Here is a 461,373-nt window from a genome sequence, read left to right on the forward strand (position 1 = left end):
GTCGGGGCGGAACACCGAATGCCCGTACGGCGTCTCGCGCTCAAGGCGGCCAATCGTTGCGGGCAGTACTAGCCGCGCGTCGATACCGAACTTGCCGCGCAGCTCGGCCCGCCACTGTTCGGCAAGTGCCGGGGAGCACAGCACGACCAGGCCGCGGGCATCGCCCTGGGCAAGCAGTTCTGCTGCAATGAGGCCAGCCTCGACGGTCTTGCCGATGCCCACGTCGTCGGCGATCAGCAGCCGCACCGTGTCCTGGCGCAGCGCCATCATCAGCGGCACCAGCTGGTACGGGCGTGGGTCCACGGCGATCGAGGCGAGCGACCGGAAGGGGCCCGCCCCTGCCCGGAACCCGATCCGGAGGGCGGTGCGCAGCAGACCGGCGGTGTGCTGGTCGCCGAGGTCACCGGGCGTGGGCGGGGCGAACGTGGCAGGCACCACGGTCTCCAGGCCCGGCAGCACCCCTGCGATGTCGACATCGGCGCCGCCCAGCGGGCGCAGCACTAGGAGCTCCTCGGTGGAGTCCGGCAGCACCACCCATTCACGGCCCCGGGCATGGACGAGAGAGCCGACGGCGTACTTCGGGGCCGGCGCGGCGGCGGTGGTCATACGGGCCTTCCGGGTGGGTGCGGGCGTGCTTGACGTACGTACAGGACGGGGAGGAAGCGGCCATCGGCCGACGCTGCTGGGCGAGGCGTCCGGTCGCAGGTCAGCGGCGGGGTTCGCCGAACACCTGAGGGTACTCGGCAACCTTCTTGGACCAGTCGTCGTCGTAGCGGATGCGGACCACTTCCCAGCCGAAGTCCTTCAGCCGTTCCTCCGCCTCCTCGTCGCGCAGCACGATGTCGTCGTGGTCGTGGTGCGGGCCGTCGACGAACACCGCGATCGGGCCGAACCCGGTGTCGTACACGAAGTCCGGCTTGGACAGCGCCTCGCGCACCTTGATCTGCTGGTGGTCCGGGAGTCGGTGGCCGTGCGACCTCAGGTACTCAACGAAACGCTCCTCCAGGGTGGAGTCGGCGCCCTGCCGCAGCACGTCGGCGTGCTCGTCGCGCGAACGGCCCGGGGTGGACTCACCGACGCTGCCGTCCGCGAACGCCTGAAGCAGATCGCGCACGAGCTGCCGGTCGATAACACGGTGGTGACGCTGGTTGGCGAAGGACAGCAGACAGTCGTAGCAACCCTTCTCACATGGGTCGCCGTTGGTCTTCTCGTCGCCACGGTCACGTCCCAGTTGATCGAAGTGGGCGATCTCCAGCGCCTTGCGCGCGGCGCGGGCCAGAGCTCCGGGCTCGGCCTGCAGACGCCGCAGCACACCCGCGCCGCCCTCCGCGCTCTCGATGAGCAGGAGGCGTTCACGCGGCCCGTCGTGCGGCGGCAGCTCCTCGGTGTCAAGTTCGGAGTCCTCCAACTGGAACTCGGCCTCGATGCCCCGCTCAAGGGCGTACTGAAGGGTGACGGCGGTGTCCCGGTCGACCGGCTCGGCCAAGTGGAGGACGAGAATGTTCCGGGTGTCCTGCACGTACGGGATCACCGGCATCTTGCGGTGGGCCTTCTCAGCGTCCGCGAGTCCTTCCTGCTCCTGGGGAGTCTCCCTGCCCCCCTTCTTGGCCGCGCCGCCCGCGAGCCACTCCCCCGTCACCGGGTCCATCCAGAAGCCGATCTCGCCCTTGGCGACGGAACGACGGTAGCCGAGGTTGGTGAGCCGGATGGTGGCGCTGTCTCCGTAGGCCAGCTCGGCGAGGGCGCGGCCGGAGGCAGTCTGTGCCATGGCACGCAGTGATCCGTCGCGGCCGTCCTCGTGCTTCTTGAAGCGGTAGGAAATCTCCACCTTGTAACCGGTGCGCTGGCGCTCCTCCTCGTCGGAGGAGATCCGGTCTCGGCGGTGGGTGAAGACGGTGTGCAAATGCAGCAGACCGGTCCGCGCGTCACCGAGGCCGCTGCCGCAGCCCGTGCAGACGTCCTCGTGCTGCTCCTCCGGGGACAGATAGCCGCAGGCCCCGCACACCTTCGCGCTCTCGGTGGTCAGCTCACCCGCGCTGTCCGGCGGCAGCTGCACACGGTCCACCTTGTAGCGGCTGCCCTCGTGGTAGATGAGTGCTCCGGGCCCGAACTCGCGGATCGCGATGAACCGGGAGCGTTGCAGGTAGTCGCCGTCGTAGCCGCCACGGCTGGTGCGGCCGGTACCCGGGATGTACGCGGCGAGCGGCAGCCTAGGGAAGGAGTAGCCCGGCAGGAAGCCCTCAGAGGCAAAGTAGCGGTACGGGAAGAAGTCGGACATCACGGTCCGCTCGCCGCCCTGTTCGTTGCGCAGCAGCGCGAGCTGACTCTCGGCCTGCGCACGGCGGCGCTTGGCCTGGTCCTTGGAGCGGCCCGTGGCAGTGCGGTTGAGAATGTTGCGGTGCTGGATCTCGCGCTCTTCGAGGGCTTGCCTGAAGAGGTTCTTCCAGCGCCCGCACGCCTTGCGGAAGCTGCCCGGCGCGGCCTCGACCGTCTGCTCAAGCCACCGCGCGTGCCACCAGGACGTGGCGCGCAGCAGATCGCCACAGCCGTCCAGGACGGTACGGGCGCGTGCCAGGGCGCGGCAGCGGGCAGCGGGCTCCTCGATGGCCGTGGCCACCGACGACGCAAGTTTCAGCGAGGGGTGGTCGCCGTCGGCATCGATCAGCCGGGCCATACTGGTGCCGAGATCGAGCCGGGTCTCGGCGAGCCAGATCGCGTGCACGTGGGAGGCGAGCAGATCCTCGTTGGCCAGGTCCAGCCGGGGCGGGGCGACCCGGCCGGCCACCATCTGCTCGCGCCGGGTGAAGTAGTACTGGTCGTGGCTGTTGCCGGTCGCGCAGTACGTGGTCACGAGCGCGGGCTGGCCGCTGCGGCCCGCACGGCCGGAGCGCTGCGCGTAGTTGGCGGGGGTCGGCGGCACGTTACGCAGGTTGACGGCGTTGAGGTTCTTGATATCGACGCCGAGTTCCATCGTCGGCGAGCAGTACAGGAGTGGAAGCCGAGTGCCCTCGCCGAAGAGGTCCTCGCGCTCCTGGCGGACGTCGGGGTGGACCTGGGCAGTGTGCTCTGCGGCATGCAGACCGGCGAAGGTAGCGGCGATGTCCTGGTAGAGCCGCTTGAAGAAGGCGTTGACCCGGGGGCCGCGCTCGTCACGGTAGGTACGGCGCAGGCGGTCCACGGCGCCGTGGTCGTCGTCGCGGGCGTGCCAGCGGATGACGGTGTGGTTGATCCGGTAGCCGGGCTCCTCGCCCCGCCCCTGGGACACCTCGGTCAGGACTCCGCCGTCGGCCAGCACACGGAGCAGGTCGCGGATGACGTCCTGGGCCTCGTCGAGGGAGAGCCCCTGTCCCCAGTCGGGGAAGGTGGTGTCCTTGCGGACATGGCGGCCGAACGCGGTGCGGCCGGTCAGGTTCAGCTCGCTGCGGCCCCGCCCGGTGCGGCCGGGACGGCCGGGCCGGGCCACGGCGAACTTAGCCGGCGGCGGCGCTGCCTCTGTGTCGGCGATCCCCCACGCGTCGTTGAGCCGCGCCGACTCCTTGCGGAGTTCGGCGAACTTGGCCTCGGTGAAGTAGGGCGTGTCCACGGCCCGTTGGCGCCGCAGTTCGTCCATGAGGACCTTGGACAGCCGGTGGCGTGCCTCGGGAGTGGCCGTGCACAGCGGACCTACGGTGTCCCGCCACCGGTCCTCGTCGCCGGCAATGGCGTCGAGCCCCCCGTACTCCAGACCAAGCAGCCCGGTCTGTTCCAGGTTGGGCATGGTGACGCGCCAGCCGCGTTCCAGGTCGAGGAAGAGACGGTACTCGGCGACCGCAGACAGTGCCTCCAGCGTGCTCTCGGCCAGCTCCTCGATCTCGGTGGGCTTGGCCGCATACTCGTGCGGGGAGAGCCCCATCACCGCCACCACGTCCTCGCCGAGCCGCTTCCAGCGCAGACCCTTGTCACCGGCGGCGACCATCGCCCGGTACAGGGCACCGCGCAGCTGCGTGACCATGACGAAGTCGTTGAAGTGGCCCGACTGCAGACTCGCGTCCTGCCGGTTGTCGACGAAGGTCAGCAACTTCCGTGCATCCTTACCGAGTTCACCCTCGGGAATACTCTTGAGGTGACGCACGATCGAGGCACTGATGACGGAGGTTGCGGTCGAGCGACCCTCCTGGTCGAGGGTCATCAGCTTGGCGAAGTCCCGCTCCTTGACCTGCTCATAGCCGACGCCGCACTCCAGGCAGAAGAGGAACGGAGCAGGCAGGTAAGCCGCGTAGATGCCACCGTTCGCCCTTCCTCCCCCGGTGCCGTCCGGGCGCACCCACACTGGCTGCGGCGCCCGCTTCCTACGGCTCGCGGTGAGCACCGGGGCGCCCTTGCGCTCGTCGAAGGTGAGCCAGCTGTCGGGGAAGCGCCGCTGCTCGATGGCGTCGCCGACCTGCTCCGGCCACGGGTTGACGGCCGAGATGTACAGATACCCCTGCTCCTCGTCCTCGTCCTCGCGCGTGCGAAAGGCGACAGAACCGTCGTCCCGCTCGTCGCGGGCGACCATCAGGTACTCCTGCCCACATTCACGGCAGAAGGACAGCGGCAGCAGGAGCTTCTCAGGAGCGTTCGGGACGCGCTGCTGATAGGTACGGGTGATGTGGCGGTCGGCCTCTCCCTCCAGGGAGACGTAGACCGACCCGCCCTTGGACAGGAACTGGTGCAGCCTGAAGGCGAACAGGGGGCGGTTATCCTCAGCTCCGCGGGCGGCCACTCCCGCCTGGAGGGTGGCCCGAATGGCCTCAGCGCACGCCGCGTACCAACGTTCCTCTGGGTCGGCCTCCTCGATACCGAACGCCTCGGAGCGCAGACGCACCGCAGCGGCCTCCACGGTGAGCGGTTCGGCACGGACCAGAAGCGTGCTGCCGTCCTCGTCCTCTGTCTCAACCAGACCAAAGGCGGTCTCGATCCAGCGGGCCAGCGGATCGGCGGCCAGCCGCCCGTACTCAGCCGGAGGGTTGTTCTCCCTCACCCGGGCGGAGAGTTCGGATGGCGTGGGCACGGCGTCGCCAGTCGCCCGCACCAGGGTCTCACCGATCACCCTATTCGGGGAGATCTCCGTGTCGAAGAGACTGGAGGCGACACGGGCCGCCTCGCTGCGGCGCGCGGTGGGGGTGCCCTCGGTGGCCATCGTCGCGGACGTGCCCACGCACTGCATGCTGGGTGACTCGCATGCCTCGCGTACACGCCGCACCAGCACGGCGACGTCGGCGCCCTGCCGCCCCCGGTAGGTGTGCAGCTCGTCGAGGACGAGGAAGCGCAGGCCCTTGGCAGCCCCGATGAGCTTCTCGCGCTCCTTGGGCCGGGTGAGCATCAGCTCCAGCATCACGTAGTTGGTGAGCAGAATGTCCGGCTTGGACTCGCGGATGGCCTCCTTCTCGTCCTCCCTCTCCTGACCGGTGTAGCGGGCATAGGTGACCGGCTCGTTACCCTCGCCGTATCCGGCGGTGAGGAACTTCGCCAGCTCACGCTCCTGGCTATTGGCGAGGGCGTTCATCGGGTAGACGATGATCGCCTTGATGCCGGGCGCGGCGCCGGCCTCCTTCTCGCGCAGCACCCGATCGACGATCGGCACGATGTAGCCGAGGCTCTTGCCGGAGCCGGTACCGGTGGTCAGGACGTACGACTCCCTGGAGCCGGCCGCCTTGATCGCCTCGAGCTGGTGCTGGTGGAAGCGGATCGGACGGACAGAGGCGCCCCGCTCGTCCTTGCCCGTACGGAAGATGTCCGCGCACGCGGGGTGCAGCAGCCCCCCCGGCCGCGCGAGATCCTCGACCGAACCACCAGATGCGAAGCTCGGGTTGAGGGAGAGATAAGGGTCGGGCCACTGGTCTCCGTCGGCGAGCGACTTCGCCACCTGGGCGTCGATGCGGGCGTCGTCGATCACCACCGATCCGGATGTGTACTCCTTGTAGTCCCGGATGAGCCGCTGGTGCACCTTGAAGACGTCCACGTATTCCCCACTTGTTCCCGAGGCGGTACGGAGCAACGGTAGCCACCCGCCAGCCGCAGTGCGCCACACTCCCCTGAATCGTACGTCGCACATCACAACATGTAACTGTGAACTTAGTCAATGAATATTGATTACGAAGATGTCGGTTCACGAAACGATGCACCCATGCCACACTCTGTCCGACGCGCCCGCCTGTGCAGGCACGTCGAGCCTCGAAGACGGACGCGGACGGAGTCGCCCCGCACATGGACATCGGACCTGTGATCGCCAAGCGCTACCGGATCAAGCGGGAGATCGGCTCCGGCGGGATGGGGGTCGTCTGGCTCGCCCACGATGAACACCTCGGCCGCGACGTCGCACTCAAGACCATGAACACTCTCCCTGGCCTGACTCAGGACCAGCGCGCCCGGGACGCCGAACGCTTCCGACGCGAGGCCCGCGCCGCCGCGCGCCTCGACCACACGGGTATCGCGACCGTCTACGACCTCGGCGAGGAACGCGACACACGTTTTCTGGTCATGCAGTACGTGACCGGCATCGACCTTGAGGACCGGATCGCCGAGCAGGAGCGACTGAGCATCGAGGAAGCCGCTTCAGTTGGGGTGCAGATCGCCTCCGTCCTCGGCTCCGTACACGCTCGCGACGTGGTCCACCGCGACCTCAAGGGCCGCAACGTCATCATCCGCACCGACGGCGTGGTCAAGGTCCTCGACTTCGGCGTCGCCGCTTTCCTGGAACCCGGCACCGCCAAGCTGACCACTACGGGCGAACGGCCGGGCAGCCTGGAGTGCATGGCACCCGAACAGATCCTGGGCAAACCCGTCGACCACCGCACGGACCTGTACGCGCTCGGCTGCCTGCTCCATAAGATGCTCACCGGCGAACCCGTCTTCGAGCATCGCTCGGAACTGATGATCCCCGGCCTGATCCTCGACCACCCGCCGATCCCTCTGCGCGACCTGCGTCCCGATACCCCCTCGGACCTGGAAACCCTCGTGCTCGAACTCCTCTCAAAGGCACCGAACGACCGCCCGGCCCACGCCGGCGAGGTCTGGCGGCGGCTCGCCGCCTGGCTCCCCGAACGCGGCGACCCGGCAGCTGCACTCACCCCCTGGACCGAGGTCGACCCACTGCGCCCCTTCCGGCACCCAATGGGGCCGGATGCACGTCCGGTCCGCTCATGGGCAAGACCTTCACGACCGGGGCGGCCGGACTAATACCTGCATCCACCACCTGCGCCGCAGGAGAAGGGGAGGCTGCACGCCACAACCAGAAGCCACAGCAGCGACGGAGCTGCAGGCCAGGGCAAAGACTCACATCAGCGCCAGGTTGACTCCGTGACACAATTATCATGTCATGAAGTCATGCTGTACGTAACGCCCTCCCTGAACGCCGACGACCGCCGCGCCCTCGACGAGATCGAGAGCATGCGCCGCTCCCTGCGCCACATGCTCCGCGCCACCCCTCGCTGGACCCGTCAGCTGCGCCGCAACCTCACCGCCCGTGCAATCGCCGGATCGAACACCATCGAGGGGTACGCGGCGACGGTCGATGACGTGGAAGCCCTCATGTCCGGTGAGGAACCGCTGGAGACCGGGGAGAAAACACGTGCCGAGCTAGAGGGCTACCAGCGCGGCATGACCTACATCCAGGCCCTCGCCGATGCCGGAGACGACTTCCGTTACGACGCTGGCCTGCTCAACGGCCTGCACTTCATGCTCCAGGGCCACCACCTCGACAAACGCCCCGGCCGCTGGCGCGACGGACCCGTCTACGTCACCAGCCCCGACGACCCCTTGGTCCCCGCCTACACCGCACCGGACCAGACAGACATCCCCGCCCTGATGACGGAGTTCATCGATTGGCTCAACGGGGGCGACCTCGACGCGCCCGTCCACATCCGCGCCTCCATGGCCCACCTCAACCTCGTCAAGATCCACCCGTGGAAGGACGGCAACGGCCGCATGTCCCGCGCCCTGTCCACTCTGGTGTTCTCCCGTGAGGCCCTGATGCCGCCCGAGTTCTCCTCCATCGAGGAATGGCTCGGCCGGGGACAGAACACCTACGCCTACTACCAGATCCTGGAGGACGTGGGCGGCCCGCACTGGAGCCCCGAGCGGGATACCCGCCCCTGGATCCGGTTCTGCCTGACCGCCCACCACCGCCAGGCCCAGCAGGCCCAGCGCCGCTTCGATGTCATGTCGCGGGCCTGGACCCGCCTGGTCGAAGGTGTCGAGGCCGCTGGCATGGACGAGCGGGTCGTCTACGCCCTGCTGCCCGCGTTCTCGGACGCGAAGGTCCGCCGCACCGTCTACCAGCAGGACGCCGACCTCAGCGACCAGCAAGCCATCCGCGACATCCGGGAGCTCGTGGCCCGCGGCTGGCTCGTCCCCCATGGAAAGGCCCGCGCCCGCTACTACGCCCCCGGGCCCCTCATGGACCCGGTCCGGGACGAGGTCCGCCAGTCCATGGAGCCGTACACGGACCCCTACCGGCGGGAGCGGTGACCCTCATCGGCGATCACGCGATCAAGGGGGCGGCGTCCGGCATCTCGTCGAGTCGCTGCCTCAGATCCTGCTCTTGACCACTGATGCACTGCGCGTACGTGGCGAACAGCATGGCAACGCTGGTGCCGGCCCACTCAGCCACCTGAGCAGGCGGAATGCCGTTGTTCAGCCACATCGTCAGCCTGGTGTGCCGAAGGTCGTATACGCGTCGTCCTGTCGGTGACGCGTATACATGGGGTGGCAGGGTTGCCCTGCGGGCGTGGTCCCACATACGGCGGTAGACGGAACCCGCGAGAACTCCGCCGTGTTCCCCGGGAACGAGTCGATCGTCGGGGAGCAGGCCCGCCTCCTGGATACGCGATCGCAAGAGGGTGGACAAGGTCGGAGGGCACGGCACTATGCGTGTTTCGCCCTCTGCTCTGGCTTTCAGACGTCGCTGATCGTGCCGGGTTCCACTGTCGGTCCACGTGCGCCCGATCTCGGGCTCGGCAGTGTGGACCACGATGTCGGCCCACCGCCCTACCACCGAGGCAGGCAGGACAAGGTCCGAGACACGCAGCGCCACCGCTTCTTCCGGGCGCAGCCCCGTGAAGTACAGCGTGGCGAAGAATGCTTGCAGTCTTTGCCCGCTGCGTGGCCGGCCGCGAATCCAGTTGAGGAGCTGCGCAGCCTGCCTCTCGTTCAGCAGACGGCGTCGGTCGATCGCACTGGTAGACCGCTGTGTGAGGTTCCGCGACTCGGGAACAGGGTCGGACGGCAGAATGCCGCGGACGATCGCGTACCTCATCAGCAAATGCAGGACCCGTCGATGCCGCTGCACGGACGAAGCGGCCGCCCGTCCCCCGTCAAGCAGCGTTCCCAGTACCAGTAGCACGTCCTGGACGATGAGTGGATCGGTCCAGGCGTCCATGGTCGGAGTGTGCCGTCGCACCCAGCCGAGCACCGCGACCACGTCATCCGGGGCCTCGTCGCGGCGGTTGGTATTAAAAGCCCAATCGCTCAGGGCCGTACGGACCTGACGGGAGGGAACGGCCGGTGGATCCCGGTCCAGCAGCGCAGTGGTAACGATCATCAGCGTGCGCGCAGTGTTCTTCCGGTGATTCGCCGACACACGTGGCCACTGGGCGTCCGCGAACTGGACGGCGAAGTCGTACCACCCGACCGTGGATGCTCTCGGCTCATGCCGTTCCGGCAAGCCGGACGACATGTTGAACGGCTCTCCAGCGTGCGTCGCGGTCACCAACTCCGCTCGGAAACCGTCGGCCAGCGCGAACGTCTGGGACGTCTTGCGATGGCGCCTTCCAGCGACGGCCCACCGGACCCCGTAGGACTCGCGCAGCTTCCCGGAGCCCCGCTCGATCTGCCAGACCCTGACGTCAAAGGTGGTATCCATGGTCGGCACCTCGATCAGGTCTCGCCCGTGGCGCCCCTCGTCAAGGAAACGGGTCCCCGAATCGCTACGGACTCTCCCTCCATGATCCCACCACCAGTCGGCGAGCAAGATCGTCCCACATACGTCCCCCAAAACGGCTGACGATGCATCACTGGGTCACAAAATGCCAGGTCAGGACGGTAGAGATAACGTTGGAGTAAGTGCCTTCTAAGCACTTGGCCGCAGGTTCGAGTCCTGCCGGGGGCGCCTCCGCCCAGCCGCCCACGTCGGACCTCCCCCCGAGGGAGGTCCTTTTTTTCGCGGGGGCACAGCACGCTAGCGCGAACCTTGTAGTGATGGCGTAAACATCCCCGGGGCCCCGGGGGAGCGCGCCGCTCCCCCGGGCGCTCCGGTCAGTCCATCTCGCCCTCGCCCCGGTCCTCCACGGTGTCCCGGCCGCTCTTCAACCGGTCCGCGCGGGTGATCGCGTCGGCCAGTTTCGTCACCGAGGCGTCCTCGGTCGTCGTGGCCAGCTTCTCGGCCCGGTCGGCGAGTTCGCCGAGGCCGGGGGCGCCGGGCAGGCCGGTGCCGCGCAGGTTCTCCGCGAAGTAGGCGGCCACCGCCGTCACCTGGAGGCGGGCGCTCCGGCCGCCCCAGAGCTTGCCGGTGATCGCCCCGGCCGTCACGGAACCGGTCTCCTCGTGCGGCTTGCGGGTCTTCGGGTCGAGCCAGCGCACGGTCGCGGTGGCGACATGGCCGGAGGCTCCGTCGCGCAGCCGCACGGCGTACAGGGCGGTCACGGTGTGGCCGGGGCCGACCTCGCCGCCGTCCACGGTGTCGTCGCGGAAGTCGTCGTCGGCGACCTTGCGGTCCTCGTAGCCGATCAGCTTGAACCTCTCGACGGTCTTCCGGTCGAAGGCGACCTGCGCCTTGGCGTCCCGGGCGGTCAGTTCGAGGTGGGCGGGGAGCTGGTCCACGAAGACCTTGCGGGCCTGTTCCTCGTCGGCGATGTACGTGGTGTGGCCGTCGCCCTTGTTGGTCAGCTGCTCCATGAACGCGTCGCCGTAGTCGCTGCCGACGCCCACGCCGAACAGGGTGATGCCGTACTCGCGGCGGGCCGAGTCGATCCGTTCGAGGATGTCGTCCGCCTCGGTGTCGCCGGTGTTGGCCAGTGCGTCGGAGAGCAGGACGACCCGGTTGTTGCCGCCCTTGCGGCGGCCCTCCACCGCTTCCTCGTAACCGCGCTCGATGCCCGCCCCGACGTTGGTGGAGGCGCCGGGCTCCAGCGAGTCGACCGCGTCGTGGATCTTGCCCCGGTGGCCGTCCAGCCGGGTCATCGGCAGGACGGTCTCCGCCTCGTTGCTGAAGGTGACCAGGCTGATCGAGTCGTCGTCGCGCAGCTCGTCCGTGAGGATGTCGAGCGAGGTCTTGACCAGGCCGAGCCGGTCGGGCGAGTTCATCGAGCCGGAGACGTCGACCACGAAGGTGAGGGCGGCCGGGGGCCGTTCGGCGGTGCTGGGCGCGGCCTTGGTGGCCAGGCCGACCCGGACCAGCGACCAGCCGTCGCCGTCCCCGGCGGCCCTGGCCCCGTCGACGGAGACCGAGAAGCCGTTGCCCTCGGGGCGGTGGTAGCCCTGCCGGAAGCTGTTGACGAACTCCTCGGGCCGCACGGTCTCCGGTCCGGGCAGCCGGCCGTCGGCGAGGGTGCGGCGGGCGTAGCCGTACGAGGCGGTGTCGACGTCCAGCGCGAAGGTGGAGAGGTAGTCGGGCCGGGCGGTCTCCTTCAGCCGGTCCTCGCCGGCGTCGCCGTTCTTCTCCATGTCCGTGCCGCCCCGCGTGTAGGCGGGCGCGGGCGCCCCCGCGCGCCGCTGGTCGGAGGTCGCCTTGCCACCGCCGTTCTCGCCCGAGCAGGCGGTGAGCAGCACGCCCGCCGCGAGCAACAGCCCCACTGCGCCCCGGTACTTCCGTGTGCGGTGTTCCATCCCGTTACCCCCTGTGTCGTCATATCAGCACTTGTGAATGTGACGTGCGAACGGGCGGTCCGGACCGGACGAAAGGGTTGCGGAACGATCTCGATGCGGCAACGGCGAGCGCGGAACCGGCGGAATGTCAAGGTCAGGACACGATGTCCTTACGGCTGAACCCGCGGAAGGCGAAAGCGAACAGGATCAGGGCATACGTCACCGATACGGCCGCGCCCTTCGCCATGCCGCCCCACTCGATGGTGGGCTGGAGCGCGTCCGCCCAGGCGAACTGCCAGTGCGCGGGCAGGAAGTCGCGCCAGGAGCCGAGCGCGGTCACGGCGTCGAGCACATTGCCGACGATGGTCAGCCCGACCGCCCCGCCCACCGCGCCGAGCGGGGCGTCCGTCCTGGTGGACAGCCAGAACGCGAGCCCGGCGGTCACCAGTTGGGACACGAAGACGAAGGCGACGACGAGCGCGAGGCGCGGCACCGCGTCCCCGGCCGCCAGCGCTCCCCCGGTCGGCAGCTCCAGCGGCCCCCAGCCGTAGGCCGCCGCCCCGGCCGCGAGCGCGACGAGCGGCAGCAGCACCATCGCGGCGAGGCTGAAGCCCAGCGCGACGACGAGCTTGCTCCACAGCAGCCTGGCCCGGGGCACGGGCGCGGCCAGCAGATAGCGCAGCGAGGACCAGCTCGCCTCGGAGGCCACGGTGTCGCCGCAGAACAGCGCGACCGGGACGACGAGCAGGAAGCCCGCCGAGACGAACAGGCAGGTCGCGGCGAAGTTCGCGGCGGACGCGGTCGCCGTGTCCATCAGCGTGATCCGGCCGTTGCCGCCGGGCCCGCCGTCCGGGGTGCCGCCGATCGCGAACGCGATGATCAGGATGAACGGCAGCGCGGCCAGCACCCCGCCCATCAGCAGGGTCCGGCGCCGGCGCAGCTGCCGGACCGCCTCGACGCGCAGCGGGAGGGTGTGGCGGGCCCGGTAGCCGGGTGCCTCGGGGGCCTCGGTGAGGCCGGCTGCGGTGCTCATGCGGAGCCTCCGGAGATCAGGGTGAGGAAGGCGTCCTCCAGGCGGCGGTGTGGGCCGACGCCCGTCAGCGGCACGTCGAGGCGGACCAGCTCGGCGATCAGCTCGGGCGGGCTCGCCCCGTCGAGCCGGACGAGGAGCCCGTGCCCGTCGTCGGTGCGGACGGCGGAGCCGATGCCCGGCAGGGCGGCGACCTTCTCCACGAGGGGTTCGGTGAGCGGGTCGGCGGCGGTGACCAGGAGCATGTCGCCGGAGCCGGTGATCTCAGCGACGGGGCCCGCCTGGACGAGCCGGCCCCGGTCCATGACGACCAGATGCGTGCAGGACTGCTCCACCTCGGACAGGAGGTGGCTGGAGACGATCACGGTGCGGCCGCCGGCCGCGTACCGGATCATCACGTCCCGCATCTCGCGGATCTGCGGCGGGTCGAGCCCGTTGGTCGGTTCGTCCAGGATGAGCAGGTCCGGCATGCCGAGCATGGCCTGGGCGATGGCGAGCCGCTGCCGCATGCCCTGCGAGTACGTGCGCACGGCGCGGGCCAGGGCGTCACCGAGCCCGGCGATCTCCAGCGCCTCCTCGATGTGCGCGTCCTCGCCGGGGCGTCCGGTGGCCTGCCAGTACAGCTCCAGGTTGGCGCGCCCGGACAGATGCGGCAGGAAGCCCGCCCCCTCCACGAAGCAGCCGACCCGGGACAGCACGGGCGCGCCGGGGCGGATGGCCCGCCCGAACACCCGGATCTCGCCGTCGTCGGGGGTGATGAGCCCCATGAGCATGCGCAGGGTGGTGGTCTTCCCGGCCCCGTTGGGGCCGAGCAGGCCGAGCACCTGCCCCTTCTCGACGCGGAAGGAGAGGTCGCGGACCGCGTACCTGTCGGCGGACTTGGCGTACTTCTTGGACAGGCCGGTGATCTGGAGCGGTACGTCGGTGAGTGCGGGGTCGGGTGCGGGCGTCGCGGTACGGCGCCGGGCGGTGAGCAGCAGGGCGGCGGCGATCACCAGGGCGGCGGCCGGCAGCCCCCAGGTCCACCAGGGCAGTGCGGCCGAGGCGGTTTCGAGGCCGGGCGCGGTGGGAAGCGTGAGGGGCCCGTCGAGGGAGACGGTGTACGTGGCGGGCTCGGCCGGGGACGCGTAGCCGAGGTCCGTCGCCGCGAGGACGAGGCGGAGGCGGTGGCCCGCGTCGAGTTCGTGGTCGACGGCGGGCAGGGTCAGCTCGACCGGCTTGCCCTGCTGCTCGGGGGTGATCCGGTACGGCGCGACGAGCTGGGCGGGCAGCACCTGCCGTTTCCCGTCCGGCGACACGTCGTACACCTTGCCGAACAGCACCGCGTCGCCGTGGTCGGCCTTCACGGTCACCCGGACCGTGGGGGCGCCGGTGATGCGGCGGGCGGTGGGCAGTGGGGCGGAGTCGAAGCGGGCGTACTGGCCGGGGAAGTCGAGGGCGAGGCCGCCGACGCCGAGGGTGGAGAGCTGGGCGAGCGAGCCGCCGACGCCGGGGACGGCGGAGATCGACGGCGGGCTGGCCCCCGCGGGGTTGCTGATCTTCTGGGTGCGCCCGTGCAGTGCGATGGTCCGGGGGCCGCTGTGCAGGCCCGGGTACGTTTCGCTGCTCGCGCCCCGGGTAAGGGCGGCGCCGTCCGTGGAGTCGATGCCGCCGGTCCGGGTGACGCGGAAGGCGGGTCCGGTGTCGGCGCCCTCTTCCCCCTTCAGATAGCGGTCGAACCAGCCGGTGATCCTTTTCTGTACCCGGCCGGTCTCCATGTCGCCCCCGTCGTGCCCGCCGGCCGCCCAGTCGACGGAGACGGGGGCGCCGTTGGCGGCGATGGCCTTCGCCATGGCGTCGGCCTGGCCGAGCGGGAACAGGGAGTCGGTCTGGCCCTGCACGATGAGCGCGGGGGCCTTGATGCGGTCGGCGACGGCGCTCGGGGAGCGCTTCGTGAGCAGGTCGCGTGCGGCGGTGTCCGGCTTGCCGCTGACGGCGACCCGTTCGTACAGGTCGCACAGCTCCTTCTCGAAGTTGCCGCAGCCGCCGCCGGAGTTGACGAAGATCCCGGTCCAGAGTTTCTTGAACACCCCGTCCGGGAAGAGCGCGTCGGCGAGGTTCCAGTAGGTGATCTGCGGGGCGATGGCGTCGACGCGCGGGTCGTACCCGGCGGCGAGCAGCGAGACCGCGCCGCCGTAGGACGCCCCGGTGACGCCGACGCGCGGATCACCCTCGGCGTCGAGCCGGACCTCGGGGCGGCCGGCGAGCCAGTCGATCAGCCGGGACACGTCCTTGACCTCGCGGTCGGGCGCGTTCAGCCCGATTCTGCCGCCGGACTTGCCGAAGCCGCGGGCGGACCAGGTGAGGACGGCGTATCCGGCGCGGGCCAGCTGTTCGGCCTGCGCCCGGGTCTCCGCCTTGCTGCCGCCGAATCCGTGGCCGATGAGGACGGCGGGCCGGCGCCCGTCGCCCCCGGCCGTGAAGTACGAGGTGTCCAGGGAGACCCCGTCGACGCGCATCATCCGGTCCTGGCGGTGCACGGCCGGGCCGCTGTCGTCGGCCACCGCCGTCCAGGTGCCCGCGCCGGCGAGCACGAGGAGCGCGGCACCTGCCGCCGCCCACCGGCCTCGGGTGCGGGGCAGCAGGCGCCGCCACCGGGACGTACGCGCAGCAGGGGATTCCATGCGTCGACCCTATGCGGCCCGGCACCCCGCCCCACCTGCCCCCGGGCGGAACTCCCGGGCATCCTCAAGGCGTACGGAAGCGGGCCTCGTACTCCGGACGCGGTACATGTGCGCCGTACACCCCGCGCCGGACGGCCGGGCGGTGCCGGACATCGCACGGGAGATCGTGACGCTGACGGGGCGGTCCTAGACGGCTTCCCGAGCCGTGGGCAGCGGGGTGCCCTGCGGCAGCGGGTACGGCGTCTCGTCCGGGAGCAGCGCGGTCGCGGCCGCCGTCTCGCCCGCCCGGACCAGTGCGTGGATCTCCCGGGCGAGCGGGGTGACCTCGCGGATGGAGACCGTCCACTCGTCCGCGTAACGCCGTGACGCCTCGCCGGCCAGGCCGAGCTGGAGCGAGCGGTACGGGAGGCGGTTCAGGTGCGGGTCGCGCTCGGGGTCCCACTGGACGCGGGCGGGGGCGCGGCGCAGGTCGCGCTGCCAGGTGGCGCGGTCCGGGTGCACGTTCCGTTCGTAGTGGGAGAGTTCGGCGTGAGCGAGGGCCCAGTCGAAACCCTCGCGGGTGATCTCGACGGCGAGGACGGTCTCCTGGCCCTCCTTCGTCCCCCAGCCGCAGCGGTACATCATCCACAGGAAGCTCGGCTTGATCCACGTCATGCGGTCGCGCTTCCAGGCGGCCGGGAAGCGTCCGTCGCGGGCGGCGGGCAGCCCGAGCGACGGCGTGTACGCCTGATAGACGGTCACCGTCCGGGCGGTGTGGAGGGCGCGGATCTGGTGCTGGGGCGGGATGGCTGCGGATGCGGTCATGCAGCCATCCCAGCACCGGCGGCGGGGGCGGTCGAACGGGTTTCCGGCGGCGCCCCCGGACGGGAATGTGACGACAGGGCCTAGCCGGCGGCGTGCATCACGCGTGGGCCGTGCATCTCCCGGACGCCGGGCGACACGACGACGTGGTCGCCGGCCGACGCCTTCGCGCCGGCCGTGGAGTTCCCGTAGTAGTTCCACCGCCAGGTACCGGACTCGGTGGCCTTCACGGTGGTCTTGAGCGCCCCCGTCGAGCTGGACGTCACCTTCTTGACCGTCTTGTACGAGGACGTGCCGTCCGCCTTGAACTGGAGGCTGACCGTGCGGCCCGCGTACCCCTGGTAGGTGTGCTTCTCCCAGTTCGCCAGGGTGACCTTGCCGGTGACGGTGATCGTCTTGCCGAACAGGACCGGCTCGGGCGCGGCGTTGACGGTGACGCGGGTGGCGCGCTGGACCTGGACCGGGTGCTTCAGGTCGGTGTAGACGCTGTCCCCGCCGGGGAGGGAGAGCCGGGCGCAGCTCTTCCAGGTGCCGGCGTAACCGTTCCCCTCGATGTGGGACTTCGGGTCGATGTCCAACACCCCGTCGTCGACGACGCAGTTACCCTTCCCCTCGGTCGGGCAGGCGTCATCGGAATAGCCGAACCCGCTGTACAGAGTGTCCGAGCCCATCTCGCCGAGCTTTCCCCGGTACAGCAGGAACAGCGGCGGCCAGGCCCAGGTGCGCGAGGTCGTCATCCGGAAGGTCACCGGCACCGAGACCACTTCCTGGATACCGATCACGATCGGCTTCCCGCCGTTGACCGTGACCTGGGAGTACGAGACCCCGCCCGTCGCGGCATCGGTCGGCGCCGCCGCCATCGCGGTGAACACGGCCACCGCGCCCCCGGCCACCACCGCGTTCCACATTTTCTTCGCCATAGGTGCGAACCCGCCCTCCCTTGAAAACCGGACCGCCTGTGGGACCGCCCGGGGCCGTTCGCGGTTGTACGCCGTACGGCAACGATCAGATCACGCGCTCGGAGCCGTACAGCCGTACGACCGCATGCGAAGGCCATGACATTCGTCATGCGGAGGTCAGTACACGCGGCTCTGCCGGGGAGGGGGTCCGGATCGGCAGTCTTGTACGTGTCGAGAGCGGGAGCCACGAAGGCGCCGCCGCAACGGGAGGAACCGACATGAGCAGCCCGGCCGCCACACTCACCGCCCCCGCCGTCGACGCCCCGGCCGGCGCCACCACCGCCCCGATCGCGCCCCGCAAGGCGCTCGTGGACAGCCTGAAGCCGCTGCTGGTGGACGTCGCGCTGCCGCTCGCCGCGTACTACGCGCTGAAGGCGGCGGGGCTCGGCACCTTCGGCGCACTGGCCTGGAGCAGCGTGGTCCCGGCGGTCCGCACGGTGTGGGGCGCGGTGCGCGAGCGCCGGCTCAACGGCCTCGCGGCGCTGATGGTCTCGGTCAACGCGGTCTCGCTGCTGCTGGGCCTGGTGTCCGGTGACCCCCGGCTGATGCTCCTCAAGGACAGCGGGGTGAGCAGCATCGTCGGCCTGACGTTCCTGGTGACGGCGCTGCGCGGCCGCCCGATGCTGTCGGCGGGCCTGCGGCCGTGGCTGACCCGGGGCGAGACCGCCAAGACGGCCGCCTGGGCGCGGCTGTCCACCGGTTCGCCGGCCTTCCGCCGGGCCGAGATCCGGTTCTCGGCGGTGTGGGGCCTGGGGCTGCTCGCCGAGTGCGCGGTGCGGGCCGTGGGCGCGTACACCGTGCCGGTCGAGACGATGGTGTGGGCCGGGACCGTGATCCTGGTGGTCGCGATGGTCCTCGCCTTCCTCGTCTCGGGCCGCATCGGGGTCGCCCCGATGGAGCGGATGATCGCGGCCGAGACCGCCGCCACCACGGACCGCTGACCACCCATCAGGACGCCGCAGGGCCACTCCGGGGGGAGTGGCCCTGCGGTCATGTGCGGCCGGAAACCTCTTGACCTCGGCATCCGGCGGCGCGGCGGCACGCGGATGTACGCCACCCGGCATCCGGGCGACGACGGCCCTGAGGGCTTCTGTCTGGAGGAGTACGGGCCGGGCGCGGGGCCCGGCCCGTGCTCGGGCGTCAGTGGTTCCTGGGGAAGCCCAGGTCGACGCCCGCCGGGGCGTCCGCCGGGTCGGGCCAGCGGGTCGTGGTGACCTTGCCCCGGGTGTAGAAGTGGACGCCGTCGTTGCCGTAGATGTGGTGGTCGCCGAAAAGGGAGTCCTTCCAGCCGCCGAAGGAGTGGTAGCCGACGGGGACCGGGATCGGCACGTTGACGCCGACCATGCCGGCCTCGATCTCCAGCTGGAAGCGGCGGGCCGCGCCGCCGTCACGGGTGAAGATCGCGGTGCCGTTCCCGTACGGCGAGGCGTTCATGAGGGCGACGCCCTCCTCGTACGTCGCCACGCGCAGCACACACAGCACCGGCCCGAAGATCTCGTCCTTGTAGGCGTCGGATTCGGTCGAGACGTGGTCGAGGAGCGAGAGGCCGATCCAGTGGCCGTCCTCGAAGCCGTCGACGGTGAATCCGGTGCCGTCGAGGACCACTTCGGCGCCCTGGGCGGCGGCGCCGGTGACATAGGAGGCGACCTTGTCGCGGTGGGCGGCGGTGATCAGCGGACCCATCTCGGACGCGGGGTCCGTGCCGGGGCCGATCGTGATCCGGGCGGCCCGCTCCTTGATCCGGGCGACCAGCTCGTCGCCGATCGCGCCCACCGCGACGACGGCGGAGATCGCCATGCAGCGCTCACCGGCGGAGCCGTACGCGGCGGAGACGGCGGCGTCGGCGGCGGCGTCCAGGTCCGCGTCGGGCAGCACCAGCATGTGGTTCTTCGCGCCGCCGAGCGCCTGCACGCGCTTGCCGTTGGCCGAGGCGGTGGCGTGGATGTGGCGGGCGATGGGTGTCGAGCCGACGAACGAGACGGCGGCGACGTCCGGGTGGCCGAGCAGCGCGTCGACGGCGACCCGGTCGCCGTGCAGGACGTTGAGCACGCCGTCCGGAAGCCCGGCCTCCGCCGCCAGCTCGGCCAGCAGGTTCGCGGCGGACGGGTCCTTCTCGCTGGGCTTGAGCACGAAGGTGTTGCCGCAGGCGATGGCCAGCGGGAACATCCACATCGGCACCATGGCCGGGAAGTTGAACGGGGTGATCCCGGCGACGACGCCCAGCGGCTGGCGGATCGAGGAGACGTCGACCCTGTTCGACACCTGGGTGGACAGCTCGCCCTTGAGCTGCGTGGTGATCCCGCAGGCCAGCTCCACGATCTCCAGGCCACGCGCCACCTCGCCCAGCGCGTCGGAGTGCACCTTGCCGTGCTCGGCGGTGATGAGCGCGGCGATCTCGTCCCGGTGGGCGTCCAGCAGTGCGTGGTAGCGGAACAGGACCGCCGTGCGGGCGGACAGCGAGGTGCCGCGCCAGGTCCGGTACGCGTCCTTCGCGGCCGCCACCGCCGTATCGGTCTCGTCCGGTGAGGCGAACGCGACCCGGGTGGTGACGGCGCCGGTGGCGGGGTCGGTGACCTCGCCGTAGTTGCCCGAGGTGCCCTCGACGGTCTTGCCACCGATCCAGTGGTTCACGGTCTTCATGCTGTGGCTCCTTCAGAGGTGACGGCGTCGGCCGGCGCTGTGTCGTTCGTACTCTTTCCGTGCTTCGACCGCCGCGGGGCGGGTGGCCGTGCCGGCCACGGGGACATCCCACCACGCCTGCGCCCCGGGAGACCCCGGCCCGTCGCCGGGCGTTTCGGTCTCCACGTGTGTCTCCACTCGTGTCTCCACGTGTGTCTCCACGTGTACGCAGACGGGCCGGTCGGCGGCGCGGGCCTCGGCGAGGGCCGCCCGGAGCCCGGCCACCGTCCCGGCGCGCAGCACCCGCATGCCGAGCGAGGCGGCGTTGGCGGCGAGGTCCACCGGGAGCGGGGGTCCGGTGAAGTCCCCGTCCGCCGACCGGTGCCGGTAGTCCGTGCCGAAGCGCTCGCCGCCGGTCGCCTCGGAGAGGCCGCCGATCGAGGCGTAGCCGTGGTTCTGGAGGACGACCAGCTTGACCGGCAGGTTCTCCTGGACTGCGGTGACGATCTCGGTGGGGTTCATGAGGTAGGTGCCGTCGCCGACGAGCGCCCAGACCGGGCGGTCCGGGGCCGCCATGCACACGCCGATCGCGGCCGGGATCTCGTAGCCCATGCAGGAGTAGCCGTACTCCACGTGGTACTGGCGCGGGGAGCGGGTGCGCCAGAGCTTGTGCAGGTCGCCGGGGAGCGAACCGGCCGCGTTGATGAGGATGTCCGCGTCGGTGACCAACTCGTCCAGGAGGCCGAGGACCTGGGTCTGGGTGGGGCGGGCCCGCGGGTCGGGCGTGGCGTACGCGGCGTCGACGCGGCGCTCCCAGCGGGCCTTGGCCTCGGTGTACTCCGCCTCGTACGCGGGGTCCGCGCGGTGTCCGGCCAGGGCCTCGGTGAGGGCGTGGAGGGCGGTGCGGGCGTCGGCGACGAGCGGGAGCGCGGCGAGCTTGTGGGCGTCGAAGCCGGTCACGTTGACGTTGAGGAAGCGGACGCCGGGGTGCCGGAAGAGGGTCGCGGACGCGGTGGTGAAGTCGGTGTACCGGGTGCCGATTCCGATGACGAGGTCGGCGGTGCGGGCGAGGTCGTCGGCGGTGGCGGTGCCGGTGTGGCCGATGCCGCCGATGTCGGCCGGGTGGTCGTGGCGCAGTGAGCCCTTGCCGGTCTGGGTGGAGGCGACGGGGATGCCGGTGGCTTCGGCGAAGGCGGCGAGGGCGGCCTCGGCGGCGCTGTGGTGGACCCCGCCGCCTGCGATGACCAGGGGGCGGCGGGCGGCGCGGACCGCCCTTACCGCCTGGCCGAGTTCGTACGGGTCGGGGGCGGGGCGGCGTACGTGCCAGACGCGCTCCGCGAAGAACTCCGCCGGCCAGTCGTGCGCCTCGGCCTGGACGTCCTGCGGCAGCGCGAGGGTGACCGCGCCGGTCTCCGCCGGGTCGGCCAGGACCCGCATGGCGTGCAGCGCGGCCGGGATCAGGGCCTCGGGGCGGGTGATCCGGTCGAAGTAGCGGGAGACCGGGCGCAGGCAGTCGTTGACGGAGACATCGCCCGCGTACGCCACTTCCAGCTGCTGGAGTACGGGATCGGCGGGGCGGGTCGCGAAGGTGTCGCCGGGCAGCAGCAGGACGGGGAGGTGGTTGACGGTGGCGAGGGCGGCGCCGGTGACGAGGTTGGTGGCGCCGGGGCCGATGGACGTGGTGACGGCGTGGGCGGAGAGCCGGCCGGACTGGCGGGCGTGGCCGGTGGCCGCGTGCACCATGGCCTGTTCGTTGCGGCCCTGGAAGTAGGGCATCGCGGGGCCGGTCTCCAGGAGTGCCTGGCCGATTCCGGCGACGTTGCCGTGGCCGAAGATGCCCCAGGTGGCGGCGATCAGCCGGTGGCGTTCGCCGTCGCGCTCGGTGTACTGGCGCGCGAGGAAGGCGATGAGCGCCTGGGCGGTGGTAAGGCGGCGGGTGGCCGCCCCGGCCGGGCCGGGCGTGCCGGGCGTCGCGGTCATGCGTAGTCCTCCGGTCCGTGGAGCGGCAGCCGGGGGTCGACCGGCTGGGACGGCCAGCTGTCGCGCACCCACCGGTGGTCGGGGTGGTCGCGGATCAGCCACTCGCGCTGCTCGCCGGGGCCCGCCATGACGTTGAGGTAGTACAGGGTGCGGCCGGGCTGGGCGATGGACGGGCCGTGCCAGCCGTCCGGGATGAGGACCGCGTCGCCGCCGCGGACCTCGGCCAGCACATCCGTACCGCCGGGGCGGGACGGGGAGACCCGGTGGTATCCGAGGCCGCCGTCCTCGACCTCGAAGTAGTAGATCTCCTCCAGGACGGATTCCTCGCCGGGGCGGTGCTCGTCGTGTTTGTGCGGCGGATAGGAGGACCAGTTGCCGCCGGGGGTGAGGACTTCCACGGCGATGAGGCGGTCGCAGTCGAAGGCGTCGGCGGCGGCGAAGTTGTGGACCTGGCGGGAGCAGCTGCCGGCGCCACGCAGTTCCACGCGTACCTCCGGCGCGGGGCCGTAGCGAGCGGGGAGTCGTCGCTCGCACTTCGCTCCTGCCAGGGCGAAGCGGCCGCCTGCGCCGGAGGCGATCTGTGCGTGGGCGTCGCGCGGTACATAGGCGAAGTCGGAAACGCCGCTGAACACGCTCCGACGGCCCAGCAGTTCAAAGATCTCATCTGAGATGTGCACCGTACAGCTGCCGGTCAACGGCAGTACGATCCACTCGCTCTCCCCGGTGACAAGTGTGTGAACTTCTCCCGGTTCCAACTCCAGTACGCGGAGCCCGGACCGGTCCCAGCCGGCCTGCTCGGGGCCGATGTCCAGGGCGTACGGGCCGTGCGCGGTGGAACCCGCCGGGAGGTGGTACGCCGGAGCGCCTCGCATGCTCATGCCCTTTCGCCGTATGCGGTGACCGCTTCGTTGTGTGCGGTGACCGCGCCTTCGGCGAGGGCGGTCTCGACCTCGTGCGGGAACGGCATCGCGGAGGAGCAGGCGAGCCGGGCGGCGACGATGGCGCCGGCCGCGTTGGCGTACCGCATGGTGCGCGCGATGTCCCAGCCGCTCAGCAGCCCGTGGCAGAGCGCGCCGCCGAACGCGTCGCCCGCGCCGAGGCCGTTGACCACGTCGACGGGGAGCGGCGGTACGTCGGCGGCGGTGCCGTCCCGGTGGACGGCGAGGACGCCCGCGGGGCCCTGCTTGACGACGGCCAGCTCGACGCCGGCCGCGATGAGGGCGCGGGCCGCCGCGTACGGTTCGCGTTCGCCGGTGGCGATCTCGCACTCGTCCAGATTGCCGACGGCGACGGTCGCGTACGCCAGGGCCTCGCGGTACCGGGCGGGCGCGCAGGCTTCGTTCGCCTCGCCCGGCGGCCAGAACACCGGGCGCCAGTCGAGGTCGAAGACGGTGATGCCGGAGCGGTCGCGGGCCCGCAGCGCGGCGAGGGTCGCGGTACGGCTCGGCTCGGCGCACAGGCCGGTGCCGGTCATCCAGAACACCCGGGCGGCCCGGACCGCTTCGAGGTCCAGTTCGGAGGCGTGGATCTCCAGGTCGGGGGCCTTCGGCTGCCGATAGAAGTACAGCGGGAAGTCGTCGGGCGGGAAGACCTCGCAGAAGGTGACCGGGGTCGGGTAGGCGGCGACGGGTGTCACCCACCGGGCGTCGACCCCGAACTCCCGCAGCTGCTCGCGCAGATAGTCGCCGAAGGGGTCCGCGCCGGTGCGGGTCACCACGGCGGTGCGCCGGCCGAGGCGGGCGGCGGCGACGGCCACGTTGGACGGGGAGCCGCCGAGGAACTTCCCGAAGGTGTCGACCCGGGCCAGCGGCACCCCCGTCCGCAGGGGGTAGAGATCCACCCCGATCCGCCCCATCGTGATCACGTCGTACGGCTGCTCAGGCATGCGACATCCCTTCGGCTGGGCGCCTGTACCTGGATCATCTCCGCTTCGATCATCGTCAATCATTTGTACGGACATACGGACGTATTCTTGACACTGGTCCGCCCGCGTGGTGAGGCTGGGCGCATGACGTCCTCCCCGTCCTCGGCATCGCCCTGCATCCGCATCGGCTCCGCGCCCGACTCCTGGGGGGTGTGGTTCCCCGACGATCCCCGGCAGGTGCCGTGGCGGCGCTTCCTGGACGAGGTCTCCGCCGCGGGCTACGAGTGGATCGAGCTGGGTCCGTACGGCTACCTCCCGACCGATCCGGCCCGCCTCGCGGACGAGACGGGCAGCCGGGGGCTCTCCGTCTCGGCGGGCACCGTCTTCACCGGATTGCACCACGGGCCGGACGTCTGGGACCGGACCTGGGAGCATGTCGCCGGCATCGCGGCACTCACCCGGGCGATGGGCGCCGGTCACCTCGTGGTGATCCCCTCCTTCTGGCGCGACGACAAGACGGGCGAGGTGCTGGAGGACCGGGTCCTCACGGCGGGGCAGTGGCGCCACCTCACCACGCAGACCGAGCGGCTGGCGCGCGAGGTCCGGGACCGTTACGGGCTGCGCGTCGTCGTCCACCCCCATGCGGACACCCACATCAACACCGGGGAGAACGTCGCCCGGTTCCTCGACGCCACCGACCCGGACCTGGTCTCGCTCTGTCTGGACACCGGGCACTACGCGTACTGCGGGGGCGACAGCGTCGAGCTGATCGAGACGTACGGGGAGCGCATCGGCTACCTCCACCTCAAGCAGGTGGACCCGGCGGTCCTCGCCGAGGTGGTGGCGGACGAGGTTCCGTTCGGTCCCGCCGTGGCGCGCGGTGTGATGTGCGAACCGCCGGGCGGGGTCCCGGCCCTGGAACCCGTACTCGCCGCCGCCCGCCGGCTGGACGTCGATCTGTTCGCCATTGTCGAGCAGGACATGTACCCCTGCCCGCCGGACCGGCCGTTCCCGATCGCCCGCCGCACCCGCGACTACCTCCGCTCCTGCGGGCGGCCGGCCGGGACGGCCTGACGCGGCCGGGACGCCCTGACGCTTACAGGTGGTCCGTGCGGTTCGGCGGCCTTTGGCAGTGACGTCGGGCCGGTGCGGGCTGTTGTCCTCGGTGAGACCGGGCCCCCGGGCCCGCCCCCGCACTCACCGAGGAGCGACCGCCATGTCCCACACTCCCCTGTCCCCGCGCCGGTCCGCCGGCGGCTCGGCCCTGACCACCGGGCTCCTGGCAGCCGCCGCGCTGGCCGCCGTCCTGGCCGTGGCCCCGGGGGCCGCCGCCGACGCCGAGAACGTGCCCCCGGCCGGCTCCAGCCCCGTGTGTGCCTTCTACGACGGGAACGGGATGACCGTCTTCGGCGACCGGGGCGACCGCGCCTTCCAGGTGCAGTGCATGCTGGCCAACCGGCGCTACCTGCCGTGGGACGCGGTGGACGGGACGTTCGGCCTGCGCACCCTGGACGCGGTCCGGCGCTTCCAGGCCGACCACCCGCCCCTGCTCAGCACCGGCCTGGTCGACACGGACACCTGGGCCGCGCTGTGGCGGGGGGACGCGCCGGCCGACGCGGGGGCGTGACGGCTCACGCTCCGCTGGGCACCCGTTCCGCCTCGGCGTCCCGCTCCGGTATGGATTCCGGCGCCTCCGGCCGACCCGGCTCGCCCTCGCTCAGGCCGAACCGCTGGTGGAACCTCCGCAGCGGTGCGGGCGCCCACCAGCTCGCCCGGCCCATCAGCTTCATGACCGTCGGGACGAGCAGGCTGCGGACCACCATCGCGTCCATGAGCACGGCGAGCGCGATGCCGAGGCCGAGCATCTTGGTGTTGGTAACCCGCGAGGTGCCGATGGCGACCATCACGACCGCCAGGATCACGGCCGCCGCGGTGATCAGCCCGCCGGTGCGCCGCAGTCCGAAGGAGACCGCCTGCTCGTGGTCGCCGGTGCGGTCGTACTCCTCCTTGATCCGGGAGAGCAGGAACACCCCGTAATCCATGGAGAGTCCGAAGGCGACGCAGAACATGAGCACCGGCAGCGTCGTCTCTATGTCGCCGGTGCTGGTGAAGGCGAGCGGCCCGGACAGATGGCCGTCCTGGAAGACCCAGACGACGGCCCCGAACATCGCGGTGAGGCTGAGGGCGTTGAGCACGACGGCCTGTACGGGGATCAGGACGCTGCCGGTCAGCAGGAACACCAGCAGCAGCGTCACCACGGCGATGATGCCCACCGCCCACGGCAGCCGGTCACCGATGGCGGCCTTGGAGTCGACCAGGACCGCCGCCGTGCCCGTCACGGAGGTGTCGAAGGGGGCGGGCTCGGCGCGCAGGTCCTTCACCAGGCGCTGGGTCTCCTCCCCCACCGGCTCGCCCTTGCCCAGCACACTGAAGTAGGCGTTGCGCCCCTCCGTGACCGGCCCGTCCACCCGGAGCACCCCCGGCAGCGCGGCGAGCCTGCCGCGGTACTCGGCGTACTGGGCGGGAGTCGCCTCGCCCTCCGCCAGGATGTCCAGGCTTCCGCCGGGGCTGCCGGGGAAGCCGTCCCGCAGGTGCTGCTGCACCACATGGGACTCGGAGGAGGCGGGCAGCTGCCGGTCGTCCGCCGTGCCGAACCTGACGCCCAGGAAGGGCAGTCCGAGAAGGACCAGCCCGACGCTCGTGACCACCGCGAAGACCGGGGCCCTGCGCATCACCAGAGCGGTGAACCGGGCCCACCCCGCACCGCCCTCCCGCCGCGGCTTCGCGCGGCCCCGCCGCAGCAGCTTCCGGAGGTCCAGCGCATTGACCCGGGGGCCGAGGAGCATCAGCGCGGCCGGCAGCAGGATCAGCGCGGCCGCTGCGGCGAGGAGCACCACGGCGATCCCGGCGTAGGCGAAGGAGCGCAGGAAGTACTGCGGGAAGACCAGCATCGCGGCGAGCGACACCGCGACGGTCAGCGCGGAGAACAGCACGGTCCGGCCCGCCGTGCGCAGCGTCGTCCCGATGGCGTCCCTGGTCGGGGCGCCGGCCGCCAGCTCCTCGCGGAAGCGGCGCACGATGAACAGGGCGTAGTCGATGGCGAGTCCGAGCCCGAGTGCCGTGGTGAGGTTCTGGGCGAAGACGGAGACGTCGGTGAACTCGGTGATGCCGCGCAGCACCGCGTTGGTCCCCAGGATGGCGACGATGCCCACGCCCAGGGGCAGCAGGGCGGCGATGGCGCTGCCGAAGACCATGACGAGCAGCACCAGCGTCACCGGCAGGGCGATCGTCTCGGCCCGCAGCAGGTCGTCCTGGATGATCGTCTGCATCTCGTGCTGCACGGCCACCGGGCCGCCGAGCGAGACGCTCACCGGGCCGTGCTTCCCCCGGTAGTGCGGGGCTATCCGGTCCAGCACCTCGCCCGACGCCTTGTCGTCGCCCTCGATCCGGGCGGCGATCAGCGCCTCCCCGCCGTCCTCGGCGCGCAGCGCGGGCGCCTTATCCTGCCAGTAGGAGCGGACGCCCACGACATCCGCCTCACCGGCCAGCCGCTCGGCCAGGCGCGCCGCCTCGGCGGCCACGGCCGGGTCGTCCACGGAGGCGCCGCCGCTGTCGACGAGCAGCAGCAGATTGGGCTGGGAGGCGGGGAACTCGCGCTCCAGCGCCTTCGTGGCGTAGGTCGACTCGGCGTCCGGGGCCTGCCAGCCGCCGCTGCCCATCCGGTCGGCGACCCCGCTGCCCGCGAGGACCGCGAGCGCGGTGATCACCAGAGCCGCCAGCAGCGAGAGCCGTGGACGCGCGGTGACGAAGCGCGTCCAGCCCCCCAGTCGCTGCGGGCCGTTGACTTCAGGCATGGTGCGATGTCCCCTTTTCCCCGGATCCGGGCCCGCGAGGCGGCAGCACGAGGCAGCCGCACAGGGCAGCATGGATCAGTCATTGCCACCTACACTGGCAAACACGAGTCATCGCTCGCGTTTCTCCAGAATGCGAGTGACCGCTCGTGTTTGTCAACCGTGCACGAAAGCTGGGGATTCACCGTGTCGCAGTCCAGAGCGGCGGGCTCCGAAGACGCCGGGGCCGCCGAAGGCGCCGGGACCACCGGCAAGGCCGACGCCCCCGCCCGGCCGCGCAGGCGGCAGGCCCGGGGCGAGGCCCGTATCGCACAGTTGCTCAAGGCCGCCGCCGACGTGTTCTGCACGACCGGCTACACCGCGGCGAGCACCAACGCCATCGCGCGCGAGGCCGGGGTCTCGCCCGGCACGCTCTACCAGTTCTTCCCCAACAAGGAGGCCATCGCGGTCGAGCTGGGCGACCAGCTCCTGGCCCGCTGGCGGGAGACCTACGGGGCCGCGCTCCTCGCCGACCGGCCGGAACTCCCGCTGGACCGGATGCTCGACGCCACCCTCGACCCGCTGATCGAGTTCAACTGCGCGAACCCGGCCTTCACGGTCCTGATGCACGGCCCCGAGATCCCGGGCATGCCCTCCGAGGACCACGACGCCGTGCACACCACGATGCTCGGCCAGGTCGAGACGATCCTCGCCGGATATCTGCCGGACCGGCCGCCCGCCGAGGTCACCCGGATCGCCACGATGATCTTCAACATCTTCAAGTCCGGGCTGGACGTGATCATGGCGCACGAGGGCGAGGAGCGGGAGGCGTACATCCGCGAGGTCAAGACGGTCCTCCGGCGGTACCTCGAACCCATGATCCCCGACGACACGGCGGCCGGGCCTCGCTCGCGTCATACCCCCTAGGGGTATAAAGTGGGGATCGTGGAGGCGCACCGGTGTGCGTCGCTCCGCCCCGTGTGCCCGTCGAAGAGGAGAACACCATGACCGCCGAGACCCAGCTCCCCCAGGCGACCGGCTCCTGCTGCTCGCCCAGCGGTTCCTGCCACGACAGCGCGGGCGCCGACGCCGGGCAGTCCGGCGTGACCACCGTCTACCAGGTGACCGGCATGACCTGCGGGCACTGCGAGGGCGCCGTCTCCGAGGAGGTCTCCGCCATCGAGGGTGTCACCTCCGTGAAGGCCGTGGCGTCCACCGGGCAGGTGACCGTGGTCTCGCGGGGCCCCCTGGACGACGAGGCCGTACACGCCGCCGTGGACGAGGCGGGCTACGAGCTCACCGGGCGCGCCTGACCGCCCCGGGACCACCCACCGCGACACCCGTCCCGGCCGGGCCGCACCGACCAGCAGATACTGGTGGGGTACGGCCCGGTCGGCGTTCCAGGAGCTCGGACATGCACAGCGCATCGGACACCCACAGCGCGACGGAGGCGGAGCCCTCCCGGGCCGAGTTCGCGATCGGCGGCATGACCTGCGCCTCGTGCGCGGCCCGTGTCGAGAAGAAGCTCAACCGGATGGACGGCGTCACGGCCACCGTGAACTACGCCACGGAGAAGGCCCGCGTCAGCTACGACGGCGCCGCCGTCTCCGTAAGCGATCTTGTCGCTACGGTGGAGAGGACCGGCTATACGGCGAAGCCGCTGCCCGGGGCGGCCGTACGGGCCCCCGGGCCCGCCGCCACCCCGGAGGCCGCGCAGGCTCCGCAGCCCGCCACCGCCGACACCCCGCAGCCCACCCCCCGCGCGCCCCGACCGGAACCGGAAGCCCCGCCGCACCCCGAAGACACCCCCGACCCGACCCTCGCCGCCCTCCGGCAGCGGCTCATCGTCTCCGCCGTGCTCGCCGCCCCCGTGGTCGCCCTGGCGATGATCCCCGCCCTCCAGTTCGACTTCTGGCAGTGGCTCTCGCTCACCCTGGCCGCGCCCGTCGTGGTCTGGGGCGGGCTGCCCTTCCACCGGGCCACCTGGACCAATCTGAGGCACGGCGCGGCGACCATGGACACCCTGGTCTCCGTCGGGACGCTCGCCGCCTTCGGCTGGTCGCTGTGGGCGCTGTTCCTCGGGGACGCCGGGATGCCCGGCATGCGGCACGGCTTCGAGCTGACAGCCTCCCGGTCCGACGCCTCGTCCACCATCTACCTGGAGGTCGCGGCGGGCGTCGTCACCTTCATCCTGCTGGGCCGCTATCTGGAAGCGAAGTCCAAGCGGAGGGCCGGGTCCGCGCTGCGCGCCCTGATGCACCTCGGCGCCAAGGACGTGACCGTCCTGCGCGACGGCGCCGAGGTCCGCGTGCCCGTCGCCCGGCTCGTCGTGGGCGACCGCTTCACCGTCCGCCCCGGCGAGAAGATCGCCACGGACGGCACCGTGGTCGAGGGCTCCTCGGCCGTGGACGCGTCCATGCTCACCGGCGAGTCCGTCCCCGTGGACGTGCGCGCCGGCGACACGGTGACCGGCGCGACGCTCAACGTCTCCGGCCGCCTCGTGGTCGAGGCGACCCGCGTCGGCGGCGACACCCAGCTGGCCCGGATGGCGCGGCTGGTCGAGGACGCGCAGAACGGCAAGGCCGAGGTGCAGCGCCTCGCGGACCGGATCTCGGCGGTGTTCGTCCCGGTCGTCCTGCTGCTCGCCCTCGCCACGCTCATCGGCCGGCTGCTGGCCACCGACGACACGACGGCCGCGTTCACGGCGGCGGTGGCGGTCCTGATCATCGCCTGCCCCTGCGCCCTCGGCCTCGCCACACCGACCGCGCTCATGGTCGGCACCGGGCGCGGCGCCCAGCTCGGCATCCTCATCAAGGGCCCCGAGGTCCTGGAATCCACCCGCCGCGTCGACACGATCGTCCTGGACAAGACAGGCACGGTAACGACGGGCCGGATGACCCTCCAGGCCGTCCACACGGCCCCCGGAACGACCGAATCCGACGTCCTCCGCCTCGCCGGTTCCCTGGAACACTCCTCCGAACACCCCATCGCCCAAGCCATCGCCGCCGGAGCCACCGAACGCACCGGCGCCGCCCTTCCCACCCCCGAGGACTTCGCAAACGTCCCCGGCCTCGGCGTCCGGGGCACCGTCGACGGTCACACCGTCCTCGTCGGCCGCCCCCGGCTGCTCACCGAGGCCGGGATCGCCCTCCCCGAGGCTCTGGCCGCCGCCGTCGCGGACGCCGCCGCTCAAGGGCGTACGGCCATCGCGGCCGGCTGGGACGGTGAGGCGCGCGCGGTCCTGGAAGTCGCCGACGCGATCAAGGACACCAGTGCGGAGGCCGTCGCCGCGCTCCGGGATCTCGGCCTCACACCGATCCTGCTGACCGGTGACAACCGGGCCGTGGCGGAGTCGGTCGCGGCCGAGGCCGGGATCGACGAGGTCCGGGCCGAGGTGCTGCCGGAGGAGAAGGCGCACGTCATCCGGGGTCTTCAGGAGCGGGGGCGGGTCGTTGCCATGGTCGGCGACGGGGTCAACGACGCCGCCGCTCTGGCCACCGCCGACCTGGGCCTGGCGATGGGCACCGGCACGGACGCCGCGATCGAGGCGAGCGACCTGACCCTGGTTCGTGGAGATCTCAAGGTGACAGCAGACGCCATCCGCCTCTCCCGGCGCACCCTCACCACCATCAGGGGCAACCTTTTCTGGGCATTCGGCTACAACGTGGCCGCCCTACCCCTTGCGGCATTTGGGCTGCTCAACCCTATGATTGCCGGAGCGGCGATGGCGTTCTCATCGGTCTTCGTCGTGACGAACAGCCTGCGCCTGCGGTCCTTCACGTAATTTCCACAATGAGATTCAGATCACATCGGTTTCAGGGTAACCATTCGATGGGTTCGTAAGTCTTAGAGTGCGATGCCAAGGATGTCTTGGGGGACGTCCGACGGAGCATCTTGGGGGATGCTCCGGGCAAGAGTGGGCCGGGGCACGTACACCGGGGAGCTTTGAGCGGCCCTCCCGTCGGTACGTACCCCGGCAGACCACAGCGCAGTGAGCAGGACAAGCAGTACCGAGGCACCCAGCTCAGGAGCTACGGCTCCCACCGAACGCCCGGCCGGATCCCGTGGGGGGAATCCGCTCCGGGACATGGGAAGCGCCTCGCTGTCGGCCCGTGGGGGGATCGATGGCGAGGCGCTTCTCTCTTTCACGCGGGAGCGCTCCCGGACCGGCGCGCGCGCCCGGCGTACGCCCCCACGCACTCCCCCGGAACGCACGACACCCCCGTACGCCGCGTCGCTCGGGGCGAGGGCGCGGCGTACAGGGGCGCGGGTCCGGCGGTCAGTCAGGGCCGGGGTGATGCGGAAGGGAGCGTTCAGCGGCCCTCGACCGGGACGAAGTCACGCAGGACCTCGCCGGTGTAGATCTGGCGCGGGCGGCCGATGCGGGAGCCGGGCTCCTTGATCATCTCGTGCCACTGGGCGATCCAGCCGGGGAGCCGGCCGATCGCGAAGAGCACGGTGAACATCTCGGTCGGGAAGCCCATCGCGCGGTAGATGAGACCCGTGTAGAAGTCCACGTTCGGGTAGAGGTTGCGCGAGACGAAGTACTCGTCGGAGAGCGCGTGCTCCTCCAGCTTGAGCGCGATGTCCAGCAGCTCGTCGGACTTGCCGAGGGCGGACAGCACGTCGTGCGCGGCGGCCTTGATGATCTTGGCACGCGGGTCGAAGGACTTGTACACCCGGTGGCCGAAGCCCATCAGGCGGACGCCGTCCTCCTTGTTCTTCACCTTGCGGATGAAGGAGTCGACGTCGCCGCCGTTGGCCTGGATGCCTTCCAGCATCTCCAGGACGGACTGGTTGGCGCCGCCGTGCAGGGGGCCCCAGAGCGCCGAGATGCCGGCGGAGATCGAGGCGAACATGTTCGCCTGCGAGGAGCCGACCAGGCGCACGGTGGAGGTCGAGCAGTTCTGCTCGTGGTCCGCGTGCAGGATGAGCAGCTTGTCGAGCGCCGAGACGACGACCGGGTCCAGCTCGTACTCCTGGGCCGGGACCGAGAAGGTCATGCGCAGGAAGTTCTCGACGTAGCCCAGGTCGTTGCGCGGGTAGACGAACGGGTGACCGATCGACTTCTTGTACGCGTACGCGGCGATGGTGGGGAGCTTGGCGAGCAGCCGGATGGTCGAGAGGTGGCGCTGCTCCTCGTCGAACGGGTTGTGGCTGTCCTGGTAGAACGTGGACAGCGCGCTGACGACCGAGGACAGCATGGCCATCGGGTGGGCGTCGCGCGGGAAGCCGTCGAAGAACCGCTTGACGTCCTCGTGCAGCAGCGTGTGCTGGGTGATCTCGTTCTTGAAGGTCGACAGCTCGTCGACCTTGGGAAGCTCACCGTTGATCAGCGTGTACGCGACCTCAAGGAAGGTCGAGCGCTCCGCGAGCTGCTCGATCGGGTAGCCGCGGTAGCGCAGGATGCCCTGCTCGCCGTCGAGGTAGGTGATGGCCGATTTATAGGCAGCGGTGTTGCCGTATCCGCTGTCCAGCGTCACCAGGCCGGTGTTCGCCCGGAGCTTCCCGATGTCGAAGCCCTTGTCGCCGACGGTGCTGTCGATCACCGGGTAGGTGTACTCGCCATCGCCGTACCGCAGTACCACAGCGTTGTTGGTGTGCTCGCTCACGTCATCCCTCACCGACGTAGTGCCTCTTCTTCGAGGTTCCCTGACTGTCTCCACCCTCCCCCATTTGGCTCAGGAGAGTGCACTCGGGGTCGTCCATTGGACCTACTCGCGGCACTGAGTGCCGCGAACTTAGCCATCCTGCCCCCTTGACTCCGGTTCCGGAAGACCTCCGTGATGTTTCCCACCGATTTGATCGATCATTTTTACCGACGATCCTCCGTCACCCCCTCCGCGGAGCCGGTGATCCAGTGCCGTACAGCGTCTGCCTGCGGAAACCGTGCGGACCGCCTGGCCGATCGCCTGCCGCGAGCCGACCAGCACGACGAGCTTCTTGGCCCTGGTCACGGCGGTGTAGAGCAGATTCCGCTGGAGCATCATCCAGGCGCTCTTCGTTACGGGGATGACGACGGCCGGGTACTCGCTGCCCTGGGAACGGTGGATCGTCATGGCGTACGCGTGGGCGAGCTCGTCCAGCTCGTCGAAGTCGTAGCCGATCTCCTCGTCCTCGTCGGTGAGGACCGTCAGCCGCTGTTCGTCCAGGTCAAGGCCGGTGACGACGCCCACGGTGCCGTTGAAGACGCCGTTCTCGCCCTTGTCGTAGTTATTACGGATCTGGGTGACCTTGTCCCCCACCCGGAAGACCCGGCCGCCGAACCGCTTCTCCGGCACGTCCGGCCGGCCCGGGGTGATCGCCTGCTGGAGCAGACCGTTGAGATGTCCGGCCCCGGCCGGGCCCCGGTGCATCGGCGCGAGCACCTGGACGTCCCGGCGCGGGTTCAGCCCGAACTTGGCCGGAATACGGCGGGACGCGACGTCCACCGCGAGCACTCCGGCGTCCTCCGTCTCGTCCGCCACGAAGAGGAAGAAGTCACTGAGCCCCTGAGTGAGCGGCGGTACGCCGGAATTGATGCGGTGCGCGTTGGTGACGACGCCCGACTGCTGGGCCTGGCGGAAAATCGTCGTCAGCCGGACCGCGGGCACGGGGCCGCCCTCGGCGAGGAGGTCCCGCAGCACCTCGCCCGCCCCTACGGACGGCAGCTGGTCCACATCGCCGACGAGCAGCAGGTGGGCACCCGGTGCCACCGCCTTCACGAGCTTGTTGGCGAGCAGCAGATCGAGCATCGACGCCTCGTCCACGACGACCAGATCGGCGTCCAGCGGGCGGTCCTTGTCGTACGCCGCGTCGCCGCCCGGTTTCAGTTCGAGCAGCCGGTGCACGGTGGACGCCTCGGCGCCCGTCAGCTCCGAGAGCCGCTTGGCCGCCCGGCCGGTGGGCGCGGCCAGCACGACCTTGGCCTGCTTGGCCCGGGCCAGCTCCACGATGGACCGGACCGTGAACGACTTGCCACAGCCGGGGCCGCCGGTCAGCACGGCGACCTTCCGGGTCAGCGCGAGCCGCACGGCGGCCTCCTGCTCGGGCGCCAGCTTGGCGCCCGTCCTCCCCGCGAGCCACTTCAGGGCCTTGTCCCAGTCCACGTCCGCGAAGGCCGGCAACCGGTCCTCCGGGGTCCGCAGCAGCCGTCGCACCTGGGCGGCGAGCGAGATCTCCGCCCGGTGGAACGGCACCAGATACACCGCCGTGACCGGGTCCCCGCCCTCGGGCGACGGCACCTTCTCCCGTACGACGCCCTCCGGCTCCCCGGCCAGCTCCGCCAGGCACTCGATGACGAGCCCGGTGTCCACCTGGAGCAGCTTCACCGCGTCCGCGATCAGCCGCTCCTCGGGCAGGAAGCAGTGGCCCTGGTCGGTGGACTGCGACAGCGCGTACTGCAAGCCCGCCTTCACGCGTTCCGGGCTGTCGTGCGGGATGCCGACCGCCTGGGCGATCTTGTCGGCGGTCAGAAAGCCGATGCCCCAGACGTCGGCGGCCAGCCGGTAGGGCTGGTTCTTCACGACGGAGATCGAGGCGTCCTCGTACTTCTTGTAGATCCGCACCGCGATGGACGTCGAGACGCCGACGCCCTGGAGGAAGACCATGACCTCCTTGATCGCCTTCTGCTCCTCCCACGCGGCCGCGATCATCTTCGTCCGCTTGGGCCCGAGGCCGGGCACCTCGATGAGCCGCTTGGGCTCCCGCTCGATGACGTCCAGCGTGTCCACGCCGAAGTGGGTGGTGATCCGGTCGGCCATCACCGGCCCGATGCCCTTGATCAGCCCGGAGCCGAGGTAGCGCCGGATGCCCTGGATCGTGGCGGGGAGGATCGTCCGGTAGTTCTCGACGTGGAACTGCTTGCCGTACTGCGAGTGGGACCCCCAACGCCCTTCCATCCGCAACGACTCCCCGGGCTGCGCGCCGAGCAGCGACCCGACGACGGTGAGCAGGTCGTTGCTCCCCCGCCCGGTGTCGACGCGCGCGACGGTGTAGCCGTTCTCCTCGTTGGCATACGTGATCCGTTCGAGCACGCCTTCCAGGACGGCCAGGTCGGGGGTGTGCGGTGGGGAGGCCATGGCGCGACGGTACCGGGTGGGTGCGACAGCGGTGCGTGGGCGCCGGGCGGCGCTACGGTGAGCGCATGGCGACCGAGCGGATAGCGTTGCCGCTACGGCTGGTCGGGGTGTTGCCGTGACGCCGCCGCCGTCCGGGAGCCCCGGCTTTCCGCGACGCGCCTGACGTCCCGGAGGGATTCGGTCAGGCGGCTGGCCAGGAAGTGCAGTTCCGGTCCGGTCACCTTCTGGTCGGCGAGGAGGTCGGCCGCGTGGCCCAGCAGGTCGTCGGCCATGCCGAGTTGGACGCTCTCGATGTCGTCGGCCAGCCGCGAGACGTAGCCGTTGCCGTCCCCGAGGACGTAACAGGGCTTGCCGCCCTGGCCCGCCCAGGGCAGCAGCCTGATCGTCTGCGCGTCGTTTTCCTTCACGTCTGCCTGCTTCCTTCCGGGGGCCCTGCGTTCTGTAGCGAACCCATCACAGAGTGGGGTCACGCGTCGCTACGCTGCCAGGGGGTCGGGGATGACAGCGAGTACGTCAAGACGGGGAGTTGAGCCGCATGGCCACGAAACGGGCGCCGCGTTCGCCGCGGCAGAAGTACGGCGAGGAGCTGCGGCTGCGACGCGTCGCGGCGGGGCTGACGCAGGAGGCACTGAGCGAGATCGTGGTCTGCTCGCCCACGCTGATCAGCCACTGGGAAGCGGGGCGGCGGCTGCCGAGCCCGGAGGACGCGGCGAGGATCGACCGGGCGTTGAACACGGGCGGGTTCTTCGTACGGTGGCTTGAGGACCTGGACTCGAAGTTCGTCCAGTACTTCGCGCACGTGGCCGAGTTGGAGCAGCAGGCCACCGAGGTGCGCCTGTACGGGTTGTCGCTCATCCCCGGGCTCCTCCAGACCGGCCCGTACGCCCGTGCCGTCTTCGAGGCGTACAGAACCAACTACCAGCCGGACGAGCTTGACACCTTCGTCGTCAACCGCTTGGAGCGCGGCCGGATGCTCGCGGAGTCGGAGCGTCCGGTGGTCTGGGCGCTTCTCGATGAAGCGTCGCTCCGACGGAGCGTCGGTGGCCCGCAGGTCATGGCGGAGCAACTGCGCAAAATCGCGGACATGGCAGCTTCCGGGCGCCTGCGCCTGCACGTACTGCCCTTTGCCGTAGGAGCCCACGCGCTCATGGAGAGCGCGCTCTACGTGCTCGACTTCGCGGACGGCCCTCCACTCGCGTACGTAGAGGGACTTCAGACAGGAAATCTGATCGATGATCCGGCGTTGGTGGCCGCCTGCCAGGAGTCCTACACTCTCGCCCTGAGTGACGCGGCGTCCCAACGGACTTCGATCGATCTCATCCGGGCCATCGCAGAGGAGCACGAAAATGCACAGCAGCACCCGCCCCTACGCTGACTCCCGGGCCCTGACCGGATGGTTCAAGTCCAGTTACAGCGGTGGCAACAACGGTGACTGCCTGGAAGCCGCGCGCGGCCACGCCTCCGTGCCCGTCCGTGACAGCAAGGCCGCCGATGGCCCCGCCGTCGTGTTCTCCGGTGGCGGCTGGGCCTCGTTCGTCGGTGCGGTCAAGGACGGGCGTTTCGGGGGCTGAGCCGGGCCCGGAGCGGTGTCGTCCGCTCGTTGGGCGGCTGTACGGTGACACTTCCGTCAGGTGGTCGAAAGGGTGTCGCGTGTCCGGGTCCCGTGCGCTGAGCTTGTCTCTTGTCGGCCTTGCCGCTGTCGGGGTCGTCCTCACCGGGTGTTCGTCGGACGACGGGGAGTCGGGGACGAGCGCCCCCGGCGGCAAGGGCGGGGCGGCGGTCTCCAAGGGGGGCAAGGGGTCCGCGAAGCTCACGTACAGCGGTGGGGCCAGTGGGGAAGTTGTCATCGAGAGCGTGGGCTGTGCCGTGATGGACGGGAAGCTCACCGCCGTCACCGCGCCGGACAGCGCCGACAGCGGGGCGCCCGCGAAGCCCTCGTTCACCGCCGTCCTGAGCGGGGACAAGGCGATGTCCACGCTCACCACGAAGGACGGCACCGGCTATGTGCAGAGCGCCGGGTCCGGGGTCTCCGGGTTCAAGAGCGGGGACACCTGGGTCGTCAACGTGGACGGGCTGACGCTCGGGCCGACCGACCTCAGCGGGGAGCCGATCACCGTCGACGGGACGATCACCTGCGGGTCCGTCGCCGGGGTGTAGGGCCCGGACCGCCTCCCCCAACGTCCCGATAGCATCCGGGACATGGGTAGATCGAAGCACCTCATATCGGCCATCGCGATCGCCGCCGCCGGAGCGGCCCTTCTTACGGGCTGCTCGTCCGGTGATTCCGACTCCGACGCAGCGGAACCGGCGGCCTCGTCCCCGGCCGCCGCCTCCTCCCCCGCACCGGCGGAGAGCCCGTCCGCGTCCGCCACTCCGTACGCCGAGCCCGCCGAGTGCCAGAGCCTCGGGCTCAAGTCGGAGGCGACGCTGGCCGGGAAGGACTTCGCCGGCTGCCTGTCCGCCGCGTTCGCCGCGTACGGGACCGGAACGGAGAATCTGCTCGTCGGGGACCGGTCGGGCACCACGCGGTTCCGGGTCGGGGACGACCCCGCGCTGGCGGGGGACGTCGACGGGGCGGACGGGAAGAAGGCCGCGAACTCGTACGTCTCGATCGGCGGCGAGGAGTGGATCAAGTCCGACGGGGCCTGGGAGAAGAGCGACTCCAAGGAGGCGGTCGACGCCGAGCTGGGGAAGAAGTACCGGACGGTCTCCGATCCGCAGGGCATCCCGGACCTGGTCGGCTCGTTCGCGACCTGGAAGGTGGACACCGAGAAGGCGCTGATCTCCCTGGAGAACGGCAAGGACGTCGAGGCGTGGCGCGTGACCAACGCCCGGCACTTCGACTACCAGGGCTCCGAGGTGGTCGAGTACATCGTGTGGGTGGACGACGACGGCACCCCGGTGGGCGTACAGAACACGTCGAACACGGCCGGCAAGTCGAACACGTACGTCCAGCACTTCTACGACCTCGGGCAGCCCGTCACCATCGAGGCACCGCCCCAGTAGGACCTGTCCCGGCCCCGGGACCCGCACCGCACAGGCGGGCCCCGGGGCGGCGGACTCAGCAGGCGTGCTCGGCGTAGCGGGCCGCCACCTCCGCCAGGACCTCCGCGCCGTCGCGCGCCCACAGGGCCTCGTTGAAGATCTCCACCTCGACCGGGCCGTCGAAGCCCGTCGCCTCCACGGCCTCGCGGAAGAAGCGGAAGTCGACGCTGCCGTCGCCGAGCTGGCCCCGGCCGAGCAGGACGCCGGCCGGGAGCGGGGTGATCCAGTCCGCGAGCTGGAAGGAGTGGATGCGGCCCGACGCGCCGGCCCGGGCGATCTGGGCGGGCGCCTGGTCGTCCCACCAGAGGTGGTACGTGTCCACGACGACGCCCACCCGCTCGGCCGGGAAGCGCTCGGCGAGGTCCAGGGCCTGGGAGAGCGTCGAGACCACGCAGCGATCCGAGGCGAACATGGGGTGCAGGGGCTCGATGGCCAGCCGCACCCCGCGCTCCGCCGCGTACGGGGCCAGCTCGGCCAGCGCGTCCGCGATGCGCTCGCGGGCGCCGTACAGGTCGCGGCTGCCCTCCGGGAGGCCGCCCGAGACGAGGACCAGGGTGTCCGTGGAGAGGCCCGCCGCCTCGTCCAGCGCGGCGCGGTTGTCGTCCAGGGCGCGGGCGCGCTCCGCCGGGTCCTTGGCGGTGAGGAAGCCGCCCCGGCACAGGCTGGTGACGGTCAGGCCGTGGTCGGCGACGAGGCGGGCCGTCGCCTCGACCCCGTACGACTGCACGGGGGCCCGCCAGAGGCCGACCTTGTCGATGCCCGCCTTCGCGCAGCCCTCGGCCAGCTCCGGCAGCGACCACTGCTTGATGGTCTCCTGGTTGATGGAGAGACGGCCGTCGCTCATCGGGTGCCTCCCCGCACGGTCAGCAGCGCGCGCATCCTCGACTCCGCGAGATCCGGGTCCGGGAACAGGCCGAGCCCGTCGGCGAGTTCGTACGCCTTCGCCAGGTGCGGGAGCGAGCGGGCCGACTGGAGGCCGCCGACCATCGTGAAGTGGTCCTGGTGGCCGGCCAGCCAGGCGAGGAAGACAACGCCCGTCTTGTAGAAGCGGGTCGGTGCCCGGAAGAGGTGCCGGGACAACTCGACCGTGGGGTCGAGCAGTTCGCGGAAGCCCTTCGTGTCACCGGTGTCCAGCACCCGTACCGCGTGCGCGGCCAGCGGGCCCAGCGGGTCGAAGATGCCGAGCAGCGCGTGGCTGAAGCCCCGGTCGTCGCCCGCGATCAGCTCCGGGTAGTTGAAGTCGTCCCCGGTGTAGCAGCGGACCCCGCCCGGCAGCCGGCGGCGTACATCGATCTCGCGGTCGGCGTCGAGCAGCGACATCTTGATGCCGTCGACCTTGTCCGGGTGCTCCGCGATGACCTGGAGGAAGGTGTCGGTGGCCAGGTCCAGGTCGGTGGAGCCCCAGTAGCCTTCGAGCGCCGGGTCGAACATCGGACCCAGCCAGTGCAGGACGACCGGTTCGGTGGCCTGGCGCAGCAGATGCGCGTACGTCTCCAGGTAGTCCTGGGGGCCCCGCGCGGCGGCGGCGAGCGCGCGGGAGGCCATCAGGATGGCCTGCGCGCCGCTCTCCTCGACCACGGCGAGCTGTTCCTCGTACGCCGCGCGCACCTCGGCGAGCGTCGCCGGGCCGGGCGGCAGCTGGTCGGTGCCGACGCCGCAGGCGATCCGCCCGCCGGCCGACTTCGCCTCGGCGGCCGAGCGGCGGATCAGCTCCTCGGCGCCCGCCCAGTCCAGGCCCATGCCGCGCTGCGCGGTGTCCATGGCCTCGGCCACGCCGAGCCCGTGCGCCCAGAGGTGGCGGCGGAAGGCGAGCGTGGCGTCCCAGTCGACGGCGGCCGGGGAGTCGGGCGTCACGTCGGCGTACGGGTCGGCGACGACATGGGCGGCGGAGAAGACCGTACGGGAGGCGAGCGGCGTCCCCGTAGGGGTGAGGTCGAGCGGGGTGGCCCGGGGTTCGTACGGGCCCTGCGGGAGATGGATGGTCACGGTGACGGCTCCTGGGCGACGGGAGGGCGGCGGCGGGTCACAGGGACAGCTCGGGGACGTCCAGGCGGCGGCCCTCCGCGTGGGACCTGAGGCCCAGTTCCGCGAGCTGCACACCTCGGGCGCCCGCCATCAGATCCCAGGTGTAGGGCTCGTCCAGCACGATGTGGCGGAGGAACAGCTCCCACTGGGCCTTGAATCCGTTGTCGAAGACCGCGTTGTCCGGGACCTCCTGCCACTGGTCGCGGAACGGTTCGGTGACCGGCAGGTCCGGATTCCAGACCGGCTTCGGGGTGGCCGAGCGGTGCTGGACGCGGCAGTTGCGCAGGCCCGCGACGGCGGAGCCGTGGGTGCCGTCCACCTGGAACTCGACCAGCTCGTCGCGGTTGACCCGGACCGCCCAGGAGGAGTTGATCTGGGCGACCGCGCCGCCGGCCAGCTGGAAGGTGCCGTAGGCGGCGTCGTCGGCGGTGGCCGCGTACGGCTCGCCGCGCTCGTCCCGGCGCTCCGGGATGTGGGTCTGGACGTGCGCCTGGACCGTGGTGACCCGGCCGAACAGCTCGTGGAGCACGTACTCCCAGTGCGGGAACATGTCCACGACGATGCCGCCGCCGTCCTCCGCGCGGTAGTTCCAGGACGGGCGCTGCGCCTCCTGCCAGTCGCCCTCGAAGACCCAGTAGCCGAACTCGCCGCGCACGGACAGGATCTCGCCGAAGAAGCCGCCGTCGATGAGGCGCTTCAGCTTCAGCAGGCCCGGCAGGAAGATCTTGTCCTGCACGACGCCGTGCTTGACGCCGGCCTCCTGGGCCAGCCGGGCCAGGTCCAGGGCGCCCTGGACGTCCGTGGCGGTGGGCTTCTCGGTGTAGATGTGCTTGCCGGCGGCGACGGCCTTCTTGATCGCCTCGACCCGGGCCCGGGTGACCTGGGCGTCGAAGTAGATGTCGACGGTGTCGTCCGCCAGGACCGCGTCCAGGTCGGTCGACCACTCGGTCAGGCCGTGCCGGGCGGCCAGCTCCTCCAGGGCGTGGGCGCGGCGGCCGACGAGGACCGGTTCCGGCCACAGCACGTCGCCGTCACCGAGGTCGAGGCCGCCCTGCTCACGGATCGCGAGGATCGAGCGCACCAGGTGCTGCCGGTATCCCATGCGTCCCGTCACGCCGTTCATGGCGATGCGCACTGTCCTGCGTGTCACGAAAGGTCCCTCCGTACAGCCGTAGCAAGCGCTTTCTATGCGGGATGACGCTAGCCTGCCGACAGCGGCCCGGACAAGAGGGGGCCCGTCAATCGGTCACCGGCCACGGAGGAAAGCGATGACAGTCACCCTGGCGGACGTGGCGGCCCGCGCCCGGGTGTCCCCGGCCACCGTCTCCCGTGTGCTGAACGGCAACTACCCGGTGGCGGCGTCCACCCGGGAACGGGTTCTGCGCGCCGTGGACGACCTGGACTATGTGCTGAACGGGCAGGCCAGCGCCCTTGCGGCGGCCACCTCGGACCTGGTCGGCGTCCTCGTCAACGACATCGCCGACCCGTTCTTCGGGATCATGGCGGGCGCCGCGCAGACCGAGATCGGCGGGCCCGGCGACGGGTCGGGGCGGGCGGGCGGCGAGAAACTGGCGGTCGTCTGCAACACCGGCGGCTCCCCCGCCCGCGAGCTGACCTATCTCACCCTGCTCCAGCGCCAGCGCGCCGCCGCCGTCGTCCTCACCGGGGGCGCGGTGGAGGACCCGGAGCACCAGCTGGCGATGGCCGCGAAGCTGGCGAAGCTCGCGGAGGCGGGGACCCGGGTGGTGCTCTGCGGGCGGCCCCCGCTGCCGGACGGGGCGTCCGTGGTGGCGGCGCTGGCCTTCGACAACGAGGGCGGCGCCCGGCGCCTCACCGCCCATCTGCTCTCCCTGGGCCACCGCCGCATCGGCTATGTCGCGGGCCCGCTGGAACGGACCACCACCCGCCACCGGCTGGCCGGTCACCGCGAGGCGATGCGGGCGGCGGGGGCCGCCGGGGACGAGGACCGGCTGACCGTGCACGGCTCGTACGACCGGGGCTCCGGCTACGACGCCACGGTCGAACTCCTGCGCCGCGAACCGGAGATCACGGCGGTCGTCGCCGCGAACGACACGGTGGCGCTCGGCGCGGCGGCGGCGGTCCGCGACCGGGGACTGCGCATCCCGGAGGACATCTCCGTGGCCGGCTTCGACGATCTGCCGTTCTCGGTGGACGTGGTCCCGGCCCTCACGACGGTACGGCTGCCGCTGGTCGAGGCGGGGGCACGGGCGGGCCGGCTGGCCATGGGCAAGGAGGACCCGCCGCCGGGCGGCATCGCGCTGATCCCGGCCGAGCTGATGGTGCGCGGGTCGACGGCGGCGCCCCGGGGGTGAGGGCCGGAGGGCGGGGTACGGGTCAGGGCGCCCACCTCTCGTAAGGCGCGGCGGCGGCACGGAACGACGGAAGGAACACGCACGTGAAGCTCGCTTTCTCGACCCTCGGGGTGCCGGGGCTGCCCATCGCCGAGGTCGTCCGGCTGGCCGCCGGCAACGGCTACCAGGGGGTCGAGCTGCGGGCACACCCGGAGGAGCCGGTGCATCTGGGGCTCGGGGCGTCCGAACGGGCCGCCGCGCGCGGCGTGTTCGAGCGCGGCGGGGTGGAGGTGCTGGGCATCGCGGGGTACGCGATGGTCGCCGCCGAGGGTGATGACCGGCCGGTCCTGGCGGAGCTGGCCGCGCTGGCCGGGCTGGCCCGGGACCTGGGCGCGCCCTCTGTCCGGGTGTTCCCCGGGGGCGGCGACCGGGACCCGGTGGAGGCCGACGCGGCCGCCGCGCGCAGGCTCGGGGCGGCCGCTCCGTACGCCGCCGGCCTGGGCGTACGCCTGCTCCTGGAGACGCACGACTCGCACCGGGCGGGGGCCGACGTGGCCCGGGTGGCCGGGGCGGTGGGGCACCGGAGCGTCGGTGCGCTGTGGGACGTCATGCACACCTGGCTGGCGGGCGAGGAGCCGGTGGCCAGTCACGCGGTGCTGGCCCCGCACCTCGGCTACGTACAGGTGAAGGACATCGCGTCGGCGGACGACACCACGCCGCTCGCACTCGGGGCCGGGGTGCTGCCGCTGCGGGCGTGTCTGGACACGCTGGAGCCGGACGGCTGGGTCTGCTGGGAGTACGAGAAGCGGTGGTACCCGGAGGCGGCGGAGCTGCCGGGGCTGCTGGGCGCGGGGCGCGAGCACCTGTTGCGGCTGGGCGCGCCCAAGCAGTAAGCGGTCTCAGGCAGGCACCGTTTCCGGGACGCGTGACGACACGCGACGAACCGGAAGGGACGCGCGGAAAACAGCCCGCACCCTTGACCGGAAGTTATTTTCTGGATATCCGTGCTCCTTGGAAGTTTCTTTCACCCCCTCGTCACCGAGAACGGCCGAAGGAGCTCACGTGCCCCACCGCACCTCCAGACGCACCCTCCTCACCGCCACCGCCGCCACCGCGGTCGCCGCCGCGGCGGGTATGGCGGCCGCCCCGGAGGCCGCCGCCTCCCGGGGCTCCGCGCACAGCGGTCACACCTCCGCCGCCACGACCCGGCGGCTGAAGCGGCTCATCTCCCGGATGAGCCTGGAGGAGAAGGTCGGCCAGCTCTTCGTCATGCGGGTCTACGGGCACTCCGCCACCGACCCCGACCAGGCCGACATCGACGCCAACCTCGCCGAGATCGGGGTGCGTACGGCCGCCGAGATGATCGCCAAGTACCACGTCGGCGGGATCATCTACTTCGCCTGGGCGCACAACACCCGCGACCCGCACCAGATCGCCGAGCTCTCCAACGGCATCCAGCGCGCGGGCCTGGCGGGCCCGTCCCGCGTGCCGCTGCTGATCTCCACCGACCAGGAGCACGGCATCGTCTGCCGCGTCGGCGAGCCGGCCACGCTGATGCCGGGCGCGATGGCGCTGGGCGCGGGCGGTTCGCGCTCCGACGCCCGCCGGGCCGGGCAGATCGCGGGCGCCGAGCTGGCGGCGATCGGCATCAACCAGAACTACGCGCCGGACGCCGACGTCAATGTGAACCCGGCCAACCCGGTCATCGGCGTGCGCTCCTTCGGCGCGGACCCGCAGTCCGTGGCCGGGATGGTCGCCGCCCAGGTGAAGGGGTATCAGAGCGCCGGGATCGCCTCCACGGCCAAGCACTTCCCGGGCCACGGCGACACCAGCACCGACAGCCACACGGGCCTGCCGGTCATCGGCCACACCCGGGAGCAGTGGGCGGAGCTGGACGCGCCCCCGTTCCGGGCGGCCATCGCGGCGGGCATCGACTCGATCATGACCGCGCACATCGTGGTGCCCGCGCTCGACCCGGCCGAGGACCCGGCGACCCTGTCGAAGCCGATCCTCACCGGCATCCTGCGCGAGGAGCTGGGCTACGACGGGGTCGTGGTCACCGACTCGCTGGGCATGGAGGGCGTGCGCACGAAGTACGGGGACGACCGGGTGCCGGTGCTCGCGCTCCAGGCCGGCGTGGACCAGTTGCTGAACCCGCCAAGCCTGGAGGTCTCGTGGAACGCGCTGCTGGCGGCCGTCAAAAGCGGTGAGGTCAGCGAGGCCCGGCTGGACGAATCGATCCTGCGCATCCTGCGCCTGAAGACGAAGCTGGGGCTCTTCGAGCAGCCGTACGTCTCCGGGCGCGGGGTGGACCGTACGGTCGGCACCCGGGCGCATCTGGCCGCCGCCGACCGGATCGCCGAGCACACGACGACCCTGCTGGCCAACGAGGGCCGGCTGCTGCCGCTGTCGCGCCGCTCGCACCGGAACCTGCTGGTGGTGGGCGCCGACCCGGCCTCGCCCTCGGGCACCACGGGCCCGCCGACGACGACGCTGGCCGAGGCGTTCGACGAGCTGGGCTTCGCCGCGACCGCGCTGTCCACCGGGACCGCGCCCACCCAGGCGGCCATCGACGCGGCGGTGGCGGCCGCGCGGGGCAAGGACGCGGTGGTCGTGGGGACGTACAACGTCTCGGCGACCAGCTCGCAGCGGACCCTGGTCAGCGCGCTGGCCGCGACGGGCGTCCCGGTCATCACGCTCGCCATCCGCAATCCGTACGACATCGCGCAGCTGGCGGGCACCGGGCACAAGGCGCATCTGGCCGCGTACTCCTGGACCGACGTCGAACTGCGCGCGGCGGCCCGAGTGATCGCGGGCCGGGCCCGGCCGGAGGGCCGGCTTCCGGTCCCGGTGCAGCGGGCTGACGACCCGTCGAAGGTGCTGTATCCGGTGGGATACGGGCTGAGGTACTAGGGCGTGTCCGCTTAGACTCGGTGGTATGACACCACAGCGGTTAGGAATGCTCAGTCTCCGCCTCGATGCTCTGTACTGCCTGGTCATGGGGGCCGTCGTGGCCCTGACCGCGCCCACGACCGCGTCCGCCGTCCCGCTGCCCCTGCCGCTGATCGTCGCGGCCGGGGCAGCGGTCGTCGGGTGGGCGGGTGCGGTGGAGTGGATGCGGGTGAAGCTGCCGCAGCCGCGCGCGCTGCGGATCGTGCTGACCGCCAATATCGCGGCGACCCTGCTCGTCGCCGCGCTGGCGGTGGCCGCCGTCCCCGTGCTCTCGGTGCTGGTGATCCTGTCCGTGGCCGTGGACATCGCGCTGTTCGCCGCGAGCCAGGCGGTCGCGCTCACCCAGCTGCGTACGACGACGGCCTGACCCGGAAGCGGCCCGCGCCGGAGGCTTCCGGCGCGGGCCGCTCCATGCCCTACGGGCGCCGGAAGCCGAGGCGGTGGTCGGTCGTCAGGTCCTTGTTGTCGAGCCGTGCGTCGAACTTCGCGAGCGGCTTCGCCTTGGACTCGTCCTGCTGGACGGCGGCCGGGGCGACACCCGCCCAGCGCAGGATCGCGGCCGTGGCCGTGGCGTTCTCCGAGGGCGCGAGACCGGCGACGTTGGAGCCGTGGTTCCCGCCGGGCTGGGTGAAGACGTAGCTGTCCCGGGCGCCCGCCCCGAGCCGGAAGCGCTCCGCGCCCCACGGGTCGTTCTCGCCGTAGACGTACAGCATGTGGGTGGCGTGGTGCTTCACCCAGGTGTCGATGTCCCGCATCGCCCACGGCTGGAACTTCATCGGGATGGAGCGCGGCACGAAACTGCGCGGCGGCTGGTAGCCGTAGCGGCTGAGCTTGCCCAGCCAGGGCTGCTTGATGTCGGGCGAACCGAGCTGGGTGCCCGCCTGGTAGTAGTACGGGGTGTAGTTGGCCAGGCCCTGGTCGGCGTAGGCGGAGAAGCCGGAGATCGCGTCGACCGAGTCCCAGATCTCCTGGTCGGTCGCCTTCTTCGCGTCGGCCGGGAGACCGTCGCAGTCGGCGAGCAGGCTGTACTGCCAGAACGCCCACACGTAGTCCATGACGACGGCCTCGTACGCCTTGTCCAGCGAGCCGACCGTGTCGAAGGTGTAGCCGTTGTCGGCCGCGTAGCGCGCGTACTTCTGCTCCAGCGGCGTCCGGCGGATCAGCGCCTCGCGCTGGACGCCGCTCAGCTTGTCCCGGCACTCCTTGGTGCCGACCCTCGCGAAGAACCGGTCGTACGCCGAGTCCTCCTTGTTCACCACGTCGTTGGGGGCGACATAGGCGACGACGCCGTCCATGTCCTTCGGGTAGAAGCGCTCGTAGTAGGTGGCGGTCATGCCGCCCTTGGAACCGCCGGTGGTCAGCCAGTTCTTGGCGTAGATCCGCTTGAGCGCGGTGAACACCCGGTGCTGGTCGCTCGCCGCCTGCCAGATGTCCAGCTTCGACCAGTCGGCGGGCGAGGGGCGCGACGGGGTGAAGTAGCGGTACTCCAGCGACACCTGGTTGCCGTCGATGATCCGGGTGGGCTCGGAGCGGCTGGGGTTGGTGGAGACGTTGTAGCCGCTGGTGAAGAACACCGTGGGGCGCGAGGTGTCCTTGTGCAGCAGGGTGATCCGCTGCTGGAACGTTCCCTTGGCCGGGTGGCGGTGGTCGACGGGCTGGGTGTAGTTAAGGACGAAGTAGCGGTAGCCCGCGTAGGGCTTCTCCTCGATGAGACTCATTCCCGGGATGGCCAGGATGCGGTCCCTGATGTCCGTGCGCGTTCCGCTGTCGCTCACGGCGGTGCCGAGCGGGGCCGGTACGGCGGCGGTGGCCGCCCCGGCCGAGGCACCCGTCGCACTCACGGTGCCGATGAGCACGGCGAGCGACAGGATTCCTCTGAACGCCTTACGCATGCGTGTCCTCCCCTGAGCCGCCTCCGGAGTCCCGCGAGACGCCTCTTGGTCCACAGCTGACGCGGTGAACCTAGCGGGGCAACACACGTACGACCAGACCACCTTGCCCGGGTCCGGGAACCGTCACCCGGTCAGCACAGAATCCAGCCGGTGCGGGCGCCCTTGCCGTCGACGGTGCCGGAGACGCGCACGCAGCGGTTCAGGGCGTGGACGGTCACCGGGCCCGCCAGCCGGGTGAAGCGGCCGCTGTCCGTGACGGGGAGGCCGCCGCGCGGCTGGATGGTCACGGACATGGGGCGGCGCCTGCCGGGCTTCACGGCCACGGCGGTGACGCAGGCGTAGGCGCGGGACTTGTAGACACGCAGCTCGCCCGTCGCGAACTTCACCGTCTTCCTCGGGCGGCCCGCGCAGGCCGAGGCGGCGTCCGCGCTCCCCGCGACCGCCCCGCCGGTCACCAGTGCGAGGGCGGTGGCCAGGGCGAGGACCACGGCATGGCGGCGGAGCCCTCGCCGCGCGCCCCGGGCGTGTCCTTCGGTCCCTCTGGTCACAGCAGCCCCACCACCTCATCGAACATCCGCGCCTCTACCCGACACCTGGGCGCATATGCCTGTACCTGCGTACGACGCGGGAGGCCATCCGGAGGTTGCATCCGGCGGGCCCGGCACCGGCGGGGGCGAGGGCGGCTCACCATGGAGCCCGACAGGACAGACCACCACGAAAGGCAGGAACCGTCATGACCCGAACCCGCTCCGCCGCCCGGCGCACCGCCGGTCGTACGCTGCTCGCCTCCGCGCTCCTCGCCGCCGCCGTCGCCGTGCCCGCCGCCGTGCCGGCCGCCGCGGACGCCCCGCGCGAGGCGACGGCCGGGGCGACGGTCACCGACGAGACCGTGACCCAGGAGTCCCGGCTGGTGGACGACTTCTACAGCGCGTACATCGACGCGGTGGCCGCCGAGGACGGCGGGGACCTCGCGACCGCGCTGCGCGGCTTCTACCTCACCCCCGAGCTGCGCGAACGCCTCGCCCGCTGGGAGGCGTCGAACCACGCGGACGGCGTGCTCCTCGCCCAGGACGTCCCCTCGGACCACCTGGTCACCGCGGGCCACAGCGGCGCCGGGCACACCTGGTCCACGGTCCGGCTCACCTGGGGATCGCCCCAGGACCCCACGTACACCTATCTGACCGTGCGCTCGGACCTCGCGACCGGGAAGATCTCGGCGATCCGCGACGGCGCGTAGGGCCCGGGCGCCCGGGGCCCCGCGTCACACGCCCGCGGGCTCGTCCTCCCCTATGAACGTGCGCCACAGCACCGCGTAGTGCCCGTCGCGGGCCAGGAGTTCGTCGTGGGTGCCGTCCTCCACGACCCGGCCGTGGTCCATCACCACGACCCGGTCCGCGCGGGCGGCCGTGGTCAGGCGGTGGGCGACGACGAGCGTGGTGCGGCGGCCCGCGAGCCGGTCGGTCGCCTGGTTCACCTGCGCCTCGCCGGCCAGGTCGAGCGAGGCGGTCGCCTCGTCCAGGAGCAGGATGTCCGGGTCGACCAGCTCGGCGCGGGCGAGCGCGATCAGCTGGCGCTGTCCGGCCGAGAGGTTGCGGCCCCGCTCGGCGACCTCGTGGAGGTAGCCGCCGTCCAGCGTGGCGATCATGTCGTGCGCCCCGACCGCCCTGGCGGCCGCCTCCACCTCCGCGTCGGTGGCGTCCGGCCGCCCGTAGGCGATGGCGTCGCGCACGGTCCCGGGGAAGAGATACGCCTCCTGCGGTACGACTCCGAGCCGGCGCCGGTACGCGGTGAGCCCGAGCGCGCGCAGGTCGGCGCCGTCCACCGTGATCCTGCCGTCGGTCGGGTCGTAGTACCGGGCGACCAGCTTGACCAGGGTGGACTTCCCGGCCCCGGTCTCCCCGACGAACGCGACGGTCTGCCCGGCGGGGATGCGCAGCCGGACGCCCCGGAGGGCCGCCTCCTCGTCCCCGTAGGCGAAGGACACGTCCTCGAAGGCGATCTCGCCGCGCAGTTCGCGGACGTGGCGCGGGTCGTCGCGGTCGGTGGTGGAGGCGGGCTCGCGCAGGAGTTCCTGGATGCGGCCGAGGGAGACGGCGGCCTGCTGGTAGCCGTCGAAGACCTGGGAGAGCTGCTGGACGGGCGCGAAGAACAGGTCGATGTAGAGCAGATAGGCGACCAGCGCGCCCGCGGTGAGCGTGGCGTCGTCCACCCGGTGGGCGCCCACGACCAGCACCGCCGCCGCGGCCACCGAGGACAGCAGCTGGACGAACGGGAAGTAGACGGAGATCAGCCACTGCCCGCGCACCCGGGCCTCGCGGTATTCGTCGCTGCGCGCGGCGAACGCCTCGGCCCCGTCCCGCTCGCGCCGGAACGCCTGCACGATGCGGAGACCGGCGACGGACTCCTGGAGGTCGGCGTTGACGACGCCGATCCGCTCCCGGGCCAGCTCGTACGCCTTGACGCTCTTGCGGCGGAAGAAGACGGTCCCGACGACGAGGACGGGCAGGGTCGCGAAGACGACGAGGGCCAGTTCCACGTCCAGGACCAGCAGCGCGACCATGATGCCGAGGAAGGTGACGACGGAGACGAAGGCGGTGACCAGGCCGGTCTGGAGGAACGTGGACAGCGCGTCCACGTCCGTCGTCATCCGGGTCATGATGCGGCCGGTCAGCTCGCGCTCGTAGTAGTCGAGCCCGAGCCGCTGGAGCTGGGCGAAGATCTTCAGCCGCAGCGCGTACAGCACCCGCTCACCGGTGCGGCCGGTCATCCGGGTCTCACCGATCTGGGCCGCCCACTGCACGAGGACGACGGCCAGCGCGAAGGCGGACGCCGTCCAGACCGCGCCCAGCGCGAGCTGGGTGACCCCGTCGTCGATGCCGTTGCGGATCAGGACCGGGAGCAGCAGCCCGGCCCCGGCGTCCACGGCGACCAGGCCGAGGCTCACCAGCAGCGGCAGCCCGAAGCCGCGCAGCAGCCTGCGCAGCCCGTAGGAGTCCTCGGGGCGCACGGCGCGCGCCTCGTCCACGTCCGGGGTGTCGGTCGCCGGGGGCAGGGCGTCCACCTGGGCGAGCAGTTCGGGGGTGGCGGGCGTGCCCGCCGTGTCGCCGTCCCGGGCCTGCTCGCGGCGCACCCACAGCTCGGGCGTGATGCCGCGCTCGGCGTCGAACGCGGCGTCGATCTCCTCCTGGAGCGCGCGGTCCCCCTGCGGGCCCTCGGGGACGGCGGCCTGACGGTGACCGGGTGAGGGGCTGCCCAGCGCGTCGGGGTCGGTGAGCAGGCGCCGGTAGAGGGCGCAGCGGCGTTCCAGCTCCTCGTGGGTGCCGAGGTCGGCGAGGCGGCCGTCGTCCAGGACGGCGATGCGGTCCGCGAGGTTCAGGGTGGAGCGGCGGTGGGCGATGAGCAGCGTCGTACGGCCGGTCATCACCTGGCGCAGGGCCTCGTGGATCTCGTGCTCGACGCGGGCGTCCACGGCGGAGGTGGCGTCGTCCAGGAGCAGCAGGCGGGGGTCGGTGAGGATGGCGCGGGCGAGGGCGACGCGCTGGCGCTGGCCGCCGGAGAGGGTGAGTCCGTGTTCGCCGACCTTGGTGTCGTAGCCGTTCGGCAGCTCGGCGATGAAGCGGTGGGCCTGGGCAGAGCGGGCGGCCTGTTCGATCTGCTCGTCGGTGGCGCCGGGCAGGCCGTACGCGATGTTGGCGCGGACGGTGTCGGAGAACAGGAAGCTGTCCTCGGGGACGAGCCCGATCGCGGCGCGCAGCGAGTCGAGGGTGAGTTCCCGCACGTCGTGGCCGCCGACGAGGACCGCGCCGTGCGTCACGTCGTAGAAGCGCGGGAGCAGCAGCGAGACGGTGGACTTGCCGCTGCCGGATGCGCCGACGAGGGCGACGGTCTCGCCGGGCTCGATGGTCAGCGAGAAGCCGTCGAGGACCGGGCGGCGGGTGTCGTCATAGCCGAACCGGACGTCCTCGAACTCCACGCCGGCCGGGGCGTCGGCGGGGAGTTCCTTGGTGCCGTCCTTCATGGTGGGCTCGGTGTCGATGAGTTCCAGGACGCGTTCCACGCCGGCGCGGGCCTGCTGGCCGACGGTGAGGACCATGGCGAGCATCCGGACCGGGCCGACGAGCTGCGCGAGGTACGTGGAGAACGCGACGAACGTGCCGAGGGTGATCTCGCCCCGGGTGGCCAGCCAGCCGCCGAGGGCCAGCATCGCGACCTGGCCGAGGGCGGGCACGGACTGGAGGGCGGGGGTGTAGCGGGCGTTCAGCCGGATGGTGCGCAGCCGGCCCGCGAACAGCCTGCGGCCGACCTCGCGCAGCTTGCCGGTCTCCTGCTCCTCCTGCCCGAAGCCCTTGACGACGCGGACGCCGGAGACGGCCCCGTCCACGACGCCGGCGACGGCGGCCGCCTGCGACTGGGCGTACCAGGTGGCGGGGAAGAGGCGGGCGCGGGAGCGGCGGGCGATGTACCAGAGGGCGGGGGCGACGGCGACGGCGACGAGGGTCAGCAGCGGCGACAGCCAGGCCATGATGACCAGGGAGATCAGGAAGAGCAGCACGTTCCCGATGGTCATCGGGAGCATGAAAAGCAGGCTCTGGATGAGCTGGAGGTCGCTGGTCGCGCGGCCGACGACCTGCCCGGTGGACAGCTCGTCCTGGCGCCTGCCGTCGAGCCGGGTGATCGTCCCGTACATGCCGGTCCGCAGGTCGTGCTGGACGTCCAGGGCGAGCCGGCCGCCGTAGTAGCGGCGGATGTACGTGGCGGCGTAGACGAGGGCGGCCGCCACGATCAGCAGGCCGGTCCAGACGGCGAGGGAGCGGGTGTGGCCGACGACCACGTCGTCGATGATCACCTTGGTGATCAGGGGGACGAGGGCCATGACGGCCATGCCCGCGAGGGATGAGCCGAGCGCCAGCAGGACGTTGCGCCGGTAGCGCCAGGCGTAGCCGGTCAGTCTCCGCGCCCAGCCGCCCCGCTGCCCGCGTTCCGTCTCCCGTGCGTCCGCCACCCGGTGCCTCCCGTCCGACCTGATCCGGCCTGTTCCGACGGAAGGCACCAACGCGGGGGGTCGCGGATTTCATCCCTCCGCAACGAATACGGGACCTGCGACCTAGGTCGCGGCGTGCATGATGCGCGGGTTGAGGTCCTTGTGGACGACCCGGGCGACGGCCTGGATGGTGTTGATGCCGTCGTTCATCGTCTTGTTGTCCTGGGTGAGCACGGTCAGCCCGTAGTCGTGGCCGTTGCCGGTGAAGGCGCCGATGCTGTGGACGCGCCAGCCGTGGGTGGCGCGCTGGAGCCAGCCGTTCTTGAGCTGGACGGTGGTCCCGGTGACGGCACCGGCCGGGGTGCCCCAGCGCTGCGAGGAGACGACCTTCCTCATCAGCCCCAGCTCGTAGGAGCGCGCGCTGTCGGTGAGCACGGAGTTCTTCGCGGTGAGCAGGGTGAGCAGCCGCTGTTCGTCCTGGGCTGTTATCCGGGTCAGGCCCCAGTAGCCGCCGGAGCCGGGCACGGTGTGGGTCATCCCGGCCGCCTTGAGGAAGGCGTTGACCTTGCTGACGCCGAGCTGCTTCCACAGGGCGGTGGTCGCGTCGTTGTCGGACTTGGTGATCATCTTGGTGCTGAGGTCGATCTCGCGCTGGGTGAGATAGCGGTTGTGCTTGGAGTTGTCCCACAGGAGCGTGGCCAGCACGGTCGCCTTCACGACGCTCGCGGAGTCGTACTTGGCCGTCGCGCGCAGGGTGCAGGTGGTGTTGGTGGACCGGTCGTAGAGTGCGAGCGCGACGGTGGACTTACGGCCCTTGAGCGCGGCGGTGATGTCCTTGGTCAGCTGGGCGGCGAGCCCGGCCCGCCCGGAGGTGCAGCTCACCGCGCTGGTCGCGGCGGACGCGGGCGCGGCGGCGAGGGCGACGGGCGCGAGGACCCCGGCGGCGACGGCGGCACAGAGCGCGACGCGGGCGCGCCCGGTGGTGCGGGATGTGTTCATGGTGCGTCCCCCCTGGACGTTTCCTGCGGGCGGCCCCCCGGCGCGCCCGCAGGAGATGACTCGCGGGCGGCCGGAAGGTTGTACGCGCCACGGGGCCGCCGGGGGCCTGCCGCGGGGCCTGTTACGGCGCCCGCTACTGGTGCGTCGGCTCGAACATCGTCAGGTGCGCCGGGAGTACGACGACCGAGGGCCCCGGCCGTCCGAACGCCTCGGCCAGGTCCGCGGCGAGCGTTTCGGGGCTCGTCCGGACGGCCGGGACGCCGAAGGACGCGGCGAGGGCCGTGAAGTCCGGGCGGGCCAGCTCCGTACCGGTGGTCTCGCCGAACGCACCGGTCAGGTACGCGCGCAGGATGCCGTAGCCGCCGTCGTCCACGATGAGCCAGGTCACCGGCAGCTCGTACTGCCGGGCGGTGGCCAGTTCCGCGACGGAGTACATCGCGCCGCCGTCGCCGGAGACCGCGAGGACCGGGCGGGCGGGGTCGGCCACCGCCGCGCCGAGCGCCGCCGGGAACGCGTAGCCGAGGCCGCCCGCGCCCTGGGCGGAGTGCATGGTGTTGGGGCGGCGGGCGTCGAACGCGGCCCAGGCCCAGTAGCCGAGGATCGTCATGTCCCAGAAGCTGGGCGAGGCGTCGGGCAGGGCGCTCCGGATCGCCGCCAGCAGGTCCTGTTCCAGGTCGCGGCCCTGGCCGGCGATCCGGTCCCGGACCCGGCCGAGCACCCCGGCGGCCCGGTCGGCGGCTGCCGGGTCCTCGCGCGGGGCGACCGCGTCGATGAGGTCGGCGAGCGCGTCGCGGGCGTCCGCGTGGATGCCGAGCGCCGGAAGGTTGGCCTCCAGCTTCCCGGCGTCCGCCTCGATCTGGATCACCCGGCCGCGCGGGGCGAACGTGTAGTAGTTGGAGGAGAGTTCGCCGAGTCCGGAGCCGACGACGAGCAGGACGTCGGCGTCCTCCAGGAAGTCGGTGACATGCCGGTCCTCCACCCAGGACTGGAGCGAGAGCGGGTGGCCCCAGGGGAAGGCGCCCTTCCCGCCGTACGTGGTGACCACGGGGGCCTTCAGCCGCTCGGCCAGCTTCCGCAGCTTCCCGGAGGCGTCCGACCGTACGACTCCGCCGCCCGCGACGATCGCCGGGCGCTCGGCGTGCGACAGCAGGTGCGCGGCGACCGCGATGAGTTCGGGGCGGGCGTGCAGTTCGCGCGGGGTGGCGTCCGGGGCGAGGACGACGGGCAGCCCGGTCGCCGCGTCGAGCACGTCCTGCGGGATCTCGACCCAGACGGGGCCGTGCGGGGCCGTCAGCGCGGACTCCCAGGCGGCGGCGATGGCCGACGGGATCTGCGAGGCGGCGCGCACGGTGTGGACGGACTTCACCACGTCCCGGAACGACGCCTGCTGGTCGCGCAGCTCGTGGAGGTGGCCGTGGCGCCCGCCGCCCAGACCGCGCACCGGGATCTGGCTGGACACCGCGAGCACCGGCGCGGAGGCGGCGGCCGCCTCCTGGAGCGCGGCGAGCGAGGTCAGCGCGCCGGGCCCGGTGGACAGGAACAGCGGGGCGACCTCGCCGGTGATCCGCCCGTAGGCGTCGGCCGCGAAGCCCGCGTTGTTCTCGACGCGCAGCCCCACGTACTGGAGCGACGAGCGGCGCAGCGCGTCGAACAGCGCCAGCGCGTGCTGGCCGGGCAGCCCGAAGACCGTCGTCGCGCCGAGCCCGCGCAGCGTCTCCACGACGAGGTCGCCGCCGGTCCGCCCGGGTGGAGGATTCAGCGCGGCCTCGATCTGCGCCGGGGTGAGCTCGGGCCGCTCGTCGTGGTGGTCGTGACTCACTGCTGGCGGGCCTCCGCGATCTGGCGGGTCATGATCGTCGTCAGCTCGTACGCGGTGTGCGAGGCGGCGACGGAGGTGATCTCCGCGTGATCGTACGCGGGGGCGACCTCGACCAGGTCGGCGGAGACCAGGTGGCAGGAGGACAGGCCGCGCACGATCTCAAGCAGCTCGCGGGAGGTGAGGCCGCCGGCCTCGGGGGTGCCGGTGCCGGGGGCGTGCGCCGGGTCGAGCACGTCGATGTCGATGGAGATGTACAGCGGCCGGTCGCCGATGCGCTGACGCAGCTGGTCGGCGATCTCGTCCACGCCGCGCCGCATCACATCGGCGGAGGTGACGATCCCGAAGCCCATCTTGGCGTCGTCGGTCAGGTCCTGCTTGCCGTAGAGCGGGCCGCGGGTGCCGACGTGGGAGAGCGCCGAGGTGTCCAGGATGCCCTCCTCGACGGCCCGGCGGAACGGGGTGCCGTGGGTGTAGGCGGCGCCGAAGTAGGTGTCCCAGGTGTCCAGGTGGGCGTCGAAGTGGAGCAGCGCGACCGGGCCGTGCTTCTTGGCGACGGACCGCAGCAGCGGCAGCGCGATGGTGTGGTCGCCGCCGAGCGTCATCAGCCGGGCGCCCGTGGACAGCAGCTCGTCGGCCGCCGCCTCGACGGTCTCCACGGCTTCCTCGATGTTGAACGGGTTGGCCGCGATGTCCCCCGCGTCGGCGACCTGCGCCAGCGCGAACGGCGAGGCGTCCTGCGCCGGGTTGTAGGGGCGCAGCAGGCGCGACGCCTCCCGGATCGCGTTGCCGCCGAAGCGGGCGCCGGGCCGGTAGGAGACACCCGAGTCGAACGGCACCCCGACGACGGCCACGTCCGCCGTGCCGACCTCGTCCAGGCGGGGCAGCCGGGCGAACGTCGCGGGTCCCGCGTACCGGGGGATGCGCGAGGAGTCGACGGGGCCGCGAGGCGTCTCGTTGCTGGTCATGACCGGGGGTGCCCTTTCCTGGGATGCGTGTGCCGAGGCGACGCTAGGCGGCCGCGGAGCCGGACTGAAGTGTACGTTTCGTCCACTCACCCACCGGAACGGATGAAACGCCCGCGCCCCGGCCCCGGGCATCCCCGATCCGGCGGTCACCGGCGGCCCGCTCCCGCGTGCTCAGCATCACCCTGGACAGCCCCATGACCGCCGGGTAACTTTTAACCATGGCTGAGCAAGCGCTTAGCCATGCTCCAGAAGACGAAGAAGACGACGAAGTCGCTGCCGACCAGGGAGGCACCCCGTGCGCCGTACGGTATTCAACGAGGACCACGAGGCGTTCCGGGAGACCATCCGGGCCTTCATCGCGGCCGAGGTCGTGCCCGTGTACGACGAGTGGTTCGCCGCCGGACAGGCACCGCGCGACTTCTACCTCAAGCTCGGTGAGCTGGGCGTCTTCGGGATCACCGTGGACGAGGAGTACGACGGCGCGGGCATCGACTCGCACAAGTACGAGGCCGTCATCACCGAGGAGGCCGCCCGGGCCGGCGTCTCCTTCGGCGGCTCCGGCGTGCACACGCTGCTCGGCCTGCCGTACATCAAGATGCTCGCCACCGACGAGCAGAAGAAGCGCTGGCTGCCGAAGTTCGTCACCGGCGAGGAGATGTGGGCCCTCGCGATGACCGAGCCGGGCACCGGGTCGGACGTCGCGGGCATGAAGACCACCGCGAAGCTCTCCGAGGACGGCACGCACTACGTCCTCAACGGCGCCAAGACGTTCATCACCGGTGGCGTTCACGCCGACCGCGTCATCGTCTGCGCCCGCACCTCCGCCCCGCGCGAGGACGACCGCCGCTTCGGCATCTCGCTGTTCGCCGTGGACACCAAGTCCGAGGGCTACTCCGTCGGCCGCAAGCTCGACAAGCTGGGCCTGAAGGTCTCCGACACCGCCGAGCTGGCGTTCGTGGACGTCAAGGTGCCCGCCGAGGACCTGCTCGGCGAGGAGAACAAGGGCTTCGGCTACCTCGGCACCAACCTGGCCTCCGAGCGCTGGGGCATCGCCTTCGGCGCGTACGCCCAGGCCGCCGCCGCCGTGCGGTTCGCCAAGGAGTACGTCCAGGAGCGCACCGTCTTCGGCAAGACCGTCGCCTCGTTCCAGAACACCAAGTTCGAGCTGGCCGCCTGCCAGGCCGAGGTGGACGCGGCCCAGGCCGTGGCCGACCGCGCGCTTGAGGCGCTGGACGCCGGTGAGCTGACCGCCGCCGAGGCCGCCTCCGCGAAGCTGTTCTGCACCGAGGTCGCGCACCGCGTGATCGACCGCTGCCTCCAGCTGCACGGCGGCTACGGCTTCATGAACGAGTACCCGATCGCCCGCCTGTACGCGGACAACCGCGTCAACCGCATCTACGGCGGCACCAGCGAGGTCATGAAGTCGATCATCGCCAAGTCCATGGGCCTGTAGGGACCACCCGCCTCCCATGAGCACCGCACTCGATTCCCTGCTCGATCTGCTCGACCTGGAGCGGATCGAGCAGGACATCTTCCGGGGCACCAGCCGCTCGGCGGTCGTGCCCCGGGTCTTCGGCGGACAGGTCGCGGCCCAGGCGCTCGTCGCCGCGGGCCGCACCGTCCCCGCCGGCACTTCGGCCCACTCGCTGCACGCGTACTTCCTGCGGATGGGCGACCCGGGCGCGCCGATCGTCTACACCGTGGACCGCATCCGCGACGGCCGCTCCTTCACCACCCGCCGGGTCGTCGCCGTCCAGCACGGGCAGCCGATCTTCCACCTCTCCGCGTCCTTCCAGACGTACGAGGACGGCCTTGAGCACCAGGCGGACATGCCGCCCGCGCCGGACCCGGAGACGCTGCCCACCGCCGCCGAGATGCTGCCTCGGTACGCCGACCGGTTCAGCGACCCGGGCATGGTGGGCCGGCTGGTCGAGGCCCGGGCCGCGGTCGATCTGCGGTACGTGGACGCGCCGCCGTTCGGCACGGTGGGCGAACCCCGCGAGCCCAGGTCGCAGGTGTGGTTCCGTACCAACGGCAAGCTGGCCGACGACCCGCTGCTGCACGTCTGCATGGCCACGTACGTCTCCGACATGACGCTGCTCGACTCGGTGCTGCTCGCCCACGGGCGCGGCGGCTGGGCGGTCGGGGACGTCGTCGGGGCCAGCCTGGACCACGCGATGTGGTTCCACCGGCCGTTCCGGGCCGACGAGTGGCTGCTGTACGACCAGGAGTCGCCGTCCGCGTCCGGCGGGCGCGGCCTGGGCCAGGCCCGCATCTACACCCAGGACGGCCGCCTGGCGATCACCGTCATCCAGGAGGGTGTGGTCCGGGTCCCCCGGTGACGGGCCCCCGGCCGCGCGTCGGACACCGGCGGTCCCGGCGCGGACATACTCACCGGCATGACTGACGCGAAAAGCAGTGGCGGGGGGTCCGCGTTCACCGTCGTCGTCGCGGCGCTGGCCAATCTCGGCATCGCCGTGGCGAAGGCGGTCGCCGGGCTGATCAGCGGGTCGAGCGCGATGCTCTCCGAGGCGGCGCACTCCGTCGCCGACACCGTCACCGAGGTGCTGCTGCTCACCGCGCTCAAGCGCAGCGAGAAGCCGGCCGACGAGGACCATCCGCTGGGATACGGCCCCGAGCGGTACATCTGGGCGCTGCTGGCGTCCGTCGCGACCTTCGTCGGCGGCGCGGTCTTCTCGGTCTACGACGGGGTGCACACCCTGCTCGCGGGCGAGGACCTGGGCGACCCGCTGATCTCGTACCTCGTGCTCGTCGTCGCCTTCCTCCTTGAGGGCTTCTCGCTGCGGACCGGGCTCAAGCAGGTCCGCGAGGAGGCCGTGCGCCTGGGCGCGCCCGCCCGGCACTACTTCCGGCGCACCCCGGACACCGCCGTCAAGGCCGTCGTGATGGAGGACTCGGCGGCCCTGCTCGGCCTGCTGCTCGCGGCGGGCGGGCTGCTCGGCGGCCAGCTGACCGGGTCCGGGGTGTGGGACGGCGTCGCCTCGCTGCTGATCGGGGTGCTGCTGGTGTACGTGGCGTGGGTGCTCGGCCGGTCCAACGTCCAGCTGCTGATCGGGCGGCCGGTGTCGGCGCCGATGCGCGACGGCATCCGGGAGGAGCTGCTGGGCGTCGGCCACCTCATCTCCGTACTGGAGCTGACCACGCTCATCCAGGGGCCGGACGAGATCCTGGTCGCCGCGAAGGTCGACTTCCGGGACACGGTCAGCGCCGGACAGGTCGAGACGGCCTGCGAGGAGGCCGAGAGCCGGCTGCGGCAGCGGTACGCGTCCATCAAGCGGGTGTATCTGGACCCCACGTCGGGGCGGGAGGCGCGCCGCCGGGCCCGCGCGGCCGAGGAGGAGGGGTTCTGAAGCCTCAGAGCACCCCCGCCGCGTCCAGCAGGTAATCCGTCATCGGGTCGTAGAAGCGCGGGTCCAGCACGTGGTCGTCCAGCGGGACCGCCACCTGGAGGGTGCCCTCGGACTCGCCGAGGAACAGCGCGGGGTCGTTGCAGTCCGCGTAGCCGATGGCGTCCAGGCCGCGCTGCGCGGCGCAGCCGGCCCAGCCGTGGTCGGCGACGACGAGGTCGGGCAGCGGGCGGCCCTCGCGTTCCAGGCCGTCCAGGATGGCGGCCATCGGGGCCGGGGAGTGGGTGTGCCAGAGCGTCGCGCCGCGCTCCTGGACGGCGACGTCCGCGAACTGGAAGACCATGCCTTCGTCGGCCATCAGCCCGCCCGGGATGCGTACGATCTCGCAGCCGGCCGCCCGCAGCGCCTGCGCGGTCTGGCGGTGGACGTCGAGCAGGCCGCCGGGGTGGCCGGTGGCGAAGAGGACCCGTTCGGCGCCCTCGACGGCCTTGCGGAGCCGGGCGGCGGCCCGGTCCAGGGCGTCGACGGTCAGCTCCGGGTCGATGGTGTCCTGCCCGAACCGGTGCTCCGGATCGTCGCTGACCCCGCACCGCTCGGCCATCACGGCCAGCACGTCCTGCTCGTCGCGCCACCGGTCGCCCAGCTCCAGGCCCAGCCAGTAGTGCCGGTCCCCGTTGGCCAGGCTGCGGTAGTGGGCCAGGTTGTTGTCGCGCGGCGTGGCGACGTCCCCCGCGATGCGCGTACGGACGAGATGTTCGACGAGGGCGGCGCGGCTGGGTATCGGCATGGGGCCATTGTGCCGTGGCGCGTGCGCGGCGTCCCGGCGGTCCGGAGGGCGGATGTTGAGTGACCGTTCACCCGCCCGTGACCTGGTGCTTTCCGCTTCGCCGGGGCCCCCGCGTGAAATGGGTATAGACCACTGACTTTGCGCCAACCCCTGTCTCATTCACCGGCGGACGCCAAGTGGTCTATACCTTTGACACTAGGGTGGGCCGGGTCACCCGATACCGGGACATGCCAGCCGTGGGGGGCTATATGACCGTGCATCACCTGCCGCAACCACCGTCCGACCGCGAGCTCTACTGGTACTTCGGGCCGCAGCGCCGCTGGGTACTGATCAGCTCCTCGCTCGCCTTCGTGCTCACGGCGGCGACCATGCTCACCTTCGCCCTGCGCACCCCGGCCCTCTGGGCTTTTCTCGCGGTGCTCTCCCTCAACGTCGTCGCGCTCGCGCTCTCCTCCGTCAACAGCCTGCGCGCCCGCCGGCTGACCAGGCGCTCGCACGAGGTGCTGGTCCACGCCTGGGACCCGCCCGAGCTGCCCACCGTCGACCTGTATCTGCCGACCTGCGGGGAACCGCTCGCCGTCCTGGACAACGCCTACCGCGCGGTCACCGCCCTGGACTGGCCGGACGCGCTGACCGTCTGGGTGCTGGACGACGCCGACAGCCCCGAGGTGGCCGCGCTGGCCGGCGCGTACGGCTTCCGTTACGTCGTACGGCCCGACCGGGGCCATCTGAAGAAGGCGGGCAACCTCAACCACGCGCTCACCCTGAGCAGCGCCGAGCACATCGCCATCCTGGACGCCGACTTCGCGCCCAGGCCCGACTTCCTGCGCCACCTCGTGCCGTATCTGGCCGACCCCGGCGTCGGCATCGTGCAGAGCCCGCAGTGCTTCGACACCGACGAGTCCATGGGGTGGATCCAGCGCGCCGCCGGGTCGGCGCAGGAGTGGTTCTTCCGCTGGATACAGCCGTCCCGGGACGCGAGCGACGCGGCGATCTGCTGCGGCAGCAACGCGGTCTACCGGCGCAGCGCCATCGACCGGGCCGGCGGCTTCGCCCGGCTCGACCACAGCGAGGACCTGTACACCGGACTCGCCCTGCACGCCGAGGGGTTCAGAACCCTGTACGTGCCGGTGCTGGTCGCCAAGGGCACCTCACCGGACAACCTCGCCGCGTACCTCAACCAGCAGTACCGCTGGGCGATGGGCAATCTGCACCTGCTGGGCACCCCGGTCCTCAAGCGGATGGGCGCGCCCTGGCGGATGCGGCTCTGCTTCCACGAGGGGATCGTCGGCTATCTGACGACCGTGGTGAACACCTTCGCCGCGCCGCTGCCGCCGCTCGTGATGATGATCTGGTATCCGGACCACATCCGGCCCTGGCACGTCCTGCCGCTCCTCGCGCCGCTGTGGCTGTGGCATGTGCTGCTGCCCCGGATCAGCCGGACCCGCTGGCGGATCGAGGTGATCCGGGCCAACGTCCTGATGAGCGTCGCCGCCGGGGCCGCCGTCTGGCACACCCTGCGCGGGCGCAGCGCCGCCTGGGTGCCGACCGGGGCGGCCGGCGGCGGGAAGTCCGGCGCGCTGGCCCGCCGGGTGGTGCTGGTCTCGCTCGGCTGGCTGGTCTGCTCCACCTCCGCGGCGGCCGCCGGGCTCGCCCTGGCCGTCGCCCGCAACGGCTGGCAGCCCAACTGGGGGCTCGGCCTCTACGTACTGGTCCAGCTCCAGATCAACGCCCCGCTGATCCGGGACCTGCTCACCGAGCTGCGCCCGGCCGCCGCGCCCCGGCCCGCCCGCGCCCCGCGCCGTACCGGCACCGCCGTCCTGCCCCGGCGCTGGCCGGAGGCGCTGGCCGTCACCGCCACGCTCGTGCTCACCGCACTGCTCGCCTCCGGCTGGGTCAACCCCATGCTGCCCTGGCTGAGCTGAAAGGCCCTCACCCGCGATGCCCACCCTCGCCCCCGCCGCCCCGCGGCCCGCTCACCACGTCTCCGCTCCCCGGCCCCGCTTCCGCCCCGACATCGAAGGGCTCCGCGCGTTCGCCGTGCTGGCCGTCCTCGCCTTCCACGCCTCCGTCCCGGGGCTGGCCGGCGGCTTCGTCGGGGTGGACGTCTTCTTCGTCATATCCGGCTATCTGATCACCGGGCTCCTGGTCCGGGAGGCCGTCACCACCGGACGCGTCCGGCTGGGCGAGTTCTTCGCGCGCCGGGCCCGCCGGCTGCTGCCGTCGGCGGCGGTGGTGCTGGTCGCGGTCGCGGCAGCCGGGGCCTGGCTGACCGTGCCGCTGCGCCGCACGGACCTGGAGAACGACGTCGTCGCGGCGGCCCTGTCCGTGGCCAACTGGCGGTTCGTCCACCAGCGCACCGACTATCTGGCGGCCGGTCAGGACGAGAGCCCGCTGCTGCACTTCTGGTCGCTGGCGGTGGAGGAGCAGTTCTATCTGTGCTGGGGCCCGCTGCTCGCCCTGCTCGCCCTCCTCACCGCCCGCGCGGTGCGCCGGGGCCGGGCCCTGCGGCCAGTGGCCGTCGCCGTCACCGCCGTGCTGACCCTGGTCTCCTTCGCCCTGGCACTGCGCTGGACCGGCGACTCCGTCTCGCTGGCGTATCTCGGCACGCCGTCCCGGGTCTGGCAGTTCGGCACCGGCGCGCTGCTGGCGCTGCTGCCCTGGCATCTGCTGCCCGGGCCGCGCGTGCTGCGGCTGCTGTGCGGCTGGGCGGGGGCGGGCGCGCTGGTGTGGTGCGTACTGCGGTACGACGCGGCGACGCCGTATCCGGGTTACGCGGCGCTCCTCCCGACCCTGGCCACGGCGGCGGTCCTGCTCGCCGGCGCGCCCGGCCGGGGTGCTCGGGCGCCCGCGCGGTTCGGCGTCGGGTGGCTGCTCGGGCTGCGCGGCCCCCGGGCGGTCGGCCGGCTGTCGTACACGCTGTACCTGTGGCACTGGCCGGTGCTCGTGCTGGCCGAGGCCCGCTTCGGCACCCTGGGCTGGCCGGCCCGGGTGGCGCTCACGGCGGCCTCGGTGCTGCCGGCGCTGGCGACCCGGCACTGGGTCGAACGGCCGCTGCGCCACAGCCGTACGGTCTCCGAGCTGCCCCGGCGCGGTCTCGCGCTGGGCGTCGCGTCCGTCGTCATCCCGGTCGTCCTGGCCCTGGTGGTCGGCACCACCACGCTGAAGCTGCTCGGCCCGGCCACCCCGGTGGACCTGAAGGGCCTGCCCCCGGGCGCGGTCACCGGCCCCACCCTGCTGGCCCGGACCGGGGCACAGACGGGCGCACCGAACGGCCCCATCGTGCCGAACCCCGTCCAGGCCCGGCAGAGCTTCCCGCCGGACGGGGCGTGCGAGGTGGCCCCGGCGGTGACGAGCAGCCCGCCCTGCCTGTTCGGGGCGGTGGACAGCCCCGACCGGGTCGTGCTGCTCGGCGACTCGCACGCGGGGCAGTGGTTCTCGCCGCTGCTCAGCCTGGCCGCCGAGCGCGGCTGGGCGCTCGAAGAGCTGGTGAAGCAGGGCTGCCCGCTGGCGGAGCTGCCGGTGGTGAATCCGCAGCTGGGGCGGGCGTACCACGAGTGCGACACCTGGCGGGCGGCCGCCCTGGCCCGGCTGGCCGAGGGGCCGAAGCCCCGGCTGATCGTCGTCTCCTCGCTGAACCGCTACACGGACGACCAGGACGCGCTGCTCAGCGGCTGGGAGCGGACGCTGAAGCCGCTGCGGGCGCTCGGGGTGCCGATCGTGTACGTCGAGGACACCCCGGTCCCCGGCCGTGACGTCCCCGCCTGTGTCTCGGGGCACCTCGCGGACCCGGAGTCCTGCGCCTTCGACCGGAGGAAGTCCCGGTGGCCCGACCCGCTGGCCCGCAAGGTGGCGGCCGGCGGGCTGCCGGGGGTGCGGTCCGTCTCGGTGAACCAGGTGCTGTGCCCGGCCGCGGGGCCGACGTGCCCGGCGGTCCTGGACCGGGTCCTGCTCTACCGCGACGACACCCATCTGACCGATGTGGCCGCCGTGGTGCTGGCCCCCCGCCTCGAACGGCTCCTCACGGAGGCGGCGGGGCTCGGGACCGACGGCTGGACCACCCTGCTGGACGAGAAGTTCGACGGGCCCAGGGGCAGCCGCCCGGCCGCGTCCCGGTGGCTGTACGACAAGGGCACCTGCTACCCCGGCTGCCCGGCCGCGCAGTGGGGCACCGGCGAGACCGAGACCATGACGGACTCCACGGACAACGTCCGGCTGGACGGCGAGGGGGCCCTGGAGATCGTGCCGACGCGGCGTGACGGGCGGTGGTACTCGGGCCGCATCGAGTCCCGGCGCTCCGACTTCGCGCCGCCGCCCGGGGGCGTCCTGCGCATCGAGGCGTCGATCGCCCTGCCGGACGTGTCGGGCGCGGCGGCGGGCGGCTACTGGCCCGCGTTCTGGACGATGGGCGCCGGGCTGCGCGACGGCTACACCGGCTGGCCGGCCACCGGCGAGATCGACGTCATGGAGTCCGTCAACGGCCGCGAGTCGGTCTTCGGCACCCTGCACTGCGGGACGCTGGACGGCGGCCCCTGCAAGGAGCCGGTGGGGCTCACCTCGCCCCGGCAGAAGTGCGCGGGCTGCCGCGGCGCGTTCCACACGTACGCCGTGGAGGTCGACACCGCACCGGGTGCCGAGGAGGTCCGCTGGAGCCTGGACGGCCGGGTGTACCACCGGGTGAAGGCGTCCGCGACGGGCATGGACGCCTGGGAGGCGGCACTGCTGCGCGGCCAGTTCCTGATCCTGAACGTCGCGATGGGCGGCGCGCTCCCGGCCGCCGACGGCGGCACCCCGGGCCCCGCGACGGAACCGGGCCACCCGATGCGGGTCGACCGGGTCACGGTGTCCACCCGGGAGGGTGCCGCCTAGGGCGTGTCCGCAAAGTCCCGTCGTACGCCCGAAGGGCGTGGCCCGCGGCGTCTGGTGCATCCCCAAGTTCTCGGCTCCGCTCGAACAGGGGAGACCCCACTTCTCGGCGTGCCGGCCCCAGATCCCTGTACTGGATGTACTGGGGTCTGGGGCCGGTGCGGCGAGAGTGCGTGCCAGGCGTCGCGGGGCAGACGGGACTTCGCGGACACGCCCTAGAGGGCGTCCGGAAGGTCCCGCTCCCCCGCCGCCGCGAAGGCGCCCCGGGCCAGCCGGTGCAGGAGCTCAGCCGTCTCGGTGCGCCCCGGCAGCGCGCCGGGGCGGCCCAGGTGCGGGGTGGAGTTCAGCAGGCCGAAGACCGCGTGGACGGCCGCGCGGGCCTCGTGTTCGGGGAGGTCCGGGTAGAGGTCGCGGACGACGGCGACCCACACCTCGACGTACTGCCGCTGGAGCCGGCGCACCCGCTTGCGGTCGGTGTCCCGCAGGCGGTCCAGCTCGCGGTCGTGCAGGGTGATCAGGGGGCGGTCGTCGAGGGCGAAGTCGATGTGGCCCTCGATGAGCGCGTCCAGCAGGGCCTCGGGCGATCCGTCGCCGGAGGCGGCGTCCTCGGACACCCGGAGCTCGCCGCCGGCCAGCAGCCGTTCGCTGATGCCGACGAGGAGCTCGGCGAGCATCGCGTCCTTGCCGGGGAAGTGCCGGTAGAGACCGGGGCCGCTGATGCCGACGGCGGCGCCTATCTCGTCTACGCCGACACCGTGGAAGCCGCGTTCGGCGAAGAGCCGGGCGGCCTCCCGGAGGATCTGCTCGCGGCGGGTGGGGGCCGCGACGCGGGCGGCGGCATGGGTGCTCATGAGCAGCCATTCTAGACAGGCGGGTTAGCGCTCGTTAACCTGTGAGCACGTTAACGCTCATTAACACGGTGGCGTTGGCGATCGGAACGGCGCGGTACGGGCAAGGGGGCTCGACACGATGCAGCAGGCACCGGTGCTGACGAGCGCGGCGGATCCCGCCTCGGCGGCCTGGCAGGCCAACGAGGCGGCGCATCACGCGCTCGCCGACGAGCTGCGCAAGCGGCTCGCCACGGCCAGGCTCGGCGGAGGTGAGAGGGCGCGCGCCCGGCATGTGGCGCGCGGCAAGCTGCTGCCCAGGGAGCGGGTGGACACCCTGCTCGACCCGGGCTCGCCCTTCCTGGAACTGGCCCCGCTGGCGGCCGAGGGGCTGTACGGGGGCGCGGCACCGGCCGCCGGGGTGATCGCCGGGATCGGGCGGGTCAGCGGCCGGGAGTGCGTGGTCGTCGCCAACGACGCGACCGTCAAGGGCGGCACGTACTACCCGATGACCGTGAAGAAGCACCTGCGGGCCCAGGAGGTGGCGCTGGAGAATCGTCTCCCCTGCCTGTATCTGGTGGACTCGGGCGGCGCCTTCCTGCCGATGCAGGACGAGGTCTTCCCGGACCGCGAGCACTTCGGCCGGATCTTCTACAACCAGGCCCGGATGTCGGGGGCCGGCATCCCGCAGATCGCGGCGGTGCTCGGCTCCTGCACGGCGGGCGGGGCGTACGTCCCGGCGATGAGCGACGAGGCCGTCATCGTCCGGAATCAGGGCACGATCTTCCTGGGCGGCCCGCCGCTGGTGAAGGCCGCCACCGGCGAGGTGGTCACCGCCGAGGAGCTGGGCGGCGGCGAGGTGCACTCCCGTACGTCGGGCGTCACCGACCACCTCGCGGAGGACGACGCGCACGCGCTGCGGATCGTCCGGAACATCGTGGCCACGCTGCCGGACCGGGGCGCGCTGCCCTGGTCGGTGCGGCCGGTCGAGGAGCCGAAGGTGGACCCGGCCGGGCTCTACGGCGCGGTCCCGGTAGATTCGCGTACGCCGTACGACGTGCGCGAGGTGATCGCCCGGGTGGCCGACGGCTCGCGGTTCGCCGAGTTCAAGGCGGAGTACGGCCAGACGCTGATCACCGGCTTCGCGCACATCCACGGCCACCCGGTCGGGATCGTCGCCAACAACGGCATCCTGTTCTCCGAGTCCGCCCAGAAGGGCGCGCACTTCATCGAGCTGTGCGACCAGCGCGGCATCCCGCTGGTCTTCCTCCAGAACATCTCGGGCTTCATGGTCGGCCGGGACTACGAGGCCGGCGGCATCGCCAAGCACGGCGCGAAGATGGTCACCGCCGTCGCCTGCACCCGGGTCCCGAAGCTGACCGTGGTCGTCGGCGGCTCCTACGGCGCGGGCAACTACTCCATGTGCGGCCGGGCCTACAGCCCCCGGTTCCTGTGGATGTGGCCCAACGCGAAGATCTCCGTCATGGGCGGCGAGCAGGCCGCCTCCGTCCTCGCCACGGTCAAGCGCGACCAGCTGGGCGACGACTGGAGCGCCGAGGACGAGGAAGCCTTCAAGGCCCCGATCCGCGAGCAGTACGAGACCCAGGGCAACGCCTACTACGCCACCGCCCGGCTCTGGGACGACGGGGTGATCGACCCGCTGGAGACCCGGCAGGTGCTGGGGCTCGCCCTGACCGCGTGCGCCAACGCGCCCTTGGGCGACGCCGGCTTCGGCGTCTTCCGGATGTGAGGAAGAGATGACGATGTTCGACACGGTCCTCGTCGCCAACCGGGGCGAGATCGCGGTCCGGGTCATCCGGACCCTGCGCGAGCTGGGCGTCCGCTCGGTCGCCGTCTTCAGCGACGCGGACGCCGACGCGCGGCACGTACGGGAGGCCGACACGGCGGTACGGATCGGCCCCGCGCCCGCCGCCGAGAGCTACCTCAGCGCCGACCGCCTCCTGGAGGCCGCCCGCCGCACCGGCGCGCAGGCCGTCCACCCCGGCTACGGCTTCCTCGCGGAGAACGCGGCGTTCGCCCGGGCCTGCACGGAGGCGGGCCTGGCCTTCATCGGGCCGCCCGCCGACGCGATCTCCCTGATGGGCGACAAGATCCGGGCCAAGGAGACGGTCGCCGCGGCGGGCGTCCCCGTCGTGCCCGGCTCCTCCGGGAGCGGGCTGAGCGACGCCGAGCTGGCCCGGGCGGCGGCCGGGATCGGCATGCCCGTGCTGCTGAAGCCCTCGGCGGGCGGCGGCGGCAAGGGCATGCGGCTGGTCCGGGACGCGGCGCTGCTCGCGGACGAGATCGCGGCGGCCCGGCGCGAGGCCCGCGCCTCCTTCGGCGACGACACGCTGCTGGTGGAGCGGTGGATCGACCGGCCGCGCCACATCGAGATCCAGGTCCTGGCCGACGCGCACGGCAACGTGGTGCACCTGGGTGAGCGGGAGTGCTCGCTCCAGCGCCGCCACCAGAAGATCATCGAGGAGGCCCCGTCCGTCCTGCTGGACGAGGCGACCCGGGCCGCGATGGGCGAGGCGGCCGTCCAGGCGGCCCGCTCCTGCGGATACGTCGGCGCGGGCACGGTGGAGTTCATCGTCCCGGGCAGCGACCCGTCCTCGTACTACTTCATGGAGATGAACACCCGCCTCCAGGTCGAGCACCCGGTGACCGAGCTGATCACCGGACTCGACCTGGTGGAGTGGCAGCTGCGCGTCGCGGCCGGTGAGCCGCTGCCGTACGGGCAGGACGCCGTCACGCTCACCGGGCACGCCGTGGAGGCCCGGGTCTGCGCCGAGGACCCGGCCCGCGGCTTCCTGCCCTCCGGCGGCACCGTGCTCGCGCTGCGCGAACCGCAGGGCGGCGGGGTCCGCACCGACTCCGGGCTCGCCGAGGGCGGCGAGGTCGGCAGCCTGTACGACCCGATGCTGTCCAAGGTCATCGCGTACGGCCCCGACCGGGCGACCGCCCTGCGCCGGCTGCGGGTCGCCCTCGCGGACACCGTCGTCCTCGGCGTCCCGGTCAACGCGGGCTTCCTGCGCCGGCTGCTGGCCCACCCGGCCGTGGTGGCGGGCGAGCTGGACACCGGCCTGGTGGAACGCGAAGTGGCCGCGCTGGTCCCGGAGGGCGTACCGGAGGAGGTGTACGCGGCGGCCGCGCTGCTGCGGCAGCACACCGCGTCCGCCGCCGCCCGCCCCGCGCCCGGTGCCTGGGCCGACCCGTTCTCGGCGGGCGACGGCTGGCGGCTCGGCGGCGCCCCGGCCCGCACGGTGCTCGACTTCCACATCCCCGGCCACGACCCGGTCCAGGTGGGCCTGCGGCCGTGCGGCGGGGACACCGAGCTGACGTTCGGCCATGTCGGCGAGGGCGCGAGCCCGCCCGCCCCGGAGTCGGGGTCCTGCGGACCGCTGGGACCGCTGCCCGGTACGGCGGAGAGGGCCAGGACCCTCGCGGCCGGCGACGGCCGGATCGCGTTCGAACTCGCCGGGGTCACCCATGTGTTCGCGTACGCGGTCTCCCCGGAGGGGCACTGGCTCGGCCGGGACGGCGACAGCTGGCACGTCCGGGACCACGACCCGGTCCAGGCGTCGCTGACCGGCGCCGCCCGCTCCGGCGCGGACACGCTCGCCGCGCCCATGCCCGGGACGGTGACCGTGGTGAAGGTGGCCGTCGGGGACGAGGTCGCCGCCGGGCAGAGCCTGCTGGTGGTGGAGGCGATGAAGATGGAGCACGTCATCTCCGCGCCGCACGCCGGCACCGTGACCGAACTCGATGTGACCGCCGGGTCCACCGTGGCCATGGACCAGGTGCTCGCCGTGGTCGTGCCCGCCGCCGGTGCCGGGGAGGACGCATGACCGCCGACGCCCGCGCCCTGCCGATGACCGTGCCCGCCGAGGGACTGCCCGCCCGGGTCCGCATCCACGAGGTCGGCGCCCGCGACGGCCTCCAGAACGAGAAGGGGGTCGTCCCGACCGAGGTGAAGGCGGAGTTCATCCGCCGGCTCGCGGTCGCCGGGCTGACCACCATCGAGGCCACCAGCTTCGTACACCCCAAGTGGGTGCCCCAGCTCGCCGACGCCGAACAGCTGTTCCCGATGCTCGGGGACATCGCGGACGTCGGTGACGTGGCACTGCCGGTCCTCGTGCCGAACGAACGCGGGCTGGACCGGGCCCTGGCGCTCGGGGCCCGCGGGATCGCGGTGTTCGGCTCCGCCACGGAGACCTTCGCCGCGCGCAACCTGAACCGCACGGTGGACGAGTCGCTGGCCATGTTCGCGCCGGTGGTGGCCCGGGCCAAGGCCGAGTCGGTGCATGTGCGCGGCTATCTGTCGATGTGCTTCGGCGACCCCTGGGAGGGGGCCGTGCCGGTCGCGCAGGTCGTCCGGGTCGCCAGGGCGCTGATGGACCTCGGCTGCGACGAGCTGTCACTCGGCGACACCATCGGCGTCGCCACCCCCGGCCATGTGACCGCGCTGCTGACCGGGCTCAACGAGGCCGGGGTGGCCACCGACGTGATCGGGGTGCACTTCCACGACACGTACGGGCAGGCCCTGTCCAACACCCTCGCCGCGCTCCGGCACGGCGTCTCCACGGTCGACGCGTCGGCCGGCGGCCTCGGCGGCTGCCCGTACGCGAAGAGCGCGACCGGAAACCTCGCCACCGAAGATCTCGTGTGGATGCTCGACGGCCTCGGTATCGAAACCGGGGTCGACCTCGGCGAGCTCACCGCCACCAGCGTGTGGCTCGCCGGACATCTGGGCCGACCCAGCCCGTCCCGCACGGTCCGCGCACTCGCGCCCCAGTCCCACAAGGAGTGAACGTCCCCATGTCCCTGGACCACCGGCTGACCGCCGAGCACGAGGAACTGCGCCGTACCGTCGAGGAGTTCGCGCACGACGTGGTCGCCCCGAAGATCGGCGACTTCTACGAGCGGCACGAGTTCCCGTACGAGATCGTGCGCGAGATGGGGCGGATGGGCCTGTTCGGGCTGCCCTTCCCGGAGGAGTACGGCGGGATGGGCGGCGACTACCTCGCGCTCGGGATCGCCCTGGAGGAGCTGGCCCGGGTCGACTCCTCGGTGGCGATCACGCTGGAGGCGGGCGTCTCGCTGGGCGCGATGCCGGTGTTCCGCTTCGGCACCGAGGAGCAGAAGCGGCGGTGGCTGCCGAAGCTCTGCTCGGGCGAGGCGCTGGGCGCGTTCGGCCTGACCGAGCCGGACGGCGGTTCGGACGCGGGCGGCACCCGGACGACCGCCGTGCGCGACGAGGCGGCGGGCGAGTGGGTGATCAACGGCTCCAAGTGCTTCATCACCAACTCCGGTACGGACATCACGGAGCTGGTCACGGTCACGGCGGTGACCGGCCGCAAGGAGAACGGCGCCCCGCTGATCTCCTCCATCATCGTCCCCTCCGGCACCCCCGGCTTCACGGTGGCCGCGCCCTACTCCAAGGTCGGCTGGAACGCCTCGGACACCCGCGAGCTGTCCTTCGCCGACGTCCGCGTCCCGCTGGGGAACCTGCTCGGCGAGGAGGGCCGGGGCTACGCGCAGTTCCTGCGCATCCTGGACGAGGGCCGCATCGCCATCGCGGCACTCTCGACCGGCCTGGCGCAGGGCTGTGTGGACGAGTCGGTGAAGTACGCCGCCGAGCGGCACGCCTTCGGGAAGCCGATCGGCGCCAACCAGGCCATCCAGTTCAAGATCGCGGACATGGAGATGCGGGCGCACATGGCCCGCATCGGCTGGCGCGACGCGGCGTCCCGGCTGCTGGCCGACGAGCCGTTCAAGAAGGAGGCGGCCATCGCCAAGCTGTACTCCTCGACGGTGGCCGTGGACAACGCCCGCGAGGCGACCCAGATCCACGGCGGCTACGGCTTCATGAACGAGTACCCGGTGGCCCGCATGTGGCGCGACTCCAAGATCCTGGAGATCGGCGAGGGCACGAGCGAGGTCCAGCGGATGCTGATCGCACGGGAGTTGGGGCTGCAAGCCTGAGGAACGGCACCGAGCGCACCGGTCGGGGGCCCGGCACCGGACCCCCGACCGGATATCCGGCCGCGTGGGCCGAACCCCCTCAGTCCTCGCCCTCCGGCACGTAGTCGGGGCACAACGAATGCCCGCACTCGCACGGAGGCCAGCGGAGCGCCGCACCGGGCACGAGGTCGGCTCCCTCCGCCCCCGCATCGGCGGTCGGGACGATGAGGACGCCGTCCCTCCCGAATCGCTCCGTTAACCGGGACAAGCCCTGTCGCGCCTTGCTGCCGCCCGTCATCGCATCCACACCTCTCAGTTGCACCACAGTCCTGGGATTGCACCCAAGTGAGGTAGATAGTGGCTCGCAGTCCCGAGACTGTCAACCATCTCGGTGCTGTGCTTGACTGCTCCTTGAGACGTCGCGAGAGGAGTTGCGCATGGCGCCCAAGTGGCGGGAGTTGGCGGACAGGCTGGCCGACCGAATCCGGAGCGGCGCCTACTCCCCGGGGGACCGGCTGCCGCACATCAGGGATCTCGTGGAAGCGGGCGAGGGCTCCAAATCCACGGTCCACGCGGCATACCGGGCCTTGGAGGCCGAAGGTCTGGTCACCTCGTCGCGCGGACACGGCACAGTCGTACGGCAACGGCCCCCGCTCAAGCGTCTCGGTGTCAGCCGGTACGACAAGGCCAAGTGGCGCGACGGCGACGAGGTCGCTTTCATCGCCGACCGCGTGGCTTCCGGGCGCGCTCACAAGCGGGACGACCAGACGCAGACGGTGAGACGGGTCGAGGCACCACCCGCTGCCGCTGCCGCGCACGGCCTGACCCCCGGTTCGCACGTCTACGCCCGCGCACGCATCGTGCGAGAGGCCGGGCAGCCGACGCATACGCTGACCAGCTACTACCGCCCCGAGCACGTCGAGGGCACACGTCTGGTCGACCCCTCCCCCGGCCCGGCCGGCCGGGGCGGCGGTTTTCGCGTGCTCTACGACGCGGGCTATGAGATCGACCGCATGCGCGAGGAACTCTTCGCACGCCCCGCGACCCCCGAGGAATCGAAACTGCTCATGCTGGCCGGGGGTGAGCCGGTGGTCGAACTGCACAGGACCGTGTACACGGCGGACGGAACGGTCGTCGAGTTCGCGATAGGCGTGCACGCCGCCTCGCGATTCACCTGGTCGTACGACTTCGACGTCCCCGACTCGGCCCAGGGCGGAGGCACCTCATGACCGTCTCCTCCCAGTCGTGGTCGGACGCCCTGCTGTTGTGGGACCACCACCTGATGCACCACGACCCGCGCCCCTGCTCGGTGGCGATCGGCCTGGGCAGCCATGACCTGGGGGTCGCGGACATGACCGTGCGCCTCTACCAGGGCGGTATGGCTCCCCTCATCGTGTTCACCGGCGCCACCAGCCCCACCACGCGTGCGCGCATGCCGCGCGGTGAGGCCGTGCACTATCGCGAGCGGGCACTCGAACTCGGCGTCCCCGACCGCGCGGTGCTCATCGAGCCGCGCGCCCGCAACACCGGGGAGAACATCCGCTTCTCCCGGGCGGTTCTCGAAGAGGCAGGCGCCCCGGTCTCGTCCGTCCTGCTGGTGAGCAAGCCGTACGAGGAACGTCGCGCCCACGCCACCGCACGCAAACTGTGGCCGGGAGTCGCCTTCGTGTGTGCCTCGGCCCCCGTCACGTTCGAGGAGTACCTGGCCTCGATCCAGAACGACCGCATGGTCATCGACATGCTGGTCGGCGCATTGCAGCGCCTGATGATCTACCCGGCGCAGGGCTTCATGGCCGCCGACCCCGTTCCGGACGACGTGGCTGCCGCGTACGAGCGGCTGTGCCGAGCAGGCTTCACGAGCCGGCTCATCTCGGACGAGGCCAACGCGTACGGATAGCCCCCGTGCGCCCGCATGTGGCGCGACTCCAAGATCCTGGAGATCGGCGAGGGCACAAGCGAGGTGCAGCGGATGCTGATCGCACGGGAGTTGGGGCTCCAGGGCTGAGACGGGCCGCGCGATCCGGCCGCGCGTGGGATGCGTAAAACCCGTCTAGCCCGCGGGAGGTGCGATGGCCAATGATCGGGGCATGCGCGCACAGGACAAGCAGGACGCCGCCCCTCGCCCGGTCCGTACGGAGCCCGCTGCCGCGCGCTCGGCCGATGCCGTGGGGCCGGCCGTGGTCTCCGATGCCATGGGGCCGGTCGGCCTGGCCGGGATGGCCGGTCCCGCCGGCACGGTCGGCTCCGGGGGCACGGTGGTCGGGGGCCGGCTGGGGGCGTTGCAGCGCTCGATGGGCAACGCCGCCGTCGTCCGGGCGCTGGAGCGGCAGTGGCAGGCCGACTGCCGCATACCCGAACTCCCTTACGGGCATGGCGAGCCGGCGCCCGTACAGCGCCATGAGCACGGGCCGTCCTGCGGGCGCGGCGAGCCGGCTCCCGTGCAGCGTTCGTCCGTGCCGGACGTGCTGCGCGGGCCCGGGCGGCCGCTGGGCGAGGCCGTCCGTACGGAGATGGAGGCACGGCTCGGCGCCGACTTCTCCGATGTGCGGCTGCACACCGGGCCGGCCGCCCAGCGCTCGGCGGCCGAGGTCAGGGCCCGCGCCTACACCTCGGGCAGCCATGTCGTCATCGGCTCCGGCGGCGCGGACCGGCACACGCTGGCCCATGAGCTGACGCATGTCATCCAGCAGCGCCAGGGGCCGGTCGCGGGCACCGACAACGGCTCGGGGCTCCGGGTCTCGGACCCCGCCGACCGCTTCGAGCGCGCGGCGGAGGAGAACGCCCGCCGGGTGCTGGCCGGTCCCGCGCCCACCGGGGCGGCGCCCGTACAGCGGACGGCGGACGGCCAGGCCCGTACCGGCGGGGAAGATCGCCGTACAACGCCTCGGCGAGGGCGAGGTGCCCTTCGACCACGCCCAGTACTACGCGAACACGAACTGGCAGGCGTCGGCCGAGCAGTTCGAGCAGCGGCTCGGCGCGTACGCCTTCCGGCACCCGAGGGCGCTCGCGGCGGCGCGCAAGACGGTGAACCGGCTCAAGCAGCTGCTCATCAAGTACAGCCGCATCGAGCACAAGGACTCCGCGCTCGCCAACAAGTCGTTCTTCAAGGACGACCGGACCAGCGCCGGGCAGGTGGGCGAGAAGATGACCACCACTCAGATCAACGACTTCTTCTCCCGGGACGGCAACGTCCGTGAGCTGATCACGGCCGTCTACAACGCCGCCTACTACAACAAGGGCGCCGAGCTGTCGCTCAAGAACATCCTCAACAGCATCATCGGGCCCAGGCCGCAGCTGGCGTCGACCCTCGGCATGAACGAGGAGGAGCTGAAGAAGCACTCCGCGTTCCTCAACAGCTGGACCCGGCTGCCCCTGTGGGCCGGGGCGAGCGCCGTCGGCAAGGGGTACAACTACGAGAAGGACCCGTATGCCCTGGGCGGCCTGCTGTGGCAGTCGGACTCGGAGACCATAGCCGGCGACACCCGCGAGATGATCAGCAGCCAGGGGCCGCGCAAGGAGCGCAGCGAGGCCGGCAAACTGGCCAACCGCAAGACCCCCCGTGACTACGAGACCCGCGGCGCCCCGCTCAGCGCGCGCGAGCTGGAGTTCGCGGGAAAGCCGGGGCCCGACGACAAGCTGCCCTGGAACGAGGGCGCGGCCTACTGGGAGATCCAGCAGAACGAGGCATGGCCGAAGGCGAACGCCGAGCGAGGCATCCCGGTCGTCGCCGGCATGTCCGGCACCACGACCCGGATGCTCAAAACCTTCCAGTGGATCAACGTGTCCGGGGTGGACGTCTTCGACTACCGGATGGCGCTGATGGGCTGGATGCTGCCGTCCTGGGACCACTCGCTCTACGAGATCCTGCGCGGCTCCTGGGCGGCCGGGGTCAAGGGGCCGGGCGAGACCGCCGCCCGGGCGGGCAAGGGCGCGGCGCTGATGTACCAGAGCATCGCGCCCTTCACGGAGGAGGAGCTGCGCCGACACGTCTGCGTCGACGGGCAGTTCCCGCACGAGCTGATGTATCTCGCCCAGGCCGACGCCGCCCGTGCGGTCAACCCCGCGGCGAGCGGCTTCATGGAGCCCGGCCAGGCGACTGCCGGCCTGGCGCGGGACAAGTACGACGCGTTCGTGGCGGGCGACGTCCTGCCCGCCACGAAGCAGATCACCGAATGGAAGCAGCGGAACGACGGCGCCTCCACCCAGGCCGTCGCGGAGAAGTTCAAGCCCGCGCACGCGACCGCGCTGATGACCTACACCGGTGGTGCGCACCAGATGATCAACTCGGTGCTGCGCAGCCGGCTGCTGCCCGAGGGGTACGCGCCGTACGGCACGGGCGGCCTGGCCGCCGCGGGTGCCGAGGCCATCTCGCTCCAGCAGATCAAGAAGCAGCTCAAGTGGGCCGCGCAGGACCCCGATGCCGAGCCGGTGAACACCCTCGATGAGGACCCGGTGATCGCGCCGCAGCTCGCGGCCGCCAAGGGCACGAACCAGGCGGCCAAGGAGGCGGCCGTCGCCGTCATCGACGCGCGCGTCGACCTTCTCGCACCCGTGCTGTTCGAGGAGATGAAGGCGCACGCCGACATGACGATGGAGGCGCTGAAGCGGCTTCCTCCCGTCACCGGCACCGTCTTCCGCGGCGACTGGAACGCGGGCGGCGACGAGTCGGTGTACCAGCTCGGCAAGCAGGCCGCGCTGAACTACCGGCCGGGCTCCGTCTTCACCACCTCCTTCGACAGCACCAGCCGGGAGGAGCCCGTGGCCATGGACTTCATGCGCGGCCAGAAGGTCTCCGGCAAGGCGACGCACCGCATCCTGCTGGAGCTGACACTGACCGGGAAGTACGGCCGCGACGTCGAGCCGTTCCACCGCTACCAGGACACCGAGGCGGAGGTCCTGCTCATGCCGGGCGCGAACTTCAAGGTGACCAGGAGCGAGTGGAAGCAGGACCCGCGCCACGACGCGACGAAGGGCGGCAGCGCCTGGTACGAGCACGTCTGGGCGACGGAGGCATGAGGGCGGCGCCCGTCCACCGGGCCGGACCCCGTCGACAGGTCGACAAACGCTGAGGTTAGGCTAGCCTTCCTTCGAACGTGTCACCTGCCGGTCTCCGGCTCGTACGAAAGCGGATTCCGTCATGAGCACAACCCGAGTGTCCCGTCCCACCCGCCGCGGCCTGCTGGCCGCCGGCGGCGCCATCGGTCTCGGCGCCGTGCTCGCGGCCTGCGGCGGAAGCGACTCCAAGGACTCCGCCGGCTCCGGCGCCAAGAGCGCCGACGCCGGGCCGTGGAAGTTCGAGGACGACCGGGGCCAGGTCGCCGAGGCCAAGTCCGTGCCGAAGAACATCGTCGCCTTCACCGGTGTCGCCGCCGCCCTCCACGACTACGGCATCGAGGTCAAGGCGGTCTTCGGCCCGACGAAGACCGCGGACGGCAAGCCGGACGTGCAGGCCGGCGACCTGGACATCAGCAAGGTCGAGATCCTGGGCAACGTCTGGGGCGAGTTCAACGTCGAGAAGTACGCGGCGCTCGGCCCGGAGCTGCTGGTCACGGCGATGTGGGAGAAGGACGCCCTCTGGTACGTGCCGGACCAGTCCAAGGACAAGATCCTGAAGCTGGCCCCGAGCGTCGCCCTGTGGGCCGCCGAGACCACCATCCCGAAGGCGATCCAGCGCCACGAGGACCTGGCGGCCTCGCTGGGCGCCGATGTGAAGTCCGCGAAGGTCACCGCCGCGAAGACGCGGTTCGAGAAGGCGGCGGCCCGGCTGCGCGCGGCCGCGAAGTCGAAGCCGGAGATCAGGGTCATGGTCGGCTCGGCCAGCCAGGACCTGTTCTACGTCTCGCTCGCCAAGATGTCCGCCGACACCCTGTACTTCCAGGAGCTGGGCGTGAAGTTCGTGGCGCCGAAGGTGAACGAGGCGGGCTTCTTCGAGGAGCTGAGCTGGGAGAACGTCGACAAGTACGGCGCCGACATCATCATGATGGACAACCGCTCCTCGGCGCTCCAGCCCGAGGCGCTGACCTCCAAGCCGACCTGGGAGCAGCTGCCCGCGGTCAAGGCGGGCCAGGTCGTTCCGCGTACGACGGAGCCGATCTACAGCTACGACAAGTGCGCGCCGATCCTGGAGGACCTGGCGAAGGCCATCGAGGACGCCGAGAAGGTCGCCTGACGCGGCGGTTCACCGCCCCCGGCGGCCGGAGGTCCGGTCGCCGGGGGCGGTGCCGTGTCACCTCCCGGTCGTCTCCGACGCCGGCCACGGGACCTGCGGCGAGCGGTAGTAGTCGATGCCCTGGGCGGTGAACCGCTCCCCGAGCGCCGCCAGACGCACCTTGTACGTGTCCCAGTCGTGCGTCGACGCCGGGGACCAGGCGAGCTCGGCCGCACCGGGCAGCCTCGGGAACGCCATGGCGTCGATGTCGTCGCTGTCGGTCAGGGTCTCGGACCAGATCGGCGCCTCGACGCCGAGCACCGCGCTCTCCGGGGCGCCGGTGAGATACGTCCCCGGGTTCCAGTCGTAGCTGCGCCGGACCTCGACCGTGCCGGCCCACTTCAGGCCCAGGACGGTCTCGTCGGTGTACTTCATGTCGAGGTACACCCGGTCCGCCGGCGACAGCACCAGCCTGGTGCCGTTCTTCGCCGCGTCCGCCACCTGCCGCCGGTCCGCGGCGCTGGTCTTGTCGTAGCCCCAGTACTGCGCGACGGCGCCCTTCACCGGGTCGGCGCCGGTCAGCTGGTGCCAGCCCATCACGGTCTTGCCGTACTTGCCGACGATCGCCTGGGCCCGGTCCATGATCGCCACGTAGTCCTCATGGGTGGTGGAGTGCGCCTCGTCGCCGCCGATGTGGAAGTAGCGGCCGGGCGTGAGCGCGGCCACCTCGCCGACGACGTCGTCGATGAAGTCGTACGTGACGTCCTTGCCGGCGCACAGCGTGCTGAAACCGACCTCGATGCCGGTGTAGAGCGGCGGCGCGGCACCGTCGCAGTTCAGCTCGGCGTACGAGGCGAGCGCGGCGTTGGTGTGGCTCGGCATGTCGATCTCCGGGACCACCTCCAGGTAGCGGGAGGCCGCGTAGCGCACGATCTCCTGGTACTGGGCCTTGGTGTAGTAGCCGCCGGGTCCGCCGCCGACCTCGGTGGAGCCGCCGTACGTGGCCAGCCTCGGCCAGGAGTCGACGGCGATGCGCCAGCCCTGGTCGTCGGACAGGTGGATGTGGAAGGTGTTGATCTTGTACTGGGCGACCTGGTCGATGTAGCGCTTGACCTCGTCCACCGAGAAGAAGTGCCGCGCGACGTCGAGCATCGCGCCCCGGTAGGCGTAGCGCGGGGTGTCGGTGATGGAGCCGCCGGAGATCCGCCAGGGGCCCGTCTGCCGGGTGTCGCGCTCCACTTGGGCCGGGAGCAGCTGGCGCAGGGTCTGGACGCCGTGGAAGAGCCCCGCGGGCTGCCGGGCGGTGATGGTGACGTTGCCGCGCCCGGAGGTGAGCGTGTAGCCCTCGTCGCCCAGCTTGCCGGCCCGGGGGTCGAGCCGGAGCCGGATGCCGTCGGCGCCGTCCTCGGTGGTGACGGGCAGGGCGAATCCGGTGGAGGGGCGCAGCAGGCCCGCCAGGTAGTCGCCGATCCTGCGGGCCTCGCCGGAGGCGCCGAGGGTGCGGATGCGGGTGGAGCTGCTGAGGACGTACGGGTCGCCGCCGGGTCTGACCGAGGCGGGGGCGGGCACCACCTGGCCGAGCGGCCGGGGCGCCCACGCCACGACGGACGCGCCGGCGGCGGATGCCTCCGGGGCGGCGCACGCGCTGGAGACACCGGCCGCCGCGACGAGAAGCAGCGAGCCGAGGAGCCGGGGCAGCGCACGAGGAAGAGCACTGCGGCGTACCGGGTGCAGTCTCACAAGCCGGGTCCCTTTCTGGGGGTCACTCTGCGGGGTCTCCTGACCTTTCTCCGTCGCCATGCGTACCGCGCGTCTCACGGGTGGTCAAGGTGTAGACCACTTACCGGCGTTGGTCACCCAGGCACCCTGATGAGCTTTTGCGTCTTATGTGCACATTCACCCTTTTGGCTCCGACCACCGCCGCGTCACCCCTCCCCCGCACCCCCCGCACCGCCCTCGCGAAATCCACCCAAGCCAGAAAAACGGGGCCACTATCGCCGCTCCTTGCCCGATATCGGGCAGGATTGTTGCGCTCGGGCCCCTTCCGCCGCAGTATCGACGGGTGCTCGAACGCCTCTCGTCGTACGACGACCTCATTGACCACGTGGTGCGCAGCACCACGCTGCCCCGCGGCGAAGCCGCCCGGGTGATCCTCGACGTGCTGGCGTACTTCGACGAGACGACCGAGGTCTTCGTCCGCCGCCGCCACCGCGAACTACAGGCCGGCGGCCTGGTGAACACGGAGATCTTCGAGCGGATCGCGGCCGAACTGCCGCACCGCGCGGTCGCGCCGCCGGAGCTCTCGCTCCGCCAGCTGCGCCGGATCGTCTACGGCTGAGGCCGCCTCACGGCCGGGCGCCCCTTCACTTGTTCGTCTCACTCATTCGTCGTCGGAGGACAGAAAAGCTCTATGTGCGGAATCGTCGGTTACATCGGAAAGCGTGACGTGGCCCCGCTGCTGCTGGAGGGGTTGCAGCGGCTGGAGTACCGGGGTTACGACTCCGCCGGGATCGTGATCACCGGGAAGCCCGCGGCCGGCAAGCCCGCCGCTCTGAAGTCGGTCAAGGCCAAGGGCCGGGTCCGCGAGCTGGAGTCCCGGGTCCCCAAGCGCTTCGCCGGTACCACCGGCATCGCCCACACCCGCTGGGCCACCCACGGCGCCCCGAGCGACGAGAACGCCCACCCGCACCTGGACGCCGAGGGCAAGGTCGCCGTCGTCCACAACGGGATCATCGACAACGCCTCCGAGCTGCGCGCCCGGCTGACCGCCGAGGGCGTCGTCTTCCTCTCCGAGACCGACACCGAGGTGCTGGTCCACCTGATCGCCCGCTCGGACGCCGGGACGCTGGAGGAGAAGGTCCGCGAGGCCCTGCGCTCCGTCGAGGGCACCTACGGCATCGCCGTCCTGCACGCCGACTTCAACGACCGCATCGTGGTCGCCCGCAACGGCTCCCCGGTCGTCCTCGGCATCGGCGAGAAGGAGATGTTCGTCGCCTCGGACGTCGCCGCCCTGGTCGCCCACACCCGCCAGGTCGTCACCCTGGACGACGGCGAGATGGCCACCCTGAAGGCCGACGACTTCCGTACGTACACCACGGAGGGCTCGACCACGACGGCCACGCCGACCACCGTGGAGTGGGAGGCCGAGTCGTACGACATGGGCGGCCACGACACGTACATGCACAAGGAGATCTCGGAGCAGGCGGACGCCGTCGACCGGGTGCTGCGCGGCCGGATCGACGACCGGTTCTCCACGGTGCACCTGGGCGGCCTCAACCTGGACGCCCGCGAGGCGCGCGGGGTCCGCCGGATCAAGATCCTGGGCTGCGGCACCTCGTACCACGCGGGCCAGATCGGCGCCCAGCTGATCGAGGAGCTGGCCCGCATCCCCGCGGACGCCGAGCCCGCCTCCGAGTTCCGCTACCGCAACCCGGTCGTGGACCCCGACACGCTGTACGTCGCGGTCTCGCAGTCCGGTGAGACGTACGACGTGCTGGCCGCCGTCCAGGAGCTGAAGCGCAAGGGCGCCCGGGTCCTCGGTGTGGTCAACGTGGTCGGCTCGGCGATCGCCCGCGAGGCGGACGGCGGCACCTATGTGCACGCGGGGCCCGAGGTGTGCGTGGTGTCCACCAAGTGCTTCACCAACACCGTGGTCGCCTTCGCGCTGCTCGCCCTGCACCTGGGCCGCATCCGGGACCTGTCGGTCGCGGACGGCAAGCGGATCATCGAGGGCCTGCGCAAGCTGCCCGCCCAGATCAGCGAGATCCTGGCGGGCGAGGACGAGATCAAGCGGCTGGCCGCGGAGTACGCGGATGCGAAGTCGATGATGTTCATCGGCCGGGTGCGCGGGTACCCGGTGGCCCGTGAGGCGTCGCTGAAGCTCAAGGAGGTCTCGTACATCCACGCCGAGGCGTACCCGGCGTCCGAGCTGAAGCACGGCCCGCTCGCCCTGATCGAACCCGCGATGCCGACCGTGGCGATCGTGCCGGACGACGACCTGCTGGAGAAGAACCGCGCCGCGATGGAGGAGATCAAGGCCCGCAGCGGCCGCATCCTCGCCGTGGCCCACCAGGTCCAGGAGAAGGCCGACCACACCATCGTCGTACCGAAGAACGAGAACGAGCTGGACCCGATCCTCATGGGCATCCCGCTCCAGCTCTTCGCGTACCACACGGCACTGGCCATGGGCCGGGACATCGACAAGCCCCGCAACCTGGCGAAGTCCGTCACCGTCGAATAGTCACGTTACGCAGACGAGGCCCCGCGGTCGGTGACCGCGGGGCCTTCCGCGTACCGGCCCGAATCGGCCCCGGGGCGGCCGGGAAGGGCCCATACGGCGTTTTCCACAGGCGAGTTGACGCCACGGGGTCCAGGGCGCGCCCCGGGGCGGCTGACGGGCTACGGGATGACCACGACCGGCCGCTGGGCGCGGCGGGCCAGCCGGCCGGCCACCGAGCCGAAGAGCTTGCCCACCAGGCCGTGCGTGGAGCCCACCACGATGGCGTCCGCCGAATACTCCCGGCCGACCTCCTCCAGCTCGTGGCAGATGTCCCCGCCGCGCTCCACGAGCACCCAGGGCACCTCGGCGAGGTAGTCCGCGCAGGCGAGCTCCAGGCCGAGCACCTCGGTGCGGTGGTCCGGCACGTCCACGAAGACGGGGGGCTCGCAGCCCGCCCAGACCGTGGTCGGCAGCCGGTTGGCGACATGGACGATGATCAGACCGGAGCCCGTCCTGCGGGACATTCCGATCGCATAGGCGAGGGCCCGCTCGCTGGAGGTCGAGCCGTCGAAGCCGACGACGACCCCATGCCGGAAGGCGGGGTCGCACGGACGGCGCGCTTGTTCGGCCGCCAGCGGGTCCGACACGGGGTCGGCTACCTGCTTGCGGTCCGCGGGTTCGGGGATTTCGTGACCGGCCATCGGTGTCTCGGCGAAGAGAGTCCTCGTAAGGAGAGCGACGTGGAAAGGTGCGTCAGCGGGCGGTGTCGTGGTGTCCGGGAATCATCTTCCCAACCCCTTACCCCCAAGGGTACGGCCCCACTCCTCCATTGCCCGCCCCGCGCACAGCGGCGTGCGGCGTTTTCCGGAGCATGCCCGAGACCGGGCCCGGATGGCAATGCCGGTTGCCCTCTACACAGACGTACCGGCCACCGCCCCGGCCCCTTGCGGCGCCCGGCCCGGCCACCCCGGAAGGGGCCGCGCGGACGGTCCGGGGGCGTCGCCCGCGAGGAGCGGAACCCACCCTTCCGGGGGAGTCGGCCGAATCCCGTGGACCGTCCGGAACCCACCGCGCGGTCTGCTCCGGGGACGGCCGGTGGAGCGGTATTCGGCTGCCCGTCCGAACCGGTCCCCGGCCGGGGGTGCCGAACCCGCCGCCGGGCCCGCCGGCCCCGGCCGGGGGCGCACGGGGGCGGTCGGGCGCCCCGGGTTGTGCGCCGGTAGAACGACTGATTTCCGCACACGCGACCGTACATTTTCAGCCAACTTCAGGGACCGGTCCATTCCTTGTCGAAATGGCCGATCAACCCCCTTGCCACCAGGCAGGAAGAGACCGGGCGGTACGCTTCCGCCCAATGGGGACGGGCCATGAACGCCGGACGCACTTCCCTGCACGGGCCGTGAGTGAAACGCTTCGCGATCGAACGCTTCCCGCCAGGTTGCCTTGTCGACAATGAGCCGGTTGGTGAACTTGTCACGACGGCACCACGGGACGCAGTAGATTCGATCTTGGGCGTCGAAGGCCGGGAACTCGTGCACGACCGAGGGGACAAGTGCAGGTGCGACAGGCCCGTAAGGACCAGGAAGACGCGAAAACCGAGGGGGGCTTAGCGTCATGAGCCAGGACTCCGCCACCGCAACGGAGGCTGTACGAAAGCTGGGCGGAAGACGACGCCGGGAAGTCGTCGCCGTGCTGCTCTTCAGCGGTGGCCCCATCTTCGAGAGCTCCATCCCGCTGTCGGTGTTCGGAATCGACCGCCAGGACGCGGGAGTTCCGCGCTACCGGTTGCTCGTGTGCAGCGGCGAAGAGGGTCCGCTGCGCACCACCGGCGGACTCGAATTGACCGCGCCCTACGGGCTGGAGGCGATCAGCAGGGCAGGCACCGTCGTGGTGCCCGCCTGGCGCTCCATCACCTCGCCACCGCCCTTGGAGGCGCTGGACGCGCTGCGCCGCGCCCACGAGGAGGGCGCCCGTATCGTCGGCCTGTGCACGGGGGCCTTCGTGCTCGCCGCCGCCGGGCTGCTGGACGGCCGGCCGGCCACCACTCACTGGATGTACGCACCGACGCTGGCCAAGCGCTATCCGTCGGTGCACGTCGACCCACGCGAACTGTTCGTGGACGACGGGGACGTGCTGACCTCCGCCGGGACGGCGGCCGGCATCGACCTGTGTCTGCACATAGTCCGCTCGGACCACGGCACGGAGGCCGCCGGGGCACTGGCCCGCCGGCTCGTCGTGCCGCCCCGGCGCAGTGGCGGTCAGGAGCGCTACCTCGACAGGTCTTTACCAGAGGAGATCGGCTCCGACCCGCTCGCCGAGGTCGTCGCCTGGGCGCTGGAGCATCTGCACGAGCAGTTCGACGTGGAGACGCTGGCCGCGCGTGCCTACATGAGCCGGCGGACCTTCGACCGGAGGTTCCGTTCGCTGACGGGCAGCGCACCGCTCCAGTGGCTGATCACCCAGCGGGTGCTCCAGGCGCAGCGCCTCCTGGAGACGTCGGACTACTCGGTGGACGAGGTCGCGGGCCGCTGCGGCTTCCGCTCGCCGGTCGCGCTGCGCGGGCACTTCCGCCGCCAGCTCGGCTCCTCCCCCGCCGCGTACCGGGCCGCCTACCGGGCCCGCCGTCCGCAGGGCGGGGCGCCGGAGCCGGTCGTGGTGACGGAGGTGGCGGTGCCCAGCCAGGGCACCGCGCAGAGCCGCCGTACCGCCGTCCCCGGTCCGTCCGGCGCCGCACCCGCGGTGCTGGAGGCGAAGGCGGCCACCGACGTGTTCGCCGCGGGCCGCCCGGCCCTGCCCGGACAGCGGAGCGCCCCGTAGGGTGGAGCCCATGAACGACCGCATGGTGTGGATCGACTGCGAGATGACCGGGCTCTCGTTGGCGGCTGACGCGCTCATCGAGGTGGCCGCGCTGGTCACCGACTCCGAGCTGAACGTGCTCGGCGAAGGGGTGGACATCGTGATCCGCCCGCCGGACGCGGCGCTGGAGACCATGCCCGAGGTGGTGCGGCAGATGCACACCGCCTCGGGCCTCCTCGACGAGCTGGCCGGCGGCACGACGCCGGCCGACGCCGAGGAGCAGGTTCTCGCCTATGTCCGCGAGCATGTGAAGGAGCCGGGCAAGGCGCCCCTGTGCGGGAACTCGGTCGGCACCGACCGCGGCTTCCTGTCCCGGGACATGCCGCTGCTTGAGGGCTATCTGCACTACCGGATCGTGGACGTCTCCTCCATCAAGGAGCTGTCCCGCCGCTGGTATCCGAGGGCGTACTTCAACAGCCCGGAGAAGAACGGCAACCACCGGGCGCTCGCCGATATCCGTGACTCGATCACCGAGCTGCGGTACTACCGCGAGGCGGTCTTCGTCCCGCAGCCCGGCCCGGACTCCGAGCAGGCGAAGGCGGCGGCCGCGCGAGTCTCGCAGCCCCGCGCCTGAAGGCGCTGGTCACGGCCCCTCCGGGGGCCGTGACCCCCCGCCGGGAAATGAGTGCGCGAGCACCCTCCCGGACCCTGTACACTTTTTCTCGGCCGGTCGGAAACGCCCGGACGTGGTGGGTATAGCTCAGATGGTAGAGCACCTGGTTGTGGTCCAGGATGTCGCGGGTTCGAGTCCCGTTACTCACCCTCTCAAAGAAGCCCCTGATCTGCGGAAGCGCAGGTCAGGGGCTTCTTCGTGCCCGGAGCCGGCCGTCAGCCGACGGTGAAGACGCCCGTCGTGCGGGTGAGCGGGTTGGTCCCGTAGTTCACCACGGCCGACGCCTCCACCGGGGCCGCCCGGACGTCGGTGCCGGCGTAGCCCTCCGGGGTGAGGAACATGCCCCAGGCGGCGACCCAGTCGGTGAGCGCGCCGGTGCCGGGGGCCGTCGCCGGTTCGGTACGGGGGACGACCCGGCGCTGCACGATCCACCGGTTCCCGGGCTCGGCGGCGGCCGCGGTCAGACAGCCGCGCAGCGCCTCGTCCCACCGGGCGTCGTCGCACTCCCAGCCGGGCGTGATCCCGCTGCCGCCGAAGTCGCGCAGCGGCTTGAGCAGCAGCTCCGCCCGGTGGGCGCGGCAGTGGTCCAGCAGGTCGGTCTCCCGGCCGTCCAGCTCCACCGGGCCCTCGGCCAGAATCCGGGTCCAGGGCAGCAGCCGGCCGACGAGGGCCCGTTCGCCGGGTGTGAACGCGGTGCTCAGGCGGGGGTCCGAGAGCAGCGCCAGCGTGCCCTTGTTGGAGTAGAGCGAGCTGTCCATGGGCGTCCACAGGACCGCCCGGCCCTCCTCGTGCGCGCGGAAGGCGAGCTCCGCCCGGGCGGCGGCCGCGGGGTCCGCGCAGAGGTCGTCCACCGTGAAGAAGCGGAACACCACGTCGACCGGTGAGCCGGCCAGGTGGAGGCGGTCGCCCCGCTCGGTGAGGGCGTCCAGCTCCCCCAGCTCCAGCGCGATGCCGAGATTCCGCATCATCGAGGCGAAGGCCAGCAGCAGGTGCCGGAAGGCCGTCAGGCCGCCGGGCGCGCAGACCAGGCCGACGCGGGGCTCCCGGCCGCCGGTGACCGGGCCCGCCGCCGCGCGCAGGGCGGCGGCGATCCGCTCACCGGTGTGGACGTGCGCGAGGCCGTGCTCGGCGGCGAACGCGGCGAAGGCCGGGTGGCCGAGCAGGGCCCGCTGCATCTCCGAGCGGTCCGTGCCGCCCAGGTCGCTGGCCACGTTGAATTCGAGCAGCTTGAACGAGGAGCCGTCGTGGTAGAGGTCGGCCCGGCCGTAGCGGGTGGCACCCGTGGCGGCGAATCTGCCGAGGACGGCCGCGCGGTCCGGTGCGATGCCGAGTTCGGCGCAGTAGCGGCCGGTGTCGCCGTCGAACAGCCGTTGCGGAAGGGAGCCGAGGAGCGTGAAGAGGGCGTTCACGTCCTCGGCGGTACGCCGCAGTTCCTCACCGTCCACGAAGAGGGGACGGGAGAGCATCCGGTCCCCCCAGCAGTCCTGGAAGGCGCGCGGGAACGAGGTCTCCGCCACGAGGGCGGCCAGCCGTTCGTCGCGCAGATAGGCGTCGGTGACCTCCGCCGCGGTGCCGGTCACAGGGTGACCGCGCGGACCGCCGAGGCCCAGGGCTCGGCCTCCAGGTGGGTGAGGTCGGGGCTCGCCCCCGTCCGGGCCGCCGCGGCGGACACCAGGCGCTGGAAGGGGACCACGGTGACCAGCGGCCGGACCAGATCGGGGACCGGTGCGAAGGGCAGCGCGGCCGACGCCTCGGTGTCGCAGAGGAAGACCGGGGCGCCGAGTGCGCGGAGCAGCGTACCCAGGTCGTCGGTGCGGCCGCCGTCGGACCAGGCGGGCCGGATCAGGAACCCGGCGGTGGCGGAGGTGAAGACGGCGGGGGTGCCGTGGAGGGCGAATTCGGTGTGCAGCGCCTCGGCCCAGCGGTAGGTGCCCTCCTTGATCTTGAGCGCCGCCTCGGCCGCCGTGATCGCGTCCAGGCCGGTGCCGGCGACGAGCACCGGTGCGGTGGCCTCGGCCAGGGTGTCCACGGCGGCCGGGGCGAGGGGCAGGTCCAGGGTGCGGCGCAGCGCGTCGGGGACGGTGCGCAGCGCGTCGGTCAGGGGCTCGGCCCGGTCGCCGAGGTAGGCGGCGACCAGGCGGGCGAGGAGGGTCAGCGCCGTGACGTACGAGACGGTGTGGGTGCTGGCCTTCTCCTGCGGGCAGGTGCGCAGGAGCGTGTCCGCGAGGGGGGCGTGGGCGCCGTCGCCGGTGATCGCGATCGTCGTGGCGCCCGCCTCGGCGGCGAGCCGCAGCACCTCGTTGGGGAACGTCTTGGTCCCCCGGTGGCTGACCACCACGACCTGGTCGGCGGGGGTGATCCGTTCGGTCAGGGCCAGGTCGTGGGCGTCGACGGCGGCGGCCCGTACGGTTCCGCCGCTGAGCAGGCGCACCCAGGCGGCGGCCGTGCGGCAGGCGTGCAGCGAGGTGCCGATGCCGGTGAACAGGAGGGGCCGGGCGGGGTCGAGCGCGGGCAGTTCGGTGTCGAGCAGGGCGGCGACGGCGTCGGGCTGGCCGGCGACGTGGCGGTCGAAGGCGGCGGATCCGGAGGGGGCGGGAGTGGTCACGGTGAGGTCTCCTCGGTGATGCGGGCGAGTACGTCGTCCAGCGGGGTGCCGTCGTAGCGGGCGCAGTTCCGCGGGAAGGTGTGCTGGTAGATGTCCAGGTCGATCAGGTGTCCCCGTTTGTAGCCGATCTTCCTGAGCACGCCTTCGTGCCGGTAGCCGTTGCGCAGGACCATCCGGCGGGACGCCTCGTTGTCGGACGAGATGAAGGCGACCACGGTGGACATGCCGGCCCGTTCCGCCTCCTTCGTCAGCCGGGTGCACAGGGCGCTGCCGACGCCTCGGCCCTGGGCGTCCGGGGAGAGGTAGACGGACAGTTCGGCGCTGGCCAGATAGCCCTTGCGGGCGGAGAACGGGCTGAGTGTGCCGTAGCCGGCGAACCGGCCCCCGGCGTCGGCGGCCAGGGCGGGGTAGCGGCCGTGGTGCGCGGTGAGCCAGGCGCCGAGCTCGTCCAGGGACTTCTCCCGGTAGTCCAGGGTGGCGTCGGTGTGGTGGACGGCGTGGCGGAGTGCGGCCTGGACGTCGGGCAGGTCGGCGGCGGTCAGCGGGCGCAGCACGACGTCGGTGGCGGCGGCCGCGGTGGCGGCCGGGGAGCGGGTCACCGGGCGGCCTCGCGGACGGTCGCGCCGGGGTTGCGGCGGTAGATGCCGGTGCCTTCCGAGCTGGGCACCAGGCGCTGGCTGTCGTAGTGCGCGTCGAGGTGTTCCTGGAACCGGGCGTACTGTGCCCGGTTGTTGGCGATCCGGCCCGCGAAGTAGCGGTTGTCCGTGAGGTTTTCGAGCAGCATGTTGTGGGCGATCAGCAGGCCGCCGGGGCGCAGGGCGGGGGTGGTCGCCGCCATGATCGGGTAGTAGATGGCCTTGTCCACGAGGTCGGGGTCGGTGCCCTCGGGGGCGTGCTGCGGGGCCGGGCCCTCGGCGTCCAGTACGCACAGGTCGAAGGGTTCCAGCGTGCCGCCGAAGGCGATGGCGTCGGTGGTGGCGAACTCGACTCCGTCGGCGAGGCCGAGGGCTTCGAGGTTCCGGGCGGCGAGCGCCATGGTGCCCGGGTCGATGTCCACCAGGGTGGCGGTGCCGCCGGCCGCCCGGATGCCGGGGATCGCCCACACGGCCCAGTAGCCGTAGTAGGAGCCCGGGAAGACGGCGCGGCGCGGGGCCAGGATGTGACACAGGGCGAAGAGGAGTCTGGCCTCCTCCGGGAAGATGTACGTCGTCCTGTCCTCGTGTACGAAGCCGGCGGCGACCCGGTCCCGGAGGGCGTCGAACTCGGCCTCCGGGTAGGCGACGGAGCCGATCAGGCCGTCCTCGTGAAGCGTGTGCAGGACGTGCTCGGTGAAGCCGCGTTCGTCGGCCGGGAAACGGGTGGACAGGTGCAACTGGTCCTCGGTCAGCCCGGCTTCGGGCGCCGTGAGCGCGCCCGTGTGCAGCCAGGAGCAGTAGTCCGCGCGGCTGAGCCGGCCGCTGCGGAACGCCTGGTACTCCGGGACCTCGCGCAGTGCGCGGTCGATGATGTCGAAGGCGACCCCGGCGGCGGGCGGGGCAAGGGTGGTGACGGTCACCGTCGGACACTCCAGGTTCTGGTTCGGTGGAAGAAGGGGGGAGGGCGGCGGGCGCGCGGTGTCAGCCGTTGCCGGCCGGCCGGCCGTCGGGGTCCAGCGGCAGGACGTAGGTGCGCTGGGTGGTGGAGGTGCAGCCTCGGGAGCGCTTGGCGTCCTCGCTGCCGAGTCCGTAGTGGACGGTGTGCACCGCGTTGCGTGCGGCGTGCTCGACGACCCGGTAGTAGAGCGTCTCGTAATAGAGCGGCAGCTTGTCCTGGAAGGCGTAGTCGAAGCCGGCCCGCAGCGCGTACCAGCAGGACGCGTGTCCGGCGAGCAGCCCGAATCCGCGTACCTCGCCGTCCGCGACGGCCGCCGAGACGAACGCGTCGTCGCCCAGGACGGCCAGGGTGCGTTCCAGCACCTCCAGCGACTGTTCGGCCTTCCAGTGCCCGAGGCCGTACTTGGCGAACAGTTCGGCCTCCAGCCCGGCCAGGCGCGGCAGCGGGAAGTCGCCGAGCGGCGCCATGACGTGTTCGACGCCCGCGGCCTCCAGGGCCCGGCGTTCGGCGCGGATACGGCGTCTGCGGTGGCCGGTGAACCGGGTGAGGTAGTCCTCGAAGCCGCCTTCGGGGATGTCCAGGCGGCTGTACCGTCCGGCCTCGGCGGCGAGGTAACCGCGTTGCCTCAGCGCTTCGTTGAGGAGCGTGTCGGACTCGTCGGTGTAGAGGAACGAGACCGACCGGGCGCCGCGTGACCTCGCCCATTCCTCCGTACGGTCGAGCAGGCGGGCCACTTCGGCGGGGCCGGCGTCCGGGGCGAGCAGCATGCGGTTGCCGCCCACGTGCCGGCCCCCGGCGACCACCCCGGGCAGCAGGACGTCCGTGGCGTCGCCGCCGAGGGCGGCCAGCAGCTCCGCCGCGCCGGGCAGTCCCTCCCCGGCCGACGAGGCGAGCACGGTGTCGGGGCGGACGAGGGTCCATGGGACGGTCCGGTCCGCCAGGGCGAGGGAGAGGCCCGCGAGCGGGGTGCCGTCGCCGGCCGGGACGGTGAGGTAGCGGGTGTCGACCTTGCCGGTGGACTCCACCACGCTCATCCAGCGGCGGCTGAGGAAGAAGTCGTCGTCCCCGACCAGGGGGTCCCAGCCGGCCGCGGTCAGACCGGCGACACGGTCCGCCCCTGCGGGCAGGGTGCCGGGTGTCGCGGTGTCGGATGTCATGGTGTCGGGCTCTCCTTACGGGCGAGGAAGCCGGCCGTCAGCGCCAGCGCGCCGAGTACCCAGAACAGGGCGGCGGGCCGGACGGCGAGCATCGAGGTGACGAACAGGGGGGCCAGGGCGGTGGCGACGCCCACCGGGATCTGGTTGGCGGCGAGATAGGCGCCGCGCCGCCGTTCTGTGGGGATCGAGGTCAGCACCACCGCGACCGTCTGGAAGACGATCATTTCGCTGACGGTCCACCCGGTCATCGCGGCGGCCAGGACGGCCGCGGACGCCCCGGTGCCGTTCCCGGCGCCGAGCGCCCCGGCAACCGGGAACAGGAGGAACGACACCGTGGCGATGAGCGCCCCCGCCGACAGGACCCGGCCGGGGCTGTGGTGCTCCAGGCGCCGGCTCAGGGGAAGTTGCCCGAGGGCGAGCAGGGCGGTGTTGAGCGCGAACAGCGCGCCGACCGTCCAGCCGGGCAGGCCGAGCACGGTGAGGAGGTAGACCGGCACCGCGCTCTCCAGGGCCGCTGCGGCGAGGAACAGCAGGGCCCCGGCGAGCGCGACGCGCACGAAGCGGGGGTCCCGCCACGGCGATCCCCCGGCCTCTTCCGGCGGGGTGCCGCTCCGGGCGGCCGTGGCGTCCGTACGGTCCGCCGACCGGCCGCCCAGCGGCAGATAGAGGAGCGCCGCCAGCAGGAAGCCCACCGCTGTCATCAAACCCAGCGACGCGTAGCCGAAGCCCCGGCCGACCAGCAGGCCGCCGAGCAGCGCCCCGCATCCCACGCCCGCGTTGAACACCGTGCGGGACAGCGCCAGCCAGCGCCCGCGCTCCGCCTTCGTCGTCCCGGCCAGGGTGACGGCGAGCAGCGGGCTGCCGATCTGCTCGGCGCGCGCGCCCAGCGACGACAGCATGGCCAGGACCAGGAAGGCGGTCAGTCCGTCGGCGGCCAGGAACCCGGCGAAGGCCGCGCTCCGGGCGAGCGCGGCCCCGATCAGCAGGGTCCTCGGCCCGACCCGGTCGGCGAGCCTGCCCAGTACGGACATCAGCGGCAGCACCGCCAGGGTCACCGCGGTCAGCCCGGTGCCCACGGTGGCCAGCGGCAGGGCCGCGACGTCCTGGAAGAACAGCAGGGCGAACGAGAGGAAGAAGCCGGTGCCCAGTGAGTTGAGCAGCCCCGCCGAGGTGAACCACCACACACCGGTCCCGCCCGGCAGCACGCCTTCCCGGCCCGGCCCGGTCTCCGTGGCCGTGCTCACGACTCCTCCAGCCGCAGCAGATACGCGAACTGCGTGTCGGCCAGGCAGCCCCGGGAGCGCTTGGCCTCCTCGCTGCCCAGGCCGTAGTGGATGCCGGTGACGCCGTGGGCGGGCGCCTCCAGGGCGGGGCGGTAGTACAGGGCCTCGAAGTAGAGCGGCAGCCGCCCCTGGTAGGCGTAGTCGAAGCCGGTCTGCCGGGAGTACCACTGGTCGCGGTGGCGCAGCAGTACGGCGTAGCCGCGGATCTCGCCGTCCCCGGTGACCCGGGAGACCAGCGCGTCCTCGCCCATGAGGTCCGCGATGCCGTGCAGCGCCGCCTCGGTGTTCGCCGGGGCCCAGTCCAGTCCGTACTTGGCCATCAGCTCCGCCTCCAGGACCGCCAGCCGCGGGATGTCGGCCCTGTCGAGCGGGGCGAGGGAGGAGGTGATGCCCGCCGCGCTCAGCTGCCGGCGGTCCGCCTGTGCCCGGCGGCGGCGCTTGCCCGGGAGCGCGGCGAGATAGCCGTCCAGCCCGCCGGCGGGCAGCGGGAGCCGTGCGTACCGGCCCGACGCGTGGCGGCGGTAGCCGCGCCGCTCCAGCAGCTCCCGTAGCGCGGTGTCCCGTTCGTCCACGAAGGGGAAGGCGACCGAGGCCGCGCCGACGGACCGGGCGTGTCGCTCGGCCCGGTCCAGGAGGCCGTCGGCCGTGTCGTCCGGTGCGCCGTCCCGCAGCAGCAGCCGGCTGCGGCCCATGTGCCGGCCGCCGCAGACCAGGCTGGGCAGCAGGGCGGCCGGGTCGCCGGTCTCGGCCAGCAGGCCGGCCGCGCCCTCGCGGCCCTCGGCGGCGCAGGCGGCGAGGAGGGTGTCGGGGCGGGCGAGCACCCAGGGCGCGTCGCGGTCGCCGACGACCGTGACCAGGGCGCCTTCCAGCTCCTCGCCCCGGTGCCGGGTCAGATAGCGGATCGGGGCCGCCGTGGTGCGTTCGGCGAGTTCGAGCCAGCGCCGGGAGAGGTGGAAGTCGTCACCGCTCAGCAGCGCCTCCCAGCGCTCGTCCGCCGGTCCGGCGCTGCTCGTGTGCTCCTGCCAGGTGCCGGGCGGGCGCACCGCGATGTCCGTCATGACTGTGTGTGCCTCTCGTTGCCGGTGGCGGGGGTGGTGGGAGGGAGCGGCGGACGGGGCGCATAGGCTCCGCCGGGAATGCGCAGACCCCTGAGGGAGGATTCGCCGCGATGAGCGTCCCGATCGCCGACCCGTTGTTCGTGTACGGCAGCCTCACCTTTCGGGAGGTGCAGGAAGCGCTGCTCGGGCGGGTGCCGGACGCCCGTCCGGCGGCCGTCGCGGGCTGGCGCAACGCCGCCCTGCGGGCCCGCCCCTTCCCCGGTCTGGTGGCCGGTGCGGGCCGGGTCCCCGGGTCCCTGCTGACCGGCCTGGACGCGGACGAACGGGCCCTGCTCGACGCGTACGAGGGCCCGATGTACGAGGGCCGGACGGTGCCGCTGGAGGGCGGCGGGCAGGCGTGGACGTACGTCTGCGTCGACCACGGCCTGGTGCTGGACGAGGACTGGGACCGGGAGCGTTTCGGGACCGAGCTGCTGGCCTCGTACACCGCCGGCTGTGTCCGCTGGCTGAACTCCCGCGCCCGCCACGTCAGCTGACCCGGACATCGACCGAGGCGATCAGCGCGTCGGCCAGCGGGGCGGCCTCGTGCGGCCGTTCCGTGCCGACGATGATCATTCCGTGCCGGTCGCCGTTGGACGCGCCGGCACCGACCTCGTCCCCGGCCGCCAGGGTGCTCGCGGCCGCCAGCACCGACGGGTGGGCGGCCACCGCGTCCCATCCGGAGACCCGCTCCACGGTGCCGGGCGGCGGTACGAGGAAGCGCACGGCCGCTCCGCGCCGGGGGGCGCCGGGCAGTTCGGCCGGGCGGCCCAGCAGGTCGTCCAGCCAGCTCCCGTACAGCTCGAAGCCGGGATGGCACCATTCGAGCAGTGCGTGGATGCCGTCCCCGCCCTGGCGTACGTGCACCTCGCCGAGGACCACGCCCTGCCCGGTCAGCCAGCACTCGACGTGGAACGGTCCGGTGGTGAGGCCGAGCGCGGTCAGGGCGCGGACGACCTCGTCGGCGATCTCCTCGCGCAGCGCCTCGGGCAGCGGAGCCGGCACGGTGTGCCCGGACTCCACGAAGGAGCCGGCGGACAGCTGCTTCTCGGTCACCGCGAGGACGGTGGGCCGGCCGCCGGTGAACAGCCCCTCGACGCTGTACTCCGGCCCCTCGACGTACGACTCGACCAGGACCAGCCCTTCGTCGTCCCGGGCCGCTTCGAAGGCCGGCGCCAGCTGGGCCTCCTCGGTGACCAGGCGTACGCCTTCGCTGTTGCACCGGTCGCGCGGCTTGACGATCACGGGCGCGCCCCCTCGGGACGAGAGGAACCCGGCCGCCTCGGCCGGTTCGGAGCAGAGCCGCAGTTCGGGCTGGGCGAACCCGGCCGCGCGCAGGAACTCCCGGCAGGCGTCCTTGCCGCGGACCCTGCGCACCGCCGCCGGCGCGTTGCCGCGCAGGCCCAGGGCGGCGGCCGTCTCGGCGACCGCGACGACCGCGTATTCGCGGAAGCCGACCACCGCGTCGACCGGGTGGTGCGCGGCGTAGGCGGTGGCCCACGCCACGCAGGCGGCCGGGTCGGTGAAGTCCAGCGGGTGCGCCTCGTCGGCGGCGTCGGCCAGCTCCGGGCAGGCGCGGAGGGCGGCCGCGGTGTCGGTGAGCACGATCCGGCAGCCCCTGGCGCGGAACTGCCGCATCGAGCGCTCGCTGATGTCGCGTCCGTCGGCGGCCCGGACCGGGGCGGTGCCGCCCAGCACGAGGACGGTGGGCGCGGCCGGTGCCGCGGTCTCCGCGGGGGTTTCCGCGGGGGTTTCGTTCAGGGGCATGTCGTCACACCAACTCGTAGTTCTCGAAGGCTGCTTGTACTTCCGGCTCGTCCAGGGCGCCCAGCTGGGCGAGATAGCGGACGGTCTGCCGGGCGGAGTTCCGGGAGGCCGCGCGGACCAGGTCCTCGGGAAAGACCTCGGCGAGGATCTGCTCGGTGGCGTCGCGCCCGATGCCGTAGCCGGCCAGTTCCGCGCGCAGGGCGGGGAGGTCCGGGCGGAGGAAGGCGTCGATCATCCGTGGCACGAGGAGCGCCACATCGCGCCGTGCGGCCCGGTCCGACTGGGCCCACAACTCCTTGAGGAACAGGGCGAAGTAGGTGTGGTGGCGGCCCTCGTCGGCCGCGTGGTCCTGGACGACGTCCCGGACCGTCGGCACCACCCGGGGGTCGTCCGGCACCTCGCCGAGGGTGCCGGAGATCAGCGTCTCCGACACAATGACGAAGACCAGCTCGGCCAGCGCCGCCGGCTCGGTGCCGTTCTGCTGGATCTCGGCGAGCCGGGTGAGGAAGTACGGCTCCCGGGGCAGCCGCGGGGCGATGCCCGTACGCCGCTCCGCCTGCCGCATCAGATCGGCGGAGAACAGGGCGTGATACGCCTCGTCGCAGTAGACGCGGTACGCGTCGAAGCGCATGTCCGGATGCAGCCGGAGTCCCACCGTGCCCTGGGCGATGCCGAGGGCGGTCCGGTTGACCACGACCTGCTCCAGCTTCGCGGTGAAGTCCAGGTACCGGTACAGGTGCTGGACGAGCACCTGCTCGTACAGCTCGGGGCGCAGCCCGCGCACCAGCTCGTGCCGGGCCAGCGGCACCAGGTCGGGCGAGAAGAAGTACAGGCCGTCCGTCTCGGCGGGCAGTTCGCGCCGGGGCGCGGAGCGGACGGCTGCGCGCTTGTCCCAGCTGCGGAAGGGGCTGCGGTAGGCGTCGGCGGAGTCCGCCGCGCCAAAGGACGCGTCGCCCGGGCCGGCGGACGCATCGCCTCCGGGCGCGGGGGTGCGGGACAGCAGCCGCTTGGGGCAGTAACTGACCGCCGTACAGCCCACGAAGAGGCCGACGATGCCACACATGGCGGGTCCCCTCAGCCGGTGATGGTCGGACACGGGGGCAGGTCTCCGCTCGCCACGGGCGGGCGCAACGGGCTCATGGTCATGATTCGTCCTTCACACGCGTTCGCGTTCATGGGCATCGCCGGGTGTCACAGGTACGGCAGGACCTCGGTGTTGAGCAGTTCGACCGACTCCATCGCCGCCGCGAACGGCCCGCCCGGGCTGTGCACGCGCAGGATGACCTCGGTCGCGCGCAGCCGCTCCGTCCAGGCGCGCAGGATGCGCAGGCAGTCGTCCGGGTCGCCGATCACCAGACGGTCGCGGGTCAGCCCGGCCAGCGGGGGATCGAGCCCGGCCGCGGTCCCGGTGCCGGTGCCCGGGGCGAGGCCCCGGTCCAGGGCCCGGGCCACGGCCGTCACCCGGTCGGGGGCGCAGACCACCTCGCGGATCAGGGCCACTTCGGTGTGCGGTGGCAGTCCCGCCCCGGCGCGCAGGGACCGGACCAGGTCCGTCCTGGCGGCCGCGGCGGTCATCGTCGCCGGCGCCCCGGTCAGCCAGCCGTCGCCGGTCAGGGCCGCCTCGGGCACCGGCAGTCCGTCGTCCGCCGAGACCCACACCCGGGGCCGGGGGCGCTGCGCCGGCCGCACCGTGAGCCGGGAGACCTCGGTCCCGGGCCGGCTGGGTCCGGCGTCCTCCCCCGCCCAGAGCCGGGCGATGGTGCCGAGGTCCCGGGCGGCCCGGCTGCCGCCGGCCCGGCCCTCCAGCGCGGCGGCGAAGACCAGCCGGCCCCCGCTCAGCGCGTCGGCGACGGCATACGCCTCGGCCGTCCGCACGACGTCCCGCAGGTCCGCCATGCGCACCCCGGCCACCAGCCGCATGTCCCCGGACACCGCGGACACCCGGCTGAGCAGCGGCAGCGGCGTGGCCGCGGCCCCGTCCCGGTCCTCGGCGGACTGCCCCACGAAGACCGAGTCCCAGCCGGCCGCCCGTACCGCCGCCACCAGGGCCAGCTGTTCGTCCAGCGCGGCCGGCCGACCGGCGCCCGCCGGGTCCCGGAAGGTGAGGTCCACCCCCGTACGCAGGGCCACCGCCCTCTCGCTCCCTCTCACGGTCCCGGCTACCAGCCGCCGGGAATCGCCTGGCGCAGCAGCATCAGGGCGAAGAAGACCATCACCGCGGACGAGACCCAGGAGATGACCCGCTGCACGCGCGGCGTCAGCCACTTCCGTACGGCCACCGCCGCGCCGCCCAGCACGCTGAACCAGAACAGGGAGGCCAGGACCGCCCCGCAGGCGAACCAGAGGCGGTCGGTGCCCGCCCGGGTGACCGCCATGGCGCCGAGCACACCGATCGTGTCGAGCAGGGCGTGCGGGTTGAGCAGCGAGACCGCGGCGGCCCGCAGGACCACCGTCCCCCACCGCCCCGTCCCGTCGTCGGTGCCGGGTTGCAGCACACTGCTCGCCGACCGGACGTTCTGCGCGGCGAGGTAGAACAGGAACAGCGAGCCCGCGACGACGAGGACCGTCCGGAGCAGGTGGTTCGCCTGAAAGACGGCGCCCACCCCCAGCGCCCCGACGGAGATCATCAGGGCGTCGCAGACGGTGGTCGCCAGCGTGGCGTAGAACACCCGGGGGTATCCGAGCGAAAGGCCCTGCTGGATGATGAAGAGGTTCTGCGCCCCGATCGGCATGATCAGGCCGAACCCCAGCAGCATCCCGGCGAGCAGTTGGGACAGCGTGCCGGACATGGGTCAGCCGATCTTCCGGGACGAACTCGACGCGCGCAGCCCGCGGGAGGCCCGCAGGTCGCGGGAGACCACGATCTTCTTCAGCCAGCGGTCGGTGCCGTCGAACCGGGCCTTGAACGCCCTCCGGCCGTGCACCGCGCGGAAGTTGTCGACGATCAGCAGGCTGCCCTGGCCGACCACCACGTCCTGCTGGGCCGCGTCCAGCTCCGCGATCAGCTCCTTGAGCGCCAGCTCGGCCGGCTGGTCGCCCTCCGCGCAGCGCATGAAGTAGGGGTCGATCCGCAGATAGGGGTCGTCGGGTGCGCCGAAGAGCACCGCGACGGGCCTCGGGTTGTCCCGCAGCTCCCGCATGCGCGCCAGCCCGGGGTGGTCCGGGTCGACGGCGGCCAGCTGATGCAGATGCTCGTCGTCGGGGAGGATGTGGAACCGCTCCTGGGACAGGATCTCCCGGCGCTCGTCGGACAGTTCGACGTCCTGCACCGAGGCGAGGGTGGTCGGGACTCCGGTGTGGTTACGGGCCCCGAACAGCATCAGGTAGTCGCAGCGGTTGGGGTGGAAGCCGTCCTCGGTGTGCCACTCCAGCAGCACCTGCCCGTGACCGCTCTGCTCGCTCTCCTCGCCCTGCATGGGCAGCACGTTCTGGATCATGCGCCCGCCCTGGAGCGTCGACCAGGTGAACGGCTCGCCCATGGCCATGGCCACCAGCGCCAGGAAGCACTCCTCGCGCCAGCCCTGTCCGCTCGCCGCCGCCGTGCGCCAGTCGGCGGGCGTCGGCCCGATCCGCGTGTCGTCCACGGGCAGGCCGTGGACGAGGGCGGCGGCCGTGGACTCGCCGGACCTGAACTCGTGGAGGAATCGGCGCAGCCCGTCCGGCAGGGCCGCCACCAGCTCCCAGGAGCGTGCGTAGAAGGACTCCGCGCCCGGGTCGGCCCCCAGCTCCATCACGTTGTCGATCAGTGCGTCGATGGCCCGGATCTCGGCCAGGCCGAGTGTGTAGCCGGCCGGAAGATCTTTGCGGCTCATGCGGTTCCCCCCATGGAACGGACGGTGAACGGGCTTTCGCACAGCACCCGTTCGCGGACGGTCCGACTCTGCGACAGGGCCGTCTCATGTCCGTGTCACCTGGATGACGGCCTGCCAGGCGAGGTGAGATTCCGCAGGTGGGCGGGGTGGGGCGGCGGGCTCAGCAGTTGAGACGGCCTTTGCCGGAAGATCGTGTTCTGCGACACTCGACCGATCGCCCTCCCGGACGGCTGCCGTGAGGGCCGGCTGGCATACCGGGGGAGCCGCAGTGACCTTCGAGAGCGGCGGTGGAGCCGGGCAGCGCACGAGCGGCGCCGGGAACACCCTGGCGAGCGGCCTGCGGATCGGCATCCTCGGCCCGCTCCAGGTGCTGGCGGACGGCGCGCCGCTCGCCGCCCCGCAGGGCCGGCAGCGGAACCTGCTGGCCGCACTGCTGCTCAGCCCCGACCGGGTCCTGTCGCACGACGACCTCGTGGACCTGGTCTGGGACGGCACACCCCCGCAGGACGCCCGCGGCGCCCTGCGTACGTGTGTGATGCGGCTCAGGCGCTCACTGGGCAGCCGGTGGGCCGACCGCATCATCACCCACGACTCCGGCTACCAGGTCCGGGCCGGCGCCGGCGAGGTCGACTGGCTCGCCCACCGGGAGCACCGCCAGAAGGCCGCCCGGGCCGTCCGGGAGCAGGACTGGGCGGCGGTCCTGGAGCAGCTGGACGCGGCGCTCGCGCTCTGGCGGGGACCCGCGCTCGTGGACGTACCCTCGCAGCGGCTGCGCGAGGCGCACCTCGGCCACCTGGAGGAATCGCACGCGCAGGCCCTGGAATGGCGTTACGAGGCGCTGCTCGGCCTGCACCGGCACAGCGAAGTCACCCTGGACATCCAGCAGTCGATCGGCCGGTATCCGCTACGGGAGAACTTCCGGGCGCAGTTGATGCTCGCGCTGTGCCGCGGCGACCGGGAGGCGGAGGCGCTGGCCGCGTACCAGCAGGCGCGGCGGGTCCTCGTGGACGAGCTGGGCACCGAGCCTTCGGGCCGGCTGCGGGAGATCCACCAGAAGATACTCACCGGGACGCTGACACCGGCCCCGGCCGCCGCTCCCGCCGTACGGGCCGGCGCCCCGGTCCCCGCGCGGAGCCGGGGCGAAGGCGCCGTACGAAGGCTGCCGCTGCCCTCACGCAATTTCGTCGGCCGGTCCGCGGAGCTGACCGCGCTGGACGCACTGGGGCAGGGGCCGGTCGCCGACGGCCGGCCCGGCGAGGGCCTGATCGTCATCACCGGCCCCGGCGGTATCGGCAAGACGAGCCTCGCGCTGAGCTGGGCGCACCGCCAGGCCGGTACGTCCCCGGAGCGCTTCCCCGACGGCCGGCTGCTGGTCAATCTCCACGGCTTCGACCCGGTGGTGCCCGCGCTCGCCCCGCTGGAGGCGCTGGGCCGGCTGCTGACCATGCTCGGCGTCGTCGGCGAGGCCATGCCGAACGGCCTGGACAGCCGTATCCGCATGTACCGCGACCTGATGGCCCAGCGGTCCGTCCTGGTCATCCTCGACAACGCGGTGGACGCCGAGCAGGTCCGCCCGCTGCTGCCGAACTCGCCGGACGCGCTGGTCCTGGTGACCAGCAGACACCAGCTGCCCGGCCTGGTGGTCACGGAGGGGGCCGGGGTGCTGGCCCTCGGGCTGCTGGACGCGGGCGACAGCCTCGCCCTGCTGGAACGGATGCTCGGCCCCGCCCGTATCCGCGAGGAGCCCGAAGCGGCGGACCGGCTGGCGGACATCTGCGGCCGGATGCCCCTCACCACGTGCATCGCGGGCGCCCGGGCCCTGCTGGAGCCGGCCCTCTCGCTCGCGGACCTGTGCCGCGAGCTCCAGGAGGAGCCCGATCCGCTGGAACGCTTCGAGACCGGCGACCAGGACTCCAGCCTCCGCCGCATCCTGGACGGCTCCTACGCCCGGCTCGCCCCGGCCGCGGCCTCCGTGTACCGGCTGCTGGGCGTTCACCACGGCTCCCACATCACGCTCGGGGCCGTCGCCCATATGACCGGGGTCAGCCTGCCCGAGGCCAGGAAGGTGCTCAGCGAACTCGTCCGCTGCTCGCTGCTCACGATCGGCTCGGCCAACCTCTACACCATGCACGACATCGTGCGCGCCCACGCGGCCGAGCGGGCCCATGCCACGGACCCCGCCGCCGCGCGGACGGCCGCCCGGCACCGGCTCTTCGACCACTATCTGAGCTCGGCCGAGGCGGCGGCATCCCTCATCGACCCGTTCCGCGCCTTCCACCCCTCCCCCTCGGGCCCGGAGCCGCTGCCCGGCGAGTTCGGTACCCCGGGGCAGGCCGCCACCTGGTTCGACACCCATGGCCCGGTCCTCCTCACGATGATCGACAACTGTGCCCAGGACGGCACCGCCGAGCGGGCCTGGCTGCTCCTGGAACGTATGTCGCCCTACCTCTCCCGCAACGGCAACTGGCGCGAACAGGCCCGTGGCGCCCAGTGCGTGCTGGCCGCCACCGGGCATCTGCCCGAGCACACCGGGACCGCCTTCGCCGAGCTGGAGTGCGGCTGCGCGCTGGACCGGCTGGGCGAGGACGAGGCGGCCCTGCGCCACCTCGGCCGGGCCCTGCGGCTCTACCGCGCGCGGGGGGACAGCCTCGGCGAGGCCCGGGCCAGGCTCGGCCTGACCCGGTTCTTCGGCCGCCGCCGCGACGCACCGGCCTGCCGGGAGCACGCGGCCCACGCCCTCGCCGGATTCGAGCGCGACCAGGACACCAACGGGCGGGCCGAGGTGCTCAACGCGCTCGGCTGGTACGGCATCGGCTTCGGTGAACCGGAGGCGTCGATCGCGCCCTGCGAAGAGGCCCTGAGCCTGTACCGGTCCGTGGGCAACGCCTTCGGAGAGGCCGATACGTGGGACACCCTGGCCCACGCCGGCGAACTGCTCGGAGACTTCACCGAGGCGCTGCGCTGCTACCGGAACGCCATCGCCCTGGACAACCGGCTCGACCGGGTCGGACACCGCGTCAACCGGGCCGACACCCTGCTCAGATACGGCGACCTCAGCGAGGCGACGGGCCACGGGGACCAGGCGCTGGAGGCATGGCGGTCCGCCGCCGCGGTGCTGGCCCCGGTCGAACACCCGCTGGTCGCACGGGTGCGGTCCCGGCTGGCGGCCGGCGCGGCGGCCCGGCCGGTCAGCCCTGTGCCGTCAGCCGCTCCACGGAGCCGGTGAACGCCGACCACGCGTCCCGTGCGAAGGCGAGCGCGGGGCGGGCCGGGGTCTTGGAGTCGCGCAGGCGGACCGCCGCCGCGGGGCCCGGGGGCAGGGCCACCTCGACGCAGTCGGGGCCCGCCGAGTCGCAGTAGCTGGACCTGGTCCAGTGCAGGGGCATGGTTCCTCCGCCAGTCCGTGGGTCGGCGACGTACCTCACATCGCGTGGTGGCCATCGGGCCGGTGAACCGGGAATGCCGAGACACCGAGCTCCCGGCGCATAGTCTGCCGCACCTCGTACAAACCCTCCGAGGCGCTTTCCAGCCGTTCCCGGATGTCCTCCAGGGACTCGTCGGCCGCCTCCCCCCGCTCGTGCCGGCCGAGCAGGGCGTGGATGCGGTGCAGTTGGTGCACGACGCCGCCCGCGACGGACAGCACGCCGTCGCTGATCACCATCTGCGCCTCGGCGTACACATCGCGCAGGACCTGGCGGGGCTCCTCGCGCTCCCGGGCCTGTCCGGGGCGCACCTCTCCGGCGGCGAGGGCGAAGTAGTCCTTCGACAGGACGCCGTGGAACTGCCGCAGGCGCTGGTTGAACACCGCGTAGGCGGCCCGCCGTACGGCCAGGGCCTCGCGGCGTTCGTCCGCCAGCAGCTCCTCCCGCCGCAGCCGCTCCGCACGGTCGAGCTCCACCGTCTTGGCGCGCAGGGCGCCGCGGTGCGCCATCACACCGGACACCAGGGTGCCCGCCACGCCCACCACGGCGACGATCAGAGCGGTCAGAGAAGGGTCCACGCCTCCGAAACTACTCGAAGTGCCGTCCGGGCAGACCGAGTTGCGGCAACCCGGTGTCACGAGGAGTCGCGCACCACCAGCTCGGTCGGCAGCACGATCTGCGCCCGGTCCGCGTTCTCCCCGGCGATCATGTCGAGCAGGACCCGGGTCATCGTGCGGCCCATCTCCTCGATCGGCTGGCGCACGCTGGTGAGGGCCGGGTCCATGTGGCGGGCCACGGCCGAGTCGTCGAAGCCGATCAGGGCGACGTCGTCCGGGATGCGGCGGCCGGCCTCGCGCAGGACCTGGCGGGCACCGGCGGCCATCACGTCGGAGGCGGCGAAGACCGCGTCCACGTCCGGGCGGCGGGCGAGCAGGTCGCGCATGGCCCGGGCGCCGCCCTCCTCGGAGAAGTCGGCGGGGGCGATCAGCCGCTCGTCGGGCTCCAGGCCCGCGTCGCGGACGGCCTGGCGGTAGCCGTCCAGGCGGCTCTGGGAGGCGTAGACGTCGAGCCGGCCGGTGATCGTGGCGATGGAGCGGCGGCCGCGCGACGCGAGGTGTTCCACGGCGCCGCGGGCGCCCTCGAAGTTGTCCGAGTCGACGGATGACAGGGTCTCGGCGGCGGATCTGCGGCCGTTCATCACGGCGGGCATGCCGAGCTGTTCCAGCAGGTCGGGCAGCGGGTCGTCGGCGTGTACGGAGACCAGCAGCACACCGTCCACGCGGTGCGCGGTGAGGTACTGCGCGAGCCGGCGGCGCTCGCGGTCGCTGCCGACGAGGGTGAGCAGCAGCTGCATCTCCGTGTCGGCGAGGGCGGCGCCGACCCCGCGCACGATGTCGGAGAAGTACGGCTCCGCGAAGAAGCGGCTCTCCGACTCGGGCACGACGAGCGCGATGGCGTCCGTCCGGTTGCCGGCGAGTGCGCGGGCCGCGCGGTTGGGCACGTAACCCAGCTCGGCGACGGCGGCCTCGACCGCCTCCCTGGTGTGGGCGCTGACCCGGGGCGACCCGTTGATGACGCGCGAGGCCGTGCCCCGCCCGACGCCCGCCCGCGCCGCCACCTCTTCGAGCGTGGGCCGGCCCCCGCTCCGTACTCGCGCTGCCGTCATGGCTGCCTCCCGTTCGCGGTCAATTTCTCACAGTCGGATAACCAAACCAAGTCCTGGCGTTGGTTCCCTTGACACTCTGCGGGACCGGTCGGCCGCTCCCCCGCCCCTTTTTATGGGAGCGCTCCCACTCTACGCGCGTGGTCAAGCGGAACGCACAGGCCGGGGGGGGCGAACGGGCCGAGACCCGGCACCGGGTGCCGGGTCTCGGGGGAGGCTGCGGTACGGACGGGGCGCACCGCGGCGGTCAGCCGGCGTCCTCCAGCGGCGGGAGGGCGTGGCGGCGGATCACGTCGGCGTACCAGTGGGCGCTGGCCTTCGGGATGCGGCGCTGGGACGCGTAGTCCACGTACACCGCGCCGAACCGCTTCGAATAGCCGTACGCCCACTCGAAGTTGTCCATCAGCGACCAGAGGAAGTAGCCGCGCACGTCCGCGCCGTCGGCCACCGCGCGCCGCACGGCGTCGAGGTGGCCGTGCAGGTAGGCGATGCGCTCGGGGTCCTGGACCCGGCCCTCGGGCGAGACGTAGTCGTCGAAGGCGGCGCCGTTCTCGGTGACCATGAGCGGGATGCCGGGGTGCTCACGGGCGACGTCCATGAGCAGGTTGTAGAGCCCGTTGGGGTCGATCGACCAGTTCATGGCGGTGGTCGGCTTGCCGTCGGCGAGGTGGAAGGCGACGTGCTCGGAGCCGGGCCACGGGGAGTAGTCGCTGGCGCCGTGGCCGTCGTTGCGGGTGTCGCCGGCGCCCTCGGCGGGCGTGGAGACCAGGGTCGGCGTGTAGTAGTTGATGCCGAGCACGTCGACCGGGCGCGCGATGGCCTCCAGGTCGCCGTCCCGGACCAGCTTCGACCAGTCCACCACGTGCGCGGTGTCCGCGAGCAGGTCCTCCGGGTAGGCGCCGTGCAGCATCGGGCCGGTGAAGACCCGGTTGCCGACCGCGTCGATGCGGCGGGCGGCGTCCACGTCCTCGGGGCTCGGCGTCAGCGGGCGGACCTGGTGGAGGTTGAGGGTGACCGAGGTCTGCGCGGCAGCGGGGAGTTGACCGCGCAGAACCTCGATCGCCCGGCCATGGGCGAGATTGAGGTGGTGGGCCGCCCGCAGGGCGGAGGCGGGCTCGGTGCGGCCGGGGGCGTGCACCCCGGAGCCGTAGCCGAGGAAGGCCGAGCACCACGGCTCGTTGAGGGTGGTCCACGTACCGACGCGGTCGCCGAGTGCGCCCGCCATGATCTCGGCGTAGTCCGCGAACCGCTCGGCGGTGGCGCGCTCCGGCCAGCCGCCCGCGTCCTCCAGCTCCTGGGGCAGGTCCCAGTGGTAGAGGGTGGCGACGGGCGTGATGCCGGCTTCGAGCAGCTCGTCGACCAGCTTGCGGTAGAAGTCGAGCCCGCGCTCCACGGCCGGGCCGCGGCCGGTGGGCTGGACCCGGGACCAGGAGACGGAGAAGCGGTACGCCTTCAGCCCCAGCTGCTTCATCAGGGCCACGTCGTCGCGGTAGCGGTGGTAGTGGTCGGCGGCGATGTCGCCGGTGTCGCCGTTGCGGACCTTGCCGGGGGTGCGGCTGAAGGTGTCCCAGATGGAGGGCGTGCGCCCGTCCTCGGCGGCGGCACCCTCGACCTGGTAGGCGGCGGTGGCCGCTCCCCAGACGAAGCCCGTCGGAAAGGTGGTGGTGGCCTCGGGCACCGGCTTCGGGGCGATGTCAGGTCGTACAGCAGTCATGCGGGAGCGCTCCCAGGGGTGTGAAGGACAGGGGCGTTGACGGGTGGGGCTACCGGGCCCGTACGGTCCACGGGGCGGGCGGGACCGTACGGCTCCGTGACACAGCAGCGGCGAGCGGGGGTCAGCCCTTGACGGCGCCGGACATGATGCCGCCGACGATCTGCTTGCCGAAGATCACGAACACCACGAGCAGCGGCAGGGTGCTGATCAGCGCGCCGGCCATCACGATGCTGGTGTCGGGGGTGTACGAGGCGCTGAGCTGGCCGAGCGCCACCTGAAGGGTGGGGTTCTGCTGGTTCAGGGCGAGGTAGGGCCAGAAGAAGTCGTTCCACGCCTGGACGAAGGTGAGCATGCCGAGCACCATCATCGCGGGGCGGGCCACCGGCAGCACCACGCTCAGCACGATGCGGAAGTTGTTCGCGCCGTCGATCTTGGCGGCCTCGATCAGCTCGTACGGCAGCGCCTCCATCAGGTACTGGCGCATGAAGAACACCCCGAAGGCGCTGACCAGGGTCGGGAAGATCACCGACTGAAGGTTCCCGCCCCAGCCGAGGTCGGCCATCATCATGAACAGCGGGACGACGCTGAGCTGCGGCGGGATCGTCAGGGTGAGGATGACGCCGGTCATCAGGGCGCCCCGGCCGCGGAAGCGCATCTTGGCGAAGGCGTAGCCGGCCAGGGTGCAGAAGAAGAGCGTCGCCGCGGTGATGCAGCCGGCCACGATGACGCTGTTGACGATCGCCTTGCCCAGGTGGGCCTGGGTCCAGGCGGCGTCCAGGTTGTGGAAGAGGCGGCCGCCCGGCAGGAACGGCGGGGTGGTGGCCAGCACCTCGTCCTGGGTGTGGGACGCGGCCACGAGGGTCCAGTACAACGGCAGCAGCGAGCCGATGCCGATCACGGCCAGCGCGACGTAGGCGAACGGGCCGCCCTTCAACTGCTGCCCGGCACCGGGCTTGAAGCGGCTGGGCCGCTTGGGCGCGCGGTGGACGGAACGCGCCGGGAGGCCGGGCTCCGCGACTTGGGTGGGGCTGGTGATGGTCATTGGATATCGCTCCCGGTCAGACCGCGGATTTGCGTACGAAGCGGCCGATGAGCCAGTTGACCGCGGCGATGATCAGCAGGAGGGCGAGCATCGCCCAGGCCACTGCGGCGGCCGGACCGAGGTGCCCCAGATTCCAGCCGTAGTTGTAGAGGTAGACGCTGAGGGTCTCGTACTGATTCTCGTTGCCGCCGGTCGCGCCGAGCGTGCCGCCCTCCAGCAGCAGGGGCTCACCGAACAGCTGCATGGAGCCGATGGTCGAGATGACGATCGTGAAGAGGATCGTGGGCCGCAGCGACGGGATGGTCACCTTGCGGAACTGCTGCCAGCGCGAGGCGCCGTCCAGCGAGGCCGCCTCGTACAGGTCGGACGGCACGGCCTGCATCGCGGCGAGGTAGATCAGCGCGTTGTAGCCGGTCCAGCGCCAGATCACGATGACCGCGATGGCGATCTTGGACGTCCAGTGGCCGTTGGCCCAGTTGGTGTCGCCGAGACCGACGAAGTGCAGCACCCAGTTGAGCAGACCGCCGTCGGCCCGGAAGACCAGGGCGAAGACGAGGGCGGCGGAGGCCACCGAGGTGGCGTACGGGGTGAGGATCACCGTGCGCCAGAAGGTGCTGGCCCGCAGCTTGTAGTTGAGCAGGTGCGCCAGGCCGAGCGCGACGAGCAGCTGCGGGACGACCGAGATGACACCGATCAGGAAGGTGTTGCTGACGGCCGTCCAGAACTCGGAGTCGTGCAGGATGCGGTCGAAGTTGTCCCAGCCGACCCATTCCATCTGGTCGAGGCCGGTCATCTCGACCCGGTGCAGCGCGATCCAGCCGGTGTAGACCAGCGGGTAGAGCCCGAAGGCCCCGAAGACGAGGAAGAACGGGGCTATGTAGGCGTACGGCGACGCCTTGTCGTCGAACCGCCAGAGCCGGCTCCGCCACGTCTGCCGGCGGGAGTTCACCGGTTTGTGCTGGGAGCCGCGGGGTGGCGGCGCGTATGCGTCCCGGGTGGGAGTCGAGGTGGCCACGAGCGGGAGTCCTTCCCTGGATTGCTTGGGTTACCCGGGTACGGGATGGCTGGGCCGTCGCGCCGCACCCCTCAGGAACACGCGGGTGCGGGCGGCCCGGGGTGGGGCCGCCCGCGCCCGGGCGGGTCCGGCAGGTCAGGAGGCCGGACACGCCCTGGCGAACGTCAGCCGATGGCCTTGTCGATCGACTTGGTCGCGGCCTCCCACGCCTTGTCCGGGGCGGTGCCTCGCTGCTCCATGTTGTTGATCTGGGTGGAGATGGTGTCCTTGATGATGCCGTCCTTCGGGCCGAGCACCGTCTCGGGGATGGACTTGGCCTCGTCGGCGTAGATCTGGCCGATCGGGGCGTCGTTGAAGTACGGCAGGGTCGCGTTCTTCACGTCCGGCAGGTCGTACGCGCCCTTGTTGGACGGGAACGAACCGATCGCCTTGAAGACGGCGGCCTGCTGCTCGGGGGCGGTCAGCCACTTGACGAGCTTGCTGGCCTCGTCGACGTGCTTGCCGGCCTTCGGGACGCCGAGGAAGGAGCCGCCCCAGTTGGCCGCGGTGGAGCCGGGGGCGGTGGTGATGTCCCACTTGCCCTTGTTGCCGTCACCGGCGTTCACCGAGATCTGGCCGGCCATCCAGGCGGGGCAGGCCACGGTGGCGATGGTGCCCTTGCGCAGGGCGGCCTTCCACGGGTCGTTGAACTGGGCGAGGCCCTGGGTCAGCTTCTTGTCGGCGGCCTCGGCCGCCAGGTTCCAGCCCTGCTGCACGCTGGGGCTGTCCTTGTAGATCGGCTTGCCGCTCTCGTCGTAGTACTGCTTCGCGCTGGAGCTGACGACGGCGTTGTACATGGCGCTGGCGGAGTCCATGTAGAAGGTGCCCGCGGGGGCCTTCTTCTTGTACTCCTCGCCGAGCTTGAGGTAGTCCTCCCAGCCGCCGGAGATCTTGGCGGCGACCTCCTTGCGGTCGGTCGGCAGACCGGCCTTCTTGAACAGCTCGGTGTTGTAGCAGAGCGACATCGGGCCGATGTCGGTCCCCGCGCCGATCACCTTGCCGTCGGGCGTGGTGGCCTGCTTCTCCTTCCAGGACACCCACTCGTTGACGTCGATGACCTTGCTCAGGTCGGCGAACTGGTCCGCCTTGGTGTCGACGAGCTCCTTGATGCGGCCGACCTCAAGACCCTGGACGTCGGCGAGGCCGCTGCCCGAGTTCAGCTGCTGGAGCAGCTTGGGGTAGTAGACCTTCTCATCGGCGGTGGTGTCTTCCTTCACCGTGATGTTCGGGTGCAGCTCGTGGTACTTGGCGAAGAGACCGGCTTCCTTGTAGCCGAACTGGCCGAAGTCGGCGACGGTCAGCGTGATCTTCCCGTTCGCGTCGGAGGACTCGTTCGAGTCGGAGTCGTCACTGCTACAGCCGGTCAGCAGCAGCGCCGACGCGGTCAGGCCCGTGGTGGCCAGGACCGCGACTCTGCGGCCGCGGCCGGCGACGGTGCGGGTGATACGCATTCCACTACTCCTTGTTCCAGGGTGGGACTGGCTCACTGCGTGGCATACGCGCTGGTGAGTGCGGGTGCCGGATGGGTTTGGGGGGAGTACACGGGCAGTGCCGTTCACCCGGGGAAAACCCCGTGCGATGTGGGAGCGCTCCCATGCGTCGATGTCGGAAGATTGCTGCCTCCGGGGGGTGGGTGTCAAGAGTTGAAGACGCTTCCGTTGCGCGAGCGTGTCCTGCAAGTCACGAGACCGTGTCCGGCCGAAGGCTTGCCAAAGCGGTGCGCCGCGTTGCGGCGTGGCTCGCGTTTTTGAATTCCCGCAGGTGGGGGGCGGGTTGACAGTTGATCTTGGCTGAGCCCCGACGGAAAACCAGCCGTGATGCCGGTTTTCCGCCATGGCCCGGAAATGGTCCGCCGGGGCCTCGGGGACCCCGCCGGGAAGTGAACGGGGTACGGCGGAGAGGGGGCGTTGATCCGGACCCGCGCCTTCTTTGCCCGAAGCCGGGGTCCGGATGGTGGCGGGTGGTGGCGCCCCGGGGGCCCACCCCGGGGCCCGGCCCCGTCACTCCCCCCGCAGCCGCGACAGCGTCGCCTCCAGCTCCTCCTGGGCCGCCCGGGCCGCGCGGTCCGGGTCGCCCGCCACGATGGCCGTGACCAGGGTGTGGTGGCCCGCGTGCCCGTGGCGGGGGTCTTCGCGGCGCAGCCCGAGCAGGTCGACCAGGTCGATGAGGGCCTGGCGGAGGGCGGGGGCGAATTCGGCGAAGAGGTCGGTGAGGACCGGGTTGTGGGCGGCGGCCACGACCGCCCGGTGCACGGCGATGTCGGCGTCCACGAAGTCCGCGTCGTCGATGCCCGCGCCCGCCGCGAGGCGGGCGGTGAGCGCCGCGTCCAGGGCGGCCAGGTCCTCGTCGGTGCGGCGGCGGGCGGCGAGGCGGGCGGCCTGGACCTCGATGAGCATGCGGACCTCGTAGACGTCGGTGACCGACGCCCGGCGCAACCGTACCGGCCAGTCCTCCGTGACGTGGTCCGCGACGACGAAGACGCCGGCGCCCTGGCGGGACCGGAGGAGGCCGAGCGTGGCGAGCGTACGGACGGCTTCGCGGACCGTGGAGCGCCCCACACCCAGCTCGCGGGCGAGGGCCGTCTCGCCGGGGAGCTTCGTGCCGACCGGCCAGTGTCCCTCGGTGATCCGGGCGCGCAGATGGCTGGTGGCCTGTTCCACGAGGGGGCTGGGGCGGAGGGGGCCGGGCGGGGGCACGTTGCTCACCTGTCAGGTTGTCTGAGGGGTTGCGTTCTGGTTACTGTACCGCCCATGACGTACCGCGGTCTCCTCCTTCTCGGCTGCCGCGGCGGGGCCTGAAGCGATCGGCACCCCGCCGCGGGGTGCCGTGCTGTGCCGGTCGCATCCGGCGATGCGAGAAGAGACACCGTTCATGCCCGAGTCCATGCCCGACTCCATGCCCGCGGCCCCGTCCGACGCCCCTGCCCCGATGCACGGCTTCCCCACCATCTGCACCCCGCGCGGCCCGGTCCCCCGGGCGGCACCCCGCTGGAACCCGCAGCGCTCCAGCTCGATGCCCTCGCACCGCTACCGCTCCGCGTTCGACCGCGTCGCGGTCCCGCTGACCGGGCGGAGCTGGCCGCAGGCCCGTGTCGAACGCGCTCCGCTGTGGGTGCCGGTCGACCTGCGGGACGGCAACCAGGCGCTGGTGGAGCCGATGGACACCCCGCGCAAGCGGCGGATGTTCGACCTGCTGGTCGCGATGGGCTTCAAGGAGATCGAGGTCGGCTACCCGTCCGCGAGCCGCACCGACTTCGACTTCGTACGCCACCTGGCGACCAGCGGGGCCGTCCCCGACGACGTCACCGTGGTCGTCTTCACCCCCGCCAGGGCCGACCTGATCGACCGGACCTTCGAGTCCGTGGCGGGCCTGGACCGCGTCGTCGTCCACCTCTACATCGCCACCGCCCCCGTCTGGCGCGAGGTCGTCCTCGGCCGCGACCGGGCCGAGGTGCACGGCGTGGTCCTCGACGCGGCCCGGCGGATGGACCGGCTGGCCCAGGCCACGCCCGGCGCGGACATCCGGTTCCAGTTCTCGCCCGAGGTCTTCAATCTGACCGAGCCCGACTACGTCCTGGAGATCTGCGACAGCCTCACCGAGCTGTGGGACGCCTCGCCGGACCGGCCGGTCGTCCACAACCTCCCGGCCACCGTGGAGATCGCCACGCCCAACGTCTACGCGGACCAGATCGAGTACATGCACCGCCACCTGGCCCGGCGGGACTCGGTGATCCTCTCCGTGCACCCGCACAACGACCGCGGTACGGGGGTGGCCTGCGCGGAGCTGGCGGTGCTGGCGGGCGCCCAGCGGGTGGAGGGCTGCCTGTTCGGGAACGGGGAGCGCACCGGCAACGTCGACCTGGTCAACCTGGCGCTCAATCTGCACGCCCAGGGCGTCGACCCGATGATCGACTTCTCGGACATCGACGAGATCCGCCGCACGGTCGAGCACTGCAACCGGCTGCCGGTGCCGCCGCGCCACCCGTACGGCGGGGACCTGGTGTACACCGCGTTCTCCGGCACCCACCAGGACGCCATCAGCAAGGGCTTCGCCCGCCGGGCGGACGGCGCGTCGGAGCTGTGGGAGGTGCCGTACCTGCCGATCGACCCGGCCGACGTGGGGCGTACGTACGAGGCCGTCATCCGGGTCAACTCGCAGTCGGGCAAGGGCGGCATCGCGCATCTGCTGCGCACCGGCCACGGCGTGGACCTGCCGGCCGGGATGCGGGCCGAGTTCTCCTGTACGGTGCAGCGCTCGACCGACGACAGCGGCGCGGAGGCCACCGGGAAGGACCTGTGGAACCTCTTCGAGGCGGCGTATCTGGTCCCCGGGCGGGACGGCGGGGTCGCCCTCACCTCCTGGTCGGCACAGACCGGCCCGGCCGGTGAGCACCGCTTCGTCTGCACCCTGCGCGTGGACGACCGGGAGGGCGATTACGAGGGGACGGGCACCGGCCCGGTCACGGCGTTCGCGGACGCGCTGGCGGCGGCCGGGGTGGCGGCGGCCGTCCTCGCGCTCTCGGAGCAGCACCCGGACGGGACCGGCACGACGACCGCGTACGCGCGCTGCCGCGTCGGCGGCGAGGAGCGCTGGGGCGCGGGCCGGGACACCTCGGGCGTGGCCGCGTCCGTGGCGGCGGTGCTGTCGGCGGTGAACCGGGCGCGGGGGTAGCGGCGCGGCCCCGACCCCGGCCCGGCCCCGGAACGCGGTGCGCCCCCGGCCGGGGGAAGGGGGGTGCTCGGCCCGGCCGGGGGGCAGTGGGGGGGGCGCGCACCCCGGCCGGGAGTGGGGGGAAGGGGGCCGGGCCGGGGTGCGCGGGGGAAGGGATGGTCCTGCGGGCGGTCGGCGCAGGCACCCTCGTGGTCCTACTTGTACGCGCCGAACGCCTTGGTGAACGCGAGCGGTTCCTGGGCGATCGAGCTGCACGTGGCGTCCGCGGTGGGCTTGGCGCCGCCCGCGCACTCCTTGTCCCGGGTGCCCGACCACATCGCGAGCCAGGCCAGGCCCCTCTCCTTCGCGAACGCGACGAGCTGGGTGGCGTCCTCGACCTTGAAGACCTCGGTGCTGACGTCGTTCACGCCGATCATCGGGGTGACGGCGACGGCCTGCCACGCCTCGGCGTCGGAGAGCCCGAGCACGCCCTTGATCTGGGCCTGCGTGGCGGTGGCGGCCTGGACGGCGTAGGTGCCCATGTCGCCGCTGTAGGAGGCGCCGTAGTCCATCGCCATGATGTTGACGGCGCCGACGTCCACGCCGTTCTTCTTCGCGTCCGCGATCAGGTCGACGCCGGGCTGGGTCAGACCCTCGGGCATCACGGGGAGCGTGAAGGACACGTCCAGGCCGGGGTGTTCCTTCTGGAGCTGCGCGATGGCCTGCGAGCGGCGGGTGTTGGCGGCGGTGTCGGGGAGCGCGCCGCCCTCGATGTCGAAGTCGACCTTGGTCAGCTTGTACGTGTCGACCACCTTGCCGTACGCGGCGGCGAGGTCGGCCGCCGAGGAGCAGCGCAGGGCCAGTTCGGAGCCGGCGGCCCCGCCGAAGGAGACCCGGACGTCGCCGCCGGCCGCGCGCAGGGCGCCGATCTGGGAGGCGACGTGGTCGTCGCCGAGGCCGGTGACCCCGCCCCAGAGCGGGGCGCAGCTGCCGCCGGAGGTGATGAAGGCGAGGTTGAACTGCTTGACGCCGGTCCTGTCCGCGGTGTCGACCAGGTCGTACGCGGGGTAGAGCGAGGTGTCCACGTACGGGGCGAAGCGGGCGCCGCTCGCGGTGGAGCCGCCGTCGTCGGTCTTCGTGGGGGTGGGGGTCGGCGTCGGGGTCGCCGTTTCGGTGGGCTTCTCGGTGGGGGTGGCCGTGGGGGTCGGCGTCGCGGTCTCGGTGGGGCGGCCGCTGGGTTCGGGGGTGGCGCCGGGGTCGACGGAGCACTTGGCGCCGTCGATCAGGCAGCCGGTGGGGTCGGCCGCCGTGCCGTCGGAGGCGGTGACGAAGCCGACGGTGACGGACTGCCCGGCGGCCAGCTGCTTGTTCCAGCTCGCGGGGTGGACGGTGACGTGGTTGCCGCTGACGGTGTGCTCGCCGTTCCACAGCGAGCTGAGCTTCGTGCCCGCCGGGAGGTCGAACTCCAGCGTCCAGTCGGTCTTCGCCGAGCCGGTGTCGTTGGTGACGACGTACTGCCCGGTGTAGCCGCCGGTCCAGCCGCTGGTACGGGTGTACGCGGCGCCGACCGCCGATGCCTGCGCCGTCCCGGTGAGGGCGAACACCGTCCCGCCGATCACCGCCGCGGCGACGACCGAGCCGATCACCTTGGTCCTGGTGCCCATCGTGCGCCGGTGCGTACTGGTGCCCATCGCGTTCCTGCCTCGTCGTACGGGAGTGGGGGATGCGGAAGCACGCTAGCGGCTGCGGATCCGGCAAATGGGGCGAGGCGGGCCGGAGTTGGAGTTCTTAGGACTGCCTTAAGGAGCGCATCGGCCGCGCTAAAGGTTGGCGCGCCCCACGCCCCGGCGGCGCCGCTGCCGGCCCACCCGGTGCCCACGCCCGCCGCTCTGCGGGCGCTGTCCGTCGAGGCCGATCCAGAGCCGGACCTCCGTGCCGCCCAGCACCGAGCGGCCGATGCGCACATCGCCGCCGGTGGACTCGGCGACCCGGCGCACGATGTCGAGCCCGAGCCCGGTCGAGCCCACCGCGTCCCGGGCACCGCCGCGCGCCAGGGCCGCCTTGGGGTCGGCGATCCCGCCGCCCGCGTCCGAGACCAGCACGATCACCGCGTCACCGCTGTGGTGCACGTCGACCGCGAAGGCGGTGCCCTCCGGGGTGTGCCGGAAGACGTTGCCGAGCAACGCGTCGAGCGCGGCCGCCAGTTCCGGCCGGGCCACCGGGATGCGTACCGTACGGTCCACCCCGGCGAGGCGCACCTCGCGGCCCTCGTCCTCGGCCAGCGCGGACCAGAAGGCCATCCGCTCGCGGATCACCTCGGAGGCGTCGCAGCCCGCGCCCGGGCCGCCCGGCTGGGTCTGGGGGCGCTGCTCGCGGGCGGTCCGGATGATCGTGTCGACCTCGCGCTCCAGCTGTTCGACGGCCGCCCGGGTCTGCTCGGCGGCGGGGCCCTCGCCGAGCGAGGCGGCGTTGAGCCGGAGGACGGTGAGCGGGGTGCGCAGCCGGTGCGAGAGGTCGGCGGCCAGCTCGCGCTCGTTGGCGAGGAGCTGGACGACCTGGTCGGCCATGGAGTTGAACGCGACGGCGGCGGAGCGCAGTTCGTCCGGGCCCTCCTCGGGGACGCGGGTGCCGAGCCGCCCCTCCCCCAGGTCGTGGGCGGCGCCCGCGAGGCGGCGGGCGGGTTCGACCATGCGAACGCCGAGGCGGTCGGCCACGGCGACCGAGCCGACGATGAGCGCGACGCCGACGGCGGCCAGCATCAGCCAGGCGGTGGTGACCCCGTGGGAGACGGCGGCCTCGGGCACGAACACCTCGACCACCGCGATGTCCCGGGGCCCCACCGCGGTCGGCTGGAGCAGCACGGAGCCGCCGGTGACCCCGGTGATCGTGGCGCGCCCCGAGACGCGGACGGCCTCCAGCTCCTCGCGGGTGGCGCGGCCCTTGCCGATGTCGGCCGCGGCGCCGTCGGGCTCGCCGGAGGCCGGGATGTGGACGGCCATCCGTCCGGCGGCGCCCGGTTCGGTGGTGAGGACGGCCTTTTCGAGCTGGGCCCGGTCCGTGGTGATGGAGAGGGTCGGCCCGATCGTCGCGGCCTGCCGTTCGGCGTCGGAGAACGCGCGGTCGCGGGCCATCTCCTTGACGACGAGCCCCAGGGGCACCGCGAAGGCGATGACGACCATGGCGGTGACCGCCAGGCAGACCTTGACCAGGGCCCATCTCATGCCGGCTGCTCCGGTGCCGGGGGCTGGAGCTTCACGCCGACGCCGCGCAGGGTGTGCAGATAGCGCGGCCGGGCCGCGGTCTCGCCCAGCTTGCGGCGCAGCCAGGAGAGGTGGACGTCGATCGTCTGGTCGTCGCCGTAGGACTGCTGCCAGACCTCGGCGAGGAGCTCCCGGCGGGGCACCACGACGCCGGGGCGCCCGGCCAGGAAGGCCAGCAGGTCGAACTCGCGGCGGGTGAGGTCGAGCGCGGTGCCGTCGAGTTCGGCCCGGCGGCGCAGCGGGTCGACGCAGAGCCCGCCGACCTGGATGACGCGCGGGGGCGGCGCCTCGCCGCCGGCGGCCCGGGCCCGGCGGAGCACGGCGGCCATCCGGGCCGACAGGTGCTCCACGGAGAACGGCTTGATGAGGTAGTCGTCGGCGCCGTCGTTGAGCAGCCGGACGATCTCGCTCTCGTCGTCCCGGGCGGTCGCGATGATGACGGGCACGTCGGTGAGGCCGCGCAGCATCTTCAGGGCCTCGGATCCGTCGAGATCGGGCAGTCCCAGATCGAGAATGACCACATCGAAACGGAAATGGGCGACTTCGCGCAGCGCTTCGAGCGCGGTGCCGACGCTCCGTACGGTGTGACCGGCCTCCGTCAGGTGCCGGATGAGGGCGGAACGTACAAACTGGTCGTCCTCGACCACGAGCACACTGGGCATGGGCGGCACCGTACGCCATCCGGTCTGCCCGGGGGTCATGTCCACCGGTTTCGTGGTGCAGGATGTTGATGATGCAACGAGGTCTGGTACACGCGCTGGCGTGGTCGCTCGCCACCGGCGCGGCGGTCACGGTCTCGTGGTGGGGTGTGCACTCCGTGCTCGCGGGCACGGTGTACGACCTGCCGCGCGCGGTGCCGGTCGCGGTGCCGACCACGGAGAGCCTGACGTCCTCGACGCACCGCCCCGCCCCCTCGGCCTCGCCGTCCCCCGAGCCCCGGACCACCACCCCGGAGCCGTCCGCCCCCTCTTCCCGTAAACCGTCCCCGTCACACACCACGGCGCCCAACACCCCGCGCCCGGCGTCCGGGACGACGGCGGCGGCCGGGAAGGCGCGGAGTTACGCGACCGACGGCGGCCGGGTCGTCTTCGAGATGGCGGCCGACTCGGCGGAGCTGGTGTCGGCGACCCCGGAACCGGGCTGGTCGATGCGGGTGTGGTCGAACACGACGTGGATACGGGTCAACTTCGCCCGGGACGACGGCACGACGGTCTCCGTCTTCTGCACCTGGAACGATCACGCGCCCCAGGTGGACATCGTCAACTCGTAGCCCGTACGCACTCGTGGCCCGTACGGGAAAGAAGTCACTTGAACGCGTCCGGGGGCGGTGCCGGTGACGGGCGGGCGTCCGCGTCGTGCACCGGGGCCGCACCGCCCGTGAAGTCCACGAGCGCGCGGCCGTGTTCGACGCGCCCGGGGTGCGGGTCGGTGGCGACGAGGCGGGTGAGCCTGGCGGTCTCCGGCGCCGTGCCGGAGGCGAGCAGGACCGCGTTGCCGAAGCGGCGGCCCCGCCACACCGCGGGGTCGGCGGCGAGCGCGAGTTCGGGGAAGACCGTGGCGGCGGTGGCGATCTGGGCGCGCAGATGGGCCAGCGGCGGCCCGTCCGCGAGATTGGCGACGTAACTCCCGCCGGGCTTCAGCACCCGGCGCACCTCGGCGAGGAATTCGGTGCTGGTCAGGTGCGCCGGGGTGCGGGCGCCGCCGAAGACGTCCGCGATGACGAGGTCGGCCCAGCCGTCCTGGATCTTCCCGAGCCCCGCGCGGGCGTCGGCGGACCTGACCCTGATCCGGGCCTGCGGGTCCAGCGGCAGCTCGCGGCGGACCAGCTGCACGAGCGCCGCGTCGACCTCGACGACCTGCTGGGTGGACCGGGGGCGGGTGGCGGCGATGTACCGGGCGAGCGTGAAGGCGCCGCCGCCCAGGTGCACCACGTGCAGCGGCTGCCCGGCGGGCGCGACGAGGTCCGCGATGTGGCCGATGCGGCGCTGGTAGGCGAAGGAGAGGTACGTCGGGTCGTCCAGGTCCACGTGTGACTGCGGGGCCCCGTCGATCGTCAGCGTCCAGGCACGCCGGCGCTCCCGGTCGGGCACCAGCTCGGCGAGACCGCCGTCCACGGGCTCGGAGACGTTGCTCTCCGGGGCCGCGCGGCCCGCGCGCCCCTTGCGGTCGCCGGCCGCTCCTCGACGTGCCACTGCTTCTCGCCCCTGCCCGCTGCTCACCGTGTCCGGGACGGACCGATCCGCGCGGCCCGCCGTCCGGCCATTATCGGTGCGACGGGGGCAACAGGCTCTACCGGCAGTTGTCGGCGGCCTCGATCAGCCGGGCCGCCTGGTCGAGCGCGACGCGCAGCACGGCCGGGTCGGTGACCGGGGTGTCCGCGGCGGGCGGCAGCAGCCAGCCGCTGCCGGAGACCGGCGGCTCGGCGGGGATGCGCAGCCCCCGGCCGTCGGTCCGCGTACAGGCGCTGCCCGGTACGTCCCAGCCCTGCGCGGTGCCCGGCGGCACCAGGAACCCGAGGGTGTCGCAGGCGCCGTCGTGGATGACCGGCCCCACCACGTCCCGCGCCGCGCCCCGGCGCAGGATGTCCACGGCCTCCAGGCCCTGCCGGGCGGGCACGGTCACCAGATCGCAGGGTTCGCCGGCGGACGCCGTGCCGCCGTTCGGCAGATCGATGTGCAACAAGGGACCTCTCCTCTCATCGCCGGAGCCGTATTCCGTCTCCACGGGGACCAACGCGCCGACGGCGTCAAGGGCTACGGTGCGACACCGCCGCAAAGGGTGGCAGTTCATGGCGGATCGCGGCCGAGATGCCCGGTTCATCCATAAACGCTGCGTGTGCGCCTTGTCACAGCGGGTACGTTCTTGCTCCGCCGGGACACCGGAAACGTCACCCGGCTCGCACCGAGAGGGCCATGCCATGGTGTCGACACGGGCAGTTCCCAACCTCGCCTTCCGGCGGCTGCGCGGCCCGCGCTCCGCCGGGGAGTTCGCTGCCGCGGTCCGCAGGTCCGCTCGCGAGATCGGCGAGCAGGTCGCGTGCGACGCCCGGTACATCGGACGCGTGGAGTCCGGCGAGATCCGCTGCCCCAACTACGCGTACGAGCGGGTCTTCCTGCACATGTTCCCCGGGACGACCCTGGAGGACCTGGGCTTCTCGCCGCGCGCTTCGGTACGCGGACGGGCGGCCAGGCCCACGGCGGACGCCCCGCCCCCGACTGCCCCGCCGCCGGAGCCCGGTGGCGACGACGAGGAGAGCGACGTGCTGCGTCGCGTGTTCATGACGAGCGGCACCACCACGGTGGCGGCCGTCTCCCTGGGGCTGGGCCTCGGCGGCCCGGCCGCCGCCCTGCCCCTGCAACGCCGGGTCGGCGATACGGAGGTGAGCGCCGTCGAACGGGCGGTGCGGCAGATCCGGCTGCTGGACGACCGGCACGGCGGCGACTGGCTCTACCGGCGCGCCTCGCAGCCCCTGCGGGCGGCTTACGCGCTGCTCGACGCGGGGACCGTGAACCGGCGCTCCACGGCGGACCGGCTGCACTCCGGCGCCGGTGAGCTGGCCATCTCCGTGGGCTGGCTGGCCCATGACTCGGGCCGCTTCGAGGACGCCCGCTCGCACTACGCGGAGGCGCTGGCGACCGCGCGGGTGGCCGGTGATCCGGCGCTGGAGGCGCACGCGTTCTGCAATGTGTCCTTCCTGGCCCGCGACACCGGACGGCCGCGTGAGGCGGTGCGCGCGGCGGAGGCCGGCCAGCGGGCCGCCGAGCCGCTGGGCTCGCCCCGGCTGCGGGCGCTGCTCGCGCTCCGGGAGGCGGGCGGCCGGGCGGGGCTCGGGGACCGGACGGGCTGCGAACGGGCGCTCGGCCGGGCGCACTCCGCGTTCTCGCGGGGGCCTTCGGGGGCGGACCCGGAGTGGATGAGCTTCTTCCGCGAGGCGGAGCTGGAGATGCTGGAGGCCCAGTGCTGGGCGGCGCTCGGTGAGTGGGCGCGGGCGGCGCGCCACGCGGAGCGGGCGGTCCGGCTCCAGGACCCCCACTTCACCCGCAACCTCGCGCTCTACCGCGCGGAACTCACCTGGGACCTGGCCCGCGGGGGCCGCCCCGAGGAGGCGGCCGCGGCCGGCCACGCGGTCCTGGACCTCCTGGCCGACGTCCAGTCCTCCCGCATCCACGCCATACTCCACGACACGGTGGGGGCCCTGGGGCCCCGGACGGGGGCGGCTTCCCCGGTACGCGACTTCCTGGACCGCTACGAGAGCGTGCCCGCCTGCCCGGCCAACCCCAGCCCGTCCGGCGTTTGAGGACGGAACCCTCTGCCCCGGTCCGGGGCGCATCCGCTCGGCCCTCGGGCCAAGGTCCCAGAACAGGCACCGCCCCCGTGCGCAACGGTTCCGTCCTCAAACGCCGGACGGGCTGGGATTCACGGCGCACCGGTCACCCCATTGCTCACCGCTCAAGGTGGCCCGTGTCGTTCCACTTCTGGATCGCCGGGGCGCCGTACGCCCAGCCCAGGACCGACAGCGACGTCGGGGCCAGCCAGATGCGGGCGCCGAAGGCGATGTCCTCGCCCAGCCAGCGGGCACCGAGTGCCCGGAGGATGTGGCCGTGGGCGAAGACCAGGACGTCCCGGTCGGCGGACCGCGCCCAGTCCACGATTTCGTCGGCCCGGGCCGACACCTCGGCGGTGCTCTCGCCCTCCGGCACCCCGTCGCGCCAGATGAACCAGTCCGGACGGCCCGCCCTGATCTCGGCCGGCGTCATGCCCTCGTACGCCCCGTAGTCCCACTCCATCAGCGCGTCCCACCGCTCGGCGCGGTCGCCGAAGCCCGCGAGCTCGCAGGTCTCGGCGGCGCGGACGAGCGGGCTGGTGCGGACCTCCAGGCCGCGGAGGTCCGTCCACGGCTCCCGGTGCAGCCGCTCACCGAGCAGCTTGGCCCCCTCGCGTCCGGCGTCGAGCAGCGGGATGTCCGTCCTGCCGGTGTGCCTGCCGTTGAGGGACCATTCCGTCTGCCCGTGCCGGGCGAGCAGGATGCGCGGTGCCATAAGAGGGTTCTCCCTGAAAAGCCAAGACCTTGTCCCCATCATCCCGTATCCGCCCATGAGGCAACCCGGCGGGCCGCCCCGGCGTCCCACTGACCGCAGATGAATCACAGCAGCTGAGGGGTGCCGACCACACCCCCGGGGGACACGCGCCCGACGCGCACCGTACGGTTGAACGCCCGCAGTCGGCCGCATGAACACGTGATGGAGAAGTTCCGGATGCCGCACGCCACCACCGCGCCCGCTCCGCGCCACCGGCCCCGCTGGTGGACCGAGCTGCCGCTTCTGGCCCTGGTGTACGCGGCGTACTCCGGCGGCCGCCTCCTCGTACGCGGTGACGTGTCCACGGCCGTCGACCACGGCCTGCGCATCCTGCGCCTGGAGAAGGCGCTGTTCCTGAACGCGGAACACCCGCTGAACCGCCTCTTCACCGCGCACCCCTCCATAGGCATACCGTCCGACTTCGCGTACGCCTCCCTGCACTACGTGGTCACCCCGGCCGTCCTGATCTGGATGTTCCGCCGCCACTCGGCCGCGTACCGCAGGGCACGCACCTGGCTGATGACCTCCACGATGCTCGGTCTGATCGGCTTCACGCTGATGCCGACCTGCCCGCCGAGGCTGCTGGACGCGAAGTACGGTTTCGTGGACACGATGGCGCAGTACAGCTCGTACGGCTGGTGGGGTACGGAGGCGAGCGCGCCGCGCGGCATGGGCGGGATGACCAATCAGTACGCGGCGATGCCCAGCCTGCACGTGGGGTGGGCGCTGTGGTGCGGCATCCTGCTGTGGCGTCACGCCAAGCACCCCGCGCTGCGCGCCGCGGGCATCGCGTACCCGCTGATCACCACGTTCGTCGTGATGGGCACCGCCAACCACTATCTGCTCGACGCGGTCGCCGGCTGCGCCGTGATGGGTGCCGGGGCGCTGCTCGCCCGGCCCGTGATGCGCCTCGCCGACCGGGTCAGGGCGGCCGTCCTGCCCCGCTTCTCCGGAGCCTCCGCGACCGTACCGGCCACGGATGTCAGTGCCGGGTGCGAGACTTCGGCGGGTGAGCGAATCCCCGGCCAGCGGACCTCCTCCGCAGAACCATCCGACGCGGCAGCGGCTCGCTGAGCTGAGAGGCCCGGCGGTCGCCCCGCGCCCGCTGGACGCCCGCGCGCTCGCCGCCCTCGCCGCCAATCCGGGCTGCAAGCGCCGCGCCCTGCTGGACGGGGCCGGGGTCGACAAGGGCGCGCTCGCCTCCGCGCTGGGCTCCCCGGCCCCGTTCGGCCAGTCCCAGTTCGCCTTCATGCGGGGCAACGCATTCGAGGCCCGGGTCAAGGCCGACGGCGGTACGGAGCTGATGCGCCTGCTGCACGAACGGCTGGGCGGCTCCGGTGAACCACCGCGCGCGGTCGCGACGCCCGATCTGGCCGCCGCCGGGCCCGAGGGCCGCGCGGCCAGGACCGCGCTGGCGCTGCGGGAGGCGACGGAGGCGGGCGGCTGGGCACTGCTCGACCACCCGATGCTGGCCCTGGAGGTGGCGGGCTCCCCCGCCTATCTGGAGCCGGACGCGGTCGTGGTGCGTCCGGACGGCACCTGGACGGTGATCGAGATCAAGTCGTTCCCCATGATCGACGGCTCGGCGGACGCCGCGAAGGTGGGCGCGGCCGCCCGCCAGTCCGCGGTGTACGTGCTGGCGCTCGAACGGGTCGCGGAGGTCACCGACGGGGCGCGGGTGGGCCACCGGGTGCTGCTGGTGTGCCCGAAGGACTTCTCGAATCTGCCGGCCGCCTCCGTCATGGACGTACGCAAGCAGCGCGCCGTCACCCGCCGCCAGCTGACCCGGCTCACCCGCATCGAGGAGATCGCGGCCGCCCTCCCCGAGGGCGCCTCGTTCGACCCGGAGCGCTCCCCCGAAGCCCTGGAGTCGGCGGTCGAGTCGGTCGCCGCGGCCTATGCGCCGGAATGCCTGTCCGCCTGCGAGCTGGCCTTCCACTGCCGGGCCCGGGCGCGCACCGAGGGCGCCGTGGAGGCGCTGGGGCGCGGGGTGCGGGGTGAGCTGGGCGGCCTGACGACGGTCGCCGGGGTGCTGGCGGCCGCCGCGGGCAAGGAGGGCGATCCGGCCGATCCGGCGGTCGCCGCCCTGCGCCGCGCGGCCGCGTTGCGCGCCGAGGCGCTGGAGGGGCGGGCCGCATGTCACTGATCAGCACGCTGGCCCGGCTGGAGGCCGTGGAGAGCGGCCGGGCGCGGCCCACGGCCACCGTGCGCCACCGCCGGCTGACCGACCGGCCGCTCGTCCTGGTGCCGCTGACCACGGCGGGCGAGGCGGGCGCCCCGCTCGGCGCGCTCGTCGGCACGGACCGGGAGGCGCCCCGGCTGCTGGCGGTCGCCCAGCCGCGCGACCGGGACCTGCGGTTCGCGTTCCTCGCCGAGCTGGCCGAGGCGGTCCTGCCGCACATCGAGGCGTACGCGGACGTCATCGAGCCCGCCGAGCGCAACGAGACCGATCCGGCGACCGGCAAGCGGGTCAAGGTCGAGACGGAGCTGTGCGTGGACGCGGCCCAGATCGTCGTCCCGAGCCGGGCGGGCATCGAGTTCGTCCGGCTGCTCGGCCGCTCGATGCGCTTCCGCCGCACCGCCGAGGACGACCCGGACACGCCGTATCCGGCGCCCGCCCGGGTCCCGCTGCTCGGGCGCTGGCTGACGCATTACGGGGAGCGGGCCCGGGTCCCCGGCTCCTCCCTGCTGCTGGCCTGCACGGACCTCCTGAACCGGCACTGGGCGACCGGCCAGTCGAATCTGGAGGACCAGCACCTGGGGGCCCTGCTCGCCTGGATCGACCCGCCGGCCGGGGAGTCCGGTGCCGAGGCGGCGCTCCGGGCGGAGCTGGCCCGGGACGCGGCGGGGCAGCTGCTGTGCCCGCCGGCCGGCCCGGCCACCGATCCGGACTTCGACAACCGGCTGCTGGCCCCGGCGATCGAGAAGTACGACCGGGCGCGCGCCTCGTTCGCGGCGGCCGAGGACGGGCTCGCCGCCGATGCCCGGCTGGCCGAGCTGTCCGGGGCCGAGCGCGAGATCAGGGCGCTGCTCGCCGGGGTGCTGCTGCCGACCTGGGACGCGGTGTGGCGGGGTCTCGACCTGCTGCGGGAGCTGCCCGAGGGGTCCAGGACCGAGGACCGCTGGACCCGGGACCGCTGGTCGTTCACCACCCATCGCGACCGGGTCCGCGCCGGTGAGCCGCCGCAGCCGCGCCGGGACGACGCGGTGACGGCCGCCCGCAAGCTGGCCGCCCGGGAGACGGCCCAGGCGCGGCTGGAGGCGCAGGAGGCGCTGGACGACCCGCTCGTCCTGGCCGGCCGGCGGCTCGCCGGGGAGGCGTTCATCGGCGAGGTGAGCGCGGTGGAGATGGCGTACAGCGAGTCGAAGCGGCCCTCGCCGCGCCCGCTGGTCACGGTCCGCACCGAGGAGCGGCCGCAATTGGGCGAGGGAGTGAAGGTCTACCGCTCGCTGGACGGCAAGCCGCAGACCGCCGAGTTCGTGGCGTACGGCCCGGCGGACGAGACGGACGGGCCGGACGGCGAAGGCGGCGAGGGCGGCGCGCTCTCGCTGGTGCTGCGGATCACCGACCGGATGGGGCGCGGCAAGGAGCCGGCCCCGGGGTCGGTCCCGGAGCCGGGCGACCGGATCGCCTGGACCCTGTTCGAGCACGACCAGCGCGGCGGGCCGCAGCTGCCGGACGCGGAGGAGACCCCGTGGACCCACGGCGGTCCGCCGGGCGGCCTCGAAGCGGCCGAGCTGCCCGACCCCGTGACCCCGGAGGACCTGTTGTGACGGCCGTATTCGACCCGGGCGCGGCGGCGGGCCTGGCCACCGCGAAGATCCTGGACGACACGCTGAACGGCACGGCCCGGGGTGTCGTGGTGGACTCCCCGCCGGGGGCCGGCAAGTCGACGCTGGTGGTGCGCGCGGCACTGGAGCTGGCCGCGGCGGGCCGCCCGCTGATGGTGGTCGCCCAGACGAACGCGCAGGTGGACGATCTGGTGGTGCGGCTCGCGGAGAAGGACCCCGGGCTGCCGGTGGGCCGGCTGCACAGCAGCGACTCCGATCCGTACGACAAGGTGCTCGACGGTCTGGAGAACGTACGCAAGTCGGCGAAGGCGGCGGATCTGGCCGGGCTCGACGTGGTCATCTCGACGGCCGCGAAGTGGGCCCATGTGAAGAACGTGGAGCCGTGGGGACACGCGATCGTGGACGAGGCGTACCAGATGCGCTCGGACGCGCTGCTCGCCGTGGCCGGGCTCTTCGAGCGGGCGCTGTTCGTCGGTGACCCGGGGCAGCTGGACCCGTTCTCGATCGTCGGCGCGGACCAGTGGGCGGGGCTGAGCTACGACCCGTCGGCCAGTGCGGTGAGCACCCTGCTGGCGCACAATCCGGAGCTGCCGCAGCACCGGCTGCCGGTCTCCTGGCGGCTCCCGGCGTCGGCCGCGCCCCTGGTGTCGGACGCGTTCTACCCGTACACCCCGTTCCGCAGCGGCACGGACCACGGCGACCGGCGGCTGTCCTTCGGGGTCGCGTCGGACGGGTCGGCGGCGGACCGGGTGCTGGACGAAGCGGCGGATTCGGGCTGGGGGCTGCTGGAGCTCCCGGCCCGGCACACCCCGCGCACCGACCCGGAGGCGGTGCGGGCGGTCGCCCTGGTGGTGCGCCGGCTGCTGGACCGGGGCGGCGCGGCCACCAGCGAGCGGTCGCCGGACCCGGCCCCGGTGACGGCGGACCGGGTGGCGGTCGGCACGGCCCACCGCGACCAGGCGGCGGCGGTGCGCGCGGCGCTCGCGGAGCTGGGCGTGACGGGGGTCGCGGTGGACACGGCGAACCGGCTCCAGGGCCGCGAGTTCGACGTCACGGTGGTGCTGCACCCGCTGTCGGGGCGGCCGGACGCCACCGCGTTCCACCTGGAGACGGGCCGCCTGTGCGTGCTGGCGTCCCGGCACCGGCACGCGTGCGTCGTGGTCTGCCGGGAGGGCGTCGCCGATCTGCTGGACGAGCATCCGTCGACGGAGCCGGTCCAGCTGGGCGTCACGGTGAAGTTCCCGGACGGCTGGGAGGCGAACCACGCGGTGCTGGCGCATCTGGCGGAACACCGGGTGCGCTGGAGTTGTTGAGTGCGCCGGGGCGCGGCCGGGCCGGCGCACGCCCCGGCGGCAGGACGTATGCGCCCTTGCGGCCGAACGGACAATGGAGGGTGGCCGTCCGGGCCGCCCGAGGGCCTGTCGTAGGAGGAAGAACCACATGGCACAACCCGAGCAAGGCGAGCAGCGGCGGCTGCGCCCCGCATCCCTGCTCTTCGAGCCGGCGGCCGCCGTCGCGGACCCGGAGCACTTCTTCGACCTGGAGTCGATGGACGATCCGAAGGAGCTGCTGGGCCGGGCGACGGAGCTGGCCCTGGCCTTCCGTGCCGCGACCGACCGCGCGGTCGAGTTCCAGGCGATAGCGGCGGCCCAGCTGGCCGACCCGCGCCGGTTCGACCGGCTCACCACGGCGGACATCGCGCGGCGCGCGGAGTGGACCGAGGACTACGCGAAGAAGATGGTCGAATTCGGCCGCACCCTGCTGAACACCCCGCAGCCCTAGGGGCCTGATCCGAGCGGACGGCCCCCCGCAGGGGGCCCGGGTACCACCGTCCGGCATATGCCCGGGCGAACCATACTCCTCGTGCGGTTCTCCTGTCCCGATTTCCGGCAACTCTCGGAATCCGGTTGATCACTCCGGGTAGACCAGTGCACATGACCGCATGGCTGCCCGACGAAACGACCCTGCACCACGGCGACGGCCCCTGCCTCCGCGCCGGCCACGAGGCGGACCTCTTCGCCGCCCTGCGCGAGCCCGCGCGGAACCAGACGGCCCAGGTCACGGCGGCCGGTGCCGCGTGGCTGGCCGGGGCGACGGCGTACCCGCGCAGCGCCCTGGCCCAGTGGGAGTCGCGCCCGACGGCGCCCGGGGTCCTGCCGTGCGGCACGGCGTTCGACGTGGTGAACGTACCGACGCTGTTCGGGCGCCGGATGCTGGAGCACCTGTGGGCGGACGGTCCGGGCTCGGGTCCGGTCGCCGCGCACCGGGGCCGGATGCTGCTCTTCGCGTCCCCGGGCACGGCCCAGCGGCTGCCGTCGCTGCTGGACTGGGAGGAGTGGGGCGGCGGCCCGCAGAGCCGGAACGGCGGCGGTACGAAGGTGCCCCCGCTGCTCTGCCACGGCACCGGGGACGCGGTGACGGCCCCGCCGCTGACCTGCGACGAGAAGTACGCGGGGCCCCGCTGGCTGGTGGCGCCGGACACCCGGACCCCGTGGCTGCCGGGGCCGGACGTGCTGCTGTGGGCGTGTGTCCGGGTGGCCCGGTCGGCACCCGCTCCGACGCCGCGTATTTCGATTTTTCCTCTCACCGATCCGGGTGCTAAGGTCTACGACGTCAGCAGGCGCCGCTAGCTCAGTTGGTTAGAGCAGCTGACTCTTAATCAGCGGGTCCGGGGTTCGAGTCCCTGGCGGCGCACAGACGGAAAAAGCCCCTCGCGGAAGCGGGGGGCTTCTTCGTTGTCCAGTGAGGGTCCGGCGGCGGGCCCGGTCAGGTGCCCGTGGTGATGCGGACCGTGTAGGCACCCGAGGGCGTCCGGTCCGCGACCTCGACCGTGGCGTGCGCGCCGGGCACGGAGTACGTCTCGCCGACGCGCAGCGGCGCGTCCGCGAGCGGCGGGTAGACCGAGCGCTCCCAGCAGGCGTCGCTGTCCGGATGCGTGTCCAGCACCTCGACCGGGCCACCGCCGGACGCGGTCTCGTTGTGCACCCGGTAGAGCAGGACCCCCTCGGCGCAGGTCGAGAGGTCGTTGCCGGTGGAGGCGCGCGCCTCGACGGCCACCGCGCTGCCCTCGCCGGTCCTGATGACGGCGAGCCGGGTGCCGAGCGAGGCACCGGGCACGGGCACGTCGGCCATCGGTTCGAGGGTGACCACGCGGTCGCTCTGGACGCAGACCACCTGCCGGTCGTCCAGCCAGCCCAGCTTCCACTTGTGCCAGCCGAAGAGGTCCGGCGCCAGGCCGAACTGGCTGCCCATGACGTCCCAGTCGCCGACATAGGTGTCCCAGTCGCCCTTGCCGTCGGTGGGCCGGTGGTAGAGGTCGGGCAGGTCGAAGACGTGGCCGGTCTCATGGGCGAGGACGTTGTGGTCCGGCGGGTGCTGCTCGAAGACGGTGACGACGCGCCTGATGTCCGTACCGTCGGCGTGCAGCGGCCGGTCGAAGTTGACGACCTTGGTGGCGTCCGAGTCGACGCCGGGCGCGTCCGGGTCCGCGACGAGGTAGACGATGTCGTAGCGCGAGAAGTCGACCTTCTCGTCGGCCACCCGGATCGCGTCGCGCAGATAGGCGCTCCGCCGGTCGCTGGCCCAGTCACGCCGTATGCCGTACCAGGTGGAGGGCTTCGGCATCCGGATCCAGTCCCGCTGCGGGTGCGGGCGCAGCGTGAACTTCCCGTACGAGGCGCGCTGGAAGAACCGCGTGGTGGCCGGGAAGTAGTCGGCGGTGAGCTCGGCGGGGGTGGTGTCCGGCTCGGCGTCGGGGAACGAGAGGAAGACCATCACCGCGTCGAGGGCGTGGTCGGGGCGCGGGTAGGCGCCGTTCCAGCGGTCGACGCCGAGGGAGTGGTGCGCGGGGGTGCGGGGCAGCGCGCAGGGGGCGGCGTCCCCGGAGGAGGCGGCAGCGGGCCCGGTGACGAGCGAGGTGGCGACGAGCGCCAGCAGCGAGATCAGCACGGCGGCCAGCGCGCGCGGACTGGGCCGCTCCACCTCCGAGGGCCCGGGCTGACGCGGCACATCTACCTCCGGAACGGGGAGCGGACACCTGAAACCCTCCCGCCCACCTTGTGCCGTTATAGCCGTTTCGTCACGTTGAAGTCCTCCAGTCGTGTCGGCTGGCACTCCGCCAGCTTCCTTCACAGACAGTCACAATCGATCACCCTTGCAACGTGACAGAACAGAGCTGCGCAGAATCAATCAGGCGGGGGCAAACCGGATCGGTGTCCGCCTGGGCCGTGCGAGTCGCGGGCGGGCGCCCGGGGGCCGGGGCGCTGGATCGGCCCGGGGCGCGCCCTCTATGCTTCACCTCGCTTTCCTGCGCGGTTTCCGCCTCTGACGACGGCACTCCACGCGGCGGGCCAGTCCGGCCAGAGTTGTCCGGGACAGAACTGCAGGGCGGAGCGAACGGTGAGCGCAACCTCCGAAGGGCCGGGGCCCGGAGCGCCCTCCGCACAGCGACCCGACATCACACAGAGTCACGAAGTGTGGCCGCCCGGCGCGCCCGCCACCGAGGCGCACGACTACCGGGCCGCGTTCCGCGCCGCGACCCTGCCGATGGCCGTGGTCGACCACGAGGGCCTGATCGTCACCGCCAACGAGGCGCTCGGCGCACTGGCGGGCACCGGGGCGGCGGCGCTCACCGCGCAGTCGGCGGCCGATCTGGTCGACCTCGCGGCGGACGCCCGCGCCTGGCACGCGTACCGCGAGGTGCTGCACGGCCGGCGCTCCCGCTTCCGCTGCGCCCGCCGCCTCAAGCACCCAGACGGGCGCTCGCTGTGGGCCGAGATCACCGTCGTACCGCTGCCCGACGCCCGGCAGGCGCAGCGCGACGACGCCCCCGGTCAGGTGCTGCTCTCCGTCGCGGACGTCAGCGACCGGCGGGAGCTCCAGAAGCGGCTGCGCCACCTCCAGATGCACGACCCGGTGACCCGGCTGCCCAATCGGGCGCTGTTCTTCGAGCGGCTGTCGGCGGCCCTGCGCACCCCGCCGCACGAGGACGGCGCCGGCTCCCGCGTCGGGCTCTGCTATCTGGACCTGGACGGCTTCAAGGCGGTCAACGACACCCTGGGGCACCGCGTCGGCGACCGGCTCCTCGCGGCCGTCGCCGCCCGGCTCACGGACTGCGCCGAGCGGGCGGGGGCGTATCCGTCCGGTGCCCCGCTGGTGGCCCGGCTCGGCGGCGACGAGTTCGCGGTGCTGGTCGAGGAGTCCACCGGCACCGAGCAGCTGACCGGCCTCGCGCGCACGGTGCTGGGCGCCCTTCAGCAGCCGTTCGACCTGGGCGGGCAGCGGCTGGCGGTGTCGGCGTCGATCGGGGTGGTGGAGCGACCCGTCGCGGGCACCTCGGCCACCGGACTGATGCAGGCCGCCGACACCACGCTGTACTGGGCGAAGGCGGACGGCAAGGCCCGCTGGACCCTCTTCGACCCGGAGCGCAACGCCCACCGGATGACCCGCCAGGCGCTGTCGTCCACGCTCCGCCCGGCCGTGGAGCGCGGCGAGTTCACCATCGAGTACCAGCCGCTGGTCGGTCTGGCGGACGGGGTGGTGTGCGGGGTCGAGGCGCTGGTGCGCTGGAACCACCCGCAGTTCGGCATGCTCTCGCCGAATCGGTTCGTCGCGATCGCCGAGGAGGACGGCTCGATCGTGCAGCTCGGCCGCTGGGTGCTGCGCTCCGCCTGCCGCCAGGCGAGGCGCTGGCAGCTGGACCACCCGGAGCGGCCTCCGCTGTTCATCAGCGTCAATGTCGCGGTGCGCCAGGTCTGGGACTCCGATCTGGTCACCGATGTCGCGGAGATCCTGGCGGAGACCGGGCTGGACCCGGCGCTGCTCCAGCTGGAGCTGACCGAGTCCGCGGTGATGGGCTCGGCGGGCCGCCCGCTGCGGGCCCTCCAGGCGCTCAGCGACATGGGCGTGCGCATCGCCATCGACGACTTCGGCACCGGCTACTCGAACCTCGCCTACCTGAGCCGCCTCCCGGTGTCCGTGCTCAAGCTGGACGGCGCGTTCGTGCGCGGTTTCCGTTACGAGGACGGCACGCATCCCAGCCCCGCCGACGAGACGATCGTGGAGGCCATGGTCGAGCTGGCGCACCGGCTGGGCCTGACCGTCACCGCGGAGTGCGTGGAGACGGCGGGCCAGGCGGAGCGGCTGCGCCGGATCGGCTGCGACACCGGACAGGGCTGGCTCTACTCCCGGGCGGTGGCCCCGGAGCGCATCGCCGAACTGATCGGGACGCGCGCTCCGGGGGCGTAACAACCGCGGGCGAGGCCGTAAGCCTTACGCGTCGGGCATGCCGTACGCGTCGGCGATCAGGCCGTAGCTGTGCAGCCGGGCCTCGCCGCTGTGGGCGTTGGCGGTGATCATCAGCTCGTCGGCGCCGGTGCGCTTGGCCAGGTCGTCCAGGCCGGAGCGGACCTCGTCTGGGGTGCCGTGCACGATGTTGACCAGCCAGTTGTCCACGAACTCGCGCTCCATGGGCGAGAAGGCGTACGCCTCCGCCTCCTCGGGCGTCGGTACGAGACCGGGCCGCCCGGACCGCAGCCGGAGCATCGAGAGCGCGCCGGTCAGCACCTGGCGCCGGGCCTCGCGCTCGTCGTCGGCGGCCAGCGCGGCGACGCCGATCAGGGCGTACGGGGCGTCGAGCACCGTGGACGGCTTGAAGGAGTCGCGGTACAGCTCCAGGGCGGGCACGGTGTTCTGGGCCGAGAAGTGGTGCGCGAAGGCGAACGGCAGCCCGAGCACCCCGGCGAGCCGGGCGCTGAAGCCGGAGGAGCCGAGCAGCCAGACGGGCGGGCGCGCCGGGGACTGGACGCCGCCCTCGGCGGTGGCCTGGACGGGTCCGGGGACCGCGTGGATGCGGGCGTAGGGGTGCCCGTCGGGGAAGTCGTCGTCCAGGAACCGGGTCAGCTCCATCAGCTGCTGCGGGAAATCATCCGCGCCTTCGTTGAGCCGGTCCGTGCGCCGGAGCGCCGCCGCCGTGGCGCCGTCCGTGCCCGGGGCGCGGCCCAGGCCGAGGTCGACGCGGCCCGGGGCCATCGCCTCCAGGGTGCCGAACTGCTCGGCGATGACCAGCGGGGCGTGGTTGGGCAGCATGACGCCGCCCGAGCCGAGGCGGATGCGCTCGGTGCGGGCGGCGGTGTGGGCCAGGATGACGGCCGGGGACGAGGAGGCGACGCCGGGCATCGAGTGGTGCTCGGCGACCCAGTAGCGGTGGAAGCCCCGGCGCTCGGCGAGCCGGGCGATCTCCACGCCGGTGCGCAGGGCCTGGCTCGCCGTGCGGCCCTGGCCGACGGTCACCAGGTCCAGCACGGACAGCGGCACGGGGGCGGTGCCCCGGGCCGTACCGCGGATCTCGCCGCCCTGGATCTCGTCGCCTCGAATCTCGTCCACGTCTGGCCTCTCCAGTGGTGCGCGTCGGTGCTCGTCCGTCCGGAGAGCACGAACAGGAGGAAGGCTCCGTTTATTCCTCCGTTTATTCCGGCGCGCTGATTCCGGTCCGCCGTTCCGGGCGCGCCCTACGCACTCTTCCTGCTGTGCGCGTACGCCCGTCCGCTCCCCCGGCTCACCGGGGCCGGCGGCTGCTCGCGGTGGGCGAAGAGCGCACCGAGCCGCGGGGCCCAGGCGGGGCGGTCGGCCAGCCGCAGGGCCTCCCGGGCCGCCACCTGGTTCGCGGTGAGGACGGGCTTGCCCAGCGCCTCCTCCAGCTCGGGGAGGTGGGCGGCGGTGTGCAGGGCCGTGTCGGGGATCAGAACGGCCTCGGCCTCGGGGCGGTCGGCGGCCCTGGCCAGGTCGAGCACCCGGTCCGCGCCCCAGGCGGCGGCCTCGGCGGCTTCGGAGACGCCCGCCGCGTGGACGCCGGTCACCTCCGTGCCGGTCTCCCGGAGGAACGCGGCGAACCGCTCGGCGACCGCTTCCGGGTAGGTCGCGGCGACGGCGACGCGCGCGGCGCCCAGCTTCCGCACCGCGTGGACGAAGCCGATCGAGGTGCTGGACGCGGGCACGCCCGCCGCCCGTGCGAGGGCCGCGGTCTGGTCGTGGGCGCCCTGCCACCCGTACGGGAAGCTGCCGCCGTCGCAGGCCCAGACGATGGACTGGACCCCTGAGCGTTGCAGCTCCTCGATGCCCGCGGCGAGCCGGCCGGGGGTGCCCAGGGCGCTCAGGGCGTCCTCGCGGTAGCCGGCGTCCGGGCTCTCGGTGTGGTGGACGACGAGTCTGATGGTGCTGTCGAGAAGGATCTCCATGCGCGGGTAGTCGTCCTCGGCGAAGTGGCCCGGGTAGAGGAATCCGACGGTCGTCATGTCCACCCTTTCTCTGCGCCTGCGTCTGCGCCCCCGCGGGTCCGCGGCGGCACTGACCGGTTTCCCCGCTCCTGTTCCAGTATTCCGCCATCCGCCCCGGATATCGCCCCGGGCGGCGGGCACGTGCATGAACGGCGGCCGGCCGGGCAGCCGTCGCGGTACGGAGCGGGGGTACGGGACATCCCGTACAAAACCTGCCTTCCGGCCTGCTCGTGGACACGGGAAGGTCACCCTCCGGCCACCGTTCGATTACATGCGCTTTCTCCCTGCATAGAAACCCCGGATCGGGCAGGCGCCAAGCCTGTCCGGACTGTTCGAACCCTTCAGGAGACTGCGAACCATGGCTGACTTCCCGAACCTGTCCCGCCGGGGATTTATCAACCGATCGGCAGCGGTGGGCGGTCTGCTCGTCGTCCCCGGCCTCCTCGCCGCGTGCAGCAAGACCGGTGAGGGCTCCGCCGACGGCGAGGGCGCGCTGGAGAAGCTCCGCAAGCAGGGCTTCGTACGGGTCGCCTACGCCGACGAGGCCCCGTACGGCTACATGGAGGGCAAGGAACTCAAGGGCGAGGCGCCCACGTTGCACCGCGAGGTCTTCAAGGCGCTGGGCGTGGACGAGCTGAAGCCCACCCTGTCCGAGTGGGACGGCCTGATCCCCGGCCTCCAGGCCGGCAAGTACGACGTGGTCAGCGCCGGTATGGCGATCACCCCGGACCGCTGCGCCAACGCCCTCTTCTCGGAGCCCGAGTTCATCTCGCCGACCGCGATGATGGTGAAGAAGGGCAACCCGAAGAAGGTCACCGACCTCGCCTCCGCGAAGGAGGCCGGGATCACCATCGGTGTGATGGCGGGCGCGGTCGAGGGTTCGTACGCCAAGGGCGCCGGCATCCCCGAGGGCAGGATCAAGACGGTCCAGAAGGCGCAGGACGGCGCGGACGCGGTCAAGGGCGGCCGGGTCGACGCGTTCCTGCTGACCGGGATCTCGCTGCGCTGGCTCGCCAAGACCAACGAGGGCACCGAGGTCACCGAGGCGTTCCTGCCCGAGCTGAACGGCAAGAAGCAGTACAGCCCCGGCGGCGCCGTCTTCCGCAAGGGCAACGAGGAGCTGCGCGACGCGTTCAACCGCGAGCTGAAGAAGATCGTCGCCGACAAGTCCCGCTATGTGGAGCTGCTGCGCGACTACGGCTTCGGCGCCACCGAGCTGCCGCCGGCCACGCTGAAGACGGCCGATCTGTGCAAGGGCTGACGGGGACGGTACCCACCGCATGAATGATTTCTTCTCGGCCTTCGCCGACGATCTGCCGCAGCTGCGGTCGGGCCTGTGGGTGACCCTGGAGGCCACGGTGTTCGGCGCCCTGGTGGCGCTGCTCCTGTCCTTCGTGCTCGGACTGATGTCGCTCAGCCGGCTCATGCTGTCGCGCGGGGTCTCCCGTGTGGTCGTGGAGTTCTTCCGCGGCACCTCGCTGTACGTCCAGCTGTTCTGGCTGTACTACGCGATGCCGCAGCTCACCGGGTACGAACTGACGCCGCTGGTCTGCGGGGTGCTGGCATTCGGCCTCAACTACGGGGCGTACGGCGCCGAGGTGGTGCGCGGCGCGGTCAACTCCGTACCGCGCGGGCAGTACGAGGCGGCGCTGGCGCTGAACATGTCGCCGCTGCACCGGATGCGCAAGGTGATCCTGCCGCAGGCGTGGGTGCAGATGATCCCGTCGTTCACCAATCTGCTGATCCAGCTGCTGAAGGCGACCCCGCTGCTGTGGCTGATCTCGGCGGCGGACCTGATGACCGCCATCGAGAAGCTGCGCACCCGTACGGGCGAGACCCTCACCGCGTACGCGACGCTGCTGGTCTGCTACTTCGTCCTGGCCTACGCCCTGACCCTGCTCATGAACCTGCTGGAGCGGTCCGCCAAGCGGCGGCTCGGTCTGGCGGCGGGCGGGAAGAGCCTGCTGAAGAGCCGTAGCGCCGTGTCCGCCGCCCAGGCCGGAGGTGCCCGGTGAACAACGGTTTCGACTGGGGCGCCGTCGGTGAGGCGTTCCCCCAGGTCCTCAACGGGTTCTGGGTGACCCTGCTGGCGACGGTGTTCGGCACGCTGGTCGCCGCGGTGCTCGGGCTGGCCATCGCGGTCGCCGGGCGGGCCCCGAGCCGGCTGGTGACCGTGCCGGTGAAGACGGTGATGGAGTTCGTCCGCTCCACCCCGCTGATCGTTCAACTGGTGGGCGCCGCCGCGCTGTTCACCTCGGTGGAGCCGCTGACGATCGGCATCGTGGTACTGGGCGTCCACTACGCCGCGTACACCTCCGAGGTGTACCGCGCCGGGATCGACGCCGTGCCGAAGGGGCAGTGGGAGGCGTGCCGGGCGCTGTCGCTGACGCCCCGGCGGACCTGGCAGACCGTGATCCTGCCGCAGGCCGTGCGCAATGTGGTGCCCGCGCTGGGCAACTACGCGATCTCGATGTTCAAGGAGACACCCTTCCTCGCCGTGATCACCGTGCACGAGATGGTCTTCGAGGCACGCGACTACGGCACACAGCACTTCGTGTTCACCGAGGTGTTCACGCTCGCCGGCCTGATCTTCCTGGTCGCGAGCTACCCCACGTCACTCCTGATGAGGAAGCTGGAGAAGCGCCTTGGCCACTGAGCCCCTCCCCCTGCAGAAGAACGCGGCCACGGCCTCCGACGCCGTCGTGCCGATCGACGCGTCCAAGGACGGCGGCCACCCGCTCGTCCGCTTCGACAAGGTCGTCAAGCGCTACGGGGACCACACGGTCCTGGATGAGCTGGACTTCACCGTCGACCGCGGCGAGCACGTCACCCTGATCGGGCCCAGCGGCTCGGGGAAGACGACGATCCTGCGGCTCCTGATGACGCTGGAGCGGGTCAGCGACGGCGTGATCTGGGTCAACGGCGAACCGCTGACCCACCTCCGGGCGCCGGACGGCTCGCTGAAGCCGGCGTCCGAGAAGCACCTGCGGGCGGCCCGCCGGAAGATCGGCATGGTCTTCCAGCAGTTCAACCTCTTCCCCAACATGAAGGTGCTCCAGAACATCACCGAGGCGCCCGTCAACGTCCTCGGCATGGACCGGGACAAGGCGGAGGCCCGGGCCCGGGAGCTGCTGGAGCTGGTCGGGCTCTCCGGCAAGGTCGACGCGCACCCCTCGCAGCTGTCCGGCGGGCAGCAGCAGCGGGTCGCGATCGCCCGTGCGCTGGCGATGGAGCCGGAGATCCTGCTCCTGGACGAGGTGACGTCGGCGCTCGACCCGGAGCTGGTGGCGGGGGTGCTGGAGCTGCTGACGGACATCGCCAGGAACACCGACATCACGATGGTCTGCGTGACCCACGAGATGAGTTTCGCCCGGGACGTCTCGGAGAAGGTGCTCATGTTCGACGCCGGACGGGTCGTGGAGTCCGGTTCGCCGGAAAAAATCTTCACCGATCCCTCGCACGAACGTACGCGCGAATTCCTCAACGCAGTGCTGTGACCTCGGCATCCGTCATGCGCGCATGACAGAGGCATATGCCGTACGGGTGCGCCCCTGCTGACAGCTCCGGGGCGCACCCACCAGTCCGCCGTACACCGCCCTGAACAGGCCGCCGGCGGCTATCGTGGGGGCCGGGCCGGGGCCCGTGAAACCGGCCTCCGGTCTCGACTGGCAGGGGGAAGCCGTGGTGTTGAAGCCCGAACCGACCGCGCCGTTCCACTCGGTGCAGTACGCCCTTCGCGTCCTCGAATCGGTCTCCAAGCACGGCAGCGGGGTCACCGAGGCCCAGCTCTCCCGGGAGACGGGGCTGCCCGTCGGCCACCTCACCTCCCTGCTGCTGACGCTGCGCCGCGAGGGTTACGTCGAACAGATCACCGACGGGGCGTACGTCATCGGCGCCTCGCTGCTGCTCCTCGGCTCGGGCTCGGTCCGCCGCCAGGCCCTGGAGTCCAAGCTCCAGCAGACCCTGACCCAGCTCCGCGACTCGGTCGGCGCCGCGGTCTACCTCAGCCGGTACGTCGACGGCGAGATCCGCGTCACGCAGTACGCCGACAGCCCGCTCACCCCGGCGGTCAACGAGTGGGTGGACTTCAGGTCGGCGGGGCACGCCTCGGCGATCGGCAAGTGCCTGCTGACCCAGCTCGACCAGAACGGCCGGCGCGACCACATCGCCCGGCACAAGACACCCCGGCTGACCTCACGGACGATCACCAGCGAGAAGGTCCTCTTCTCCAAGCTGGACAGCCAGCCGGCCACGGTCCCGGTGCTCGACCTCCAGGAATACGCGGTCGGCACGGTGTGCGCGGCGGTGCCGCTGACCGCCGGGTCGTCGGCGGGCTGCCTGGCGCTGTCGATGCCGGTGAAGGACGCGCACCGGCTGCGCGCGGCGGCGGACACGCTGAACCGGCGCGCGGCCCCGATGCTGCTGTCGCTGGCCCTGTAGGAACGGCCGGCCCGGCGGCGGGCCGCTGGTCATCAGCACCCCTCCGGACCAGGTATTATTTTCACGTCAGCAGGCGCCGCTAGCTCAGTTGGTTAGAGCAGCTGACTCTTAATCAGCGGGTCCGGGGTTCGAGTCCCTGGCGGCGCACAGACAACGCACGAGGCGGTTTCCGTATCCACGGAGACCGCCTCGTGCGTTTTGTGCTGCCCTTTTGCGCCGCCCACAGCCATGTACGAACGTTTTACACATTCGTACTAGACAGCTGTTTTAAACGTCCGTATATTCCTTGGCATGACGAACCCCACGAGCACCACCGCCGCCCCCGGCGCACTCGCCGGACGTCGGGAGTGGACCGCCTTCCTGGTCCTGCTCCTCCCCCTCCTCCTCGTCTCGATGGACGTCTCCGTCCTCTTCTTCGCGATCCCGTCCATCGACCGGGACCTCGCCCCCAGCGCCACCCAGCAGCTGTGGATCTTCGATGTGTACGCCTTCGCCCTGGCCGGCCTCCTCATCACGATGGGCTCACTGGGCGACCGCATCGGCCGCCGCAGGCTGCTGATGATCGGGGCGCTCGCCTTCGGCGCCGCCTCGGTCTGTGCGGCCTACGCGAACAGCCCGGAGATGCTGATCGCGGCCCGGGCGGTCCTCGGGATCGGCGGGGCGACGCTGATGCCCTCCACGATCGGGCTCGTGCGCAACATGTTCCGGAACGAGCAGCAGCGGGCGAAGGCGATCGGCATCTGGTCGGGCGCCATGGCCGGCGGAGTCGCGCTCGGCTCGGTGCTCAGCGGGGTGATGCTCCAGCACTTCTGGTGGGGTTCGGTCTTCCTGATCAACGTGCCCGCGATGGTGCTGCTGCTGGTGCTGGTGCCGCTGCTGGTACCGGAGTTCAAGGACCCGGACCCGGGCCGCTTCGACTTCCTGAGCGTCCCGCTCTCCATGGGCGCGGTGCTGCCGGTGGTCTACGGCATCAAGGAGAGCGCCGCCCACGGGCTCGACATCGCGTGGGCCGCGGTGATCGCGGCCGGGCTGGCCGTCGGCTGGGTCTTCGTCCACCGGCAGCGGACCCGCTCCGACGCGATGATCAGCCGGGAACTGTTCCGTGGCCGCGGCTTCGGCACCGGAATCGGGCTCAACGCACTGGCCGCCTTCGCGATGATGGGCTCGGCCTTCTTCACCACCCAGTACCTCCAGTCGGTGCTCGGCATGAGCACGATGGAGGCCGCGCTGTGGAGCCTGGCCCCGTCCCTGGCGGTCGGTGCGGCGGCGCCCGCGGCGACCGCTCTCGCCCAGCGGGTCCAGCGGGCGTACGTGGTCTGCGGCGGGTTCGCCGTCGGCGCGGCGGGCTTCGGGGTGTTCACGCTGGCCGGGACCGACTCGCTGGTCCTGCTGCTGATCGGCTCGGCCGTGATGAGCAGCGGCATCGTCGCGGTGATGGCGCTCGTCTCGGACATGGCGATGGCCGTCAGCCCGCCAGAGAAGGCCGGCTCGGCCGCCTCGCTGCTGGAGACCGGGCAGGAGTTCGGCGGGGCGCTGGGCATGGCCCTGCTGGGTGCCGTCGCCACCGCGGTCTACCGGGCGGACATGCCCGCCGCCGCCCCCGAGGCCGCCCGCAAGACCCTGCCGGGCGCGCTGGCCACCGGCGACGAATCGCTGATCGCGATCGGCCGGGACGCCTTCGTCCACAGCATGCACCTCGCCTCGGTGACCGGGTCGCTGATCCTGCTGACCGGCGCGGTGCTCGCGGCGACCCTGCTGCGCCGGGCGACCCGGCCGGCTCCGGCCGCCGAAATCCCGGCCACGGCTCCGGTCCCGGCCCGGGTCTGACCCGTACCGGCACAGCGAAACCCCGGAGAGTCCTCGGACTCCCCGGGGTTCGCCGCGTCACTGCCTCACATCAGAACTGCACGTCCGAGCACGCGTAGAACGCGTTGGCCGTGTCCGCGACGTTCCAGACGCTCAGGATGATGTGCTTCCCGGACTTCTGGGTGGGGATGGTGCCCTGCTGGGTCAGTGTCGCCGGGGGCTGCTTGCCGCCGTACGGCACCGTCATGAAGGGCTGCGGCTCCAGGTCGGCCCGGGTGAGCGGCTTGGTGGGGTCCCAGCCGTCCTTGGTGATGTAGTACCGGAAGTCCGACGTGGCGTGCCGGGCGGTGAACTGCCAGCGGAAGCTGAAGCCCTGACCGGCGGTCACCTTGGTGGCGGGCCAGTCGCCGCCACGCGGGTCGTCCAGCTGGGCGAACTCGCCGTGACCGGCGGAGCAGATCGACCCGTCGGCCGGCCCGGCCTCCGGGAAGCCCTTCGGGCCCTCGACGCTCTGCGGCTCCCACTGGATGTTGCCGCAGCCGGTCACCGTGCCGTTGGCGCACAGCTTCTGACGGCTGATCGGGTTGTCCGTGTAGCCGTGGCTGCTGGCGCTGCTCGTCGCGAACATCGAGACGCCCGCTACCGCAAGGCCGACCAGGGCCGCGCTTGCCTTCATACGCATGAGATGTCGCTCCTCGGATCGTGGGGGGAGTGGGGTTCCATGAGCACTGCTGCGTACGCGCGTTCTGCGGTCTAGACCAAGGCTTAGATTATTGCCGTGCCTTGACCATGTCCAGACCAATGAGCGCGGGATTCCGGTTGTCCCGGAACCTCCCCCCGCGCCCCTTCAGCTGCCGTCGCCCCCGGTCCGCCCGACGTAGAACGCCACCGTCAAGTCCTTTACCAGCGCCTTCCGTTCGTAGTCGTCCAGCTCCACGAGCCCTCGTTCGGTGAGCCGGCTGACGGTGTCGTCCACCGCGTCCACCACCGAGGTCAGCACGCTGTCCCGGTGCTGCGCGTCGATCGCCGCGATCCGGCGCCGCTGCATGGCCGCCGCCACCTCCGGCGCGTACTCGATCCCGGTCGGCTGGGCCGAGTACACCTCGACGCCGACCGGCTCGCAGTCCGCCTTCAGCATCCGGGTCAGCGCGTCGCCGACCGCCTCCGCGTTGCGCAGGGTGTGCGCGTCCTCGTGGAAGGCGTCGGCGGGCAGCTGGGACAGGACCCGGGCCATCGCGGCCTCCACCTGCTCGCGCAGATACGCCTCGTGGTCCTCGATCCCGAGCGCCGCCCGCACGGTGTCCTTGACCCGCCACACGACCTGGACGACGACCCGCAGCGCGGTGCCGTTCGCGTCCACGGCGGGCAGCGGCTCGCTGCGCCAGTGCCGCAGCCGTACGTCGATCCGGCGGCGCAGCAGCAGCGGGCTGACCCACACCAGACCGGTGCGCCGCACGCTGCCCCGGTACTGCCCGAAGAGCGTGAGCACCCAGGCGTGCCCGACCCGCCCCCGGCCGAGGCCGCCGAGCGCGAAGAGCACCACGGCCGCCAGGAACACGAGCGCCGCCCAGGCACCGGTGGGCAGCCCTTCGTACGGGCGCGGCCCGAGCCCGGCCCGGGCGAGCAGGGCGGCCGGGACCGCCCCGGTCCACCACAGGACGCCGCCCGCCGCCACGGTCCCGCCGCAGCCGGTGAGCAGCGCGACCCAGCCGGGCAGCGCGGGCCCGGGCCGCTCGCGCAGCCGGGGGTCGGCGTCGGGGGCGGGCCGGGTCGAGGGCCGCACCCGCGGCGTCCTCGGCACGGGCGGCCGCCGCACCCCGGCCCCGGGGTCGCCACCGCCCGGCCGCACGACGGTGGGCGGCACGGCGGCGGCGCCGGCGCGCTGGTCCTCGCGGAAGAGGAGGTGCACGGGGATGGACGCGGTGCGCTCGTTGGCGATGACCGCCTGGTGCCGGCCGCTGTCCCGCACCGGGTCGGGCCCGGGCACCCGGGCCCCGGTGAGCGCGAGGACGGGCTCGGGCCGGGGCGCCTCCACGAGGGGCACGGCATCCTCCGGCGGCGCGGTGTCCTTGGCCGCGGTGTCCTCGGGTGCCGCGTCCTCGGGCTCGGCGTCCTTTACGGGTTCCGGCGCGGGCACCTCTTCCGGGCGCGCTTCCTCCGGCACCGAAACGGAAGCCGAAGCGGCCCCGAGCGAGACCCCGCGGTCCTCCTCACCCGACGGGAGATCGAGCACCAGATCGACGACGGAACCGGAACCGCTGTCATCCGGAGCGGCCGCCCCCGCGACCTCGACCACCACCTCGTCGTCCGAGGGCACCGACACCGCCACCGGTCCGAAGAGCGGGGGTGGTTCGAGGGTGCGGGTCGCGGCCGGGGTGGCGCCCCGGACCGGCAGCCCCTCGGCGACCGGCTCGTCCGCGGCGGCCCCCGCGGCCCAGGCGTCCGTGACGCTGCCCGCTCCGCCCGGGCCGACCCATTCCCGTACCGGCACCGCTCCGTATTCCGTCTCCTGGCCGTGCTCCGGGTTTCCGGAGCTGTCCGACACCGTGGATCGCATTTCCGCCTCCGTCATGTGCGTCGTGTCACGCGAAGAGTCGCCGCCAGGTCTCCGGGCCCGGATAGCCGTCGGCCTCCGTCCCCCGCCAGCCCTGGGCCTTCTGGAAGGTCTCGACATTGCGCCGGTCCGCCTCGGTCCACCGGGGGCTGGGGCCGATGCGGTAGTGCGCGCCGTACCCCTTCTTCACCAACTGTTTTCCGAGCCGGTCGACATGGCTGTTGGACTGACCCGGCCGGAAATACCCCCGTCCGGGGAAGGCCGGAGCCGCCTGCGGCCCGCTCTGCCCGCTCGCGGCGGGGATGTCGCGGCCGGTTCCGGTCACCAGCAGCTGCCAGGTGTCGGGGCCGGGGATGCCGTCGGCCTCGGCGCCCTTCCACCCCTGGGCCTGCTGGAACGCCTGGGTGGCCCGGCGGTCGGCGTCGGTCCAGACCGGGTCGGGGCCGATCTTGTAGAAGCGCTTGCCGCCCCGGGCGACGAGCATCGCGCCGAGCCGGGTCACGTACGCGTTATTGGCGCGGGGCCCGAACTTCGCCGCACCCGGGAACGGGTCCTTCTCCGCCTCGCTGCCGGCCTTCCCCGTGCTCAGGCCCTTGTAGCGGTAGGCGACATAGCTGGCGGAGTTGGTCCAGTACGCCATGGGCGTCGTCTGCTTGCGGGTGTGCGGCTTGGTCTGCTCGTACGCCGTGTAGTGCGTGTGCGTGTAGTCGGTCCAGCCGCCGAAGATCGTGACGTGCGAGCCGTTCCCGGGGTCGGCGAGGTTGTGGAAGAGCAGGATGTCGCCCGGCTGAAGGTCCTCGCGGGCGATGCGGGTGCCGTACGCGGCGAGGCTGCCGGTCCACTCGTTGCCCGGCAGGTTCCAGGCCATCGACACATAGCCGGAGCAGTCCTGCCGGTAACCGTCCGACCAGTATTTCGACATGCTGTACGGGACCTGCGCGTCCAGCCACTTCTTCGCGCGGTTGATGATCTCGGTCCGGGTCGTCGCCCGCGGCTCGGGCGCCGCGGCCTGGGCCGCCGCCGGGCCCGGCGCACCGGCCCCGCGCAGCGGACCCGGCAGCCCCTGGGGGCTGTCCGGCAGCGGGCCGATCCCGGCCGGCACGCCCGTGCCGGGCACCGGGGCGGGGTCGGCGGGCACCCCGGCGGACTCCGCGGCCCCGCCGCCGAGCACCACCCCGGCGGCGGTGACCAGCACCATCGCGCGCCGCGCGCCGTGTGCGGCCGGGTGGCCCCCGTACCGCACGGGCAGTCCCCCGGCGGCGGTCCGCCGCTGGGCGGCGCAGCCTGGACAGGGACAGTCGATGGCGGGTACGTACTCCTTGAAGGCCGGCACAGTCATGCGATTCCCCTCCGCAGTCGTCAGGTCATGACCTACGTCGCGACATACCGCATTTTGACGGATAGAAGGGAAAAAACGACCATCCGACAGGCCGGGGAGGCCAGGGGATGGTCGGGAGCACCGCCGGGGATCGGGTAGAGTTTTCCAGGTCAGCAGGCGCCGCTAGCTCAGTTGGTTAGAGCAGCTGACTCTTAATCAGCGGGTCCGGGGTTCGAGTCCCTGGCGGCGCACGCACAGCCAAGGCCCCCTCGCTTCGCGCGAGGGGGCCTTGGTCGTTCTTCGATGCGCTTCCGCGCCCACTCCCCGCGTGCGGAGGGTGACCGGTTATCGACGTAACGTCAGAAAGCGGCTGGGCGGGCGGGGAGCGTCCCCCTACAGTGGGATGTGCGGCGGACCCGGACGCCACCGACCTCCCGTGTCCGCGCCGGGCCACTCCCGCGGCCCGCGCACCGCGGTCGAGGACCGGCCCGGCCGCAGCCCGGGGAACGGGCGGCGGCCGGGCCGGGTACCGGTCCTCCGTACGGATCAGGCGGCCTTCGCGGTGCTCTTCCCGCCCGTGCCCTTCCCGCCCGCGCTCTTCTCCGCCGTCAGGTAGGCCGAGACGACCACATTCGCGGTGTACGAGTGGGACTCCTGGTCGTACGTGCCGCCGCAGGTGATCAGCCGCAGCTCCGCCCGCCCGTCCTTGCGGGGCCCGTACGCCTTCTGGGCGTCGAACCGGGCACGAGTGAGGACCTGCACGTCGTCGATGGTGAATTCGGCGACCGTGCCGTCCGTGCGGGTCACGTCGACCTTGGCGCCGGGGCGGGCCGCGCTGAGCCCGTAGAAGACGGCGGGCTTGGTCTCGGTGTCGACATGGCCGACGAACAGGGCCGGTCCCTCGGCGCCGGGCCGGGTGCCGTTCCCGTACCAGCCGACCGTCTGGGGCGTGTCGAAGGACGGCGGCTCGATCGCGCCCTCCGCGTCCAGGCCCCGGGAGACGACGGGGGCCTCGACGCCGATCGACGGGATCTCGACGCTCTTCGGCGCGACGCCCCCGATCGGCGGGTGCGCCGGGGGCAGCGGCACGCCGAGCGGGCGCCCGACCGCGGCGACGTCGCCGGTGGTCGGGGCCGAGCCGATGCCCGAGCCGTCCGTGATCCCGCGGCCCCAGAGCCACAGGCCCAGCAGGATGACGGCCCAGGTCACCCCGGTGAGCAGCCTGCCGCGCCCCGCCGCCTCCTCCGGTGCGGACATGTCAGTCGGCCGCCGGGCGGCGACGGCGCACGCTGCGGAGGGCGACGGCGACGGCCGCGACGGCGGCCAGCCCGAGGCCGATCACCTCGTGGACGGTGCCGGGGCCGTCCTGCTCGGCGGCCTTGCCCGCCAGCACGGCGGTGCCGCCGCCGCCCGCGTGGACCGGGGCGACGGGCATCGGCCGCTCGCGGTGCACGACGGTGAAGGTGGCGGTCACCCGGGTGTGCTTGTCGCAGGTCGCCCGGACGTCGTAGTCGCCGGGCTCGGCGTCCGCGCGGACGCGCGCCTCGGCGTGGAGCGTGCGGCCGTCACCGGACGAGAACCGCGCATCGGAGACGAAGGCGTCGGAGCTCCCCTCGGCCTCCTTGGCCTTGCAGCCGGACAGCTCCAGCCCGACCCGGCCGCCCGGGGCGACGGACGAGGGCGAGACCGACAGGGCGGCGCGGGACCGGGAGTCCTCGTGGCCGGAGCCGGATTCGGCCAGTGCCGCGGGGATCGGCACCAGGGTCGCCGCAGCCAGTGCGGCGGCACAGAACGTGAGGGGTATGGAACGCATCGTGAACCTCCTGATGGAAGGTTCACGCGCGCCGGGGCTTTCCGCATCCGCAGCGCGGGGGCGCTGGGGCCTGCCTGACCATTCCCGTCGTTGCCCGAAGGGCGGCCGCGCGGCGTCAGGTGCGTGCTCTCGGCGTGCCGGCCCCAGACCCCTGTACTGGACGTACTGGGGTCTGGGGCCGGTGCGGCGAGAGTGCGTGCATGGCGCCGCGCGGCAGACGGGAATGGTCAGGCAGGCCCTAGGCCGGTGGAGTGGGCCCGGCGCCCCGCGTAAGGCGGTGTCAGCCCAGGTCGACCAGGTCGACCAGGTTCGCGATGGAGTCCACGACCGTGGACGGGCGGAACGGGTACTTGTCGATGTCCGCGACCGTGGTCAGCCCGGTGAGCACCAGGAAGGTCTGCATGCCCGCCTCCAGACCGGCCAGCACATCGGTGTCCATCCGGTCGCCGATCATGGCGCTGGACTCGGAGTGCGCGCCGATCGCGTTGAGCCCGGTGCGCATCATCAGCGGGTTCGGCTTGCCCGCGAAGTAGGGGGCCTTGCCGGTCGCCTTGGTGATCAGGGCGGCGACGGAGCCGGTCGCGGGCAGCGGGCCCTCGGCGGACGGGCCGGTCTCGTCCGGGTTGGTGCAGATGAACCGGGCGCCGGCGTTGATCAGCCGGATCGCCTTGGTCAGCGCCTCGAAGGAGTACGTACGGGTCTCGCCGAGCACCACGTAGTCCGGGTCGTGGTCGGTGAGGACGTACCCGATGTCGTGCAGCGCGGTGGTGAGCCCGGCCTCGCCGATGACGTACGCCGTGCCGCCGGGCCGCTGGTCGTCCAGGAACTGGGCGGTGGCGAGGGCGGAGGTCCAGATGTTCTCCACCGGCACGTCCAGGCCCATGCGGTTCAGCCGGGCGTGCAGGTCGCGGGCGGTGTAGATCGAGTTGTTGGTCAGGACCAGGAAGGGCAGTCCCGAGTCACGCAGCCGCTTGATGAAGGCGTCGGCGCCGGGGATCGGGGTGCCCTCGTGGATGAGGACTCCGTCCATGTCGGTCAGCCAGGACGAGATCGGCTTGCGCTCTGCCATGTGGGACTCCAGTTGCCGTACGCCAGGTGCGGGGACGCCGGCGGCACCGCGTTGTGCAGCGCCGACGCCTTGAGTTTAGGTGGTCCGGCATTTGGGGGGTGGAAGAAGGAGCGGGGCTGGGTGCGTGCAGCTGCAAGGCGGAGGATTGAGCCAACGCGGAGCGTTGGTGATTGACGACAACGCCGCAGATGCGCGTGCCCAGCCCCGCGACGCCGCCCCCCAAATGCCGGACCACCTGAGGCCGACTGTTCGATCTGGAGGTACTGGCTGACCGCCTGGTGATCAGCGGTCCGCGCGGCGGGTCCGGCGGGCGGTGAGCACCATCGCGCCGCCGCCGATCAGGAATCCGGAGACGGTGAGGGCGGGCAGGGGTACGGGGACGGAGATGCCGGTGTCGGCGAGCTGCGGGACCCCCGCCGGGTCGGTGCCCGGTGGCACGGGGCGCCGGGTGGTGCCGGTCCTGCCGGGGTCCGCGTATCCCTCGTCGCCCTTGCCCTTCACCGTGCCGCTCCCCTCGTCCTCGTTCTCGTCCGTCCCGGCCGCGCTCTCGCGGTCGCCGTCCGTCTCACCGGTCCCGGTGCCGTCCTCGCCCGGCTCGACCACGGAGAACGGGTAGTCCTCGGACTCGCCGACCCACTCACCGTCGCCCCCGGTGCCGCTCCCGCCGCCCCGGCGCTGGACGATCGCGGCGTTCGCGGTGATCCGGCCCGGGCTCGTGTCGGAGGTGAAGGCCAGCCGGACCTGGACGGTGACGGTACGTCCGGCGGGCACCGTGAACCCGGGGAAGGCGTCGTCGCCCCCGCCGCCGAAGACCCCGATGTGCTCGTCCCGGTCGGTCGTCTCCCAGGTCACCCGGTGCTCGACCCCGGGTCGGGCGCGCTCCGAGAACTGAAGCTGAATCTGGTCCGAGGTCAGCGCCCGCTCCTCGTCGGTGAGGACGAGCACGGGGTGGATCGCGCGGCAGGACTCGGTGGTCGTGTTCGTCAGGTCCAGGAACCAGGTGCCGTAGCCGCCGCCGGACGCGTAGATCTCGGGCCCGCCGTGGATACGGGTGTCGATGGGGAAGGCGGCCGACGCGGGGTTCCCGCAGCCCGGCTGCTGTTCGGCGGTGGCCGAACCGGGCACACCCGCCCGGATCGGCCCACTGGCCGTCCCGGCGACCGCACTGCGCTGCGGGGCGGCGGTCGCGGTCGCCCCGCCGAGGACCACGGGCATCACACTCGCGGCGGCCAGCCCGAGCACGAGACCGTGCCGGGTGCGGCCGGTCCCGGGCGGTTCGACGGTCTCGGCGGACTCTGCGGATTCGGGGGCCATGCAGGGCAGCCTCCACTTCATACGGCGAGGACCGGAACGGGGCGCCGCGGACGGCACGGCCCCGGACACCCCTCGGGGCGGCCGACCCTGCCACGCCCGCGGGCACACCCGCCGCAGGCGTGCCGGGGGTGCGGCCGGAGGGGGGTGCGGGTGCGCCCGGACGGAGGTGCGGGCTCAGCCCGTCGCAGGCGCCCCGGCCGGGGTCACGCGGCCGAACAGCGGGGCCAGTACCAGTTGCGCCGCGCCCTCCGCGACCGGGCGGTCGCCCTCGTGGGCGGTGACCGGGACCGGGGTGCCCCGCGCACCGTCGCGGCGGGAGCGCTCGTCGAGGACGGCGCGCACTCCGCGTACGTACGTGTCGGGGTCGGCGGCGACCGTGCGGCCGCCCAGGACCACGCGGTCGATGTCGAGGAGGCCGACGAGGTTGGCGGCGCCGGTGCCGAGCACCCGGGCCGCCTCGGCCGCGTCGCCCCGGCGGACGGCGGCCAGGCACAGCGCCTCCAGGCAGCCGCGGCCGCCGCAGCCGCAGCGGAGGCCGTCCAGCTGGACGGTCTGGTGGCCGAACTCGCCCGCCCCGGTCCGCTCCCCCCGGTGCACCGCGCCGCCGAGGACGAGACCGGCGCCGAGGCCGGTGCCGAGGTGGAGGTACGCGAAGTCGGCGGGGCCGTCCGCGCCGAGGGCCAGGCCGAGCGCTGCGGCGTTGGTGTCCTTGTCGAGGACCACGGGCAGCCCGGTCCGGGCGGCGAGCGCGTCGCGCAGCGGGTAGCCGTCCCACCGCGGGAACCCCGTGACGCGGTGCAGCACCCCGCCCCGGTGGTCCAGCGGCCCCGGGACCGCGACGCCCACCCCGAGCACCGGCAGCGCCCCGTCCCCCCGCACGGCGGCGACCGCCCCGGCGGCGGCCGTCAGCACCTCGTCCGCCGGGGCCCCGAAGTCCAGCGGAGCCGTACGGCTTTCGGCTACGGCGCCCGCGAGGTCCACGAGCACCACGGTCAGCCCGTCGCGGTCCAGGTGCAGCCCCACCGCGTGCCCCGCCTCGGGAACCAGCCGCAGCACGGTCCGGGGCTTGCCGCCCGTGGAGGCGCGGCGGCCCGCCTCGGCGGCCAGGCCCTCGGCGCGCAGCCGGGCGGTGATCTTGCTGACGGCCTGCGGGGTGAGCCCGGTGCGCTCGGCGAGTTCGAGCCGGCTGATGCCGCGCTCGCCGGCCACCCGCAGCAGGTCGAGGAGGAGGGCCGCGTTGTGGCTGCGCAGGGCGGGAAGGTTCGCGCCGGTGTTGCTCCTGTTCACGGAACCATTGTGGCCCGCGCTTGCACTTTGGCAACAGCGTTGCCAAAGTGGACGGCATGACCTTCCTGCGCGTCGGACTCGTCGGCTACGGCCTGGCGGGGTCCGTCTTCCACGCCCCGCTGATCACGGCCACCGAAGGACTGGTCCTCGACACGGTCGTCACCCGCGACGAGGAGCGCCGCGCCCAGGCCCGCGCCGCATACCCGGACGTGCGCTTCGCCGGCTCACCCGACGAGCTGTGGCAGCGGGCGGACGAGCTGGACCTGATCGTCATCGCGTCACCGAACAGGACCCACGTACCGCTGGCGCGGGCGGCGCTGGAGGCTGGGCTTCCGGTGGTTGTGGACAAGCCGGTCGCGGGCACGGCGGCCGAGGCGCGGGAGCTGGCCGCGCTGGCCGAGGGGCGCGGGCTGCTGCTCTCGGTCTTCCAGAACCGCCGCTGGGACAACGACTTCCTCACCCTGCGCGCACTCCTCGCGGACGGCGTGCTCGGCGAGGTCCAGCGTTTCGAGTCGCGGTACGAGCGGTGGCGCCCGCGGCTGAAGGGCGGCTGGCGCGAGTCCGGCGACCCGCGCGAGATCGGCGGGCTGCTGTACGACCTGGGCAGCCATGTCGTCGACCAGGCGCTGACCCTGTTCGGCCCGGCGGCCCAGGTGTACGCGGAATCGGACCTGCGGCGCCCGAGCGCGGCGGCCGACGACGACACGTTCGTGGCGGTCACGCACGCCTCGGGCGTCCGCTCGCATCTGTACGTGAGCGCCACGACGGCCCAGCTCGGCCCGCGCTTCCGGGTGCTCGGGTCGCAGGCGGGCTTCGTGAAGTACGGCCTCGACCCCCAGGAGGCCGCCCTGCGCGAGGGCGCCCGGCCGGTCCCGGGCGAGCCGTGGGGCGAGGAGGGCGAGGAGCTGTGGGGCCGGCTCGGCGCGGGCGAGTCCCCGCTCACCGGCGGCGGCACCCCGGTCCGTACGCTCCCGGGCGACTACCCGGCGTACTACGCGGCGGTCAGCGACGCGCTGCGCGGGACGGGTGACAATCCGGTGACCGCCCTTCAGGCCGCCGAAACCCTGGACGTCCTGGAGGCGGCCCGCCGCTCGGCCCGCGAGGGGGTCACCGTCACCCTGCGGCCCGCCGGCGCCTCCGCCCACGTAACCGAGGAGCAGCCCGTATGAACCCCACCGCTCCGACCATCTCCGAGCTGATCGCCCAGGAGCGCCGGCTCACCCTGCCGCGTTTCGGCTACGACGACGCCTATGCGCTCGGCGGGCTGCTGGTCGCCCTGGCCCGGGAGCGGCACGCCCCGGTCGCGATCGACATCCGGCGCGGGGCGCAGCAGCTGTTCCACGCGGCGCTGCCCGGTTCGAGCGCGGACAACGACGCGTGGATCGACCGCAAGCGCCGGGTGGTCGAGCGGTACGGCGAGAGCTCGTACCTGGTGGGAACGCGGTTCCGGGCGAAGGGGACGACCTTCGACGAGGCGTCCCGGCTGGACCCGGACGTGTACGCGGCGCACGGCGGCTCGTTCCCGGTCGCGGTCGAGGGCGCGGGCGTCATCGGCTCGGTGACGGTCTCGGGGCTGCCGCAGGCGGAGGACCACGCGCTGGTGGTGGAGGCGCTGGAGCGGTTCGTGTCGCGGATCGACGGCTGACACGTACGGAGGGGTGGGGTCCGCGTACACACGGACCCCACCCCTCCGATGTATCGGGACGCCCCAAGCGCCCCTGAGCACCTCTAGGCGTCCTTCAGCTCCTGCCGCTGTCGGCCCAGGCCCTCGACCTCCAGCTCCACGACGTCACCGGCCCGCAGATACGGCTTGGGCTCGGGCTGCCCCATCGCGACGCCGGCCGGGGTGCCGGTGTTGATGACGTCGCCCGGGTGGAGCGTCATGAACCGGCTCACATAGCGGACGACCTCGCCGACCGGGAAGATCTGGTCGGCGGTGTTGCCGTCCTGCTTCAGCTCGCCGTTGACCCAGAGCCGCAGCGCGAGGGCCTGCGGGTCGGGGATCTCGTCGGCGGTCACCAGCCAGGGGCCCAGCGGGTTGAACGTCTCGCAGTTCTTGCCCTTGTCCCAGGTGCCGCCGCGCTCGATCTGGAACTCGCGCTCGGAGACGTCGTGCGCGACCGCGTACCCGGCGACGTGGGCGAGCCCTTCCTCGGCCGTCTCCAGGTAGCGCGCGGTGCGCCCGATGACGACGGCCAGCTCGGCCTCCCAGTCGGTCTTCACGCTGCCGCGCGGCACGAGCACGGTGTCCTCGGGCCCGACGACGGTGTCCGGGGCCTTGAAGAACAGGATCGGCTCGTCGGGGACCGGCGCCCCGGTCTCCGTGGCGTGGTCGTGGTAGTTCAGCCCGATGCACACGATCTTGCCGATACGGGCGAGCGGCGGGCCCACCCGCAGCCCCTCGGCGTCGAGCGCCGGCAGCTCGCCGGACGCGGCAGCGGCGGCACGCACCCGCGCGAGCGCGTCCTCGTCGGCGAACAGGGCGCTGTCGATGTCGGGGACGACGCCCGACAGGTCTCGCAGGGTTCCGTCCTCGTCCAGCAGCGCCGGTCGTTCCGCGCCCGCCGTACCCACACGAAGCAGCTTCAAGAGTCGTTCTCCTCGATCGGGATCAGGCCCGTCGGATGGGTAGCGGCCATCGCAGGCTTGTCCGATCCTCCAAGACGTCCGATCACTCCGCAAGACCCTGTTCACCACCTGGACCGGGCTGCCCCGGCGCCGGAGTTACGCGGCCGTGGCGACCGCGGCGCCCGGCGCGGTCATGTCGCGGTACAGGAAGGCCCGCTCGATCGCGGTCCAGGTCGTGCTGGTGACCACGTACAGCGCGGCGGCCAGCGGCACGAAGGCGACGGTGAAGAGGGTGAAGAAGGACATCAGCGGCATGAGCCGGTTCATCGCGCCCATGCCGGGCATCGGCTGCCCGTCGGGGCCGGTCGCCGGGGTGACCGGGTTGGCGGCCATCTGACGCTTCGTACGCCCGTAGTTGAAGGTGGCGACGGCGGCCACGATCGCGAAGAGGCCCAGATAGACGAGGCCCTGCGCGCCGAACATCCCGCCGTGCGACAGGGCGTCGTGCCAGCGCTCGCCGAGCGGGGCGCCGAAGAGCTGGTGGCCGAGGAGCGAATTGGCCTCGCCGCCGATCTTCTGGCTGGAGAACAGGTGGTAGAGCAGGAAGAACGCCGGCATCTGGAGCAGGCTCGGCAGGCAGCCGGAGAGCGGCGAGACCTTCTCCTCGCGGTGCAGCTCCATGAGCGCCTTCTGCATCTTCTCGCGGTCCTTGCCGTGCTTCTTGCGCAGCTCGGCGATCTGCGGCTGAAGCCGGCGCTGCGCCTTCTGCCCGCGCGCGGCGGCCCGCGAGAGCGGGTGCACGGCGAGCCGGACGAGCGCGGTGAACAGGACGATCGCGGCGGCGGTGGACGCGCCCTGGAAGAGCGGGTGGAGCAGATCGGCGAGGGCGCCGACCAGGCTGGCGAATGCGGACATGAAGGCGGACATGGGTGAGCCCTCCGGGGGTCTCGTCGTACCGGGAAGTCGATTCGGCGTGACGGGTCCACGTGAGGGGCTGAGGTGTCCTTACGCGGCCGTCAGGAGGGCGCGCCCCGGCGCTCGGGGGCGGCGGCGACCCTGGGCGTCCGGGTCCCGTTGCGGAAGGAACGCGGTGCGCTTCTCGCGGTCGCGCATGGCGGTGCGCACCCGGGTGCGGGGCACCGGGGCGGCGCAGCGGGCGCTGATGACCGAGCAGGCGACGAGCGCGGTGCCGGCGGCCGCCGTGGCGGCGAGCGCGACGGCGGCGGAGATGCTGCCGCCCTCGGCGAGAAGCACCTCGGTGAGGAGGAAGAGGAGCAGCCCGGCGGGTCGCAGGACGCGGGAGAGACCGTCGCGTACGCGGCTCATGGCGTCGGTGCCCATGGGCGGTGCCTCCCTTCCGTATGCGCTCCTGTCGGTCCATCCGTTATACACGACCGGCCGAGCCGGTCAACGTACGTTGACAGCCATCCGGTCCGCTTCCACCTCGTCCCGGGCCAGCACCTCGTCGTCCGGCCGTTCGTCGCGCTCGCGCGGACCGGCGTACGTCACCGCGAGCGCGACGGCCAGATTGGCGGCGAGGGCGACGATGCCCGCGTTCACGCCCCAGACCGGATCGTGCTCCGTGAAGACGAACCCGCACACCACGCCGACCCCGGCGACGAGCCCGGACAGCGCCCCGAGCAGCGTCAGCCGCCGCCACATCAGCCCCAGCAGCACCATGGGGAGCAGCTGTGCCATTCCCTCGTACGAGATGAGCGAGAGCCGTACGAGGGTGTTGGGGGCGGTGTACGTGAGGAGCAGCGCCAGGGCGCCCGCGACCACGACGACCAGCTGCGCGGCGCCCTTCTGCCGGCGCTCCCAGCGCGGCACGAGGGAGAGCACGCTGCGGCCCCACATCGTGCCGATGACCAGCATGAACACCGCCATCGGCACGATCGAGGAGAGCGCGGCGGCGACCCCGATGACGCCGACGGACCAGGCGGGCAGCGAGTCCGTGACGAGCTTGAAGAGCGCCAGGTTGGAGTCGGCGCCGGCCAGCCCCGGCACCACGAACAGCGCCGCCATGCCGAGCAGCATCGGCACGAAGAGCAGGACGTTGTAGGCGGGCAGCCACATCGCGTTGCGGCGCAGCACGTCGGCGTTCTTCGCGCCGAGGTAGCCGGCGACGGTGGTCGGGAAGATCACGACGGTGAGCGAGTTCAGGAACGAGGTCGTGATGAACCACGCCTGTCCGAGGCCGCTGTCCCCGTGCCCGGGGAAGGTCAGCCACTCGCTCTTCTGGGTGACGAGCCGGTCGAGGAAGGGCCCGTAGCCGTCGAAGTAGTGCACGGGCACATAGATCGCCAGGAACCCGAGCGTGACGATGACCAGCAGGTCCTTCAGCACGGACACCCAGGCGCTGCCGCGCAGCCCGCTGACCACGACGAAGCCGGTGGTGACGGCGAAGGCGATGAAGTACGCCCAGTTCAGGCTGACGGCCCCGTAGGAGATCGTCGAGACGACGACGCCCATGCCGGTGATCTGGAGCTGGATGTACGGCAGCAGGAACACGGTCGCCAGGACGGCGACGAGCGCGCCGAGCCAGGGCCGCCCGAAGCGGTGCGCCACCATGTCGGTGATCCCGACGAGACCGTGCTTGCGCGCGTACGCCCACAGCATCGGCCCGACGACGTAGCCGACGGCGTAACCGCAGGACATGTACGCGACGACATACAGGACGGGGGCCCCGTAGTTGTAGCCCCAGCCGGCGGCGCCCAGGTAGCTGAAGCTGGTGTAGCCCTCGCCGGCCATCAGCACCCAGATGAAGACGGCGCCGAGGCTGCGCCCGCCCACCGACCACTCGGCGAGCCCGCCCCCGCCGCCGCGCGTGCCGCGTACGGCGAGCAGCCCGAGCGCGACGGTGGCGACCATGAAGACCCCGAAGACGGAGGTCGCGACGGCGGCGTTCACCGGCGGTCACCCCGCCGGGTCAGCCATACCGCGACGGGCGTCAGCAGGGTCGCCCCGAGCAGCCAGAAGAAGAGGAACGGCAGCCCGAGAACGACGGGCCGGACCCGGTTCACGAACGGCAGCGCGCCGAGGTGGAGCGCGTAGGGGACCAGCAACCACAACAACTGCGGACGTCGTCTGAGCACGTGGAGACACGTTAGAGGGCCGGCGGCGGGTCCGTGGCCGGTGGCCGTCAACACCTCCGGAACGCGACCCGGCTCACGCCCCCGGGCCCGCGGAGTGGCCCCCGTCGCGTGCCCGCACAGCAGTACGGTGTGGTGCATGCGCCCCGACACTCCTGCCGACCACATCTCCGAAGCCGAGCGCCTGCTCCGCACCGCGGCGCAGTACCCCGAGGACCACGAGCCGCTGCTCCTCCAGGCCGCGGCCCACCTGGAACTCGGCGGCGACCGCGCCCGCGCCACGACGCTCTACGACGAACTGCTCGGCGACCCCCGCACCGAGCACCCGCATCTGGTGAAGGCGCTCAGCGCCGCGAACCTGTGGGAGTACGGCCACGAGGCGGAGGCCCGCGCGCTGATCGACGGCGTCCGCGTGGCGGCCCCGCAGGAGGCGGCCCCGTGGGAGATCGCGGCCGAGACCCTGGAGGCCCACGACGAGCTGGACGCGGCTCACGACCTCTTCTCCACGGCCCTGCGGCTGCTGATCGCCCCGGGCGAGGAGGTCCCGTACCAGACCCAGTCGCTGCTGACCGGCCGCCACCGGGTCCGCCGCCTGATGGGCGTCGCGCACGACGCGTGGGACGAGCTGGCGGACACCCTGCACACGGCGGCGGTCCCGCTGGACGAGCTCCACGACCCGAAGCGGCTGTGGTCGCTCGGCTCGTCGGACCCGGGCGAGCTGCGCGCCGAGATCACCCGCCTGCGCGCCGAACTGGGCACGTACCGGACGGCGTTGTCCCGCCCGTTCCCGGTGGCGGTGCTGCACTGGCCGGCCGCCGAATTCCGCGAACTCCTCACGGCGTACCCGGGCCTGGGCAGCGAATACGCCTCCCACCCGGACCACCTGGCCCGCCTGGAGACGGCCCTGCGCGACCTCCAGGCGGCGGGCACCCCGAACCTCGGCATCGTCCGCGGCACGGTCCCCTCCTACGAAGCCTTCGCCGCCTCCGAATCCGCGTCCCCGGCGGACCCGGACCTCCTCCCCCAGTACGCGACGACCCTGGCCGCACGGGGGCGCGCGGTGCCGTGGCCGCCGGCGAAGAGCGCGGGGTGCTGGTGCGGGTCGGGGGAGTCTTATCGGGGGTGCCATGGGGGGCGGGTGTAGGGACTGCTGATGCGGGATTGACGCGGAGCCGCCCCGGCGGCGAATTGCGGATGCCGGGGCGCGCCCCGGCTCCGTACCCTTCGCCCATGCCCGAACTCCAGCGCCTGCGCCCCGGCCACGCCCCCGCCGTCCTCGCGTTCGAGCAGGCCAACCGCGCCTTCTTCGCCGCGTCGGTCCCGGACCGCGGCGACGCGTTCTTCGCCGGCTACCCGGCCCGCCACGCGGCCCTGCTCGCCGAACAGGCCGCGGGGACCTGCCACTTCCACGTCCTGGTGGAGTCGGGCGAGATCCTGGGCCGCTTCAACCTGCTGGACGCCACCGCCGGCACCGCCGAACTCGGCTTCCGCCTCGCGGAGAAGGCCACGGGCCGCGGCCTGGCGACGACCACGGTGCACCAGCTCTTCGGCCTGTGCCGCACGACGTACGGCCTGACGACACTCAGGGCGAGGGCGGCGGTACGGAACGCGGCGTCGCGGGCGGTGCTGAGCCGGACGGGGTTCGTGGAGACGGGCGAGGCGGTGGAGCTGAGCGGGGAGCGGGGGGTGGCGTTCGTGCGGGTGCTGGGCTAGATCTCCTGCACGCGAGCCGCCCAGCGACTGCGATGCTGCTGCACGCAGGCGGGGTCTATGTCGTGTCCAGGCAGCACATGCAGATCGCCCAATACCTTCTGGCTGAAGGCATCGACAACCTTGAGGTCATCGGTGATGAGCCGCATGCCACTATCAAAGAGAACGTGACAGTTCGGGCAGAGGCAGAGAATGTTACTGCTCACATCCTGTCCGTTGTGCGGCCTGCCCAGCGCGTGGATATGCGCACCCTCACTGTATCGTCCACCCTCTGCGTCCACGACCAGGGGAATGCTGCACATCTGACAGAGGTTCCCGTAAAGGTTCTTGACTGCCCGGGCCTCAGCCGTGTTCCGCACCCGCCGCTGCACGCTCACGTATTTCGCGGCAGCCTTCTCAAGCGGCGTAACCGGTCGGATCTCTGCGGTGTCGTCCCTCTCCGTCGACTCCCAGGGCTCCACGGCCGACGACTTAGCCAAACGAAATTGCCACATAAGGAAGCCGCGGTCGGTGCGGACACTCCAGTAATCCTCAACGAGGTAGAGCCCGCGGTACCGGTAGCCCTTGGTCGCCTTGCGTCGCTTGATGCCCAAGCCGCGTACGTATCGGATGGGCAGCCCCTCCCGATAGTTGACCAGCATGCCTTCGTTGACCCCGGTCAACTCCTGGTCTGCTGTGATGTGTCCGCCCTTGTCAGGCTCCCCACCCTGCGCGGTGTAAATGATGACGTCGCCATGGTCCTCGTCGGCAGCGTAACCACCGCTGGCCACGATCGAGTCAACGCCCTGGTGCGCCGTACCGGAGATTCCCTGCCTGGAAAACCTGTGGACGTCAGCCGCGTAGAGCTCACTATGCGTACGGAACCACGCCCCTTCCACCGCGTTCGGAGGGGGGCCAAAGTAGATGGGCTTCGACTTCGAGGGTGACATGCGATCATTCTGTCAATGGCGGACACCTTCGATCAATAGAGCGGGCGTCCGGGGCGATGCTCATGGGTTTTCATGGCCCGATCGTTCGACCTCAATGAAACTTAAGGTCAAGACGCTCCGCCCGAGCGGTGCGTACGCTCACGCCACGCACCGCCCGCCCCGCCCGCATCCGAGGGAGTCCCCATGGCGGCCCGCCCCCTGCTCTTCCTGGACGCCGACGGACCGCTGAACCCGTATGCCGCGCAGCCCGAACGGCGTCCCGTGGACTACACCACCATCCGCGTGCCCCGGGACACTCTCGCCGCCACGGGGCATGGCCTGCTCCGCTCCTCCGCGCGGCCGTTGCGGGTATGGCTCAACCCCGCTCACGGCGAGGCCCTGTTGGCGCTCGGGTACGAGCTGTGCTGGGCCACCACCTGGATGAACGGCGCGAACACGTGGATCGGGCCCGCTCTCGGGCTGCCCGAGCTGCCGTTCGTGGACTTCGGAGACGGGCTGTTCCGGGAGCGCCCCGACGGTGTGCACTGGAAGTGCGAGGCGTTGATCGCGTACGCGGGTGGCCGCCCATTCGCCTGGGTGGACGACGAACAGAGCGACGCCGACCATGCCCACGTGAGCGCCCACCACCCGGGCCCGGCGCTCCTCCACCACGTAAATCCGCGGATCGGGCTGCGGGACGACGATTTCGCCGCCCTGGCCGCCTTCGCCGCGTCCCTCACCGGACCCGCCGCCCCGGCCGATTGGCCCGGGATCACACTTCCCCGCGCACCGGGGTAGACCCACACCACGGCCACCCCTTCGGGGACGCCCGACGGCCTGTGCGGCTCCCCCTTGCGTGGCCCCGTCCGGGTCTACAGCCGGTCCGGCGTCGATGTCATGGTCGGGCGCTCCCCATCGGCAACGGCTCCTTCCGGCTTCCCGCGCGCGTCGCGGTCATTTACCGGTTCTCCTGACGCGCGCGGGGGAACGTCGCGGCTGTCGGCCTCTGCTGACTGGCCGGAAGTCGCCGCCCGGCATTGCGGCGGATGTGATCTCGGTTACCTTCGGGGGGACTGAATGGAGAGCCCGTGATGATTCGGGGCTGGGAAGCCGATCCCTCGTCGCCGCTGGTACGCCGCCTGGGCAAGTCCCCCGCCGAGCTCGGGACCACGGGAGGCGAGCAGGGGTGCCCGGACATCTGGGAGTTGGAGAACGGGGACATCGCCGTCATCGGCCGGGACCTCACCGATTCCTACCTGCCTCGCCTTCCTCCGGGGCTGGTTGTCGCCCCGGACGAACGCCTCGTCGTCATCCCCCGCAGGACGGCTGCCGCGGCAAAGGGAGACCTGCCCGATGCCTAGCCTGCGGCCCCGCAGCGTCGGTGAGTGCCTCGCACTCGACGACTACTCCGCGGACTTCGGCCGGCACTTCTGGCGTTCCGGCTCCGACGGGTTCTGGAAGCTCGAACGTCAGCAGAGCTTCCGGGAGCCCGGGATACAACTCTAGGGAGCCGTCGCAGTGTCAGTACACCGCGCTTTCGGACGCGGCCCCGTCCGCGATCGAGTCAAAACCGTGCTTCCCCCCAAGCCGCCGACAGGCGATCATGGGGTATCAGCGTGGGACCGCACCACGGTCCCACCGGCAGAGCGGGGGAAATCATGCTCCTGGTTGTTTCGGTCGTGGCCGTACTCGTCGTGGCCGTCGTCGGCTGTCTCGTCGTTCTCCGGCGGCGGGACGGGGCCGGAGAGCGGGGAGCCGTCGGGCGTGGGGCGGCGCGGCAGGCGGAGGCTCGGGGGCTGGCGCAGGGGCATGCGCAGAGTCAGGGCATGGGGCCTTACGGGGGCTGAGCCGGCCCGTCACGGGGCTTCGGGGGCGCTGGACGGGCTCGCCGCCTCTCAAGGCCGGGGCCCGTCCGCCGGCAGGTAGCCGAGTTGGGCCGCGTGGACTCCGGCCTGGAAGCGGCTTCGGGCGTCCAGGTGGCCCAGGAGGCCGGTGGCGATGCGGCGGGCGGTGCGGGGGGAGACGCCGAGGCGCTTGGCTATGGCCTCGTCCGTGTAGCCGCGGGCCAGCAGGCGCAGGGTTTCGTGTTGTTGGCGGGTCAGTGAGTGGTCCGCGGGTTTCTCGGAGGGGCCGAGGGGTTCGGCGTCGGCCCAGACGTTTTCGAACAGGGCCTCCAGCGCCGCGATGAGGCCCGGGCCCGACACCACGAGTGCGCCGAGCGAGGAGTCCTGGTCGTCCAGGGCGACCAGGGCCAGGCGGTGGTCGGTGATGATCATGCGGGTGCTGAGCGAGGGGGCCGTGCGGATGCCGGCGCCGAGCGAGGCCAGCCAGTTCACGTGGGCCACCGTGGGCGGGTGGTTGTGGATGCTGTCGAGATAGACCGTGCGCATCCGCACCCCGCGCTCCAGCAGCTCCTGGTTGAGGGGGCGGGAGGCGTGCATGTTCTCCGCCGTCTGCGCACCGCCCGTCGCGAAGGTCAGGATCTCCTCCTCCACCTCCTCGTGGAGCCGCGCCAGGTAGTCCCGTACGTGGTCCACACCGTCCAGGTGCACCACCGGCGGCTCACCGGTGGCGGAGTGGGAGGCGGGGAGGCCGCAGAGGAGTTCGGCCACGGCCGCCTCCCCGTCCGCCAGCCGCTGCTGTTCGGCGGCGAGCAGCGCGCGGCGGCGGGTCAGCAGCATCTCCAGGCCCAGCCGGGGGTCGACCACGTGCAGGCGCTGCTCACCGCCGGTGCCCGCGGCCGGGCGCACCAGGGACAGGTGCAGTAACTCCGCCAGGGCGGCGTCGAACTGATTGTGTGTCAGGCCGGTGCGGGCGCGGTGCTCCGCGAGGGACGCGTACGGCTGGGCGAGCAGTGCCCGGTAGACGATCTCCGCCGTGGCATCGAGACCCAAAGGGTCGAGCATCGTCCCTCCACACTAAAAGCACCGTCTCTTGCCGGAGTTATTACCTCGGGGCGGCGAAATCTACTCTTCGGCGCGCCTGTCGCGCGGCGGCGGGAAGCCGCGTGGTCCGGGTATCCACATGCTGGACGGAAGGGGCCATGGCCTCATCGGTCCAGCGGTCTCGCCTTCACCGTCGTGTCACCCGCGTACAAAACTCACGGTGCTGTCGAACGCTCCCCACCGCTGGTTCGAAGGGCTTCCGCATGACGCGTCTCCACCGGTTCTCCTGTACGGCCCTCCTGTCCCTGGCCCTGTCCCTGAGCGGCGGCGTTCTCGCCTCGGCTCCCGCGTACGCCTCCGCCGCCCCGTCCGACCAGGTCAGCAGCCCCGTCCTGCCCGAGCCCCCGGGGAGCCGGCCGCACGACTTCGGCTGGCAGTGAGTCCCGGCCCGGCGACGGGCCGCCGAGAGTGTACGGGAAGGCGGACGACGGTGCTGTTCCAACTGCTCGGGCCCCTGAGCATCACCGATGGGCGGGACCTCGTGGTCCTGCCGCCCTCCAAGCCGACCGCGCTGCTGGCCGCCCTGCTCATCCGGCCGGGGCAGGTCGTCTCCACCGACCATCTGCAAGAGGCCGTCTGGGGCGGGGAACAGCCCGCCACGGCCAAGGCCGCGCTCCAGAGCTGTGTCCTGCGGCTGCGCCGGATCTTCGCCAAGTACGGCATCGAGGACCAGGCCGTCGTGGCGGTCGCCGGCGGCTACCGCATCCACGCCGACGCCGAAACCCTCGACCTGCTCCACTTCCGGCAGCTCGTCGGCCGGGCGGCGGCGGCCGGTGACGACTCCGAGCTGTACACCCTGCGGGCCGCCCTCGCGCTCTGGCAGGGGCCGCTGCTCGCCAATGTGCCCTCCGGGCTGCTGCACCGGGACGAGGTGCCCCGGCTGGCGGAGGAGCGTCTGCGGGTCCTGGAGCGGGTCTGCGACATCGAACTGGAGCACGGCCGTTGCCGCGAAGTCCTCGTTGATCTTTGGGAAGTTACGCGCGTATACCCCGCCCACGAGCGGTTTTCCGAGCAACTGATGCTGGCCCTCTACCGGACCGGGCGGCAGACGGAGGCGCTGTCGGAGTACCGGAGGATCAAGGCGTACCTGCGTGACGAACTCGGTGTCGACCCCCGGCCCGGACTCCAGCGCCTGGAACTGGCGATCCTGCGCGGCGACGATCTGGGCACCCCGGACACCGGGCGGGCTCCCGTCTCCCTCACGGCCTCAGTCCCGCCGCCGGCCGCGCTCCCGCCGCGGGCGCTTCCGCCGGAGGGCCGGGGCGGTGGCGGTACGGGGACGGCCCCGCTCCCCGCGGTGCCCGGCTTCACCGGGCGCCGGCGTCAGGTGGAGGAACTCGTCCCGCTGCTGACGGGCGGCCTCCCCGGCCACCCCTCATCCGGCCCCGACCCCTCCGGCCCCGACCCGTCCGGCCCCGACCCGTCAGCCGCCGCCCCCGAACGCGCCCCCGTCGCCGTGCTCTCCGGGGCCCCCGGCATCGGCAAGACCGCGCTCGCCCTGTACGTGGCGCACCTGGTGGGCGGGCATTTCCCGGGCGGGTGCGTCCTGTTGCCGCTGACCCTGCCCGACGGCACCCCGCGCCCGACCGAGGAGGCCGCCGCCGAGCTGCGCGACGCGCTGTCGGCCGGGTCCGGCACCGGCACCGGCACCCGGCGCGGCCGTACGCTCCTGATCCTCGACGACGCCGTCCACCCCGATCAGGTACGCCCGCTGCTCACCGCCAACGCGGGCGGGGCCGCGATCGTCACCAGCCGGATGGGGCTCGCCGCCCTCGTCGCCACGCACGGCGGCACCGTGCACCGGCTCGGCGCGCTCGGCCCCGAGGAGTCGTACGCCCTGCTCACGGCCGTCCTGGGCCGGGACCGGGTCGCGGCCGAGCCGGCCGGGGCGCGGCTGCTGGCCGAGGTGTGCGGGCACCATCCGCTCGCCCTGCGGATCGCCGCCGCCCGGCTGCTCACCCGGCCCCTCCTCAAGCCGGCCGACTGCGCGCACTGGCTCCGCCACGACCTGCCGGCCCGCCTCGGCCTGGCCGACGACCCGCGGATGTCCGTACCGCTGACCCTGGACGAGGCGGTGGGGCGGCTGCCTCCGGTGCTGGCCGAGGCGCATCTCCGGCTCGCGGCGGCGGCCCGCGGACCGCTCACCGCGGACCTGGCCGCGACCGTCCTCGACGTCCCGTGGGAGACGGCCGAGGACCTGCTGGAACGCCTGCTCGACGCGGGCCTCCTGGAGGAGGAGCACCCGGGCGCGTTCCGGATGCACGAACTGCTGCGCGCGCACGCCCGGCGCGCGACCGCGTCGTCCGGCGCGGCCTCCGCTCCCGGGCGCGCCCGGGCACTCCCGCGCCCGCCACGGTGCGGGGAGACACCCCAGGCGGGCAGTACCCGGCCCACCGCCCTGCGGTGACACGCCGTCACCGCGCCTCCCCCGACACCCCGCACCACCGCTCCGTACACCCCTACCCGCCCCCCGCCGGACAGCGCGGCCCGCCCCCGGGCCTGCCGTCCCCGCCCCCAGAACAAGAGGTGTGACGTACGCATGGCAGCAACGCCGTACACAGAGACCGCCGGGACCCGGCCGCGGGTCCGCCGTGACGTCCTGTTCACCGAGACGCCCGACGGTGTGATCTTCCACAACGCCGACGGCGGGTTCCGGCTCACCGCCAGGTCCGGCTACCGGTTCGCCACCCTGCTGGTGCCCCATCTGGACGGCAGCAGATCGGTCGAGGAGATCTGCCAGGGCTTCGGCGACCGGCAGAAGGCGATGGTGGGCGAGCTCGTGAAGGCGCTCTACGCGCGTGGCTTCGCCCGGCCCGTACCGGCGCCGGACGAGTCGGCGGCCCTGCGGACCGCCCCGGCCCCCGCCGCCTGCTTCGCCCAGCAGATCGCCTACATCGACCACTACGCGGACGACGCCGACGCCCGGTTCGCCCGCTACCGCGCCACCCGGGTCGCCGTGCTCGGCGACGGTCCCGTGGCCCGCTGGTGCGTGCTGTCGCTCATCCGCAACGGCTGCGCCACCATCGGCGTCGACGCCGGTCTCCTCGACGGCTCCGGGGGCACCACCGCCGAGGAGTTCGCGGAGGTCCACCGGGAGGCGGCCCGGCTGACGGAGGAGGACTGCCCCGTCGAGCTGTCCGTGCTCCCGGACGGGCCCCGGGCCGGCTGGACGGCCTACGACGGGTACGACGTCGTCGTCGCCGCGGCCGGTCCCCAGGTGCCGGCCACCGTGCTGGCACTGCTCCGGGAAGGGGTGCCCGAGGGGCGGACGCTGCTCCCGGCCTGGACGTTCCAGGGCCGGGCCGTCGTCGGGCCGGTGATGACCCCGGCGACGACGGGCTGCTGGGCCTGCGCGGCCCTGCGGCTGGGCGCGGCCGGCGGTGCGGCGGACCCGGCGGGTGCCGGTCTCGCGGCCGCCGGGCTCTGGAGCGGGCTCGCCCTCGGCACCGGCACCCCCGGGGCCCGGCCCGTGGGGCCGCTCGCGGCGATGCTCGGCAATCTGCTCGGCTACGAGGTCTTCCGCCTGGTCACCGGCGCGCTGCGGGCCGAGACCCGCGACCGGATACTGCTCCAGGACATGGCCTCCTTCGACGTGGCGTCGGAGCCGCTGCTGCCGCATCCCGCCTGCCCGTTCTGCGCGCCGCCCGCCGCCCTGCCCGAGCCGGTCGACCTGGCGTCCGCGCCGGCCCGCCCGGCATACCTCCCGACGACGGTCACCGCCCCCGACGACGAGGCCGCACAGGGCCCCCTCGCCGAGCTCGAACGCCGCTCCGCGCTCGTCCACCCGCACGCCGGGGTGTTCACCGCCTACGCCGACGAGACGCTGACCCAGACCCCGTTGAAGGTGGGCTCGGTCGTCCTGGGGGGCCGGACGGTCACCGCCTTCGACGTCCACCACACCGCCGGGGCCCGGCTGCGGGCGCTGAACGCCGCCGCCACGGTCTACGCCGAGCACGTGGTGCCCGCCCCGGCGCCCGACGACGCCGTGGCGGAACTGCCCGCCGTGGACCCGGACCGCCTCACCGTCGCGTCCGGCACCGGCGGCACCGGGACGGCCGTCCGCTGGACCGCGGCCGTCTCGCTGCTCACCAAGGAGGTCGTCCGGGTGCCCGCCGGGGCGGTGCGGCCCTTCGGCGCGGACAACGCGGACCGCCGCTTCGAACCCACCCGGGCCGGTGCCGGCGCCGGTGCGGACCTGCCCGAGGCCGCCGGCGCCGGGCTGCTGTCGGCGCTCGCCCACGACGCCCTGCGCCGGGCCGTCCGGGGCGCCGGAACGGTCTCCGTCCTCGCGCCCCAGCTGCTCGGTGACGACCCCGAACCGGTGTTCCTGCTGCGGACGGCGGCCCATCTCGGCCTCACCGTCGAGCTGCTGGACCTCGGCGAGCGGGCGTACTCCGGAGCGTCCGTCGTCCTCGCCCGCACCACCGGCACCCCCCGCCCCGCCCTCTGGTCCGTCGGCGCGTCCCCGGACCTCGCGACGGCGGCGGTGGACGCCTTGCGGGACCTGCTCGGCGAGGCGCAGCTGGCGGAGGGCGGGGCGGAGCGCGCCCCGGACACCGGCGACCCGCTGCTGCGCGACCTGGACGCGGCGCTCGTCCCGGTCACCTCCGAGCGGCCCGCCGCCCCGGACGGCACCGCCTGGGCCCGCATCCTCGAACGCCTCGCCACCGCCGGGCGGGACGCCCTCGTCGTGCCCACGCACGCCGCCGACCTGCCCACCGCGGGCATCCACACCGTGCGGGTCCTGCTCACCCGGGCGGCCGCCGATGCCGGCTGAGAGCGGGCTGGCAGACCCCCGTCCGGATCAGCCCGAGTGGTCTGGTGCCGTCGAATCCAAGGCGGAGGAGGGAGTAGACGCGGAGCGTCGGCGACTGACGACAACGCGGGAGGCGGCGGTGCCAGACCACTCGGGCCCGGGCGCGGGTCTGCCAGCCCGCTCTGAGACCGCCGTACGCCCCCGGCCCGCCGAACTCCCCGCAGCCGTCGGCCGGTTCGCCGCGGCGCTGCGGGACGCGCTCGGCGCGAGCGGGGATGCCCCCGCCCCGGCCGTGTCCGTCGCGCCGCTCGGCACCGGGGACGCGTACGCGCGGACCGGCGGCCCGGCCGGCAGCGCCTCCGTGCCCGTCCACCTCTACGGCCGGCAGGTGCTGATCGGCCCCTGGCCCGCGCGGGACGGGCGGGCCGGCTGCGGTATCTGTCTCGCCCGGCGCTGGCAGGGGGTGCGCTCGGTGGCCCTGCGCGAGGGCCTTGAGCTGGGCAGCGGCACCCGGGCGGCCGGCGACTGGCCGTACGGCACCCCCTTCGCCGTCACCGCCGTCGCCGCGCTGCTGGCGGGGCTCGCCGGTGCGGAGCCCGCGCCGGGCCCGTATCCCCGGGTCCATCTGCTGGACCTGGACGCCATGACCGTACGCAGTCATCCTCTGGTCCCCGATCCGGAGTGCCCGGGCTGCTCCGCGCCCCGCGCCGACACCGCCGAGGCGGCGGCGCTCACCCTGCGGCCCGCGCCGCCGTACCGGCCGGGTGTCTTCCGGGTGCGGCGGGTGGCGGACTACCGGCTGCCGGAGGACGGCTTCGTCAACCCGCACTGGGGCGCGCTGGGTTCCTCGGTGACCTGCGATGTCGCCTCGACCACCACCTCCGCCACCGTCGGCTGCTTCTCGACCCGGTCCGGGGACTACCTCCGGGAGACGTTCTGGGGCGGCCACGCGGACACGTACGCGCACAGCCGGAGCATCGGAGTCCTGGAGGCGCTGGAGCGTTACGCCGGGATGCGGGCCCGCGCCAGGACCACCCGGCTCACCGCCTCACTGGACGAGCTGGGCCCCGACGCCGTCGACCCGCGCGAAACCGGGCTGTACGCGGACGAGTTCTACGCGGCGAACCCCCGGGTGCGCCCCTTCGCGCCGGACCGGAAGATCCCCTGGGTGTGGGGCTGGTCGCTGCGCGACGACCGCCCCCGGCCGGTCCCCGAGGTGCTCGCCTACTACCACGCCCCGGGCCTGGAGGGCCGGTTCGTACAGGAGAGCTCCAACGGCTGCGCGTCCGGGGGCAGTACGGAGGAGGCCGTCTACTTCGGCCTGATGGAGGTCATCGAGCGGGACGCCTTCCTGCTCGCCTGGTACGGGCAGGTGCCGCTGCGCGAGATCAACCCGGCGACCAGTACCAGGCCCGCCACCCGGCATCTGGTGGACCGGCTGGCCATGTACGGCTACCGGGCCCGCTTCTTCGACACCCGGATCGGCTTCCCGGTCCCCGTGGTCACCGGCTGCGCCGAGCGCTTCGACGGCTCCACCGGCCGGATGTGCTTCGGCGCGGGCGCCGGGCTCGACCCGGAGGCCGCTCTGGACTCCGCGCTCTGCGAGATCGCCACCGACGCGGTCAACCTGGTCGGCCGGACCCTGCGCGACGAGGCACGGCTGCGTGCCATGGCCGCCGACTTCGACCGGTTCACCACCCTGCACGACCACCCGTTGTCGTATGGAATCCCCGAGATGGGCCGGCACGCCGACTTCCTGCTGCGGCAGCCGGAACCCCGCCCCCCGCTCTCCGTCGCCGACCTGGCCTGGCCGGACCCCGGGGGCGCCCCGGCCGCCCCCGACCTCCGGGCGGACCTGCTGCGCGCGGTCGGCGCCGTCACCGCCGCCGGATACGACGTGGTCGTCGTCGACCAGACCCTGCCCGAGCAGCGCGCGCTCGGGCTGCACACCGTGAAGGTCCTGGTGCCGGGGCTGCTCCCGATCGACTTCGGCTGGTCCCGCCAGCGCGCCCGGCACATGCCCCGGATGCGTGCCGTGCTCGGCCCCGTATCCCTCAACCCGGCGCCGCACCCGTTCCCATGACCGTACGTCAGCCACACCCGCCCATCCGAGCCCATGCGAGAGGGGGCCGCCCCCATGGGGTACGCCCATGAGTACGCCGACGCCGTCCTGCACCGCGGTCGTGTCCCGATGGAGCCCACCGACTTCGTCCCGGACTGGCCCGACGCCCCGCGCCGGGGGAAGTTCTACCCGGGCGTGGAGCCGTACGCCCTCCCGGACGGCGACGGGCTCCCGGACGCCTCCGCCGCACGCGGTCTGCTGCCCGCGGCGGACGGCGGCGCGGCGGCGGGCGGCCCGGCCGGTTTCACCCTTCCGCTGCTTTCGGCGATGCTCAAGGACTCGTACGGGCTGACCGGCCGCCGCCTCGGCGTCCAGGCCAACAGCGATCTGTCCGGGCTGCCGCTGCACACCCACGCCAACTGGTCCCGGGGCACCGCGGGCGGCGGCGGGCTCTACCCGGTCAGCATCTACTGGGCGTCCGGCCCCTCCGGGCCGCTGACCCCGGGCATCCACTACTACGACGTGCAGCGGCACGCCGTGCAGCGGGTGCTGACCGGCGACGTCTCCGCCCGCGTCCGCGAGGCGCTGGGGCCCGACGCGCCCGAGGAGGCCCGGGAGACGGACCAGTACCTGATCCTCGGGGTGAAGTACTGGCAGAACGCGTTCAAGTACAACAGCTTCTCGTACCACGTGGTCTCCACCGACCTCGGCACCCTCGTGCAGACCTGGCGGATCTGGGCGGGGGCCCGGGGCCTGGTCACCTCGCCGGTCCTGTGGTTCGACGAGCCCCGGCTGAACGGCCTGCTCGGCACGGCGGGAGAGGAGGAGGCCGTCTTCGCCGTCGTCCCCCTGCACTGGGACACCCCGACCCCGGCCCCTTCGGCGGCCCCTCGCGGACCGGACCCGGCCGTGCGGCACCGGGACGCCGAACGGTCCCGCATCGTCCGGACGTTCCCCACCGTCCTCGCCATGCACGCCGCGACCACCCGGGACGCCACGGACCGCCCCGCCCCCGGCGCGCTGGCCGCCGCGGCGGCGCGGCCCACCCCGCCGGGCGGCACCCGGACCGCCCTGCCTGCCCCGGCCTTCCCCGACGTGTCCGTGCGGCGCGCCCTGCGCACCCGGCGCAGCAGCTTCGGCCGCTTCGACGCGACGCGCCCGGTCACGCCCGCCCAGCTCTCCGCCGTTCTCGCGGCCTGCGCCGGGACCTCGCTGCCCAGCGAGGCGGACCCGGCCGGCGCGGTGCGCCAGACCCGGATGTACGCCTTCGTCAACCATGTCGAGTCCGTCGAGCCGGGCGCGTACGTGTACGACCCCGAGGCCGGGGAGCTGCGGCTCGTCGACGCGGGGCCGCAGGGGGCGTTCCTCCAGGACACCTACTTCCTCGCCAACTACAACCTGGAGCAGGCGGGGGCCGTCCTCGTGCCGGCCGTCCGCACCGGCGCGGTGCTGGACGCGGTGGGGGACCGCGGCTACCGACTGGCTGCCGGCACCGCGGGCGCCGTGGCCCAGACGTTCTACGTGGCCGCCGCCGCGCTCGGGCTCGGCGCGGGCGTCGCCCTGGGCTTCGACAACATCGCGTACGTCGAGAAGCTCGGCCTGGACGACGGCGACGAGGCACCCCTGCTGATCATGCCGCTCGGCAACGAGCGGCCTCGGCCCGCCGACTTCCGGCACGAGATCGCCTGACGGGAACCTGCGATGACACTCCTGACGTCCGACACCACCCCCCGTCCGCCCGATGTGTGGGAGCCCGGGCACCGCTTCCTGCTCCGCGCGGCCGGCCTGCCCCTGGAGACCGTCCGGGGCCTGCGCTGCCCCGGCACCGGTGACTGGGCGGACGAGGTCCTGGAACTGGAGGAACGGCTGACCGCCGACGGCGCCGCGCTCAGTGAGCTGCTGCACGGGCTGCTCGGCGCCGCCGACGCGGCCGGCAGCGACGCCCGCCGCCTGCTGCTCAACCTGCGCCGCGCGGTCTTCAACAACCGTCTGCCCGCCGACCCCCGCGCCGCCGAGCGCCTGGTGACCGGGCTGTCCGAACCGGCGGGCGCCCGGCTCGCCGACTGGCTGGCCCGCCGTACCCGGTACGCCGATCTGCTGGGCCGGGGCCCGGAGTTGCTGGCCGGGGAGACGCGGGACGCGCGCCGGGCGCTGCGCGCGGCGCTGGCCGGGGAGCGGTTCCGGCTGGGGCTGCTGCTGGCCTCGCCCACGCTGGACGGCAGGCTCGACGGATATCTGGCGGACACGAGCGCCGAGCCGGGCAAGCGGATGCGCAAGATCGAGCGTTCGGCGCTCACGTACCTCTACCGCACCGCGTGCAAGACGAGCCCCTTCAGCACGCTGACGGCCGTCGCGACGGGCACCTTCGGCAGCGGCACCCCGGAAAGCGATCCGGAAAGCGATCCGGAAGCCGCCCCGGCCTCCGCCCAGGACACCGCCCCGCCCGCCCTCCGCGTCGGCGACGACTGGACCAGCCATGTCCGGCTCAACGTCGTCGTCCTCGGCCGGCTGGCCGACCTGATCCTCGCCGACCCCGTGCGCCGCCAGGACCTCCCCGTCGTCCTCGCCCCGGGCTGGGGACGCGACGAGGACCGCATCCGCTACGTCCGCCAGTGGGTGACCACCGGCGACGACAGCGCGGCCGTCACCTTCGACGCCGTCCGCGACCGGCTGTTCTACCTGCGCGGCAGCGGCACCCTGGACCGGCTGCTCACCTTCTTCTCCACCCACGAGGGGCCGCGCCACCGGGACCTCGTGGACCTGCTGCGCACCGAGCGCGGCGCCGGCCCGGACGAGGCCGAACGCTACGCGGCGGCCCTGCTCCAGCTCGGCATGGTGCAGGTGCCGGGCCTGCGCACCGATGTGCACAGCCCCGATCCGCTGCGCTCCTTCCAGCAGGCCCTGCGCGGGCTCGGGGCCCCCTGGGCGGACCAGGTCGCGGCCGCGCTCGACGGACCGGCCGCCTGCCTGGCCGCGTACCCGGCCGCCCCGCTCACCGAACGCCGCACCCTGCTCAGCACCCTGCGCGCCCAACTCCTCGGCATACAGCGGGAGCTGGGCGCCGAGGACGCCGCCCTGCCGCAGACGCTGGTGTACGAGGACGTCAGCGCGGGCGAGGACCTGCGCGGCGGGCCCGGGCCGCTGGCCGGTGCCACGGGCCGGGCGCTGCGGCGGGTCGAGGGCATCCTCCCGATGTACGACATCACCCTGCCCCAGCGCATCACCCTGCGCGGCTTCTTCCTGGCCCGGCACGGCAGCGGCGGGCGCTGCGACGACCTGCTGGGCCTGGTGCACGACTTCCACGAGGACCTGTTCGACCAGTACATCTCGTTCACCGCCAAGCGCTCCGCTTTCGACGCCGAGGGGGAGTACGTCCCGGAGGAGAACTGGCTCGGCCAGAGCGCCCTGCGCACCCTGGACTCGGCCCGCCGGCGGTTCGTCGCCGGGATGCGCGAGCAGTGGGAGAAGCACGGCGCGGCGGACGAGATCCGGCTCCCGGCCGCCCTCCTCACCGAGGTGGCCGGTGAACTCGCCCCGATCACCGAGGACTTCGCCCCGCAGAGCCACCACATCCAGATCGCCGGGCCCGGCCCGGACGGGCGGCCGCTGGTGGTCCTCAACCGCTCGTACGGCGGACTCGCCTTCCCCTTCAGCCGGTTCACGCACGTCTACGACCCCGACGGGGCGGCCGCCCCGGACGCCGGCCCCGGCCTCTCGGAGCGGCTGCGCGCCGAACTCCTCGCCCGCGCCCCGGAAGGCGCCGTCCTCGCCGAGCTGACCGGGGGGCCGATCACCACCAACCTCAACCTGCACGGGCGGCTGACGAGCCATCAGATCGTGTGCCCCGGCGAGACCTCCACCGTGCCCGAGGACGCCCGCATCCACCTGGAGGACCTGTACCTTCAGCACGACGAGGCCACCGACCGGCTCGTCCTGCGGTCCCGGCGGCTGGGCTGCGAGGTCGTCCCCGTCTACCTCGGCTACCTGGTCCCCGTCGCCCTGCCGGAGATCCCCCGCACCCTGCTCCTGCTCGCCCCGAGCACCATGACCCCCACCGACGTCTGGGGCGGCGTCCCCGAGGCCCCCGGCCGCGACGGGGTCACCCGCAGGCCGCGCGTGGTCCACGACGGGGTCGTCGTCAGCCGCCGCAGCTGGACGGCCGACGCCCGGGCACTGCCCGCCCGGACACCCGGCGCCGACGAGGCGGGGTGGTTCCTCGGCTGGCGGCGCTGGCGGCGCGCCCACGGGCTGCCCGCCCAGGTCTTCGCGACGGTCCTGCGCGAGGGGCGGCGCGCCCTGGGCGCCAAACCGCTGTACGTGGACTTCGACAGCCCGTTGTCCCTGACCGCGTTCGACGCCCTGCTGGAGCGCGGGCCCGGGGACGCGGTGGTCCTGCGGGAGATGCTCCCGTCCGAGGACGCCCCGCACGTGCTCTCCGCACAGGGCCACCACGTCGCCGAACTGGCCGTGGAGACCTTCACCTCCCGCCCGCGTACCGAGGACGGCCCGACATGCCGGAACTGATCTCGTCCAGCACCGCCCGCCCCGCCGGCACGGAACGGGGTGACTGGATCGCGCTGCACGTCTTCTACGCGGCCAGCCCCCGGCCGATGCTGGTCGACTGCGTCCGCCCGCTGGTCGCCGAGCTGACCGCCGAAGGGCTGCTGGCGGGCCACTTCTTCATCACGTACTGGCTGGAGGGACCGCACGTACGGCTCCGGCTGCGCCCCGCGAGCCCCGCGGCGGCGTCCGAGGTGCTGCGCCGCGCCGAAGCGGCCCTGACCGCCTTCCTCCGTACCCGGCCCGCCCTCTACGAGGTCGACTCCGGGTTCCTGAAGGACTTCTACAACGAGCTGTTCGACATCGAGTTCCCCGGCGAGGACCGCGCCCGGTACATGGGCGAGGACGGCCGGATGAACCTGCGGCCGAACAACTCCTTCAGCGTGGAGCCGTACGCCCCCGAGTACGCCAAGTACGGCGGCCCGGCCGGGGTCGAGCTGGCCGAGTGGCACTTCCGGCACTCCAGCGACCTGGTGATCGACGCCTTCCGCACCATGAACCTCCATCTGCGGACCGTGCTGCTCGGCACCTCCGCGCAGCTGATGATGGTGATGGCGAGCTGCTTCCTGCCGGAGAAGGACCGGCTCGCCGGCTACCTGGACGGCTATTACGCGTTCTGGCACCGCGCCTTCCCCGGCACCGGGTTCATCGGATCGGCGGAGTACGAGCGCAACTACGCGCAGATGGCGCCCGCCCTGGGCAGCCGCTTCGCCGCGATCCGCGCCGCAGTCGCGGCCGGGGAGCTGGACCGGCTGCCGTCCTTCCTGCGCGGCTGGGCGGCCCACTGCCTGGAGCTGCGGGAGCGGGTCGCCGGCCTCGCCACCCGGGGCGAACTCCTCTTCCCGGTCTGGGACGGGCCCGCCCGCGAGGACACCGGCCAGGAACGCACCGAGCCGGCCGAGGCGGCCCCCCTGGAACGGCTCACGCATGTCCCGGCGGTGCTGCCCCGGCTGCTCTCCCCGTACATGCACATGACCAACAACCGGCTGCATGTGACGATCCGCGACGAGGCGTACCTGTCCTTCGTCCTCGGCCAGGTCCTGCGCGAACCGGCGGGCGACGCGGGTGCGGTGGCGGACGGCTCCGGCGCGGACGGCTCCGGCCCGGACGGCGCGGGTACGAACAGCGCGGGTACGAACAGCGCGGGTACGAACAGCGCGGCGGGCTCATGAACCCTGCCACCGACCCCGCCCGCGCCGCCGCTCGCGCGTACCGCCCCGCGCTCGGGCCCGGCGTCCTCATCAGCCCGCCGCTGCTGCGCGGCCCCCGCACGGTGCACCTGCTCAAGCACCCGGTGAGCGGCGCCGCGTTCGAGGTCGGGCCCAAGGAGCACTTCCTCATCTCCCGCCTCGACGGCACCCGCACCCTGGACGACCTCGCGCCCGCCTACGCCGAACGCTTCGGCCGCCGGCTCGCCGAGGAGCACTGGAACAGGCTCCTCGGCCTCCTCGGCACCCGGAGCCTGCTCGCGGGCGCCCCCGATCCGCCGCCCGCCGCCCCTCCCCCGGCCCGCACCGGCGGCCGGTGGCACGGCACCCGACGCCTGGTCGCCGACGCCGACCGGACCACCGCCCGGCTCCACCGTGTCCTGCGTCCGCTGCTCCACCCGGTGGTCCAGCTCCCGCTGCTGGCCGCCGTCCTCGTCACCGTCGTGGCGCTCGTCCTGCACACCGGCGAACTCCTGGACGGCACCGGTGAACTGATCCGGGAACCGGCCGCCCTGACGGGTGCCGCCCTGTTCCTGTGGTTCAGCATCACCCTGCACGAACTGGCCCACGGCGTCGCCGCCCAGCACTACGGCGGCACGGTCACCGAGATCGGACTGCGCTGGCGGCTCCCGGTGGCGATGCTCTACTGCACCGTCGACAACTACCTCTTCCTGCCCTCCCTGCGCGCCCGGCTCGTCATCGCCGGGGCGGGCGCCCACCTCAACATGGTGCTGCTGCTGCCCTTCGCCCTCTGGTGGTCCCTGCTGCCCCCCGGCGACCCGGCCAGGGCGCTGCTCGCCGGGCTCCTGCTGCTCGGCGCCGTCCAGGGGCTCAGCAATCTCGTCCCGCTGCCCCCGCTCGACGGCTACCGCATGCTCGGCCACCTGCTCGGCACCGCCCGCCTCGCCCCGGAGACCCGCGCCTACCTGGCCCTGCGCCGCACCGACCCGGACGCCGCCGCCGCGTACCCGCGCCGGGCCCGGCGCCTCTACACGGCGTACGCCGCCGGATTCGTCGCGCTCGTCCTGCTCGCCGCGGCGGGCACCTGCGCCGCCGCGTACCGGCTCCTGACGGGGTGACCGAGGTGACCGCGGAGCGCGACCGTCCCCGACCGGAAGGAACCACGCACCACATGAGTGAGGTACAGGCGATGCCAACCACCCCCGGCGAGGGCACCGACCCGGCCCCCGCCGTCCACGTCCGGCACATCTCCAAGCGGTACGGGGAGCGCCAGGCCCTGGACGACGTGTCGCTGGAGATCGGGCGCGGCGAGTTCTTCGGCCTGCTCGGGCCCAACGGCGCCGGCAAGTCGACCCTGGTGGAGATCATGGAGGGGCTGCGCCGGGCCGACAGCGGCACGGTCGCCCTGTTCGGCGAGTCCCCCTGGCCCCGCAACACCGCGCTGCTGCCCCGGGTCGGCGTCCAGACCCAGTCCTCCGCCTTCTTCGTACGGCAGCGGGCGCACGAGCACCTGCGCACCGTCGCCGCCCTCTACGGCGCCCCGCGCGACGCCGTCGACGCCACACTGGAGGCCGTCGGGCTCACCGAGCAGCGCGACATCCAGGTGGAAAGCCTCTCCGGCGGGCAGCGCCAGCGCCTCGCCATCGCCTCCGCCCTGGTCCACGGCCCCGAGCTGATCTTCCTGGACGAGCCCACCGCCGCTCTCGACCCGCAGGCCCGCCGCGACCTCTGGGAGGTGCTGCGCGCCCTCAAGGCACAGGGCCGCACCATCGTCTACACCACCCACCACCTGGACGAGGCCGAAGCGCTCTGCGACCGCCTCGCGATCCTCGTGGACGGCAAGGTCGCGGTCACCGACACCCCGCACAACCTCGTCGGCGGATTCAAGGCGGCCACCAGGCTGCTGCTGCCGCTCGGCCGCCTCGGCGAGGACGAGGCGGCGGCCATCCCCGGCGTCGACCGGGTCACCGTCCAGGGCGGCTCCCTCGTCCTGGAGACCCGCGAGGCCGGCCGGGTGCTCAGCGCCGTCGACAAGCTGACCGGTCTCGACGGCGTCCAGACCCGCACCGCCGGGCTGGAGGACGTCTACCTCGACCTGACGGCCCGGCTCACCCGGTCCGCGCATGCCCCCCGCCGGAACGCCGACACCACGGAGCACCAGCCATGAGCGCCTACGCCGCACTGGCCGCAGCGGGCTACCGCGCCCAGATCCGCGACAAGAGCACCCTCTTCTTCACCTTCGCCTTCCCGCTCCTCTTCCTCGTCGTCTTCGGCCTGATCTTCCGGGGCCAGGACGTCGAGGAGAGCGGCCTGTCCTACCTCTCGTACACCGCCGCCGGGGTCCTGTCCTGGGGCGTCGCCAACGCCGCCGTGTTCGGTATCGCGTTCACCCTGATGCAGTGGCGGAACGACGACATCCTGCGCCTGATCCGGATGTCCCCGGCCCCGCTCTCCGCCGTCATCGGCTCCCGTTACGTCCTCGCCCTGGCCGTCGGCGCCGTGCAGTCACTGCTGTTCGTGGGCGTCGCCATGCTGCCGGTGTTCGGCCTCCGGCCCGCCTCCGGCTGGCCGCTGCTGATCCCGGTGCTCCTCCTCGGTGTCACCACCTTCCTGCTGCTCGGCGTCATCATCGGCTCGTTCGCCGACACCCCGGAGTCCGTCGCGGCCGTCGCCAACTTCCTGATGCTGCCGATGGCGTTCCTCTCCGGCTCCTTCTTCCCGCTGGACTCGATGCCGTCCTGGCTCCAGCACGTCTCCGTGGTCCTGCCACTGCGCTACCTCAACGACGCCGTGTCCCACGCGCTCGCCGGACGCGGGGACGCCTCCGCCGTCTGGGTGGGCTGTGCCGGACTCGTCGTCTTCGCCCTGGTCTTCGGCGCCGCCGCCGTCAGGACCTTCCGCTGGACGAGGTCCTCATGAGCACCCCGACACACACCGCCCCGGCCCCCGCCGTCGCCCCCATGGAGACGGCCCGGACCGGGCTCCACACCGCCCTCGCCGCCCGGGCCGGGCGGGATCTCCCCGTCGTCCCGGTCGGCGCCACCGACGCCACCGACGCCCTCGGCGGCCGGGGCGCCCCGGACCCCTGGGCGGCCGAACGCCCCGCCGCCCGCGTCCATCTCACCGCCTCCGCCGTCCTCATCGGCCCCTGGGGCGGCGACGGCACCGCCCCGGCCTGCGGGCGCTGCCTCGCGATGCGCTGGCAGCGCCTGCGCAGCCGCAGCGAGCGGGACGCCCTGGAGACCGGCGGCCCGGACGGCCCCCGCCCGGCGGGCACCTGGCCGCTGCTCACCGACCACGTCCACGACGCGGTGGCCGCGCTGTGCCGCGCGCTGCTGGACGGGCCCGGCGCCGAACCCCCCGCCACCGGCCCGGCCGACCGGGCCCTGCCCCAGGTCACCCGACTCGACCTGGCCACCCTCCAGGTGCGGACGTACCCCCTGCTCGCCGACCCCCGCTGCCCCGGCTGCGCCCCGCCGCCCGCCCCCGCCGGACCCCGCCCGCTCACCCTCGTATCCCGTCCCAAGCCCGACCCGGACGGCTACCGGCTGCGCCCCGCGTCCGCGTACCCCCTGCCGGAAGAGGCCCTGGCCAACCCGGTCTGCGGGATGCTGGGCGGCGGCACCTGGTCCGACGTCACCTCGCCGACGACCGCCCCCGTCGCCGGCAGCGTCTTCGTACGGGGTTACGCGGGGCTCAACGACGTCACCTGGAGCGGCCAGGAGAACACCTTCTCCACCAGCCGCACCCTGGCCTTCCTGGAGGGCCTGGAACGCTACGCCGGAACGCACCGGCGCGGCCGGACCACCCCGGTCACCGGCTCCTGGACGGAGCTGAAGGCCGACGCACTCGACCCCGCCGTCTGCGGCCTCTACGACCCGAGCACCTACCGCGACGACCCGCTGGTCGACCCCTTCGACCCGGACCGCGCGATCCCGTGGGAGTGGGGCTGGTCGCTGCGCGACGACAAGCCCGTCCTCGTCCCGTCCCGGCTCGTCTACTACAGCGCGGGGCTGGCCGCCGACAACTTCGTCTTCGAGTGCTCCAACGGATGCGCCATCGGCGGCGGCCTGGAGGAGGCGGTCCTCGGCGGCCTCCTCGAACTCATCGAACGGGACGCCTTCCTGAACGCCTGGTACGGCAACGCCCGGCTCACCGAGATCGACCTGGCCACCGTCGGCGGCCGGGCCGCGCCCGCCATGGCCGAACGAGCCGCGCTCCAGGGCTACGACGTCCACGCCCTGGACAACCGGGTGGACCTGGCCGTCCCCGTCGTGACCGCGCTCGCCGTACGCCGCGACGGCGGCCCCGGCGCCCTCTCCTTCGCCGCGGCCGCCTCGCTGGACCCACGGGCCGCCGTGGAAGGCGCCCTCTCCGAAGTCCTCACGTACATCCCGCACCTGGCCCGCCAGACCGAGGAGCGCCGGGGCGAACTGGAGGCGATGGCCGACGACTTCGACCGGGTCCGCCACCTCAAGGACCACGCCCAGCTCTACGGCCTGCCCAGGATGGCCGGCCACGCCGACAGCTATCTCCGGCCCCTGGCCGTACGCCCCTTCGGGGAGGTCTACCGGGACTGGGAGACCACCGGCCGCCCCCGCACCGGCGATCTGCGCGACGACCTCCGTACCGTCATCGGCGAACTCGCCGGCGCCGGACACGATGTGATCGCCGTCGACCAGACCACCCCGGAGCAGGAACGCATGGGCCTGCGCGCCGTCGCCACCCTCGCCCCCGGGCTCCTGCCGATCGACTTCGGCTGGAACCGCCGCCGCGCCCCCTTCATGCCCCGGCTGCGCACCGCGCTCCGCCGGGGCGGCCACCGCACCACGGACCTGACCGAGGCCGGGATGCGCATGGTCCCGCACCCCTTCCCGTAACGGCGAAACGCCCGGTACCCGTCCGGAAGGGAGACGGATACCGGGCGCGCACATCGCCCGATCAGGCGGTGCAGGAGGTGGTGCTGGTGGTGGAGCTGCACGTCGAGGTCGAGCTGCAACTGGTCGAACCGGCCAGCACGACCTCGCTGGCGTCCGAGTAGTCGGAGATCTCGAAGGTCTCGGCCTCCAGCTCAAGGATCTCGTCGGCGAGGGTGCTGAGGTTCTTCTCCATGGCGTCTCCTCCGGTCCGGGGCCACCGTGTCCGGGGGCCACCACCTGATGTACGCCCCGGTGGGGGTGTACGCCGTCCATTGCACCGCCCCCCGCTCACCGCTCGGCATGCCTCCCGCACACACATCGCTGGCACGCGACGCCAGCGGCCCCGACGAGCACGCCAGGAGCCACTTGTGACCCACCTGCCTTCAGCCCGGGAAACGGCGCACTTCCGGGAAGCCAACCGCTCCCAGGAAGCCGCCCATCCCCGGGAGGCGCCCCACCCTCGGGAAGCCCCCCACCCCGCCCTGTCCCCCGCGCTCACCCAGGACACGATCCGCCCCGCCCTCACCCTCTACCTGGACGTCCACCGCCACCCGGAGACGTCCGGCGAGGAGGCCCGCACCGCCGCCCTGTTCGCGGACCGGCTCACCGCCGCCGGGCTCGACGTCACCCGGGGCGTCGGCGGCCACGGAGTCGTCGGCGTCCTCCGCAACGGCGACGGCCCCCGCGTCTATCTGCGCGCCGAGCTCGACGCCCTGCCACTCCGGGAGCTCACCGGCCTCCCGTACGCGAGCACCGGCCCCTCCATGCACGCCTGCGGCCACGACCTCCACCTGGCGGCGGCCACCGGCGCGGCGGACCTCCTGGCCCGCACCACCGGCCACTGGCGCGGCACCCTCGTGGTCGTGGGCCAGCCCGCCGAGGAGACCCTGACCGGGGCCCGCGCCATGCTGGCGGACGGCCTGTACGAGCGGTTCGGCCGGCCCGGCACCGTACTCGCCCAGCACGCCGCCCCGCTCCCCGCCGGCCTGATCGCGCACGGCGGCCCGCACGCCCCGGTCGCCGCCGCGAGCGCCGCACTCACCGTCGTCGTCCACGGCCGGGGCGGTCACGCGGCGACCCCGCAGCTCACCGTGGACCCGGTGGTCACGGCCGCGGCGGTGATCGGCCGCCTCCAGACGGTCGTCGCCCGCGAGGCGGCCCCCGCCGAGCAACTCGCCCTCACCGTGGGCACCGTGCGCGCCGGCACGGCCGTCAACGTCGTCCCGGACACCGCCGAGCTGGGCATCGGCCTGCGCGCCCTCACCGACGACACCCTGGACCGGGCGCTGGCGGCGGTGGACCGCATCGTCCGGGCCGAGTGCGCCGCGTCGGCCTGCCCCCGCGACCCGGACCTCACGGTGCTCGCCCGCTCCCCCGCCCTGCACGGCGACCCGGCCGCGACCGACGCGGTCCGCGCCGCCCACACCGCCCTGTACGGCCCGGCGCGCGTCACCGGCTGGCCCCCGTCCCTGGCCGCCGAGGACTTCGCCCTCTACGGGGACGCGGGCCGCGACCTCCACGGCGAGACCGGAATCCCGCTGGTCTACTGGATGCTGGGCACCACGAGCCCCCGCCAGTGGGCGGCCACCGGCGGGACGGACATCCCCCCGAACCACTCCCCCCACTTCGCCCCCGCGATCCGCACCGCGCTCCCCGCCGCGATCACGGCCCTCACATCGGCCGCGCTGGACCGGCTGGCCGCGCGGAAGGGGGCGTGATTCCGGGTGGCGCGGGTCACCGTCTCCCCGGACCGGGCGGCGGCGGTGTCAGCCCCCGGCCGCCGTGCCACGCGCCACGTGCTCCGCGTAGCAGGACCGGACCGCCGTGGTCACCGGCGGCTACTCCGGCCTCGGCCTGGAGACCGTACGGGCCCTGGTCGCGGCGGGCGCCCGGGTCACCGACGGCACCGCGGCCGCACACCTCTGGGACCTGTCCGTCGCCGCGACCGGCGCGTGACCAACGCATTTTTTTACGGGCTCCGCAGCGCAAGGCGGTCGCGTCACCGCCCCAGGGACGCGACCAGCCGCGCCAGTGACCTCCGAGCGGGCGGCCCCCAAGTCGACTTCCCGTTGGGCAGCCCCCGGTCCCCGTCGTCCGCGATGAGCAGCCCGCTCAGCGCCCGCAGGACCGCACAGCCCCGGGCCCGGCGAAGAGTCGCCACGTCCGGGGCGGGCCGGTAGGAGGCGAAAAAACGGTCAACGGCGTTGTCCGGCAGCAGAATCCAGCCGGCGGCAAGGTCGCAGGCCGGGTCGCCCGCGAAGAGGTCACCGAAGTCGATGACCCCGCAGAACGTGCCGTTGGCCGTCAACACGTTGGCGGGATGCAGATCCCCGTGCAGCCACAGCGCGGGCCCGTCCCAGTCGGGGGCGGCGACGGCGTCCGCCCAGACCCGGCGGACACCCTCCGGATCATCGACCACCCCCCGCTCGACGGCAGCCCCGAGCACCCGCCCGAAGTGCTCCCCGTACGGCCCCAACGGCCCACCCCGCCCCCGCCCCGAGGGCGCCCCCTCCGGAGCCACCCGATGCAGCGCACTGAGAAACCGGGCCAGCACCTCGGCCGCGTCCTCCCCCCGCGTCACCGGCACCCGATCACCCGGCTCCCCCGCCACCCAGGTGGTGACCAGCCAAGTCCGCGGAAACCGCTCGGACGGCACCCCCAGCCGCTGAGGCACCGGAACAGCCAACGGAAGCCCCTCCGCCAACCCGGGCACCCAGGCATGCTCCTTGACCAACAACTCATCAGCCCCCTCGGTGGCCCACGGCAACCGCACGGCCAGCTCATCCCCCAACCGCCACACCTGGTTGTCCCACCCTCGCGCGGCAAGGCTGAGAGGAAGCCCGGCGAGATCGGGGTGCTGGTCGCGAAGGAGCGCGCGAATGAGCTCGGGGGTCAGGTCGGCGGGAGCTTGGGAGTTGGTCATGCAGGGGGAGCGTAGTCGGGTGGGGGCACGTGGTCGGCGGTGTCCCCGCGCGTGCGGGAGAGCAGACCTACACCTCGCTGGGCGTGCTCGTGAAGGCAGGGCCATCCCCGCGCGTGCGGGGAGCAGTCATCATCACCGGGGGGCTGCTGGCGCCGCCGGGGACCATCCCCGCGCGTGCGGGGAGCAGGCCCACTTGTAATACCGCTCGAAAAGCGAGGTGGGACCATCCCCGCGCGTGCGGGGAGCAGCCGGGGTGTGAGACGGCTCCGGAGTGTCAGGAGGGACCATCCCCGCGTGCGGGGAGCAGGACCCGGCGGCCAGCTTCCCCGCCGTGATGGTGGGACCATCCCCGCGCGTGCGGGGAGCAGAAGCCCAGCACCGTGGCGGCTCCCACCGGCTCAGGACCATCCCCGCGCGTGCGGGGAGCAGAAGCCCAGCACCGTGGCGGCTCCCACCGGCTCAGGACCATCCCCGCGCGTGCGGGGAGCAGGAGTACGCAATGACCGACCCCAGCCTCAGCATGGGACCATCCCCGCGCGTGCGGGGAGCAGACGTGGGCGAGGTGGAGCGCTGCTCCCATGACGGGACCATCCCCGCGCGTGCGGGGAGCAGAGGGATGAGCGCGTGATGAGGACGGTGGGCCTGGGACCATCCCCGCGCGTGCGGGGAGCAGCTCAACGTCCCCGCCGTGTGGCCCACACCCGAGGGACCATCCCCGCGCGTGCGGGGAGCAGTGGGCGGCGGCCCTCGGCCCGGAAAGAGACGCGGGACCATCCCCGCGCGTGCGGGGAGCAGGAGTACAACGGCATGACCGGGCCCGTGAAGCAGGGACCATCCCCGCGCGTGCGGGGAGCAGACGGAGTACAAGGAAGCCTTGGCCGACGCGGCGGGACCATCCCCGCGCGTGCGGGGAGCAGTCGCCGCTTCCCGCATGAAGCCGGTGCCGCGCGGGACCATCCCCGCGCGTGCGGGGAGCAGAACGGCATGGTCGGCCGGCACATCAGGACCGCGGGACCATCCCCGCGCGTGCGGGGAGCAGGCGTCGGTCGGGAGCAGCCCCTGCTGCATGATGGGACCATCCCCGCGCGTGCGGGGAGCAGGTCACGGGCGGCGCGGAACTCGTCCTTGACGCGGGACCATCCCCGCGCGTGCGGGGAGCAGGGCCTGATTGAGAGCAGGCGCCGGGCAGGCATGGGACCATCCCCGCGCGTGCGGGGAGCAGCCCGCGCTCGGCGCGGTGGAGTACTGGCGCAAGGGACCATCCCCGCGCGTGCGGGGAGCAGATCACGCTCGCGTACGGCGGGCTGGGGGCCTGGGGACCATCCCCGCGCGTGCGGGGAGCAGCTCAGCCGCAGGGCCTTCCCGGAGACGGAGGCTGGACCATCCCCGCGCGTGCGGGGAGCAGGGGATGACCGCCTGCGAGATCCGGATCAGCGCGGGACCATCCCCGCGCGTGCGGGGAGCAGTCCACGCGGATCACCGCGTCGTCCTCGGAGAAGGGACCATCCCCGCGCGTGCGGGGAGCAGAGGAGTACACGGAGCGTGAGGGCCACGCCCGGGGGACCATCCCCGCGCGTGCGGGGAGCAGGTAGCAGCCGTCGTACGGGCACCCGGTGACGGGGGACCATCCCCGCGCGTGCGGGGAGCAGCGGTGGCCGCGGCGCGCTGCATCTGAACCCGCGGGACCATCCCCGCGCGTGCGGGGAGCAGGCTGTTCTGGTGGAGCCAGTGGTCCTCGGCGCGGGACCATCCCCGCGCGTGCGGGGAGCAGATGTAGGTGTTCGTCGGCTCGTCGCCGAGGTTGGGACCATCCCCGCGCGTGCGGGGAGCAGTCTTCGTGACCTGCGACTTTATCTCGCGCAGAGGCCATTTTTGACCACTTTCACACATTCCGACATAACACCCCAATAATCCCACAGCAGGCACAACACCCCGAACCAACCTCCCGGCCGCACTCACCGACGTAACTCCTCCCGCTCGCCGCAAAAGCCCGGCACCGTCAGACCGCAGGGCCGCGTCCGCTCTCGACCGGCGACGGAACGAGTCGCGTGGAATGGGCGCCGCCAGGACCACCACCGCGTTCGGTGAGCAGTCGCTTGCGGTGGTCGCTGCGGCGGACGGCCGTGACGATCACGATCACCGCGCCGATGACAACTCCCAGGATGGGCAGAACGATGACCAGTATCGACCCGCCCAGAAACGCGACGATGCCGCCGGGCTTCCCGATGGCGTACTGGGACGGGCCTTCGGATGAGCAGGCGATCTCGTAGTTGCCCGTTCGGGAGACGTCGATGTCGTACAGGGGATTCCAGGTCTCGTCGCGGGTGAGGAACACGTCGATACCTGGATCTCCAAGGTGCGGCTCGCCTGGCCCGGTGATGCTGCAATCCTGGTCGGCTGACGGGCCCCTGTCCTTGATCCAGATCGTGCGCTCGCCCTCCGGGCCGAGCCGGAGGGAGACGGTGTCGCCGTTGGCGAACTGGTGGTCGGTATCGACCGCGTCGACCATGTTGCGGAAGTTGTACACCCCGATGACCGCGCCCAGCGCGATCAGTACGAGTGCGGTCGCGGCGGCTACGGCATACCAGAGGCGGCCGGGCCGAAGTTGGTTCGTCGGTATGTGCGGCGGGGCGGAGGGCGACATCGACGTATTTTAGACCGGCTGTTCGGGGCAGGCGGTGGGCCTCACGTGCCATTGATCCACCGCGTGGATGACGAGTCCTCCGCCGCTCCTGAATGACTGGGCGTGCGGCCTGCCGGACCGCACTCGGTCGAATAAGTAACGGCGACTGCTTGCTGGTGGAGCTTCCATCCCCCCTCGCGCAGGGTGAACGCTTTGCGACCCGGGACTTCATCCCGCGCCGACGCCGTCTCCGACCAGCCCCGCGTAGGCCCACAGCACATACAACCAACAGCCTAGCCGCCCCGGCGCACACCCCACGGCAACTCGCCCCGGCCACCCACGCCGCTCGCATCCCGCCATCACCGTAGGGCCCTTCACACACGCGGGTGCTCTTTCCAGAACAACCCCACCAACACACAGCCCCAGACCGACAATCCCCCCACTCCGCACACCAACACCCCACAAGGAAGCACCACATGACCGACCCCACCGGCACCGCATCAGCCTCCCCGCGCGCCCGTTTCGCCGCCGCCCTCGCCCAAGGGCGCCCCCCGAGCCGCTGGTTGGCCGCGTTTGCCGACGTACCGCGAGAGCACTTCGTACCCAGCTTCTACGAGCAGGACGGGCAGGGGCGCTGGCACGAGGTCTCCCAGGGAGACCCGGGCTACCTGGACACCGTCTACTCGGACACCGCGCTCACCACGCAGCTCGACGCGCACGGTGTGCCGACGTCCTCGTCCAGCGAGCCCGGGCTGATGCTGGCCATGCTCGACGCGCTGGACGCCGAGGCGGGGCATCGGCTGTTCGAGCTCGGGACCGGGACCGGTTACAACGCCGCCCTGGCGTCATCGCTGCTCGGCAGCGACAACGTCGTGAGCGTCGACGTCGACCCGGGCCTCGTCCGGCGTGCCCGGCGGAATCTGGAGCGAGGGGGCTATCGCCCTCACGTGTACGCCGGGGACGGCGCGGAAGGCCGGCCGGACAGGGCCCCGTACGACCGCGTCATCGCGACGGCCGCCCTGCGCCGCATCCCGCCGGCTCTGCTGGCTCAGGCCCGCGCGGGGGCGGTCGTCGTCACCCCCATCGGCTTCGGGGTCGCGCGATTCGTTGTCTCGGAGGGTGGGGAGGCGAGCGGGCGGTTCCTTCCCGTACCCGCGTATTTCATGCCGCGCCGCCGGCCCGCGAAGGCCCCGGACTTCGCGGGGCTGGAGGCGCAGGCGGGAACGGCCACGTCGGTACGCGTGACCGACGTACTGGAACGGCTGAAGTTCCCGCTGTCCCTGGCACTTCCCGGCCACCGGTCATGCTCCTGGCTTGACGACGAGGGCGAGGTCACCGGGGTGGGCCTCTGGACGGAGGACGGCTCCACGGCCACGCTCCACGCCTCGGGCAAGGCCCGGCAGACGGGCCCGCGCCGCCTGTGGGACGCGGTGGAGGAGCTGGCCTCCGCCTTCCCGGACGGGGCCCCCGCTCGGGAGGACTTCGGTCTTACGGTGACGCCAGCGGGGCAACGGGCTTGGTACGGGGAGGCAGATGGGCCTTCTTGGGCGCTGTAGCGGGGCTGAGAGTGGGGGCGCGTACGGCTACGGGGCGGGGCCGCGCATTCCGTGGGGGATCCCGCGCACGCCGGGAAGGCGGGTCCGGCGTCGCCGCGCCCCGTTGGCGGCACGGCCTCACCCGATCACGCGAACACGCCCTCGCAGCAAGACCTTTCGATGCTGCCGCGCTGCTCACCTGATCCAGTGAACGGTCCGGCACGGCCTTGCACGGCGCTTCGCCCTCACCTCAAGATCACTTCGAGGCATTCGCCCACATTCAATACAGAGAAAGCGAAAAATGGCCAACCGTACCCGTACCGCCGTGATGTCCGCCTGCGCCGCAACCTCGGCTCTCCTGATGGCACTGTCCGGATCCACGTCCGCCAGTGCCGCCCCCTACAACCAGGACCTCATCAACAAGACCGACGGCAGCCGTCTCGCCCTGTACGTCGACGGCACCGGAGAGGGAGCCCCGGCCGTCACGCTGCGCGACCCCGCGTACTACAGCAAGTACAGGACCGAAGCCTGGGATGCCGAGCAGTCCATCGTGGACGGCGCCGTGCACATCACCCTGCGGAACCGGGCCGCGAACAAGTGCCTCCAGCCCGCCCTCAACGAGCCCACCCGCGGGTCCGGCATCGTGGTCAAGACCTGCAACGGCTCCGCACTCCAGTCCTGGGTACGCCAGGCCGAGATGGTCGGTAACCACAATACCGGCTGGTGGGTGTGGCGGCCCGTGACCAACCCGGACCTGGCCATGACCCTCCACCGTCACAACGACGGTGCCTGGGCGAGCCTTTACCTCGACACGTCCTACCCGTCCGCCGACCGCCTCTGGAAGCTCGCTCCGAACGACCAGGCTTGGTAGGCGAGCAACACCCGTCCCAGCCACCGCCGTTGGCTGGGACGGCTCGTTCTCCCGTCAGCCCAGCCCGCCACCGCCCCTCACACCCGCTCCCCCGCCTCATCCACCCAAACCCGTTCCCCCTCCCCCCACACCGTCACCCCGAACCGCCCCCACCCCGGCCTCCCCCGCTCCACCCACCACGCATGCGCCGCCTCCACCTCGTTCCACAACCGGCGCCGCCCCCGCTGCCACACCCGGGTCGCAGGCTGTCCGTCCTCCACCAGGGCGCACGCCCACGACCGGTCGTTGCGGCTGTAGAGCCAGTGGGGTTGGGTGCCGTGCACCTTCTCGGCGGCGATGTACGTGCAGGCGGGGACGCGGAGGCCCAGTGCGAACGTCAGGGGGCTGAAGCGGTCGGCCGTGGACAGGGCCCTCGCCGCCTCGGAGGCGGTCGTATCCGGGGCGGGCAACGGCCCGGGCACATACGCCTCGTGGTCGACCGGGGCCGCCCGGTGCACCCTGAGTTTCATGAACTCGACCGGACCCAGGAAGCGCCCGCTCGCGCTGTTCCCTTCCGGGTCCACCGTCAACCGCACAACCGCGTCCGCATTCGTGAAGCCCGTTCCCCACGGCGCCACGATCACACCCCCGGGCCGCGTCTGCTCCACCCACGCGTACGGGATCTCGCGGACCCCGCACGTGGCGATCACCCGGTCGAACACGCCCCGCCCCGGCGCCCCCGCGCGCCCGTCGCCGTGGATCACCTCCACCGGGGCGCCGAAGAAGTGGGCCAGGGCGTCGCGCGCCCGGTTCGCCACCGCCTCGTCCACCTCCACGCTGACGACGTTCCCCTCCCCCACCTTGTGGGCCAGCAGCGCGGCGTTCCACCCCGTCCCCGTACCGATTTCGAGGACGCGGCAGTAGTCGTCCACCGTGAGGGCATCCAGCATCCGGAAGACCACGCTCGGCATCGAGGCCGACGACGTCGGCACTCGGCCCGGCTCGCGGCCGGCGTGCTCCCCGTCGTCCCACTGCGTCACGACCGGCACGTCCGCGTCCGCGTACCCGCGCCACGCCTGCGCGTCCTCCGTCCGCGATACGTGGACGGCCCGCCCGGCCACCATGTCGTACGGCCAGATCGTGTCCGGTAAAAACGCCTGCCGGGGCACCCGCGCATACGCGTCCAGCCAGCCCGTTTTCAGCACCCCGCCCGTCGTGAGCGCATGCGCCACGTCCTCGCGCGTGGCGTACGCGCCCACCGCCTGCTCGCTCATGCCGCCGCCCGTGCTTCCGGGCCGTTCGTCGTCGTTCCGCACATGACCTCGTTCGCTCCGTTCAGTCCGTCTCGGCTTACGTGTTGACGCCTCGGCGCCCGCGCCGTCAAAGGCGGTACTTCGCGTGCATCGCGTTCGTCTCCCGTACGCGTTCCCGAATCGCATCCGACGCGGTCCCCGCCTTCGGCGGGCCGTCCGGGCAGACGGGAGCCCCGCACCGGCACGGTGGAAACGCGGCGAGCGACGCGTAACGCGAAATGTCCGGGTCCTCGCGCAGCTCGCGGCGCGGGGGTTCTTCGTCGGTTCGGGTGGGGAGTGGGCCGGGGGCCGGCGCGGTTCGATGCTCTTCGACAGGCACGTTACGTGTCCCTCCGTAGCGGTTTCACTACCAGGAGCGCCCAGATTGGCTTAGCCTCGCGTAATCGGCAACGTGGCAACGTAGCGGCCAGGGAGGGCACATTGACCAACATCAAGGAGCTGAATCCGAATGCCTCACCGCAGGCTGCCTACGGCGCGCGTTTACGGATGATGCGCGAGGCGCGAGGCTGGACCCAGGACCACTTCGCCTCGATGGTCGGATGCAGCGGGCGCCATGTCTCGGCGATTGAGACCGGGCGCAAACCTGCAACCCTGCTGTTTTCCCGCAAGAATGACGCTATTTTCGGTCTGGCGAGCACGCCCGAGTCCTTCGAGCGCGAATGGTGCAAGTTCAAACGCGGCAGCATGCTGGAGGGTTTCCCCGAATACGTGGGCTACGAGGGCCGCGCCACGGAAATCCGGCTCTTCCAGGTCTCCCTCATCCCCGGCCTGATGCAGACTCCGGAGTACGCGCACGCCTTGAACCACAGCTACGTGCAACGCGGGTCCGTCACCGCTGAACAGGCCGACGAACGCGTCTCGCTCGTGTTGGAACGGCAGTCCAGACTGGTGAGGCAGCGGCCGCCCTTGGTATTCGTCGTCGTGGACGAGAGTTGTCTCCTCCAAGTGATTGGCGGCTCGCAGGTCATGAAAGCGCAGCTGCAACGGCTGGAAGAACTGGCCGCACTTCCCAACTGGTTCATCCACGTGGCGCCGTTCTCCCTCGGAGAACGGCGGGCATTCCATCTGCCCGTCAACCTGCTCACCCTCCCCGATCGATCCGTCGTCGCATACGCCGAATCCGAGGCCCAGGGCCACGTCGAACGCGAAACGTCTCTCGTGGTGCCCATGCTCACCGCCTACCACCAACTTCAGGGCGAGTCGCTGTCGCAGGCAGCGTCGGTGGCTCTGATCAGTCGGTTGCGGAATCGCACCCCGTGATATCCAACTCTCCGCGCAGGTAAGCAACCTCGTACAGCTCGAACGACGGCGGCCGCGTCCAGATGGCCGCGAACGCCGCCACGACGACGAAGGCCGTTCCCGGCCGCGACTCCAAACTGCCCGGGCTGTCGGTCTCCGCCCAGGCATTCCCGTCGCTCATGGAAGGTGTCAGAACGGGAGAGTTCGACACGGCCTGAGCACCCGACCAGCCGCTGCCCGCTCTGCGGCGGGAGCGCCCCAGCTCAAGCATGGTGCGCGGCATGACGACGCACGGCCGGTCATGGACCAGATCCTGATCCCGGTCGCCCCTGCCCCGATCCCATACGGCACGAGCTACCGTCCACCACGAGCAACCCGCCCCAGGGCAGACCGCCCTTCGCCTGCCGGTTGATCAGATAACCGATCCCCCACGAGGCGCCTTCCCTCCAGGCATGGGGAGCAGCAGGAGGTGCTTTTCCCCGCCGGGGAGGGCCTGGGGGTCATCCCCGCACGCGCGGGAAGCAGTACGTCCTGTGGACCGGGTCTCTTCTGATGCTGGGGCCATCCCCGCACGCGCGGGAAGCAGCTGTACTTCCGGTTCAAATCAGGTTCACTACGGGGGCCATCCCCGCACGCGGGGAGCAGAACGTCCGCCAGGACCTGAAGGTGACCAAGGCGGGGCCATCCCCGCACGCGCGGGGAGCAGTTCGGGAGCTGCTGGAGAACGCGCAGCTCGTCGGGGCCATCCCCGCACGCGCGGGGAGCAGTCGTACGCGCCGTGCGCGCCGTCCGCCTCGCGGGGGCCATCCCCGCCCGCGCGGGGAGCAGGGCGGCGATCGTGAGTTCCTGGTCGCTGCGGTGGGGCCATCCCCGCACGCGCGGGGAGCAGCCGGCGTCGGGGTGGCGCTGGCCGAACTGGATGGGGCCATCCCCGCACGCGCGGGGAGCAGTGGACCCATGCCGCCGGGTACCCGTTCCCTCTGGGGCCATCCCCGCACGCGCGGGGAGCAGCTGCGGGCGCTGGATGAGTCGCAGATCGAGCTGGGGCCATCCCCGCACGCGCGGGGAGCAGTCCGGGGCCGAAGCCGACGACCAACCGCTACCCGGGCCATCCCCGCACGCGCGGGGAGCAGTGCGTGACCTGCGGCTTTATCTCGCGTGCGCATGGTTTCTGACCACTTTCGCCCACTCCGGCATAACCACCCCAAGGTCAACACAGTCGGCATACGCCACGAGCGTAGAACAACACCCGCGCACCCACGCCCCGTTCGCCGCGACCGCCCGCCTCACCCCTCCGCCCCCACCCGGTACACCACCTTCCCCTCCACCACCTCGAACCCCAGCGCCCCGTAAAACCCCAAAGCCCGAGCGTTGTCCGTATCCCCCATCCACTCCATCCGACTGCACCCGGGACGGGCAGACGCCACCGCTCGGAGTTCCGCCATCAAGTGGGCACCCACGCCCGCTCCCCGCCACGGTTCACTCACATACAGCTCCTTCAGGAACAGCGCGTGTGTCGTCCCCCTCGCCGGCCAGAGGAACGAGTACGCGGCCATCCCCGCGAGGGTGCCGTCACCCGGGTCCGCGACCAGCGCCTGGGCGAGCGGGATCGGGGCGAACAAGGACTCCTCGATCTGGGTGCGGCGTTCCGTGAGCGGCTGGATCTCCGTGGCTCCGTAAAAGCGTTCGATCTCCTCGATCAGGGCCGCGAGGGACGGGACGTCGTCGCGTCGGGCTGGGCGGATCGGCATCGGCATCGGCATCGGGCGTCTCCCTCGGCGGCGGATCTCGTACGTGCGCCTCCCGCGCGCACCGCATGTGACGATGCCCCCCATGGGCTTCCACCTCAACTGCGTCCTGGCGCTCGACGACCTCGTCGTCCCCGGCGGTTCCGCCTACACCCCGCGCACCTGCGACCCTGGCCTGCCCGAAGGGTAGGTGTTCCCATCCCCCGGGAGCCGACGCACGCCGTCAGTGGCCTCGGCCACAGAAGGCAGCGGCTCACGCCACCCGCATTCGGCGGCTGGCTCGACGCGACGGGCGTGCCCGCGACGCCCGATCCGCTGGACGCCTCCGACGACACCGGCCTCGCGCTGGGGTCGTTCCTCAGCCTCGCCGCGCCCGCCGTCGTCATCAGCGACAGCACCTTCGGGGGACAGCAGCTCCTGTACGAGTACGCGGGTCGCTTTCCGGGAAGGCAGGACCGTCGCGGCCTGTGGCGTCGACGACCCTGACGAGGGCAAGGTGTTCCGGCTGGACGACGGGGCCTTCCGGCTGCCGGTCCCGCCAACCGTCGCGCCCGTCACCGAGTGCGCCGAGCAGGTCCACGACGGGCTGCGCGGGGCCGATCTCTTCCGGGGCTGCCTCCCCCGCAACGCGAACCGCGAGGGGCCGGCGCCATCGCGAGGCGTGGTCCGGGCCGGTGCCGTCCGTCGATCCCGCCTGGCACACGCACTCCCCGCTGGTGGACGGCGGCCGCCGGGTGGCGGAGCACGTCCTCGGCCGGCCCCTCGCCCAGGCGTGGCCGGCCGGGGCGAGGGCATCCGGCAGCCGGGGCGGTGGGTGGGCGGCTTCGCGTTCCAGCCCCGATTCCCAGGACCCGGCAGCCGCCGTCCACCATAAACGCGGCCGACATCCGAGAGACGACGCCCGGTATCGAGCCGCGCGATCGGGACTGACTGGTCGCGAGCCCGCGTAGCGGCGGGCGCCTCCCGTTCAGGCCAGGTGCTTGTGCATGACGATGCACGGCCGGTCGTGGGCCAGGTCCTGACGCCGGTCGATCTCGCGCCACCCGAGGGACTTCCAGAAGGTCAACGCATCCGGGTTGTTCTCAAGTACGGCGAGCCGGAGGCCGCTCCGCCCTTCGGCCCGAAACCGCTCCTCGACCAGCCCGACGAGCCGCCGCCCGATCCCTGTACGGCGGGAGTGCCCGTCCACGATGAGCAGCCCGATCCAGGGCAGACCGTCCTTCGGATGGCGGCGGAGCAGACAGACAACCCCCACGAGCCGCCCCTCCCCGGTGCGCGCGAGCAACACCTCACCCCCCTCCATGGCGACCTCGCGGCGCAGATCAGCCTCGACCTGCGCCGCCGGGATGTCGTCGGGGTCGTACTCTCCTGCCGCGCGCCAGTACGCCGGGTTGCCGGCGTAGAGGGCGACGACCTCGCGGATCTCCTCAGGGGCGAAGCGGAGGGGGTGGAGGGTGAGGGGGTGGGCCGACATGTCGGCCAGGGTACGGGGCGATGCACGCCGTCCCCGCGAGGTGCGGAGAGCGGTAGGCGTCGCAGACCGGTGAGTGGCAAAGCATCCCCGCACCGTGCGGGGAGCGAGCAGGCGGGTGCCTGAGCCGGAGGCATCCCCGCGAGTACGGGGAACACGTCACGCTGGTCGTGGCCTCCTTCCATCTGCTGGGACCATCCCCGCGCGTGCGGGGAACACGCCTTGCGCTTGTCCGGGTGCTGGGCGGAGCCGGGGCCATCCCCGCGCGTGCGGGGAACACCGACCGGCCAGAGAAGAGGTGACCTGGTGAGCGGGACCATCCCCGCGCGTGCGGGGAACACGATGACGCCGGAGATGAGGTTGCCCATCAGCTGGGACCATCCCCGCGCGTGCGGGGAACACCTTCGGGTGCCCCTCCAAGGTCGCCTGCGTCAGGGACCATCCCCGCGCGTGCGGGGAACACCTCGGTGCAGGTGGGGCACTGGATGCGGCCGAGGGGACCATCCCCGCGCGTGCGGGGAACACAGGGTGTCGCCGGGGCGTGCGTAGTCGAGGGCGGGACCATCCCCGCGCGTGCGGGGAACACAGGTCGCTCCAGCCGAAGGGGTTCTCACCGTGGGGACCATCCCCGCGCGTGCGGGGAACACGCCATCTCGACCCCTGGGCCCCCGTCAGGGCGGGGACCATCCCCGCGCGTGCGGGGAACACGGCATCGCCTCGCTGTGCAGGGCGGGCAGCGTGGGACCATCCCCGCGCGTGCGGGGAACACCGTTCGACCTGGGGAACGCCGCGCACCGGCTGGGGACCATCCCCGCGCGTGCGGGGAACACCAGGCGTCGACCTTCGCGGCGCGGTAGTCGTGGGGACCATCCCCGCGCGTGCGGGGAACACCTCCCCCACGAACCGGGCCCCCCTCCAGATCAGGGACCATCCCCGCGCGTGCGGGGAACACTCTTCGTGACCTGCTGCTTCGTCTCGCGTCAAGGACGGTTCTGACCACTTGCGCGCACTCCGGCATAACCGCCCCAACGCTCACACAGCAGGCATGCATCGCCACCCTAAGCCAACGGCCCCAGCCGCGCCCCCCGTTCACCTTCCCCAGGCCCCGCCCCACCCACGTAAAGTGCACGGATGATCGTCATCCCGGAGGAATTCGCGCGGACCACCGTCGAGCGTGAAGGGGACGTGGGGGCATCCTGGCTCGGGGAAGTGCCCCAGCTCGTCGCTGACTTGGTCGGGGGGTGGGGATGTGTGGTCGACGGCGACGTCATGTATGGCGGGGTCGGCGTCATCATCCCCGTACGGCGTGACGGCACGCCGCCCGCCGTGCTGAAGGTGTCCTTTCCGCATCCCGGGAACGACCATGAGCCCGATGCCTTCGCCGCCTGGGGCGGTCGCGGGGCCGTTTCCCTGTACGAGCGGGACGACCGCCGGTACGCGATGTTGCTGGAGCGGGCCTCGCCGGTGAGCTTGGCCGAGGCGGTCGACGGGGACGAAGTGGTGGTCGTCGCCGCGCGGCTCGGGCGGCGGCTTGCCGTCACCGCGCCCGCCGGGCTGCCGCTGCCCCGGCTCAGCGCGCGGGCCGGGGAGTGGGCGGACGGGCTGCGCACGGATGACGCCGAGTTCGCGCACCCCCTGCCGCGCCCCGTCGTCGACGCCGCCCTCGCCACCGTAAGGGAGTTGGGGCGGGAGCAGCCCGAGACGCTCGTCCATGGCGATCTGCACGGGCGGAACATCCTGCGGGCCGAGCGCGAGCCGTGGTTGGCCGTCGATCCGAAGGGATACGTGGGCGACCCGGCCTACGACGCGGGGGCGCTGATGAAGTCGCGTGCGTACGCCCTCGCGGGGGTGGGCTCCCACGACCTCGGCAAGGCCGCCCACCGCATCGTGGACGTCTTCGCGGACGCCGCCGAGCTGGAGCGTGAGCGCGTACTCCGATGGGCCCAGCTGCACGCCGTTCAAGCCGCCTTCTGGGCGCGGCGGCACGGGTTCCGGGTCGCCCGCAGTGGGCCCGAGCTGGAGTGGATCACCGCGTTCGCGGACCGGCTGGCGGAGTTGCTGACCGAGCGGCCCGGAGGGCCTTCCCCGCGTTGAACCGTTCGAAGCGGTCTCGGCCTCACAAAACAGGGCCGTCGATCGTCGGGGTCGAAGAGCAGCCGCCCTCGGAAGCCTCTCAGAAGCGGAGAACAACGCGTGCACACCGCATACCTCACGGTCAACATCCTCGGCATCTTCTTCAACGGTGCCGCCGCCGTGACCTACCTCATCGGCCACGAATACCCCAAGTCCCAGGCCGACATGAAGGGCATCCCCCGCAAGTACGTCCCGTGGCTCGGCATGTGCCTGGCCGCAGGCACCCTCGGGCTACTCGCCGGATTCGCCGTGCCCGCGCTGGGGACGCTCGCCGCGTGCGGGCTGATCCTCTACTTCATCGGCGCGATCATCGCCCACACCCGCGTCGGTTCCCGGAACATCGTCGGCGGGATCGTGTTCCTGGCGACGGCCATCGCCGTGCTGATCCTGGGCGTGCAGTATCACGGGGCCTGGTGAGCGGGGCCGGTGAGCAGGCCCGGTGAGCGGGGCCGGCTACCTACGAGAGGCCAGGTCCGCGTCCGTGATCGGCCGGACCACCCGGCACGGCGTACCGACCGCGACGCTCATCGGAGGAATGTCGCGGCTCACGACGCTGCCCGCGCCGATCACCGAGCCGTAGCCGATACGGACGCCCGGCAGGACGACCACGTTGCTGCCGATCCACACCTTGTCCTCGATGAGGATCGGCTCCGAGAAACGGCCGAAATCCGCCCGGCGCGCGGGGTGCACCGGGTGGCCCGTCGTCGTCAGGGTCACGCTCGGGGCGATCATGACGTCGTCGCCGATGCGGATCTCCACGTCGTCCACGAACGTCAGGTTCACATTGCCGAAGAAGTCGTCGCCGATGTGCACGTTGCTGCCGAACGCGGCGTGGAACGGCGCCTGGAGGACGGTGCGTTCGCCCACCGAGGCGAAGATCCGCGTCAGCAGCGAACGCCGTCGCTCCGTGTCGCCGGGCGGTGTGTGGTTGTACGCGAATATCTCGTCCTCGCGCCGGGCCGGGGCCAGGAAGGCCGCCTCGGTCTCGGTGTAGACGAGGCCCTTCGCGATCCGGGCCCGGATCTCGTTCTCGTTCCGGCCGGTTTCAGCCATCGTGCGGTGCTCCCTTCGTCGGGCGCCCCAGACCCGTGAGCCGGAGCGCGTATTCCGCCGCGATCGCGTCATTGGGCGCCGCCGCCCTCGCGGCCTCGTACATCTCCGCCGCCTCCTCCGTACGGCCGAGGCGGCGCAGCGCGTCCGCCCGGACGGCGGGGAAGGCGTGGCGGCCTGCGAGTTCCTTCGGCGTACCCAGCGCGTCGACGGCCTCCAGCTGGGCCCCCGGTCCGTCCCGCATGCCCAGGGCCACCGCACGGTTGAGAGCCACGACCGGATTGGCGCGCAGGGCGAGGAGACTGTCGTACAGCGTCACGACGGCCGCCCAGTCAGTGGCGGTGGCGTCCGGTGCCAGGGCGTGCTGGGCGGCGATCGCCGCCTGGAGCGCGTAGGGGCCGCCCGCCGGGAGCGCCCCACGGGCCAGCGCGGCCCCCTCGGTGATCAGCACACGGTCCCACAGCGAGCGGTCCTGGTGCTCCAGCGTGACCAGGCCGCCGTCGGCGTCGAGCCGGGCGGCGCGGCGGGAGTGCTGGAGCAGGAGGAGGGCCAGCAGGCCGCGGGCCTCCGGCTCCTCCTGGGCCTCGGCCACGACGAGGCGGGTGAGGCGGATGGCCTCCTCGGCCAGCTGATCGCGGGTGGTGTTGCCGTCGCTGGGCACGTACCCCTCGGTGAAGATCAGGTAGAGCACGGCAAGAACCCCGCCGAGGCGTTCGGCGCGTGCGCCTGGTGGCGGTACGCGGTACGGAATGCCCGCGGCCGCGATCTTCCGCTTGGCACGCAGGATGCGCTGCGACACGGTGTCCTCGCCGGCCAGGAGCGCGCGGGCGATCTCGCGCGTGGTGAGGCCGCCGACCGTACGCAGGGTAAGGGCCACTCGGGCGTCGAGCGGGAGCGCGGGGTGGCAGCAGGTGAAGATCAGCGCGAGCCGCTCGTCGCCGGGCGGCGCCGGTTCGTACGCCTCCTCCAGCGCCGCCGCCTCCGCGATCTTGTCGCGCTCCGTCGTGCGGCGGCGCAGTACGTCCAAGGCCCGGCGCCGGGCGGCGGTCACCAGCCATGCCCCCGGGCTGCGCGGCACTCCGTCGCGCTCCCAGGCCGGCAGGGCGCGGGCGAACGCGTCCTGCGCGCAGTCCTCGGCCAGCTCCCAGTCACCGGCGAGGCGAACGAGCGTGCCGAACACGACGGCCCATTCGGTGCGGTAGGCGGCCGCGAGCGCCCCGCGCACGACTGCCGGTGCGGTGTCACCGGCAGGCTCCACACGTACACCCGCCGACGCGGTGTCACCCGCCGACGCCACACCTACACCCGCCGACGCGGTGTCACCCGCCGACGCCACACCTACACCCGCCGACGCGGTGTCACCCGCCGACGCCACACGCACGGCCTCCGACGCGGTGTCACCCGCCGACGCCACACGCACGGCCTCCGACGCCGTGCCATCCGCCGGCTCCGCCCCCGCACTCACCCGAAGTCCCGCCAGAACTCGCGCAGTTCCACGAGCCCCGACCGGGCCATGGGGCACCGGCCCACGTACTCCAGCGCCTGTTCCCGGTCCCCGTCGACGAAGACGATCCCCGTGACCCACTCGGCCACGTCCGCGTACCCCCCGTCCGTGATCAGGAGTTCGCCCCCGCGTCGCCGTACGAGCGTCGCGTCCTCGACCGGGCTCAGGTGCTCGCCGCCCAGGTAACGGCCGGACGCCAGGCCGTCCCGTACCCACGCGGCCACCTCCGCCGGGTCGGGGGTGTACGGCGGCGCGGCCGGGTCGGTCCGCATGATCGCGAGGAAGCGGGAGGCGGGGGCATCGCCCTCGTGCGGGACGTTGTCCGTGTCCGGGCCGTGGTCGAGCGGTTCGACGGGGCGGATCTCGATGCGGCCCGCGGCCGCCATCGGGTGCGAGGCGGCGACCTCGATCGCCTCGTCCAGATCCGCGGCCTCCAGGAGGTCGTACCCGGCGATCCACTCGGCCGTCTCGGCAAACGGGCCGTCGGTGACCAGGACCTCGCCGGCACGGACGCGCGCCGTGACCGTCTCCTCCACCGGCTTCAGCGGCATTCCCTCCAGCCGGACGCCGCGCCCGTTCCACTTCTCGACCCACGCCTCCGGGTTCTGGTCGCCGCGCTCCCCGGCGGGATCGGTGGCGATGAACAACACGTACTTCATGAGCGTTCCCCTTGCTGCCGTGCCGAACGTTTCATGAAGACGACGAACGGTGTCCACCGAATCCGACAGTCCGACGAGGAAAGTTTGAGATCGCCCCGTCGACCCGGACTGCCGGATCTCTTGACGTGCCCCTGACCGAATGGCTTTATGGGTCCACCCGTGTGGGAGCGCTCCCACATCAGTGAACCACCCATCCTCTGGAGCCGCAGTGAGCACAGCGAGACATCCGGCGCAGCGCCCCGCCGCCGTCATCCTCACCGTCCTGGCCACCCTGCTCGGGTTCCTCGCGCTCGGCGGCCTCGCCCCCGCGCGGGCCGCGTCCGCCGCCGGGACCGGGCTGCACATCAGCGACGGCCGGCTGGTCGAGGGCAACGGCAACGACTTCATCATGCGCGGCGTCAACCACGCGCACACCTGGTACCCGGGCGAAACCCAGTCCCTGGCCGACATCAAGGCGACCGGCGCCAACACCGTCCGCGTCGTACTGTCCGACGGTTTCCGCTGGAGCGAGAACGGGCCGGACGACGTCGCCGCCGTCATCGCCGACTGCAAGGCGAACCGGCTCATCTGCGTCCTGGAGGTGCACGACACCACCGGATACGGCGAGGACTCCGCCGCCGGGACGCTGGACCACGCGGCCGACTACTGGATCTCCCTGAAGGACGTCCTCCAGGGCCAGGAGGACTACGTCGTCATCAACATCGGCAACGAGCCCTGGGGCAACACCGATCCGGCCGGCTGGACCGCCCCCACCACCGCGGCGATCCAGAAGCTGCGCGCGGCCGGGTTCGCGCACACGATCATGGTGGACGCGCCCAACTGGGGCCAGGACTGGCAGAACGTCATGCGGGACAACGCCCAGGCCGTGTACGACGCGGACCCGACCGGCAATCTGCTCTTCTCGATCCACATGTACAGCGTCTACAACACCGCCGAGAAGGTCACCGACTATCTGAACACCTTCGTGGACGCCGGACTGCCCCTGGTCATCGGTGAGTTCGGCGGACCCGCCGACCAGTACGGCGACCCGGACGAGGACACGATGATGTCCGAGGCGCAGCGGCTCGGGCTCGGCTGGATCGCCTGGTCGTGGAGCGGCAACACCGACCCGATCCTCGATCTGACCATCGGCTTCGACCCGGCGCAGCTCAGCTCCTGGGGCGAGCGCGTCTTCCACGGCGCGGACGGGATCGCGGAGACCGCCCGCGAGGCCACGGTCTACGGCGGACCCGCCGAGGAGGACACCGAGGCCCCGACGGCCCCGGGCACCCCGGCCGCCTCAGCGGTGACCGACACCTCGGCCACGCTGACCTGGGCCGCGTCCTCCGACAACGTTGCCGTCGCGGGCTACGACGTGGTCAGCGTCAGCGGCGGTACGGAGACCAGGGTCGCCTCGTCCGCCACGACGGGCGTCACCGTGACGGGCCTGGCCGCCGACACCGCGTACTCCTTCGCGGTCTACGCGCGCGACGCGGCCGGCAACCGTTCGGCCCGGTCGGCCGCCGTGAGCGTGACCACGGACGAGGGCGCGACCACGCCGGCGGGCAGCTGCTCGGTCGGCTACAAGGTGGTCGGCGAGTGGCAGGGCGGCTTCCAGGGCGAGATCACCATCCGCAACACGGGCACCGCCGCGATCGACGGCTGGACGCTCGGTTTCGCCTTCGCCGACGGGCAGACGATCACCAACATGTGGGGCGGTACGCCCACCCAGTCCGGCGGTTCGGTGACCGTCGCACCGGCCTCGTACACCTCCACGATCGCCCCCAACTCCTCGGTGACCGTGGGCTTCACGGGCAACCAGAGCGGTACGAACGCGGCCCCGGCCGCCTTCACCCTCAGCGGGGCCGCCTGCGCGGCCGCGTGAGACGGGCCCGGCCGGCGGGGGGCGCGCCCCCGCCGGCCGGGCCGCTCATGATCGAACGGGTGCACGGGACGTGCAAGGGGAGGTGAGTTCATCGGCCCGGGTGGAGCTGCCCCGGTCCGGCTGGACCAAGGCGCTCCCACCGCTCCGCAGCGACCCGGGATTTGGATAAGGTGCCGTGTCTACAGCAGCGCTCTCCGGGGGAGTTACGAGTACATGAGCGGTCAGCAGCCACGCAGAGGCGGCGCCTCGCAGGTCTTCCAGCCCCTCGCGGGTGACGACCCCACCACCATCGCCGGATACCGGCTGGCCGCCAAGCTCGGTGCGGGTGGCATGGGCAAGGTGTATCTGTCGTACACGCCCGGCGGGCGGCCCGTCGCGATCAAGGTGATCCGGCCGGAGTTCGGCGAGGACGCGGAGTTCCGGCGGCGGTTCGCGCAGGAGGTGCAGTCCGCGCAGCGCGTCCAGGGGCTGTTCACCGCGCCCGTGATCGACGCCGACACCAAGGGCGCTCAGCCGTGGCTCGCCACCGCGTACGTGCCGGGCCCGTCCCTCGCCGACGCGGTCGTCGAGCACGGCGCGCTGCCCGTCGAGGCGGTGCTGCTGCTCATCGCGGGCATGGCGGAGGCGCTGCACGTCATCCACGGCGCCGGAATCGTCCACCGCGACCTCAAGCCGTCCAACGTGCTGCTCGCGGCGGACGGGCCGCGCGTCATCGACTTCGGTATCGCCTACGCGGCCGACGCGACGTCGCTCACGGGGAGCGGGGTCACGATCGGCACCCCGTCCTTCATGGCGCCGGAGCAGGCCGCCGGGCGCAAGGTCACCGCCGCGACGGACATCTTCGCGCTCGGCCAGGTCGCGGTGTTCGCGTCGACCGGGACGCCCGCGTTCGGCGAGGGGACCTCGCACGGGGTGCTCTACCGGATCGTGCACGAGGACCCGGACCTCACGGGGGTCCCGGCGCGGCTGATGGATCTCGTCGGGCGCTGCCTCGCGAAGAACCCGGAGGACCGGCCGTCGGTCGCCGAGGTGATCCAGCTCTGCCAGACCGCGAACGCGGAGACGGTGCTCCGTCGGCCGGAGGACTGGCTGCCGCAGCCGGTCGCGGCCGACATCACCGTCCGGGCCGCCGCGCCGGCGCCCGTACAGACACCGCCGCCGCCGTCCGCCGCGCCGGCCACACCGGCCGCCCCCGCCGCCCCGCCGGTGACCGCCGCCCCCGCGGCTCCGGCCGCGCCCGCCGCGTACTCGCCGACCACGCCAGCACCGAGCACCCCGCCGCCGGGATACGGGCCGCCGGTCACGCCCGCGCCCGGGCAGGGGCCCGCGCCGGTGGAACCGGGCGCGTACGGTGCGCCCACGGCGCCGTCCGGGCAGAACCCGGCGTACGGTGCGCCCACGGCGCCCGCCGCGCAGACGCCGGCGTACGGGTATCCGGCCGCCCAGCAGCCGGGGTACGGCTATCCGGGGCCGGGCACCGGGTACCCCGGCGGGGGCGTACCGCCGCAGTCGCACGCCACGCAGCCGGCGCCGCAGACGCCCGAGCCCCCCAAGCGGCGGCGCGGGCGGGCGGCGGCCATCGCGGTCGTGGCCGCGCTGCTCGTCGGTGTGGCGGGTGGGGGCACGGCGTACTTCCTGAGCCAGAAGGACAAGGACAAGGGGTCGCAGAGCGACACCACCGCCCAGGACAAGAACTCGCCCGCGCCCAAGGCGAGTTCCACGCCCAGCGCGGACCCCACCGGGGACGCCGGGGCGGGCGTCGAGCAGCCCGACGGCGAGACCCCCGCGACGTCGGACCCGACGCCGGAGGACTTCACCGGGATCAACCTCACGAAGGGGTACCACCTGACGTTCGGCGACTCGGACGTCCGGCCGCAGGACGGCACGGACGGCGGGTACGACCTGACGCACGAATCCGGCTACCTCGACGCCGAGAGCGAGGGCGGCCGCCTCACCCTGCTCGACCCGGGGCAGGAGGGGTCGCTGGACGTCTGCCGTGCGGAGACGCGGTTCGCCGACAGCATTCCGCTGGAGCAGTTGTCGAAGGGGCGGCAGATGTGCATCACGACGGGTACGGGGCATATGGCGCTGGTGACGTATCAGGGGCACTCGCCGAAGGACTCCCCGAGTGATTACGTCACGCTCGATGTGACGGTCTGGCGGAACGCGGCACGGTGAGTTCGGGGGGGTGCGGGGTACGGGGCGCCTGCGGCGGGCCTGTTCCCCACCCCGCCCCTTCCCGAAACCGGGGCGCTGCCCCGGACCCCGCGCCTCAAACGCCGGCGAGGCTGGTCTTTGCCCTCAGCCCGTGATCAGCCGCTGCAACGCCGGCGCGTACAGGTCCGCGATGCGCTCCGGCGTCGCGGACGCCCCCGCTCCGTCGCGGTGGAGGCTCAGCGTCGCGCCGAGGCCCAGCAGGTGGCCGGCCAGGAGTTCCGCGCGCAGGGCGCGCGCGTCGCCGGGGAGGCGGGCGGTCAGGGCGGCGGTGACCTGTTCGTGGAAGCGGTCGCGGAGGAGGGAGCGTTCGTCCTGGTTGCCCAGGGAGAAGACGACGCGGAGGAGCGGGTCCGACTGGAGCGCGCGGCGGTGGGTGACCAGGGTGATCACCATGTGGCGGCCCAGGACGTCGAGCGGTGCGTCGAAGAGTTCGGCGGCGGCCGGTCCGAAGTCGGCCACCGTGTTGAACAGCTCCTCCTTGCGGCCGAAGTGCTTGACGACCAGGGACGCGCTGACCCCCGCGTCCGCCGCGATCCCCCGGATCGTCACCTCGGCGTACGGCCGTTGCGTGAACGCCCGCCGGGCGGCCCGCAGGATCGCGTCGCGGCCCGTCGCGGCGATGGCCCGGCCGCCGGTCATGCGCCCTCCTGGATTCCCGCCGGCCGCGCACCCCCCGTCAGGGTGCCCGGCTCCTTGCGGCTCTCCCCGACCGTACCCGCCCCGGCGGGCCCGCCGCCCGGCAGCAGCAGCGTGACGACCAGGGCGGCGAGCGCCGCGCCCGCCGCGATGACGAAGACCAGCTGGTACGCGTGCAGGGTCGGCGCGGTCCGGCCGCCCGCCCGGAAGGTGAGGTTCGCCAGAACGGCCGCGACGGTCGCGCTGCAGAACGCCTGGCCGATCGACCGCATCAGGGTGTTCAGCCCGTTCGCCGCACCGGTCTCGCTGACCGGCACCCCGCGCATCACGAGGGCCGGGAGCGCCGAGTACGCGATGGCGGTGCCGGAGGCGACGACCGTGGCGCCCGCGACGATGAGCCACAGGCTGTGGCTGGTGAAGTACCGCACCCCGTAACCGGCCGCGATGATCCCGGCCGCCAGGGCCAGGCTGACCTTCGGGCCGTGCTTGGCGGAGATCCGGGCGGAGACCGGGGACAGGGCCACCATGGCGACCCCGCCCGGCAGCAGGCACAGTCCGCTGACGACGAGCGAGGCGCCGAGCCCGTAACCGGTCGCCTTCGGCTCCTGCACCATCTGCGCGGTGACCAGGGAGTTCGCGTAGAAGGCGAAACCGATGAGCAGCGCCGCGATGTTGGTGAGCAGGACCGCCGGGCGGGCGGAGATCCGCAGGTCGACCATGGGCGTCGCGACGCGGAGCTCGTACGCCCCCCAGATCAGCGCCACCACGACGGCCGCCACGAACAGGCCGACCGTCCGCCCGGAGGTCCAGCCCCAGTCGCCGCCCTGCGTCACCGCGAGCAGCAGGCAGACCAGCGCGCCGGACAGGCCGAGTGCGCCGAGCGCGTCGAAGCGGCCGCGGCTGCGGAGCGGGGACTCCGGTACGAAGAGGAGGACGAGCACGATGTCGATGAGGCCGATGACGCCGGAGACCCAGAACATCGTGTGCCAGTCGAAGTTCTCGACGACGAGCGCGGCGATCGGCAGGCCCACCGCGGCGCCGATGCCGAGCGTCGAGCTCATCAGCGCGACGGCGGACAGCACGCGCTCGGGCGGCAGTTCGTCGCGCAGGATGCTGATGCCCAGCGGTACGACGGCGATGGCCGCGCCCTGGAGCGCGCGGCCGGTGATCAGCACCCCGATGTGGGAGCTCGCCCCGCAGAGCACGGACCCCACCACGAGCACCGCGAGCGAGGCGACGAGCACCCGCCGCTTCCCGTACATGTCGCCGACCCGGCCGAGCACCGGCGTGAACACCGCACCGGTCAGCAGCGTGACGGTCACCAGCCAGCTCGCGGCGGCCGGGGTGGCGCCGGTCAGCTCGGGGATGTGCGGGAGCAGCGGCACGACGATCGTCTGCATCACCGCGACGACGACCCCGCAGAAGGCCAGCACCCCCACCGCGAAGCGCGGGTGCGGGGCCTGGGCGGCGGGGGTCGGCGGGGCGGCGGGGGCGGGTATGTCCGCGGGCATGGTTCTCCGTTGCGGGCTCGGGGTGCACGGATGTTCACCCCCCAGGGTAAACGCCTGTGCACCCCCTCGGCGACGGGTGGACGGAAGCGCGCGTTAGCCTCGGACCGGGCGCCGGTCCGGCGCTGGGCGCGGGGCGCGTACGAGTGCGCCGGGCGCACATCCATGACGTGCACGAAGGCGGAGGTGACCGCGATGGCGAAGGTGCCGGCAGCGGCGGTGGCGGCGGGCGGACTGGTCGGCGGTTACGCCGTCGCGCGGTGGACCCGCAAGCGTCCGCTGGGCGGGGTCGCGCTCGCGGCGGCGGGCGGCGTCGCCGCGTACGAGTGGAACCGGCAGGCGGGCCCGCGCGCGGCCGTCGCGCTGACCACCGCGTATGTCGCCGCGTTCGCGGGCTCGCACCCGCTGGCCAAGAAGGTCGGCGCCTGGCCCGCCGTCTTCACCGTGGCGGGCACGGTCGCCGCCGCGTCCTGGGCGGTCACCCGCCGGGCGTCCTGACCGGAAGGGGTACGGGGTGACGCACCCCGTACCCCCTGCTCACCCCCACAAACCCCACGACACCGTGTAGATCGCCAGCCCCGCCAGCGCCCCCACCACCGTGCCGTTGATGCGGATGAATTGCAGGTCACGGCCGATGTGGGCCTCGATCTTGCGGGACGTCTGGTCCGCGTCCCAGCCGGCCACCGTGTCGCTGATCAGGGACGTGATCTCCGTGCGGTACGTCGTCACGACGTACGCCGCCGCGTCCTCCAGCCAGCCCTCCAGCTTCCCCTGGAGCCGTTCGTCCGTGGCCAGCCGGGCGCCCAGCGACATCAGGGAGGCCCGGGCGCGCAGCCGCAGCTCGCTCTGCTCGTCCTCCGCCGCCGCGATCACCATCGCGCGCACCGACGCCCAGGCGGAGGCGATGACGTCCTGGACCTCGCCGCGGCCCAGGATCTCCGACTTCAGGCGCTCCACCCGGTCCCGGGTCTCGGAGTCGGTCTGGAGGTCGGCGGCGAAGTCCGCGAGGAAGGTGTCGATGGAGCCGCGCGCCGGGTGCCCGGGCATGTCCCGCATCTCGGTGACGAAGCGCAGCAGCTCCTTGTAGACCCGCTCCCCGACCCGCTTGTCCACGAACCGGGGCGTCCAGCCCGGCGCCCCGCCCTGCACCGCGTCCATCACCGAGTCGCCGTGCAGCACGAGCCAGTCGTGCGCGCGGGCGCAGACCAGGTCGACCAGCTTGCGGTGGCCGCCGTCCGCGACGACCTTCGCCAGCATCTTGCCGAGCCCGGGGCCGATCTCCACCGCGTCCGCCCGCCGGGTGATCGCCTCGCCGACGACGGCCTGGACGTCCGCGTCCCGCAGGACGGTGAGCGCCCCGCGCAGCGCGGTCGCCAGCTCGGCCGTGACCCGGTCCGCGTGGGCCGGCTCCGCGAGCCAGCCGCCGACCCGGCTGCCGATGCCCAGCGAGTGAATCCGGTCACGTACGACGTCCCCGGAGAGAAAGTTCTCGCCGACGAAGGAACCGAGGGACGCCCCGAGCTGGTCCTTCTTGGTGGGAATGATGGCGGTGTGCGGAATCGGCAGACCGAGCGGACGCTTGAAGAGTGCCGTGACGGCGAACCAGTCGGCCAGCGCACCCACCATGCCCGCCTCGGCGGCCGCCGCGACGAAGCCCGGCCAGCCGCTCACCCCCTCGTTCTTCGCCCAGGTGGCGAGGACGTACACCAGCGCGACCAGCAGAAGGAGGCCGGTGGCCGTGGTCTTCATACGGCGTACGCCACGACGCTTCTCCTCGTCCGCCGCGGTGTACGCGAACGAGGCGAGCCCCCCGGGTCTCGCCCTCCCACCGGGCCCCGGAGGCAGTGCGCCCCGCTCGGTCCGCCCGGTCCCGTCGATCCGTTCCATCCGCTCCACCCGTCCGCGTACGCACAGCCCCCGACGTCCGCTACGCATTGTGCCTACCTGACCTACTCCCGGGCCGCACGTCGAGTTCCCCGCGCCCTGCCGCATCATGGGAACCGGTCCGTTTCCCCCCGCTTTTCCTCGTTCCGCAAGGAGACACACCGCCCATGCCCAGGCGCCAGGGGTACGCCCTGCTCATAGCCCTCGTGGCGGGTACCGCCGCGCTCGCCGCGGCCGTGGCGTTCGCCGGTTCCCTGCTGTTCACCGGGGACAGGGCGACGGCCGCCGCCGCTACGGCCCCGCAGGGCGTGGCCCACAGCCCGGCCGCCCCGGCGCACTCCTCCGGGCACTGGCTCGCCACCTGGGCGGCGTCCCCCGTCGCGGGCGTGGCCGACCCGGCACAGGCGGCGGACCAGAGCGGCCGCGTCATCCGCAACGTCGTGCACACCAGCATCGGCGGCACCGAGGCCCGCGTGACGCTGTCCAACCTGTTCGGTACGCGGCCCCTGCTCATCGACCGCGTCACCGTGAACACCCGCCCCGTGACGTTCCGGGGCGCCTCGTCCGTCACGGTCGCCGCCGGCGGGCAGACCGTCAGCGACGCCGTCGCCGTCCCCGTCGACGCGGACGCCGACCTCGTGGTCACCCTGCGCACCCCGACCGCCGACGGGCCGGTCACCACGCACCCCAACAGCCACCAGACCTCGTACACCGAGGACGCCGGGGGCACCTTCTCCACCACCCGGTGGCGTTATCTCACCGCCGTCGACGTGCGGGGCGGCGACGCGCGGGCGACCGGGACGCTGGTCGCGTTCGGCGACTCGCTCACCGCCGGCTCCGGCTCCACCACCGACGCCAACACCCGCTGGCCGGACGCCCTCGCCGACCGGCTGCACGGCCGCTACGCGGTGGTCAACGAGGGCATCGGCGGCAACCGCCTCCTGCGCGACGGCACCGGCCCGCGCGCCCTCGACCGCTTCGAGCGCGACGTCCTCGGCGTCTCCGGCGCGAAGACCGTCGTCATCGCGCTCGGCATCAACGACATCCAGGCGCTCCCGAGGGAGACCGACCCCGGGCGGATCACCGGCGCCCTGCGCACCCTCACCGAGCGGGCCCACGCGCGCGGTCTGAAGGTCATCGGCGCGACCCTCATGCCCTACGGGGGCTCGGCGGTCTGGACGGCCGGCGGGGAGCAGGTCCGCCGGCAGGTCAACGCGGAGATCCGGGCGGGCGGGATCTTCGACGAGGTCCTCGACTTCGACCGGTCCCTGCGCGACCCGGCCCAGCCGCGGCAGCTGCGCGCCCCGTACGACTCCGGCGACCATCTGCACCTCAACGACGCGGGGTACACCCGCCTGGCGTCGCTGCTGGACGTGGACACCCTGACCGGGGACAGGCCGAAGGCCGACGCGCTCTGAGCCGAAGCGCTAGCGGTCGCCCTTCTCCAGGCGCCCCCGGCCGCGCTCCGCCTCCCGCAGCCGCTGCTTCTCCGCCTTGCTGCGCTTGTGCTCCACCCCGACGCCGCCCATCAGCGCGAAGCCGGTGATGCGGACCCGGGGCGCGTCCGGCGCGGGGGCCGTCTCGTCCTTGGCGTCCTCCCCGAAGCCGCCCATGATGCCGATGCCCCGGACGTCCACCTGGAGGTCCGGCGGGACCGTCACGTGGAGGCCGCCCATGATCGTGAAGCAGCGGATCACGGTCTCGCGGGACTCGAAGTTCGCCTCGCGCAGGTCGATCTCGCCGCCGCCCCACATCGAGAACGCGGTGAACACCTTGCCGACCGTCCAGTTGCCCCGGCGGCGGAAGCCGCCCCAGAACGCGAAGCCGCCGGTCGACGTCGCCGGCCGCCCGATCCGCTCCGACCAGCGGGCCGCCGAACCGGACCGGGGCTGCACGGCGGCGGGCGCCGACGCGGCGGAGCCGACGGCCGGCAGATCGCGGACCAGCGGTTCCAGCTCGCCGTGTGTCCGCGCCTTGTAGGCGGTGTCGAGGCGCTGCTCGAACTCCTCCATCTCAAGGCGCCCTTCGGCGACCGCCTCGCGCAGGATCTCGGCAACACGTTCACGCTCGGCGTCGGAGGCCCGCATTTCGGGGAGTTCGCTCGTCATGGTGCTCAGCCTATTGAACGCGTCCGCTCACGTCACCGGCTGCCCGGGCCGGTCGCGCGCGTACATCTTCGCGATGACCGCCTCGATGTCCGGCTCCCGCACCGAAAGGTCCGCCAACGGGTACTCCGCGGCGATCCGCGCCACCAGCGGGGCCGCCGAGGCGGACGCCGGGAAGGCCAGCCACTGGCGCGGCCCCTCCACCTTCACCGTCCGCACCGAGGGCTCCGACTCCAGCCGGATCGGCGGGAGTTCGCGCTCCAGGTCGACCACCAGCGTCCGCTCGCTCTCCCCCACCTCGTGCAGCCCGGCCAACGCACCGTCGTACATCAGCCGGCCGTGGTCGATCACCATCACCCGGCTGCACAACTGCTCGATGTCCGTGAGGTCATGGGTCGTCAGCAGCACCGTCGTCCCGCGCTCCGCGTTCAAGTCCCGCAGGAACTGCCGCACCTTGGCCTTGGACACCACATCGAGGCCGATCGTCGGCTCGTCCAGATACAGCACCTCCGGATCGTGCAGCAGCGCCGCCGCGATGTCCCCGCGCATCCGTTGCCCGAGCGACAGCTGACGCACCGGTACGTCCAACAGCTCGCCCAGATCCAGGAGTTCGACACACCGGTCCAGATTGACCCGGAAGCGCGCGTCCGGCACCCGGTACATGCGGTGCACCAGCCGGTACGAGTCGCGCAGCGGCAGGTCCCACCAGAGCGTCGTGCGCTGGCCGAAGACCACACCGATCCGGTGCGCCAGCCGCGTACGCTCCCGGGAGGGATCGATGCCCGCGACGCGCAAGGAGCCGCCGCTCGGCGTGAGGATGCCCGTCAGCATCTTGATCGTGGTCGACTTCCCGGCCCCGTTCGGCCCGATGTAGCCGACCATCTCGCCGCGCTCCACCCGGAAGCTGATCCCGTCGACCGCCCGCACCTGGCGCCGCTCGCCGCGCAGGAAGCCCGTCCTGCGGCGGACGTCGAAGACCTTCTCCAGCCGGTCCAGCTCGATGAAGCCCGTCCCGCTGTCCGTGCCCATGCCGCTCCCTCTGTCGTCCGTCAACTTCCCGTACTCCGGTACGCCCGCAGCCCCGCCCGCCACACCAGGCCCGCCCCGGCCGCGCCGCCGGCGGCCACCACCGGCGGCAGGAACGCCACCCCGTCCGGCAGCCCCAGCGGCAGCTCCCGGCCCAGCACGTACAGCACCGGCAGCCAGTTCACGAAGGCCAGCGGCACCACGAACGTCACCCCGCGCACCAGATCCTTCGCGAAGATCGTCGGCGGGTACTGGAGCAGCGTGTTGCCTCCGTACGTGAACGAGTTCTGCACCTGCGAAGCGTCCTGCGCGATGAACTGGAACGCCCCGCCCGCCACGAACACCGCCCCGAAGATCACCGACCCGCTCAGCAGCATCAGCGGCAGGACGACCGCCTTCGCCAAGGTCCAGTCGATGTCCGCCGCCACCAGTCCGTAGCCGAGGACCAGCAGCCCCTGGGTGATCCGCCCCAGCCGGCGCAGCGCGAAGCGGTCCGCCGCCACCTGCGCGAGGACCGGGACCGGCCGCACCAGCAACGTGTCCAGCGTGCCGTCGCGCACCCGGCGGCCCAGCCGGTCCATCGACCCCATCAGCAGGTCCGCCAGGCCGAACGCCGTCCCCGAAGCCCCGTACAGCAGTGCGATCTCCGGGAGCGTGTAGCCGCCCAGCGCGTCGACGTGCGCGAACATCAGCATGATCGTCACGAAGTCGAACGCCGTCGCCGTGAAGTTGCCGAACGCCGTCATCAGGAACGACGCCCGGTACGCCATCGTGGAGCGCAGCCACATCGACACGATCAGCCCGTACGCCCGCACCCCCTCGACCAGCCGCGGCCGCGGGGCGAACACCTCCTCAGCCACCCTGGACCACCACCCTCCGCGTCGCCACGCCCTGCACCATCCGCCCCGCCAGCAGCAACACCGCGGCCCAGGACGCCTGGAACACGTACACCCGCACCAGACCCCAGCCCGTGTGCTTGCCCAGGAACACATCCGCCGGCACCTGGAGCAGCGCCGACCACGGCATCAGCCGCGCCACCTCGCCCAGCAGCCCCGGGAACAGGCTCAGCGGCAGCAGCATCCCCGAGAAGAACAGCCCGGCCAGGAAGGCGATCTGCGCCGCGCCCGCCCCGTCCATCAGCCAGAAGGCGGACAGCGCCACCAGATAGCGGATGCCGAAGCTCACCACCACACCCAGCGCCACCGAGACGAGGAACGCCAGCCACGGCCCCGCCGACCCCGGCAGCGCCAGGTCGAACGCCAGCCCGCCGAGCACCATCGGCACGATGCCGCGCCCCAGCAGATGGAAGCCCGCCCGCCCCAAGTCCTGCGCCAGCCACCACAGCTGAAGGTCCACCGGGCGGTAGAGGTCCACCGCGATGTCGCCCGTGCGGATGCGCTCGATCAGCTCGTCCTCGAAGCCGCCGCCCATCATCACGCAGGTCATCAGCAGCGCCTGGCCCAGCCAGACGAAGGTGAGCGCCTGCGGCATGTCGTAGCCGCCGAGGCGCGGCCGCTCGTCCCACAACGCCATGTACGTATAGGCGAGGATGAAGCCGAAGACGGTGTTGGTGAACACCCCCGCCGCCGTCTCGATCCGATAGGTGGCATACCGGCGGAAACCACCCGCCGCCGCCACCGCGTAGACCCGCACAGCAACCGCCTCCCCGCCAACGGGTGCCGCACCGTGCGTGGACACCAAAGCGCAGGAGCCTAGTCCAGCCGGGGCAACCGCCGCGAGCGGTTTTCGGTCGTCGATCCGAGGGATATGCGCCAGAAAAGGGCACTATGGGGGAACTGACCGCGGCCGAGGAGTCTGCACCGACATGAGCGACGAGCCACAGCAGCAGAACGGGGACACCGACCCCCCGGGCTGGTCCCCCAGGGACCTGCCTGCCGACGCCGCCGCCCCCGGACCGGCCCCCGAAGGCGAGACCCCCGAGGCCCCCGAGGCCCCCGGCGCGAAAAAGCCCAAGCGCCCCAAGCGCACCGGCCGGCGCCGTCTCATCCCCACCTGGCGCATGGTCCTCGGCGGCATCCTCCTCCTCGCCCTGATCCTCATCGGCGGCTTCTTCGCCGGCTACCAGCTCGTCGACATCCCCCCGGCCAACGCCAAAGCCACCGCCCAGTCCAACGTCTACCTGTACGCCGACGGCACGGTCATCGCCCGCGACGGTGAGGTCAACCGCGAGAACATCAGGCTCGCCCAGGTCCCGCGCACCGTCCGGCACGCCGTCCTCGCCGCCGAGGACCGCGACTTCTACTCCGAACGCGCCGTCGACATCAAGGCGATGTTCCGGGCCGGCTGGAACACCGTCACCGGCAAGGGCAAGCAGGGCGGTTCGACCATCACCCAGCAGTACGTCAAGAACTACTACCTGGGCCAGGAACAGACCGTCGTCCGCAAGGTCAAGGAATTCTTCATCTCGATCAAGCTCAACCGCGAACAGTCCAAGGACGAAATCCTGGAGGGCTACCTCAACACCAGCTACTTCGGCCGCAACGCCTACGGCATCCAGGCCGCCTCCCAGGCGTACTACGGCAAGGACGTCGGCGACGTCACCACCGCCCAGGGCGCGTACCTCGCGTCCCTGCTCAACGCCCCCAGCGCCTACGACGTCGTCGCCCACCCCGAGAACAAGCCCGCCGCCGTCGCCCGCTGGAACTACGTACTGGACGGCATGGTCAAGGAGAAGTGGCTCGACCCCGCCGAGCGCGCCGCGATGACCTTCCCCGTCCCCGGCCCCGTCAAGCCCGCCAACAGCCTCTCCGGACAGCGCGGCTACATCGTCAAGGCCGTCGAGGACTACCTCGTGGACAACGAAATCCTGGACGAGAAGACCCTCGCCACCCGCGGCTACCGCATCACCACCACACTCCAGCGCAAGAGGCAGGACGCTCTGGTCGAAGCCGTCGAGGACAAGGTCATGTCCAAGACCGACGACGACCGCGCCGCCGACCGCAACGTCCGCGTCGGCGGCGCCTCCATCGACCCCGCCACCGGCCATGTCGTCGCCATGTACGGCGGCATCGACTACACCCGGCAGTACGTCAACAACGCAACCCGCCGCGACTACCAGGTCGGCTCCACCTTCAAACCCTTCGTCTTCACCTCGGCCGTCGCCAACGACTCCACCACCCGGGACGGCCGCCGCATCACCCCCAGCACCATCTACGACGGCACCAACAAGCGCATGGTCGAAGGCCCCGACGGGCCCACCGGCTACGACCCCGCCAACGAGGACGACCGCAGCTACGGCCCCATCACCGTGTCCACCGCCACCGACAAGTCCGTCAACGCCGTCTACGCCCAGATGGCCGAGGACGTCGGCCCCGAGAAGGTACGGCAGACCGCCGTCGCCCTCGGCATCCCGAAGGACACCGCCGACCTCACCCCCACCCCCTCCATCGCCCTCGGCGTCGCCACCGCCAGCGTCCTCGACATGACCGAGGCGTACGCGACCCTCGCCGCCCACGGCAAACACGGCGCCCACGTCCTGGTCAGCAAGGTCACCAAGGACGGCACGGACGTCGCCCTGCCCGACCGTACGGTGAAACAGGCCGTCAGCCGCGAGGCCGCCGACACCACCACGTCGATCCTCCGGAGCGTCGTGGAGAGCGGCACCGGAACCGCCGCCCGGGGCGCGGGCCGGCCCGCCGCCGGAAAGACCGGCACCGCCGAGGAGGACCGGGCCGCCTGGTTCGCCGGCTACACCCCCGGCCTCGCCACCGTCATCGCCGTCATGGGCCAGGACCCCTCCACCGGCGCCCAGAAGTCCCTGTACGGCGCGCTCGGACTCCCCCGCGTCAACGGCGGCGGCGCCCCCGCCGAGACCTGGGCGCAGTACACCGGGGCCGCCCTGAAGGGCACCCCCGCCCAGGACTTCGACCTCGACGTGGAGGAGGACACCGGCGACACCGCGCTGCCCACCGCCGAGGACACCGCCCCCGGCGACACCGGCCGCCGCACCCCCTCGGCCACCCCCCGGCGCACCCCGCCCACCACCCCGTCCCGGACCCCCTCCGCCCCGCGCACCACCCCCGGCACCACGGACAACCCGGCCGGCGGCACCGGCGACGGCGGCACCACGGACGGCGGGGCGGACACGGGAGGCGGGGACGGCGGGGACCGCGGGGACTCCGGCGGCCGGGGCGGGGACGGGGGCGGTGACGAGGACTTCTTCCAGGGACCCCGCGGCACCCGGGCACCCGGCGCCCATGCGCCGAGCACCCGGCCCTGAATCCGGCTCAGTGCCCCGAGGTCGCCTTCAGCCCCACGACCGCCACCAGCAGCAGGCACACGAAGAAGATCCGGGCCGCCGTCACCGGCTCGTGCAGCACCACCATGCCCAGGACCGCGGCACCCGCCGCGCCGATCCCCACCCACACCCCGTACGCCGTACCGATCGGCAGGGTCCGGGCCGCGTGCGACAGCAGCATCATGCTCGCCACGATCCCCAGCCCCGTGAACACACTCGGCCACAGCCGGGTGAACCCCTCGGTGTACTTCATCCCGATCGACCAGGCCACTTCCAGCAGACCGGCGACGACCAGCAGAACCCACGCCACGACAGCACCTCCGACGAGACAGAACACGCCAACAACACGGATGCGTCGTCTTTGCGGAACCCGGTACGGCGCGTCTCGTCGGGGTGCTTCCACCGTAGCAAAGGAAAGGCAAAGGGCCCGGTGACAACGGTCACCGGGCCCCAGGGCACAGGTCTACAGATATACAGGTCTACAGATACAGCCCGGTCGAATCCTCCGAGCCCTCGAACCGGTCCGCGGCCACCGCGTGCAGGTCGCGTTCGCGCATCAGCACGTACGCCACACCCCGCACCTCGACCTCCGCCCGGTCCTCCGGGTCGAACAGCACCCGGTCACCCGGCTCGACCGTCCGCACGTTCTGCCCCACCGCCACCACCACGGCCCACGCCAGCCGGCGGCCGACCGCGGCCGTCGCGGGAATCAGAATCCCGCCGCCGGAACGCCGCTCGCCCTCGGGCGACTCGGACCGGACCAGCACACGGTCGTGCAGCATCCGGATGGGCAGCTTGTCGTCGGTGTTCGCGCTCACGCCCCGCAACCTACCGGGCGGCGGGCCGCCCGCCTACGAGGGGTCAGCGCTTGCGGCGCGAGGACGCGACGACCAGGCCGACCACGCCCACCGCGAGCAGCGCCGCCGGGATCACCCGCTCCAGCCGGGGGCCGCCCGTCTCCGACACGAACTGGGCCTTCACGTCCGACACCGCCCGGTTCACCGCCACGTACGCCCGGCCGGCCGTCCGGTCCACGGTCCCGGCGACCTTCGCCTTCGCGTCGCCGATGATCGTCTTCGGGTGCACCCGCACCCCGATCTCATCGAGTACCACCGCAAGCTGCTCGCGCCTGCTGATGATGTCCGCCTCGATCTGCGCAGGGGTCCTGGCATCCGACACCGCGCCGCCTCCGTGGTCCTCGTCCGGTAAACCTTCATCGACAGTCTGTCAGTTCCGCCGCATCCGCACCCGGCGGCACCCCCATTACGCCCGGCCCCTTATTACGCTCGGTCCCTCAGACCCACGCAGCAACGAGGAGAACCATGAGCGAGCGCCTCACCCCCGGCGACACCGCCCCCGCCTTCACCCTGCCCGACGCGGACGGCAACGACGTCTCGCTCGCGGACCACAAGGGCCGCAAGGTCATCGTCTACTTCTACCCCGCCGCCCTCACCCCCGGCTGCACCAAGCAGGCGTGCGACTTCACGGACAACCTCGACCTGCTCGCCGAGGCCGGCTACGACGTCATCGGGGTCTCCCCGGACAAGCCGGAGAAGCTCGCGAAGTTCCGCGAGAAGGAGAACCTCAAGGTCACACTGGTGGGCGATCCCGCCAAGGAGACCCTTGAGGCGTACGGCGCGTACGGCGAGAAGAAGCTCTACGGCAAAACGGTGACGGGCGTCATCCGGTCCACGGTCGTGGTGGACGAGGAGGGGAAGGTCGCCCACGCGTTCTACAACGTGAAGGCCACCGGCCACGTCGCCAAGATCATCAAGGACCTCAAGATCTGAGGGCGGCGAGAGCGGTCCGTACGCCGCACGGAACGGACCGGAACGGGCCATCCTCTGCGCCGAATGGCCGAAATCATGTGAGGGACATCGCAATCCTCCGTTGAACCGGTTTGCGGCCGCCATGTCCGCGCAGAAGCCTTTCCTGTAACAGTTGCCGAGGAAAGGACGCCGGCCATGGCGGCCCCCGACCCCCACCAGGCGGCCGACCCGGAAGCGGTCAAACGCCACCCCGCGCTGTTCCGTGCGATCCGGAAGCGGCAGAACCCCAAGCTGCGGCGTACCGACATCACGATCACGGACGACCAGGCGGTCAAGCGCGCGGTGAAGGCCGCCTCGCTCGGCAACGCGATGGAGTGGTTCGACTTCGGCATCTACTCCTACCTCGCCGGCACCCTGGGCCATGTGTTCTTCCCGTCCGGGAACGACACCACCCAGCTCCTCTCCTCCTTCGCCACCTTCGCCGTCGCCTTCCTCGTACGCCCCCTGGGCGGCATGTTCTTCGGGCCGATGGGCGACAAGATCGGCCGCAAGAAGGTCCTCGCCCTCACGATGATCATGATGGCGATCGGCACCTTCGCGATCGGCCTGATCCCCTCCCACGCGGCCATCGGCGTCTGGGCCGCGGTCCTGCTGATCTTCTTCCGCATGCTCCAGGGCTTCTCGACGGGCGGCGAGTACGGCGGTGCGTCGACCTTCATCGCGGAGTACGCCCCCGACAAGCGGCGCGGCTTCTTCGGCAGCTTCCTGGAATTCGGCACGCTCGCCGGTTACGTGGGCGCCGCCGGGCTGGTGACCCTGCTCTACGCGCTCCTCGACGACGCCCAGATGGAAGCCTGGGGCTGGCGCGTACCGTTCCTCGTCGCGGGCCCGCTCGGCCTGGTCGGCCTCTATCTGCGACTGCGCCTGGACGAGACCCCGGCCTTCCAGAAGCTGGAGGGCGGCACGGCGCACGCCACGGAGGCGGCGGACAGCGTGGAGACGACGGCGAAGGGCGACCTCGCGAAGATCTTCCGCGACTACTGGCCGACGCTGATCCTCTGCATCTGCCTGGTCGGCGCGTACAACATCACCGACTACATGCTGCTGTCGTACATGCCGACGTACCTCTCCGACGAGCTCGGCTACAGCGAGACGCACGGCCTGCTGATCCTGCTCGGCGTGATGGTGTTCCTGATGCTGATCATCAACCAGGTCGGCAAACTCTCGGACCGTTTCGGCCGCAAGCCCCTCCTGATGACCGGCATGCTCGGCTTCCTGATCTTCTCGCTCCCGGCCTTCCTCCTGATCCGCCAGGGCAGCATCCCCGCGATCATCATCGGCATGCTGATGCTGGGCCTCTCCCTGGTCTGCATGCTGGGCACGATGTCCGCGGCGCTCCCGGCCCTGTTCCCCACGAACGTCCGCTACGGCTCCCTCTCGGTCGGCTACAACCTCTCCGCATCGCTCTTCGGCGGTACGACTCCGCTGGTCATCACAGCCCTGATCAGCGTCTCCGGCACGAACCTGATGCCCGCGTACTACTCGATGGCGGCGGCCCTGGTGGGCGTGATCGCGGTGGCCTGCATGAAGGAAACCGCGAACAAGCCGCTGGCGGGGTCCCCGCCGTCGGTGGAGACGACGGAGGAAGCGGAAGAACTGGTCCACGCCCAAACCCCGGACCCGAAATTCTGACCCACCCCCACCGGCCACGGCCCGTACCGCTCCCCCCGAGCGGTACGGGCCGTTCCGCATCTTGTCGGATATCGGACGTGACGCTCCGATAGTCGGTTCGTTACTCCGTACGAGGCCGCGAACGAGCGGCCGGATGCGGAGGGGAACGTGGGGGTTCGGTACACGCGCGAGCTGCTTGAAGAGGCGGCGCGCATGACGACGAACGCCAGTGATGCTGTGCGGTGGTGCGGTGGGACGCCTACACCGGGGACACGGAGCTATCTGCGGCAGAAGGTAGCGGAGTGGGGCGTGGACGTCTCGCACTTCGCCGACATGAGGGTGCGCCACACCGAAGAGAAGCTTCGCGAGCTGGTGGCGCGGTCCACGAGCGTGGCTGAGGTCGTACGCCGCCTCGGCATCAATCCGGTGGGCGGGAACCACACACATATCAGCCGCCGTATCGCCGCTCTCGGGATCGACACCTCCCATTTCGTGCTCGCACCGCCACGCCGCTCGAAGGGCGCACGGGGAAACCCGCTTGTTGTCGGCGACCGGCAGGACGGCCGGATTCCCGGCGCACGGCTGCGACGCGAACTGGTGCGCGCAGGGGTGGTCGACGCGTGTGTCGAATGCGGCAACACGGGCGTATGGCAGGGGCAGCCACTTCGTCTCGAAGTCGACCACGTCAACGGCGACTGGTGGGACAACCGTCCGGCGAATCTACGCATCCTCTGCCCCAACTGCCACGCGGCCACCGACACTTACCGTGGTCGCAACCGCACGAGGAAAGCATGAGCGGCACGTACACGCGTGGTGTCCTCGAACGGGCAGCAACTACGGCAACCAGTCTTGTCGATCTGGTACGCAGGCTCGACGCACCACTGGGTAGCCGGACATGCCGATATCTACGCGACCGGCTCCGGCATTACGGCATCGACACCTCCCACTTCGTGGACGAGCCCCTTCCCGAACGGGCGCGCACGGCCTATCCGGCCGCACTCCTCGCCGAAGCGGCAGCCAACTCCTCCAGCATCAGGGGAATGTTCGAGTACATGGGCCTGCCGCCGAGCGACAGCCCGTACGGGTACGTGCGGGCGAAGCTCGATCGGCTCGGCATAGACACGTCCCACTTCACCAGCGGGCGCAGGCAGGGGGCGCCTTCCGTCCCGCGCGAGCAGCTGCAGGCCGCGGTCGCCGAATCCCGGACCCTCGCCGGCGTACTGAAGGCACTGGGGCACGTCGACAACGGCGGCGCTCGCATCCGCCTGAAGCGGGACATCGAGAAATACCAGCTGTCGACCGCCCACTTCGTCGGCCAAGGCCACTCGGCGGGCACGCGCTCCCCGAGCCGCAAACGGGCTGACGAAATCCTCGTCCTGGGGGACGGTGAATCCCGAACTCAGACTTCGCTCTTGAGGCGGGCGCTCGACGACGTGGGGCTTCCACGCGTCTGCGCGGTGTGCGGAACCGGTGAGTCGTGGCGAGGGAGACGCCTCGTTCTGGAAATCGACCACATCAACGGCAACCGCGTCGACAACCGCCGGGCCAATCTGCGCTACCTCTGCCCTTCGTGCCACAGCCAAACGGCGACTTTCTCGAAGGGGCGCGCCACCACACAGTAGAGTGGGGTCGCGAGCCCGTACCCCAGCAGGCTAGAGGGCGCTGACTTAGAATCAGTGTGTCGTGGGTTCAAATCCCACCGGGCTCACAGGCAAGAAGTGGCTTTCACCTTCGCTTCGAAGGCGAAAGCCACTTCTTGTGTCACCCCACCAGCTCCCGTACCACCGGCACCAGCGCCCGGAACGCCTTCCCCCGGTGGCTGATCGCGTTCTTTTCGGCCGGGGTCAGTTCCGCGCACGTGCGGGTTTCGGCGTCCGGCTGGAGGATCGGGTCGTAGCCGAAGCCGTGGGTGCCGGCCGGGGTGTGGCGGAGGGTGCCCGGCAGGCGGCCTTCGACCACGCGTTCCGTGCCGTCCGGGAGGGCCAGGGCCGCCGCGCAGGCGAAGTGGGCCCCGCGATGGGGGTCGGAGATGTCACCGAGCTGGGCGAGGAGCAGGTCCAGGTTGGCGCGGTCGTTGCCGTGGGTGCCGGACCAGCGGGCCGAGAAGATGCCGGGGGCGCCGCCGAGGACGTCCACGCAGAGGCCGGAGTCGTCGGCGATCGCGGGGTGGCCGGTCGCCCGGGCGAGGGCGTGGGCCTTCAGCAGGGCGTTCTCCGCGAAGGTGACGCCGGTCTCCTTGACGTCGGGGATCTCCGGATACGCGTCGGCGCCGACGAGCTCGTGCGTGAGGCCCGCGTCGGCGAGGATCGCGTGGAGTTCGGTGATCTTGCCGGCGTTGCGGGTGGCGAGGATGAGGCGGGTCATGCGTCCAGTATCGCCGGGCCCGCCCCACCGGCTCACGGGGTGCAGACCTTGCCGATCTCGCCGGCGGCGTCGGTGACCGGGGAGATGTCCGGGGTGGCGTCGCCCTGGTCGATGGCGTCGCGGACGTTGGTGACGCCGGAGCGGAGGTCGTCCACCGCCTTGGACAGGTCGGCGTCGTCCGTCTTGTCGCCGAGCTTGCCCAGCTCCTCCTGGATCTCGTCCAGCGCCTCGGACGCCTGGGTGGGGTCGCTGGAGGCGTTGGACACGGCCTGCCGGAGGTTGTCGACGCTGGTGGCGATGGCGTCGGCGGTACGGACGCAGTCGAGCGTCTTGTCGAGGGCGCCGCAGCCCGCCGCCGCGGTGGCGGTGATCAGTACGGCGGTGACGGCCAGTGCGGTGCGGTGGAGCCGGTGGCGCGCGGCCATGGTGTGGTCCCTCCCCGGGATGCGGATACGCGGACGGGCGCACGGTTCGACCCGTACGCCCGTATGCGTATCGACGCCGGCGGTGGGGAGTTGGTTGCTCCAGGGGCCCGGCTACGCGCCGAGCGTGCCCGCCAGCGCCTCGTTCTGGAGCCGGGCGAGGTCGGCGCAGCCCGCGGTGGCGAGGTCGAGCAGCGCGCCCAGCTCCGTACGGTCGAAGGGTTCGGCCTCGGCGGTGCCCTGGACCTCCACGAAGCGGCCGTCGCCGGTGCAGACGACGTTCATGTCGGTCTCGGCGCGGACGTCCTCCTCGTAGCAGAGGTCGAGGAGCGGCGTGCCGTCCACGATGCCGACGCTGACGGCGCCGACGGTGCCGGTCAGCGGCTTGCGGCCGTGCTTGATGATCTTCTTGCCCTGTGCCCAGGCGACGGCGTCGGCGAGGGCGACGTAGGCGCCGGTGATGGCGGCGGTGCGGGTGCCGCCGTCGGCCTGGAGGACGTCGCAGTCCAGGACGATCGTGTTCTCGCCGAGAGCCTTGTAGTCGATGACGGCGCGCAGCGAGCGGCCGATGAGCCGGCTGATCTCGTGCGTGCGGCCGCCGATCTTGCCGCGTACGGATTCGCGGTCGCCGCGGGTGTTGGTGGACCGGGGCAGCATCGAGTACTCGGCCGTGACCCAGCCCTCGCCGCTGCCCTTGCGCCAGCGCGGCACGCCTTCGGTGACGGAGGCGGTGCAGAAGACTTTGGTGTCGCCGAAGGAGATGAGCACGGAACCTTCGGCGTGCTTGCTCCATCCGCGTTCGATGGTGACGGGACGGAGCTGGTCGGCGGTGCGGCCGTCGATACGAGACATGGCGCCGAGCCTATCGGGTGCCGGGGGTCCCGGTTTCCGGGTGCGCCGCAGGCCCCGTCCGGGGTGGGCGGGGCCTGCGGGCGCGGGTTCAGGCGGTCGTCACATCATGTCTTCGATGTCGGCCGCGATCGGGTCCGCGTCGGTGCCGATGACGACCTGGATCGCGGTGCCCATCTTGACGACGCCGTGCGCGCCGGCGGCCTTGAGCGCGGCTTCGTCCACCTTGCCGGGGTCGACGACCTCGGTGCGCAGGCGCGTGATGCAGCCCTCGACCTCTTCGATGTTCTCGATTCCGCCGAGCCCGGCGACGATCTTCTCAGCCTTGCTGGCCATGGCCTTCTCCCTGGTTCCTCATGTGCGTGCGACGGCCCACCATGGGTCCGTTTCGTCACGGTAACGCACGGTTGGCCCAACTTCTCGGGCGGGCAACCGCACGGTCCCCAATGATGACGATCACCGGCGCCCCGCCTTCCGGCCGGGCTCCGCACCGTATCGCGACTGGTCTACACCAGTATGCGACGACCGCCAAACCAGGCGTGTTCCGGGAGGATGCCGATGAGTTCGAATGCGGCCGCGCTACCGCAGCGGAAGTGGTGGAACGGGCCGGTCCAGGGCCTGCAGAAGGTCGGCCGCAGCTTGCAGCTGCCGGTGGCCGTCCTGCCGGCGGCGGGCCTGCTCGTCAGCCTCGGCAATCTCTTCGACTCCTCCCTGCACGGACGCTTCTGGGACAAGTTCGCGAAGGTCCTGCTCAACGGCGGTACCGCGATCCTCGACGGCGAGCTGGGGCTCCCGCTGCTCTTCTGCATCGGCGTCGCGATCGGCTTCGCGAAGAAGGCGGACGGCTCGACCGCGCTCGCCGCCGTCGCCGGCTTCCTGGTCTACCGGGGGGTGCTGACGGCGTTCCCGGTGGACGGCTCGGTGACCGAGGACGTCCCGAACGGGGTGCCGCAGAACCCGGGCGTGCTGGGCGGAATCCTCATCGGCCTGCTGACGGCCGTGGTCTGGCAGCGCTATCACCGTACGAAGCTGGTCGACTGGCTCGGCTTCTTCAACGGCCGCCGGCTCGTCCCGATCCTGATGGCGTTCCTCTGCGTGGTCCTGGGCGTGCTGTTCGGGCTGCTGTGGCAGCCGGTGGGCGACGCGCTGACCTGGTTCGCCAAACAGCTGATCAACCTGGGCGCCTGGGGCGCGGCGATCTTCGGCTTCGCCAACCGGTTGCTGATCCCGATCGGCATGCACCAGTTCCTGAACACGTTCTTCTGGTTCCAGGCGGGCGAGTTCACCGGGAGCGACGGCGGCACCGTGCAGGGCGACATCTCGCGGTTCTTCGCCGGGGACCCGTCCGCCGGGCAGTTCACCTCGGGCTTCTTCCCGATCATGATGTTCGGGCTGCCCGCCGCGGCGCTGGCCATCGCGCACACCGCGCGGCCGGAGCGGCGCAAGGAGGTGGCCGGGCTGATGCTGTCCGTCGCGCTGACGTCGTTCGTGACGGGTGTGACGGAGCCGATCGAGTTCTCGTTCCTCTTCGTCGCGCCGCTGCTGTACGGCGTGCACGCGATCCTGACCGGTGTGTCCATGGGCGTCACCTGGGCGTTCGGGGTGCACGCGGGGTTCAGCTTCTCGGCCGGGCTGATCGACTACGTCGTGAACTGGCATCTGGATACGAAGCCATGGCTGATCATCCCGATCGGGCTCTGTTTCGCGGTGATCTACTACGTGATCTTCCGGTTCGCGATCACGAAGTTCAACCTGCCGACTCCGGGCCGAGAACCCGAGGATGTGGAGGAGGACATCGAGAGGAACCTCACGAAGTAGCCTTTATGCAAGGTCACTGACCTTGTGAGCGCGGCCCCCGGACCATGCGGTCCGGGGGCTTTTCGCATGTCACAGTGCGTATGCGCGGGCTGCTGCGAAGTAGTCGCAAATTGCAGGTTCCTTATCTATCCCTCACCGTGCTACAACTGGTCTACACCACTCAGTGGTCCAGACCACGTGAAGCCGCGCGCGTCACGTTTCTCGAGTCGTCGCCCACCCAAAACCCCCTGTCCCCGGCGGCGCCTTGCTTACTGGAGGAAGTTGATGAGTACGGCCACCGCTACGGCGGCCCCCGCGAAGAAGCGGGGCTCCGGCCTGTTCCAGGGCCTGCAGAAGGTGGGTCGCAGCTTGCAGCTGCCGATCGCGGTGCTGCCGGCCGCGGGCATTCTGCTCCGCCTCGGCCAGCCCGACGTCTTCGGTGACGACGGGCTGGGCTGGCACAAGGTCGCCTCCGTGTTCGCCACTGCCGGCGGCGCGGTCTTCGACAACCTGCCGATGCTCTTCTGCATCGGTGTCGCCATCGGCTTCGCCAAGAAGTCGGACGGCTCGACCGCCCTCGCGGCGCTGGTCGGCTTTCTGGTGTACAGCAACGTGCTCAAGGCTTTCCCGGTCACCGAAGCGGTGATCCAGAAGGGCGAGGACACGGCAGCCACGTACAACAACCCGGGTGTCCTCGGCGGCATCCTGATGGGCCTCGTCGCCGCGATCCTGTGGCAGAAGTTCCACCGCACCAAGCTGGTGGACTGGCTCGGCTTCTTCAACGGCCGCCGTCTGGTCCCGATCATCATGGCCTTCGTCGGCGTGGTCTTCGGTGTCTTCTTCGGCCTCATCTGGGAGCCGATCGGCAACGGCATATCCGACTTCGGCGAGTGGATGACCGGTCTCGGCTCCTTCGGTGCCGGCCTCTTCGGTCTGATCAACCGCGCGCTGATCCCCGTCGGCATGCACCAGTTCGTCAACACGGTCTCGTGGTTCCAGCTGGGTGACTTCACGAACGCCGCCGGCGAGGTCGTGCACGGTGACCTGAACCGCTTCTTCGCCCACGACCCGACCGCCGGTCAGTTCATGTCGGGCTTCTTCCCGATCATGATGTTCGGTCTGCCGGCCGCCGCCATCGCCATCGCGCACTCCGCCCGCCCCGAGCGCCGCAAGGCCGTCATGGGCATGATGGTCTCGCTGGCCCTGACCTCGTTCGTCACCGGTGTGACCGAGCCGATCGAGTTCTCGTTCATGTTCATCGCGCCGGTGCTGTACGCCATCCACGCGGTCCTCACCGCGATCTCGATGGCCGTCACCTGGGCGCTGGGCGTCCACGCCGGGTTCACCTTCTCGGCCGGCTTCATCGACTACTTCCTGAACTGGAACCTGGCGACCAAGCCGTGGCTGATCATCCCGATCGGTCTGGTCTTCGCGGTGATCTACTACGTGGTCTTCCGCTTCGCCATCGTCAAGTTCAACCTCACCACCCCGGGCCGCGAGCCCGAGGAGGAGGTCGAGGACCTGACCAAGTAGGTCCGGCCCGACAGCTCGAAGCCCTCACCTTCCCGGCGGAAGGTGAGGGCTTCGTCGTACGCGTACGAGCGCACCGCTCAGATCTCGTACACCGCGCCCGGCACCGCGAGTTCCGTCGGGCCGGTGAAGAGCTCGCGGGCGTCGGCGAGGTTGCGTTCGGCGTCGGTCCACGGCGGGATGTGGGTGAGCACCAGGCGGCCGACACCCGCCCGGGCGGCCAGCTCGCCGGCCTCGCGGCCGTTGAGGTGGAGGTCCGGGATGTCCTCCTTGCCGTGCACGAAGGACGCCTCGCAGAGGAAGAGGTCCGTGCCCTCGGCCAGCTCGTCCAGGGCCTCGCAGGTGCCGGTGTCACCGGAGTACGTGAGCGAGGAGCCGCCGTGCTCGATGCGGATGCCGTACGTGTCCACGGGGTGCCGGAGCTTCTCCGTACGCACCGAGAAGGGGCCGATCCCGAACCAGCCCGGCTTCAGCGTGTGGAAGTCGAAGACCTCGCTCATCGCGTGGTCGGACGGGGTGTCCGCGTGTGCGGTGGTGAGCCGCTGCTCGGTGCCCTCGGGGCCGTAGACCGGGATGCGGGCGGGGCGCTCGCCGCCGTGCGGGTAGTAGCGGACGACGAAGTACGCGCACATGTCGATGCAGTGGTCGGCGTGCAGGTGGCTGAGGAAGATCGCGTCGAGGTCGTAGAGACCGACGTGGCGCTGCAACTCGCCGAGGGCGCCGTTGCCCATGTCGAGGAGCAGCCGGAAGCCGTCGGCCTCTACGAGGTAGCTCGAACATGCCGATCCCGCGGAGGGGAACGAGCCGGAGCAGCCGACGACGGTGAGCTTCATGGAGCGTGAACCTCCGAGACGTGGGAACGGGGAGGGTTCGTGCGGTTCTCGCGGTGCGGTTTGTTGAGCGTAAGGCGCGAAAGAGCGGGTCGCTCCTTCGGGGTGGCTCGTTGTGGGGGAACTCACCTGCGCTGTCACCGGTTCGGGTGGCGTTCCCCCACCCGGACCGGGGCTCCGCTCCTCGAACGCCGGAGGGGCCGGACATGGCCGCAGCCAGATCCAGCCCCTCCCCGGTCCCGGGAAACGGTTACGCCCAGAGCTGCCCCTGGAGCGTGGCGATCGCCGCCTCCGTGGTCGGCGCGGTGTACACGCCCGTGGACAGGTACTTCCAGCCCCCGTCGGCCACGACGAAGACGATGTCCGCGGTCTCCCCGGCCTTCACCGCCTTGTTGCCCACCCCGATCGCGGCGTGCAACGCCGCCCCCGTGGAGACGCCCGCGAAGATCCCCTCCTGCTGGAGGAGTTCGCGGGTACGCGTCACCGCGTCGGCGGAGCCGACCGAGTAGCGGGTGGTCAGGACGGACGCGTCGTACAGCTCGGGGACGAAGCCCTCGTCGAGGTTGCGGAGGCCGTAGACGAGGTCGTCGTAGCGCGGCTCGGCGGCGACGATCTTGACGCCCTCGACGTGCTCCCGGAGGTAGCGGCCGACGCCCATGAGGGTGCCGGTGGTGCCGAGGCCCGCGACGAAGTGGGTGACCGAGGGGAGGTCCGCCAGGATCTCCGGACCGGTCGTGGCGTAGTGCGCGCCCGCGTTGTCCGGGTTGCCGTACTGGTAGAGCATCACCCAGTCCGGGTGCTCGGCGGAGAGCTCCTTGGCGACGCGGACGGCGGTGTTGGAGCCGCCCGCCGCCGGCGAGGAGATGATCTCGGCGCCCCACATGGCGAGCAGGTCGCGCCGCTCCTGGGAGGTGTTCTCCGGCATCACGCACACGATGCGGTAGCCCTTGAGCTTGGCCGCCATCGCGAGCGAGATACCGGTGTTGCCGCTGGTGGGCTCCAGGATCGTGCAGCCGGGGGTGAGCCGGCCGTCCTTCTCCGCCTGCTCGACCATGTGGAGCGCGGGGCGGTCCTTGATCGAGCCGGTGGGGTTGCGGTCCTCCAGCTTGGCCCAGATGCGGACGTCGTCCGAGGGTGACAGCCGCGGCAGGCGGACGAGCGGGGTGTTGCCCACCGCGGCGAGCGGGCTGTCGAAGCGCATCAGTTCATGCCGCCGGCGACGGCCGGGAGGATGGTGATGCTGTCGCCGTCGCTGAGCTTGGTGGAGATGCCGTCCAGGAAGCGGACGTCCTCGTCGTTCAGGTAGACGTTGACGAAGCGGCGCAGCTGGTCGCCGTCCACGATCCGCTCGCGGATGCCGGTGTGGCGGCTCTCCAGGTCCGTGAAGAGGTCGGCGAGGGTGTCCCCCTGGCCGTCGACGGCCTTGGCGCCGTCGGTGTAGGTGCGGAGGATGGTCGGGATGCGGACCTCGATGGCCATGGCGTGGGCTCCTGTCGAAGCGGAGTGGTGGCGGTGGGCGTGGGGCGTGCGGCTCTGCCCTCGCGCGGGGTCGGTACGTGGTGCGGTGGGCGCCCGGCCGGGGCGGCGGCGCCCGGGTGTGGCCCGCTCAGGCCGCGCGGCCGGCGGCGGACCGGTGGTCCGTACAGATCGCGCTGGAGAGGCGGCACAGGTCGACGTGCAGGCGCGCCACGAGCAGCGTGCCCGGCGTCTTGTCACTCACGTCATGGGGAACCATGCGCTCATCGTATCGATTCCCGGTCCGGGATTCGGAGTGTGATCTCACCTGGTGGATGGTCGGTGTTCGGTGGGTGGACAGGGCCGGGGTGTGCGGCCCTGTCGCACCGCTGCGGGGCGGTCAGGCCGCCGGGTACGCCTCGACGACCCGGACCTCCTCCTCGGTGATCTCACCGTCCACGATCCGGTACGAGCGGAACTGGAAGGGGCCCGCCTCGTCGGTGTCCGCGGTGGAGACCAGCACATAGTGGGCGCCGGGCTCGTTGGCGTACGTGACGTCGGTGCGCGAGGGGTAAGCCTCGGTCGCCGTGTGCGAGTGGTAGACGATCACCGGCTCCTCGTCGCGGTCGTCCATCTCGCGGTACAGCTTGAGCAGGTCGGCGGAGTCGAACTCGTAGAACGTGGGCGAGCGCGCGGCGTTGAGCATGGGGATGTAGCGCTCGGGGCGGCCGCTGCCGGCGGGTCCGGCGACGACGCCGCACGCCTCGTCGGGGTGGTCGGCGCGGGCGTGCGCGACGATCTGGTCGTACAGCGTCTGGGTGATGGTCAGCATGGCGCCCAGGATAGGACGACGGGCCCCCGCGTACCGAGGAGTGGTACGCGGGGGCCCGCATCGTGAAACATCGCTGGTCGGGGGCGTACACCCGGCCGGACACGCCCTAGCGCTTGACGCGGTCCGCGAATGCCTTGCCGTCCGGGTTCCTGGACCTCAGGACCAGGTAGGAGACGCCGAGGATCAGGGCCCACAGCGGGGCGCAGTAGAGCGAGATCCTGGTGTCCTTGTCGATGCCCATCATGACGATGACCACGGCGATGAAGGCGAGCGCGAAGCCGCTGGTGTACGGGGCTCCGGGGGCCCGGAAGGAGGACCGCGGGAGCAGTCCGCGGTCGGCGAGGCGGCGGTAGCGGAGCTGGCTGACCAGGATCATGATCCAGGCCCACATTCCGGAGATCGTGGCGAAGGAGACGACGTAGGTGAAGGCGTCGCCGGGCCACTGGTAGTTGACCCACACGCCGACGAGCATGAGCGCGGCGGAGAACGTGGTGCCGATGAGCGGGGTGCCGCTGCGGGTGAGCCGGGTGAAGAACTTCGGGCCCTGGCCGTTGAGCGCGAGGTCGCGCAGCATGCGGCCGGTGGAGTACATCCCGGAGTTGCAGGAGGAGAGCGCGGCGGTGAGGACGACGAAGTTGACGATTCCGGCGCCGACGCCGAGGCCCATCTTCTTGAAGGCTTCCACGAACGGGGAGACACCGGGCGAGAACTCGGTCCAGGGCACCACCGAGAGGATCATGATCAGCGCGCCGACGTAGAAGACGGCGATGCGCCAGGGCACGGTGTTGATGGCCTTGGGCAGGGCGGTCCTGGGGTCCTTGGACTCCCCGGCGGTGACGCCGACGAGTTCGACCGCGAGGAAGGCGAACATCACGATCTGCAGGGTCATCAGGGTGCCCTTGATGCCGTGCGGGAAGAAGCCGCCGTCGGACCACAGATGGGTGACGCTCGCGGTGTCCCCGGCGTCGGAGAAGCCGAGGGTGAGGATTCCGGCGCAGATGAGGATCATGCCGACGATGGCGGTGACCTTGACCATCGAGAACCAGAACTCCAGCTCACCGAAGAGTTTTACGGAGATGAGGTTCACGCCGTACAGAATGAAGGTGAAGACCAGCGCCGACACCCATTGCGGAATGTCGAACCAGAACGTCATGTACTGGGCGGCCGCGGTGACTTCGGTGATTCCGGTGACGACCCAGAAGAGCCAGTACGTCCAGCCGGTGACGAAGCCCGCGAAGGGGCCGATGAATTCGCGTGCGTACTCCGAGAACGAGCCCGAGACCGGGCGGTACATGAGGAGTTCGCCGAGCGCGCGCATGATGAAGAAGATGACCAGGCCCGCGATGGCGTAGGCCAGGATGAGACTGGGTCCGGCCTTGGCGATGGCCTTTCCGGCGCCGAGGAAGAGCCCGGTGCCGATGGCCCCGCCGATCGCGATCATCTGAATCTGGCGGGCACCGAGTGCGCGCTGGTAGCCCTCGGCCGAGGTGGTGGCATCCGCGGCCGCGGCGTGCGGGCCGTCGGGCCCCTTGTCGTCGATCTGCGCCGATGTCATGTGGTTGCGCCTTTCTCCACGCCGATCCGCGCCTTTCGGCCGCGGATCAGGTCCTGATCCCCCCGGATACGGATGGAGTGCCGCCGGTGGTTACCGGCTGATAGCGCCTGCCCGGGAACAGGGGTGGCGCTCCCGGGTGGTCGTGAAGATTTATCACGGGCGCAACGGCGATCCGGCGGTCGTTCTGTGGCGCACACCACAAGTAAAAGCGGACAAGGCGGAACGGGCGCTGCAAAAAAGACCGTTCAGGTGACGCGATCGTTATTCGGATTTGAGTGTCCGTTGAGCGAACACAATGGCCGGGTGCGCACCCGGAGTCACGGCATCAGGGTCTCGACCAGGGTTTCCTGGAGCGCGCCGAGCCAGAGGTAGGCCATGACCATGGGCTTGCGGGGGTCGCTGTCCGGGAGCCGGTAGAGCGAGCTGCCCTCGTCCTCCTCCTCGTCGCCGACCTCCAGGCGGGTGCCGATGGTGAGCCGGAGGTCGTTGAGCGAGCCGAGCCAGCTGCGGCACTCGTCGGCGGTGAGCGTCAGCACGGCGGCCCCGCCCTCCCGTCGCCCACCGCCACCCTTGGCCGAGTCGCTGCGCGACGCCCCTCCCATTGCGGGCGTGAGCGCGTCCAGCGTCCGTACGACGACAAGCGCGTCCTCGCGCTTGCGGGTGCGCAGGTCGTTCTCGGTGAAGCGGCGGAACTCGGCGGACGCGGCGCGCAGTTCGCCGTCCTCGTCGCCGTACGCCTCGGGGAAGAGGCGGGCCAGGGCCGGGTCGGTGGGCGGCTCGCTGGGGCCCTCGGCGAAGAGCGCGGCGAGCGGGTCCTCGCCCTCGGCGGGCTCGTCGCCGGGGCCGATGAGTTCGAGCAGCTGGACGGCGAGGGAGCGCAGGATCGCGATCTCCACCTCGTCGAGCGCGACGGCCGCGCCGCCGCCGGGAGTGGCCTCGAAGTGGCCGGCCATGGGTTCTCTCCGATGATGGTCGGGCGGTGCGGGTGGGCCGTGCGGGGCGGTGCGGGCTGGTTGCGGGGCGGGGCTAGTTGCGGTCCTGGGTCAGCGTGGCCCACAGCCCGTAGCCGTGCATGGCCTGGACGTCGCGTTCCATCTCCTCGCGGCTGCCGCTGGAGACGACCGCGCGGCCCTTCTGGTGGACGTCGAGCATCAGCCGGTGCGCCTTGTCCTTGGGGTAGCCGAAGTACGCCTGGAACACATAGGTCACATAGCTCATGAGGTTGACCGGGTCGTTGTGGACCAGCGTCACCCAGGGGACGTCGGGCTCGGGGACGACGAGGTGGTCCTCGGCCGATTCGGGACGTTCGATCTCTGTAGGGGCGACGCTCACCTGTCCCATGCTGCCACTCACAGGGGCCCCTCGCACAAACGGCCCCACCCCGGGACCCCCATCTCGTCACTTTGACGAAATAGGGGTAGCATCCCCGGCATGAACTCTGCGGACCTTGGGCGACGGGTCGGTGTGCCCTCGACAGCGCTCTTCACCGACCAGTACGAGCTCACGATGGTGCAGGCCGCGCTGAAGGCCGGGACGGCCGGACGGCACTCGGTCTTCGAGGCGTTCACCCGCCGGCTGCCGGAGGGGCGGCGCTACGGCGTCGTCGCGGGCACCGGACGGGTCCTGGACGCGGTGGAGAACTTCCACTTCGACGACGAGATGCTCGGCTTCCTGCGCGACCGGGCGATCGTGGACGGACCGACGCTGGACTATCTGGCGGACTACCGGTTCGGCGGCGACATCTGGGGCTACCCGGAGGGGGAGGTGTACTTCCCGGGCTCGCCGATCCTGCGGGTGGAGGGCTCGTTCGCCGAATGCGTGCTCCTGGAGACGGCGATCCTCTCGATCCTCAACCACGACTCGGCCATCGCCGCGGCGGCCTCCCGGATGTCGGCGGCAGCGGGCGGGCGGCGGCTGATCGAGATGGGCGCGCGCCGTACGCACGAGCTGTCGGCGGTGGCCTCGGCCCGTGCCGCGTACATCGGCGGCTTCGACACCACCTCCGACCTGGCGGCCGGCTTCCGCTACAACATCCCGACGGTCGGCACGAGCGCCCACGCCTTCACCCTGCTGCACGACTCGGAGCGGGACGCGTTCCGGGCGCAGGTGGACTCGCTGGGGCGCGGTACGACGCTGCTGGTGGACACCTACGACGTGGCCGAGGCGGTCCGGACGGCCGTCGAGATCGCCGGGCCCGAGCTGGGCGCGGTACGGATCGACTCGGGCGATCTGCTGCTCGTCGCCCACCGGGTGCGCCAGCAGCTGGACGAGCTGGGCGCCACCGGGACGAAGATCGTGGTGACCTCGGACCTGGACGAGTACGCCATCGCCTCGCTGGCCGCCGCGCCGGTGGACGCGTACGGGGTGGGCACGCAGCTCGTCACGGGCAGCGGCCACCCGACGTGCTCGATGGTCTACAAGCTCGTCGCCCGTGCGGGGTCCGGCGACCCGGCCGACGAGCTGCGGCCGGTCGCGAAGAAGTCGATGGGCGCGAAGTCCTCGAAGGGCGGCCGCAAGTGGGCGGCCCGCCGGCTGGACGAGGAGGGCGTGGCCGAGGCCGAGGTGATCGGCACGGGTCCGGTCCCGGCGGAGCTGGCCGGCCGGCAGCTGCTGGTGGAGCTGGTCCGGGGCGGCGAGGTGGTCGCCCGCGAGCCGCTGGACGCGGCGCGTGAGCGGCATGTCGCCGCGCGGGCGGGGCTGCCGCTGTCGGCGATGCAGCTGTCGCGCGGCGAGGCGGTGATCCCCACGGAGTACGTATGACGGGGGACCCCGGGGCCTGACGGGCTTGATTGCCCCCGCGGAAACCCTAGGCTCGAAGCCGTCCCCGTACCGCTCCCCCACTCCCCCACTCCCCGAAGGACAGTCATCATGCACCGCGCCTTGATCGTCGTGGACGTTCAGAACGACTTCTGTGAGGGCGGGAGCCTCGCCGTGGCGGGGGGTGCCGATGTCGCCGCCGCCATCACCGACCTGATCGGCGAGAGCCGGCCCGCCTACCGGTACGTGGTGGCCACCCGGGACCACCACATCGATCCCGGGGACCACTTCTCGCCGGCGCCGGACTTCGAGCACTCCTGGCCGCCGCACTGCGTGGCCGGGACCGAGGGCGTGGGCTTCCACCCCAATTTCGCCCCCGCGGTCGCCTCCGGGGCCATCGACACGGTGTTCGACAAGGGCGCCCACGCGGCGGCGTACAGCGGCTTCGAGGGGCTGGACGAGAACGGCACCGGGCTCGCCGCGTGGCTGCGGGAGCGGGACGTCCGCGAGGTCGACGTGGTCGGCATCGCGACCGACCACTGCGTGCGCGCGACCGCGCTGGACGCCGTCCGCGAGGGCTTCGCCACGCAGGTGCTGCTGGACCTGACCGCGGGCGTCGCCGAGGCGACGACGGAACGGGCGCTGGCCGAGCTGCGCGGCGCGGGCGTGACGCTGACCGGCAAGCCGGTCGCCTGAGAGCGTGGGGCCGGGGTCAGCCCCTGCCGGCCGGGACGGCGGGCGCGGCGGGCCTCAGCAGGGCGCGGATGGGGTGCCAGAGCTCCTGTGCGCAGCCGGGTCTGGCGCGCCACAGGACGCCGTCCGGGTGGTGCAGGACGGCGGTGATCTCGTCCGGGGTGGGCGGTTCGGCGTTGCCCCGCAGATAGACGGCGCGCAGGCCCAGATTCCGCAGCCGGGTCAGGGCGCGGGGCCGGTTCGCCGCGTGTACCAGGACCCGGACGGGGGCGCCCGGACCGGGGCCTTCCGCCGGGGCCGGCAGGGTGATCGCGACGACCACACTGCCGTTCGGCAACTTGCTGAATCCTCCGCCTGCCATGCGTACGAGCTCCCCCGTGAGACATCGTGTCAATAAGAAAGTGAACAGAGGCACCTAAACACGATCGGCCGCCGCCCGCTAGAGGGCGACGGCCGATCATGCTGTGACCTGCGGTGATGCGGTTCTACTTCTTCGAGGCACCGACCTGGACGGTCATCGTGTCGCCGCTGAGCGGCTCGCTGACGATCGTGATCTTGGTGTTGGTGTCAGGAACCTTGACGCTTCCGGTCGGGTTCTCCTTGTACCAGTAGGTGCCCTTGTGGTCGTCGAAGGACGGGACGCCGAGCTGCGGCTTGATCTTCACGGCCTGGTCGGCCAGGTGCAGCGTGAAGCCGTCCGTCGGGTACCAGCTGAACGGGGCGTCGAAGGGCTGGATCTTGTTGCGGATGATCGTGCCGTTCGCCCACTTCAGCGGCTTGGCGTGCGCGTCCACCGGCAGGATCAGGCCCTGGCCCGGGTGCTGCGAGACGTTGTTGTCCTTCTGCGAGGTGTCCCACAGCCAGACCAGCAGGCCGTTCTGGTACGGGAAGTGCTCGACCCAGTCCGGACGGGTCTTGGAGAAGCCGAAGTTGTACGGGCCGACCTGGAGGGTCTTGTCGTAGCTGACGTACTGACGGTTCTCCGCGATGTAGTACTGCGGGTAGTCCTTGGTGAACGACTTGCCGACCCGCGAGAAGCCCTTGACGGTCCAGCCGTTGTCGTCGCCCTCGGCGTTGTCCGTGAAGAGCGCGGTGCCGTCGGCGGTCACCGAGATGGTGTCGGCCGCGAAGCCCACGCCGCCCGCGCCGCCGTCGGTGGCGTAACGGAAGCGGATGTCGATCTTCTGGCCCGCGTAGGCGTCCAGCGGGTACGACAGCTTCTGGTACTTGCCGGAGACGTCGGTCAGGGCCGGCTTGTCGCTGGCGTCGCGCGGGATCGCCTTGCCGTCGGCGGTGCCGTCGATCGCGGTCCAGCTGGTGCCGCCGTTGGTGGACACCTCGGTGTAGAGGTAGTCGTAGTCCTTCTCGATGTCCCACCAGCCCTGGAGGTCCAGGGACGCCTTGGACTTGCCGGTGAGGTCGACGGGGCGCGACAGCGTGTTGCTGAGGTTGTCGCCCATGTCGCTCCACCACTGCTTGTCGCCCTCGGCGGGCGTCGTGACGGCGGTGGTGACGGGCTTCTCGGGCAGCGTGACGACGAGCGCCTGCTTGTCCTTGGTGTTGTACTCGGACACGCCCAGCTTGTGGGTGGACTTCGTCGCGGCCTTGGCCTCGGCGTAGTTCAGCCAGCCCAGCTGGAGCTTGTCCCAGGCGGTCATGTCACCGGGCATGTCCCCGATGCTGTTCTTGCCAGTGCCGAGCCAGGAGCCCGCCGACATCAGCGACCAGAAGCCGACCGAGTTCTCGGCGGTGTTGGTCGTGTCGTAGAGGTCCGGGAGACCGAGGTCGTGGCCGTACTCGTGGGCGAAGACGCCCAGGCCGCCGTTCTCGGGCTGCGCGGTGTAGTCGCCGACCCAGATGCCGGTGTCACCGATCTCGGTGCCGCCGGCCTTGTTGTCGGCCGGGCCGGTGGCGCCGGCGTTGGTGCCGTACGCGTACCAGCGGTGCGCCCAGATGGCGTTGGTGCCCTCGGTGCCGCCGCCGGCCGACTCGTCCTCGCCCGCGTGCACGATCTGGAAGTGATCGATGTAGCCGTCGGGCTCGTTGAAGTCGCCGTCGTTGTCGTAGTCGTAACGGTCCCACTGGTCGTACTGCGCCAGGTCCGTCTTGATCTGCTCCGGCGTACGGCCCTGGGCCTTCTGGTCCGCGGCCCAGGCGTTGACGCCGTCCTTGATCATGTCCCAGGCGTTGGCGCAGTTGGTCGAACCGCAGTAGTTCGAGCCGTAGCGCGCCTCGTTGTAGGGGACCTTGACCCAGTCGGAGACCTCACCGTCGACCGAGTAACGGCCGGACGAGGTCTTCTCGTAGTACGTCTTCAGGGAGTGCTTGCCGGCGCCCGTGCCGAAGTACAGCTCCTGGAAGTGGGCCTGGTTGTAGTCGGCCTGCCAGGCGGTGCTGTTGTCCTTCTTCGGGTCCGGCTTGGCTATCGTGTTGTGCAGCGGGCCCGGCGTGCCGCCGTACTTCTTCACGGGGGGCTTGGGGCCCTCGCCGTCCGGGTCGTACATGGTCGTGTCGTCGACCTGGTCGCCGAACTCCACCAGGACGGTGAAGATCTTGTCGGTCTTCTCACGGCCGAGCTCGACGTACTTGTTGCTGTCGAGCTTGACGACCTTGGAGCCACCGCGCGACGAAACCTTCTTGTCGCCGGATATGACCTTTTCCAGGGCAGCCTGGCGCTGTGCGGCCTGCTGCTTGCTGAACGGGCCTTCCAAGTCGTGCTCGTTGCCCTGGGCCGACCCCGGGTCCCGGCGGTCGATGGAGGCAGCGGTGCTTGACGCCTGGTCATCTGCCTGAGCGGTGGCGAAGGCGGATGCGGTCGCGGCGGTCGCGGCCATGGCCACGACAACCGCTCCGGTCCGAAGCGCCCGTCTCTTAATGATCACGTGATGCAGTCCTCCCCGGCGCCCGCGGCAACGGCCCGGGAGTGTGGAGAGGCCGCGCGCGGAAACGCGTCACAAGTGACGCCATTCGACCGGAGTTACGGAAGAAAAGACAGACCTTGACTTGAACAGAGCAAGTGCACTATGCAGGAGCCCCGTTCCGGTATGCGGACGTGCAATTCGTGACCCACCGGTGCGTCAACCCACTGCGGGGGCGCGGGGGATGACTCCGTGCGCCCCCCATGCACCGGTACTGTGGGTTAGGTTACGCTTACCACCCGTTCCTCCAGGGCATCCACCGTCATAGAGTCGCTTGACAGCGCGACCGTGTTGAGAGACCGCCCACCCGACGTCCCGAGGACGGAAAACGCCATGCCGCGTCCTACTGCCGCACAGCTCTCCTACGGTTCGGTCACCGTCGTCTTCGCGACCCTGGCCATGTTGCTGCTGTTCCGCACCAGTTCGGGCATCGGTATCGCCGCAGTCGGCACGGTCGCGCTCGCCCTCGGACTCGCGGTGTCCGTCACCGTACCCGCGAAGCCCCGCCGGTACACGGCGGGGACGGCGGGGACGGTGAAGACGGCGGGGACGGCCGCCCCGGTGTCCGCGCCGCAGAGCCTGCACCGAGCCCCGGCCGAGTCCGGGTCGAGGCTCAGTTGACGGTGACCACCACCGTCTTGGCCGCCTTGTCCTGGAGCCCCTGCCGGTAGGGCTTGTCCGTGAACATCAGCACGATGTTGATCAGCCACCACAGACACGGGCAGCACAGCAGCGCCGGCAGCCACAGCACCACGGCCCGCAGGAACGCCGCGCCGGTGTCCGGCACCCTGCCGTCGTTGAGCATCGCGACCCGCAGCTTCAGCAGCCGCTTGCCGAGCGTGCGGCCGTCCTTGTGCGTGAAGTACGTGTCGTACGCGACGTAGCAGACGAGCCCGATCAGCGACCAGACCAGCTGGTGCCCGCTGTAGGTCTGGGCGAAGACGTCGCTGACGTCGTCGTTGCCGTTGTTGTCCGCCACCTCGACCGCGCCGCCCCAGGGCAGCGAGATCAGATACAGCGGGATCGAGATGATCAGGAAGTCGATCAGCCGGGCCAGAATGCGCTTGCCGGGCTCGGCGAGCGGCGGCATCCCCGCCAGCGGGTCCGCACCGCCGTACGGACCGCCTCCCCCGTAGGGCCCCGGGTCGTACGGCGGTGGCGGCGGCGGTGCGCTGCCGTAGGGCGAGCCGGACGACGGCGGCGGCTGGTCCCCGGGCGGCTGCTTCCTGAACGGGTCGTCCTCGGGCGGCTGACCGGGCGGCGGCTGATCGTTGCTCATGGGGGCAGTGCATCGCGGGGCCCGGGGCCCCGCAACGGCTCAGGTGCGTTCGGGGGACGCCGTCCGGCGGACGCTCTCAGCCCGCGACGAAGGTCCGGGCCGCCTTGTCGTGCCAGCACTGGCGCCACGGCCGGTCCACCAGGCACCACAGCACGTCGGCGACCCCGACGACCAGGATGCCCAGCACGCCGTACACCAGCCACCGGCGCAGCGCGGCGGAGAAGCCGGGGGTCTCGTGGGACTCGATGTCCCGTACGTCGACGCCGCACAGCTTCTTGCCGAGCGTACGGCCCCACTTGGCGGTCGGCAGCGCGTCGAGCAGGACGCCCAGGACGAGGAACACGCCGAGCAGCGCACCGCCCAGCGCGGCCGTGGTGGAGTCCAGCAGCCAGACGGTGACCGTCTCGCCGGTCTCCCTCGCCGCGTCGATCTTCCCGTCGATGTGGTCCACGGCGCGGCCGGCCAGCGGCACGGCGGCCGCGGCGGTGAGCGCGCCCAGCACGGCGGTGTCGATGAGCCGGGCGGCGAACCGCTTGCCGAGCGGGGCGGGGCGGCCCTCGGTCCGCGCGATGAGCCCTTGGAAGGGCTCGGGGGCGGGGGGCTTCCACGGGGTGACCGTTGCCGGCCGCGTGCGGAGGGTCAACGTGCCTTCAGCGGGTTCCGGCTCACCGGTTCCGTCCTCAATCTCCCCCATAGCCTGAACGGCATGGGAGGTACCCCCTCTACGGGCTTGAGATGGCTGGACGAGCTCGTCGGCCTCAGCCCGTTGAAACCCAGCCCGTCCGGCGCTTGAGGACGGAACCCTCTGCGCGGGGGGCGTCGCGTCCTCGGGGGCCGGGGGTGGGGGGGCCTCCGGGGCCCCCGCGCCGCCCCAGGAGACACGGTCGCCGGCGAAGCCGGACTGGTGGGAGGCGTCGGCCTGCCAGGCGGTGGCGGGTTCGGGGCGGCCGTCCTCGTAATCGTCCTCGTCCAGGAACACCGGCCCGGTCTCCTCGACCGCCGCCGGTTCCTCCTCCTTGGGGGCCGGGCGGCTGGAGCCGGGCACCCAGGAGCCGCCGTTCCAGTAGCGGACGTAACCGGGGATGGACGGGTCGGGGTAGTACCCCTCGCGGGGGCTCTCGTCACCGGGTGCCGGGGTTGGTGCGCTCATCACCGTGTCCCGTATCTCTTCGCGGGCTCAATACAAGGGTCCACATCTACCAGACCGGCACACGCCCCCGTGCCGGTCCGGACGTTTGGCCCACTTTCCGGTCACGCGAACTTTTTTCGCGAAGTCGCGTAATGGATCGCGTGGAGGGCGCTCTCACCTGTGCGGGCCGGTCGTGGGACCGGTCCCGGACAACGGAAGGACGCCGTCATGCACACCGTCGTAGAACGCGAGCTGGAGCTCAAGCTGGTCCTGTCGCCCGAGCGGAGCATCCCCGTACCGGCCAGGCTGACGTACCGCACGGAGGACCCGTACGCGGTGCACATCACCTTCCACATCACCTCGGACGCGCCGGTGTACTGGACGTTCGCCCGGGACCTGCTGGTGGAGGGGGTGTTCCGGCCGTGCGGGCAGGGGGACGTGCGGATCTGGCCCACCAAGGTGGACGGGAACCACGTCATCTGCGTGGCGCTGACGTCCCCGGACGGCAACGCGCTGCTCGAAGTGCCGTCCGCGGCCGTCGCGGTCTGGGTGGAACGGACGCTGCGCGTGGTGCCGCCGGGTACGGAGACCGAACGGCTCGGCATCGACGAGGGGCTGGCCGAACTCCTCGCGCCGCTGCCGGCCGACGACCTCTGGATGAGCGACCCGTGGCCGTCGGACGAGTCGCAGGACGGGGAGAATTGAGGAGCGCGGGCCGGGACCGGGGCCGGTCAGAACACCTTGCCGGGGTTGAGCAGCCCGAGCGGGTCGAACGCCTGCTTGATGCCCCGGTGCAGCTCCACGCCGGTCTCGCCGAGTTCGCGGGCCAGCCACTCCTTCTTCAGCACGCCCACCCCGTGCTCGCCGGTGATCGTGCCGCCGAGCGCGAGCCCGAGCGCCATGATCGCGTCGAAGGACTCGCGGGCCCGCCGGGACTCGTCGGCGTCGGCGGGGTCGAAGCAGACGACGGGGTGGGTGTTGCCGTCGCCCGCGTGGGCGCAGACGCCGATGGTGAGGCCGTACTTCCCGGCGATCTCCGCCGTGCCCGCGAGCATCGCGCCGAGCTTCGAACGCGGTACGCACACGTCGTCGATCATCGTCGCCGGCTTGACGGTCTCCAGCGCGGTCAGCGACATCCGCCGGGCCTGGAGCAGCATCTCGGACTCGGCCGCGTCCTCGGCCGGGACGACCTCCGTGGCACCGGCGGCGGTGCACAGGGCGGCGACGGCGGCGAGGTCCGCGGCCGGGTCCGGGGTGTCGAAGGCGGCGAGCAGCAGGGCCTCCGTGGTCTCGGGCAGGCCCATGTTCGCCATGCGGTTGACGGCCTGGACGGTCGTACGGTCCATCAGTTCGAGGAGTGACGGGGTGTGTCCGCTCTCCATGATCCGGCAGACCGCGTCGCAGGCGCCCGCCGCGTCGGCGAACTCGGCGGCCAGGACGAGCTGCCGGGGCGGCCGGGGCTTCAGCGCGAGGACAGCCTTTACGACGATCCCGAGGCTGCCCTCGGAACCGACGAAGAGGCGGGTGAGGTCGTATCCGGCGACGCCCTTGGCGGTGCGGCGGCCGGTGCTGAGCAGGCGCCCGTCCGCGAGGACGACGTCGAGGCCGAGGACGTATTCGGCGGTGACCCCGTACTTCACGCAGCACAGACCGCCGGACGCGGTGCCGATGTTGCCGCCGATGGTGCACGTCTCCCAGCTGGAGGGGTCCGGCGGGTAGTACAGGCCGAGCTCGTCCACCGCGCGGGACAGCACCGCGTTGATCACCCCGGGCTCCACGACGGCGACCCGGTCGACGGGGCTGATCTCCAGGATGCGGTCCATCTTCACCAGGGAGAGCACGATGCAGCCGTCCGTGGCGTTGGCGGCGCCCGACAGGCCAGTGCGGGCCCCCTGCGGGACGACCGGGACGCGCAGCGCGGTGGCGGTGCGCATGATGTGCTGAACCTGTTCCGCGGTGCGCGGGAGCACGACGACGGCGGGGGTGCCGGCCTCGCAGAATCCCGCCATGTCGTGGGCGTAGGAGGCGGTGACGTCCGGGTCGGTGAGCACGGCCCCGGCGGGAAGACCCGCCCGCAGCCGTTCGAGAAGATCGTCCATGATCCAAGCGTGGCACCCGGGCCCATTGGTGTGAACCCGTCGGCGGTGCCGATCCCAAGGCTCGGTGTGATCTTCATACTGACGCACAGTGAGCGGCATGGATCTCACGCCTCAGCAGCCCCCGGGGGCCCCCGGGCCCGAGTACTCCTTCGACACCGACCGGCCCGCCCCGGACGCGTCCCCGCCGGACTCCGCGTCCCTGGCCGAACCACCTCCCCCCACGATGCGCACGACGCTGCGCCGGGCCGCCTTCGGCATGGTGGCGGGCGCGGTCCTGGTGACCGGCGCGGTGGTCGCGGTGCCCGACGACGACAACGAGGCGCCGCCCGTGGCCGGTCCGGTCTCGCGCGCGATGTCCGCGACGGCGGCCGGCTCCCCCGCCGCGCTGACCGACCTGACGGCGCTCATCGGGGACCGGCAGAAGTGGGTGGGCACGCACCCCTCGGACGCGGACTCCTGGGCGGTGCTGGGGTCGGCCTACGTGGAGGTGGGGCGGCGGGCCGCCGATCCGGCGTACTACACCCGGGCCGAGCAGGCGCTGAAGCGGTCGCTGGACGTGCGCCCCGGCGAGAGCGGCAACACGGCCGCCTGGGTGGGCCTCGCATCGCTGGCCAACGCCCGCCGCGACTTCGTGACCGCCAAGAAGTGGGGCGAGACGGTCCGGAAGCGCTCACCGAAGGAGTGGACGGTCTACCCCCAGCTGATCGACGCCTACAACGGCCTCGGCGACCAGAAGTCCGCGATCACGGCGGTCGAGCGGTTCACCGAGCTGCGGGCCGGGGTCCCGGCGCTGGGCCGGGCCGCCGAGATGTACCGCGACCGGGGCTGGCGCGAGGACGCGCTGGCCACCGCCCAGGACGCGGCGAACCGGGCGAAGACCCCGGCCGAGAAGGCCGCCTGCCTGTCCAGGCTGGGCGATCTGGCCTGGGAGCGGGGCGAGCCGAAGGAGGCGGTGGCGCAGTACGGGGCGGCGCTGCGCGTCGAGAAGGGCCACCATCCGTCGCTCGCCGGGCGGGCCCGCGCGCTGGCGGCCCTCGGGCGCACCGACGAGGCCGTGCGGGACTACCAGGCCGCCCTGGCGAAGTCGCCGCGCCCGGGCTATCTGCTGGAGCTGGGCGAGCTGTACGAGTCGCAGGGGCTCGACGGCGATTCGGTGGGCCAGTACGAGAAGCTGCGGGCGGCCCTGGACCGGGGCACGGCGCGTGGCGTGGACGAGTCGCTGCCGCTGGGCCGCTTCGAGGCCGCGCACGGCGACGCGGCCGCGGCGGTGGAGCTGCTGCGGGCCGAGTGGCAGCGGGGTCACCGCAGCGCGGCGGTGGCGGACGCGCTGGGCTGGGCGCTGCACCGGTCGGGCGACTCGGACGGGGCGCTGGAGTACGCGAGGCGGGCGGTGGACGCGGGCGGGCAGAACGCCTCGTACGCCTATCACCTGGGCATGGTGCAGCGCGCGCTGGGCGACTACGGCTCGGCGCGCCGCCGGCTGGAAGGGGCGCTGCGGACCAACCCGAAGTTCTCGCCGCTGGACGCGCCGCTGGCTCAGGAGGCGCTGGACGCCCTGGGCGAGCCGCCGGCGGGCGGCCCGGCGGACATGCGGCCGGCCCCGGCCCCGGAGCCGCCGGCACCCGCGCCCCAGGCACCCGCACCGCAGGTCCCGGCGCCCCAGGCACCCGCGCCCCAGGCCCCCGCCCCGCAGCAACAGCAGCCCGCGCCCGACGGTCCGGCGCCGGGCCCGGCGCCCGCGGCGGGCGTCGCGCAGCCCCCCGTGCAGCCGGCGCCGGCACCGGCGGCGGCCGCTCACTGACGTACACACCGGCATACAGATGTAAGGGGCGGGCCCCCTGGAGGCCCGCCCCTTACTCATGCCCTGCCGGTCACAGGTTGCCGCGCTTCTCCTGCTCGCGCTCGATCGCCTCGAACAGGGCCTTGAAGTTGCCCTTGCCGAAGCCCATGGAGCCGTGGCGCTCGATCATCTCGAAGAAGACGGTCGGGCGGTCCTGGACCGGCTTGGTGAAGATCTGGAGCAGGTAGCCGTCCTCGTCGCGGTCCACCAGGATCTTCAGCTCGCGCAGGATCTCGACCGGCACCCGGGTCTCGCCGGCCCACTCGCCGAGCGTGTCGTAGTACGAGTCCGGGGTGTCCAGGAACTGCACACCGGCGGCGCGCATCGCCTTGACCGAGGCGACGATGTCGTTCGTGGCGAGCGCCATGTGCTGGACGCCGGCGGCGCCGTAGAACTCCAGGTACTCGTCGATCTGCGACTTCTTCTTCGCGACGGCCGGCTCGTTGATCGGGAACTTGACCTTGAGCGTGCCGTCCGCGACGACCTTCGACATCAGCGCGCTGTACTCGGTCGCGATGTCGTCGCCCACGAACTCCTTCATGTTCGTGAAGCCCATGACCTTGTTGTAGAACGCGACCCACTCGTTCATCCGGCCGAGCTCGACATTGCCGACGCAGTGGTCGATGGCCTGGAAGAAGCGCTTGGCCGGCGGCTCGACGATCGGGTCGGCGGCCACGTAACCCGGCAGGTACGGGCCGTCGTAGCCGGAGCGCTCGACCAGGGTGTGGCGGGTCTTGCCGTACGTGGCGATGGCGGCGCGCACGACGGTGCCGTGCTCGTCCTTCGTCTCGTACGGCTCCTCGATGCCGGTGGCGCCGTGCTCGACGGCGTACGCGTACGCCGCGCGGGCGTCCGGGACCTCGATGGCGAGGTCGATCACGCCGTCGCCGTGCGCGGTGACGTGGTCCTCCAGGAAGTGGCCCCAGTCGGAGGACGCCTTCACGACGGAGGTGAGGACGAAGCGGGCGGAGCCGCTGGTCAGCACGTAGCTCGCGGTCTCGCGGCTGCCGGTCTCGGGGCCGGAGTAGGCCACCAGCTTCATGCCGAAGGCGGTCGAGTAGTAGTGCGCGGCCTGCTTGGCGTTGCCCACGGCGAAGACGACGGCGTCCATTCCCTTGACGGGGAAGGGGTCGGCCTGCCGGGACGTCTCGGGGGTGCTGTGCATCGTCTCTGTCATGCCCCGAGGTTCCCGCCACTCCGCAAGGTGCGCAACAGTTCGCGTAATCACTGGTCAACCTGTACAGCGGTTGGCCATGATGGCCGGACTATCTGTACATGGTGCCCATCACACCGCTCCGGAGGCCCGCATGGCGATCGACCGACTCGACGGACGGCTCATCGTGCTGCTCGCGCGTGAACCCAGGATCGGCGTCCTGGAGGCGTCGCGCAGGCTGGGCGTGGCGCGCGGGACGGTGCAGGCCCGGCTGGACCGCCTTCAGTCGAATGGCGCCATCCGCGGATTCGGCCCGGACGTCGATCCGGCGGCCCTCGGCTATCCGGTCACCGCGTTCGCGACGCTGGAGATCAAACAGGGCCAAGGCGCCGACGTCCGGGCGCACTTGAGCGGCGTACCGGAGGTCCTGGAGCTGCACACCACGACCGGGCACGGGGACATGCTGTGCCGGCTCGTGGCCCGGTCCAACGCGGATCTCCAGCGGGTGATCGACCGGGTCGTCGGATTTGATGGCATCGTCCGGGCCTCCACGGCCATCGTCATGGAGAACCCCGTGCCGCTGCGCGTCATCCCGCTCGTGGAACAGGCGGCGCGGGACACCGACTGAGCCGAGGAGGCCGGGTGAGCTTCTGGGAGTACGTGGCCAACCGTCATCAGCAGTTGCTCACCGACGCCTTCCAGCACGTCAGCGCGGTCTTCCAGTGCATGGTCATCGCGACCGTGCTCGGCGTCCTGATCGGGGTCGTCAGCTACCGCAGCGGCTGGGGCTCCTCGGTGGCGATCACCTCGACGGCGACGGTGCTCACCATCCCGTCGCTCGCCGCCATCGGTCTGCTCATCCCGCTGGTCGGCCTCGGCGTCGCCCCGACGGTGATCACACTGACGCTGTACGGGCTGCTCCCCGTCGTCCGCAACGCGATCGTGGGCCTGCGCGGCGTCGACCCGGCGCTGGTGGACGCGGCGAAGGGCATCGGGATGTCGCGGACCGCGCGGCTGTTCAAGGTGGAGCTGCCGCTGGCCTGGCCGCCGATCCTGACCGGCATCCGGGTCTCCACGCAGATGCTGATGGGGATCGCCGCCATCGCCGCGTACGCCTCCGGGCCCGGTCTCGGCAACGAGATCTTCCGGGGCATCGCCTCGCTGGGCAGCGCCAACGCGATCAACCAGGTGCTCGCGGGCACGCTCGGCATCGTCATCCTCGCCCTGCTCTTCGACGCCGCGTACGTCCTGCTGGGCCGGCTCACCATCCCGAGGGGGATCCGTGTCTGAGACCGCGACCGAGACCGTGCCGAAGCCGGTGGCCACCTCCGGCGCCGCCATCCAGCTGGAGAACCTGTCCAAGCGCTACCCGGGCAACCCGAACCCCGCGGTGGAGAACGTCTCCATGGAGATCAAGGCCGGCGAGACCGTGATCTTCGTGGGCCCGTCCGGCTGCGGGAAGTCCACCACGCTGAAGATGATCAACCGGCTGATCGAGCCCACCTCGGGCCGGATCAGGATCGACGACGAGGACGTCACCGACATCGACCCGGTGAAGCTGCGCCGGAAGATCGGGTACGCGATCCAGTCCTCCGGGCTCTTCCCGCACATGACGGTCGCCGAGAACATCGCCCTGGTCCCGAAAATGGTCGGCTGGTCCAAGTCCCGGGTGAAGAACCGGGTGGAGGAGATGCTCGACCTGGTCGGGCTCGACCCGCGCGAATTCCACGGCCGCTATCCGCGCGCCCTCTCCGGCGGCCAGCAGCAGCGCGTGGGCGTGGCCCGGGCGCTGGCCGCCGACCCGCCGGTGCTCCTGATGGACGAGCCGTTCGGCGCGGTCGACCCGATCACCCGCGACCACCTCCAGGACGAGCTGATCCGGCTCCAGCACGAGCTGCACAAGACGATCGTCTTCGTCACCCACGACTTCGACGAGGCGATCAAGCTCGGCGACCGGATCGCCGTGCTGCGCGAGCGCTCGCACATCGCGCAGTTCGACACCCCGGAGGCCATCCTCACCAACCCGACCGACGACTTCGTCTCCGGATTCGTCGGCGCGGGCGCGGCCCTGAAGCGGCTCAACCTGACCCGGGTGCGCGAGGTGGAGATCGCCGACTTCCCGACCGTGACCGTGGACGACCCGCTCCAGTCGATCTTCAACAAGCTGCGCAGCGGCTCGCACAACGAGCTGCTGATGCTGGACCGCCGGGGCCGCCCCTACAAGTGGCTGCGGCGCGGCGACCTGATGCGGGCCCGGGGCTCCCTGGCCCGCGCCGGCCAGCTGGTCCACGACACGGTGACCCGGGACGCGACCCTCCACGACGCGCTGGAGGCGGTGCTCACCGACAGCGGCGGGCGGGTCGCGGTGACCGGGCGGCGCGGCGAGTTCACCGGGGTCGTGGACATGCACACCCTGATGAACTCGGTCCACGAGCTCCTGGAGGCGGACCGGCTCGCCGCCATCGAGCACCAGCACGACCTGGAGGAGCTGCGCGTCGACCAGACCGCCGAGGAGCTGGAGGGCGGTGCGGGCGCATGACCCCCGACTCCCCCTCCGGCTCCTCCCGCACCCGGCCGCCGGGCGAGCACGACGTGAAGGGGCACGCCTTCCGCGACGAGGGGGCGGCGGAGCAGCAGCCCGCCCCGCGGCCGGAGAAGCCCGCGCGCCGGATCACCTGGCGCAAGCTGGTGGTGCTCCCGGCGGTCCTCGCGGTCGTGCTGGTCCTCACGTACATCTGGATCGAGAACGTGCACCTGGACTCGATCGCGGAGAACTCGATCGCCGGTGACACGGTCGAGGTGCGCTGGTGGCAGCATGTGAAGCTGACCGCGATCTCCACCTTCTGGGTGCTGATCATCGCCATTCCGCTGGGCATCGCGCTGACCCGGCGCGGCCTGACCAAGGCGGCCCCGGTGGTGACGGCGATCGCCAACATCGGGCAGGCGACCCCGGCGATCGGTCTGCTGGCGCTGCTGGTGATCTGGCTCGGCATCGGCCCGTCGACCGCGATCACCGGCATGGTGATCTACGCGGTGCTGCCGGTGCTGTCCAACACGGTCGCCGGTCTCAAGGCGATCGAGCCGAACATGGTGGAGGCCGCGCGCGGCATCGGGATGTCGGCCATGGGCACCCTGACCCGGGTCGAACTCCCCCTCGCCGTGCCGCTGATCCTGGCCGGGGTGCGGACCGCGCTCGTCCTGAACGTGGGCACGGCGACCCTGGCGACCTTCGGGGGCGGCGGCGGGCTCGGCGACCTGATCACCTCGGGCATCCAGACCCAGCGCATGCCGGTCCTGGTCCTCGGCTCGGTCCTGACGGTGGTCCTGGCGCTGCTGGTGGACTGGCTGGCCTCGCTGGCCGAGGTGGCGCTGACCCCGCGCGGGCTGGAGGTGGGGCGATGAGTACGCGGCGGATGCGGCGGAGGCGTGGGGCTCTCGCGGCGGGGGCCGCGCTATCCCTGGTGCTGGCCGGGTGCGGGCTGAAGAGCGGTTCCCCGATGGTGGACGACGTGGCGCCCGGGTCGGTCGGGCAGGGGCAGCCGCTGGACGGCGCGTCGCTGACCGTCACCTCGAAGAACTTCAGCGAGAACATCATCCTGGGCCAGATGATCGGCCTCGTCTTCAAGGCGGCCGGGGCGGAGGTCCTGGACCGGACGAATCTGCCCGGCTCGATCAGCGCGCGCGAGGCGATCGTCAAGGGCGACGCGGACGCGATGTACGAGTACACGGGCACCGGCTGGATCACCTACCTCGGGCACGCGAAGCCGATCACCGACCCGATGGAGCAGTGGCGTGCGGTGCGCGACGCGGACCTGAAGAACGGGGTGACCTGGCTGAAGCCGTCCACCCTCAACAACACCTACGCGCTCGCCATCAGCCGGAAGAACAACGCCAAGTACCACCTGAAGACGCTCTCCGACGTCGCCGCCCTGGCGAAGAAGAACCCGTCGGCGGTGACGGTCTGCGTGGAGAACGAGTTCGCCTCGCGCGACGACGGGCTGCCCGGCATGGAGAAGGCGTACGGGATGTCGCTGCCGGCCGGCAACATCAAGAAGATGGACGCGGGCATCGTCTACACCCAGGTCTCGAAGTCCGACTCCTGCCTGCTGGGCGAGGTGTTCACCACGGACGGCCGCATCAAGGCGATGCACCTGGACGTCCTGGAGGACAACAAGCACTTCTTCCCCAACTACAACGCGGCGCCCGTCGTGCACAGCGCGACACTGGACAAGTACCCGGAGATCGCCGGCCTCCTGAACCCGCTCAGCGCCCGGCTGACGACGGAGGTCGCACAGGTGCTGAACGCCAAGGTGGACGTGGACGGCGAGGACCCGCACGAGGTGGCGAAGGACTGGCTGATCGAGGAGGGGTTCATCAAGGAGGGCTGACGGCCCCGGCCCCGGCCCGAGTCAGCAGCCGGGGATCCTGCCGCCGTGGTCCAGGGCCCGCAGCGAGTTCACCGCGTCCTTCAGCGTGGTGACCGGGATCAGCCGCAGGCCCTTCGGCAGCTCGGACTTCGCCTCGGAGCACTCCGCCTTCGGTACGAGGAAGACGGTCGCCCCGTCCCGCCGGGCCGCCTGCGTCTTGAGCGAGACCCCGCCGACCGCGCCGACCGCGCCGTCCGCCGCGATCGTGCCCGTGCCCGCGATGGTGCGGCCGCCGGTGAGATCGCCGCCCGAGCCGTCGCCGTCCAGCTTGTCGACGATGCCGAGCGCGAAGAACAGCCCGGCGCTGGGGCCGCCGACGTCCGCCAGATGCAGGGTGACGTCGACGGAGCCGGGCTTGCGGTCCAGGTAGTTCAGCGCGGCGTCGACGGCGGCGTCCTGGGACTTCGCCATGTCGTCCAGATTGTGCTTCTCGATCTCCTTCTCGGAGCCGCCGGTCGGGTAGACGGAGTCGCGGGGCATCACGGCCCGGTCCGTACGGAACCAGCTGTCCACGACGTCCTTGATGCCGACGTCCGCCTTCGGGCCCGTCGCCACGATCGTCGTCATCCGCAGCTCGCCCTCGGTGGGGCGGGTGGGCGTGCCCTCGATGCTGATCACCGGGGTGCCGTGGTCGTCCCCGAGCACGTCCGCGGTCGTCCCGGGCTGCGCCAGCGTGAACGGCAGCGGAGCGAAGGCGGCTACGCCGAGGAGGGCGACGACGGGGAGGGCGGCGAGGGCCAGGCGCTGTGTGGACACCGGCCCAATCTAACGTGCGCCCCGCCCGCCGCTCCGGGCCGCCGGGGGCGCCGGCCCCCGGTGGCCCGAATCCGTCAGCGAAGCGCGTCCGCGACCTCGCGGGCGGCGTCCACCACCCGGGGCCCCACCCGCTCCGGAACGGAGTCCGCCAGCATGACCACGCCGACGCTGCCCTCCACCCCGGTCACGCCCATAAGCGCCGCCGCCGCGCCGGAGGCACCCGCTTCGAGTTCGCCGTGGGTGAGGGTGAAGGCGGTCTCGCCCACCGGCTTCTGGCGGGCGGCGAGGATCGCCCGGCCCGCGGCGCCCCGGTCCAGCGGGTGGCGGAAGCCCGCCCGGTAGGCCACGTGGTAGTCGGTCCAGGTCGGCTCGACCACCGCGACGGCCAGCGCGTCGGAGCCGTCGACCAGGGTGAGATGGGCGGTGGCCCCGATGTCCTCGGCCAGCGAGCGCAGCGCCGGAAGCGCCGCCTCCCGGACGAGCGGGTGCACCTGGCGGCCCAGCCGCAGGACGCCGAGGCCGACCCGGGCGCGGCCACCCAAGTCACGGCGTATCAGCGCGTGTTGCTCCAGCGTGGCGAGCAGGCGGTAGACCACGGTGCGGTTGACGCCGAGTTTGTTGGACAACTCGGTGACCGTCAGACCGTGGTCGGTGTCGGCGAGCAGTTTGAGGACACGCAGTCCTCGGTCGAGCGTCTGGGAGGTCTCCGCTGTCACGACGCCCTCTCCTTAGTGGTGAGCGGCCGCGGCTGTCCCGTGGGATGTGCGCCACCGGTCCCGGGGGCGACGCACGGAGAGGCCGCCGGCCTGGCCAAGGCACCGGCTGCGCTCCGCGGCGGCGTTGCCACGGGGCGTTCACATTTTTTGGACAGTAGCGAGCGAGTCCGCTCAGCGGAAGCCCTCGTCCAGAATCCGGTCGCCCTCAAAAACCCGGTTGCGCGGTACGAGCATAAGTGCCGGTCAGCGGCGCGCGGACCGTTCATCGCGCATCTACGCGCGTCCAGGTCGGCCGACTCCGATGCGACGCTCCGTAGACCGGATGTGAACCGCGGTTAACTCACCGTGAAAATTTTTTAGGCCGATTCATTGATCGACAAGGCCCCGGGACCCTTGTGCGGGTGCCGGGGCCTGTCTCGCCATGCCGTACGCGGGTCAGCGCATCCTGGTGGCCCACTCCTGGACCTTCTTGATCCGCTGCTCGATCTGCCCGGCGGTGGCCTCCGCGCTCGGCGGTCCGCCGCAGACCCGGCGCAGCTCGGTGTGGATCACGCCGTGCGGCTTGCCGCTCTGGTGGGTGTAGGCGGAGACCATGGTGTTCAACTGCTTGCGCAGACCGAGAAGTTGCTTGTGCGTGACGACCGGGCGGTCCTGGGCGGGCTTCTCCAGCAGGTCGGCCTCGGACGCGGGCTTCTGGCGGCTGTGCGCGATCTGCCGGGTCTGCCGCTTCTGGAGCAGCAGCTGGACCTGGTCGGGTTCGAGGAGCCCGGGGATGCCGAGGTAGTCCTGCTCCTCCTCGCTGCCGGGGTGGGCCTGCATGCCGAATTCGGCGCCGTCGTAGAGCACCCGGTCGAAGACCGCGTCGGACTCCAGCGCTTCGAAGGGCAGCTGCTCCTCGGTCTCCTCGTCCTCCAGCTTCTCCGCGTCGGCGAGGAGCTTGTCCTCCTCCGCGAACGGGTTCTCCTCGTCGCTGCCCTTCTTGGGCTTGTCGAGGACGTGGTCCCGCTCGACCTCCATCTCGTTGGCGAAGTCGAGGAGCATCGGGATGGTGGGGACGAAGACGGACGCGGTCTCGCCGCGCCTGCGGGAGCGCACGAAGCGGCCGACGGCCTGGGCGAAGAAGAGCGGGGTCGAGATGGTGGTGGCGTACACCCCGACGGCCAGGCGCGGCACGTCGACGCCCTCGGACACCATGCGGACGGCGACCATCCAGCGCGAGTCGTCCGCGCTGAACTTGTCGATCTTCTTCGAGGCGGCCTTCTCGTCGGAGAGGACGACGGCGGGCGTCTCGCCGGTGACCTTCTTCAGGATCTTGGCGTACGCGCGTGCCGACTCCTGGTCCGTGGCGATGACGAGCCCGCCCGCGTCCGGGATGCCCTTGCGGACCTCGGTGAGCCGCTTGTCGGCGGCGCTCAGCACATTGGGAATCCACTCGCCGGTGGGCGCCAGGGCGGTGCGCCACGCCTGCCCGATGGCGTCCTTGGTCATCGGCTCGCCGAGCCGGGCCGCGATCTCGTCGCCGGCCTTGGTGCGCCAGCGCATGTTGCCGCTGTAGCTGAGGAATATCACCGGGCGCACGACGCCGTCGGCCAGGGCGTTCCCGTAGCCGTAGGTGTAGTCGGCGGAGGAGCGCCGGATGCCGTCGTCGCCCTCCTCGTACACGACGAAGGGGATCGGGTTGGTGTCCGACCGGAAGGGGGTGCCGGTGAGCGCGAGCCGCCGGGTCGCCGGGTCGAACGCCTCCTGGCACGCCTCGCCCCAGGACTTGGAGTCACCGGCGTGGTGGATCTCGTCCAGGATGACCAGGGTCTTGCGCTGCTCGCAGCGGTTGCGGTGCAGCATCGGGCGGACGCCGACGCCGGCGTAGGTGACGGCGACCCCGTGGTACTCCTTGCTCAGCGGCCCCGCGCTGTAGTCGGGGTCCAGCTTGATCCCTATCCGGGCGGCCGCCTCGGCCCACTGCTTCTTCAGGTGCTCGGTGGGCGCGACGACGGTGACCTGCTGCACGACGTGGTGGTGCAGCAGCCAGGAGGCGAGGGTCAGCGCGAAGGTGGTCTTCCCGGCGCCGGGCGTTGCGACGGCGAGGAAGTCGCGCGGCTGCTCCTGGATGTACTTCTCCATGGCCCCCTGCTGCCAGGCTCGCAGCTTGCCGGCCGTGCCCCAGGGGGCGCGGCCGGGGAAGGCGGGTGAGAGGTGGTGGGAGGCGGTAGTAGTCACGGTCTCCGGTTCGGGTCTCTCGGGTACGTGGGCGCTGTCCGCACGGGCCGGACCGGCACCGCACGCGATACGACAACCGGGCCACCCTACCGGTGCACCCACCCCGCACCGCCGCGTACCGCGCCACCCCACACGTAAGTGCGACGGCTCTCACACGGCGCCTCTCGTACGGCGCCGGACCGGCGCCCGCTCACCGTTCCCGTACCCGTTCCGCCACCCATGCCCCCGCCAGGGCCACCGCGGCCATCGGGAAGAAGACGACCGCGAAGGCGGCGGGGTGGGAGGTGGCGGTGGCGTCCGTGGTGTCCATCGTGCCGCCGCCCAGGGCGGCGAACGCGGCGCCGCCCGCGGCCAGCAGGAGGACGTTGGAGAGGCCGTCGGAGATCTGGAGGGCGGCCGAGTTGGCGCCGGCCTCCTCGGGGGCGGAGAGCTTCAGGAGCAGCACGCTGGTGGAGGCGATCACCACGCCCATGCCGAAGCAGCCGAAGGCCCAGGCGACCGCCACGGTCCACACCGGGACGGAGGCGATCAGGACGGCCGGGGCCGCCGCGATGGACAGGGCGACCAGGATCATGGCGCCGACCATCAGGGGCTCGCGGTGCGGTTCCAGGCGGGGCCGGGACTGCACGTACGAGCCCAGCGCCCAGGTGCCGCCGCCCGCCGCCAGGGAGAGGCCCGCCAGGGTCGGGGACATGCCGCGCTGGGTGACCAGCATCAGCGGGACGAACGATTCGGCGGCGATGAAGGACCCGGCCGCGACACCGCGCAGCAGCACCACCGCGGGCAGCCCGCGCGCCGCGCGCCAGGTGCCCCTGGGCAGCAGCCCCCGGATCGCGGGGACGAGCAGCGCGGCCCCGGCGGCGGCCGGCAGCAGCGACAGCCAGTTCCGCTCCTGTCCGGCGTACTGGAGCAGCCCGGCGCCCAGCGAGATGCCCAGCGCGAGCGCGATGCGCCGGCGGTCGTACGCCTCCACCGGCGCGTCCGGGTCCGCCGGCCCGGACGCCATGCGCCGGATCTCGGGCAGCGCGAGCGCGAGCGGGAAGACGATCAGGACCGGGATGCCGACGAAGACCCAGCGCCAGCCCAGGTGCTCGGTGACGCTGCCGGCGGCGAGCGGCCCGACGACCGAGGGGATGACCCAGCTCGCGGCGAACGCGGCCAGGATCGCCGGCCGCAGCCGCTCCGGATAGGCCCGGCTGATCACCACGTACAACGCGACGATCACCAGCCCGCCGCCGAGCCCCTGCACGGCCCGCCCCGCGATGAACATCCACATCGAACCCGCGGTCCCGGACAGCAGCAGCCCCGCCGCGAAGGCGCTGATCCCGGCGGCCAGCGGGGCGAGCGGGCCGCGCCGGTCGGCCCACTGCCCGGACAGCACCATGGCGAACAGGCTGGTCGTGAAGTACGCCGAGAACGCGTACGCGTACATCGGGATGCCGTGCAGCTCCCGCGCGGCGACCGGCATCGCGGTCCCCACCGCGGTGGCCTCGAACGCGATCAGGAACACCACGGAGACGATGCCGATGCTGAGCGCCCGGTACGTCCGCCCGAGAATCCCCTCCGGCAGCACGGGCCCGGCGGGGCCGGTGGCGTCGACGTCTTCGATGAGGCGCGGCACATCGGCGTCACGCGGTTCCAGGGCGGTCATGAGCCCAGGGTAAGGGGCGTAACGCTTGATGAACCCTGTCCGCGGTCGGCCCCGCCCTCGGCCGTTGGTCCTAGGCCCGTTGCCCCGAACGTGAACGCCGTGTGGCAGTCGCGTTGCACGCCCGCCGGAACCCTTGAGCGGCCCGCACGGCCGGGCCTACGGTCGTTTCAGCGACACCACGCAGGACCGTGTGCCCGAGAGGCTCAGGGGCTCGACTGCAACTCGAGTTACACCGGTTCGAATCCGGTCACGGTCTCCACTCGACCGCCCGCCCCCGCCCCGGGGGCGGGCGGTTTCCGTGTGCGGGGCCGGTCAGCCCTTCGGCGTCGCGACCGCTGCCTGGGGGCGGATCGGGAGGCGGTTGACCGGGCGGCCGGTCGCCGCGCGGACCGCTGCCGCGACCGCGGCCGGGGAGGTGACCACCGGGGCCGCCGAGGCGGGCTTCGCGCCGAACGGGGCGACCACGTCGCGCTCCTCGATCAGCTTCACGATGCGGATCTCCGGCGCGTCGAGCGAGGTCGGCAGGGCGTAGCCGGTGAGGTCCGGGTGGCGGACCAGGCCGCGGGCGGTGCGGAGGTTCTCGGTGAGGGCGGCGCCGATGCCCTGGGTGACGCCCGCCTCGATGCGGGTCGCCAGCTGGGACGGGTTGAGGACGCGGCCGACGTCCTGGGCGACGGCCATCTCGACCACCCGGACCGAACCCAGCTCGATGTCGACGTCCACCACCGCACGGACCGCGCAGAAGGCCATGCCCACGAAGGCGTCGCCCTGCCCGGACTCGTCCAGCGGTTCGGTGGGGTGCGGGCGGCACTGCGCGGTGGCCCACAGCTCCTTGCCGTCCAGCGCCTCCGAAACGGTGGTGGAGAGCACTCCGTCGTACGAGGTGATCTTGCCGTCCGTGATCTGGAGCAGCTCCGTGGACATCCCGAACTTGTGCGCCAGGGGCTGGAGGAGCTGGGTGCGGACCATCTTCGCGGCGCGTTCGACCGCGCCGGCGGAGACCCAGGTGTGCCGGCCGTGCGTGGCCGGTCCGGCCGGCGGCTGGTCGGTGTCGACGGAGGCCACGTGCACCTCCTCGACGCCCAGGGTCTCCTGGACGACCTGCCGGGCCAGCGTGGCGAAGCCCTGGCCCGTCTCGACGGCGGCGCAGATGACGGTGGCGACCGAGTCGTGCACCCGGACCGTGGCCGTGGACACCTCGTCGGCGCCCTCCGCGCCGAGCATGTGGACCATGCCCAGCGCGTATCCGACGCCCCGGCGCACCGCGCCCGGTTCGCCCGCGCCCTCGGGGCCGCCCGGCAGCAGCCAGTCGTCCTCCGGGGCGTCCTTGGGCAGGGCGGGCAGCGGGTGGTCCCGGACGGCGGTGAGCAGTTCGGCGACGGGCGCGGGACAGGTCACGGTCTGCCCGGTCGGCAGGATGTCGCCGGTCGCCAGCACGTTGCGCATGCGCAGCTCGGCCGGGTCGATCCCCAGCTTCGCGGCCAGCTTGTCCATCTGGCCCTCGTAGGCGGCGCAGACCTGCATCGCGCCCTCGCCCCGGACATGGCCGGACGGCGGGTTGTTCGTACGGACGGCCCAGCCCTCGATGAGGGCGTGCGGGACGACGTACGGGCCGCCGGCGAAGGCGACCGCGGCGGCCAGCGACTCCGACGAGGCGTCCGCGTAGGCGCCCGCGTCCAGCAGGATCTGGGCCTCCACCTTGACCAGGCGGCCCTCCGCGTCCGCGTGGTGGCGGTAGCGCAGCAGGGTCGGATGGCGGTGGGCGTGGCCGAGGAAGGACTCCTCGCGGGTGGCGGCCAGCTTGACCGGGCAGCCGGTGCGCAGGGCGAGCAGGCCCAGCGGCAGCTGGAAGGCGGGGTCCTCGCGGTCACCGGTCGCGCCGGGGACTCCGGTGACGACGACCTTGACCCGCTCCGGTTCGAGGCCGAAGCAGGCGGCGGCCAGGTCGCGGTCGGTGTGCGGGTCCGTGGACGCGGTGTACAGCTCGACACCGCCGTCCGGGCGGGGCACGGCGAGCCCGGCCTCCGCGCCGATCGGGGCGGGGTCCTGGCGGCCGATGCGGTACAGCCCGTCCACGACGACCTCGCCGGTCGCCTCCGGGTCGCCGTAGCGCAGCGGGATGTGGCGGATGAGGTTGCCGTCGGGGTGCAGCGGCTCGGCCTCGAACGCCTTCTCCGGGTCGGTGACCGGGTCCAGCACCTCGTACTCGACGGCGATCGCGGCGGCGGCGAGCCGGGCGGTGTCCGGGTGGTCGGCGGCGACGGCGGCGATCGGCTCGCCGTGGTGGCGGACCAGGCCGGCGGCGAAGACCGGGCGGTCCACGACCTTGCGGCCGTACAGTGCCTCGCCCGGGACGTCCTCGTGGGTGACGACCGCGCGCACCCCGGGCATCTCGGCGGCGGCCGAGGTGTCGATGGAGACGATGCGGGCGTGCGCGTGCGGGGAGCGCAGGACGGCCGCCCAGAGCAGGCCCTCGGCCCACAGGTCGGCGGCGTACGGGAAGGTGCCCTCGGTCTTGGCGCGGGCGTCGGCCGGCGGCAGCGAGGCACCGAGGCCGAGCCGCGGCCGCTCGGTCTCGGGTCCGCCCTCGCCGGCCGGGCCGGCGGGCGACGGGATGCTGATCGTCGTGGGGGTGGCGCCGGCCGCGTCGTTGCTCACGCCATGCCTCCGTCCTGCTGGTGGGCCTGCACACTACCGGCGCCGGGCCCCGCCTGGTGCGGGATGCGGGGCTCCTCCGGCTCACCGGACCCGGTCCCTTCGGCGGCCTCGACCGCTTCGGCGGCTTCGGCGGCTGCCTCGCGGCCCGCGATGACCTCGTTGACCGCGTCCAGGACGCCCCGGTAGCCGGAGCAGCGGCAGAGGTTGCCGCACAGCGCCCGGCGGGTCTCCAGCTCGCTGGGGCGGTGGTTGCCCTCCAGGAGGTCGTGGACGGTCATCGCCATGCCGGGGATGCAGAAGCCGCACTGCACGGCGCCGCAGTCCGCCAGCGCCCGCTGCACGTCGGACGGTTCGCCGTCGACGGCAAGGCCCTCGACCGTACGGACCTCGCTGCCGGCCGTCGTGGCGGCGGGGACCAGGCAGGAGGCGACGAGCCGCCCGTCCACCTGGACGTTGCACGCCCCGCACTCGCCCTGCGAGCAGCCGTCCTTGGCCCCGGCGAGGCCGAGGCGCTCGCGCAGCACGTAGAGCAGGGACTCACCGATCCAGGCGTCGGTGACGGGCCGGTCCACGCCGTTGACGTGCAGTACGTACGAGGCGGCCGGGTGCTCGCTGGGCAGCGGGGGCCCCTCCGGGGCCGGGGCCTCGGGCACCTCCGCGGGTTGGACGGCCTCCGCCTCGGGCGCCTCCGCGTCCGGCACCGCTTCCCCGGCGGGCTCGGCGCCGGGCTCCGTCGCACCGGGGTCCGCCGCCTCGGCGGCCTCGGCCTCCGGGCCCGGGGCGGGCCGCTCGTCGTCGGCGGGCTCCGCCGCCTCGGGAGCGCTCTCGGCGGCGACGCCCTCCGGCGCCTCCACGTCCGCGACCGGCTCCGCGGCCTCGGCCGCGTCCGGCACCGCCCACGGGGCCGGGGCGCCGCCCGGGAGCGTGGCCGGGCGGTCCGCGTACCAGTCGGCGGCGGGCGGCGGGGTGTACAGCTCGCCGGAGTCGTCCGAGAGCCCGGCGGCCGGGGCCGGCCAGGCCGAGGTGTCCACCTGCCACTGGCCCGTGGCGGCCGGGTCGGCGGTGTACGGCTCCGGGTACGGGCCGGCGTCCTGCTGGTCCTCGGGGGGCGGGTAGCCGTAGCCGGACTGCTGGTTCGGGTCGGGCCAGTGCACCGCGTCGGGCGCGGGCTGCTCCGGGGCCGGGACGGCCCAGTTGCCGGCGGCCGCCGGGTCGCGGTCGGCGGCGGGGGTCAGCGGCAGGATCATCGGCGGGGTGTAGCCGTGGCCGGGCGCGGCCAGCGGGACGTCCGCCAGGTCCTCCGGCGGCAGCTGGACGAAGGCGGTCGCCTCGCCGTCGTAGTCGCCGCCCTGCGGGGTCGGCTGCCAGCCGCCGTGCTGCTGCTCGGCGGGGTTCTCCTTGCTCACGACAGTGCCCTCCCCAGCGCGCGTCGGGCGAGCGCGGCGACGGTGCGCCGCAGGTGCAGTACGGCGGGGGGCAGCGGTGGCGCCTCTCCCCCGTCGGCGGGTGGTTCCTGGTCCGGGATGCAGGCGGCCGCGACGTACTCGCCGAAGGCGGCCAGCGCGTCGGGGGCGAGGCCGCGAGCCCCGTCCCAGTCGATCAGCGAGGCGATCCAGCGCTCCGCCTCCAGCGGGCGCAGCGGCATCGGCGCGATGGCCCCGACCGCGCAGCGCACCCCGCGCCGGGCCGGGTCGAGGACGATCGCGACGGAGGCGGTGGCGCGGCCCGGGCCGGTGCGCCCGGTGGCCTTCAGGAAGACCTGCGGGGCGTGCAGCAGGGGCACCCGGACGAAGCCGATCAGCTCGGCGGGCTCCAGCATCTCGCGGCCGGCCAGCAGATGGGAGACGGGGATCTCGCGGCGGGCGCCGCCGGGTCCGGCGATGACGAGCTCGGCCTCAAGCGCGGCGAGCACCGGGAGCGCGTCGCCGGTCGGGGCGGCGGTCGCGATGTTGCCGCCGAGCGTGCCGGCGTTGCGGATCTGCGGGGGGCCGGCGGCGCGGGCGGCGGCGGCGAGCGCGGGGATGAGGGCCGCGAAGTCGGGCCGCCCCATGCGGGCGTGGGTCAGGCCGGCGCCCAGCAGGGCGTGCCCGTCCTGGTAGTGCCAGCCGCGCAGCTCGCTGATCCGGCCGAGTCCGACCAGACCGGAGGGGCGCAGGAGCCCCTTGTTGACGGCCGACATCAGGTCCGTGCCGCCTGCCACGGGGACGGCGGCCGGCATGGCGCCGAGTGCCGCCACCGCCTCGTCCAGCGAGGCAGGCAGCGTCACGGACTGCGTCGCCTGCGGTGCGTGCGTGGTCAACCCAGCTGCCCCTTCCCGGTGTCCCGGCGCTCCCGCCTGTTTCGCCGTACGGTACGTGCTCGAAGCCCGGACGTGGCAACTCTGGCACATCTTCGGACCGGCCCGACGCGCAGGTCCGCGAAGGGTGTATCCGTCCATGGTCAGGGTAATGGTCCCGATTTCAGGCCGGTTCGGCGGTGCGCACCGTTTGCCGCTCTTCCTCGTGTCCGTACGGCTTTCTCCGTTGTACGGGCGGCGCCCGGCGCAAACGCCGCCGCCACCACGGTCGCAGGGGCCGTGGTGGCGGGAGAGCGGATTCGGGCCGGGCTCACACGTTCGGGGGTGCCCCCTCGATCGGGCGTCCGAGGATGCCGGGGCGCCGCTGCCAGGGCAGCGGTCCGGACGGCGGCCGGTAGCCGACGCCGAGGGCGTCGAGCCGGGCGTAGTGGGCGGTCATGCGGTGCTCGAATCCGGCGAAGTCCCGTTCGTCCGGGGCGGGCAGGGCCGACCAGGCGACCTCGGCGAAGGCGGCGAGGCGGGGGAAGACCTGGTAGTCGACGCGGGCCCGGTTCTGCATGACCTCGGTCCACACGTTGGCCTGGGTGCCGAGGACATGCCGGGCGGCCTCCTCGCTCAGCGCCGGCGGCACGGGTTCGAAGCGGTAGACGTCCTCCAGGGTGCGCACGTAGCCGATGGGCATCGGCTCGTCGGGGCCGCCGTCCTGACGGTGGTCCAGATAGACCTGCTGCTCCGGGCACATGACCACGTCGTGCCCGGCCTCGGCGGCCGCGATGCCGCCCGCGTAACCGCGCCAGGAGGAGACGGCGGCGCCGGGCGCGAGGCCGCCCTCCAGGATCTCGTCCCAGCCGATGAGGCGGCGGCCGCGCTCGGCGAGCCAGGTGTCGAAGTGGCGGATGAACCAGGACTGGAGCTCGTCCTCGTCCGCCAGGCCGAGTTCCTTGATGCGGGCCTGCGCGGCGGGCGACCGCTTCCACTGGTCCTTGGGGCACTCGTCGCCGCCGACGTGGACGAACGGCGAGATCTCCGGCGGGAAGAGCTCCAGGATCTCCTCGAAGACGCCCTCGTAGAACCGCAGGACGTGGTCGGTGGGGGCCAGGACGTTCGGTGTGACGCCCCAGTCGTCCCAGACGCCGAGCGCCGAGGTGTCGATGACGTCGGTGTTGCCCAGCTCCGGGTAGGCGCTGATCGCGGCCTGCGAGTGGCCGGGGATGTCGATCTCGGGGACGACCCGGATGTGCCGGGCGGCGGCGTAGGCGACGATCTCGCGGATGTCGTCCTGGGTGTAGTAACCGCCGTGCGGGGTCTCGTCCCACAGCTCGGATGCCCGGTGCCCGTACTTGGTACGCGGCCGCCAGGCACCGGCCTCGGTGAGGCGGGGGTACCGCTTGATCTCGACGCGCCAGCCCTGGTCGTCGCTGAGGTGGAAGTGGAAGACGTTCAGCTTGTGCGCGGCGAGCAGGTCGAGATAGCGCAGGACGTCGTCCTTGGGCATGAAGTGCCGTGCCACGTCGAGCATCAGGCCGCGCCAGCCGAAGCGGGGCGCGTCCTCGATGTCGGTGAACCCGAAGGCCGCCTCGCCGCCACCCGTCGGCGCCTTCCGGAACGCCTGCGGGCCCAGCAGCTGGCGCAGGGTCTGGGCGCCCCAGAACACCCCGGCGGGGCTGCCGCCGACGATGACGACGCCCTCGTCGGGCAGGGTGGTGAGCCGGTAGCCCTCGGGGGGCAGGGCGGCGTCGACGCGCAGCACGATGGCGCGCGGGGCGGCGCTCCCGGTGCCGGGGGCGAGGGGCAGGCCGAAGGCGGCGCCCAGGGTGGCACGCAGCCAGCGCTCGGTGCTCTCGGTGCCGGGGGCCGCCGCGATGGTGGTGGACGCGTCGAGGACGCATCCGCGGCGCCCCCGGTCGTCGGCGCGCAGGGGCGCCGGGATCAGTTCCATGGCCATGACGTCAGTCCTTAACCGCTCCGCCGAGTCCGGAGACCAGGCGTCGCTGTACGAGTACGAAGAAGACCAGCACGGGCACGGTCATCACCGTCGAGGCTGCCATGATCCCTCCCCAGTCGTTCTCATCGGGTTTGAAGAAGACCAGCAGCGCCATCGGAAGCGTCGACTGGGAGGTGTCGCTGATGATGAACGACTTCGCGAACAGGAAGTCGTTCCAGGTGGAGATGAACGAGAAGACGCTCGTCGCCACCAGGCCGGGGAAGACCAGCGGGAAGAGGATCTGCCACAGGAAGCGGGTGCGGCTCGCCCCGTCGATGTACGCGGCTTCCTCCAGCGCGTCCGGCACGGCCCGTACGAAGCCGCGCAGCATCCAGATCGCGAACGGCAGCGAGAACGCCAGGTGCGGCAGGATCAGCGAGCCGAGCGTGTTCAGCTGGCCGAAGTCCCGCATCAGGAAGAACAGCGGGATCGTCAGCGCCTCCACCGGCACCATCTGCGCGACCAGGAACATGATCAGCAGCGTGGTCCGGAAGCGGAAACGGAACCGGGTGACCGCGGTGGCCGCCAGGAACGCGATGAGCGCGGAGGCGACGACGACCGTCCCGGCGACGAGCAGGCTGTTGAGGAAGTAGCGCCCGAAGTCCTGCTGCTGGAAGACCCGCCGGAAGGAGTCCAGGGACGGCGACAGGGTCCAGGGCCTGGGGTGCGTGGACTGGATCTCGCCCGCCGGTTTGAACGCGGAGAGCACCATCCAGTACAGCGGGAAGGCGACGGCGGCGGCGATGAGCAGCGCGGCCGCCTCGGCGGCGAGCCGGCCGGGCCGGCGGACGAACGAGCGGACGGGCAGGCTCACAGTTCCTCCCCCTGACGGCGTACGAGACGCAGGTAGACCAGCGTCACGGCGAGCAGGATCAGCAGCATCACGACGCCGATCGCTGAGCCGAGGCTGTACTGCGAGGAGGCGAACGCCTTCTGGTACGCGTACACGTTGAGCACCAGGTTCTGTCCGGCGATCCCGCCGCCGTTGGTCATGACGTAGATCTGGGTGAACACCTTGAAGTCCCAGATGACCGACTGGATGGTGACGACGGTGAGGATCGGCCGCAGCATCGGGGCGGTGACGGACCGCCAGATCCGCCACTGCGAGGCCCCGTCCAGCGCGGCCGCCTCAAGCACCTCGGTGGGGATCGCCCGGATGCCCGCGTACACCGTGACCATCACGAACGGGAAGGAGCACCACAGGACTTCGAGGAGCACCAGCGCGAAGGCGCTGTAGCGCCCGTACGTCCACGAGTGGTCGCCGAGCCCCAGGACGCGGTTGACCGGGCCGAAGTCGGCGTCGAAGAGGAAGACCCAGACGGTCGACCCGGTGATCGCGGGCGTGGCCCAGGCGCCGAGCGCGGCGAGCATGAGGGCGAGCCGGGGCACGGCCCGTATCCGGGTCAGCAGGACGGCCAGCGCGCAGCCGACGAGCAGGGTGGCGAGGACGCAGGCGGCGGCGAAGACCACGGTGGCGGACAGGACCTGCCAGAACTGGCCGTCGCCGAAGAGTTCCGCGTAGTTGCCCAGGCCCTGGAAGGTGGCCGGTTCGCCGCCGCTGACCTGGGCCTGGGTGTACTCCAGGAAGGAGATCAGGCCGAGCTGGTAGATCGGGTAGACCAGCAGCCCGCCGAGCAGGACGAGCGCGGGCAGCAGATAGAGCCAGGGCGTCCAGCCCGGCCGCCGGGCCGGGGACGCGGACCGGCGGCGCGGGGCGGGTGCGGGCGCGGGGCGTGTTTTGTACGCCGTGCTGTTCGCGGTCATCGTCAGCCCGCGTCGGCGAACGCCGCGTCCATCTTCTTCGCGGCGTCGTCGGCCGCCTTCGCCACGTCCTTACGGCCGCTGACGATCTCCTGGAACATCGTGGGCAGGATCAGCGAGGAGTCGATCTGCCCCCAGGCCGGCGATGCGGGCACGAACTTGGCTCCGGCGCCGAGCGTCTTGACGAAGGGCTCGACGAACGGCTCGCGCTGCGCGGCGGCGGCGCGGACGTCGGTGTAGGTCGGCAGGAAGCCCATCGCGTCGAACATGCGGGCCTGGGACGCCTTGCCGGTCAGCTCCTTCATCAGGTCGACGGCCAGGGTGCGGTGGCCGCTGCTCTTCAGCACGCCGATGTTGTTGCCGCCGGCGAACGCGGGTGCGATGGAGCCCTCGGTCAGGCCGGGCAGCGGGACCACCGCGTACTTGCCCTTGACGCTGCCGGCCTCGACGGCCGCGTGGCTGAAGTCGCCGCCGATGGCCATGGCGGCCTTGCCGGAGGCGAAGGCGGTGACGGTCGCGTTGCCGCCCATGGCCGCGCACTTGGCGGGCGGGCAGTTGGAGGCGCCGAAGAGCGAGGTGTACGCCTCGATGCCCTTGCGGGCCTTCGCGCTGTTGATGGCCGACTTGTACGAGGAGCCGTCCTGGTCGGCCAGTTCGCCGCCGTTGGCCCAGATGAACGGCATCGCGCCGTAGGTGTAGGCGCCGCCGACGGCGAGCCCGTACAGGTCCGGCTTCTTCCGGTGGACCTTCTTGGCGGTGGAGATCAGTTCGGCCTGGGACTTGGGCGGTTCGATGCCCAGGTCCGCGAAGACGTCGGTGCGGTAGTAGAGCGCGCGTACGCCGACGAAGAGCGGGGCCCCGTAGACCTTGCCGTCGACCGTCACGGACTGCCTGGCGGCCGGGTCGGTGTCCTTGGCGTCGGCCCAGGCGCCGAACTCGGAGGTGATGTCGGCGAGTCCGCCGTCCTTGACGTATCCGGCGGTGTCGGTGTTGCCGTACTCGATGAGGTCGGGGGCGCTCTTCGGGTCGTTGAAGGCGGCTTTGACGCGCTGGGCGCGGGTCTCGACCGGGATGTACTCGATCTCGACCTTCGCACCCTCGTGGGCCTTCTTGAAGGCGGCGACCGCGGTGTCGACCACCTTCTCCTTCGGCTTGTTGCCGACCTCCTGGAACAGCCAGACCCGCAGCGTGCCGGTCTTCTCGTCGCCCTTGGCTCCGGTGTCGGAGGTCTGCGGCGCGCAGGCGGTGGCGGTGAGGCCCGCCAGGACGAGCGCCGCGGCCGGGGCGGCGATTCGGGCAGAGAACTTCATCCGGGAACCCCTACCGGTCAGCGTTGCAGCATATGCAACGCACGTTTCGTTCTGCACAACAGGCAGGAGAGTAGGTCGGCCCGGGGACGGCGACAAGTGGTCTGCACCACCTCTGCACCACTCCGTGACCTGGCGGAGCACCCCGTGCAACGGCATGCGAAAGACCCCCGGGGCTCACGGATGTGCGCCCCGGGGGTCTCCCGGACCTTCAGCTGCGGGCCGTACCGGTGGCCGTTACTTCTTGTCCTTGCCGCCCTTGCCCTTGTCCTTGTCGCCGCCGGCGCCCATGGACTCGTAGATCTCCTTGCACATCGGACAGACCGGGTACTTCTTGGGATCGCGCCCCGGTACCCAGACCTTGCCGCACAGTGCGACCACGGGGGTGCCCTCCAGGGCGCTCGCCATGATCTTGTCCTTCTGGACGTAATGGGCGTAGCGCTCGTGGTCGCCGTCGCCGTTCGACACCTGTGGTGTCGGCTCCACGAGGGTTCCGGTACCTGCCCCGCGCTCGGGCTCAAGAGTGCTCATAACCGCCAAGCGTACTGAAGAACGGGACATCAGTTCAGCGAAGGGTCGTCCGGATACGTGGCGATCATGGCCAGTTCGCTGCGCTGCCGGCGCAGCACCGCACGCCACAGGCCCTCCGGGCGCGGCGAGGACACGTCGCCGGGCTCCGACTCGACCACGTACCAGGCGCCCTCGGACAGCTCGCGCTCCAGCTGTCCGGGGCCCCAGCCCGCGTACCCCGCGAAGATCCGCAGCGAGCCCACGGCCGCCGCCAGCAGCTCGGGCGGTGCCTCCAGGTCGACCAGGCCGATCGCCCCGTACACCCGGCGCCAGCCGAGGGGGCCCTCGCCGCCCGGGATCACGGCGACCCCGAGGGCGGAGTCCAGCGAGACCGGGCCGCCCTGGAAGACGACCTCCGGCTCACCGGTCAGCCCGGCCCAGGCCGCCAGGATGTCCACGACGCCCACCGGTGTGGGCCGGTTGAGGACCACGCCGAGGGAGCCCTCCTCGTCGTGGTCGAGGAGCAGCACGACCGCGCGGTCGAAGTTCGGGTCCGCCAGGGCGGGCGCGGCCACGAGCAGCCGCCCTGTGAGCGAGGACACCTCGGTCATGGCAGAAATGATCCCGCATCCGGGGCCGTGGCGGGGGCCAAGTGACACGGTCGTCGCGCTCGGTGCCCGAGCGCAGCTCAGGGCGCACGGGTGCACGAGGAGCGCACGGCCGGACCGGCGATCCGGACGGTGACCCTCCGCAAGTCCCGTACAGCAGAGCGTGTTGTGGCGGATTCATGACGTTCGTACACCACCCGTTCCCCTACGGAACGGGGGTGCGGGGCCATTACTCTTTCGTTTGGCCCCCCTGCCCGACCACTCCGGAACGCGAGATTCATGACCGGCACAGACGATGTCCTGCTTGTCCACGGCGGAACCCCGCTGGAGGGCGAGATCCGCGTCCGAGGCGCCAAGAACCTGGTGCCCAAGGCGATGGTCGCCGCGCTGCTCGGCAGCGGGCCCAGCCGGCTGCGCAACGTGCCCGACATCCGCGACGTACGCGTGGTGCGCGGGCTGCTCCAGCTGCACGGCGTGACGGTCCGCCCCGGCGAGGAGCCGGGCGAGCTGGTCCTGGACCCCACGCACGTCGAGAGCGCCAACGTCGCCGACATCGACGCGCACGCGGGGTCCTCGCGCATCCCGATCCTGTTCTGCGGTCCGCTGCTGCACCGGCTGGGCCACGCGTTCATCCCGGGGCTCGGCGGCTGCGACATCGGCGGCCGGCCGATCGACTTCCACTTCGACGTCCTGCGCCAGTTCGGCGCGACGATCGAGAAGCGGGCGGACGGGCAGTATCTGGAGGCCCCGCAGCGGCTGCGCGGCACCAAGATCCGGCTGCCGTACCCCTCGGTGGGCTCCACCGAGCAGGTGCTGCTGACCGCGGTGCTCGCCGAGGGCGTCACGGAGCTGTCCAACGCGGCCGTGGAGCCGGAGATCGAGGACCTGATCTGCGTCCTGCAGAAAATGGGCGCGATCATCTCGATGGACACCGACCGGACCATCCGGATCACCGGTGTGGACCGCCTCGACGGCTACACCCACCGCGCCCTGCCGGACCGCCTGGAGGCCGCCTCCTGGGCGTCCGCCGCGCTGGCGACCGAGGGCAACATCTACGTCCGGGGCGCCCAGCAGCGCTCGATGATGACGTTCCTGAACACCTACCGCAAGGTCGGCGGCGCCTTCGAGATCGACGACGAGGGCATCCGCTTCTGGCACCCGGGCGGCGCCCTGAACGCCATCGCGCTGGAGACGGACGTGCACCCCGGCTTCCAGACGGACTGGCAGCAGCCGCTGGTGGTCGCGCTGACGCAGGCCGCGGGCCTCTCCATCGTCCACGAGACGGTGTACGAGTCCCGGCTCGGCTTCACCTCCGCGCTGAACCAGATGGGCGCGCACATCCAGCTCTACCGCGAGTGCCTGGGCGGCTCGGACTGCCGCTTCGGCCAGCGCAACTTCCTGCACTCCGCGGTCGTGTCGGGCCCCACCAGGCTCCAGGGCGCGGACCTGGTCATCCCGGACCTGCGCGGCGGCTTCTCGTACCTGATCGCCGCCCTCGCGGCGCAGGGCACCTCCCGGGTGCACGGCATCGACCTGATCAACCGGGGCTACGAGAACTTCATGGACAAGCTGGAGAAGCTGGGCGCGAAGGTGGAACTGCCGGGCGGCTCGCTGGTCTGACGGGCCGGGCGGGCTGCCGACGGGCCTCAGGCCGACGGGCTTCAGCGGCCGCAGGCGGGCCGAATGCCGGAGGGCGGCCACCCCGGGTGGGGTGGCCGCCCTCCGTCGTGCCCAGGGGTCTTACTTGCCCTTGGCGGCTTCCTTGAGCTTGGAGCCCGCGGAGACCTTCACGCTGTAGCCGGCCGGGATGTTGATCGGGTCGCCGGTCTGCGGGTTACGAGCGGTGCGAGCGGCACGGTGGGTGCGCTCGAAGGTCAGGAAACCGGGGATGGTGACCTTCTCGTCGCCCTTGGCGACGACCTCGCCGACGGTCTCGGCGAGAGCGGCCAGCACGGCGTCGGCGTCCTTGCGGGTCACCTCGGCACGGTCGGCCAGGGCGGCCACCAGCTCACTGCGGTTCATGTTGTTACTCCCGTGTTCTTCTTGCCTGTGAGGCGTGAGATCGAAGCCGATGCTGCCAGGGCCCTCGGACAGTCCCCGTACCCGGGTCCGCCCTTGAGAGGGTCCGGTAGACCTCGCGCCCTGTGGGGTCTCCCCTGGACGTAGTCCTTGAGGAAGCATCCTGCCCCCACCTGCGGCGGGAAAGCCAATCCGGCACCCTCCGGGAGCCGCGCGAACAGCACCACTGCCTCGTCGTGGTGACATCCCGTCGACTCCCCCAGAGCCTGCCGCAGCGGTTGCGGGGCTCTGCGGGACGCGTCGCCCGCCCACCCTAAAGGGGCGTTTGGGGCGCCGCGACCCGCGACGCGCCGTAGTCAGACGGACGTGGGCGCCGTCACAGTGGCGCCGGCGGCCCGTGCGGCGTCCCGGACGGCCCCGGCGACCGCGCCGGCGACCTTGTCGTTGAAGACCGACGGGATGATGTAGTTCGCGTTCACCTCGTCCTCGGCGACCACGTCGGCCAGGGCGCGCGCGGCGGCGAGCATCATGTCCGTGTTGACGGTGCGCGACTGGGCGTCGAGCAGGCCCCGGAAGACGCCGGGGAAGACCAGCACGTTGTTGATCTGGTTCGGGAAGTCCGAGCGGCCGGTGGCCACGACGGCTGCGGTGCGGCGGGCGATCGCCGGGTCCACCTCGGGGTCCGGATTCGCGAGCGCGAACACGATGGCGCCCTCCGCCATGGCCGCCACGTCGTTCCCGTCCAGCACGTTGGGGGCCGAGACGCCGATGAAGACGTCGGCGCCCACCACGGCCTCCTTGAGGGTGCCGGTGACGCCCTCCGGGTTGGTGTTGTCGGCGATCCAGCAGAGCGGCGAGTCCGGGTCGGCGGAGCGCAGGTCCTCGCGGCCGGAGTGGACGACGCCGTGGATGTCGGCGACGACGGCGTGCTTGACGCCCGCGGCGATGAGGAGCTTCAGGATGGCCGTACCGGCCGCTCCGGCGCCGGACATGACGACCCGCACGTCCCCGATCGCCTTGCCCACCACGCGCAGCGCGTTGGTCAGCGAGGCCAGGACGACGATCGCCGTGCCGTGCTGGTCGTCGTGGAAGACGGGGATGTCCAGGGCCTCGCGCAGCCGGGCCTCGATCTCGAAGCAGCGCGGCGCGGAGATGTCCTCCAGGTTGATCCCCGCGAAGCCGGGCGCGATGGCCTTGACGATCTCGACGATGGCGTCGGTGTCCTGGGTGTCCAGGCAGATCGGCCACGCGTCGATGCCGGCGAAGCGCTTGAAGAGGGCCGCCTTGCCCTCCATGACGGGCAGCGCGGCCTTCGGGCCGATGTTGCCGAGGCCGAGCACCGCGGAGCCGTCCGTCACGACTGCGACGGAGTTGCGCTTGATGGTGAGGCGGCGGGCGTCCTCGGGATTCTCGGCGATCGCCATGCAGACCCGGGCCACGCCGGGGGTGTAGATCATGGAGAGGTCGTCGCGGTTGCGGATGGGGTGCTTGGACGCCATCTCGATCTTGCCGCCGAGGTGCATGAGGAACGTACGGTCGGAGACCTTGCCGAGCACGACGCCCTCGATGCCGCGCAGCCCCTTGACGATCTCGTCGGCGTGCGCGGTGGAGGAGGCGGCGATCGTGACGTCGATCCGCAGCTTCTCGTGGCCGGAAGCGGTCACGTCGAGGCCGGTGACCGAACCGCCGGAGGACTCCACGGCCGTGGTGAGCTGGGAGACCGCGGTGCCGCTCGCGGGCACCTCCAGCCTGACCGTCATCGAGTACGAGACGCTGGGCGCCGTTGCCATGGCCGAGTCCTTCGCTTTCCTTAGCTTCATTGCTATGCGCGTCCGAAGCCGAGCAGGCCCGGCAGCGGACACGCCTTCCGATATTCGCACCTACCGACGAGTAGCCGTTAATGACTGTCGCAGCGCGGAAAGTGTTTTCCACCATACGAGAGAGTCCGGCGCAGCGGAACCCCTCGCCGGGAACACGAAGAGGCCCGCGCCACCGGAAGGTGGCGCGGGCCTCTTCTTACGTTGACGACACCGGCCCGCCATGCTCGCCTCGCGGCAAGTGGTCGCTCGAAGCGACTAAGGTTGGGCCCGGGGGCTTGGATCGAGCCGGTGTCACCCCCAGGCTAACAAACCACCCGGAAAAGCGATTCCCGTAGCGCGTGTTGACCGGAACCGGCCCGCGCCCGCCCGCCCCTCCCTCAGTCCCTGAGCAGGTCCGGCACCCCGTCCTCGTCCGGCAGGTCCCGCTCCCCCGACACCACGGTCAGCTGCTGGGTCGCCCGGGTCAGCGCCACGTACAGCACGCGCAGCCCGGCCGGGGACTCGTCCGCGATCTCGGCGGGCGAGACGACCACCGTCGCGTCGTACTCCAGCCCCTTGGCCTCCAGGCTGCCGAGCGCGACCACCCGGTCGCCCAGCTCCGCCAGCCACGCGCGGGCCCGGTCGCGCCGGTTCATCGCCACGACGACGCCGACCGTGCCGTCCACCTCGGCGAGCAGCCGCCGGGCCTCCTCGCGCACGGTCCCGGCCAGGTCGTCGTCGCGTACGGTCTCGAAGCGCGGGACCACGCCGGTCGAGCGGACGGCGGCCGGGGACTCCATGCCGGGCATGGCGAGCGCCAGCACCTTCGCGGCCAGCTCGGCGATCTCGGCCGGGTTGCGGTAGTTGACGGTCAGCGTGAAGTTGCGGCGGGGGCGGCTGCCCAGCGCCTCGTCGCGGGCGGCGGCCGCCTCGTCCGGGTCGGACCAGGAGGACTGCGCCGGGTCCCCGACGATCGTCCAGGTGGCGTGCCGGCCGCGCCGGCCGACCATCCGCCACTGCATGGGCGTCAGATCCTGCGCCTCGTCCACGATGACGTGGGCGTACTCGGTGCGCTCGGCGGCGAGCCGTTCGGCGCGCTCCCACTGGGTCTCCTCGCGCCGGGGCATCAGCTCCTCCAGGCCGGTGAGCTGGTCCAGCGGGTCCGCCTCGCGCTTGCGCCTGGGGCGGCTCGGGGTGCCGAGCAGCGTGTGCAGCTCGTCCAGGAGCGCCACGTCGTGCACGGAGAGCGGCCCCTGTCCTGCGGCGTCCAGGCGCCCCAGGGAGCGCGCGAGCCGGCGCACCTCGCCCTGGTTGAGCGTGCGCCGCGCCCACCGGGCGAGCCGCTTCTCGTCGGTCATCGCGGCGAGCACCCCGCGCGGGGTCAGCTCGGGCCACCAGGCGTTCAGGAACTCGATGAACGGGGTCTCCGTGGACACGTCCTCGTCGAAGGAGGTACGCAGCTCCGCCGCCAGCTCCGGGTCGGTGTAGCGGCCCCGGCCGGAGGAGCGGTTCCACAGCGCGTCGAGCAGCAGCCGGCGGGCGCGCGGGCGCAGCAGGTTGACCGGGGCGGTCCCGCCGAGGACGTTGTTGCGGATGCGCCGCAGCTCGTCCTCCTGGAGCTCGACCCGGGCGCCGAAGGCGACCACGCGCAGCCGGGTCGGCGTGCCGGCGGGCTGTTCCAGCGCGCCGCGCGCCGCCTTGCGGAGCACCGGGAGCATCCGCGAGGAGCCCTTGATCCGGGCCACGGCGGGTTCGTCGTAAGCGGTGGCGCCCGCGGGCCCCGCCGCGTCGTCGGAGAGCGAGCCGACCGCGCGGATCGCGACCTGGCCCTCCTCGCCGAGCGAGGGCAGCACGCCCTCGGTGTAGGCGACCAGCAGGGGCGTCGGCGAGACGACGAGGATGCCGCCCGCGTACCGCCGCCGGTCCTGGTAGAGCAGGTACGCGGCGCGGTGCAGGGCGACCGCGGTCTTGCCGGTGCCGGGGCCGCCGGAGACCTCGGTGACGGAGGCGGCGGGCGCCCGGATGACCAGGTCCTGCTCGGCCTGGATGGACGAGACGATGTCCCGCATGGTGTGGCTGCGGGCCTGTCCGAGCGCGGCCATCAGGGCGCCGTCGCCGACGACCGGAAGCTTCTCGCCGTCCAGGTACGCGGTCAGCTCGGGGCGCATCAGGTCGTCCTCGACGCCGAGGACCCGGCGGCCCTTGGAGCGGATGACGCGGCGGCGGACCACCCGGCCGGGCTCCTTGGGCGTGGAGCGGTAGAACGGGGCGGCGGCCGGGGCCCGCCAGTCGATGACGAGCGGTGCGTAGTCGGAGTCCAGGACCCCGATGCGGCCGATGTGCAGTGTCTCGGCGATATCCGCGGTGCCGTCCTCGCGCACGACGTCGTCGGCGGGCTCGACGGAGGTGTAGGCGCCGTCCGGGCCGCGTTCGCCGTCCTTGCCGAGCAAGAGGTCGATCCTCCCGAAGAGGAAGTCCTCGAACTCGCTGTTCAGCCGGTTGAGGTGGATTCCGGCGCGGAACACCTGGGCGTCGCGCTCGGCGAGCGCCCCGGGGGTCCCGACCTGGCCGCGTTTGACGGCGTCGTCCATGAGAAATTCCGCCTCGTGGATCTTCTCCTCAAGGCGGTGGTACACCCGGTCGAGATGTTCCTGCTCGACACCGATCTCCCGGTCCCGCAACGAATCGACAGCGGCATCCTGTGCGGCCACCGGGGCCCCCTTCTGACGTGCATTGGGCAGCCGTCAACCCTATGCGACGGGGGGCCGTCGCGCACCTGCCGGGGGGCCGTTCGCACCCACTCGTACGATGAGCCGATGAACGCCCATGCGCGCAACACCTGTCCGACGGCGGATTCCCTGGTGCTGCGGCCCTGGCGGCCGGACGATCTGGGCGCCCTCGTCGACGCCCTGGGCGACCCGGCGATCCAGGCCGGATCGCGGGCGCCGGTGGCGGCGGACGAGGAGTCGGCCGGACGCTGGCTGCGGGTCCAGGAGGAGGGCCGGGCGGCCGGTCTGCGGCACGGCTTCGCGGTGGTGGACCCGGAGCTCGGGGACGTGCCGGCCGGCCATGTGGTCCTGTCCTTCGCCGCGCCGGGCGCGCCCTCGGCCGAGGTGGGGTACTGGACGGTCGCGCGCGCCCGGGGCCGGGGCATCGCCCCGCGCGCCCTCGAAGCGCTGTCCGGCTGGGCGTCCGGGACGTTCGCCGGCTCCGGGCTCGTACGCCTGGAACTGCTGCATCAGGTGGACAACCCGGCCTCGTGCCGGGTCGCGGAGAAGGCCGGCTACGCGCTGACGGAGGTGCTGCCCCCGTCCCCGCTGTGGCCGCGTGAGGGCCACCTCCACACGCGCGCCCTTTAGACCGCCCCGGTCACCGGGCCGTCGTGCAGGAGGCGGTGGAAGAGGCGGTGGTCGCGCCACTCGCCGTCGATGTGCATGTAGCCCCGGGCGATCCCGAACTCCTCGAACCCGCACTTGGCGAGGACCCGCTGGGACGCGGTGTTGTCCAGCACGGTGCCCGCCTCGACCCGGTGCAGTCGCAGCTCGTCCCGCGCCAGCTCGCAGATCCTGCGCACGGCGGCCGTGGCCAGCCCGCGGCCCGCGAGGTCCACGTCCACCCAGTAGCCGAGGACGGCGCTGCGGAAGGCGCCGAGCACGAGGGCGTTGAGGTTGAACCCGCCGGCCACCCGGTCCTCCGCGTCGCTCAGCACCCAGGGCATCACGCGCCCCGCCGCCCGCTCCGCGAGCAGCCCGGCCAGCCGCTCGCGCTGGCCCTCCTCGGTGTAGAAGGACTCGGGGCGCAAGGGCTCCCAGGGCCGCATGTACGCGCGGCTGCGGGTCAGCGCCTCGGCGCAGGACGCGGCGTCGGACAGCCTGGCGGGGCGCAGCCGTATCCCCGCGTGGAGCGGATGGGCGTCGTCGATCATGCCCGCACGCTATAGGGCGTGTCAGGCCCCCGCGTACTTGGCGTCCGCCGCCGGGTCGAGCGCCAGCCGGTAGCCGCGCTTGACGACGGTCTGGATCAGCCGGGGCACCCCGAGCGCGGTGCGCAGCCGGGCCATGGCGGTCTCGACCGCGTGCTCGTCGGTGCCGCTGCCGGGCAGGGCGCGCAGCAGGTCGGCGCGCGAGACCACCCAGCCGGGGCGCCGGGACAGGGCGTGCAGCAGGGCCATCCCGGCGGGCGGGACCGCGCGCAGCTCGTCGTCCACCAGGACGGCGTGGCCCCGGATCTCGACGCGGTGTCCGGCGATGGGCAGCGTACGGGCGCGGGCGGGCAGTTCGCGGCAGATCAGCTGGACGAGCGGGCCGAGCCGGAAGCGCTCCGGCTGGACGGTGTCGATTCCGCGCGCCTGCAACGGCACGGCGGTGACCGGTCCGACGCAGGCCGGCACGATGTCGCCGCGCAGCGCCGTGACGACCTCGGTGAGCAGTCCGCGTTCCTCGGCGCGGCCGAGCAGCGAGGCCGCCGCCGGGGCGCTGGTGAAGGTCAGCGCGTCCAGGGCGCGGGCGGCGGTGAGGTCGAGGAGCCGGTCCAGGGGCGCGATGTCCTCCGGCGGCATCCAGCGGTAGACGGGGACTCCGACCACCTCGGCGCCGGCCGCGCTCAGCGCCTCCACGAAGCCGGGGAGGGGTTCGCCGTGCAGCTGGAGCGCGACGCGGCGGCCTCGTACGCCCTCGTCCAGGAGCCGTTCCAGGACCTCGGCCATGGATTCGGAGGCCGGGGACCACGCCTCGGTCAGCCCGGCGGCGCGGACCGCGCCCTTCACCTTGGGGCCGCGCGCCAGGAGTTCGACCCCGCGCAGGGTCTCCAGGAGCCGGTCGCCGATGCCCCAGCCGTCGGCCGCCTCGATCCAGCCGCGGAAGCCGATCGCGGTGGTGGCGACGACCACGTCGGGCTTCCCGGCGACCAGCTGCTCGGTCGCGGCGAGCAGTTCGCCGTCGTCGGCGAGCGGCACGATCCGCAGGGCCGGCGCGTGTACCACGGTGGCGCCCCGGCGCCGCAGCAGCGTGCCCAGCTCCTCCGCCCGGCGTGCTGCGGTGACTCCGACCGTGAAGCCCGCGAGGGGCCCGTGCGGTGCGTCGTCCGGCTGTCGGTCGTCGTGTTGTCCGTCGTGCATGAGGTCTACCCGGCTCTCGTCCCGCTGCTGCTCGATGGTGCGGAGGACCGAGCCTGCCAACGCCGCGTGACAGACCCGGTTCAGCTGTATTTCCCGCTCGTTACGTCGCCCGGCACCGCCCGTCCATCATCACACCCGGGCAGGGCCGAGCCGGGGCTTCGCCGTTACGGCCGCGGCGCGGCGAAGGTATACCGACCAGGTGAGCGCCGAGCACACCGCGTAGAAGGCGAGGAAGGACCAGAAGGCCGCCGTGCCCGCGCCGGAGGTCTGGAAGGACTGCCGGAAGGCCAGGTTGATGGCGAGCCCGCCGAGCGCGCCGACCGCGCCGATCAGCCCCATCGCGGCGCCGGAGATCCGCCGCCCCCGGGCCGCCGCCTCCTCGCCGCGCAGCCCCTGGGCGACGGCCCGGGCGTGGAAGATGCCGGGGATCATCTTGTACGTCGACCCGTTGCCGAGCCCGGACAGCGCGAACAGGGCGGTGAAGCCGACGAGGAACACGGTCAGCGAGGCGATCCGGGAGGCGTATACGACGACGCCGGTCGCGGCGGCCATGGCGGCGAAGTTGACGAGGGTGATCCGGGCGCCGCCGTACCGGTCGGCGAGCAGGCCGCCGGCCGGGCGGATCAGTGAGCCGAGCAGCGGTCCGATGAAGGTGAGCGAGGCCGCCTGGAGCGGGGTCCGGCCGAACTGGGTCTGGAGGACGAGCCCGAAGGCGAAGCTGTAGCCGATGAAGGAGCCGAAGGTGCCGACGTAGAGGACGGCCATGATCCAGGTGTGCCGGTCGCGCACCGCCTCCAGCGCGGCCCCGGTGTCGTTGCGCACCGGCGCCAGGTTATCCATGTAGCGCGCGGCGCAGCCGGCGGCGAGCAGGATCAGCGGGATGTACGCGGCGAGCACGATCCTGGGGTGGGTGGCCCCGGCCGTCCCGATGACCAGGAGCCCGGCCAGCTGCACGACGGGCACGCCGATGTTGCCGCCGCCCGCGTTGAGCCCGAGCGCCCAGCCCTTCCTGCGCAGCGGGAAGAAGGCGTTGATGTTCGTCATGGACGAGGCGAAGTTGCCGCCGCCGATGCCGGTCAGCGCGGACACCGTGAGGAAGGTGCCGTAGGGGGTGCCCGGCTCCATCACGACGAGGGCGGCGATCGTCGGCACGAGCAGGGTGAGCGCGCTGAACACCGTCCAGTTCCGGCCACCGAACCGGGCGACCGCGAAGGTGTACGGCACCCGGACGACGGCCCCGACCAGGGTCGCGGTGGAGATCAGGAAGAACTTCCCGGCCGGGTCGATCCCGTACTCGGGTCCCATGAAGAGCACCATCACCGGCCACAGGGTCCAGACGGAGAAGCCGATGTGCTCGGAGAGGACGGAGAACCAGAGGTTGCGGCGGGCGACGCGCTCGCCGGTGTCCCGCCAGAAGGTCTCGTCCTCCGGGTCCCAGTGCTGGATCCAACGGCCTGCCATCACGCGCCTCCACGGGTGGTCGGGGTGTCGTCCCGAACCTAGGAAGCGCGCGTTTCGGTGCCGTGCCGCGAGGTGACCTGTGGGCAACCTTGCTCTCACCGGGCCGGTGCCGGCCCGGTGAGAGCGCGGTTACGTACGGGCGCGGGCGGCGCCGTTGGGCCAGAGCCTCGGGCGGCGCTTGGCCGCCAGGTCCTCGACCCAGCCGACGGCGAGGATCGCCAACCCGATCAGCGGCCAGACGATGATCAGCGCCAGCGCGTTGTCCGCGCGGTCGATGTACGTGCCGAGGTGGTCGCCGACCCAGGGCACGTCCCAGAGCAGGTCGATGATCGGGAAGGTGGCCATCAGCAGCATGTTGTGCCACAGATAGATGGTCACCGCCCGGTTGTTGGCGAGGGTGACCAGGCTGTCCCAGCCGGCCAGCCGGCCCGGCAGCTCCCGCCAGGAGGGGGCGTACTGGAGCAGGATCATGCAGAATCCGAGCGACCAGGTGGCCTGGGCGAGCGGGATCTCGTCCAGATTCCAGCCCTCCTCGGTGAGGTGGTGGGCGCCCCACCACAGCGCGAAGGCCATCAGCATCGCGGCCAGCGACACGGCGAGGTAGCGCGGGACGGTCTTCAGCAGCCCGTCGTTGTGGGCAAAGCCGAGAATCCAGCAGGAGCCGAACACCGCGAAGTCGACCAGGCCCTCACCGGCCGTGCCCGGCACGGTGACCAGGCCGGTGCCGATGACGGCGGTGAGCCCGATCGGGGCGAGCAGGGTCACCCAGGGCAGCTTCCGGAACGCCTTGAGCAGCAGCGGGGAGGCCAGTACGAACCACAGGTAGGCGCGGATGTACCAGAGCGGCCCGATGCCCTGCTCGGCCCAGGAGGTTTCCAGCCAGCCGCCCTCGGAGCCGTTCTCCCAGGGGAAGGGCGGGGTGCCGATCGGCAGGAGGTAGCAGCCCAGCTTGAGGAACCACCAGACGCCCTCCTCGCGGACCGGCTTCCAGCCGAGCAGGAAGACCATGGGCACGACGACGGCGCAGAACGCCCACATCGGCGGCAGCAGCCTGCGGAGGCGGCTCCGGATCACGCTCCACGCGGGCCGGGCCAGCGAGCGGGCCATCAGCGATCCGGCCAGGGCGAACATGACGCCCATGGACGGGAAGACGACGGTCAGCCAGGCCCAGCCGAAGAGGTGGAAGACGACGACCCGGACGAGCGCGATCGCGCGCAGCAGGTCGAGATAGCGGTCCCGGCCGGCCCTGGCCGGGGTGGCGGTGCCGGCCGGCTCCGGCGGGGGCACGGGGGCGGGCGCCGGGGCGGGCAGCACCACCCGCAGCGCCATGGTCTGTTCGTTGCCCTGCGACGGGTGCGGGGACGCCGGGGGCCCGCTCGGACGGGTCATGCGACGGGCCTCCGGTCCTCGGTGCGCCCGCGCTGGGCGGGCATCGCGCCGGGCGCCTCCACGACCCCGGTGCGGCGCAGCTTCTGCCAGCGCAGCCGGCCGCCGGTGAGAGCGGTGATCCAGGACTGGAGCAGCACCACGTACATGAGCTGCCGGTACAGGACCTGCTGGAGGGGCAGCGAGAGCAGATGGGTCATGCGTTCCCGGTCGAGCCGGAAGGCGTACGCGGCACACACCAGCTGCACCGCGAGGACGCCGAGCCACGCGCCGACGGTCTTCTCGGTGGGCCCGAACACCAGCCCGTACAGCAGGAAGACGTCGATGAGCGGGGCGAGCAGCGGGGCGACGACCATGAACAGCGAGACGAACGGCAGTCCGACACGGCCGAACCGGCCGGACGGCCCGCGCTCGATGACCGCCCTGCGGTGCTTCCAGATCGCCTGCATGGTGCCGTACGACCAGCGGTAGCGCTGCGACCAGAGCTGCTGCACGGTCTCCGGTGCCTCGGTCCAGGCGCGGGCGTTCTCCGCGTAGACGACGCGCCAGCCGTCCCGGTGCAGGGCCATCGTGACGTCGGTGTCCTCGGCGAGGGTGTCCTCGCTGATGCCGCCGACCCGCTCCAGCGCCTCGCGCCGGAAGGCGCCGACCGCGCCGGGGATGGTGGGCATGCAGCGCAGCACGTCGTACATGCGGCGGTCGAGGTTGAAGCCCATCACGTACTCGATGTGCTGCCAGGCGCCGATCAGCGAGTCGCGGTTGCCGACCTTGGCGTTGCCGGCGACGGCCCCGACGCGCGGGTCGCCGAAGGGCTGCACCAGCTCGCGGACGGTGGACGGCTCGAAGACCGTGTCGCCGTCCATCATCACGATGATGTCGTTGCGGGCGTGCGCGATGCCGTTGTTCAGGGCGGCGGGCTTGCCCGCGTTGCGCTGGCGCACCACCCGGACGTTGGGCAGCCGCATCCGCTGGACGATGTCCGCGGTGCCGTCCGTGGAGCCGTCGTCGATCACGATGACTTCGACCGGATAGTCACTTGCCAGGAGTGAGCGCACCGTGTTCGCGATGCACTTCTTCTCGTTGTACGCGGGCACCAGGACGGTCACCGTGCGGGTGACGGGTTCGCCCCAGCTGAAGTCGCGTCCGCGGACCCGGCGGGCGTGGATGAAGGACAGCACGAGCATCAGCCCGAAGCGGGCGAAGACCAGCACACCGATCACCGCGAGCCCGGCCACCATCACATCGGTGACGTGCTCCGACACGCCTACGGCCCAGACGAACGCCTTGCCCTTCCACAGGTCGAAACCGGTGACCGGGGAGTGCGCGCTGGGTGCGCCGAGCGCGTCGGTGAGGTTGTCGAACGTGTACCCCTGCTTCTGCATCTTCGGCAGGAACTTCCCCAGGGCGGTGACGGTCTGGGACCGGTCCCCGCCGGAGTCGTGCATGAGGATGATCGCGCCCTTGCCGTGCTTGGGCGTGGCCCGCTTGATGATCGCCCGGACGCCCGGCCGCTTCCAGTCCTCGCTGTCCGTGTTGTTGACGACGGTGAGGTAGCCGAGGCTGCCGATGTACTGGGTGACCGGCCAGGACTTGTTGTCCATGGCGTCGGCGAACGAGGAGTAGGGCGGCCGGAAGAGCGAGCTGCGGATGCCCGCCGCACCGGCCAGCACCAGCTGGTTCTGGGACAGCTCCCGGTCGATGCGACTGGTCGACAGGTAGGACAGGTCGGGGTGGTTGAAGGTGTGCAGCCCGACCTCGTGCCCCTCCTTGACCATGCGCTCGACCAGCTCCGGGTAGCGCGAGGCCATGGTGCCGGTGACGAAGAAGACGCCGTGCGCGTGGTACTTCTTCAGCTCGTCCAGCACCTTCGGCGTCCACTCCGGGTCCGGGCCGTCGTCGAAGGTCAGCACGATCTTGTGGTCCGGGATGCGCAGGGTCTTCGCGGGCTCGGTGGTGGAACGGGCGTCGATGACCGGCCCGCCGTCCAGCACCTGCTCGGGCACCCGGTCGGTCGCGACGGGGGGCCGGACGCGGAAGTCGGCGAGGATTTCGCTGTGCACGTAGCCACGCAGCATCAGCATGGCGAGCAGGGCAACGAGGAACAGAAGGGGCAGCATGTAGCGCATCGGAAGTCTGCGCCGGCGGGTCTGCTTCTTCCGGTGGTTGTTGCTCCTGCCCTGGGCGGCAGGGGTGGTCATCTAGTGGGCGCCTTCTTGTTCTTGCGGGGGCGGGCCTGCGGACTCGGTGGTGGGAGGCGTGGTTTCGGGGGCCGGCGGGTCCGGATCGGCGTCCGGGCTGCCGGTGTCGGTCGGCTGCCCCGAGGCCGGCGTCGTCTCATCGGCCGGTGTGCCGCCGCCGTCACCTCCCGTGGTACTCGTGGCCGGCTTGGACCCCGTGCCGGATCCGGAGGCCGGGGACCGGGTCGCGGAGGCGGTAGGACGGCCGCCATCGGTGCCGCCCGGCAGCGCCGCGCCGCTCTCCTGCGGCGGCGTGGCGGACAGCGAGGCGCCGGGGCTCGCGTCGGCGGAGGCACTGGGTTCGCCGGGGCTCGCGCTCGGCGAAGGCGATGTCCGCACCTCCTCCGTCTTCTGGTGCTCCTCCTGACCGGAGACCGGCAGGAAAGGGGCCGCGGAGCTCCCGCCGAGCACGGCGACGACCAACGTCAGCGCGTAGCAGATGAAGACCGCACCGAGCACCCAGCCGAGCCGCCGCATCGTCTTACCTCGCCGACCGCTCTCGTCGACGAAGACCGGCCCGTCGGCGCCCTCGGGAGGAACAGGCTCCGGAACGAGCTCGGAGAGCTGCCGCCCCAGGCCATCCAGCTGAACGGTGACCTCATGCGGCTCATGCGTGTGCCCCGCATGGGCACCTTCACGCCAAGATTCCACTGTTGTGCACTTCCCCCATCAAGATCGGGTGCGCACAGACTCGCTGGTCACGGGGGTACGCACCGGAACCCACCCAGTCCACGAGCCCATACCACAGGCACCCGGCATATGAATGTAGCGCACGCCGAGGACACTCCGAACCCGCTCGGTGGTGTTCTTCATCATGAGAGATACATCTGTTTTCCAGCCGTCTTGTGCCCGCTGCCCCCTTACCCGGTCGGCAGGAGCGCGAGAGGGGTGCGCACTCCGGGGCACAACATGCTTCTACGCCCTCGTAGGGATGCGGAGGGTAGCCGCGGCACGGCGCACGAAGGCCCCCACCGCTGCTGCGGCGAGGGCCTTCGTGTCACATGGGAATTGTGGAGATGGCGGGAATCGAACCCGCGTCCAACGGTGCGGAACCAGGGCTTCTCCGAGTGCAGTCCGCTACGCTTTTCTCGGCCTCGGAGGTCACGCGGACAAGCCTCCGACAGGCCCAGTCACTGTTTGATTTCCTTCTGTGCCCCGTGACCGGACTCAGAAGTTTAGATCCCTTGATGATGCCAGGATCCGGGTCGGGATCACCCCCGGGCTGACACTCCGCAGAGTCTTCGCTTAGCTGCTAATTAGGCAGCGAGGGCGAAGGCGGAGGAATCGCGCTTGGAATTGGCGATTATTGGTTGCGACATATGGTTTACGAGATCATTGCCGCTTCCTCGACTCGCTTCCCCTGCTTCGACATCCGCTGTCGAAACCGATCATCCCCATGTTGTTTTTTCAAGGTGGTGCCACACCCTCCGTGGGGTGCGTTGCCATCGTACGTGACCAACGCACGACGATGCCAGCGTATTCCCGCCGGAGGGGCCGGCGGCGGGGTGCCGGGCCCGGATCAGGCGCTTCGCTGCCGGCGGCGGGCCGCCGCGATGGCGCGGTTCGTCTCCCTGGTGTCCTGCTTCTCGCGCAGCGTCTGCCGCTTGTCGTACTCCTTCTTGCCCTTCGCGAGCGCGATCTCGGCCTTGACCCGGCCGTTCAGGAAGTACAGCGAGAGCGGCACGATGGTGTGGCCGGTCTCCTGCGACTTCGACTCCAGCTTGTCGATCTCGGCCCGGTGCATCAGCAGCTTGCGCTTGCGCTTGGCGGAGTGGTTGGTCCAGGTGCCCTGGACGTACTCAGGGACGTGGATGTTGTGCAGCCACGCCTCGCCGCCGTCGATCTGGACAAATCCGTCCACCAGGGACGCCCGGCCCATACGGAGCGATTTGACCTCGGTCCCCATGAGCACGAGCCCGCACTCGTAGGTGTCGAGGATGGTGTAGTCGTGGCGCGCCTTCTTGTTCTGCGCGATGAGCTTGCGCCCGGTGTCCTTTTCCTTAGCCATAGTGCGGCCATTTTCGCACTACGAACCGCCCCCGAGGCCACTCAATACCGTCTCGGCCCGTTCCTGGGCCCGCGCGCTCACCGCGAGGTCCGGTGTGATGCCCTTGCCGTCGACCCCGTGGCCCGCCGGTGTCCGGTAGTGGCCCACGGTCAGCTCGGCCACCGAGCCGCCCGCGAGCTCGCTCGGCATCTGCACCGAGCCCTTGCCGAAGGTCCGCGAGCCGACCGTGACCGCCCGGCCCCGGTCCTGGAGCGCCCCCGTCACCAGCTCGGCCGCGCTCATCGTCCCCCCGTCGACCAGCACGACGACGGGGCGCTCGGTGTCGCCGCCCGGCTTCGCGTACAGGGCGTGCTGCTCGCCGTGCACGTCGTACGTGGCGACCAGGCCGCCGTCCAGGAAGGCGGAGGCCGCGGTGACCGCCTCGGTGACCAGCCCGCCCGGATTGCCCCGCAGGTCCAGCAGCACCCCGGCGCCGGCGGGCGCGTCCCGGACCGCGTCGCGCACGGCCGCCCCGGAGCCCTTGGTGAACGAGGCGACCGCGATGCGCACCGCGCCGGACGGGCCCGAGCGCTGCGCCCCGACCCGCCGCACGGTCACCGACTCGACCGTGAGCCGGGCCCGGCGCAGCGTCTCGGTCCGGGTCGCGGTCCCCCGGCGGACACCGAGGCTGACGGTGCTGCCGGCCTTCGCGCCGGTGCGGTCGCCGCGCAGCAGGGCCACCACGTCGGAGACGGGCAGCCGGTCGACGCGGCGGCCGTCGACGGTGCGGAGCAGGTCGCCGGAGCGGATGCCCGCGCGGTCGGCGGGGCTGCCGGGCTGGACGCGGGCGACGGCGACCTGGCCGTCGGCGGAGCGCCGGGCGGCGAGGCCGACCCCGGTGTACGTGCCGCCGAGGGCGTCCTCGAACTCCTCGTACTCGCGCTCGTCGTAGACCGCGCCCCAGCGGTCGCCGCTGCGGCTGACGACCTCCTCGGCCGCCTCCGTACCGGACTTGCCGTCGGCGACCGCGTCGGCGGCGGCCGCGGCCACCTCGTCGCGGTCGGCGGTGGCGGCGACGGAGCGGGGGTGCACCGGGGGTTCCTGCGCCTCGCCGCGGGGCAGGGCGCCGGTCGCGGCCCCGGTGGCGAGGACACCGGCGAAGACCAGCGTCAGGGCCGCCCCGCGGCGCAGACCGCGGGGCCCGACGCGACATCCGGAGTCCGACATGGCGCCGAGTCTAGGGGGTGTCTCCTCGGTCAGGGCCGGATCAGGCCGCGGCGTCTGGTGCGGTGCATCGCAAGGCGGAGGATTGAGGCAACGCGGAGCGTTGGTGATTGACGACAACGCCGCGAGGTGCCGTGCCAGACGCCGCGGACCCGGCCATGGCCGACGAGACACCCCCTGGGGACAACGCCCCGGAGGCGCATGGGACGTTGGGCGTGCACCTCACGGGGCGCACATCACACCTTCAGGTACTTGCGCAGCGCGAAGAGAGCGGCCACGGCGGGCATCAGCAGGCCGATCGCCAGCACCAGCGGCAGCTTGGTGAGGACCGCGTCCCAGCCGATGAAGTCGATCAGGTTGAGCTTGTCCTTGAGCGCCAGACCGCCGTCGATCAGGAAGTAGCGGCCGCCCAGCAGCATGACGCAGGCCAGCACGCCGCCGATCAGTCCGGCGAAGGCGGCCTCCATGATGAACGGGGCCTGGATGTAGAAGCCGGAGGCGCCGACGAGCCGCATGATGCCGGTCTCCCGGCGCCGGGAGAACGCGGAGACGCGCACGGTGTTGACGATCAGCATCAGGGCGATGACGAGCATCAGCGCCATCACGAACAGCGCGGCGACGTTCATGCCGTTCATCAGTCCGAAGAGGTTGTCCAGGATGGCTCTCTGGTCCTGGACCGACTGCACCCCGGCCCGCCCGGCGAAGGCGGTCGCGACGACCTTGTACTTGGTGGGGTCGTGGAGCTTGACCCGGAAGGACTCCGGCATCTGGTCCGGCGTGATGTTGCCGGCCATCGGGGAGTCGCCGAACTCGTCCTGGTAGTGCTTGTACGCCTCGTCGCTGGACTCGTAGATCACGTTCTCCACGACGTCCATCTTGTTGAGATCGCTCTCGATCTCGTCCTTCTGCTGCTTGGTGACCGCGCCCTTGGCGCACTGCACCATCGAATCCGCGTCGCCCTTGCCGCAGAGGTAGATGGTGACGTTGACCTTGTCGTACCAGTAGTCCTTCATCGTGCTGACCTGCTCGCGCATGAGCAGCGCGCCGCCGAACAGGGCGAGCGAGAGGGCGACGGAGACGACGACGGCGAAGGTCATCGTGAGGTTGCGACGGAGGCCGACGCCGATCTCCGACAGGACGAACTGGGCGCGCATGGCGTCCTTTCAGTGCTGGGTGCTCAGTGCTGGTAGCCGTAGACGCCGCGCGCCTGGTCGCGTACGAGACGGCCCTTGTCCAGCTCGATGACGCGTTTGCGCATCTGGTCGACGATGTTCTGGTCGTGGGTCGCCATGATCACGGTGGTGCCGGTCCGGTTGATCCGGTCCAGCAGCTTCATGATGCCGACGGAGGTCTGCGGGTCGAGGTTGCCGGTCGGCTCGTCGGCGATCAGCATCATGGGCCGGTTGACGAAGGCCCGGGCGATCGCCACGCGCTGCTGCTCACCGCCCGACAGCTCGCCGGGCATCCGGTCCTCCTTGCCGCCGAGTCCGACGAGGTCGAGGACCTGCGGCACCGCCTTGCGGATCTCGCCGCGCGGTTTGCCGATGACTTCCTGGGCGAACGCCACGTTCTGCGCGACGGTCTTGTTGGGCAGCAGACGGAAGTCCTGGAAGACGGTGCCCAGCTGGCGGCGCATGTGCGGCACCTTCCAGTTGGACATACGCGCGAGGTCCTTGCCCAGGACGTGGACGGCGCCCGTGCTGGCGCGCTCCTCGCGCAGGATGAGCCGCATGAAGGTCGACTTTCCGGAGCCGGACGAGCCGACCAGGAAGACGAACTCGCCCTTCTCGATGTCGAGCGACACATCCCGGAGAGCGGGACGGCTCTGCTTCGGGTAGGTCTTGGAGACGTTGTCGAATCGGATCACGAATGCACCACGGTCGGCCGGGAGTAGGTGAGCGTGACCATACGCGAACCGGGCTGACGCGTGCAGGCACGCGTACCGGGATGGGTGATTTACGGTGAAACGACCGCGATTCCGGGGCGGCTCGGCGGGGAAGGGGCCCGGGTGTGACCGGCGGGGCGGCCGAATGCGCCACGAGCTGGCACAGTGGTAGGGGGTGCCTGGCAAACCCCCGTGGAAGAAGGAGCGTCGTCTGGTGCGTGCGATCGCAAGGCGCCGGGAAGTCCTCGTAGCGGAGCTACTAGGGCTTTTCGGCAACGCCGCGAGCGTGCGTGCCAGACGCCGCGACGCCGCGGGGGTTTGCCAGGCGCCCCCTCAAGGGAACGGTCGCGTTTCCGTGAGCGTTGTGCGGAGAGATGGCTTGTGCGGCTCCGCCGCGCGGGAGGAGGAAAGCGCATGACCTACGACCGACTGGTGTGCGCGAACTGCGCGGCGCCCGTCACCGAGGGTCGATGCCCCGTGTGCCGGGCGAGCCGCGAGCGGATGCGGGAGCAGGGGCAGGGGCTCTTCGCCGGGATCAGCCCGGCGGCGCTGGCCGCGCTGTTCGTGGTGCTCCTGGCCGCCCTGGCCCTGCTGGCCCACCAGACCGTGTAACGCCGGTAGCGCCCTGCCCGCGGGGGCAGGGCGCTACGAGCAGGTGGCGCCGGTGACTACTTCTCGCTCTGCTTGCGCCAGCGGATGCCGGCCTCGATGAAGCCGTCGATCTCGCCGTTGAAGACCGCGTCCGGGTTGCCCATCTCGAACTCCGTACGCAGGTCCTTGACCATCTGGTACGGGTGCAGGACGTAGGAGCGCATCTGGTTGCCCCAGGAGTTGCCGCCGTCGCCCTTGAGGGCGTTCATCTTGGCCTGCTCCTCCTGGCGGCGGCGCTCAAGGAGCTTCGCCTGGAGGACGTTCATCGCGGACGCCTTGTTCTGGATCTGCGAGCGCTCGTTCTGGCAGGAGACGACGATGCCGGTCGGCAGGTGGGTCAGCCGCACCGCGGAGTCCGTGGTGTTGACGCCCTGGCCGCCGGGGCCGGAGGAGCGGTACACGTCGACGCGCAGGTCGGACTCGTCGATCTCGACGTGGTCCGTCTGCTCGACCACGGGCAGCACCTCGACGCCCGCGAAGGAGGTCTGGCGGCGGCCCTGGTTGTCGAACGGCGAGACGCGCACCAGGCGGTGGGTGCCCTGCTCGACGGAGAGCGTGCCGTAGGCGTACGGCACCTCGACGGCGAAGGTGGTCGACTTGATGCCGGCCTCTTCCGCGTAAGCCGTCTCGTAGACCTCGGTCTTGTAGTTGTGCCGCTCGGCCCAGCGCAGGTACATCCGCTGGAGCCGCTCGGCGAAGTCCGCCGCGTCGACGCCGCCGGCCTCGGCGCGGATGGTGACCAGCGCCTCCCGGGCGTCGTACTCGCCGGAGAGAAGGGTGCGGACCTCCATCTCGTCCAGCGCCTTGCGGACGGACTCCAGCTCGGTCTCCGCCTCGGCGAGCGCGTCGGCGTCGTCCTCGGCCTCGGCGAGCTCGAAGAGGACTTCGAGGTCGTCGATGCGGCCGCGCAGGCCCTCGGCCTTGCGGACCTCGGCCTGGAGGTGGGAAAGCTTGCTGGTGATCTTCTGCGCCGCCTCGGGATCGTCCCACAGGGACGGGGCGGCCGCCTGCTCCTCAAGCACGGCGATGTCCCCCCTCAGCGCATCCAGGTCCAGGACGGCCTCGATCGACCCCATGGTCGAGGAGAGGGACTTCAGCTCTTCGGAAATATCGACGACTGCCACGGGTCCAGCGTAACGGCTGTCGGCGCGTACGTTCCTCGGGCTGCCGGATCACCGGCCCTCAGGGCTGTGCGGGGGCCGAGTTCCGGGTGTCCTGGGGGCCCGGGTCCGCGTCGTCGCCGCCCAGGGCGAACCAGCCGGCCGCGCCGACGCCGGCGACCAGCACGAGGGCCGCGGCGCTCAGGGTCAGGCGGCGCTTGCGGACGGCGGCCGACTTGTTGCGGGCCGAGCCGGGGCGGGGCCGGCCGGGGGCGCGCGGGGCGCGGGCGGTGCCCCGGGGGCCGCCGGACAGCTCGTCGGGGGCCGGGACGCGCATGCTCGTGTGGGTGTCGCGGTTGGAGTCCGGGGTGGCGCCGGGCACCAGCGGGACCGCGCCGCGTCTGCGGGGCTCCTCACCGGCCGGGGTGTACTGCTGTTCGTCGTAGCCCTGCGGGACCTCCGGCTCCTCGTCCGGCTCGTCCACGTCCAGCGGCGGGATGCCGGCCAGGTGCGGCAGCTGCTCGCGCAGCCGGGCGGCCAGCTCCGAGGCGCGCAGCCGGGAGGCGGGGGCCTTGGCCAGGCACTGGACGAGCAGCTGCCACAGCTCGTCGGGGATGCCGGGGAGCGGGACCACGGTCTCGGTGACATGGCGGCGCAGGACCGCGCCGGGGTGGCCGCCGCCGAAGGGCGTGAAGCCTGCGAGGAGCTCGTACAGCACCGTGGCCAGGGCGTAGATGTCGACGGCGGCGCGCGGCGGCAGGCCCTCCACGATCTCGGGGGCCAGGTAGTCCGGGGTGCCGATGATCTTGGTGGACCGGGTCCGGCGCGGGGTGTCGATGAGCTTGGCGACGCCGAAGTCGGTGAGCAGCGCGGGGTGGGCGTTGCCGGGGCCGAGCGGCCCCTCCATGTCGAGCAGGATGTTCTCGGGCTTGACGTCGCGGTGGACGATCCCGGCGGCGTGCGCGGCGGCGAGGCCGTCGGCGACGTCCGCGACGACGGCGACGGCGGCCTCGGGGGCCAGCCGGCGTTCGCGGTCGAGCCGGGTGCGCAGATCGGTGCCCCGGACCAGGTCCATGACGAGGGCGAGGTCGTTGCCGTCGACCACGAGGTCGCGGACCGCGACGACGTGCGGATGGTCCAGGCCGAGCAGCGCGGTGCGCTCCTGGACGAACCGGCCGACGAGCTCCTGGTCGGACGCCAGGTCCTCGCGGAGCAGTTTGATGGCCACGGGGCCCTCGGGGCCGTCCCCGAGCCACACCGTGCCGGCGCTGCCGCGCCCCAGTATCTGGTGGGCGGTGTACCGGCTGCCGATTTTCCGTGCCAAGACTGCTCCCTCAGCGGCTGGCGATGGACCCCAACAACCCCCGGTCGACAAAGTTACGCGGCGATCGGGGGCCCGCGTGCCGTGGTTGGCGCCAACCTTCGCTTCTGCGGGCGAATTGCCTCGTAATTGGTCCGCGGAAGTCGATATAGCTACAGAGTTGTACGCCTCCGGGCGCGGTCAGCCGCCGCTGCCGCCGCCCAGTTCGGAGATCCAGTCCTTCACGGTGGTGACGGCGTCGGTGATCGCGTGCCAGTAGCTCTGGCCCTGGCCGATCCAGTCCTTGAGCGGGGTCAGTTCCCAGATCAGCCAGCTCGCCACGAAGAGCAGCACCAGCGTGAACAGGCAGCCCTTGAGGCAGCCGAGCCCGGGGATCTTCATCGGGTTGGCGCCGCGCTGCCTCGGCGCGCGCTGCGGCTGCTGGGGCTGCTGGGGCGGTGCGTACGGCTGGGGCTGCGGCTGCGGCTGGTACTGCTGGCGCTGCGGTGGCTGGTACTGCTGCTGCGGTTGCGGCTGGTACTGCTGCTGCCGCTGTTGCTGCGCGTACTGCTGGTGCTGGGGCTGCTGGTATCCGGGCTGCCGGTCGCGCGGCTGCTGCGGGGGCTGCTGCTGCCGGCGCTGCGGGCGGCGGCGCAGCGGGTCCTCGCTCGGGTCGAGGTACTGGACCTGGGTCTGCTCGTTGCGGTCGCGGGCCGCCGCGAGCTGGGACTGCCAGGGGTGCGGGTCCTCGGGGCGCGGCTCGTTGTCGGGGCGCGGCGGCACGGGCGGCAGGACGGCGGTCGGGTCGGCCTGGGAGCCGCCGCCGGGCACGCCGCCGTGCGGCAGGACGCTGGTGACCCCGTTGGGGTCGTACGAGCCCGCGTTGCCCGGCAGCACCTGTGTCGGGTCGGCCGCGCCGGGAACCTCGGGTACGGCGGTGGGCGCCGGGTCGGGCGCGAGCAGGGCGGCGACCCCGTCGGCGGCGGCGATCTGCGCGGCGCTCGCGTGCACGCCGATGCCCTCGGCGACGGTGCGCAGCCCGCGCGCCAGGTTCTCCGCGCTGGGCCGCCGGTCGGGGTTCTTGCTCAGGCAGCGCTCTATGACCGTCCACAGGGGCTCGGGGACGGTGCCGGGGCGGCGCGGCTCCTCGCTGAGGTGCCGGTGCAGGACTTCGAGCGCGGTGCCGCCGGCGAACGGCGGGCGGCCGGTGACCAGCTCGTACAGCAGGATGCCGGCGCCGTAGATGTCGACGGCGGAGGTCTGCGGGCGGCCCTCGGCGGACTCCGGTGCCACATAGGCGGGGGTGCCGACGAACTCGTGGGTCCGGGTCAGGCCCGGCGAGTCGGCGAGGCGCGCGATGCCGAAGTCGGTGAGCATCGGGCGCATCGCGCCGTCGGGGTCGGCGAGCAGCACGTTGGCGGGCTTGAGGTCGCGGTGCACGACGCCGTCGGCGTGGCTGGCGGCGAGCGCGTCGGCGATCTGCGCGGTGAGCAGCGCGGCGGCGACCGGGGTGAGCGGGCCGTTGTCGCGCAGGTAGCGGTGCAGATCGGGGCCGTCGATCAGGTCCATGACGAGGGCGAGGAGGTCGCCCTCGACCACGAGGTCGCGGGTGCGCACGATGTTGGGGTGGGTCAGCCGCAACAGGACGGAGCGTTCCCGCAGGAACCGCATCACCACGTCCGCGTCGTTGGCCAGCTCCTCCTTGAGGACCTTGATCGCCACGGTCTCGCCGGGCCGGCCGGCCACGGCCGCCTCGGCGCCCGCCGCCTCGCGCTGGCTGGCACGCCAGACGGTGCCCGTGGCGCCGCGTCCCAGCGGCTCTTCGAGCAGGTACTTGCTGCCTACCGGCCGCACGTCATGCGCTCCCTGCTGGTCGTGGTGGATCGATCCCGGGCAGCCCCGGAGTTTCCGGCCCACTCTAAAGGCTGTACGGGAAGCTGTACGGGGAAGGGCGGCCGGGTCCGGGTACCGGGGGAAGACGTCCGTCCGGGGCTGATGGTTGCCAGGGAGTGCGCGGGGAAACCGGTCATGCCGCACTTTTTGGGGCCACAGCAGACGTTTCAAGATCACTAACTGATGACCGCCGGGCGTGTTGTCAGTGGCAGGTGCGAGGATGCCTGGAGCACGACTGCGGGGTCGGGAGCCCCGCGGTGCGTGACGAACCTGTACCGGACGACGCGTCCGTGCCGGGTGGGGGGAATCACAGGGCGTTCCCCCGGCCGGTGCCGCGCGCAGAAGGGACCGCTGACGGCGATGCAGATCCGGCTGACCGTCCTCGCGCCGCCCAGCGGCCAGACCCCGGCGCGCGCCTGCGATGTGCTGGTCACCGCCCCCGCGGGGACGGCGCTGGCCTCCGTCGCTTCGGGCCTGGCCATGGCCGTCGCCGGTCCCGACGGCTCCCTCGGCAGCGGTGCGGTGGTGCTCTTCGCGGGCCGGGAGCGGCTGGACGCCCAGCGCTGCGCGCTCGGTGAGCCGCCCCTGGTCGACGGCGCGGTGCTGTCGCTCTCGGCGCCCGGCGAGGACGAGACCGCGGACGACGCGGTCCCCGCCCAGCTCCAGGTGGTCGCCGGTCCCGACGCGGGCGGGGTTCATCTGCTGCACGGCGGCACGGTCCGCATCGGCCGCTCGGCCGAGGCCGATGTCCCGCTGGACGACCCCGATGTGTCCCGGCTGCACTGCGAGGTGACGGTCTCCGATGACGGCCGGGTCGCGGTGGCCGACCTGGCCTCCACCAACGGCACCTCGCTGGACGGGGCCGAGGTCCGCGACCGGCCGGTCCGGCTGGTCCCGGGGGCGCTGCTGCGGCTCGGCGAGTCGACGCTCCGGCTGGCCTCCGGCGCGCGTCCTCCGGCGCTGCCGACGACCCCGGACGGCGAGGGCCATCTCCGGGTCGCCCGGGTCCCGGCCCCGCCGGCCGCCCCGGTCCCCGAAGCCGTCCGGCCCGCCCATGACCGGCCCATCCCCGACGAGCCCGATGCCGGGGCCCGGCCCGGGTCCTCCGCCGGGCACCCGGGCCGCTTCCCGGAGCAGGAGGCGCCCCGGCGCGGCGGCCTGGGGGCCTGGGCCCGCCGGTTCAAGGGCGCCCGGGCCGAACCGGAGGCGGCGAGCGCCCCCGCCGAGCCGGTCCCGCCCGTCCCCGAGACGTTCACCCCGCCGCCCACCGCGCCCGAGGGCACCTGGCCCGATCCGGCCGCCGTCCTGCTGACCGCGCTCGGCCCGGGCCCCCGGCTGTGGGAGCGCGACCCCGCGCACCCGGAGGCGCTGGTGGTCCGGCTGGGCACCACCGACCGGGCCGACCTGCCCGCCGTGCCGGTGACCGTGAGCCTGCGCGAGGCCGGTTCGCTGGGGCTCGCCGGGCCCCGGGAGCGGCTGGCCGGGCTCGCCCGGTCCGCCGTGGCCCAGCTGGCCGCGCTGCACGCCCCCGCCGATCTGGAGATCGTGCTGATCAGCACGGACCGGGCGCGGAGCACGGAGGAGCGGCGGCGCGAGTGGGCCTGGCTGGGCTGGCTGCCCCAGCTGCGCCCGATGCACGGCCAGGACTGCCGGCTGCTCGTCGCGTACGACCGGGACCAGGCGCTCGCCCGCACCGCCGAGCTGGTCCGCCGGCTGGACGACGGGCCGCTCGGCCCCGGCTGGGCGAGCCAGGACCCGGCCGCGGTCGCCGAGGCCGCCCGCGGCTACGAGGGCCCGTTCACGGTGGTGATCCTCGACGGCGACCCCGGTTCGGCGGTCCTCCGCGAGAACACGGCCCGGCTGGCCGCGGCCGGTGCGGCGGCGGGCGTCCATCTCATCTGTCTGGCCGAGACCCCGGCCGCGACGCCCACCTCGCCGGTCGCCGCGACGTACGAGGCCGCGTGCCACGCGTCGATCGCCTTCCGCGAGTGCGGGGCGGTCGGGATGCTGAGCGGTGACGTGGCGACGGCCTTGCGGCTGCTGCGCACGGCGGGCGGCCGGGCCGCCGGCCACGGCACGGTGGCCTCGGTGGACGCGGTGTCGGCCCACTGGGCCCAGCGGTTCGCCCGCGCGCTGGCCCCCCTCCGCGCGGAGGGCTCGTCCGCGCTCCCGGGCCGCCAGGTCCCCGTGGCCCTCCCCCCATCCGCCCGCCTCCTGGACGAACTGGGCCTGGCCCGCGCCACCCCGGCCTCCCTGATGGCCCGCTGGGCCTCCACAGCGGACGACCGCCGGGCACCCCGCGTGGGCGCACAACGCACGGCGGCCGAGGCGGCGGACTCGGGCCGTACGGGGTACCCGGCGGCGGGTGGCTCGGGCCGTACGCCGTACCCGGCGGCGGCCACGGGCGACTCCGGGCGCACGGCGTACCCGGACAGCACCACGACGGGCTCGGGGCGCACCCCGTACCCCCGCACCGCCGCAGGCGACTCCGGGCGCACGGCGTACCCCGGCAACACCACGACAAGCTCCGGCCGCACCCCGTACCCCCGCACAGGCACGGGCGACTCCGGCCGCACCCTGTACCCCGACGCGACCACACACGACTCCGGCCGGAGCGCACGCCCCCGTGTGAGCGGTCCCCGGCAGGCCGACGGGTCTCAGGTCGCCACTCGCGGCACCGATACCGTCGGGGGGACGCGGCCCGTCGTCGTGGTCGGGGCCGGGCCGTGCGGGCCGGTGAGTGTGGATCTCGCGGATGAGGGGCCGCATCTGCTCATCGAGGGGCCCGGCGGGAGCGGGCGGACCGAGTTGTTGCGGGCCGTCGCGGCGTCGTTGGCGGCGGCCGCGCGGCCGGACCGGCTGGGCATCGTGCTGGTCGACGGGGCCGGCGGCGAGCGCGGCGAGTCGCTGGGGCCGTGCACGGAGCTGCCGCACGCGTTCACGCACCTGGTGGCCTCGGACCCGGTCCGGATGCGGGAGTTCGCCCAGGCGCTGGGCGGCGAGGTGAAGCGGCGGGCCGAACTGCTCGGCGAGCTGGACTTCGCCGAGTGGCACAGCCGCCGCCACGAGGCCGGGGCGACGGCCGCCCCCGTCCCCGAGCAGCGCGGCGACATCGAGGCGCCGCTCAGCGGCACCCTGCGGCTGCGCCCCGGGGCGGGCCGCCCCGTGGACCCCGGTCCCTCCCCGCTGCCCCGGCTGGTGGTGCTCGTGGACGACTACGACGCACTGATAGCCCCGGCGCTCGGCAGCCCGGGCCGCCCGGCGGCCGGTTCGGTGGTGCGGGCGCTGGAGGCGGTGGCCCGGGACGGCGGCCGGCTGGGCATCCACCTGGTCGCGGCCTCGGCCCGCCCCGACCGCACGGAGGACACGGAGCTGGCCCGCGGCGCGCGGCTGCGCATCGTGCTCGATCCGCCCGCGGTCCCGCCCTCGCCGGACGAACCGGCGCCGGGCCGGGGCCGGCTGGGGCATCCGGACGGGCGGGTGACGCCGTTCCAGGGCGGCAGGGTGACCGGCCGCATCCCGCGTACGGCGACGCTGCGGCCGACGGTCGTCCCGCTGGAGTGGGAGCGGATGGGCGACCCGCCCGCCCGCCGCCCGGTCCGCGAGCTGGGCAACGGGCCGACGGACCTGGCGCTGCTCGCCAGCGCCCTGGAACGGGCGGCGCGTTCGGTGAACGCGCTCCCCCTCGTACCCCTGTCCACCTGAAAGCCCGCCGAGCCGCGCCCGAGTCCCGCCGGAGCCGCCCCCGAACGCCCCCGCGCGGGGCCGGAAGGGGCGGCCCGGCCATCGGCCCGATCGTCCCCCAATGGCCGGATACCTGCACTGACCCCACGTCACGAGGGCATCACGATCAACGACTTGGGGCCGAGGGCGGTATTGCGACACCGGGGCGTCGGGCATAGGACTGTGCGCACACGACGACGTGACGCACGACCGGCAGCGCTGGCTTCCCGACCCGGCGCCCGGTGGGCGCACGCGGACAGAGAGACGGGGCAGGAATGCGCACAACCCTACGGATTCGCAGAGCGGCCGTGGTGTTCACCGCCATCGGCGCACTGGCGCTCACCGGCTGCGGTGGTGACGGCGACGGCGGAGACAAGAAGCCGGACGAAGGCGGCACCACGGCCAAGGGGGCCACGCCGACCGTCGCCTTACCGAAACTGGACGGTGAGAAGCTCTCCGTCGCCGCGGTCTGGACGGGTCCGGAACAGGCCAACTTCGTCAAGGTCCTCAAGGAGTTCGAGAAGCGGACCGGCGCGACGGTGACGTTCGTCCCGGCGCAGGACCCGATCGTCAACTTCCTCGGTACGAAGATCGCGGGCGGGCAGCCGCCGGACGTCGCGATGATCCCGCAGGTCGGGGCGGTCCAGCAGGCCGTGGCGAAGAAGTGGGCCAAGCCGGTCGGCGCCGAGGCGAAGGCCCAGCTGAGCAAGAACTACGCGCAGGTCTGGCAGGACCTCGGCGCGGTGGACGGCACCCAGTACGGGGTGTATTTCAAGGCCGCCAACAAGTCGCTGGTCTGGTACAACACCAAGGCGTTCGAGAACGCGGGCGCGAGCGAGCCGAAGACCTGGAAGGACTTCCTGGCGACCGCCGAGACGGTGTCCGCCTCGGGTGTCACCCCGGTCTCGGTCGGCGGCGCGGACGGCTGGACGCTCACCGACTGGTTCGAGAACGTCTACCTCTCGCAGGCGGGCCCGGAGAAGTACGACCAGCTCGCCCAGCACAAGATCAAGTGGACCGACCCGTCCGTCAAGGACGCGCTGACCACGCTGGCCCAGCTGTTCGGCAAGCCGTCCCTGATCGCGGGCGGCGCGGACGGCGCGCTCCAGACCGAGTTCCCGGCGTCGGTCACCCAGACGTTCACCGGCGGCGACCAGCCCAAGGCCGCCATGGTCTACGAAGGCGACTTCGTCGGCGTCAACATCGCGCAGACGAAGGCGAAGATCGGCACGGACGCCAAGGTCTTCCCGTTCCCCGCGGTCGGCGCCGAGTCGCCCGTGGTGACCGGTGGCGACGCGGCCATCGCGCTGAAGGACGGCAAGGGCGCCCAGGCCCTGCTGACCTGGCTCGCCTCCGCGGACGCCGCGAAGATCGCCGCCGAGCAGGGCGGGTTCATCTCGCCGAACAAGACCCTGGACCCCGCCGCGTACCCGAACGACGTGCAGCGCACGATGGCGAAGGCGCTGATCGCCGCCGGTGAGGCCGTCCGGTTCGACATGTCCGACCAGGCACCGCAGTCGTTCGGCGGGACGCCCGGCAAGGGCGAGTGGAAGATCCTCCAGGACTTCCTGAAGAACCCGAAGGACATCGCCGGGACCCAGGCAGCTCTGGAGTCGGCGGCGGCCAAGGCGTACAAGAGCTGACGGCATGACGACAGCGGCAGCGGGGGGCGCCGACGAGGCGCTCCCCGCCGACAGGCAACGGTCCGGCGGGCCCCGCGTGCCCGCCCCCAGGAAGGCCGCCCCGGCCGGCTCCCCGGGGCGCGCGCCCCGGAGCGTGACCGGCACCCGCAGGGTGATCGCGGCGCTCTTCCTGCTGCCGGCGCTGGTGCTGCTCGGGGCGCTCGTCGTGTACCCGATCGTGTACTCCGTCTACCGGTCGTTCTTCGACCAGGCGGGTACGGGCTTCGCCGGCATCGACAACTACAGGACGCTGTTCACGGACGGCACCATCCGTACGGCGGTCAAGAACAACGCGATCTGGGTGGTCTTCGCGCCGACGGTCTCCACCGCGCTCGGGCTGATCTTCGCGGTGCTGACCGAACGCATCCGCTGGGGCACGGCCTTCAAGCTGATCGTCTTCATGCCGATGGCGATCTCCATGCTGGCGGCGGGCATCATCTTCCGCCTGGTGTACGACCAGGCGCCGGAGCGCGGGGTCGCCAACGCGGTCTGGGTGGGCGTGCACGACACGTTCGCCGAGTCCGCGGGCTTCCCGAAGGCGCATCCGCTGCCCGTGGCCCCGCTGAAGGCGGCGGGCGGCGGGACCTTCGTCACGAGGACGACCGTGCACGCCGGGCAGCCCGCCCTGCTGCCCCTCGTCGGGGTGCTCCCGGCGAAGATGCCCGGCGACGCGAAGCCGGCCAGGGCCCCGGTGGCGGCCGGGGACGGCGCGGTCACCGGCACCGCGTGGCTGGACTTCACCAAGGGCGGCGGCGGCAAACCCAATGTCATCGACGCCGAGGAACTCGGGCTCAAGGGCCTGAAGGTGGAGGCCGTCAAGAACGGCGAGGTCGTCGCGACCGCCAAGGCGGCGGCGGACGGCACCTTCACGCTGCCCGCCGCGGCCGACGGCGCCGAACTGCGCCTCCCGGCCGCCAATTTCAGGGAGCCGTACAACGGCGTGGACTGGCTCGGCCCGACGCTCGTGACGCCCGGAATCATCGGGAGTTACGTGTGGATGTGGGCGGGCTTCGCGATGGTGCTGATCGCGGCGGGCCTGGCCGGTCTGCCGCGTGAACTCCTCGAAGCGGCCCGGGTGGACGGGGCCAGCGAGTGGCAGGTGTTCCGCCGGATCACGGTGCCGATGCTGGCCCCGGTCCTCGCGGTGGTGCTCGTCACGCTGATGATCAACGTGCTGAAGGTGTTCGACCTGGTGTTCATCATCGCGCCGGGCTCGTCCCAGGACGACGCCAACGTACTGGCGCTCCAGCTGTACCGGTCCTCGTTCGGCACGGACGCGGATCTCGGGGTCGGCAGCGCCATCGCCGTACTCCTGCTGCTGCTGGTGATCCCGGTGATGCTCTTCAACATCAGGCGGATACGGAAGGAGGGGCGCCGATGACGACCCCCTCGGCGACCACACCCCCGGCGGCGCCCCGGTCACTGGGCACGCGGATCGCGGCACGGGCCGGCGGCGGCGTGCTGCGGGTCGTCCTGGTCCTGGTGGCCCTGTTCTGGCTGATGCCGACGATCGGGCTGCTGCTCTCCTCGCTGCGCAGCCCGGACAAGATCGCGTCGACCGGCTGGTGGCAGGTCTTCACCGCCCCCTCCGAGCTGACCGTCGACAACTACTCCCGGCTGCTCGACAATTCGGCGATCACGAACTCGCTGCTCTCCACGGTCATGATCACCGTGCCGTCCACGGTCCTGGTCGTGGTGATCGGCTCCCTCGCGGGATACGCGTTCGCCTGGATGGACTTCCCCGGCCGCGACTGGTGGTTCCTGCTGGTCGTGGGGCTGCTGGTGGTCCCCGTACAGGTGGCACTGATCCCGGTGTCGAAGCTGTTCGGCGAGATCGGGATCTTCGAGACGACGCTCGGCGTGGTGCTCTTCCACACCGCGTTCGGGCTGCCGTTCGCGATCTTCCTGCTGCGCAACTTCTTCGCGGAGATCCCCCGGGAGCTCCTGGAGGCGGCGCGGCTGGACGGGGCGGGCGAGATACGCCTCTTCACCCGGGTCGTGATGCCGCTGGGCGGTCCGGCGATCGCCTCGCTCGGGATCTTCCAGTTCCTGTGGGTCTGGAACGACATGCTGGTCGCGCTGATCTTCGCGGACTCCGGGTCACCGCCGATCACGGTGGCGCTCCAGCAGCAGGTCCGCCAGTTCGGCAACAACATCGACGTGCTGGCGCCGGGCGCCTTCGTCTCGATGGTGATCCCGCTCGCGGTGTTCTTCGCCTTCCAGCGCCAGTTCGTCTCCGGCGTGATGGCGGGTGCGGTCAAGTAGCGGTACGTGGCAGAGCGGGGCACTCCGGCCGGGCGGCGGGGGTGCCCCGCAGCCGTGTGGCGCCCGCCCCGGAGGCGTCCGTCATGGCCCCGCATGCCCCGTATTGCCCAAGGTTCACTTACTGTCCCGGGTAGTATGATAAGTGGGGCCTTCATCAGCCGCGCGGTCGACCGCTCACGGGCCCGACGCGCCCGTCTCTTCGGCCTACGTACGCCCGCCCGCCCGCCCCCTGACCCGTCCTGCGGAGCCCGCCCCAGTACGCTGTGTGCTCTCCCAGTACGCACAGTCCGAGAAAGAGTCCGTATGCCCCGGCTGAGTGTCATCATCCCCGTCCGTCGCGCCCGAGGAAGTCTGCGCGAGTGCCTGGAGTCGGTGCTCACGCAGTCGTTCACGGACATCGAGGTCATCGGGGTGGACGACGGCGCGCCGGACGGCTCGGGCCTGGTCCTGGACGAGTTCGCCGCGCGCGACGGCCGCGTCCGGGCCGTGCACCTGGAGCCGGGCGCCGGGGCGCACGGCCGGCGCAACGCCGGGATCGAGGAGGCCGCCGGCGAGTACGTCCTGTTCCTGGAGGGCCATTACGTCCAGCTGCCCGGCGCGCTTCAGGCCGTCGTGGACCGGCTGGACGCCACCGGCGACCCGGACGTACTGCTGTTCGGCCACCAGAAGCGCCCCTTCCGCGGCAAGGTCCGCTCGACGCGGTCGCTGGAGAGGCTGGAGGGCATGCCCGAGGGCCCGTTCACCCTGGCGAAGCGCCCGGACCTGCTGGACATCGCCCCGGTCTCCTGGAACCGCGCGGTCCGCCGCGCCCTCCTGGAGCGCGAGACGGTGACCTTCGGCCCGGGCCCGCACGGCGAGCGGATGTACGCGCTGGCGACCGTCGCCGTCGCCGCCTCGGTCGCCACGCTGGGCACCGCCTGCGTGGAGCACCGCCAGCAGCGCCACCTGCCGGGCCTGGTGGACGACGTGGAGCCCCGGACGGGCTCGACCCCGCTGGAGCTGGTCGAGGCGTACGACGCGCTGATGACCTTCGTGGAGGCGCGCCCGGCCCTGAAGGACGTGCGCGGCCTCCTCTTCGACCGTGCCGTGCAGGAGCTGCTGGCCGCGTACCCGACGGTGACCAAGCGCCGCCGGCAGTACGTGGGCGCGGTCGGCGCCTTCCACCGTGCGCACCGCCCGGAGGGCTTCACGTTCCCCGGCGGCGCCAAGGGGCTGCGCCCGCAGCTGATGGGCGGCGGCAAGTACACGGCGCTCGGCGCCCTGGACACCGCGCTCGCCACCCGCCGCAGCCTGCGCGCCGCGCCCAGCACCGCCCGCGCCAAGGCGAAGAAGCAGTTCACCAAGCGCTACTACAAGGCGCAGCGCAAGCTGCCGCTGGACCCGAAGCTGGCCGTGTACGCCGCCTACTGGAACCGCGGCGTGAGCTGCAACCCGGAGGCGATCTACCGCAAGGCGAAGGAGCTGGCGCCCGACGTCCACGGCGTGTGGGTGGTGTCGAAGAAGAACGTGGACTCGGTGCCCAAGGGCATCGACTACGTGGTGCCCGGGACCCGCCGCTACTGGTCGGTGCTGGCCCGTGCCACGTACTTCTTCAACAACGTCAACTACCCGGACCACCTGGTCAAGCGCCCCGGCCAGATCCATGTCATGACCCACCACGGCACCCCGCTGAAGATCATGGGCATGGACCAGCAGAACTACCCGGCCGCCGCCCAGGGGCTCAACTTCGACCGGCTGCTGAAGCGCGTGGACCGCTGGGACTGGAGCGTCTCGGCCAACCCGCACTCCACCGAGGTGTGGTCCCGCGCCTACCCGAGCGCGGCGCGCCCGCTGGAGACCGGCTACCCGCGCAACGACGTCTTCGCGACGGCCACCGAGGAGCAGATCGCCAAGATCCGCGAGGACCTGGGCATCCGCCCCGGCCAGCGCGCCCTGCTCTACGCGCCGACGCACCGCGACTACGAGTCGGGCTTCACCAGCCGGCTCGACGTGGACCGGTTCAGCGCGGCCGTCGGCCCGGACACCGTGCTCCTCATGCGCGCCCACTACTTCTACGGCGGCTCGGGGCTCCCGGAGAACGCGCAGGTCATCGACGTCTCGACGTACCCGCGCGTCGAGGACCTGTGCCTGGCGGCGGACGCGCTGATCACCGACTACTCCTCGGTGATGTTCGACTACGCCCACCTGAGCCGCCCGATCGTGATCCACGCCCCGGACTGGGAGACGTACCGCACGGTCCGCGGCGTCGTCTTCGACCTGCTGTCCGGGCAGCCGGGCGAGACCCCGGGCGCCGTCTCCACTACCACGGAGGAGCTGGCGGACATCTTCACCGACGGCAGCTGGAACAGCCCGGAGAACGAGGCGCTGCTGAAGGCGTTCAAGGAGCGCTTCTGCCCGTACGACGACGGCCGCGCCGCCGAGCGCGTGGTGCGCCGCGTGCTGCTGGGCGAGGAGTCCTAGGGAGTACGCCGATGGCCCGCACCGGAGCGTTCCGGTGCGGGCCATCGGCGTACCGCGTCCAGGAAAGGCCCTAGCCTTGCTGACCGGCCATGACCGTGATCAGGCCGACCACCACGAGCAGCGAGCCGCCCCAGGTCCACAGCGAGGTCCGCTCGTGCAGCACGGTCGCCCCGGCGAGCACGATCAGCAGGTAGCCGAGCGCGTTGAAGGGGTACGCGACGGAGAGCGGCACCTTGGCCAGCGTCGTCATCCAGGCGAGCGCGGAGACCGCGAAGACCAGCAGCCCGAACACGACCCAGGGGCTGCCCGCGGCGCGCAGGGCGACGGAGCCGCCGTCCCGCCCGGCGGCCGCCGCGGCGCCCTTCATCCCGTGCTTGAGCATGATCTGGCCGCCCGCCGACGAGAACACGGCGAACAGGAGCAGCAGCACACTGGGCAGGGTCAAGGACTTGCTCCTGACTGCGGGGGCGGGCGGTGCGGGGGGCGTGGGGCGGGGCGCCTCAGACACCGACCCGGTCGGCGGGGACGTACTGTCGGTTGAGGATGTCCTGTACATCGACGTGCTCTCCAGCGATGATCGTCTCGGCCGCGTGCGGGGTGAGCAGGGCGACGTGCTGATAGCCGAACAGCGTCGGCCGGACCCGGGTGAGCAGCCTCGACGCCCCGCCGAGCACGGCGGCGAGCGGTCCCCGGCCGAGCAGCGACCAGAACGGCGCTCCGGTGGAGGAGAGTTCGAGGACGTCGTAGCCGGCGGCGCGCACGGTGCGGCGCAGGCTGGCCCGGGTGAAGAAGCGCAGATGCGTTTCGTCGAGGATGCCCCGGCGGTCGTAGTCGAAGGCGCCGACGGAAACCCGCAGCCGGGAGTACCAGTGGCTGAAGTTGGGAACGGACAGCAGCATCCGGCCGCCCGGCCGCAGCACGGACGCCGCCTCGGCGAGGACGCGTTCGGGGCGTGACAGATGCTCGATGACGTCACCGGCGACCACGTAGTCGAAGCCGGTCCCGGCCTCGGCGGGCAGCCCCTCCTCCAGATCGGCGAGGTGGAAGTGGCTGCACCGGTCGCGGACGCCGGGCACCTCCACGTAGTCGACACCGGTCACCTCGTGGCCCAGGGACTCCAGCCGCTCGGCGAACAGCCCGCCGGAGCAGCCGAGGTCCAGGACGCGGCCGGGGGGCAGCGCGCGCATCTTGTCCAGGATGACCGCGTGCGAGGAGCCGTCGCCCTCCTTGAAGGCGTACTCGACGGGCTTGGGAATCCACCGGCAGGTCCCGAACCCCTTGACGGCCAGCCGGTATTCGAGGACGTCCTTGACGACATCCCTGGCGTACTTCATGCCGTTGACGTAGCAGATCTCGTCGCCGTAGTAGGTGGGTACGGGGATCTCCCTGATCCGCATGCCCGCGTTCAGCAGCTGCACGATGATCTGGGTGTCGAAGTCGAAGGCGTCGGTGTTCCGGTCGACCGGCAGCCGCTTGAGGGCCGCGACGCTGTACGCGCGGTAGCCGGAGTGGAATTCGGTGAGGTCCGAGCCGAGGAGGCCGTTCTCCAGCCGGGTGAGGATGCGGTTGCCGAGCCACTTGTACATCGGCATGCCGCCCTTGAGCGCGCTGCCGGACGTCATCATCCGGGACCCGAACACGGCTTCGCACTCGCCGCGTTCGATCGGCGCGACCATCTCGGGCAGCAGCTCGGGGGCGTACTGCCCGTCGCCGTGCAGCAGCACGATGATGTCGAGTCCGTGTGCGGCGGCCAGCGCGTATCCGGCCTTCTGGTTGCCGCCGTAGCCGAGGTTCTTGGTGTGCCGCATCACGACGGTACGGGGCATGCCCTCGGCCTGCGACCAGCGGCAGCCCGCCGTGAAGGTGGCGTCGTGACTCGCGTCGTCGAGGATGAGGATCTCTTCGATCCGCGACCGGAAGTCCTCCGGAATCCGGTCGAGGGTCTTCTCCAGCGTTGTCTCCGCGTTGTACGCGACCACCAGGATGCCGATCCTGGGGCTCGGGCTTTCCTTCACGGGGCGTTCTCCAGTTGCGGTCGGGGACGGGGGGTGGTGACGGCTCGCAGGGGCGTGGCGAGGATGCGGCGGGCGCCGGTGAACAGGCCCGCCGCCAGGACGAGCCAGCCGGCCGCGCCCAGATACAGCACGGGCTCGCTCCAGCGCACGGCGGACCGCCCGCTGTAGCCGAGGACGGCGACCAGGCCGGCGACCGCGCTGTACGCGCACCCTTCGACCGGGCCGAGCACGAACATCCCGGCGGCGGCCCAGGTCAGGTACTGGAGTCCGGAGGCGGTGGACAGGAGCAGCAGCAGCCCCAGCGTGACGGCGACGACGCCGGGCGCCTCGGCGGGCCGCAGCCAGGCGAGCCGGAGCCCGGCGGCCACACAGACCAGCACGAAGAGGAAGTGGCCGCCGCCCTGGATGAAGGTGATGACCGGCTCGGGCATCCCGAGGACGTCCGCGAACCGCACGAGCCCCCACAGTCGGTAGCTGCCGCCCCCGTACTCAAGGACGTTGTGCACCAGGTCCATGGGCACGGTCAGCAGCGCCGGCCCCCACACCAGCGCGCCGACCCCGGCGAACCCGGCGGCGAAGCGGGCCAGGACCGGCCGCCCGCCGCGCAGCGCGACGACGAAGAGGGCCGGGATCACCACGACCGGGATGAACTTGACGCTGATCGACAGCGCCGCCGCGACGCCCGCCGCGAGCGGTGCCTTCCGGTCGGCCAGGAGGTGGGCGGCGGCCAGCGCGAAGGCGACGGCGACCGCGTCGGTGTTGCCGTGGTAGCCGGAGGTCGCGATGAGCACCGGGCTGACGGCAACCCCGGTGCCGCAGAGCAGCGCGGTGCGCGGGGTGGCGCGGCGGCGGACGATCTCGAACACGAGGACCGCGCAGGCGAAGTCGGCGGCCGACGCGGGGACGCGGATCAGCGTGGCGAAGGAGAAGCCGAGTTCGGTGAGGCGGTCGAGGCCCAGCAGCATCCACCCGGCCAGCGGCGGGTGGTTGTAGACGGGGAGCCCGGGCAGCGGGTGCGCGTAGATGCGGACGGGGCCGTACCCGGTGATGGCCTTCGCGAACCCCGCGAAGATCCGCACATCGGCGGGGCCGGGCGAGTTGGCCGCGATGATCATGCGGGTGAGGAGGCCCGCGGTCGCCGCGACGAGCACGGCGGCCCTGGCCCGCCGTACGTCCGTTTCGCCCCACATTCGGATACCCATGGAAGCAGAACGTAGCAAGGCGGCGACGCTATGCGACGCAGCGAATCGTCACCGTGGCGTAAACACCGGCCCGGCGAACGCCGATGCCCGGCCGGTGCGGACCGGCCGGGCATCGGGGCTCAGCAGTGGCGGCTACAGCATGCGGTCGACCACCCGGGCGGTGGCCCGGCCGTCGTCCAGGTCGCAGAAGTCGTGCCGGAACCGCTCGTACGCCTTGGCGTGTCCGGCGATGGCCCGCTCGGGGTCCTTCAGCGCGGCGATCAGGTCGTCGGAGCCCGGGATCAGGGGTCCGGGCGCCCGCTTCTCGAAGTCGAAGCTGAACCCGCGCAGCGTGTCGCGGTAGTGCTCCAGGTCGTACGTGTGGAAGAGCATCGGCCGCCCGGTCTGGGCGAAGTCGAACATCAGCGAGGAGTAGTCGGTGACCAGGGCGTCGCTGATGAGCATGAGTTCGCCGACGTCCGGGTAGCGCGAGACGTCCTTGACGAAGCCCGTGCCGCTGTCCGGGAGCCGGTCGGTGACCATGTAGTGGCGGCGCACCAGGAGCACGGTGTCCTCGCCGAGTTCGCGTTCGGCGGCGGCCAGGTCGAGCTGGAGGCCGAGCGAGTAGCGCCCGGCGCCGAGGCGCTGGTCCTCGCGCCAGGTCGGTGCGTACAGGACGACGCGCTTGCCGGCCGGGATGCCCAGCTTCTCCCGTACCGCGGTGGCGACCTTGGCGCGGTCCGCGGCGTGGAAGATGTCGTTGCGCGGGTAGCCGCACTCCAGCACCTCGCCCTCGAAGCCGAACGAGCGGCGCAGGACGGGCGTGGAGAACGTGTTCGGCGAGACCAGGAAGTTCCACTGCGCGGCCCGCTCGGCGAGGGTCGCGATGTATCCGGCGTTCGCCTGGGCGGTGCCCGCGAGTTCGAGGCCGATGCGCTTGAGCGGGGTGCCGTGCCAGGTCTGGACGACGGTCTGGTCCTCGCGGCGCACGAACCACTCGGGCAGCTGGGTGTTGGTGATGATGTAACGGCTGCGGGCCAGCGCCTCGTGCCAGGCGACCGAGCCGTGCTCGACGGCGGTGGTGCCCTCGGGGACGATCGCCTGCTGGTCGCGGACGACCCAGATGTGCTCCACCTCGGTGCCCCGGCGCACCAGCTCCTCGTACACCGCGCGCGGCGAGTCCGAGTACTGGCGGCCGTCGAAGGTGCTGTAGAGCGCGGCCGCGCGCAGCGGCTCGGAGCGCTGTGCCGCGTACGCCTCGCTCAGCAGGCGCTTGGCGCGCGGGCCTCGCTCGGCGGCGCTGAGCACGGAGCCGGAGACGACGAGGAGCTGGTCGCCGAAGCGGCGCTCCAGGGTGTAGTCGCGGCCGCCGAGCGTGCGGGTGGCGGGCAGGGTGTGGAAGGCGGAGGCGGGGAGCCGCAGCGCGCGGTCGCCGCTCTCGTCGGCGGCGCCCCTGTCCCGGAAGAAGAAGTACCAGTTGCCCTCGCCGAGCGGCACGGCGCCGCCCGGCCCCTCCACCGCGTCCGGCCGCAGCTCGGCGCGGAAGCGGCGGGCGCTCCCGGGTCCGGTGAACTCGACCGGGAAGACCTGCTCCTCGCGGTGGGCGCTGTTCTGCGCGATCAGCTCGACCGGGTGCTCCGGGTCCTCCGGGAAGGTGCCCTCCAGGAAGAGCCGGCCGTCGTCCGTCCAGCTGGCCAGCTCGACGGCGGGCTGCACGGGGCGGTCGGCGATGACCAGATTGCCGCGCGCGCTGACGGTGAGGGCCAGCTCGCGGCGGACGCCGTCCGGCCCGTCGGCGAGCGGGTAGCGGCCGGGGTGGACCGAGCCGGGGGCGTCGAGCGACGCCTTCAGGCCCGTACCGACGAGATGGAGGCTGTATGTGACGCTCTTCGGGGCGTCCTCGTCGGTGGGGCGGTTCTCCTCGACCGCGGTGAGCGGCAGCTCGGCGGTGAAGCGGTTCCAGCCGGCACCGGCGCCGGTGCCCACGGTGACGGGGACCTCGACGGTGGTCTTGGTGGTGCCGTGTGTCAGGACCAGGGTCAGCTCGTCCTTGACGAGGCGGGCGCGGACCACGCCGGAGACCTTGGCGGTGCCGGGCCGCTCGCCCGGGCCGTGGGTCTCGAAGCGGGCGTCGACGCGCTCGGAGTGCAGCACCAGTTTGTCGCCCTCGAAGGCGGCGGCGATGCGGTGGTCTCCGTCGGGGCGGTGGACGGGCGGGGCGACGGACGCCTCGCGGACCGAGGGAAAGGAGCGGCGCAGCAGGCCGCCGCGGGCGATGCCGACCTGGAACTGGAAGGTGAGCTGCTTGGGGCCGCTGTCGCCCTGGACGCGGAGCTTGGCGGCGTCGACGGAGGTCTCGAAGCCGGCCCGGTGGTAGTCGTGCAGGCTCTGCCGGGAGCGGGCGGTGGCCTCGGGCTCGTCGGTGCGGCGCAGCCGGAGCGGGACGACATGGCGCCGGCCGGCCCGCAGCCAGCCGATCCGGAACTCACTGGCCCCGGAGCTGACGGGCAGGTTCCGGATGTACGCGTAGCCGCTGAGGTGCAGCTTGCCGTCGCGCCACTGGGCGTCGCGCAGCCGGGCGGCGAGCGGCAGATCGCGGTCGCCTACGCGGGCCACGGGGGCGGGCAGCGGCCGGCTGAGCACGGGGTAGTGGGCCACGCGCTTGCGCATGCCGCTGACCTCGAACGCACCGGGCTCCCGCTTCTCCTGGAGGAGCAGCGCCAGCAGCTCGTCCATGCGGTGCTCGCGCACCAGGTACCACATCACGCGCAGGCGCAGCGGCAGCCCGTCGAGCACCGAGGGGTCGACCTGGTCGATGAACTTGTTGGTGTACGTGAGGAACGCGTCCCGGTACTCCTGGTCACCGTCCGGCAGGACCTCCATGAAGTACCAGAGGTCGTTGGCCAGCGCGTGCGCCTCGTAGTGGTTCTTGTCGGCGGGGGTGCGGTTCTCCACCAGGAAGTCGGAGACGCCCTGGACGTGGGCGACGCGGTCGTGGATGCCGCGGACGACGGCCCGGCTGGTGGTGATGGAGCCGGGGCGGTCGCGCCAGTAGTAGACGGGGTCCTTGACGATGTCGACGGAGCCGGCCAGGAAGTGGGCGGGCAGTACGACGGGGATGTCCTCGTACAGCGCGCCGACCGGGAAGGCGAACTCGTGCTTGTCCCAGAAGGAGCGGCGGAAGACCTTGTTGCAGGCGATGCGGTCGCCGAGGAGGTCCAGGTCGCGCGAGACGTGGGTGCGCTGACGGGTGGTGGCCATCGGCTTGCGGAACATCGGCGACTGCACCAGCTTGCCGCCGGCGCGCAGCCGCAGGACGTTGCCGGACGCCAGGTCCGAGCCGGTCTCCTCCAGCGACTCGACCAGCAGCTCGTAGGCGTTCGGCGGGATGATGTCGTCGCTGTCGCAGAAGGCCAGGTAGCGGCTCTCCGGGTCGCAGTTGCGGAAGCCGGTGTTACGGGCGTGCCCCAGTCCCCCGTTCTTCTGCCGGACCAGCTTGAAGCGGTCGTCGCCCGCGGCGAACTCCTCGGCCAGAGCGGCACTGCCGTCGGTGGACCCGTCGTCGACCATCACCACCTCAAGGTCGGTCATGGTCTGCTCCGCGAGGGACTTCAGACAGTCCGTCAGGAAGAGCTCCACGTTGTAGACGGGGACAACGACACTGAGCCGTGGCGGCATGTTGAGCACGTCCGTTCATCAAGGGCCTGGCTATCCATGGGGCTCAACCGCGAAGGCGGTCGCGGGTCACCGGTTACGGTCCCGAACGAGTGACTACGCCTGCACCGTGCTCGCCCCGCGCCCACACCCCGGAAGGCCCGGTGGGCGGCCCGCCCACCAGATTAACCGATCGAAGGGTGACCCCTACAAGCACGCTGGCACACCCCCGCGAGCGGCCATCAGGCAGGGTCCGCGCCCTGTGTGAGCGCCGCCACCGCCGAGATCGCGAGGTCGTCCAGATACCCCCGGGGCAGCTCGCCCCGGACCACCGCGAGCCGCCAGTAGAGCGGGCCGACGATCAGGTCGAGGGCGCGGCCGGGGTCGCTGCCGGGCGGCAGCTCGCCGCGTGCGACGGCGTTCCGGACGACCACGGCGGCCATGCCCTGCTGCGGGTCGAGCAGGGCGGCCTTGATGGCGTCGGCGATCTCCGGGTTCCTGGCCGCCTCGACCAGCAGGTCCGGGATGACCTGGGAGGCCAGCGGGTGGCGCAGGGCGTACGCGGCCAGTTCGAGGACCGCGCGCACATCCCCGTACAGCGAGCCGGTGGCGGGGGCGGGCATGCCCTGCGCGGCGACGGCCGAGACCAGGTCGAGGACCAGGTGCAGCTTGGACTTCCAGCGCCGGTAGACGGCGGTCTTGCCTACGCCGGCCCGGCGGGCGATGCCCTCGATGGACATCCGGGCGAACCCGACCGCGGCGAGCTCGGCGAACACCGCGCTGCGGATGGCGTCGGTCACGTCCTCGCGCAGGACGGCGGCTCCCGCCGGGGCTCGGCGGCGGCTTCCGGGGTCGGTGGTCATGGCCGAATCATAGTCCGCGACGACGAAACGGTTGCGTTCCGACGTGGGTACGTCCTACCCTCGGCGTTGCGACGATACGGTCCCGTCCCGTCGCCGGGTGCGTCTCTTTCCGCCCGTACGCCGTGCCGGTACGCCGGCCGGTACGCCGTCGCCCGGACGCCGTGCCGGTGCGCCGTGCCCCCGCCTGCCCGCCTCCCGTCGAAAGCGATCGTGGTGAGCCAGACAACAGCCCCGGCCCCGGTGGACAGCCCGCCACCGCTCTCCCCGCCCGTGTACGGCTCCGGCGAGCTCGCCGCGCTCGCCGAGCGCCACGGGCTGACCGTGAGCGGCGCGCGCCCCTCGCTGCGCGCGTACGTGTCGCAGCTGTGGGGGCGGCGCCACTTCATCACGGCCTTCGCCACGGCCAGGCTCACCGCCCAGTACAGCCAGGCGAAGCTGGGCCAGGTCTGGCAGATCATGACCCCGCTCCTCAACGCGACGGTCTACTACTTCATCTTCGGCATCCTGATGAAGACGAAGCACGGCGTGCCGGACTACGTGCCGTTCCTGGTCACGGGCGTCTTCATCTGGACCTTCACCAGCTCCTCGATCACCGCCGGCACCCGTGCGATCAGCGGCAACATCGGCCTCGTACGGGCGCTGCACTTCCCGCGCGCCTCGCTGCCGATCGCGCTCGCCCTGCAACAGCTCCAGCAGCTGCTGTTCTCACTGGGCGCGCTGGTCCTGATCCTGCTGGCCTTCGGGCAGTACCCGCAGCCGTCCTGGCTGCTCGCCGTCCCCGCGCTGGCCCTCCAGGCCGTGTTCAACACCGGCCTCTCGATGGTCATGGCCCGGCTCGCCGCGCGCACCCCGGACATCACCCAGCTCACCCCGTTCGTGCTGCGCACCTGGATGTACGCGTCGGGCGTGATGTGGAGCATGAGCACGATGCTGAGCGGCGGCCGGGTGCCGGAGTGGGTGAGGCTCGCCCTCGAACTGAATCCGGCGGCCGTCTTCATCGATCTGGTGCGCTTCGCGTTCATCGACAGCTTCGGCGCACACCAGCTGCCCCCGCACGTCTGGGCGGTCGCGGCCGGCTGGGCGCTGGTGTGCGGCGCGGGCGGGTTCGTCTACTTCTGGAAGGCCGAGGAGAGTTACGGGCGTGGCTGAGCACACGGACGCGGCGGTGCCGACCGTCGTCGTGGACGACGTCCACATCACGTACAAGGTCAACGGCGCCCGCACCGGCCGGGGCAGCGCCACCGCCGCGCTGAGCCGGATCGCCTCACGCCGGCAGGCCCCGGGCGTGCGCGAGGTGCACGCCGTCAAGGGCGTCAGCTTCGCCGCGTACAAGGGAGAGGCGATCGGGCTGATCGGCTCCAACGGCTCGGGCAAATCGACCCTGCTGAAGGCCGTCGCGGGCCTGCTCCCCGTCGCGAAGGGCCGCGTCCACACCCATGGCCAGCCCTCGCTGCTCGGCGTCAACGCCGCACTGATGAGCGACCTGACCGGCGAGCGCAACGTGGTGCTCGGCGGCCTCGCGATGGGCATGACGCGGGCGGAGATCCGGGAGCGCTACGAGGAGATCGTGGAGTTCTCCGGCATCAACGAGAAGGGCGACTTCATCACCCTGCCGATGCGCACGTACTCCTCCGGCATGGGCGCCCGCCTCCGCTTCTCGATCGCGGCCGCCAAGAACCACGACGTCCTGCTGATCGACGAGGCCCTGTCCACCGGCGACGCCCGCTTCCAGCAGCGCAGCAAGGCCCGCATCCTCGAACTGCGCGAACAGGCGGGCACGGTGTTCCTCGTGAGTCACAACAACAAGTCGATCACCGAGACCTGCGACCGGGCCCTGTGGCTGGAGTCCGGCACCCTCCGCATGGACGGCCCGGCGAAGGACGTCATGGCGGAGTACGAACGCTTCACGAAGAAGCGCTAGCCCACCGGGGGTGGGCGGCCGCTGAGGGTGGGCGGCCGCTGGTTCGCGGCCGCCCACCCCCGGCGCAGCCTAGGCGTGCGTACGAAGCAGCGTCCGCATCGTCCGCATGGCCACCGACAGATTCGCCAGGTCGAACGCGTCCGACCCCTGGATCTCCTCCAGCGTCGACCGCGACCGGGCCAGAATCGCCGCGTTCTTCTCCTCCCACGCCTCGAACCGCTCCTGCGGCGTGGACGCCCCGCCGCCGACGGCCAGCACATCGGCCGTCAGCGCCGCATGCGCCGCGTACAGGTCCTCGCGGATGGACGCCCGCGCCATCGACTGCCACCGGTCCGCCCGCGGCAGCTCGATGATCCGGTCCATCAGCTGGGTGATCCCCAGCCGGTCCGCGAGGTCGTAGTACACCTCGGCGACGGCCAGCGGCTCCTTGCCCGTACGGTCCGCGATGGCCACGATGTCGAGCGCGGGGAAGGCGGAGGAGAAGCCGGCGACGCGCTGCGCCAGCTCGTCCGGGACGCCCGCACCGGTCAGCTCGTCCAGGATGCCCTGGTACCACTCCTGGTCGGCGCCCTTCAGCATCTTCGGCAGCGCCGCCCAGACCTGCTCGACGCCGTCCCGGAAGAAGTCCACCGTCTCGGAGATCTCCAGCGGCTGCGGCCGGTTGCCCAGCAGCCAGCGCGAGCCGCGCTCGACCAGCCGCCGCGAGTGCAGCCGGATCCGGGTCTGGATATCGGCGGCGACCTTGTTGTCGAGGGCTTCCACCGCGTCCCAGACCTCACCGAGCCCGAAGATCTCGCGGGCCGCGAACTGCGCGCGCACGATCTCCTCGATGGAGGCCCCGGTCTCCTCCCGCAGCCGGTGCAGGAAGGTCGAGCCACCGCTGTTGACCGTGTCGTTGACCAGCACCGTGGTGATGATCTCGCGCCGCAGGGCGTGCCCGTCGACCGCCTCGGGGTAGCGGGTGCGCAGCTGCTCCGGGAAGTAGGCGTGCAGCAGCTTCTGGAGGTGCGGGTCGTCCGGCAGGCTGGTCCCGATCAGCTCCTGGGCCGCCGTGATCTTGGTGTAGGCGAGCAGCACGGCCAGCTCGGGCTGGGTGAGCCCCTTGCCGGCGTTCAGCAGTTCGCGGATCTGCCGGTCGCTGGGGAGGAATTCCAGCGCCCGGTCCAGGTGGCCGTCGCGCCCGAGCCGCCGCATGAAGCGCTGCTGGGCGTGGAGCAGGGAGGGCGCCTGCGCGACCGAGTTGGCCAGGGCCGTGTTCTGCGCGTAGTTGTTGCGCAGCACCAGGTGCCCGATCTCGTCGGTCATCTCGGCGAGCAGCTTGTTGCGCTGCTTGACGGTCATGTCGCCGTCCCGCACCAGCCCGTTGAGCAGGATCTTGATGTTGACCTCGTGGTCGGAGGTGTCCACCCCGGCGCTGTTGTCGATCGCGTCGGTGTTGATCCGGCCGCCGTCCCGGGCGAACTCGATGCGGCCGAGCTGGGTGGCGCCGAGGTTGCCGCCCTCGCCGACGACCTTGGCGCGCAGATCGGCGCCGTTGACGCGGATCGCGTCGTTGCCCTTGTCGCCGACGTCCGCGTTCGACTCGGCGGTGGACTTGATGTACGTGCCGATGCCGCCGTTCCAGACGAGGTCGACGGGGGCCTTGAGGACGGCCTGCATCAGCTCGGCGGGCGTCATCTTGGTGACCCCGGCCTCGATGCCCAGCGCCTCGCGGATGTGGGCGTTGACCGGGATGGACTTGGCGCTGCGCGGGTGGACGCCGCCGCCCGCGGAGATCAGGTCCTTGTCGTAGTCGGCCCAGGAGCTGCGCGGCAGGTCGAAGAGGCGGCGCCGCTCGGCGTAGGAGGTGGCGGCGTCCGGGTGCGGGTCGATGAAGATGTGCCGGTGATCGAAGGCGGCGATCAGCCGGATGTGCTCGGAGAGCAGCATGCCGTTGCCGAACACGTCGCCGGACATGTCACCGACGCCGACGACCGTGAAGTCCTCGGTCTGGGTGTCGTGGCCGAGCTCGCGGAAGTGCCGCTTCACGGACTCCCAGGCGCCCCGGGCGGTGATGCCCATGCCCTTGTGGTCGTAACCGGCCGAACCGCCGGAGGCGAACGCGTCCCCGAGCCAGAAGCCGTACGCGACGGCGACCTCGTTGGCGATGTCGGAGAACTTCGCGGTGCCCTTGTCGGCGGCGACGACCAGATAGGTGTCGTCCTCGTCGTGCCGGACGACGTCCTTGGGCGGCACGACCTCGCCGGCCACCATGTTGTCGGTGATGTCGAGGAGCGCCGAGATGAAGGTGCGGTACGCGGCGATGCCCTCGGCCATCCAGGCGTCCCGGTCCACGGACGGGTCGGGCAGCTGCTTGGCGACGAAGCCGCCCTTCGCGCCGACCGGCACGATGACGGTGTTCTTCACCATCTGCGCCTTGACCAGGCCCAGGATCTCCGTACGGAAGTCCTCGCGCCGGTCCGACCAGCGCAGGCCGCCGCGGGCGACCTTGCCGAAGCGCAGGTGGACGCCCTCGACGCGCGGCGAGTAGACCCAGATCTCGAACGCCGGGCGGGGCGCGGGCAGGTCCGGGATGGACTGCGGGTCGAACTTCATCGAGACGTACGCGTGCGGCTCGCCGTCGTCCGCGTGCTGGAAGAAGTTGGTGCGCAGGGTGGCCTTGATGACGGTGAGGAAGGAGCGCAGGATGCGGTCCTCGTCGAGCGAGGCGACCTGGTCGAGGGCCCCGTCGAGCTCTTCGAGGAGCCCGTCGGTCAGCTCCGTGCCCGCGCTCTGACGGCCCGGCGACATCCGGGCCTCGAAGAGCGAGACGAGCAGCCGGGTGGTGTGGACGTTGTTCTGGAGGGTGGACTCCATGTAGTCCTGGCTGAACGTGGACCCGGCCTGGCGCAGGTACTTCGCGTAGGCGCGCAGCACCATGGCCTGGCGCCAGTCGAGCCCGGCGCTGAGCACCAGCGCGTTGAAGCCGTCGTTCTCCGCCTCGCCGGTCCACACTGCGGCGAAGGCGTCCTGGAACCGCTCGCGCGCCCCGTCGGCCAGATAGCCGCCGTTGGCGCTCGCCTGCGGCATCCGCAGCCCGAAGTCGTAGATCCAGGCGTGCGTACGGTCGGCGCAGCGCAGCTCGTACGGGCGCTCGTCCACGACCTCGACGCCGAGCCGCTGGAGGGCGGGCAGCACGGCGGACAGCGAGACCTGCTCACCGGTGCGGTAGATCTTGAAGCGGCGCTCGCCGGGGGCGGCGCCGACCGGCTCGTAGAGGCTGAGCGAGAAGTTCCGCTCGTTCTCCTTGAGCGCGTCGAGGTGGACGAGGTCGGCGACGGCGGCGCGCGCCGAGTGGTCGGCCTTGTAGCCCTCGGGGAAGGAGTGCCCGTACTGACGGAGCAGTTCGGCGGCGCGCTCCTCGCCGCACTCGGCGTTCAGCGCCTCCTGGAAGCCGTCGGCCCAGGAACGGGCGGCCTCGACGAGACGGGCCTCGATGCGGTCGGTCTCGGCGTCGGTGAGGCTGGGCAGCTCGCTGCCGGGCGCGACACGGACGACGAAGTGGAGCCGGGAGAGGATCGATTCGGTGTTCCAGGCCGTGAAGTCGACGCTGGTGCCGTTCAGCTCCTCCTTGAGGATGTCGATCAGCCGCAGCCGCACACCCGTGGTGTAGCGGTCGCGCGGCAGGTAGACGATCGCGGAGTAGTAGCGGCCGTACTCGTCCTGGCGCAGGTAGAGGCGCAGCCGGCGCCGCTCCTGGAGGTAGAGCACCGAGGTGACGACCGAGCGCAGCTGGTCGACGGGGGTCTGGAACAGCTCGTCGCGCGGGTACGTCTCCAGGATCTGGAGCAGGTCGCGGCCGTCGTGGCTGTTGGGGGTGAACCCGGCGCCCTCCAGCACCTCGGCGACCTTGCGGCGGATGACGGGGACCCGGCGCACGGACTCGGTGTAGGCGGCGGACGAGAAGAGGCCGAGGAAGCGGCGCTCACCGATGACGTTGCCCTCGGCGTCGAACTTCTTCACGCCGACGTAGTCGAGGTAGCTGGGGCGGTGCACGGTCGCCCGGCTGTTGGCCTTGGTCAGGACGAGGAGCTTGTGCTCGCGGGCCTTGGCCCGGGCGTCGGCGGGCAGCCGGTCGAAGGACGGGCTCACGGGGTGCGCCTCGTCCTCGGTGTGGTGCGGGTCGGAGCGCAGGATGCCGAGGCCGGTGCCGGGGACGGCGGCCAGCGAGTCGGTGTCCCGCAGCTCGTACTCGCGGTAGCCGAGGAAGGTGAAGTGGTCGGCGGCGAGCCAGCGCAGCAGCTCCCTGGCCTCGTTGACCTCGTCGTCGGCGAGGTCGTCCAGCGGCTCGCCGGGCAGGTCGTCGGCGATCCGGAGCGCCGCGCTCCGCATCTTCTCCCAGTCCTCGACGGTCTCCCGTACGTCGGACAGGACGCGCAGCAGGTCCAGCTGGATCTGCTTGAGGTCCGCGCGGTCGGTCTCGCGGTCGATCTCGACGTGGATCCAGGACTCGACCAGCGCGTCGTGCGGCAGGCCCGCCTTGGCGTCCTTGGGTCCCTTGCCGCCGTCCCGGCGGGTGCCGTCGGTCAGGATCTCGACCAGCTTGCCGGTCACGTCGCGGCGGACGACGACCTGCGGGTGGATCACGACGTGGATGCCGCGGCCCTGGCGGGAGAGCTCGTTGGTGACGGAGTCGACCAGGAACGGCATGTCGTCGGTGACGACCTCGACCACGGAGTGGCTGCACGTCCAGCCGTTCTCCTCGACGGTCGGGGTGTGCACCCGGACGTTCGCCTTGCCCTGGGGGCGCTCCTCGGCCAGCCGGTAGTGCGAGGAGGCGGCACCGAACACGTCGATCGGGTCCCGGCCCACGATGTCCTCGGGCGCGGTGTGCAGGTAGTAGCGCTGGAGGTAGGAGAGCAGGACGTCCTGACGGGAGTGCTCCTGCCCGGCCCCCGAGCCGTCGGCCCCGGCGGCCGCGACGTGCACCCGGGGGGCACCGCCCGGCCCGCCGACACCACCGCCCGGGCTGTTGTCAGCTACCTTGGCGGCCCGTGCGAGCAGCTCGGCCTTGGCTTCGTCCAGCTTGGTCTGCATGTCCTCTGGCTCCTGTCGCGCGCCGTTGCGTGACGTAGGTGAAAAGGTCGGCGTAACGCCACGACGCGGGGTTTCCGGTCGGGGTCGACGCTATGCCGCGATGAGAGACCGCCGGGACCGTATCGGCCGTTTCCAGCGGCCGGTCCGGGCGGAAGGGATCAGCCGAGGCAGCCCGGGCGCGGTGGCGCTCCGGGCGCGGACCGGGGGCTTCACTGCCCCCGAGGCATATCGCGCTGATCACGGCACCAGGCTATCTCGCCCACACCGGTGACGGTCACGATCCGAATACGTACAAAAGAAGCCCCCCAAATTAGACACTCCGGCCAGCGGACGCCGGCGGGGATGCTTGCGCGCGTCCGGGTACGGGAGCAGGACCTGGCGGGGGGCGTCCGGGTGTACGGGGCGGCGCCCCGGCAAGGGCGCCCGGCCACCGGGCAGGTGCCCGGCGAGCACGACCGGCTGCCAGGTCGGCGGCCCAGCGAGCACGAACGGCCACCGGGGGCAGCAGCTCGGCGAGAGCGACCGGCTACCGGCCAGCCGCCGACAAGCGCGACCGACTCCCGGGGCGACGGCCCGGCAGGGCGCGACCGACCACCAGGGTCAGCCGCTCCGCGAGAGCGATGGCCTCGGTCGGCGGCCCGGCGAGCACGACGGGCCACCGGGCAGCGGTCCGGCGAGGCAGGACCGGTCACCGGGTCGGCCGCCCGGCACGGGCGACCCGCTATCGGGTCAGCCGCTCGGCGAGAGCAATCGCCTCGGGCAGCGTGTCCACGACGGGGACGCCGGCCCTCTCCAGGCTGGCACGGCTGTGCGAGCCACCCGTGTAGAGGACGGCTTTGGCACCGGCGTGCGCGGCGGCCACGGCGTCGTCCACCGCGTCGCCTATGACGACCGTGCGCTGCGGGGATATCCCCGCCATGGCCGCGAGATGCCGGCGCATGTACTCCGACTTGCTGCCGCCGGACGGACCCGTGCGCCCGTCCACGCGTACGAAGCGGTCCTCGATGCCGAATCCGCGTACGACGGGGACGAGCTCCTCGTGCCGGTACATGCTCATGATCGACTGGCTGCGCCCGGTCAGCTGCCAGCCGGCCAGCAGCTCGGCGGCCCCGGCGGTCAGCCCGCAGGCGTCGCGCTGCTGGGTGTAGTGGCGGTGGAAGACCCCGTCCATCCGCTCCCACTCGGCGTCGGTGGGGAGCCGCCCCATCAGCCGTTCGTAGAACCGGGGTATCGGGATGCAGTACATCTCCCGGTACTGCTCCACGGTGATCGGCGCCAGGCCGACCTCGCCGAACGCGGCGTTGGTCGCGCCGACGACGGCGGCGTTGTCGTCGAGCAGCGTGCCGTTCCAGTCCCAGACCAGATGCGTGCGGTGGTGTTCCCCCGGTGCGATCCCCATGCCGGAAACGGTACTCGCCCCCACTGACAACGCCCTCGCCTACCCGATCAGACCGGGGATCTCCTGCACTCCGAACCACAGCAGCTCATGGTCCTCGGCACCGTCGACGGTGAACTGCGCGTCGTCGTCCCCGAGGTCCGCCGCCCCGAGCGCGGCCGCGGCGGCCGTGACGTCCTCGTCCGCGTCGTCGGAGTCGACGTGCACCGCGGCGGCCTTGGCCAGCGGCACGGCGGAGGCGATCGTGACCTCGCCGAGCGAGGAGGCGTCCAGGATGTGGTCCGGGTCGGCGACGGCGGCCCCGTCCGGCACGTCGACGGCGACGACGACACGGCGCCGGGCGGCCTGCGGGTCCCCGGCGATCAGGCGCAGCGAGGCGGAGGCGGCCCGGTTGAGCGCCGCGTACTCCAGCTCCTCGATGTCGTCGGAGACGTACCACTCGCGCAGCGCCGGGGTGACGGCGTAGGCGGTGAGCGGACCGGGCCCCAGCTCACCGGCCCGGTGCGCGGCGGCGAGCCCGGCGAGGGTCAGGGGTACGTACACACGCATGGCTCGGCCGCTTTCGTAGTCGGAGACGCCCTCAGGATACGTGCGACGTCCCCCTTTGGGGTTACGCGTAACCCCCGGCCTCCGTCCACCTCACGCCACCCACTCACCCTGCCCGCCCCGCCCCCCGGCCCGCCCCACCACCCGCCGGCCACCCAGACAGGTGAATCCCGCCGCACCCACCTCACCCCCGCCGACACTTGCGACAAATCCGACTCCCCCGTAGAAGATCACCAACAGAAGTTACCGCCCGGTAAATCCGGGCCTCTGGAGCACGGGGGCGACAGATGACCACGAACAGGACCCGACCCGCAGGCCGCCAGGACACCCGCAGGCCCGAAGCCGTACCCGCCCAGCGCCACCGCGTCCCGAGGCGCATGCGCCCCCATCACTGGTTCGCGGAACGCCTGCTGGCGGTCCTGAGCGGCCAGCGCCCGGTCCACTGGATGCTGGGCCACACGATCGGCGACGCCTACGACCAACTGGCCGAACTGGCCCCCACGACACCCCTGCGCACCCGAGGCACCCGCCCGGTCATCCGCATGTGCCGGGGCGCCCAGCCGGCCCCCGGCGTAGTAGAAGCCTGCGCCAGCATCGCCGCGGGCGAGGAAGTCCGAGCCATGGCCTTCCGCCTGGAACAGGGCCCGGACCTCCGCTGGCGCTGCGCGGCGGTGGAACTGGGCAACACACCGATGCGAACACGGTGAGGCGCAAAGCCTGGCGGCCCAGGGGGCCGCCGAGAGGCGCTCCGGGGGTGTACGCCCCTGGAGCCCCGAAGGGAACCTTGGGGGCCTCCAGAGGAGCCCCTGGAGCCCTCGGAGAGCCTGTGGGGAGCCCGGGAGCCCCCGGAGAGCCTGTGGGGAGCCCGGGAGCACGTTGGAGGGCCTGTGGGGAGCCCGGGAGCACTTGGAGAGCCCGAGGGCTCCCCCGGAGCGCTGGGGAGCCCCCGAGGGAGGCCCCGGGAAGCTCTGGGGAGCTCCCGAGGGAGCCCCAGGGGCTCCAGAAGGGTCGGGCGGGGGAGCCCAGAGGGCGTACAAGGCCACACACCCTCGTACTCCCTCCCCCACCCCACTCGGAATCGAGCCCCGACGCGCAACCCAGCCTCGCCGGCGTTTGAGGCGCGGGGCCCGGGGCAGCGCCCCGGTTTCGGGAAGGGGCGGGGTGGGGAACAGGCCCGCCGCAGGCGCAACGCACCCGCACCCGCACCCGCACCCGCACCCGCACCCGCACCCAAACGCAACCGGGCCGGGCACCACCCGGTGCCCGGCCCAGCCACAACCCACAACGTCAGCGCAAGCTACTTCTTACGCCGCCGCCCCCCAGAAGACTTCTGCGCCTTACGCCGCTCCGCCCGAGTAAGCCCATCCGACTCCGCCCCGGCACCAACCCCCGCACCGTCCCCACTCGCGAAGTCGCCCTCGACAACCCCGCCCTCCCCGTCAACCGTGGGAGCGGAGAAGTGCAGCCGATCCGGCCGCTGCGGAGCATCCAGCCCCTTCGCCCGGATCTCCGGCCGCGAGGCCGGCACCGCGTCCTCCTTGGACAGCGAGGTCGCCGCGTCCTCCACCGGCACCTCCTCGACCTGCTGCTCGACCTGGACCTCCAGGTTGAACAGGTAGCCGACGGACTCCTCCTTGATGCCCTCCATCATGGCGTTGAACATGTCGAAGCCCTCCCGCTGGTACTCGACCAGCGGGTCCTTCTGGGCCATGGCCCGCAGGCCGATGCCCTCCTGGAGGTAGTCCATCTCGTAGAGGTGCTCACGCCACTTGCGGTCCAGGACGGACAGCACCACACGCCGCTCCAGCTCCCGCATGATCTCGGAGCCGAGCGTCTTCTCGCGCTCGTCGTACTGCTCGTGGATGTCTTCCTTGACCGACTCGGCGATGAACTCCGCCGTGACCCCGGCCAGATCCCCCGCGGTCTCCTCCAGCTCGGCGACGGTGACCTTCACCGGGTAGAGCTGCTTGAACGCGCCCCACAGCCGGTCCAGGTCCCACTCCTCGGCGAAGCCCTCCGCCGTCTCCTGGCGGATGTAGTCGTCGATCGTGTCGTCCATGAAGTGGCGGATCTGCTCCTGGAGGTCCTCACCCTCCAGGACCCGGCGCCGCTCACCGTAGATGACCTCACGCTGCCGGTTGAGCACCTCGTCGTACTTCAGGACGTTCTTACGCGTCTCGAAGTTCTGCTGCTCGACCTGCGACTGCGCGGACGCGATGGCCCGCGTCACCATCTTGTTCTCGATCGGCACATCGTCCGGCACATTGGCCATCGACATGACGCGCTCGACCATCTGCGCCTTGAACAGCCGCATCAGGTCGTCGCCGAGCGACAGGTAGAAGCGGGACTCGCCCGGGTCGCCCTGACGGCCGGAACGACCGCGCAGCTGGTTGTCGATACGACGCGACTCATGCCGCTCGGTGCCCAGCACATACAGCCCGCCGAGGTCCTTGACCTCCTCGAACTCCGCCCGCACCGACTCCTCGGCCTTCTCCAGCGCGGCGGGCAGCGCGGCCGCCCACTCCTCGACATGGTCGACGGGGTCGAGCCCACGCTGCCGCAGCTCCGCCTCGGCGAGGTCGTCCGGATTGCCGCCGAGCTTGATGTCGGTGCCTCGTCCGGCCATGTTCGTCGCGACGGTCACCGCGCCCTTGCGGCCGGCCTGGGCGACGATCGTCGCCTCCCGGTCGTGCTGCTTGGCGTTGAGGACCTCGTGCTGGACACCGCGCTTGGAGAGCTGCTGCGAGAGGTACTCGGACTTCTCGACGGAGGTGGTGCCGACGAGGATCGGCTGCCCCTTCTCGTGCTTCTCGGCGATGTCGTCCACGACGGCGGCGAACTTCGCGACCTCGGTGCGGTAGATCAGGTCCGACTGGTCGACACGCTGCATCGGCCGGTTCGTCGGGATCGGCACCACGCCGAGCTTGTAGATCTGGTGGAACTCGGCGGCCTCGGTCATCGCCGTACCGGTCATGCCGGAGAGCTTGTTGTAGAGGCGGAAGAAGTTCTGAAGGGTGATCGTGGCGAGCGTCTGGTTCTCGTCCTTGATGTCCACCCCTTCCTTCGCCTCGATCGCCTGGTGCATGCCCTCGTTGTAGCGGCGGCCGGCGAGGATACGGCCGGTGTGCTCGTCAACGATCATGACTTCGCCGTCGATGACGACGTAGTCCTTGTCCTTCTTGAAGAGTTCCTTGGCCTTGATGGCGTTGTTGAGGTACCCGACGAGGGGGGTGTTCACCGACTCGTACAGATTCTCGATGCCGAGCCAGTCCTCGACCTTGGAGACGCCGGACTCGTGGATCGCCACGGTCCGCTTCTTCTCGTCGACCTCGTAGTCGCCGGTCTCCTCGATGCCCTTGAGCGGGTTGCCCGCCTCGCCCTTGGTGAGGCGGGTGACCAGCTTGGCGAAGTCGCCGTACCACTTGGTGGCCTGGTCGGCGGGACCGGAGATGATCAGCGGCGTACGGGCCTCGTCCACCAGGATCGAGTCGACCTCGTCCACGATCGCGAAGTTGTGGCCGCGCTGGACCAGCTCGTCCTTCGACCACGCCATGTTGTCGCGGAGGTAGTCGAACCCGAACTCGTTGTTCGTGCCGTACGTGATGTCCCGGCCGTACTGCTCGCGGCGCTCGGCCGGAGTCATGTTCGCGATGATGCAGCCGACGTCGAGGCCGAGGAACTTGTGGACCCGGCCCATCATCTCGGAGTCACGCGAGGCCAGGTAGTCGTTCACCGTGATCAGGTGGACGCCGTCGCCGGACAGGGCGTTCAGATACGCGGGCAGCGTGCCGACGAGGGTCTTGCCCTCACCGGTCTTCATCTCGGCGACATAGCCGAGGTGCAGCGCGGCGCCGCCCATGATCTGGACGTCGTAGTGGCGCTGGCCGAGGACGCGCTTGGCCGCCTCGCGGACGGTGGCGAACGCCTCGGGAAGCAGGTCGTCCAGGCTCTCGCCGTCCGCGTACCGTTCCTTGTACTCGTCGGTGAGCGCCCGCAGCTCGGCGTCGGAGAGGTTGACGAAGTCCTCTTCGATGGAGCTGACCTGGTCCGCGATGCGGTGCAGTTTGCGCAGGATCTTGCCTTCGCCTGCACGCATGAGCTTGTTGAAGACGGACACTGAGGCTGGTCTCCTTGCCGGTCGGGCCTGGGCACGGGTCGTGTGATGGACTCTGGCACGGGCACGGCAGGTGGGCCCCACCGCAACGGTCATCGTAAGCGAGGACCCCGCCGCGCCGGGAGGGCTGCCACCGCGTTCTCCCCGCGGTGCCCTTCAGAGTCAACGGACGAAGGGCACCGAAGGTGCCGGGGAATCACGAAAAGTACTCGCGCCCTCACCGGCATCTCACCAGAATCCCTTCATGGAGCCCCTGGAACCGATCACCCTCACCACCGACCGCCTGCTGCTGCGCCCCTTCACCCCCGACGACACCGACGCGGTGTACGAGGCGTGCCAGGACCCGGACATCCAGCGCTGGACGGTCGTCCCCTCGCCGTACGCGCGCGCCGACGCGGAGTTCTTCACGGAACGCCTCTCGCCCGAGGGCTGGCGGGACGGCTCGATGTACAACTTCGCCGTGGTGCCCCGCGCGGGCGGACCCCTGGCAGGCGCGCTCGGCATCAACCGCCGCACCGGCCCCGGTCTGTACGAGGTCGGCTTCTGGACCGCGAGGGAGCAGCGCGGCCGCGGCTACACGGCCGAGGCCGTGCTGTGCGCCGCCCGCTGGTCCTTCACCGCGCTCGGCTGCGACCGGCTGGAGTGGAAGGCCGAGACCGGCAACCTCCCGTCGCGGGCCGTCGCGCTGCGCGCGGGCTTCCGGATGGAGGGCGAACAGCGCTCGGGGCTGCTCAACAAGGGCGTACGCCGCGATGCGTGGACAGGCGCGCTGCTCCCTGCGGACCTGGGTCTGCCGGGCACCGCCGCCTACGTCCCGGCGGGCGGTGTCAGTGCCGCCCCCTAGAGTGCGGAGCATGACGTCTGTGCAGCCACCCGCAGTCGAACTCTCCGCCGACCAGGCCCGCAGGATCGCCCTGCGGGCCCAGGGCTTCCTGGGCGCACCGGACCGCCGCCCGGGGGCGGCCGGGGTGCTGCGCCACCTCGGCGCCGTACAGCTGGACACGATCTCGGTGCTGGCCCGCTCGCACGAGCTGATCCCGTACGCGCGCCTGGGCGCGATCGGGCGGCGCACGGTCGAGGAGGCGTACTGGTCGGGCGGCCGCGCCTTCGAGTACTGGTCGCACGCGGCGTGCATCCTGCCCGTCGAGGAGTGGCCGCACTTCGCGTTCCGGCGGCGCGCCTACCGGGCCCGGCCGCAGTGGTCCCACGACCTGCCGGACGGCGCGTACGACACCGTCGTCAAGCAGCTGACCGCCGAGGGCCCGCTGACGGCGACGGAGCTGGGCGGCGCGAAGAACGGCGGGGAGTGGTGGGACTGGTCCGCCTCGAAGGTGGCCGTCGAGCGGGCCCTGATGTACGGCGAGGTGGTGTGCACCGAGCGGCGCGGCTGGAAGCGGGTCTACGACCTCGCGGAGCGCGCCCTGCCCGGCTCCGTGCTGCACGACGACCTCGACGACGCGGAGTGCCTGCGCCGCCTCGTGGCGCTCGCCGGGCAGTCGCTGGGCGTGGGCACCCGGGCGGACATCGCCGACTACCACCGCCTCAAGGGCGAGCAGTTCGACGCCGTGGTGGCGGACTCCGGGCTGGTGCCGGTGGCCGTGGAGGGCTGGTCGAAGCCGGCCTGGGCGGACCCGGCGGCGCTGGCCTCCGAGCCCCGGGGCCGGCACCGGACGACGCTGCTCTCGCCGTTCGACTCACTGGTCTGGGAGCGGGCCCGGACCGAGCGGATCTTCGGTTTCACCCACCGCCTTGAGGCGTACGTGCCCAAGCAGAAGCGGGTGCACGGCTATTTCGCGATGCCGCTGCTGGCCGGCGGGCGCCTCCAGGGCCGGGTCGACCCGGCCCGCGAGGGGACGACGCTGATCGCCCGGCAGGTGTCCCTGGCGGGCGCCAAGGCCGTGGCGCCGATGGCCCAGGCCCTGGTGGAGGCGGCCTCCTGGGTCGGCTGCACGGATGTCCGGCTGGAGCGGGTGGAGGCTCCGGAGCTGCGCGGGCCGCTCTCGGCGGAGATCGCCCGCCTGCTGGCCTGACCCCGTCCGGTGTACCGGCCGTCGCGCCGGTTCACCGGATCTCCAGGATCTTCTCCCGCATCGCGTAGACGACCGCTTCCATCCGGGAGTGGAGCTGGAGCTTCTCCAGAATGTTGCGGACGTGGTTCTTCACGGTGTTCTCGGAAATGAACAGCTGCTTCGCGATATCGCGATTGTTCATGCCGGTCGCGACCAGTTTGAGGACTTCCAGTTCCCGTTCGGTCAGCCGGGGCGCCGGTACCAGCCGGCGTTCGTCGGTGCGCTGGATCATCGACTTGAACTCGGTGAGAAGTTTCGACGCCATGGACGGGCTGATCTGGGACTGCCCATCGGCGACCGCGCGAATCGCGGTGGACACCTCGTCCGTGGAGATCTCCTTGAGGAGATACCCCGTGGCCCCGGCCTTGATCGCCTCGTAGAGATCGGCTTCCTCGTCGCTGATCGTCAGCATGATGATCTTCGCGCTGGGCGCCACTTCCTTGATGGACGTGCAGGCTTCGATGCCGCCGCGCCGGGGCATCCGCACATCCATCAGCACGATGTCCGGGAGCAGGTCGGCCGCCTTGTCCACCGCCTCGGCGCCGTCCCCGGCCTCGCCGACGACCTCGATGTCCTCCTCGTGCGCGAGGACGATCTCCAGACCTCTGCGGAAGAGCGCATGGTCGTCCACCACCAGGACCCGGATGGGCTCCTTGCGGTAGCCGCCGTCCCGGTCCGCACCACCGAGGTCGCGTACGGGCTCGTCGGCATCACTCGCGTCGCGCACGGGCCCGAAGGTGTCCGCCATCGTTCCTCCCCCTGAAGGCCACGGCCTGAAATTCACGAACGGTCCGCCAACGGCAGTTCACAGAGCACCGATTGGCTTGGGTCGCCATGATTTCATGCCGGGACGGCAGTGCGGTGATGACTTGGTGACAGACGGGTGCCCCTGGGGGCGTGCGGACGCTCCAGGGGCACCACTCGATGGTGGCGTCAGCCGCCGAGCGCGCCGCCCGCGCCGCCCGCCTCGTCGGCGGCCAGCGGGTCGGTCCTCAGGTGGATGACACCGTAGTCGTAGGCGTGCCGCCGGTAGACGACACTGGGTTCCTTCGTCTCGTTGTCCACGAACAGATAGAAGTCGTGTCCGACCAGTTCCATCTCGTAGAGGGCCTGGTCGAGCGACATGGGCGCCGCGACGTGCGTCTTCTCGCGCATCACCAGCGGTCCTTCGCCCTGCACCTCAAGCGAACCGATCCTGGTGGTGGGTACGGGCTGTGCCGTCTCGTCGGGAATCAGCTCGCCGTCGCCGTTGAAGGATGCCGCGTCCGGCACCATCTCTCCGACCTCGGCGGCGGGAATGCGCCCCGTGCCCCGGCGGCTGTAGCGCTTGTCGTGCTGCTTGCGCAGCCGGGCCTCCAGCTTGCCGGTGGCCAGGTCCAGCGCTGCGTACGGGTCGCCTGCGGCCGCTTCTGCCCTGATGACCGGTCCACGCGAGCGGAGCGTGATCTCCACCCGGTCGGAGCGGTCTGCCTGACGAGGGTTCGGCTCCTTGGACACCTCCACGTCGAGGCTGATCACCTTGCCGTCGAACTTCTGGATCTTGTCCAGCTTCAGCTTCTCGGCCACGTGCTTGCGGAACCGCTCGGGCACCTCGGTCTTGCGGCCCTTGACGACGATGTCCACGCAGAACTCCGTTCCCGGATCGCTCCGCTCAGTGGCGGAGCATCTCCCTTTTGCACCTGGTCCCGGTGATGGCCGGGACCGCGGACTCGGTGACTTCCACCTCCTCCTCCCCAGCCGGCGAGGTTTCCACCCCACCGGATTTCCGGTTTCCGAACCACTGGTGGGTCGCCTGCCCGAAACCTGATGGTGCATTCGTCGAGGGCCGGCATTCACCATTCCTCACAACCGAACATAGCCTGCTCGGACGGTTGTCGGCACCCGCTACTCGCACGTACCTCCGTTCAGGTCTTTTTACCCACTCACTACCTGCAACGATGCAAGTTCAGTTCCAGTTCCGGTTTATTTCCCGGACGGCGGGACATGCCGCGTCGAAGGCCGGCGGGGGCGCCGCGACCACGGCCGCGTCGCGCACGCGGGGCCCCGCGTCCCCGCAGGCCGCGCCGAGCGCCCGGGCCGCCTCGGCCAGTGTGGCCCCCGTGGTCAGCAGGTCGTCCACCAGCACCACCCGTCCGGCGGTGAGCAGCCGCCCACCCCCAGCCGCCACATCCAGCGCCCCGGCCAGATTGGCCGCGCGCTCCGCCGAGGTCAGACCCGACTGGTCGGCCACCGCCCGCCGCTGCCGCAGCACCGCGACGACGGTCGCCGGGACGCCCGTCCGCCGCAACCGGGCGGCCGCCGCCAGCGCGATCCGGCGCGCCGGATCATGCCCGCGCGCCGCCACCGCCCGGCGCGCGGAAGGCACCGGTACGAGCAGCAGCGGCCGCCCGTCCGGATCCCGCCCGGCTCCGGCCCGTACCGCACCCGCCAGCGCCCGGCCGAGCGGGCGCGCCATCGCGAGCACACCGCGCTCCTTGTGGGCGAGCAGGACCGCCCGCACGGCGCCCTCGTATCCGGCGGCGGCATGCACCACGGGCAGCCCGGACGGCTCCGGCGAGGGCCGCACCCGGCGCGGCGCTCCGCCGTACAGCCGCGCGCCGCATGCCTCGCACAGCTCCGTCCGCGCCCTGCCGCAGCCCCCGCAGGCCACCGGAAGGACGAGCCCGCTGATCTCGCGCCACCACCCCCGCACACCTCAACTGTGCGCCTCCCGGAGCCGGCGGGCCACCCCTGTGGAAAACCCCGGACGGCTTGGGTGTCAGCCCGGGTAGACCAGCGCCGAGCCCTCCTTGAGGACCGTCTGCCAGTTGTCGCCGGGGAGCAGCTTCACTATCCCGTCGCCGAAGGTGTCCGCCATCAGCGGCAGCTGCTCGTCGTCGGCGGCGGCGATGGCCAGCACCTGGTTCACCCCGGGCAGGACGCCCGAGGAAGGCGTCGAGCCGTCCGCCTGTACGTACCGGACCTGCTGTACGCCGCCCTGTTCCTTGCCGACGACCACGAGGCGGCTGCGGCCGGACCAGGACACCGCCGTCACGTCCGCGAGCTGCGGCGCGGCCTGGCGCAGGTCGACCACGGAGACCTGGGCGTCGTCCTGCGTGCCGAGGCGTTCGATCCTGCCGATCTTCAGCGTCGTGTGGCCGTCCTTCGTCAGCAGCAGCGCTATGCGCACCCCGTCCGAGGAGAGCCGAAGCCCGGCGATCCGGCTGCCGCCCAGGCTCGGCACGGTCACTTCCTGCGGCTTGCCCGTGCCGTGGGGCAGCCTCAGCAGCCTGGAGTTCTCCGGGTCGCGGTCGGCGACCCAGAGGTCGCCGAGGCCGTCCCAGCTGGGCGCCGTCAGCCGGTCCGCGGGGTCGGCCGCCTTGCTCGTCAGGGCGGGCAGGGGGAGCGCGCCGTCCGCGGCGATGGAGGCCACGTAGAGCGACTCGTTGTGCTGGGAGACCGCTGCCGCCGACTGCTCGTCCCGGGCCACGCCGACCGCGCTCACCTTCAGCGCGCCGTCGCCGAAGGGACCGGCCACCGGCTCCGGCTCGCCGCTGCCCCTGGTGCTGCCCGGGATGCGCTCCACCCGGCCCTTGGCATCCACGAAGTACTGGCTGTCGGGTCCGCCCGAGGAGCCGTCGGGGGCGTACGCCTCGGCCTGGTCCGCGTCGAGCAGGCACAGCGGCGAACCGTCGGAACGCTGCAACTCCACCTGCTCGACCCGCGCGGACGTCAGGTCCCGGAGGGTGAAGAGGACCTGCGAGGCCATCATCCGGCAGACCCGCTGCCCGGTCCCGTCCGCGTACTTGTTGAGCGGGACCTTCAGCACGTTGCGGTCGTCGGGTGTCAGGGAGGCGACGTCCTTCCTGAGGTCCGTCCCCTTGGGGAAGCGCGAGGCGACGACCGGCCTCAGCCAGTCGGTCGGGCCCCGCAGCAGGCTGCGGACCGCCTGCGTCACCGTGTCCATCCCGGTCGCCGGGTCGGTCCGGTTGCGCAGGTAGACGGGGTCGGCGACGAGCGTGGCCTCCGGATCGGACCGCCCGGCGGCGAAGTAGTACTTATTGACCGAGCGGTACAGCCGTTTGAAGTCGGACTGGCCGAGCACCAGGCCGTCCGGCACGGAGTCGATGCGCCATTCCTTGCCCTCCGGCGTCTTCTCCCGCACCAGGTGGAGCGTGCGGGAGTAGTCCGTCGGGACGAGCGGCTGGTACGCGTTCTGCTCGTCGACCGTCGCCACCTGCTCCCCGGTCAGGGTGTAGGTGACCTCGGTCGTGGAGCGGTCGTGGTCATGGACCGGACGGTCGCTCCGGTTCGGTGCCTTGGCCAGCACGGTGGTCTCCGCGCTCGGCTTCCACCGGCGCGACGCCTCCTTGGTGAGGTACTTGCGCGTCGTCCGGAAGTCGGAGTCGTCGCTGGTCATCGACTCCAGGAAGCCGTCCACCACCTCGTTCGGGGTGGCGCCGTCCCGTGGGGCGACCGCGTACACCTGCACCTGGGAGTCACCCGGCTGCGAGGCGTCCACAGCCTTGATGTCCCCGGACACGGGCATCGAGCCGCAGGCCGACAGGACGAGCGCGCCGCACCCGACCAGCACGGTCACCCCCATCACACGCCCACGGCCGCCCTGACGACGGTCAGTCCTCACGGATCGTGTCCTCCCGCCCCGGTGCCCGCCCCGGTGAGTCGTTGTGACCGGTCTGCCACTCCTCCGAGGGACGCGGCACCACCCGCGCCCCGTTGCCCGGCAGAGCCGCCGGGTGCACCGACGCGGGCGCGGTCCTGGCCGACACGGCGGCCCGGCCGGGCACCGGCAGCGGGGCGCGGCCCGTACCGGCGTGCTGCGAGGGCACGGCCAGCAGCCGGTGCCCGCCGCCCGTGGCGGTGTTCGTACCGGAGGCGCTCTCGGCCCGCTCCCGGCTCTCCCGGTTGCGCCGCGAGTCCTCCGGCTCCAGCGGTATCGGCGAGCCCCGCAGCGGCTCGTCCGCCGTACGCGGCAGTGTCAGCCGGAACTGCGAACCGCCGCCGGGCTCGCCCCACGCCTGGAGCCAGCCACCGTGCAGCCGGGCGTCCTCCACCGCGATGGAGAGGCCGAGGCCGGTGCCGCCGGTGGTCCGGGCCCGGGCCGGGTCGGCCCGCCAGAAGCGGTTGAAGACCCGGGTCGCCTCGCCGGGCTTCAGCCCCACGCCGTAGTCCCGGACGGCGACGGCGACCGCTCCGCCGGCCGCGCCCATGCGCACGACCACGTCGCGCCCTTCGCCGTGCTCGACGGCGTTGACGACGAGGTTGCGCAGGACGCGCTCGACGCGCCGCGCGTCGGCCTCGGCGATCACCGGCTGCTCGTCGCCGACGACCCTGATCCGAGTGCCCTTGCGCTCGGCGAGCGGCTCGGCGCCGCCGATCACCCGGCGCACCACCTGCCGCAGGTCTATCGGCTCCGCCTCCAGCGCGGCGGCGCCGGCGTCGAAGCGGCTGATCTCCAGCAGGTCCGAGAGCAGCGACTCGAAGCGGTCGAGCTGGTCGCCCAGCAGCTCGGCGGACCGGGCCGTCACGGGGTCGAAGTCGACCCGCGCCTCATGGATGACGTCGGCAGCCATACGTACGGTGGTCAGAGGCGTACGCAGCTCGTGCGACACGTCCGAGACGAACCGCCGCTGCATCCGGGACAGCTCCTCCAGCTGCTGGATCTTCAGCTGGAGGCTCTGCGCCATCTTGTTGAACGCCTCGCCGAGCCGGGCGATGTCGTCCTCGCCGGTGACCTTCATCCGTTCCTGGAGCCGGCCGGCGGAGAGCCGTTCGGCGATGCCGGCGGCCATGCGTACGGGGGTGACGACCTGCCGCACCACGAACCAGGCGATGGCGCCCAGCAGCACCACCACGAACAGGCCGGCGGTCGCCAGCGTGCCCTTGACCAGGGTCAGGGACTTCTCCTCCTGCGTGAGCGGGAAGACGTAGTACAGCTGGTACGGGTCGCGGTCGATGTCGTAGAGACGCTTACCGACGACGAGGCCGGACTGGGACTCCTGCCCGTCCTCGTACTGGATCAGCACATACGTCTGAAAGGCACCGGGGCCCTTGTTCACCGCTTCCCGCAGATCCTGCGGAATGCTCGCCGCCTTGACGTTTCCCGAACCGCGGGGCGCACGGGCGCCCTCGTCGGCGCTGAGCGCCACCACGTTGAAGGCGTTCTTGCCGCCACTGGCTAGCTGGTCGACGAGCTCGGTGCGCCAGGAGTTGTTCTCGGTCGTGCCGTCCGCCACGTCGTCGCCCTGACCGGCGACGGGGGTGAGCGGCGCGTTGGCCTTCTCCTGGGCGGCCGCGAACCCGCCCGCGGCCTGTGTCTGGGCCGCCTTGCCCTTCGCGTCGAGCAGGCCGTTGCGCACCTGCCCGATCACGACGAGGCCGAGCAGCAGCACCACTCCGAGCGACATCAGCAGCGTGCCCGCGACGACGCGCAGCTGGAGGTTGCGCCGCCACAGCCGCACGGCGGGCAGCAGCGGGCGCCGCACCCAGCGCATCAGCAAACGCGGCACCGGCCCGCCGGGCGCCCGGTCCTGGAACAACCGGCCGCCTTGCAGGAAGCGCTCGACGGGGGACGAGGTCTGCCCTGAACCGGCAGCCCGCTCCGCACGGACTCCCGGCTCCCCGGGCTTCGGAGCAGTGCTACCCAGGGACATGTCAGCTCGGTCCGGCCTTGTAACCGACACCTCGGACGGTCACCACGATCTCCGGCCGCTCCGGGTCCTTCTCGACCTTGGAGCGGAGCCGCTGCACATGCACGTTGACCAGCCGGGTGTCCGCCGCGTGCCGGTAACCCCAGACCTGCTCCAGGAGCACCTCACGGGTGAAGACCTGCCACGGCTTGCGCGCGAGCGCGACCAGCAGGTCGAACTCCAGCGGCGTCAGGGCGATGGACTGCCCGTCCCGCTTCACCGAGTGTCCGGCGACGTCTATGACCAGGTCCCCGATGGTCAGCTGCTCCGGGGCCGGCTCTTCGGACCTGCGCAGACGTGCCCTGATCCGGGCCACCAACTCCTTCGGTTTGAACGGCTTGACGATGTAGTCGTCGGCCCCGGACTCCAGGCCCACCACTACGTCAACCGTGTCGCTCTTGGCAGTGAGCATGACGATCGGCACACCCGACTCGGCCCTGATCAGCCTGCAGACCTCGATGCCGTCCCTGCCGGGCAGCATGAGGTCGAGCAGGACCAGGTCCGGCTTCGCCTCTCGAAATGCAGCAAGTGCCTTGTCGCCGTCCGCTACGAACGACGGCTCGAAACCCTCACCACGCAGCACAATCCCGAGCATCTCGGCCAGTGCGGTGTCGTCGTCGACGACAAGGACGCGTCCCTTCATAAACGACATCATCCCATTAGCTAATCGTTACCTGCGATGATCTGGCACACAGCTCTGCCAGCCCGGCCCCCGTGACCGGCGAGATTACGCCTTCTTCCGTGACGATCGCCGTGACCAGCTCCGGCGGCGTGACATCGAAGGCGGGGTTGTACGACTGGGTCCCCACCGGGGCTACGAGCACTCCGCCCGTCTCCTCGTCCCCCACCCCGAACGGCGGTAGTGTGAGCTCCGTCACTTCACGCCCGGAACGCTGCTCCACGGTGATGGACGCCCCGTCCGCCGTGAGCAGATCCACGGTCGTCGTCGGAGCCACCACGATGAACGGTACGTGGTGGTACTTGGCGAGCACCGCCAGCGGATAGCTCCCCACCTTGTTGGCCACCGACCCGTCCGCGGCGATGCGGTCCGCCCCGATCAGCACGGCGTCCACCTCCCCCGCGGCGAACAGCGACCCCGCCGCGTTGTCGGTGAGCAGGCTGTACGGCATGCCGTTGCGCGCCGCCTCGTACGCGGTCAGCCGGGCGCCCTGCAACAGCGGACGGGTCTCGTCCACCCACAGCCGCCTCAGCCGGCCCGACCGGTGGGCCCCGAGCGCCACCGCGAACGCGGTGCCCTCACCCCCGGAGACGAGCGCCCCCGTGTTGCAGTGGGTCAGCAGCCGGTGACCGCCGCCGGGAATCAGCTCGTCCAGCAGGGCGAGCCCGTGCCCGGCCATCCGTACGCTGGCCTCGGCGTCCTCCCGGTGCAGCGCCCTGGCCTCCGCCAGCGCGGCCGCCCCCGCCCGCTCCTGCGTGGCCCCCTTGTCGAACGCCGCCCAGTACGCCGCGGCGGCCCGGCGCACGCCGTATCCCAGGTTCACTGCGGTGGGCCGCGCCCGCTCCAGGAGCCCGGTGGCCTCCGCCACGTCATAGCCGCGCACCGCGGCCAGGGCCACACCGTAGGCACCGGCGATCCCCAGCAGGGGCGCCCCCCGCACGGCGAGCGTCCTGATCGCGTCCACCAGAGCCGGCACATCGGTGCACACCAGCTCCGCCTCCTCCGCGGGCAGCCGCCGCTGGTCGAGGAGCACCAGTACGGGGCCTTCCGGAGGCTCGTCCCAGCGAATTGACGGTAGTCCGTTGGGCTCGCTGCCCACCGGCGATTGCGCGTCCTGATCAGCCATCCACCCAGTCTGCCCGGTGACCCGCCCGGACCTGAAGGCACGAGCCGGTCACAGGGCCAGGTCCGGACGGCATCGACGCGTGGCACGATGGCTGCCAGCCTGACGCCGCGACGCGCGGACAGGACCGCGAAGGAGCGACAATGAACGACTCTCCGGGCTGGGCCTCGCCCGGATCCGCCCCCTCCGACGACAACCGGACGAACGGCCGTACAACGGACCACCAGGAGACCGACGGCCAGGAGCAGGCCGCCCGGGACACGGACCACGCCGAAACGGGCATCCCCCGCCCCTCCGAACCGGCCGACGACACCGCCCCCTCGGCAACCTGGGCCGCCCAGCAGCCGCCCGCCGCCCGGTGGTCCCCGCCGAGCCCCACCGGAACGGGCCCCACCGCCCCGCCGCCCCACTCGCGCTGGGGCTCCCGGGCACAGGGCTCCGGTCCCAGCACGGGCCCCGGCTGGAACGCCCCGTCGCAGGGCCCCGGCTGGGGCGGCCGGCCGCAAGGACCCGGCTGGGGCGGTCCTCCCCCGGCGGCGAAGCCCGGCGTCATCCCGCTCCGGCCGCTCGGCATCGGCGAAATCCTCGACGGCGCCGTCTCCACCATGCGCGCCCACTGGCGCACGGTCCTCGGCATCACACTCGTGGTCTCCGTGATCGCCCAGGCCGTCATCCTCCTCGCCCAGCACTTCCTGCTGCCCGATCCTCCCTCGATCGACGGCAACGCCACCGGCTCCGAGGCGCTCCGCCAGGCCACCGAATCGCTCCGCTACAGCCTCCTCGACCTCGCCCCGCCCCTGCTGGTCTCGATGCTGGCCACGATCTTCACCACATCGGTGCTGACCGTGGTGATCAGCCGCTCGGTACTGGGCCGCCCGATCGCCCTCTCCGAAGCCTGGGCCGAAGCCCGCCCCAGGCTGCTCCCCCTGCTGGGGCTGACCCTCCTGCTCGCCGTCATGGGCGCAGCGATCATGACGGCCGGCATCCTCCCCGGGTTCCTGATCGGTGACACGGCGGGAGCCGGCCTCGCTCTCCTCGGGCTGCTCGCCGCGACGGTTGTCTTCCTCTGGCTGTCGGTTCGGTTCTGCCTGGCCGCCCCCGCGCTGATGCTGGAGCGGCAGCCGATCGCTGCCTCCATGCGGCGCTCCGCGAAGCTGGTCCGTGGCGCCTGGTGGCGGACGTTCAGCATTCTCGTCCTGACCCAGCTGCTGACGCTGATCATCGGACTGGTGATCGGCATCCCCTTCGGCCTCCTCGCGGTGGGCGTGGACGACGGCTCGCTGAGCTCCTTCCTCTCCGGGGAAGCCACCCAGTTCGGCTGGCCGTTCCTGATCGTCTCCGCCATCGGTGACGTGGCCGCCGCCGCCCTCACGTATCCGCTCTCCGCCGGTGTCATGGCCCTTCTGTACGTGGACCAGCGCATCCGCCGCGAAGCGCTCGACCTCGACCTGGCCAGGGCAGCGGGCCTGCCCGGCTTCGACAACGGGAACTGACGCCGTGCCGGGGGCGGGCGACGCGGCAGCACGGCTGCTGGTACGAGCGAGCGGTGGCGCCCCCGTGGACACCGGCCGCCTCCCCGCCCGGGAGGCGGCCCGGCACGAGCTGTCCAAGGGCGCGTACCACGAGAACGACCCGAACCTCCTCCAACGCGCCCTGGACCACCTGTGGACCTGGTTCGGCGACGTCATCTCCGCGGCCTCCGTCGCCGCACCGGGCGGGCCCGCCGGCCTGATCGTGCTCCTCCTGGTCGTCCTCGCCCTGGCGATCGCGCTCCGGTGGCGGCTGGGCGCCCCACAGCCCGGCCGGAGGCCCACCGAAGCACTCTTCGCACACGGCCCGCGCAGCACCGCGGAGCACCGTGCCGCCGCCGAGGCCCACGCGGCGGCCGGACGCTGGAACCAGGCCGCCCAGGAACGGATGCGTGCCATCGTCCGCTCCCTCGAAGAACGGGCCCTGCTGGACCCCCGCCCCGGACGCACCGCCGACGAAGCGGCCGCAGAGGCGGGCCGCGCCCTTCCCACGTACGACACACGCCTACGGGCGGCGGCCCGAATCTTCGACGACGTCACATACGGGGGCCGCTCCGCCGACCGGCCGGCGTACCTGACCCTGCTCGACCTCGACCGCGCCGTCGAGACCGCCACTCCGCGACTGGCCGCTGCCCGCGAGGGGACCGCCGAATGACACCGGCCACCGCCCCGCCCGCCTCTTCCACCTTCATATCCGTCACGCCTCGCGAGATATGGCGCCGCTCCCGCGGAGTGCTGCTGGCCGTCCTCCTGCTCGTCGCCGCCGCGACAGCCCTGGCGGCCGCCCGCTCCGGGGACCAGCACGGCCGCCTCGACCCCCGCTCGGCAGACCGCTACGGCAGCAGGGCCATCGCCGAACTCCTCAAGCAGCACGGTGTGTCCGTCCGCGTCGTCACCACCCTCCGCGACGCCACATCCGCGACCGGCCCCGACACGACACTCCTGGTCACCGCCCCCAACCTGCTGACGCCCCACCAGCAGAGCGCTCTGCACACAGCGACCACCGGCACGACCGGCCGCACCGTGCTCCTCGGCGCCGGCTCCCCCTCCCTCGACACCCTGGCCCCCGGTGTACAGGCGAAGCCCGCCGTCCCCGTGGTCGCACGGCCTCCGGACTGCTCCCTGCCCGCGGCCCGGAGAGCCGGAGCCGTCGAGACGGGCGGCATCCGCTACGACGCCGAGGATCTCGACGCCGATGCCTGCTACCCCGCAGGCGGCCTGCCCTCCGTGCTCCTTCTGCACGAGCCCACAGCCGGCGACACCGTGCTGTTCGGCTCCCCCGACTTCCTGTACAACGAGCGCCTCGACCACCAGGGCAACGCGTCCCTGGCCCTGCAACTCCTCGGTTCCCGCCCTCATCTGGTCTGGTACCTCCCCTCGCTCACCGATCCCTCAGCCACCGGCAGCACGGCCGACGACGACACCACCGACAACGGCACCACGGACGGCCGGAGCAGCTTCATCGAACTGATCCCGTCCGGCTGGTTGTGGGGCACACTGCAACTCGCCGTCGCCGCCGTGCTCGCAGCGGTCTGGCGCGCCCGCCGCCTGGGCCCCCTCGTCAACGAGCGCCTGCCCGTGGCCATCCGGGCCTCCGAGGCCACCGAGGGCCGAGCCCGGCTGAGCCGCAGGGCCAACGCCCGCGACCGCGCCGCCGCATCGCTCCGCCACGCCACCCGCACCAGGCTGGCACCACTCACCGGCGTCTCCCCCGGGGACGCTCACTCCCCCGCAGTGCTCCTCCCCGCTCTGTCCGCACACCTCGGCCCGGCCCAAAGCAACCCCGGCGAACTGCTCTTCGGCCCAGCCCCCTCCGATGACAGGGCACTCGTGCTTCTGGCCGACCAACTCGACTCCCTCGAAAGAGAGGTCCGAACCTCATGAGCGCCACGTCCCCCGCGCCCACCGGGACACCTGGAACCGCCGGGCCCGCCGGCGCCGACACCCACGACGCCTCCCGCACCGCCCTGGAAGCGCTGCGCTCCGAGATCGCCAAGGCCGTGGTCGGCCAGGACCCCGCCGTCACCGGACTTGTCGTAGCCCTGCTCTGCCGAGGACACGTCCTTCTGGAAGGCGTCCCCGGCGTGGCCAAGACCCTGCTGGTCCAAGCCCTGGCCGCATCGCTCGAACTGGACACCAAGCGTGTGCAGTTCACACCCGACCTGATGCCGAGCGATGTCACCGGGTCCCTCGTCTATGACGCGCGCACGACCGAGTTCTCCTTCCAGCCCGGCCCCGTCTTCACCAACCTCCTTCTCGCGGACGAAATCAACCGGACCCCTCCCAAGACGCAGTCGTCCCTTCTGGAGGCGATGGAAGAGCGTCAAGTCACCGTCGACGGCACGCCCCGCCCGCTGCCCGACCCCTTCCTCGTCGCCGCGACACAGAACCCGGTCGAGTACGAGGGCACGTACCCCCTCCCCGAAGCCCAACTGGACCGTTTTCTACTGAAGCTGACCGTCCCACTGCCCACGCGTGAGGACGAGGTCGCTGTCCTGACCCGCCATGCCGACGGGTTCGATCCCCGTGATCTGCAAGCCGCGGGCATACGCCCGGTCGCCGGACCGGCAGACCTCGAAGCCGCCCGCGCCGCGGTAGCCGGGACGGCCGTCTCCCCCGAAATCGCCGGCTACGTGGTCGATATCTGTCGTGCCACGCGTGATTCCCCCTCGGTTTCTCTCGGTGTCTCCCCCCGTGGAGCCACCGCCTTGCTGTCCACCGCGCGAGCCTGGGCCTGGCTCACCGGCCGCGACTATGTGACCCCGGACGATGTGAAGGCTCTGGCCCTCCCGACGCTCCGGCACCGCATCCAACTGCGCCCTGAAGCCCAGATGGAAGGGGTCACCCCCGACTCCGTCATCACCGCTGTGCTCGCCCAAGTCCCCGTACCCCGGTGAGGCGATGAATCGTGGCCCTCACCGGACGCGCCGCCCTGCTGGCGGCTCTGGGATCACTCCCCGTAGGCATCGTGGCCCCGAGCTGGACGGGAATGCTCGCGGTCAATGCCCCGCTCTCACTGGCAATTCTGTGCGACTATGCCCTGGCCGCGCCAGTGCGAACGCTCCAGTTCACCCGATCCGGTGATACATCCGTTCGACTTGGTGACCGGGCGGAAGTGCAACTCACCGTAGTCAATCCCTCCCGGCGCCCGTTGCGGGCACACCTTCGCGACGCATGGCCGCCGAGCAGCTGGCTGCCCGGAACCGAGCCGGCCGCCTCCCGCCACGAGCTGGCCGTCCCACCCGGCGAGCGCAGGCGCATCAGCACGCTTCTGCGCCCCACCCGCCGTGGCGACCGTCGGGCCGAGCAGATCACCGTCCGCTCATACGGGCCCCTGGGCCTGGCCGCACGCCAGGGCAGCCACCGCGTGCCCTGGACGGTGCGCGTCCTTCCGCCGTTCACCAGCCGGAAGCATCTCCCTTCGCGGCTCGCCAGAATGCGCGAACTCGACGGTCGTACCAGCGTGCTCACACGCGGGGAGGGCACGGAGTTCGACAGCCTGCGCGCCTACGTTCCCGGCGACGATGTCCGATCGATCGACTGGCGGGCGACCGCCCGGCAGTCCGCGGTGGCCGTACGGACCTGGCGCCCGGAACGCGACCGGCATGTACTCGTCGTCATCGATACCGGCCGCACTTCGGCGGGCCGGGTCGGCGATGTGCCCCGGCTCGACGCGGCGATGGACGCGACGCTGCTTCTCACCGCACTCGCCACTCGCGCCGGCGACCGTGTCGGGCTGCTCGCCTACAGCCGCCGTACGAGGGCGAGGGTCCAGGGCCGGGCAGCCGGGGATGTCCTGCCGGCCGTGGTCGAGGCCCTGACACCGCTGGAACCGGAACTCGTGGAGACCGACGCGCGAGGGCTCGTCGCCGCGGCCATCGCGCAGGCTCCTCGGCGTTCGCTCATTGTGCTCCTGACGAGCCTTGACTCGGCTCCTGTCGAGGAGGGGCTGTTGCCCGTACTGCCCCAGCTCACCCAGCGGCACACGGTCCTGGTGGCAGCGGTGAGTGACCCGCACATCGCGGACATGGCCGGCGCGCGCGGAACAGTGGACGCGATTTACGAGGCAGCCGCTGGCGTCGAGGCCCAGGCTCAACGTCGCCGCACTGCGGACCGGCTCCGGAGCCATGGTGTGGTCGTTGTCGACGCCTCACCGGGCGATCTCGCACCCGCTCTCGCCGATGCCTATCTGGCACTCAAAGCAGCGGGGCGCCTATAGCGCGGGCGACGGGGGCGGGCCCGGCCAGTCAATCTGGCCCAGAACGCAGAAAAGCCCCGTGCCATTGGCACGGGGCTTCCCCACAATAATTGTTCGGCGGCGTCCTACTCTCCCACAGGGTCCCCCCTGCAGTACCATCGGCGCTGAAAGGCTTAGCTTCCGGGTTCGGAATGTAACCGGGCGTTTCCCTAACGCAATGACCACCGAAACACTATGAAATTAACCAACACCGGACAACAACACAGCCGTTCGTTATTTCAGAACAAACACAGTGGACGCGAGCAACTGAGGACAAGCCCTCGGCCTATTAGTACCAGTCAGCTCCACCCGTTACCAGGCTTCCACATCTGGCCTATCAACCCAGTCGTCTACTGGGAGCCTTAACCCCTCAAGAGGGTGGGAATACTCATCTCGAAGCAGGCTTCCCGCTTAGATGCTTTCAGCGGTTATCCTTTCCGAACGTAGCCAACCAGCCATGCCCTTGGCAGAACAACTGGCACACCAGAGGTTCGTCCGTCCCGGTCCTCTCGTACTAGGGACAGCCCTTCTCAATATTCCTACGCGCACAGCGGATAGGGACCGAACTGTCTCACGACGTTCTAAACCCAGCTCGCGTACCGCTTTAATGGGCGAACAGCCCAACCCTTGGGACCGACTCCAGCCCCAGGATGCGACGAGCCGACATCGAGGTGCCAAACCATCCCGTCGATATGGACTCTTGGGGAAGATCAGCCTGTTATCCCCGGGGTACCTTTTATCCGTTGAGCGACAGCGCTTCCACAAGCCACTGCCGGATCACTAGTCCCGACTTTCGTCCCTGCTCGACCCGTCGGTCTCACAGTCAAGCTCCCTTGTGCACTTACACTCAACACCTGATTGCCAACCAGGCTGAGGGAACCTTTGGGCGCCTCCGTTACCCTTTAGGAGGCAACCGCCCCAGTTAAACTACCCATCAGACACTGTCCCTGATCCGGATCACGGACCCAGGTTAGACATCCAGCACGACCAGAGTGGTATTTCAACGACGACTCCACAACCACTGGCGTGGCCGCTTCAAAGTCTCCCACCTATCCTACACAAGCCGAACCGAACACCAATATCAAACTATAGTAAAGGTCCCGGGGTCTTTCCGTCCTGCTGCGCGAAACGAGCATCTTTACTCGTAGTGCAATTTCACCGGGCCTATGGTTGAGACAGTCGAGAAGTCGTTACGCCATTCGTGCAGGTCGGAACTTACCCGACAAGGAATTTCGCTACCTTAGGATGGTTATAGTTACCACCGCCGTTTACTGGCGCTTAAGTTCTCAGCTTCGCCACCCCGAAGAGCAGCTAACCGGTCCCCTTAACGTTCCAGCACCGGGCAGGCGTCAGTCCGTATACATCGCCTTACGGCTTCGCACGGACCTGTGTTTTTAGTAAACAGTCGCTTCTCGCTGGTCTCTGCGGCCACCCCCAGCTCACCGAGTAAATCGGATCACCAAAGATGGCCCCCTTCTCCCGAAGTTACGGGGGCATTTTGCCGAGTTCCTTAACCATAGTTCACCCGAACGCCTCGGTATTCTCTACCTGACCACCTGAGTCGGTTTAGGGTACGGGCCGCCATGAAACTCGCTAGAGGCTTTTCTCGACAGCATAGGATCATCCACTTCACCACAATCGGCTCGGCATCAGGTCTCAGACTCATATGCACGACGGATTTGCCTACCGTGCGTCCTACACCCTTACCCCGGGACAACCACCGCCCGGGCTGGACTACCTTCCTGCGTCACCCCATCGCTTACCTACTACCACCTTGGTTCATCGGCTCCACCACTACCCTCAACTCCGAAGAGATCAGGCCGGCTTCACGGACTTAGCATTAATGGGCTCAGTACTGGGCGTTTCAAAGCGGGTACCGGAATATCAACCGGTTGTCCATCGACTACGCCTGTCGGCCTCGCCTTAGGTCCCGACTTACCCTGGGCAGATCAGCTTGACCCAGGAACCCTTAGTCAATCGGCGCACACGTTTCTCACGTGTGTATCGCTACTCATGCCTGCATTCTCACTCGTGAACCGTCCACAACTACCTTCCGGTGCTGCTTCACCCGGCACACGACGCTCCCCTACCCATCCATACAGGCGTTAACCCTATGTGTATGAATGACACGACTTCGGCGGTACGCTTGAGCCCCGCTACATTGTCGGCGCGGAATCACTTGACCAGTGAGCTATTACGCACTCTTTCAAGGGTGGCTGCTTCTAAGCCAACCTCCTGGTTGTCTCTGCGACTCCACATCCTTTCCCACTTAGCGTACGCTTAGGGGCCTTAGTCGATGCTCTGGGCTGTTTCCCTCTCGACCATGGAGCTTATCCCCCACAGTCTCACTGCCGCGCTCTCACTTACCGGCATTCGGAGTTTGGCTAAGGTCAGTAACCCGGTAGGGCCCATCGCCTATCCAGTGCTCTACCTCCGGCAAGAAACACACGACGCTGCACCTAAATGCATTTCGGGGAGAACCAGCTATCACGGAGTTTGATTGGCCTTTCACCCCTAACCACAGGTCATCCCCCAGGTTTTCAACCCTGGTGGGTTCGGTCCTCCACGAAGTCTTACCTCCGCTTCAACCTGCCCATGGCTAGATCACTCCGCTTCGGGTCTAGAGCGTGCAACTCAAACGCCCTATTCGGACTCGCTTTCGCTACGGCTTCCCCACACGGGTTAACCTCGCTACACACCGCTAACTCGCAGGCTCATTCTTCAAAAGGCACGCAGTCACGACGCACCGAGCAAGCTCGATGCGCGACGCTCCCACGGCTTGTAGGCACACGGTTTCAGGTACTATTTCACTCCGCTCCCGCGGTACTTTTCACCATTCCCTCACGGTACTATCCGCTATCGGTCACCAGGGAATATTTAGGCTTAACGGGTGGTCCCGCCAGATTCACACGGGATTTCTCGGGCCCCGTGCTACTTGGGTGTCTCTCAAACGAGCCGTCAATGTTTCAGCTACGGGGGTCTTACCCTCTACGCCGGACCTTTCGCATGTCCTTCGCCTACATCAACGGTTTCTGACTCGTCTCACGGCCGGCAGACCATGAAAGAGAGATCCCACAACCCCACATACGCAACCCCTGCCGGGTATCACACGCATACGGTTTGGCCTCATCCAGTTTCGCTCGCCACTACTCCCGGAATCACGGTTGTTTTCTCTTCCTGAGGGTACTGAGATGTTTCACTTCCCCTCGTTCCCTCCACACTGCCTATGTGTTCAGCAGCGGGTGACAGCCCATGACGACTGCCGGGTTTCCCCATTCGGACACCCCCGGATCAAAGCTCGGTTGACAGCTCCCCGGGGCCTATCGTGGCCTCCCACGTCCTTCATCGGTTCCTGGTGCCAAGGCATCCACCGTGCGCCCTTAAAAACTTGGCCACAGATGCTCGCGTCCACTGTGCAGTTCTCAAACAACGACCAGCCACCCACCACCCTGCTCCGAAGAACAAGTTCACTGGGGCCGGCAACCGAAGAACGACCATCACGGCCGTACCTTCAGATACCCAACAGCGTGCCCAACCCGACCCATTCGCCTTCACGTTCCACGCCCCGAAGAGCAGTACTGGTGAACACTCATGTGCCGTGCCGAGTAGTCAACGTTCCACCCATGAGCTACCAGCACCGGACATTCGCCGGTGTTCTGGCCTCTGACCAAGCAAGGCTTGGTAAGAAGTGCTCCTTAGAAAGGAGGTGATCCAGCCGCACCTTCCGGTACGGCTACCTTGTTACGACTTCGTCCCAATCGCCAGTCCCACCTTCGACAGCTCCCTCCCACAAGGGGTTGGGCCACCGGCTTCGGGTGTTACCGACTTTCGTGACGTGACGGGCGGTGTGTACAAGGCCCGGGAACGTATTCACCGCAGCAATGCTGATCTGCGATTACTAGCAACTCCGACTTCATGGGGTCGAGTTGCAGACCCCAATCCGAACTGAGACCGGCTTTTTGAGATTCGCTCCGCCTCACGGCATCGCAGCTCATTGTACCGGCCATTGTAGCACGTGTGCAGCCCAAGACATAAGGGGCATGATGACTTGACGTCGTCCCCACCTTCCTCCGAGTTGACCCCGGCAGTCTCCTGTGAGTCCCCATCACCCCGAAGGGCATGCTGGCAACACAGAACAAGGGTTGCGCTCGTTGCGGGACTTAACCCAACATCTCACGACACGAGCTGACGACAGCCATGCACCACCTGTACACCGACCACAAGGGGGGCACCATCTCTGATGCTTTCCGGTGTATGTCAAGCCTTGGTAAGGTTCTTCGCGTTGCGTCGAATTAAGCCACATGCTCCGCTGCTTGTGCGGGCCCCCGTCAATTCCTTTGAGTTTTAGCCTTGCGGCCGTACTCCCCAGGCGGGGAACTTAATGCGTTAGCTGCGGCACCGACGACGTGGAATGTCGCCAACACCTAGTTCCCAACGTTTACGGCGTGGACTACCAGGGTATCTAATCCTGTTCGCTCCCCACGCTTTCGCTCCTCAGCGTCAGTAATGGCCCAGAGATCCGCCTTCGCCACCGGTGTTCCTCCTGATATCTGCGCATTTCACCGCTACACCAGGAATTCCGATCTCCCCTACCACACTCTAGCCTGCCCGTATCGACTGCAGACCCGGGGTTAAGCCCCGGGCTTTCACAACCGACGTGACAAGCCGCCTACGAGCTCTTTACGCCCAATAATTCCGGACAACGCTTGCGCCCTACGTATTACCGCGGCTGCTGGCACGTAGTTAGCCGGCGCTTCTTCTGCAGGTACCGTCACTTTCGCTTCTTCCCTGCTGAAAGAGGTTTACAACCCGAAGGCCGTCATCCCTCACGCGGCGTCGCTGCATCAGGCTTTCGCCCATTGTGCAATATTCCCCACTGCTGCCTCCCGTAGGAGTCTGGGCCGTGTCTCAGTCCCAGTGTGGCCGGTCGCCCTCTCAGGCCGGCTACCCGTCGTCGCCTTGGTAGGCCATTACCCCACCAACTAGCTGATAGGCCGCGGGCTCATCCTTCACCGCCGGAGCTTTCAACCTTCTCCCAGGAGGGAGAAAGTATTATCCGGTATTAGACCCCGTTTCCAGGGCTTGTCCCAGAGTGAAGGGCAGATTGCCCACGTGTTACTCACCCGTTCGCCACTAATCCACCCCGAAGGGCTTCATCGTTCGACTTGCATGTGTTAAGCACGCCGCCAGCGTTCGTCCTGAGCCAGGATCAAACTCTCCGTGAATGTTTTCCCGTAATCGGGGAACACATCACGAGAGCGGAACAATCAGGTCGGAATATGACCTGTTGTCCACTGCGTCCTCGCTGTGTTTTGCCTACCCGACCCGCAAAGGCGGGACCGGTAGGGCTTTCAAAGGAACCTCCAACCTGCCGAAGCAGGCCGGGGTATCAACATATCTGGCGTTGACTTTTGGCACGCTGTTGAGTTCTCAAGGAACGGACGCTTCCTTTGTACTCACCCTCTCGGGCTTTCCTCCGGGCGCTTCCCTTCGTTCTTGCGTTTCCGACTCTATCAGACTCTTTCGTGTCCGATTCCCGGCCGAAGCGGGTCTTTCTTTTGCCTTTCAGCGGTTTCAACCTTACCAGACTCATTTCGTTCCGTTTCCGGTTCGAATTTGATTCCGGTGGCCGTTGAAGTGGCCTTGCCTTTCGGCTGATTCGACTTTATCAGAAGCGTTTCGACCGAACCTAATCGGCTTCAACTTCAGAAAGTGAGAATCGAATGGCTCTGCGGAAATTCGATTTCCGGTGAGAGCGAGATACATATTAGCTGGCTGAACCCGAACTTGTCCAGTTCGAGGCAACCGTTAAAATCTACCTCCCCCACGTCGCCGTGTCAACGGTTTTTTGGGGCGAAGAGGAGACTAGCAGGTCAGCAAGGCCAGATGCACATCAGGCGGCGGTCGGCAGCTCGGCGCTTCGTTCGACCGCGTCCAGGTCGCCCGCCTCGCCGGCGCGGGCCGCGCGTCCGCCGAGCACGTAGACGTACAGGAGGAACAGCAGCTCGGCGGCTATGCCCAGTGAGATGCGGGCCCAGGTGGGCAGGCCGGACGGGGTCACGAAGGCTTCGATTACGCCGGAGACGAACAGCACCAGCGCCAGGCCGATGGCCATGCCGAGCGCGGCGCGTCCCCGTTGTGCCAGGGCCGCGCGGCGGGTCTGCGGGCCCGGGTCGATGACGGTCCAGCCGAGGCGCAGACCGGTGCCGGCGGCGACGAAGACGGCCGTCAGCTCCAGCAGCCCGTGCGGAAGGATCAGGCCCAGGAACGTGTCGAGGCGGCCCGCCGAGGACATCAGGCCGATGCCGACCGCCAGGTTGACCACGTTCACGAAGAGGATCCAGAGCACCGGCACGCAGAGGAAGCCGCCCAGGACCAGGCACATGGCGGCGGCCTGCGCGTTGTTCGTCCAGACCTGGGCGGCGAAGGAGGTCGCCGGGTGGCTGGAGTAGTACGTCTCGTACTCGCCGCCCGGGACCGTCATGCGGCGGAGGTCTTCCGGGGCCGCGATGGCCGACTGGACCTCCGGATGCGTGCCGATCCACCAGCCCATCAGCGCGGCCAGGAGCGTCGAGAGGACGGCGGTCGGTATCCACCAGTGCCGGGAGCGGTAGACCGCGGCGGGGAATCCCGCCGTGAGGAAACGTACGACGTCGCGCCAGGACGCACGGCGTGTGCCGGTCACCACGGAACGGGCGCGTGCGACCAGCTGGGTGAGCCGCGCGACGAGCAGGGGGTCCGGGGCGCTGGACTGGATGAGGGAGAGATGGGTCGCCGTGCGCTGGTAGAGGTCGACCAGTTCGTCGGCTTCCGCGCCGGTCAGCCGGCGTCCTCGGCGCAGGAGACGGTCCAGCCGGTCCCACTCGACGCGGTGGGTGTGGACGAAGACATCGAGGTCCATGGTCGGCTGCTGCTCCAGGCATGGGTACGTACCGGGTCGTACGACTGTGGCGTCGCGGATCAGCTTGGCAGACTGTGGGGCCGCCGGGCAGGGGCCTGTGGACAAGGGGTGGGGCGATGAGTGAACTCGTGACCGGGGACGCGGTCGTGCTGGGGCTCCGGCCCGCAAAGCTGCCGAGCCGTGCGCTGGCGCTGGCCATCGATCTGGTCGTGGTGGGAACGGTCTTCGGTCTCGTGGCGCTGGGGCTGGCCTTCGCCAGTGGCTCGCTGGACGACGCCGCGTGGGCCGCGGTGTCCGTCGCCGTCTTTCTGCTGGTCCCGGTGGGCGGACCGATCGCGGTCGAGACGCTGAGCCACGGCCGTTCGCTCGGGAAGCTGGCGTGCGGGCTGCGGGTCGTACGGGACGACGGAGGGCCCATCCGGTTCCGTCACGCCCTCGTACGCGGGGCGCTGGGTGTCGTGGAGATCCTGCTGACGTTCGGGGTCGTCGCCGTCGTCGCGTCGCTGGTCTCGGCGCGTGGCCGACGGCTCGGGGATGTCTTCGCGGGGACGCTGGTCGTACGGGAACGGGTTCCGGCGGGGCGGGCCGCGGCCGTTCCGCCGCCTCCGCCGTGGCTGGTCGGGCGGTTCGGCGGGCTGGACCTGTCGGCGGTTCCGGACGAGCTGTGGCTCGCGGTACGGCAGTACTTGACGCGGATGCATCAGCTCGACGCCTCCGTGGGCAGGGCCATGGCGGAACGGCTCGGCGTGGAGGTCGCCGCGCGCACCGGGGCTCCGCCCCCGCCGGGCGTCCCGGCCGCGGCCTACTTGGCCGCCGTGGTGCACGAGCGGCAGGTGCGGGACGCGCAAAGGGCGTGGCAGGTCGCCCATGCCGGGCCGACGCGGATCGCACCGGCGCCTCAAGTCCGCGTACGAACGGTCGAGAATGCCGTACGCCCTGGTGCCGGTACGGCCGACGAGGAGGCGGGGCGTCCGCCTGCCACCGGGTTCGTGCCGCCGGCCTGAGGTCAGCGGTCGGAGGGTGGGGATTCCAGGTCTTCGAGCTCGATGCCGGGGGCGGAGAGCACCACGTCGCCGGCGAGGTGGATCGTGTGCCGTTCGCCCGTGTCCAGGGCGCTGACCTGGTATTCGTCCACCGTCAGGGGGCCGTTGTCAGTGGGGTGCGCTTCACTGTTCACCAGGGCCCAGGACTGGTCGAGGGTACGGGGGGCGAGGACCGGGTCCGTGAAGGTGACGACCCGGACGCGGGTCTCGGGGGAAGCGGGGGTGAGGCGCAGCAGACGAGCGGTCGCGACGAGGAATGCGGGGGACGTGCCGTTGAAGGCGTGGGCGCGGACATTGCCTTCGGTGGCGTGGGTGCCCGTCGGGTCGGTACGGACCCAGGTGAGGCCCTCCAGGGCGGCACCGCGGACCTGCCAGTCGGCGGAATGGAGTTCGAGTCGGAGGGGGCGGCCGAGTTCATCGAGGGTGAGGTCGACGGATCCCAGGTGACTGCCGGACGGGGCGGTCGTTTGGGAGATGTAGCGCCAGCCGGACGGGCCGGGCGCGCAGTGGAAGTGTTCTTCGCCGAGAGGGGTGTGGTCGTGGACGTCGTGGAGCGAATATCGGCCGCGGGGCATGGGGTCCTTCAAGTCCTCGGCTCGTGCGGGTGCGGTACGGCGCAGGCCCCCGACACGGGGGTGCGGGGGCCTGCGTTCGTCACTGCTGCTGGTCGGCCCGGGCCGCGCTGAGCGCCCGGTGCCGGCTCGGATCGGCCGGACCGTTCGAGGTCCGGCCGATCCGGGCCGGTAGAGCGATCAGTAGCGGTAGTGGTCGGGCTTGTACGGGCCGTCGACCTCGACACCGATGTACGCGGCCTGCTCCGGGCGGAGGGTCGTCAGCTTGACGCCGAGGGCGTCGAGGTGAAGGCGGGCGACCTTCTCGTCCAAGTGCTTGGGCAGCACATACACGTCGGTCGGGTACTCCTCGGGCTTCGTGAACAGCTCGATCTGCGCCAGCGTCTGATCCGCGAACGAGTTGGACATCACGAACGACGGGTGGCCCGTGGCGTTGCCCAGGTTCAGCAGACGGCCCTCGGACAGCACGATCAGGACCTTGCCGTCGGGGAACGTCCAGGTGTGCACCTGCGGCTTCACCTCGTCCTTGACAATGCCCTCGATCTTCGCCAGGCCGGCCATGTCGATCTCGTTGTCGAAGTGACCGATGTTCCCGACAATCGCCTGATGCTTCATCCTGGCCATGTCCGAAGCCATGATGATGTCCTTGTTCCCCGTCGTCGTGACGAAGATGTCCGCCTGCTCCACCACGTCGTCCAGGGTCGCGACCTGGTAGCCATCCATGGCCGCCTGCAACGCGCAGATCGGGTCGATCTCCGTGACGATCACCCGGGCACCCTGACCGCGCAGCGACTCCGCGCAGCCCTTGCCCACATCGCCGTAACCACAGACCACGGCGGTCTTCCCGCCGATCAGGACGTCCGTGGCACGGTTGATGCCGTCGATCAGCGAGTGGCGGCAGCCGTACTTGTTGTCGAACTTCGACTTCGTCACCGCGTCGTTCACATTGATCGCGGGGAAGAGAAGGGTGCCCTCGCGGTGCATCTCGTACAGGCGGTGGACACCCGTCGTGGTCTCCTCCGTGACGCCACGGATCTCGGAGGCCAGCTGCGTCCACTTCTGCGGGGACTCACCCAGCGTGCGGTTGAGGAGCGTCAGGATGTACGCGAACTCCTCGCTGTCCGCCGTCGCCGGGTCCGGGGCCGCGCCGGCCTTCTCGAACTCGACGCCCTTGTGGACGAGGAGGGTGGCGTCACCACCGTCGTCCAGGATCATGTTCGGACCACCGGTCGGCGTGTTCGGCCAGGTCAACGCCTGCTCCGTGCACCACCAGTACTCCTCCAGCGACTCACCCTTCCAAGCGAACACCGGCACACCCGCCGGCGCCTCGGGGGTGCCATTCGGGCCGACCGCGATGGCGGCGGCCGCGTGGTCCTGGGTCGAGAAAATGTTGCAGGACGCCCAACGCACCTCGGCGCCGAGGGCAACCAGGGTCTCGATCAGCACCGCCGTCTGCACGGTCATGTGCAACGAGCCGGTGATGCGGGCACCGGCCAGCGGCTGCGCGGCGGCGTACTCCTTGCGGATCGACATCAGACCGGGCATCTCGTGCTCGGCCAAGGTGATCTCCTTCCGCCCGAAAGCGGCAAGGGAGAGATCGGCGACCTTGAAGTCCTGTCGGTTGGCGACCGTCGTCATAACGGGCTGCTCCTCGTGATGGAGTCGAGGGTGGGTAGGGCGGCTCTGCGGCGGCGGGCACAGGAATGCCCGGGCGCTCGCAGCGCAGTCCGTCGGAGGCCCTCTCTCCCTCGGCCGGTCCGGCGTACGGACCGATCGACCGCCATCAGCAGCGACGTCTGACACTGCCGTCGAATCTACACCGAACGGCGCAGCCGCTCCCAGTCCACCGGGGCGGTTCCGGGGCGGGAGCGGCTGTGTCGGGTGCGTGATGGCGGGTCCGGTGCGGTCAGTGGCCGGATTCCGTCGGGTCGGTGTCGTCCGGGCCCGCCGGGGTGTCGGCCGCGTCGGCGCCGGGGGTCTTGGCCGGGTTGGTGCCGGCCGCTGCCGCAGCCGCGTTGTAGATGTCCGGCTCCAGGTAGATCACCCGGGCGATCGGGACTGCGGCGCGGATGCGGGACTCGGCGGCGTTGATGGCGTTGGCGACCTCGTCGGCGGTGTCGTCGTGCTGGACCGCGATCTTGGCGGCGACCAGCAGCTCTTCCGGGCCGAGGTGGAGCGTGCGCATGTGGATGATGCCGGTGACGGTGTCGCCGTCGACCACGGCGGCCTTGATCTTCTCGACCTGGTCGGCGCCGGCCGCTTCGCCGAGCAGCAGGGACTTGGTCTCGACGGCCAGCACGAGCGCGATGGCGATCAGCAGGATGCCGATGCACAGGGTGCCGATGCCGTCCCACACGCCGTTGCCCGTGCCGAGGGCCAGGCCGACGCCGCCGAGGGCGAGGACCAGACCGATGAGCGCGCCGAAGTCCTCAAGGAGCACGACGGGGAGTTCCGGGGCCTTCGCGCGGCGGATGAAGTCCGTCCAGCTGAGCGAGCCGCGGGTCTCGTTGGACTCCTTGATCGCCGTGCGGAAGGAGAAGCCCTCGGCGATGATCGCGAAGATCAGGACGCCGAACGGCCAGTACCACGCCTCCAGCTCGTGGGGGTGGCGGATCTTCTCGTAGCCCTCGTACACCGCGAACATGCCGCCGACGGAGAACAGGACGATGGAGACGAGGAAGGCGTAGATGTAGCGCTCGCGGCCGTAGCCGAAGGGGTGCTGCGGGGTGGCCTCGCGCTGGGCCCGCTTGCCGCCGAGGAGCAGCAGGCCCTGGTTACCGGAGTCGGCGAGCGAGTGGACGCTCTCCGCGAGCATCGACGAGGAACCGCTGAACAGGAACGCCACGAATTTGGCCACTGCGATCGCGAGGTTGGCGCCGAGTGCCGCCACGATCGCCTTGGTTCCGCCTGACGCACTCATGGGTGCCTGGTGTCCCTTCTTCGGTTTGCGGCTCCGACGGCCGCGGTGTGGCGGCACATTGTTGCAGCCGTCGTCACGGACGGGGTGTCAGGCCACCACTGTCGCGCGGAACAACGTGCCCGCTCCGGACACGTGTACCCGCTCGCCGGCCGGTACGAAGACCGATTCGCCGGGTGCGAGGGCGAGGTCGCCGGCGCTCGGGGCGCCCGCCGTGCACAGCAGGATCTGCGGGGTGTGCGTGGTCAGGTCGGCGGGGGCGGCGCCGGGTGACAGGTCGAAGCGGGACAGGCGGAATTCGTCCACCGGCGTCTCGTACAGCTCCTCGCCCGCCGGGGACGCCTCCGGGCGCAGGATGCCCGGGTCGGTCGACTCGAAGCGGACGATGCGCAGGAGTTCGGGGACGTCGATGTGCTTGGGCGTCAGGCCGCAGCGCAGCACGTTGTCCGAGTTGGCCATGATCTCGACACCGAGGCCGTCGAGGTACGCGTGCGGGACGCCGGCGCCGAGGAACAGGGCCTCGCCAGGCTGGAGCCGTACGTAATTGAGCAGCATGGCCGCGATGACGCCCGCGTCGCCGGGGAAGTGGTGGGCGATGCGGGCGTACGGGGCGTAGGCGCCGCCGATCCGTTCGGCGGCGGCCGCGGCGGCGGTCACCGTCTCGGCCATCTCGTCCGGGTCCGCACTGAGGATCGCCGTCAGGACCTCGCGCAGCGCGGCTTCCTCGGGCTGGGCGCGGAGCAGGTCCGCGTACGGCTTGAGCGAGTCGACGCCCAGGCCCTCCATCGCCTCGGCCGCCTCCAGGGGGCGGCGGAATCCGCACAGGCCGTCGAAGGGGGTGAGCGCGCAGATCAGCTCGGGCTTGTGGTTGGCGTCCTTGTACGTGCGGTGGGGGGCGTCGATCGGGACGGACCGGCGCTCCTCGTCCGTGTAACCCGCCTTGGCCTGGTCCTGGTTCGGGTGCACCTGGAGGGAGAGGGGGGCGCCCGCGGCGAGCAGCTTGAGGAGGAAGGGCAGGCGGGGGCCGAACTTCTCGACGGTCGCCGTGCCGAGTTCGCGGGCGGGGTCGGCGTCGATGACGTCGGTGAGGGGCTGCTCGGCGGGGGCGGTTTCGGTGCGGGTGATCCGGGAAGGGGCGCCCGGGTGGGCGCCCATCCACATCTCCGCCTGCGGCTCGCCGGTGGGGGCGACGCCCAGCAGAGCGGGGATCGCGGTGGTCGAGCCCCAGGCATACGGGCGCACGGTGTTGGAGAGCCGGTCCATGGATCAGTCCTTGTGTTGCTGTGTGCGGTGCGGTGTCGCCGCGCTGTGTTGACGTTGTACGAGGTGTTCAGGCACCGGCCGTCGAGGCGAGCGACAGGTAGACCGCGGCGAAGTCGGTGACGGCGAGCAGCTCGGCCAGGGATTCGAGGGTGCTGCCCTCCTCCGGTTCGAGCTCGCTGATCGCGGTGTCGTGGCCGAGGGCCAGTTCGCGGGCGGCGGGGGCGGCGCTGAGGCCGCCGGTCGGGCGGTCGCGGAGCAGCACCACCCGGGCGTGCAGGGGTTCCGAATCCTCGACGCGGTCGCGGAAGAAGTCGTCCGGGTCCGCGCCCGCGGCGAAGGCGCCCGCCAGCAGGCCGCCGTGCGTGGGAAGCGCCTCCGGGAGTGCGGCGGCGAGGGCCGGGCGGCCCGAGAGCTCCGAGAGGACCGCGGCGAAGCGGCGTCCGACGGGGCCGGCCGCCTCGCCCTCCGTCCAGATCAGCGGGAGGGTGTCCGCGAGTTCGGCGGCGAGGGTCTTGGCCGGGTTGCTGTACGTGGCGATGGCCGGGCCGCAGCGCTCCGCCGTGCGGTCCAGGCGGTCCGCGACGCTCTGGAGCGCGTCGGCGGGGGCGGTGACCAGGCCGACGCGGTCGAGCAGGGCGAGGAGCGGGGTGAGCAGGGCCCAGAGGGTGCCGGGGCCTGCGGCCGATGTCTCGGCGTCGTACTCACCGTGCGGGGCGGAGGCCATCGGGACGACGAGGCCGTGCACTCCGTGTACCGCCTCGCGCAGCGGGGAACGCAGGGGGGCTACGGCCACGACCGTGCAGCCCCTGCGGTACGCCTGCTCCGCGAGGAGGGCGAGGCCCGGTTCGGAGCCGTCCGCGGTGGCGATGAGCAGCAGGTCCACGGAGCCGGCCCAGCCGGGCAGGGTCCAGCGGAGTGCGCCGGGGGCGGGGGCGACGCCGGTCGGGGGGATGCGGGTGACCGGGGCGGAGGCGCCGGCGAGTGCGGCGATCAGGTCCGCGACGCCGGTCGCGGCGGTGCCGGGGCCGGCGACGAGCACCGCGCGGGGGCGGCCCTCCGCCTTCAGCTCGGTGATCCCGGCCTCTGTCGCGTGCCGGGCGGCGGTGCGGACCCGGGCCCCGGCCTCGGCGGCGCCGCGGAGCAGGTCGCGGCGGTCGGCTCGGGCCAGGGCTTCGGGGGCGTCGAGCAGCGACTCGTCGAGCATGGGGCGGTCCTCCGGTGCGGGGTGCGGGGCGGCCGCTTCGGGCCGCTTTCGCCGGTTGAGCCGGTTACGCCTGGCGGCGGGCCTCGTCCACGAGGAGTACGGGGATGCCGTCCCTGACGGGGTAGGCGAGGCCGCAGTCGGTGCCGGTGCAGATGAGTTCCGGGGTTTCGGCTGCCGTCTGGTCGTCCAGGGGGGCGTGGCAGGCGGGGCAGGCCAGGATCTCCAGGAGGCCGGCTTCGAGCGGCATGGGGTGTCCCTTCGGGCGGTCGTCTGGTGTTGGGGCCCTTTGCCGGGGCCTTTGGGGGCGGGGTCAGCCTACCGCCGGGGTGGGGTGGGGGGCGTGTTGTGGGGGCGGGGTGGTCTGTGGTGCGGTGCGGGTGGGGGTGCGGTGCGCCTGCGGCGGGCCTGTTCCCCACCCCGCCCCTTCCCGAAACCGGGGCTCTGCCCCGGACCCCGCGCCTCAAACGCCGGCGGGGCTGGATTTTGCGCCGGCGGGCGGGCTCTATGCGCGGATCAGGGCCAGTACCTCGTCCCTCACCCTGGCCATCGTCTCCTCGTCCCCCGCCTCCACGTTCAGGCGCAGCAGCGGTTCCGTGTTCGACGGGCGGAGGTTGAACCACCAGGTGGGGGTGGTCACCGTGAGGCCGTCCAGGGTGTCCGTGGTGGCGTTCTCCTGGTGGGCGAAGGCTGTTGCCACCTCTGCCGTGCGGGCCTTCTGGTCGTCCACCGTGGAGTTGATCTCGCCGGAGGCGGCGTAGCGGTCGTACTGGGCGACCAGGGCGGAGAGGGGGGCCGGCCCGCCCCCCAGGGCGGCCAGTACGTGGAGGGCGGCGAGCATGCCCGTATCGGCGTTCCAGAAGTCGCGGAAGTAGTAGTGGGCCGAGTGTTCGCCGCCGAAGATCGCGCCGTGGGCGGCCATCTCGGCCTTGATGAAGGAGTGGCCGACCCTGGTGCGGACGGGGGTGCCGCCGTGTTCGCGTACGACCTCGGGGACGGAGTGGGAGGTGATCAGGTTGTGGATGATCGTGCCCCGGCCGCCGTTGCGGGCCAGTTCGCGGGCGGCGACCAGGGCGGTGATCGCCGACGGGGAGACGCCTGCGCCCCGTTCGTCCACCACGAAGCAGCGGTCCGCGTCGCCGTCGAAGGCGAGGCCCAGGTCGGCGCCCTCGGCCAGTACGCGGGCCTGGAGGTCCGTGATGTTCTTCGGGTCCAGGGGGTTGGCCTCGTGGTTCGGGAAGGTGCCGTCCAGCTCGAAGTACATGGGGACCAGGTCGACGGGCAGCCCGGCGAAGACGGTGGGGACGGTGTGGCCGCCCATGCCGTTGCCCGCGTCCACGACGACCTTGAGGGGACGGATCTCCGTCAGGTCCACCAGGGAGAGCAGATGGGCCGCGTAGTCCGTGAGGGTGTCGCGTTCGGTGACCGTGCCGGCGGGGGCGACCGGGGCGGGGGCGACCTTCTCGGACCACTCCTCCACCAGCGCGCGGATCTCGGCCAGGCCCGTGTCCTGGCCGACCGGGGCCGCGCCCGCCCGGCACATCTTGATGCCGTTGTACCGCGCGGGGTTGTGCGAGGCGGTGAACATCGCGCCGGGCAGGTCCAGCGCCCCGGACGCGTAATACAGCTGGTCCGTCGAGCAGAGGCCGATCATCGTGACGTCGGCGCCGCGCCCCGCCGCGCCCCGGGCGAACGCCCCGGAGAGGGCCGGGGAGGTGGGGCGCATGTCGTGGCCGATGACGATCGCGTCCGCGCCGGTCACCGCGACGAAGGCCGCCCCGAAGAGTGCGGCCAGCTCCTCGTCCCACTGGTCGGGCACGACTCCGCGCACGTCGTACGCCTTCACGAGCTGCGACAGGTCTGCGGTCACGGGCCGGTCCTCCAGGGGGTTTGCTTCGGACCGCCCAACGTACCCGGCGGCCGGCGGTCCCTCAGGAGTCGGGTGAGCGCAGGACGCGGAGGTGACCCCTGCGGGCTACCTCCATCGGGTCGGCGGTCCGGCGGCCGCCGCCCTGGGGACCGTCGCCGCGTTCCGGCGGACGCGCGGCTTCCCGTACGGCGTTGGCCAGCGCTTCGAGGTCGTCGCCGCTGGGGCGGCTGGGCGCGGACGGGTCGGAGAGCCGGACGACCTCCCAGCCCCGTGGCGCGGTCAGCCGCTCGCTGTGCTCGGCACAGAGGTCGTAGCAATGGGGCTCGGCGTAGGTGGCGAGCGGGCCGAGGACCGCAGTCGAGTCGGCATAGACGTACGTCAGTGTCGCGACGGCAGGGCGGCCGCACGCGGTGCGCGAACAGCGACGTACAGGGCTCACGATGTTGGACGGTACCGCACTCTTGAGCGGGCTGCGACGACTCTCCCCCGGCTCACCCCTCCGTGTCGCCCTGTGACGCCCCGCACACGCGCCCCCCGGGCAACTCCCCTGACCTGCGCGGGAGGAGAGGGCGAGGGTCCTGGGGGCAATGATTCCGGTCACCTCTGTGCCGCGAACCTTTCACAAGGCGGCGGACCGGCGGTCGTGAGCGGGGCCGGAAACGGGCTCCGGTGTGGCCGGATCGCTCAAGAGCGGACAGGGCTGCGTGGGCGTGCTCGCCCTCCGGCCGGGCGGGCCGCCGGGGGTTAGGCTGCGTCGGTGATGGACAGTTCCGTACCGCCCAGCCCGTCCGAGCCGCGTCCGCGGCGCCGGGACCGACACGGCCGAGGGATGCGCGGGCCCGTCGCCCCGCCGCAGGTGCCGCTGTCGACCAGCCGCGCGGACAACTTCCGCGATCTCGTCCAGGACTCGGTGGAGCGGCTGGAGCGGCGCTGGCCTCAGCTGGCGGAGGTCGACTTCGTCGTCCTGGAGGTGCCGGAGACGGCGGAGGAGACGGTTCCGCTGGGTGACGCGGTCTCCGCCGAGAAGGGCCGGCCCGCCCGCATCACCGTCTTCCGGCGCCCGGTCGAGCTGCGTACCAAGAGCCGTGACGAGCGGGCCCTGCTCGTCCACGAGATCGTGGTCGAGCAGGTCGCGGAGCTGCTCGGGCTGGCGCCCGAGTCGGTCGATCCCCGTTACGGGCAGGAGTAGCACGGGCAGGAGCAGCGGCCCTCTCGGCCGCCCCGCCCGGCCGCCCCGCTCAGTCGTCCAGCACCGACAGGTCCTGGCGGGCCGCCGGGACCTCCACCGTGCCCCGGTCGTCCGGCATCGTCTGCACCGTGAACATCTGGATGCCGTTCACTGTCTCGGTGAGGGTGCGCGCGGCGTGCACCGGGCCGCCCGCCTGGGGCTCGACCGTCAGGGCGTAGGTGCCCTTGAGGCCCTTCGGCACGGGCGGGGTGACCGCCGTGGTCGTGCCCGCCGCGATCTTGTACGTCTTGCTGACCGGCGTACCGCCGCCGCTGCCGGCCGACGCCGTGACCTTGACGGTCGCGGCGGCACCGGGGGCGGTGAGGGAGAGGACCGAGCCCTTGGACCGGTTGTCGGCGACGGTCGCCCGGGCGCCGACCGGGGCGGTCGCCGGGATGTAGGCGACCTCCTGCTTGTCGCCCTTGCCCCGGACCACGCGCAGGGCGGCGACGATCGGCGTGGCCCTGCCCTTCTCCGAGGGCACCAGCATCAGTGAGCCCGCCTCGCCGCGGGTGATGTCCTTGAGGTCCATGCCGGCGGTCATGTGCGACTTGACGTGCAGTTCCTCGTGGCCGGCCGGGGTGACCGCGCCGGTCTTGCCGAGCAGCCTCAGGCCGAGGTCGGCGTCGTCGTCGCCGGGGGCGAAGGCCACCAGTCGTACCGAGGTCGCGTCGGCCGGGATGCCGGGCAGCACGACCGTGCCGGCCGGTTCGGCGGAGGCGGTGAGCCAGTCGCTGCCGGTCTTGTCGTCCGCCGACCTGACGGCCGCGCCGACCCGGCCCGTACGAGTGGTGACGTGGACGGTGACGTCGTCGGCGGCCTTGCTGGTGAGCGTCGAGATCAGGACCCGGACGCCGGAGCCCGCCGGGACGGTGATGCCCTCGCCGACGTCGGACTTGAGGGAGCCGTCCGGGCCGTACAGCTCGATGTCGGCGACGGCGGCGGTGTCGTCCGGGTTGGTGAGGTGGACGTAGTCCTCGCGGGACTTGGCGGTGCTCGCCGCGGGGAACCAGAAGTCGGTGTCGGGCGTGGTGCAGCTGATGCCGAGCAGGCCGCGGCCGTCGCCCGCCTCGATGGTGGTGGTCTGCTGGGCGGTCCAGCCGGGGGCGAGACGGCCGGTGGCGATGCCGATGAGGGCGGGTGAGCCGGCGCCCGACGCCTCGCCGGTGGCGGGCTTGCCGGGCTCCTTGAGGGAGACCACCGGCTTGTCCGTCTTGTCCTTCTTGCTCTTACCCTTGCCCTTTTTGTCCTTGCCGTCGGACTTCTCGTCCGACTTGTCGTCGGTCGTCGCCTCGTCGTCCTTCGCGGAGGACAGGAGCTCGGCGGTGCCGGCCGTGGTGGAGCCGCCGCTCGCGCCGGACGGCGTGAAGGCGGTGTACGCGGTCTCCGAGAGGTCGGAGAGGCCGGGCGCCGGGCAGAGCAGGCTGGTGCGTTCGACGGGCAGCCGTGCGGCCGTCTTCGCTTCGGCCGTGGAGCCGCCGGACGGTTCGTTGAGCGCGGCGAACCCGGTGACGGCCGCCAGGGCGACCGCTCCGGCGATGAGGGACAGGGCGCTGGTGGACTTCACTCGGACTCGCCTCGCGATGCGTTACCGGTCGGCCACGGGTTCTGGCCCGGGGCGGGGTTCTCGGGGTTCTGCGGGTCGTACGGGTGCTGGTCGCCGTACTGCCCGGCCTCGGGGCCGTACCCGTTCGGGTCATAGGACTGCGGGTCATAGGACTGCGGGTCGTACGCGGGCGGGTCGTAGGGGCCCGTGTACTGGCCGCCGTCCTGGTACTGGCCGTCCTGGTACTGCGGATAGCCGTACGGGTCGTAGCCGCCGGCGTCCGGCTGCTGCTGCCCTTCGGCGTACTGCGGGTCCTGGTACGGGGCGCCGTCCTGGTACGGGGCGCCGTCCTGGTACTGCGGATAGGCCGTGTCCTGGTACTGGCCCTGGCCTTGGCCGTCGTCCCAGTCGCCGTACTGCTGCTGCGGTACGAAGACGTTGTCGTCGTCCTCGGGGGCGGCCTGGACCGCCGGGCCGGTTTCGTCGCCCTGCTGGGCGGGAACGTACGCGGGCTGCTCGCCGGTCCCGTCCAGGTCCGGGACGCCCTCCTGCCGCTCGGAAGCGCCCTCATCGCTCTCCGCGGCCTCTGCGGCCTCCGCGGCGGCGCGGAGCCTGCGGGCGCGGCGGCCCTCGCCGGCGACCGGTTCGGCGGCGACCGCCTCGGCCTCCTCCGGCAGGTCGTCGTCGATCTCTCGGCGGCGGCCGGGCAGGGCCATGACCACGAGGACCACGGCGAACGCGATCTGCGCCCAGATCCACACGGTGTGGGTGAAGGGCTCCTCGTACGTGAGGTCCAGGGTGCCGCCCTCGGTGGGCAGTTCGAAGCCCTGGGCCCAGCCGTCGACAGTCTTGGCGGTCAGCGCGCGGCCGTCGAGCGTGGCCTGCCAGCCGGGGTCGGCCGCGTCGGCGATCCGCAGCACCCGGCCGGAGCCGCCCGCCGGGATCTTGGTGTGCGCCCCGACCGGCTGAGAGCCCACGGGGAGCGGTTCGTCGCCGGTGGCGGACGGGACGATCATGATCCGGGCGACCTGCCGGTCCACCCGCCACAGGGCGCTGCCGTCCAGCTGGCTGAGCCGGCTCAGGCCCGGGGTGGCGTCGAGCACCCGGCTCATCTGCTTGGGCGCCCCGTCGCGCACGAGGACGTAACGGATCGCGAAGCCGCTGAGCTGGCTGCCCTGGTCGGCGCCGGAGCCGGCGACCAGGTTGGCGACGACCTTGTCGAGGTGGCTGTTGCCGCCCAGGGCCTCGGCCAGCTCCGCGTCGCCGAGCCGGGCGCCCGAGCCGCGGACGAGGGTGTAGTCGACGGAGGCGGACGAGGTGCCGCCCAGGACCAGGGTGCGCGGCTGGTCGCGGGTGCCGCTCTCCTCCGCTACGAACGCGGGCACCTGGACCGGATCGCGGCGTTCCAGCGGTCCGGCCGCGCCGCCGATCATCCAGCCGGCGGCGGCGAGCACGGGGGCCACGCCCGCCGCGAGGGCGATCAGGACGGCGACCGGCTGGCGCCAGCCGAAGCTGAGTTCGGCGACGCGGATGCGGGCGCCGTCCGCGCCGACGAGCGCGGCGGCGATGAGGGCGGCGCCGTAGACCAGCGTGGCGGGTCCGGCCCAGCCGGAGCCGTTGGCGAGCCCGGCGAACGCGAGGGCGACCAGGGCGGCCGCCCAGGCGGTCCGGACGGCGAACCGGCGCTCCCCGCGCAGCAGGGCGGCCAGCGCCGCGAGGACGATGCCGAGGAGCAGGACGCCGCCCGCGGCCTTGGGCCCGCCGGGGCTGATGCCGAGGAGGTCCAGGGCGGAGGCGGAGCCCGTACCGGTCTCCAGGCCGGCTTCGTTCAGGAACGCGGACGGGCTGCTCAGCAGGGAGAGCGACCAGGGCGCGAGGACCAGGACCGGGGTGCCGACGGCGGCGAGGAAGCGGAGCGCGTACGCCGTGATGTCGCCGCGCCGCAGCACCAGGACACCGAGGCCGAGGACCACGGCGAGCGGCCACACGATCGGCGTGAACGCCATGGCGAGGGTGAGGAGCAGGGTGTACGCCCAGGTGGCGCGCCAGCTGCCGCGGGCGTCGCCGGAGGCGCGCATGCCGTGCGCGGAGACGGCCGTGCGCGCGATCAGCGGCAGCAGGACGGCCAGGACGGCGGTGCCGAGTCGGCCGGTCGCCAGGGCGCCGGTCGCGGCGGGCAGGAAGGCGTACGCGACGCTCGCCCAGGCCCGCAGGAGCCGCGAGGGCAGCAGCGGGCGGGTGACGAAGTACGCGGTGAGTCCGGCGAGCGGGACCGAGCAGACGAGCAGCAGGGTGAGCGCGAAGCCGGTGGAGCCGAGGAACAGCGCGGACAGGGCGGAGATGACGGCGAGGTAGGGCGGTGCGGTCTGGGTGCCGCCGGTGCCGACGGTGTGCCAGCCGTCCGCGTATCGCGCCCACAGGTCGGAGACGTCGCCGGGGGCGGGCAGCAGGGCGCCGCCGGCCAGCGCGCCGCCGCCGATGAGGTCGCGGCAGGCGACGAGGGAGACCAGGAGGAGCAGGGCGAAGAGGACCGGGCCGGGCTTGCGGCCGACCTTCTTCAGCCGGGCGAACTGGTCGATCTCCAGGTAGTCGGCGTCGTCGCCGCCCGGTCCGGACTCGACGGCGCCGTGCCGGGAGCCGCCGGAGTCGGCGTCGGAGCCGCCGCCGAAGTTTCCGGCGACCTGGTCGACGGTGGCGCGGATGGTGGCGCCCGGTGCGGGGAAGAGGCCGCCCAGCTCGGCCGCGTCGACGGCGCCCTTCCCCCGGGCGCGGCGGGCGCTCAGGATGCGGCCGGGGCGCAGCAGGGTGCTCAGGAATCCGGTGACCTCGTCCAGGGCCTGGCCCGGGACCTTGCCGACGAGGTAGGCGAGGGTGCGCAGCAGGGTGCCGAGGACGAGCCGGAGCATCACCCAGGGCAGCTTTTTGCCGCGGGCGTTGACGAGCATCGTGTAGACGGCGCCGGCCTTGTCGACGCGGTGCGGGCTGGCGACGTTGCGGCCGGCGCAGTCGATGGGGCGGCGTTCCCGCGCGGACGCCTCGGCATGCCGCAGGACGGCGTCGGGGGCGACGAGCACCCGGTGGCCGGCCATGTGGGCGCGCCAGCACAGGTCGACGTCGTCGCGCATCAGCGGGAGCCTGCGGTCGAAGCCGCCGAGCTCCTCCCAGACGTCGCGCCGGATGAGCATGCCGGCGGTGGAGACGGAGAGGACGGTGCGGACCTGGTCGTGCTGGCCCTGGTCCTGCTCGCGGCGGTCGAGGCCGGTCCAGCGGCGGCCGCTGTTGGCGATGGAGACGCCGACTTCGAGGAGCTGGCGGCGGTCGTACCAGCCGCGCAGCTTGGGGCCGACGATCGCGGCGTGCCGGTCGTCGTCCACGACGCGCAGCATCTCGGCGAGGGCGTCGGGCGCGGGCGCGCAGTCGTCGTGGAGCAGCCAGAGCCACTGCACCGGCTCGCCGTGCGGCAGCTCGGGCATCTCGTACGCCTCGTCGCGCCAGGTCCGGGTGACCGGGTCCCAGCCGCTGGGCCGCTTCAGGTAGGGCAGGTCGTCCGGGGTGAGGACGCCGGCCGTGCGGCTCGCCTCGTCCACGGCGGTGCCGAAGCTCGTACGCCGCGCCAGGTGCAGGACGCGGTCGGCGCCGAGGGCCTCGGTGACCAGGCGCGCGGAGTCGTCGGCGCTGCCGGTGTCGGCGGCGATGACGTTCTGTACGGGGCGTTCCTGGCCGAGCAGTCCGGTGAGCGCGTCGGGCAGCCAGCGTGCGCCGTCGTGGGAGACGAGCACGGCGGTGACGACATGCCGGGGGAACTCGGGGGCGGCGGCGGCCGCGTACGGCGCCGTTGATTGGCTGTGCACGGACATCGAGGTACGGGCCCTCCGGCCGGGTCCGGGGGACGTCCCCCCGGGGGCTGCATCGGTGTACACGCGCGCTCTGTCTGGTCGTTGGCGCGTCTCGGACGGGGCCCCACACTAACGGTAGGGATAACCGGGGTGGCGCGGAGCGGTTGAACGAGGGCGCGGAGGGGTATCGGCCGGCGCGGTTTCCGGGCGGGCCCGGGCATGAGGGTGGTGCCGCCCGGGTACGGCGACGGCCCGCCGCCTGCGGGTGCAGGAGGCGGGCCGTGGTGTCCGTGTGGGGTGGGCGGGCCGGTCGGCCCGGTCGGCCCGTTTTAAACCGCTGCCTTCTTCAGGCGGCGGCGTTCGCGCTCGGAGAGGCCGCCCCAGATGCCGAACCGCTCGTCCTTCGAGAGGGCGTACTCCAGGCACTCGGACCGGACTTCACAGGCGAGACAGACCTTCTTCGCCTCGCGGGTCGATCCACCCTTCTCGGGGAAGAAGGACTCGGGGTCGGTCTGGGCGCACAGCGCGCGCTCCTGCCAGCCGAGCTCCTCGTCCGCGTCCTCGACCAGCAGTTGCTGGAACAGCTCGGTCATGTGCGCCCCTCGTCTGTCTCTTGCGTCCCGTGATGCGGCCGTTACCGAATCGGCCGAACGACACGGGTGAAATTACAAGCGTGTAGCTCTGGCTGGTCAAGCCCGGATCTGCTATTGGCCTAGGTATTCACCCTGCGGCACCAACCGTATGCGGTAAGTATTCAAATCACCAAAAACCTGACATATGCCATAGGCGCTACCGCGTTCCCGTCCGCCATGGAGACAAACCGCTGCGGACGCGCACACGTTTCGATTCGATCACTGAAGCGACCAAGATCACATTCGGGTCACGGTGCCGCGCCCACGTTTGGCAGCGCGGTTGTTGCGCCACCTGTCCCCGCCGCGAGCCGCTAAAACCTTTCTCCGGGCGGAGTAACCGGATGAGGTGAAACATTGCCGCCAAACCGGGCATTGGGTTGACACCGGGCGGCTCTCCGGTTCTCCTTGATGGCATGCCAGTGACCTCAGCGATGCACGCGACCCGCGCCCGTGGGTTCCGCAGCGCTGTCCAGGCTCGCTGTCGCTGTTCCAGCTGTCTCAGCTGTTGATGCCGCCGACGCCGTCGTAGCCCTTCGCTCCGGCCCGGCACCGCTCGTCCCGACCCTCCGCCCGGCCCTTCCGGCTTTCCGGCCGCCGGTGCTCCCGGACCCCGCGACGAGCCCCCGCACCGCACGCCGTACTCGCACCCAGCCGAGGAACCACCGCTCCCATGAACAGCAGCGACAGCGACCTCCAGATCGCCGGCGATCTCCTGGAGGTCCAGCACCTTCTCCGCCCCGCCCCCGAACACCCCGCCACCGTCGCGGAGTTCGTCGGCCTCGCCCGTACCATCGCCGCCGACCGCGACCGGTGGGCACCGCTCGTCCGGTACGACGCCACCACCCGCTGGTACCACCGCCTGCGCACTTGCCCCGGCTACGAGGTCTGGCTGCTGAGCTGGGTCCCCGGGCAGGGCAGCGGGCTGCACGACCACGGGCCGTCCTCCGGCGTCCTCACCGTGCTCGACGGCGAGCTGACCGAACGTACGGACCGGGGAAAGCGGACGCTGGGCGCGGGCGCGCAGCGCGTCTTCGCACCCGGTTACGTCCACGAGGTCGTCAACGACTCCCTGGAACCGGCCGTCAGCCTGCACGTCTACTACCCGGGCCTCACCGACATGCCGATGCACGCCTCGCAGTGCGCCCCGGTGGCCACCACGGCCTGAAAGACCCCTGCCCCGGAACCCCACAGCTCCTGACAGTCCCACCCGTCGCCCGCCACCACCCCGACAAGGATCAGGCTTCGCCTGACAGACTGTTTCGCATGCGCATTGTGGTTCTGGCCGGCGGTATCGGTGGTGCTCGTTTCCTGCGGGGTCTCAAGGAGGCCGCGCCCGACGCGGACATCACGGTCATCGGCAACACCGGTGACGACATCCATCTGTTCGGGCTCAAGGTCTGCCCCGACCTCGACACCGTGATGTACACCCTCGGCGGTGGCATCAACGAGGAGCAGGGCTGGGGCCGGACCGACGAGACGTTCCGGGTCAAGGAGGAGCTTGCCGCGTACGGTGTGGGCCCCGAGTGGTTCGGGCTCGGCGACCGCGACTTCGCGACACACATCGTCCGTACGCAGATGCTCGGCGCGGGCTATCCGCTCAGCGCCGTCACCGAGGCGCTGTGCGCCCGCTGGAAGCCGGGCGTCCGGCTGCTGCCCATGTCCGACGACCGCGTCGAGACGCATGTGGCGATCGAGGAGGACGGCGAGAGCCGGGCCGTCCACTTCCAGGAGTACTGGGTGAAGCTGCGGGCCGCCGTGCCGGCGCGGGCGGTCGTGCCCGTCGGCGCGGAGCAGGCGAAGCCGGCGCCCGGGGTCCTGGAGGCCATCGCCGGGGCAGACGTCATCCTCTTCCCGCCGTCCAACCCGGTCGTCTCCATCGGCACGATCCTCGCCGTGCCCGGCATCCGCGAGGCCATCGCCGAGGCCGGGGTGCCGGTCGTCGGCCTCTCCCCCATCGTCGGTGACGCGCCGGTGCGCGGGATGGCGGACAAGGTCCTCGCGGCGGTGGGCGTCGAATCGACCGCCGCCGCCGTCGCCGAGCACTACGGGTCCGGGCTGCTCGACGGCTGGCTGGTCGACACGGTGGACGCGGGGGCGGTCGAGCGGGTGGAGTCGGCGGGCATCCGCTGCCGGTCCGTGCCGCTGATGATGACCGATGTCGCCGCCACCGCCGGGATGGCGCGGCAGGCGCTGGCCCTCGCCGGGGAGGTCCGCGCGTGAGTGACGCCCCCTCCTACTGGGTGTGGGCCCTGTCCGGGATGCCCGAGGTGCGGCCCGGGGACGACCTCGCGAAGCTGATCGCGGCCACCGGGCCGGACCTCGTGGACGGCGATGTGCTGCTCGTCACCTCGAAGATCGTCTCCAAGGCGGAGGGCCGGATTCTGGAGGCCACCGACCGGGAAGCGGCCATAGACGCCGAGACGGTACGGGTGGTGGCGCGGCGCGGTCCGCTGCGGATCGTGGAGAACCGGCAGGGCCTGGTCATGGCCGCCGCCGGTGTCGACGCGTCGAACACCCCCGCCGGGACGGTCCTGCTGCTCCCCGAGGACCCCGACGCCTCGGCCCGGGCGATCCGGGAAGGGCTGCGGGCGGCGCTCGGCGTCGAGGTCGGCGTCCTCGTCACGGACACCTTCGGGCGGCCCTGGCGCAACGGGCTGACCGATGTCGCCATCGGTGCGGCGGGGGTGCGGGTGCTGGACGACCTGCGGGGCGGGCGGGACGCGCACGGCAATCCGCTGAACGCGACCGTGATCGCCACCGCCGACGAGCTGGCCGCCGCGGGCGACCTGGTCAAGGGCAAGACGGACGGGCTGCCCGTCGCCGTCGTGCGCGGGCTCGGGCATGTCGTGGACGCGGCGGACGGGCAGGGCGCCCGGGCGATGGTGCGGGTCGCGGCCGACGACATGTTCCGGCTGGGGACCTCGGAGGCGGTCCGGGAGGCGGTGACACAGCGGCGTACGGTGCGCGAGTTCACGGACGAGGCGGTGGACCCGGGGGCGGTACGGCGTGCGGTCGCCGCCGCCGTGACCGCGCCGGCGCCGCACCACACGACGCCGTGGCGCTTCGTCCTGCTGGAGTCCCCGGAGTCGCGGACCCGGCTGCTGGACGCGATGCGGGACGCGTGGATCGCGGATCTGCGGCGCGACGGCAAGAGCGAGGAGTCGGTCGCCAAGCGGGTGCGGCGGGGCGAGGTGCTGCGGCGGGCGCCGTATCTGGTCGTGCCGTGCATGGTGATGGACGGTTCGCACGCGTACGGGGACGAGCGGCGGGACGGCGCGGAGCGCGAGATGTTCGTGGTGGCGGCGGGGGCCGGAATCCAGAACTTCCTGGTGGCGCTGGCCGGGGAGCGGCTGGGCTCCGCGTGGGTGTCCTCGACGATGTTCTGCCGGGATGTGGTGCGGTCTGTTCTGGGGCTGCCCGAGTCCTGGGACCCGTTGGGGGCGGTGGCGGTGGGGCACGCGGTTTCGGCCCCCGGGCCGCGGGTGGGGCGGGTCGCGGACGACTTCGTCGTGGTGCGGTAGGCGCCTCCGGCGCCGTGTTCCGGGGTCCTGGCTCCGTGTGACCTGAGCGCCCGACGGGCTGTTCGGGGCTCTGCCCCGGACCCCGGTCCTCAATCGCCGGACGGGCTTGATTTCGGCCCGGTTCTCACAGTCTCGCGATGTCCCTCGGCTGGAAGCGCGGGGCTCTCCTCGGTGGCGTCGCGCCCGAGAGCAGTATCAGGCGGGTTGCTCGGTGGCGTTGGCCCTCGTAGGGGGTGAGGAGGGCGAGCATTTCCTCGTCGTCCGCGTTCCGGTTGCCGGCCAGGGCGTGGCCGACGATGCCGGGGAGGTGGAGGTCGCCGACCGTCACCGCGTCCGGGGCACCGTTGGAGCGTTGCAGGGTTTCCGCCGCCGTCCAGGGGCCGATCCCCGGGACGGCCTGGAGGCGGGTCAGCGCGTCGGGGAGGTCCATCGCGGCCGCCTCCTCCATGCGGCGGGCCACCCGGACCGTGCGCAGGATCGTCGCCGAGCGCTTGCTGTCGACGCCCGCGCGGTGCCAGTCCCAGGACGGGATCAGCGACCAGGTGCGGGCGTCCGGCATGACGTAGAGGCCGTACTCCTGCGGGCCGGGCGCGGGCTCCCCGTACTGGCGGACCAGCAGGCGCCAGGCGCGGTACGCCTCGTCCGTCGTGACCTTCTGCTCCAGGACCGACGGGATCAGCGACTCCAGGACCAGGCCCGTGCGCAGCAGCCGCAGACCGGGGCGGCGGTGCTGGGTCCGGGCGAGGAGGCGGTGGCGCGGGGTGAAGGCCGCCGGGTCGTCGCCCTCGCCGAGCAGCGTGGGCAGCTGGTCGAGCAGCCAGGCCGCGCCGGGCCCCCAGGCGGACGCCTCGATCCGGCCGTCGCGGGCGACGACACGGAGTGTGCCGGGGCCCTCGGGGGTGCGGCTGGACCGGCGGACGGAGCCGTCGGCGACCATCCGGAACGTGGGGTCGGCGGGGCCCCGGCGCAGCGGGCCGAGGACGAGTCCCAGGTCGAGCGGGCCCGGCGGGGTCCAGACCCGGGTCTGCGGCGCCGGTACGGGCACGGCCGCCGCCTGGTGCGGGACGGGCGCGCGCCGGGCGTTGCGGGGAGCGAATCGTCCTGCCACGGGAGAGGTCCTCGGTCGTCGGGGCTGCCTGTCGAGGGTACGGGACAGCCCGTACGGCGGTTTCCGGCCACCCGGTCCGCGTACGGGCCGGGTGGCCGGGGCGCTCACTCGTCCGAGGAGAACCGCACCGACGCGTCCGGGAGGTGCGCCCCGCACCAGACGCGTACGCCCGCGCGGAGCTCGTTGTCGGCACCCACCTCCGCGCCGTCGCCGACGACCGCACCGGCCAGCACCGTACGGCTGCCGATCCTGGCGCGTTCGCCGACCAGGGAGTCCGTGATCACCGCGCCGGGTTCCACGACCGCGCCCGCGAGCACGGTGGAGCCGTCGATCCGGGCGCCCGCGCCGACCACCGCGCCGGCGCCGATGACCGTACCGCCGGAGAGCTTGGCGTCGGAGGCGACCGAGGCGGTCGGCAGGACGAGGCGGTCGCCGCAGCGGCCCGGCACCGCCGGGGAGGGCGCGCGGCCGAGCACCAGGTCGGCGGAGCCCCTTATGAACGCCTGCGGGGTGCCGAGATCCAGCCAGTACGTGGAGTCGACCATGCCCTGGAGGTGGGCGCCCTCGGCGAGGAGGCCGGGGAAGGTCTCGCGCTCGACGGAGACCGGGCGGCCGGCCGGGATGGTGTCGATGACCGAGCGGCGGAAGATGTACGCGCCTGCGTTGATCTGGTCGGTGACGATCTCCTCGGGCGTCTGCGGCTTCTCCAGGAAGGCGGTGACGCGGCCGGTGTCGTCGGTCGGCACCAGGCCGAAGGCGCGCGGGTCCTCGACCCGGGTCAGGTGGAGGGAGACATCGGCGCCGGAGTCCGCGTGCGAGGTGACCAGGGCCCGGATGTCGAGCCCGGTGAGGATGTCGCCGTTGAAGATGAGGACCGGTTCGTCCGGGCCCGACGCGAGGCGGTGGGCGACGTTCCGGATCGCGCCGCCGGTGCCGAGCGGTTCGCGCTCGGTGACGTACTCGATGTGCAGGCCGAGCGAGGAGCCGTCGCCGAAGTACGGCTCGAAGACCTCGGCGAGATACGAGGTGGCGAGGACGATGTGCTCGACCCCGGCGGCCCGGGCACGCGCCAGCTGGTGCGTGAGGAAGGGGACGCCCGCCGCCGGGACCATGGGCTTGGGCGTGTGCACCGTGAGCGGGCGCAGCCGGGTCCCCTTGCCGCCGACCAGGAGGATCGCTTCTTTTGCCTCTGTCACAGCACTGTCTTCGCTTCCTGCTGGGGCCGGGCGTCGTTATGACTGGCCAGTTTATGCAGACCGGAAAGGGGCGCCTTCGGACGGCGGGGCCGGGCCTCTCTGTAGAGACGCGCTCGCGGGCGTTCGGTTGCGCGTCCGGTGGGCCGGTGTGCGCGGCTGCCGCGGGGCCCGCGGGGCGCCGGCCCGGCCGCGTACGCTTCCGCCCATGAACGCCAGCGACCGCACCCCTGCCGACCTGCTGCGTTCCGCGCTCGCCGCGGACCCGGCCCGCCCTCTGGTCACCTTCTACGACGACGCCACCGGGGAGCGCGTCGAGTTGTCGGTGGCCACCTTCGCCAACTGGGTGGCCAAGACCGCCAACCTGCTCCAGGGCGATCTGGCGGCCGAGCCCGGCGACCGGCTCGCGCTGCTGCTCCCCGCGCACTGGCAGTCCGCGGTCTGGCTGCTGGCCTGTGCCTCGGTCGGCGTGGTCGCCGAGGTGCGGGGCGACCCGGCCGCCGCCGACCTGGTCGTCTCCGGCCCGGACACGCTGGACGCGGCGCGGGCCTGCCGGGGCGAGCGGATCGCCCTGGCGCTGCGGCCGTTGGGCGGGCGGTTCCCGCAGGCGCCGGAGGGCTTCGCGGACTACGCGGTGGAGGTGCCGGGGCAGGGTGACCGGTTCGCGCCGTTCGCCCCGGTGGACCCGGACGCGCCGGCGCTGACGGTGGGCGGGGTCTCCTTCACGGCGGCGGAGCTGGTGGCGCGGGGCCGCGAGGAGGGTGCGGCGCTGGGCCTGGGCGCCGGTTCGCGGCTGCTGACGGGGCGTACGTACGACACCTGGGACGGGCTCACCGCCGGGCTCTACGCGCCGCTGGCGACCGGGGGCTCCGTGGTCCTGTGCCGTCACCTCGACCGGCTGGGCGCGGAGGCGCTGGCGCAGCGGGTGAAGAGCGAGCGGGTCGCGCTGACGGTGTGACCGTGTCCGGGACCGGTATGACAAGCGGCGTGAGGGGGGCACCCGTCCGGCCCATCGTGGGCCGAGTCCCCCGTGTCGGCGCTCAACTCCGGTACATGATCTGCCGTACAGACCAGCCGAGGCACAACCAAGCGTGAGGTTCAGCCGTCTACTTCTGCGACCGGCGGCCCAGCGCGCCGCCGAACGTGAAGGATGGACGCAGACGTGACCGAAAGCGCCGGCACTCCGGGCGATCCCGACGACTCGGCCGCGGGCGAGAACCGGTCACCGGACGCGCCGCCGCCCGGCGCGGAGGGCGGGTCCGGCGAGAAGGGCGGGTCCGGCGCGGCCGCCGCACCCGGTGGGGAGACCCGCAGCGGGTCCGGCAGCGGGCCCGGGCCCGCCCCGGAGTCGCCGGAGGGCTGGAGCGAGCGCCCGGGCCCGGACATCACCGTCAAGCGCAAGCGCCACTGGCTGCGCTGGACCGCGCTCGGCCTGTCGTTCCTCGTGCTCGTCGCGGCGGGCGTCGGCTGGTGGCTGTACAAGAAGCTGGACGGCAACATCCGGACGGACACCTCGGCGGCGGCCGAGCTGAAGGCGTACGAGAAGGAGCGGCCGGTCTCCGTCGTGCACGACGCGGAGAACATCCTGCTGATCGGCTCGGACAGCCGGGCCGGCGACAACCGCGAATACGGCCGCGACGACGGCGGCAGCCAGCGCTCGGACACGACGATCCTGCTGCACCTGGCGGCGAACCGGAAGAGCGCGACCGCGATGTCCGTCCCGCGCGACCTGATGGTGGACATCCCGGTCTGCCACAAGGCCGACAAGACCGCCACCAGGGCGCAGTTCGCGCAGTTCAACTGGGCCTTCGAGATGGGCGGGACCGCCTGCACCATCCGGACCGTCGAGAAGATGACGGGCATCCGCATCGACCACCACATGGTCATCGACTTCAGCGGTTTCAAGGACATGGTCGACGCGGTGCACGGGGTGGAGATCTGCCTCAAGGAGCCGGTCGACGACAAGGACGCCCACCTCAAGCTCGCGGCGGGCCGTCACAAGCTCAACGGGGAGCAGGCGCTCGGCTACGTACGGGCCAGGAAGTCGCTCGGCAACGGGAGCGACACCGACCGCATGGACCGCCAGCAGCAGTTCCTGGGGGCGCTCGTGAACAAGGTGCAGAGCAACGGCGTCCTGCTCAACCCGACGCGGCTCTACCCGGTGCTCGACGCGGCCACCAAGGCGCTGACCACCGACCCGGGTCTGGACAGCCTGAAGGACCTCTACGACCTGGTGCGGGGCATGCGGGACATCCCCACCGAGAAGGTGCAGTTCCTGACGGTGCCCCGGCAGCCGTACCACCTGAACAGGAACCGGGACGAACTGGTGCAGCCGGACGCGGACAAGCTGTTCAAGCAGCTCCGCGACGACAAGCCGGTCGCCGTGGTGCCCGCCGACGAGCTCAAGGGCGACGGCAAGGGCGACGACAGGAATCCGGACTCGGCCGACGCCTCGGGGCCGTCGCCCACACCCACGTATTCGGGGAACAATGCCGCGACCGACCTGTGCAAGCAGTAAAGCAATGGCCAAACAGACACCAACATTCCGCGCGCAATGGGAAGAATGCCCGGTTGTAAGGGCCGTGGAATGTGTCACGCGCGTCGCTGGACGCCGAATGGGGCGGATAGTGTGACGCGATCCGGTGCTACCGGCCGTCCGGCCGCGCACTTCTGGAGAGAGACTGAACGCCTTTTCGGGGGAGGCGTCTCGTGTGGCACCGACGGAGGACTCAAGCAACCGTGGATGCGCAAAGCCGTGGGCGGGCGGAAGACATGGATCCCGCAGACCAGTGGGTTCTCAACCCGGACACCGGTGATTACGAACTGCGACTGAACCACTCCGGAGGGAACACCGCCCCCCGGCCCTCGGTCCCCTCGGCCCGGCGCGGACCGTCGGGCAGCCCGCGCCGCGCACCCGCCGACGACTCCCCCCGCCGCGCCACCGAGGTGCCGCGCCAGGGCGGGCGGCGGTCGGCGAACGGCCCGCGCGGCCGGCAGCGCCCCGCACCCGGCGACGCCGGCCCGGACCGGCGTAAGCGCAAGGCCCCCAAGTCGCGCAAGAAGAAGGCGCTGCTGTGGACGGGCGGCGTGATGGCGTTCGTGCTCGTGGGTGTCTCGGCCGGCGGCTACTGGCTCTACCAGCGCCTCAACGGCAACATCAACACCGTCGACATCGGGGACGCCGGCAACAAGGACGTCGTCACCGCCGACGCCCCGCTCAACATATTGATCATCGGTACGGACAAGCGCACCGGTAAGGGCAACGAGGGCTACGGCGACAAGGGCAGCGTCGGCCACGCGGACACGACCATCCTGTTCCACGTCGCCGAGGACCGCACCAACGCCACGGCGATGAGCATCCCGCGCGACCTCATCACCGACATCCCGGACTGCACCTCCGTGCAGGAGGACGGCTCGAAGAAGAACATCCCCGGCATCCAGCACGTCCGCTTCAACCGGAGTCTGGGCGAGGCGGGCCGCGACCCCGGCTGCACGATGAAGACGGTCACGGAACTGACCGGGGTGAAGGTCGACCACTTCATGATGGTCGACTTCAACGCGGTGAAGACCCTGTCCACGGCGGTCGGCGGCGTCAACATCTGCCTCGAACACGCCATCGACGACCCGAAGTCCCATCTCAAGCTGCCCGCGGGACCCAACAAGGTCCAGGGCGAGGACGCGCTCGCGTTCGTACGGACGCGGCACGCCTACTCCAACGAGAGCGACCTCGACCGGATCAAGGGCCAGCAGCAGTTCATGGGCTCGATGATCAAGCAGGCCAAGTCCGACGACACACTGACCAGCCCGACGAAGCTGTTCAAGGTGGCGGACGCGGCGACCAAGGCACTGACGGTCGACAAGGCCATCGGCGACGTGAAGAAGCTCAGCACGCTCGCCAAGGAGATCACCAAGACGGACACGAAGAACATCACGTTCGTCACGATGCCGGTGATCGACAACCCCGACGAGCCCAAGCCCGTCACCGTCGTCCCGCACCCGACGCAGGCGGAGCAGCTGTTCTCGATGCTGCGCGACGACACCTCGCTCACCGAGGTGGCCGCGCAGAAGAAGAAGGCCAAGAGCAAGCAGGACGCGCTCCTCAAGGGAACCAAGGCGGCCGCGGCCGACGTCCGGGTGGATGTGTACAACGGTGGAGACGTCTCCGGCGGCGCTCAGCAGACGGTCAGCTGGTTGCAGAACACCAAGGGCGTCCTGAAGTCCGCCAACAAGGCCAACGCGCCCGAGAAGATCGCCAAGACGACGCTGGAATACGCCCCGAACCAGGCGGACCAGGCCCGTGCCCTCGCCGAGATGATGGGCCTGCCCGGCTCCGCGATGAAGCCGGGCACCACCGACGCCGAGGGGCTTCAGGCGATGGTGCTGACGCTGGGCAAGGACTTCCAGGCGGCCGGTACGCCCATCACGGCACCGAAGAAGATCGACATTCCGAAGTCCAGCGCCGAATCCGCGGGGTGCTCCAAGTGACACCGCGTCACCGCACCATACGAGTCTGAGGAACAGGGGGGTCCTGGTGGGACGGAGCAGCACGCCGCCCGGGGAGGGAACGCGGCCGCGGACGCACTCCCGCCGGCAGGGCGGGGACGAGGGCGCCGGCGGGCGTGACGGCGCGCGTCCCGGTGACGCGGGCATGGGCGACGCCGGGGGTGGCCGCGCGAGCCACCGGCGCGGCAAGTCCCGTAAACGGGCTGCGAAGAAGTCCCGGAAACGCCGGGTGTTCAAGTGGATAGCGATATCCATGGCGGTGCTCGTCCTGGGCACCGCCTCCGCCGGCTACCTCTACTACCGGCACCTCAACAACAACATCCGCAGCAGCGCCCGCAGCGGCGGCGAGAGCGGTGTGAAGAAGGCCGCGCCGAACGCCGAGGGCCAGAGCCCGCTCAACATCCTGCTGATCGGCTCGGACAGCCGGAACAGCGCGGAGAACGTAAGGCTCGGCGGCAGCAAGGACACGGTCGGGGACAAGCCCCGGGCCGACGTCCAGATGCTGCTGCACATCTCGGCGGACCGGAAGAACTCCTCGCTGGTCAGCATCCCGCGCGACACGATCCTCCACATCCCCGAGTGCATGGACTCCGAGACCGGTGAGAAGTTCGCCGCGACGGACAACAAGCCGATCAACGAGTCGCTTCAGCGCGGTGGTCCCGGCTGCACGCTGACCACCTGGGAGAAGCTGACCGGCGTCTACATCGACCACTGGATCATGCTCGACTTCGCGGGTGTGGTGGCGATGGCGGACGCGATCGGCGGGGTCGAGGTGTGCGTGAAAACGGGTGTGTGGGACCGGCCGACCACCATGGTTCCCGGCGGCTCCGGTCTCAAACTTCCGGCGGGCACGAGCACGGTGCAGGGCGAGAAGGCGCTTCAGTGGCTGCGTACCCGGCACGCCTTCGGCAATGACCAGAACCGCGCCAAGGCGCAGCACATGTACATGAACTCCATGCTGCGCACCCTGAAGAAGCAGAACCTCTGGTCGGACGCGGGCCGGCTGATGAACCTCGCGGAGACGGCCACCAAGGCCCTCCAGGTCTCCGACGAGATCCGTTCCGTCAAGAAGCTCTACGACCTGTCGATGCAGCTCAAGAGCGTGCCGATCGAACGCATCACCATGACGACGATGCCGACGGCCGAGTGGTCCCAGGACCGGAACAAGCTCGTTCCCATCGAGAAGTCCGCGGACACCCTGTGGCAGCTGCTCCGTGAGGACGTCGCGTTCGACAAGAACGGCAAGGAGAAGAAGAAGCCCTCGTCCTCCGCGTCCCCCTCCGGACCGCCCGCCGCGGCGCCGGCGACCCTCGGGATCTCGGTGGTGAACGGCACGGGCGCCGGCCAGGCACCCAAGGACGGGCGGGCCGGCGAGGTCGCCGACATCCTGCACGACAAGGGCTTCGCCGAGGCCGGGACCTCGCAGACCGCCGAACCGCTCAAGGACACGGTGGTGCGGTACGCGAAGGAGGACGGGGACCAGGGCAAGGCGGACGCGCTCTCCGTGGCCAAGGCGCTGGGGCTCCCGACGACCTCGGTCAAGGCCGACCCGAAGGCCGGCGGGCTGACCGTCGTCGTCGGTGCGGACTGGCGCGAGGGCACCGCGTACAAGGCCCCCAAGGTCGAGGCGGGTGACCTGCCGGACGGCGCGGACGACCTCAACGCCGCGGACAAGGATCAGTGCATGGACATCTACTCCGTCTACAAGTGGGACGGAAAGAGCTGACGGGCGTTACGCGAGAGGGGGCGCCCGGTCCGGCCGGGCGCCCCCTCTCGTCCGCTCGGGTCAGGCGACCGGCGCGCCCGGCTCCGCGATGGCCGGGCGGCGGCTCGCGATGACCTTCTTCGCCAGCGCGCGCGGGCTCGTCAGGAAGCCGTAGCCCCAGGACATGTGCATGGTCGCCAGCGCGACCGGGATCTGCGCGCGGGCCTTCAGCGACAGGCCCTTGCCCGCCGGGAGGGAGCCCGCGACGATCGCCGCGACATACCCGCCGGGGACGATCAGCGCCCACGGGGTGACCGCCGCGCCCACCACGAGACCGGCCGCGATGGCGACGACGGCGGTCGGGGGCGCCAGGTAGCGCAGGTTGATGGAGCCCGCGTGGTAGCGGGCGACGACATGGCGCCAGCGTCCGTAGTCCTTGTACTGCTTGGCGAGCGCCCGGACGGAGGGGCGGGGGCGGTACTGGACGCGCAGCTCGGGCGAGAACCAGATCAGGCCGCCGGACTCGCGGATGCGGAAGTTCAGCTCCCAGTCCTGGGCGCGGATGAACTCCACGTTGTACCCGTCGGCCTTCTCCAGCGCCTCGCGGCGGAAGACGCCCAGGTAGACGGTCTCGGCGGGGCCCGCCTGGCCGCCGGTGTGGAAGGCCGCGTTGCCGACGCCGATCTTCGAGGTCATGGCCGCCGCGACGGCGTCCTCCCAGGCGTTCTCGCCCTCGGCGTGCATGATCCCGCCGACGTTCTGCGCGCCCGTCTCCTCCAGGAGCCGGACGGCGGTCGCGATGTAGTCCGGCGACAGCATGCCGTGGCCGTCGACGCGGACGACTATCGGGTGGCTGGACGCCTTGATCGCGGCGTTGAGGGCGGCGGGGGTGCGGCCGGTGGGGTTCGGCACGGTGTGGACGCGGGGGTCCTCCGCGACCAGCTCGGCGGCGATCTCGTCCGTACGGTCCGTGGACGGGCCGAGCGCGATCACGACCTCCATCTCGCCCGCGTACTCCTGCTCCAGGATGTGGCGTACGGAGTTACGGAGATGGCGCTCCTCGTTGAGCACCGGCATGATCACGGAGACGGCGGGAGGCTGCGCGGCAGACATGTGGTCCTCGGGTGGTCCTCGGGGGCGCCGGGGGCTCGTACCCCACCAGGCGGTATTCGGCCGCCACGTTACCGCGAATGGGGGACAGCGGCGCGCGCATCCCGGGTGGCCTCCCGGGATGAGGATCGTATGGGCCTACCGTGCGAACGGTCCCCCTCGCACCGCGGAGGTGTCCCCCCGTGTCCACGCCGCACCGCTCTCCCCGTCCCGTCCGGCCCCGCCCCGCGCCCGCGCGGCGCCGGCGGCCGAGACGGCGGGACGAGCGGCCGCGCTGGGGCACACGGGTGGCGACCGGGCTCTCGGTCCTGGTGCTCGGGGCGGGCGGCATCGGGCACGCGGTCGTGACGAATCTGGAGAACGGGATCGACCGCATCGACCCGTTCAAGGACATGAAGAACCGGCCTGCGGGCGGGCGCGGCATGAATCTGCTGCTGGTCGGCACCGACGGCCGCGAGAAGATCAGCAAGGAGGAGAAGCGGAAGTACCGGCTGGGCGGTGAGCCCTGCCACTGCACGGACACGATCATGCTGGTGCATCTGTCGGCCGACGAGGAGCGCGTCAGCGTCGTCAGCCTGCCGCGCGACAGTTACGCGGAGATCCCGGCCCATCGGGACCGTACGACCGGCGAGGAGCACGCGGCGCACCCGGTGAAGCTGAACGCGGCGTACGCGGAGGGCGGGCCCGGTCTCACCGTGAGCACCGTGGAGCACATGACCGGTGTCAAGATCGACCACTATCTGGAGGTCGACTTCACCAGCTTCATGACCACGGTCGACACCCTCGGCGGTGTGAAGATCTGCACGGCCCGCCCGCTGAAGGACTCCTACACCGGCCTGGACCTCGCGCCGGGCACCCATACGCTGGACGGCGGGCAGGCGCTCCAGTACGTACGGTCCCGGCACATCGGCGGGGACGCCGATCTGGGCCGGATGCAGCGCCAGCAGAAGTTCATGGCCTCGCTGATCAAGCGGGCGACGAGCAGCGGGGTGCTGCTGAATCCGGTGAAGTTCCGCGAGGTCGCCTCGACGATGCTGAAGTCCGTACGGGCCGACCGGGGCTTCGGCACGGAGCAGATGCTCTCCCTCGGCCAGGCGATGCGGGGCTTCTCCCCCGCGTCCTCCGAATTCGCCTCGGTGCCGATGGGCGATGTGGCGTACCAGGTGAAGGGCATCGGTTCCACGGTGAAGTGGGACCCGGTGAAGTCGAAGCAGCTGTTCACCGCGTTGCGCGAGGACAAACCCCTGACCACCGCCCGGCCCGCCGAGAAGGCCCCCGCGAAGAAGGTGGACGTCCCGCCGAAGCAGATCCGCGTCCAGGTCTACAACGGCACCGCGAAGGACGGCCTGGGCTCCAAGGTCGACGCCGCGCTGCACGCCACCGGCTTCGACACGACCCGGGCCCCGCTCACCGCACCGCAGCACGATCTGAAGCGCACCCTGGTCACGTACGACCCGCGCTGGGACCGGTCCGCGAAGTCCCTGGCGGCGGCGCTGCCGGGCGCGGAGCTGCGGGCGGTGCCGGGGCAGGGGGCGACGATGCGGGTGACGGCGGGCGAGGACTACCGGGCGGTCGAGCGGGTCCATGCGGAGGAGCCGGACCCGGGGAGGTTCGGGGCGGTGAAGGGGGACGAGGTGGTGTGCCCGTAGGGGGGGTCTCAGTCCTCGATGCCGTCGGCCATCCGCTTCTCGCGGAGCTCCCGGATCGCGCGGCGGCGCGCCAGCCGGTGTGTGCGGCGGATCTGGGCCTCCTGGTAGCGCCGCTTGTCGCGCTCGGTCTCCGGGATCACCTGCGGTACGGGGCGGGGCCGGCCGTCCGCGTCGACCGCGGCGAACACCAGATACGCGCTGCCGACCTGGGTCGCGGGCGTCGACTCGTTCCAGCGCTCGGCCATGACCCGGACGCCGACCTCCATGGAGGACCGGCCGGTCCAGTTGACCTGGGCGCGTACGTGCACGAGGTCGCCGACGCGGACCGGCTCCAGGAAGACCATCTCGTCCATCGAGGCCGTGACGGCGGGGCCGCCGGAGTGCCGGCCGGCCACGGCGCCCGCCGCGTCGTCCACCAGCTTCATGATCACACCGCCGTGCACCGTACCGAGCAGGTTGGTGTCGCTGCCGGTCATGATGTGGCTGAGGGTGGTCCGGGAGGCCGCGGTGGGCTTGGCCGGAATGTCGCTCTCCGGGCGCGGAGCCTGATCTGTCATGCCGTCCACCTTATGCGGGGGCCGGAACGCCGTCGCAATGCATCAGCTTCGCAACAGCCCTGGTGCGATTCTCCTCCCGCCCTGTAAGAGGGACGACCCCGGCCTGCACACTGGTCCGTATGAACGATTGGCCCGACGGCTGGACCGACGACCACCGCAGCGGTAACCGCTACGGGCAGGGCAGCGCGAGCGAGCGGCCCGAGAGCGCCCGCTCGATGCCGCACGTCCAGCGCCGCCCGGCCCCGCCGCAGCAGCGCCCCGCGCCGCCGAGGCAGCGCCCGGTGCCGCAGCAGCCCTCGGGCTACGACGACGGCAGCCCGCAGTACGACAGCGGTTACAACACCGGCCAGGTGTACGGCGGCGGCGGACGTGGCGCGGGTCACGGCGGCGGCGACCGGGGCCCCGCCCAGGGCCGTCCCCGGCCCGCGCCGAACTGGGGCCGGCGCATCCGGATCGGCGCGCTGGTGCTGGTCGTCGCGCTGCTCGCCGTCTCCGTGGGCACGTATTTCTGGGCCGACTCCAAGCTGAACCGCGCCGTCGACCTGTCGAAGGTCATCGAGCGGCCGGAGGCGGGCAAGGGCACGAACTATCTGATCGTCGGCTCGGACAGCCGCGAGGGCATGACATCCGAGGACAAGAAGCGGCTCCACACGGGCTCGGCCGAGGGCAAGCGGACCGACTCGATGATGATCCTGCACACCGGCGACAACGGCCCGACGCTGGTCTCGCTGCCGCGTGACTCCAACGTCGAGATCCCGTCGTTCATCGGCTCCGAGTCGGGCAAGAAGTACCCGGGCACCGGCAGGACGACGAAGCTGAACGCCGCGTACGCCACGGACGGTCCGGAACTGCTGGTGCGTACGGTCGAGTTCAACACCGGTCTGCACATCGACCACTACGTCGAGATCGGCTTCGGCGGCTTCGCCAAGGTCGTGGACGCGATCGGCGGGGTCGAGCTGGACATCCCGAAGGCGTTCAAGGACAAGTGGTCGGGCGCCGACTTCGAGGCCGGCAAGCAGACCCTGAACGGCCAGCAGGCTCTGGCCTTCGTCCGCACCCGCCACGCCTTCACCTCGGACCTGGACCGTACGAAGAACCAGCAGAAGTTCCTCGCGGCCCTGGCGAGCCAGACGGCGACCTTCTCCACGGTCGCCAACCCGTTCAAGCTGTACCCGACGATGGGCGCGGGTTTGGACACGCTGATCGTGGACAAGGACATGTCGCTCTGGTCGCTCGGCAAGATGTTCTTCGCCATGAAGGGCGTCACGGGCGGCGACGGCACGTCGATGAACATCCCGATCGCGGGCAACGTGGGCTCCAACCTCGCCTGGGACAAGGCGAAGGTGAAGAAGCTGGTCGAGCAGCTGAAGAACGACGAGAAGGTCACGGTCACGGAGAACTGAGGGGCGGGGCGCGGGGCCCCGCCGCCCGGGCTCCTACGCCGTCCCGGCGGCCAGCACCGCCGCGTGCGGCAGGGTCAGCAGGCCGTCGTCCGCGAGGAATTCGCGGCAGAGGGTGTCGTATTCACGCCTGGCCGCCGCCACGCCCTCCGGCCCGGCGCTGGTGAGCACTCCGCCGATCGAGCCGATGCCGGCGGCGGGGCCCGCCCACCAGTCGTCGGGGGCGGCGCGGTGGTCCCAGGTGTGGGTGGTGCTCCGTACGTCTCCGAGCCCGGCGGCGGTGAGCAGGGCGGCGAGGCCGTCCGGGGTGCGGCCGAAGTTGTGGTCCTCGTCCACCGTGGCCATCCAGTCGGGGCGGGTGAGCCCGGCGGCCTGGGCGGCCCGGCCCACCAGCGCCTGGCCCGGGGCGCCCGGAAGTTGCCAGACGGTGACCGCGATCGTGCCTCCGGGGCGGGCGACCCGGCGCATCTCGACCAGCGCCTCCAGGGGGCGGCCGACGTGGTTGACCACGAAGTTGGCGACGACCGCGTCGAACTCCCCGTCGGCGTACGGCAGCTGGGGCAGCACCCCGGAGCGGACCTCGGCCCCGGGCGCCGCCCGCCGGGTCGCCTCGACCATGCCGGGCTCGGCATCCACGGCCCGGACGGCGGCGCCACGCGCGAGGGCGGCGGCCGACACGTTGCCGCTGCCGCACCCCACGTCGAGCAGGCGGGTCCCGGCCGCGACGCCGGCGGCGTCCAGCAGGGCGGGCACGGTGCGGACGCAGAGCCGGGCGGCGGTGCGGGCGTAGGCGCCGGCCTGCCCGCCCCATATCCGCCGCTCCATCACGTCGAACGCGGTCATGTGGTGTCGCCTCCGGTACGGCTGGTCGGGGTCTGCGGTTCGGTGTCGTTCAGGCACGGCGGCTGGTCGGGGTCTGCGGTTCCGTCTCGTTCAGGTCCTCGTGCAGGGCGCCGAGGGCGCGGCCGGTGGGCTCGTCGCACGCGGACAGCTCGGTGAGGGTCCAGCCGGGCAGCCGCCCCGCCACCTCGTCCGGCTCGTCGCCCCGTTCCGGGTCGTCCAGCCCCTGGAGCAGGGCGAACGCGGTCTCCCTGGCGACCTCGCGGGCGATCTCGCCCAGCTCTTCGGGGGTGAGCCCGAGACGTACGGCGCGCTCGACGGCGCCACCGGCCGCGCCTGCCCGGCGGTAGGCGGCGACCCACTCGGACGCGGTGACGCTCCAGGCGTCGATGTCCTGCCACACCAGGCGCAGGAACCGGAACCGGGCCAGCTGCGGCAGCCCCTCCTCGGCCTCGGACTCGGCCCACCCCTCGGGGTCCTCGGCGCCGAGCGCGTCGAAGAGCCGGACGAGCCGCCCGATGTCCTCAGGCACCGCGGAAGTTACGGGACATCCAGGGGCTGAGGATGGCGCGCGGCACGAGTTCCTTGTACGTCTCGTCCCCGGGCAGCGGCACGACGAGCCACTGCCCCGGCGGGAAGAACCGGCCCTTCACATACGCCATGCCGCCGTACACGGACCGCAGGAACGCGGGCACGGAGTCCCTGGGCACGTCCTCGAAGACCACCCCGTCGACGGTGATCCGCGCGTCGTCCTCCGGAAACACCTGCACGGTGACGGCCGGGACGCCGCCCAGCTCGATGAACGCCTCGTGCGGCAAGGACCCGTCCGCGTCGACCACGGCGAACACCCCCGCGGACTCCCGCCGCGATGTCTGGTCGGCCCCGATGTCGTCGGTGACGGTGACCTCCAGGTTGTGCGCCCGGGCCACCTCCCGTACGGCCGTGACGGCGGATTCGGTGGTGGGCAGATGGGGGTGCGTCATGCGGCCTGGACCACGTGGGTGACGAAGGCGGCCCAGGCGCGCGGGGGGTGGGCGAGGTGGGGACGGTGGACGTCCTTGGAATCCCGGACGAGGGCCGCGTCCCGCTCCGCCGCGACCTCGACGCGGTCGTTTCCGTCACCACTGCTGCTGTAGCTGCTCCGGAACCACGCCGCTTCCCCGTCAGAGGGCTTGTCGATCATGTCTCTCCCAGCAATTGCGCAATGAAGGCCAGTGACTCCCGTGGAGAGAGGGCCTGCGCCCGGATCATCCCATAGCGCAACTCCAGGACTCCGAGCTGCTTCGGATCGAGGCCACGGGCACGAAGGGCGACCGCCTGCCCGTGACCGCCACTCGACCTCGTACCGTGACGCGGTCCACCGGGTCGCGGAGACCCGCGACCCGGTGCGCCACGACGTCAATTGCTTTGAAAGAACCCTGGGAAAGAACCCAACCCAACCCAACCGAACCCGGTACGAACGCTGATCACTCGCGCGGGTGACAAATGGCAACTGAGCTGGATTTGGGGCCGGTTGTCGGGCATATGCTCGCGGCAACAACCCCCAGAAATGAGTTGGCCCCGACCGGGACTGTGAACCCCGGCCAGGGCCTGACCACCGAGGAAGAAGAGACCTTCCCGATGACTGCCCAGCAGGCTATCGCGCCCCCGTGCACCCCGCCCGGTTCCCCCGGGTCTCCTCACGACGTCACACCGACCTCCGGTGTCATCCACGTCAACTCCCGCCACACGTCCGGCTTCACGGTCATCGGCAACCACCTCGCACAGCACGGCGAACTGTCCCTCCTCGCGATCGGGCTCGCCGTCCACATCCAGTCGCTGCCCGAGGGCGCGAAAATCGGCGTCAAGGTGCTCGCCGCGCGCTTCCCGGAGAGCGAGATGCGGATCGCGGCCGCGCTGCGCGAGCTGGAGGCGGCGGGCTACCTGCGCCGCATCCGCGTACGCCTGCGGAACGGCCGCGTACGCACGCGTACGGAGTCGCACAACCGGCCGTACGCGACGATCGCACCGGCGCCGCACGAGGCCCCGCGCGCCGTGGCACCGCCGTCCACCGCGACGTACGACCGCCCGCGCGCAGCCGCCCCGACGCCCCTGCCTCGTGAGCCGCGCACCGAGCCGGAGTCCGGCGCGGCGCCCGCGCCCACGCCGCTCCCCCAGCCCCGCGCCCACGCCGCTCCCCCAGCCCCGCACCCCCGCCCTCCACCGGACCGCCGCCCTGCTCCTCGCGGACCTCCGCCGCCACGCACCCGTGCTGACGCTCTCCGAGGCGGACATCGCCACCCTCGCGCCCGGGGTCGCCGCCTGGCTCGAACGCGACGCCCACCCCGACGCCATCCGCCGAGCCCTCACCACGGACCTCCCGGCCCCACTCACCCACCCGGCCCGCCTCCTCCGCCACCGGATCACAACCCTCCTGCCACCCCCGCTCCCGGCCCCCTCCGCCCCGCCCACCGTCATCCCCCTCCAGAACTGCGACGACTGCAACCGAGCCTTCCGCGCCCCGGAACCGGGCCAGTGCCGCGACTGCCGGACACCCTGAACCGCCGGACTAACGTCGCGGAGGCCCGCAAGGACCTCGCACTCGCCACCCTCGCGGCCATCACACATGCCGACAATCCCGACGTCGGTGCCATACTGAAAACGCTGTCCGCAGCACTGCGGGACGCGCCCGAGAACATCACCGACCCCATCGTCGAACTCACCGCACAGGGCCTGGGCAGTCGTCCGGCCGCACAACAGTGGAGGAACCTGGTGGCCGTGGACACCTCTTTCTACAAGTCCTTCATGTCGGAGGAGATCCGGGACGAGGGCCGGGCGGAAGGCCGTGCTGAAGGCCGGGCGGAAGGTCTGCTGCTCGTTCTCGGTGTACGTGGCGTCGCCCTCACCGACGCGGACCGCGAGAAGATCGCCACCTGCACCGACCCGCAGCTCCTGCGCGAATGGCTCCAGCGCGCCGCGACGGCCTCCTCCGCCGAGGAGGTCTTCCGCGCCTCATGACGGAAGCAACCGCCGCCGGCGTCATGGCCGAGCTCGCCGCGCTGGACGACCCCAAGGCACGCGCCGTCAACGCGCGGCACGGGGACGACCACGGGGTGAACCTCACCAAGCTGCGCGCGCTCGCCAAGCGGCTGGGGAAGCGGCAGGGGCTGGCCGTCGAGCTGTGGGAGACGGATGACACCGCCGCGCGGCTCGTCGCGTTGCTGGTGTGCCGGCCGAAGGAGTACACGCGGGACGAGCTGGACCGGATGCTACGCGAGGCGCGGGCGCCGAAGGTGCACGACTGGCTCGTGGGTTACGTGGTGAAGAAGAGCCCGCACGCGGAGGAGCTGCGCCTCGCCTGGACGGAGGATCCCGATCCGGTCGTCGCGAGCGCGGGGTGGGCGCTGACCTCCGACCGGGTCGTGAAGCGGCCCGACGGGCTCGACCTGGACGGGCTGCTCGACGTCATCGAGGCGGAGCTGAGGGACGCCCCCGACCGCCTCCAGTGGGCGATGAACACCTGCCTCGCCCAGATCGGCATCGAGCACCCCGGACACCGCGCCCGCGCGCTGGACATCGGCGAGCGGCTGGGTGTGCTCAAGGACTACCCGACGCCCAAGGGGTGCACATCGCCGTACGCGCCGGTGTGGATCGGGGAGATGGTGCGGCGCAAGGGGTGAGGCGTGGACGCTAGGCCGCCCCGCGCCAGACGGTCATGTCTCCCAGGAGGAAGGCGAGTTCGGGTATCGCGGTCGACTTCGTCGCGATGACGAACAGGGCGATGTCCCCCGAGTCGTTCATGACGCAGAACTCGCTCCCGTTCGCCGCGCCGGCCAGCGGAAGGCTGTGGATCTTGCTGTGCGGGAGGAACAGGCGGCATTCGTCGAGCGTGGTGCCCGGGGTGTCGTACATGGGCATGAAGACGCTCGTGTCGCTCTTCAGTTCGCAACCGGTCGACTTGCAGCTGAAGCGGATGTCGCCCGTGCGGCCGTCCGGCTGCTTACGCGGGTCCGCGAGGTTCACCGAGTGCTTCGCGTCCAGCGTGACCTGGGCGTACGGCTCGGGCCGCGGCTCCCGGGGAGAGGGGGACGGGCTCGGTGCGGTCGGCGTGCCGGCGGCCTTGCCCGTCGCCGGAGAGCCCGTCGGCTCCGGCGTGGTCTTCCTCGCCCCGGCAGAACCGGCAGAACCGGCAGAACCGGCAGACGGCGTCGTCGACGCCCCGGCCCGGTGCTCGCCCCCGCCCATGGGCCCCAGCGCCCGCCAGGCCAGGCCGAGGATCAGCAGCGCGGCCGCGAGGCCGACGGTCGTGAACAGCGCGGCGCGCCGCCTGCGGGCCCCGCGCTCGGCCGGGTCCAGCGGGCGGGGCGGCGGCCCGGCCCATGGGTCCGGCCGCACCGGGGTGGGCTCGGGCACCGGGGCCGGAACGGCGGCCTCCGGTCCGCCGATCTCCTGCCACACGGCGGGTGCCTCGTCCGCGCCCAGCCGCTGCCGGCACCACTCCACGATGTCGGCCGGGCTGGGCCGGTCGGCGGGGTCGGCGGCCAGGCAGCGGGCGAAGAGGGGGCGCAGGGGTTCGGGGAGCAGGGTCAGGTCGGGTTCGGAGTGGATGATCCGGTACAGCACGTAGACGCCCGGGCCGTCCCCGTAGAGCGGCTTGCCCAGCGCCGCGAACGCCGCCGTCTGGGCCAGGGCGAAGACGTCGCTCGCCGCCGTCGCCCCTTCCCCGGACGCCTGCTCGGGGGCCATGTACGCGGGGGTGCCGATCGGGTGCCCCGTCGTGGTGTACGAGGTCGCGTCGGCGGCCAGCGCGATGCCGAAGTCGATCACGCGCGGCCCGTCGGACGCCAGCAGCACGTTGGCCGGCTTGAGGTCGCGGTGCACGATGCCCTCGGCGTGGATGGCCTGAAGCGCCTCGGCCATGCCCGCCATCAGCCACAGCAGGGCGGACACCGGCAGCGGGCCCTGCCGCGCCACGGCCTGGGTGAGGGAGGGGCCGGGCACGTACAGCGTGGCCAGCCAGGGCGGCGTGGCCTCCGCGTCGGCGTCGATCAGCTCGGCCGTGTACGCCCCGCGCACCCGCCGGGCCGCCCGGATCTCCCGGCCGAACCGCCCCCTGAAGTCCGGGTCGTCCGCCAGCTCGGGGCGTACGACCTTGATCGCCACGGCCCGGCCGCCCTCGGTGTGCGAGAGGTAGACCCGGCCCATGCCGCCCGCGCCGAGCCGGGCGGCGAGCCGGTAGCCGGCCACCTCGGCCGGGTCGGTCGCCTGAAGCGGCTCGAAGACATCCGTCGCGTCCATCGGCCCGCTCCCCCACTGTGATGCACTGGCCAACGCCCGCAGCCTAGCAATGGGCTTTACCCGGAGTTGACCGACGCACGCATGCGACAGCCCCCGGCATCACGGCCGGGGGCTGCACCGGGGCCTTGTTACGGCAGGTTCCGCGCCATGACGATGCGCTGGACCTGGTTCGTGCCCTCGTAGATCTGGGTGATCTTGGCGTCACGCATCATCCGCTCCACCGGGTAGTCCCGCGTGTAGCCGTAGCCGCCGAGGAGCTGGACCGCATCCGTGGTGACCTCCATGGCGACGTCGGAGGCGAAGCACTTGGCGGCGGCGCCGAAGAACGTGAGGTCGGCGTCGACGCGCTCGGACTTGGCGGCGGCCGAGTACGTCAGCTGGCGGGCGGCCTCCAGCTTCATGGCCATGTCGGCGAGCATGAACTGGACGCCCTGGAAGTCCGCGATCGGCTTGCCGAACTGCTTGCGCTCCTGGACGTAACCCTTGGCGTAGTCCAGCGCGCCCTGGGCGACGCCGAGGGCCTGGGCCGCGATGGTGATGCGGGTGTGGTCCAGGGTCTTCATCGCGGTGGCGAAGCCCGTACCCTCCTCGCCGATCATGCGGTCGGCGGGGATGCGGACGTTGTCGAAGTAGACCTCGCGGGTCGGGGAGCCCTTGATGCCGAGCTTCTTCTCGGGGGCTCCGAAGGAGACGCCCTCGTCGGACTTCTCCACGACGAAGGCCGAGATGCCCTTGGAGCGCTTCTCCGGGTCCGTGACGGCCATGACCGTGTAGTACTCGGAGACGCCCGCGTTGGTGATCCAGCGCTTCACGCCGTTGAGGACCCAGAAGTCGCCGTCGCGGACGGCGCGGGTCTTCATGCCGGCGGCGTCGGAGCCCGCGTCCGGCTCGGAGAGGCAGTACGAGAACATGCCGTCGCCCTTGGCCAGCGGGCCCAGGTACTTCTTCTTCAGGGCCTCGGAGCCGGACAGGACGACCGGGAGCGAGCCGAGCTTGTTCACGGCCGGGATCAGGGAGGAGGAGACGCAGGCGCGGGCCACCTCCTCGATCACGATGACCGTGGCGAGCGCGTCGGCGCCGGCGCCGCCGTACTCCTCCGGTACGTGGACGGCGTGCAGATCCGCGGCGGTGAGGGCGTCCAGCGCCTCCTGCGGGAAACGGGCCTCCTCGTCGACCGCCGCCGCGAACGGGGCGATCTTCGCCTCGGCGAGGGCACGCACCGTCTCGCGGAGCATCTCGTGCTCCTCAGCCGGACGGTACAGGTCGAAATCGGTCGAACCCGCCAAGACGCTCACTCCCCAGGGTGCTAACTACCGTTAAGTAACTCAATTTTATGCGTTCGACCCGCCCCCGGCATACGCGCTCGGGCCGTGAGCTGCGCGACAGCCGGAAAGGGACGGTCCGAAAGGCGGGACTATGCTCGTTCACCGCATGTCCGTCCGCATCTCCCAGGAGCACTTCATGGCCCTCAGGATCACCGTGATCGGCACCGGCTATCTCGGCGCCACGCACGCCGCGGCCATGGCGGAGCTGGGCTTCGAGGTCCTGGGACTCGACGTCGTGCCCGAGAAGATCGAGATGCTGTCGGCCGGCAAGGTCCCGATGTACGAGCCGGGCCTGGAGGAGATGCTCCAGCGGCATGTCGCGGGCATCGAGGGCGCCACGGGACGGCTGCGGTTCACCACCTCCTGGGAGGAGGTCGCGGAGTTCGGCGATGTGCACTTCGTCTGCACCAACACCCCGCAGAAGCACGGCGAGTACGCCTGTGACATGTCGTACGTCGAGAGCGCCTTCGACTCGCTGGCACCGCTGCTGACCCGCCCCGCCCTGGTCGTCGGCAAGTCCACCGTGCCCGTCGGCTCGGCCGCCCGCCTCGCCGCCCGCCTCGCGGAGCTGGCCCCCGCGGGCGCCGACGCGGAGCTGGCCTGGAATCCGGAGTTCCTGCGCGAGGGCTTCGCGGTGGACGACACCCTGCACCCGGACCGGATCGTCGTCGGCGTGACGAGCGAGCGGGCCGAAAAGCTGCTGCGCGAGGTGTACGCCGTCCCGGTCGCGGAGGGCTCCCCGTTCGTCGTGACGGACTACCCGACCGCCGAACTGGTGAAGACCGCCGCGAACTCCTTCCTGGCCACCAAGATCTCGTTCATCAACGCCATGGCCGAGGTCTGCGAGGCCGCCGACGGGGACGTCGCGAAGCTCGCCGAGGCGATCGGCCACGACGAGCGCATCGGCAAGAAGTTCCTGCGGGCCGGCATCGGCTTCGGCGGCGGCTGCCTGCCCAAGGACATCCGCGCCTTCATGGCCCGCGCCGGTGAGCTGGGCGCCGACCAGGCGCTGACGTTCCTGCGCGAGGTCGACTCGATCAACATGCGCCGCCGGGGCCACATGGTGGAGCTGGCCCGGGAGGCCGTGGGCGGCGGCTCCTTCCTCGGCAAGCGGGTCGCCGTGCTGGGCGCCACCTTCAAGCCGGACTCGGACGACGTACGCGACTCGCCCGCGCTCAACGTGGCCGGCCAGATCCACCTCCAGGGCGGTCAGGTCACCGTCTTCGACCCGAAGGGCATGGCGAACGCCCGCCGCCTCTTCCCCACCCTCGGTTACGCGGAGAGCGCGCTCGACGCGGTGCGCGGCGCGGACGTCGTGCTGCATCTGACGGAGTGGCGCGAATTCCGCGACCTGGACGCGGAGGCGCTGGGCGCGGTCGCCGGCCACCGGATCATCCTCGACGGGCGCAACGCGCTCGACCCCGTCGCGTGGCGCGGGGCCGGCTGGACCTTCCGCGCGATGGGCCGCCCGACGGCCTGACTTCCCCCGGGACGGGGTATACCGCTGACTGCCCGTCCGTACGTCCCGAGGAGGAAGCAACATGGCTCTGGCCGCAGTGGGTGCCGTCGTCCTGGACTGCCCCGACCCCGTCGCCCTGGCGAACTTCTACGCGGCGCTGATCGGCGGCACGGTCGAGCAGCGGGAGGACTGGGTGGAGCTGACCGGAAGCGCGGGCGCCCCGCTCGCCTTCCAGGCCGCGCCCGGCTTCGTACCGCCGAAGTGGCCGAGCGCCGACGCCTCGCAGCAGTTCCACCTGGACCTGACCGTGGCCGATCTGGACGCGGCGGAGCGGGAGGTGCTGGCGCTGGGCGCGACGGTGCTGGAGGCGGACGACCGGGAGCGCACCTTCCGGGTCTACGCGGACCCGGCGGGGCACCCGTTCTGTCTCTGCGCCTGCTGACCGGGCGGGCGCCCCGGTGGCTCAGGCCGCCGGGGCGTCCAGCTGTTCGATCGTGGCGTGCGACGGGCCGCGCCGGGTGCGCAGGTCCCGCGCCACGTCCTCGGCGGCGCGCAGCACCCGTACGGCGTTCTGCCAGGTGAGCTTGGCCAGGTCGGCGGCGGACCAGCCGCGGCGCAGCAGCTCCGCGATCAGGTTCGGGTAGCCGGCGACGCTCTCCAGGCCCTCGGGGAGGAACGCGGTGCCGTCGTAGTCGCCGCCGATGCCGATGTGGTCGACGCCCGCGACCTCGCGCATGTGGTCCAGGTGGTCGGCGATGGTGGCCACGGTCGCGACCGGGCGCGGGTTCGCCGCCTCGAACGCGGCGTGCAGCTTCATCGCGCGCTCGGTGGTGTCCAGGTGGTGCAGCCCGTGCGCGCGCAGGTTCTCGTCGGCGGCCCGCGTCCAGGCGACGGCCGCCGGCAGGACGAACTTCGGTACGAAGGTGGCCATGGCGATACCGCCGTTGGCCGGGAGCTGCGCGAGGACGTCGTCGGGGATGTTGCGCGGGTGGTCGCAGACGGCGCGCGACGAGGAGTGCGAGAACATCACCGGCGCGACGGAGGTGGCGAGCGCGTCCCGCATGGTCGTCGCGGCGACGTGCGAGAGGTCGACCAGCATGCCGGTGCGGTTCATCTCGCGTACGACCTCGTGGCCGAACGGCGAGAGGCCGCCGACCCCCGGTTCGTCGGTAGCGGAGTCCGCCCAGGCGATGTTGTCGTTGTGGGTGAGCGTCATGTAGCGGACGCCCAGCGCGTGCAGTCCGCGCAGGGTGCCCAGCGAGTTGTCGATGGAGTGGCCGCCCTCGGCGCCCATCAGCGATGCGATCCGGCCCTCGGCGCGGGCGGCCTCCATGTCGTCGGCGGTCAGGGCGCGCCGGAGGGCGGCCGGGTAGCGCTCCAGCAGCTCGGCGACGGCGTCGATCTGTTCCAGGGTGGCGCTGACGGCGGCGTCGCCCGCGAGGTCGGAGCGCACGTAGACGGACCAGAACTGGGCGCCGACGCCCCCGGCGCGCAGCCGGGGGATGTCGGTGTGCAGGTGGGCCGACTGGTCGGTGGCGATGTCGCGTACGGCCAGGTCGTAACCGACCTGCTCGCGCAGCGCCCACGGCAGGTCGTTGTGGCCGTCGACCACCGGGTGCTCGGCGAGGAGTTCCCGGGCCAGTTCCAGTCGGTCCGTCATGGTGCCTGCTTTCAGAAGCCGAAGGACTCCGCGCCCGCCGCCTTCTGGCGCAGCCGCTTGCCCTTCTCGGTGGCCTGGTCGTTGAGGTCGCCCAGGAACTCCGTCATCCGGCCCCGGAGCTCGGGGTCGGCCGCCGCCAGGACGCGGACGGCCAGCAGGCCGGCGTTGCGCGCACCGGCGATGGAGACCGTGGCGACGGGGATGCCGGCGGGCATCTGGACGATGGACATCAGGCTGTCCATGCCGTCCAGGTACTTCAGCGGGACCGGCACGCCGATGACCGGCAGCGGGGTGACCGAGGCGAGCATGCCGGGCAGGTGGGCGGCGCCGCCCGCGCCCGCGATGATCGCCTTGAGGCCGCGGCCCGCCGCGTTCTCGCCGTACGCGATCATCTCGCGGGGCATGCGGTGGGCGGAGACGACGTCGACCTCGTACGGGATGCCGAACTCGTCCAGGGCCTTGGCCGCCGCTTCCATGACAGGCCAGTCGGAGTCCGAGCCCATGACGATACCGACGACCGGGGCGGCGGAGGCGGGGGGAGTCATTCGGTGATCGTTCCTCGCAGATAGTCGGCCGCGTGCCGGGCGCGCTCGCGCACGTCCGCCAGATCGTCGCCGTAGGTGTTGACGTGGCCGACCTTGCGGCCGGGTTTCACGTCCTTGCCGTACATGTGGATCTTGAGTTGCGGGTCGCGCGCCATGCAGTGCAGGTAGCCCTGGTACATGTCGGGGTAGTCGCCGCCGAGGACGTTGCACATGACCGTCCAGGGGGCGCGGGGGCGCGGGTCGCCGAGCGGGAGGTCGAGGACCGCGCGAACGTGGTTGGCGAACTGCGAGGTGATCGCGCCGTCCATGGTCCAGTGACCGGAGTTGTGCGGACGCATGGCCAGCTCGTTGACCAGGATGCCGGGCTTCCCGTCGGGTCCGCGGGTCTCGAACAGCTCCACCGCGAGGTGGCCGACCACGCCCAGCTCGGCGGCGATGCGCAGGGCGAGCTGCTGGGCCTCGCCCGCCAGCGCCTCGTCCAGCTCGGGGGCCGGGGCGATGACCGTGTCGCAGACGCCGTCGACCTGGACGGACTCGACGACCGGGTAGGCCACGGCCTGGCCGTGCGGCGAGCGGACGATGTCGGCCGCCAGCTCCCGTACGAAGTCGACCTTCTCCTCGGCGAGCACCGGGACACCGGCCCGGAACGGCTCGGCCGCGTCCGCCTCGGAGCGGACCACCCAGACGCCCTTGCCGTCGTAGCCGCCGCGCACGGTCTTGAGGATGACCGGGAAGCCACCGCCCTCCGCGGCGAAGGCCGCGGCGTCGGCCGGGTCCTCCACGATGCGGTGGCGGGGGCAGGGCGCGCCGATCTCGGTGAGCTTCGCGCGCATCACCCCCTTGTCCTGGGCGTGCACCAGGGCGTCGGGGCCGGGGCGCACGGGGATGCCGTCCGCCTCCAGGGCCCGCAGATGCTCGGTGGGCACGTGCTCGTGATCGAAGGTGATCACGTCACAGCCGCGCGCGAAGGCCCGCAGCGTCTCCAGGTCGCGGTAGTCGCCTACGACGACCTCGCCCGCCACCTGGGCCGCGGAGTCCTGAGCGGTGTCGCTGAGGAGCTTGAACTTGATGCCGAGGGGGATGCCCGCCTCGTGGGTCATACGGGCGAGCTGACCGCCACCGACCATGCCGACTACCGGGAACGTCACGCTCCCAGGGTATCCGCACCGCCGGGCCACGCCCGTGGGCGGGGGCGGGGCCGGCCGCACGCGTTCCCGTACGCACAGGCGTACGGCGGGTGTCCTGGTTAGCATGGCCGGGTTGACGGAACATGGAGCGGGACCTACGGACGGACTGAGCGATCACATGAGCGAGCGAGGCGCACTGCGGGCCCGGCTGGAGCTGCTGGCCCGGGAGGTCGCCAAGTTCGGCGTGGTCGGCGCGGTCGGCCTGGTGGTCAACATCGTCGTGTCGAACCTGCTGTGGCGCTACACGGAGATCCCGACCGTGCGGGCCGGGCTGCTCGCCACGTTCGTCGCGATCCTCTGCAATTACGTGGGCTTCCGCCACTGGACGTACCGCGACCGCGACAAGAGCGGCCGCACCCGTGAGCTGACGCTGTTCCTGCTGTTCAGTGCGGCGGGCGCGGTGATCGAGACCGGTGTGCTGTACGTGGCGACGTACGGGTTCGGCTGGGACACCCCGGTGCAGAGCAATGTCTTCAAGATCGTCGGGATCGGTGTCGCGACGCTGTTCCGCTTCTGGTCGTACCGGACATGGGTCTTCAAGGCGCTGCCCGCCGCGCGCGAGGTGGAGGCGGACAAAGGGGCCCTGGTGACCGTGCCCGCCCCGGCGGTGCGCGAGGCGGATCCGGCGCGGCGGTAGGGCTACCGCACCGGGCGTTCCGGTTCCGTTCTGTGCTGGGCCATGCGGCTCAGGAAGAGGGCGAAGACCGGGGGCTGCTGCTGGAGGAGTTCCAGACGGCCGCCGTCCGCCTCGGCGAGGTCGCGGGCGACCGCGAGGCCGATGCCCGTGGAGTTGCGGCCGCTGATGGTCCGCTCGAAGATCCGGGCGCCCAGGTCCGCCGGGACGCCGGGGCCCTCGTCCGTGACCTCGATGACCGCCTGGTTGCCGGTGACCCTTGTGCGCAGCGCGACCGTACCGCCGCCGTGCATGAGCGAGTTCTCGATCAGCGCGGCCAGGACCTGGGCGACCGCGCCCGGGGTGCCGACGGCGCTCAGCCCGTGCTTGCCGGAGCAGACGATGGCGCGCCCCTCGCCCCGGTAGGCCGGGCGCCACTCCTCGATCTGCTGCTTGACGACCTCGTCCAGGTCGAAGACGACCGCCGAGCCCGTCCGGGGGTCCCGGGCGTTGGTGAGCAGCCGCTCCACCACATCCGTGAGCCGTTCGACCTGGGCGAGGGCGATGTGCGCCTCCTCCTTCACGGTCTCCGGGTCGTCGGTCAGCGAGATCTCCTCGATCCGCATGGACAGGGCGGTGAGCGGTGTACGCAGCTGGTGGGAGGCGTCCGCGGCGAGCCGGCGTTCGGCGGTGAGCATCCGGGCGATCCGCTCGGCGGAGGAGTCCAGGACGTCGGCGACGCGGTCCAGCTCGGGCACCCCGTACCGCTTGTGGCGCGGGCGGGGGTCGCCGGAGCCCAGGCGTTCGGCGGTCTCCGCGAGGTCGGTGAGCGGCGAGGCCAGCTTGTCGGCCTGGCGTACGGCGAGGAGGACGGCGGAGACGATGGCCAGCAGCGCCACCGCGCCGATGATCATCAGGGTGCGGCCGACCTCGCGGGTGACGGCGGAGCGGGACTCCTCGACGGTGACCGTCTCGCCGTGCTCGCCCGTCTCGGTGGCGGTGATGACACTGCCGCCGGGGCGCTCGCCGACCTCGATGGGGGCGCGTCCGGGCAGCTTGACCAGGGCGTAGCGCTTGTCGTCGATCTGCTCGTCCAGCACCGCGGGGTTGATCCGCTCGGAGCCCAGGAGCCGGCTCTCGATGACGCTGATCAGCCGCAGCGCCTCGGAGTCGACGCTCTCCTGGGCGCTGCTGCTGATGGTGCGGGTCTCGACGATGACGAGGGAGACGCCGAAGACGGCGATCACCACGAGCACGACGGCGAGGGTCGAATTGATCAGTCGTCGGCGCATGCCTGCTTCTGTACGTCGGTCGGCTCGGGTCGGACGGCAGGGACGCTACAGGCCCTAGCTCTTCTCGAAGCGGAAGCCGACGCCCCGGACCGTGGCGATGTAGCGCGGGTTGGCCGCGTCGTCGCCGAGCTTCTTGCGGAGCCAGGAGATGTGCATGTCGAGCGTCTTGGTGGACGACCACCAGGTGGTGTCCCAGACCTCGCGCATCAGCTGGTCGCGGGTGACGACCCGGCCCGCGTCCCGGACGAGGACCCGCAGGAGGTCGAACTCCTTCGCGGTGAGCTGTAGTTCCTCCTCGCCCATCCAGGCCCGGTGCGATTCGACGTCGATGCGGACGCCGTGCGTGGCGGGCTGGGGGGCGGGCTCGGTGGCGCCGCGCCGGAGCAGGGCCCGGACCCGGGCGAGGAGCTCGGCGAGGCGGAAGGGCTTGGTGACGTAGTCGTCGGCGCCCGCGTCGAGCCCGACGACCGTGTCCACCTCGTCCGCGCGGGCGGTCAGGACCAGGACCGGCACGGTGTGACCCTCGGCACGCAGCCGGCGGGCGACTTCGAGGCCGTCCATGCCGGGCAGCCCCAGGTCGAGCACGACCAGGTCGATGCCGCCCTGGAGTCCGGCGTCGAGCGCGGTCGGTCCGTCTTCCCGCACCTCGACCTCGTAACCCTCCCGCCGCAGGGCGCGGGCCAGCGGCTCCGAGATGGATGCGTCGTCCTCGGCGAGCAGTACACGGGTCATGCACTGATGGTAGTCCGCGCGGCGGACAGCCTGGGAGGCGATCCAAGAGCCCTGCGGGACTGGGCACCATTACCGGGGAAACCTTCGAATATGCGAGTGTGGCTACCCCTGGACCTGTGATCCATGTCTCAAGTCCTTTCAAATCGGCCTCTGTCGTGTCGTATGGTGTCTCAAAGCCAATTGCACTACTCAAGGACCTTTGGGCAGCTCTGAGCGCCAAGGGTCTCTTTTGTGTGCGGGGCCGGTACCCGCCGGCCCGGCCTCCCCCCACCGGGCGCGTACCCGCTTTCGCGCGGCGCCCGCGTCCCGAGCACACAAGGATCGATCATGGCGTCCAGCCTGACGAAGGACCCGTCGAGCACCGCCGGTGGCGAGAAGACCTTCTTCGGCCACCCCCGGGGCCTGGCCACGCTCTTCATGACGGAGATGTGGGAGCGATACAGCTTCTACGGCATGAAGGCACTGCTCCCGCTGTATCTGATCGCGCCCGGCGGCATGCACATGAGCGCCACCACGGCGACGGCGATCTACTCGGTCTACATGGCGATGGTCTACCTGCTCGCCATGCCCGGCGGCTGGATGGCCGACCGCTTCTGGGGCCCGCGCAAGACGGTCGCCATCGGCGGCTCCGTCGTCATCCTCGGCCACATCACGCTCGCCGTGCCGAACTCGGTGACCTTCTTCGCGGGCCTGGTGCTCGTGGCGCTCGGTTCCGGGCTGCTGAAGGCGAACATATCCACGATGGTCGGCCACCTCTACAACGGCCCGGAGGACCCGCGCCGCGACGGTGGCTTCACGCTCTTCTACATCGGCATCAACGTGGGCGCCTTCCTCGCCCCGCTGTCCATCGGCACGGTCGGCGAAAAGGTCAACTGGCACTTCGGCTTCGCGCTCGCGGCGCTCGGCATGGCCCTGGGCCTGGCCCAGTTCATGCTCGGCACCCGCCACCTGAGCCCGCAGAGCGACGTCGTGTCGACGCCCGCCACCGGGCAGGAGAAGCGGTCCGCCCTGCGCAAGGGCCTGATCTGGCTGGCCGTCGCGGCCGTCGTGTACGGCCTGATGGCCGTCACCGGCAACTTCGCCGACTGGGCCACGGTGCCGCTGAGCATCGCCGGTCTGGTCATTCCGGTCGCGGTCCTGGTGCGCATGAAGCGCGACAAGGAGCTGACGACGACCGAGCAGTCCAAGCTCTCGGGCTACATCTGGTTCTTCGTGGTCGCCGCCGTCTTCTGGATGATCTACGACCAGAACGGCTCGACCCTGTCGATCTTCGGTGAGAACTCGACCACGAACCACCTGCTGGGCTTCGACTTCCCGACGTCCTGGTACCAGTCGCTGAACCCGGTCTTCATCATGGCGATCGCCCCCGTGGTCGCCTCGGGCTGGCTGTGGCTGAACAGGCGCGGCAAGGAGCCGAGCACCGCCGTCAAGTTCGCCTCCAGCCTCGTGCTGATCGGCATCTCCTTCGTCGTCTTCCTGATCCCGCTGATCGACACCGCCGCCAACGGCGGCCGGGTCAGCCCGATGTGGCTGGTCGCGATCTACTTCATCCAGACCGTCGCGGAGCTGTGCCTCTCGCCGGTCGGCCTGTCGGTGACCACGAAGATGGCCCCGGCGAAGTACAGCGCGCAGATGATGGGCGTGTGGTTCCTCGCGGTCACCGCGGGCGACTCGCTGACCGGTCTGCTGACGGCCCCGGCGATCGGGGTCGACCTGGACACCACGGGCGCGGTCGCGTTCGAGGCGATCCTCGCCGTCATCGCCGGTGTGGGCATCTGGATGTACCGCAAGAAGGTCTCCCAGCACATGGGCGACGTGCGCTGACCTGCGGTCCGGTACGTGAAGGGGGCCGCCGCACCATCCCGGTGCGGCGGCCCCCTTCACGTATGCCGGTGGATCACGGGGTCACGCCGGAGCGGCCAGCTCCGCCCACACGGTCTTGCCGGGCTCGCCCGGCACCCGTACGACCCCCCAGTCCAGGCAGAGCCGCTGCACGATGAACATGCCGTGGCCGCCGGGCCGCCCGGCCCGGTGCGGAGTGCGCGGCGCGGGCTGGCCCGCGCCGCCGTCGGCGACCTCCACGCGGAGCGCCTTGGCGCTGCGGGCGATCCGGAGCTCGTCGGGGCCGCCCGCGTGCAGGCACGCGTTGGTGACCAGCTCGGAGACGACCAGCAGGACGTCCTCCGCGGCGGCGCGGCGGTCGGCACTGGACGCGGGGAGCCAGCCCCAGTCGTGGAGCGCCTGGCGGGCGAAATCACGGGCCGTCGGCACGATGCCGGTGGCCTCCCGCAACGACAGCGTGCGCCACTGCCGCTCGGCGGCCTCGGCCGGCCGGACGGGCTCGGCGGAGGAAACGCCCGCGCCCTCCGGCTCGCGGCCGAGGTCGCCCGGCGGATGCTGCCGGGTGGTGCTCATCAGCGCTTCACCTCACCGATTCACCATGTCGCCCTTGGACCGACACGAACCATTGAACAGATACGACTGCACATACCGACAGAGATATCGATACGAATACCGATACCGACACTGATACAGGAACCGCACAGGCACGGAGGGCCGGGCCGTCCGGGCTCGCCGGAAGATCTCCTGCCCGGCCGAACCGCGACGACACCCCTTACCGCTTCGCGGATCGCGTAACCCTTGCGACGGACGAGGCGGCCGGGGCGGCCGCGCGTGGTCCGGTCAGGTCTCCAGGGCCTCGGCGAGAGAGGCGTGGACGGTGAATACCGCCTCGGCCCCCGTGATCTCGAAGACCCGCGCCACCACGGGCTGCATCGCGGCCAAATGAACCCCTCCCCCGGCTGCCTCCGCCTTCAGGCGGGCACCGAGCAGCACGTTCAGCCCGGTGGAATCACAGAAGTCGAGTCGCGAGCAGTCGACCACCAGGCGCGCACGCCCCTGCTCGACCGCGCTCTCCAGCGGCTCGCGCAGCAGATCGGCCGTGTGGTGATCGAGCTCACCCACGGGCGTCACCACCTCGCTGCGCCCCTCGGTCCGGACCTCGACCTGAAGCCGACCCCGGTTCGCACTGCCGACCGTCCCGCGGTCCATGCCCGTCCCTCTTCACCGCTCGTCACTGTCCGCATCACCGCACCTGCGGATGCGTGCACAGCTGTCACTGATGTTCTTGGAACAGTACGCGTTCCCTGCGCCACGTGGTAGCCGAAGACCTCAACAAAGCGGACATAGGCGGGCAATTGGCGGTTGTACCGAGTCAGGGCGAGCGGGTAAGGGTAGAGGGACCCCAGAAAACGCGACCGGCTTCGGAGGCGCCGCTTCACCGCAGGAACACATATGGGCATCGGCAGCCATATGCCGAGAACGATGGAGGAGACCCCATGTCACCCCGGCTCGACGTACCGCGTACCCAGGACGCGCCGTCGGCATGTCCTGAGGGACTGACCGAATCACCTACCGAAGCGCTCGACGGACTCGAAGGACTTCCCGAGATCCCGCCCTACTCCGAGGTGGGGGCGCTGGACGCCAGGGCCCTGTCGAAGACGCTCTTCGCCCGGCTGGAGACCCTGGAAGAGGGCACGCCGGAATACTCCTATGTACGCAACACCCTCGTCGAGCTGAACCTGGCCCTGGTCAAGTTCGCCGCGTCCCGCTTCCGCTCCCGCAGCGAGCCGATGGAGGACATCGTCCAGGTCGGCACGATCGGCCTGATCAAGGCGATCGACCGCTTCGAGCTCAGCCGGGGCGTCGAGTTCCCGACCTTCGCGATGCCGACCATCGTCGGCGAGATCAAGCGTTTCTTCCGCGACACCAGCTGGTCCGTGCGCGTCCCGCGCCGCCTTCAGGAACTGCGGCTCGACCTGGCCAAGGCGGGCGACGAGCTCGCCCAGCGGCTCGACCGGGCGCCCACCGTGGGCGAGCTCGCCGACCGCCTCGGCCTCACCCATGACGAGGTCGTGGAGGGCATGGCCGCGAGCAACGCGTACACCGCGAGCTCGCTCGACGCCAAGCCCGAGGAGGACGAGCACGAGGGCGCACTGGCCGACCGCATCGGCTATGAGGACCACGGACTCGAAGGCATCGAGTACGTCGAGTCCCTGAAGCCGCTCATCGCCTCGCTGCCGGGCCGCGACCGGCAGATCCTCTCGCTCCGGTTCGTCGCCAACATGACGCAGTCGGAGATCGGCGAGGAGCTGGGCATCTCCCAGATGCACGTGTCGAGACTGCTTTCACGCACCCTGGTCAAGCTGCGCAAGGGCCTGACGCTGGACGAGTGAGGCGGAGCCTTTCCGGAGGTCCGGGCGCCCTCAGGCCACCCGCGCACCGGCCCGCCGGACCTCGTGGACCAGCGGGACGCCCGGCCGGTACGCGAGGTGGACGTGGCTGGGCGCGTCCAGGATCACCAGGTCGGCGCGGGCGCCCGGGGCGAGACGGCCGATGTCGTCGCGCCGCAGGGCCGCCGCACCGCCCGCCGTGGCGGACCAGAGGGCCTCGTCCGGTGTCATGCCCATGTCCCGCACAGCGAGGGCGATACAGAACGGCACGGACGAGGTGAACGAGGAGCCCGGGTTGCAGTCCGTGGACAGGGCGACCGTGGCGCCCGCGTCGAGCAGCCGGCGGGCGTCCGGCCAGGCGGCCCGGGTGGAGAACTCGGCGCCGGGCAGCAGCGTCGCGACGGTGTCCGACTGGGCCAGGGCGTCGACGTCCGCGTCGGTGAGGTGGGTGCAGTGGTCGGCGGACGCCGCGTCGAGCTCCACGGCGAGCTGGACGCCGGGGCCGTGGCCGAGCTGGTTGGCGTGGACCCGGGGGTGCAGGCCCCGGGCGCGGCCCGCGGTGAGGATCGCCCGCGCCTGGTCGCCGTCGAAGGCGCCGCGCTCGCAGAAGACGTCGATCCAGCGGGCGTACGGGGCGCAGGCGTCGAGCATCGGCCCGGTGACCAGGTCCACGTATCCGGCCGGGTCGTCGGCGTAGTCCGGGGAGACGATGTGGGCACCGAGGAAGGTGACCTCGTCGGTGTGCCGGGCGGCGATGCGCAGGGCGCGGGCCTCGTCCTCGACGGTGAGGCCGTAGCCGGACTTGGTCTCGAAGGTGGTGGTGCCCTGGCGCAGCGCCTCGGCGAGATAGCGGGCGACGTTGGCGGAGAGCTGTTCGTCGGTCGCGGCGCGGGTGGCGGCGACGGTGGTGCGGATGCCGCCCGCGCTGTAGGGGCGGCCGGACATCCGGGCGTTGAACTCCTGGGTGCGGTCGCCCGCGAAGACCAGGTGCGAGTGGGAGTCCACGAAGCCGGGGATCACCGCCCGGCCGCCCGCGTCGACGGCGTTGTCAGTGGCGGGTGCTTTGCTGGATTCACCGGTCCAGACGACGCGGTCGCCCTCGATGACGACGGCGGCGTCCCGGACCAGTCCGAGGGGGGACTCGTCGCCGAGGGAGGGGTCGTTGGTGACCAGTGCGGAGATGTGGGTGATGGCGGTCGTCGTCATCGGGGGACTGCTCTCCTTGCGTGGGAGCCTGGGGGTTCGTGCCGGGGTGCCGGTCAGGGCCGCAGTGCGCCGATGGCCTGGGCGAGTGCTTGCGGGACGTCGTCGACCAGCGTGTGCCGCCCGTCGCGTACGAGGTGGCGCCCCGCCACCACGGTGTGGCGGACGTCCGCCGCGGAGGCGGCGAATACGGCGGTCTCGGCTGCCAGCCGTGGCACCGGACCCGCGGTTCTGACGGAGTCGAGCGCGATGGTCACCAGGTCGGCGGGGGCGCTCGCCTCGATGACGCCCGCTTCGGGCCGGCCGAGCGCGGCGTGGCCGTCGGCGGAGGCGGCGCGCAGCAGGGCGGCGGCCGTCCAGTGGCCGCGCCTGCGGGTGCGCAGGCGTTCGTCCAGCTCCATCGCGCGGGCCTCCTCGAAGAGGTCGATCACCGCGTGGCTGTCGCTGCCGAGCGAGAGCGGGGAGCCGGCGTGCTGGAGGGCGGCCGCGGGGCCGATGCCGTCCGCGAGGTCCCGTTCGGTCGTCGGGCACATGCAGGTGCCGGTGGACGTGGTGCCGATGAGGGCGATGTCCTCGTCGGTGAGGTGGGTGTTGTGGACGCCGGTGGTGCGGGGTCCGAGGACGCCGTGGTCGGCGAGGAGCCGGGCCGGGGTGCGTCCGTGGGCGGCGAGGCAGGCGTCGTTCTCGGCGGTCTGCTCGGAAAGGTGGACGTGCAGGGGGGCCTGCCGCTCCTCGGCCCAGCGGGCGACGGTGGCGAGCTGCCCGGCCGGGACCGCCCGCACGGAGTGGACGGCGGCGCCGATGACCGTGCGGTCGTCGCCCTTGAGGAGGGCGGCGCGCTCGGCCCAGGCGTCGGCGGTCCCGTCGCTGAAGCGCGCCTGGTGCCGGTCGGGCGCGCGGTAGTCGTCGGGACCGGAGCCGAATCCGGCGGAGAGGTAGGCGGTGTCGAGCAGGGTGATCCGGATGCCGGCCGCGCGGGCGGCCGCGATCAGGGCCTCGCCCATGGCGTTGGGGTTGTCGTAGGGCGTGCCGCCGGGCGCGTGGTGCAGATAGTGGAATTCGCCGACCGCGGTGATGCCGGCGAGCGCCATCTCCGCGTACACCGCGCGGGCGAGCGCGTAATAGCTGTCGGGCGTGAGCCGGGACGCGACCTGGTACATGGTCTCGCGCCAGGTCCAGAAGGTGCCGGAGCCGACCTGGACGGTGGAGCGCAGGGCGCGGTGGAAGGCGTGCGAGTGGGTGTTGGCCAGGCCGGGCAGGGTGAGCCCGCGCAGCGCGGTGGCGCCGGGCGGCGCCGCCTCCACCCCGGTGCGTACGCGGGCGATCCGCCCGTCGGACACGTCCAGGGCGACGCCCGGCTCGACATGGGTACCGAGCCAGGCGTGGGACAGCCAGTACGTCTCGGTGACGGGTGTGCCCGTCGCCTCCGTCGTCAGCGGCACGCGAGACCTTCCAGTACGTCGGCGAGTGCGGTGACCCCGGCCACGCAGTCGTCCTCGGCGGCGTGTTCGGCCGGTGAGTGCGAGATCCCGGTCGGGTTCCGTACGAACAGCATGGCGGTCGGGACCGAAGCGGACAAAATACCCGCGTCGTGCCCGGCGCCGGTGCCGAGCACGGGGACCGGGCGCCCGGTGCCGCGGGCGGAGCCCTTGAGCAGGGTGGACAGCTCGTCGCGCAGGGCGTGCCGGAATTCGACCACGGGCGTGAACGACTCGCGGACGACGTCGAGATCGATCCCGGCCCGGTCCGCGTGCTCCCGGGCCGCGCGCTCGACGGCGGCGACGACCGTGTCCAGGGTGTCCTGGTCGGCGGCGCGCGAGTCGAGCCAGCCGCGCACGAGGGACGGGATCGCGTTGACCCCGTTGGGCTCGACGGCGACCTTGCCGAAGGTGGCGAGGGCGCCCGCGAGTTCCGCTTCCCGCCGGGCGGCGATGACGGTCTCGGCGTACGTGAGCATCGGGTCCCGGCGGTCGGCGAGCCGGGTGGTGCCCGCGTGGTTGGCCTCGCCCCGGAAGTCGAACCGCCAGCGGCCGTGCGGCCAGATCGCGGAGGCGATGCCGACCGGGTCGCCGGAGAGGTCGAGGGCGCGGCCCTGCTCGACGTGGAGTTCCACGAAGGCGCCGATCCGGGCGAGCCGTTCGGGGTCGGGCCCGATGGCGTCGGGGTCGTGCCCGGCGGCGGCCATGGCCTGCGGGAGGGTGACGCCGTCCGCGTCGCGCAGCCGGTGCGCGGCCTCGACGGTCAGCTGCCCGGCGGCGAGCCGGGAGCCGACGCAGGCGAGGCCGAACCGGGCGCCCTCCTCGTCCCCGAAGTTGGTGATGGCCAGCGGCTTGGTGAACTCCACTCCCCTGCGGCGGAGTTCATCGAGCGCGGCGAACGAGGAGACGACGCCGAGCGGCCCGTCGAAGGCGCCGCCGTCGGGCACGGAGTCCAGGTGGGAGCCGGTGACGACGGCGTCCCCGGCGAGCGGGTCCCCGAGCCAGGCCCACTGGTTGCCGTTCCGGTCGGTCTCCGGGGTCAGCCCGCGCGCCTCGGCCTGCGCCCGGAACCACTCCCGGCAGTCGGCGTCGGCCCCGGTCCAGGCGTACCGCCGGTATCCCCCGCTGTCGGGGTGCCGGCCGATGGGGGCCAGTTCGGCCCACATGGCCTGGAAGCCGGACGGTTCAGGTGTCACGCGTCCTCCCGCATCGGTACGCGCACGTCCTTGTCCCGGGCCACGGAGTCCGCGATGTCGTACCCCGCGTCCACGTGCCGGATCACCCCCATGCCCGGGTCGTTCGTCAGCACCCGGCGGATCTTCTCGCCGGCCAGCGGTGTGCCGTCCGCGACGGTCACCTGTCCGGCGTGGATGGAGCGGCCCATGCCGACCCCGCCGCCGTGGTGGAGGGAGACCCAGGACGCGCCGGACGCCACGTTGACCATGGCGTTCAGCAGCGGCCAGTCGGCGATCGCGTCGGAGCCGTCGAGCATGGCCTCGGTCTCGCGGTACGGGGAGGCGACGGACCCGCAGTCCAGGTGGTCGCGCCCGATCGCCAGCGGTGCCGCCAGCTCGCCGCTCGCCACCATGTCGTTGAAGCGCTCGCCGGCCCGGTCGCGTTCGCCGTAGCCGAGCCAGCAGATGCGGGCGGGCAGGCCCTGGAAGTGGACGCGCTCACCGGCCATCCTGATCCAGCGGTGCAGGGACTCGTTCTCCGGGAAGAGTTCGAGCAGCGCCTTGTCCGTCTTGTGGATGTCGGACGCCTCGCCGGACAGGGCGGCCCAGCGGAACGGGCCCTTCCCCTCGCAGAACAGCGGCCGGATGTACGCCGGTACGAAGCCGGGGAAGTCGAAGGCCCGCTCGTATCCGGCGAGCTGCGCCTCGCCCCGGATCGAGTTGCCGTAGTCGAAGACCTCGGCGCCGGCGTCCATGAAGCCGACCATCGCCTCGACGTGCCGGGCCATCGACTCGCGGGCCCGCTGGGTGAAGTCGGCGGGCTTCTCGGCGGCGTACGAGGCCATGTCGTCGAAGTCGACGCCGGCCGGCAGGTAGGCCAGCGGGTCGTGCGCGCTGGTCTGGTCGGTGACGATGTCGATCGGGGCACCCTCGGCGAGCATCCGGGGCAGCAGCTCCGCCGCGTTGCCCAGGAGGCCGATGGAGAGCGGGCGGCGGGCGTCGCGGGCCTCGACTGCGAGCTGGAGCGCGTGCTCCAGCGATTCGGCCCTCACGTCCAGGTAGCGGTGTTCGATGCGGCGCTCGATGGCGCGCGGATCGCAGTCGATGCAGATCGCGACGCCGTCGTTCATGGTCACGGCGAGCGGCTGGGCGCCGCCCATGCCGCCGAGCCCGGCGGTCAGGGTGATCGTGCCGGCCAGCGTCCCGCCGACCCCGCCCTTGCCCATTGAATGCAGCTTCGCGGCGACGGCGGCGAAGGTCTCGTAGGTGCCCTGGAGGATGCCCTGGGTGCCGATGTAGATCCAGGAACCGGCGGTCATCTGGCCGTACATGGTGAGCCCCAGCGCCTCCAGGCGGCGGAACTCCTCCCAGTTCGCCCAGTCGCCGACCAGGTTGGAGTTGGCGATCAGGACGCGCGGCGCCCACTCGTGCGTCTGCATGACGCCGACCGGGCGGCCGGACTGGACGAGCATCGTCTCGTCCTGCTTGAGCGTGCGCAGCGTACGGACCATCGCGTCGAAGGAGCGCCAGTCGCGGGCCGCCTTGCCGGTGCCGCCGTAGACGACGAGCTTGTCCGGGTGCTCGGCGACCTCGGGGTCCAGGTTGTTCTGGAGCATCCGCAGGGCGGCTTCCTGCTGCCATCCCAGGGCGGTCAGTTCCGTACCGCGCGGCGCCCGTACGGGGCGGGGTCCTGACATGGCGGTGCCTCCTCGCGACTGTGATTTTTCTATTCACATCTTGAGTGGATGAATACGTCCAGTCAACAGGCGGGGCCGAGGGGCCTCCCCGGCACGTCAGAAGCCGTGCGCGGCGGGGCGTTCTCCGCCCGCTTCCCGCATGTACCGATGGAAAATGCCAGAACCTCCACCAGGAGAGAGCACGATGCGTAACCTCAGGGTCACAGCCGAACGCCGTGTCGGAGGGGAATCCGCGTGCCCGGAATTGACGAGTGCCTGCTCGACGTCATGAGACTGCCCGGTGCCAGGGGCGCCGCCGTTGTCGACTGGACGAGCGGTCTGGCCCTCGGCACCGTCGGCGACTCGCCCAACGGCGATCACGAGGCCACCGCGGCGGAGACGGCGGAGGTGGCGCGGATGGCGGCCGAACAGCCCGTCTTCGCCCTCGGTTCGCCGGAGCCGGCGGCGGGCGGGGCCGGGAGCGCTCCCCCGGTCGAGGACGTCATCGTGACCACCCCGGCCGGGTACCACATCCTCCGGTTCGTGGCGACGGACTTCGACAGCAGCGTCTTCCTCCACCTGTGGCTGGACCGCGCCGAGGGCAATCTCGCGCTGGCCCGGATACGTATCGGCGAGATCGCCGAGCGGCTGGTCCTCGCATGACCGCCGCAGCCCTCGCGGACGAGACCGCGGCGCCCGTGCTCTCCCCGATGCTCCAGCGGCTCGCCGCCGAACGGGCCACCGGCGCCCTGATGCGCGACCGGGGCACGCTGTATCTCGCGGACGGCGAGGTCGTCCACGCCGAGTCCCCGGCGACGCCCGGGATCGACGTCCTGCTGACCCGGGGCGGGGCGCTGCGCCGCGAGGGCTGGTGGGACGCGGTCGCGGAGGCGGGGGCCGGGCAGCGGGTCGGCCGGCATCTCGTGGACAGCGGCCGGGTGCCGGGCGGCGCGCTGGAGCTGTGCCACCTGGGCGCCCTGTACGACGCGGCGTTCTTCGCCCTCGCGCCGACCCGGACCCCGGCGCGCTTCCGGTACGGGGTCGCGCACTGGATCGGCCCCGTGCGGCCGGTCCCGGTGGACGCCGTGCAGCGCGAGACCCTGCGGCGCCGCGAACTGCTGGACCGGATCTGGCCGGACGCCGCGGTGGACACCGCCCCGCTGACGCGGACGGGCCGGCCGCCCGACGCGCCCGTGCCGGCCGTCCGGCGCCGCGTGCTGGAGCGCGTGGACGGGGTGCGTACGGCCACCGGCATCGCGCAGGAGCTCGGCAGGTCGGCGTTCCACGTCCTGGTCGACCTGCGACGGCTCGCGGCGGCCGGACTGGTCGAGCCGGTGGCGCCGGGTACCCCCGACCCGGGCCGGATCGCGTTCCCCGAGGTCACGGCCGACCCCGACGTCGCCCTGCTGCGCCGGCTCCGAGACGCATTGGAGGCCCTGTGATACGCGCGCTCAGACAGCGTGCCGGAAGGAGACAGCTGATGGTGCCCGAAGCCGAAGCGCAGGACGTCCTCGCGGAGCTCCAGCGGTTACGGGCGCGGGTCCCGCTCCTCTCCGGCGCGCTGGCGGCCAGCACCGACGGGCTCGTCCTGGCGCACGACACCCCGGGCGTGGAGGCCGAGGGGGTCGCCGCCCTCACCGCCGCCGCGCTCGGCGTCGCCATCCGGATGACCGAGGCGACCGGGCGGAACGGCTTCCGCGAACTCCTCGTGCGCGGCGAGGACGGCTACATCGCGACGTACGCGGCAGGGTCCCAGGCCGTCCTGACCCTGCTCGCCGAGGACCGGATCAACGTCGGCCGGCTCCATCTGGAGGGCCGCCGGGCCGGCTCCCGTATCGGCGGACTGATCGACGGCGCACTGGCCCGGGCCCCGCGGCCGGCCCCCGCGCCCCGCACCCCGCAGCAGCCGGGCGCCCTCCCGCAACGCCCCACCTGAGCCCCACCGGAACCACCGGAACCACCGGAACCACCGGCATCACCCGCACCACGTAACGGAACCGGCCGCAGTGGCCGGTCAGAGAAAGGGAGCACCACTCATGGCGAACACCGAAGCGTCACTCAAGGAAGCGATGTCGTCCATCGAGGGCACCACCGGTGTCGCCCTCGTGGACTACACGAGCGGCATGGCGCTGGGCACGCTCGGCGGCGGCAAGGACTTCAACCTGGAGGTCGCGGCGGCCGGCAACACCGACGTCGTACGCGCGAAGCTCCGCACGATGGAGCACCTGGGCATCAAGGACGAGATCGAGGACATCCTCATCACCCTGGGCACCCAGTACCACCTGATCCGGCTCCTCAAGGCCCGCGGCAACAACGGCCTGTTCCTCTACCTGGTCCTCGACACCGGCCGCTCGAACCTGGCGATGGCCCGCCACCAGCTGAAGAAGATCGAGGCGGACCTGGAGGTCTGAGCGGGCCGGGGCGGGACCGGGGCGCCGGTCCCGCCCGGTCACTCCATGAACAGCCCCCGTGCCGCCGCCCCCGCGTCGAACTCCTCCAGCCGGGACTGGGCGTCCGGGAGCGCGTCGCACATCGCCTCCAGGAGGACGCGGCCCAGCAGCATGGGGGCGCAGGCGGTGTCGAAGGCCAGGCCGGTGCCGACGGCGGCCGGGATGAGCAGGTCGCTGTGGCGGGCGACCGGGGCGAACGCGGAGTCGGCCACGGACACCACCGTGAGGCCCCGGCCCCGCGCGTACGCCAGGGCGTCCACGACCTCGCGCGGGTGGCGGGGCAGCGCGAAGCAGATCAGCGCGCTCGCCCCGGCCCGCCGGGCGGCGTCGATCCGGTCGTGCAGCATGCTGCCGCCCTCGTCCAGCACCCGGACGTCCGGATGCACCTTCGCCGCGAAGTACCCGAACCCGCGCGCCTGCGAGGACGCCGCGCGCAGCCCGAGCACCGGCAGCGGACGGGACGCGGCGAGCAGCCGGCCCGCCCGCTCGACGGGGCCCGGGTCGGCGAGGAGTCCGGCCAGGTGGCGCAGGTTCTCGATCTCCCCGAGCACCGCCTGCTGGTACTCGTTGTACGTCTCGTCGCCCTCGCCCGCCGCCGCCCCGGCCGGGGCGACCTCGCGCAGGTGCTTGCGCAGCGCCGGGTAGCCGTCGAAGCCGAGGGCGACGGCGAACCGGGTGACGGACGGCTGGCTGACCCCGGCCAGCTCGGCCAGCTCGACGCTGGAGAGGAACGGGGCGTCCCCGGCCCTGCGCACCATCGAGTGCGCGATGCGCCGCTGCGTGGGCGTGAGCCGGCGCCCCTCGAACAGCTCCTGCAACCGCGCGGCCGGGCTGCTCCCGCTCATCCTGTCCCCTCGGTAGATCCGCCGCGCCGGGGCCGGCGCCGGCGAATCCATTCAGCCAGCAAGGTGTCTGCATGTCCATATGCGGCCGGGCGGGTCACGACCGGGCGTTCGGCGGCCGGGGAAAAGGCCCGGAATCGGGGGGCTAGCCCCACTGTCCGGACCGCCCCGGCTCCGTACCGTAGGAACCATGGACGCACCCGACACCGAGCTCGACAGGGAGCTCAAGGCGACTTTGCAGGCCCGCGGCGAGCTGGGGGCCGACTACGACTCCGCGCTCGTCGAGTCGTTCCTGGAGAAGGTGGAGCAGCGGCTCGACGCCACGCTCGACCGCAGGGTCCGGCGGCATCTCGCCGAGGAGCGGACCGCCGTCGCGCGGGGCGCCCGCACCCCGGAGCGCCCGCCGGGCAACTTCGGCGAGCGCTACGGCTTCGGCGTCGTGTCCCTGGTCCTGGCCGTCCCGCTGTCCGCGATCGGCGCCGCGAACGCGGGCATCGGCGGGCTCGTCGTGGCCTGGCTCGGGATCGTCGGCGTCAACGCCTTCCAGGCCGGCCACGGCAGGCGGCTGTTCCGGAGCCGCGAGGAGCGGCGGACGGCCTCCGACTGGGAGGACTGAGCCTCACATGGAACGACGGTAGTCGCGGGGACCGCCGCACCCCCGGTTTCCCAGGGGGCGGGACGACGGCGGTCCCCGCGAGGGACGCGGTCCGGGTCAGGGCCGGGTGACGCGTCCGGGCGACGGTGGAGGTCCGGGAGCCGCTCCGTAGTCCGTTGTCGCCGTTCCGGTGCCGGCGGGTCTCCCCGCCGGCATCCACCAATGTGCCCGAGCCGTGTTAAGCCGGTGCTGCGCGCACGTGACGCGTACGTACCGTTTACGCGAAGCGCGCGGCCGCCCGGCTACTTCGCGACGCCCGGGGCGTTCTTCGCCAGGTACGCCAGCAGGTCCTGGCGGCTGACGACACCCTTCGGCCTGCCCTCCACCAGCACGATCGCCGCGTCCGCCGCGCCGGTGCCGCCGAGCACCGCCATCAGGTCCTCGACCGGCTCGCCGGAGCCGACCTGCGGCAGCGGCGGCGACATGTGCTTCTCCAGCGGGTCGCTGAGCGAGGCGCGCTGGGCGAACAGCGCGTTCAGCAGCTCGCGCTCCACGACCGAGCCGATGACCTCAGCGGCCATCACGTCCGGGTGCCCCGCGCCGGGCTTCACGATCGGCATCTGCGAGACGCCGTACTCGCGCAGTACGTCGATCGCCTCGCCGACCGTCTCCTCCGGGTGCATGTGGACGAGGGTGGGGATCGGCCCCTCCTTGTGGTTCAGGACGTCCGCGACCCGCGCCGAGGGACCGCCGTCCTCCAGGAAGCCGTAGTCCGCCATCCACTCGTCGTTGAAGATCTTCGACAGATAGCCGCGCCCGCTGTCCGGCAGCAGGACGACGACCACGTCCTCGGGGCCGAGCCGCTTCGCGACCTCCAGGGCGCCCACGACCGCCATTCCGCAGGAGCCGCCGACCAGCAGCCCCTCCTCCTTGGCGAGCCGGCGGGTCATCTGGAAGGAGTCCTTGTCGGACACGGCGACGATCTCGTCGGTGACCGTCCGGTCGTACGCCGTCGGCCAGAAGTCCTCGCCGACGCCCTCCACCAGATACGGCCGGCCGGAACCGCCGGAGTAGACCGAGCCCTCCGGGTCCGCGCCGACGACCTGGACCCGGCCGTCGCTGGCCTCCTTCAGATAGCGGCCGGTGCCGCTGATCGTGCCGCCGGTCCCGACGCCCGCCACGAAGTGGGTGATCTTCCCCTCCGTCTGCTCCCACAGCTCGGGACCGGTGGTCTCGTAGTGCGAACGCGGGTTGTTCGGGTTGGAGTACTGGTCGGGCTTCCAGGCTCCCGGCGTCTCACGGACCAGCCGGTCGGAGACGTTGTAGTACGAGTCGGGATGCTCGGGGTCGACCGCCGTGGGGCAGACGACGACCTCGGCTCCATAGGCGCGCAGCACGTTGATCTTGTCCGTGGACACCTTGTCCGGGCAGACGAAGACGCACTTGTACCCCTTCTGCTGCGCGACGATCGCCAGGCCGACGCCCGTGTTGCCGCTCGTCGGCTCGACGATCGTGCCACCGGGCTTCAGCTCGCCGCTCTGCTCGGCGGCCTCGATCATGCGCAGGGCGATGCGGTCCTTGACCGACCCGCCGGGGTTGAAGTACTCGACCTTGGCCAGGACCGTCGCCTGGATGCCGGCCGTGACACTGCGCAGCCTCACCAGCGGGGTATTGCCTACGAGACTGATCATCGAATCGTGGTATCGCACCGTGTACTCCGGGGTCTCCGAGATGGTCCGGCAAGCGTATGCGTACGGGCACGGGATTGGGTGACGCGATTGAACGACGGGCGGTAGCGGGCAGGTAGCTCTGTGTACGGCTCTACTGCGGTACGTGGGACGAGGAGGTGGACCGGACTGTGTCGACGGCGAGAGTGGCACGGCGGATCGCGGCGGGCGCGGCCTACGGCGGGGGCAGCATCGGGCTGCTGGGCGCCGCGGCGGTGGGCGTCCTGCTGGCGGAGGTCCAGCTGGCGAAGCGGCAGGTGGGCGGCGGTACCGCGCCGGTCCCGCCGAGCGCGGACGGACGGTACGGAGTGGCGTTCACGGGCCCCGCGGAGCCCTTGCGCCTGGGGCTGCTCGGGGACTCCACGGCGGCCGGGCAGGGGGTGCGGCGGGCCGGGCAGACCCCGGGGGCGCTGCTGGCCTCGGGGCTCGCGGCGGTGTCCGAGCGGCCGGTGGACCTGCGCAACGTCGCGCTCCCGGGCGCCAGGTCGGACGATCTGGAGCGGCAGGTCTCGCTGCTGCTCGCGGACCCGGCGCGGACGCCCGACGTGTGCGTGATCATGATCGGGGCGAACGATGTGACGCACCGGATGCCCGCGACCCAGTCGGTGCGCTGCCTGACGACGGCGGTGCGCAGGCTGCGGACGGCCGGGGCGGAGGTCGTCGTCGGGACCTGTCCGGACCTGGGGACGATCGAGCCGGTGTACCAGCCGCTGCGCTGGCTGGCCCGGCGGGTGAGCCGGCAGCTGGCGGCGGCTCAGACGATCGGCACGGTGGAGCAGGGCGGCCGCACGGTGTCGCTGGGCGACCTGCTGGGCCCGGAGTTCGAGGAGAACCCGCGGGAGCTGTTCGGCCCGGACAACTACCACCCGTCGGCGGAGGGGTACGCGACCGCGTCCATGGCGGTGCTGCCGACGCTGTGCGCGGTGCTCGGCCTGTGGCCGGAGTCCGACCGGCTGGACGGCGCCCGGCGCGAGGACATGCTGCCGGTGGCCAAGGCGGCCTCCCAGGCGGCCAACGAGGCCGGTACGGAGGTCACCGGGGCCCGGGCGCCCTGGGCCCTGCTCAAGCACCGCAGGCGGCGGCGTCTGCCCGCCGCCACGGAGCCCCATCCGCACCCGCACCCGGAGCCCGGGGGGTCGACGCGGGTGGACCGCCACAGCGACGAACCGAGCCGATGACTGAGCGCTCGCTTAGAAAAGAGGCCCGCATCACACGCCGGGCCGGGTGACCCGGGCGCTACGTCCGGGTAATTTCCAGAGCAGTCGTGCCGTACCGCCGGGCCTGCCCGATCCCTCGGGCAGCCGGTCCGCCCTCAGCCCCCATGGAGCCGCGTGATGCCCGAAGCCGTGATCGTCTCTGCCGCCCGTTCGCCCATCGGCCGGGCCTTCAAGGGCTCGCTGAAGGACCTGCGCGCGGACGACCTGACCGCGACGATCATCCAGACCGCGCTGGCCAAGGTCCCCGAGCTGGACCCGAAGGACATCGACGACCTGATGCTCGGCTGCGGTCTGCCCGGCGGCGAGCAGGGCAACAACCTGGGCCGCGTCATCGCCGTGCAGATGGGGATGGACCACCTTCCCGGCTGTACGGTCACCCGCTACTGCTCGTCCTCGCTCCAGACCAGCCGCATGGCCCTGCACGCCATCAAGGCCGGCGAGGGCGACGTCTTCATCTCGGCCGGTGTCGAGATGGTGTCCCGCTTCACCAAGGGCAACTCGGACAGCCTGCCGGACACGCACAACCCGCTCTTCGCGGACGCCGAGGCCCGCACCGCGGCCCGCGCCGAGGAGTCCGGTGCGAGCTGGCACGACCCGCGCGAGGACGGCCTGGTCCCGGACGCCTACATCTCGATGGGCCAGACCGCGGAGAACCTGGCCCGGCTGAAGGGCGTGACGCGTCAGGACATGGACGAGTTCGGCGTACGGTCGCAGAACCTCGCCGAGGAGGCCCTGAAAAACGGCTTCTGGGAGCGCGAGATCACCCCGGTGACCACGCCGGACGGCACCGTCGTCTCCAAGGACGACGGGCCGCGCGCGGGCGTCACGCTGGAGGGCGTCCAGGGTCTGAAGCCGGTCTTCCGCCCGGACGGCCTGGTCACCGCGGGCAACTGCTGCCCGCTCAACGACGGCGCCGCCGCGCTCGTGATCATGTCCGACACCAAGGCGCGCGAGCTGGGCCTGACCCCGCTCGCCCGGATCGTCTCCACCGGCGTCTCCGGCCTCTCCCCGGAGATCATGGGCTACGGCCCCGTCGAGGCCAGCAAGCAGGCGCTGAAGCGGGCCGGGCTGACCGTCGGCGACATCGACCTCGCCGAGATCAACGAGGCGTTCGCCGCCCAGGTCATCCCGTCCTACCGCGACCTCGGCCTGCCGCTGGAGAAAGTCAACGTCAACGGTGGCGCGATTGCTGTCGGCCACCCCTTCGGCATGACCGGCGCACGCATCACCGGCACGCTGATCAACAGCCTCCAGTTCCACGACAAGCAGTTCGGCCTGGAGACCATGTGCGTCGGCGGCGGCCAGGGCATGGCCATGGTCATCGAGCGCCTGAGCTGAATCGGGCGTCCGAGCTGATCAGACCGGGTTTTGGGGCCCTGCGGGCCACCGAGCCCCGACCGTGACCGAATCTCCCCCAGGATGTGATGTATCTCCTGGGGGAGAGTCGTTTTCGCAGGTCACACCTACAACAGCGGTTTACACAGGGCCCAAAGTCCTGTCCATTTCGTGACGTAATGCACTGACACATGGTGCCGTCAGGGCACAAGCTGATGTAGGAAGTCGGGGGATCGATTGAAACCGGGAGTATGTCAGTGAGCGCCATGCCTATTGCCCTGTTGCTGACCACCGCCGCTGCCACGGCTGTGGGCGCCGCTGCTCTGCACGCCGCTCACGGACTGCGCAGGCAGGTCTCGGCGCTCCGGAAGGAGCTGGCCGACGGTCGCGCCCGTACAGCCGCTGTACCCCCTCAGACCCGTCACGACACCACCTCCGCCGAAGAAATACGCGCGGCCGTCGCCGAGGCGCTGGCCGAGGAGCGCGAGCGGGAGCTGGCCGAGGCCCGCGCGTTCTGGGCCTCGCAGGAGGCGCGCGACGCCGCCGACGCCCCGTCCCTGCTGGGCGGGCTGGCCGGGCTCGGCGAGGACGCCCCGTTCTTCATGCCGCGCCAGAGCGACTTCGCCGGCCTGGATTCGATGGACGTCGACGCGGCCGAGGCGCTGGACGAGCTGACCGAGCTGGCGGAGCTGCCGGAGTCGGAGTTCGCCGAGGACTCCCCCGAGCTGGCCGCGGCCCGCCGCCGCCACCCCTCGCACCCCGACTTCGTCCCCGTACAGACGCCCGTCGTCACCGACCACGAGCGCACGGTGAACCGCCTGGAGGAGCTGGCGGACAGCCGCACCGAGCTGTCCGACGTGCGCCCGGGCCCGCTCGGCACGCTCGACGTGTACGTGTTCGCCGACGGTACGACGCTCTGCATGACCCCCGGCCACCGCGAGACGGCCGAGCGCCTGGCCGAGTCGCTGCGCGCCGGCGAGCACCCGGTGCTGCTGGGCGGCTCCGGCGTCTCGGGGGCGTACGCGCTGACGTTCTCCTGCGGCCGGGAGAACGTGTACATACTCGCCGACCGCGTCATAGCGAGCTTCTGAGCCCGCACGACGCCGGTCCCCGGCTTTTACCGGCTTTACGTTTCTACGGGGAGGCCGCCGCCTCCCCGCCGCGCCGCGCGCCCTGCGCGAAGGCCCGCGCGGCCGCTTCCTCGACGCATCGCACGGCCTCGTCCAGCTCTTCGGACGGGGCCGTTTCCAGTGCCGCGGCCAGGTCCCGGCCGGCCACCGCGAGCTGGTCGCCGACGGCGAAGACCCCGGCGTCCGGCATGACCCGGGGCTCCCGGCCCGGCTCCTCGGCGCGCTGGGCCCTCGCCGACAGCTCACGCGCGGCGGCGAGGCCCTGGGCCGCCGCTCCCCGCTGGAGCCTGCTCTGCGGGGCGGCGCGCAGCCGGTCGGCGAATCGGTCCACGGCGATGATCAGCGGGGTCGTATCGAGCACCCCGCGACCCTATCGCCGTACACACGGAAGCGGCCCGCGGCCTCCGGAGGGAGACCGCGGGCCGCTCACGCGTGCGCCGGGGGCGATCAGTCGTCGCCGCTGAGGATGGAGAGCAGGCGCAGCATCTCCAGATAGATCCACACCAGGGTCATGGTGAGGCCGAAGGCGGCCAGCCAGGACTCCTCGCGCGGAGCGCCGTACGCGATGCCGTCCTCGACCTGCTTGAAGTCGAGGGCCAGGAAGCAGGCGCCGAGGATGATGCCGATGACACCGAAGAGGATGCCGAGGCCACCGCTGCGGAAGCCGAGGCCGTCACCGCCGCCGAAGACGGCGAACAGCAGATTGACGGCCATCAGGAGCATGAAGCCCATGGCGGCGGCCATCACAAAGCCGTAGAACCGGCGGGTGACGCGAATCCAGCGCATCTTGTACGCGAGCAGCACACCGGCGAAGACACACATGGTGCCCATCACCGCCTGCATCACGACACCGGGCCCGATGTACGTGCTGACCGCGCTGGAGATGACGCCGAGGAAAACACCCTCAAAGGCGGCATACGCGATGATCAGCGCGGGTACGGGCTTGCGCTTGAACGACTGGACGAGCGACAGCACGAACGCGATGAGCGCGGCGCCGATGGCGATGCCGTACGACTTGTTGAGATTCGCCTCGTCCACCGGCAGCAGCGCCCAGGCGAGCGCGGCACCGAGCACGACCGTGCCCAGCGTCATCGCCGTGCGGGTGACGACGTCGTCGATCGTCATCGCGCCGGTACGGGCCGGTGCGGGGGCGCCCGTGGGGGCGTAGGGGTTGGTCGCGTACGGGTTCGGTGCGGTGCCCTGCGCGTACGGGTTGGCACCCGCTGCGGGGGCCCCGGCCTGCGGCGCCGCGTTGAAGCCCGCGTAACCGTTGTCGCGGCTGAAGCCCCGTCGCGAGAAGACCGGGTTGCTGCTCCTCATCTCACTCCTCCATGGCCACCCAGCGTGGCCTTCCCACAAGAGTAATGGGTAGGCAAAGCAATCGGTCCAGTACCGAAGGAGGATCTTTCCGGCCGCGCGTCCGCCTTCGGTGTCGTCACGGCGCAGGGCACTGACGACGTCCGAAGGCGGTGGCGCACGGGCTCAGAAGCAGTTGAGCGTGAGCGTGCAGATGCTGAGCGTGGGCGTGAAGGTCACGGTGGCGATCGGAACGGCCTTGTCGAGCTCGGCGGCGTCGTTCAGCACGGCTTCCGGGCTGGCGTAGGCGGTGTAGCCGCCCATGAGTTCAGTGGCGGAGTCCATCATGTCCGGGCGTCCTTTCGGTGTGTGGAGACGGCAGACGGCCGGCCCGGCCGCAGGGGCCGGACCGGCCGTGTCATGCCTCGGTCACTTGATGGTGACGGTGATGCTGACGGTGATGCTGACGGTGACGATGCTGATGGTGATGATGCTCTGCTGCTCCTCGGCCACCCCGGCCTCGGCCAGGTCCTTCAGCGCGGCGTTGGGCGTGGTGTAGGCGGCGTAACCGCTCATCAGGTCGGCGTCAAAGGACTTCATGGCAGATCGTTCCCTTCGCTCGAAACAGGTGGCAGGGGGCAGAGGTCACTTGTTGGTGACGGTGACCATGGAGGCGATGGTCACCGTGAGACCGATGGACAGGCCGAGCGAGAAGGACTGCGCCTCGTCCTCGACGCCGGTGGCGGCCAGGTCCTTCAGCGCGGCGTTCGGCGTGGTGTAGGCGGCGTAGCTGCTCATCAGGTCGTGCGACATGGTGGTCTCCCTCGGTGTAAGGCCGGACCGGGCGGCCCGGTGCCATCACCACACCAGGCCGGCCACCCCGTGCGGTATGGCATGTCCCTGCCGTATGCGGGTCTGCCCGGCAGGGTCGTGCCATACGGGCAGGGGGGCAGGAATCTGCGGCTGGAGACCCCCGCCGGGCCTCCCTAGCGTTCCGGGCATGGTGACCACAACGCATCCGGCCCCGGACACCGACGTGTCCCCCCAGGACGACGAACTCGAACCCGTACCCGTACCGCTCGACCAGGTTCCCGACGTGTGCGCGGCGCTGCTGCGCATCGGCATCCCACCGTTCACCGACGGCGTGCTGGAGGCACGGCCCGGCCGCAACGACAACTGGTCCGGCCGGATCGCGGACGGCCGCGAGATCTTCGTCAAGCAGATCGGCGGCGGCGGCCGCGAGAACGCCACGACCCGCTTCGACCGCGAGCGCGGCTGCCACACCTTCCTGGCCGCGACCGGCACCACCGGCGTCCGCACCCCCGCCCTGCTCGGCGCCGACCGGGACGCGCTCGTCCTGGTCCACGAGCGTCTGTCCGACGCCGTCTCCGGCTCCCGCCTCTCGCAGCGCCGGGAGTTCGACGCGAAGCTGGCCGCCGAGGCCGGCCGGCTGGTCGGGAGCCTGCACGCGCAGCCGGTGGCGGCGATCCCCGCCGAGATCCGCGCGGACCTCCCGGACGGGGCGCTGCGGGACGGCCGGGCGGGCAGCCTGTCCTGTCTGAGCCTGGAACGGTACGTCGCCAGCAGCGCGGGCGAGCTCGGGGTGTGGGAACTGCTCCAGCACGACCGCCGGCTGCGGGCCGCGATGGGCGACCTGTCGGCGAGCACCGCCCTGGCCGTACGGGCACCCGGCCACGGCGATCTGCGGCTCGACCAGTTCCTGTACGCGGACGGCGAGCTGTATCTCACCGACTGGGAGGAGTTCGGGCCGCTCGACCCGGCCTGCGACGTCGGCGCCTTCGCCGGCGAATGGCTGTACCGGGCGGCGCGGCGGATGTTCACCGATGTGGACCCGGAGGAGGCCGGTGACGCGCACAGCGCCTTCGCGGCGAGCGGCGACCGGCAGCTGAACGAGGTGCGCCCGCTGATCGCCGCCTTCTGGCGCGGCTACCGCGAGGTGCGGGGCGCGGCGGCGGACCGGGCGCTGGCCGAGCGGGCGGTCGCCTTCGCGGGCTGGCACCTCTTCGACCGGGTCTTCGCCACCACCGTGCACGCCTCACGCATCACCGAGGTGGACCGGGGCATCGCCGGCGTGGGCCGCGGCGCCCTCCTCACCCCCGCGAGCTTCGTCTCCGTGCTCGGCCTGGCCGACGACGGGGACCCCATGGACGAGTACCGCGAACAGAACCGGGAGTACGTGTGATGGAGACCGCGACCGACACCGCGGCAGGACTGGCCCCGGCGCTGCGGGACCGCCTGCCGGAGCTGGAGCTGAGGCAGGACGGCGGCGTACGGGTGGGCGACCGCTGGATCACCGCCGACGCGCCGCACCGGCTGCGCCGGGAGCTGGGCAGCGCCCTCTACGTGGCGTGGCACGCCGGCTCCACCACCCGCGACCGGCGCATGCCGCGCCGCGACACCCGTACGGAGGAGCTGCTGACGGCGGCCGTTCCGCACGCCGAGACGCCGGCCGCCGGGGTGGTGGGCGACGACGGTCCGGACACCGTGGACGGCGAGGTCGTCGTGGAGTTCGGCCGGATACGGGTACGGGTCCCGGCGGACGCGGTCACGCCGGACGGCGGCCCCGCGCCGGAGCCGGGCACCCGGGTCACCGTCCGCCTCCCGGCCGTACGCCCCGCGCTGTCACCGGGCTTCCTCCTCGTGCACGGGCCGCACGGCGGCCTGGCGCACCGGGGCGAGGTCGTCCGGCTGTACGTCCATGTGGCGGACCCCGGCCACGCGCCCGCCCTGTGGGGGGAGACGCTGCGCGTCCTGGGCGGGACCGGGGTGCGGTACCAGGCCAAGGTGCTGTCCCGGTCCTGGTCCTATCCGCGGCAGGACGCGATCGTGGTCTATCTGGACGCGGAGGACGCCCCGGCGGCCGCACAGGTCGTGGCGCGGCTGAGGGGCATGCCCGGTCTCGGCGACGGCACGTCCTGCTTCGCGCACCGGCTGGCCCCCGGCCTGGCGATGGCGTACGACCCCCGCGACCCGCTGGAGCCGGTCGTGCGCCAGAGCTTCGGCCAGCACCGCGCCAACGCGGTCGCCGACGCGGTCGTCCGGCACGCCGCCGACCCCGGGCACATCGCTCTGGCCGACGCCGTGTGCGAGTCGCTGCTCGCGGTGTCGGCCGACCCGGCCGGGCCCGCGCGCAACCTCGGCTCCCCGCAGCTGCCGCCCGGGGAAGCCGACGAGGCCCACCGGTGAGCGCCGCACGGGTCTCCGTCCTCTTCCACCGCCAGCCCACGGACCCGCGGGAGCTGGTCCCCTTCGCGGAGCTGGTCCGCGAAGGGGCCGCGGAGCGGCTCTGGTTCGGCCAGTCCCTCCAGGTGGAGGGCCATCACGCGGCGGCCTGGCTCGCCGGGGCCGGTCTCCATGTCCCGATCGGGATCGGGGTGGCCCTGACCGCGCTGCGCCACCCCGTGGACGCGGCACTCCAGGCCCGCTCGGTGGCCCGGCTCATGGAGCGGGCCCCGGTCATCGGCTACGGCGCCGCGCACCCGGGCTTCGTCACCAGCGTGCTCGGCGCCCCCTACGCACGGCCGGCCGCGCTGGTCGCCGAGTACGCCGGCATCGTGCGGCGCCTGGTGCGCGGCGAGCACGTCGAGCACGACGGGCCGCACTTCCGGCTGCGGCACGGCCTGCCGAAGCTCGACGCGCCGGTCCCGGAGATCGGGGCCGGGGTGCTGCGGCCGGGCATGGGCCGGGCGGCCGGCGGCGTCGTGGACACCGCGATCAGCTGGCTGGCCCCCGCCGGCTACCTGGCCGACGTGGTGCGCCCCGCACTGGCCGAGGGCGCCCGGGCCGCCGGGCGCGCCGAGCCGCCCCGGGTCGTCGCCGTGGTGCACACGGCCGTGGCCCGGCCCGGCCGCAATCCGCTGCTGCTGGCCCAGGCCGGGGCCGGCGCGCATCTGACGGCCCCGCACTACTGCGACATGCTGCGCCGCGCCGGGCTCGACGTACACCACTCGGACCCGGCGTCCGGCGCCCGCGAGCTGGTCGACGAGGGCGTGTTCGTCTACGGCAAGCCGGGTGACATCGCGGCGGCCCTGCACCGGTACCACGCGGCCGGGGTCGACGAGGTCGTGCTCAACACCCTGTCGGTGGACATCTGCCACGGCCGCGAAGACGCGCTCACCGATCTGCGGGAGATCTGCGCAGCGATGAGCTGACGGCGGCGCTCCCCCACCGAACCCACGCAAGGAGATTCCCGTGCCAGACTCCGCAACCGCCCCGGTCCGGGGCCCGGTCGCCGCCATGCTCGTCAAACACCGGCTGCACGTCGTGACGGCCGCCGTGCTGACGCTCGCCTCCGTGGCCGCCTCGCTGCTCACCCCGCTGGCGGTGCGGTCCGTGGTCACCGACATCGGCGCGGACCGCTCGCCGCTGGTACACGTACTGGTGCTGGTCGTGCTCACGCTGGGCGCGGCGCTCGGCGCGGCCTGGTCCTCGTTCCTCCTCGGCCGGATCGGCGAGTGGAGCGTCCTGGAGACCCGCCGGCGGCTGGTCCGGCACATCCTCGGGATGCGGCTGCGGGACCTGCGGAGCGCCGGGACGGGCGAGCTGGCGGCGCGGGTGTCCAGCGACTGCTCCCGGCTGCGGTCCGCGTTCGACGTGGGCGTCACCTCCATGCCGTCCGCGCTGCTCGTCGCCGTCCTCTCGCTGGTCCTGATGGGCACCCTGGACTGGGTGCTGCTGCTGGTCGTCGTGGTCACCTTCGCCCTGGCGGGGACTGCGATCGGCGCGTTCATCCGGGGGGTGCGCACGGGTACGCAGGCACAGCAGAAGGCGCTCGGCGGGCTGAATCAGCGGTTCACCGCCGCGCTGTCCGCCGTCACCACGATCAAGGCCAACCGCGCCGAGGACCAGGCGTCCGCCCAGATCCTCGCCGAGGCCCAGGAGGCCGCCGACGCGTCCGTGTCCGCCGACCGCTCGATGGCCTTCGTGACGCCGCTGATGAGCGTGGGCCAGCAGATCGCGATCATCGGGGTGCTGGCGGGCAGCGGCGCCCGGCTGGCCTCCGGCGCGCTCAGCCCGGGCGACTTCGTCGCGTTCATGATGTACATGTTCCAGCTGGTCGCCCCGCTCACCCTGATCGCGACGGGCATCGGCAGGCTCCAGAGCGGGCTGGCCGCCCGCGGCCGCATCCAGGGCGTCCTGGACCATCCCGCCGAGGAGCCCGGCCCCGCGCGGGCCCCGGCCGCCGAGCGGGACGCTCCGGCGCTGCGCGTGACGGGCCTGGTCGGCGGCCACGGCTCCGAACCCGTGCTGCACGGGGTGGACCTGACGGTGCCCCGGTTCGGGCTGACCGCGCTCGTCGGCCCGTCGGGCGGCGGCAAGTCCACGGTGCTCTCCATGGTCGAGCGGCTGCTCCTGCCCGACCGCGGCGGGCTCGCGCTGCACGGCGTGGACCTGTCCCGCTGGCCGCTGCGGGAGCTGCGCCGCCGGCTGTCGTACGTCGACCAGTCGTTCACGCTGCTGGAGGGCACCGTACGGGAGAACCTGCTGCTGGGCCTGGACCCGGAGCACGCCGCGTCCCTGGGCGACGCGGAACTGGTACGGGCGCTGGCCGAGGTGGGCATGGACGAGCCGGTGGCGGCGCTGCCGGACGGCCTGGAGACGGTGCTGGGCGGTGCCGTCGACCTCTCCGGGGGCCAGCGGCAGCGGCTCGCCCTGGCCCGTGCGCTGCTCTCCGACGCGGACGTCGTCCTGCTGGACGAGCCCACGTCGCAGCTGGACGGCGTCAACGAACAGCTGCTGCGGCAGGCGATGGACCGGCTGGCCGCCGACCGCGCGGTCCTGGTCGTGGCGCACCGGCTGTCCACCGTCCGGCACGCCGGCCACATCGTGTGCCTGGCCGGGGGCCGGACGGTGGGCGCCGGGCGCCACGCGGAACTGCTGGAGAGCTGCGCGGAGTACCGCACCCTGGTACGCGGTCAGAGCGAGGCGCCGGAACCGGCTCCCGCCCCGGCATGACCGGACCGGGACGCACCCCGCTGTATCCATCCCGCCACATGGACGCGCGAGGTGCACTCCAGGCGGCGCATGATCTCGCGCAGATGGTTGACCACGGTCCACTCGGAGATCCCGAGCCGCCGGGCGACCTGCTTGTTGCTCAGACCCTGGGCGACCCATTGGGCGACTTCGAGCTGCCGGGGGGTCAGGACGCCCGGAACCTCGGGGGCGGGGTCCGGGGCGGGGTCCGGGGCGGGCCCGGGGAGGGCGTCCGGGGCAGGGCCGTACGGAGCGCCCTGGGGGACGTATCGCAAGGCAGGCCCCGGGGAAAACGCCTCGGCGAGCATCGCGGCGGCGTCCGGCAGCGGTACGCGGGCGCCCTCGCGCAGCGCGGCGAGCAGGACCGGCTCGTCGAGCACGTCCCGCAGCCGCCGTTCCAGACCGCAGCCGGCCAGGTCGGGCGTGGCGGGCGCGGTCAGCGCGGTGCGCCGGAACACATGGAAGGCGCCCAGCACCCGGGCCGTCCCCAGCGCACGCGAGGTGACGCCGGGCAGCAGATGGCTCCCGGCAATCGAGGCGAAGGCGCCGAGCAGGGCCGGGCCGCCCAGCGGACGCAGATGGGACAGGGCGCGTCCGGTGTATTCGGCGGGGTCGCCGCCGTTGACCGCCTCCACCACGGCCATCCGCAGCAGCGCGCCGCCCGCCGAGAGCCGGTCGCGCCCCCGCAGCGCGATCAGCAGTGCCCGGCGTGCGGCCGACGCCGCCGCTTCCGTGTCGCCGCCCAGGAGTTCGGCCAGGCAGAGGTCGAGCAGGAAGGGGCAGGCGCCCGGCTCCCGTTCGGCGCCGGGCAGCCGTGCCACCCGGCGCAGCCCCTCGATCCCGGCCCGCCGGTCGGCGTGGAACCGGACCAGTTCGGTCAGCCGCAGCCGCTGCGCACCGGGCGGTCCGGGGATGTCCAGGAAGGCCGCGGCCGACTCCAGTTCGCCGTCGCGCAGGCGGGCCTCGGCGAGGTGGAGGGTCAGCTCCTCACCGGCCGGTGCGTCCCGGCCGCCGGACAGCAGCGGCGCGAGCTGGTCCACATCCGCCGAGAAGGGGTCGACGGCGTGCCGGTGGACGCGGACGTCGGTGAGCAGGGCGAGCGCCTCACCGGTCCGGCCGGCGGCGAACAGGGTGCCGGCGGCCGCCCGCAGGTTGTGCTGCTCCGCCTGGAGGGCGCCCAGCGCCTCCGCCTGGGCATCCCCGCCCCCGGCCCGCCGGGCGGCCGCCGCGGCGACCCGTGCGTAGTAGCGGGCGTGGGCGAGGCGGGCGCCCGCCGGTTCGTCCGGGCGGACGGCGGCCCGCAGGGGCAGGTGCAGCCGGGCGAGGGCGGCGCCGCGCAGGGTCCCGGACAGCCGGCCCGAGACGGCGATCAGATGCGCCTCGCGCAGGGTGCGCAGGGCGGGCGGGAACTCCTCGGGGGCCATGCCCGCGACCTCGCGCAGCGCCTCGGGCGCGCAGCCGCCGGCGAAGACCGACATATGAGCGAGCAGCCGGTGACCGCTGGGGCCGACGCCGGAGACGGCCGCGGGCGGCCGGGCGGTGACGGACCGGGCGAGCACGACGGCCTCGGGGCTGCGGCGGCGCAGCAGGGCGGTCCACAGGGCGGCATGCCCTTCGAGGGCGGCGAACCGGGCCGCGCTCACCAGGTCGCCCGGCACGCCCCGGAGTTCGGCGCACACCCGGGCCACCTCGGCCAGATTCCCGGCGTGGAGCCGGAATCCGGGCTGGTGGGCGGCCAGCGTGTCGGCGTACAGCCGGACCGCCGGGGCGGCGGCGAGTGATTCGACGTCAAGCGCCGAGCAGTCGGCCGGCACCGCGAGCGGCCGCATCGGCCAGGGCACCAGCCCGAGTTCCGCGGCGGGCCGGGGCCCGTGAGCGGTGGCGAGCAGCAGGGCGCCCCGGCGGGACGCGGCGAACTCCCCCTCCTCGTCGTACACAGACAGCGGAGGGTCCCCCTCCGCCGCCTGCTCCCGATAGGCCCGCGCCACGAGCCGCGCGAGATGCGAGGCACCGCTGCCGGGTGGCCCGTACAGCAGCACCCCCCGCGCGCCCGGCCTGCGCAACAGCCTCAGCACGGCGGCCGTATCCGCCTTCGACGCCCCGTCGGGCGTGTCCGGCACGATGGTGGAGATCCTCATGGGCGACTCCAGATCCGTTGGAGAACGTATTGAGGGACGGTAGAGACAACGCCCCCCGCCGGGGATCGTGGTTTCCCACACCTCCCCACCCCCAACCCCGTAATCCCGCACCCCTACGGCAGCCGTCCCGTCACACCGGTACGCCCGGCCGCCTCCCGCGCCGCGCCCTCCACCCGTTCCCGGTGGCGGCGCCACCATGCCCCGTCCCCGGGCGCCATGCCCTCGCTCCCCCGCCGCAGCCCGGCAGCCCCGTCGATCAGCTCTCGTACGACGTCGGCGTGCCCGGCATGGCGCTGGGTCTCGGCGACGAGATGGACGAGGACGCGATGCAGCGACAGCGCGGGCCCGCCCTCCCCGGGAAGAACCCCCACCGCGTCCAGCCCGAACGCCTCCACGGTCGCGTCGGAGTGCGCCCACACCCGCCGGTACCGTCCGGTGATCTCCTCACGGGACTCGTCGGCCGTGGCCCACAGATCGGCGTTCGGCTCGGCGTCCCCGGCGATCCACAGCTCCGGCGCGTCGACGGGCCGCCCGAAGGCGGTCCCGAGGTAGAACGCCTCGGCCCCGGTCACATGCTTGACGAGCCCGAGCAGATTGGTGCCGGTGGGCGTGAGGGGGCGCCTGATGTCGTACTCGGACAGCCCGTCGAGCTTCCAGAGAAAGGCGTCGCGGGCGTCCTGAAGATAAAGCCGCAGGTCATGCTTGAACCGATCAGAATCCGTCATACGCCCAACCTGCCGCCCAACCGGCCCGGCCCCCACCACGTTTCTCACCCCGTGGACACCCACCGCCCCCTTACGGCAACGGCCCACCCCCCGAACCTGCCGATACCGCCCCTGCCGGCTGCCCCGAGGCGTCTCATACGGTCAGTACCCCGACGACCGACACGGGAGGGCCGGATGATGAAGGCCGTCATATTCCTGCTGGCCTTCGCCGCCCTGCACCTACTGGGACTCGCCCTCGCCACAAATCACCGTGGCTTCGCCCGGTACGTACGGGACACCTATCTGAACCCGGCCCACTTCACGCCCCGCGACCTCCGACGCCATCAACGCCGCCGCGGGATCGAACACCCCGGGCTCCACTTCCACACGCACGCGCGTGACGAACTCCGGAACCTGCGCATCATGGGCGCGCTGCACGCGGCCCTGGGCCTCGTCGGCTCCGTGGGGATTGTCGTTTCGGTGATTCGGAGGTGATCGTTCCGGGTATCTGATCGCTCGGGACTTGGTACGCGATGGTGCCCGGAACCGGACTCGAACCGGTACGCCCCCGAGGGGCAGCGAGGTTTAAGCTCGCCGTGTCTGCATTCCACCATCCGGGCTTGGCGCGCGGCTCCGCGTTGGCACATGACCCTATCCGGGGGGCTCGGCGTGATCAGCCGAACAGTGGCTCGATGTTGTCTTATTTATCGATCTCTTGAGTCCCCGTCAGCGCACGTCGGAGGCATACCCACATGCCCGGGCAAGATGGCGGCAGCGCAGGGGTGCCGGGCGAATTGACGGAAAGTCGCCGCACCGACACAGTCGATTCGCCAGGGGCGCGCCACCGATCGCCAGGGGCGCGCCACCTCGTGGCTGATTCTAGGTGGCGACCAGGTCGTTCACGCAGCGCAGCACCGGGCGAGTCGTCAGCGCCGAGGGGTCGTCCAGCTCCGCGCCCGTGACCCGGATCGTGGTGCTCTCGCCCGGGAGGAGCGTGATGAGCATGGTGTCGGCCTCGGCGTCCGGGTGGAGGCGGTCGGGGAAGAGGCAGAGGTCGCGGAGAAGGGTCTCCGCCGTCACCTCGACGCGGTAGGCGGGGGCCCCGGCGCCCTCCTCCCGGGTCACCGTCGCCCCGTAGCGCGCCGGCGGCAGGGCGAGTCGCGTGTCCTCCTCGTGGAAGTGCAGGGTCCTGGTGTCGTCCAGACGGGCGACGAGGAGTTCGCGGGCCGGGTCGGCCGGTGTCGCGAGTGCGGCGGGCAGCGGGACGCTCGTCGTGGTGCGGGCGGCCGTGGTCACCGGAAGGGTCTCCTCGGCCAGGAGCGTGCCGTCCAGGGCGTGCCGGGTCAGGCGCAGGGTGCCCGTCCAGGGGGTCGCCGTGTCGTTGACGAGGTGGACGGAGCCGTCGCGGACGGCGATCAGGTGGTCCTCGTACACCGCACGCAGCGCGTGCCACAGCGGCTTGCGGCGGCCGTCGCCGTCGACCGCCGACCAGGAGACGACGGGCCAGCAGTCGTTGAGCTGCCAGACGATCGTGCCCATGCAGTACGGGGCGTGGGAGCGGAAGTGGCGGATGCCGAACGCGACGGCGCGGGCCTGGTTGAGCTGGGTGAGCCAGTGCCAGTCGTCGAAGTCCGTGCCGGGCTGCGGCAGATGGTCGCCGAGGCCGCGCAGCAGCTTCGCGTCGCCGTCCTCGGCCTTCTGGTGGTGGGCCAGGAGCGGGGCGCCGGGGGTGAGCGGGCCGCTGACCGCGCGGCGCAGTGTGGCGTAGGCGGGCGGGCCCTGGAAGCCGAACTCCGCGACGAAGCGCGGCACCCGGTCGGCGTACGCCCGGTAGTCGGCGCGGTTCCACACGTCCCAGATGTGGATCGTGCCGCGCTCCGGGTCCTGCGGGTGGGCGTCGGGGCTGCCGGAGTACGGCGAGCCCGGCCAGTACGGGCGGGTCGGGTCGGTCTCGGCGACGATCCCGGGCAGCAGCCGGTGGTAGTAGCCGTGGCCCCAGGTGCGGTCGCCCAGCTCCTGCTGCCAGCCCCAGTCGGCGTGGCCCTCCAGGTTCTCGTTGTTTCCGCACCACAGGACGAGGGAAGGGTGCGGGGCCAGCCGGACGACGTTCTCGCGCGCCTCGGCCGCCACCTCGTCCCACAGCGGCTGCTCCTCCGGGTACGCGGCGCAGGCGAACGGGAAGTCCTGCCAGACCATAAGCCCCTTCTCGTCGCACAGCTCGTAGAAGTCGTCGCTCTCGTAGAGCCCGCCGCCCCACACCCGGACGAGGTTGACGTGGGCGGCGACGGCCTGGTCGAGGCGGTCGGAGAGCTGCTGCCGCGTCAGGCGGGACGGGAAGCAGTCCCCGGGAATCCAGTTCACCCCGCGTACGAAGACCGGCCGGTCGTTCACGGCGAGCCGGAACGCCTCCTGTTCGAGCGTGACGGACCGGAAGCCCGTACGGAGGTGGCGGACGTGGTCGCCGACGCGGACCTCCACCTCGTACAGCGGCTGTCCGCCGTGGCTGTGCGGCCACCAGGGCTCGGCCTGCGGGACGGAGAGGCCGACCCGGACGCGGTGCTCGTCCTCGGTGAGGATGAAGAGAGCCCCCGCACCGACCACCCCGACGAAGCCCGACACCTCTTCGACGCCGTCGTGCTCGATCTCCACCTCGGCGGTCAGGAACGGCTCGCCCTCCGGGTCCAGATCGGGCAGCAGCTTCACGGACGCGATGCGCGGACCGCTCCACGTCTCCAGGGCGACCGGGCGCCAGATGCCGGAGGTGACCAGCGTCGGACCCCAGTCCCAGCCGAAGTTGCAGGCCATCTTGCGGATGAAGGCGTACGGCTCCGCATAGGCGCCGGGGCGGTCGCCGAGGCGGTCGCGGAGTTCCTCGGCGTAGGTGTACGGCGCGGTGAAAGTGACGGCGAGGGTGTTTTCGCCCTCGCTCAGGAGTTCGCGTACGGGAAAGCGGTACGAGCGGTGCTGATTGGCCGTCCGGCCGATCTCCGTCCCGTTGAGCACGATCGTCGCGACCGTGTCGAGGCCGTCGAAGCACAGGGCGGCGTGGTCGTGGCCGTCCGGCGTCCAGTCGAAGGTGGTGCGGTAGGTCCAGTCGGTGCGGCCGATCCAGCCGAGCCGGGTCTCGTTGTCGTCCAGATACGGGTCCTCGATGAGCCCGGCGGCCAGCAGGTCCGTGTGGACGCAGCCGGGGACGGTGGCGGGGATGCCGTCGGGAACGCCTCCCGCGGGGAGCCCGGAGGGCACGGGTCCGGCCGGGTGGAGCGTCCAGCCGTCGTGCAGGGGCAGGTGGCGAAGGGTCACGCGGGGGTCCTTCCGCAGTCGGGGAGCTGGGCACAGGCGACGAAGTGGTCCGGCTCGGTCTCGTACAGGTCGGTGGTTTCGCCGCCGCCCCCCTCGTGGAAGGCACACGACCGCACCGGCTCCGGAGGGTCCCACGGCTGGTTGAGGCGGGGCACTGCGGCAAGCAGAGTGCGGGTGTACGGGTGGAGCGGGTTGCCGAACACCTTCCGGGTGTCGCCTCGTTCGACCACCCGGCCCCGGCGCAGCACCACCGTCTTCTCCGCGAGGTACGTGCCGAGCGCGAGGTCGTGCGTGATGTAGAGGACGCCGAGGCCGCGTTCCTTGAGGCCGGCCAGGAGGTTGAGGACGTCGATGCGGGTGGAGGCGTCGAGCATGCTGGTGATCTCGTCGGCGACCAGGAAGCTCAGGTCGAGCAGGAGGGCGCGGGCGATCAGGAGCCGTTGCAGCTGACCGCCGCTGAGCTGGTGCGGGTAGCGGCCGAGGACCTGCGCGGGGTCCAGGCGTACGTCCCGCACCGCCTTCTCGACCCGGCCGGCCCACTCCGCGTCGCGGACGCCCGGGTGGTAGGCGCGGCGGACCAGGTCGAAGACGCGGTCGGCGCGGAAGACCGGGTTGTAGCAGGAGAACGGGTCCTGGAAGACGCCCTGGACACGGCGGTAGAAGTCCTTGCCCGGCCGCACCCGCCGCCCGTCCAGGGTGAGGGTGCCGGAGCTGACGCCGGTGAGGCCGAGGATCATGCGGCCGATCGTGGACTTGCCGCTGCCGCTCTCGCCGATGAGCGAGACGACCTCGCCGGGCGCGGCCGTGAAGGAGACCCGGTCGACGGCGGTGACGGAGCCGCCGCCGAACGCCCCGGCCCGATAGGTCTTGGTGACGTGGTCGAGGGTCAGCATCAGACCTTCCAGCATGCGACGGAGTGGCGGGGGGCGATCTCGGTCACCGGGGGCTCCTCGGCGCAGCGCTCGTCCGCGACGGGGCAGCGGTCGCGGAAGCGGCAGCCGGCCGGGGGGTTGAGGAGCGAGGGCGGGGCGCCGGCGATGCCGGTGAGGGGCCGGTCGGCGTGCCGGGCCCCGACCTCGGGGAGCGCGCCGAGCAGGAGCTTGGTGTACGGGTGGCGGGGCGCGGTCGTCAGGGTCTTCGTGGGCGCCTTCTCGGCGAGCTTGCCCGCGTACATGACCATGATCGAGTCCGCGATGTGCGAGGTGAGCCCGAGGTCGTGGGTCACGAAGATCATGCTGGTGACCAGGCCCTTGTCGCGCAGCCCGGTGAGCGCGCCGACGACGGCGCGCTGGGTGGAGACGTCGAGCGCGGAGGTGACCTCGTCGGCGATGAGGACGGACGGGTCGAGCAGGGTGGAGATCACCATGACGGTGCGCTGTTTCATGCCGCCGGACAGCTCGATCGGGTAGCGGTCCAGGACGTCGTGGTCCAGGCCCACCAGGTCGAGCCTGCGGTGCAGCTCGGCGGTGTCCACGCTCGCGCCGCGCGACGCCAGCAGCTCGCGGATCATGCGGCCGATGCGGCGGGTCGGGTTGAGGGCGCTCATGGAGTACTGCGGGACGAGCGAGATCCGGTGGAAGCGGAAGGCGTTCATCGCCCGGTCGTCGGCCACCGGCACGTCGTCGCCGTCCAGCGTGACGGTGCCGCCGGCATGCCGCATCCGGCCGTCGAGGCGGATCAGCGACTTGCCGAGCGTGCTCTTGCCGCACCCGGACTCGCCGGCGAGGCCCAGGATCTCCCCGTCGGCGAGGTCGAAGGAGACGCCGTCCAGGGCCCGCACCTCACCGCGCAGGGTGCGGTAGTGGACCCGGAGGTCGGTCACGGTCAGGGTCATGCGCTCAGACCTCCCGGAGAGCGGTCGCGGTCATGGTCATGCCTCCCGCAGCTTGGGGTTGAAGACCTCGTCGAGGCCGACGTTGGCGACGTACAGCGCTCCGACGATCGCGGTGATCCCGGCGCCCGGCGGAACGAACCACCACCACATGCCCAGTTGGAGGGCGCTCCACTGCTGGGCGCTCTGGAGCATCAGCCCGAGCGAGACGCCCTCGGTGGGACCGAGCCCGATGAAGTCGAGTGAGGAGGCGATCAGGACCGAGCCGCCGAACAGCAGGATGAACATCATGAAGAGGTACGAGCTCATGTTGGGCGCGATCTCGCGGAAGATGATCCGCCAGGTGCCGCTGCCGCTGAGCCGGGCGAGGTCCACGAACTCGCGGGTGCGCAGCGAGAAGGTCTGCGCCCGGATCGCCCGGGCCGCCCACGGCCAGGAGGTGAGCCCGATGAACAGCCCCTGCACGGGCACCGAGCGGACCCCGAGGTACGCGTTGATGATGAGCAGGACGGCGAGCGCGGGCAGCACCAGGACGACGTTGGTGAGCATGTTGAGGATCTCGTCCACGGCACCCCCTCGGTAGCCGGCCAGGAAGCCGACGAGCATGGCGATCGCGGCGGCGATGGCCCCGCCGACGACTCCGACCAGGAACGTCGAGCGCAGCCCGTGCACGAACTGGGCGTAGACGTCCTGCCCGAAGGTGGTGGTCCCCATCCAGTACGTGGAGTCCGGCGGGGCGGCCTGCGGGCCGACGTATTCGTTGGGGTCGGCGTTGTCGAGGAGCGGGGGGCCGATGATCCCGGCGAGCAGGAGCAGTACGACGACGGTGAACCCGATGAGCAGCTTCGGGTTGCGGACGGCGTAGTGCAGCGTCTCGCGGCCGGGCCGGGCGGCGGGGGCGGAGGACGCGGCGGGCGCGGCGGGTTCGGCGGGTTCGGCGGGTTCGGCGGCCGGTTCGGGCACGGTGCTCATGACTGGCCTCCTGCCATGCCGGTACGGGTACGGGGATCGACCACGACGTACACGATGTCGATGAGGAAGTTGGCGATCAGGACGCCGATGACGATGAACAGGAACGCGCCCTGGAGCAGGAAGAAGTCCTGGTTCTGGATCGCGGCGAGAATGAGCGAGCCGAGTCCGGGGTACGCGAAGACGATCTCCGTGACGAGTGCTCCGGCGACCAGGACGCCCAGCTGGAGGGCGAGCCCGGTGATCTGGGGCAGGACGGCGTTGCGGAAGGCGTAGCGGCGGATGAGGCGCTGGGGTGCGCCGAGGGCCGAGAGGTAGTTGGAGTAGTCCGACTCCAGCTCGTAGATGATCATGTTGCGCATGCCGATGGCCCAGCCGCCGAGCGCGACCAGGAAGAGCGACAGGAACGGCAGTACCCAGTGCTGGAACAGGTCGGCCGCGAAGTCGAGGGACCAGGTGGGCTGGATGTCGAGGCTGTAGCCGCCGGAGAGCGGGAACCAGCCCGCCTTGGAGCCGAGCGCCCAGGCGAGGATGACGGCGATCCACATGTAGGGCATGGCGGTGAGCAGATAGCCGGCCGGGAGCACGGTGTTGTCGAGCACCTTGCGCCGGGCGGCGAGCGCCCCGGCCCAGTTCCCGACGAACCAGCTGAGCAGGACGGCCGGGATCATCAGCCCGAGGGTGTACGGGAGTGCGTCGAGCAGGACGTCGGCGACGGGTTTGGGGAACACCCAGATGGAAAGGCCGAAGTCGCCCTGGAGGAGGGCGCTCCAGAAGTGCAGGTACTGCTGCCAGACGGGCTCGTCGAAGCCGAAGAGGTTGTTGTAGTAGGCGCGCATGGCCTCGACGGCCTCGGGCTGCGAGACCCGGGCGCGGGCCACCATGGCGGCGACCGGGTCGCCGGGCATGAAGCGCGGGATCATCCAGTTGACGGTGACGGCGACAACGAAGGTCAGCGCGTAGATGAGTAGTTTGCGGGCGAAGTAGCGGCGCAAGAGGGCTCCCCGGAGAGAGCCCCGCCGTGCGGTCGGCGGTCAGGTCGGCGCGCGCGGCGGGGCGGTCGTGGAATGGGAGCGGCCGGCCGGGGGAAGGGCCCCTCGGGAGCCGGCCGCTCTCAGGACTGCCGTGTCACTCGGCGGGCTTCACTTGGCGGGCTTCAGCTGTGTGAGCGCTTCGAAGCCGCCCATCTCCAGCCAGTTGCGCCACATCGCGGGGGCGTATTTGGGCGCTCCGGGCGCGTCCGAGGGCCAGTTGGTCCAGGTGCCGGTGGTGGACTGGGCCCACAGGCCGTTGTACCAGAGGGGGATGACGGGCATCTCCTTCAGCTGGATGTCCTGGATCTGCGAGATGACCTTCTTCATGCCCTCGGTGTCGTCGGTCTTCACCGCGCCGAGCCGCTGGACGAGCTTCCAGGCGTCCTCGTTCTCGTAGCGGCCGAAGTTGACGGTGTTCTGCTGCTTCTGGACGGGCAGCTGGAACATGTACTCGTAGTACGTCCACGGGGTGCTGGAGAGCTGGCGCTCGTTGTTGACGACGAGGTCGAAGTCGCCCTTGCCGCGCTGTTCGTTGAGGGCGTTGGCGTCGGGGAACTCGGTGGTGATCTTGATCCCGGCGGCCTTGGCGGACGAGGCGATGACCTTGGCGGCCTCCATCCAGTCGGTCCAGCCGGTGGGCACGGCCAGCTTCAGGCTGATCTTGGAGCCGTCCTTGTTCTCCACGAAGCCGTCGCCGTCGGTGTCCTTGTAGCCGCCGTCGAAGAGGATCCGCTTGGCCTCGGCGGTGTCGAAGGTGAAGCCCTCGCTCGCGACGAGGCCCTTGTCGATGTATGTGTCCCACTGCGGGAGGAGCCCGGTCGGGTCGGCGGCCTTGACCAGGCCCCCGTACACGCCCTTGACGATCTTGCCGGTGTCGACGGAGGCGGCGAGCGCCCGGCGGAAGACCGCGTCGTCCATCGGCTTCTTCGTGGTGTTGGGCACCAGCCAGGCGGTGTTGGCGGAGAGCATGTAGGGCGGCTCGTCGTAGTACGAGACGACCTTCTTGCTCTTGACCAGGGAGGCGGCGCCGGGCAGGAAGTTGTTGCTCAGGTCCAGCTGGTTCTGGCCGAGCTGGCCGATGACGACCTCGTTGCTGGGGTTGGAGACGTCCACGATGTAGCGGGGCGCGGGCTTCATGGAGAGCGCCTTGACGCCCCACCAGTCGTCGCGCCGCTGCCAGACGACCCGGTCCTGGGTGTGGCTCTTGAGCGTGTACGCGCCGGTGCCGACGGGCTTGTCGTTGACTCCGTCCAGGACCTCCTTCTCGGAGCGTTTGCCCCAGATGTGTTCGGGTACGACGGGCTGCCCGTAGAGCGTGAAGTCCCACTCCTGGTAGCGGGCCTCCTTGAAGGTGAAGCGGACCGTGGTGGCGTCGACCGCCTCGGTGTCGGAGAGCCAGCTCCACAGGCTGTGGAAGGCGGACGCCTCGATCTTCCCGATCCCGTAGGAGTAGGCGACGTCCTTCGCGGTGAGGGGCTTGCCGTCGGACCACTTGATGCCGGGGCGCAGCTTCACCTCGTAGGTCTTGTCCCCGGTCCAGCTGCCGGACTCGGCGAGCCAGGGCGTGAGCTTGCCCGCGTTGGGGTCGAAGTGGAACAGGGTCTCGTAGACGAGGCCCTTGGTGCCGGTGGCGTGGTCCCAGTTGTGCAGCGGGTTGTAGTTGGCCGGCGGCCCCCACTGGGTGCCGGTGGTGTAGAGCGTTTCGTTACGGGGAAGGGCGCCGCCTCCCCCGCCGCCGGAACCGCCAGAGCCGCCCGAAGAGCCGCCCCCCGTGCACGCGGTGGCGGCGAGTGCGATCACGGCGAGCGTGGCCGCGATCCGTCCCCGGAATCCCGTGCCCATCGTCCCTCCTTCTCCCCGCCGTCCCTGCCGAGCGGAGTTACTGAACCGGGTAAGTGCCGTGAAGTTAAGGCCACCTCATGCCCCTGTCAAGGGTGCGGGAGCGCTCCCATTTCGTGTACGGCACAGGTGGGCCGGGCGATCCCGGCCGGGGAAGGGGCCCGCGCGCATCCCTCGGGGCGGCTAGGATGCGCACGCTGCACGAACCGGTTAAGCGAGGTCACATGCCCAAGCACCGCCCCACGATCGCCGACATCGCGGCCCGCGCCGGGGTGTCCAAGGTCGCCGTGTCCTACGCGCTGAACGACCGGCCGGGCGTCTCCCCCGCGACCCGGTCCGCCATCAAGGCCATCGCGCAGGAGATCGGCTGGCGCCCCAACAGCGCGGCCCGCGCCCTCACCCGGGCCAAGGCCGACGCGGTGGGCCTCGCGCTGTGCCGGCCCGCCCGGCTCCTCGGCGTCGAGCCGTTCTTCATGGAGCTGATCAGCGGCATCGAGTCCGAGCTCTCGCCGCGCGGCTGCGCCCTGCTCCTCCAGGTCGTCACGGACCCGGCCCAGGAGCTGGAGGTCTACCGCCGCTGGTGGGGCGAGGGCCGGGTGGACGGCGTCTTCCTCACCGACCTGCGCGGCGCCGACCCCCGCATCGAGGGCGTCGCCGGACTCGGCCTGCCCGCCGTGGCGATCGGCCACCCCTCCGCGTCCGGCCCGCTGCCCGCCGTATGGTCCGACGACGCGGCGGCGGTCCGCGACACCTTCGCGTATCTCGCCGCCCTCGGCCACCGCTCGGTCGCCCGGGTCGCCGGGATGCCGGAGCTGAACCACACCGCCCTGCGCGACCGGGCCCAGCGCGAGGTCTGCGCCGAACTGGGCCTCGGCGAGCCGGTCGTCGTGCACACGGGCTACTCCGGCGACGACGGGGCGCACGCCACGCGCCGCCTGGTCAGCGCGCCCGGGCGGCCCACCGCGATCGTGTACGACAACGACATCATGGCCGTCGCCGGGCTCTCGGTCGCCCAGGAGATGGGCCTCGACGTGCCGGACGACCTCTCACTCGTCGCCTGGGACGACTCCCAGCTCTCCCGGGTCGTCCGCCCCCCGCTGACCGCGCTGAGCCGCGACATCCCGGCGTACGGGAGCCTCGCGGCCCGGACCCTGCTGTCCCTGGTCACGGACGGCGGCGCGGCGGGGTGCGAGGACCGGACGGCCCGCCTGGTGCCACGCGGGTCGACGGGGGCGCCCCGGCAGCCCACCCCGGCCCAGGAAATGGCGCCACGGCAGCCCACCCCCTAGGCCGCGCGGGGGTGGATGTCATACCCGAGGAGGACGCCGGCGGGCGGTTCGTGCGACTCAAGAGGGCCCCGGGAACGGGCACCGGGAGTGACGTCCGGCAGCCGTCCGGCGGGGACGATGGAGTGGTACCCCTGACCCGGGGCCGACGCCGCAGCGGCGGGCCGCCGGGCGGGTCCCGTCCCGTACACACCCACCCTGGAGTCTGCTGTGACCACCATGTCCACCGCTCACCGCGCCACCGCGGTGGCCGCCCGCGCCACGGAACTGTCCAAGGTCTACGGCGAGGGCGAGACCCGGGTGACCGCTCTCGACCGGGTCACCGTGGACTTCCCGCAGGGCGAGTTCACCGCGATCATGGGCCCGTCGGGCTCAGGCAAGTCCACGCTGATGCACTGCGTGGCCGGCCTCGACAGCTTCAGCAGCGGTTCGGTGCGCATCGGCGAGACGGAGCTGGGCTCCCTCAAGGACAAGCAGCTCACGCAGCTGCGCCGGGACAAGATCGGCTTCATCTTCCAGGCGTTCAACCTGCTGCCGACGCTCACCGCCCTGGAGAACATCACGCTCCCGATGGACATCGCGGGCCGCAAGCCGAACCAGGAGTGGCTGCACCGGGTCATCGACATGGTGGGCCTCTCCGACCGGCTGAAGCACCGCCCCACCGAGCTGTCCGGCGGCCAGCAGCAGCGCGTCGCGGTGGCCCGCGCCCTGGCCTCGCAGCCCGAGATCATCTTCGGGGACGAGCCGACCGGCAACCTCGACTCCCGCTCCGGCGCCGAGGTCCTGGGCTTCCTCCGCAACTCCGTGCGCGAACTGGGCCAGACCGTGGTGATGGTGACCCACGACCCGGTCGCCGCCTCCTACGCGGACCGGGTCATCTTCCTGGCGGACGGGGCGATCGTCGACCAGATGATCCAGCCCACCGCCGACGGGGTGCTGGACCGGATGAAGGCGTTCGACGCCAAGGGCCGCACCAGCTGAACCGGCCCGTACCGGCGCTTCGTACCCCTTACTCCGGCCCCCCGTTCCCCGGGCCGGCAGACACCCAGGACTGACTGACATGTTCCGTACCGCCCTGCGCAATGTGCTCGCGCACAAGGCCAGGCTGCTGATGACGATCCTCGCCGTGATGCTCGGCGTGGCCTTCGTCTCCGGCACCCTGGTCTTCACCGACACCCTCGGCAACGCCTTCCGCAACCAGTCGGCCAAGAGCTACGACGACATCGCCGTCGCCGTCACCACCCACGCCGACCAGCACGACAAGGAGACCGCCGCGGTCGGCGAGGCCACCCTGAAGAAGATCCGGGCCCTGGACGGCGTCGCGTCCGTCACCGGCCGGGTCGACGGCTTCGCCGGGGTCGCCGACCCCGACGGCAAGCTCATCGGCAACGGCTGGTCCAACTCCGGCTCCAACTTCGCCCCCGGCGAGGACGGCAAGGACCCCGCGTACACCTTCACCGACGGCACGGGCCCCACCGCGCCCGGCGGCATCGCGCTGGACCGCGACACCGCGGAGAAGGGGAAGTACCAGGTCGGCGACAAGGTCCGCGTCGCCACCAACGGGCCGGTGAAGGAGTACACCCTGTCCGGGGTCTTCACCACCGAGGACGGCGCGGTCAACGCCGGCGGCAGCCTGGTCCTGTTCGACACCCCGGTCGCGCAGCGGCTGTTCCTGCGCCCCGGTGAGTTCAAGGACGTCTCCGTCGCCGCCGCGCCCGGCGCCTCCGACCAGAAGCTGCTGGCGGCCGTGAAGCCGCTGCTGCCGAAGGACGCCGAGGCCAAGACCGGCCAGGCGCGCGCGGACGAGCAGGCCGAGCAGATCGAGGAGGGGCTCAGCAACCTCAACACCCTGCTGCTCGCCTTCGCGGGCGTCGCCCTCTTCGTCGGCGTCTTCCTGATCGCCAACACCTTCACCATGCTGGTCGCCCAGCGCACCAAGGAGCTGGCGCTGATGCGCGCCGTCGGTGCGTCGCGCCGCCAGGTCAAGCGCTCGGTGCTCCTGGAGGCGGCCGTGGTCGGCCTCATCGCCTCCGTCGTCGGCTTCGCCGTGGGCCTCGGCCTCGCGACCGGGCTGCGCTCCGCGATGGGCCTGCTCGGCGGCAAGATCCCGGCCGGTCCGCTGGTGGTCGCCCCGGGCACCGTCATCGCCGCCTTCACCGTCGGTGTCCTGATCACCGTCCTCGCCGCCTGGCTGCCCGCCCGCCGGGCCGCGAAGATCCCCCCGGTCGCCGCGATGAACAGCGCGCACGCGGTGGCCACGGTCCGGTCCCTGGTCGTGCGCAACACCATCGGCGGCGTCATCACGCTGCTCGGCGCCGCCGGCATCCTCGGCGGTGCGGCCATGGCCGGGACGAACGGGCGGCTGCTCGTCGGGGGCGGCACGTTCCTGGCGCTGATCGGCGTCATCATCCTGATCCCGCTGCTGTCCCGCCCGGTGATCGCCCTCGTACGCCCGCTGCTGCGGCGGCTGTTCGGGGTCTCCGGCAAGCTGGCCGCGCAGAACGCCGTCCGCAACCCCCGGCGCACCGGTGCCACCGCGTCCGCGCTGGCCATCGGCCTCACCCTCGTCACCGGGATCTCGGTGCTCGGCGTCACCCTCGGCCAGGCGGTCGACAAGGTGACCACGGACAACATCAAGGCCGACTACATGGTCTCGATGGCCAGCGGTGACGCGCTCGACGAATCCGCGCTGACCGCCCTGGAGAAGGCCGACGGCGTCACCGCCGCCTCGCCCCAGCAGGCCGTCTGGCTGACGATCGGCGGGCAGGGCGTCTCGGCCTCCGGCGTCACTCCGGGCGATGTACAGCAGGTGCTCACCGTCGACACCGTCGCGGGCTCCCTGGACACCCTGGAGAAGGGCGGGATCGCGGTCGCCGAGAAGACCGCGGAGTCGCACGGCTGGAAGCCCGGGGACACCGTCTCGGTCACGTACCAGGACAAGAAGAAGGAGACGCTGAAGGTCGGCGCGCTCTACAAGGACAACGAGTTCCTGTCCCCGGTCCTGATCCCCCGCGCCACCGTCGCCCCGCACGAGGGCAAGGGCGACATCCAGGAGGTCTGGGTCAAGACCGACGGCGGCGCGAGCGCGGCCAACGAGCAGGCGCTGGTGGACGCGCTGGGCGACAACCCGGGCATGAGCATCATGGACCGTCAGGACATCCGGGACCTGTTCGGCGGCAGCGTCAACATCGCGATGAACATCATGTACGGCCTGCTCGGCATGGCACTGATCATCGCGGTGCTCGGGGTCGTCAACACCCTGGCCATGTCGGTGTTCGAGCGGCAGCAGGAGATCGGCATGCTGCGGGCGATCGGCCTGGACCGGCGCCGGGTGAAGCGGATGATCCGGCTGGAAGCGGTGGTGATCTCGCTGTTCGGCGCGCTCGTCGGCATCGGGCTCGGACTGTTCCTCGGCTGGGCGATCGGACAGACCATCGCCGCGAGCATCCCGCAGTACGTGCTGGTCGTCCCGTGGAGCCGGATCGGGATCTTCCTGGTCCTGGCAGGTCTGGTCGGCGTGCTCGCCGCTCTGTGGCCCGCCCGCAGCGCCGCCAAACTCAACATGCTGACGGCCATCAAGACCGAATGACCCAAGCGGTACGAGGGAAGGGGCCGGTGTCCGCGGACACCGGCCCCTTCCCTGCTTCACGGCCGCTCGAACGGTCACGCGCTACGGCCGCTCAGGCGGTCGCGTCGGCCTTCCAGGCCCGGGCGCGCAACGGCATCCGCGAGGCGCCGCCCGTCTCCGGGCGCACCGCGAGGATCTGGTTCACACCGATCTTGTTGCGCTCGAAGGAGAGCGCCGACGCGGCCATGTAGAGCCGCCAGACGCGGGCCCGGCCGGGCGAGACCATCTTCACGGCGCTCCCCCAGCCCCGTTCCAGGTTGGCGACCCACTGACGCAGGGTCAGCGCGTAGTGCTCGCGCAGCGCCTCGACGTCCCGGGCCTCGAAGCCGGCCTCCTCCAGGATCGCGAGGGTCCGGCCGACCGGGGCCAGTTCCCCGTCCGGGAAGACATATGCGTCGATGAACGCGTCGATCTCGTACGCCGACTCGTCCCGCTCCGGGCGCCGCCCGATCTGGTGGTTGAGGAGGCGCCCGCCGGGCCTGAGGAGGGCGAAGAGGTCGTCGGCGTACTCCCGGTAGCGGACGGAGCCGACGTGCTCCGCCATGCCGATGGACGAGATCGCGTCGTAGGGCCCGTCGCGGACGTCCCGGTAGTCCTGGACCCGGATCTCGACGCGGTCGGTCAGGCCCTCGTCGGCGATGCGCTTCCGAGCGTAGGCGGCCTGCTCGGTGGAGAGGGTGACGCCGGTGACGTGGGCGCCGTACTCGCGGGCGGCGTGGATGGCCATGGAGCCCCAGCCGCAGCCGACGTCCAGCAGCCGGTCGCCCTCCTTGAGGGCCAGTTTGCGGCAGACGAGGTCGAGCTTGTCGCGCTGGGCGCCCTCCAGGGTCCCGGCGTCCTCCCAGTAGGCGCAGGAGTAGACCATGGACGGCCCGAGGACCAGTTCGTAGAAGTCGTTGCCCACGTCGTAGTGGTGGCTGATGGCCGCCTTGTCGCGGTGTCTGGTGTGCAGCGGGCCGCTGCGGCGGCGCACCTCCTCGGGCGGCGGGGCGGGCGGCAGCCAGGGCCCGGACAGCTTCAGCAGATCCGCGACGGCGGCGCGCGCCCTCGGGTCGCGCAGGACCTCAAGCCCGCCCGGCGCGTCGGCGGGGCGCTCCCAGATGAGCCCGGCCATCAGGTCCAGGGCCTCGTACAGATCGCCCTCGATATCGAGCTCGCCGGCCACCCAGGCGCGGGCCAGGCCGAGTTCGCCCGGCTTCCACAGCAGCCGGCGCAGGGCCCGGCGGTTCCGGATGACGAGGACGGGGGCTCCGGGCGGTCCGGATTCGCTGCCGTCCCAGGCCCGGACGCGGACCGGTAGGGGTCGGCCCAGCAACTGCTGGGCGAGAGCGGTCAGCCGCAATGCGGCGTCTGCCATGGCGCACACCTCCGTGACGGTGGTTCCCGACGTGCCCAGACATGCCCACACATGTCCCGGACCACGCCCCGGCACCCGGGGCACCTTGGCGTGGTACATCCCCCACAACAGTCTGCGACGGCCCGCCCATCCCGCTACCGGGCAAGGGAACAGCAAAAAAGCGTGCACGGCACATGCATCCGCCGGAGGCGTGGCCCGGGTCGCGCACCGTCCTCTTCGTACCCGGATACTCCGAATTCGTACTCGGATACGCCGAAGGGGCCGTCCGCACCACGGATGGCGGACGGCCCCTTCGGGCGTCGTACTGCGGCCGTTACGGCCCGGCGGAGGCTAGGAAGCCTTGGCCTTCTCGGCCACGGGCTTGGCGGCGGCCGGCGCGGGGGCCGGCTTGGCGGCCTCGTAGAACTCCTCGCGCGGCGTCTCCATGGCGCCGAGGGAGACCACCTCGCGCTTGAGGAACATCGCGAGGGTCCAGTCGGCGAAGATCCGGATCTTGCGGTTCCAGGTCGGCATCGCCAGACCGTGGTAGCCACGGTGCATGTACCAGGCGAGGCGGCCCTTGAGCTTGATCTTCATCTTGCCCATGACGATCATCGCCACGCCCTTGTGCAGGCCCAGACCCGCGACCGCGCCCTTGTTGGCGTGGCTGTAGTCACCCTGCGGGAAGCCGCGCATCCCGGAGATCACGTTGTCGCCGAGGACCTTGGCCTGACGCAGCGCGTGCTGGGCGTTCGGCGGGCACCAGGCGTTCGGGTTGCCCGCCTTGCGGCCGACCATGTCCGGCACCTGGGCGTTGTCGCCCGCGGCCCAGATGTAGTCGGTGCCCCGCACCTGAAGCTTCTCGGTGGTGTCCACGTGGCCGCGGGGGCCGAGCGGCAGGCCGAAGCGGGCCAGCGCCGGGTTCGGCTTCACACCGGCGGTCCACACGATGGTGTTGGAGTCGACCTCCAGGCCGTTCTTCAGCACCACGTGGCCGTCGACGCAGGAGTCCATGGAGGTCGAGAGGAAGACCTCGACACCACGGGACTCCAGGTGCTCGCGGCCCCAGGTCCCGAGCTTCGGACCGACCTCGGGAAGGATCTTGTCGGCGGCGTCGACCAGGATGAAGCGCATGTCCTCGCGCTTCACGTTGGTGTAGTACTTGGCCGCGTCGCGGGCCATGTCCTCGACCTCGCCGATGGTCTCCGCACCGGCGAAGCCGCCGCCCACGAAGACGAAGGTGAGGGCCCGGCGGCGGACGTCCTCGTCCGTCGTGGAGTCGGCCTTGTCCAGCTGCTCCAGGACGTGGTTCCGCAGGCCGATGGCCTCCTCGATGCCCTTCATGCCGATGCCCTGCTCGGCGAGGCCGGGGATCGGGAAGGTACGGGAGACCGCGCCGAGCGCGATGACCAGGTAGTCGAAGGGCAGCTCGTAAGCCTCGCCGACGAGCGGCGCGACCGTGGCGACCTTGCGGTCCTGGTCGATCGTGGTGACACGGCCGGTGAGCACCTCGGCCTTGGGCAGGACGCGTCGCAGCGGGACGACGACATGCCGAGGCGAGATGCTGCCGGCGGCAGCTTCGGGGAGGAAGGGCTGATAAGTCATGTACGACCGGGGGTCGACGACCGTGACGGTCGCCTCGCCGTAGCGCATCTTCTTGAGGATGCGCCGAGCCGCGTACAGACCTACGTACCCACCGCCTACTACGAGGATCCTGGGACGCTCCGTGGTGCTCATGCCATCGAGTATCCACCCCACTCGGGGGGCATGCTCGTGAGCCCCTTCACAAGGTTGGGGCCACCCTCTGCTATAGTTCGCCGCCCACGTGACCCAGGTCATGACCCGCACCGGGAACCCCGTTACAGTGGTGAACGTTGTTCACCGCCTGCGAGCTGGCCCTTGACCCTCGGCCCCGGGCGAACGGCCTTCCCGGCCCACCCGGGCGCCACACTCCCGGAATCCTTCACTCCGGTCCCCGAGTGACCCCGCTCACCTCCGACGCGACCCATCCGGAGCAGAAGACGGGCCCGGGGTGGGCAATTCCTTGTGAAGAAGTTCACGAAGTTGGTCGCGGGGCGGCCCGGACCCCGCCCCACCAGGCACGTACCACCCACTCAACAGTGCGGGCCGGGCGACGCATGAGCACCCAGGCTCACGCCAGCGAAAAGGCGATTCCGTCCAGAATGTCGTGTTCGCTGACCACGACCTCACGCGCCCCGGTCCGCTCCATCACGGCCTGGAGGATCAGCGCACCGGACGGGATCACGTCGACCCGCCCCGGGTGCATCGCGCCGATCGCCGCGCGCTCCGCATGGGTCGAGGCCAACAGCCGCGCGGTGATCTCCCGGACCTGCGCCAGGGAGACGCGGGAGTGATGGATCGCCTCGGAGTCGTACTCCGCCAGGTCCAGCGCGATGGCGGCCATCGTGGTGACCGTCCCCGCGAGGCCCACCAGCGTGGCCGCCGAGGCGAGCGGCACGGTCTCCTCCGCCAGGTCCAGGGCGGCGGCCACGTCGGCGCGGACCGCGTCGGCCCCCTCGGCCGAGGGCGGATCGGCGAAGACGCCGTCGCGCACGAAGTGGCGCTCGGTCATCCGGACACAGCCGATGTCCACGGACCGGGCGGCCCGCACCCGGTCGTCGCCCACCACGAACTCGGTGGAGCCGCCGCCGATGTCCACCACCAGATACGGCTTCGCCAGGTCGTCGCGCCCGGTCAGCTCCTTGGTCGCCCCGGCGAACGAGAACGCCGCCTCCTGGTCCCCGCTGATCACCTCGGGCTCGACGCCCAGGATGTCCAGCACCCCGCGCACGAAGTCGTCCCTGTTCTCCGCGTCCCGGGAGGCGGAGGTGGCGACGAAGCGCACCTTCTCGGCGCCGTGCTCCTCGATCACCGCCGCGTAGTCCCGGCAGACGGCGAACGTACGCTCCAGCGCCTCGGGGGCGAGCCGGCCGGTCCGGTCGACGTCCTGCCCCAGCCGGACGATCTCCATGCGCCGGGAGAGCTCGACGAGCTCCCCCGTAACGGGGTCGGCGTCCGCGACCAGCAGGCGGATCGAGTTGGTGCCGCAGTCGATGGCGGCCACGCGCGTCATGTCTGCCGCCCCCTCAGCCCTCGTCCGTACCCGGCTCGCCGCACGGTGACACACACGGTCCCTTGCGCCACCACTCCGGGAGCATCGCGATCGCCTCGTCGCCCAGCGGGTTGACGCCGGGACCGGCCGCCAGCGAGTGCCCGACGAGCACATGCAGGCACTTCACCCGGTCCGGCATGCCGCCGGCGCTCGGGAAGCCCGCCAGGACCTCGATGGCGTCGCGCCGCGCGATGTAGTCCTCGTGCGCCGCCCGGTAGGCCGCCGCGAGCTCCGGGTCCCTGCCGAGCCGCTCGGTCATCTCCTTCATGACCCCGTTGGCCTCCAGCGTGCCGATCGCGGACGCGGCACGCGGGCACGTCAGGTAGTACGTCGTCGGGAACGGCGTACCGTCCTCCAGCCGGGGCTGCGTCTCGACCACGTCCGGATTGCCGCACGGACAGCGGTGCGCGATGGCGCGCAGCCCGCGCGGCGGGCGGCCCAGCTGCTGCTGGAACGCGGCGATGTCCGCCTCGGTGGGGACGGTGGGCTCGGTCTGCGGAGGGGGCGTTTCCATGCCTGCCTAGGGTGCTGATCGGACTGCTCGGACCGCGGATTCCGGTCCGGCAGAGGTACGGGGACGGGGACGGCCGTCAGCCGCGGTCGGCGCTGTCCACGCCGTCCCACAGGTTGGAGTGCCAGGGCCGGTCCGTGTCGGCCGGCTTCCCGTCGCGCTCCTTGGCCGCGTCGGGGTCGACCACGGTGTAGCCGGTCTCCCCCGGAAGAACGTAGTGCAGGTGCTCGCGGGCCAGCCGCTTGATGTACGCGTCGTCCTGGAGCCGGGCCTTCTGGTCCCGCAGCTCCTCGGTGCGCGCCTCGGCCTCGCGGGCCAGCCTGCGCTGGTCGGCGATCTCGTCGCGCTGCGACACGTACTGACGCATCGGATACGCGAGGGCGACGACCAGGGAGCAGACGACCAGGGCCAGGAAGGCGGCCCGGCCGGTGAGCCGGGAGCGGCGGGCCTGGCGCCGGTTCTGGGACCGGTAGACGCGGGCGGCGGTCTGCTCACCGAGCAGCCGCAGCCGGGTCGCGGTGGAGAACCGGTCCCGGTCCTTCACGGCCATGTTCCCGCCTCCCCATTACGACGTCCGTCCCCGCACACGGTACGTGACCGGGCGCGGGGACGGACGGAGGCGGGGGGGTTCCCGCGGGGGGCGTCAGCCCTTGCCGTACTCGTCAGTTCGCGGAGCGGAACCGCGGGAACGCCGAGCGGCCCGCGTACACCGCGGCGTCGTCGAGGATCTCCTCGATGCGCAGCAGCTGGTTGTACTTGGCGACGCGGTCCGAGCGGGCCGGGGCGCCGGTCTTGATCTGGCCGCAGTTCACGGCGACGGCGAGGTCGGCGATGGTGACGTCCTCGGTCTCGCCGGAGCGGTGCGACATCATGCACTTGAAGCCGTTGCGCTGGGCCAGCTCGACGGCGTCCAGGGTCTCGGTCAGCGAACCGATCTGGTTGACCTTGACGAGCAGGGCGTTCGCGGAGCCCTCCTCGATGCCGCGGGCCAGGCGCTCCGGGTTGGTGACGAAGAGGTCGTCGCCGACGATCTGGACCTTGGCGCCCAGCTTGTCGGTGATGATCTTCCAGCCGGCCCAGTCGTCCTCGTACAGCGGGTCCTCGATGGAGACCAGCGGGTACGCGGAGACGAGCTCCTCGTAGTACTCGGTCATCTCGGCGGCCGAGCGGGACTTGCCCTCGAACTCGTACTTGCCGTCCTTGTAGAACTCGGACGCGGCGACGTCGAGCGCGAGCGCGATGTCCTTGCCCGGGGCGTAACCGGCCTCCTTGATGGCCTCGACGATGAGGTCGAGGGCGGCGCGGTTGGACTCCAGGTTCGGCGCGAAGCCGCCCTCGTCGCCGAGGCCGGTGGACAGGCCCTTGGTCTTCAGGACCTTCTTCAGCGTGTGGTAGACCTCGGCGCCCCAGCGCAGGGCCTCGGAGAAGGACTCGGCGCCGATCGGCGCGATCATGAACTCCTGGATGTCCACGTTGGAGTCGGCGTGCGAGCCGCCGTTCAGGATGTTCATCATCGGAACGGGCAGCAGGTGCGCGTTCGGGCCGCCGAGGTAGCGGAACAGCGGGAGGTCGCTGGCCTCGGAGGCGGCGTGGGCGACGGCGAGGGAGACGCCGAGGATGGCGTTGGCGCCGAGCGAGCCCTTGTTCTCCGTGGCGTCCAGGTCGAACATCGCCTGGTCGATGAGGCGCTGCTCGGTGGCGTCGTAGCCGACGAGCTCCGGGCCGATCTGCTCGATCACGGCGAGGACGGCCTTCTCGACGCCCTTGCCCTGGTAGCGGTTGGGGTCGCCGTCGCGAAGCTCAATGGCCTCGAACGCGCCGGTGGAGGCGCCGGACGGAACAGCAGCACGACCGGTGCTGCCGTCGTCGAGGCCGACCTCGACCTCGACCGTGGGGTTGCCCCGGGAGTCGAGGATTTCCCGGGCTACGACGACGTCGATGGACGGCACGAGGCATCTCCTTCTGGGATATGACGCTGGTTGTGCAGGGTCGCTTTGGCCTTGCGACAAGAGCCTAACCGGCCCGGCCGTCTGCGTCGGACGACCGCCCGTCCCCTGGGACGAAAAAGGACCCAAGGGCGGGCATACCGGGGCGAAAGACCAGATAATTACTAGCCAGTAACTACAACAGTTGAACGGTCCCGGGCCGCCCGGCACCCTCCATACGGCGTGCCCCGGCCCGGCACACACGGGGGGAGTGCGTGCCGGGCCGGGGCGGCCCGAGCGATCAGCGAGGAGGGATCGCGGCGGGGCGCGGAGGGTGCGCTACTTCGTCAGGTGGAGCTGCTGGCCCGGGTAGATCAGGTCGGCGTCCTGGACGATGTCCTTGTTCAGCTTGAACAGCCGCTCCCAGCCACCCTTGACGTGGTGGTCGGCGGCGATCCTGCTCAGCGTGTCACCGGCGACGACCTTGTACTCGCCGTCACCCTTGGCAACCTTCTTGCCGGCCGGGGTGGTGACCGTCTTCTTCGTGGCCTTCGGGGCGTCCGAGCGGTCGGAGCGGTTGGTGGCCGGGGCCTCGGTGCGCTCGGCCTTCTTCGGGGCGGCCTCCTGCTTGGGGGCGGCCTCCTGCTTCGCGGCACCGGAGCCGGTGTCGACGCCCGGGTCGACACCGTCGTTGGCCAGGTTGCCGGCACCGGCGCAGGACCAGGCGCCCGGGCCCTGCATGTCGAGGAGCTTCTCGGCGGTGGCGATCTGCTGGGCCTTGGTGGCCAGGTCGGCGCGGGCCGCGTACTGCGTACCGCCGGCGGCGGCCCAGCTGGACTGGGAGAACTGGAGCCCGCCGTAGTAGCCGTTGCCGGTGTTGATCGACCAGTTGCCGCCGGACTCGCACTGGGCGACGGCGTCCCACGTGGCGACGGAGGCGGCGGAGGCGTTGGTCGCGCCCATCAGCGGCACGGCGACGGCGGCACCGGCGACACCGGCGAGCGTCGCGACACGGACGGCCTTGGAGGGGCGGCGGTGCTTGTTGCCCTTGCGGTTGAGCAGCATCGAGTCTTCTCCTCACCGACGCCTACGAGGTGAGCTGTCGGGTTCGGGCCAAGTGAGTTGCCCGGCCGCGCTGCTGGCGCGACTTCACCCCTAGCCGGCCCCGGTACGTCTCCCGACGACCGGGCCCAGCGCCTACCTGGGTCCCCCGCTCCTGCCTACGGCGCTTTCGCGTCTGTTCCCTCCGACCGACGGCAGGATTCGGCGTGACGGTCGACGGGGCCCGCGGTGCGAGCGGTTCTGACCGTAATCACACCGACCGGCCATATTCAAAGACGGACATACCGGATAATCATCCCGTAAGAGCATCCGATGAACCCTCATTTATGCAGGTCGGAACGGATGCGGCGGGACCTCCCGGACAAGGGGCGTGAGTTCACGCAAAGAGACCCATGTCTCACTCGGTCAAAAGTGGGACATGGGCCTCTTAAACCACCCAAAGCGCAGGGGGCTCCAACGGCTCATCCGGCGCTCTCGGCGACCTGGTCCGGGGCCGGATCACCGAGGCCCAGATCGAGGTTCTGACCGGGCAGGATGAGGTCCGGGTCGGAGCCCACCTCGTCCTTGTTCGCCTCGTACAGCTCGGGCCAGCCGCCGGGCAGGTCCTGCGCGTCGGCGATCGCCCAGAGGTTGTCCCCCGGCCGTACGGTGTACGTGCCGTCGGCCGGACCCGTGGCGCTGTCGCGCGCGTCGCCGTCGCCCCGCGAGGCGTGCCGGCCCGCGTCGCGCCCGTCGGCCGTCCCGGCGTCGTCGGCGGCCGGGGCGCCCCGGTGCTTGCCGCCCTTCGCCCGCGCGTCGTCCGTCGCGCCGCCCGTCTCACCGGCCGAGGGGTCCGCGGAGGGGTCGGCCGAGGTGTCCGCCGAGGGCGTCCCGGACGGGCCGTCCGCGGCGGACGGGGTGCCCGTGGGGTCGGCGGACGGGGAAGCGGAGGCGCCGGCCTTCTCCTCGGCGCTCCTGCCCGCGTGCTTGCCGGAGCTCTTGCCGGCCTCCTTGCCCGTGGCGGCCGCGCCGGACGCCTCGTCCGATCCGGTGGCCGACGAGCCCGAGGAGGCGTCGTCCACCGGATCGGTGCCGAGACCGGCGTCGAGCCCCGAGTCGGCGCTCCGGGCGGGCCCGTCCTCGTCCTCGTCACCCTGGTCCGCGTCCGCCGCGCCCGCGGCCTTGGTGAGCCCGGAGATCACCGCACAGCTCGGCCACGCCTTCGGACCCTTGGCGGCCAGGACCCGCTCGGCCACCGCGATCTGCTGCGAGCGGCTGGCGAGGTCGGCGCGCTCGGCGTAAGCCTCACCGCCGTACGCCTTCCACAGCTCCGGCGTGAACTGGAGACCGCCGTAGGAGCCGTTGCCGAGGTCGGCACTCCACGTCCCGCCGCTCTCGCAGTCGGCCACCCGGTCCCAGGTCGCGGCGTCCGCGGCGTGCGCGCTCGCGGCGCCGAGCAGCGGGATGGCGATCGCCGAGCCGGTGACGCCTGCGGCGACCACGATGGCGGGTGCCTGACGAGGGCGGCGGTGTCTGCCGTTCGCGGAGCCCATGGGAGATGCCTTCCGTGTGACTGACAAGCGACTGGTGCGTCGAACGGTGAACCTAGCGAAACTCGAACGTGAGTCACAAGTCGATGCAGTAGAGATCACGCGAAAGTCACAGAGTTGACAGAGTGTCACTTTCCCCGGCGCGCGCTCCGGGCGTGAATTGCACCGGCAGCGTGCGCAGTCCGCGCATGATGAGTCCGCCGCGCCACCTCAAATCGCTTGATTCTCCCGCAAGTCGCAGGTCCGGAAGGCGTGTCAGCAGGGTGGCGAGCGCGGTCTGTCCCTCCAGCCGGGCGAGCGGCGCTCCCAGACAGTAATGAATGCCGTGACCGTAGCCGAGGTGCTGATTGTCACTCCGCGACAGGTCCAGGATGTCCGGTCCGGCGAACCGCCCGGGGTCCCGGTCGGCCGCCGCGAGCACCACGAGCACCGGATCGCCCGCCGCGACGCGCTGCCCGCCGATGGTCAGCGGCTCGGTGGCGAACCGCCAGGTGGCAAGCTCCACCGGGCCGTCGTAGCGCAGCAGTTCCTCGATCCCGGTGGCCGGCAGCTCGCGGTCGCCCGCCGCCAGCGCGCGTTGCAGCCGCGCACGCTCGGCGGGGTGGTTCAGCAGGGTGTGTACGCCGTTCCCGATCAGGTTCACGGTCGTCTCGAAGCCGGCGAACAACAGGATGAAGGCCATCGCCGCGGCCTCGTTCTCGGTCAGGTGCTCGCCGTGGTCGCTCGCCCGGATCAGCCCGGAGATCAGGTCGTCGCCCAGGTCCTCGCGCTTGCGGTGGATCAGTTCGAGCAGATAGGCCCGCATCTTCTTCACGGACCGGGCGACCCCGCCGCGCGGCCCGCCGCCGTGCCGGATCATCATTCCCGCCCAGTCCCGGAAGTCGTCCTGGTCCTCGCGGGGCACGCCGAGCAGGTCGCAGATCGCGTAGATGGGGAGCGGGAAGGCGAACTCGTGGATCAGGTCGGCCTCCCCCTTCTCCACGAACCCGTCGATGAGCCGGTCCGTCAGCTCCTGCACCCGGGGCGCGAACTGCGCGATGCGCCGGGGCGTGAACGCCTTGGACACCAGGCGGCGCAGCCGGGTGTGGTCGGGCGGGTCGATGTTGAGCAGGTGCGTCATCAGCTCGGCCTTGCGCTCCCCGGGGATGCCGGTCTTCCCCTTGGCGTGCGCGGGCTCGGCGTGGTGCGCCGGGTTCTTGGACAGCCGGGAGTCGGCGAGGGCCTGCCGGGCGTCCGCGTACCGGGTGACGAGCCATGCCTCGACCCCGCTGGGCAGCGTGGTGCGGTGCACGGGGCTGTGCTCGCGCAGCCAGGCGTACGCCGGGTACGGGTCGGTGGCGAACTCCCAGGTGAAGAGCTCGGGCGCGGGCGGCACGGCGGCGGACGAGGTGTGGGCGGGGCAGCCGGCGGGTACGGACGCGGCTTCGGCGGGACGGTCGGCAGGGCTGTCGGCGGGGCAGTCGTTCACTCCCCGACGTTATCCGGTGCCCTCCGCCGTCCGGATCGCGTCCCGGTACGCGCGGCCCGCGGCGCGTAGGGCGGCCTCCGGGTCGATGCCCTCCTGCTGGGCCCGTACGGCGAGGGCGAGGAGGCGGTAGCCGATGTCGTCGCCCTCGGGGAGCGGGACGTCGAGGCCGGCGGTACGGGCCCGGCTCGCGAGCTTCGCGGCGAGCGCCAGGGCGGGCTGGCCGAGGGGTACGCCGTCGGTGACGGAAGCGCGCTGCTTCTCGATCGCCTTGGTGCGCAGCCAGTGCGCGTGGACGTCCTCCGGGGTCTCGGCGGTCTCGTCGCCGAAGACGTGCGGGTGCCGGTGGATCAGCTTCTCGATGAGGGTGCCGGCGACGTCGTCCACGGAGAACGGCTCCTCCTCGTCCTCCTCCGCGATGCGCGCGTGGAAGACGACTTGGAGCAGTACGTCCCCGAGTTCTTCGCGCAGTTCCTCGCGGTCGCCGTCCTCGATCGCCTCGACCAGCTCGTACGCCTCCTCGATGGCGTACTTGGCGAGGCCCTTGTGTGTCTTCCGCGAGGTCCAGGGGCACTCGATGCGAATACGGTCCATGACCTGGACGAGGTCGAGGAGCCGGGCGCCCGGCAGGTCGTACGCGCCGGGCAGCAGCTCCAGATCGGGCATCCGCACCCGTCCGGAGCCGGCCAGCCGGGCCAGCCCGTCGGTGAGCGGCTGATTGCCCGCGCCGCCGGTGAGGACGACCACGGTGCGGCCGCCCGCGCAGGCGTCCACCAGCTCCTGGGCGTCGGGCACGCCCGGGGTGACGGTGACGCCGGCCTCGCCCAGATACGGCAGCTGCGGCTGCTCCGGCTCGCCGCAGCGCACCTCGTCGGCGCCGTGCAGCGCCTGCCAGGCGGGCCAGGAGAGCAGTCCGGGCGCGACCCGGTGGCTGACGGTGAGCAGGACGATGCGGCCGGGGTCTTCAGCGTTCACGCCACCGAATCTACCCGGCCGTCGCAGGGGGCTCAGGCCCCGGCCTCGGCGGCCGCCTGGTCGGGCTTGGTGACCTGGGAGATCCAGGGGGCCTTGTAGTCGGCGAGCTGGATCTGCTGGTTGTCCCAGGTGCCGTAGCGGGGGTTGACGTCGACGTTCAGCGCCTTGGACGCCTTGGTGAGCGCGTCGCCGATGGCCTGGGTGCCCTCGGGTGTGGACGGGTCGGCGCCGAGGGCGTGGCCGAGCTTCGTGATCTGGATCTGCTCGCGCAGGAAGGCGTCGATCTGGCCGGGGGCGAGCCAGCGTTCCTGGAGGACGGCCTGCTGGAGCCCCTTCTCGCCGCTGTACTGGGCGACGGCGGACTTCCGCATCTGCTGGATCTCCGCGGGGCTCACCGTGACGCCTGCGTCCGCCGCGGCCCGGTCGAGGACGCGGTCCAGGATCAGCCCGTGCAGCTTGGCGCGGGCCAGCTGGCCGGACTGGTCGGTGAGCTGGGCGGACTGCGGGGACGAGCCCTGCGCCTCGCGTACGTCGGCCACCTGCGCCTGCACGGTGGACACCGTGATCCGGTCGCCGCCGACGACGGCCGCGGCGCCGGGGTGGGCCTGGCTGCCACAGGCGGAGAGGAGCGGCGCTGCGGCGAGGAGCGCGGCGGCGACGGTGAGCGCGGTGCGACGGCGGCGGTGCAAAGGAGCCTCCCGAGGAGATTGTGCGCGGATGCACAAAGCCTTGCGGTGATCGATGTTAGGGAGTGGAACCGGTCCGGGCCACTGATTCGACCAACGATTCGGAAGGAGTTGGGGATGTGGTCTGCCGGCGGGCGGCTCAGCCGACGCGTTCGGCCGTTTTCGGCGGGGTGTCCGGTCGCAGCATGATCGTGCGTGAGAGCGCGAAGGTGACCGGAATGGCCGCGGCGGCCGCGACGGGCGGGGCGTAACGGCTGCTGAATCCTGCGATGTCGACCAGCAGATAGACCCCGCCGGTGGTGATGACGAAGTTTGCCGCGTTGGTGAGCGGGAAGAGCAGGAACTTCCGCCAGGTGGGCCGGGTGCGGTAGGTGACGTACGAGGTGAGGAAGAAGGAGCCGGTCATGCTGAGCGCGAAGGCGAGGGCGTGCGCGGCGAGGTAGGGCAGGACGTGCAGGAGCAGCAGATAGCAGCCGTAGTACGTGCCGGTGTTCACCACTCCCACGAGAACGAAACGTGTCATTTGTGCGGTGACCGTCATCGGCGTACGAACTCCCGGGGCTCCGGCTCTGCGGCGGCTTCGCGGGTCCGGGTGTTGGTGGCCTTGACCAGGAAGTGCGGGCGGCGCTTGACCTCGTAATAGATGCGTCCGACGTATTCGCCGACGACTCCGGCGAGGATCATCTGGACGCCGGCGAGCGCGGTGACGACGACGAGCAGGGTGACGTAACCGGGGGTGTCGACGCCCCGCACGAGGGCGACGCCGACGATCCAGGCGGCGTAGGCGAGGGCGACGGAGGTGAGGAGCAGGCCGAGGTAGAGGGCGGCGCGCAGGGGCTTGTTGTTGAAGGAGAGCAGCCCGTCGAGGCCGTAGTTGAGGAGCTTGCCGAAGGTCCAGGCGGAGCGGCCCTGTTCCCGTACGGCGTTCTCGTAACTGAAGGTCGTGGTGGGGAAGCCGACCCAGGCGAAGAGGCCCTTGGAGAAGCGGTTGTACTCGGTGAGCGAGAGCACGGCGTCGGCCGCGCGGCGGGACAGCAGCCGGAAGTCTCCGACGCCGTCGACCAGTTCGACGTCCACCAGGCGGTTGATCAGCCAGTAGTAGGCGCGTGCGGTGAGGGTACGGGTGACGCGGTCGCCGGTGCGGGTGCGGCGGGCGATGACCTGGTCGTGGCCGCGTGCGTGTTCCTGGAGCATGCGGCCGACCAGTTCCGGCGGGTGCTGGAGGTCGGCGTCCATCAGGACGACGGCGTCCCCCTCGGCGTGCTGGAGACCGGCGAGCATGGCGGCCTCCTTGCCGAAGTTGCGGCTGAAGGAGACGTACCGGACGCGCGGGTCGGCGGTGGCCAGTTCCTGGATGAGGGGCAGGGTCCGGTCGGCGCTTCCGTCGTCGACGTAAACAACCTCGAACGCGTGCCCGAGGCGGGACATTTCGTCCGTGACGCGTTCATGGAAGCGTTCGAGGATCTCTTCCTCGTTGTAACAAGGCACCACCAGCGAGATCAGCACCCATGTACATCAACCGGTCGATGTGTCGCCTTCCGGAGCCCGGTGTGGCCGGTGGGCGGCCATCGGGTGAACGGCCCGTCCGGGGCTCAGCCGCCCCGGACCTCCAGCTGGCGTTCCAGCTGCCGGCGCAGCTCGACGGGCAGCGGGTGGTGCGGGCCGTAGGTGCGCTCGGTGTCGTACAGCAGGGCCTGGAGCTGGGCGCGCGCGTTCGCGTGGTCGCCGAGGGCGAGGAGCAGTTGCCCGATGCGGTGGCGGATCTCGTACGAGCGTGCCGGGTCGTTGCCCGTGGCGTACTGGTTCTCGTAGTACGGCAGCACGGCGCGGTATTCGGCGAGCGCGGCGGCGGGTTCGCCGAGCTGTTCCAGGCACTGGGCGACGTCGCAGCGGTAGCCGAGGGTCTGCGGGTCGGCGGGGCCCGCCTCGGCGGCCCGGTCGTCGGCGAGCCTGCGCAGTTCGGGCAGGGCGCGGCGGTACTGGCCGTCGTCCATGAGGGTCGCCGCGTACTGCTTGCGCAGGATGCGGACCACCGGGGAGCCGGACCCGTGCTGTTCGGCGGCGACCGGGAGGAGCCCGCCGAGCATGTCCACGGCCTGGGTGATGCGGCCCTCGCCCAGGAGCCGCTTGACCTCGTCCACGGCGGCGGCGACGTCCGTGCGCGCGGGCGGGGCGGCGGGCCTGGCGGGCGGCGGGGCGGTGGCGCGGTCGGGCCAGGGGGCGTGCGGGCGCAGAAAGGGGCGGGTGGGGTCGAGTGGCCCGGCGGGCGGCCGGGAACCGCTCGCGGGCAGCAGCGGGGCGAGGTGTTCGTACACCTCCTGGGCGCTGTCCGGGCGGTGCTGCGGGTCCTTGGCGAGCAGCCGCAGCACGAGCGTTTCCAGCGCCTCGGGGATGTCGGGCCGGATGCGGCGGACCGGCAGCGGTGGTTCGTACAGATGCCGGTGCAGCACGCCGAGGGCGGTGGACCCGGCGAACGGCACATCGCCGCTGAGCAGTTCGTGCAGCAGGACGCCGAGGGCGTAGAGGTCGGTGTACGGGCCGACCGCGCCGCCCATGGCCTGCTCGGGGGCCATGTAGGCCGGGGAGCCGATGGGCGAGCCGGTGTGCGTGAGGCGGGTGGTGTCGGTGTCGAGGACGGAGGCGACGCCGAGGTCGAGGACGAGCACGGTGCCGTCCGGACGGACCATCACGTTACGGGGCTTGAGGTCGCGGTGGACGATCGGCACGGCGTGCACGGCGCTGAGGACGGCGCACAGCTGCGCGGCCACCGCGACGGCCCAGGGCCAGGGGTACGGGTCGTGTTCGGCGAGGTGGTCGCCGAGGTCGGCGCCCTCCACGTACTGCATGACGAGGAACAGGTCGTCGCCGTCGCTGCCGGCGTCGTGCACGGTGACCAGGCCCGGGTGGTCCACCTGTGCGGTGACCCGGCACTCGCGGACGAAGCGGCGGCGCAGCTCGTCGGCGGCCGCGCTGCCGACGGGTCCGGTGACCCGGTCGGGGCGCAGCAGCTTGACCGCGACCCGGCGGTCGAGGCGCTGGTCGTAGGCCGTCCAGACCTGGCCCATGCCGCCCTGGCCGAGGATCGTCGCCAGCTCGTACCGCCCGCCGATGAGGCGACCGTTCACCGGCCCTCCTCCTTGCGGAGGTAGTCGCTCAGCTCGTCCAGCTCGGCGCGGACCTGGTCGATGCGCTGGGGCGGGGCGGGTCGGGCGTCCTCCGGTTGGGGGCAGCGGGTGGGGGGAAGCGGGTTGGGGTGCTGTTGGTGGGGATGCTGCTGGTTGGGGTGCTGCTGGTTGGGGTACGGCGGGTAGGGCTGCGGATGCGGCTGTCCGTACGGCGGGGTGGGCACGGTGGCGGCGTATGCGTAGCCGGGGCCCGCCTGCGGGAAGCCGGCGGCCTTCCCGGTCAGGTGCGCGTAGAAACGTACGTCGGCGACGAGGTAGTGCACACAGGCGCCCGCCAGCACCAGGAGCAGCAGCGGGATGAGCACGTTGTCGATGCCGTGCGCCTCCACGTTCGGCTCGTCCCTGCCGAGGACGGGCAGCAGCACGCAGACGAACACGAAGCCGGCGCCGGCGGTCCACCAGTCGAGGGCCCGGCGGCGGACGAACGCCAGCCGGAGCAGCGGCGCCCACAGCAGGATGCCGAAGGAACAGACCGCGAGCAGGGTGAACAGCACGCGCATGGAGACGATCCAGGCCCTGCCGGGGACCCGGCGCGGCGCCGTGGGCGGAAGACCCGGGGCGTACATGGCTGCTCCTGGATTGCCTGGTCGTGAAACGTCCGCGCGCACATGTGCGTGCGTGCGGATCCGAGCGTAAGGGGCGACACCGACAGAGGGCTTGGGGTTGCGCGGAACCGTTGTGGTTCCGGTCACTCCTGGTTCTCCAAGGATGCCTCACCCTTCAGGGCGGGGAGGAATGGGTCCTTGGGGCGGAGCCGCGAAGCGGCGGAGTTCGCTCCACATCGGTCCTGGCCTGTGCTTTCTTTCGTTGTCAGTGGGGGCTGTTAGGTTGCGGATCGTGGCGGCGACAGCGGTGGCTGAGCAGGGTTCCGGGCTTGCCCGGTACACCTTTCGGTTACGTGTGCCGTCGTCCGCGCTCGCCCAGCTGGAGGGTGAGTGGGCGCGGTGTCGGTGGGTGTGGAACGAGTGCGTGGCAATGTCCCGCAAGGTCCATGCCGCGAACCGCGACGCGGTTGAGAAGAAGACGTGCGGCCCGGCGCAGTTGGACGGGTTGCTGACCGAAGCACGACGGTCGATGTCCTGGTTGCGTGGAGGTGCGTCGGTTCCGCAGCAGCAGGTCATCCGGGACTTCGCCAAGTCCCGCGCCAAAGCGGTCAAGGACATCAAGGCGAAGGTGCCGGTGCGGCGGCGGGCCGGGATGCCCCGGATCAAGCGGAAGCGGGATGCGCTGCCCACGCTGAACTACACCCGGCGCGGCTTCCGCCTGAAGGACGGCCGTCTGCACCTGGCGGGCGGCATCGCTGTGACGGTGGTGTGGTCCCGCGAGCTGCCGTCCGTGCCGTCCTCGGTGCGGGTGTACCGGGACAGTGTGGGGCACTGGTACGCGTCGTTCGTCGTCACCGCTGAGACCGAGCCGCTGCCCGCCACCGGGCGCGTACTCGGCGTGGACTGGGGTGTGAAGGAGACGGCCGCCACCACGTCCGATGCCCACGACCTGCCCCACCCTGAACATGGGAAGAGCGCGGCGCGGAGGCTGGGGCGTTATCAGCGGATGATGGCCCGCCGCCGCCCCGCACGCGGACAGGCCGCGTCCAAGGGCTACCGCAGAGCCCAGCGACAGACGGCGAAGCTGCACAAGAAGGTCGCCCGGCAGCGGCAGGACACCGCCCGCAAGTGGGCCAAGTCCGTCGTCCGCGACCACGACGCCATCGCCGTCGAGGACTTCCGCCCGAAGTTCCTGGCGAAGACCAGCATGGCCCGCAAAGCAGCCGACGCCGCGATCAGCGCCACCAAGACCGCCCTGATCGAGATGGGCCGTAAGCACGCACGGGACATCCGTCTCGTGCATCCCGCGCACACCACGATGGACTGCGCACGGTGCGGAGCGAGAACCAAGCACGCACTTCCCCTTTCGGAACGTACCTACACCTGCACCGCCTGTGGAACCGTGTCCCCCAGGGACAAGAACTCCGCACGCGTGATGCTGGTCCGGGCTGGTCTCAACCCGGCTGGTGCCGATCGTGTAAGAGCCGCAGGACCGCAGGTCCCCGGCCAACGTGAGCCAGGAATCCCCGCCCTCCAAGGGCGGGGAGGATGTCAATCCGGTGTGACCGTACCGTCCGTCAGGCCGTCGTAGAGGCCCTGGACGAGTTGTCCGCCGAGGCGGCCGGCGAGCCGCAGTGCGTCCTCGAACGCGGCGAGTGCGCGGAATCGTTCGCCGTAGCGCCGCTGCTCCGCCAGCGGCAGGCGCGGCAGTTGGAGGCGGCGGGCGTCGAGCCGGGTCGCGGTGGAGGCGTGGCTGCTGGCCTGCCGGTTGTTGGTGGTGCCGCGCAGGAAGCCGGCGAGGAACCAGGGGTCGAGCACCGCCGGGTCGGGGCGCAGCAGCTGGAGGTTGCGGCCGAGCGCGGCACCCGCGGTGGCCTCGTCCACGACCCGGACGACGGTGACGCCGCCGAGCACGGGCACGACGACGTCGCCCGCCGCGACCAGGACGGGTTCCTCGGGGGTGCCGCCGGTGACCGGGGCGCCGGAGGGCGGGGTGGCGCCGAGTACGTCGTGTTCGGTGAGGACGGGTCCGGTCCCGGTGCCCGCGCCGCCGTGCCGGAGCTGAAGGGCGCCGGCGCGGGCGAGTTCGCCGATGGTGGTGAGCGGGCGGTGCGCGGGTGCGGTGGGGGCGGGCGGCGGCGGGGTGAGGCGCGTGGCGAGGCCCAGGGTCGTGGTCAGCCGCTCCCGTACGCCGGTCAGCTCGGCGGGTCCGCCGGTGGCGGCGGGGGACGGGAGGTGGCGGGCGGGGGCGAGGTCGACGTCGTCGTCGAGGAGTTCGATGACGGGGACGGTGCGGGAGGCGGCGGAGTGCGGTGCGCCGGGCTGCGGTCGCTGTCCCTCGTACGCGTGCCAGGCGTCGAGCACCGCGTGGCGCAGGGCGGTCAGGTCGAGGCGGTCCCGGCCGCCGCCGGTGGTCTGCTCGGCGGGCTCGGCGGTGTCGATCAGCAGCAGTTCGGGTGTGGGCTGCGGCTCGGTGCCGGGCCTGCGGAGCACCCACAGATGCAGCGGGATGCCGTACGGGGGTGCGGCGCCGGCCGGGAGCGCGATGACGGCGCGCAGGGCGCCCCGGCGCAGGAGGTCGGCGCGGATGCGGCGGCCGGAGCGGCGGGAGGCGGCGGCGGGCGGCATCAGGAGGACGGCGGTGCCGCCGTCGCGCAGCCGGGCCAGGGCGTGCTGCACCCAGGCGAGTTCGGATTCGGTGCGGGCGGGGAAGCCGTACTCCCAGCGGGGGTCGTAGGCGAGTTCGTCGTGGCCCCAGTTGCGCTCGTTGAACGGCGGGTGGCAGAGCACCGCGTCGGCGGCCAGGTGCGGGAAGGCGTCGGTGCGCAGGGTGTCCCCGGTGCGCACGTCGAGGGTGCGGTTGCGGGGGGTGGGGCGCGGGGTGTCCGCGGTGCGCGGGGTGTCCGCCGTGCGCAGGGCGAGGCGGAGTGCGGTGACGGCGGCGAGGCCGGGGTCGCTCTCCTGGGCGTGCAGGGCGGTGGGGCGGCCGGTGGTGTCGGGGGCTGTCCGGACACGGTCCAGGGCGGCGGTCAGCAGGGCGCCGGTGCCCGCCGCGGGGTCGAGCACGGTGCGCACGGCCGGTCCGCCGGTGCCGGCCAGCTCCGCCATGAGCTCGGCGAGTCCGGGCGGGGTCAGGGTGTACTGGCGCGGGTTGGCGTCGAGCTGACGGCCGAGCAGGAATTCGTACGTCTCGCGAACGCCGGTACCGGCGGCCAGCTCGGCGGCGCCGCGCAGCAGCGGTACGGACGGCAGGAGCTCGGCGCGGTCCGGGGTGCGGACGGCGCGCCCGTTCCCGGCGGGGCCGAAGCAGTCGGCGAGGGCGTCGTCCAGGGCGAGGGAGAGCACCCCGGCCATCCGTTCGTCGGACACGCCGGTGATCTCCCGCCAGGCGGCGGGGCTGCGGTTCACCAGGAGCAGGGCGCAGCCGGTGTGGACGAGGGCGGTGACGGGGCCGGCCGGGTGGCCGGCGAGCTGCTGCCAGACGCGTTCGCGGAGGGGGACCTCGACCAGCTTGCCCTGGTCGCGGAGCCATCGCTCGACCTCGGACAGGGCGAAGGACGGGCTGGTCTCGGTGCCGCCCACGGGCTGGGGGAAGTCGGCGTGCCGGCGGCGCCAGTTGCTGACGGCGGCGCGGCCCACGCCCGCCAGGCGGGCGATCCCGGCGGCGGTCACCTCTGTCGCGTTTTCCGGCACTTGCTGTCTCCCTGTGCTGTACCGCTGGCGGGTCGACCGCAACTTAGCGCACACGGTTGTGCGCCGGGTGGCGAGCATACCGACCTGTACACAGCAGCGCACTTGCCACCGATTCACGGCGTGCATGAACCCGTTTCGCGTGAACCGTGTTGACTCGGTTCACAGATGATGCTGTGATTGACCTGCCGCTGAACGAGCGGCATCAGGTGGACCGCTCACCACTCATCCCGCACTTGCCGAAGGGCACACCCATGTCCCAGTTCACGCAGCCCCCGCACCCCCAGCCTCAGCAGCCGTACGGCCCCGCTCACGCGCCCGGCCTGCGCCCCGCGCGCAACGGGCTGGGCATCGCCGCCCTGATCCTCGGGCTCATCGGCGCGGTGTCGGGCCTCATCCCGCTCCTCTTCTGGCTGGCGGGCATCCTGGGGACGATCGCGTTGATCCTGGGGCTCGTCGGCCGGGGCCGCGCCAAGAGGGGCGAGGCGACGAACAAGAACATGGCCACGTTCGGCACGGTCCTCGCGCTGATCGCGCTGATCATGTCGGTGGTGGGCGCGGTAATCACCTTCAAGGCGGTGGACGACGCGGTGGACGACCTGAACGCGGCGGTGTCCGACACGAAGGGGTCCGCGAAGCCGAAGACGGACGGGGGCACCGGCAAGGGCACGGAGAAGGGGAAGTCCGGCGACGACAAGGCCGGCAAGGAGGAGAAGCCCACCGGTGAGGCGCTGGAGGCGGGTGACGCGATCGTGTACGACGACGACCTCACGGTCACGGTCGGCGACGCGACGAAGTACTCCCCCGGTGAGTTCGCAGCCGGTCACACCAAGGGCAACAAGGCGTACCAGGTGGCCGTCGTGATCGAGAACGCGGGCAAGGAGAAGTTCGACTCCACGCTGGTCACCGTCGAGGGACGGGCCGGGAAGGACGGGGTCGACGCCGAGCAGATCTTCGACGACAAGGTCGGCACGGGCTTCACCGGCACGATCCTGCCCGGCAAGAAGGCCACGGTGCTCTACGCGTTCGACGCGCCGGTCGACGCGAAGAGCCTCACCGTGGAGGTCAGCCCCGGCTTCACGTACGAGTCGACGCAGTGGGACCTGAAGCTCTGACCCGCGCAGCGCCGCCCCCGACCCCCGTGGAACCCGCCCCCAGGGCGGGTTTTCCCGCGTGCGCTCAGCCCTCGCGCTCCCCGGGCCAGGCGGCGAGCGCCAGTTCGGCGACCTCGGCCGGCTCCTCCGGGCCCGCCCCGTCACAGGAGCGCTGCGACATGCCCTGGATGATCGTGGCGAAGTACCCGGCGAGGGCACGGGGGTTCACCCGCTCCGGGAGTTCACCGGTGCGCTGCGCGTCCCGCAGCCGCGCCTCCCAGGCCGTGAGGTTGGCGTTGCGCACCTCCCTCAGCCGGTCGGCCACCCCGGCGTCCTGCGAGGTGACGTTCACGGCCGCCGTGATCACCATGCAGCCCGCCGGATGCGAGGGGTCCGCGTACAGCGCAACGAAGAGCGCCCTGGACAACTTCACCCTGACCCTCGCCAAGGACCTGGGCCCACGCGGCATCACCGTCAACTCGGTGGCCCCCGGCATCATCGACACCGACATCAACGCGGACTGGCTGCGCGACGACCCCGAGGCCCAGGAGCACGCCGCGTCCCTGGCCGCCCTGGGCCGCGTCGGACAGCCGGAGGACGTCGCGGACATCGTGGCCTTCCTCGCCTCGGACGACTCCCGCTGGGTGACAGGCACGGTGATCGACGCGACGGGGGTCTCGGGGCTCTGAGGGGGGCGGCCCGGGGCCGCGAGCTCATCGACACCCCGCTGTCACCGTCGCCGTCGCCCGCCGCGACCGAAACAGGCTGCGGACGTACTCAGTCCGTGTCGGTCGCGGCCAGCACCGCCAGTCGTCGGTCCGGAGAGACCGAGGCCAGGCCGATGTCCCACGCCACGCACTCGAACCACTTGGTATCGGCGCCGAAGCTGTACCAGGCGCAGTCCCGGGCACGTGCTTCGACCTCTTCCGCGGGGGAGCTCTCCGCGGTGCCGGAGAGGGCGGCCAGGGACTGCCACGCGGCCAGCCGCCCATAGGCACCCCGTGCGCCGGAGTTGTAGGCCCCTCCGCTGGACGCGGCGGCGAAGAGGACCCCCCATGCCTCGTCGGGTGGGCAGCCGGCGACCGTGAAGGCGGTCTTCCTCCCCGTACCCTTCAGGCATTCGAGGCCCAGTTCCAGCAACAGGCTCCGTGCCGACCCGGCTGCCAGAGGACCCGCCAGATCGAAGACACGCGCCTCGATCCGGCCGTTCGACTCCTCGGCCCAGTTCGCCACAGCGGTGCCGATGCCCTTGGCGGCGGCTTCGGTCGTCGTTTCCTCCGCCGACGGAATCTGCGCCCCGGTTTCGGTCCGCGTCTCCCGGTTCGCCCGTGGCCCGTACGGCATCGAGTGGCTGCTGCCGTGAGCGCTGTAGCTCGGCAGCCCCGGCTGTCCCTCCACATCGGAGAGCGTCAACGGCAGCCAAGCCAGCGGGTGGTATCTCCAGTGCGGGGACGTCGCCCAGCCCGCGATCCCCGGAGACTCTGTGACGTCGCTGCCCCTGAGCACCAGTTCATGGACGAGGCAGGCGCGCAGTTCCTCCGAGGCGTGCCCGGTGAACGCGACGGCCAGTTCCTCCGCCGGATGGCTCGAGGCCAGCAGCGAGGCCACGTAACGGTCCAGTCCGCGATCGGCGGTCTCCGCCGAGGAGACCAGACGCAGCGCCTCGGCCACATGTCCGGCGCCAGGCGTCACGGCCAGCTGCCGCAGCAGGTGGTCGAAGACGCTTCGGTACTGCCACATCCGCCCGGCGTCGGAGCCGTAGGCCCCGGCGAGAGCGATCCCCAGGTCTGCGAGGAAAGCGGCGTCCCCGAGTGCCAGCCTACGATCAGCCGTCTCCCACACGTCGGTGACGCTCTCCAGGCCGGGCAACTTCGTCACGATCGTCTGTATGTGGTCTGCCACGGCCGGAAGCCTATGTGTCCCACCTGCTCGAAGGCGACGAGGTTTGCCGAGCTCGCCGCGGCTCGCTCAGCCGCCGCACTGCTTCAGCATCATGTCCTTGTCCGCGCTCGTCACCGGCAGGTCGTACTTCAGCGAGACCTGGGCGAAGCGGAGCACGTACGCGCAGCGGATCGGCTTGTACGGGGGGAGCCAGGTCGCGGGGCCCGCGTCGCGTTTGGCGTTGTTGGCCGGGCCGTCGACGGGGATGAGGTTGAGCGGGTCGTTGGCGATCTGCTGGCGCTTGGCGTCGTTCCAGTGGGCGGCGCCCATCTGCCAGTCGTACGACAGCGGCATGACGTGGTCGATCTGGACCTTGGTCGCCTGCTGCTTGCGCCACTCGATGGTCTTGCCGGTGTACGGGTCCTTGAGCGTCATGGAGACGACCACGCACTTCGAACCGGAGCGCAGCTCCACGTCCTTGCCGTCCCGGGCGAGCAGGTCGTTGCGGGTGTCGCAGCCGTTGCGGGACAGGGGGATGCCGTCCACCGAGTCCTTCCACGCGTACCCGAACTTGTCCCGCTTGTAACCGGTCTTGGGGCCGCGACCCTTGGTGGCGACCTTCTCGATGATCTTCCGCGCCGCCGCGCGGTCCTGGTCGGAGGTGAGGGGTGCGAGGCCGGGCTTCGTACCGTCGTCGTTCGTCAGCGGGCTGGCGCCGAAGCCGGTGGCGGACTGGCCGCCGGCATCCGCGCTGTTGCCGGAGGCGTCGATGCCCGAGGAGAGCTGATCGGGGTCGCAGCCGCTCAGCGCCAGCACGGCCGTGGCGGCCAGGGCGGGGACCATCACTCGACACACGCGGGGAGATATCACTCGTAGCCGTCCTGACGGTGAGAAAGCCGAACCAACCAGGGAATTCTACGAACGTCTTCCCCGCCAGGAGGATTTCATGGCCGCGATCCGTTCCCGCGTGCGGGCCTGATCACACCTCGCGCCCGGTTTCCCGCCCCCGCGCCCCTTACACCTTCCCGATCCCCAGCGTGTTCTCGGGCGGCAGCAGCCCCGACCCGATCGCCGCGACCCACAGCGGGCCCAGCAACGCGACCAGCCGCTCCCGCTCCGCGTCCGTGAGCACCCGCCAAGGACCGGCCGCCGCCTCGTCCGTACGCCGCTCGACCTCCGCCCGCGGCGCCCGGCCCGCCTCGGTCGCCGTGCCGTCGGCGGCCACCAGGCCCCGCTTCTCCAGCCGGCCGAGCGCCGCCTGCCACTCCTCGTCGGCCCACCCCCGGCTCGCGAACACCTCGGCCGGGGCCGCCCCGATCGCTGCGAAGGAGACCAGTGACTCGACGGGGTCCAGCTCCGCGTCCGCCAGCGCCGCGAGGTGACCGTCACCCCGGTGTTCGCGCAGGACGGTCGCCGCGTGCCACAGAGCGAGGTGGGGGGCGTCGGGCCAGGGCAGCGCGGCGTTCGCGGCGGCCATCGGCCGGTCCGCCGTGTCGGCCGCCGCCACCACACGCCGCAGCAGCGCGGCGGCCTCGGCCGTCTCCGGGGCGGCGACGCCTTCCCCCAGGAGCGTCCGGTACGCGCGGTCCACGGCCCGGCCCCGCGCCGCCAGCACCGCGCCCGGCGAGGCGACCGCCCAGACGGCGGGGACGTACGCGCCGACCATGCGCGGGCTGAAGCTGTAGAACGTCTCCGCGACCCGGTCCGCCCCCACCGCTCCCAGCGGCGCCGCGCGCCAGGCGAAGTAGCTCGGCCACCGCTCGTCGACCGCGTACCCGAGCGCGGCGGCCTCCTCAAACGCCTCCGGCGCGTAATAGAGAACGGCGTGCACCGGCTCCAGCAGGTGCCACAGCCGCCGTACACGCATCAGGTCCTCAGACATGTCCACACCTTCCGCCACGCATCGGCCGCTATCTAGCCACTGCCTAGATCCCAAGAGTGCGCGCCATTCGCGAACTTGTCAACGACTAGATCCCGCGTAACCTGCTATCCATGACCAGCGACCGCGCCTACCACCACGGCGACCTGCGGCGGGCCGTCCTCACCGCCGCCCTCGACGTCATCCGCACCGAGGGCCCCGCCGCGCTCAGCCTGCGCGACCTGGCCCGCCGGGCCGGCGTCTCCCACGCCGCCCCCGCCCACCACTTCAAGGACCGCACGGGCCTGCTCACCGCGATCGCCGCCGAGGGGTACGCCCTGTTCGCGGACGCCCTGGCGGCGGCCCCGGACCTCCAGGAGCGGGGCGTGGCGTACGTACGGTTCGCGCGGGCGCACCCGGCCCACTTCCAGGTGATGTTCCAGCCGGACCTCTACCGCACGGACGACCCGGACCTCCTGACGGCGAAGGCCCGCGCGACGACGGAACTGCGCGCAGGCGTCGCCGGCCTGCCCCCCACCGACGACCCCCGCCTCGCGGGCGTGGCCGCCTGGTCCCTCGCCCACGGCTTCGCCACGCTCCTGCTGAGCGGCAACCTGGACGACGCGATGGGCGACCGCGACCCGGAAGAGGTCTTCCGCTTGGTCGGCCGACTGCTGTTCAGCACGGGGGACGCACCCGCCCCATGAGGGCTTATTCGGCGGTGAACTCGTACTGCACCTCGTACAGGTGCCCCGCCTTCAGCATGACCGTGGCCTCGATGGGACGCTCGTCATCGCTGTAGACGACGCGCAGCGTACGCAGCACCGGCAGCCCGCCAGGCAGGCGGAGCGCCTGGTACTGCTCCTGGGTGGGCACGCGCGCGGACACACGGTCGACGCTGAGCCGCGGCGGGTACCCCAGCTCCGCGAGCAGCGTCGGGGTTCCACCCGGGATCTTGCGGCGAGCCGTCATCGGCGTACCGCTGACGATGTCCAGCGGGTAGTACGAGGCCACGAGTTCGGCGGGTTCGTCGTCGATCGCGAGCAACTGGCGCCGCAGCAGAGCCGGATCGCCCTCCGAAAGCCTCAGCGCCTCCGCAACATCCGCCGGTGGCTGGGCCTCGGCTACTTCGAGCAGGGTGCTGTGCGCCCGAGCGCCGCCCTTCGCCGCTTCGGTCAGCCATCGGTACGGTTCCCCCGCGCCCGCCGGGGCCATGGACGCAGCCGGGCGCACGGTCCGCTGGCGGTGCTTGCGGACGGTCACCGACGCGCCCGCTCTGCCGATCACCAGCTCCTCGTCCTTGAGTAGCTGCACCGCCTTCTGGACCGTCGCGTTCGAGGCGTCGAACCGCTCCTTGAGGTGGGCCGTCGAGGGCAGGTTCGCGCCGGGCGCGAGGTCTCCGCCCATGATCTGGTCCCTGAGATCGGCCGCGATCCGCTCATGCAGCGAACGGCGGTCGGCGGCGTCGGCTTCGGGTTTGGGCACGGTCATCCGATCCTGATCTCGTAGCGCAGCTTCTGGCGTCGCGGGGGCATGGCCATGACGTCGACCTGAATGGGCCGGTCCGCCTCGTCCAGGGTGAGCCGCGTCAGCTGGAGGACGGGGTCACCCTCCACCATCGCCAGCTGATCGGCCTCGGACCCGGTCGCCCGCCGCGCGGTCACCTCTTCACGTACGCGTACGCCGACGTGGCCCAGCTCCGCCAGGAGCCTGACCGCCCCACCGGGGATCTTGGCCGTACCGGCGAGGCCGGTGCCGCCCGCGATGCCCAGCGAGTAGTACGTGTCCGTCAACTCGCAGGGTTCGCCGTCGAGGTACATGATCCTGCGCCGGGCGACGACGTTCTCCCCGGCCGCCACCCCGAGCAGCTCCGCGACCACTTCCGGGGCCTGCACCTCGCCCGCCTGGACGATGCGCTGACTCCCCCGGCGCCCCTCGGTTGCAGCCTCCGCCGCCCAGGTGTCCCCCGGAGCGCCGGAGGACGCGGCGAGGTAGGGCGTCGACGTGCTGACCCATTCGTTACCGCCCATGCCTGTCTCCTCCGCGGCTCCCACCGACACGACACCCAGCGTGCCTGATGTCCCGGCGGGGACAGCTCAGTTGCCCCTCACACGAGACAGCCTCGCTGTCTTTCGCGAAGCAGTGAGACCGAGGGCGCAGGGCTGCGCGCTACTGCACGGCGTGCCACCCGGCCGGGAGTTCAGCGTCGTCCTCCACCGAGCCGAGGACCGGGTACGACTGGAGGTCCGCGACAGCGGGCCCGGTCAGCCGCGTGTCCAGCAGGTCGCTGACGACGCCTGCTCCGGGCGCGGGCTACACCTCGTGCGGGAACTCGCCGACGACTTCGGAGTCGATGACCACGTCGTCGGCAAGACCGTGTGGCTGGTCTTCAAGACCGCAGCCGCGTCCGGGTAGGCCGCTCACGACCCCAGAATCGTCGTAAGGAACTCCCCCGTCCAAGCCAGCAGTTCCCGTCCCACCACCGGCTTGCCGCCGATCTTGCCCGTCGTCGGGCGGGGGACCAGGATCTGGTGGACCGCCGGCTTGATGACCGTCTTCGGGTACAGCCGCTTCAGGCGGAGTTCCTGGGACTCGCGGAGTTCCACCGGGGCGAAGCGGATGTTCGGGCCCTGGAGGACGATGTCGCCGACGCCGCAGGCGCGGGCGAGCATGCGCAGGCCGGCTACCAGGAGGAGGTTTTCGACGGGCTCGGGGAGCTTGCCGTAGCGGTCGGTCAGTTCCTCGCGGACCGCCTTGATGTCGTCCTCCGAGGACGCCGAGGCGATCGCGCGGTACGCCTGGAGGCGCAGCCGCTCGCCGGGAGCGTAGTCGTGCGGGACGTGCGCGTCGACCGGGAGCTCGATCTTGACCTCCAGCGGCGGTTCCTCCTCGACCCCGCCTTCCAGGGACGCCCGGTAGTCGGCGACGGCCTCGCCCACCATGCGTACGTACAGGTCGAAGCCGACGCCCGCGATGTGGCCGGACTGCTCGCCGCCGAGGAGGTTGCCCGCGCCGCGGATCTCCAGGTCCTTCATGGCCACGTACATGCCCGCGCCCATCTCGGTGTGCTGGGCGATCGTCGCCAGGCGCTCGTGGGCGGTCTCGGTGAGCGGCTTCTCCGGGGGGTAGAGGAAGTACGCGTAGCCCCGGTCGCGGCCGCGGCCGACGCGGCCGCGCAGCTGGTGCAGCTGGGAGAGGCCGAAGTTGTCGCCGCGCTCCACGATCAGCGTGTTCGCGTTGGAGATGTCGATGCCGGACTCGACGATCGTCGTGGAGACCAGCACGTCGAACTTCTTCTCCCAGAAGTCCACCACGACCTGTTCCAGGGCCTGTTCGGACATCTGGCCGTGTGCCGTGGCGATCCGCGCCTCGGGCACGATCTCGCGCAGCCGCGCCGCCGCCCGGTCGATCGACTCGACCCGGTTGTGGATGTAGAACGCCTGGCCCTCACGCAGCAGTTCCCGCCGGATCGCGGCGCCGATCTGCTTCTCCTCGTACGGCCCGACGAAGGTCAGGACCGGGTGGCGCTCCTCGGGCGGGGTGGTGATGGTCGACATCTCGCGGATGCCGGTGACGGCCATTTCGAGCGTACGGGGGATGGGCGTCGCGGACATGGTCAGCACGTCCACGTTGGCGCGGAGCTTCTTCAGCTGCTCCTTGTGCTCGACGCCGAACCGCTGCTCCTCGTCCACGATGACGAGACCCAGGTCCTTGAACTTCGTCTCCGAGGAGAACAGGCGGTGAGTGCCGATCACCAGATCGACGGCACCGTCCTTCAGCCCCGCGAGCGTCGCCTTGGACTCCGCCTCGGACTGGAAGCGGCTCAGCGCGCGTACGTTGACGGGGAACTGGGAATAGCGCTCGGTGAATGTGCCGTAGTGCTGCTGCACGAGCAGCGTGGTGGGTACGAGGACGGCGACCTGCTTCCCGTCCTGCACCGCCTTGAACGCGGCGCGGACCGCGATCTCCGTCTTGCCGTACCCCACGTCGCCGCAGATCAACCGGTCCATCGGGACCGACTTCTCCATGTCCTCCTTGACCTCGGCGATCGTCGTCAGCTGGTCGGGCGTCTCCGCGTACGGGAACGCGTCCTCCAGCTCGCGCTGCCAGGGGGTGTCCGGGCCGAAGGTGTGGCCGGGGGCCGCCATCCGGGCCGAGTACAGCTTGATCAGGTCGGCGGCGATCTCCTTGACGGCCTTCTTGGCGCGCGCCTTCGTCTTCGTCCAGTCCGCGCCGCCGAGCCGGTGCAGGGTGGGGGCCTCGCCGCCGACGTACTTGGTGACCTGCTCCAGCTGGTCGGTCGGGATGTACAGCCGGTCGCCGGGCTGCCCGCGCTTGGCGGGGGCGTACTCGACCAGCAGGTATTCCCGCGTCGCCCCCTGCACCGTGCGCTGCACCATCTCGATGTAGCGGCCCACGCCGTGCTGCTCGTGCACGATGTAGTCGCCGGTCTCCAGCGTCAGCGGGTCGATCGTCTTGCGCCGCCGCACCGGCATCCGGCCCAGGTCCTTGGTGGCGGTGCGCTGCCCGGTGAGGTCGGTCTCCGTGAGCACGGCGAGCTTCAGGCCGGGGTGGACGAAGCCGTGGTCGATGGCCCCGCACGAGACGTGCACCACGGACGGGGAGATCGCGTCCAGGTCCGGGTCGAGTCGGGCCGCGATCCCCTCGCCGCCCAGCATCTCGACCGTACGCGAGGCGAGCCCCTGGCCCTCCGTGACGTACACCGTGCGCCAGCCGTCGGCCAGCCGGCCCTTCGTGTCGGCGAACGCCCGCGCGGTGTCGCCCCGGTACATCTCGGGCGCCTGCATGCCCAGCGCCAGCGTGTCGTCGTCCAGCTCGGCGTCGGCGGCGAACGGGGAGATCGACCACCACATCATGTCCAGCTCACGGGCCCGCTCGCGGACGTCCGCGATGCCCCGCAGCGAGGCCGCGCCGACGTCGATCGGGGCCTCGCCGCCGCCCGCCGAAGCCGCCCAGGACGCCTGGAGGAATTCCTGGCTGGTCGCGACCAGGTCCGCGGCCCGGGTCCGGACCCGCTCGGGGTCGCAGACGACGGCCATCGCGCCCTTGGGCAGCACGTCGAGCAGCAGCTCCATGTCGTCCACGAGGACCGGGGCGAGGGACTCCATGCCCTCCACCGCGATGCCCTCGGCGATCTTGTTGAGGAGTTCGCCCAGCTCCGGGTGGGCCTCGGCGAGCTCGGCGGCCCGCTCCCGCACCCCGTCCGTCAGCAGGAGCTCCCGGCAGGGCGGC

The 461,373-nt window shown here is 71.9% G+C and carries 382 protein-coding genes, 8 tRNA genes, 3 rRNA genes, 1 other RNA gene, 5 pseudogenes, 3 CRISPR repeat arrays and 2 riboswitches (2 of these 404 cut by a window edge); of the genes and pseudogenes, 166 read left to right on the forward strand and 233 right to left on the reverse strand.

The genetic code is table 11. The features are described from left to right. Both OG338_RS08815 and OG338_RS08820 read right to left on the reverse strand, forming a co-directional pair. Positions 1-606 carry the 5' portion of a helicase-related protein gene (locus OG338_RS08815; protein WP_405936782.1) on the reverse strand. 2,358 nt of this gene lie to the left of the window's left edge, so only the first 606 of its 2,964 coding nucleotides appear in the window; its start codon is at positions 604-606; its stop codon lies off the left edge, out of view. A gap of 100 nt (positions 607-706) precedes the next feature. Beyond that, a complete protein-coding gene (locus OG338_RS08820; protein WP_405936783.1) occupies positions 707-5,980 on the reverse strand; it encodes a DEAD/DEAH box helicase in 5,274 nt (1,757 codons plus the stop codon). Between the two features lie 245 nt (positions 5,981-6,225). Here OG338_RS08820 and OG338_RS08825 point away from each other — a divergent pair, with 245 nt between their 5' ends. Both OG338_RS08825 and OG338_RS08830 read left to right on the forward strand, forming a co-directional pair. Continuing rightward, positions 6,226-7,197, forward strand: a complete 972-nt coding sequence (locus tag OG338_RS08825) for a serine/threonine-protein kinase (protein WP_136201804.1) — start codon at positions 6,226-6,228, stop codon at positions 7,195-7,197. A 147-nt stretch (positions 7,198-7,344) separates the two neighbouring features. Continuing rightward, positions 7,345-8,487 (forward strand): Fic family protein, encoded by a 1,143-nt coding sequence (locus OG338_RS08830; RefSeq protein ID WP_405936784.1) that lies wholly within the window; start codon positions 7,345-7,347, stop codon positions 8,485-8,487. A gap of 13 nt (positions 8,488-8,500) precedes the next feature. Here the strand turns inward: OG338_RS08830 and OG338_RS08835 are convergent, their stop codons facing one another. Continuing rightward, entirely contained in the window at positions 8,501-9,880 is a 1,380-nt protein-coding gene (locus tag OG338_RS08835; protein ID WP_405936785.1) for a tyrosine-type recombinase/integrase, read from the reverse strand. Positions 9,881-10,045: 165 nt separating this feature from the next. Between OG338_RS08835 and OG338_RS08840 the strand changes: the two genes are divergently transcribed. Next, positions 10,046-10,126, forward strand: a tRNA-Arg gene (locus OG338_RS08840). A gap of 146 nt (positions 10,127-10,272) precedes the next feature. Here OG338_RS08840 and OG338_RS08845 read toward each other — a convergent pair. The 5 genes from OG338_RS08845 to OG338_RS08865 all read right to left on the reverse strand — a co-directional run bounded on the left by OG338_RS08845 (position 10,273) and on the right by OG338_RS08865 (position 17,234). Then, positions 10,273-11,841, reverse strand: a complete 1,569-nt coding sequence (locus tag OG338_RS08845; protein ID WP_405936786.1) for a von Willebrand factor type A domain-containing protein — start codon at positions 11,839-11,841, stop codon at positions 10,273-10,275. Positions 11,842-11,974: 133 nt separating this feature from the next. Continuing rightward, a complete protein-coding gene (locus tag OG338_RS08850; protein WP_405936787.1) occupies positions 11,975-12,853 on the reverse strand; it encodes an ABC transporter permease in 879 nt (292 codons plus the stop codon). After that, positions 12,850-15,513 carry an alpha/beta fold hydrolase gene (locus tag OG338_RS08855; protein ID WP_405936788.1) on the reverse strand — a complete coding sequence of 888 codons (2,664 nt, stop codon included), beginning with the start codon at positions 15,511-15,513 and terminating at the stop codon, positions 12,850-12,852. The genes OG338_RS08850 and OG338_RS08855 overlap by 4 nt, the downstream gene beginning before the upstream one ends. Before the next feature lie 186 nt (positions 15,514-15,699). Next, on the reverse strand, positions 15,700-16,317 hold the full coding sequence (locus tag OG338_RS08860) for a DUF4291 domain-containing protein (RefSeq protein ID WP_405936789.1): 618 nt from the start codon (positions 16,315-16,317) through the stop codon (positions 15,700-15,702). An 80-nt stretch (positions 16,318-16,397) separates the two neighbouring features. Further along, positions 16,398-17,234, reverse strand: coding sequence for a hypothetical protein (locus OG338_RS08865; RefSeq protein ID WP_405936790.1), 837 nt, complete (start codon positions 17,232-17,234; stop codon positions 16,398-16,400). Between the two features lie 257 nt (positions 17,235-17,491). Between OG338_RS08865 and OG338_RS08870 the strand changes: the two genes are divergently transcribed. After that, positions 17,492-18,214: a VC0807 family protein gene (locus tag OG338_RS08870; protein ID WP_405936791.1), complete on the forward strand. Its 723-nt coding sequence runs from the start codon at positions 17,492-17,494 to the stop codon at positions 18,212-18,214. A gap of 199 nt (positions 18,215-18,413) precedes the next feature. Here OG338_RS08870 and OG338_RS08875 read toward each other — a convergent pair whose 3' ends face one another. The 4 genes from OG338_RS08875 to iolC are packed head-to-tail and all read right to left on the reverse strand — an operon-like array spanning position 18,414 to position 23,757. Further along, positions 18,414-19,913 (reverse strand): CoA-acylating methylmalonate-semialdehyde dehydrogenase, encoded by a 1,500-nt coding sequence (locus OG338_RS08875; protein WP_405936792.1) that lies wholly within the window; start codon positions 19,911-19,913, stop codon positions 18,414-18,416. A gap of 12 nt (positions 19,914-19,925) precedes the next feature. Further along, a complete protein-coding gene (gene iolD / locus OG338_RS08880) occupies positions 19,926-21,872 on the reverse strand; it encodes a 3D-(3,5/4)-trihydroxycyclohexane-1,2-dione acylhydrolase (decyclizing) (protein WP_405936793.1) in 1,947 nt (648 codons plus the stop codon). Continuing rightward, complete coding sequence (gene iolB, locus OG338_RS08885; RefSeq protein ID WP_405936794.1) at positions 21,869-22,750, reverse strand: 5-deoxy-glucuronate isomerase; 882 nt, start codon at positions 22,748-22,750, stop codon at positions 21,869-21,871. The genes iolD and iolB overlap by 4 nt, the downstream gene beginning before the upstream one ends. Beyond that, complete coding sequence (iolC, locus tag OG338_RS08890) at positions 22,747-23,757, reverse strand: 5-dehydro-2-deoxygluconokinase (RefSeq protein ID WP_405936795.1); 1,011 nt, start codon at positions 23,755-23,757, stop codon at positions 22,747-22,749. Before iolC ends, iolB begins: the two co-directional genes overlap by 4 nt. A 123-nt stretch (positions 23,758-23,880) precedes the next feature. Here iolC and OG338_RS08895 point away from each other — a divergent pair, with 123 nt between their 5' ends. Together OG338_RS08895 and OG338_RS08900 are read left to right on the forward strand one after the other, a co-directional pair. After that, positions 23,881-24,810: a sugar phosphate isomerase/epimerase family protein gene (locus OG338_RS08895; protein ID WP_405936796.1), complete on the forward strand. Its 930-nt coding sequence runs from the start codon at positions 23,881-23,883 to the stop codon at positions 24,808-24,810. Positions 24,811-24,952: 142 nt separating this feature from the next. Further along, a complete protein-coding gene (locus tag OG338_RS08900) occupies positions 24,953-25,363 on the forward strand; it encodes a peptidoglycan-binding protein (protein ID WP_405936797.1) in 411 nt (136 codons plus the stop codon). Between the two features lie 4 nt (positions 25,364-25,367). Here OG338_RS08900 and OG338_RS08905 read toward each other — a convergent pair whose 3' ends face one another. Further along, positions 25,368-27,590 (reverse strand): MMPL family transporter, encoded by a 2,223-nt coding sequence (locus OG338_RS08905; RefSeq protein WP_405936798.1) that lies wholly within the window; start codon positions 27,588-27,590, stop codon positions 25,368-25,370. A 183-nt stretch (positions 27,591-27,773) separates the two neighbouring features. Between OG338_RS08905 and OG338_RS08910 the strand changes: the two genes are divergently transcribed. The 3 genes from OG338_RS08910 to OG338_RS08920 all read left to right on the forward strand — a co-directional run bounded on the left by OG338_RS08910 (position 27,774) and on the right by OG338_RS08920 (position 31,350). Then, positions 27,774-28,493: a TetR family transcriptional regulator gene (locus OG338_RS08910; RefSeq protein WP_405936799.1), complete on the forward strand. Its 720-nt coding sequence runs from the start codon at positions 27,774-27,776 to the stop codon at positions 28,491-28,493. A gap of 77 nt (positions 28,494-28,570) precedes the next feature. Beyond that, on the forward strand, positions 28,571-28,879 hold the full coding sequence (locus OG338_RS08915) for a heavy-metal-associated domain-containing protein (protein ID WP_405936800.1): 309 nt from the start codon (positions 28,571-28,573) through the stop codon (positions 28,877-28,879). A gap of 101 nt (positions 28,880-28,980) precedes the next feature. Continuing rightward, positions 28,981-31,350: a heavy metal translocating P-type ATPase gene (locus tag OG338_RS08920; RefSeq protein WP_405936801.1), complete on the forward strand. Its 2,370-nt coding sequence runs from the start codon at positions 28,981-28,983 to the stop codon at positions 31,348-31,350. A gap of 529 nt (positions 31,351-31,879) precedes the next feature. Here the strand turns inward: OG338_RS08920 and OG338_RS08925 are convergent. From OG338_RS08925 to OG338_RS08935, 3 genes are all read right to left on the reverse strand, one after another. Beyond that, the gene (locus tag OG338_RS08925) at positions 31,880-33,178 is read right to left on the reverse strand and encodes a citrate synthase (protein WP_405936802.1); all 1,299 of its coding nucleotides are present in this window, start codon (positions 33,176-33,178) and stop codon (positions 31,880-31,882) included. A gap of 129 nt (positions 33,179-33,307) precedes the next feature. Further along, positions 33,308-35,626, reverse strand: coding sequence for an ATP-dependent RecD-like DNA helicase (locus tag OG338_RS08930; RefSeq protein WP_405936803.1), 2,319 nt, complete (start codon positions 35,624-35,626; stop codon positions 33,308-33,310). 92 nt (positions 35,627-35,718) lie between these two features. Continuing rightward, positions 35,719-36,033, reverse strand: a complete 315-nt coding sequence (locus tag OG338_RS08935) for a hypothetical protein (RefSeq protein ID WP_405936804.1) — start codon at positions 36,031-36,033, stop codon at positions 35,719-35,721. A gap of 128 nt (positions 36,034-36,161) precedes the next feature. Here OG338_RS08935 and OG338_RS08940 point away from each other — a divergent pair, with 128 nt between their 5' ends. From OG338_RS08940 to OG338_RS08955, 4 genes are all read left to right on the forward strand, one after another. Then, the gene (locus OG338_RS08940) at positions 36,162-37,001 is read left to right on the forward strand and encodes a Scr1 family TA system antitoxin-like transcriptional regulator (RefSeq protein ID WP_405936805.1); all 840 of its coding nucleotides are present in this window, start codon (positions 36,162-36,164) and stop codon (positions 36,999-37,001) included. Beyond that, positions 36,973-37,197 (forward strand): DUF397 domain-containing protein, encoded by a 225-nt coding sequence (locus tag OG338_RS08945; protein WP_405936806.1) that lies wholly within the window; start codon positions 36,973-36,975, stop codon positions 37,195-37,197. The genes OG338_RS08940 and OG338_RS08945 overlap by 29 nt, the downstream gene beginning before the upstream one ends. Before the next feature lie 79 nt (positions 37,198-37,276). After that, the gene (locus OG338_RS08950) at positions 37,277-37,783 is read left to right on the forward strand and encodes a hypothetical protein (RefSeq protein WP_405936807.1); all 507 of its coding nucleotides are present in this window, start codon (positions 37,277-37,279) and stop codon (positions 37,781-37,783) included. A gap of 42 nt (positions 37,784-37,825) precedes the next feature. Then, positions 37,826-38,632: a hypothetical protein gene (locus OG338_RS08955; protein WP_405936808.1), complete on the forward strand. Its 807-nt coding sequence runs from the start codon at positions 37,826-37,828 to the stop codon at positions 38,630-38,632. A gap of 55 nt (positions 38,633-38,687) precedes the next feature. On the opposite strand, the gene OG338_RS08960 is transcribed toward OG338_RS08955, so the two are convergent. From OG338_RS08960 to OG338_RS08970, 3 genes are read right to left on the reverse strand one after another with little or no spacing between them, the layout of a single operon-like run. Then, positions 38,688-39,515 (reverse strand): sugar phosphate isomerase/epimerase family protein, encoded by an 828-nt coding sequence (locus OG338_RS08960; RefSeq protein ID WP_405936809.1) that lies wholly within the window; start codon positions 39,513-39,515, stop codon positions 38,688-38,690. Next, a complete protein-coding gene (locus OG338_RS08965; protein WP_405936810.1) occupies positions 39,512-40,657 on the reverse strand; it encodes a dihydrodipicolinate synthase family protein in 1,146 nt (381 codons plus the stop codon). The genes OG338_RS08960 and OG338_RS08965 overlap by 4 nt, the downstream gene beginning before the upstream one ends. A gap of 37 nt (positions 40,658-40,694) precedes the next feature. Continuing rightward, positions 40,695-41,846, reverse strand: coding sequence for a Gfo/Idh/MocA family protein (locus OG338_RS08970; RefSeq protein WP_405936811.1), 1,152 nt, complete (start codon positions 41,844-41,846; stop codon positions 40,695-40,697). A 118-nt stretch (positions 41,847-41,964) separates the two neighbouring features. Between OG338_RS08970 and OG338_RS08975 the strand changes: the two genes are divergently transcribed. The 4 genes from OG338_RS08975 (at position 41,965) to OG338_RS08990 (ending at position 46,327) form a co-directional block, all read left to right on the forward strand. Continuing rightward, complete coding sequence (locus OG338_RS08975; protein WP_405936812.1) at positions 41,965-43,029, forward strand: LacI family DNA-binding transcriptional regulator; 1,065 nt, start codon at positions 41,965-41,967, stop codon at positions 43,027-43,029. A gap of 83 nt (positions 43,030-43,112) precedes the next feature. Continuing rightward, complete coding sequence (locus OG338_RS08980) at positions 43,113-43,901, forward strand: sugar phosphate isomerase/epimerase family protein (RefSeq protein WP_405936813.1); 789 nt, start codon at positions 43,113-43,115, stop codon at positions 43,899-43,901. Positions 43,902-44,070: 169 nt separating this feature from the next. Further along, entirely contained in the window at positions 44,071-45,921 is a 1,851-nt protein-coding gene (locus OG338_RS08985; protein WP_405936814.1) for a glycoside hydrolase family 3 protein, read from the forward strand. Positions 45,922-45,967: 46 nt separating this feature from the next. Continuing rightward, on the forward strand, positions 45,968-46,327 hold the full coding sequence (locus OG338_RS08990) for a hypothetical protein (protein WP_405936815.1): 360 nt from the start codon (positions 45,968-45,970) through the stop codon (positions 46,325-46,327). Between the two features lie 49 nt (positions 46,328-46,376). Here OG338_RS08990 and OG338_RS08995 read toward each other — a convergent pair whose 3' ends face one another. Together OG338_RS08995 and OG338_RS09000 are read right to left on the reverse strand one after the other, a co-directional pair. After that, a complete protein-coding gene (locus OG338_RS08995; protein WP_405936816.1) occupies positions 46,377-47,852 on the reverse strand; it encodes a S28 family serine protease in 1,476 nt (491 codons plus the stop codon). Between the two features lie 131 nt (positions 47,853-47,983). Beyond that, positions 47,984-48,400 carry a hypothetical protein gene (locus tag OG338_RS09000; RefSeq protein WP_405936817.1) on the reverse strand — a complete coding sequence of 139 codons (417 nt, stop codon included), beginning with the start codon at positions 48,398-48,400 and terminating at the stop codon, positions 47,984-47,986. Between the two features lie 185 nt (positions 48,401-48,585). On the opposite strand from OG338_RS09000, the gene OG338_RS09005 reads away from it, so the two are divergent. Continuing rightward, the gene (locus OG338_RS09005; protein WP_405936818.1) at positions 48,586-49,089 is read left to right on the forward strand and encodes a hypothetical protein; all 504 of its coding nucleotides are present in this window, start codon (positions 48,586-48,588) and stop codon (positions 49,087-49,089) included. A 24-nt stretch (positions 49,090-49,113) separates the two neighbouring features. On the opposite strand, the gene OG338_RS09010 is transcribed toward OG338_RS09005, so the two are convergent. The 4 genes from OG338_RS09010 to speB form a co-directional block, all read right to left on the reverse strand. Beyond that, positions 49,114-52,854: an ABC transporter ATP-binding protein gene (locus OG338_RS09010; RefSeq protein WP_405936819.1), complete on the reverse strand. Its 3,741-nt coding sequence runs from the start codon at positions 52,852-52,854 to the stop codon at positions 49,114-49,116. 102 nt (positions 52,855-52,956) lie between these two features. Continuing rightward, on the reverse strand, positions 52,957-53,832 hold the full coding sequence (locus tag OG338_RS09015) for a serine hydrolase (RefSeq protein ID WP_405936820.1): 876 nt from the start codon (positions 53,830-53,832) through the stop codon (positions 52,957-52,959). Positions 53,833-53,965: 133 nt separating this feature from the next. Beyond that, positions 53,966-55,651: a thiamine pyrophosphate-binding protein gene (locus OG338_RS09020; RefSeq protein WP_405936821.1), complete on the reverse strand. Its 1,686-nt coding sequence runs from the start codon at positions 55,649-55,651 to the stop codon at positions 53,966-53,968. Then, positions 55,648-56,616, reverse strand: coding sequence for an agmatinase (gene speB, locus OG338_RS09025; protein WP_018105970.1), 969 nt, complete (start codon positions 56,614-56,616; stop codon positions 55,648-55,650). The genes OG338_RS09020 and speB overlap by 4 nt, the downstream gene beginning before the upstream one ends. Positions 56,617-56,911: 295 nt before the next feature. Here speB and OG338_RS09030 point away from each other — a divergent pair, with 295 nt between their 5' ends. From OG338_RS09030 to OG338_RS09040, 3 genes are read left to right on the forward strand one after another with little or no spacing between them, the layout of a single operon-like run. Next, positions 56,912-58,069, forward strand: coding sequence for an acyl-CoA dehydrogenase family protein (locus OG338_RS09030; protein WP_403988821.1), 1,158 nt, complete (start codon positions 56,912-56,914; stop codon positions 58,067-58,069). A 16-nt stretch (positions 58,070-58,085) separates the two neighbouring features. Continuing rightward, positions 58,086-58,958, forward strand: coding sequence for an acyl-CoA thioesterase (locus OG338_RS09035; protein WP_405936822.1), 873 nt, complete (start codon positions 58,086-58,088; stop codon positions 58,956-58,958). Between the two features lie 57 nt (positions 58,959-59,015). Then, positions 59,016-59,987, forward strand: coding sequence for a cation diffusion facilitator family transporter (locus OG338_RS09040; RefSeq protein WP_405936823.1), 972 nt, complete (start codon positions 59,016-59,018; stop codon positions 59,985-59,987). Positions 59,988-59,991: 4 nt separating this feature from the next. Here OG338_RS09040 and OG338_RS09045 read toward each other — a convergent pair whose 3' ends face one another. Then, the gene (locus tag OG338_RS09045; protein WP_405936824.1) at positions 59,992-60,771 is read right to left on the reverse strand and encodes a phosphatase; all 780 of its coding nucleotides are present in this window, start codon (positions 60,769-60,771) and stop codon (positions 59,992-59,994) included. A gap of 248 nt (positions 60,772-61,019) precedes the next feature. Between OG338_RS09045 and OG338_RS09050 the strand changes: the two genes are divergently transcribed. Together OG338_RS09050 and OG338_RS09055 are read left to right on the forward strand one after the other, a co-directional pair. After that, positions 61,020-62,696, forward strand: coding sequence for a glycosyltransferase family 2 protein (locus tag OG338_RS09050; protein ID WP_405936825.1), 1,677 nt, complete (start codon positions 61,020-61,022; stop codon positions 62,694-62,696). A gap of 16 nt (positions 62,697-62,712) precedes the next feature. Beyond that, positions 62,713-65,640 (forward strand): acyltransferase family protein, encoded by a 2,928-nt coding sequence (locus tag OG338_RS09055; RefSeq protein WP_405936826.1) that lies wholly within the window; start codon positions 62,713-62,715, stop codon positions 65,638-65,640. Between the two features lie 212 nt (positions 65,641-65,852). On the opposite strand, the gene OG338_RS09060 is transcribed toward OG338_RS09055, so the two are convergent. After that, the gene (locus tag OG338_RS09060) at positions 65,853-66,488 is read right to left on the reverse strand and encodes a TetR/AcrR family transcriptional regulator (protein ID WP_405936827.1); all 636 of its coding nucleotides are present in this window, start codon (positions 66,486-66,488) and stop codon (positions 65,853-65,855) included. A gap of 118 nt (positions 66,489-66,606) precedes the next feature. Between OG338_RS09060 and OG338_RS09065 the strand changes: the two genes are divergently transcribed. The 10 genes and pseudogenes from OG338_RS09065 (at position 66,607) to OG338_RS09110 (ending at position 78,600) form a co-directional block, all read left to right on the forward strand. Beyond that, a complete protein-coding gene (locus tag OG338_RS09065) occupies positions 66,607-68,214 on the forward strand; it encodes a carboxyl transferase domain-containing protein (protein WP_391268247.1) in 1,608 nt (535 codons plus the stop codon). 7 nt (positions 68,215-68,221) lie between these two features. After that, entirely contained in the window at positions 68,222-70,315 is a 2,094-nt protein-coding gene (locus tag OG338_RS09070) for an acetyl/propionyl/methylcrotonyl-CoA carboxylase subunit alpha (protein ID WP_405936828.1), read from the forward strand. Next, entirely contained in the window at positions 70,312-71,277 is a 966-nt protein-coding gene (locus OG338_RS09075) for a hydroxymethylglutaryl-CoA lyase (RefSeq protein WP_405936829.1), read from the forward strand. Before OG338_RS09070 ends, OG338_RS09075 begins: the two co-directional genes overlap by 4 nt. A gap of 8 nt (positions 71,278-71,285) precedes the next feature. Then, complete coding sequence (locus tag OG338_RS09080) at positions 71,286-72,452, forward strand: acyl-CoA dehydrogenase family protein (protein ID WP_405936830.1); 1,167 nt, start codon at positions 71,286-71,288, stop codon at positions 72,450-72,452. A 416-nt stretch (positions 72,453-72,868) separates the two neighbouring features. Continuing rightward, complete coding sequence (locus OG338_RS09085) at positions 72,869-73,660, forward strand: GntR family transcriptional regulator (protein ID WP_405936831.1); 792 nt, start codon at positions 72,869-72,871, stop codon at positions 73,658-73,660. Next, complete coding sequence (locus tag OG338_RS09090) at positions 73,657-74,328, forward strand: YdcF family protein (protein ID WP_405936832.1); 672 nt, start codon at positions 73,657-73,659, stop codon at positions 74,326-74,328. Before OG338_RS09085 ends, OG338_RS09090 begins: the two co-directional genes overlap by 4 nt. Positions 74,329-74,331: 3 nt before the next feature. Further along, a pseudogene (locus OG338_RS09095) lies at positions 74,332-74,436 on the forward strand (acyl-CoA dehydrogenase family protein); the annotation flags it as partial. 211 nt (positions 74,437-74,647) lie between these two features. Next, positions 74,648-75,286, forward strand: a pseudogene (locus OG338_RS09100) (DUF4157 domain-containing protein); the annotation flags it as partial. Positions 75,287-75,329: 43 nt separating this feature from the next. Then, positions 75,330-77,447, forward strand: a complete 2,118-nt coding sequence (locus OG338_RS09105) for a hypothetical protein (RefSeq protein ID WP_405936833.1) — start codon at positions 75,330-75,332, stop codon at positions 77,445-77,447. A 121-nt stretch (positions 77,448-77,568) separates the two neighbouring features. After that, complete coding sequence (locus tag OG338_RS09110; RefSeq protein WP_405936834.1) at positions 77,569-78,600, forward strand: ABC transporter substrate-binding protein; 1,032 nt, start codon at positions 77,569-77,571, stop codon at positions 78,598-78,600. A gap of 57 nt (positions 78,601-78,657) precedes the next feature. Here the strand turns inward: OG338_RS09110 and OG338_RS09115 are convergent, their stop codons facing one another. Then, complete coding sequence (locus tag OG338_RS09115; protein WP_405936835.1) at positions 78,658-80,319, reverse strand: beta-N-acetylhexosaminidase; 1,662 nt, start codon at positions 80,317-80,319, stop codon at positions 78,658-78,660. 322 nt (positions 80,320-80,641) lie between these two features. On the opposite strand from OG338_RS09115, the gene OG338_RS09120 reads away from it, so the two are divergent. Both OG338_RS09120 and glmS read left to right on the forward strand, forming a co-directional pair. Continuing rightward, positions 80,642-80,917 (forward strand): hypothetical protein, encoded by a 276-nt coding sequence (locus tag OG338_RS09120; RefSeq protein WP_018105728.1) that lies wholly within the window; start codon positions 80,642-80,644, stop codon positions 80,915-80,917. Between the two features lie 72 nt (positions 80,918-80,989). Next, positions 80,990-82,819: a glutamine--fructose-6-phosphate transaminase (isomerizing) gene (gene glmS, locus OG338_RS09125; RefSeq protein WP_018105727.1), complete on the forward strand. Its 1,830-nt coding sequence runs from the start codon at positions 80,990-80,992 to the stop codon at positions 82,817-82,819. A 158-nt stretch (positions 82,820-82,977) separates the two neighbouring features. On the opposite strand, the gene OG338_RS09130 is transcribed toward glmS, so the two are convergent. Next, positions 82,978-83,499, reverse strand: coding sequence for a universal stress protein (locus OG338_RS09130; protein ID WP_405936836.1), 522 nt, complete (start codon positions 83,497-83,499; stop codon positions 82,978-82,980). 913 nt (positions 83,500-84,412) lie between these two features. Between OG338_RS09130 and OG338_RS09135 the strand changes: the two genes are divergently transcribed. From OG338_RS09135 to OG338_RS09145, 3 genes are all read left to right on the forward strand, one after another. After that, complete coding sequence (locus tag OG338_RS09135; protein WP_405936837.1) at positions 84,413-85,615, forward strand: helix-turn-helix domain-containing protein; 1,203 nt, start codon at positions 84,413-84,415, stop codon at positions 85,613-85,615. Positions 85,616-85,625: 10 nt separating this feature from the next. Continuing rightward, entirely contained in the window at positions 85,626-86,228 is a 603-nt protein-coding gene (gene orn / locus OG338_RS09140) for an oligoribonuclease (RefSeq protein WP_405936838.1), read from the forward strand. A 115-nt stretch (positions 86,229-86,343) separates the two neighbouring features. After that, positions 86,344-86,416, forward strand: a tRNA-His gene (locus OG338_RS09145). A 66-nt stretch (positions 86,417-86,482) separates the two neighbouring features. On the opposite strand, the gene OG338_RS09150 is transcribed toward OG338_RS09145, so the two are convergent. The 7 genes from OG338_RS09150 to OG338_RS09180 all read right to left on the reverse strand — a co-directional run bounded on the left by OG338_RS09150 (position 86,483) and on the right by OG338_RS09180 (position 93,963). Continuing rightward, complete coding sequence (locus OG338_RS09150) at positions 86,483-87,847, reverse strand: hypothetical protein (RefSeq protein ID WP_405936839.1); 1,365 nt, start codon at positions 87,845-87,847, stop codon at positions 86,483-86,485. After that, positions 87,844-88,872, reverse strand: a complete 1,029-nt coding sequence (locus OG338_RS09155) for an SIS domain-containing protein (protein ID WP_405936840.1) — start codon at positions 88,870-88,872, stop codon at positions 87,844-87,846. Before OG338_RS09155 ends, OG338_RS09150 begins: the two co-directional genes overlap by 4 nt. After that, positions 88,869-89,471, reverse strand: a complete 603-nt coding sequence (locus OG338_RS09160; protein ID WP_405936841.1) for a GNAT family N-acetyltransferase — start codon at positions 89,469-89,471, stop codon at positions 88,869-88,871. The genes OG338_RS09155 and OG338_RS09160 overlap by 4 nt, the downstream gene beginning before the upstream one ends. Further along, on the reverse strand, positions 89,468-90,427 hold the full coding sequence (locus OG338_RS09165; protein ID WP_405936842.1) for an O-methyltransferase: 960 nt from the start codon (positions 90,425-90,427) through the stop codon (positions 89,468-89,470). Before OG338_RS09165 ends, OG338_RS09160 begins: the two co-directional genes overlap by 4 nt. A 61-nt stretch (positions 90,428-90,488) precedes the next feature. After that, positions 90,489-91,622 carry a GNAT family N-acetyltransferase gene (locus tag OG338_RS09170; RefSeq protein ID WP_405936843.1) on the reverse strand — a complete coding sequence of 378 codons (1,134 nt, stop codon included), beginning with the start codon at positions 91,620-91,622 and terminating at the stop codon, positions 90,489-90,491. Continuing rightward, positions 91,619-92,866 (reverse strand): MFS transporter, encoded by a 1,248-nt coding sequence (locus tag OG338_RS09175; RefSeq protein ID WP_405936844.1) that lies wholly within the window; start codon positions 92,864-92,866, stop codon positions 91,619-91,621. Before OG338_RS09175 ends, OG338_RS09170 begins: the two co-directional genes overlap by 4 nt. Further along, positions 92,863-93,963 carry a GNAT family N-acetyltransferase gene (locus OG338_RS09180; RefSeq protein WP_405936845.1) on the reverse strand — a complete coding sequence of 367 codons (1,101 nt, stop codon included), beginning with the start codon at positions 93,961-93,963 and terminating at the stop codon, positions 92,863-92,865. Before OG338_RS09180 ends, OG338_RS09175 begins: the two co-directional genes overlap by 4 nt. Before the next feature lie 110 nt (positions 93,964-94,073). On the opposite strand from OG338_RS09180, the gene OG338_RS09185 reads away from it, so the two are divergent. Continuing rightward, complete coding sequence (locus OG338_RS09185; protein WP_405936846.1) at positions 94,074-94,499, forward strand: gamma-glutamylcyclotransferase family protein; 426 nt, start codon at positions 94,074-94,076, stop codon at positions 94,497-94,499. On the opposite strand, the gene OG338_RS09190 is transcribed toward OG338_RS09185, so the two are convergent. The 5 genes from OG338_RS09190 to gntD form a co-directional block, all read right to left on the reverse strand. Continuing rightward, a complete protein-coding gene (locus tag OG338_RS09190) occupies positions 94,492-95,769 on the reverse strand; it encodes an ATP-grasp domain-containing protein (protein WP_405936847.1) in 1,278 nt (425 codons plus the stop codon). The genes OG338_RS09185 and OG338_RS09190 overlap by 8 nt on opposite strands. Positions 95,770-95,773: 4 nt before the next feature. Continuing rightward, on the reverse strand, positions 95,774-96,832 hold the full coding sequence (locus tag OG338_RS09195; protein ID WP_405936848.1) for a diiron oxygenase: 1,059 nt from the start codon (positions 96,830-96,832) through the stop codon (positions 95,774-95,776). A gap of 128 nt (positions 96,833-96,960) precedes the next feature. After that, positions 96,961-97,899, reverse strand: a complete 939-nt coding sequence (locus OG338_RS09200) for an LLM class flavin-dependent oxidoreductase (RefSeq protein WP_405936849.1) — start codon at positions 97,897-97,899, stop codon at positions 96,961-96,963. A gap of 29 nt (positions 97,900-97,928) precedes the next feature. Next, a complete protein-coding gene (locus OG338_RS09205) occupies positions 97,929-98,558 on the reverse strand; it encodes a LysE/ArgO family amino acid transporter (protein ID WP_405936850.1) in 630 nt (209 codons plus the stop codon). Positions 98,559-98,561: 3 nt separating this feature from the next. Next, positions 98,562-99,581 (reverse strand): guanitoxin biosynthesis L-enduracididine beta-hydroxylase GntD, encoded by a 1,020-nt coding sequence (gntD, locus tag OG338_RS09210; protein WP_405936851.1) that lies wholly within the window; start codon positions 99,579-99,581, stop codon positions 98,562-98,564. Positions 99,582-99,849: 268 nt separating this feature from the next. Here gntD and OG338_RS09215 point away from each other — a divergent pair, with 268 nt between their 5' ends. After that, positions 99,850-102,807 carry a BTAD domain-containing putative transcriptional regulator gene (locus OG338_RS09215; protein ID WP_405936852.1) on the forward strand — a complete coding sequence of 986 codons (2,958 nt, stop codon included), beginning with the start codon at positions 99,850-99,852 and terminating at the stop codon, positions 102,805-102,807. On the opposite strand, the gene OG338_RS09220 is transcribed toward OG338_RS09215, so the two are convergent. The 8 genes from OG338_RS09220 to OG338_RS09255 form a co-directional block, all read right to left on the reverse strand. Beyond that, a complete protein-coding gene (locus OG338_RS09220; RefSeq protein ID WP_405936853.1) occupies positions 102,770-102,967 on the reverse strand; it encodes a DUF397 domain-containing protein in 198 nt (65 codons plus the stop codon). The two genes, OG338_RS09215 and OG338_RS09220, sit on opposite strands and share 38 nt — an antisense overlap. Before the next feature lie 35 nt (positions 102,968-103,002). After that, positions 103,003-103,581: a hypothetical protein gene (locus OG338_RS09225; RefSeq protein ID WP_405936854.1), complete on the reverse strand. Its 579-nt coding sequence runs from the start codon at positions 103,579-103,581 to the stop codon at positions 103,003-103,005. A gap of 56 nt (positions 103,582-103,637) precedes the next feature. Next, positions 103,638-104,669 carry a LacI family DNA-binding transcriptional regulator gene (locus OG338_RS09230; RefSeq protein WP_405936855.1) on the reverse strand — a complete coding sequence of 344 codons (1,032 nt, stop codon included), beginning with the start codon at positions 104,667-104,669 and terminating at the stop codon, positions 103,638-103,640. A gap of 244 nt (positions 104,670-104,913) precedes the next feature. Then, the gene (locus OG338_RS09235; RefSeq protein WP_405936856.1) at positions 104,914-106,380 is read right to left on the reverse strand and encodes a GH1 family beta-glucosidase; all 1,467 of its coding nucleotides are present in this window, start codon (positions 106,378-106,380) and stop codon (positions 104,914-104,916) included. Between the two features lie 121 nt (positions 106,381-106,501). Beyond that, positions 106,502-107,422: a carbohydrate ABC transporter permease gene (locus tag OG338_RS09240; protein ID WP_405936857.1), complete on the reverse strand. Its 921-nt coding sequence runs from the start codon at positions 107,420-107,422 to the stop codon at positions 106,502-106,504. Between the two features lie 16 nt (positions 107,423-107,438). Then, positions 107,439-108,437: a carbohydrate ABC transporter permease gene (locus OG338_RS09245; RefSeq protein ID WP_405936858.1), complete on the reverse strand. Its 999-nt coding sequence runs from the start codon at positions 108,435-108,437 to the stop codon at positions 107,439-107,441. Between the two features lie 164 nt (positions 108,438-108,601). Continuing rightward, positions 108,602-109,927, reverse strand: a complete 1,326-nt coding sequence (locus tag OG338_RS09250; RefSeq protein ID WP_405936859.1) for an ABC transporter substrate-binding protein — start codon at positions 109,925-109,927, stop codon at positions 108,602-108,604. 549 nt (positions 109,928-110,476) lie between these two features. Then, positions 110,477-111,181 carry a FadR/GntR family transcriptional regulator gene (locus tag OG338_RS09255; protein ID WP_405936860.1) on the reverse strand — a complete coding sequence of 235 codons (705 nt, stop codon included), beginning with the start codon at positions 111,179-111,181 and terminating at the stop codon, positions 110,477-110,479. Positions 111,182-111,359: 178 nt separating this feature from the next. On the opposite strand from OG338_RS09255, the gene OG338_RS09260 reads away from it, so the two are divergent. Continuing rightward, positions 111,360-113,147 (forward strand): 2-isopropylmalate synthase, encoded by a 1,788-nt coding sequence (locus OG338_RS09260; protein ID WP_405940364.1) that lies wholly within the window; start codon positions 111,360-111,362, stop codon positions 113,145-113,147. A 194-nt stretch (positions 113,148-113,341) separates the two neighbouring features. On the opposite strand, the gene OG338_RS09265 is transcribed toward OG338_RS09260, so the two are convergent. From OG338_RS09265 to OG338_RS09275, 3 genes are all read right to left on the reverse strand, one after another. After that, positions 113,342-114,817 (reverse strand): cellulose binding domain-containing protein, encoded by a 1,476-nt coding sequence (locus tag OG338_RS09265; RefSeq protein ID WP_405936861.1) that lies wholly within the window; start codon positions 114,815-114,817, stop codon positions 113,342-113,344. Positions 114,818-114,946: 129 nt separating this feature from the next. Further along, entirely contained in the window at positions 114,947-116,347 is a 1,401-nt protein-coding gene (locus OG338_RS09270) for an ATP-binding protein (RefSeq protein ID WP_405936862.1), read from the reverse strand. Beyond that, positions 116,344-117,048 carry a response regulator transcription factor gene (locus tag OG338_RS09275; protein ID WP_405936863.1) on the reverse strand — a complete coding sequence of 235 codons (705 nt, stop codon included), beginning with the start codon at positions 117,046-117,048 and terminating at the stop codon, positions 116,344-116,346. Before OG338_RS09275 ends, OG338_RS09270 begins: the two co-directional genes overlap by 4 nt. A 68-nt stretch (positions 117,049-117,116) precedes the next feature. Here OG338_RS09275 and OG338_RS09280 point away from each other — a divergent pair, with 68 nt between their 5' ends. Then, entirely contained in the window at positions 117,117-117,656 is a 540-nt protein-coding gene (locus tag OG338_RS09280; RefSeq protein ID WP_405936864.1) for a hypothetical protein, read from the forward strand. A gap of 34 nt (positions 117,657-117,690) precedes the next feature. Here the strand turns inward: OG338_RS09280 and OG338_RS09285 are convergent, their stop codons facing one another. Together OG338_RS09285 and OG338_RS09290 are read right to left on the reverse strand one after the other, a co-directional pair. Then, on the reverse strand, positions 117,691-118,578 hold the full coding sequence (locus tag OG338_RS09285; RefSeq protein WP_405936865.1) for a spermidine synthase: 888 nt from the start codon (positions 118,576-118,578) through the stop codon (positions 117,691-117,693). Positions 118,579-118,675: 97 nt separating this feature from the next. Further along, positions 118,676-119,065 carry a hypothetical protein gene (locus tag OG338_RS09290; protein ID WP_405940365.1) on the reverse strand — a complete coding sequence of 130 codons (390 nt, stop codon included), beginning with the start codon at positions 119,063-119,065 and terminating at the stop codon, positions 118,676-118,678. 238 nt (positions 119,066-119,303) lie between these two features. Here OG338_RS09290 and OG338_RS09295 point away from each other — a divergent pair, with 238 nt between their 5' ends. Next, the gene (locus OG338_RS09295; RefSeq protein ID WP_405936866.1) at positions 119,304-120,683 is read left to right on the forward strand and encodes a tetratricopeptide repeat protein; all 1,380 of its coding nucleotides are present in this window, start codon (positions 119,304-119,306) and stop codon (positions 120,681-120,683) included. Between the two features lie 145 nt (positions 120,684-120,828). On the opposite strand, the gene OG338_RS09300 is transcribed toward OG338_RS09295, so the two are convergent. Further along, complete coding sequence (locus tag OG338_RS09300; RefSeq protein ID WP_405936867.1) at positions 120,829-121,425, reverse strand: histidine phosphatase family protein; 597 nt, start codon at positions 121,423-121,425, stop codon at positions 120,829-120,831. A gap of 216 nt (positions 121,426-121,641) precedes the next feature. Between OG338_RS09300 and OG338_RS09305 the strand changes: the two genes are divergently transcribed. The 7 genes from OG338_RS09305 (at position 121,642) to OG338_RS09335 (ending at position 127,950) form a co-directional block, all read left to right on the forward strand. Next, positions 121,642-122,538 (forward strand): phosphatase PAP2 family protein, encoded by an 897-nt coding sequence (locus OG338_RS09305; RefSeq protein ID WP_405936868.1) that lies wholly within the window; start codon positions 121,642-121,644, stop codon positions 122,536-122,538. Then, complete coding sequence (locus tag OG338_RS09310; RefSeq protein ID WP_405936869.1) at positions 122,474-123,610, forward strand: hypothetical protein; 1,137 nt, start codon at positions 122,474-122,476, stop codon at positions 123,608-123,610. The genes OG338_RS09305 and OG338_RS09310 overlap by 65 nt, the downstream gene beginning before the upstream one ends. Continuing rightward, on the forward strand, positions 123,601-125,238 hold the full coding sequence (locus OG338_RS09315; RefSeq protein WP_405936870.1) for a hypothetical protein: 1,638 nt from the start codon (positions 123,601-123,603) through the stop codon (positions 125,236-125,238). The genes OG338_RS09310 and OG338_RS09315 overlap by 10 nt, the downstream gene beginning before the upstream one ends. After that, entirely contained in the window at positions 125,235-126,569 is a 1,335-nt protein-coding gene (locus tag OG338_RS09320) for an AAA domain-containing protein (protein WP_405936871.1), read from the forward strand. The genes OG338_RS09315 and OG338_RS09320 overlap by 4 nt, the downstream gene beginning before the upstream one ends. Before the next feature lie 127 nt (positions 126,570-126,696). Further along, entirely contained in the window at positions 126,697-127,038 is a 342-nt protein-coding gene (locus OG338_RS09325; protein WP_405936872.1) for a hypothetical protein, read from the forward strand. A gap of 152 nt (positions 127,039-127,190) precedes the next feature. Next, on the forward strand, positions 127,191-127,886 hold the full coding sequence (locus OG338_RS09330; protein ID WP_405936873.1) for a bifunctional DNA primase/polymerase: 696 nt from the start codon (positions 127,191-127,193) through the stop codon (positions 127,884-127,886). Further along, a tRNA-Lys gene (locus OG338_RS09335) sits at positions 127,877-127,950 on the forward strand. The genes OG338_RS09330 and OG338_RS09335 overlap by 10 nt, the downstream gene beginning before the upstream one ends. A gap of 72 nt (positions 127,951-128,022) precedes the next feature. Here the strand turns inward: OG338_RS09335 and OG338_RS09340 are convergent. Next, a complete protein-coding gene (locus tag OG338_RS09340; RefSeq protein ID WP_405940366.1) occupies positions 128,023-129,237 on the reverse strand; it encodes a M6 family metalloprotease domain-containing protein in 1,215 nt (404 codons plus the stop codon). A 417-nt stretch (positions 129,238-129,654) separates the two neighbouring features. Between OG338_RS09340 and OG338_RS09345 the strand changes: the two genes are divergently transcribed. Continuing rightward, on the forward strand, positions 129,655-131,502 hold the full coding sequence (locus OG338_RS09345) for a putative bifunctional diguanylate cyclase/phosphodiesterase (RefSeq protein ID WP_405936874.1): 1,848 nt from the start codon (positions 129,655-129,657) through the stop codon (positions 131,500-131,502). Positions 131,503-131,526: 24 nt separating this feature from the next. Here OG338_RS09345 and OG338_RS09350 read toward each other — a convergent pair whose 3' ends face one another. Together OG338_RS09350 and OG338_RS09355 are read right to left on the reverse strand one after the other, a co-directional pair. After that, the gene (locus OG338_RS09350; protein ID WP_405936875.1) at positions 131,527-132,639 is read right to left on the reverse strand and encodes an LLM class flavin-dependent oxidoreductase; all 1,113 of its coding nucleotides are present in this window, start codon (positions 132,637-132,639) and stop codon (positions 131,527-131,529) included. A gap of 125 nt (positions 132,640-132,764) precedes the next feature. Continuing rightward, positions 132,765-133,547, reverse strand: a complete 783-nt coding sequence (locus OG338_RS09355) for a decarboxylase (protein WP_405936876.1) — start codon at positions 133,545-133,547, stop codon at positions 132,765-132,767. Positions 133,548-133,887: 340 nt separating this feature from the next. Between OG338_RS09355 and ehuB the strand changes: the two genes are divergently transcribed. The 7 genes from ehuB to OG338_RS09390 all read left to right on the forward strand — a co-directional run bounded on the left by ehuB (position 133,888) and on the right by OG338_RS09390 (position 139,796). Further along, entirely contained in the window at positions 133,888-134,790 is a 903-nt protein-coding gene (gene ehuB, locus OG338_RS09360; RefSeq protein WP_405936877.1) for an ectoine/hydroxyectoine ABC transporter substrate-binding protein EhuB, read from the forward strand. Between the two features lie 19 nt (positions 134,791-134,809). Beyond that, positions 134,810-135,544, forward strand: coding sequence for an ectoine/hydroxyectoine ABC transporter permease subunit EhuC (ehuC, locus tag OG338_RS09365; RefSeq protein WP_405936878.1), 735 nt, complete (start codon positions 134,810-134,812; stop codon positions 135,542-135,544). Further along, positions 135,541-136,185 (forward strand): ectoine/hydroxyectoine ABC transporter permease subunit EhuD, encoded by a 645-nt coding sequence (gene ehuD / locus OG338_RS09370; RefSeq protein WP_405936879.1) that lies wholly within the window; start codon positions 135,541-135,543, stop codon positions 136,183-136,185. The genes ehuC and ehuD overlap by 4 nt, the downstream gene beginning before the upstream one ends. After that, positions 136,175-137,026, forward strand: coding sequence for an ectoine/hydroxyectoine ABC transporter ATP-binding protein EhuA (ehuA, locus tag OG338_RS09375; protein ID WP_405936880.1), 852 nt, complete (start codon positions 136,175-136,177; stop codon positions 137,024-137,026). Before ehuD ends, ehuA begins: the two co-directional genes overlap by 11 nt. A gap of 184 nt (positions 137,027-137,210) precedes the next feature. Next, positions 137,211-137,969: an IclR family transcriptional regulator gene (locus tag OG338_RS09380; protein WP_405936881.1), complete on the forward strand. Its 759-nt coding sequence runs from the start codon at positions 137,211-137,213 to the stop codon at positions 137,967-137,969. A 73-nt stretch (positions 137,970-138,042) separates the two neighbouring features. Further along, positions 138,043-138,116: transfer RNA gene (locus OG338_RS09385), tRNA-Lys, on the forward strand. Positions 138,117-138,260: 144 nt separating this feature from the next. After that, the gene (locus OG338_RS09390) at positions 138,261-139,796 is read left to right on the forward strand and encodes an MFS transporter (protein WP_405936882.1); all 1,536 of its coding nucleotides are present in this window, start codon (positions 138,261-138,263) and stop codon (positions 139,794-139,796) included. 70 nt (positions 139,797-139,866) lie between these two features. Here OG338_RS09390 and OG338_RS09395 read toward each other — a convergent pair whose 3' ends face one another. From OG338_RS09395 to OG338_RS09405, 3 genes are all read right to left on the reverse strand, one after another. After that, on the reverse strand, positions 139,867-140,457 hold the full coding sequence (locus OG338_RS09395) for a lytic polysaccharide monooxygenase (protein WP_405936883.1): 591 nt from the start codon (positions 140,455-140,457) through the stop codon (positions 139,867-139,869). 165 nt (positions 140,458-140,622) lie between these two features. Then, the gene (locus OG338_RS09400; protein WP_405936884.1) at positions 140,623-142,332 is read right to left on the reverse strand and encodes an SPFH domain-containing protein; all 1,710 of its coding nucleotides are present in this window, start codon (positions 142,330-142,332) and stop codon (positions 140,623-140,625) included. 25 nt (positions 142,333-142,357) lie between these two features. Further along, positions 142,358-143,668, reverse strand: coding sequence for a peptidoglycan-binding protein (locus OG338_RS09405; protein ID WP_405936885.1), 1,311 nt, complete (start codon positions 143,666-143,668; stop codon positions 142,358-142,360). Between the two features lie 156 nt (positions 143,669-143,824). Between OG338_RS09405 and OG338_RS09410 the strand changes: the two genes are divergently transcribed. Further along, positions 143,825-143,898: transfer RNA gene (locus OG338_RS09410), tRNA-Lys, on the forward strand. Between the two features lie 295 nt (positions 143,899-144,193). Here the strand turns inward: OG338_RS09410 and OG338_RS09415 are convergent. The 5 genes from OG338_RS09415 to OG338_RS09435 all read right to left on the reverse strand — a co-directional run bounded on the left by OG338_RS09415 (position 144,194) and on the right by OG338_RS09435 (position 149,130). Next, on the reverse strand, positions 144,194-144,904 hold the full coding sequence (locus OG338_RS09415) for a class F sortase (RefSeq protein ID WP_405936886.1): 711 nt from the start codon (positions 144,902-144,904) through the stop codon (positions 144,194-144,196). 1 nt (position 144,905) lies between these two features. After that, positions 144,906-145,460 carry a hypothetical protein gene (locus OG338_RS09420; RefSeq protein WP_405936887.1) on the reverse strand — a complete coding sequence of 185 codons (555 nt, stop codon included), beginning with the start codon at positions 145,458-145,460 and terminating at the stop codon, positions 144,906-144,908. A gap of 280 nt (positions 145,461-145,740) precedes the next feature. Beyond that, positions 145,741-146,529: an HAD-IIA family hydrolase gene (locus tag OG338_RS09425; protein WP_405936888.1), complete on the reverse strand. Its 789-nt coding sequence runs from the start codon at positions 146,527-146,529 to the stop codon at positions 145,741-145,743. A 282-nt stretch (positions 146,530-146,811) separates the two neighbouring features. Next, positions 146,812-147,843 (reverse strand): hypothetical protein, encoded by a 1,032-nt coding sequence (locus tag OG338_RS09430; protein WP_405936889.1) that lies wholly within the window; start codon positions 147,841-147,843, stop codon positions 146,812-146,814. Between the two features lie 174 nt (positions 147,844-148,017). Further along, entirely contained in the window at positions 148,018-149,130 is a 1,113-nt protein-coding gene (locus tag OG338_RS09435) for an ROK family protein (protein ID WP_405936890.1), read from the reverse strand. A 56-nt stretch (positions 149,131-149,186) separates the two neighbouring features. On the opposite strand from OG338_RS09435, the gene OG338_RS09440 reads away from it, so the two are divergent. After that, entirely contained in the window at positions 149,187-150,299 is a 1,113-nt protein-coding gene (locus OG338_RS09440; protein ID WP_405936891.1) for a Gfo/Idh/MocA family oxidoreductase, read from the forward strand. After that, positions 150,296-150,775, forward strand: coding sequence for a heme-degrading domain-containing protein (locus tag OG338_RS09445; RefSeq protein WP_405936892.1), 480 nt, complete (start codon positions 150,296-150,298; stop codon positions 150,773-150,775). Before OG338_RS09440 ends, OG338_RS09445 begins: the two co-directional genes overlap by 4 nt. Before the next feature lie 83 nt (positions 150,776-150,858). Here OG338_RS09445 and OG338_RS09450 read toward each other — a convergent pair whose 3' ends face one another. From OG338_RS09450 to OG338_RS09470, 5 genes are all read right to left on the reverse strand, one after another. Then, complete coding sequence (locus OG338_RS09450; RefSeq protein WP_405936893.1) at positions 150,859-151,719, reverse strand: fumarylacetoacetate hydrolase family protein; 861 nt, start codon at positions 151,717-151,719, stop codon at positions 150,859-150,861. A 135-nt stretch (positions 151,720-151,854) separates the two neighbouring features. Beyond that, on the reverse strand, positions 151,855-152,625 hold the full coding sequence (locus tag OG338_RS09455; protein WP_405936894.1) for a YidC/Oxa1 family membrane protein insertase: 771 nt from the start codon (positions 152,623-152,625) through the stop codon (positions 151,855-151,857). A gap of 78 nt (positions 152,626-152,703) precedes the next feature. Then, complete coding sequence (locus OG338_RS09460; protein WP_405936895.1) at positions 152,704-153,039, reverse strand: DUF6412 domain-containing protein; 336 nt, start codon at positions 153,037-153,039, stop codon at positions 152,704-152,706. A 66-nt stretch (positions 153,040-153,105) separates the two neighbouring features. After that, positions 153,106-154,608, reverse strand: a complete 1,503-nt coding sequence (locus tag OG338_RS09465) for a sodium:solute symporter (protein ID WP_405936896.1) — start codon at positions 154,606-154,608, stop codon at positions 153,106-153,108. Beyond that, positions 154,605-154,763 (reverse strand): DUF3311 domain-containing protein, encoded by a 159-nt coding sequence (locus OG338_RS09470; RefSeq protein ID WP_405940367.1) that lies wholly within the window; start codon positions 154,761-154,763, stop codon positions 154,605-154,607. Before OG338_RS09470 ends, OG338_RS09465 begins: the two co-directional genes overlap by 4 nt. 166 nt (positions 154,764-154,929) lie before the next feature. Between OG338_RS09470 and OG338_RS09475 the strand changes: the two genes are divergently transcribed. Both OG338_RS09475 and OG338_RS09480 read left to right on the forward strand, forming a co-directional pair. Further along, positions 154,930-155,934 carry a hypothetical protein gene (locus OG338_RS09475; RefSeq protein ID WP_405936897.1) on the forward strand — a complete coding sequence of 335 codons (1,005 nt, stop codon included), beginning with the start codon at positions 154,930-154,932 and terminating at the stop codon, positions 155,932-155,934. Positions 155,935-156,020: 86 nt separating this feature from the next. Then, the gene (locus tag OG338_RS09480) at positions 156,021-156,503 is read left to right on the forward strand and encodes a GNAT family N-acetyltransferase (protein ID WP_405936898.1); all 483 of its coding nucleotides are present in this window, start codon (positions 156,021-156,023) and stop codon (positions 156,501-156,503) included. Here OG338_RS09480 and OG338_RS09485 read toward each other — a convergent pair. Further along, positions 156,500-157,429, reverse strand: coding sequence for a YDG/SRA domain-containing protein (locus tag OG338_RS09485; protein ID WP_405936899.1), 930 nt, complete (start codon positions 157,427-157,429; stop codon positions 156,500-156,502). The genes OG338_RS09480 and OG338_RS09485 overlap by 4 nt on opposite strands. 183 nt (positions 157,430-157,612) lie before the next feature. On the opposite strand from OG338_RS09485, the gene OG338_RS09490 reads away from it, so the two are divergent. The 3 genes from OG338_RS09490 (at position 157,613) to OG338_RS09500 (ending at position 158,914) form a co-directional block, all read left to right on the forward strand. After that, the gene (locus tag OG338_RS09490) at positions 157,613-158,206 is read left to right on the forward strand and encodes a hypothetical protein (RefSeq protein ID WP_405936900.1); all 594 of its coding nucleotides are present in this window, start codon (positions 157,613-157,615) and stop codon (positions 158,204-158,206) included. A 293-nt stretch (positions 158,207-158,499) separates the two neighbouring features. Then, the gene (locus tag OG338_RS09495) at positions 158,500-158,769 is read left to right on the forward strand and encodes a hypothetical protein (RefSeq protein ID WP_405940368.1); all 270 of its coding nucleotides are present in this window, start codon (positions 158,500-158,502) and stop codon (positions 158,767-158,769) included. Then, positions 158,762-158,914, forward strand: coding sequence for a hypothetical protein (locus OG338_RS09500; protein ID WP_405936901.1), 153 nt, complete (start codon positions 158,762-158,764; stop codon positions 158,912-158,914). Before OG338_RS09495 ends, OG338_RS09500 begins: the two co-directional genes overlap by 8 nt. 389 nt (positions 158,915-159,303) lie before the next feature. On the opposite strand, the gene OG338_RS09505 is transcribed toward OG338_RS09500, so the two are convergent. Continuing rightward, entirely contained in the window at positions 159,304-160,314 is a 1,011-nt protein-coding gene (locus OG338_RS09505; RefSeq protein WP_405936902.1) for a LuxR C-terminal-related transcriptional regulator, read from the reverse strand. 242 nt (positions 160,315-160,556) lie between these two features. Between OG338_RS09505 and OG338_RS09510 the strand changes: the two genes are divergently transcribed. The 11 genes from OG338_RS09510 to OG338_RS09560 all read left to right on the forward strand — a co-directional run bounded on the left by OG338_RS09510 (position 160,557) and on the right by OG338_RS09560 (position 177,780). Beyond that, the gene (locus OG338_RS09510) at positions 160,557-160,733 is read left to right on the forward strand and encodes a hypothetical protein (RefSeq protein WP_405936903.1); all 177 of its coding nucleotides are present in this window, start codon (positions 160,557-160,559) and stop codon (positions 160,731-160,733) included. A gap of 50 nt (positions 160,734-160,783) precedes the next feature. Further along, a complete protein-coding gene (locus tag OG338_RS09515; protein ID WP_405936904.1) occupies positions 160,784-162,760 on the forward strand; it encodes a BTAD domain-containing putative transcriptional regulator in 1,977 nt (658 codons plus the stop codon). 132 nt (positions 162,761-162,892) lie between these two features. Beyond that, positions 162,893-165,130: a TOMM precursor leader peptide-binding protein gene (locus OG338_RS09520; protein ID WP_405936905.1), complete on the forward strand. Its 2,238-nt coding sequence runs from the start codon at positions 162,893-162,895 to the stop codon at positions 165,128-165,130. Between the two features lie 148 nt (positions 165,131-165,278). Continuing rightward, complete coding sequence (locus OG338_RS09525) at positions 165,279-167,192, forward strand: TOMM precursor leader peptide-binding protein (protein WP_405940369.1); 1,914 nt, start codon at positions 165,279-165,281, stop codon at positions 167,190-167,192. A 54-nt stretch (positions 167,193-167,246) separates the two neighbouring features. Further along, positions 167,247-168,860 (forward strand): nitroreductase family protein, encoded by a 1,614-nt coding sequence (locus tag OG338_RS09530; protein ID WP_405936906.1) that lies wholly within the window; start codon positions 167,247-167,249, stop codon positions 168,858-168,860. A 12-nt stretch (positions 168,861-168,872) separates the two neighbouring features. Continuing rightward, positions 168,873-171,695, forward strand: coding sequence for a lantibiotic dehydratase (locus tag OG338_RS09535; protein WP_405936907.1), 2,823 nt, complete (start codon positions 168,873-168,875; stop codon positions 171,693-171,695). Further along, positions 171,683-172,903 (forward strand): lantibiotic dehydratase C-terminal domain-containing protein, encoded by a 1,221-nt coding sequence (locus OG338_RS09540; protein ID WP_405936908.1) that lies wholly within the window; start codon positions 171,683-171,685, stop codon positions 172,901-172,903. Before OG338_RS09535 ends, OG338_RS09540 begins: the two co-directional genes overlap by 13 nt. Beyond that, the gene (locus OG338_RS09545) at positions 172,900-174,018 is read left to right on the forward strand and encodes a peptidase M50 (RefSeq protein WP_405936909.1); all 1,119 of its coding nucleotides are present in this window, start codon (positions 172,900-172,902) and stop codon (positions 174,016-174,018) included. Before OG338_RS09540 ends, OG338_RS09545 begins: the two co-directional genes overlap by 4 nt. A 53-nt stretch (positions 174,019-174,071) precedes the next feature. Beyond that, entirely contained in the window at positions 174,072-175,067 is a 996-nt protein-coding gene (locus OG338_RS09550) for an ABC transporter ATP-binding protein (protein ID WP_405936910.1), read from the forward strand. Further along, on the forward strand, positions 175,064-175,819 hold the full coding sequence (locus tag OG338_RS09555) for an ABC transporter permease (RefSeq protein ID WP_405936911.1): 756 nt from the start codon (positions 175,064-175,066) through the stop codon (positions 175,817-175,819). The genes OG338_RS09550 and OG338_RS09555 overlap by 4 nt, the downstream gene beginning before the upstream one ends. Continuing rightward, complete coding sequence (locus OG338_RS09560; protein WP_405936912.1) at positions 175,816-177,780, forward strand: TOMM precursor leader peptide-binding protein; 1,965 nt, start codon at positions 175,816-175,818, stop codon at positions 177,778-177,780. Before OG338_RS09555 ends, OG338_RS09560 begins: the two co-directional genes overlap by 4 nt. Before the next feature lie 61 nt (positions 177,781-177,841). Here OG338_RS09560 and OG338_RS09565 read toward each other — a convergent pair whose 3' ends face one another. Beyond that, positions 177,842-178,012: a thiazolylpeptide-type bacteriocin gene (locus tag OG338_RS09565; RefSeq protein ID WP_018105658.1), complete on the reverse strand. Its 171-nt coding sequence runs from the start codon at positions 178,010-178,012 to the stop codon at positions 177,842-177,844. A 289-nt stretch (positions 178,013-178,301) separates the two neighbouring features. Between OG338_RS09565 and OG338_RS09570 the strand changes: the two genes are divergently transcribed. Next, entirely contained in the window at positions 178,302-179,537 is a 1,236-nt protein-coding gene (locus tag OG338_RS09570) for an amidohydrolase (RefSeq protein WP_405940370.1), read from the forward strand. 106 nt (positions 179,538-179,643) lie between these two features. Next, complete coding sequence (locus OG338_RS09575; protein WP_405936913.1) at positions 179,644-179,775, forward strand: hypothetical protein; 132 nt, start codon at positions 179,644-179,646, stop codon at positions 179,773-179,775. Between the two features lie 43 nt (positions 179,776-179,818). Here the strand turns inward: OG338_RS09575 and OG338_RS09580 are convergent, their stop codons facing one another. Together OG338_RS09580 and OG338_RS09585 are read right to left on the reverse strand one after the other, a co-directional pair. Further along, positions 179,819-180,742 carry an aminoglycoside phosphotransferase family protein gene (locus tag OG338_RS09580; RefSeq protein WP_405936914.1) on the reverse strand — a complete coding sequence of 308 codons (924 nt, stop codon included), beginning with the start codon at positions 180,740-180,742 and terminating at the stop codon, positions 179,819-179,821. A 339-nt stretch (positions 180,743-181,081) separates the two neighbouring features. After that, positions 181,082-182,574: a CRISPR direct-repeat array (repeat unit 29 nt; unit sequence GGGACCATCCCCGCGCGTGCGGGGAGCAG). A 167-nt stretch (positions 182,575-182,741) separates the two neighbouring features. Continuing rightward, positions 182,742-183,386 (reverse strand): hypothetical protein, encoded by a 645-nt coding sequence (locus OG338_RS09585; RefSeq protein ID WP_405936915.1) that lies wholly within the window; start codon positions 183,384-183,386, stop codon positions 182,742-182,744. Positions 183,387-183,841: 455 nt separating this feature from the next. Between OG338_RS09585 and OG338_RS09590 the strand changes: the two genes are divergently transcribed. Both OG338_RS09590 and OG338_RS09595 read left to right on the forward strand, forming a co-directional pair. Further along, complete coding sequence (locus tag OG338_RS09590) at positions 183,842-184,921, forward strand: methyltransferase domain-containing protein (RefSeq protein ID WP_405936916.1); 1,080 nt, start codon at positions 183,842-183,844, stop codon at positions 184,919-184,921. A 340-nt stretch (positions 184,922-185,261) separates the two neighbouring features. Then, positions 185,262-185,771: a hypothetical protein gene (locus tag OG338_RS09595; protein ID WP_405936917.1), complete on the forward strand. Its 510-nt coding sequence runs from the start codon at positions 185,262-185,264 to the stop codon at positions 185,769-185,771. A gap of 77 nt (positions 185,772-185,848) precedes the next feature. On the opposite strand, the gene OG338_RS09600 is transcribed toward OG338_RS09595, so the two are convergent. Continuing rightward, positions 185,849-187,024: a methyltransferase domain-containing protein gene (locus OG338_RS09600; protein ID WP_405936918.1), complete on the reverse strand. Its 1,176-nt coding sequence runs from the start codon at positions 187,022-187,024 to the stop codon at positions 185,849-185,851. Between the two features lie 459 nt (positions 187,025-187,483). On the opposite strand from OG338_RS09600, the gene OG338_RS09605 reads away from it, so the two are divergent. Then, positions 187,484-188,323 (forward strand): Scr1 family TA system antitoxin-like transcriptional regulator, encoded by an 840-nt coding sequence (locus OG338_RS09605; RefSeq protein WP_405936919.1) that lies wholly within the window; start codon positions 187,484-187,486, stop codon positions 188,321-188,323. Here the strand turns inward: OG338_RS09605 and OG338_RS09610 are convergent. Next, a complete protein-coding gene (locus tag OG338_RS09610; protein ID WP_405936920.1) occupies positions 188,295-188,483 on the reverse strand; it encodes a hypothetical protein in 189 nt (62 codons plus the stop codon). The two genes, OG338_RS09605 and OG338_RS09610, sit on opposite strands and share 29 nt — an antisense overlap. 495 nt (positions 188,484-188,978) lie before the next feature. Then, a CRISPR array of direct repeats spans positions 188,979-189,435; the repeat unit is 30 nt; unit sequence TGGGGCCATCCCCGCACGCGCGGGGAGCAG. Positions 189,436-189,588: 153 nt separating this feature from the next. Then, positions 189,589-190,065 carry a GNAT family N-acetyltransferase gene (locus OG338_RS09615; RefSeq protein ID WP_405936921.1) on the reverse strand — a complete coding sequence of 159 codons (477 nt, stop codon included), beginning with the start codon at positions 190,063-190,065 and terminating at the stop codon, positions 189,589-189,591. Between the two features lie 279 nt (positions 190,066-190,344). Between OG338_RS09615 and OG338_RS09620 the strand changes: the two genes are divergently transcribed. Further along, on the forward strand, positions 190,345-190,536 hold the full coding sequence (locus OG338_RS09620; protein ID WP_405936922.1) for a hypothetical protein: 192 nt from the start codon (positions 190,345-190,347) through the stop codon (positions 190,534-190,536). A 481-nt stretch (positions 190,537-191,017) separates the two neighbouring features. On the opposite strand, the gene OG338_RS09625 is transcribed toward OG338_RS09620, so the two are convergent. Continuing rightward, positions 191,018-191,524, reverse strand: a complete 507-nt coding sequence (locus OG338_RS09625; protein WP_405936923.1) for a GNAT family N-acetyltransferase — start codon at positions 191,522-191,524, stop codon at positions 191,018-191,020. Between the two features lie 126 nt (positions 191,525-191,650). After that, positions 191,651-192,473: a CRISPR direct-repeat array (repeat unit 29 nt; unit sequence GGGACCATCCCCGCGCGTGCGGGGAACAC). A 179-nt stretch (positions 192,474-192,652) separates the two neighbouring features. On the opposite strand from OG338_RS09625, the gene OG338_RS09630 reads away from it, so the two are divergent. Next, a complete protein-coding gene (locus tag OG338_RS09630; protein WP_405936924.1) occupies positions 192,653-193,615 on the forward strand; it encodes an aminoglycoside phosphotransferase family protein in 963 nt (320 codons plus the stop codon). Between the two features lie 99 nt (positions 193,616-193,714). Next, positions 193,715-194,071: a DoxX family protein gene (locus OG338_RS09635; protein WP_405936925.1), complete on the forward strand. Its 357-nt coding sequence runs from the start codon at positions 193,715-193,717 to the stop codon at positions 194,069-194,071. A gap of 36 nt (positions 194,072-194,107) precedes the next feature. Here OG338_RS09635 and OG338_RS09640 read toward each other — a convergent pair whose 3' ends face one another. The 3 genes from OG338_RS09640 to OG338_RS09650 all read right to left on the reverse strand — a co-directional run bounded on the left by OG338_RS09640 (position 194,108) and on the right by OG338_RS09650 (position 196,867). Then, positions 194,108-194,707 carry a sugar O-acetyltransferase gene (locus OG338_RS09640; protein WP_405936926.1) on the reverse strand — a complete coding sequence of 200 codons (600 nt, stop codon included), beginning with the start codon at positions 194,705-194,707 and terminating at the stop codon, positions 194,108-194,110. Next, positions 194,700-195,962 (reverse strand): RNA polymerase sigma factor, encoded by a 1,263-nt coding sequence (locus OG338_RS09645; RefSeq protein ID WP_405936927.1) that lies wholly within the window; start codon positions 195,960-195,962, stop codon positions 194,700-194,702. The genes OG338_RS09640 and OG338_RS09645 overlap by 8 nt, the downstream gene beginning before the upstream one ends. A gap of 203 nt (positions 195,963-196,165) precedes the next feature. Then, positions 196,166-196,867: a YciI family protein gene (locus OG338_RS09650; protein ID WP_405936928.1), complete on the reverse strand. Its 702-nt coding sequence runs from the start codon at positions 196,865-196,867 to the stop codon at positions 196,166-196,168. A gap of 208 nt (positions 196,868-197,075) precedes the next feature. Here OG338_RS09650 and OG338_RS09655 point away from each other — a divergent pair, with 208 nt between their 5' ends. Together OG338_RS09655 and OG338_RS09660 are read left to right on the forward strand one after the other, a co-directional pair. Then, positions 197,076-198,731 carry a cellulase family glycosylhydrolase gene (locus OG338_RS09655; protein ID WP_405936929.1) on the forward strand — a complete coding sequence of 552 codons (1,656 nt, stop codon included), beginning with the start codon at positions 197,076-197,078 and terminating at the stop codon, positions 198,729-198,731. A gap of 213 nt (positions 198,732-198,944) precedes the next feature. Beyond that, positions 198,945-200,909 (forward strand): protein kinase domain-containing protein, encoded by a 1,965-nt coding sequence (locus OG338_RS09660; RefSeq protein WP_405936930.1) that lies wholly within the window; start codon positions 198,945-198,947, stop codon positions 200,907-200,909. 123 nt (positions 200,910-201,032) lie between these two features. Here the strand turns inward: OG338_RS09660 and OG338_RS09665 are convergent, their stop codons facing one another. Continuing rightward, complete coding sequence (locus OG338_RS09665) at positions 201,033-201,587, reverse strand: TetR family transcriptional regulator (RefSeq protein WP_405936931.1); 555 nt, start codon at positions 201,585-201,587, stop codon at positions 201,033-201,035. After that, positions 201,584-203,095: an MFS transporter gene (locus OG338_RS09670; RefSeq protein WP_405936932.1), complete on the reverse strand. Its 1,512-nt coding sequence runs from the start codon at positions 203,093-203,095 to the stop codon at positions 201,584-201,586. Before OG338_RS09670 ends, OG338_RS09665 begins: the two co-directional genes overlap by 4 nt. Before the next feature lie 162 nt (positions 203,096-203,257). Between OG338_RS09670 and OG338_RS09675 the strand changes: the two genes are divergently transcribed. Further along, positions 203,258-203,590, forward strand: coding sequence for a hypothetical protein (locus OG338_RS09675; protein ID WP_018105637.1), 333 nt, complete (start codon positions 203,258-203,260; stop codon positions 203,588-203,590). A gap of 39 nt (positions 203,591-203,629) precedes the next feature. Here OG338_RS09675 and OG338_RS09680 read toward each other — a convergent pair whose 3' ends face one another. Beyond that, entirely contained in the window at positions 203,630-204,979 is a 1,350-nt protein-coding gene (locus tag OG338_RS09680) for a DUF445 domain-containing protein (RefSeq protein ID WP_405940371.1), read from the reverse strand. Positions 204,980-205,143: 164 nt separating this feature from the next. Here OG338_RS09680 and OG338_RS09685 point away from each other — a divergent pair, with 164 nt between their 5' ends. Further along, positions 205,144-206,394 carry an SGNH/GDSL hydrolase family protein gene (locus tag OG338_RS09685; protein ID WP_405936933.1) on the forward strand — a complete coding sequence of 417 codons (1,251 nt, stop codon included), beginning with the start codon at positions 205,144-205,146 and terminating at the stop codon, positions 206,392-206,394. Positions 206,395-206,403: 9 nt separating this feature from the next. Here OG338_RS09685 and OG338_RS09690 read toward each other — a convergent pair whose 3' ends face one another. From OG338_RS09690 to OG338_RS09705, 4 genes are read right to left on the reverse strand one after another with little or no spacing between them, the layout of a single operon-like run. Beyond that, the gene (locus tag OG338_RS09690) at positions 206,404-207,063 is read right to left on the reverse strand and encodes a DUF1707 domain-containing protein (protein ID WP_405940372.1); all 660 of its coding nucleotides are present in this window, start codon (positions 207,061-207,063) and stop codon (positions 206,404-206,406) included. A 48-nt stretch (positions 207,064-207,111) separates the two neighbouring features. Then, entirely contained in the window at positions 207,112-208,110 is a 999-nt protein-coding gene (locus tag OG338_RS09695; protein ID WP_405936934.1) for an ATP-binding cassette domain-containing protein, read from the reverse strand. Positions 208,111-208,130: 20 nt separating this feature from the next. Then, positions 208,131-208,967 (reverse strand): ABC transporter permease, encoded by an 837-nt coding sequence (locus tag OG338_RS09700; RefSeq protein WP_405936935.1) that lies wholly within the window; start codon positions 208,965-208,967, stop codon positions 208,131-208,133. After that, entirely contained in the window at positions 208,960-209,760 is an 801-nt protein-coding gene (locus OG338_RS09705; protein ID WP_405936936.1) for an ABC transporter permease, read from the reverse strand. The genes OG338_RS09700 and OG338_RS09705 overlap by 8 nt, the downstream gene beginning before the upstream one ends. Positions 209,761-209,932: 172 nt before the next feature. Between OG338_RS09705 and OG338_RS09710 the strand changes: the two genes are divergently transcribed. Next, the gene (locus tag OG338_RS09710) at positions 209,933-212,347 is read left to right on the forward strand and encodes a transglycosylase domain-containing protein (RefSeq protein WP_405936937.1); all 2,415 of its coding nucleotides are present in this window, start codon (positions 209,933-209,935) and stop codon (positions 212,345-212,347) included. Positions 212,348-212,354: 7 nt separating this feature from the next. Here OG338_RS09710 and OG338_RS09715 read toward each other — a convergent pair whose 3' ends face one another. The 3 genes from OG338_RS09715 to OG338_RS09725 all read right to left on the reverse strand — a co-directional run bounded on the left by OG338_RS09715 (position 212,355) and on the right by OG338_RS09725 (position 213,544). Then, positions 212,355-212,675 carry a multidrug efflux SMR transporter gene (locus OG338_RS09715; RefSeq protein WP_018105629.1) on the reverse strand — a complete coding sequence of 107 codons (321 nt, stop codon included), beginning with the start codon at positions 212,673-212,675 and terminating at the stop codon, positions 212,355-212,357. Positions 212,676-212,714: 39 nt separating this feature from the next. Next, positions 212,715-212,779, reverse strand: a riboswitch (guanidine-III (ykkC-III) riboswitch). 65 nt (positions 212,780-212,844) lie between these two features. Beyond that, positions 212,845-213,147, reverse strand: a complete 303-nt coding sequence (locus OG338_RS09720) for a co-chaperone GroES (protein ID WP_202532837.1) — start codon at positions 213,145-213,147, stop codon at positions 212,845-212,847. Between the two features lie 79 nt (positions 213,148-213,226). Beyond that, complete coding sequence (locus OG338_RS09725; RefSeq protein WP_405936938.1) at positions 213,227-213,544, reverse strand: DUF3618 domain-containing protein; 318 nt, start codon at positions 213,542-213,544, stop codon at positions 213,227-213,229. Between the two features lie 143 nt (positions 213,545-213,687). Between OG338_RS09725 and bcp the strand changes: the two genes are divergently transcribed. The 5 genes from bcp (at position 213,688) to OG338_RS09750 (ending at position 217,513) form a co-directional block, all read left to right on the forward strand. Next, positions 213,688-214,155: a thioredoxin-dependent thiol peroxidase gene (gene bcp / locus OG338_RS09730; RefSeq protein WP_073863676.1), complete on the forward strand. Its 468-nt coding sequence runs from the start codon at positions 213,688-213,690 to the stop codon at positions 214,153-214,155. Between the two features lie 174 nt (positions 214,156-214,329). Then, positions 214,330-215,826: a glycine betaine/L-proline transporter ProP gene (gene proP, locus OG338_RS09735; RefSeq protein ID WP_405936939.1), complete on the forward strand. Its 1,497-nt coding sequence runs from the start codon at positions 214,330-214,332 to the stop codon at positions 215,824-215,826. A gap of 192 nt (positions 215,827-216,018) precedes the next feature. Then, positions 216,019-216,600 (forward strand): HNH endonuclease, encoded by a 582-nt coding sequence (locus OG338_RS09740; RefSeq protein WP_405936940.1) that lies wholly within the window; start codon positions 216,019-216,021, stop codon positions 216,598-216,600. Then, a complete protein-coding gene (locus tag OG338_RS09745) occupies positions 216,597-217,427 on the forward strand; it encodes an HNH endonuclease signature motif containing protein (RefSeq protein WP_405936941.1) in 831 nt (276 codons plus the stop codon). The genes OG338_RS09740 and OG338_RS09745 overlap by 4 nt, the downstream gene beginning before the upstream one ends. 11 nt (positions 217,428-217,438) lie before the next feature. Continuing rightward, positions 217,439-217,513, forward strand: a tRNA-Leu gene (locus OG338_RS09750). Between the two features lie 53 nt (positions 217,514-217,566). Here the strand turns inward: OG338_RS09750 and rdgB are convergent. From rdgB to OG338_RS09770, 4 genes are all read right to left on the reverse strand, one after another. Continuing rightward, complete coding sequence (gene rdgB / locus OG338_RS09755) at positions 217,567-218,169, reverse strand: RdgB/HAM1 family non-canonical purine NTP pyrophosphatase (RefSeq protein WP_405936942.1); 603 nt, start codon at positions 218,167-218,169, stop codon at positions 217,567-217,569. Positions 218,170-218,201: 32 nt separating this feature from the next. Continuing rightward, the gene (locus tag OG338_RS09760; protein ID WP_405936943.1) at positions 218,202-218,594 is read right to left on the reverse strand and encodes a hypothetical protein; all 393 of its coding nucleotides are present in this window, start codon (positions 218,592-218,594) and stop codon (positions 218,202-218,204) included. 111 nt (positions 218,595-218,705) lie between these two features. Then, the gene (rph, locus tag OG338_RS09765) at positions 218,706-219,443 is read right to left on the reverse strand and encodes a ribonuclease PH (RefSeq protein WP_405936944.1); all 738 of its coding nucleotides are present in this window, start codon (positions 219,441-219,443) and stop codon (positions 218,706-218,708) included. A 99-nt stretch (positions 219,444-219,542) separates the two neighbouring features. Further along, a complete protein-coding gene (locus OG338_RS09770) occupies positions 219,543-219,776 on the reverse strand; it encodes a PTS glucose/sucrose transporter subunit IIB (RefSeq protein ID WP_290349524.1) in 234 nt (77 codons plus the stop codon). Between the two features lie 222 nt (positions 219,777-219,998). Here OG338_RS09770 and OG338_RS09775 point away from each other — a divergent pair, with 222 nt between their 5' ends. Further along, complete coding sequence (locus OG338_RS09775) at positions 219,999-221,258, forward strand: PTS transporter subunit EIIC (RefSeq protein ID WP_405936945.1); 1,260 nt, start codon at positions 219,999-220,001, stop codon at positions 221,256-221,258. Positions 221,259-221,522: 264 nt separating this feature from the next. After that, a complete protein-coding gene (locus OG338_RS09780; protein WP_405936946.1) occupies positions 221,523-222,770 on the forward strand; it encodes a PTS transporter subunit EIIC in 1,248 nt (415 codons plus the stop codon). Positions 222,771-222,847: 77 nt separating this feature from the next. Here the strand turns inward: OG338_RS09780 and OG338_RS09785 are convergent, their stop codons facing one another. The 8 genes from OG338_RS09785 to clpS all read right to left on the reverse strand — a co-directional run bounded on the left by OG338_RS09785 (position 222,848) and on the right by clpS (position 228,780). After that, the gene (locus tag OG338_RS09785; protein ID WP_405936947.1) at positions 222,848-223,600 is read right to left on the reverse strand and encodes an MBL fold metallo-hydrolase; all 753 of its coding nucleotides are present in this window, start codon (positions 223,598-223,600) and stop codon (positions 222,848-222,850) included. A 247-nt stretch (positions 223,601-223,847) separates the two neighbouring features. Beyond that, a complete protein-coding gene (locus OG338_RS09790; RefSeq protein WP_405936948.1) occupies positions 223,848-224,798 on the reverse strand; it encodes a PLP-dependent cysteine synthase family protein in 951 nt (316 codons plus the stop codon). Further along, a complete protein-coding gene (locus tag OG338_RS09795) occupies positions 224,798-225,076 on the reverse strand; it encodes a MoaD/ThiS family protein (RefSeq protein WP_405936949.1) in 279 nt (92 codons plus the stop codon). Before OG338_RS09795 ends, OG338_RS09790 begins: the two co-directional genes overlap by 1 nt. A 127-nt stretch (positions 225,077-225,203) precedes the next feature. Further along, entirely contained in the window at positions 225,204-225,332 is a 129-nt protein-coding gene (locus OG338_RS09800) for a putative leader peptide (RefSeq protein ID WP_405936950.1), read from the reverse strand. 120 nt (positions 225,333-225,452) lie between these two features. Next, positions 225,453-225,884: a Mov34/MPN/PAD-1 family protein gene (locus OG338_RS09805; protein WP_018105610.1), complete on the reverse strand. Its 432-nt coding sequence runs from the start codon at positions 225,882-225,884 to the stop codon at positions 225,453-225,455. Positions 225,885-225,990: 106 nt separating this feature from the next. Continuing rightward, positions 225,991-227,439: an amino acid permease gene (locus OG338_RS09810; RefSeq protein ID WP_405936951.1), complete on the reverse strand. Its 1,449-nt coding sequence runs from the start codon at positions 227,437-227,439 to the stop codon at positions 225,991-225,993. A 317-nt stretch (positions 227,440-227,756) separates the two neighbouring features. Further along, positions 227,757-228,392, reverse strand: coding sequence for a DUF2017 domain-containing protein (locus OG338_RS09815; protein ID WP_405936952.1), 636 nt, complete (start codon positions 228,390-228,392; stop codon positions 227,757-227,759). Positions 228,393-228,465: 73 nt separating this feature from the next. Continuing rightward, positions 228,466-228,780, reverse strand: a complete 315-nt coding sequence (clpS, locus tag OG338_RS09820; protein ID WP_405940373.1) for an ATP-dependent Clp protease adapter ClpS — start codon at positions 228,778-228,780, stop codon at positions 228,466-228,468. Between the two features lie 90 nt (positions 228,781-228,870). On the opposite strand from clpS, the gene OG338_RS09825 reads away from it, so the two are divergent. Together OG338_RS09825 and OG338_RS09830 are read left to right on the forward strand one after the other, a co-directional pair. After that, complete coding sequence (locus tag OG338_RS09825; RefSeq protein WP_405936953.1) at positions 228,871-230,199, forward strand: nicotinate phosphoribosyltransferase; 1,329 nt, start codon at positions 228,871-228,873, stop codon at positions 230,197-230,199. A gap of 108 nt (positions 230,200-230,307) precedes the next feature. Further along, positions 230,308-230,892 carry an isochorismatase family protein gene (locus OG338_RS09830; protein ID WP_405936954.1) on the forward strand — a complete coding sequence of 195 codons (585 nt, stop codon included), beginning with the start codon at positions 230,308-230,310 and terminating at the stop codon, positions 230,890-230,892. A 16-nt stretch (positions 230,893-230,908) separates the two neighbouring features. On the opposite strand, the gene OG338_RS09835 is transcribed toward OG338_RS09830, so the two are convergent. Further along, positions 230,909-231,250, reverse strand: a complete 342-nt coding sequence (locus OG338_RS09835; RefSeq protein ID WP_405936955.1) for a hypothetical protein — start codon at positions 231,248-231,250, stop codon at positions 230,909-230,911. A 124-nt stretch (positions 231,251-231,374) separates the two neighbouring features. Continuing rightward, complete coding sequence (locus OG338_RS09840) at positions 231,375-233,771, reverse strand: immune inhibitor A domain-containing protein (RefSeq protein WP_405936956.1); 2,397 nt, start codon at positions 233,769-233,771, stop codon at positions 231,375-231,377. 369 nt (positions 233,772-234,140) lie between these two features. On the opposite strand from OG338_RS09840, the gene OG338_RS09845 reads away from it, so the two are divergent. Continuing rightward, on the forward strand, positions 234,141-234,428 hold the full coding sequence (locus OG338_RS09845; protein ID WP_405936957.1) for a hypothetical protein: 288 nt from the start codon (positions 234,141-234,143) through the stop codon (positions 234,426-234,428). Here OG338_RS09845 and OG338_RS09850 read toward each other — a convergent pair. Together OG338_RS09850 and OG338_RS09855 are read right to left on the reverse strand one after the other, a co-directional pair. Then, positions 234,421-235,086 (reverse strand): RDD family protein, encoded by a 666-nt coding sequence (locus OG338_RS09850; RefSeq protein WP_405936958.1) that lies wholly within the window; start codon positions 235,084-235,086, stop codon positions 234,421-234,423. The genes OG338_RS09845 and OG338_RS09850 overlap by 8 nt on opposite strands. A gap of 76 nt (positions 235,087-235,162) precedes the next feature. Beyond that, positions 235,163-236,236, reverse strand: coding sequence for an RDD family protein (locus OG338_RS09855; RefSeq protein ID WP_405936959.1), 1,074 nt, complete (start codon positions 236,234-236,236; stop codon positions 235,163-235,165). 207 nt (positions 236,237-236,443) lie between these two features. Between OG338_RS09855 and OG338_RS09860 the strand changes: the two genes are divergently transcribed. Next, a complete protein-coding gene (locus OG338_RS09860; RefSeq protein ID WP_328900389.1) occupies positions 236,444-236,920 on the forward strand; it encodes an SsgA family sporulation/cell division regulator in 477 nt (158 codons plus the stop codon). 26 nt (positions 236,921-236,946) lie between these two features. On the opposite strand, the gene OG338_RS09865 is transcribed toward OG338_RS09860, so the two are convergent. Next, positions 236,947-238,314 (reverse strand): FAD-binding oxidoreductase, encoded by a 1,368-nt coding sequence (locus OG338_RS09865; protein WP_405936960.1) that lies wholly within the window; start codon positions 238,312-238,314, stop codon positions 236,947-236,949. 97 nt (positions 238,315-238,411) lie between these two features. Here OG338_RS09865 and OG338_RS09870 point away from each other — a divergent pair, with 97 nt between their 5' ends. After that, a complete protein-coding gene (locus OG338_RS09870) occupies positions 238,412-240,115 on the forward strand; it encodes a tetratricopeptide repeat protein (protein WP_405936961.1) in 1,704 nt (567 codons plus the stop codon). Positions 240,116-240,185: 70 nt separating this feature from the next. Here the strand turns inward: OG338_RS09870 and hppD are convergent, their stop codons facing one another. Continuing rightward, the gene (hppD, locus tag OG338_RS09875; RefSeq protein WP_405936962.1) at positions 240,186-241,331 is read right to left on the reverse strand and encodes a 4-hydroxyphenylpyruvate dioxygenase; all 1,146 of its coding nucleotides are present in this window, start codon (positions 241,329-241,331) and stop codon (positions 240,186-240,188) included. Between the two features lie 130 nt (positions 241,332-241,461). On the opposite strand from hppD, the gene OG338_RS09880 reads away from it, so the two are divergent. The 5 genes from OG338_RS09880 to OG338_RS09900 are packed head-to-tail and all read left to right on the forward strand — an operon-like array spanning position 241,462 to position 245,695. Beyond that, the gene (locus tag OG338_RS09880; RefSeq protein ID WP_018100765.1) at positions 241,462-241,935 is read left to right on the forward strand and encodes an Lrp/AsnC family transcriptional regulator; all 474 of its coding nucleotides are present in this window, start codon (positions 241,462-241,464) and stop codon (positions 241,933-241,935) included. 14 nt (positions 241,936-241,949) lie between these two features. Beyond that, positions 241,950-242,597: an ABC transporter permease gene (locus OG338_RS09885; protein ID WP_018100766.1), complete on the forward strand. Its 648-nt coding sequence runs from the start codon at positions 241,950-241,952 to the stop codon at positions 242,595-242,597. Then, on the forward strand, positions 242,590-243,846 hold the full coding sequence (locus OG338_RS09890) for a betaine/proline/choline family ABC transporter ATP-binding protein (protein WP_405936963.1): 1,257 nt from the start codon (positions 242,590-242,592) through the stop codon (positions 243,844-243,846). Before OG338_RS09885 ends, OG338_RS09890 begins: the two co-directional genes overlap by 8 nt. Beyond that, the gene (locus OG338_RS09895) at positions 243,843-244,709 is read left to right on the forward strand and encodes an ABC transporter permease (RefSeq protein WP_405936964.1); all 867 of its coding nucleotides are present in this window, start codon (positions 243,843-243,845) and stop codon (positions 244,707-244,709) included. Before OG338_RS09890 ends, OG338_RS09895 begins: the two co-directional genes overlap by 4 nt. Positions 244,710-244,720: 11 nt before the next feature. Next, a complete protein-coding gene (locus OG338_RS09900) occupies positions 244,721-245,695 on the forward strand; it encodes a glycine betaine ABC transporter substrate-binding protein (RefSeq protein ID WP_405940374.1) in 975 nt (324 codons plus the stop codon). 21 nt (positions 245,696-245,716) lie between these two features. Here the strand turns inward: OG338_RS09900 and OG338_RS09905 are convergent, their stop codons facing one another. The 4 genes from OG338_RS09905 to OG338_RS09920 form a co-directional block, all read right to left on the reverse strand. Next, a complete protein-coding gene (locus OG338_RS09905) occupies positions 245,717-246,490 on the reverse strand; it encodes a S16 family serine protease (protein WP_405936965.1) in 774 nt (257 codons plus the stop codon). A 74-nt stretch (positions 246,491-246,564) separates the two neighbouring features. Continuing rightward, a complete protein-coding gene (locus OG338_RS09910) occupies positions 246,565-247,206 on the reverse strand; it encodes an IclR family transcriptional regulator (protein WP_018100771.1) in 642 nt (213 codons plus the stop codon). A gap of 435 nt (positions 247,207-247,641) precedes the next feature. Continuing rightward, positions 247,642-249,423, reverse strand: a complete 1,782-nt coding sequence (locus OG338_RS09915) for a DEAD/DEAH box helicase (protein WP_405936966.1) — start codon at positions 249,421-249,423, stop codon at positions 247,642-247,644. A 190-nt stretch (positions 249,424-249,613) separates the two neighbouring features. After that, entirely contained in the window at positions 249,614-251,074 is a 1,461-nt protein-coding gene (locus OG338_RS09920; protein ID WP_405936967.1) for an MFS transporter, read from the reverse strand. 184 nt (positions 251,075-251,258) lie between these two features. Between OG338_RS09920 and OG338_RS09925 the strand changes: the two genes are divergently transcribed. Then, positions 251,259-251,333 (forward strand) — tRNA-Cys (locus tag OG338_RS09925). A 53-nt stretch (positions 251,334-251,386) separates the two neighbouring features. Here OG338_RS09925 and OG338_RS09930 read toward each other — a convergent pair. The 9 genes from OG338_RS09930 to OG338_RS09970 all read right to left on the reverse strand — a co-directional run bounded on the left by OG338_RS09930 (position 251,387) and on the right by OG338_RS09970 (position 262,201). Next, positions 251,387-253,732, reverse strand: coding sequence for a xanthine dehydrogenase family protein molybdopterin-binding subunit (locus tag OG338_RS09930; protein ID WP_405936968.1), 2,346 nt, complete (start codon positions 253,730-253,732; stop codon positions 251,387-251,389). Further along, entirely contained in the window at positions 253,729-255,138 is a 1,410-nt protein-coding gene (locus tag OG338_RS09935; RefSeq protein ID WP_405936969.1) for a 2Fe-2S iron-sulfur cluster-binding protein, read from the reverse strand. The genes OG338_RS09930 and OG338_RS09935 overlap by 4 nt, the downstream gene beginning before the upstream one ends. Then, positions 255,135-256,031, reverse strand: a complete 897-nt coding sequence (locus OG338_RS09940; protein WP_405936970.1) for an FAD binding domain-containing protein — start codon at positions 256,029-256,031, stop codon at positions 255,135-255,137. The genes OG338_RS09935 and OG338_RS09940 overlap by 4 nt, the downstream gene beginning before the upstream one ends. Before the next feature lie 307 nt (positions 256,032-256,338). Further along, complete coding sequence (locus OG338_RS09945; RefSeq protein ID WP_405936971.1) at positions 256,339-257,973, reverse strand: beta-N-acetylhexosaminidase; 1,635 nt, start codon at positions 257,971-257,973, stop codon at positions 256,339-256,341. A gap of 4 nt (positions 257,974-257,977) precedes the next feature. Next, the gene (locus OG338_RS09950; protein WP_405936972.1) at positions 257,978-258,826 is read right to left on the reverse strand and encodes a carbohydrate ABC transporter permease; all 849 of its coding nucleotides are present in this window, start codon (positions 258,824-258,826) and stop codon (positions 257,978-257,980) included. After that, a complete protein-coding gene (locus OG338_RS09955; protein WP_405936973.1) occupies positions 258,823-259,776 on the reverse strand; it encodes a carbohydrate ABC transporter permease in 954 nt (317 codons plus the stop codon). The genes OG338_RS09950 and OG338_RS09955 overlap by 4 nt, the downstream gene beginning before the upstream one ends. A 2-nt stretch (positions 259,777-259,778) precedes the next feature. Next, the gene (locus tag OG338_RS09960) at positions 259,779-261,083 is read right to left on the reverse strand and encodes an extracellular solute-binding protein (protein WP_405936974.1); all 1,305 of its coding nucleotides are present in this window, start codon (positions 261,081-261,083) and stop codon (positions 259,779-259,781) included. Positions 261,084-261,317: 234 nt separating this feature from the next. Then, a complete protein-coding gene (locus tag OG338_RS09965; protein ID WP_072484142.1) occupies positions 261,318-261,611 on the reverse strand; it encodes a DUF3039 domain-containing protein in 294 nt (97 codons plus the stop codon). Between the two features lie 29 nt (positions 261,612-261,640). Continuing rightward, the gene (locus tag OG338_RS09970; protein ID WP_018100784.1) at positions 261,641-262,201 is read right to left on the reverse strand and encodes a YqgE/AlgH family protein; all 561 of its coding nucleotides are present in this window, start codon (positions 262,199-262,201) and stop codon (positions 261,641-261,643) included. 276 nt (positions 262,202-262,477) lie between these two features. Here OG338_RS09970 and murA point away from each other — a divergent pair, with 276 nt between their 5' ends. Continuing rightward, on the forward strand, positions 262,478-263,818 hold the full coding sequence (gene murA / locus OG338_RS09975) for a UDP-N-acetylglucosamine 1-carboxyvinyltransferase (RefSeq protein ID WP_405936975.1): 1,341 nt from the start codon (positions 262,478-262,480) through the stop codon (positions 263,816-263,818). A 120-nt stretch (positions 263,819-263,938) separates the two neighbouring features. Here the strand turns inward: murA and OG338_RS09980 are convergent, their stop codons facing one another. The 3 genes from OG338_RS09980 to OG338_RS09990 form a co-directional block, all read right to left on the reverse strand. After that, on the reverse strand, positions 263,939-264,220 hold the full coding sequence (locus tag OG338_RS09980; RefSeq protein WP_017237029.1) for an HU family DNA-binding protein: 282 nt from the start codon (positions 264,218-264,220) through the stop codon (positions 263,939-263,941). 353 nt (positions 264,221-264,573) lie between these two features. Further along, positions 264,574-266,007, reverse strand: a complete 1,434-nt coding sequence (locus OG338_RS09985) for an NAD-dependent malic enzyme (protein WP_405936976.1) — start codon at positions 266,005-266,007, stop codon at positions 264,574-264,576. A gap of 407 nt (positions 266,008-266,414) precedes the next feature. Continuing rightward, a complete protein-coding gene (locus OG338_RS09990; protein WP_405936977.1) occupies positions 266,415-268,727 on the reverse strand; it encodes a HelD family protein in 2,313 nt (770 codons plus the stop codon). Positions 268,728-268,832: 105 nt separating this feature from the next. Here OG338_RS09990 and OG338_RS09995 point away from each other — a divergent pair, with 105 nt between their 5' ends. Continuing rightward, positions 268,833-269,375 carry a GNAT family N-acetyltransferase gene (locus OG338_RS09995; RefSeq protein ID WP_405936978.1) on the forward strand — a complete coding sequence of 181 codons (543 nt, stop codon included), beginning with the start codon at positions 268,833-268,835 and terminating at the stop codon, positions 269,373-269,375. On the opposite strand, the gene OG338_RS10000 is transcribed toward OG338_RS09995, so the two are convergent. From OG338_RS10000 to ftsE, 11 genes are all read right to left on the reverse strand, one after another. Continuing rightward, the gene (locus OG338_RS10000) at positions 269,372-269,941 is read right to left on the reverse strand and encodes a GNAT family N-acetyltransferase (protein WP_405936979.1); all 570 of its coding nucleotides are present in this window, start codon (positions 269,939-269,941) and stop codon (positions 269,372-269,374) included. The two genes, OG338_RS09995 and OG338_RS10000, sit on opposite strands and share 4 nt — an antisense overlap. Before the next feature lie 21 nt (positions 269,942-269,962). Continuing rightward, a complete protein-coding gene (locus OG338_RS10005) occupies positions 269,963-271,132 on the reverse strand; it encodes a uroporphyrinogen-III synthase (RefSeq protein WP_405936980.1) in 1,170 nt (389 codons plus the stop codon). A gap of 129 nt (positions 271,133-271,261) precedes the next feature. Continuing rightward, the gene (locus tag OG338_RS10010; protein ID WP_405936981.1) at positions 271,262-272,593 is read right to left on the reverse strand and encodes a nitrate/nitrite transporter; all 1,332 of its coding nucleotides are present in this window, start codon (positions 272,591-272,593) and stop codon (positions 271,262-271,264) included. A 129-nt stretch (positions 272,594-272,722) separates the two neighbouring features. Next, positions 272,723-273,982 carry an acyltransferase gene (locus tag OG338_RS10015; RefSeq protein WP_405936982.1) on the reverse strand — a complete coding sequence of 420 codons (1,260 nt, stop codon included), beginning with the start codon at positions 273,980-273,982 and terminating at the stop codon, positions 272,723-272,725. After that, entirely contained in the window at positions 273,979-276,105 is a 2,127-nt protein-coding gene (locus tag OG338_RS10020; RefSeq protein ID WP_405940375.1) for a glycosyltransferase, read from the reverse strand. The genes OG338_RS10015 and OG338_RS10020 overlap by 4 nt, the downstream gene beginning before the upstream one ends. Before the next feature lie 72 nt (positions 276,106-276,177). Then, entirely contained in the window at positions 276,178-276,693 is a 516-nt protein-coding gene (locus OG338_RS10025; RefSeq protein ID WP_405936983.1) for a hypothetical protein, read from the reverse strand. 531 nt (positions 276,694-277,224) lie between these two features. Beyond that, positions 277,225-277,612, reverse strand: a transfer-messenger RNA (tmRNA) gene (gene ssrA, locus OG338_RS10030). Positions 277,613-277,735: 123 nt separating this feature from the next. Next, entirely contained in the window at positions 277,736-278,224 is a 489-nt protein-coding gene (smpB, locus tag OG338_RS10035; RefSeq protein ID WP_018100795.1) for an SsrA-binding protein SmpB, read from the reverse strand. Positions 278,225-278,242: 18 nt separating this feature from the next. After that, positions 278,243-279,430, reverse strand: coding sequence for a S41 family peptidase (locus tag OG338_RS10040; protein WP_405936984.1), 1,188 nt, complete (start codon positions 279,428-279,430; stop codon positions 278,243-278,245). Positions 279,431-279,663: 233 nt separating this feature from the next. Beyond that, positions 279,664-280,581 (reverse strand): permease-like cell division protein FtsX, encoded by a 918-nt coding sequence (gene ftsX / locus OG338_RS10045; protein WP_405936985.1) that lies wholly within the window; start codon positions 280,579-280,581, stop codon positions 279,664-279,666. Between the two features lie 23 nt (positions 280,582-280,604). Further along, the gene (gene ftsE, locus OG338_RS10050) at positions 280,605-281,294 is read right to left on the reverse strand and encodes a cell division ATP-binding protein FtsE (protein WP_018100798.1); all 690 of its coding nucleotides are present in this window, start codon (positions 281,292-281,294) and stop codon (positions 280,605-280,607) included. Between the two features lie 432 nt (positions 281,295-281,726). On the opposite strand from ftsE, the gene OG338_RS10055 reads away from it, so the two are divergent. Further along, positions 281,727-281,924: a hypothetical protein gene (locus tag OG338_RS10055; RefSeq protein WP_405936986.1), complete on the forward strand. Its 198-nt coding sequence runs from the start codon at positions 281,727-281,729 to the stop codon at positions 281,922-281,924. 56 nt (positions 281,925-281,980) lie between these two features. Here OG338_RS10055 and prfB read toward each other — a convergent pair whose 3' ends face one another. The 3 genes from prfB to OG338_RS10070 form a co-directional block, all read right to left on the reverse strand. Beyond that, on the reverse strand, positions 281,981-283,087 hold the full coding sequence (prfB, locus tag OG338_RS10060; protein ID WP_405936987.1) for a peptide chain release factor 2: 1,107 nt from the start codon (positions 283,085-283,087) through the stop codon (positions 281,981-281,983). 58 nt (positions 283,088-283,145) lie between these two features. Beyond that, positions 283,146-284,387, reverse strand: coding sequence for a protein kinase domain-containing protein (locus tag OG338_RS10065; protein WP_405936988.1), 1,242 nt, complete (start codon positions 284,385-284,387; stop codon positions 283,146-283,148). A gap of 177 nt (positions 284,388-284,564) precedes the next feature. Beyond that, positions 284,565-286,217, reverse strand: coding sequence for a protein kinase domain-containing protein (locus OG338_RS10070; protein ID WP_405936989.1), 1,653 nt, complete (start codon positions 286,215-286,217; stop codon positions 284,565-284,567). Between the two features lie 399 nt (positions 286,218-286,616). On the opposite strand from OG338_RS10070, the gene OG338_RS10075 reads away from it, so the two are divergent. The 5 genes from OG338_RS10075 (at position 286,617) to OG338_RS10095 (ending at position 296,386) form a co-directional block, all read left to right on the forward strand. Then, positions 286,617-289,961: an FtsK/SpoIIIE domain-containing protein gene (locus tag OG338_RS10075; RefSeq protein WP_405936990.1), complete on the forward strand. Its 3,345-nt coding sequence runs from the start codon at positions 286,617-286,619 to the stop codon at positions 289,959-289,961. Between the two features lie 293 nt (positions 289,962-290,254). Further along, positions 290,255-291,622, forward strand: coding sequence for an ABC transporter substrate-binding protein (locus OG338_RS10080; RefSeq protein WP_405936991.1), 1,368 nt, complete (start codon positions 290,255-290,257; stop codon positions 291,620-291,622). A 4-nt stretch (positions 291,623-291,626) separates the two neighbouring features. After that, the gene (locus OG338_RS10085; protein ID WP_405936992.1) at positions 291,627-293,042 is read left to right on the forward strand and encodes a carbohydrate ABC transporter permease; all 1,416 of its coding nucleotides are present in this window, start codon (positions 291,627-291,629) and stop codon (positions 293,040-293,042) included. Continuing rightward, complete coding sequence (locus tag OG338_RS10090; RefSeq protein ID WP_405936993.1) at positions 293,039-293,926, forward strand: carbohydrate ABC transporter permease; 888 nt, start codon at positions 293,039-293,041, stop codon at positions 293,924-293,926. Before OG338_RS10085 ends, OG338_RS10090 begins: the two co-directional genes overlap by 4 nt. A 303-nt stretch (positions 293,927-294,229) precedes the next feature. Continuing rightward, positions 294,230-296,386 (forward strand): CDP-glycerol glycerophosphotransferase family protein, encoded by a 2,157-nt coding sequence (locus OG338_RS10095; RefSeq protein ID WP_405936994.1) that lies wholly within the window; start codon positions 294,230-294,232, stop codon positions 296,384-296,386. 70 nt (positions 296,387-296,456) lie between these two features. Here OG338_RS10095 and OG338_RS10100 read toward each other — a convergent pair whose 3' ends face one another. From OG338_RS10100 to OG338_RS10120, 5 genes are all read right to left on the reverse strand, one after another. Further along, complete coding sequence (locus tag OG338_RS10100) at positions 296,457-296,831, reverse strand: EamA family transporter (protein WP_202532935.1); 375 nt, start codon at positions 296,829-296,831, stop codon at positions 296,457-296,459. Between the two features lie 55 nt (positions 296,832-296,886). Continuing rightward, positions 296,887-298,401, reverse strand: coding sequence for a methyltransferase domain-containing protein (locus tag OG338_RS10105; RefSeq protein WP_405936995.1), 1,515 nt, complete (start codon positions 298,399-298,401; stop codon positions 296,887-296,889). After that, positions 298,398-299,603 (reverse strand): glycosyltransferase family 39 protein, encoded by a 1,206-nt coding sequence (locus OG338_RS10110; protein ID WP_405936996.1) that lies wholly within the window; start codon positions 299,601-299,603, stop codon positions 298,398-298,400. The genes OG338_RS10105 and OG338_RS10110 overlap by 4 nt, the downstream gene beginning before the upstream one ends. A gap of 132 nt (positions 299,604-299,735) precedes the next feature. Continuing rightward, complete coding sequence (locus tag OG338_RS10115) at positions 299,736-303,260, reverse strand: CDP-glycerol glycerophosphotransferase family protein (protein ID WP_405936997.1); 3,525 nt, start codon at positions 303,258-303,260, stop codon at positions 299,736-299,738. Positions 303,261-303,478: 218 nt separating this feature from the next. Further along, positions 303,479-304,099 (reverse strand): TetR/AcrR family transcriptional regulator, encoded by a 621-nt coding sequence (locus tag OG338_RS10120; RefSeq protein WP_405936998.1) that lies wholly within the window; start codon positions 304,097-304,099, stop codon positions 303,479-303,481. 210 nt (positions 304,100-304,309) lie between these two features. Between OG338_RS10120 and OG338_RS10125 the strand changes: the two genes are divergently transcribed. Both OG338_RS10125 and OG338_RS10130 read left to right on the forward strand, forming a co-directional pair. Then, entirely contained in the window at positions 304,310-305,248 is a 939-nt protein-coding gene (locus OG338_RS10125) for an ABC transporter permease (protein WP_405936999.1), read from the forward strand. Then, entirely contained in the window at positions 305,241-306,020 is a 780-nt protein-coding gene (locus OG338_RS10130) for an ABC transporter ATP-binding protein (protein WP_405937000.1), read from the forward strand. The genes OG338_RS10125 and OG338_RS10130 overlap by 8 nt, the downstream gene beginning before the upstream one ends. A gap of 69 nt (positions 306,021-306,089) precedes the next feature. Here the strand turns inward: OG338_RS10130 and OG338_RS10135 are convergent, their stop codons facing one another. The 3 genes from OG338_RS10135 to OG338_RS10145 all read right to left on the reverse strand — a co-directional run bounded on the left by OG338_RS10135 (position 306,090) and on the right by OG338_RS10145 (position 313,041). Continuing rightward, positions 306,090-311,096, reverse strand: coding sequence for an NAD-glutamate dehydrogenase (locus OG338_RS10135; RefSeq protein WP_405937001.1), 5,007 nt, complete (start codon positions 311,094-311,096; stop codon positions 306,090-306,092). Positions 311,097-311,817: 721 nt separating this feature from the next. Then, positions 311,818-312,495: an HAD family hydrolase gene (locus OG338_RS10140; RefSeq protein ID WP_405937002.1), complete on the reverse strand. Its 678-nt coding sequence runs from the start codon at positions 312,493-312,495 to the stop codon at positions 311,818-311,820. Between the two features lie 39 nt (positions 312,496-312,534). Beyond that, positions 312,535-313,041, reverse strand: a complete 507-nt coding sequence (locus OG338_RS10145; protein WP_405937003.1) for a DUF6912 family protein — start codon at positions 313,039-313,041, stop codon at positions 312,535-312,537. 284 nt (positions 313,042-313,325) lie between these two features. Between OG338_RS10145 and OG338_RS10150 the strand changes: the two genes are divergently transcribed. Further along, positions 313,326-313,745 (forward strand): Rv3235 family protein, encoded by a 420-nt coding sequence (locus tag OG338_RS10150; protein ID WP_403988490.1) that lies wholly within the window; start codon positions 313,326-313,328, stop codon positions 313,743-313,745. A 590-nt stretch (positions 313,746-314,335) separates the two neighbouring features. On the opposite strand, the gene secA is transcribed toward OG338_RS10150, so the two are convergent. After that, positions 314,336-317,155, reverse strand: coding sequence for a preprotein translocase subunit SecA (secA, locus tag OG338_RS10155; RefSeq protein ID WP_405937004.1), 2,820 nt, complete (start codon positions 317,153-317,155; stop codon positions 314,336-314,338). Positions 317,156-317,405: 250 nt separating this feature from the next. Here secA and OG338_RS10160 point away from each other — a divergent pair, with 250 nt between their 5' ends. After that, positions 317,406-317,996, forward strand: coding sequence for a GNAT family N-acetyltransferase (locus OG338_RS10160; RefSeq protein ID WP_405940376.1), 591 nt, complete (start codon positions 317,406-317,408; stop codon positions 317,994-317,996). 10 nt (positions 317,997-318,006) lie between these two features. Next, the gene (locus tag OG338_RS10165) at positions 318,007-319,182 is read left to right on the forward strand and encodes a winged helix-turn-helix domain-containing protein (RefSeq protein ID WP_405937005.1); all 1,176 of its coding nucleotides are present in this window, start codon (positions 318,007-318,009) and stop codon (positions 319,180-319,182) included. Between the two features lie 31 nt (positions 319,183-319,213). Here OG338_RS10165 and OG338_RS10170 read toward each other — a convergent pair whose 3' ends face one another. From OG338_RS10170 to mtnA, 7 genes are all read right to left on the reverse strand, one after another. Continuing rightward, positions 319,214-319,969 (reverse strand): response regulator, encoded by a 756-nt coding sequence (locus OG338_RS10170; RefSeq protein ID WP_405937006.1) that lies wholly within the window; start codon positions 319,967-319,969, stop codon positions 319,214-319,216. Positions 319,970-320,154: 185 nt separating this feature from the next. Further along, complete coding sequence (hpf, locus tag OG338_RS10175) at positions 320,155-320,844, reverse strand: ribosome hibernation-promoting factor, HPF/YfiA family (RefSeq protein ID WP_328900440.1); 690 nt, start codon at positions 320,842-320,844, stop codon at positions 320,155-320,157. Between the two features lie 322 nt (positions 320,845-321,166). After that, positions 321,167-321,913 carry a ComF family protein gene (locus OG338_RS10180; protein ID WP_405937007.1) on the reverse strand — a complete coding sequence of 249 codons (747 nt, stop codon included), beginning with the start codon at positions 321,911-321,913 and terminating at the stop codon, positions 321,167-321,169. 66 nt (positions 321,914-321,979) lie between these two features. Then, the gene (locus OG338_RS10185; protein ID WP_405940377.1) at positions 321,980-323,806 is read right to left on the reverse strand and encodes an LpqB family beta-propeller domain-containing protein; all 1,827 of its coding nucleotides are present in this window, start codon (positions 323,804-323,806) and stop codon (positions 321,980-321,982) included. A gap of 28 nt (positions 323,807-323,834) precedes the next feature. After that, positions 323,835-325,874 (reverse strand): MtrAB system histidine kinase MtrB, encoded by a 2,040-nt coding sequence (mtrB, locus tag OG338_RS10190; RefSeq protein WP_405937008.1) that lies wholly within the window; start codon positions 325,872-325,874, stop codon positions 323,835-323,837. Between the two features lies 1 nt (position 325,875). Then, positions 325,876-326,565, reverse strand: a complete 690-nt coding sequence (mtrA, locus tag OG338_RS10195) for a two-component system response regulator MtrA (protein WP_005316841.1) — start codon at positions 326,563-326,565, stop codon at positions 325,876-325,878. A 4-nt stretch (positions 326,566-326,569) separates the two neighbouring features. Further along, entirely contained in the window at positions 326,570-327,715 is a 1,146-nt protein-coding gene (gene mtnA, locus OG338_RS10200) for an S-methyl-5-thioribose-1-phosphate isomerase (protein ID WP_405937009.1), read from the reverse strand. Positions 327,716-327,855: 140 nt separating this feature from the next. Here mtnA and OG338_RS10205 point away from each other — a divergent pair, with 140 nt between their 5' ends. Genes OG338_RS10205 through OG338_RS10225 form a run of 5 tightly spaced genes read left to right on the forward strand, consistent with a single transcriptional unit; the run spans position 327,856 to position 333,460 of the window. Beyond that, on the forward strand, positions 327,856-329,205 hold the full coding sequence (locus OG338_RS10205; RefSeq protein WP_405937010.1) for a glycerophosphoryl diester phosphodiesterase membrane domain-containing protein: 1,350 nt from the start codon (positions 327,856-327,858) through the stop codon (positions 329,203-329,205). A gap of 4 nt (positions 329,206-329,209) precedes the next feature. After that, positions 329,210-329,896: a DUF4129 domain-containing protein gene (locus OG338_RS10210; RefSeq protein ID WP_405937011.1), complete on the forward strand. Its 687-nt coding sequence runs from the start codon at positions 329,210-329,212 to the stop codon at positions 329,894-329,896. Beyond that, positions 329,893-331,125, forward strand: a complete 1,233-nt coding sequence (locus tag OG338_RS10215) for a DUF4350 domain-containing protein (protein ID WP_405937012.1) — start codon at positions 329,893-329,895, stop codon at positions 331,123-331,125. Before OG338_RS10210 ends, OG338_RS10215 begins: the two co-directional genes overlap by 4 nt. Continuing rightward, positions 331,122-332,138: an AAA family ATPase gene (locus OG338_RS10220; protein WP_405937013.1), complete on the forward strand. Its 1,017-nt coding sequence runs from the start codon at positions 331,122-331,124 to the stop codon at positions 332,136-332,138. Before OG338_RS10215 ends, OG338_RS10220 begins: the two co-directional genes overlap by 4 nt. Before the next feature lie 11 nt (positions 332,139-332,149). Beyond that, entirely contained in the window at positions 332,150-333,460 is a 1,311-nt protein-coding gene (locus OG338_RS10225; protein ID WP_405937014.1) for a DUF58 domain-containing protein, read from the forward strand. 91 nt (positions 333,461-333,551) lie between these two features. On the opposite strand, the gene rrf is transcribed toward OG338_RS10225, so the two are convergent. The 4 genes from rrf to OG338_RS10245 form a co-directional block, all read right to left on the reverse strand. Further along, positions 333,552-333,668: ribosomal RNA gene (gene rrf, locus OG338_RS10230) — 5S ribosomal RNA — on the reverse strand. Positions 333,669-333,747: 79 nt separating this feature from the next. After that, a 23S ribosomal RNA gene (locus OG338_RS10235) occupies positions 333,748-336,872 on the reverse strand. A 305-nt stretch (positions 336,873-337,177) separates the two neighbouring features. After that, positions 337,178-338,703, reverse strand: a 16S ribosomal RNA gene (locus tag OG338_RS10240). The 16S, 23S and 5S rRNA genes sit together here, the layout of an rRNA operon. A 668-nt stretch (positions 338,704-339,371) precedes the next feature. After that, positions 339,372-340,379, reverse strand: a complete 1,008-nt coding sequence (locus OG338_RS10245) for a stage II sporulation protein M (RefSeq protein WP_405937015.1) — start codon at positions 340,377-340,379, stop codon at positions 339,372-339,374. A gap of 116 nt (positions 340,380-340,495) precedes the next feature. Here OG338_RS10245 and OG338_RS10250 point away from each other — a divergent pair, with 116 nt between their 5' ends. After that, the gene (locus tag OG338_RS10250) at positions 340,496-341,383 is read left to right on the forward strand and encodes an RDD family protein (RefSeq protein WP_405937016.1); all 888 of its coding nucleotides are present in this window, start codon (positions 340,496-340,498) and stop codon (positions 341,381-341,383) included. A 2-nt stretch (positions 341,384-341,385) separates the two neighbouring features. Here the strand turns inward: OG338_RS10250 and OG338_RS10255 are convergent, their stop codons facing one another. The 8 genes from OG338_RS10255 to OG338_RS10290 all read right to left on the reverse strand — a co-directional run bounded on the left by OG338_RS10255 (position 341,386) and on the right by OG338_RS10290 (position 349,684). Then, a complete protein-coding gene (locus OG338_RS10255; protein WP_018103984.1) occupies positions 341,386-341,997 on the reverse strand; it encodes a hypothetical protein in 612 nt (203 codons plus the stop codon). A gap of 177 nt (positions 341,998-342,174) precedes the next feature. Then, the gene (gene ahcY / locus OG338_RS10260) at positions 342,175-343,632 is read right to left on the reverse strand and encodes an adenosylhomocysteinase (RefSeq protein WP_405937017.1); all 1,458 of its coding nucleotides are present in this window, start codon (positions 343,630-343,632) and stop codon (positions 342,175-342,177) included. Positions 343,633-343,900: 268 nt separating this feature from the next. Beyond that, the gene (locus tag OG338_RS10265; RefSeq protein WP_405937018.1) at positions 343,901-344,914 is read right to left on the reverse strand and encodes a cation diffusion facilitator family transporter; all 1,014 of its coding nucleotides are present in this window, start codon (positions 344,912-344,914) and stop codon (positions 343,901-343,903) included. Positions 344,915-345,001: 87 nt separating this feature from the next. Beyond that, positions 345,002-346,174: a mannose-6-phosphate isomerase, class I gene (manA, locus tag OG338_RS10270; RefSeq protein ID WP_405937019.1), complete on the reverse strand. Its 1,173-nt coding sequence runs from the start codon at positions 346,172-346,174 to the stop codon at positions 345,002-345,004. 67 nt (positions 346,175-346,241) lie between these two features. Beyond that, positions 346,242-347,378, reverse strand: coding sequence for an SIS domain-containing protein (locus tag OG338_RS10275; protein WP_405937020.1), 1,137 nt, complete (start codon positions 347,376-347,378; stop codon positions 346,242-346,244). Between the two features lie 64 nt (positions 347,379-347,442). Continuing rightward, a complete protein-coding gene (locus OG338_RS10280; protein ID WP_405937021.1) occupies positions 347,443-347,625 on the reverse strand; it encodes a Trm112 family protein in 183 nt (60 codons plus the stop codon). Positions 347,626-347,880: 255 nt separating this feature from the next. Then, the gene (locus OG338_RS10285; RefSeq protein ID WP_405937022.1) at positions 347,881-349,245 is read right to left on the reverse strand and encodes a phosphomannomutase/phosphoglucomutase; all 1,365 of its coding nucleotides are present in this window, start codon (positions 349,243-349,245) and stop codon (positions 347,881-347,883) included. Positions 349,246-349,306: 61 nt separating this feature from the next. After that, entirely contained in the window at positions 349,307-349,684 is a 378-nt protein-coding gene (locus tag OG338_RS10290) for a DUF3499 domain-containing protein (protein ID WP_405937023.1), read from the reverse strand. Between the two features lie 321 nt (positions 349,685-350,005). Between OG338_RS10290 and OG338_RS10295 the strand changes: the two genes are divergently transcribed. After that, positions 350,006-350,434, forward strand: a complete 429-nt coding sequence (locus tag OG338_RS10295) for a metallopeptidase family protein (RefSeq protein WP_405937024.1) — start codon at positions 350,006-350,008, stop codon at positions 350,432-350,434. Between the two features lie 49 nt (positions 350,435-350,483). On the opposite strand, the gene OG338_RS10300 is transcribed toward OG338_RS10295, so the two are convergent. The 3 genes from OG338_RS10300 to OG338_RS10310 form a co-directional block, all read right to left on the reverse strand. Beyond that, a complete protein-coding gene (locus OG338_RS10300) occupies positions 350,484-352,040 on the reverse strand; it encodes a DUF5719 family protein (RefSeq protein WP_405937025.1) in 1,557 nt (518 codons plus the stop codon). Continuing rightward, the gene (locus tag OG338_RS10305; RefSeq protein WP_405937026.1) at positions 352,037-355,876 is read right to left on the reverse strand and encodes a glycosyltransferase; all 3,840 of its coding nucleotides are present in this window, start codon (positions 355,874-355,876) and stop codon (positions 352,037-352,039) included. The genes OG338_RS10300 and OG338_RS10305 overlap by 4 nt, the downstream gene beginning before the upstream one ends. A gap of 308 nt (positions 355,877-356,184) precedes the next feature. Further along, positions 356,185-356,448 carry a WhiB family transcriptional regulator gene (locus OG338_RS10310; protein WP_018103995.1) on the reverse strand — a complete coding sequence of 88 codons (264 nt, stop codon included), beginning with the start codon at positions 356,446-356,448 and terminating at the stop codon, positions 356,185-356,187. Between the two features lie 709 nt (positions 356,449-357,157). Here OG338_RS10310 and OG338_RS10315 point away from each other — a divergent pair. From OG338_RS10315 to OG338_RS10325, 3 genes are all read left to right on the forward strand, one after another. Beyond that, on the forward strand, positions 357,158-357,652 hold the full coding sequence (locus OG338_RS10315; protein ID WP_405937027.1) for a cysteine dioxygenase: 495 nt from the start codon (positions 357,158-357,160) through the stop codon (positions 357,650-357,652). A 98-nt stretch (positions 357,653-357,750) separates the two neighbouring features. After that, on the forward strand, positions 357,751-358,707 hold the full coding sequence (gene cofD, locus OG338_RS10320; protein ID WP_405937028.1) for a 2-phospho-L-lactate transferase: 957 nt from the start codon (positions 357,751-357,753) through the stop codon (positions 358,705-358,707). After that, the gene (locus OG338_RS10325; RefSeq protein WP_405937029.1) at positions 358,704-360,008 is read left to right on the forward strand and encodes a coenzyme F420-0:L-glutamate ligase; all 1,305 of its coding nucleotides are present in this window, start codon (positions 358,704-358,706) and stop codon (positions 360,006-360,008) included. The genes cofD and OG338_RS10325 overlap by 4 nt, the downstream gene beginning before the upstream one ends. Positions 360,009-360,132: 124 nt before the next feature. Here the strand turns inward: OG338_RS10325 and OG338_RS10330 are convergent, their stop codons facing one another. Both OG338_RS10330 and OG338_RS10335 read right to left on the reverse strand, forming a co-directional pair. Then, positions 360,133-361,116 carry a DNA-3-methyladenine glycosylase family protein gene (locus OG338_RS10330; protein WP_405937030.1) on the reverse strand — a complete coding sequence of 328 codons (984 nt, stop codon included), beginning with the start codon at positions 361,114-361,116 and terminating at the stop codon, positions 360,133-360,135. 104 nt (positions 361,117-361,220) lie between these two features. Further along, positions 361,221-362,312: a sugar phosphate nucleotidyltransferase gene (locus tag OG338_RS10335; protein WP_405937031.1), complete on the reverse strand. Its 1,092-nt coding sequence runs from the start codon at positions 362,310-362,312 to the stop codon at positions 361,221-361,223. Positions 362,313-362,517: 205 nt separating this feature from the next. Between OG338_RS10335 and OG338_RS10340 the strand changes: the two genes are divergently transcribed. The 4 genes from OG338_RS10340 to OG338_RS10355 all read left to right on the forward strand — a co-directional run bounded on the left by OG338_RS10340 (position 362,518) and on the right by OG338_RS10355 (position 368,538). Then, positions 362,518-363,267 (forward strand): TIGR03089 family protein, encoded by a 750-nt coding sequence (locus OG338_RS10340; RefSeq protein ID WP_405937032.1) that lies wholly within the window; start codon positions 362,518-362,520, stop codon positions 363,265-363,267. 204 nt (positions 363,268-363,471) lie between these two features. Further along, positions 363,472-364,827: an LCP family protein gene (locus OG338_RS10345; RefSeq protein ID WP_405937033.1), complete on the forward strand. Its 1,356-nt coding sequence runs from the start codon at positions 363,472-363,474 to the stop codon at positions 364,825-364,827. 254 nt (positions 364,828-365,081) lie between these two features. Beyond that, entirely contained in the window at positions 365,082-366,794 is a 1,713-nt protein-coding gene (locus OG338_RS10350; RefSeq protein WP_405937034.1) for an LCP family protein, read from the forward strand. 271 nt (positions 366,795-367,065) lie between these two features. After that, on the forward strand, positions 367,066-368,538 hold the full coding sequence (locus OG338_RS10355; RefSeq protein WP_405940378.1) for an LCP family protein: 1,473 nt from the start codon (positions 367,066-367,068) through the stop codon (positions 368,536-368,538). A 60-nt stretch (positions 368,539-368,598) separates the two neighbouring features. Here OG338_RS10355 and OG338_RS10360 read toward each other — a convergent pair whose 3' ends face one another. Next, positions 368,599-369,630 (reverse strand): glycosyltransferase family 2 protein, encoded by a 1,032-nt coding sequence (locus tag OG338_RS10360; RefSeq protein ID WP_405937035.1) that lies wholly within the window; start codon positions 369,628-369,630, stop codon positions 368,599-368,601. A 284-nt stretch (positions 369,631-369,914) separates the two neighbouring features. Here OG338_RS10360 and OG338_RS10365 point away from each other — a divergent pair, with 284 nt between their 5' ends. Then, entirely contained in the window at positions 369,915-371,276 is a 1,362-nt protein-coding gene (locus tag OG338_RS10365; protein WP_405937036.1) for an LCP family protein, read from the forward strand. An 8-nt stretch (positions 371,277-371,284) separates the two neighbouring features. Here OG338_RS10365 and OG338_RS10370 read toward each other — a convergent pair whose 3' ends face one another. Next, positions 371,285-371,833, reverse strand: coding sequence for an acyl-CoA thioesterase (locus tag OG338_RS10370; protein ID WP_405937037.1), 549 nt, complete (start codon positions 371,831-371,833; stop codon positions 371,285-371,287). Positions 371,834-371,952: 119 nt separating this feature from the next. Here OG338_RS10370 and OG338_RS10375 point away from each other — a divergent pair, with 119 nt between their 5' ends. Beyond that, positions 371,953-373,236, forward strand: coding sequence for an LCP family protein (locus tag OG338_RS10375; protein ID WP_405937038.1), 1,284 nt, complete (start codon positions 371,953-371,955; stop codon positions 373,234-373,236). A gap of 33 nt (positions 373,237-373,269) precedes the next feature. Here OG338_RS10375 and OG338_RS10380 read toward each other — a convergent pair whose 3' ends face one another. The 5 genes and pseudogenes from OG338_RS10380 to OG338_RS10400 form a co-directional block, all read right to left on the reverse strand. Continuing rightward, positions 373,270-374,076: a class I SAM-dependent methyltransferase gene (locus OG338_RS10380; RefSeq protein WP_405937039.1), complete on the reverse strand. Its 807-nt coding sequence runs from the start codon at positions 374,074-374,076 to the stop codon at positions 373,270-373,272. 49 nt (positions 374,077-374,125) lie between these two features. Further along, positions 374,126-374,605 carry a hypothetical protein gene (locus OG338_RS10385; protein ID WP_405937040.1) on the reverse strand — a complete coding sequence of 160 codons (480 nt, stop codon included), beginning with the start codon at positions 374,603-374,605 and terminating at the stop codon, positions 374,126-374,128. Continuing rightward, complete coding sequence (locus OG338_RS10390) at positions 374,598-375,056, reverse strand: hypothetical protein (RefSeq protein WP_405937041.1); 459 nt, start codon at positions 375,054-375,056, stop codon at positions 374,598-374,600. Before OG338_RS10390 ends, OG338_RS10385 begins: the two co-directional genes overlap by 8 nt. Beyond that, on the reverse strand, positions 375,053-375,256 hold the full coding sequence (locus tag OG338_RS10395; protein WP_405937042.1) for a DUF397 domain-containing protein: 204 nt from the start codon (positions 375,254-375,256) through the stop codon (positions 375,053-375,055). Before OG338_RS10395 ends, OG338_RS10390 begins: the two co-directional genes overlap by 4 nt. Next, positions 375,253-375,363 (reverse strand): annotated as a pseudogene (locus OG338_RS10400) (transcriptional regulator); the annotation flags it as partial. The pseudogene OG338_RS10400 and the gene OG338_RS10395, both read right to left, overlap by 4 nt. 330 nt (positions 375,364-375,693) lie before the next feature. Here OG338_RS10400 and OG338_RS10405 point away from each other — a divergent pair. The 3 genes and pseudogenes from OG338_RS10405 (at position 375,694) to OG338_RS10415 (ending at position 377,732) form a co-directional block, all read left to right on the forward strand. Beyond that, positions 375,694-376,612 (forward strand): annotated as a pseudogene (locus OG338_RS10405) (helix-turn-helix domain-containing protein). Next, positions 376,588-377,070, forward strand: a complete 483-nt coding sequence (locus tag OG338_RS10410) for a hypothetical protein (RefSeq protein WP_405937043.1) — start codon at positions 376,588-376,590, stop codon at positions 377,068-377,070. Before OG338_RS10405 ends, OG338_RS10410 begins: the two are co-directional and overlap by 25 nt. Continuing rightward, positions 377,067-377,732, forward strand: a complete 666-nt coding sequence (locus tag OG338_RS10415) for a DNA alkylation repair protein (protein ID WP_405937044.1) — start codon at positions 377,067-377,069, stop codon at positions 377,730-377,732. The genes OG338_RS10410 and OG338_RS10415 overlap by 4 nt, the downstream gene beginning before the upstream one ends. A 10-nt stretch (positions 377,733-377,742) precedes the next feature. On the opposite strand, the gene OG338_RS10420 is transcribed toward OG338_RS10415, so the two are convergent. Together OG338_RS10420 and OG338_RS10425 are read right to left on the reverse strand one after the other, a co-directional pair. Next, the gene (locus OG338_RS10420; RefSeq protein ID WP_405937045.1) at positions 377,743-379,350 is read right to left on the reverse strand and encodes a protein kinase domain-containing protein; all 1,608 of its coding nucleotides are present in this window, start codon (positions 379,348-379,350) and stop codon (positions 377,743-377,745) included. A gap of 128 nt (positions 379,351-379,478) precedes the next feature. Continuing rightward, complete coding sequence (locus OG338_RS10425) at positions 379,479-380,636, reverse strand: acyl-CoA dehydrogenase family protein (RefSeq protein ID WP_018524719.1); 1,158 nt, start codon at positions 380,634-380,636, stop codon at positions 379,479-379,481. Between the two features lie 175 nt (positions 380,637-380,811). Between OG338_RS10425 and OG338_RS10430 the strand changes: the two genes are divergently transcribed. Further along, positions 380,812-382,155 (forward strand): UDP-glucose dehydrogenase family protein, encoded by a 1,344-nt coding sequence (locus tag OG338_RS10430; protein WP_405940379.1) that lies wholly within the window; start codon positions 380,812-380,814, stop codon positions 382,153-382,155. A gap of 61 nt (positions 382,156-382,216) precedes the next feature. Further along, entirely contained in the window at positions 382,217-382,576 is a 360-nt protein-coding gene (locus OG338_RS10435; RefSeq protein WP_405937046.1) for a VOC family protein, read from the forward strand. 21 nt (positions 382,577-382,597) lie between these two features. Here the strand turns inward: OG338_RS10435 and OG338_RS10440 are convergent, their stop codons facing one another. From OG338_RS10440 to OG338_RS10450, 3 genes are read right to left on the reverse strand one after another with little or no spacing between them, the layout of a single operon-like run. Then, positions 382,598-383,794, reverse strand: coding sequence for a dipeptidase (locus tag OG338_RS10440; protein ID WP_405937047.1), 1,197 nt, complete (start codon positions 383,792-383,794; stop codon positions 382,598-382,600). An 11-nt stretch (positions 383,795-383,805) separates the two neighbouring features. Beyond that, the gene (gene purE, locus OG338_RS10445) at positions 383,806-384,339 is read right to left on the reverse strand and encodes a 5-(carboxyamino)imidazole ribonucleotide mutase (RefSeq protein WP_405937048.1); all 534 of its coding nucleotides are present in this window, start codon (positions 384,337-384,339) and stop codon (positions 383,806-383,808) included. After that, on the reverse strand, positions 384,336-385,487 hold the full coding sequence (locus OG338_RS10450) for a 5-(carboxyamino)imidazole ribonucleotide synthase (protein WP_405937049.1): 1,152 nt from the start codon (positions 385,485-385,487) through the stop codon (positions 384,336-384,338). Before OG338_RS10450 ends, purE begins: the two co-directional genes overlap by 4 nt. Before the next feature lie 157 nt (positions 385,488-385,644). On the opposite strand from OG338_RS10450, the gene OG338_RS10455 reads away from it, so the two are divergent. Beyond that, positions 385,645-386,163 carry a GtrA family protein gene (locus OG338_RS10455; RefSeq protein WP_405937050.1) on the forward strand — a complete coding sequence of 173 codons (519 nt, stop codon included), beginning with the start codon at positions 385,645-385,647 and terminating at the stop codon, positions 386,161-386,163. Positions 386,164-386,165: 2 nt separating this feature from the next. On the opposite strand, the gene OG338_RS10460 is transcribed toward OG338_RS10455, so the two are convergent. Next, positions 386,166-387,431 (reverse strand): ATP-binding protein, encoded by a 1,266-nt coding sequence (locus OG338_RS10460; protein ID WP_405937051.1) that lies wholly within the window; start codon positions 387,429-387,431, stop codon positions 386,166-386,168. 54 nt (positions 387,432-387,485) lie between these two features. Continuing rightward, positions 387,486-388,163, reverse strand: coding sequence for a response regulator transcription factor (locus OG338_RS10465; protein ID WP_018104033.1), 678 nt, complete (start codon positions 388,161-388,163; stop codon positions 387,486-387,488). Between the two features lie 327 nt (positions 388,164-388,490). Between OG338_RS10465 and OG338_RS10470 the strand changes: the two genes are divergently transcribed. Then, positions 388,491-389,987 carry a peptide MFS transporter gene (locus OG338_RS10470; protein WP_405937052.1) on the forward strand — a complete coding sequence of 499 codons (1,497 nt, stop codon included), beginning with the start codon at positions 388,491-388,493 and terminating at the stop codon, positions 389,985-389,987. A gap of 81 nt (positions 389,988-390,068) precedes the next feature. Here the strand turns inward: OG338_RS10470 and OG338_RS10475 are convergent, their stop codons facing one another. Further along, positions 390,069-390,578, reverse strand: coding sequence for an ATP-binding protein (locus tag OG338_RS10475; protein ID WP_073864827.1), 510 nt, complete (start codon positions 390,576-390,578; stop codon positions 390,069-390,071). A 267-nt stretch (positions 390,579-390,845) separates the two neighbouring features. Continuing rightward, positions 390,846-391,214: an STAS domain-containing protein gene (locus OG338_RS10480; protein WP_018104036.1), complete on the reverse strand. Its 369-nt coding sequence runs from the start codon at positions 391,212-391,214 to the stop codon at positions 390,846-390,848. Between the two features lie 287 nt (positions 391,215-391,501). On the opposite strand from OG338_RS10480, the gene OG338_RS10485 reads away from it, so the two are divergent. Beyond that, positions 391,502-392,398: an RNA polymerase sigma factor SigF gene (locus OG338_RS10485; protein ID WP_405937053.1), complete on the forward strand. Its 897-nt coding sequence runs from the start codon at positions 391,502-391,504 to the stop codon at positions 392,396-392,398. Positions 392,399-392,428: 30 nt separating this feature from the next. On the opposite strand, the gene hutI is transcribed toward OG338_RS10485, so the two are convergent. The 4 genes from hutI to hutU are packed head-to-tail and all read right to left on the reverse strand — an operon-like array spanning position 392,429 to position 397,948. After that, positions 392,429-393,601, reverse strand: coding sequence for an imidazolonepropionase (gene hutI, locus OG338_RS10490; protein ID WP_405937054.1), 1,173 nt, complete (start codon positions 393,599-393,601; stop codon positions 392,429-392,431). Positions 393,602-393,654: 53 nt separating this feature from the next. Beyond that, positions 393,655-395,040, reverse strand: a complete 1,386-nt coding sequence (locus tag OG338_RS10495) for a formimidoylglutamate deiminase (RefSeq protein WP_405937055.1) — start codon at positions 395,038-395,040, stop codon at positions 393,655-393,657. Further along, positions 395,031-396,242, reverse strand: a complete 1,212-nt coding sequence (locus OG338_RS10500) for an allantoate amidohydrolase (protein WP_405940380.1) — start codon at positions 396,240-396,242, stop codon at positions 395,031-395,033. The genes OG338_RS10495 and OG338_RS10500 overlap by 10 nt, the downstream gene beginning before the upstream one ends. A gap of 26 nt (positions 396,243-396,268) precedes the next feature. After that, positions 396,269-397,948: a urocanate hydratase gene (gene hutU / locus OG338_RS10505; RefSeq protein WP_405937056.1), complete on the reverse strand. Its 1,680-nt coding sequence runs from the start codon at positions 397,946-397,948 to the stop codon at positions 396,269-396,271. A 234-nt stretch (positions 397,949-398,182) separates the two neighbouring features. On the opposite strand from hutU, the gene OG338_RS10510 reads away from it, so the two are divergent. From OG338_RS10510 to OG338_RS10525, 4 genes are all read left to right on the forward strand, one after another. Continuing rightward, on the forward strand, positions 398,183-398,590 hold the full coding sequence (locus tag OG338_RS10510; protein ID WP_405937057.1) for a hypothetical protein: 408 nt from the start codon (positions 398,183-398,185) through the stop codon (positions 398,588-398,590). After that, positions 398,587-399,369, forward strand: coding sequence for a transcriptional regulator (locus OG338_RS10515; RefSeq protein ID WP_405937058.1), 783 nt, complete (start codon positions 398,587-398,589; stop codon positions 399,367-399,369). The genes OG338_RS10510 and OG338_RS10515 overlap by 4 nt, the downstream gene beginning before the upstream one ends. A gap of 38 nt (positions 399,370-399,407) precedes the next feature. Beyond that, the gene (locus tag OG338_RS10520; protein WP_405937059.1) at positions 399,408-399,863 is read left to right on the forward strand and encodes a roadblock/LC7 domain-containing protein; all 456 of its coding nucleotides are present in this window, start codon (positions 399,408-399,410) and stop codon (positions 399,861-399,863) included. A gap of 100 nt (positions 399,864-399,963) precedes the next feature. Further along, positions 399,964-400,338, forward strand: coding sequence for a hypothetical protein (locus tag OG338_RS10525; RefSeq protein ID WP_405937060.1), 375 nt, complete (start codon positions 399,964-399,966; stop codon positions 400,336-400,338). 38 nt (positions 400,339-400,376) lie between these two features. Here the strand turns inward: OG338_RS10525 and OG338_RS10530 are convergent, their stop codons facing one another. Further along, positions 400,377-401,222 carry a MurR/RpiR family transcriptional regulator gene (locus OG338_RS10530; RefSeq protein ID WP_405937061.1) on the reverse strand — a complete coding sequence of 282 codons (846 nt, stop codon included), beginning with the start codon at positions 401,220-401,222 and terminating at the stop codon, positions 400,377-400,379. A 187-nt stretch (positions 401,223-401,409) separates the two neighbouring features. Here OG338_RS10530 and OG338_RS10535 point away from each other — a divergent pair, with 187 nt between their 5' ends. Continuing rightward, positions 401,410-401,835 carry a hypothetical protein gene (locus tag OG338_RS10535; protein ID WP_405937062.1) on the forward strand — a complete coding sequence of 142 codons (426 nt, stop codon included), beginning with the start codon at positions 401,410-401,412 and terminating at the stop codon, positions 401,833-401,835. Between the two features lie 281 nt (positions 401,836-402,116). Here the strand turns inward: OG338_RS10535 and OG338_RS10540 are convergent, their stop codons facing one another. Further along, on the reverse strand, positions 402,117-403,523 hold the full coding sequence (locus OG338_RS10540) for a cystathionine beta-synthase (RefSeq protein WP_405937063.1): 1,407 nt from the start codon (positions 403,521-403,523) through the stop codon (positions 402,117-402,119). 164 nt (positions 403,524-403,687) lie between these two features. Between OG338_RS10540 and OG338_RS10545 the strand changes: the two genes are divergently transcribed. The 3 genes from OG338_RS10545 (at position 403,688) to OG338_RS10555 (ending at position 407,184) form a co-directional block, all read left to right on the forward strand. Next, positions 403,688-404,719: an SGNH/GDSL hydrolase family protein gene (locus OG338_RS10545; RefSeq protein ID WP_405940381.1), complete on the forward strand. Its 1,032-nt coding sequence runs from the start codon at positions 403,688-403,690 to the stop codon at positions 404,717-404,719. Positions 404,720-404,875: 156 nt separating this feature from the next. After that, positions 404,876-406,096, forward strand: a complete 1,221-nt coding sequence (locus tag OG338_RS10550; protein ID WP_405937064.1) for an acetyl-CoA C-acetyltransferase — start codon at positions 404,876-404,878, stop codon at positions 406,094-406,096. A gap of 263 nt (positions 406,097-406,359) precedes the next feature. Further along, entirely contained in the window at positions 406,360-407,184 is an 825-nt protein-coding gene (locus OG338_RS10555; RefSeq protein WP_405937065.1) for a hypothetical protein, read from the forward strand. Between the two features lie 43 nt (positions 407,185-407,227). Here OG338_RS10555 and OG338_RS10560 read toward each other — a convergent pair whose 3' ends face one another. The 5 genes from OG338_RS10560 to OG338_RS10580 all read right to left on the reverse strand — a co-directional run bounded on the left by OG338_RS10560 (position 407,228) and on the right by OG338_RS10580 (position 409,332). Continuing rightward, positions 407,228-407,584, reverse strand: a complete 357-nt coding sequence (locus tag OG338_RS10560; protein ID WP_405937066.1) for a hypothetical protein — start codon at positions 407,582-407,584, stop codon at positions 407,228-407,230. Positions 407,585-407,670: 86 nt separating this feature from the next. After that, a complete protein-coding gene (locus tag OG338_RS10565) occupies positions 407,671-408,543 on the reverse strand; it encodes a Bax inhibitor-1/YccA family protein (protein WP_405937067.1) in 873 nt (290 codons plus the stop codon). 162 nt (positions 408,544-408,705) lie between these two features. Then, the gene (locus OG338_RS10570) at positions 408,706-408,864 is read right to left on the reverse strand and encodes a hypothetical protein (RefSeq protein ID WP_405937068.1); all 159 of its coding nucleotides are present in this window, start codon (positions 408,862-408,864) and stop codon (positions 408,706-408,708) included. Positions 408,865-408,948: 84 nt separating this feature from the next. Further along, entirely contained in the window at positions 408,949-409,119 is a 171-nt protein-coding gene (locus tag OG338_RS10575) for a hypothetical protein (RefSeq protein WP_405937069.1), read from the reverse strand. Positions 409,120-409,164: 45 nt separating this feature from the next. Next, positions 409,165-409,332 carry a hypothetical protein gene (locus OG338_RS10580; protein ID WP_405937070.1) on the reverse strand — a complete coding sequence of 56 codons (168 nt, stop codon included), beginning with the start codon at positions 409,330-409,332 and terminating at the stop codon, positions 409,165-409,167. Between the two features lie 187 nt (positions 409,333-409,519). On the opposite strand from OG338_RS10580, the gene lxmK reads away from it, so the two are divergent. From lxmK to OG338_RS10600, 4 genes are read left to right on the forward strand one after another with little or no spacing between them, the layout of a single operon-like run. Beyond that, positions 409,520-410,722 carry a class V lanthionine synthetase subunit LxmK gene (lxmK, locus tag OG338_RS10585; protein WP_405937071.1) on the forward strand — a complete coding sequence of 401 codons (1,203 nt, stop codon included), beginning with the start codon at positions 409,520-409,522 and terminating at the stop codon, positions 410,720-410,722. Beyond that, positions 410,722-411,726 (forward strand): T3SS effector HopA1 family protein, encoded by a 1,005-nt coding sequence (locus tag OG338_RS10590; protein ID WP_405937072.1) that lies wholly within the window; start codon positions 410,722-410,724, stop codon positions 411,724-411,726. The genes lxmK and OG338_RS10590 overlap by 1 nt, the downstream gene beginning before the upstream one ends. Continuing rightward, entirely contained in the window at positions 411,723-412,691 is a 969-nt protein-coding gene (locus OG338_RS10595; protein ID WP_405937073.1) for an LLM class flavin-dependent oxidoreductase, read from the forward strand. Before OG338_RS10590 ends, OG338_RS10595 begins: the two co-directional genes overlap by 4 nt. A 40-nt stretch (positions 412,692-412,731) precedes the next feature. Further along, positions 412,732-414,495 (forward strand): ABC transporter ATP-binding protein, encoded by a 1,764-nt coding sequence (locus OG338_RS10600; protein ID WP_405937074.1) that lies wholly within the window; start codon positions 412,732-412,734, stop codon positions 414,493-414,495. On the opposite strand, the gene OG338_RS10605 is transcribed toward OG338_RS10600, so the two are convergent. Together OG338_RS10605 and OG338_RS10610 are read right to left on the reverse strand one after the other, a co-directional pair. Beyond that, positions 414,456-416,651, reverse strand: coding sequence for a LuxR C-terminal-related transcriptional regulator (locus tag OG338_RS10605; RefSeq protein WP_405937075.1), 2,196 nt, complete (start codon positions 416,649-416,651; stop codon positions 414,456-414,458). The genes OG338_RS10600 and OG338_RS10605 overlap by 40 nt on opposite strands. A 113-nt stretch (positions 416,652-416,764) precedes the next feature. Further along, on the reverse strand, positions 416,765-417,376 hold the full coding sequence (locus OG338_RS10610) for a DinB family protein (protein ID WP_405937076.1): 612 nt from the start codon (positions 417,374-417,376) through the stop codon (positions 416,765-416,767). Between the two features lie 177 nt (positions 417,377-417,553). Between OG338_RS10610 and OG338_RS10615 the strand changes: the two genes are divergently transcribed. Then, positions 417,554-417,850, forward strand: coding sequence for a hypothetical protein (locus OG338_RS10615; protein WP_405937077.1), 297 nt, complete (start codon positions 417,554-417,556; stop codon positions 417,848-417,850). A gap of 39 nt (positions 417,851-417,889) precedes the next feature. On the opposite strand, the gene OG338_RS10620 is transcribed toward OG338_RS10615, so the two are convergent. The 7 genes from OG338_RS10620 to OG338_RS10650 form a co-directional block, all read right to left on the reverse strand. Further along, positions 417,890-417,975 (reverse strand) — tRNA-Leu (locus OG338_RS10620). 259 nt (positions 417,976-418,234) lie between these two features. Continuing rightward, the gene (locus OG338_RS10625) at positions 418,235-420,658 is read right to left on the reverse strand and encodes a glycoside hydrolase family 2 protein (protein WP_405937078.1); all 2,424 of its coding nucleotides are present in this window, start codon (positions 420,656-420,658) and stop codon (positions 418,235-418,237) included. Next, positions 420,655-421,566, reverse strand: a complete 912-nt coding sequence (locus tag OG338_RS10630) for an ATP-binding cassette domain-containing protein (RefSeq protein WP_405937079.1) — start codon at positions 421,564-421,566, stop codon at positions 420,655-420,657. The genes OG338_RS10625 and OG338_RS10630 overlap by 4 nt, the downstream gene beginning before the upstream one ends. Then, positions 421,551-422,492 (reverse strand): ABC transporter ATP-binding protein, encoded by a 942-nt coding sequence (locus OG338_RS10635; protein ID WP_405937080.1) that lies wholly within the window; start codon positions 422,490-422,492, stop codon positions 421,551-421,553. The genes OG338_RS10630 and OG338_RS10635 overlap by 16 nt, the downstream gene beginning before the upstream one ends. A 36-nt stretch (positions 422,493-422,528) precedes the next feature. Then, positions 422,529-423,461, reverse strand: coding sequence for an ABC transporter permease (locus tag OG338_RS10640; protein ID WP_405937081.1), 933 nt, complete (start codon positions 423,459-423,461; stop codon positions 422,529-422,531). Next, a complete protein-coding gene (locus OG338_RS10645) occupies positions 423,458-424,453 on the reverse strand; it encodes an ABC transporter permease (protein WP_405937082.1) in 996 nt (331 codons plus the stop codon). Before OG338_RS10645 ends, OG338_RS10640 begins: the two co-directional genes overlap by 4 nt. 147 nt (positions 424,454-424,600) lie before the next feature. Continuing rightward, entirely contained in the window at positions 424,601-426,334 is a 1,734-nt protein-coding gene (locus OG338_RS10650) for an ABC transporter substrate-binding protein (RefSeq protein ID WP_405937083.1), read from the reverse strand. 221 nt (positions 426,335-426,555) lie between these two features. Here OG338_RS10650 and OG338_RS10655 point away from each other — a divergent pair, with 221 nt between their 5' ends. The 3 genes from OG338_RS10655 to OG338_RS10665 all read left to right on the forward strand — a co-directional run bounded on the left by OG338_RS10655 (position 426,556) and on the right by OG338_RS10665 (position 431,206). Beyond that, positions 426,556-427,620, forward strand: a complete 1,065-nt coding sequence (locus tag OG338_RS10655; protein WP_405937084.1) for a LacI family DNA-binding transcriptional regulator — start codon at positions 426,556-426,558, stop codon at positions 427,618-427,620. A 207-nt stretch (positions 427,621-427,827) separates the two neighbouring features. Continuing rightward, positions 427,828-428,598 carry an ABC transporter ATP-binding protein gene (locus OG338_RS10660; protein WP_404000490.1) on the forward strand — a complete coding sequence of 257 codons (771 nt, stop codon included), beginning with the start codon at positions 427,828-427,830 and terminating at the stop codon, positions 428,596-428,598. A gap of 79 nt (positions 428,599-428,677) precedes the next feature. Continuing rightward, the gene (locus tag OG338_RS10665) at positions 428,678-431,206 is read left to right on the forward strand and encodes an ABC transporter permease (protein ID WP_405937085.1); all 2,529 of its coding nucleotides are present in this window, start codon (positions 428,678-428,680) and stop codon (positions 431,204-431,206) included. 91 nt (positions 431,207-431,297) lie between these two features. Here the strand turns inward: OG338_RS10665 and OG338_RS10670 are convergent, their stop codons facing one another. The 15 genes from OG338_RS10670 to OG338_RS10740 form a co-directional block, all read right to left on the reverse strand. After that, the gene (locus OG338_RS10670) at positions 431,298-432,602 is read right to left on the reverse strand and encodes a class I SAM-dependent methyltransferase (RefSeq protein WP_405937086.1); all 1,305 of its coding nucleotides are present in this window, start codon (positions 432,600-432,602) and stop codon (positions 431,298-431,300) included. A 330-nt stretch (positions 432,603-432,932) separates the two neighbouring features. Beyond that, on the reverse strand, positions 432,933-434,318 hold the full coding sequence (locus OG338_RS10675) for an NAD(P)/FAD-dependent oxidoreductase (RefSeq protein WP_405937087.1): 1,386 nt from the start codon (positions 434,316-434,318) through the stop codon (positions 432,933-432,935). A 415-nt stretch (positions 434,319-434,733) separates the two neighbouring features. After that, a complete protein-coding gene (locus tag OG338_RS10680) occupies positions 434,734-435,675 on the reverse strand; it encodes an exopolyphosphatase (protein ID WP_405937088.1) in 942 nt (313 codons plus the stop codon). Between the two features lie 13 nt (positions 435,676-435,688). Beyond that, positions 435,689-436,228 carry a DUF501 domain-containing protein gene (locus OG338_RS10685; RefSeq protein WP_405937089.1) on the reverse strand — a complete coding sequence of 180 codons (540 nt, stop codon included), beginning with the start codon at positions 436,226-436,228 and terminating at the stop codon, positions 435,689-435,691. A 76-nt stretch (positions 436,229-436,304) separates the two neighbouring features. Next, positions 436,305-436,775: a septum formation initiator family protein gene (locus OG338_RS10690; protein ID WP_405937090.1), complete on the reverse strand. Its 471-nt coding sequence runs from the start codon at positions 436,773-436,775 to the stop codon at positions 436,305-436,307. 112 nt (positions 436,776-436,887) lie between these two features. Then, the gene (eno, locus tag OG338_RS10695; protein WP_405937091.1) at positions 436,888-438,174 is read right to left on the reverse strand and encodes a phosphopyruvate hydratase; all 1,287 of its coding nucleotides are present in this window, start codon (positions 438,172-438,174) and stop codon (positions 436,888-436,890) included. 315 nt (positions 438,175-438,489) lie between these two features. Then, entirely contained in the window at positions 438,490-439,215 is a 726-nt protein-coding gene (locus OG338_RS10700) for a transglycosylase family protein (RefSeq protein WP_405937092.1), read from the reverse strand. A gap of 4 nt (positions 439,216-439,219) precedes the next feature. Then, a riboswitch (cyclic di-AMP (ydaO/yuaA leader) is annotated at positions 439,220-439,388 on the reverse strand. A gap of 285 nt (positions 439,389-439,673) precedes the next feature. Next, the gene (locus tag OG338_RS10705) at positions 439,674-440,744 is read right to left on the reverse strand and encodes a transglycosylase family protein (RefSeq protein ID WP_405937093.1); all 1,071 of its coding nucleotides are present in this window, start codon (positions 440,742-440,744) and stop codon (positions 439,674-439,676) included. 106 nt (positions 440,745-440,850) lie between these two features. Beyond that, on the reverse strand, positions 440,851-442,209 hold the full coding sequence (locus OG338_RS10710; RefSeq protein ID WP_405937094.1) for a cytochrome P450: 1,359 nt from the start codon (positions 442,207-442,209) through the stop codon (positions 440,851-440,853). 9 nt (positions 442,210-442,218) lie between these two features. Further along, complete coding sequence (locus OG338_RS10715) at positions 442,219-443,181, reverse strand: nucleoside triphosphate pyrophosphohydrolase (RefSeq protein WP_405937095.1); 963 nt, start codon at positions 443,179-443,181, stop codon at positions 442,219-442,221. Positions 443,182-443,213: 32 nt separating this feature from the next. Then, a complete protein-coding gene (locus OG338_RS10720) occupies positions 443,214-443,870 on the reverse strand; it encodes a SurA N-terminal domain-containing protein (RefSeq protein WP_405937096.1) in 657 nt (218 codons plus the stop codon). Positions 443,871-444,006: 136 nt separating this feature from the next. Continuing rightward, on the reverse strand, positions 444,007-444,408 hold the full coding sequence (locus tag OG338_RS10725; RefSeq protein WP_405937097.1) for a GtrA family protein: 402 nt from the start codon (positions 444,406-444,408) through the stop codon (positions 444,007-444,009). Beyond that, entirely contained in the window at positions 444,405-445,373 is a 969-nt protein-coding gene (locus OG338_RS10730; protein ID WP_405937098.1) for a glycosyltransferase family 2 protein, read from the reverse strand. Before OG338_RS10730 ends, OG338_RS10725 begins: the two co-directional genes overlap by 4 nt. Before the next feature lie 86 nt (positions 445,374-445,459). Continuing rightward, positions 445,460-446,992: a protein kinase domain-containing protein gene (locus OG338_RS10735; RefSeq protein ID WP_405937099.1), complete on the reverse strand. Its 1,533-nt coding sequence runs from the start codon at positions 446,990-446,992 to the stop codon at positions 445,460-445,462. After that, positions 446,989-447,618, reverse strand: coding sequence for a hypothetical protein (locus OG338_RS10740; RefSeq protein WP_405937100.1), 630 nt, complete (start codon positions 447,616-447,618; stop codon positions 446,989-446,991). Before OG338_RS10740 ends, OG338_RS10735 begins: the two co-directional genes overlap by 4 nt. A 271-nt stretch (positions 447,619-447,889) precedes the next feature. Between OG338_RS10740 and OG338_RS10745 the strand changes: the two genes are divergently transcribed. After that, complete coding sequence (locus tag OG338_RS10745) at positions 447,890-449,188, forward strand: RNA-guided endonuclease InsQ/TnpB family protein (RefSeq protein ID WP_405937101.1); 1,299 nt, start codon at positions 447,890-447,892, stop codon at positions 449,186-449,188. On the opposite strand, the gene OG338_RS10750 is transcribed toward OG338_RS10745, so the two are convergent. After that, on the reverse strand, positions 449,149-451,290 hold the full coding sequence (locus OG338_RS10750) for an N-6 DNA methylase (RefSeq protein WP_405937102.1): 2,142 nt from the start codon (positions 451,288-451,290) through the stop codon (positions 449,149-449,151). The genes OG338_RS10745 and OG338_RS10750 overlap by 40 nt on opposite strands. A gap of 251 nt (positions 451,291-451,541) precedes the next feature. Here OG338_RS10750 and OG338_RS10755 point away from each other — a divergent pair, with 251 nt between their 5' ends. Beyond that, positions 451,542-452,402 carry a DUF4190 domain-containing protein gene (locus tag OG338_RS10755; RefSeq protein ID WP_405937103.1) on the forward strand — a complete coding sequence of 287 codons (861 nt, stop codon included), beginning with the start codon at positions 451,542-451,544 and terminating at the stop codon, positions 452,400-452,402. A 64-nt stretch (positions 452,403-452,466) separates the two neighbouring features. Here the strand turns inward: OG338_RS10755 and OG338_RS10760 are convergent, their stop codons facing one another. Then, positions 452,467-452,751: a TetR family transcriptional regulator C-terminal domain-containing protein gene (locus OG338_RS10760; protein ID WP_405937104.1), complete on the reverse strand. Its 285-nt coding sequence runs from the start codon at positions 452,749-452,751 to the stop codon at positions 452,467-452,469. 25 nt (positions 452,752-452,776) lie between these two features. Here OG338_RS10760 and OG338_RS10765 point away from each other — a divergent pair. Further along, positions 452,777-453,070 (forward strand): annotated as a pseudogene (locus tag OG338_RS10765) (SDR family NAD(P)-dependent oxidoreductase); the annotation flags it as partial. An 88-nt stretch (positions 453,071-453,158) separates the two neighbouring features. Here OG338_RS10765 and OG338_RS10770 read toward each other — a convergent pair. The 3 genes from OG338_RS10770 to OG338_RS10780 all read right to left on the reverse strand — a co-directional run bounded on the left by OG338_RS10770 (position 453,159) and on the right by OG338_RS10780 (position 456,144). Continuing rightward, positions 453,159-454,283: a DUF6183 family protein gene (locus OG338_RS10770; RefSeq protein ID WP_405937105.1), complete on the reverse strand. Its 1,125-nt coding sequence runs from the start codon at positions 454,281-454,283 to the stop codon at positions 453,159-453,161. A 66-nt stretch (positions 454,284-454,349) separates the two neighbouring features. Next, positions 454,350-455,105, reverse strand: coding sequence for an HNH endonuclease family protein (locus tag OG338_RS10775; protein ID WP_405937106.1), 756 nt, complete (start codon positions 455,103-455,105; stop codon positions 454,350-454,352). A 172-nt stretch (positions 455,106-455,277) separates the two neighbouring features. Further along, the gene (locus OG338_RS10780) at positions 455,278-456,144 is read right to left on the reverse strand and encodes an SCO6745 family protein (protein WP_405937107.1); all 867 of its coding nucleotides are present in this window, start codon (positions 456,142-456,144) and stop codon (positions 455,278-455,280) included. Positions 456,145-456,254: 110 nt separating this feature from the next. Here OG338_RS10780 and OG338_RS10785 point away from each other — a divergent pair, with 110 nt between their 5' ends. Next, positions 456,255-456,827 (forward strand): TetR/AcrR family transcriptional regulator, encoded by a 573-nt coding sequence (locus tag OG338_RS10785; protein ID WP_405937108.1) that lies wholly within the window; start codon positions 456,255-456,257, stop codon positions 456,825-456,827. Positions 456,828-456,831: 4 nt separating this feature from the next. Here OG338_RS10785 and OG338_RS10790 read toward each other — a convergent pair whose 3' ends face one another. Together OG338_RS10790 and OG338_RS10795 are read right to left on the reverse strand one after the other, a co-directional pair. Continuing rightward, a complete protein-coding gene (locus OG338_RS10790) occupies positions 456,832-457,611 on the reverse strand; it encodes a GntR family transcriptional regulator (RefSeq protein ID WP_405937109.1) in 780 nt (259 codons plus the stop codon). Continuing rightward, a complete protein-coding gene (locus OG338_RS10795) occupies positions 457,608-458,150 on the reverse strand; it encodes a GntR family transcriptional regulator (RefSeq protein ID WP_405937110.1) in 543 nt (180 codons plus the stop codon). The genes OG338_RS10790 and OG338_RS10795 overlap by 4 nt, the downstream gene beginning before the upstream one ends. A gap of 151 nt (positions 458,151-458,301) precedes the next feature. Between OG338_RS10795 and OG338_RS10800 the strand changes: the two genes are divergently transcribed. After that, positions 458,302-458,535: an ATP-binding protein gene (locus OG338_RS10800; protein ID WP_405937111.1), complete on the forward strand. Its 234-nt coding sequence runs from the start codon at positions 458,302-458,304 to the stop codon at positions 458,533-458,535. Between the two features lie 5 nt (positions 458,536-458,540). Here the strand turns inward: OG338_RS10800 and mfd are convergent, their stop codons facing one another. Further along, on the reverse strand, positions 458,541-461,373 hold the 3' portion of the coding sequence (gene mfd / locus OG338_RS10805) for a transcription-repair coupling factor (RefSeq protein WP_405937112.1). The gene runs 698 nt beyond the window's last position; 2,833 of the gene's 3,531 nt are visible here — the last part of the coding sequence; the start codon falls outside the window, past its right edge — the gene reads right to left on this strand; it ends in the stop codon at positions 458,541-458,543.

This window comes from Streptomyces sp. NBC_00726 (assembly GCF_045161735.1).
Classification (GTDB): Bacteria; Actinomycetota; Actinomycetes; order Streptomycetales; family Streptomycetaceae; genus Streptomyces.

Excerpts from the sequence above, each read along its gene's own strand:
- OG338_RS09250 (WP_405936859.1), bottom strand. The coding sequence starts at position 109,927 with ATGCGTATCACCCGCACCGTCGCCGGCCGCGGCCGCAGAGTCGCGGTC.
- OG338_RS09485 (WP_405936899.1), bottom strand. The coding sequence starts at position 157,429 with ATGTCACCCTCGAAGTCGAAGCCCATCTACTTTGGCCCCCCTCCGAAC.
- OG338_RS08835 (WP_405936785.1), bottom strand. The coding sequence starts at position 9,880 with ATGGATACCACCTTTGACGTCAGGGTCTGGCAGATCGAGCGGGGCTCC.
- mtrB (WP_405937008.1), bottom strand. The coding sequence starts at position 325,874 with ATGTCCCTGGGTAGCACTGCTCCGAAGCCCGGGGAGCCGGGAGTCCGT.
- OG338_RS09500 (WP_405936901.1), top strand. The coding sequence starts at position 158,762 with ATGCCTAGCCTGCGGCCCCGCAGCGTCGGTGAGTGCCTCGCACTCGAC.
- OG338_RS10780 (WP_405937107.1), bottom strand. The coding sequence starts at position 456,144 with ATGTCTGAGGACCTGATGCGTGTACGGCGGCTGTGGCACCTGCTGGAG.
- OG338_RS10700 (WP_405937092.1), bottom strand. The coding sequence starts at position 439,215 with ATGCTGCTCAACCGCAAGGGCAACAAGCACCGCCGCCCCTCCAAGGCC.
- OG338_RS10790 (WP_405937109.1), bottom strand. The coding sequence starts at position 457,611 with ATGACCGTGCCCAAACCCGAAGCCGACGCCGCCGACCGCCGTTCGCTG.
- OG338_RS09220 (WP_405936853.1), bottom strand. The coding sequence starts at position 102,967 with ATGCCCCTGCACTGGACCAGGTCCAGCTACTGCGACTCGGCGGGCCCC.
- OG338_RS09045 (WP_405936824.1), bottom strand. The coding sequence starts at position 60,771 with ATGCCGATACCCAGCCGCGCCGCCCTCGTCGAACATCTCGTCCGTACG.
- OG338_RS09005 (WP_405936818.1), top strand. The coding sequence starts at position 48,586 with ATGACCCGAACCCGCTCCGCCGCCCGGCGCACCGCCGGTCGTACGCTG.
- OG338_RS10630 (WP_405937079.1), bottom strand. The coding sequence starts at position 421,566 with ATGCTGGAAGGTCTGATGCTGACCCTCGACCACGTCACCAAGACCTAT.
- OG338_RS09015 (WP_405936820.1), bottom strand. The coding sequence starts at position 53,832 with ATGAACACATCCCGCACCACCGGGCGCGCCCGCGTCGCGCTCTGTGCC.
- OG338_RS10535 (WP_405937062.1), top strand. The coding sequence starts at position 401,410 with ATGGACGCACCCGACACCGAGCTCGACAGGGAGCTCAAGGCGACTTTG.
- OG338_RS09060 (WP_405936827.1), bottom strand. The coding sequence starts at position 66,488 with ATGAGCACCCATGCCGCCGCCCGCGTCGCGGCCCCCACCCGCCGCGAG.
- mtnA (WP_405937009.1), bottom strand. The coding sequence starts at position 327,715 with ATGGCTGATCAGGACGCGCAATCGCCGGTGGGCAGCGAGCCCAACGGA.
- OG338_RS10245 (WP_405937015.1), bottom strand. The coding sequence starts at position 340,379 with ATGGACCTCGATGTCTTCGTCCACACCCACCGCGTCGAGTGGGACCGG.
- OG338_RS10360 (WP_405937035.1), bottom strand. The coding sequence starts at position 369,630 with ATGTCTGCCGCGCAGCCTCCCGCCGTCTCCGTGATCATGCCGGTGCTC.
- OG338_RS08895 (WP_405936796.1), top strand. The coding sequence starts at position 23,881 with ATGACGTCCTCCCCGTCCTCGGCATCGCCCTGCATCCGCATCGGCTCC.
- OG338_RS09295 (WP_405936866.1), top strand. The coding sequence starts at position 119,304 with ATGGTGTCGACACGGGCAGTTCCCAACCTCGCCTTCCGGCGGCTGCGC.
- OG338_RS10350 (WP_405937034.1), top strand. The coding sequence starts at position 365,082 with ATGGATCCCGCAGACCAGTGGGTTCTCAACCCGGACACCGGTGATTAC.
- OG338_RS10610 (WP_405937076.1), bottom strand. The coding sequence starts at position 417,376 with ATGACGGATTCTGATCGGTTCAAGCATGACCTGCGGCTTTATCTTCAG.
- OG338_RS09540 (WP_405936908.1), top strand. The coding sequence starts at position 171,683 with ATGCCGGAACTGATCTCGTCCAGCACCGCCCGCCCCGCCGGCACGGAA.
- OG338_RS09490 (WP_405936900.1), top strand. The coding sequence starts at position 157,613 with ATGGCGGCCCGCCCCCTGCTCTTCCTGGACGCCGACGGACCGCTGAAC.
- OG338_RS09860 (WP_328900389.1), top strand. The coding sequence starts at position 236,444 with ATGCACACCGTCGTAGAACGCGAGCTGGAGCTCAAGCTGGTCCTGTCG.
- OG338_RS09130 (WP_405936836.1), bottom strand. The coding sequence starts at position 83,499 with ATGGCCGGTCACGAAATCCCCGAACCCGCGGACCGCAAGCAGGTAGCC.
- OG338_RS10110 (WP_405936996.1), bottom strand. The coding sequence starts at position 299,603 with ATGGGTATCCGAATGTGGGGCGAAACGGACGTACGGCGGGCCAGGGCC.
- OG338_RS09240 (WP_405936857.1), bottom strand. The coding sequence starts at position 107,422 with ATGACCATCACCAGCCCCACCCAAGTCGCGGAGCCCGGCCTCCCGGCG.
- OG338_RS10150 (WP_403988490.1), top strand. The coding sequence starts at position 313,326 with ATGACCACGAACAGGACCCGACCCGCAGGCCGCCAGGACACCCGCAGG.
- OG338_RS10440 (WP_405937047.1), bottom strand. The coding sequence starts at position 383,794 with ATGACGGACCGACTGGAACTGGCCCGGGAACTCCTCGCCGAGCACCCG.
- OG338_RS09880 (WP_018100765.1), top strand. The coding sequence starts at position 241,462 with ATGGCGATCGACCGACTCGACGGACGGCTCATCGTGCTGCTCGCGCGT.
- OG338_RS10795 (WP_405937110.1), bottom strand. The coding sequence starts at position 458,150 with ATGGGCGGTAACGAATGGGTCAGCACGTCGACGCCCTACCTCGCCGCG.
- OG338_RS10650 (WP_405937083.1), bottom strand. The coding sequence starts at position 426,334 with ATGGGCACGGGATTCCGGGGACGGATCGCGGCCACGCTCGCCGTGATC.
- OG338_RS10430 (WP_405940379.1), top strand. The coding sequence starts at position 380,812 with ATGGCCCTCAGGATCACCGTGATCGGCACCGGCTATCTCGGCGCCACG.
- OG338_RS10340 (WP_405937032.1), top strand. The coding sequence starts at position 362,518 with ATGAACGCCAGCGACCGCACCCCTGCCGACCTGCTGCGTTCCGCGCTC.
- OG338_RS09955 (WP_405936973.1), bottom strand. The coding sequence starts at position 259,776 with ATGACCGCGAACAGCACGGCGTACAAAACACGCCCCGCGCCCGCACCC.
- OG338_RS08975 (WP_405936812.1), top strand. The coding sequence starts at position 41,965 with ATGACAGTCACCCTGGCGGACGTGGCGGCCCGCGCCCGGGTGTCCCCG.
- OG338_RS10280 (WP_405937021.1), bottom strand. The coding sequence starts at position 347,625 with ATGCCGCTCGAAGCCGGCCTCCTGGAGATCCTGGCCTGCCCCGCCTGC.
- proP (WP_405936939.1), top strand. The coding sequence starts at position 214,330 with ATGGCGGCCCCCGACCCCCACCAGGCGGCCGACCCGGAAGCGGTCAAA.
- iolD (WP_405936793.1), bottom strand. The coding sequence starts at position 21,872 with ATGACCGCGACGCCCGGCACGCCCGGCCCGGCCGGGGCGGCCACCCGC.
- OG338_RS09830 (WP_405936954.1), top strand. The coding sequence starts at position 230,308 with ATGCACCGCGCCTTGATCGTCGTGGACGTTCAGAACGACTTCTGTGAG.
- OG338_RS09560 (WP_405936912.1), top strand. The coding sequence starts at position 175,816 with ATGAGCACCCCGACACACACCGCCCCGGCCCCCGCCGTCGCCCCCATG.
- OG338_RS08900 (WP_405936797.1), top strand. The coding sequence starts at position 24,953 with ATGTCCCACACTCCCCTGTCCCCGCGCCGGTCCGCCGGCGGCTCGGCC.
- OG338_RS10185 (WP_405940377.1), bottom strand. The coding sequence starts at position 323,806 with ATGGGGGTGACCGTGCTGGTCGGGTGCGGCGCGCTCGTCCTGTCGGCC.
- murA (WP_405936975.1), top strand. The coding sequence starts at position 262,478 with ATGACCGGCACAGACGATGTCCTGCTTGTCCACGGCGGAACCCCGCTG.
- OG338_RS09780 (WP_405936946.1), top strand. The coding sequence starts at position 221,523 with ATGAGTACGGCCACCGCTACGGCGGCCCCCGCGAAGAAGCGGGGCTCC.
- OG338_RS09080 (WP_405936830.1), top strand. The coding sequence starts at position 71,286 with ATGTCCCTGGACCACCGGCTGACCGCCGAGCACGAGGAACTGCGCCGT.
- OG338_RS09970 (WP_018100784.1), bottom strand. The coding sequence starts at position 262,201 with ATGACCGAGGTGTCCTCGCTCACAGGGCGGCTGCTCGTGGCCGCGCCC.
- cofD (WP_405937028.1), top strand. The coding sequence starts at position 357,751 with ATGCGCATTGTGGTTCTGGCCGGCGGTATCGGTGGTGCTCGTTTCCTG.
- OG338_RS09475 (WP_405936897.1), top strand. The coding sequence starts at position 154,930 with ATGCGCCCCGACACTCCTGCCGACCACATCTCCGAAGCCGAGCGCCTG.
- rdgB (WP_405936942.1), bottom strand. The coding sequence starts at position 218,169 with ATGACCCGCCTCATCCTCGCCACCCGCAACGCCGGCAAGATCACCGAA.
- OG338_RS09275 (WP_405936863.1), bottom strand. The coding sequence starts at position 117,048 with ATGCCCAGTGTGCTCGTGGTCGAGGACGACCAGTTTGTACGTTCCGCC.
- OG338_RS10575 (WP_405937069.1), bottom strand. The coding sequence starts at position 409,119 with ATGAAGTCCTTTGACGCCGACCTGATGAGCGGTTACGCCGCCTACACC.
- OG338_RS10500 (WP_405940380.1), bottom strand. The coding sequence starts at position 396,242 with ATGTGGGCCGAACTGGCCCCCATCGGCCGGCACCCCGACAGCGGGGGA.
- OG338_RS09790 (WP_405936948.1), bottom strand. The coding sequence starts at position 224,798 with ATGCGCTTCGACAGCCCGCTCGCCGCGGTGGGCAACACCCCGCTCGTC.
- OG338_RS09600 (WP_405936918.1), bottom strand. The coding sequence starts at position 187,024 with ATGAGCGAGCAGGCGGTGGGCGCGTACGCCACGCGCGAGGACGTGGCG.
- OG338_RS10480 (WP_018104036.1), bottom strand. The coding sequence starts at position 391,214 with ATGGACCGCGGGACGGTCGGCAGTGCGAACCGGGGTCGGCTTCAGGTC.
- OG338_RS09690 (WP_405940372.1), bottom strand. The coding sequence starts at position 207,063 with ATGCGGGCCTCCGACGCCGAGCGTGAACGTGTTGCCGAGATCCTGCGC.
- OG338_RS08945 (WP_405936806.1), top strand. The coding sequence starts at position 36,973 with ATGCACAGCAGCACCCGCCCCTACGCTGACTCCCGGGCCCTGACCGGA.
- OG338_RS10515 (WP_405937058.1), top strand. The coding sequence starts at position 398,587 with ATGACCGCCGCAGCCCTCGCGGACGAGACCGCGGCGCCCGTGCTCTCC.
- OG338_RS09400 (WP_405936884.1), bottom strand. The coding sequence starts at position 142,332 with ATGCGATCCACGGTGTCGGACAGCTCCGGAAACCCGGAGCACGGCCAG.
- OG338_RS09270 (WP_405936862.1), bottom strand. The coding sequence starts at position 116,347 with ATGAGATGGGCCCTGGTCAAGGTCTGCCTGGCGGTCACCGCCATGGTC.
- OG338_RS09205 (WP_405936850.1), bottom strand. The coding sequence starts at position 98,558 with ATGTCCGGCACGCTGTCCCAACTGCTCGCCGGGATGCTGCTGGGGTTC.
- OG338_RS08850 (WP_405936787.1), bottom strand. The coding sequence starts at position 12,853 with ATGAGCACCGCAGCCGGCCTCACCGAGGCCCCCGAGGCACCCGGCTAC.
- OG338_RS08995 (WP_405936816.1), bottom strand. The coding sequence starts at position 47,852 with ATGCGTAAGGCGTTCAGAGGAATCCTGTCGCTCGCCGTGCTCATCGGC.
- OG338_RS10395 (WP_405937042.1), bottom strand. The coding sequence starts at position 375,256 with ATGATCGACAAGCCCTCTGACGGGGAAGCGGCGTGGTTCCGGAGCAGC.
- OG338_RS08865 (WP_405936790.1), bottom strand. The coding sequence starts at position 17,234 with ATGGCGAAGAAAATGTGGAACGCGGTGGTGGCCGGGGGCGCGGTGGCC.
- OG338_RS10755 (WP_405937103.1), top strand. The coding sequence starts at position 451,542 with ATGTCCCAGTTCACGCAGCCCCCGCACCCCCAGCCTCAGCAGCCGTAC.
- OG338_RS09170 (WP_405936843.1), bottom strand. The coding sequence starts at position 91,622 with ATGACATCCGACACCGCGACACCCGGCACCCTGCCCGCAGGGGCGGAC.
- OG338_RS09530 (WP_405936906.1), top strand. The coding sequence starts at position 167,247 with ATGGGGTACGCCCATGAGTACGCCGACGCCGTCCTGCACCGCGGTCGT.
- OG338_RS09670 (WP_405936932.1), bottom strand. The coding sequence starts at position 203,095 with ATGCCCGCGGACATACCCGCCCCCGCCGCCCCGCCGACCCCCGCCGCC.
- OG338_RS09660 (WP_405936930.1), top strand. The coding sequence starts at position 198,945 with ATGAGCGGTCAGCAGCCACGCAGAGGCGGCGCCTCGCAGGTCTTCCAG.
- OG338_RS09565 (WP_018105658.1), bottom strand. The coding sequence starts at position 178,012 with ATGGAGAAGAACCTCAGCACCCTCGCCGACGAGATCCTTGAGCTGGAG.
- OG338_RS08905 (WP_405936798.1), bottom strand. The coding sequence starts at position 27,590 with ATGCCTGAAGTCAACGGCCCGCAGCGACTGGGGGGCTGGACGCGCTTC.
- OG338_RS10580 (WP_405937070.1), bottom strand. The coding sequence starts at position 409,332 with ATGTCGCACGACCTGATGAGCAGCTACGCCGCCTACACCACGCCGAAC.
- OG338_RS08825 (WP_136201804.1), top strand. The coding sequence starts at position 6,226 with ATGGACATCGGACCTGTGATCGCCAAGCGCTACCGGATCAAGCGGGAG.
- OG338_RS08920 (WP_405936801.1), top strand. The coding sequence starts at position 28,981 with ATGCACAGCGCATCGGACACCCACAGCGCGACGGAGGCGGAGCCCTCC.
- OG338_RS10635 (WP_405937080.1), bottom strand. The coding sequence starts at position 422,492 with ATGACCCTGACCGTGACCGACCTCCGGGTCCACTACCGCACCCTGCGC.
- OG338_RS10040 (WP_405936984.1), bottom strand. The coding sequence starts at position 279,430 with ATGTCGGACTCCGGATGTCGCGTCGGGCCCCGCGGTCTGCGCCGCGGG.
- gntD (WP_405936851.1), bottom strand. The coding sequence starts at position 99,581 with ATGAGCCGCAAAGATCTTCCGGCCGGCTACACACTCGGCCTGGCCGAG.
- OG338_RS10375 (WP_405937038.1), top strand. The coding sequence starts at position 371,953 with ATGAACGATTGGCCCGACGGCTGGACCGACGACCACCGCAGCGGTAAC.
- OG338_RS09195 (WP_405936848.1), bottom strand. The coding sequence starts at position 96,832 with ATGTGTGGCATCGTCGGCCTCTTCGTGGGCTGTACGGCGGTCAGTTAC.
- OG338_RS09855 (WP_405936959.1), bottom strand. The coding sequence starts at position 236,236 with ATGAGCGCACCAACCCCGGCACCCGGTGACGAGAGCCCCCGCGAGGGG.
- purE (WP_405937048.1), bottom strand. The coding sequence starts at position 384,339 with ATGACTCCCCCCGCCTCCGCCGCCCCGGTCGTCGGTATCGTCATGGGC.
- iolB (WP_405936794.1), bottom strand. The coding sequence starts at position 22,750 with ATGAGCATGCGAGGCGCTCCGGCGTACCACCTCCCGGCGGGTTCCACC.
- OG338_RS09550 (WP_405936910.1), top strand. The coding sequence starts at position 174,072 with ATGAGTGAGGTACAGGCGATGCCAACCACCCCCGGCGAGGGCACCGAC.
- OG338_RS10685 (WP_405937089.1), bottom strand. The coding sequence starts at position 436,228 with ATGGAAACGCCCCCTCCGCAGACCGAGCCCACCGTCCCCACCGAGGCG.
- OG338_RS09075 (WP_405936829.1), top strand. The coding sequence starts at position 70,312 with ATGACCGCCGACGCCCGCGCCCTGCCGATGACCGTGCCCGCCGAGGGA.
- OG338_RS09185 (WP_405936846.1), top strand. The coding sequence starts at position 94,074 with ATGAGCGTCCCGATCGCCGACCCGTTGTTCGTGTACGGCAGCCTCACC.
- OG338_RS10725 (WP_405937097.1), bottom strand. The coding sequence starts at position 444,408 with ATGACGGTCACCGCACAAATGACACGTTTCGTTCTCGTGGGAGTGGTG.
- OG338_RS09415 (WP_405936886.1), bottom strand. The coding sequence starts at position 144,904 with ATGTCCGCACCGGAGGAGGCGGCGGGGCGCGGCAGGCTGCTCACCGGG.
- OG338_RS09810 (WP_405936951.1), bottom strand. The coding sequence starts at position 227,439 with ATGACATCGGCGCAGATCGACGACAAGGGGCCCGACGGCCCGCACGCC.
- OG338_RS10420 (WP_405937045.1), bottom strand. The coding sequence starts at position 379,350 with ATGGACGCGACGGATGTCTTCGAGCCGCTTCAGGCGACCGACCCGGCC.
- OG338_RS09685 (WP_405936933.1), top strand. The coding sequence starts at position 205,144 with ATGCCCAGGCGCCAGGGGTACGCCCTGCTCATAGCCCTCGTGGCGGGT.
- OG338_RS09870 (WP_405936961.1), top strand. The coding sequence starts at position 238,412 with ATGGATCTCACGCCTCAGCAGCCCCCGGGGGCCCCCGGGCCCGAGTAC.
- hutU (WP_405937056.1), bottom strand. The coding sequence starts at position 397,948 with ATGTCAGGACCCCGCCCCGTACGGGCGCCGCGCGGTACGGAACTGACC.
- smpB (WP_018100795.1), bottom strand. The coding sequence starts at position 278,224 with ATGGCTAAGGAAAAGGACACCGGGCGCAAGCTCATCGCGCAGAACAAG.
- OG338_RS09865 (WP_405936960.1), bottom strand. The coding sequence starts at position 238,314 with ATGGACGATCTTCTCGAACGGCTGCGGGCGGGTCTTCCCGCCGGGGCC.
- OG338_RS08845 (WP_405936786.1), bottom strand. The coding sequence starts at position 11,841 with ATGGAACACCGCACACGGAAGTACCGGGGCGCAGTGGGGCTGTTGCTC.
- OG338_RS09065 (WP_391268247.1), top strand. The coding sequence starts at position 66,607 with ATGCAGCAGGCACCGGTGCTGACGAGCGCGGCGGATCCCGCCTCGGCG.
- OG338_RS09545 (WP_405936909.1), top strand. The coding sequence starts at position 172,900 with ATGAACCCTGCCACCGACCCCGCCCGCGCCGCCGCTCGCGCGTACCGC.
- OG338_RS09135 (WP_405936837.1), top strand. The coding sequence starts at position 84,413 with ATGAGCCAGGACTCCGCCACCGCAACGGAGGCTGTACGAAAGCTGGGC.
- OG338_RS08940 (WP_405936805.1), top strand. The coding sequence starts at position 36,162 with ATGGCCACGAAACGGGCGCCGCGTTCGCCGCGGCAGAAGTACGGCGAG.
- OG338_RS10455 (WP_405937050.1), top strand. The coding sequence starts at position 385,645 with ATGAGCGAGCGAGGCGCACTGCGGGCCCGGCTGGAGCTGCTGGCCCGG.
- OG338_RS10590 (WP_405937072.1), top strand. The coding sequence starts at position 410,722 with ATGGAGACCGCGACCGACACCGCGGCAGGACTGGCCCCGGCGCTGCGG.
- OG338_RS10135 (WP_405937001.1), bottom strand. The coding sequence starts at position 311,096 with ATGCAGACCAAGCTGGACGAAGCCAAGGCCGAGCTGCTCGCACGGGCC.
- OG338_RS09180 (WP_405936845.1), bottom strand. The coding sequence starts at position 93,963 with ATGACGGACATCGCGGTGCGCCCGCCCGGCACCTGGCAGGAGCACACG.
- OG338_RS08955 (WP_405936808.1), top strand. The coding sequence starts at position 37,826 with ATGGGTAGATCGAAGCACCTCATATCGGCCATCGCGATCGCCGCCGCC.
- OG338_RS10740 (WP_405937100.1), bottom strand. The coding sequence starts at position 447,618 with ATGTACGCCCCGGGTCTTCCGCCCACGGCGCCGCGCCGGGTCCCCGGC.
- OG338_RS10530 (WP_405937061.1), bottom strand. The coding sequence starts at position 401,222 with ATGAGCGGGAGCAGCCCGGCCGCGCGGTTGCAGGAGCTGTTCGAGGGG.
- OG338_RS09280 (WP_405936864.1), top strand. The coding sequence starts at position 117,117 with ATGATGCAACGAGGTCTGGTACACGCGCTGGCGTGGTCGCTCGCCACC.
- OG338_RS10675 (WP_405937087.1), bottom strand. The coding sequence starts at position 434,318 with ATGAGCACCACGGAGCGTCCCAGGATCCTCGTAGTAGGCGGTGGGTAC.
- OG338_RS09230 (WP_405936855.1), bottom strand. The coding sequence starts at position 104,669 with ATGACGGCAGCGCGAGTACGGAGCGGGGGCCGGCCCACGCTCGAAGAG.
- OG338_RS10275 (WP_405937020.1), bottom strand. The coding sequence starts at position 347,378 with ATGCTCGACGAGTCGCTGCTCGACGCCCCCGAAGCCCTGGCCCGAGCC.
- OG338_RS09805 (WP_018105610.1), bottom strand. The coding sequence starts at position 225,884 with ATGCTGACCATCACCCAGACGCTGTACGACCAGATCGTCGCGCACGCC.
- OG338_RS10145 (WP_405937003.1), bottom strand. The coding sequence starts at position 313,041 with ATGCGTGTGTACGTACCCCTGACCCTCGCCGGGCTCGCCGCCGCGCAC.
- OG338_RS10475 (WP_073864827.1), bottom strand. The coding sequence starts at position 390,578 with ATGAGCACCACCCGGCAGCATCCGCCGGGCGACCTCGGCCGCGAGCCG.
- OG338_RS09980 (WP_017237029.1), bottom strand. The coding sequence starts at position 264,220 with ATGAACCGCAGTGAGCTGGTGGCCGCCCTGGCCGACCGTGCCGAGGTG.
- OG338_RS10165 (WP_405937005.1), top strand. The coding sequence starts at position 318,007 with ATGACGTCTGTGCAGCCACCCGCAGTCGAACTCTCCGCCGACCAGGCC.
- OG338_RS08930 (WP_405936803.1), bottom strand. The coding sequence starts at position 35,626 with ATGGCCTCCCCACCGCACACCCCCGACCTGGCCGTCCTGGAAGGCGTG.
- OG338_RS10085 (WP_405936992.1), top strand. The coding sequence starts at position 291,627 with ATGACGACAGCGGCAGCGGGGGGCGCCGACGAGGCGCTCCCCGCCGAC.
- OG338_RS08960 (WP_405936809.1), bottom strand. The coding sequence starts at position 39,515 with ATGAGCGACGGCCGTCTCTCCATCAACCAGGAGACCATCAAGCAGTGG.
- OG338_RS09900 (WP_405940374.1), top strand. The coding sequence starts at position 244,721 with ATGCGGCGGAGGCGTGGGGCTCTCGCGGCGGGGGCCGCGCTATCCCTG.
- OG338_RS09815 (WP_405936952.1), bottom strand. The coding sequence starts at position 228,392 with ATGGCCGGCCACTTCGAGGCCACTCCCGGCGGCGGCGCGGCCGTCGCG.
- OG338_RS09260 (WP_405940364.1), top strand. The coding sequence starts at position 111,360 with ATGCCCGACTCCATGCCCGCGGCCCCGTCCGACGCCCCTGCCCCGATG.
- OG338_RS10470 (WP_405937052.1), top strand. The coding sequence starts at position 388,491 with ATGGCGTCCAGCCTGACGAAGGACCCGTCGAGCACCGCCGGTGGCGAG.
- OG338_RS09835 (WP_405936955.1), bottom strand. The coding sequence starts at position 231,250 with ATGGCAGGCGGAGGATTCAGCAAGTTGCCGAACGGCAGTGTGGTCGTC.
- OG338_RS10570 (WP_405937068.1), bottom strand. The coding sequence starts at position 408,864 with ATGGACTCCGCCACTGAACTCATGGGCGGCTACACCGCCTACGCCAGC.
- OG338_RS10435 (WP_405937046.1), top strand. The coding sequence starts at position 382,217 with ATGGCTCTGGCCGCAGTGGGTGCCGTCGTCCTGGACTGCCCCGACCCC.
- OG338_RS10090 (WP_405936993.1), top strand. The coding sequence starts at position 293,039 with ATGACGACCCCCTCGGCGACCACACCCCCGGCGGCGCCCCGGTCACTG.
- rph (WP_405936944.1), bottom strand. The coding sequence starts at position 219,443 with ATGTCTCGTATCGACGGCCGCACCGCCGACCAGCTCCGTCCCGTCACC.
- OG338_RS10565 (WP_405937067.1), bottom strand. The coding sequence starts at position 408,543 with ATGAGGAGCAGCAACCCGGTCTTCTCGCGACGGGGCTTCAGCCGCGAC.
- OG338_RS10760 (WP_405937104.1), bottom strand. The coding sequence starts at position 452,751 with ATGGTGATCACGGCGGCCGTGAACGTCACCTCGCAGGACGCCGGGGTG.
- OG338_RS10250 (WP_405937016.1), top strand. The coding sequence starts at position 340,496 with ATGAGTGAACTCGTGACCGGGGACGCGGTCGTGCTGGGGCTCCGGCCC.
- OG338_RS10525 (WP_405937060.1), top strand. The coding sequence starts at position 399,964 with ATGGCGAACACCGAAGCGTCACTCAAGGAAGCGATGTCGTCCATCGAG.
- OG338_RS10370 (WP_405937037.1), bottom strand. The coding sequence starts at position 371,833 with ATGACAGATCAGGCTCCGCGCCCGGAGAGCGACATTCCGGCCAAGCCC.
- OG338_RS09355 (WP_405936876.1), bottom strand. The coding sequence starts at position 133,547 with ATGACGACCGTCGGATTCCTCTACCCGGGCCACTTCGCCGAGGACGAC.
- OG338_RS09330 (WP_405936873.1), top strand. The coding sequence starts at position 127,191 with ATGACCGCATGGCTGCCCGACGAAACGACCCTGCACCACGGCGACGGC.
- OG338_RS09615 (WP_405936921.1), bottom strand. The coding sequence starts at position 190,065 with ATGCCGATGCCGATGCCGATCCGCCCAGCCCGACGCGACGACGTCCCG.
- OG338_RS09420 (WP_405936887.1), bottom strand. The coding sequence starts at position 145,460 with ATGCGTTCCATACCCCTCACGTTCTGTGCCGCCGCACTGGCTGCGGCG.
- OG338_RS09695 (WP_405936934.1), bottom strand. The coding sequence starts at position 208,110 with ATGGGCACGGACAGCGGGACGGGCTTCATCGAGCTGGACCGGCTGGAG.
- OG338_RS09300 (WP_405936867.1), bottom strand. The coding sequence starts at position 121,425 with ATGGCACCGCGCATCCTGCTCGCCCGGCACGGGCAGACGGAATGGTCC.
- OG338_RS10550 (WP_405937064.1), top strand. The coding sequence starts at position 404,876 with ATGCCCGAAGCCGTGATCGTCTCTGCCGCCCGTTCGCCCATCGGCCGG.
- OG338_RS08915 (WP_405936800.1), top strand. The coding sequence starts at position 28,571 with ATGACCGCCGAGACCCAGCTCCCCCAGGCGACCGGCTCCTGCTGCTCG.
- OG338_RS09995 (WP_405936978.1), top strand. The coding sequence starts at position 268,833 with ATGAACGCCCATGCGCGCAACACCTGTCCGACGGCGGATTCCCTGGTG.
- OG338_RS09040 (WP_405936823.1), top strand. The coding sequence starts at position 59,016 with ATGACTGACGCGAAAAGCAGTGGCGGGGGGTCCGCGTTCACCGTCGTC.
- OG338_RS09235 (WP_405936856.1), bottom strand. The coding sequence starts at position 106,380 with ATGACTGCTGTACGACCTGACATCGCCCCGAAGCCGGTGCCCGAGGCC.
- OG338_RS10655 (WP_405937084.1), top strand. The coding sequence starts at position 426,556 with ATGCCCAAGCACCGCCCCACGATCGCCGACATCGCGGCCCGCGCCGGG.
- OG338_RS09055 (WP_405936826.1), top strand. The coding sequence starts at position 62,713 with ATGCCCACCCTCGCCCCCGCCGCCCCGCGGCCCGCTCACCACGTCTCC.
- OG338_RS09325 (WP_405936872.1), top strand. The coding sequence starts at position 126,697 with ATGGCACAACCCGAGCAAGGCGAGCAGCGGCGGCTGCGCCCCGCATCC.
- OG338_RS08855 (WP_405936788.1), bottom strand. The coding sequence starts at position 15,513 with ATGGAATCCCCTGCTGCGCGTACGTCCCGGTGGCGGCGCCTGCTGCCC.
- speB (WP_018105970.1), bottom strand. The coding sequence starts at position 56,616 with ATGACCAGCAACGAGACGCCTCGCGGCCCCGTCGACTCCTCGCGCATC.
- OG338_RS10115 (WP_405936997.1), bottom strand. The coding sequence starts at position 303,260 with ATGCCGCCACGGCTCAGTGTCGTTGTCCCCGTCTACAACGTGGAGCTC.
- OG338_RS09920 (WP_405936967.1), bottom strand. The coding sequence starts at position 251,074 with ATGACCGCCCTGGAACCGCGTGACGCCGATGTGCCGCGCCTCATCGAA.
- OG338_RS09965 (WP_072484142.1), bottom strand. The coding sequence starts at position 261,611 with ATGAGCACTCTTGAGCCCGAGCGCGGGGCAGGTACCGGAACCCTCGTG.
- OG338_RS10465 (WP_018104033.1), bottom strand. The coding sequence starts at position 388,163 with ATGACCCGTGTACTGCTCGCCGAGGACGACGCATCCATCTCGGAGCCG.
- ehuB (WP_405936877.1), top strand. The coding sequence starts at position 133,888 with ATGGCTGACTTCCCGAACCTGTCCCGCCGGGGATTTATCAACCGATCG.
- OG338_RS09825 (WP_405936953.1), top strand. The coding sequence starts at position 228,871 with ATGAACTCTGCGGACCTTGGGCGACGGGTCGGTGTGCCCTCGACAGCG.
- OG338_RS10265 (WP_405937018.1), bottom strand. The coding sequence starts at position 344,914 with ATGAGTGCGTCAGGCGGAACCAAGGCGATCGTGGCGGCACTCGGCGCC.
- OG338_RS09035 (WP_405936822.1), top strand. The coding sequence starts at position 58,086 with ATGAGCACCGCACTCGATTCCCTGCTCGATCTGCTCGACCTGGAGCGG.
- OG338_RS10605 (WP_405937075.1), bottom strand. The coding sequence starts at position 416,651 with ATGAGGATCTCCACCATCGTGCCGGACACGCCCGACGGGGCGTCGAAG.
- ahcY (WP_405937017.1), bottom strand. The coding sequence starts at position 343,632 with ATGACGACGGTCGCCAACCGACAGGACTTCAAGGTCGCCGATCTCTCC.
- OG338_RS09085 (WP_405936831.1), top strand. The coding sequence starts at position 72,869 with ATGGCGCCCAAGTGGCGGGAGTTGGCGGACAGGCTGGCCGACCGAATC.
- OG338_RS10785 (WP_405937108.1), top strand. The coding sequence starts at position 456,255 with ATGACCAGCGACCGCGCCTACCACCACGGCGACCTGCGGCGGGCCGTC.
- OG338_RS10705 (WP_405937093.1), bottom strand. The coding sequence starts at position 440,744 with ATGGGCTCCGCGAACGGCAGACACCGCCGCCCTCGTCAGGCACCCGCC.
- OG338_RS10015 (WP_405936982.1), bottom strand. The coding sequence starts at position 273,982 with ATGACCCGTCCGAGCGGGCCCCCGGCGTCCCCGCACCCGTCGCAGGGC.
- OG338_RS09680 (WP_405940371.1), bottom strand. The coding sequence starts at position 204,979 with ATGGAACGGATCGACGGGACCGGGCGGACCGAGCGGGGCGCACTGCCT.
- OG338_RS10665 (WP_405937085.1), top strand. The coding sequence starts at position 428,678 with ATGTTCCGTACCGCCCTGCGCAATGTGCTCGCGCACAAGGCCAGGCTG.
- OG338_RS09770 (WP_290349524.1), bottom strand. The coding sequence starts at position 219,776 with ATGGCCAGCAAGGCTGAGAAGATCGTCGCCGGGCTCGGCGGAATCGAG.
- OG338_RS09710 (WP_405936937.1), top strand. The coding sequence starts at position 209,933 with ATGAGCGACGAGCCACAGCAGCAGAACGGGGACACCGACCCCCCGGGC.
- OG338_RS09265 (WP_405936861.1), bottom strand. The coding sequence starts at position 114,817 with ATGGGCACCAGTACGCACCGGCGCACGATGGGCACCAGGACCAAGGTG.
- OG338_RS09580 (WP_405936914.1), bottom strand. The coding sequence starts at position 180,742 with ATGACCAACTCCCAAGCTCCCGCCGACCTGACCCCCGAGCTCATTCGC.
- OG338_RS09800 (WP_405936950.1), bottom strand. The coding sequence starts at position 225,332 with ATGGTTCCCCATGACGTGAGTGACAAGACGCCGGGCACGCTGCTCGTG.
- OG338_RS09595 (WP_405936917.1), top strand. The coding sequence starts at position 185,262 with ATGGCACTGTCCGGATCCACGTCCGCCAGTGCCGCCCCCTACAACCAG.
- orn (WP_405936838.1), top strand. The coding sequence starts at position 85,626 with ATGAACGACCGCATGGTGTGGATCGACTGCGAGATGACCGGGCTCTCG.
- OG338_RS09535 (WP_405936907.1), top strand. The coding sequence starts at position 168,873 with ATGACACTCCTGACGTCCGACACCACCCCCCGTCCGCCCGATGTGTGG.
- ftsX (WP_405936985.1), bottom strand. The coding sequence starts at position 280,581 with ATGCGCGCCCAGTTCGTCCTGTCGGAGATCGGCGTCGGCCTCCGTCGC.
- OG338_RS09070 (WP_405936828.1), top strand. The coding sequence starts at position 68,222 with ATGACGATGTTCGACACGGTCCTCGTCGCCAACCGGGGCGAGATCGCG.
- OG338_RS09390 (WP_405936882.1), top strand. The coding sequence starts at position 138,261 with ATGACGAACCCCACGAGCACCACCGCCGCCCCCGGCGCACTCGCCGGA.
- OG338_RS10055 (WP_405936986.1), top strand. The coding sequence starts at position 281,727 with ATGACCTACGACCGACTGGTGTGCGCGAACTGCGCGGCGCCCGTCACC.
- OG338_RS10460 (WP_405937051.1), bottom strand. The coding sequence starts at position 387,431 with ATGCGCCGACGACTGATCAATTCGACCCTCGCCGTCGTGCTCGTGGTG.
- OG338_RS10005 (WP_405936980.1), bottom strand. The coding sequence starts at position 271,132 with ATGCACGACGGACAACACGACGACCGACAGCCGGACGACGCACCGCAC.
- OG338_RS10555 (WP_405937065.1), top strand. The coding sequence starts at position 406,360 with ATGCCTATTGCCCTGTTGCTGACCACCGCCGCTGCCACGGCTGTGGGC.
- OG338_RS10615 (WP_405937077.1), top strand. The coding sequence starts at position 417,554 with ATGAAGGCCGTCATATTCCTGCTGGCCTTCGCCGCCCTGCACCTACTG.
- OG338_RS09775 (WP_405936945.1), top strand. The coding sequence starts at position 219,999 with ATGAGTTCGAATGCGGCCGCGCTACCGCAGCGGAAGTGGTGGAACGGG.
- OG338_RS10520 (WP_405937059.1), top strand. The coding sequence starts at position 399,408 with ATGGTGCCCGAAGCCGAAGCGCAGGACGTCCTCGCGGAGCTCCAGCGG.
- OG338_RS09760 (WP_405936943.1), bottom strand. The coding sequence starts at position 218,594 with ATGGCCGCGCGCCACCGGCTCCACCGCACCGCACTGGCCGTCACCGCC.
- OG338_RS09625 (WP_405936923.1), bottom strand. The coding sequence starts at position 191,524 with ATGTCGGCCCACCCCCTCACCCTCCACCCCCTCCGCTTCGCCCCTGAG.
- OG338_RS09740 (WP_405936940.1), top strand. The coding sequence starts at position 216,019 with ATGACGACGAACGCCAGTGATGCTGTGCGGTGGTGCGGTGGGACGCCT.
- OG338_RS09665 (WP_405936931.1), bottom strand. The coding sequence starts at position 201,587 with ATGACCGGCGGCCGGGCCATCGCCGCGACGGGCCGCGACGCGATCCTG.
- OG338_RS09590 (WP_405936916.1), top strand. The coding sequence starts at position 183,842 with ATGACCGACCCCACCGGCACCGCATCAGCCTCCCCGCGCGCCCGTTTC.
- OG338_RS09610 (WP_405936920.1), bottom strand. The coding sequence starts at position 188,483 with ATGAGCGACGGGAATGCCTGGGCGGAGACCGACAGCCCGGGCAGTTTG.
- OG338_RS09405 (WP_405936885.1), bottom strand. The coding sequence starts at position 143,668 with ATGACTGTGCCGGCCTTCAAGGAGTACGTACCCGCCATCGACTGTCCC.
- OG338_RS09430 (WP_405936889.1), bottom strand. The coding sequence starts at position 147,843 with ATGGCCCCCGAATCCGCAGAGTCCGCCGAGACCGTCGAACCGCCCGGG.
- OG338_RS10095 (WP_405936994.1), top strand. The coding sequence starts at position 294,230 with ATGCCCCGGCTGAGTGTCATCATCCCCGTCCGTCGCGCCCGAGGAAGT.
- OG338_RS09785 (WP_405936947.1), bottom strand. The coding sequence starts at position 223,600 with ATGAAGCTCACCGTCGTCGGCTGCTCCGGCTCGTTCCCCTCCGCGGGA.
- OG338_RS09650 (WP_405936928.1), bottom strand. The coding sequence starts at position 196,867 with ATGAAGTACGTGTTGTTCATCGCCACCGATCCCGCCGGGGAGCGCGGC.
- OG338_RS09110 (WP_405936834.1), top strand. The coding sequence starts at position 77,569 with ATGAGCACAACCCGAGTGTCCCGTCCCACCCGCCGCGGCCTGCTGGCC.
- OG338_RS10120 (WP_405936998.1), bottom strand. The coding sequence starts at position 304,099 with ATGACCACCGACCCCGGAAGCCGCCGCCGAGCCCCGGCGGGAGCCGCC.
- OG338_RS10680 (WP_405937088.1), bottom strand. The coding sequence starts at position 435,675 with ATGACGCGCGTGGCCGCCATCGACTGCGGCACCAACTCGATCCGCCTG.
- OG338_RS10000 (WP_405936979.1), bottom strand. The coding sequence starts at position 269,941 with ATGATCGACGACGCCCATCCGCTCCACGCGGGGATACGGCTGCGCCCC.
- OG338_RS08870 (WP_405936791.1), top strand. The coding sequence starts at position 17,492 with ATGAGCAGCCCGGCCGCCACACTCACCGCCCCCGCCGTCGACGCCCCG.
- OG338_RS09850 (WP_405936958.1), bottom strand. The coding sequence starts at position 235,086 with ATGAGCAACGATCAGCCGCCGCCCGGTCAGCCGCCCGAGGACGACCCG.
- OG338_RS10220 (WP_405937013.1), top strand. The coding sequence starts at position 331,122 with ATGAGCGCCACGTCCCCCGCGCCCACCGGGACACCTGGAACCGCCGGG.
- OG338_RS10255 (WP_018103984.1), bottom strand. The coding sequence starts at position 341,997 with ATGCCCCGCGGCCGATATTCGCTCCACGACGTCCACGACCACACCCCT.
- OG338_RS09395 (WP_405936883.1), bottom strand. The coding sequence starts at position 140,457 with ATGCGTATGAAGGCAAGCGCGGCCCTGGTCGGCCTTGCGGTAGCGGGC.
- OG338_RS10775 (WP_405937106.1), bottom strand. The coding sequence starts at position 455,105 with ATGGTCCCCGCCCTGGCCGCCACGGCCGTGCTGGCGCTGAGCGGCTGC.
- OG338_RS10415 (WP_405937044.1), top strand. The coding sequence starts at position 377,067 with ATGACGGAAGCAACCGCCGCCGGCGTCATGGCCGAGCTCGCCGCGCTG.
- OG338_RS09090 (WP_405936832.1), top strand. The coding sequence starts at position 73,657 with ATGACCGTCTCCTCCCAGTCGTGGTCGGACGCCCTGCTGTTGTGGGAC.
- OG338_RS09720 (WP_202532837.1), bottom strand. The coding sequence starts at position 213,147 with ATGCTGCACGACCGTGTGCTGGTCCGGTCCGAGTCGCCCGAGGGCGAG.
- OG338_RS08875 (WP_405936792.1), bottom strand. The coding sequence starts at position 19,913 with ATGAAGACCGTGAACCACTGGATCGGTGGCAAGACCGTCGAGGGCACC.
- mtrA (WP_005316841.1), bottom strand. The coding sequence starts at position 326,565 with ATGATGTCGTTTATGAAGGGACGCGTCCTTGTCGTCGACGACGACACC.
- glmS (WP_018105727.1), top strand. The coding sequence starts at position 80,990 with ATGTGCGGAATCGTCGGTTACATCGGAAAGCGTGACGTGGCCCCGCTG.
- OG338_RS09455 (WP_405936894.1), bottom strand. The coding sequence starts at position 152,625 with ATGTCCGCCTTCATGTCCGCATTCGCCAGCCTGGTCGGCGCCCTCGCC.
- OG338_RS10640 (WP_405937081.1), bottom strand. The coding sequence starts at position 423,461 with ATGAGCACCGTGCCCGAACCGGCCGCCGAACCCGCCGAACCCGCCGAA.
- ehuC (WP_405936878.1), top strand. The coding sequence starts at position 134,810 with ATGAATGATTTCTTCTCGGCCTTCGCCGACGATCTGCCGCAGCTGCGG.
- OG338_RS09745 (WP_405936941.1), top strand. The coding sequence starts at position 216,597 with ATGAGCGGCACGTACACGCGTGGTGTCCTCGAACGGGCAGCAACTACG.
- OG338_RS09640 (WP_405936926.1), bottom strand. The coding sequence starts at position 194,707 with ATGGCTGAAACCGGCCGGAACGAGAACGAGATCCGGGCCCGGATCGCG.
- OG338_RS10295 (WP_405937024.1), top strand. The coding sequence starts at position 350,006 with ATGGACAGTTCCGTACCGCCCAGCCCGTCCGAGCCGCGTCCGCGGCGC.
- OG338_RS10010 (WP_405936981.1), bottom strand. The coding sequence starts at position 272,593 with ATGGCAGGCCGTTGGATCCAGCACTGGGACCCGGAGGACGAGACCTTC.
- OG338_RS10670 (WP_405937086.1), bottom strand. The coding sequence starts at position 432,602 with ATGGCAGACGCCGCATTGCGGCTGACCGCTCTCGCCCAGCAGTTGCTG.
- OG338_RS10080 (WP_405936991.1), top strand. The coding sequence starts at position 290,255 with ATGCGCACAACCCTACGGATTCGCAGAGCGGCCGTGGTGTTCACCGCC.
- OG338_RS09510 (WP_405936903.1), top strand. The coding sequence starts at position 160,557 with ATGACGCGTCTCCACCGGTTCTCCTGTACGGCCCTCCTGTCCCTGGCC.
- OG338_RS09795 (WP_405936949.1), bottom strand. The coding sequence starts at position 225,076 with ATGGCCATCGAGGTCCGCATCCCGACCATCCTCCGCACCTACACCGAC.
- OG338_RS09985 (WP_405936976.1), bottom strand. The coding sequence starts at position 266,007 with ATGGCAACGGCGCCCAGCGTCTCGTACTCGATGACGGTCAGGCTGGAG.
- OG338_RS09190 (WP_405936847.1), bottom strand. The coding sequence starts at position 95,769 with ATGCCCCTGAACGAAACCCCCGCGGAAACCCCCGCGGAGACCGCGGCA.
- OG338_RS10170 (WP_405937006.1), bottom strand. The coding sequence starts at position 319,969 with ATGGCGGACACCTTCGGGCCCGTGCGCGACGCGAGTGATGCCGACGAG.
- OG338_RS10315 (WP_405937027.1), top strand. The coding sequence starts at position 357,158 with ATGAACAGCAGCGACAGCGACCTCCAGATCGCCGGCGATCTCCTGGAG.
- OG338_RS08990 (WP_405936815.1), top strand. The coding sequence starts at position 45,968 with ATGCTCAGTCTCCGCCTCGATGCTCTGTACTGCCTGGTCATGGGGGCC.
- OG338_RS09505 (WP_405936902.1), bottom strand. The coding sequence starts at position 160,314 with ATGCTCGACCCTTTGGGTCTCGATGCCACGGCGGAGATCGTCTACCGG.
- iolC (WP_405936795.1), bottom strand. The coding sequence starts at position 23,757 with ATGCCTGAGCAGCCGTACGACGTGATCACGATGGGGCGGATCGGGGTG.
- OG338_RS08830 (WP_405936784.1), top strand. The coding sequence starts at position 7,345 with ATGCTGTACGTAACGCCCTCCCTGAACGCCGACGACCGCCGCGCCCTC.
- OG338_RS10305 (WP_405937026.1), bottom strand. The coding sequence starts at position 355,876 with ATGTCCGTGCACAGCCAATCAACGGCGCCGTACGCGGCCGCCGCCGCC.
- OG338_RS09675 (WP_018105637.1), top strand. The coding sequence starts at position 203,258 with ATGACGTGCACGAAGGCGGAGGTGACCGCGATGGCGAAGGTGCCGGCA.
- OG338_RS10390 (WP_405937041.1), bottom strand. The coding sequence starts at position 375,056 with ATGACGCACCCCCATCTGCCCACCACCGAATCCGCCGTCACGGCCGTA.
- OG338_RS10355 (WP_405940378.1), top strand. The coding sequence starts at position 367,066 with ATGGCGGTGCTCGTCCTGGGCACCGCCTCCGCCGGCTACCTCTACTAC.
- manA (WP_405937019.1), bottom strand. The coding sequence starts at position 346,174 with ATGGACCGGCTCTCCAACACCGTGCGCCCGTATGCCTGGGGCTCGACC.
- OG338_RS09520 (WP_405936905.1), top strand. The coding sequence starts at position 162,893 with ATGGCAGCAACGCCGTACACAGAGACCGCCGGGACCCGGCCGCGGGTC.
- OG338_RS09895 (WP_405936964.1), top strand. The coding sequence starts at position 243,843 with ATGACCCCCGACTCCCCCTCCGGCTCCTCCCGCACCCGGCCGCCGGGC.
- OG338_RS10205 (WP_405937010.1), top strand. The coding sequence starts at position 327,856 with ATGAACGACTCTCCGGGCTGGGCCTCGCCCGGATCCGCCCCCTCCGAC.
- OG338_RS09845 (WP_405936957.1), top strand. The coding sequence starts at position 234,141 with ATGCCGCGTCCTACTGCCGCACAGCTCTCCTACGGTTCGGTCACCGTC.
- OG338_RS09315 (WP_405936870.1), top strand. The coding sequence starts at position 123,601 with ATGTCACTGATCAGCACGCTGGCCCGGCTGGAGGCCGTGGAGAGCGGC.
- OG338_RS09480 (WP_405936898.1), top strand. The coding sequence starts at position 156,021 with ATGCCCGAACTCCAGCGCCTGCGCCCCGGCCACGCCCCCGCCGTCCTC.
- OG338_RS09440 (WP_405936891.1), top strand. The coding sequence starts at position 149,187 with ATGACCTTCCTGCGCGTCGGACTCGTCGGCTACGGCCTGGCGGGGTCC.
- bcp (WP_073863676.1), top strand. The coding sequence starts at position 213,688 with ATGAGCGAGCGCCTCACCCCCGGCGACACCGCCCCCGCCTTCACCCTG.
- OG338_RS10380 (WP_405937039.1), bottom strand. The coding sequence starts at position 374,076 with ATGACCGCGTTCGACGTGATGGAGCGGCGGATATGGGGCGGGCAGGCC.
- OG338_RS09630 (WP_405936924.1), top strand. The coding sequence starts at position 192,653 with ATGATCGTCATCCCGGAGGAATTCGCGCGGACCACCGTCGAGCGTGAA.
- OG338_RS10020 (WP_405940375.1), bottom strand. The coding sequence starts at position 276,105 with ATGCGCTACATGCTGCCCCTTCTGTTCCTCGTTGCCCTGCTCGCCATG.
- OG338_RS09555 (WP_405936911.1), top strand. The coding sequence starts at position 175,064 with ATGAGCGCCTACGCCGCACTGGCCGCAGCGGGCTACCGCGCCCAGATC.
- OG338_RS10075 (WP_405936990.1), top strand. The coding sequence starts at position 286,617 with ATGCAGATCCGGCTGACCGTCCTCGCGCCGCCCAGCGGCCAGACCCCG.
- OG338_RS09445 (WP_405936892.1), top strand. The coding sequence starts at position 150,296 with ATGAACCCCACCGCTCCGACCATCTCCGAGCTGATCGCCCAGGAGCGC.
- OG338_RS09425 (WP_405936888.1), bottom strand. The coding sequence starts at position 146,529 with ATGGCAGAGCGCAAGCCGATCTCGTCCTGGCTGACCGACATGGACGGA.
- OG338_RS09960 (WP_405936974.1), bottom strand. The coding sequence starts at position 261,083 with ATGAAGTTCTCTGCCCGAATCGCCGCCCCGGCCGCGGCGCTCGTCCTG.
- hutI (WP_405937054.1), bottom strand. The coding sequence starts at position 393,601 with ATGACGACGACCGCCATCACCCACATCTCCGCACTGGTCACCAACGAC.
- OG338_RS08860 (WP_405936789.1), bottom strand. The coding sequence starts at position 16,317 with ATGACCGCATCCGCAGCCATCCCGCCCCAGCACCAGATCCGCGCCCTC.
- hppD (WP_405936962.1), bottom strand. The coding sequence starts at position 241,331 with ATGACAGAGACGATGCACAGCACCCCCGAGACGTCCCGGCAGGCCGAC.
- OG338_RS09585 (WP_405936915.1), bottom strand. The coding sequence starts at position 183,386 with ATGTCGCCCTCCGCCCCGCCGCACATACCGACGAACCAACTTCGGCCC.
- OG338_RS09305 (WP_405936868.1), top strand. The coding sequence starts at position 121,642 with ATGCCGCACGCCACCACCGCGCCCGCTCCGCGCCACCGGCCCCGCTGG.
- OG338_RS09460 (WP_405936895.1), bottom strand. The coding sequence starts at position 153,039 with ATGGGCACCGACGCCATGAGCCGCGTACGCGACGGTCTCTCCCGCGTC.
- clpS (WP_405940373.1), bottom strand. The coding sequence starts at position 228,780 with ATGGGACAGGTGAGCGTCGCCCCTACAGAGATCGAACGTCCCGAATCG.
- OG338_RS09050 (WP_405936825.1), top strand. The coding sequence starts at position 61,020 with ATGACCGTGCATCACCTGCCGCAACCACCGTCCGACCGCGAGCTCTAC.
- OG338_RS10215 (WP_405937012.1), top strand. The coding sequence starts at position 329,893 with ATGACACCGGCCACCGCCCCGCCCGCCTCTTCCACCTTCATATCCGTC.
- OG338_RS10310 (WP_018103995.1), bottom strand. The coding sequence starts at position 356,448 with ATGACCGAGCTGTTCCAGCAACTGCTGGTCGAGGACGCGGACGAGGAG.
- OG338_RS09495 (WP_405940368.1), top strand. The coding sequence starts at position 158,500 with ATGATTCGGGGCTGGGAAGCCGATCCCTCGTCGCCGCTGGTACGCCGC.
- OG338_RS09945 (WP_405936971.1), bottom strand. The coding sequence starts at position 257,973 with ATGGCCATGGAACTGATCCCGGCGCCCCTGCGCGCCGACGACCGGGGG.
- OG338_RS10690 (WP_405937090.1), bottom strand. The coding sequence starts at position 436,775 with ATGGCCGTGAAGGACCGGGACCGGTTCTCCACCGCGACCCGGCTGCGG.
- OG338_RS10485 (WP_405937053.1), top strand. The coding sequence starts at position 391,502 with ATGTCACCCCGGCTCGACGTACCGCGTACCCAGGACGCGCCGTCGGCA.
- OG338_RS10025 (WP_405936983.1), bottom strand. The coding sequence starts at position 276,693 with ATGCGGCGGCTCGGCTGGGTGCTCGGTGCGGTCTTCATCTGCTACGCG.
- lxmK (WP_405937071.1), top strand. The coding sequence starts at position 409,520 with ATGGTGACCACAACGCATCCGGCCCCGGACACCGACGTGTCCCCCCAG.
- OG338_RS10140 (WP_405937002.1), bottom strand. The coding sequence starts at position 312,495 with ATGGGGATCGCACCGGGGGAACACCACCGCACGCATCTGGTCTGGGAC.